Source organism: Paracoccus sanguinis, from assembly GCF_900106665.1.
GTDB classification, from domain to species: domain Bacteria; phylum Pseudomonadota; class Alphaproteobacteria; order Rhodobacterales; family Rhodobacteraceae; genus Paracoccus; species Paracoccus panacisoli.
Map to the genome: position 1 here is coordinate 279,386 of NZ_FNNA01000002.1, position 450,578 is coordinate 729,963.

The window sequence follows — 450,578 nt, forward strand, 5'->3', positions numbered from 1 at the left end:
CGAGGGGCTGCATTTCGACCCCGCCACCCCCTCGCGGATCGAGACGCTCGCCGCCTCGCCCGAGGCCGCGGCGCGCGCGGCCGAGGCCGCCGAGGCCCTCGCCCGCCTGCGCGCGGCGGGGCTTTCCAAGTACAACGCCCACCGCCCGGACGTGCCCGCACCGGCGCCGGGCTATGTCCTCGTGGTCGACCAGACGCGCGGCGATGCCTCGCTGGGGAGGGCGGGGCGCGAGACCTTCCTGCGGATGCTCACCGCGGCGCGGGACGAGCATCCCGGCGCCCGGATCGTGGTGCGCAGCCACCCCGAGACGGCGGCGGGTCACCGTCCCGGCCACCTTGGCCCGGCCGACCTGCGCCTAGGCGAGACGCTCGACGCGAGCCCCGTGTCGCCGTGGGCGCTGGTCGCCAACGCCCGCGCCGTCTACGCCGTCAGTTCGCAGATGGGCTACGAGGCGCTGCTGGCCGGTCACCGCCCGCGGCTCTTCGGGCAGCCCTTCTACGCCGGCTGGGGGCTGAGCGACGACGAGACGCCGCTGCCCCGCCGCAGGGGCCGCACGACGGTCGAGGCGCTCTTTGCCGCGAGCCACCTGCTCGCGCCGGTCTGGTACGACCCCTGCCGCGACCGACTGACGGATTTCGAGGGGGCGCTGCGGCAGATCGAGGCCGAGGCGCGCGCCTATGCCTTCGACCGCGACGGGCATCTGGCCTACGGGATGCGGCTCTGGAAGCGCCCCGCCATCGCAGCGATGTTCGGCGAGGGCGCGGGCGTGCGCTTCACTCGCCGGCCGTCGGACAAGGTGACGCTGGTCTGGGCCAACCGGGCGGATGAGGTGGCGAGGGACGGGCAACCTGCGAGCCCGCCATCGCGCCACGTGCCACGGGCGGCGGAGCAGGCGTCGGCGAGGCGGGCGGTTGAGGCCGGTCCCCCACATCCACCCGGCCCAAAATCGCGGCGGGTGCCGCACACGGTGGGGACCGCGGACCATCAGCTGCACCCCCCGGTCCCGCTTCTCGAGCCGGGCGAACCCGTCACCGCCCCGGCCATCCAACAGGTCTCCCATCCCCGCGCTACCAGCACCGGCGCTGCGCCAGCCGGTACCCCGTCAGCCCCACCCAGCTCCCGCGCGGCACTCGCTCGCGTCGAGGACGGCTTCCTGCGGTCGCGCGGCCTCGGCGCGGCCCTCGTGCCGCCGCTGTCGCTGGTCGCCGACGACCTCGGGATCTACTACGACCCGACCCGCGAAAGCCGGCTCGAGCGGTTGATCGCGGCCCCGCTGCCGCCGGGCAGGGCGGCGCGCGCCGCGGCGCTGATCGACCTGCTGAGGGCGGCGGGGGTCACCAAGTACAACCTCGCAGGCGCCCTGCCCGCGCTGCCCCGCGACGGGCGCCTGCGCATCCTCGTGCCGGGGCAGGTCGAGGACGACGCCTCGATCCGGCTGGGCGCGGGGGCCGAGCGCACCAACCTCTCGCTGCTGCGCCGCGTCCGAGCGGAGAACCCGCAGGCGCTGATCGTCTGGAAACCGCACCCGGATGTCGAGGCCGGGCTGCGCCCCGGCGCCATCGGCGCGGCGGACCTCGCCGGGCTGGCCGACGTGACCGCGGCCCATGCGCCGGCAGCGGAGCTGATCGACGCGGTGGATGCGGTCTGGACCATCACCTCGACCCTCGGGTTCGAGGCGCTGCTGCGCGGCAAGCCGGTTACCACCCTCGGCGCGCCATTCTACGCCGGGTGGGGGCTGACCTGCGATCTCGGCCCGGTGCCCGCGCGGCGGCGGGCGCGGGTCGATCTGCGGACGCTCGTCCACGCGGCACTGATCGCCTACCCGCGCTACCGCGATCCGGTCAGCGGCCTGCCCTGCCCGGTCGAGGTCGCGCTGGACCGGCTGGCCGATGACGCCTTGGCCCCGCAGGGCCGGCGGCTGCGGTTGCTCGCCAAGCTGCAGGGGGCGCTGGCCGGGCACAGCTGGCTCTGGCGCTAACCGCGCGGCCACCACCGCCACCCAGCGCCAGACCCGGACCAGCCACCCTATCCCTGCGAATCGCGTCATGGCCCGAGACTGCCCGCGACGGGTGAATCCGCAGTTAAAACCGCCTCACATGAGGTCGCGGACCCAGCGGTGCAAGACGTCCCCGCCCAGCGCCCGCGTCTCGACCAGCCGGAAGCGCGGGGCGTCGGCCAGCGCGCCGAGCCCCAGCGGCCCCACCGCCGCCCGGCCGTCGCCGCCCAGCACCACCCCCGCCGTATAGCCCGCGAGTTCGTCGACCAGCCCCGCCGCCAGCAGCGCCGCCGCGAGCTGCCCGCCGCCCTCGCAGAACACCCGCGTGATCCCGCGGCGCCCCAGCTCGGCCAGCGCCTCGGGCAGCGGGCCGGGCAGCACCCACAGCGGACCGTGCGCGTCATCCTCGGGCGGCAGCGCCGGGATCGGGGCGCCCGCGATCACCACCCGAACCGGCTGGCGCATAGCGCCGAAACCGCGCACGTTCAGGGCCGGACGGTCGGCCCGCGCCGTCCCCGCCCCCACCATCACCGCGTCATGGGTGAGCCGCAGCAGGTGGACATGGCGGCGCGCCGCGGGGCCGGTGATCCAGCGGCTCTCGCCCGCCGCCGTGGCGATGCGGCCGTCGAAGCTGGTGGCGAGCTTCAGCGTCACCATCGGCCGCCCCTGCGTGACCCGCAGTAAGAACCCGCGCTGCAGCGCCGCCGCGGCCTCGGACCGGACCCCCTCGACCACCTCGACACCCGCCGTGCGCAGGATGGCGTGGCCGCGACCGGCGACCCGCGGATCGGGATCCGTGAGGCTCGACACCACCCGCGCGACGCCGGCCTGCACCAGCGCCTCGGCGCAGGGCGGGGTGCGCCCGTGATGAGCGCAGGGCTCGAGCGTGACATAGGCCGTCGCGCCCCGCGCCGCGGGCCCGGCCTGGTCGAGCGCCATGCGCTCGGCGTGCGGACGGCCGCCCGGCTGGGTCCAGCCGCGGCCGACGACGCGCCCCGCATTGACGATCGCGCATCCGACCGCGGGGTTGGGCCACACGTTGCCCAGCCCCCGCGCGGCCAGCCGCAGGGCGTGGTCCATGTGGGCAAGGTCGGTCGGATCGCGCATCGGGCCGTCGCGTCCGTCCGGCAGGGGACGGGCCGCGCTCACTCGTCGGGGGTGTTCGGCCGCAGCTCGCTGACGAAGCGGTCAAAGTCGTCCGCGGCCTGAAAGTTCTTGTAGACGCTGGCAAAACGGACGTAGCCCACGGTGTCGATGCGGGCCAGCGTCTCCATCACGATCTCGCCGATCACCTTCGAGGAGATGTCGGTCTCGCCCATGCTCTCGAGGCGGCGGACGATGCCCGAGATCAGCTGGTCGAGCCGCTCGGCCTCGACCGGGCGCTTCTGCATGGCGATGCGGATCGAGCGGGCGAGCTTGTCGCGGTCGAAATCCTCGCGCCGGCCGCTCGACTTGATGACCACCAGATCGCGCAGCTGCACCCGTTCGTAGGTGGTGAAGCGCCCGCCGCAGGCGGGGCAGAAGCGGCGGCGGCGGATGGCGACGTTATCCTCGGCCGGGCGCGAGTCCTTGACCTGCGTATCGACGTTTCCGCAGAACGGACAGCGCATGGATGGACCCTCAGTCGTTGCCAGACGCCGCGACTATACATGAGCGCGAGGCTTTGGGTAGCGCCTGATTCGGGCCACAAGATGCGGTTTTGCCCGCTGTGGCGGGAAAGCTATAGCGGCTGGAACGCGAGCGCGACCTCGCGCCGGTGCGGGGCGTGGCGATGCTCGACGAGGAAAACCCCCTGCCAGCGCCCGAGCAGCAGCCGGCCGCGCTCGACCGGGATCGAGAGGCTGACCGGGAGGAGCGCAGCCTTGAGATGGGCAGGCATGTCGTCCGGCCCCTCGAGGGTATGGGTCAGGAACGCCATCGCCGGGTCGGTGGCGGGCGGCACCAGCCGATCGAGCCAGGCGAGCAGGTCGCGCTGCACGTCGGGGTCGGCGTTCTCCTGCACCAGCAGGGAACAGGATGTGTGCCGCACGAAAGCCGTCAGAATGCCATCCGCGGCACCGATCCCCGTCAGCCAGTCCCCGATCCGGCCGGTGATCTCATGGCTGCCGGGCCCCGCCGTGCGGACCTCGATCAGGGTCAGCGTCACGCGTCGAGCCAGCCTTGCCAGTCGAAGTCCCGCACCCGGTCGGCCTCGGCCCGCGCGCCGGCCTCGCCGCCATAGGACGAAAGCGCCTCGTCGGCGGGGAGCATCACGTGCTTCGCGGCATTCTCGGACGAGATGACGATGCTGCCCAGATCAGGCAGCGCGTGGGCACGCAGCCAGTTCCCGACCGCCGTCAGCGCGCCCGCGACCGGCTGCGCGGCGCTGCCGAGCTGCTGCGCGAGGTCGTCGTAGGTGAGATAATGCGGCCCGTCGCCGGACAGGCGGCTTCGCACCAGCGCGATCAGCACGGATTTCTGGAAGTCGGTCAGGGCGGTCGCGGGCTGGGTCGTGTCGGTCATGGGTCCTCCTGTGTCTAGGACCCAATGTGCGCGGGGGCGCGAGGTTCCCTACTCGGCGGCGAGTTCCGGGTCGCGGGCGGCCCCGGCCCCGCCCTCGTCGCGGTCATGCGCCAGCTCGATCCGCCGGGTCGTCCGCGCGCCGAGTTCGCGCAGCAGTTCGGCCTGCCGCACGACGTTGCCCGGCCCGCGCGAGAGCCGCCCCACCGCCGCCGCATGGGCGCGGGCAGCGGCGTCAAGCGCGCCGCCCGCCTCGTCCAGCGCCGCCACCACGCCCGCGAGCTTGTCGTAGAGCATCCCGGCGCGGGCGGCGATCTCGGCCGCACCGCGCTCGCGCCGCTCGACGGTCCAGAGGTGCTCGACGGTCTTCAGCGCCAGCATCAGCGTCGAGGGGGTGGCGATCCCGACCCGCCGCTCGAGCGCCTCGGCGGTCAGCCGTGGCTCGACCCGCAGCGCCTCGGCGAAGGCGCCCTCGACCGGCAGGAACATCAGGACGTAATCCACCCCCTCGGCGTCGAGCGACTGGTACGCGCGGGACGAGAGCTCGGCCACATGGGCGCGGATCGCGGCGACATGGCGGCGCAGGGCGGCGGTGCGGGTGGCGTCGTCCTCGGCCCCCGCCGCGTCGGCATAGGCGTTGAGCGAGCATTTCGCGTCGATCACCAGCGACCGCCCGCCCGGCATCGTCACCACGACGTCGGGCCGCCAGCGGCGCCCCTCGGCATCCGTGGTGCCGGTCTGGGTGCGGTAGTGCTGCCCCGAAACCAGCCCTGCGGCGTCGAGCACCTGGGCGAGGATCATCTCGCCCCACGCCCCCTGCCGCTGCTTGTCGCCCCTGAGCGCGCGGGTCAGCGCCACCGCGTCGCGGCCGATCTGCTCGGAGCGCTGGTGCAGCCCCTCGATATGGGTGCGCAGCGCCGCCTGTGCGGCCTCGCCCGCGCGCTGACCGGCCTGCACCTCGTCCTGGAACCGCGCCACCTGCTCGCGGAACGGGGTCAGCAGCGCGCCCAGCCGCTCGGCGTGGGCGCGTTCGAGGTCGGCGCCCTGACGGCGCAGGCTCTCGTCGGCCATCAGGCGGAACTGGTCGGCCATCTCGGCGCGCAGCGCGCGCAGCGTCTGCGCCTCGTGCGCGGCGATCTCGGCGTCGCGGGCGGCGGTCAGCCGGGCCGCGTCGAGCGCCCGTTCCAGCGCCGCGCTCTCCTGCCGCGCGCGGTGGAGGGCGTCGGCGAGGTTGTCACGCTCTTCGGTCAGCTCGGAGAGCCGGGCGCCCTGCGCGGCGGCCCGCGCCTCGGCCGCCGCCGCGGCGATGCGGGCCTGCGTCAACACCGCCTCGGCCCGCCGCCGGCCGCGCCCCTGCCCCATGGCCCAGAGCGCGGCGAGCACGAGGGCACCGGCCGCCAGCGCCAGCCAAGCCGCGGCCCAGCCGCCACCCGCCCTGGCAAGCCACGCCTCGGCCCGGGTCATGCCCTGCCCTGCCCGTCAGTCCTGTCGTCCATCCGCCGACCGCCCCTGCCCTCATGCCACAGGTTCAGCACCCACGGCCGTTTGCCGACAGTGTTCGCGATTCGGTCCCGAATCGCAAGCGTCTGTCAGAGACCGGCGTTGCGGTGCTGCAGGAACGACAGGATGGTGTTGGCGTAGGCGCGGGTTTCGCGCTGCGCGACCGGGTCGTTGGCCAGCCACGTCAGCAGCGAACTGTCGCTCGAGGTCGAATAGCCCATCCGCCAGCCCCCGAACTGCCGCCGGTCCTGCGTGCCGCGCCAGAGATAGGTCAGGTTCGTGTGGCGCGGGTCACGCTCCATCCGGGCGCAGATCATGGCGAGCGGCTCGGCCGCCCCCTCGAGCCACTGGTAGAAGAACCCGTCCTCGTGATGCAGGAAGCCGGTGAGGTCCAGCTCGGCATTGACCCGCCGCGCGGTCTCGAGCAGCTGGCGCGAGGCCTCGCTGTTCGGCGGCATCCGGGTTTCGCTGCGGTAGAGCACGAAGCTGATCGGCATGGGGGATCCTCCTGATATGGCGGAGAGATCCCGCAAGGATCAGCGATAGACGATCCGGCCCAGCGAAAGAAGATGGCGAGGGGCTCAACATTTGATGCCTTCCCCTGCGTCGTGGCGCGGAACGCGGCGTCAGACCGGCAGGCACCAGCCGGTCAGCGCCGCCGCCGCCGCGCCGTCGTGCAGGCGCAGCGCCAGCTCTCCGTCGGGCTTGAGGCGGGCGTTGGGGAAGCGCGCCAGCATCGCCTGCGGCTCGACCAGCCCCGCGCGGATCGCCGGGCGACGGACGTACCAGAGCACCCAGCCCTCGTTCAGCACCGCCGAGAACATCCAGTCCTCGCCGCGCCGGAAGCGCAGGTCGTGGGCGATGAACCCCTTGCTCGTCAGCTCGCGCGAGAAGCCCTCGGGCAGCGGACAGGTGACGACCTCGCGCCACGCCGCCCGCGCCCCGTCCGAGACGCCCTCGGCCGCCGCCAGCCAGTCGTCGCTCATCGCCCCGACCTCACTGATCGAGGAACGAGCGCAGCTTGCGCGACCGCGACGGGTGCTTGAGCTTGCGCAGCGCCTTGGCCTCGATCTGGCGGATGCGCTCGCGCGTGACGCTGAACTGCTGGCCGACCTCTTCCAGCGTGTGGTCGGTGTTCATGCCGATGCCGAAGCGCATCCGCAGCACCCGCTCCTCACGCGGGGTCAGGCTGGCCAGCACGCGGGTCGTCGTCTCCTTCAGGTTCTCCTGAATCGCCGAGTCGAGCGGCAGGACGGCGTTCTTGTCCTCGATGAAATCGCCGAGCTGGCTGTCCTCCTCGTCCCCGATCGGGGTCTCGAGGCTGATCGGCTCCTTGGCGATCTTCATCACCTTGCGGACCTTCTCGAGCGGCATCTGCAGCTTTTCGGCCAGCTCTTCGGGCGTCGGCTCGCGGCCGATCTCGTGCAGCATCTGCCGCGAGGTGCGGACCAGCTTGTTGATCGTCTCGATCATGTGGACCGGGATGCGGATCGTCCGGGCCTGATCGGCGATCGAGCGGGTGATCGCCTGCCGGATCCACCAGGTCGCGTAGGTCGAGAACTTGTAGCCGCGCCGATACTCGAACTTGTCCACGGCCTTCATCAGGCCGATGTTGCCTTCCTGAATGAGATCAAGGAATTGCAGGCCGCGGTTTGTGTATTTCTTGGCGATCGAGATGACCAGGCGCAGGTTCGCCTCGACCATCTCCTTCTTGGCCTGGCGCGCCTCCTTCTCGCCGCGCTGGACCTGGTTCACGATCCGGCGGAACTCTTCGATGTCCACGCCGACGTGCTGGCCCACGCGGGCCATGTCGTGGCGCAGCTTCTCGACCCCGGCGAGGTTCTTGTCGAACAGCGCCTGCCAGCCGCGGCCCTTGTTGCCGCGCATCCGGTCGATCCAGCCGGGGTCCAGCTCGGAGCCGCGATAGGCCTCAATGAACTCGCGCCGGTTGATCCGGGCGGCGTCGGCCAGCTTCACCATGCCGCTGTCGATGGTCACGATCGAACGGTTGATCCCGTAGATCTGGTCGACCAGCGCCTCGATGCGGTTGTTGTGCAGGTGCAGCTCATTCACCAGCCCGACGATCTCGGAGCGCAGCTTCTGATAGGCGGCCTCGTCGCGGGCCGAGAAGCTCTCGTCCTCATTCAGCGTCGCCGACATCCGCTGGTCCTGCATGTCGGCCAGCTGCTCATAGTCGCGCGCAATCGCCTCGAGCGTCTCGAGGACGCGCGGCTTGAGGCTCGCCTCCATCGCGGCGAGGGACAGGTTCTGGCCCTCGTCGTCCTCGTCGTCGGCGTCGTCGCGGCGCATCGGGTTGCCGTCGGCATCGACCTCGCCCTCGCTCCACTGGGGCTTGGCGGTCTCGCTCGCAGTCTCGCCCAGCGGCAGGTCGACGGGCAGGTCGGCGTCGCCCTCGCCTTCGTCGCCCATGGCCCGGCCGAAGGTCGTCTCGAGGTCGATCACGTCGCGCAGCAGGATGTCCTCGTTCAGAAGCTCCTGCCGCCACATGGTGATGGCCTTGAAGGTCAGCGGGCTCTCGCAGAGCCCGGCGATCATGGTGTTGCGGCCGGCCTCGATGCGTTTGGCGATGGCGATCTCGCCCTCGCGGCTGAGCAGTTCGACCGAGCCCATCTCGCGCAGATACATCCGCACCGGGTCGTCGGTGCGGTCGAGCTTTTCGGTCTCGGTGGTGGCGACGGCGACCTCGCGCGAGGTCGAGGCGGGGACCACGGCGCCGCCCTGCTCGCCCTCTTCGGCCTCTTCGTCCTCGATGACGTTGATGCCCATTTCCGAGAGCATCGACATCACGTCCTCGATCTGCTCGGACGAGACCTGTTCCGGCGGCAGGACGGTGTTGAGCTGGTCGTAGGTGATGTAGCCGCGCTCGCGCGCCTCGGCGATCATGCGCTTGACCGCGGCCTGGCTCATGTCGAGCGAATGGTCGTCGTCCTTGGCGTCCGGCTTGTCGTCGTCGTCCTTGGCCATGCGGGCGTGTCCTTCTTGCGAGCGATTCGGAACAGCGCCCGAATCAGGCCGGGCCTTCCGGCGGTTCTAGTCGAATCGCCGGGCCCGGTCAAAGCCGGGCCCGGCGGTGATTCGGTCCTGTGATTCGCGCCCGCCGCGGCGGGGCGTTCAGCGGCGGCGGTTGCGCATCAGCGCCTCGGCCTGGGCGCGCACCGCCGCGAATTGTTCCTCGAGCGCGCGCTGGTCGCCCATCACCCCGCTGTCGCCCCCGAGGTCGGGGTGGTCGGCCTGCTGGCGCGCGCGGGCCGACTGGCTCACCCGCCAGGTCAGCCCCTCGTCCACCAGCCCCTCCATCTCGGCCTCGGCGCGGGCGATCTCGTCGCGGGCGGCGCGGTGGGCCTCGATCCGGTCGAGCGCGTTCAGCAGCATGGCCCGCGCGGCGTCGGGGTGTTCGGCCGGGTGGGCGATGGCAGGGGCCGAGCGGACATGGGGATCGGCCATGATCGCGTCAAGGGCGGCGCGCCCGGCGGCGCTGGCGGCCCCGGCGAGCAGGTCGTGGACCAGCGCCGCGCGGCCCGGGTCCGGGGGCTCGAGCCGTTCCAGCCGCGCCTCGACCTCGGCCACGAGGTCGGGGCGGGCGGCGCAGAGCGCCAGCACCATCGCCTCGATCAGCCCCTCGCCGGGGTCCGCCGCCACGAGGGTCGAGGCGCGGGTCTGCGGCAGCGGCGGCGGCGGCTCGCCGCGGCGCTGGAAGCGGCCGCCGGGGCTGCGGGCGGGGGCGAAGAGCGCCCAGCGCTTGCGCTTGATCTCGGCGGTGGTGTGCTCGCGCGTGGCCGGGTCGGGGATCAGCGCCACCGCCGCCGCCAGCGCCCGGTCCAGCGCCGCCTTGCGCTCGGGGCTGTCGAAGCTGCGCCCCTCGGTCTCGCGCCGCCAGAGCAGGTCCACGAGCGGCTGCGCGGCCTCGATCACCGCGCGCATGGCGGCGGGTCCGCCGGCCCGGATCAGGTCGTCGGGATCCTGCCCCGGCGGCAGCAGGGCAAAGCGCAGCGCCTGCCCCGGCCCGGTCAGCGGCAGCGCGAGGTCGATGAGCCGCATCGCCGCCCTGAGCCCCGCCGCATCGCCGTCGAGCGCGATCACCGGCTCGGGCGAGACGCGCCACATCAGCCGCAGTTGCTCTTCGGTGATGGCGGTGCCGAGCGGCGCCACCGCGCCCTCAATCCCCGCGCGCACCAGCGCGATGACGTCCATATAGCCCTCGGCCACCACCAGCGGCTGGCCCTTGGCGACGGCACTGCGGGCGGGGCCGAGGTTGTAGAGCGTGCGGCCCTTGTCAAAGAGGTCGGTCTCGGGGCCGTTCAGGTATTTCGCCCGCGCGTTCGGGTCCATCGCCCGGCCGCCGAACGAGATGCAGCGGCCGCGGGCGTCGCGGATCGGAAAGATGATCCGGCCGCGGAAGCGGTCATAGGCCGCGCCCCGGTCGTCGGGCTTGATCGCCAGCCCCGCCGCCACCGCCTGCGCCTCGGGGACGCCGGCCTCGGTCAGGTGCCGCAGCAGCCCCTGCCGCAGGTCGGGGGCAAAGCCGATCTCGAAGCGGTCGAGCGTGCCCGCGTCGAGCCCCCGCCCGGCGAGGTAGTCGCGCGCCGCCGCCCCCGCCCCGGTCTGAAGCTGCAGGCGGAACCAGCGCAGGGCGCGGTCCATGACCTCGACCAGCTCGGCCCGGCGGTCGGTCTGCGCCTGTTCGCGCGGCGAGCGCTCGGGCATGGGCACCCCGGCCTCGGACGCGAGCACCGCCACGGCGTCGAGGAACCCCATCCCCTCGGCCTCGCGCAGGAACCCCACCGCGTCGCCCTTGGCGTGGCAGCCGAAGCAGTAATAGAAGCCCTTCTGGTCATCGACGTGGAAGGACGCGGTCTTTTCCGAATGGAACGGACAGGGCGCCCACCAGTCCCCCTTGGCCTGGTTCGACTTGCGCAGATCCCACGTCACCCGCCGGCCCACGATCCGGCTGATCGGGACGCGGGCGCGCAAGTCGTCGAGGAATCCGGGCGGCAGGCTCATTCGGTCGGTCTCGGGCGCAGGGCCGGGGGCGAGGTCGGGGGCTGGTGCGGGTGCGGGTGAGGTCGTGGGTGCGGGCCCATCATCCCGCGCCGACCGCCCCGCGGGCAAGCCTCCAGTAATGGTCGGCGAGTGCGGCGCGGTCCAGACGCCCGCCCTCGCGGTACCAGTTCGTCACCCCGGTCAGCATGGCGATCAGCGCCATCGCCGCCAGCCGCGGATCGTCGAGCCGCATCTCGCCCGACACGGCCCCGGCCCTCAGGATGCCGGTCAGCGCGTCCTCGTAGCGGCCGCGCAGCGCGGCGATGGCGGCGTGGTTCTCGGGCGTGAGGCTGCGCAGTTCCATGTAGCTCAGGAACACCTCGTCGGGGTGGTCGAGCGAATAGGCGATGTGAAAGCGCACGAAGCGCTCGAGCCGTTCCAGCGCGCTGCGATCGGGGCGGTCGGCCCAGGCGGCGAGCAGCAGCTCCATATGCTCGCGCAACAGGTCCGCGAGCAGCGCCTGCTTGTCGGGGGTATAGGCGTAGAGCGCGCCCGCCTGCACGCCCACGGCGGCGGCGATCTGGCGCATCGTCACCGCCCCGTAGCCGTGCCGTGCAAACAGCCGCCGCGCGGCCTGACGGACGAGCGGGCCGGTAATCTCGGCGCGGGAGCCTTGGGTGCGGGCCATCCCGGCGGTGTAGCGAAAAGCGGCGGGTGGGGGAAGCTTGGGGCTGGCGGGGGGTGGGGGGCGGTGGGGCGCTGCCCCGGCTGCGGGCCAGTCGCCCTTAGGGACGGGGACCGCCTGTAAGGGGAGACCCAACTGTCCGCCTGCGTTCGACCAGCAAGGTGAGCCGGAGCGTGCAAGCGCGGGGAAGAGGCGGGTCGCGCCGCGCGATGACGTCCGAAGTCGGCAATGGCGCCCTGCGCAATGGGACGCCCGACACCGGCGCGCCAACCCACGCCTCACCCCCGGGGCTTCCGCACGGGGCGCCCCGGCGCTATCCTCCCCGAATGCTTCGCCCGCTCGCCTGTTGCCTCGCCCTGCCGCTGCTGGCCGCCTGCGCCGAGCCGGATGCCGCCGAATACCCCCGGCTCATGCCGTTGAGCGAGCTGAACCAGCCCCCCGCCATCCCCGCCCATACCGCCGAGGCGGCCTCGGACCCCGCCGCCGTGGGTGCCGCGCTCGACGCCCGCCGGGCCGAGGCGGCCGCCCGTGCCGACGCGGCCCGCCGGCCGGTGACCGACGCAGGCTCGCTGGGCGACCGCGCCGCGGCGCTGCGCCGCCGGGCCGGGGCGTTGGCCGCGACCGAACTCCCGCAGGGCGCGACCACCCCCGCGCCGACCACGGACGCCGCCGCACCCCCCGCGCCGGCCGCCCCGACCACGGACGCCCCGGCCCCTGCGCCCGCTGCCACCACAGACCCCGCGGCCGACCCCGAGACCGCCGCCCGCGTCCGCGCCCTGCGCGAGCGGGCCCGCGCGCTTTCGGAGCAGCCGGTGGGCGCAACCCCGGCCCCCCTGCCCCCCTGTCCGCCCGGCACGACCGATCCCGTTGCCGCGCGCTGCAACCCCGGATAGACCGCGACGCAACGTAACACCCCAGCCGGAGGCCCTCGCCCATGCCCGTCATCACCTGCATCGAGGACCTCAAGCGCCTGCACAAGGCGCACACCCCGCGGATGTTCTACGACTACGCCGAGTCGGGCAGCTACACCGAGCAGACCTTCCGCGAGAACACCACCGACTTCGCCCAGATCCGCCTGCGCCAGAAGGTGGCGGTGGACATGTCGGGCCGTACGCTCGCCTCGGACATGGTGGGGCTGCCCGTCACCATGCCGGTGGGCCTCGCCCCCGTGGGGCTGACCGGGATGCAGCGCGCCGATGGCGAGATCAAGGCGGCACGGGCGGCCGAGAAGTTCGGCGTGCCCTTCTGCCTTTCGACCATGTCGATCTGCTCGATCGAGGACGTGGCCGCGCACACCGAAAAACCCTTCATGTTCCAGCTTTACGTCATGAAGGATCAGGAGTTTCTGGAAGGCATCATCGGCCGCGCCAAGGCCGCCGGCTGCTCGGCGCTGGTGCTGACGCTTGATCTGCAGATCCTCGGGCAGCGGCACAAGGACCTCAAGAACGGGCTCAGCGCGCCGCCGAAGCTCACCCCCTCGTCGATCGCCGACCTGGCGACCCGCTGGGGTTGGGGGCTCGAGATGCTGCGCACCAAGCGGCGGTTCTTCGGCAATATCGTCGGGCACGCCAAGGGGGTGACCGACACCGCCAACCTGTCCAGCTGGACCGCCGAGCAGTTCGACCCGCAGCTCGACTGGACGAAGATCGCCCGCATCCGCGATCTCTGGGGTGGCAAGCTGATCCTCAAGGGCATCCTCGACGCCGAGGACGCGCGCATCGCCGCCGATTTCGGCGCCGACGCCATCGTGGTCTCGAACCACGGCGGGCGGCAGCTCGACGGCGCGCTGAGCTCGATCCGGGTGCTGCCCGAGATCGTGGCGGCGGTCGGCGATCAGGTCGAGATCCACCTCGATTCGGGCATCCGCTCGGGTCAGGACGTGCTCAAGGCGCTTGCGCTCGGCGCCCACGCGACGTGGATCGGGCGGGCCTTCATCCACGGGCTCGGCGCGATGGGCGAAAAGGGCGTGACGACTGCGCTCGAGGTGATCCGCAAGGAACTGGACACCACCATGGCGCTGTGCGGCGAGCGCGACATCAGGCACGTTGGCCGGCACAACGTCATGGTGCCGGCCAACTGGGCGACGGACTACGCCTGAGCCTGGCCTTCCGCGAGGAAGTCGAGCAGCGCCGCGTTCACCTCGTCGGCGTTGGTCGCAAGGATGCCGTGCGGGGCGCCGTCGAGCTCGATGTAGCGCGCCTGCGGCAGCATCTTCGACAGCCGCAAGCCCGCGGCGGTGTGCGGCACCGCCCCGTCCGCGGTGCCGTGCATGATCAGCACCGGGCAGGTGATCGCGGCGACGTCCGCGGTGAAGTCGGTGGTGCCGAAGGCATCGACACAGGCGGTGGTGGCGAGCGGGCTCGCTTGCATCGCCATCCCCCAACTCCAGTCCACGACCGCCTGGCTGACCGGGCGCCGGAACGTGCCCACGCCGTAGAAGTCCTTGAGGAAACTCTGGAAGAACGCCGGGCGGTCCTGCGTCATCCCATCCTTCATCTGGTCGAGCACCTCGGGCGTCGCGCCGTCGGGGTTGTCCGCGGACTTGAGCAGCCCCGGCGCCACCGAGGCGAGGAACGCCACCCGCGCGACGCCGCGGCCCTCGTGCCGGCTCATGTAGCGGGCCACCTCGCCGCCGCCCATCGAGAAGCCGACCAACGTCGCATCCTCGAGCTCGAGCGCGTCCATCACCGCGGACAGGTCGTCGGCGAGCGTGTCGTAGTCGTAGCCCTCGAACGGCTGGTCCGAGCGGCCGAAGCCGCGGCGGTCATAGCTGACCACGCGGTAGCCCGCCCCGACGAGCGCGCGGGCCTGATGCTCCCACGAATCGGCCGAGAGCGGCCAGCCGTGGATCAGCACAACCGGCTGTCCCTGCCCCCAGTCCTTGGTGTAGAGCCCCACCCCGTCGTCGGTCTCGATCCAGGCCATGACGTTTCCCTTTCGCATTGGTCCGTTCGCCGAGCCAACGCCCCCGCCCGCCCCCGGTTTCCCCGGGGCCACCCTCGCCGTCCCCGACCGGGATGTTGCGGCTTTTCAATCCGCCCGGCCTGCGCTATAGGCCCCGCTTCCGGCCAAGACACCCTTGGAGGCGGCCGGTTCATGCAATGCAAGAGGAATACAGCAATGGCCAAAGAGATCCCTGATCTGGTGGCCGAGGCACGCGCGGGGACAGGCAAGGGGGCCGCCCGCCAAGCTCGCCGCGAAGGCAAGGTGCCCGGTATCGTTTACGGCGACGGGAAAGACCCGATGCCGATCCAGCTCGACTTCAACCCCCTGCTGACCAAGCTGCGCGCCGGGCGGTTCATGTCGACGCTCTGGAACCTCAAGGTCGAGGGGCAAGAGGACGTGCGCGTCATCTGCCGCGGCGTCCAGCGCGACGTGGTGAAGGACCTGCCGACCCACATCGACCTGATGCGCCTGCACCGGAACACGCGGGTGAACCTGTTCATCCACGTCACCTTCGAGAACCACGAGGACTCTCCCGGCCTCAAGCGCGGCGGCACGCTGGTCGTGGTGCGCCCCGAAGTCGAGCTGGTGGTGACCGCGTCGGACATCCCCGACCACATCACCGTGGACCTGACCGGCAAGAAGATCGGCGACGTGATCCACATCAACGATGTGCAGCTGCCCGCCGGCGCCAAGCCGACCATCGACCGCAACTTCGTCATCGCCAACATCGCCGCGCCCTCGGGCCTGCGGTCGGAAGACGATGCGGCCTCCGAGACGGTGCCCACCACCGAGATGGGCCCCGACGTCGCCCCGGTCGAGAACTGATCCCACCCTCGGGTGGCATGAAGGGGGCGGCGCCGCGGCGCCGCCCTTTTGCATGACGCCCCGCGCTGCTAGGTCCATCCCATGAGCGATCCCATCCATATCGTCGGCGCCGGCATGGCCGGGTCCGAGGCCGCCTGGCAGATCACCCGCGCGGGCGTGCCCGTGGTAATCCACGAGATGCGCCCCGAGGTCGGCACCTTCGCCCACCGCACCGGCGACTGCGCCGAGATGGTGTGCTCGAACAGCTTCCGCTCGGACGACGACGTGAACAACGCCGTGGGCCAGCTGCATTGGGAGATGCGGGCCGCAGACGGGCTGATCATGGCGATGGCCGACCGCTACCGCCTGCCCGCGGGGGGCGCGCTGGCGGTGGACCGCGACGCCTTTTCGGCCGCCGTCACCGCGGCGCTGCGGGCCGAGCCGCTGGTCTCGTTCCAGCCGGGCGAGATCGACGCCCTGCCCCCGGACGGCCGCTGGATCTTCGCCACCGGCCCGCTGACCTCGCCCGCCCTCGGCGCGGCGATCCGGGCCGAGACGGGGGCCGATGCGCTGGCTTTCTTCGACGCCATCGCACCCATCGTCCACGCCGACACGGTGGACATGAGCGTGGCGTGGCGGCAGTCGCGCTATGACAAGGGCGAGACCGAGGACGAGCGCACCGCGTATCTCAACTGCCCGATGACCCGCGACGAGTACGAGGCGTTCATCGACGCGCTCCTCGCCGCCGAAAAGACCGAGTTCCACGAGGGCGAAACCGCTGGGTATTTCGACGGCTGCCTGCCCATCGAGGTCATGGCCGAGCGCGGGCGCGAGACGCTGCGCCACGGGCCGATGAAGCCGGTGGGGCTCACCAACGCCCACAAGCCGGCCGAGAAACCTTATGCGGTGGTTCAGCTTCGCCGGGATAACGCACTGGGAACGCTGTATAATATCGTGGGCTTCCAGACCAAGATGAAATACGGCGCGCAGACCCAGGTGTTCCGCATGATCCCGGGGCTGGAAAACGCCAGCTTCGCCCGGCTGGGCGGCATCCACCGCAACACGTTCCTCAATTCGCCGACGCTGATCGACGACCGGCTGCGGCTGCGCGCCCACCCCCACCTGCGCTTCGCAGGCCAGGTCACGGGGGTCGAGGGCTATGTCGAGAGTGCCGCGATGGGCCTGCTCGCCGGGCGGATGGCTGCGGCCGAGGCGCTGGGGCGCGATCTCGGTCCGCCGCCGCAGACGACCGCCATGGGCGCGCTCGTGCACCACATCACCGGCGGCGCCGAGGCCAAAAGCTTCCAGCCGATGAATGTCAACTTCGGCCTGTTCCCGCCGGTCGAGGCCAGGGGCGGGCGGCGCGGCCGCAAGGACCGTTACCCGGCCTACACCGAGCGCGCCAAGCAGGACTTCACCGCGTGGCTGGCCACCGCATGACCCCCGGGGGCGAGGTCACGCGCTTTGCCCCCTCGCCCACCGGGCCGCTGCATCTCGGCCATGCCTTCGCCGCCCTGACCGCCGCCGCCCATGCGGCGCCCGGGCGGTTCCTTCTCCGCATCGAGGACATCGACCGCGCCCGCTGCCGCCCCGAGTGGGAGGCCGCGATCGAGACCGACCTGCGCTGGCTCGGCCTCGACTGGCCCACCCCGGTCATGCGCCAGTCCGAGCGGCTGCCCGCCTACCGCGCCGCGCTCGACCGCCTTGCGGACATGGGTCTCACCTACCCCTGCCGCTGCCGGCGGGCCGACATCGCCGCGGCACTCTCGGCCCCGCAGGAGGGCGCGGTGATCGGCCCCGACGGGCCGGTCTATCCCGGCACCTGCCGGGGGCGGCCGATGTCGGAGGCTGGCCCAGACGACGCCATAAGGCTGGACATGGGCGCGGCGCTCGCCCGGCTCGGCACGGACGGCGTCGGCTTTCACGACCGCGCGGTGCTGCCGGGGACCACGCACCGCCTCGCGGCGGCCGACATGGTGGCGGGGATCGGCGACGTGGTGCTGGCCCGGCGCGGGATGGGGACGAGCTATCACCTGTCGGTGGTGGTGGACGACGCGGCGCAGGGAATCACGCTGGTGACGCGCGGCAAGGACCTGTTCGACGCCACCTACATCCACGCCCTGCTGCAGGCGCTGCTGGACCTGCCGCAGCCCGACTATCTGCACCATCGGCTGATCCGCGACGACTCCGGCCGCCGGCTTGCCAAGCGCGACGACGCCCGCGCGCTCGCGCTCTACTGTGCCGAGGGGCGGACGCCGGAGGACATCCGTCAGATGATCGGCCTGGACAGCTCGACCTCGGCGCCCTCGCGCAACGCGGTGTAGAAGCACGAGCGGCGGTTGGTGTGGCAGGCCGGGCCGACCTGATCGACCAGCAAAAGCAGGCAATCGCGGTCGCAGTCGAGCCGCATCTCGACCAGCCGCTGGGTGTGGCCCGAGGTCTCGCCCTTCACCCAGAAGGCCTGGCGCGAGCGCGACCAGTAGACCGCGCGCCCCTCGGCCAGCGTCCGGGCCACGGATTCGGCGTTCATCCAGGCGAGCATCAGCACCTCGCCCGTCGCATGGTCCTGGGCGATGGCGGGGATCAGGCCGTTGGCGTCGTAGCGCAGCGTGGCGGGGTTGAACATCGGTTTTCCTTTCGCGGCCGCGTGCCTATCTAGACCGCAGCACCGGCCGGGGAAAGCCGCCGGGACAGGGGGACCGCAGACAGGGGGACCGCATGGCCGACGACGATCTGATGGCGCTCTACTCGCGCCGCCTGCTGGCGCTGGCGGCCGACATCCCGCATCTGGGCCGCCTCGACGCGCCGCAGGGCAGCGCCAGCTTCCGCTCGCCGCAATGCGGATCGACCGTGACGGCGGACGTGGTGCTGGCGGATGGGCGAGTCGTGGGCTTTGCGCAGGAGGTGCGGGCCTGCGCGCTGGGTCAGGCCTCGGCGGCGGTGCTGGGCGGCGCGGTCATGGGCCGCACGCCGGCCGAGCTCGCCCGCGCCCGCGACGCGCTGCGGGCCATGCTGGCCGAGGCCGCCGCCCCGCCCGCGCCGCCCTTCGACGGCGCCGAGGCGCTGCTGGCGGCGCGCGAGTTTCCCAACCGCCACGCCTCGATCCTGCTCGCCTGGCAGGCGGCGGCCGAGGCGGCCGAGGAGGCTGCGGCCGTGGGCGATACGCGGGAATGAAAAAGACCGGCCCCTGCCAGGGCCGGCCAGTTGCGCGCTACCATGAGGCCGGGGGACTCCGGCGACGATCAGGCGGATCGTTCGGGGTGACGCGGGGCAGAACAGAACAGGGCAAGCTGTCAGCGAGCTTGCATGACCTCACACGCCAGCCAGCGCGGGCAGCCACAGCACGGTGAGTGTGGCCACGCCGATCGCGGCGACCCCCAGCATGTCGGCCAGGGCATCGGGCAGATCGGGCAGGGTGCGGGTCGGCTTCACGGTCGGTCTCATCACGGGCACCTCTCGTTAACGGTTGCCCTTTTGTTCTCATGTTCCGCCGATTCGGTAAAGAACATTTTAAGAACTATTTACGCGAGCGCTCAGCCGGCCGCCATCAGCGCGAGGGCGCGGTCCTGCTCCATCAGCCACAGCAGGTTGCGGACCGCCTGCCCGCGGGGCGAGGCGAGCTCGGGGTCGGTCTCAACCAACAGCCGCGCATCCTGCCGGGCCAGCGCCAGCAGGTCCGCCTGCCGTTCCAGATCGGCGATGCGAAACCGCGGCAGGCCCGATTGCGCCGTGCCGATCACGTCGCCGGCGCCGCGCATCGCCAGATCCTCCTCGGCGATGCGGAACCCGTCCTCGGTCTCGCGCAGGATCTGCAACCGCCGCCGCCCCGCCTCGGCCAGCGGCTCGTGATAGAGCAGCAGGCAGCTCGAAGCGCCCGTCCCCCGCCCGACCCGCCCGCGGAGCTGGTGAAGCTGGGCAAGGCCGAAGCTTTCGGCCCGCTCGATCACCATGATGGTGGCCTCGGGGACGTTGACGCCGACCTCGATCACCGTCGTCGCCACCAGAAGCTGCGCCCGCCCGGCAGCGAAATCCGCCATCGCCGCGTCGCGCGCCTCGGGCGGCATCTGGCCGTGGACCAGCCGCACCCGGTCCCCGAAGCGGGCGGAAAGGGCGCGATAGCGGTCCTCGGCGGCGGTCAGGTCCACCTGCTCGCTTTCCTCGACCAGCGGGCAGACCCAATAGGCGCGCGCGCCCCGATCCATCGCGTCGGCCAGCCGCGCGACCACCGCCTCAAGCCGCGTGTCGGGGACCGCGGTGGTGGTGATCGGCTGTCGCCCCGGCGGCTTCTCGTCCAGCACCGACAGGTCCATGTCGCCGTATTGCGCCAGCGCGAGGCTGCGCGGGATCGGCGTCGCCGTCATCACCAGCATGTCCGGCCGCAGGCCTTTGGCCGCCAGTTCGAGCCGCTGGGCCACGCCGAAGCGGTGCTGCTCGTCGATCACCGCAAGGCGCAGGTCGGGGAAGGTGACGCCGGGCTGGAAGACCGCGTGCGTGCCGACGAGGATATCGATGCGCCCCGCGGCGAGATCGGCGAGCCGCCCGGCCCGCGCCTCGCCCTTGTCGCGCCCCGTGAGCAGCGCGAGCCGCACCCCCGCCGCCTCGGCCAGCGGGGCGAGCGCTGCGAGATGCTGGCGGGCGAGGATCTCGGTCGGGGCCATCAGCACCCCCTGCCCGCCCGCCTCGACCGCCTGGATCAGCGCCAGCAGCGCGACCAGCGTCTTGCCGGACCCCACGTCGCCCTGCAGCAGCCGGCTCATCCGGTGCGGCTGGGCCATGTCGGCGGCGATCTCGGCCACCGCGCGGGTCTGCGCCGCGGTCGGGGCGTAGGGCAGCGCGGCGAGCACCCGCGCGGCCAGCCGCCCGTCGCCCTGCGTCACCCGTCCCGCCGCCCGCCGCCGGGCGCGGCGGACCAGCGCCAGCGTCACCTGATGTGCCAGCAGCTCGTCATAGGCGAGCCGCGCCCGCGCCGGGGCCCCGGCGGCGAGATCCCCCATCCCCCCCGGCGCGTGGGCCGTGGCAAGCGCGTCGGCCCAGTCCGGCCAGCCCTCGCGCGCCTTCAGCGACGGCTCGATCCACTCACTGAGCGGCGGCACCCGCTCGAGCGCGGCCGCGACGCCCCTGGCGACGGTCCGCTGGGTCAGGCCGCCGGCAAGCGGATAGACCGGCTCGAACGCCGCAGGCGTCGGGTCCGAGGGCAGCAGGATGTGGTCGGGGTGGACCATCTGCGCCAGCCCGTCGAAGAGCTCGACCTTGCCCGAGACGACCCGCACCGCGCCCGGCGGCAGCTGCGCCTCGACCCACGCGGCGCGGGCGTGAAAGAAGACCAGCGTGAGGTCGCCCGCGCCGCCCGTGGCGTCGGTGCAGATCACCCGCCACGGCCGCCCCTTGGCCGAGGGGGGCGCGTGACGTTCGACCCGGACGGTGAGGGTGGCGATCTCGGGCGGGCGGAGGTCGGCGATCCGGCCCACGCTGCGGCGCGGGATGCCGGCCGAGGGCAGGTGGAAGATCAGGTCGCGGGGCCGGGTGATGGCGAGCGTCGCCAGCGCCTCGGCGGCGCGGGGCCCGATGCCGGGCAGCGTCTCGGCCGAGGCGAAGAGCGGGAAGAGGATCGGCGGGCGGCCCTTGGGCGGAGGCCGGGGCGTGGGCGGCGCTGTGCCGGTCGGCCCCGCGCCTTCGGCGTCCGCAGGATCGCCCTCGGGGGCGCGGGGGGCCTCACCGCCGCTCATCCCTGCGCGAGCGCCAGCCATTCGTCCTCGTCGATCACCCGCACGCCGAGTTCGGCGGCGCGGGTGGCCTTGGACCCCGCACCGGGCCCGGCGACCAGCAGGTCGGTCTTGCTCGAGACGCTGCCCGCCACCTTGGCGCCCAGCGCCTCGGCCCGCGCCTTGGCCTCGGCTCGCGTCATCCGCTCCAGCGTGCCGGTGAACACCACCGTCAGCCCGGCGATGGCGCTGCCCGCGGTCTGCGGCGCCGCCGCGGGCTCGACGGTCAGATGCGCGAGCAGCCGATCGATGGCCCCGCGCTCGGCCGGGGCCGAGAAGGCCGCCGTCAGCGCCTCGGCGGCGACCGCGCCGAAGCCGTCGATGCCGACCAGCTCGCTCCACGCGGCCTGCGCGCCGTCGGGCAAGGGTGCGGCGTCCCACACCGCCTTGCGGACGGCGGCAAGCGCGGCGCGGCGTCCCTCGGCCTGCGCCGCGGCGCGTTCGGCGGCCACGGCCTCCTCGGCCGCGCGGTGGCGGGCGGCGGCGGGGGCGGCGGCGTCCACCGCATCGCGGAACGCGTCCCACGTCCCGTAGTGGCGGGCGAGCGTCCCCGCCGCCACCTCGCCCACATGGCGGATGCCGAGTGCGAAGATCAGCCGGGCGAGCGGCACGTGGCGCCGCGCCTCGATGGCCGCGAACAGGTTCTCGGCCGAGCGCGGCCCCCAGCCGTCGCGGGCGGCAAGCCGCCCCTCGTCGCGCGCGGCGAGGGTGAAGATGTCCGCGGGCTCGCGCACCGCCAGCTCGGGGTCGGCATAGAACGCCTCGACCTGCTTGGCGCCCAGCCCCTCGATGTCGAAGGCCGCGCGCGAGACGAAATGGCGCAGCTTCTCGATGGCCTGCGCCGGGCAACCGAGCCCCCCGGTGCAGCGGCGCACCGAATCCCCCGGCTCGCGGATCGCGTCGCTGCCGCAGTCCGGGCAGGTTTCGGGGAAGGCGAAAGGCTCGGGGTTGGTGCGCCGGGTCAGGTCCACGTCGGCGACCTTGGGGATCACGTCGCCGGCGCGATAGACCTGCACCCAGTCGCCCGCGCGGATGTCGCGGCCGTCGCGGATCGGTGCGCCGCGGCTGTCGCGTCCGGCGATGTAATCCTCGTTGTGCAGCGTGGCGTTCGAGACGACGACGCCGCCCACCGTCACCGGATCGAGCCGCGCCACCGGCGACAGCGCGCCGGTGCGCCCCACCTGGATGTCGATGCCGGCGAGCCGGGTCCAGGCCAGCTCGGCCGGGAACTTGTGGGCGAGCGCCCAGCGCGGAGTCGTGGCGCGGAACCCCAGCCGCTGCTGCAGCCCGAGGTCGTCGACCTTGTAGACCACCCCGTCGATGTCGAAGCCGAGCGTCGCGCGGGCCTGCTCGGTCTCGGCCCAGAACCCCAGCAGCTCGTCGAGCGTGTGGCAAAGCCGCGGCGCGGTCGTGGGAAAGCCCAGCGCCGCCAGCCGGGCGATGGCGCCGGACTGAGTGTCGGCCAGCGGCGCCGAGACCTCGCCCCAGCCATAGGCGAAGAACCTGAGCGGGCGGCGCGCCGTCACGGCCGGGTCGAGTTGCCGCAGCGAGCCGGCGGCGGCGTTCCGCGGGTTGGCGAACACCCGCTCGGCGCCCTCGGCGTTCAGTGCGGCGAAGTCGGCGTGGCTCATATAGACCTCGCCCCGCACCTCGAGCACCTCTGGCGCCCCGTCGAGGCGCTGGGGAATATCCTTGATCGTCAGCGCATTGGCGGTGACGTTCTCGCCGGTGGTGCCGTCGCCGCGGGTCGCGGCCTGCACCAGCCGCCCGCCCTCGTAGCGCAGCGAGAGGGACAGCCCGTCGATCTTCGGCTCGGCGGTCAGCGCCAGCGGCGCGTCGGGGCCGAGGTTCAGGAAGCTGCGGATGCGGGACAGGAACTCGGCCACGTCCTCGGGCGCAAAGGCATTCTCGAGCGACAGCATCCGCTGGGCGTGGCGGACCTTGGCGAACTTTTCGGACGGCGCGGCGCCGACCTGCCCGGTCGGGCTGTCCTCGCGGGGCAGGTCCGGGTGAGCCGCCTCCAGTTCGGCCAGCCGGCGCTTCCTGGCGTCATAGGCCGCGTCGTCCATCAGCGGCGCGTCGTCACGGTGATAGGCGAGGTTCGCCGCGTCCAGCTCGGCACGCAGCGCGGCGGCCTCGGCCGCAGGCTCAAGGCCGCTCATCCCGTCTGATGCCGTGCGCCGTTCCGCCATCTCGTCCTCGTCCGGCCGCGGACAGGGCGGCACCGCGAAAAGGTCTAACCGCGGGCGCGGCCCCGGTCCAGTCGGCCGGCGCGGAGCCACGGCCCGGACAGGAAAAGGCCCGCGCCGGTGAGGGCGCGGGCTGGATCGGTCAACGATAGGGGCCGGCTCAGCCGTCCACGTCCACCTGCTGGATCAGCTTGAGCGCCTCGGGCCGCAGGCGGCTGATCTCGGTCAGATCGACGCTGTCCGGGGTGAACTCGCCCCAGCTCTTGACCAGCTCGGACCGCTCGACCCCGGCCTTGATCGGGAACTCGTTGTTGGTCTCGGCATAGATCTTCTGCGCCTCGTCGCTGGCGAGGAACTCCATCAGCTTCAGCGCCGCGTCCTTGTTCGGCGCCGATTTCGTCATCGCCACGCCCGAGACGTTCACGTGCGTGCCGCCGTTCTCGAACTTCGGGAACACGATGCGGACCGACTCGGCCCAGTCCTTCTGCTCGGGATCGTCGAGCATCTGGCCCATGTAGTAGGTGTTGCCCAGGCTGATGTCGCACTCCTTGGCCCAGATCGACTTGACCTGGCCGCGGTCGTTGCCCTCGGGCTTCTTGGCGAGGTTCGACTTCACGCCCTCGAGCCATTTCACCGTGTCGGCCTCGCCGTGGTGGGCGAGATAGGCGGCGGTCAGCGCCACGTTGTAGTCGTCGGTGAACGGCCGGGTACAGATGCGCCCCTTCCACTTCGGATCGGCGAGGTCCTCGTAGGTCGTCACCTCACCGTCGGCCACGCGGTCCTTGCTGGCATAGACGATCCGCGCGCGGGTGGTCAGGCCGTACCACTGGTGATCCTTGTCGCGCAGGCTCTCGGGGATGGCCGCGTCCAGCGCCGCATCCTCGACCGGCTGGGTCACGCCCGCGTCCTTGACCTGCCCCAGCCGCGCCACGTCCACGGTCAGGATCAGGTCGGCGGGCGAGCGGTCGCCCTCGGCCTTGAGCTTCTCGACCATGCCCTTGTCCACGAAGGCGATGTTGACCGGGATGCCGGTCTGCTTGGTGAACGCGTCCAGCAGCGGCTGGATCAGCTCGGGCTGGCGGTGCGAGTAGATGTTGACCTCGGCGGCGGCAGCGGCCCCGGCGGCGAGGGGAAGCGCGGTGGTGCCGGCAAGCGCGGCGATCAGCAGGCGGTTCATATCCGAGTCCTTATGTCGGTTACTCGCACGCTGAATGGACCGGCCACCGCCACGGGTCAATACCTTATCGTTTCGCTAGGCCGGATTGTTTCGCCCGGCGCGCGTGCCCATATCCGTGCCATGACCACATCCCCCCGCCCCGACCGCCGCCGGTTCATCGCAGCCGCCGCGGCCTTCACCGCTGCCCCCTCGCTCGTGCGCGCCGACGCGACGCTCGACGCCACGCTGGCCGAGGCCGCCGCGCTGACCCAGCTGCGCGCCATCGCCGTCTGGCGCGACGGGCCCGACGGCGGGCGCGAGATCGCCGCCCGCGGCTACCACGGCTTCACCCCCGACCGGCCGACCAACATCAAGTCGGCCTCGAAGTCGGTGATCTCGGCGCTGGCCGGGATCGCCATCGCCCGCGGCGTCATCGCCGGCGCCGACCAACCCATCGTGGCGCTGCTGCCCCCCGCCGACCTGCCCCCCGATCCCGACCCACGGCTGGCCCGCGTGACGGTCGGCAACCTTCTCTCGATGCAGGCGGGGCTGGGCCGCCAGTCAGGTCCGAACTACGGCCGCTGGGTCAGCAGCGGGAACTGGGTCCGCACCGCGCTCGCCGCGCCGTTCGAGGCCGAGCCGGGCGGGCGGATGCTCTATTCCACCGCCTCGTCGCATCTCGTCTCGGCGATCCTGACCCACGCGAGCGGCCGCTCGACGCTGGCGCTGGCGCGCGACTGGCTGGGCGCGATCCCCGGATTCGCCATCACCGGGTGGGAGCAGGACCCGCAGGGCATCTATCTGGGCGGCAACGAGATGGCGATGTCCACCCGCTCGCTCCTGGCCTTCGGCACCGCCTATGCGCGGGGCGGCGCCGGGGTGATCCCGCCGGGCTGGATCGGAGAGAGCTGGACGCCGCGCACCAACTCGATCTTCTCGGGCGAATCCTACGGCTACGGCTGGTTCATCGGCCGGGTCGGCCGCTTCGGCATGGGGCGGCCGGTGCGCTATGGCTGGGGCTACGGCGGGCAGATGATCTATGTGTTCCCGCCCGCGGGCGGCGCGCCGGCGGCGGCGGTGGCGATCACCTCGGACCCCGACCAGCCCTCGGCCCGCTCGGGCTACCGCAGCGCGCTGCACGATCTCGCCGCGCGGCTGGTGGCGGCATGAACACCCGCCATCGCCCGCGCCGCGTTGACGGCTGGCGGCGCGCGGGATAACCGCCCCGGCCATGGCCCGCGCTCCGCTTCTGCAACTCACCGGCATCTCGCTGACCTTCGGCGGCACCCCGGTGTTCGACGACCTCTCGCTGACCGTCCAGGAGGGCGACCGCGTCGCGCTGGTCGGCCGCAACGGGTCGGGCAAGTCCACGCTGATGAAGGTCATGGCCGGTCTGGTCGAACCGGACCGTGGCGAGGTCATCGTCCCCGCCGGCACCCGCGTCGGCTATATGGAACAGGACCCGGACCTGTCGGGCTTCGCCACGCTGGGCGAATTCGCCGCCGCGGGCCTGGGCGAGGGCGAGGACTGGCGCGTCGCTGCCGCCGCCGAGGGCCTGGGCTTCGACCCCGCCCGCCCCGTCGCCACCGCCTCGGGCGGCGAGCGGCGGCGGGCGGCGCTCGCGCGGCTTCTGGCCGAGGCGCCGGACCTGATGCTGCTCGACGAGCCGACCAACCACCTCGACATCCAGGCGATCGGCTGGCTGGAACAGCAGCTCTCCGAGACGCGCACGGCCTTCGTCCTCATCAGCCACGACCGCGCCTTCCTGCGCCGCCTGACCCGCGCGACGCTGTGGATCGACCGCGGCGAGCTGCGGCGTCAGGACAAGGGCTTCGAGGCCTTCGAGGACTGGCGCGAGACGACCTGGGCGGCCGAAGACGAGGCCCGCCACAAGCTCGACCGCAAGATCAAGGCCGAGGCCCGCTGGGCGGTCGAGGGGATCAGCGCGCGCCGCAAGCGCAACCAGGGCCGGGTCCGGGCGCTGGCCGCGCTCAGGGCCGAACGCGCGTCGCAGATCCGCCGGCAGGGGACGGCAGCGATGGCGCTCGACGCTGGCACCCAGTCGGGCAAGCGGGTGATCGAGGCGCAGGGCATCAGCAAACAGTTCGGCGACCGGGTGATCCTGCGGCCCTTCGACCTGCGGGTGATGCGCGGCGACCGGGTGGCCTTCGTCGGCCCGAACGGGGCCGGCAAGACCACCCTCATCAAGATGCTGACCGGCGAGACAGCCCCCGACACCGGCACGGTGACGCACGGCACCAACCTCGAAGTCGCGGTCTTCGATCAGGCCCGCGCCGCCATCGACGACACCCAGACCCTGTGGGAGGCGCTGACCAACGACCCCGAGGTGCGGGTCTCGGGGCGCTCGGATCAGGTCATGGTGCGTGGCCAGCCGCGGCACGTGGTGGCCTATCTCAAGGATTTCCTCTTCGACGACGCCCAGGCCCGGGCGCCGGTCGGCAGCCTGTCGGGCGGAGAAAAGGCGCGGCTTCTGCTCGCCCGGATCATGGCCCGGCCCTCGAACCTGCTGGTGCTGGACGAACCCACGAACGACCTCGACATCGAGACGCTGGACCTGCTGCAGGACATCCTCGGCGAGTATGACGGCACGGTGCTGCTGGTCAGCCACGACCGCGACTTCATCGACCGCGTGGCCGACACCACCGTGGCGATGGAGGGGGACGGCCGCGCGGTGATCTATGCCGGCGGCTGGACCGACTATCGCGCCCAGCGGGGCGAGGACGCGCCCGCCCTTGCCCCCACGACGGCCCCTGCCCCGGCCCAGGCCGGCCCGGCGGCGCCTGCCCCGACGGCTGCTTCGGCGTCGCGCAACGGCCTGACCTTCAGCGAGCGTCACCGGCTCGAGGCGCTGCCGGCGGTGATGGAACGGCTCGAGGCCGAGATCGGCAAGCTGTCCGAATTCCTGTCGCAGCCCGACCTGTTCCAGACTGCGCCGGCCAAGTTCGCCAAGGCCTCGGAAGGGTTGGCCGAACGGCAGGCGGCGCTGACCGCGGCCGAAGAGGAATGGCTCGATCTGGCCGACCGCGCCGAGGGCTGACGCGCCACCCCGATGCGGGCCGGATGCGGGATGGACGTTGACTCGCGCGCCGTCATCCGCCATATAACCGCGGACCGGCCGGGCACCCGCCTTGGCCGGCCATTCATTTTTCACAATCACCCCCCACGGGGTGCGCTGTCCGAGGCAAGGGGGCGACCCCGCCGAACGCCGGGAAACCGGGGCCACAGGGCGCGGCAGAGACGAAAGACGACATCATGTTCGCAGTCCTCAAGACGGGCGGCAAGCAGTACCGGGTTCAATCCGGTGACGTGCTGCGCGTCGAGAAACTGGCCGCCGAGCCCGGCGACAAGGTCCAGTTCAACGATATCCTGATGATCGGCGGCACCATCGGTGCGCCGCTCGTCGCCGGCGCCGGCGTCGTGGCCGAGGTCATCGACACCATCAAGGCCGACAAGGTCATCACCTTCCACAAGCGCCGCCGCAAGCACTCGTCGCAGCGCACCCGTGGGCACCGCCAGCAGCTGACCCTGCTGCGCGTCACCGACCTGCTCGAATCGGGCGCCGACTCGTCGGACGTCAAGGCCGCCGTCGGCGCGCGCTCGGGCAACGGCCCGCGCGTCAAGGGCGACGACCGCTACGCGATGAACAAGTCCGACCAGGCCGAGATGGCCGCCCGCGTGGCGACCGGCGAGGCGGGCGAGAAGTCGGCCGAAACGGCCGAGAAACCCAAGCGCGCCCGCAAGACGGCCGCCGCTGAAAGCACGGAGGCGTAAGCCATGGCACACAAGAAAGCAGGCGGCTCGTCCCGCAACGGCCGCGACTCGGCCGGCCGGCGCCTCGGCGTCAAGCTGTTCGGCGGCCAGTCGGCCATCCCGGGCAACATCATCGTGCGTCAGCGCGGCACCCAGTGGTGGCCGGGCGAGAACGTCGGCATGGGCCGCGACCACACGCTGTTCGCCCTGACCGAAGGCACCGTGACGTTCCGCAAGGGCCTCAAGGGCCGCACCTACATCTCGGTTCAGGCCGCCGCGCCGGCCGCCGAGTAACTCCGCCGACGAACGCCAGACAAGGGGGATCGGCAGCGCCGGTCCCCCTTGCGCTTTCCGGCATGGCGTTCGTCGCGGGTCACCATTTCCGCACGCAACCGCGCGCCCGCGCCCGCCGCCCCGCCGTGGCGGACGCCACCCCCCGGAGGATCCCCATGACCCAGGCTGTGCTGATCGGCACCACCCAGCCCGAGATCCGGGCCGAGCGTTTCCTGCTGCGCCCGCTGCGCGTCTCGGACGAGGGACCGATCCAGCATTACAGTTCGGACCGACGGGTGGCCTGCGGCACCCGCGCCATCCCCCACCCCCTGCCCCCCGGGGCCGCCGCGCAATACGTCGCCCGCGCCATGTCGCCCGACCGGCACGAGGACGTGTGGGCCATCGACGCAAGCGAATCCGGCCTGGGCGAGCTGCTGGGGGTGGTCTCGCTGACCCGGATCGAGCCCGAGCAGTCCGAACTCGGGTTCTGGATCGGCTCGGGCTTCTGGAACACGGGCCTCGCGACCGAGGCCGTGCAGGCGCTGGTCAACGCCAACCCGCACGGCTCGCGCACCCTCTTTGCCGAGGCGTTTCAGGACAACCCCGGCTCGGCCAAGGTGCTGACCAACGCGGGCTTCGCCTATCTCGGCGACGCCGAAAGCTGGTCGGTCGCCCGCAACGCCCGGGTGCCCACCTGGACCTATCTGCGCCAGATGGCCTGAGCGCGGGCGGCCCCGCCGCCCCGCCCCGCCCGCTGGCGCCCCTGCTTCAGACCTTGAGCGAGATCCCGTTCAGCCCGGCGCTGATCGTGACCGAGTCGATCCACTCCAGCGCCGCGTTGCTCAGCGGAAACGCCACGGTCAGCGTGTCCGCACCCGGTTGCGCCGGCATCCGCGCCGCGGTGTCCTCGGCCAGCGGCGGCGCGCCGACCAGCTTGAGCCGCAGCACGCCGTCCGGCCCCGGCCGCACCCGCCCCGCCGGCTGCGGCGTCTCGGTCACCAGCGCCACGTCCCACCAGCCCTTGGTCGGCGCGATGGCCGTCACCACCAGCAGCCGCCCCTCGACCGTCGGCTCCCACCGGGCCGAGAGGACCTGCGGGACCGGCAGCCGCTGGTCGGTGTCGGCATAGCCGCCGCGCGGCTCGAGCGTCTGCGGCCCGCGCGGGGCGCCGCCGCGGTCGAACCACCGCATCGGGTTGAGGCTGCTGTCGCCGCATCCCGCCAGCACCGCGCAAAGACAGAGGATCCAGAGGGGACGGGTCATCGCGCGGCCTTTTCATGTTCAGCGTCGCGCCAGTCTTAGGCGATCGGACCGTCGCGCCTCAAGGGAAAGCTTGGCCGCCGCTTTGACCTTGGCGCCGCCGCGCGCTAACAGCCCGGAACCAGCGAAAGGACCGCCCATGGCCACCGCCGCCTTCGAGGAGATTGCCGAGACCTTCGAGTTCCTCGACGACTGGGAGGACCGCTACCGCCACCTGATCGAGCTGGGCCGCGCCATGCCGCCGATGGACCCCGCCCTGCAGGTGCCGGCGACCAAGGTCGAGGGCTGCGCGAGCCAGGTCTGGATCCTGCCGCGCATCGAGGCCGGGCGCTTCGACTTTCAGGGCGACAGCGACGCGCTGATCGTGCGCGGGCTGATCGCGGTGCTGCACGCGCTCTACGCCGGCGTGCCCGTGGCCGAGGTCACCCGCATCGATGCCGCCGCCGAGCTGGCGCGGCTGGGCTTGGACGAGCATCTGTCAGCGCAACGCTCGAACGGGGTGCGCGCAATGGTGGCCCGGATCCGGGAGAGCGCCGCGGCTGCCTGAGGGGGGACGTTGCCCGCACCCCTCGCGGGACGGATGCCCATCCCGAACCGGCGCCGCGGGCGTTCAGTTCATCCCGCTTCTTCTCTGTTCCGGATTCGCGTCTCGCGGCGTCCAAACGCCCCGAAACCCGCGCGTCGAGTTGTCTAAGCACTAACGCCCAGAGAGGCCAAAAGGGGACAGCCCCCCCTGCCCTCACGCCTCGGCCAGCGCCCGGTCGATCGCCGCCGTCAGCCGCGGGTCGTCCGCCGCCACGTCCGGCGCGAACCGCCCGACCACGCGCCCGTCCCGGCCGATCAGGAACTTCTCGAAGTTCCACTGCACCTCGGGCGCGGGGTTCGCGGTGATCCCGTAGCCCGCGAGCTTCTCGCGCCACGGCCCCTCGCCCTCGGCCGCGGGCTTCGCCGCGATCAGCGCCGCATACAGCGGATGCCGCACCGCGCCGCTGACCGGGGTCTTGGCGGCCAGCGGGAAGGTTACCCCATAGGTACCCTGGCAGAACGCCAGCACCTCGGCGTCCGTCCCCGGCTCCTGCTCCTTGAAGTCGTTCGAGGGCACGCCCAGCACCACGAGCCCGTCGTCCTTGCGCGCGCGGTAGAGCGCCTCGAGCCCCTCGTACTGCCCCGTCAGCCCGCATTTCGAGGCGACGTTCACCAGCAGCACCACCTTGCCCCGCCAGTCGTCCAGCGAGCCATGGCTGCCGTCGTTCATCGTCAGGTCGATCCGTCCGATCTCGCTCATCCGCGGCTCTCCGATCTGCGGGTTTCGGTGATGGTGATCCAGCCGCCGCCCAGCACGCGCGTGCCTTCGGCGGCGTAGAAGACGCAGGCCTGCCCGGGGCTGACCCCCTCTTCGGCAGTGGCGAGCTCCACCGTCGCGGTTGTCGGTCCGGTCGGGCGCAGGATTGCCGGCGCCGGCGGCCGGGTCGAGCGGATCCTCACCATGATCTCGCGCTCGGCCACGTCGCCGAGCGCGCCCCCGCCGATCCAGTTCACCTCCGCCACCGGCACCCGCCGGGTGGCGAGCGCGACCTTCGGCCCGACCACGACCTGCCGCGTCTCGGCGTCCAGTCGCACGACGTAGAGCGGGTCGCCCAGGCCCCCGATCCCCAGCCCCCGGCGCTGGCCGATGGTATAGTGGATCACGCCCCGGTGCCGCCCCAGCACCCGGCCGTCGAGATCGACGATGTCGCCCGGCTCGGCCGCGCCCGGGCGCAGCTTCTCGATCACCGCGGCATAGTTGCCTTCGGGCACGAAGCAAATGTCCTGGCTGTCCGGCTTGTCGGCCACCACCAGCCCGAACTGCTGCGCCAGCGCCCGCGTCTCGGCCTTGCTGGCAAGGCCGCCGAGCGGAAAGCGCAGGAACTCGAGCTGCTCCTGCGCGGTCGAGAAGAGGAAATAGCTCTGGTCGCGCGCCGGGTCGGCGGCCATGTGCAGCTCGGCACCCGCGGGCCCCTCGAGCCGGCGGATATAGTGCCCCGTCGCCATGCAGTCGGCGTCGAGCTCGCGGGCCGTCTGCAGCAGGTCGCGGAACTTCACCCGCTCGTTGCAGCGGATGCAGGGGACCGGCGTGGCGCCCGCGAGATAGGCGTCGGCAAACTCCTCGATCACCGATTCGCGGAACTTGTTCTCGTAATCGAGCACGTAATGCGGGATGCCGATGCGCTCGGCCACGCGGCGGGCATCGTGGATGTCCTGCCCGGCGCAGCAGGCGCCCTTCTTCTTCAGCGCCGCGCCGTGATCGTAAAGCTGCAGCGTAACGCCGATGACGTCGTAGCCCTCGGCCTTGAGCATTGCGGCCACGACCGAGCTGTCCACCCCGCCCGACATCGCCACCACCACCCGCGTTTCGGCGGGCGGGCGGGCGAAGCCCAGGGAATTGAGATGCGGCGCCGGGGGGCGCGGGGAAAGGCTGGTCACGGGGATGGTCCGGGCTGTCGGCAGATCGGGCGCGCGCCCGCGCGGACCGCACCAACTGGTGGATATAGCGAAAATGCCCGGCTTTTCAACCGAACCCCACGGCTGTTGTTCACCCGGCCTTAACGGCGGCCGTGTCAGGAACGCCTCACGACCCGATCCGAAAGGCCCGCCATGTTCGTCCGCAAGACCCCCGGCCCGCGCACCGTGACCCTCCCCGACGGCTCGATCCTCAGCCGTGCGGACTTGCCGCGCACCACCGACCGCTGGGTGGCGCGGCGCAAGGCGGTCGTGGTGCAGGCGGTGGAACACGGGCTGCTCAGCCGCGACGAGGCGAGCGACCGCTACGCCCTGACCGAAGAGGAGCTCGACTGCTGGATCGCCGCCGTGGCGCGCGAGGGGGCGGCGGCGCTCAAGGTCAAGGCCATCCGCCGCAAATCGCCGGATTGATCAACCTGCGGTAGATTTCTGTTGACCTGCTAACCGTAAATTAACGATTCCTCGGGCAGGGTGCCGGGAAAGAGAGGGCACCGAAAGGGGACGGAAATGCGAATTTTGCTGGTCGAGGACGACCCGACGACGGCGCGCAGCATCGAGCTGATGCTGAACCATGCCAATTTCAACGTCTATCTGACCGACATGGGCGAGGAAGGCGTCGATCTGGCCAAGCTCTACGACTACGACCTGATCCTGCTCGACCTCGACCTGCCGGACATGAACGGGCTCGACGTCCTGCGGCAGATCCGCGTCTCGCGGATCGACACCCCGATCCTGATCCTGACCGGCTCGGACGATACCGAGATCAAGCTGCGCGGCTTCGGCTTCGGCGCCGACGACTACATGACCAAGCCCTTCCACCGCGAAGAGCTGGTGGCGCGCATCCAGGCGATCATCCGTCGCTCCAAGGGCCACAGCCAGGCGGTGATCCGCACCGGCAAGATGGTGGTGAACATCGACGCCCGCTCGGTCGAGGTGGACGGCAAGCCGGTCAACCTGACCGGGAAGGAATACCAGATCCTTGAGCTTCTGAGCCTGCGCAAGGGCACGACGCTGACCAAGGAGATGTTCCTGAACCACCTCTACGGCGGCATGGACGAGCCCGAGCTCAAGATCATCGACGTCTTCATCTGCAAGCTGCGCAAGAAACTGTCCGAGGCGCTCAAGGGCGACAGCCACATCGAGACGGTCTGGGGCCGCGGCTACGTGCTGCGCGACCCGCAGGAGTCCGTGCACGCCGAGCGGATGGCGATGGGGGCGTGAAAGCGCGGGGCGAGGCTTCGGCACGGGTGGGAGCGGATTCGGTGGAGGTTGGCCTCGGGGCTTGAGCGCCGCGCGTTAGTGGCCGGCTTTCCGCAGCAGAGCGAGTGCGCAGTCCCGGTCGCGGCGTTCGCCGGGCGGGTGATGCTCTCCGCCGCAGAGCGCGAGGGCACGGCCTGTCACGGTGACCGCCGGACCCGCGGGGCACTGCCTAGCAGAGCGCGCTCGGCGCGACCCGGTCACCATAAGCGCCGGACGGCGGTTTTCGCAGCAGGGCGGGTGCGTGGCCCTGTCTTAATGACCGGCGGAGCGACGGGTCTCCGCCATAGAGCGCGAGGGCACGTTCAGTCGCTGTGACCGCCGGACCCGCGGGGCTTTGTCCAGCAGAGCGTGAGGAGCGCGCCCCGATCACCATGAGCGCCGCACAGGCGGGGTTCTGCAGCAGAGCGGATGCACGGCCCTGTCTTAGTGTCCGGCGGACCGACGGGGTCTCCGCCGCAGAGCGCGACGGCACGGCCAGTCGCGGTGATCGCCGGCCAGCGGTGCATTGCGCAGCAGAGCGCGAGGGGCGCGACCCCGGTCCCCCGTGAGCGCCGACCGGGCGGGGTTTCCGCAGGACGGCATGGGCGGACCGCCCGGTCGCGATGACCGCCGGACGGTGGGGGCTCCCCTGCAGGGCGCGGGGTCGCGGCCATTCGCGGTGGGCGCCGGACGGGCAGGGTTTCCGCAGCAGGGCATGGGTGCACGGCCCGGTCGCGGTGATTGCCGAGCAGGCGGGGCTTTGAGCAGCGGGGCGTGTGGTCATGGCCGGTGGCAGTCAGGGCCGGTCGAAAGTCCGCGGTTGGGCGTGGCGGGCTCGACGCTACTCCACGGGCAAGTCCCCCAACCCGATTCCCCTGCGCCGTCCGCCATCCACTTCATCGCGCCGTCCACCATCCCTCCCCCGGGCCGTCCGCTACGCCCTTCCCCAGCGCCGGCGCCAGCGCTTACCCCGCCGTCTCCGTCCCCGCCCTCCCCCCTTTCCCCCGCCGCCTCATCGCGCCATGCTGCCCGGGCCGCGGACACGACGGCACCACCGACAGGACCACCCCCGCATGGCGCAGAAGATCATCATCGACACCGACCCCGGCCAGGACGATGCCGTGGCGATCCTGCTGGCGCTCGCCTCGCCCGAGCTCGAGGTGCTGGGGATCACGGCGGTGGCGGGCAACGTGCCGCTGCCGCTCACGCTGCGCAACGCCCGCGCGATCTGCGAGCTGGCCGGGCGCCCCGACATCCCCGTCTACGCCGGGTGCGACGCGCCGCTCGAGGGGCGGCTCGTCACCGCCGAGAACGTCCACGGCGCGACCGGCCTCGACGGGATCACCCTGCCCGAGCCGACCATGCCCGTGCAGGACCGCCACGCGGTCGATTTCCTCGTCGAGACGCTGCGCCACGAACCCGCGGGCAGCGTCACCCTCGTCCCGATCGGCCCGCTCACCAACATCGCCGCGGCCTTCCGGCAGGCACCCGACGTCATCGCCCGTGTCGGCCGCATCGTCATGATGGGCGGGGCCTATTTCGAGGTCGGCAACGTCACCCCGGCGGCCGAGTTCAACATCTTCGTCGACCCCCTCGCCGCGGCCGAGGTCTTCGCCGCCGGCGCCGATCTCGTCGTCATGCCCCTCGACGTCACCCACCGCGCGCTCACCAGCCGCGCCTGGGTCGAGGGGATGCGGGCAAGCGGCCGGGTGGGCGAGGTCGTGGCGAGCTGGACGGATTTCTTCGAGCGCTACGACCGGGCGAAATACGGCCACGACGGGGCGCCGCTGCACGACCCCTGCGCGGTCGCCTATCTCATCGCGCCCGAACTCTTCTCGGGCCGTCGGATCAACGTCGAGATCGAGACCGAGGGCCGCTTCACCCGCGGCATGACCGTCGCCGACTGGTGGGGCGTGTCCGGGCGCCCGGCGAACGCGCTCTTCATCCGCGACCTCGACGCGCCGCGGTTCTTCGACCTGCTGACCGAGCGCATCGGGCGGCTCGACGCCCGCGGGTGAGGGAACGCCCGGCGAGGCCGCCTCGGGCCCCCGCTGGACAACCGCGCGCCGATCGGGCATCGCGCGGGCCATGAGCGCCACCTCGCCCGCCGCCATCGCCCATCCCCACAGCCGCGCCGAGGATGCCCAGGGCATCCTCTTCGGCGGGGTCATGGCCGCGTTCGGCGCGCATCTGCTGGCCTCGGCCGGGCTCATCACCGGCCAGCTCGCCGGTCTGGCGCTGCTCGTCGCGCAGGCGACCGGGGTTCCGTTCGGGCCGGTCTACCTCGCCCTCAGCCTGCCCTTCTACGGCTTCGGCTACCGCCGCCTCGGCGCGGGGTTCCTGCGCCGGACGGTCGCGGCGGTGCTGATCATGGTGGCGACCAGCCTCGCCCTGCCCCGGCTGATCGGCTTCCAGGCGATCCACCCCGGGGCCGCCGCGGTGCTCGCGGGGCTCGTCTGCGGGGCGGCGCTGCTCGCGCTCTTCCGCCACCGGGCGAGCCTCGGCGGCATCGGGGCCGTGGCGCTCGACGTGCAGGACCGCTTCGGGATCAAGGCCGGCTGGGTGCAGATGGGCTTCGACGCGCTCGTCTTCGCCGCCGCCCTCGCCCTCATGCCGTGGGAGCGGGTGGCCTGGTCGGCGCTCGGCGCGGCGGTGCTGAACCTCGTGATCGCGATCAACCACCGCCGCGACCGCTACATCGTCTGATCGCGCCCCGCGCCCCCGGCTCAGGCCGGCACGCCCAGCGCCCGCTTGACGTTCGCCGTCCAGCCGAGCAGCCGCGCCTCGCCCGCGACGATCGCCGGGCGCTTCATGACCGAGGGTTTCGCGCCGAGCATCGCCACCGGCGCCATCGACCGCTCGGCCTCGGACATCCCCCGCCACGTCAGGCTCGCGCGGTTCACCAGCTTGTCGCTGAACTCATCGACCAGCCGCGCCCGCTCGGCCTCGGAGAGCGGCTCGGCCGCCACGTCGCGGAACGCCACCTCCCAACCCGCGGCCTTTAGGTCCGCCTGCGCCTTCTGGCAGGTCGAGCAATGCGAAAGCCCGTAGAGCGTCAGCCGCCGCGCGTCCTCACCCATCAGATGAACGGCACGAACGGCACGCCGCAGCCGGCAAGCGCCAGCAGCGCGGCGAGGGACAGGGCAAGGCGCATGGGGACTCTCCTCTGGAACGGTCGGCCGCAGACTGCCCGCGGCGCGGGGGGCAGCGCAACCCCGTCAGAGATCGCCGTGCCCCGCCGCATCGTGCAGCCGCGCCCGCACCCGGCGCATCCCCAGCCACACCGCGACCACCACCAGCGGCGTCAGCGCCGCGACGAGCAGGGTCTTGTCGATCCCCGCCGCATGCGCCAAGGGCGCCGCGGCATAGCCGAGCAGCCCGACGGCGTAATAGCTGATCGCCACCACCGACAGCCCCTCGACCGTGTGCTGCAGGCGCAGCTGCAGGTCGGCCCGGCGGTCCATCCGCGACAGGATCTCCTGGTTCTGTTCGCTGCGCTGCACGTCCACGCGGGTGCGCAGCAGTTCGCCCGCCCGCGCCGCCCGGTCGAGCATCGCCGCCAGCCGCGCCTCGGCCGAGCGTGCGGTGCGCATCGCCGGCTCGAAGCGGCGCGACATGAACTCGGCCAGCGTCTGGCGGCCCTGGAACCGGGTCTCGCGCAGGGCGGCGATGCGGTCGTGGACGATCGCCTCATAGGCGCGGGTGGCGCCGAAGCGGAAGTTGTGCTGCGTGGCCGCGGTCTCGAGCCGGGCCGACAGCGCGAGCAGATCCTGCAGCACCGCCTCGGCCGGGCGGGCGTCGTCGCCCAGGCCCTCGACCAGCGCCGCCATCTGGGTGTCGAGCGCGTTGAGCGTGGCGCTGAGCGCCCGCGCCCGGGGAAACCCCAGCATCGCCATGGCGCGATAGGTCTCAAGCTCGGTGAGCCGCTGCACCACGCGCCCGAGCCGCCCCGGCCCCACGCCCTCGCGGGCAAAGACGGCAAAGCGCATCCAGCCCGCCGCGTCGATGCGGAAGTCGGTGGCGATCACCGCCGCCCCGTCGAGCACCTGCACCGCCGTCAGCCCGTCCACGACGAACCATTCGTCCAGCCGCTCGGCCAGCGCCGCGTCGGTGTCGGGGAACGGCTCAACGTCGATCAGCGCCGCGACGAGGCGCTTGCCCGGCGCGCGGGCCTGCCACTCGGTCGGGAACAGCTCGGCCATGCCGGGGTCGAAGGGGCGGACCGGGCGGCCGGGGGTGAAGCTCGTGTAGCTGACGAACTCGGTATGCCCCTCCCACCGCAGCTCGTGGCGGCCCATGACGGCGGCGTAGTGGCCGATGCCGGGCTGCGGCGCGGGGGCGCCGTGGCGGCGCGCCAGCTCGGCCAGATGAGCGAAGTCCTGCGCGCGGTCGCGGTTGGCGGCGTCGCGCGGTTCCTTGAAGGCGAGGTAGACGACCTTGCACGGCGCGGTCAGCCGCGGCGAGGGGCGGGCGTGCAGCTCGTTGACCATCTCGAACCGCAGCGGGTGGTCGAGCGACGTGTCGATGGGGGAAGCGTCCTGGCTCATGGCCGCATCTCACGCGAGAATGGCCGCAGCGCGCAAGCCGTCCCTTGGGCGGGGGGCGGGGCTTCGCCGGCGCCCCCCCTGTCAGCGGGATGTGATGCCCGGCCCGGTTGCACCGGGGCCAGCCATTCGGCAGGGTTGGGCCAGAATCAGGGAATCCGTCATGTCACGTCTCCTCCAGCTCATCACGGCGGGTCTGCTGCTGGCGCTCGTCGCGTCCTGCGCGCCGAGCAAGTTCAAGAGCTACAGCGGCCCGCCGGTCACCCAGATCGTGGTCAACAAGTCGGCGCGGCAGATGCTGTTCCTGTCGGGCAACACGGTGATCAAGTCCTACAACGTCGGGTTGGGGAACGAGCCGCGCGGCCACAAGCAGTTCTCGGGCGACGGCAAGACGCCCGAGGGGCTCTATTACATCGACCGCCGCAACCCCGACAGCCGCTACCACCTGTCGATCGGGATCTCCTATCCGAACCCGGTGGACAGCGCCTATGCGGCGGCGCTGGGGCAGCAGGCGGGGGGCGACATCTTCATCCACGGCCAGGGGCCCGAGGGGCGGGCGCTGTCGCGCATCCGCCGGGACTGGACCGCGGGATGCATCGCGGTGACGGATGCCGAGGCCGAGGACATCTATGCGATGGTCCGCGACGGCACGCCGATCCAGATCAACCCCTGAGGGCGGGGGCTGGCGCCGCGCCTCAGCCCGCCGCCGCGGCTTCGTCGGCCGCCGCAAACACCTCGGCCGCGGCGTTCAGGCCGTTGATCGCCGCCGGCATCCCGCCATAGACCGCCATCTGCCAGATCGCCTCGGTGATCTCGGTGCGCGAGGCCCCCGCCGCCAGCGCATGGGCGACGTTGACCCGAAGCTGCGGCCCGGTGCCGCCACCCATCGCCGCCAGCGCCGCGACGGTGCAGAGCTGGCGGGTCTTCAGGTCCAGCCCGGGGCGGGCGTAGTGGTGGCCGTAGGCCCATTCGATCAAGCTGTCGGCCATGCCCGGCAGCAGCCCGTCGTAGCGGGCCGAGAGCGCCTCGTGCAGCGTCGGGTTCAGCCGGGCGGCCACCGCGGCGCCTGCCTCAAGATGTCGGTCGGTCATGCTCTGCCTCCATGCGGCGATAGGTCTCGATCTTGTCGTCCATCAGCGCCAGCGCCGCGTTGAGTTCGGCCACGCGCGCGGCGATGGCCGTGCGGTGCGCCTCGATCATCGCCCGGCGGGCGGCGAGGGTCGTGTCGCCCTGCCGGCGCAGCGCGGCGTAGCGGACCCGGTCGGCCTGCCGCATCCCCGTCGCCGTCAGCCGGGCGAGGAAGGCGATCCAGTCCAGCACCGCCGGATCATAGTCGCGCCGCCCGCCCCCGTCGCGGGCCGGGCGCTGGATCAGGCCGATCCGCTCGTAGAAGCGCAGCGTGTCCACGCTGAGCCCGGTCTGCCGCGCCAGTTCGCCGATCTTCATGGCCTGCCTCCGATGAAAACGAGAGGGGTTCTAGCGGCTGGAGCGCACTCCAGCTCAAGCACGAAAAAACCCCCGCCGGTCGGGCGGGGGTTTCGGGTCGCGGGACCGGGGGTCCGGTCAGTCGATCATCGGCAGCAGCGCGTCGAGCGATTTCTTCGCGTCGCCGTAGAACATCCGCGTGTTCTCCTTGTAGAACAGCGGGTTCTCGATCCCCGAGTAGCCGGTGCCCTGACCGCGCTTGCTGACGAACACCTGCTTGGCCTTCCACACCTCGAGCACCGGCATCCCGGCGATGGGCGAGTTCGGGTCTTCCTGCGCCGCCGGGTTCACGATGTCGTTCGAGCCGATGACGATCGCCACGTCGGTCGAGGGGAAGTCCTCGTTGATCTCGTCCATCTCGAGCACGATGTCATAGGGCACCTTGGCCTCGGCCAGCAGCACGTTCATGTGCCCCGGCAGGCGGCCGGCGACCGGGTGAATGGCGAAGCGCACGTTCTTGCCGGCGGCGCGCAGCTTGCGGGTCAGCTCGCTGACCGACTGCTGGGCCTGGGCCACCGCCATGCCGTAGCCCGGCACGATGATGACGCTGTCGGCCTCGTTCAGCGCCGCGGCCACGCCCTCGGCGTCGATGGCGATCTGCTCGCCCTCGATCTCCATCGCCGGGCCCGTCTCGCCGCCGAAGCCGCCGAGGATCACGCTGATGAACGAGCGGTTCATCGCCTTGCACATGATGTAGCTGAGGATCGCACCCGACGAGCCGACCAGCGCGCCCACGACGATGAGCAGGTCGTTCGAGAGGGTGAAGCCGATCATCGCCGCCGCCCAGCCCGAGTAGCTGTTCAGCATCGAGACGACCACCGGCATGTCCGCCCCGCCGATCCCCATGATCAGGTGCCAGCCGATGAAGCCGGCGATCACGGTCAGAAGCAGCAGCCACAGCATCGCCGGGCCGACGCCGGCGACGTAGAGGATGGTCAGCAGCAGAGACAGCGCCGCCGCGCCCGCGTTCAGCATATGCCCGCCGGGCAGCTTCTTCGGCTTGCCGTCCACCTTGCCGGCCAGCTTGCCGTAGGCCACGACCGACCCGGTAAAGGTCACCGCGCCGATGAACACGCCGAGCGCGACCTCGACCTTGAGCATGGCGATCTCGGCCGGGGTCTTGTGGGCGAGGACGGCGGCGAAGCCGTGGAAGAACTCGGTCAGCCCGCTCAGGCGGGCGTGCAGGACCCGGCCCAGCTCGATCTGGGCGTTCAGCCCGATGAACACCGCGGCGAGGCCGACGAGGCTGTGCATCGCGGCAACGAGCTGCGGCATCTCGGTCATCTGCACGCGGGTGGCCAGCACGTAGCCCACCCCGCCGCCGATGGCGATCATGATGAGCGACAGCCACCAGTGCCCGAGGCCGGGCCCGAACAGCGTGGCCAGCACCGCCAGCGCCATGCCGACGATCCCGTACCAGATCGCGCGCTTGGCGCTTTCCTGGCCCGAGAGCCCGCCCAGCGCGAGGATGAAGAGGACCGCGGCTACGACATAGGCGGCGGTGGTGAAGCCGAAGACCGGAACCGCGTCGAGGACGCCCGCGCCGTGCGACACGACGGGGGCGAGGCCGGGCTCGGTGGTGATCACAGTGGTTTCCATGCGCTCACCCTACCCTTACGACTTCTGGAACATGGCGAGCATCCGGCGCGTGACCAGGAAGCCGCCGAAGATGTTGACGCCGGTCATCAGAACCGCGAGCGCCGCGAGGATGACGACCCAGGCCGAGCCCGACCCGATCTGCAGCAGCGCGCCGAGGATCACGATCGACGAGATCGCATTGGTGATCGCCATGAGCGGCGTGTGCAGCGAGTGCGCCACGTTCCAGATCACGCTGAAGCCCACGAAGCAGGCCAGCACGAAGACGATGAAATGCGACAGGAAGCTCGCGGGCGCGAACAGCCCCACCAGCAGCATCAGCACGCCGCCGGTGACGAGCATCCCGACCTGGCTGCGGGTCTGGCGCTTGAACTCGGCCAGCTCGTTGGCGCGGCGTTCCTCAGGCGTCAGCTCGCGGGCCTTTTCCTTCGGCTTCTGCACCGCGATCGCCTGCACCTTGGGGGGCGGCGGCGGCCAGGTCACGTCGTGGTCGCGCGTCACCGTGGCGCCGCGGATCACGTCGTCCTCCATGTTGTGGACCAGCGCGCCGTCCTTGGCGGGCGTCAGGTCGGCCATCAAGTGGCGAACGTTGTTGCCGTAAAGCTCGGACGCCTGCGCCCCCATGCGCGAGGGGAAGTCGGTGTAGCCGATGATCGTGACGCCGTTCTCGGTCACGATCTTCTCGTCCGGCACGGTCAGCTCGCAGTTGCCGCCACGCTCGGCGGCAAGGTCCACGATGACGCTGCCGGGCTTCATCGCCGCGACCATGTCCTCGGTCCACAGCTTCGGCGCGGGCCGGCCGGGGATCAGCGCGGTGGTGATGACGATGTCCATCTCGGGCGCGAGTTCACGGAAGCGCGCAAGTTGCGCCTCGCGGAACTCGGGGCTCGAGGGCGCGGCATAGCCGCCGGTCGCGGCGCCGTCCTGCTGCTGCTGGTCCTTGAAGTCGAGATAGACGAACTCGGCGCCCATCGATTCGATCTGCTCGGCGACCTCGGGGCGGACGTCGAAGGCATAGACCTGCGCGCCGAGGCTGGTGGCCGCGCCGATGGCGGCCAGCCCCGCGACGCCCGCGCCGACGATCAGCACCTTGGCCGGCGGCACCTTGCCCGCGGCCGTGACCTGTCCGGTGAAGAAGCGGCCGAAGTTGTTCGCCGCCTCGATCACCGCGCGGTAGCCCGCGATGTTGGCCATCGAGGACAGCGCGTCCATCTTCTGCGCGCGGCTGATGCGGGGCACCATGTCCATGGCGATGGCGTTCACGCCGCGGTCGCGCGCCGCCTCGAGCAGCTCGGGGTTCTGGCCGGGGTAGAAGAACGAGATGAGCGTCTGCCCCTCGCGCATCTGCGCCATCTCCGCCTCGGTCGGCGGGCGGACCTTGGCCACCACGTCGACCGCGCCTAGGAGCGCCGCAGCGGTCGGATGCACCGTCACGCCCGCCCGCTCATAGGCGGCGTCCGAGAACCCGGCCCGTGCGCCGGCCCCGGACTGGAGGTGGACCGCGTGGCCCAGCTTCTGCAGATGGCCGGCCGAGGAGGGCGTGATCGCCACCCGCGCCTCGCCGTCGAATGTTTCCTTCAACGCGCCGATCTTCACCGGTTTTCCTCTCCCCGCAGGCCGCAATCCGGGTCGCATTATCATCGGCCGGCGCGGGATCACAAGGTTTTGTCAGGCTTTCGCAGGGCAGGACGGGACGTCAGTGCGGGCTGCGGTCCCGCGCTCACCGTGCTTGGCGGCGCAAACGGAAACCGCCGCGCAGAGGCTGCGCGGCGGTCAGTCTGGCCCGAGGTGTCAGGCCGGCGGTCGAACCGATCAGTTCGACGGGGCCGGGGTGGTCACCGGGGTGGTGGTCGTGGTCGAGGTGGTGGCCGAGTCGGTCGCCGGGGTGGTGGCCGTGTCGGTCACCGGGGCGGTCGTCGTGGTCTCGGTCGTGGTGGTCTCGGTCGTCGCCGCGCCGGTCGCCGGGGCGGTGGTCGCCGGCTCGGTGGTCGTGGTGGTCGTCGCGGGCGCGGTGGTCGCCGGCTCGGTGGTGGTCACCGGGGCGGTCGTGCTCGACGAGGTGGTCGCCGGCTCGGTCGTGGTGGTCGTCGGCGTGGTGGTCGTCGTGGTCGCCGGCGCCGTGGTGGTGCTGGTCGTGGTGGTGTCGGTCGTGGTCGTGGTGCGGTCACCGCCCATGAACGTCGACAGCAGCCACCAGGCGAGCGCCAGCGCCAGCAGGATGCCGATGATCAGCGGCAGCGGCGAGGCTTTCTTCTCGACCGGCTCGACATAGGTTTCGGTCACGACGGTGCTGCGACCGCTCGGATCCACCGGACGGTGGGGGTCGGTCGCGTCGGTGCGGCGCGGATCGTTCGGATCGTAGTTGGCCATGATGGTCTCCATAGTAAATCGGTCGATCGTCGGACCGCCTTCGGCCACCCCGAGGGGAAATAGGCCCGGCTTGCGACCCGCTTATCCTGCGCTTAACACACGCCACAAGCACAAGTTCCGCTGCCTCAACATTTTTCCCCGCGCCGTGTGCAGTCAGCAAGGCCCAAGATGTCCCAGACCCGATTCCTCAGCGAATACCGCCCCTCGCCCTTCCGCCTGCATGAAACGCGGCTCGACGTGACGCTGGCCCCGCGGGGCACGCGGGTGCAGTCCGAACTGCGGCTCGAGCGGGTTTCCGCCGGCGATCTGACCCTCGACGGCGGCGCCGGGCTGCGGACGATCGCGGTCGCCATTGACGGCACGCCGGTCCCCGAGACCGCCCTGACGCTGGCCGACGAAGCGATGACCATCGCCGCCGCGGCGCTGCCCGAGGGGCCGTTCACCCTCTCGGCCACCGTCGAGATCGACCCCGAGGCCAACACCGCGCTCGAGGGGCTCTATCTCTCGGGCGGGATGTTCTGCACCCAGTGCGAGGCCGAGGGCTTCCGCCACATCACCTGGTACCCCGATCGCTCCGACGTCATGGCGCCGTTCCGCGTCACCGTCCGCGCCGACCTGCCGGTGCTGCTGTCGAACGGCAACCCCGTGGCCAGCGGCCCGAGCTGGGCCGAATGGCACGACCCGTGGCCCAAGCCCGCCTATCTCTTCGCCCTCGTCGCCGGCGATCTGCGCGCCGTCTCGGACCGCTTCACCACCATGTCGGGGCGCGAGGTCGCGCTGAACGTCTGGGTGCGCCCGGGCGACGAGGACCGCGCGGGCTTCGCGCTCGAAAGCCTCGTCAAGTCGATGCGCTGGGACGAAGAGGTCTACGGACGCGAATACGACCTCGACGTGTTCAACATCGTCGCCGTGGACGACTTCAACATGGGCGCGATGGAGAACAAGGGGCTGAACATCTTCAACTCGAAGCTCGTGCTCGCCTCGCCCGAGACCGCCACCGACAGCGACTATGAGCGCATCGAGGCGGTGATCGCGCACGAGTATTTCCACAACTGGACCGGCAACCGCATCACCTGCCGCGACTGGTTCCAGCTCTGCCTCAAGGAAGGGCTGACGGTGTTCCGCGACCAGCAGTTCACCGCGGACCTGCGCTCGGCGGCGGTCAAGCGGATCGAGGACGTGGTGACCCTGCGCGCGCGCCAGTTCCGCGAGGATGCCGGCCCCCTCGCCCACCCACCGCGGCCCGACCGCTATGACGAGATCAACAATTTCTACACCGCGACGGTCTATGAAAAGGGCGCCGAGGTGATCGGGATGCTCAAGCGGCTGGTCGGCGACGACGGCTACCGGGCGGCGCTCGACCTCTATTTCGACCGCCACGACGGGCAGGCCGCGACCATCGAGGACTGGCTCAAGGTGTTCGAGGACGCGACCGGCCGCGACCTCGCGCAGTTCAAGCGCTGGTACACGGACGCGGGCACGCCCGAACTGACCCTGACCGAGGCATGGGACGAGAAGGCGGGCCGGCTGACGCTGCACTTCACCCAGGCGACGCGCCCCACCCCCGGCCAGCCCGAGAAGCCCCCGCGCGTGATCGCCATCGCCGTCGGGCTGATCTCGGCCAACGGCGACGAGGTGGTGCCGACCACCGTGCTCGAGATGACCGAGGCCGCACAGAGCTTCAGCTTCGACGGGCTGGGCGGACGGCCCATCGTCTCGCTGCTGCGCGGCTTCTCGGCCCCCGTCACCGTCGCCCGCGAGATCCCGCGCGCCGACCGGGCGGTGCTCATGGCCCATGACACCGACCCCTTCGCCCGGTGGGAGGCCGCCAACAGCCTCGCCCTCGACACGCTGGTCGAGATGGCGGCGGGTGGCGAGGCGGACCCCGCCCTCACCTATGCCTATGGCGGGGTGCTGGCCGACAGCGCGATGGACCCGGCCTTCCTCGCCCTGATGCTGCGGCTGCCGGCCGAGGACGAGGTGGCGACCGAGATCGCGCGCCGCGGCGGCACCCCCGACCCCGACGCCATCCACCGCACCCGCGAGGCGCTGATGGAGGAGCTGGCGGCCCAGCACGCCCGCGTCCTCGACCGGATCATGGCCGAGATGGACTGCCCCTACGACTACGCCCCCGACGCCGAGCAGTCGGGCGCCCGCAGCGCGCGGCTTGCGGCGCTGGCGTGGCTGAGCCGCCTCGATGGCGGCGGGCGCGCGGCCGAGGTGTGGGCGAAGGCCCGCAACATGACCGAGCGGATGGGCGCGCTGACCCAGCTCGTCCGCGCCGGGAAGGCCGAGGCGGCGCTGGCGGGGATGGAGGCGCAGTTCGGCGCCAACCGGCTGGTGATGGACAAGTTCTTCACCGTCCAGCCGATGGCGGCCGACCCGGCGCAGGCGGTGGGCATCGCCCAAAGCCTCGCCGCGCGGGCCGATTTCGACTGGCAGAACCCGAACCGCTTCCGGGCGCTGATCGGAGGCCTGGGCGCGAACCATGCCGCCTTCCACGCCGCCGACGGCTCGGGCTACGACTTCATCGCCGACTGGCTGATCCGCATGGACGCGGTGAACCCGCAGACGGCGGCGCGCATGACCTCGCTCTTCGAGACCTGGCCGCGCTACGACGCGGGCCGTCGCGCCCGCGCGCGGGCAGCGCTGGAACGGATGGCCGCCCGGCCGGGGCTTTCGCGCAACACGGCCGAGATGGTCACGCGCATTCTCGCCGCCGGAGGTTGAGCCGCCTTGCGGGCAAGCCGCGCGAGGGAAATAATCGCCCCACGATGATCAGGTCGTCCGATCCGAACCTCGCCCCGCCCGGCCCCCTGCCGGCGCTGGCCGAGATGCAGCAGCGGCTTGACCCGCTGATCGCCGAACGGGCGCCGTGGCTCTATTCCGGCAAGCCGCACCACACCCTCGCCCGCTGGGGGATGATGCGGCTGCTGCGCTATCCGCGCTCGATCATGCTCGCCGCCGAGTTCCGCGACCTGCCCACCGCCGAGATCATGCGCCGCATCTCGGCCCTGATCGTCCGCGACATCCGGGTCGAGGGGCTCGAGCACATCCCCGCCACCGGCCCGGCGCTGATCGTCTCGAACCACCCGACGGGGATCGCGGACGGGATCGTGCTGCACGCGGTCGTCTCGGCGGTGAGGGACGATCTCTTCATCTACGCCAACCACGACATGATCCGGGTGCTGCCGCAGACCGAAGAGTTGATCGCCCCGGTCGAGTGGCGGCTGGAAAAGCGTAGCCACGCCAAGACACGTTACACGATGGACTACACCCGCCGGGCGCTCGGGCAAGGCCGGATCGGGCTGATCTTTCCGTCCGGGCGGCTGGCCAAGCGGCACGGGCTGACGCTGCACGAGCGGCCCTGGATGCCCTCGGCCGCGATGATCGCGCGCAAGTTCGACGTGCCCGTGATCCCGCTCAACATCCGGGCGCGGAACTCGGCGCTGTTCTATCTGCTCGACGCGATCCACCCGACGCTCAGGGACGTGACGCTCTTCAACGAGGTGCTGAACAAGGCCGGCCACACCTACCGCATCACCATCGGCGCCCCGATCCCGGCGGCCACCCTGCCCGCCCGGTCCGAGGACGGGATCGAGGCGCTGCGCCACGCGGTGCTGTCACTCCCCCCGCCCGGCCCCGACGCCGCGCATCTGTCGCATCTGCGCGAGGCGCGGCGGCGGCGCGGGATCGGCAAGCCCGCCGGAACGCTGCCCCCCGGCCGGCCCTGAGCCGCGTCAGCCCGCGCGGTCGTAGCCCAGCCAGTAGCCCAGCGCGATCAGCCCGCCGCCGACGATGTTGCCGAGCGTGGACCACAGCAGGTTGTGCGCGAACCCCGCAACGGTCAGCGAGGGGTCGGCGACCGCCCCGGCCTCGGTCCACAGCACCCCCAGCCCGGCGGGGATCAGGGACATGTTGGCGACGGAATGCTCGAACCCGCCGGCGACGAAGGCCGCGATGGGCGGCGCGATGACCAGCACCTTGCCCGGCACGGTGCGCGCGGCGAACGTCATCCAGACCGCGAGGCAGACGAGCATGTTGGCGAGGATGCCCGAGGCGAAGATCGCCCCCGCCCCCTTCGCCGTCTTGGACCCGGCGGTGTCGAGGATCGCGGCCTGCATCAGCCCGTCGCCCGCCTCGGCCCCGCCCGCCGCGAGGAACAGCGCGACGATCAGCACCGAGCCTATGAGGTTGCCCAGATAGACCAGCGCCCAGGCGGCGGCGATCTGCCCCAGCCCGCTTTCGCCCGCATAGAGGCGGGAGAGCATCAGCGTGTTGCCGGTGAAGAGCTCCGCCCCCGCGATCATCACGAGGATCAGGCCGAGCGAGAAGGCCGCCCCGGACAGCGCCTGCACGAAGCCATAGGGCACCGTGTCGGGGACCGACTGCACGATCAGGAAGAAGACCGACCCGAAGGCGATGAAGGCCCCGGCCATCACCGCCAGCGCGAGGGTCTGCCCCGTCCCCAGCGCCAGCTTGTCGCTATACGCGGCCCGCGCCTTGGCCGGCAGGTCGGCGGGCTCGAAATCGTCGGGTCTGGTGTCGGCGCCGCTCATCCGCTGTCCTTCCCTTGGGTCGGGGGTCAACGGCTGCCCGCACGCGGCGTTCCCGTCAGCGCGCGCCCCAGGTGTCGGACAGGCGGTAACCCTCGGGCCAGGGGTCGTTGGGGTCGAGCATGTGCTGGTGGATGCCGGTGATCCAGCCACGCCCCGAGATCTCGGGCCGGATCGCCGGGGTGCCGCCCACCTCGGTCTGGCCCAAGATGCGCCCCGCGAAGGTCGAGCCGATGAGCGAGCGCACCGTCAGCCGGTCCTCTGCCCCCATCTCGCCCCGCGCCGCCAGCACCGCCATCCGCGCCGAGAGCGCCGTGCCGGTGGGCGAGCGGTCCACCTTGCCCGGCCGGATGGCCACCGCGGCGCTGCTGGTCAGCTCGCGGCCGTCACGGCTGACCGGCCCGGCAAAGAGGCAGAACGAGAAATGCCGCCAGTCCGGGTTGGTCGGGTGGTGAAAGCCGATCTGCGCGTCGGCGGCCGCGGTGATCTGCACCCCCAGCCGGGCGATGGCGTGCGCCTCGTCCGGGACCAGCGCAAACCCCAGCGCGGCGGCGTCCACGATCACGAAGCTGTCGCCGCCATAGGCCGTGTCCACGGTGATCGTGCCCAGCCCCTCGACCGTCAGCGGGATGTCCAGCCGGGCGGCAAAGCTCGGCAGGTTCTCGACGAAGATGCGCTCGGCCTTGCCGTTCCGGCATTCGGCCCGCACCCGCACCAGCCCGCCCGGCGCCTCGAGCGTCAGCCGGGTCTCGGGCTCGGTCATCGGCACCAGCCCGCCGTCCAGAAGCACGGTCGAGACGCAGATCGAATTCGACCCCGACATCGGCGGCGTGTCCTCCGGCTCCATGATGATGAAGGCGGCGTCGGCCTCGGGGTGCTTCGGGGGGACGAGCAGGTTGACGTGCCGGAACACCCCGCCCCGCGGCTCGTTCAGGACGAAGTTCCGCAGCCGCCCGTCCGCCGCGATCCAGCGGGATTGCGCCCAGAGCGTCTCGCCCGGCGGCGGCAGGACGCCGCCCACGATGACGTCGCCGACCTCGCCCTCGGCATGGGCGGAGATCACGTGGATGGTCTGGCTGGACCGCATCGCCTCACTCCTTCAGCCACGGCGGCAGGCCCTGCGGTGCCTGCCCGGTCAGCGCCGCGCGGGCGCAATCGCCAAGGCTGCCGAAGCGCAGCGCGCGCCCCGAGAGCCCCGGCCCGTAATGGGCGTACTTGGCCGAGTTCGTCATCACCACGCGGGCGGCGGGCGGAAACACCGGCTCGGTGATCGAACACCAGCAGAGGTCGGGGACCAGCCTGACGCCCCGCGCGGTGAGCCGGGCGGCGGTGCCGTCCGCCTCGACCGTCGCCAGCACCCCGCGCCCCAGCGTCACGATCAGCGGCACGGCCAGCGGCCCCGGCCCGGCCGCGTCCAGCGCGGCGGCCAAAGCCGCGGCCTCGGTGGCCGAGGCATGGGGGCTGCCGATGGCGACCAGATCGACACCCGCGGGGCCATCGTTCAGCGCCGCCCAGCCCGCCGCCAGCGCCGCCCGGTCGAGCGTCACCGCGTCGGCATCCGCCGCGATGTGCCCCGCCTCGGGCGTCACCCCCTCGACGTGCAGCATCGGCGCCGCCGAGGTGGTGCCGAAAGCCGCACACAGCGCCTTGAGATCGTCGGCCCCCGCGGTCCCCGCGCCCCGGATCAGCGGGATCCGGTCGGGCGCCGCCGCCCCCGCCACCCAGCCGAGCAGCGGCCAGAAGGCGTCGTCGGCCCCCGCGGGCCGCGTGACGGTCAGCGCCCGCCGCGCCCTCCGGTTGGCGTCGAGGTAGACCCCGGTGTCCGGCGCCACCCCGGTCAGGGCGATGCAGAGGTCGAGGAAATCCGGGTGCTTCTCTGTCCGCGCGCCCAGAACGCTGTTGGCGTGGATCACCGCGTTCGATTCCGACCAAGCGATGACCTCGCCGAAGCGCGGCGGGTCGTCGAGATAGGGCGCGCAGGTGAAGTTCGGCCGGCAGCCCATCGCCACATAGGTGTCAGCGAGCCGCTGCGCCGGGCCGCCGAAGCTCGGCGGCACACCCTGCGCGCGCCAGTTCGCGTGGTCGACCGAGATCGCGTTCATCATTGTGGGCACCCGCACCCGCGCGCCCATCGCGGCAAAGGCCTCGGCAAAGCGCAGGTTGGCGGGCGAGGCGTAGATGCAGCCGTCGATATGGGCGCGGGTGACCGGGATCAGCCGCGCCGCGCCCTGCTGGCGGGCGGTGGCGGCGACGATCCGCATCGCCAGCGCCGCGGCCTCGCCCTCGGCCCCGTCCAGCATCGCCTGCTGCGCCTCCGTCAGCGCCAGCGCCGCCGCGGGCAGCGATCCGAGCGGCAGCCGCAGCCCGTCCGCGACCAGCGCCTCGGCCTCGATCCGCGCCGATCCCACGCGGGACAGAGCCGCGCGGGTCTCGGCCGACACCCGCAGCACTGGCAGGGGCGCGCCGAACAGCGCCGCCGCGACCTGCGCGCCGAGCGTTGCCACCTCCTCGGGGTCCGAGAACACCAGCGCCGCCGGCCCCTGCCCCGACAGCACCATGTCCAGCACCACGCCCGAGCCGCTGCACGAGCCACGGGTGCCCGGCAGCACCAGCACCGTGCCCCCGAGCGAGCGGCCCGAAAGCGGGTGGTGCACGTCGATCACCCGCCCCGTCGCCGGGTCCACCCCGCCCCAGAAGCTCAGCGGCGCGTCGGCCGCCAGCACCGGCCCCTCAGCCGTTCCGGGCAGGATGCGGGTGGCGCTCACCGGACCACGAAACCGTGCGCGAAGGGGTCGCGGTCGTCGATGAAGATGGTGTTGTAGCCGGTCATCCGCGCCCAGCCGGCGATCGAGGGGATGATCGCGGCGCGGTCGCCCACCCGCGCGTCGGCCTCGACCCGGCCCTTGAAGATCGAGCCGATGATCGATTCGTGGTGAAACTCGTCCCCCACCCCCAGCCGCCCCTTGGCAGCCAGCTGCGCCATGCGGGCCGAGGTGCCGGTGCCGCAGGGGCTGCGGTCGATGGCCTTGTCGCCATAGAACACCGCATTGCGGGCGTGCGCGCCGGGCTGGGTCGCGACCCCGGTCCACAGGATGTGCGACAGCCCGTTGATCGCCGGATGCTCGGGGTGGGTGAACGCGTACTTCGCGTTCAGCGCCGCGCGCAGCTTCGGCGACCAGCCGATCAGCTCGCCCGCGGTGTGGTCGGCGATGTCGCGGAAGTTCTTCTGCGGCTCGACGATAGCGTAGAAATTGCCGCCGTAGGCGACGTCCACGACGATCTCGCCCAGACCATCGACCTCGGCGGTCAGCCCCTCGGCATAGAGGAAGCCGGGGACGTTCGTCAGCCGCACCTCCTCGACGAAGCGGCCCTCCTGCACGTAGCTGATGTCCACCTTGCCGGCGGGCGTCTCGATCGACAGGGCGCCCGGCGCGCGCGGGGTGATGAGGCCGTTCTCGATCCCCATGGTGATCGTGCCGATGGTGCCGTGGCCGCACATCGGCAGGCAGCCCGAGGTCTCGATGAACAGCACCGCCACGTCGCAGTCGGGCCGCGTCGGCGGGTAGAGGATCGAGCCCGACATCATGTCGTGGCCGCGCGGCTCGAACATCAGGCCGGTGCGGATCCAGTCGAACTCGCGCAGGAAATGGGCGCGCTTCTCGAGCATGTCGGCGCCCACGAGCTGCGGCCCGCCGCCGGCGACGAGGCGCACCGGGTTGCCGCAGGTGTGGCCGTCGATGCAGGTGAAGGTGTGGACGGCCATGTCAGAACCTCTGGGGCGAAAACGGGGACAGGTCGAGGACCGGCGCGGCGCCGGTCAGCAGGTCGGCGACCAGCCGGGCGGTGCCGGCGGACTGGGTGAGGCCCAGGTGGCCGTGGCCGAAGGCGTGGATCACCCGCGGCGTGGCCCGCGCCCGGCCGATGGCGGGGAGGCTGTCGGGCAGCGACGGGCGGAAGCCCATCCATTGGGTGCCGCCCTCGGTCCTGAGCGCGGGCAGGAATGCCTTGGCCTTGGCCAGCATCGCCTGCGCGCGGCGCCAGTTCGGGGGCAGCGCCAGCCCGCCCAGCTCGACCGCGCCGCCGACCCGGATGCCGGTCGAGAGCCGCGTGACGACGAACCCGTGGCCGCCAAAGGTGACCTGCGTGCGCAGGTCGAGCGCGTCGGGCGGCAGCGTGGTGTTGTAGCCGCGCTCGGTCTCGAGCGGGATGCGCTCGCCCAGCGTCCGGGCAAGGCGGTGGGAATGGGCCCCGGCGGCCAGCACCGCCTGCGCCACGGTCAGGCGGCGGCCGTCGGCGGTTTCGGCCGCGATGCCGGTATCGGTGGCGGAGAGCCGGGAGACGGCGGCGACCTCGATCCGGCCGCCGCGAGCGCGGAAATGATCGGCGAGCGCGAGCGTGTAGAGCTTCGGGTCGTTGATCGAGTACCAGCCGGGGGTGAAGGTGCCACGGATGAAGCGCGGGGCAAGCCCGGGCTGGATCGCCGCCATCTCGTCCCGCTCCACATGACGGAACGCGATCCCGTGCGCTTCGCGCGCCGCCCAGCCGGGGGCGGCGGCGGCGAACTCGGCGTCGCTTTCATAGACCTGCAGGTTGCCGTCCTTGCGCAGCATCCCCTCGGTCCCGGTGGCCCTCAGGAACGGCTGCAGTTCGTCGCGCGAGAGATCCATCAGCGCCGTCTGCGCCGCAATCGAGGCCGCCACCCGGCCGGGCCGGCAGGCGGCGGCAAAGCGGACCATCCACGGCGCGATCCTGAGCGCATAGGCGGGCGGCACCGTCAGCGGCCCCACCGGGTCCAGCAGCCAGCCCGGCGCCTTGCGCATGATCCCCGGCGAGGCGAGCGGCAGGATATCGGTAAAGGCAAACGCCCCCGCATTCCCGGCCGAGGCGCCCGCTGCCGGCCCCTCGCGGTCCACCACCGTCACCGACAGCCCACGCGCCTGCGCCGCAATCGCCGCCGACAGGCCGACCACGCCGGCGCCGATCACCAGAACATCAGGCTGCATCGCGGGGCGTCCTGTCAGTGGGTCGCGGCCAGGAACTTCTGCAACTCGGGCGTCTTCGGCGCCCCGAACAGCTCGGCCGGCGGGGCGATCTCGCGCATCACGCCCTGATGGAAGAAGGCCACGCGATCAGAGACTTCGCGGGCGAACTTCATCTCGTGGGTGACGCAGATCATGGTCATCCCCTCGCGCGCCAGCATCCTGAGCGTGTCCAGCACCTCGCCCACCAGCATCGGGTCAAGCGCCGAGGTCACCTCGTCGAAGAGCATATAGGCCGGCTGCATCGCCAGCGCCCGGGCAATCGCCATGCGCTGCTGCTGGCCGCCCGACATCCGCCCCGGATAGACGTCGAGCTTGTCGCCAAGCCCCACGTGCTCGAGCTGCTTCTTCGCCTCGGCCTCGGCCTCGGCCCGGCCCATCCCCAGCACCTTGCGCGGCGCCAGCGTCACGTTGTCGAGCACGGTCAGATGCGGAAAGGCGTTGAACTGCTGGAAGACGATGCCGATCTTGCGGCGCAGCTTGTTGAGGTTGGTGGACTTGGCGTGAACCTCGGTCCCGTCGACCAGGATGCGGCCGGAATCGATCGGCTCAAGCCCGTTGATGCAGGTCAGCAGCGTCGATTTCCCCGACCCCGAGCCGCCGATCACCGTCAGCACCTCGCCCTTGGCCACCGTCAGGTCGATGCCCTTGAGCACCTCGAGCGGGCCGAAGGATTTGCGGACGTTCTCGATCTCAATCATGGGACCACCGTCTTTCAAGCCAGCCGCCGAACCGGGCGAGCGGGAAGCTGATGAGGAAATAGAAGGCACCGCAGATCAGCAGCAGGAACAGCGGCTCCTGCAGGCGGGTGATGAGGATCTGGGTGGATTTGAGCAGCTCGGTGACCTGCACGACATAGACCAGCGCGCTGTCCTTCATCACCCCGAGCGCCAGCCCGATCCAGGACGGCAGCGCCACGCGGGTGGCCAGCGGCATGACGATGTTGGCCATGTCCTGCCACCAGTTGAGCCCCAGCGAGCGTGCCGCGCGCCGCGTGGTGGCCGGCACCGCGCCGATGGCGCCGCGCACGATCTCGGCGCAATAGGCGGCGGTGTAGAGGGTCAGCACCCCGCAGGCGATGGTGAAGCCCGACAGTTGCAGGCGCAGCACCATGCCCATGAAGGCGTTGGCGAGGACGAGCTGGATGAGCAGCGGGATCGAGCGGAAGACGTCGAGCACGAAGGTCAGCGGCGCGGCCCAGACCGGCCCGACCTGGGTGCGGAACACCCCGAAGATCACGCCGAGGATGGTGCCGAGCACGACCGAGATCGCGGTGACGAGCAGCGTCATCCCCGCGCCCTTGGCGAGGAAGACGAGGTCGGCCGAGGTGAGTGCGGTGTCGAACATGGCGCCCCTCAGTACCGGAACATCCGCGCCGCAAGCAGGCGCGCGCCGAGCTGGACGGTCTTGGTCATCAGGTAGAAGATCACCGCGGCGATGGCGAAGAGCTCGAAGGTGCGGAAGGTCAGCGCGTTCAGGTCCTGGGTGACGCCGTAGAGGTCGGTGTTCATCCCCACCGTGACGCCGAGCGAGGTCATCAGGATCGCCCACACCATCTGGTTGGTCATCGGCAGGAAGGCGATGCGCAGCATCTGCGGCATGACCACGTAGCGGAAGGATTGCAGCGGCGTCATCCCCAGCGACCGCCCGGCCCGCGGCTGGGTGTCGGGAATGGCCTTGAGCGCGCCGCGGAAGTTCTCGGCCAGATAGCCCGCGTTGTTGAAGGTGATCCCGATCAGCAGCGAGGTGAAGGGCGAGAAGTGGATGCCGAAGCTCGCCACCCCGAAATGCGCCATGTAGATCTGGAACAGCGCCGGCGTGTTGCGGGCGATCTCGACCCAGGCGGTGGCGAACCCCGACAGGATGCGGTTCCCCGACAGCCGGAACAGCGTGAGCACGATGGCCAGCAGGATGCCGAGGGCCATCGACAGCAGCGCGATCTGCAGCGTGACGGCCGCGCCGTCGAGCATCTGCGGCAGGCGGGCGAGCGCCTGTTTCCACTGGAACGTATAACCGAACATGCGCCCCCCTATCGGTCAGGCCGGGCGGCGCGCGGCCTCAGCCGGCGCCGCCCCTGCCGATCAGCGATAGACGCCCTTGATGGTCAGGTCGGCAGGCTCACCCTCGCCCACCCACTTGTTGTACAGTTCCTTGTAGCGGCCGGTGCGGACCTGCTGGTTGATGAACAGGTTCATGTAGTTGATGAGCCCGTATTCCTGCCGCAGCGTGAAGAGCGACACGTAGTCCGGCACCATCGGCGCCTTGTCCACGACGCGGATGCCGGGGAAGTTGCCCGACTTGACGTTGGCGTTGGCGACCTCGACCGTCGAGACGGTGGCGTCGAGCTGGCCCTGGCTCAGTGCCAGGAACACGTCGGCCTGGGTCTGGTAGGGCCGGAACTGCCCCTCGCCCCACTCCTTGACCTTGCCTTCCAGCCAGATCGCCTCGTAGGTGCCGGCGGTGGCGCCGACGGTCTTGCCCTTCATGCCTTCCCAGTTGGTCATCTCGACCTTGTCGTTGGCGACGACGGCGTTCTCGAACGCGTAATAGGGCACGGTCATGCCGACCGTCTTGGCCCGCTCGAGCGTGTCCGAGGTCGAGGCGACGCCGACATCGACGCGGCCCGCCATCAACGCCGGGATGCGCTCGGGGAACGGGGTCTCGACGATCTCGGCGGTGACGCCTAGCGCCTTGGCGAGGTCGTTGCAGTAGTCCACGTCAAAGCCGACCGGCTGGTTGTTGGCGTCGCGCGACCCCATCGGCGGGAAGTCGAGCACCACGGCGCAACGCAGCGTGCCCGAGGCGATGATGTCGTCGAGCTTGTCGGCCTGCGCCGTGCCCGCAAGCGCGGTCGCGGCCATGAGCCCGAAGGCCAGAGTCTTCACGGTGGTCTTGGCGGTCATGTGTCTCTCCCTGTTCTCGGGCGCTCTGGCCCGGTTTCGATTCCCGATTGTTCTCACCTTCGGGTGAGCGCCGCCACGGATCAATCTGAAATACATGGATTATGCAGATCGATCCGCCTCTCTCCGGCGGCGTTGGGCGGACCTCAGGGCAGGCAGTCCTGCACCGCGCCGGGCAGCTTGCTCCATTCCGCGTACCAGGCGCGGAACTGGTTGAACTGCGCTTCGGCCCAGGCCCGCTGGCTCGGGGTCAGCTCGTCGGTCTCGTTGAAATGCAGCGCGTATTCGGCGTCGCCCTGCATGACCATCATGTGCTTGTAATAGAGGACGAGGTCCGTCCCCTCGTCCCAGGTCGACAGCACCTCGAGCGCCTCGCCCAGCTCGCGGGCGCGGACGCGGGCATCGACGTCGCCGGTCGCGGCCTTCTGGGCCAGTGCGACGAAGTGCAGCACCTCGCGCGGGATGGCGTTGCCGATGCCGGTGATCGTGCCCGCCGCACCTGCCTTGACGTAGCCGTGGTAGACGCCGGTATCGACGCCCGCCATCAGCACCACGTCGGGGTTGCCCGCGGTGATGTACTCGGCGGCATAGGACATCGCGGCCTTGCCCCCGAACTCCTTGAAGCCGACGAGGTTCGGGTGCTCGGCCCGCAGCGCGAAGAACAGGTCGGCGCGGGTCTCGAACCCGTAGTGGGGCGAGTTGTAGATCACTGCCGGCAGGTCGGGCGCGGCCGACAGGATGGCCTTGAAGTGGTGACGCTGGGCGATGGGCGAGTTGCCGCGCGACAGCACCCGCGGGATCACCATGAGACCCGCGGCGCCGATCTTCTGCGCGTGGGCGGCGTGGGCCACGGCCGAGGCGGTGTTGACCGCGCCGGTCCCGACGATCACCGGAATGCCCGCCTTGACCAGCCGTTCGACGCCTTCCATCCGCTCCGCGTCCGTGAGCAGCGGCCAGTCGCCCATCGAGCCGCAATAGACGACCGAGGACATCCCCGCCTCGATCAGCTCGCGCGCCTTGCGGACCAGCGCCTCGAAATCGGGCTTCCGGTCGGCGGTGCAGGGGGTCATCAGCGCCGGGATCACGCCAGTGAAGATCGCAGGGGTCATCGGGCCGTCTCCTCCTCATGTCACAGCCGGGCGGTGCCCGACTCGTCCTCGCCGCTCACTCTGCCAGATTGTATTTTACTTGTCGACAAGAATTTGAGGTCAGAGCGCCGGGTCGTCGCGGTCGTCGCGCGCGAGCAGCGCCTGGATGTGGGCCACGATCTGGTCGGCATGGGCGCGCCCCAGCCGGTCGGCGGCGCCCACGTCGCCCGACGCGATGGCGGCGATGATCGCCTCGTGCTCCTCGACGTATTCCTGCGGCAGCCGGTCGTCGAAGGACTGGTAGTAGAGCCGCAAGAGCCGCCGCCCCTCGTCCAGCATCCGCACGAAGAACTGGGTGTAATAGGGGTTGCCGCCCGCCTCGGCGATGGCGGCATGGAAGGCGCGGTTGGCGGCGATCATCGCCAGCGCGTCCTGCGCGTTCACCGCCGCGGCATAGTCCGCCTGCGCGGCGCGGATGCGGGCCAGGTCGGCCGGGGTGTGATAGCGCGCTGCCTGCCGGTTGCTGACCCGGTACATCAGCGTGATCGCGTCGAAGAAATGATGCAGGTTCAGATAGTCGATGGGCGCCACAATCGTCGAGCGGTTGGGCAGCGTGTCCACCAGCCCCTCGCCCGCCAGACGCACCAGCGCCTCGCGGATCGGCGTGCGCGACATCCCGAAGCGCTCGGCCAGCGCCACCTCGTCCAGCGCGCTGCCGGGGCGCAGCACGAGGTCGAGGATCTCGTCGCGCAGGGTCTCATAGACAAGGCGCACGCCGGACCCCCGACGGCGCTCCGGCGCGGCGTCGGGCAGGGCTGCCAGGCTCTCGTCGGTCATCGATTCGGTTCTCTTCGCAAGGGAGCAGTGGGGGGCGTGGCGGGGCCGCGTGCGACACGCCCGCCTGCCCCGCCGGTGTTAACGGCCCCGGGCGCGTCGGTATATGTTTTTCTCGGTCAACCGCTTGAGCGCGCCTCACGCGCCGCGCGGCCTCAGTCCGCGGACCCGACCGAAAGCGTCACCGGCGCGAGCCCGTCGATCCGCCCCTCGAGCCGGTCGCCGGGGACCACGGCCCCCACCCCCGCCGGGGTGCCCGTCATGATCAGGTCGCCCGGCCCAAGCCGTTCGTAGCGCGAGAGGTCCGCGATCAGCTCGGGCACGCGCCAGACCATCTCGGCCAGCACCGCGTCCTGCCGCAGGTCGCCGTTCACGCTGAGCGCGATGCGCTGCGCGTCCGGGCTGAACCCGGCGACGGGCGTCAGCGGCCCGATCACCGCGCTGCCCGCGAAGTCCTTGCCCATCGACCAGGGCCGCCGCTTGTCCTTGGCCGCCGCCTGCAGGTCGCGGCGGGTCATGTCGAGCCCGACGCCGTAGCCCCAGACCAGCCCCAGCGCCGCCTCGGGCGCGACGCGGAACCCCGCGGTCCCCAGCGCCACCACCAGCTCGACCTCATGGTGCAGGTCGGCGGTCGCGGGGGGATAGGGCTGGGTCGTCCCCGAGGGGACCACCGCCAGCGCGGACTTGGTGAAGTAGAACGGCGCCTCGCGGTCGACCTCGGCCCCCATCTCGGCGGCGTGGGCGGCGTAGTTGCGCCCGACGCAGAACACCCGGCGGACCGGGAAGCGGGCGTCGGAGCCGTCGACCGGAAGGGTTGGCCAGTCGGGGGCGGGAAAGAGCAGAGCGGTCATGCGGGTCACCCGGGGTTGAGGGGCCGGCGGCCTCACCGCCAGCCCGAGAGGACGAACGGCGCCAGCAGCGCCGCCAGCACGAACGCGGAGCCGCGCAGGCTGGCGCGGCCGACCGGCGCCGCGAGGCGGGCGTGGTGAGCGCGGATGCCCCGGCCCGCCGCCGCGAGCCCTCGCGCCACGACCCGGCGCAAGGGCGGCTCCGCGCCCCGCCGCGCCTCAGTCCTCGGGGCCGACCATCTGCTCGGGGCGCACGATCCGGTCGAACTCGTCCTCGGTAACGAAGCCGAGGCCCACGGCCTCCTCGCGCAAGGTGGTGCCGTTCTTGTGGGCGGTCTTGGCGACCTTGGTGGCGGCGTCATAGCCGATGGTCGGCGCCAGCGCCGTCACCAGCATCAGGCTTTCCTTCATCAGCTTGTCGATGCGCGGCAGGTTGGCCTGCGTGCCGACCACCATGTTGTCGGTGAACGACCCCGCCGCGTCGGCCAGAAGCTGCATGGACTGCAGCACGTTGTAGGACATCATCGGATTGTAGACATTCAGCTCGAAATGCCCCTGGCTGCCGGCAAAGCCGACCGCCGCGTCGTTGCCCATCACCTGCGCGCAGACCATCGTCAGCGCCTCGGCCTGGGTCGGGTTCACCTTGCCCGGCATGATCGAGCTGCCCGGCTCGTTCTCGGGCAGGATCAGCTCGCCCAGACCGGACCGCGGGCCGGACCCCAGCAGCCGCAGATCGTTGGCGATCTTGAACAGGCTCACCGCGACGGTTTTCAGCGCGCCGTGAAAGAACACCATCGCGTCATGGGCGGCCAGCGCCTCGAACTTGTTCGGCGCGGTGACAAAGGGCAGGCCGGTGATCCTGGCGATCTCGGCGGCGATGGCGGTGTCCCAGCCCTTCTTCGTGTTCAGCCCGGTGCCCACGGCAGTGCCGCCCTGCGCGAGTTCATAGATCTGCGGCAGGCACAGCTTGACCCGTTCGATCCCCATGCGGACCTGATGGGCGTAACCCGAAAACTCCTGCCCCAGGGTTAGCGGCGTCGCGTCCTGCGTGTGGGTGCGGCCGATCTTGATGATGTCCTTGAACTCGTCGCGCTTGGCTTCCAGCGCGGCGGCGAGCTTTTCCAGCCCCGGCAGCAGGGTGTCGCGCGCGACCATGCCGATGGCGACATGCATCGCGGTCGGAAAGGTATCGTTGGACGACTGGCCCATGTTGACGTGATCGTTCGGGTGAACCGGCTTCTTGCTGCCCAGCTCGCCCCCCAGAATCTCGATGGCGCGGTTCGAGATGACCTCGTTGGCGTTCATGTTCGATTGGGTGCCCGACCCGGTCTGCCACACCACCAGCGGGAAGTTGTCGTCGAACTTGCCGGCCACCACCTCGGAGGCCGCCTGCACTATCGCCTCGCCCAGTTTCGGGTCGAGGTTGCCGGTCGCCATGTTCACCTGCGCCGCGGCCTGCTTGATGACGCCCAGCGCGCGGACGATCGCCACCGGCTGCTTTTCCCAGCCGATCGGGAAGTTCTGGATCGAGCGCTGGGTCTGCGCGCCCCAATACTTGTCGGACGGCACCTCGAGCGGGCCAAAGCTGTCGGTTTCGGTGCGGGTCGTCGGCATCCTCAATCCCCCTTGCGAGTCCTGGCGCGGCTTCTAGGCAAGCGGCCGCGGCTTGGCAACGGGTATGCAATTGCATGCCGACCAGGCCCGGCTTATCCCAACCGACAGGTCGCCGGCACGGGAAAGCTGTTTTCATCGGCGCGAAATCAGTTAAAATGGGAAAGCTTCGATAGCATGCGCTGTCTGCAAGGGACCGTTCGGCCCGCCCTTTTCGACCAGCGCAACGAAAAAGGTGCACGATGGCGACTCTGGAATTCTCGCTGTATCAGTATACGGTCGTCAACGGTGCCGTGACCGAGGTGTCCGGCCTGCAGACCCTGACCGTCGACGACAAGAACGGCGACGGACTGCTTAGCCAGAAAGAGCTGGCGGCCTATTTCCAGAAACAGGGCCACGGCCATCTTTGGGGGATCGGCGGAACCGATCCCGCCCGCCCCGCCACCTTTACCGTGGGCGACACCGGGAACCTCAAGGACTTCACCCTGTTCACCACCAGCCTCTACGAGGTCGGGGACAAGGTCGACACCAGCGGGCTGGTGCAGAACTTCAAACCGTTCGATCCGCACGAGGCGGGCGTGCCCTGCTTTTCCGCCGCCACGCTGATCGAGACGGCACGCGGCCCCGTGGCCGCCGGCGACCTGGCGGTGGGCGACATGGTGCGCACCCGCGACGCCGGGCTGCAGCCGATCCGCTGGATCGGGCGGCGTGCGCTGGACACCGCCGCGCTGGAACGCGCGCCGCATCTGCGGCCGATCCGCATCCGGGCCGGCGCCTTGGGCGAGGGCTGCCCGGCGGCCGACTTGGTCGTGTCGCCGCAGCACCGCATCCTGGTCCGCTCGCGGATCGCCCAGCGCATGTTCGGCACGGACGAGGTGCTGGTCGCCGCCAAGCAACTGTGCCAGCTGGACGGAATCGACGTCGCGCAGGACCTGAGCGAAGTCGTCTACATCCATTTCCTGTTCGACGACCACCAGATCGTGTTCTCGAACGGCGCCGAGACGGAATCGCTGCTGGTCGGACCCGAGGCACTGAAATCCGTGGGCATCGCGGCCCGCGCCGAAATCCTGGCCCTGTTCCCGGAACTGGCCGACCATGCGGCCGTGCCCGCCCGGACCGTGACCAGCGGCCGGATGGCCCGCAAGCTGGCGGTGCGCCACCTGCAGAACCAACGGCCGCTGGTCAACTGACCTCGGCTCGTCGTCCGTCGCGCGGGCACGGCGCGCGCCTGTCGGCGCGTCAGCCCGGGGCCTGGCGAAAGATATAAACCTGCGCCGGCGGCAGGTTCATCCAGATGCGGCGGCTGCGGGTATGGGTCAGGCCGAGATCGGCCCGCACCCGCGCCGACAGCGGCGGCTGGGTGCCATAGGTGATCTGCACAAAGGGCGCGCCCGGCTTCAGCATCCACAGCGCCGACCCGACGATGGCGTGCTGCATTTCATCGGACATCGGCAGGGTCGGCACGCCAGAGATCACCGCGTCCAGACCGCCCCGCCCGACATTCACCATGTCCTGCGCCGGACGGTTATGCACCGTCGTGCCAGGGAACAGGCTGCGGAGCCGGTCGCAGAACGCGGCGTTCAGTTCGTACAGCTCGAGCCTCTCGGGCGCGAGGCCGCGATCGAGGATGGCGCGGGTGATGGTGCCCGTCCCTGCCCCGATCTCTGCGACTGCCTGCATGTCCGGGCGGACGATGCGTGCCATTTCGCGCGCCGCGGCGCTGGCTGTCGGCGCGATGGCACGGATCTCGGTCGGGCGGCGGATCAGCTGGCCGAGAAAGAGAGAGAGGTCGGACATCGGGGCTCTCATGCGGGGGGCGGGTTCCGCCCTCCCTTAGCCGCCCGATGTGACAGTCGCGCCGCGGCCCCGTGTCGGTCGCGCGTCAGTCCCGCGACGGTCCGATGTCAGCCGGAGGCCGCTGCGCCGTTCGCGGCTATTTTCGCCACTTGTCGAGGCTGACGACCTCGGCCCCGCCGGTGGCGGGGGTCGAGGGCGCGGCGGCCTCGGGCTCGGCCGGGGCCTCGGCGGGCTCCTCGTCGTCCTCGCCGTCCTCCTGCGTCTCGAACCGCAGCCCGAACTCGACCGAAGGGTCAACGAAGGTCCGCAGCGAATCGAACGGGATGTAGAGCGGCTCGGGCGAGTTGCCGAAGTTCAGCGTGATCGCGAACCCCTCGTGCGTCACCGACAGGTTCTCGAACCAGTGCTGGATGACGATGGTCATTTCCTCGGGATAGCGCTCGCGCAGCCAGTCGGCCATCTCGACCCCCTCGTCGCGGGTGTCGAAGGTAATGAAGAAATGATGCTCGCCCGGCAGGCCGTCCTCGGCCACGGCCTGCAGCACATCGGCGATCAAACCCTGCATCGCCCGATGCATCATGCCGCCATAGTCGATTCCGCGTGCCATGTGGCGTCTCTCCTGCAGGCTCGTCCCTTGGGTCGAGCATAGGGATGGCGCGGGGAATGAAAAGCCCGGCGCGTCGGGGCGACGCGGCGGCGCATCGGTCAGGTGGGGGGAGGGGAAGGATGGCGCGGTTGACGGGGCTCGAACCCGCGACCCCCGGCGTGACAGGCCGGTACTCTAACCAACTGAGCTACAACCGCGCATGGTCCAGGGCGATGGTGTGGTGGTGGCGCGGTTGACGGGGCTCGAACCCGCGACCCCCGGCGTGACAGGCCGGTACTCTAACCAACTGAGCTACAACCGCCCAACCACACCCGGATCGCCTCCGGGGTGCGGGGGGTTTACGCAGCCCCGCCGGTGCGGTCAAGCGACAAAGCGCGGGTCGGAGGGGTTTCCCGCAAAAAACCCCCCGACCCCGGACGCGGGCGCGTGGCGGTGCCGTGATCACACCGGCGCGGAACGTGAAAAGGCCCCGCGGGTGCGGGGCCTTTCCGGTCCAGAAGCCGAGCCTCGGATCAGTTGCGGGTGTAGGCCGTCAGGTTTTCGATCTGGTCGGCGGGGGTGCCGACATAGGCCTCGAGGTCGCCCGCGGCGGTGCGCTGGAACGAGATCTGGTCCAGCGGGTAGGAAACCTGACGCTCGCCGATCCCGAGGAAACCGCCCACCGACACGATGGCCGCGTTGTTCGCGGCGTCGAAGGCGTCGATCTCGCCGATTTCGCGGTAGTCGTTGCCTTCGCGGGCAAAGACCTGCAGCCCGTCGAGGCCCTCGCCGGTCACTTCACCGGCCGGGACGGCGGTATAGCCCTCACGCAGCGCGATGTCCGAGGCCATCACCGGGGCCACGGCCACGGTGCCGTCGGCGGGCGCCGCGGCGGGGTCCGCGGCCGGGGCAGCGGCGCCGGCGGCGGGGGTCGCGCCGGTCACGTTGACCGCGGCATCACCCTGCTCGACCTTGACCTGAGCCTCGCCGGCCTTCTCGACCGCGACTTCCGGGGCCGGGGCGGCGCCGACGTTGACCTGCGCTTCGCCGGTCTGCTGGACGTCGACGGTGGCCTCGTTCTGGCGGATCTCGACCTGGGCCTCGTTGGCCTTGGTCACCTCGACCTGCGCCTCGGCGTCGGTCACGTTGACCTTCGCATCGGCGCTCTCGACCACGACGCGCGGCTCGGGCTGGACGAAGGAGACGACCGGCTCGGGCACGTCGACGGTGACCACCGGGGTCACGTCACCCACGGTCACGACCGGATCGGGCAGCGCGACCGAGACGACCGGCTGCGGGATGTTGACGGTGACGGTCGGCTCGGCCTGGGTCACGGTGATCTTCGGGGCGCACTGCTCGACGTTCACCTCGGGCGGGGCCTGGGTGACGGTCACGGTCGGCTCGGGCTGTTCCACAGTCACCTGCGGCGCGGGCTGGTTCACCTTGACGTCCGGGGTCGGCACGTTGACGTTCACGGTCGGCTCGGCCTGCTGGACGACGACCTGGCCGCCGGGGACGGCAACGGTCGCGTCGGTCGCCGGGGCGACGGCGGGGGCGGTGGTTGCCGCATCGGTCGCGGCCGGGGCCGTGGTCGCCGCGTCGGTTGCCGCAGGCGCGGTCGCCGCAGGCGCGGTCGCATCGGCGGCGGGCGCGGTCGTCTCGGCCGGGGCCGGGGCCGTCTGGGCCATCGCGCCGGCTGCGACGAAGGACAGGGCGGCCGCGGTGCCCAGAAGCTGCTTGATCATCATGGGGAGTTTCCTCTCGGTCATTCTAAGGTCATTTTTGTTATGACGTGCCCGCCGGTGTCTCAGGCATCGGTGTCACAACAACTTGACCCGCCTCGGGTTCCCCAGAATTGGAAAGGGCGCCCCGGGGGCGCCCTTGTTCTTTGTTAAGTGGGGTGGCCGCCGCGATGGCAGCCACGGATCACTTGAGCACGGTGGTCGAGTCGAAGTCGGGCAGCGCCTCGAGCTCTTCCTTGGTGAAGTTGGTCGCGTAGAACACGTCGTCACCGATGCGGACCAGGTGCAGGGCGTCTTTGCCCAGCAGCACGGTCTTGGCGCCGAGGCCCAGGAACCCGCCGATGTCAGCGGTGTAGCCCATGATGTTGCCCTCGGGGTCGACCACGATGTCGCCGACCTTGGCGATGTCGGTCCACTCGGCCGGACGCTCGGTCATGGTCGTATCGGCCCACGCGGTCGAGGACGGCTGGTTGGTCGTCCAGATCCGGCGGTTCATGATGTAGGAACCGAGCAGACCGGGGTTCTCGGCCGACATCACAGGCGCGTCGACGTCGGGGGCCACGACAACGGCGTCAGCCGGGGTCGCGGTGGTCGCCGTGGTGGTGGTCGTCGCGGCCGGCGCCGTGGTGGTGGTCGCAGCCGGAGCGGTCGTGGTCGTGGTGGTCGCGGTGCCCGCGGTCGCGGCCGCGTCGGCCTTGTCCTCGGCCTTGTCCGCCGCATCCTCGGCGCGGTCGGCGGCATCCTCGGCCTTGTCGGCGGCCGAGGTCGTCACGGCCTCGTCGACCTTGTTGCCGGCGGCATCAACCGCGTTCTCGGCCTTGTCGGCGGCGTCCTCGGCCTTGTCGCCCGCGGCGGCCACCGGGTCGGCGACGGTCGTGGTGGTGGTCGTGGCCGGTGCAGGCGCCGGGGCGGCGGTCTGCGCCATGGCGAAACCGGTCAGCGCAAGCGACGAGGTCGCGGCGAGAAGCAAAGCTTTCATCGGGTCAGTCCTTCCTCTAGGTCTCGGCGGCGACCCTTCCGGACCCCCGCTTCGAGCCGACAACGCACCCCGCGAGAAAGTCGTTCCCTCGGAAATGTTTCCGCGCCGCCGGCGAGGCGGCCGCCCGCCGCGCGCCCCTTACGGAGCGCTGATCCGCCCCCCGCAGACCGGGCCCGGAACGCCGGTCGTGGACGGCCCCGAGGTCGGCAACCCGCGCAGCACCCGCACGGCGAGAAAGGCGAAGGCCTGCGCCTCGATCATGTCGCCGTCGAGGCCGGCGGCCTCGACCGGCTGCACCGCGACGCCCGTGCGGGTGCCCAGCGCCGCCATCAGCGCCGCGTTCCGCCGCCCGCCGCCGCAGACGAGGATCGACGCCGGGCGCGCCGGCAGCAGCGCCAGCCCCACCCCCACCGCCGCCGCCGCGGCGTGGACCAGGGTCGCCGCGGCATCGGCGTCATCCATCTGCGCGACCGCCGGGCCGAGCGCCGCGAAGGCATCCCGGTCCAGCGACTTGGGCGCCGGCCGGGCGAAATACGGGTGGCGCAGGAAGTCCGCGATCACCGCCTCGCGCGGGGCCCCCGCGGCGGCCAGCGCCCCGCCCTCGTCGCGCGCAGCACCCCGTCGCGCCCGCATCAGGTCGTTCAGCGGCGCGTTCGCCGGGCCGGTGTCGAAGGCAAGGCAGGCACCCAGCGGATCGGCCGCGCGCGGGTCGCACCAGGTCAGGTTGCCGACCCCGCCGAGGTTGAGGAACACCACCGGCGCGGACGGCAGTCGCCCCTGCCCGACCGCCCAGCGGGCCAGCGCATGGTGAAAGACCGGCACCAGCGGCGCCCCCTCGCCGCCCTGCCGCACGTCCTCGGTGCGAAAGTCCCACACCACGGGCCGCCCGGTCGCCCGCGCCAGCCGCCACCCCTGCCCGGCCTGGTGGGTCCGCCCCCCGCCCGGATCATGGGCAAGCGTCTGGCCGTGGTAGCCGATCACCGCCGCCTCGGGGAAATCCGCCGCGAGCGCCGCGTGCGAGGCGACCGACAGCGCCGCCGCCGCCGCGACCCCCGGCTCACCCGGCCAGCGCCCGAGGGCGGCGTGCAGCACGTCGGCCTCGGCCGCGCCGTAGGGGCGAAAGCCGCTGCGCCCGAAATCCGCGATCTCCTCGCCGTCGGTCATCAGCACCGCCGCATCGACCCCGTCGAGCGAGGTGCCCGACATCATCCCCAGCGCCGTGACCAACCGGCCCCGGGTCAGGCCCCCCGCCGTGCCGAACATCCGCCCCTCACTTTCCCTTGCCCCTGCCCGGCTGTATAGCCACGTCGAAACCTGGGGAAAAACCCCTGCCACCCGACCCGGAGCTGCGCCGATGACCACATACCGTCCGAAATCCGACTTTCTCGGCGTGATGATCGAGCGCGGCTATCTGGCCGACTGCACCGACCTTCAGGCCCTCGACGAGGCGCTGATCGAGGGGCCGGTCACCGCCTACATCGGCTACGACGCCACGGCGGCCAGCCTGCACGTCGGGCACCTGCTCAATATCATGATGCTGCGCTGGTTCCAGAAGACCGGCAACCGCCCGATCACGCTGATGGGCGGCGGCACCACCAAGGTCGGCGACCCGTCCTTCCGGTCCGAGGAGCGCCCGCTGCTCGACGATGCCGCCATCCAGCGCAACATCGACGGCATGGGGCAGGTCTTCGCGCGCTACCTCGACTACGGCCCCGAGGGCGCGCGGATGCTCAACAACGCCGAATGGCTCGACGGGCTCAACTACCTCGAGTTCCTGCGCGACATCGGCCGGCATTTCTCGGTCAACCGGATGCTGTCGTTCGAAAGCGTCAAGTCGCGGCTCGACCGCGAACAGTCGCTGTCGTTCCTCGAGTTCAACTACATGATCCTGCAGGCCTACGACTTCCTCGAGCTCTACCGCCGCTACGACTGCCGGCTGCAGATGGGCGGGTCGGACCAGTGGGGCAACATCGTCAACGGGATCGACCTGACCCGCCGGGTGCTCGACCGCGAGATCTGGGGCCTGACCTCGCCGCTGCTGGCGACCTCGGACGGGCGCAAGATGGGCAAGTCGGCGGGCGGCGCGGTGTGGCTGAACGGCGCGATGCTGTCGCCCTACGAGTTCTGGCAGTTCTGGCGCAACACCACCGACGCCGACGTCGGCCGCTTCCTCAAGCTCTACACCGAGCTGCCGGTTGCGGAATGCGAGCGTCTGGGCGCGCTCGGCGGGTCCGAGATCAACGCGGCCAAGGTGCGGCTGGCCAACGAGGTCACGGCGCTGCTGCACGGTCCCGACGCCGCCGCCTCGGCCGAGGCGACCGCCCGCGAGGTGTTCGAGCAGGGCGGCGCCGGCGGCGACCTCGAGGTGGTGACGCTGCCCGCCGCGGTGCTGGCCGAGGGCGTGAGCGTCCAGCAGATGCTGGTGCAGGCGGGGCTGGTCGGCTCGGGGAAAGAGGCCAAGCGGCTGATCGCCGAGGGCGGGCTCAGGCTCGACAACGCCGCCGTCAGCGACCCGCAGGCGATGGTCACGGCCGCGACGGTGGGCGACGGGATCAAGGTCTCGATCGGCAAGAAGAAGCACCGGATGCTGCGCCCGGCATGAGCGCGGCCCTGCCCGTCCTCTGTCTCGGCGCGGTGCTCTGGGACGTGATCGGCCGCAGCCCGGCGCCGATGGGGCCGGGCGCGGACGTGCCGGGCCGCATCCGCCACCAGCCGGGGGGCGTCGCCCTCAACGTCGCCGCGGCGTTGGCCGCGCGCGGGCGGGCGGCGGCGGTGCTGGGCGCGGTCGGCACCGACCCCGAGGGCGCGGCGCTGATCGACGCGGCCCGCGCGCTGGGCGTGGGGGTGGACTGGGTTCACCGCGACCCGACGCGCCCCACCGACGCCTACATGGCGATCGAGGACAGCGAGGGGCTGATCGCCGCCATCGCCGACGCCCACTCGCTTGAGGCGGCGGGCGAGGCGGTGCTGGCGCCCCTGCGCGACGGCCGGCTGGGCAGCGCCGCCGCCCCGTGGCGAGGCCTCATCGTGGTGGACGGGAACCTTACGACCGCGCAGCTTGCGGCCATCGCCGCCGACCCGGCGCTTGCCCGCGCCGACCTGCGGGTGGTGCCGGCGAGCCCGGGCAAGGCCGAACGCCTCGCCCCGCTGATCGGGCCGGGTCACGTCACGCTCTACCTCAACCGCGCCGAGGCCGAGACGCTCGCCGGCCACCCCTGCGCCGGCGCGGCCGAGGCTGCCGCCGCAGTCGTCGCCCGCGGGGCGGCCCGCGTCCTCGTCACGGACGGCGCGCGCCCCGCCGCCTGCGCGGCCCGCGGGGCGGCCGAGGTGCTGACCCGCCAGCCGCCGCCCGTCACCATCGCCCGCGTCACCGGCGCAGGCGACTGCTTCCTCGCCGCCCATCTTCTGGCAGAAGAGCAGGGCGCCGACCGCGCCACGGCGCTCGACGCCGCCATCGCCGCCGCCGCCGCCCATGTCGCGGGACACTGATCTTCTCTTCTGGCCCAAATATCCCGGGGTCCGGGGCAGCGCCCCGGTCCGGCCTCGCAGAAAGGACCGCCGATGACCGACCTGCCGCTCAGCTTCGCCCCCGAGGTCGCCGCCGCGCGTGACGCGGGCCGCCCGATCGTGGCGCTCGAATCAACCATCATCACCCACGGGATGCCCTACCCCCAGAACCTCGAGATGGCCCGCGCCGTCGAGGCCGCGGTGCGCGAGGCCGGCGCGGTCCCCGCCACCATCGCGCTGATGGGCGGGCGCATCCACGTCGGCCTGACCGACGCCGCGCTCGAGGAACTCGCGCAGGCGACCGGCGTGATGAAGGTCAGCCGCGCCGATCTGGCCGTCTGCCTGACCACCGGGCGCACCGGCGCCACCACCGTCGCCGCGACGATGATCTGCGCGGCGCTCGCCGGCATCCGCGTCTTCGCCACCGGTGGGATCGGCGGGGTGCACCGGGGGGTGGAGCGGACCATGGACGTCTCGGCCGACCTGACCGAGCTCGCCGCGACCCCCGTCACCGTGGTCTCGGCGGGCGCCAAGGCGATCCTCGACATCCCCCGCACCTTCGAGATGCTCGAGACGCTGGGCGTCCCCGTCATCGCCGTGGGCCAGGACGCCATCCCCGCCTTCTGGTCGCGCGATTCGGGCCTGCCCGCGCCGCTGCGGCTGGACGACCCGGCCGAGATCGCCGCGGCCGCCCGGATGCGCCGCGCGCTGGGGATTCCCGGCGGGCAGCTGGTTGTGAACCCGATCCCGGCCGAGGCCGAGATCCCCCGCGCCGAGATGATCCCGGTGGTCGATGCCGCGCTGGCCGAGGCCGAGGCGCAGGGGATCGCGGCGAAAGCGGTGACGCCGTTCCTGCTCGACCGGATCTTTGCGCTGACCGAGGGGCGCTCGCTTCAGGCCAACATCGCGCTGGTGCTGTCGAACGCGCGGCTCGCGGCGCGGATCGCGGCGGCGGGGGCCTGACCCACCCTATCACCGCCCCGTCCATCGCCCCTTGACCCGGCGGGCCTGCCGCACGAGCGTCGCGGCATGCGCCACCCCGACGACCTGCCCCCGCTGTCCCCGACCCCGCAGCCCGTGCGCAGGCCCGGCCCCTTCGCCTCGCTGCGCGGATCGTTCCTCGCCGGCCTCGCGGTGATGCTGCCGATCGCGCTGACGATCTGGCTCTTCTGGTCGCTGACCGGCTGGATCGACGGCTGGGTGATGCCGGTGATCCCGGCCCGCTGGCACCCGGACCGCTGGCTCGGCATCAACCCGCGCGGCGTCGGCGTGATCATCTTCCTGATCTTCACCGTGATCGTCGGCTGGGTCGCCAAGGGCTACATCGGCCGCCGCCTGCTGCGCGCGGGCGAACGCCTGCTGGACCGCGTGCCGATCGTCCGCTCGGTCTACGGCGGGCTCAAGCAGATCAGCGAGACGCTGCTCAGCCAGGGCGACAGCAAGTTCGACCGCGCTTGCCTGATCGAATACCCCCGCAAGGGCCTGTGGGGGGTGGGCTTCGTCGCCGGTCCCGCCAAGGGCGAGCTGGACGGGCTGGCCCCGCCGGGATCGCGGATGATGGCGGTGTTCCTGCCGACGACGCCGAACCCCACCTCGGGCTTCCTGCTCTACGTGCCGGAAACCGACGTGATCTATCTCGAGATGTCGGTCGAGGATGCGGCCAAGCTGATCATCTCGGGCGGGCTCGTCTATCCGCCGCCGCGCCCGGCCCTCGCCGCACCGTCACTCGCCGCTCAGCCGTAGAGCCGCGGCAGATCGACCGAATCGGCCTTGCCGATGTTCTGCGCATCCCCCTCGAGGAACGCCTGCGCGGCATCCCGCCCCGCCGCCTTCATCTGCGCGAGAAGCCCGGGGCGCGGCATCACCTTGGTCCGCGTCCCGAGCGAGGTCATCAGGTTGTCGTCCGAGATCATGTGGATCAGCGGCTCCTTCATCCCGCGGCCCGACAGACGCCCCTCGCGCTCGAGCCGCTTCATGAACTGGATGGCACGCAATTCGCGCAGCAGGCTCGAATTGAAGCTGATCTCGTTGATCCTGTCCTGGATCTCGACCGGCGTGCGGGGCACGGCCTCACGCACCATCGGGTTGATGGTGACGATCACGATGTCGGCCGGCAGGCGGCGGTCGAACAGCGGGAACAGTGCCGGGTTGCCCGAATAGCCGCCGTCCCAATAGGCCTCGCGCTGGCCGGTCGCCGGGTCGTCGATCTCGACCGCGCGGAACAGCGTCGGCAGGCAGCCCGAGGCCATCACCGCCTCGGGCGAGACCTCGTCGCCCGAGAAGATGCGGACCCGGCCGGTGCGCACGTTGGTGGCGGTCACGAAGAACTCGGGCGCGGTGGCGTGGTGACCGTCCAGCGGATGCGGCATCTCGCGGATGATCGCCGACAGCGGATTGGTGTAGAACGGCCCGGAATCGTAGGGGCTGAAGATGCGCGAGAACCCCTCGAGCCAGGCCACGGGCGACACCATCTCGGCCCAGCGCTGCATCCCGCGCGGCATCGGCACCATGCTGGTCATCCAGCGCACCATGCGGTTGTCGCTGACCTGCCCGACCTGCGACCAGACGTAATCGAGGTTCTCGCGCGCCGCCTCGCGCCCTTCGCGCCCCGGAATGGCCGACAGCCCCGCCGTCACCGCCGCCCCGTTCAGCGCCCCGGCCGAGGTGCCGCTGATCCCTGCGATGTCGATCTCGTCCCCCTCCAGGAGCCGGTCGAGCACACCCCAGGCAAAGGCTCCGTGCGCGCCGCCGCCCTGCAGGGCCAGGTTGATCTTCTTCGCCATCGTCCGCTCCGCTCATCCATGCTGCACTGCAGCAATAGCACGGAACGTCGGCCGCGAAAAATGGTTGCCCGCAGCGACGCCACGGCCCGGGGCGCGGCGACAGGCATTCGTTCCTGCAGAAACATCCCCGCCGGAGGCTCCGGCGGCCCACGCCCGCGCCGCGGGTCAGTCGTCGGCGTTGGCCTCGGCCCGGCTCTTGCCCGAGACGTCCATCGCCAGCGTCGCGGCCATGAACCCGTCCAGATCGCCGTCGAGCACCCCTTGGGTGTCCGAGGTCTCGTAGCTCGTGCGCAGGTCCTTCACCATCTGGTAGGGCTGCAGCACGTAGCTGCGGATCTGGTTGCCCCAGCCGGCGTCGCCCTTGTTCTCGTGCGCCGCGTTGATCGCCGCGTTCCGCTTGTCGAGTTCGAGCTGATAGAGCCGCGCCTTGAGCGCGTTCATCGCCGCCTCGCGGTTCTGGTGCTGCGACTTCATCGAGCTGGTCACGACGATGTTGGTCGGCAGGTGGGTGATCCGCACCGCCGAGTCGGTGGTGTTGACGTGCTGCCCACCGGCGCCCGACGAGCGATAGGTGTCGATGCGGATCTCGTTGTCTGGGATCACGATCTCGATGTTGTCATCGACCACCGGATAGACCCAGACCGAGGAGAACGACGTGTGCCGCCGCGCCGCGCTGTCATAGGGCGAGATACGGACCAGCCGGTGCACGCCCGATTCCGACTTGAGCCAGCCATAGGCGTTCGGCCCGCTGATCTTGTAGGCGGCCGAGCGGATGCCGGCCTCGTCGCCCGCGGTTTCGGACTGCAGCTCGACCTTGTAGCCCTTCTTCTCGGCCCAGCGGGTGTACATCCGCGCCAGCATCGCCGCCCAGTCGCAGCTTTCGGTGCCGCCGGCGCCGGCGTTGATTTCCAGGAAGGTGTCGTTGCCGTCCGCCTCGCCGTCGAGCAGCGCCTCAAGCTCCTTGCTGGCCGCCAGCTCGGCCAGACCCTTCAACGTCGCCTCGGCGTCCGAGACGATCTCGGCATCGCCCTCGGCCTCGCCCAGCTCGATCAGCTCGACCGAGTCCTTGAGGTCCTGATCGATGCGCCGGTAGGTCTCGACCTTGTCCGACAGCACCTGCCGGTCGCGCATGAGCTTTTGCGCGCGGGACGGATCGGACCACAGGTCGCCGTCCTCGATCATGGCGTTCATCTCTTCCAGCCGGTGCGGCGCGGTCTCCCAGTCCATGCGCTGCGCAAGCAGGCCCAGCGACTTGCGGATGGATTCGACGGTGGCTTGGGTCTCGGCACGCATGGGGCGGTCCCTCGGGCAGGGTCGGGGCTTGGGAATGAAAGCGGCAGATAGCGCCTCGGACGCGGACAGACAAGGCGGGGGGGGGCGTGGCACCCTGCCCCCGCCGGATCACGCGGCGCTAGTAGAGGCCGCCCGAACTCATCGTGTTGTAGTCGGCCTTCTTCGGGATGACCTTCTTTTTGCCGGTCGAGGTCGTCACCGACTTCGCCGCGCGCTCGGTCACGTCGGTGCTTTTCTTGAAGCCCGGAAGCTGGTCGGCCGGCACCCGCTGGAAGCCGCCGTCGACGACGCGCTGGCCGCTGGCCGCGTTGGTCCCGTTGCGGAAATATTCCGAGATCACGCCCTTGCCATAGGAGACGTCGGCGAAATACCCGCCCGGCGGCACCCGGAACTTGGTCCCGCCATACTGCTTGACCGCCTGCCGCATGAAGGCGTTGAACACCGGCACGCAGAGCGTCCCGCCGAAGGCGTTCGACCCCAGGCTGCGCGGCTCGTCGTAGCCCAGATAGCAGCCTGCCACCATGTTCGAGGTGAAGCCCACGAACCACACGTCCTTGGCGTCGTTGGTGGTGCCGGTCTTGCCGGCCACCGGCACCGGCAGCTTGACGCCCTTGCCCGAGCCGCGGTTGACCACGCCCTCCAGCATCGAGGTGAGCTGATAGGCCGTGATCGCGTCCATCACCCGCTCGCGGTCCGAGACGATCACCGGCGCCTCGCCCGCGGGCAGCGCGCCCATGGCGCAGGTCGTGCAGACCCGCTTGTCGTGGCGATAGACGGTGCGGCCGTTGCGGTCCTGCACCCGGTCCACGAGCGTCGGCTCGACCCGCTCGCCGCCGTTGGCGAACATCGCGTAGGCGGCGACCATCTTGAACAGCGTCGTCTCTTGCGCGCCAAGGCTGTTGGCGAGGAACGGCGACAGCTTGTCATAGACCCCGAAGCGCTCGGCGTAGCGGGCGACGGTGTTCATCCCGATGTCCTGGGCGATGCGGATGGTCATCAGGTTGCGCGACTGCTCGATCCCGGTCCGCAGCGGCGTGGGGCCGTAGAACCCGCCGCCCGCGTTCTTCGGCGTCCACAGGCCCTGCGGCGTGTTCACCGTGATCGGCTCGTCCGCGACGATGGTGGCGGGGGTGTAGCCGTTGTCCAGCGCCGCGGCATAGACGAAGGGCTTGAAGGCCGAGCCGGGCTGGCGCTGCGCCTGCGTCGCGCGGTTGAAGACCGAGGACTGGTAGCTGAACCCGCCCTGCATCGCGTAGACGCGACCGGTGTTCACGTCCATGGCCATGAACCCGCCCTCGATCGCCGGCACCTGGCGCAGCGTCCAGCGGATGAACTTGCCCGAGCCGTCCTCGGTCATCCGCCGCACCAGCACCACGTCGCCGACCTCAAGCAGGTCCGCGGCCACCCTCGCCTGCGGCGCCCGCTTCGACCCCGGCATGAGCTTGCGGGCCCACTGCACGTCGCGGGCCGGGATCACCTGCGGCTCGGCCTCGGTGGGCGGGATGCCCTCGATGCCGATCTGGGCGTCGGACTTGCCGAGCGACAGCACGACCGCCGGATACCAGCCGTCGATGTCGCGCGGAACCTTGGCCTTGGCCAACGCGGCGCGCCATTGCGCCTCGGACCCCAGCTCGGCCGGGTCGATCTTCTGCCCGGTCCCGCGCCACAGGCCGATGCCGCGGTCATAGCGCTCGAGCGCGTCCTGCAGCGCCTTCGCGGCGATTTTCTGCAACTGCGGCTCGACCGTGGCCCGGATCGACAGGCCGCCCGAGAAGAACTCCTCCTCGCCGAACTGCGCCGAGAGCTGGCGGCGGATCTCGTCGGTGAAATAGTCGCGCGGCGGCAGGCTGTTGCGGAAGGCCGGGAAGTCGCCGTTCTGGACCGAGCGCAGCGGCAGCGCCGCCTCGGACTTGAAGGCGGCCTCGGTCAGGTAGCCGTTCTCCCACATCTGCCGCAGGACATAGTTGCGCCGCTCGGTCAGCCGGTCCTTGTCGCGCACGACCGAGCGCGAGGGCGCCTGCGGCATCGCCGCCAGCAGAGCCGCCTCGTGCGGGGCCAGCTCGCCCAGCGGCTTGTTGAAATAGGTCTGCGCCGCGGCACCGACGCCGTAGCTGTTCTGGCCGAGGAAGATCTCGTTCAGGTACAGCTCGAGGATCTGGTCCTTGCTCAGCGTCCGGGTCAGACGCGCGGCGATGATCAGCTCCTTGATCTTGCGCTCGGCGGTGCGGTCGGCGCTGAGAAAGAAGTTCTTGGCCACCTGCTGCGGGATGGTCGAGGCGCCGCGCACGCTTTCCCCGCGCGAGCGGACCAGCTCGACCGCCGCGGCCGCCATGCCGCGCGGGTCATAGCCTGGGTGGGTGTAGAAGTTCTTGTCCTCGGCCGAGATGAAGGCGTCCTTGACCACCGGCGGGATCTCGGCGACCGGGACGAAGATGCGGCGTTCCTCGGCGAATTCGTCGATCAGCTTGCCCTCGCCGGAATAGATCCGGCTGATCGTCTTGGGGCTGTAGCGGCTGAGCTCGTCGGTCGAGGGCAGGTCGCGGGCATAGAGCCAGAAGATGCCGCCGAGACCCAGCGCCAGGAACACCGTCGCGGTCACGAACCACGAAAACACGGCGCCGATGAAGTTCAGGACGAAACGGATCAAAAGAGGGCCCACCCAGCCAATCGGGGCGCACCTATAGCGGCCCACCCCCCCGGGGTCAAAGCAAGCTTGCGTCAGGCCGCAGCCCGGTCAGCGGTCAGCCGCCGGGTTTGGGGGGTGCCGCGTCCGCGGCCTCGGGGCGGTCGGGCGCGGGCTTCCCCGCCATGTCCGCGGCCCAGGCCTCGACGCCCGAGGCGATGGCGCCCGCCACCCGCGCCCGCCAGTCGGGGTCGAACAGGTTGGCGCGGTCGCCCGGATCGGTCAGGAACCCCATCTCGAGCAGCAGCGAGGGGATGTCGGGCGACTTGAGGACCGAGAACGCCGCCCCCCGCACCGGCACCCGGTGCATCGTCACCCCGGCCGCGTTCATCCGCGCGACGAGGTGGCGGGCGGCATCCTGGCTGCGCGGCTGGGTGTCGAGCCGGGCGAGGTCCATCAGCGCCCGGCTGACATCCTCGCCCGCGTCCGACAGGTCCAGCCCGGCCAGCAGGTCGCTGCGGTCGTGCAGCAGCGCAAGCTGGCGCGCGGCGCGATCATTCGACTGGGCGTCCCAGGTGTAGATCGTGGCCCCGGCCGCCTCGCCCGCGGGCAGGGCGTCGGCGTGCAGCGACAGGAACAGGTCGGCGCCTTGCGCGCGGGCGATACTGGTGCGCCGCTCGAGCGGCACGAAGCTGTCGTCGCCGCGGGTCAGCGCCACGGCGATGCCGCGCGCCTCAAGCGCCGCGGCGAGTTCGCGCGCGAACCCCAGCATGACCGCGGCCTCGGAGATGCCGCCCACCTGCGCGCCGGGGTCGATGCCGCCGTGGCCGGGGTCGAGCACCACCTTGAGCCGCCCGTCCCCAACCGGCGCGGGCGCCGTCGCGGGCGCGGGCAGGCCGCGCAGCACGGTCAGCGTGTCGCGGCGCGGCGCGAAGGCCTCGGGCGCGACGGGCGCGAGGCGCAGGACGAGCGACGCCGGCGGCCCCCCGCGCATCGCCGCGCTCTCCACCCGCATCGGCCCCGGCAGCGTCATCACCGCCCGCGCCCCGCCCTGCGGGGCGGCACCCCAGCGCAGCGCCTGCGGCAGGGGCGCGCCCGTCGCCGCGGGCGGCTCGGCCGCCGGCAGATCGACGACCAGCCGCGGCGGCCCGTCGATCACCGCGACCCGGACCGGCACCGCACGGCTCAGCCCCAGCACGAGCGTCAGCGGGCGCGGCGCGCCCGTGTCGCGGCCCTCGGCGGTCAGGCTGCTGCGGGCGGCCTCGAACGCCACGGGCGCCTCGGCCCGCGCCAGCCCCGGCAGCAGCAGCGCCAGCGCCACCATGAGCGCCGCCCATCGCCTCATCGCGCCGCCATCCATTCGGCCAGCCGCTCGAGCCCCAGCGCGATCTCGTCGGTTGCCCCGGCGTAGGAGAAGCGCAGCGTCTGCCGCCCCCGCACCGGGTCGAAGTCGATCCCCGGCGTGACCGCCACCCCGGCGTGTTCGAGGATCTCGGCGGCGAGCGCGGCGCTGTCGTCGGTCAGGGCCGAGACGTCGGCGTAGAGATAGAAGGCCCCGTCCGGCGGCGCGATGCGGTCGAAGCCGATCGCCGGCAGCCGGTCGAGCAGCAGCCGCCGGTTCTCGGCATAGACGGCGAGGTTCGCCTGCGCCTCGGCCTCGCCCTCGGGCGAAAGCGCGGCCAGCGCCGCCACCTGGCTCACATGCGGCGGGCAGATGAACATGTTCGCAGCCAGCCGGTCCATCGTGCGGACCAGATCGGGCGGCACGACCATCCAGCCGATCCGCCAGCCGGTCATGCTGAAGAACTTCGAGAAGCTGTTGATCACCACCATGTCGTCGGTGACCTCGAGCGCGCTGACGCAGCGCGCCCCGTAGCTCAGCCCGTGGTAGATCTCGTCCGAGATCAGCGCCGCGCCGATCTCGGCCGCGCGCGCGGCCAACGCCGCCAGCGCCGCGTGGTCGAGCATCGTGCCCGAGGGGTTGCCGGGCGAGGCGAGCATCACCCCCTGCACATCGCCGGGGATGTCCGCGGGCAGCGGCTGATAGCGGTTCTCAAAGCGGGTCGGCATCCCCACCGGCTCGACCGACATGGCACGCAGGATCTGGCGGTAGCTCGGATAGCCCGGCTCGCCCACCGCCACCCGGTCGCCCGCCTCGAAGAGCGCCGCGAAGGCCAGCAGGAACGCGCCCGAGGAGCCCGCGGTGATCACCACCCGGCCGGGGTCCAGCTCGACCCCGTACCAGCGCCGGTAGAGCCCGGCGATCGCCTCGCGCAGCGCCGGCAGGCCCAACGCGACGGTGTAGCCGAGCGGCTGGTCCAGCGCCGCCGCCAGTGTCCGGCGGGCCACCGCGGGGGCGGGGGTGGCGGGCTGGCCGACCTCCATGTGGACGATGCGGCGGCCAGCGGCCTCGGCGCGGCGCGCGGCCTCCATCACGTCCATGACGATGAACGGGTCCACCTGGCCGCGTCGTGACTGTCTCATCTGCTGCCCCCTCGGCTCTTCGTCAGGGGGCGCTTGTGGCCGAGCCGCGGGGGACGGGTCAAGCGCCTCGCGCCCCCGGCGCGGGCTGGACAGCGGCGCCCCGACCCGCCAAGGTCGCGCGCGAAACCCGAAAGGACCCGCGATGAAATCCGTGCTCACCGCCGCGGCGCTTGCCGCCGCCGCCGCCCTGCCGCTGACCGCCCTGCCGGCCGCCGCCTTCGACCCGGCGCAGATGACCGACGCCGAGCGCGAGGCCTTCGGCGCCGCCGTCCGCGACTACATCATGGACCACCCCGAGGTGCTGATCGAGGCGGTGAACAAGATGGAAGCCCAGCGCCTGGCCGACGAGGCCAAGAACGACCGCGTGCTGGTCGAGACGCACAAGGCCGCGATCTTCGACGACGGCCACTCGTGGGTCGGCGGCAACCCCAAGGGCGACCTGACCGTGGTCGAGTTCATCGACTATCGCTGCGGCTACTGCCGCAAGATCGCCCCCGAGGTCGACGCGCTGGTCGAGAAGGACGGCAACATCCGCTTGATCCTCAAGGAGTTCCCGATCCTCGGGCAAGAGAGCGAGCTCGCCTCGCGCTATGCCATCGCGGTCCGCCAGATCGCCGGCGACGCGGCCTACAAGACGGCGCACGACAAGCTCTACGAGATCCGCGGGGCGGTGACGCTCGAGTCGCTCGGGGCGCTGGCGAAGGATCAGGGGCTCGACTCGCAAGCGATCATCCAGCGGATGAACACCGAAGAGGTGACGGCCGAGATCCGCGCCAACCGGCAGCTGGCCGAGCAGATGCAGATCATGGGCACGCCGACCTTCGTGATCGGCCCCGAACTGCTGCGCGGCATCCCCTCGAGCGGGCTCGAGGCCGCCGTGACGCAGATCCGCGCCGAAGCGAAAGGCTGAGGTCTGAGGGGGGCTTCGGCCCCTCGACCCCGACGGAAACCTGCCCTCTCAGCCCGCCATGCGCGCCCGGTACGCGCCCGGCGGGCAGCCCGTCGCCCGGGCAAAGGCGCGGCAGAAGGCGGCTTCCGAGCTGTAGCCGCTCTCTTCGGCCAGCGCGCCGATCGAGACATCCGCGCGGGCCAGCCGCTCGCGCGCCAGCAGCAGGCGCCAGTAGCGCAGATAGGACATCGGCGTGCGGCCCAACCGGGCGCCGAAGCGCGCCGCGATGACGCTGCGTGAGGCCCCGGCCTCGCGCGCCAGCAGCGCCACCGTCCAGGGCCGCGCCGGGTCGGCGTGCATCAGCCCGAGACAGCGCCCCACCACCGGATCGCGGATCGCCGAAAGCCAGCCGGTCGTCCCCCGCGGCTCGGCCAGCAACTGCCGGCGCAGCACCTCGATCAGCGCGAGTTCGGTGAGCCGCTCGAGGATTGCCGTGCCGCCCCCCTGCGGCGCGTCCACCTCGGCCACGATGCGGGCCACGATGGGGGCAAGCCAGTCGTCGCCGCCCGCCGTGGCGACAAGCACCAGTTCGGGCAGGGCCGCGCGGAAGGGGCCGAAGGACAGCGCCTCGCAGCGGACGTAGCCGCAGAGGATGCGGACCACCCGCTCGCCCCCGCCGAACCGCAGCACCGGGGTCTCGCGCCACGGGCCCGGGGGCAGCGCCCCGCCGGGGTCGATCTCGGGCCCGCCCGCGCCGGCGCCGATGCGGTGGGGCGTGCCGAACGGAAACGCCGCGATGTCGCCCGCGCGCAGGGTTCGCCGCTGCCCGCCCATCTCGAGCCAGCAAGTCCCCTCGGCGAGGATATGGAAGCTGACCGCGTCGTGCGGCTTCCACGCGGCGGGGGTCGCGTCCGTCTCCCAGTCGCCGGAGGGCATGTAGCAGTACTGCATCGAGTCGGTGATCCGCACCCGCCGCAAGGCCGCGGCCAGCAGCGCCGCGGCGGGCTCGGGCGGCAGGTCCGGCGTTGCGATCAAGCTTTCCGGTCTCGCGGCCAAAGCCGGACCCTTCGGACAAGGCGCATACTCGGCGCGGAACATCCTGAGCAAAAGGAAACCTATCATGGATGCGACGACCGACAAACTGGTGATCGTGATGACGAAGGGCATCGACTCAGAGCTGTCGTCGGTGGCCTTCACCCTCGCCAACGGCGCCCAGACGGCGGGGATGGAGGTTTTCGTCTTTCTGACCAGCGCCGCCGTGGACCTGGTCCGGCGCAAGGGCCACGCCCTGACCCACGTGCCGCCGCTCGAGCCGCTGGCGAGCCTCGTCAGCGCGTTTCAGGCCCGCGGCGGCACGATCTGGGCCTGCCCGCCCTGCGTGACGTCCCGCGACTACGAGGCCGGCGACCTGATCGACGGGGTGGAGATCAAGGGCGCCAGCGCGATGTTCGCCGAGGTCCGGGCAGGCGCGGCCACGCTGTCGTTCTGAAGGGGACGGCACCGCAGGGGTTGGCGGCGGGACCGGGCGTGGGGGGTGGGGTGGCCGTCCCCGGCGCCCGTGCCTCGTTGGCTTCCAGTGAAGGGGTTGCGGACGCGACCTGCCCACCGCGCCCACGGTTTGACCGCTGGGACCCGACCGGCGCCGCGCTGCAGCCGACACGGGGTGCGACGCGCATGAGCGCCGCGCTAGCGCGCCCCCCTCCCTCGCTTCCCCCGGCTGGCATTCCGCCACGTCGCCCCCTATCTGCTGATCGTCTTTCACCAACAGACCCGCTTGCTTGCGTCCCGGCCGGCGTCTGCCTAGGGCTAGCCCATGATCACGCAGAAGATGAAATACGCGCTCAAGGCGCTGCTGGTGCTGGCTGACGAGGCCGCCAGCGGCGCGCCGCAGGCGCTGTCCATCGAGCAGGTCGCCAAGCGCGCCGGAACCCCCAAGCGGTTTCTCGAACACATCCTGCTCGAGATCCGCGACGCGGGCGTGATCGCCTCGCGGCGCGGCCGGGCGGGGGGGTATCTGCTCGCGCAGCCGCCGTCCGAGGTAAAGCTCGCCGATCTGCTGCGGCTGATCGACGGGCCGCTCGCGCCCCTGCCCTGCCTGTCGCGTACCGCCTATCAGCGCTGCCCCGACTGCACGGATGAAGAAACGTGCCGCATCCGCCGGACCTTTGCGGACGTGTTCTCGGGCTATCTGCAGATCATCGATTCGCTGACGCTGGCCGACCTGATGCGCTCGGACGCGCTGTCTGCACAGGTCATCGCCGACGCCTGACCGGCCCGGCGACCGGAACCAAAACCTCCCCGCGCCCCGCTCTGGCGGTCATTCGTCCCGCGCCCGCCCGCCGGGCGAGGGTCCGCGCCTGCGGTCCGGCAGCCGCCGCGACGAATCTCCCTTTCTTAATCACGACAAGAAAAGCCGATATTTTTTACTTGCTAAAGACGACAGGTGAGGTCGATATTTATCGGGCAAGCCGGCCCTGCGGCCCGCGCAGCTCAAGAAGGAATGACCCGATGGACCGTCCCACCCTTGGCTCTATCGCCCCCCGCCCGGCCCCGCTGACCACCGCCGAGATCATGGCGCCGCTGGCGCGACTGCGGCCGCTGATCGGCTGGGGCGTGATCGCCGCAGCCCTGGCGCTCGGCCTCGGTCAGGCCCGCGCCGAGTCGCTGCTCAACGTCAGCTACGACCCGACGCGCGAGCTTTACCGCGACATCAACGCCGCCTTCGCCGACTACTGGACCGCACAGGGCCACGACGCCCCGCAGATCGAGACGAGCCACGGCGGCTCGGGCGCGCAGGCGCGCGCGGTGGTCGAGGGGCTGGGCGCGCAGGTGGTCACGCTGGCGCTCGCCTCGGACATCGACCGCATCGCCGCGGCGGGCAAGCTGCCGGCCGATTGGCAGAAGCGGCTGCCGCACAACTCCTCGCCCTACACCTCGACGATCGTGTTCCTCGTCCGCGAGGGGAACCCCAAGGGCATCAAGGACTGGGGCGATCTCGTCGCCGACGGCGTGCAGGTCATCACCCCGAACCCCAAGACGTCGGGCGGGGCGCGCTGGAACTACCTCGCCGCCTGGGCCTGGGCCGAGCGCAACGGCCAGGACCCCAAGGAGTTCGTGGGCAAGCTGTTCCGCAACGTGCCCGTCCTCGACTCGGGCGCCCGCGGCGCCACCACCACCTTCTCGCAGCGCGGCATCGGCGACGTTCTGCTCGCGTGGGAGAACGAGGCCTATCTGGCGCTCGCCGAGCTCGGCGACGACAAGTTCGACATCGTGGTGCCCTCGGTCTCGGTGCTGGCCGAGCCGCCGGTCGCGGTGGTGGACGCCAACATCACCAGCGACGCCCAGCGCGAGCTGGCGCAGGGGTATCTCGACTTCCTCTATTCGCCGCAGGGGCAGGCGCTGGCGTGGAAGCACTACTACCGCGCCTGGGACACCTCGGCCGCGGCGCCCGAGGACGTGGCCCGCTTCCCCAAGATCGACCTCGTCGACATCTCGCACTTCGGCGGCTGGGCCAAGGCGCAGCCCGAGCACTTCGGCGACGGCGGCATCTTCGACCAGATCTACGTGCCGAAATGAGCCGAGGGCCGTTCCGCCAGCCCTCACCCATGCCGGGCTTCGGCCCGGCGATGGGGATCACGGTCGCCATGCTCTCGATCGTGGTGCTGCTGCCGATCGGCGCCCTGCTGCTCAAGGGCGCCGACTACGGGGCGGCGGGCATCTGGGCCACCGTCAACCGCGAGCGCGTGTGGCGGGCGCTCTGGCTGTCGTTCCGGCTGTCGTTCCTCGCCGCGCTCTTCAACCTCGTCTTCGGCGTGGTGCTGGCGTGGGTGCTGTCGCGCTATCGCTTCCCGGGCCGACGGCTGCTGGACGCTGCGGTGGACCTGCCCTTCGCGCTGCCCACCGCCGTCGCGGGGATCGCGCTGACCGCGCTCTACGCCCCGAACGGGGTCTTCGGCGCGGCGCTGGCGCCGCTCGGGATCAAGATCGCCTATTCGCAATGGGGCATCCTGATCGCCCTGATCTTCGTCGGCCTGCCTTTCGTCACCCGCACCGTCCAGCCGGTCATCGAAGAGATCGACCGCGAGGTCGAGGAGGCGTCGGCCACGCTCGGCGCCTCGCGGCTGACCACGCTGCGCAAGGTGATCCTGCCGATGCTGGCGCCGGCCGCGCTGACCGGCTTTGCCCTCGCGCTGGCGCGGGCGGTGGGCGAATACGGCTCGGTCATCTTCATCGCCGGCAACATCCCGCTGGTGACCGAGATCGCCCCCCTGCTGATCGTCATCCAGCTGGAAGAGTTCAACTATGACGCCGCCGCCGCCATCGGCATCGTCATGCTGCTGATCTCGTTCGCGCTGCTTCTGGCGATCAACCTCATCCAGATCTGGAGCCGGCGGAGGATCGGCTATGTCTGACCTGTCCCTGACCCACCCCGCGCCCCGCCCGCCCAAGGCGGGCCGCTTCCGCGCCCCCACCGACGAGGCCCCGGCCGCGCGCCGGGCGCTGATCCTCGTCTCGGTGCTGGGGCTCGCGGTGCTGGTGCTGGCCCCGCTGGTCACGGTCTTCGCCGAGGCACTCGCGCGCGGCGTGGGCCCGGCGCTGGCCAGCCTCGCCGATCCGAAGGCCTGGCCCGCGATCCGCCTGACGCTGATCGTCGCGGCCATCGCGGTGCCGCTGAACGCCCTCTTCGGGCTCGCCGCGGCCTGGGCGATCACCAAGTTCGACTTTCGCGGCAAGGCGGTGCTCATCACCCTTATCGACCTGCCATTCTCGGTCAGCCCGGTGGTGGCGGGGCTCTGCATCGTGCTGACCTTCGGGGCCAACTCGCTGATCGGCGGCTGGTTGGTGGCGCACGGGTTTCCCATCGTCTTCGCCCTGCCGGGCATCGTGCTGGCGACGATGTTCGTCACCTTCCCCTTCGTCGCCCGCGAGCTGATCCCGGTGATGATCGAGCAGGGCCGCGCCGAAGAGGAAGCCGCCCTGACCCTCGGCGCCTCGGGCTGGCGGGTGTTCCGCACCGTGACCCTGCCCAACATCCGCTGGGCGCTGCTTTACGGCGTGCTGCTCTGCAACGCCCGCGCGATGGGCGAGTTCGGGGCGGTCGCGGTCGTCTCGGGCAAGATCCGCGGCAAGACCGCGACCATGCCGATCACCATCGAGATGCTCTACAACGAATACCTGTCGGTCGCCGCGTTCTCGATGGCGGCGACGCTGGGCGTCCTCGGGCTGGTGACGCTGATGATCAAGACGCTGCTGGAAATCCGCCACGCCGACGCGCTCGCCGCGCAGCGCCGGCATTGAGAGGGGAGAGAGGCTCATGCTGATCGAGATCGACGAAATCTCAAAGCAGTTCGGGACCACCGCGGCGCTGCATCCCGTGTCGCTGACCATCCCCGGCGGCGCGCTCGTCGCGCTGCTGGGGCCGTCGGGGTCAGGCAAGACGACGCTGCTGCGCATCCTCGGGGGCCTCGAATACCCGACCGCGGGGCGGGTGCTGTTCGAGGGGCAGGACGCGACCGGGATGACCGTGCAGGAACGCCGCGCGGGCTTCGTCTTCCAGTCCTATGCGCTCTTCCGGCACATGACGGTGTTCGACAACATCGCCTATGGCCTCGCCGCGCGCCCGCGCGCCACCCGCCCGCCCAAGGCCGAGATCGCCCGCCGCGTGACCCGGCTGCTGGCCCTGATCCAGCTGCCCCACATCGGCGACCGCTACCCCAGCCAGCTGTCGGGCGGCCAGCGCCAGCGGGTCGCGCTGGCCCGCGCATTGGCCATCGAGCCGCGGATGCTGCTGCTCGACGAGCCCTTCGGCGCGCTCGACGCCAAGGTGCGCAAGGAACTGCGCCAGGGCCTGCGCGAGATCCACGACGAGACCGGCCTGACCACGGTCTTCGTGACCCACGACCAGGACGAAGCGATGGAGCTGGCCGATCTGGTGGTCATCATGTCGATGGGACGGATCGAGCAGATCGGCCGCCCGCAGGACATCCGTGCGCGGCCCGCGACGCCTTTCGTGCGCGACTTCATCTCGACCTGAGGCCGCTCACCCTCACGGTCCGCCCCCGCCCCGGGGGCGGTCGCCGCCGACGCGGGCCGCTCCATCGGGCCTGCGTCGCGCCGCTTGTCAGGATCGGAAATCTCGGCCACGCTCGCGGCCGGATGCCCGGGAACCCGATATGAACCTGACACCGACCGCGAACGGCCAGCTTTTCGTCTGGACCGACATCGACCCCGCGCATGAGGCGGATTTCAACGCCTGGTACGACCGCGAGCACATGGAGGAGCGGGTCGCCATCCCCGGAATGCTCTGGGCGCGCCGCTACCGCGCGCACGACGACGCCGCGCGGCGCTATCTGGCGATCTACCGCACCGAGAGCCTCGGCACCTTCACCTCGGACGCCTATCGCGCGGCCTTCACCCGGCAGACCGACTGGTCCAACCGCAACTTCGCCCGCATGGACAACACCCAGCGCCGGGTGATGGCGGTCAGCGCCGAGGCCGGCTTCGGCGCCGGCTGCGCCGTGGCGCTGGCCGAACTGGGCGACGCCACGGCGGGCGACGAGGCCGCCGCGGCCCGCGCCTCCGACCTCGCCGCAGCGCTCGCCAGCCGGCCCGAGGTGCTGCGCGTGCAGCTGCTCGCGCCCGATCCGGCGCTCTCGACCCCCCTGCCCTCCGAGGCGGGCTCCGAACGGGTGATGCGGCGGGTGCTGATGGCCGACACGCTCACCCGCGCGGCCGCGGCCGAGCTCGCGGCCGAGCTGCCCGCGCTGGCCGGGGGCGACCTGCACGGTGCGGGGGCCTTTGACCTGATCTGGTCCCTCGACCACGCCGATCTTTCGGCCCGGCGCGGCGACACCCGCGCCTAACCACAAGACGCGCCGCAAACGGCGCCCAACAGGAGAGAGAGAAGAACCAATGCTTCACCGTCTTTTCGCCACCGTGATCCCGGGCGCGCTGATCGGCGCAACGCTGGTCGCCGCCCCGCTCGCCGCCGAGACCTGGCAGATGTCCGCGCATGACCCGGACGGCAACTTCCACACCGAGAACATCCGCCAGTTCGCCGCCGACGTGGGCGAGAAATCCGGCGGCGCGCTGACGCTCGACGTCAAGTCGAACGCGGTGCTCTTGTCGCGCACCGACCTCAAGCGCGGGGTGCAGCGCAATGTCGTGCCGATCGGCGAGGTGCTGATCTCGGCGCTCGCCAACGAGGACCCGATCTACGCCGCCGACTCGGTGCCGCTGCTCGCCACCACCTTCGAGGACGCGAAGAAGCTGTGGGACGCCTCGAAGCCCGTCTACGAGAAAAAGCTGGCCGGCGAAGGGCTGAAGATCCTGTGGGCCGAGCCGTGGCCGCCGCAGGGGATCTACATGAAGACCCCGATCGAAAGCGCGGCCGACCTCAAGGGCGTCAAGTTCCGCGCCTACAACCCGACCACCGCGCGCTTTGCCGAGCTGATGGGCGCGGTCCCGGCGACGGTCGCCTCGGCCGAGATCGGGCAGGCGTTCTCGACCGGGGTGATCTCGGGGATGCTGACCTCGCCGATCACCGGGGTGGACAGCCAGGCGTGGGATTTCGTCAAGCACTACTACGACCTGCGGGCGTTCATCCCGAAGAACATGGTGCTGGTGAACCAGGCGGCCTTCGACGCGCTGCCGCCGGAAAGCCAGAAGGCGCTGACCGACGCCGCCGCCGCCGCCGAGACCCGCGGCTGGGCGATGGCCGAAGAGGCGAACGCCAAGGCCACCGAGACGCTCAAGACCAACGGGATGGAGATCCACGAGCCGCCGGCCGCGCTGGTCACCGACCTGTCCTCGGTGGGCAAGACCATGGCCGACGAGTGGGTGGCCTCGGGCGGCGAGGGCGTCGCCGAGATCATGCGCGCCTATCGTCCCTGACGCCGTCCGGCGCGTCCCCGGCCCGGCCCGGCCGGGCGGCGGACGCGCCCCTCGCATCGCAAAGGCCGTCCGATGGGTGTCACCCGTTTCCTTTACCGTGCCGCGGGCGCGCTGGCCTGCGTGGCGCTGGCCGGCATCGCCGCGCTGATCCTCGCCCAGATCGCCGCCCGGCTGATGGGCGCGCAGATCAAGTCGGCCGACGACTTCGCCGGCTGGATGCTCGCCGCCTCGATGTTTCTGGCCCTGCCGATGACGCTGAACGCGGGCGACCACATCCGCGTCACGGTGATCTCTGAATCGCTGCCCGCGGGGGCGCGGCGGGTGCTCGACACCGTGGTGACGGCGCTGGGCGTTGGCCTCATGCTGTGGGCGGCGTGGCACATCCTCGCCTATGTCCGCGAAAGCTGGGTGTTCGGGGACGTCTCGCAGGGGCTGCTCGCCGTGCCGCTGTGGATCCCGCAGCTGTCGATGGCGGTGGGGATGGTCCTGCTGGCGGTGGCCCTGGTCGAGCGGCTGTTTCGCCGCCTGACCGGGCGCCCGGTGCCCGAGGACGACCGCGACGCGCAAGGCCACGGAGAGTGAGATGACCAGTTCCATCGAGGCCCTGACTATCGCCCTCGTCCTGATCGTCCTGCTGGGCGCCGGCGTCTGGATCGGGCTGGCGCTGATCCTGACCGGCTGGTTCACGATCTGGGCCTTCACCTCGTCGCCGCCCGGGATGATCTTCGCCACCACCGCGTGGGAGGCGTCGTCGAACTGGACGCTGACCGCGCTGCCGCTGTTCATCTGGATGGGCGAGATCCTGTACCGCACCCGGCTGGCGCAGGACATGTTCACCGGGCTGGCGCCGTTCCTGCAACGACTGCCGGGGCGGCTGGCGCACGTCAACGTGGTGGCCTGCGGCATCTTCGCCGCCGTGTCGGGGTCGTCGGCGGCCACCACCGCCACCATCGGCCGCATCTCGCTGCCGGAACTCAAGAAGCGCGGCTATGACGACCGGCTCGCCATCGGCTCGCTGGCGGGCGCAGGCACGCTGGGGCTGCTGATCCCGCCCTCGGTGGTGATGATCGTCTACGGGGTCGCGGCGCAGGTCTCGATCACCCGGCTCTTCATCGCGGGCATCCTGCCGGGGCTGCTGCTCATGGCGCTGTTCTCGGGCTACATCGTGATCTGGGCGCTGATGAACCCCGAGCGCATGCCGCAGGTGATCGAGCGCATCAGCCTGACCGAAAAGATCGTGCGCGCGCGGCTGCTGATCCCGGTGGTGGCGCTGATCGTGGCGGTGATCGGCTCGATCTACGCCGGCATCGCCACCGCGACCGAGGCCGCCGCGCTGGGCGTCCTCGGCGCGCTGATCATCGCCGCCGCCTCGGGCGGGCTGACGCGGGCAAGCTTCGTCGAGGCGCTGGTGGGCGCGGCCAAGACCTCGTGCATGATCGGCCTGATCCTGCTAGGGGCGGCCTACCTCACCAAGGCGATGAGCTTCTCCGGCCTGCCCGCCGACCTCGCCCGGCTGATCGCCGGGCTGGGGCTGAGCGAGGCGATGCTGGTCCTGGTGCTCACGCTCTTCTACATCCTGCTCGGGATGTTCCTCGACGGCATCTCGATCGTGGTGCTCACGACCTCGGTGGTGCTGCCGGCGGTGGTGGCGGCGGGGCTCGACCCGGTGTGGTTCGGCATCTACCTCGTGATCGTGGTCGAGATGGCGCAGATCACCCCGCCGCTGGGGTTCAACCTCTTCGTGATCCAGGGGCTGACCGGGCGCGGCATCTTCACCATCGCGCGGATGACCTTCCCGTTCTTCCTGATGCTCTGCCTGCTGGTGGTGCTGATCACGATGTTCCCAGGGATCGTGAAGGCGCTGCTGCCCTGACGGGCAGCGCCCCCGGCCCCGGCGGCGCCCAGAGTGCGGGCGTCAGGAGGCCGAGCGCGCTGTTGCCACCGGCGCGTCGCCCGGACCGGTCCCCGCGGCCGGTGCGCCAGCCTCTGCCAGCGCGGCGGCGCGCTGCTCGACCAGCTCGACGATGTGGTCGATCATCTGCGCGTTCGACATCTTGTGGCTCTGCCGCCCGGCCACATAGACCATCCCCGACCCCGCGCCCCCGCCCGTGAAGCCGAGGTCGGTCATCAACGCCTCGCCCGGCCCGTTCACCACGCAGCCGATGATCGACAGGCTCATCGGCGTCTTGATGTGCTCGAGCCGCTTTTCCAGCGCCTCGACGGTGGCGATCACGTCGAACCCCTGCCGCGCGCAGCTCGGGCACGAGATGATCTGCACCCCCCGCGTCCGCAGCCCCAGCGACTTCAGGATCTCGTAGCCGACCTTCACCTCCTCGACCGGATCGGCCGAGAGGGAGACGCGGATCGTGTCGCCGATTCCCATCCACAGCAGGTTGCCCATCCCCACCGCCGACTTGACCGTGCCGCCGCGCAAGCCCCCCGCCTCGGTGATCCCGAGGTGGATCGGCGCGTCCGTCGCCTCGGCCAGCTGCTGGTACGCGGCGGCGGCGAGGAACACGTCGGACGCCTTCACGCTGATCTTGAACTCGTGGAAATCGTTGTCCTGCAACAGCTTGATGTGATCGAGCCCGCTTTCGACCATGGCCGCCGGGCAGGGCTCACCGTATTTTTCCAGCAGGTGCCGTTCGAGGCTGCCGGCGTTGACGCCGATGCGGATCGAGCAGCCGTGGTCCTTGGCCGCCTGCACCACCTCGCGCACGCGGGCGGCGTCGCCGATGTTGCCGGGGTTGATCCGCAGGCAGGCGGCGCCTGCCTCGGCCGCCTCGATGGCGCGGCGGTAGTGGAAGTGGATGTCGGCGACGATCGGCACCGGGCTTTCCCGGCAGATCTCGCGCAGGGCCCGCGTGGCGGCCTCATCGGGGGTCGAGACGCGCACGATGTCCGCACCCGCATCGGCCGCCGCGATCACCTGCGCGAGGGTCGCGCGCACGTCGGTGCTGTCGGTGTTGGTCATCGTCTGGACGCTGATCGGCGCGTCGCCGCCCACCGGGACGTTGCCGACCATGATCCGGCGGCTCGGCCGGCGGTCGATGTTGCGCCAGGGGCGGATCGGGTTGTGAGTCATCGCGCGGGGCCTTTCGCTGACGCGCGCCAGACATAGGCGCCGCGGAGGCCGGGGGCAACCGCGGGTGGGTCGGGCTGGGTGTGGGGGTGGGTGAGCGAGGTGAGCGGTGAGCGGTGAGCGGTGAGCGGTGAGCGGTGTCAATCAGCTGGCGCTCTGACCGTCGCCTAGATTCAACAAAACCGTACAGCCCGCCGAGCGCGGATAGGCGACCCCACCCCGCCACCCAGCGCATCCCCTGCGCCGCTCAACCCCGGCCCAGCCGCCGCGCGCCGGTCACTCCACCGGCGCGTCGTTCGCCGTCCCGGCCTGCGGCACCGTGGCCATGGCCACCATGCTCGCCAGTTCCGGGTCCGCGGCCGGATCGGCCAGCGCGTATTTCTGCGTCAGCGCGGTCGGCGAGAGTTCCACGTTCTTCACCACCTGCGGCCCCGGCGCGGCCGGGCCGTAGGTCTGCCCGTTCACCGCGAAATAGACCGCGCCCGAGTTCCCCGTGCGCAGCACCGGCGGCTGCTCGGTCGAGGGCAGCGCGAAGCGCTCGCCCGCGTCCATCGTCTTCTCGAGGATCACCGTGCCGTCGGCGGCGCTGACCCTTACCCAGGCGGGGCGGGCGGCCATGATCTCGACCTGCGGGGCGTCGGGGGCGAGCGTGCGCACCGGCTGCACCGCCGCACCCTCGGGCTGCGGGCCGGCCATCGCGGTCTGCACCCCGGTCATCCCGGGCAACGGGGCGGCCGACGGCGCGGCGATGGCGGGGTCCGCGGCGGCCTCGCGCACCTGCGGCGTCTCGGCGGCCTGCAACCCGGGGTCGATCGCGGCGATAGGGGTGTCGCGGGGGGTCAGCTCGGGCACGTCCAGCGCCTGCGGGCGATAGACCCGGTCCAGCGCCTCGGGCTGCGGCAGGTCGGCCGCGGCCATGTCCACCGGCTCGGCCGCGGCGGTGTCCTGCACCGGGTCGAGCGTGGCAATCACCGCCGGGGACTGGTCCGAGGGCGTCAGGTTGACCTTCTGCACCTCTTGCAGCACGGCCCAGCCGCCGTAGCCGAGACCCAACGCCAGCCCGGCCATGACCAGCACCGAGCCGATGGCCCGCGGCTCGACCGAGGACCAGAAGCTTTCCTTCTGCGGGATGAACAGCGCCTTGGGGTTGGCCAGCGCCTCGGCCGGGTCGGCCGGGCGGCGCGTGGGCTTCGGACCGGCGGCGGCGGGGGCCATGCCGTGCACGGGCTGGAAGCCCGACTCCTGGCAGAAGCGCTGGAACACCCAGTCCGGGTCCATGCCGAGATAGCGCGCATAGGACCGCACATAGCCCGACACGAAGCTTGGCGCATCGAAGGCCGACACGTCGCAGTTCTCGACCGCCGCGACATAGGACGCGCGGATGCGCAGCTCGCGCTGCACGTCGAGCAGCGACTTGCCCATCGTCGCCCGCTCGCCGCGCATGATGTCGCCGAGGCGCATTTCGAAATCGTCGAACGCCGGCGCATTGGCCGGAGTCCCCTGCCCCAAGCTGGAATCGTCCGCCGTCGCCGGCGCCCGCATCCCGATCATTCCGCCTGCCCCATTCCTCGTCGCCCGAATCTCCCTTCCGGTCGAATCTGGCACTCTTTCGTTAATCGCAGGTTATCACGGGTATGCGAGGCCGAACACCGCCGATGTGGCTCAGGCGACCGCGACTTGGCGGTTTAGCGCGCATCGCGACCACAGCGCATCCATCGCCCGCACCAGGTGGTCGATCTGCTGGCTGTCGTGGACCGGCGAGGGCGTGAAGCGCAGCCGCTCGGTCCCGCGCGGCACCGTGGGGAAGTTGATCGGCTGCACGTAGATGCCGAAATCCGACAGCAGCATGTCCGACAGCGCCTTGCAGTGCACCGGGTTGCCGACATGGACCGGGACGATGTGGCTGCCGCGGTCGTCGATCGGCAGCCCCAGCCCGCGCAGCCGCATCTTGAGGATGCGCGCGTGCAGCTGCTGGGCGTCGCGCAGCTCCTGCCCGCCGGCCGTCTTGAGGAACGCGATCGAGGCCGCCGCCCCCGCCGCCACTGCGGGCGGGATCGAGGTGGTGAAGATGAACCCAGGCGCATAGCTGCGGATCGCGTCGCACATCCGCGCGCTCGCGGCGATGTAGCCGCCGAAGACGCCGAAGGCCTTGCCCAGCGTGCCGTTGAAGATGTCGATGCGGTCCATCAGCCCGTCGCGCTCGGCCACGCCGCCGCCGCGGGGGCCGTACATGCCGACCGCGTGCACCTCGTCCAGATAGGTCAGCGCGTTGAACTCGACCGCGAGGTCGCAGATCTCGGCGATCGGCCCGAAATCGCCGTCCATCGAGTAGATCGATTCGAAGGCGATCAGCTTCGGCAGCGCCGGGTCGTCGGCCGCCAGCAGCTCGCGCAGATGCTCCACGTCATTGTGGCGGAAGATCCGCTTGGCGCCGTCGAAGCGCTTGATCCCCTCGATCATCGAGGCGTGGTTCAGCTCGTCGGAATAGATGATGAGGCCGGGAAAGAGCTTCCGCAGCGTCGAAAGCGTCGCGTCGTTGGCGATGTAGGCCGACGAGAAGACCAGCGCCGATTCCTTGCCGTGCAGGTCGGCGAGCTCGGCCTCGAGCCGCTTGTGATAGACCGTGGTGCCCGAGATGTTGCGCGTCCCGCCCGACCCGGCGCCGGTGGCGTCGAGCGCCTCGTGCATCGCGGCGAGCACGGCCGGGTGCTGGCCCATGCCGAGGTAGTCGTTGCCGCACCAGACGGTGATCTCGGTCTCGGACCCGTCCGGGCGGGTCCAGACCGCCTGCGGATAGGCGCCCTTGCGACGCTCGATGTCGATGAACGTGCGGTAGCGGCCTTCGTCATGCAGGCGTTGGATGGCCTGCTCGAGTGCGGCATCGTAGTTCATCGCGGGCTCCCTTGCGTCAGTAGCTGGGTCCGACCATGGTCCGGTCGGGCGAGCGAGACCTTGATAAGGGTCAAAGCCCGTCAGGAACACCCGCATTTTCCCCGGTTGCGACAAAAAGTCGTCATGGGAACCCGATGAAACTGCTCAGGAAAGGGATGCAGATGGCCAACGATACACGCCTGGACGAGGTGCTTGCGGCGCTCGACGCGGGACAGCCGGCGGCGCTGGACCGGCTCAAGACGTTCCTGCGCATCCCCTCGGTCTCGACCGATCCGGCCTATGCGCCCGAGGTGCGGCGCGCCGCCGGCTGGCTGCGGGACGAGCTTGCGGCGCTGGGGTTTGCGGCCGAGGTGCGCGAGACGGCGGGCCACCCGGTGGTGGTGGCGCGGACCGCGCCGGACGGCTCGGGCGCGCGGCGGCTGCTGTTTTACGGCCATTACGACGTGCAGCCGGTGGACCCGATCGGGCTCTGGACCCGCGACCCCTTCGATCCGGTGGTCGAGGACACGCCCGACGGCCCGGTGATCCGCGGCCGCGGCGCATCGGACGACAAGGGCCAGCTCATGACCTTCGTCGAGGCCTGCCGGGCCTGGAAAACCGCCCACGGCGCGCTGCCCGCCGGGCTGACGCTCCTTTTCGAGGGCGAGGAGGAGAGCGGCTCGCCGAACCTCATGCCCTTCCTTCAGGCCAATGCCGCCGAGTTCGCCACCGACCTCGCGCTGATCTGCGACACGGGGATGTATGCCGACGGCCGCCCCGCCATCACCACCCAGCTCCGCGGGCTGATGGGCGAGGAGATCGTCGTCCGCGCCGCCGACCGCGACCTGCACTCGGGGATGTTCGGCGGGCTGGCGGCGAATCCGATCCAGATCCTCGTCAACGCGCTGGCCGGGATCAAGGACGCCGACGGCCGGGTGACGCTGCCCGGCTTCTACGACGGCGTCGAGGAGCTGTCGAACCAGCTGCGCGCCGACTGGGACGACCTCGGCTTCGACGCGGGCGAGTATCTCTCGCGCGTCGGCCTGCGCCACCCGGTGGGCGAGACGGGGCGCACCGGGCTCGAGATGGTGTGGAACCGCCCGACGTTCGAGATCAACGGGATCAGCGGCGGCTATGCCGGCGACGGGTTCAAGACCGTCCTGCCCGCCGAGGCCCGCGCCAAGGTCAGCTGCCGCCTCGTCGGCACCCAGGACCCCGAGGCGATCCGCGCCGCCTTGCAGGCCCATGTCCGCGCCCATGTCCCCGAGGATTGCAGCGTCGAGTTCCACCCCCACGGCAGCTCGCAGGCGAGCCGGATGGACGTCTCGGACCCCGCCTTCGCCGCCGCCCGCGCGGCGCTCAACGCCGAATGGGGGCGCGAGGCGGCGTTCATCGGCATGGGCGGCTCGATCCCCGTCGCGGGGGATTTCCAGCGGCTTCTCGACGTGGACGTGATGCTGATCGGCTTCGGCCGCGACAACGACCGCATCCATTCGCCGAACGAGAAATACAACCTCGAGAGCTTCGCCAAGGGCGCGCGCTCCTGGGCACGGATTCTCGCGGCGCTGCGGTGAGGCGCTAAGGGCGCTTGGTGCACCAGTACCGACGAGCGGGCCGCCCGCCCGAGCCAAAGAAAAGGCCGCCCCACCCGGGCGGCCCCACCAACCTGCGTCAGGCGAAACTCACGCTGCGCGCGCCGTCAGCACGTCGCCCACGCGGCGCTGCGCGCCGGCCTCGTCGATGCCGCTGACCGCCGCGACCTCGCGGGTCAGACGGTCGAGCGCGGCCTCGTAGAGCTGGCGCTCCGAGTAGGACTGCTCGCGCTGGTCGTCCGAGCGGTGCAGGTCGCGCACCACCTCGGCGATCGACAGCAGGTCGCCCGAGTTGATCTTCTGCTCATACTCCTGCGCCCGGCGCGACCACATCGCCCGCTTGACCCGCGCCTTGCCCTTCAGCGTCTCGAGCGCCCGGTCCACGAGGTCCGGCGAGGCGAGCGAGCGCATCCCGATCTCGGTCGCGCGCGCGGTCGGCACGCGCAGGGTCATCTTGTCCTTCTCGAACGAGATCACGAACATCTCGAGCTTGAGTCCGGCCACTTCCTGCTCTTCGATGGACACGATGCGGCCGACGCCGTGGGCCGGATAGACCACGAAATCATCGGGGCGGAACTCGTTCTTCTTGCTCTTGGACATCAGGTTTCCTTCCAGTGGCGCGGCTTCGGGCGCAAAAAACCTCGGGCGGGCTCTTGCCCCCCTGAGGTCCGTGTGGTCTTTGGCGATACCAGTCGGGCAGACGACCAGCGTGACAGTCACGACCGCCCAGCGACCATATGGACCCGGCGCGGTCTTATGTGACAACCTTGTATCACGAATCACCCCTCGAAAGAAGGGGTAATTCTGTGTGGCCCGCCTCCGACGTTGGTCGGACGGCTATTTCCGCAGCACCTCGGGCAGCGTCCGCCCCGTCCCGGGCCCGCCCGCCACCGCCCAGTCGAGCAGCGCGAGCATCCGGTCGGCGTCCAGCACCCCCGGCACCACCGCCATCGCGGCGCGGGGGGCACTGACCCCCTCGGGGATCGTCGCGGGCATGAGCAGCAGCGTCGGCGTCACCGTCACGCCCCACTTGCCGGCCATGCGCTTCTCGCTCAGCACCTCGCCGTCGCTGTCGGTCACGTCGGTGCCGCCGAAGAGGTCGGTCTGAACCACGTCGAAGCGCTCGCGGATCAGCCGGTCGATGCGCGGATCCGTCAGCACCGTCTCGTGCATCTCGGCGCAGTAGATGCAGCCCCGCTGCTCGACCAGCAGCATGAGCACCCGGCCCGCGGCGGCGGCCTCGGCCGCGTCCTCGCGCACGTCCCTGAAACTGTCCTTGAGCCAGTCGGGCTTGTGCAGCCCGTCGTCGCCCACCGGCACGCCGCCCGACAGCGCCGCGCCCGCCATCACTCCCCACGCCGCCAGCGCGGCCACCATCGCCTTGCGTCTCATAGCGTCGTCGCACTCCAGTCGAAGTTGTCGACCATCAGCGCGGCGATGCGGTTCACGCTGTCCGTGGCGATCAGCACCGCGAACAGGATCAGCATCACCCCCATCACCTTCTCGACCCGCCCCATCAGCGCCCGGTGCCGCCCGACCCAGGCGAGGAACGGCCCCGCGAACATCGCGGCCACCACGAAGGGCAGCGTCATCGCCAGCCCGTAGACCAGAAGCAGCGCGCCGCCGCGCCAGACCTCGCCCATCCCGGCCGCCACGAACAGGATCGCCGCCAGCGCCGGCCCCGCGCAGGGCGTCCAGCCGAAGCCGAAGGCGAGCCCCAGCACATAGGCGCCGACCAGCGACGAGGGCTGCGCCGGCCCCTCGAGCCGCGCCTCGCGGTAGAGGAACGGCACCCGGATCACGCCGAGGAAATGCAGCCCGAAGACCAGCAGCACCCCGGCCGCGACCCAGCTGAGCTCGGTCCGGTAGCGCGACACCGCCGAGCCGAGCGCCGTCGCCCCCAGCCCCAGCAGCACGAAGATCGTCGTCACCCCCAGCGCAAAGGCCACCGCCCCTGCGACGAGCCTGCGCCGCGCGCCGGGGTTCAGCCCGCCGTCGGCGCGCAGCTCGCCCATCGAGACCCCGGCCAGATAGCACAGGTAGAACGGCACCATCGGCAGGATGCAGGGCGACAAGAACGACAGAAGCCCGGCGAGGATCGCGCCGCCATAGCTGATCTCGGGCATGGACCGCTCCCTCTGCCGGCTGTCCGGGGGCTGCCCGGCGCGGAGGCCGCGGACCCCGTGGGGGGTTGCGGCGTTGAAGTGACGCTGCGACAGATGGTCAAGACAGTCAACGAGGTTGGAATATGTTCCCTCCACGTCTGCCCCGCCACACCCGCCTCGGCGCCGCGCTCGGCCTCGTGCTGGCGGTGCAGCCGCTCGCCGCGGCCGCCGAGCGCAGCCTGCTGATGTTCCAGCGGGACGGGTGCAGCTACTGCAAGCGCTGGGACGCCGAGATCGCCCCCGCCTATCCCCGCACCGCCGAGGGGCAGGCCGCCCCGCTGGTGCGCCTCGACATCCACGACCCGCTGCCCGAGGGGGTGACGCTCACCGGCCGCGCCCCGGTCTTCACCCCCACCTTCGTGCTGACCGACGCGGGCACCGAGGTCGGGCGGATCGAGGGCTACGCGGGCGACGAGTTCTTCTGGGTCATGCTCGCGCAGATGCTGACCCGGACCGGCTGGGACCCCGCCACGCCCGCGCGCCCGGTCGAGGCCGTCCCGCCCGACGCCGCCGCGCCGCAGGGCACCCCTGCCGCGCCCGCCCCCGCCGCCGACCCGACGTGAGACCCCAACCCGAAAGGACCGACGCCATGACCCGCCTGCCCTTTGCCCGCCTGCCCCTCCGCCCCGCGCTGGTCGCGGCCCTCGCCGCGCTGGCCACCCCCGCGCTGGCGCAGGAGGCCGCCTATACCAAGACCGTCGAGGTCCCCTTCGACGACGCGCAGTTCTCGGTCGAGCAGGCGATCACCAACGCCGGTCTGGTCATCGACGCGACCAGCAACGTGGGCGAGATGCTGGCCCGCACCAAGGCGGACGTGGGCGGCACCAAGGATCTCTACACCCACGCCGAGTCGTTCTCGTTCTGCTCGGCGGCGGTGTCGCGGCAGGTGATGGAGGCCGACATCGCCAACATCCAGTACTGCCCCTACAACATCTTCGTCTACGAGGCCGCCGACGCCCCCGGCAAGGTCGTGATCGGCCACCGCCACTACCCCGGCGAGTCGATGGCGCCCGTGAATGCGATGCTGAACGGGATCGTGGACGCCGCCGCTGCGGGGATGTGAGGCGACGCGGTGCCGGGGATTGAGTCGGCGCAGGCGCTCGCCAGCCCGGCTCGGCACTCGGGCGAGTCGCTGAGATTTAAACGCGATGCTGATAGGGGTCGTATGCACCGCCACTTCACGGATATGAGGCCACCGGCTGCCGGCGAGCTCAGCGCCGACTCGAGACGGCCCGGCGCATCATCCGGCTAAGTTGATAGCCCGTGCAACGCGATGCTGGACGGGACCGGGGACGGCGACGCTCCGTGATCTGAGCCCACCCTTTTGCGTGGAAACGGGTCGGCGCGCACGCGCCCACGAGCGGCGAAGGATCCGGGCGCGGAGCGTCCCCCGTCAACGTCATGTTTGTGGACGCCGCCGTTGCCGCTTCGGGGATGTGCCTGGTGCTCGCGCTCCTCGGCCGAAGAAGCGACCCAGCACGGCCCTCCACTAGGCTAAGCCGCCCGGCCGGACCGCGCGTCTCACACCCCATCTCTCTTGACGAAAATATCCTCGGGGGTCCGGGGGCAGACAGCCCCCGGTCCGGCGGCGCGCCCGGCGCGCCCGCCGATCAGTCGCCCTCGCCGGGGTTCGGCGAAAAGTATTTCTCGAGCTTCCCGGCCACCCCGTCCATCGCCTCGTAACCCGGCATCGGGTCCTTCTTGCGGGTTATGACCGGCCATTGTTCCGAGTACTTGCGGTTGAACTCGACCCACGCCTCCATGTCCGGCTCGGTGTCCGGGCGGATCGCGTCGGCGGGGCACTCGGGCTCGCAGACGCCGCAGTCGATGCACTCGTCGGGATGGATGACGAGGGTGTTCTCGCCCTCGTAGAAGCAGTCCACCGGGCAGACCTCGACGCAATCCGTGTATTTGCACATGATGCAGTTGTCGGTCACGACATAGGTCATCGGTCACTCCTCGGAAGGCCAGTGTCGGAAGGCCAGTGCGGGGTTTCACCTAGACCTTCGCCGCGCCCGGTTCAATCCCGCTTCACCGCCCTGCCCCCCGCCCGAGGCCTCCGCCGTAGGCGCCGCGCGCGGTGTCGTGGCGTCAATCCTCGTCCTCGTCGGGCCAGGGCGCGCCCGGCGCCCCGTCCCCCGCAGGCGCATCGAGATCGTCGTAGAGCAGCCGCGCCTCGGCCGGCGGTCCGCGCCGTGCGCCGGGCGCCCGCATCCTGAGGCTGCGCACCCCACCCGGCACGGCGGCGGTCACAACGTCGCCGGGCCGCAGCTCCTGCCCCGGCTTGCGGCAGGGGACGCCGTTCACCCGGATGCCGCCCGCGGCGATCCGATCGGCGGCGAGGCTGCGCGTCTTGAACACCCGCGCGTGGCAGAGCCAACGGTCCAGCCGGATCGTCTCGACCAGCGCGGCGGGCGGGGCTGCCGCCAGTTCGCGCCGCGCCCGCTCGGCCCGGCGCGACATCAGCGGCCCCCCGCCCGGGACAAGGCCATGTCGAGAAGGAACGCGCCGCGGCCTGCCGTCACGTCCGGTTCTTCAGCGCCGCCAGCACGGCGAACGGGCTGTCGGGGTCCATCGGCTTTTCGGCCCGCGGCGGGCGCTGGTCGTGGCGCGGCCCGTCGTGGCGCTTGCCATCCGGGCGCTTGCCCTCGTGCCGCTCGTTGCGCGACCCCTTGCCCTGCCCGTCACGCTGACCGTCGCGGCTTCCGCCCTGCCCCTCGGTCCCGTCGGTGCGCGCCCCATCGCGGCGCTGCGGCTTGCCGCCGCGCTCGCCGCCCTTGCCGAAGCGCGCGGGCTTGCCGTCCGCACCCGGCTCGCCGCCGCTGCGCTGCCCCTCGCGCGGGCCGCCGAAGCGCCGGCCGCGGTCGCCGCGGGCCTCGCCGCCCTCGGCCGGGCCGGCCGCCGCAGCGCCCTCGCCCCGCGGCCGCCGCGGGCCGCGGCTGTCGCCCTCGCCCCGGCGCGGTCCGCGCGGGCGCGGCGCCCAGGTGAAGCTGTAATAGGTCTCGGTCTCGACCGGCTCGGCGTCGGATGCTTCCTCGGATGCCTCGCCCTCGGCCCCGCCGGTCGGCTGAGCATCACCGGACTCGGAGGCCACGGCCTCGGCCGCCGCATCGCCCGCGTCCGCCGGCAGCCCTTCGGTCGCCACCGGCCCGTCCTCGCCACCCGCCGACGCAGCCAGCGCCGCCTCGGCCTGCGCCGCGGCTTCCGCCTCGGCCGCCGCGCGCGTCTCGGCCTCGGCCGCCAGCCGCGCCTTCTCGGCCTGCTCGGCATCCCAGCGGGCGCGGGTCTCGGCGACGAGGACGCTTTCCTCTTCGGTCATCGGGTTCTGGCTCGCGGCAGCCCCCTCGGCCCCCGGCTCGGGCGCGGCCGCTACCGGTGCGACCGCCGCCGCCCGCGCCTTGGGCCGCTCGGCCTTCTCGGCGCGGTAGCCCAGCCCGCCCATCAGGTCCGCGAACTGCTCCAGCGTCATGCCGGTGATCGAGAGCATATCCGCGCTCGCCTCGAACCCGCCGCGGCTGTCCTGCCCGCGCAGCAGGTCCGCCAGCCGCTCGAGCATATCGATGCGGATCGCCCGCTCACCCGCCGGGTGATAGCCCGACAGCGTGTAATAGCCGCGCGGCACGTCGGGCAGGTTCGGGATCGTCACCAGCCCGGGGGGCGGGCTCTCGGGGAACTCGTCGAGCCCCTGCGCGAGGGAGGCCAGCACCAGCCGCAGTCGCGTCGGCGCGGGTTTCAGCACCGCGGGCACGAAGATCGTATACTGCCCGAACCGCACGCCGTGCTTCCTGAGAAGACTGCGCGCCTCCTGGTCCAGCGCCTTGATGTCGCCCGCCACCTGCTCGCGCGGCAGGATGCCGAAGCTCTCGAGCAGCCGGAACCCGACGCCGCGGGCCAGCCCGGTCAGCGCCTCGTCGGCCTGCAGGGCGAGCAGCGGCTCGAACCCGGCGGCGATCTTGCGGTCGATGAAGTGCTGCAGCCGGCGGCGGACCTTCTCGGCCACCTCCTCGCCCGCGTCCTCGTCCACGAAGACGTCGATGCCGGGCTTGAGCGGGTCGGCCCCGCGCGTCAGCTTGCCGACCGCCGTGCCGCCCCACATCAGCCCGCCCTGCTCGGTGAAGTCGAGCTCGGTGTCGGGCGCGTTGTAGAAGCGGTCGGCGCGCAGGTGGAACTCGGGGCGCAGCGCCTCATAGGCGGCGCGGGTCAGCATCCGGGCCTCGTCGCCCGCCGCCGCCGGATCGGCGCGGAAGCGGAACCCGTCCAGCCGGCCGGCGAATTCGCCCTCGACCGTCACCTCGCCCTTGTCGTTCACCTCGGCCACCAGGCTCTCCTTCTGGTTGAGCCGGCGCATCAGCACCGAGGTGCGCCGGTCCACGAATCGCTGCGTCAGCGCGGCGTGAAGCGCGTCCGACAGGCGGTCTTCTACCGCGCGGGTCTCGCCCCGCCAATGGGCTTCGTCCCGCACCCAGCCGGTCCGCTGGGCGACATAGGTCCAGGTGCGGATATAGGCGAGCCGCTTGGACAGCGCGTCGATGTCCCCGCCCGTCCGGTCGATCCGCCCCACCGCGCGCGCGAGCCAGTCGCCGGGGATCCCGCCCTCCTGCAGGAAGCCGAAGATGCGCGAAAGCAACGTCAGGTGCTCGGCCGGCGAGATGCCGCGGAAATCGGGGATGCGGCAGACGTCCCAGAGCAGCCGCACGTCCTTCGGATGCGTCACCCGGTCGCGGATCTCGGGCAGGTCGCGCAGCGCCTTGAGCGCGTGCAGGTCGTCCGCCTCGCGCCCGCGGCCCAGCCATTCGCTGCCCGAGGGCTGCTCGAGCGACTGCACCAGCCGGTCCACCGTCCCGAACTCGAGCGCCGAGTTGCGCCACACCAGCCGGCTGATCGGCTGGAAGCGGTGGTTCTCGATGGCGTCGATCAGCCCCTCGTCCAGCGGCTGCGCCTCGCCCGTGACGCCGAAGGTGCCCGGCTCGGTGTGCCGCCCGGCGCGGCCGGCGATCTGGCCCAGCTCGTGCGGGAAGAGCGGCCGCATCCGGCGGCCGTCGAACTTGTGCGTGGCCTCGAAGGCGACGTGGCGGATGTCGAGGTTGAGCCCCATCCCGATGGCATCCGTGGCGACGAGGTAGTCGACCTCGCCCGCCTGGTACATCGCCACCTGCGCGTTCCGCGTCCTAGGCGACAGCGCCCCCATCACCACCGCCGCCCCACCCTTGAGCCGGCGCAGAAGCTCAGCCGTGGCATAGACGTCATCGACCGAGAACCCGACGATCGCCGAGCGCGCGGGCATCCGGCTCAGCTTCTTCGACCCGGCCCACGAGAGGGTCGAGAACCGCTCGCGGCGCATGAACTGCGCCTCGGGGACCAGCGCGGCGATGGCCGGGCGCATGGTCGAGGACCCGAGGAAGAGCGTCTCGTGCAGGCCGCGCGCGTTCAGCAGCCGGTCGGTGAAGACGTGCCCCCGCTCGGGGTCGGCGCAAAGCTGGATCTCGTCGATGGCGACGAAATCGGCCAGCACCTCGGGCATCGCCTCGGTGGTGGCGACCCAATAGGCGGCGCGCTCGGGGACGATGCGTTCCTCGCCGGTGATCAGCGCCACGACCGAGGGGCCGCGCGCCTTGACGATCCGGTCATAGACCTCGCGCGCCAGCAGCCGCAGCGGCAGGCCGATGACGCCGGTGCGGTGCGCCAGCATCCGCTCGATCGCATAATGGGTCTTGCCGGTGTTGGTCGGCCCCAGCACGGCCGTGATGCGTCCTGCCATGGGTCAGGCGTCCTGCCCCGCAGGCCCGGCCGAGACACGCGCAAGCCCGTCCATGGCATCCTCCTGATGCGGATTGATGGCGAGGCTCGCGGCAAAGGCCGCCCGGGCGCGGTCGCGGTCGCCCATCTCCTCATAGATCGTGCCGAGCAGCGTCAGCGCCGGCCAGTGCCGCGGCTCGGCGCGAAGCGCGTGGGCGAGGTCGTCGATTGCCGGCCCCGCCTGCCCAGCTAAATACATCGCCGCCCCGCGCGCCGCCCAGCCGGCGGCAAAGTCGGGGGCGTTCTCGACCAGCGCGGTCAGGTGGCCGATGGCGGTCACGGGCTCGCCCGCGTCCAGCGCCGCCTCGCCCCGCATCAGCAGGAAATCCAGCGCCGACGAGCCCGACTGCGACCACGCCCGCTCGATGTCGGCCTGCGCGCGCAGCCAGCCGTCCCCCTCGGGCTGGGCCAGCTCGGCAAAAAGCGCGTCCATGTCGGGGGTCGGGGCGGCGGGGATCGGTGCGGCGGGGGCCTCGTCCGCCGCCAGCGGCGCGACAGTCATGAAAATGCCCAGCATCAGCCCGAGGAGTGCCGTGGCGGCAGACTGGAACTGAAGGGGAAGCGCGCGCATATGGACCATGTAAGCACATCCGCGCCGCGGCGCCAGATTTGAGGGAGTGAAGAGATGAGTGCAGTGATCGAGGGCGCCGTGAAGGCCCTGCAGGGCAAGATTTCCTCGTTCGACGGCTCGGCCAAGTTCGTGGTCGAGGGCGAGGGCGCGATCATGATCGACGAATCTGGCGTGCGCGCCGGGGACGAGGACGCCGACGTCACCCTGACCGCCAGCCGCGACACGTTCGAGGGCATCCTGAACGGCTCGACCAACCCGACGATGGCCTACATGAGCGGCAAGCTGAAGGTCGACGGCTCGCTGCCGACCGCGATGAAGCTGGGCGCCGCGCTCTCCTGACCCGCACCGGGCCGGGGCCCTCGCGCCCCGGCCTTTGGTTTTTGGGCGGCGTGTGGGTGCGGTTCCACTTGGGCGTCGCGGGCGACGGGCGCGTTGGGTCGTTGCGACGGTTCGGCCTTACGCTCGAGTTTGGTGAAACCGGCCGCTTGATGAATCTGCCCGCCGAGCAAGCTGTGGCTTCCGAACGCACAACAGCGCGGACCTGGTGAGTTGTCCTGAGCGCGACGGGCCGTCTGCCTGCATGTAACTTCCCGCTCTCAAGTTCTCTGCGTTGTCTTGCGGCGCCTCACCGCTCATTCCGGCTCCCGTCGTGGTCATCTCGAGCCGACCGCGTGATACGGTTTCCCAACCCGGCCCTCGTCCCGCACCCCAATCGCAGGCTAAGCTTCGACCCACCGTAAGCCCGCTCGACTCGCTTGCTCAGCAGACGGCTACGTCCTTCCGATTTACCCGGTTCTGTCTCGCCCATCCCACCTTCCGGCCAGCCCCCGGACCCACCTCTCCCCCTCTCGCCCACCTTCACACCCAACCCAACGCAGGGGACCCCGCGTGAGCCACCAGACCGACCCTCGCCCGACCTCCCCCGCCGCCCAAGCCAAGGTCGCCGCCGGCCACGACCTGCCCCCCGGCGCCAAACTCGCCCCCTTCCACCAGCACGCCCACGACCCCCTCGCCCCCGCCGAGGCCTTCTTCGTCACCGCCCGCGACGGCATCCGCCTGCGCCTCGGCGTCTGGCGCCCCGAGGGGACGCCGCGCGCCACCGTGCTGCTCTTTCAGGGCCGCACCGAGTATCTCGAGAAATACGCCCCCGCCGCCCGCCGCCTGACCGCCGCGGGGCTTGCGGTCCTCGGCATCGACTGGCGCGGGCAAGGCCTTTCGGACCGGCTCATCGCCGACCCGCGGCCGGGCCACATCGACCATTTCTCATCCTATCAGATCGACGTCGCGGCCCTCGTCGCCACCGCCGAGGCGCTGGCGCTACCGTGTCCCTGGCACCTGTTCGCCCACTCGATGGGCGGCGCCATCGGCCTCGCCGCGCTGGCCGAGGGGCTGCCGGTCGCCTCGGCCGCCTTTTCGTCGCCGATGTGGGGCATCCACCACGCGCCGCTGCCGGGGCCGGTGGTCATGGGCATCGCCGCGACCGCCCGGCGGCTCGGCCGCGGCCGCCGGGCTGCGGTCGGCACCGGGGGCGAGGGCACCTTCGTCCTCGACGCCCCCTTCCGCGGCAATGCGCTGACCGGCAATGCCGCCGAATGGGCGCGGCTGGTGTCCGAGGCGGGGGCGTGGCCCGAACTCACCCTCGGCGGCGCCACCTATGACTGGGTGCGCGCGGGCCTGGCCGAGTGCCGCCGGCTGGCCACCCTGCCCTCGCCCGCGATCCCCGCCGTGATCGGCCTCGGCGGGCGCGAAGAGGTCGTCTCGCCCCAGGCCATCCGCAACCGCGCCGCCCGCTGGCCCGCGGCGCGGCTGGCCGAATACCCCGACGGCCACCACGAGCTGCTGATGGAGACGCCCGCCATCGCCGACGCCTTCATGGCCGAGGTGCTGGCGCTCTTCGCCAAGGCCTGACCGCTCCGCTCGCCGTTTCTGTCAGGCCCGAAGACCCATCCGGCCGCGCCGCCAGCCCAAGGACGGGTGTCGCGCGCGTTCGCATGAACCGTGCATGAACATCGCACGAACGATGCACGAACCCTGCATAAGGCGTGCAGCCCCCGCTCAGCCCTCGCGCAGCGCCCTGAGCGCCGCGACCAGCGCCGCGGTCGAACCGTCCTGCCCCGCGACCTCGGCGCCCTCGAGCAGCGGCGCCAGCTCGAGCGCCAACTCCTTGCCCAGCTCCACCCCCCACTGGTCGAAGCTGTTGATCCCGAGGATCACGCCCTCGACGAAGACCCGGTGCTCGTAAAGCGCCACGATCTGCCCGAGCGTGAAGGGCGTCAGCCGCGGGATCACCAGCGTGGTCGAGGGGCGGTTGCCCGGAAACACCCGGTGACGCGCCTGCCGTTCCAGCTCAGGCCCGGACAGCCCCTTGGCCGCCATCCGCGCGCGCGCCTCGGCCAGCGTCCGGCCGCGCATCAGCGCCCGGCTCTGGGCGAGGCAGTTGGCGATCAGAAGCCGCTGGTGATGGTCGAGCGCCGGCTCCTCGCCGCGGGCCGCGACGATGAACTCGCAGGGCACGATCTGGGTGCCCTGATGGATGAGCTGGTAGAAGGCATGCTGGCCGTTCGTCCCCGGCTCGCCCCAGACCACCGGCCCTGAGGCGCGCGGCAGGTCGGCGCCGTCCATCGTCACCCGCTTGCCGTTCGATTCCATCTCGAGCTGCTGCAGATAGGCGGGCAGGCGCAGCAGCCGCTGGGCATAGGGCAGCACGGCGCGGGTCGGATAGCCGCAGACCTGATGGTGCCAGAGGCCGGTCAGCGCCAGCATCACCGGCAGGTTCCGCTCCAGCGGCACGGTGCGGAAATGGTCGTCCATCGCCCGCCCGCCGGCGAGGAAATCATCGAACGCCGCCGGCCCGATCCCCAGCATCAACACCAGCCCGACCGGCCCCCAGACCGAATAGCGCCCGCCCACCCAGTCGGCGAAGCCGAACACCCGCTCGGCCGGGATGCCGAAGGCCGCGGTGCGGTCGGGCGCGGTCGAGACGGCCGCGAACTGCGCCGCCGGGTCGGCGACCGCCCCCGCCATCCACGCCCGCACCGTCTCGGCGTTGGTCATCGTCTCGATGGTGGTGAAGGTCTTCGAGGCGACGATCACCAGCGTCCGGGCCGGGTCCAGCCCCTTGAGCGTGTCGGTCGCATCCGCCCCGTCCACGTTCGAGACGAAATGCAGCCGCGGCCCGTCCATCCACGGCGCGAGCGCATGGGCGGCCATCACCGGGCCGAGGTCCGACCCGCCGATGCCGATGTTGACCACGTCGGTATAGGCCCCGCCCTGCCCCTTGAGCCGGCCGGTCCGCACGGCCTCGGCAAAGTCGCGCATCCGCGCCAGCGTCGCGCGGACCTCGGGCATCACGTCATGGCCGTCCACGCGGACCTCGCCCTCACCGGCGCGCAGGGCGGTGTGCAGGACCGCCCGGCCCTCGGTCTCGTTGATCGCTTCGCCCGCGAACATTGCCGCGCGCCGCGCCGCCACCGGCTCGGCCAGCGCGAGCAGCAGCCGCACCGCCTCGTCGTCCAGCGTCGTCTTGGACCAGTCGAAGAGCAGCCCGTCCGCCGCAGTCGAGAAGCGCGCCGCCCGATCGGGGTCGGCCTCGAACAGCGCCGCGATGGTGCGGTTCCCGGTTGCAGCGCGATGCGCGGCAAGCCGCGTCCAGAGGTCGGTCATGGCAATTTCCCCGCGGGCGGATGGATGGGGCTACTCGGCCCAGTGGACGACGAGATCCTTCCAGAAGGCGCGGATCGGCGCCTCTTCGGGGGTGAGGGTCGCCACCCGCTCGAGCGCGGCGCGCTTGTCCGGCCCGGTGATCATCAGGAACGCCTCGGGCGCCGAGGCGAGCGCCGGCAGCGTCAGCGTCACCCGCGGCTCGCCCGCCGCATCGGCGCGGACCGGCAGCACCGCCGGTGCCGCGGGGTCGAGCGCCGCGGCCAGCCCCTCGGCGCCGGGAAACAGGCTCGCCGTGTGCCCGTCCTCGCCCATCCCCAGAAGCAGCACCGACAGCGGCAGCAGCGGCGCGATCCGCTCGGCCGCCGCCGCGGCCCCCGCCTCGGGGTCGAGCGCCTCGTCGTAGAGATCGACCAGCCGGGCCGCCACGGCGCCCTCGTCGATCAGGTTGCGGCGGATCAGCCGCGCGTTCGAGCGCGGATGGTCGCCCGGCACCCAGCGCTCGTCGCCCGGCACCACCAGCACCCGGCCCCAGTCGAGCCGCGCCGCCGACAGCGCCTTGAACACCGGCACCGGGGTCGAGCCGCCGGGCAGGCACAGCACCGCCTGCTCGCAGGTGTTCAGCGCCATGCCCAGCGCGTCGGTGATGTCCTGCGCCACGGCCAGCGTCAGCGCCTCGCGGTCGGGATGTTCGATCAGCTTCATGGTCCGGTCTCGTCCTCAGGCCTTGATCTCGCGCCAGCGGCGCCCGTCGCGGTGCATCAGCCCCAACGCCTCGTCGGGGCCGCTGGTGCCGGGGTCGTAGGGTTCGGGACGCGCCGTCGCGTCCTCCCACGCGGCGATGACGGGGTCGGCCCAGGCCCAGGCCGCCTCGACCTCGTCGCCGCGCATGAACAGCGTCTGGTTGCCGCGGATCACGTCGGTGATCAGCCGCTCGTAGGCGTCGGGCATGTCCTTGCCTTCGGCCCCCAGCGCCTCGGCGAAGCTCATGTCCAGCGGCACCTGCACGAGGCGCATCCCGCCCGGTCCCGGCTCCTTGATGTTGACCTTGAGGTTCATGCCCTCGTTCGGTTGCAGCCGGATGACGAGCTCGTTGGTGCGCGGATCGCCGGCCTCGTCGAAGATCGAGTGCGGGGGCTCGCGGAACACCACCGAGATTTCCGAGGTGCGGGCCCGCAGCCGCTTGCCGGTGCGCAGGTAGAACGGCACCCCCTGCCAGCGCCAGTTGGCGATCCTGAGCTTGAGGGCGACGAAGCTTTCGGTGCGGCTCGCCTCGTTCTCGGCGTCGGTCCGGTAGCCGGGCGTCTCGCCGCTTGCGGCATACTGGCCGCGCACGATGTCGGTGGGCGGGACCGGCTCGAGCGCGCGAATGACCTTGAGCTTTTCGTCGCGCACCGCGTCGGGGTCGAAGTGGTAGGGCGGCTCCATCGCGATCAGGCAGACGAGCTGCATGAGGTGGTTCTGGACCATGTCGCGCATGGCGCCGGACTGGTCGTAATAGGCGCCGCGGCCGGCCACGCCCACCGTCTCGGCCACGGTGATCTGGACGTGGTCGATGTAATGCGCGTTCCACAGCGGCTCGAACAGCATGTTGGCGAAGCGCACCGCCATCAGGTTCTGGACGGTTTCCTTGCCGAGATAATGGTCGATCCGGTAGATCTGCCGTTCGTCGAAATGCCGCGCCAGCGTGGCGTTGAGCGCGCGGGCCGAGGCGAGGTCGCGGCCGAAGGGCTTTTCCACCACGATCCGCGCATCCGGGCCGGCGATGCCGAAGCGGGCCAGCCGCTCGGCCAGCTCGCCGAAGAGCGACGGCGCGACCGAGAAATAGAAGGCCTGCACCACCCCCGGCCGCATCCGCGCGCCGAGCGCCTGCCACCCGGTGTCGCCCTTGGCGTCGATGGCGACGTAGGACAGCCGCTCGAGGAACGAGGGCAGTTCGGGCGCGTCGGCGCGGGTCGGGTCGAACTCGGCGATGGCGGCGCGGACTTCGGCGCGGAACCCCGCGTCGTCCATCTCGGACCGGGCCGCGCCGATGATGCGTGCGGCTTCGGGGAACTGGCCGGCGGCATGGCGGCGGAACAGCCCGGGCAGGATCTTGCGGCGCGCGAGGTCGCCGGTCGCCCCGAAGATGACGAGGTCGAAGTCGTCGACCTGGATGAGCCGCGAGACCATGGGGTTCCTCTTGTCCTGCCCCCGTGGCTACGGGAGGGGCGGGCGCAGGGCAACCCCCGGGGGGCGGCGACGCATAGTCGGTTGGCGCGAGGGTTGCGGGTGTTTGCGGGCCCGCGTGCTCAGTCGGCGCGGGCGAGCGCCTTGGCGAGCCGCGGCAGCCGGGCCCGCGCCATCAGCTCGCGCAGCGGCATCGGCCCGCCGAGCGCCTGCGCCTTGGCGTGGGCCGCGTGGACGGCCGCCGCGACGGGGTCGGGGTCGCGGCGCCAGAGGGTAAGCAGGAAGGCGTCGGGATGCTCGGCCGCGAGCCCCAGCGGCGAAAGCGCGCGGCGCGGAAAGTCGCGCAGGTTGGCGGTGACGATCAGAGGCGCGTGGGCCGCCAGCGCCGCCTCGGCCACGTGGCGGTCGGCGGGGTCGGGCCAGTCGAACCCTTCCGCCGCCATTCCGTCATCTGGAACGCTCGCCTGCGCATGGGCGCGGGTGAGAAGCGCGATCTCGGCCCCGGCCACCGCCTCGGCGTCGGCCCCGAGGCGGGCGGCGGCGTGGCGCCACTCGGCGAGGATGCGGGGCGACCAGACCGGGGTGTAGAGGCCGGCGTCGGCCACGCCGATCAGGATCTCGCGCAGGACGGTCGGGTAGAGCACGCAGGCGTCGAGGACGGCCTTCATCGGCTCAGCCGTCGAGCCGGAAGAACAGCGCCTTGAGATAGCCGCTTTCGGCGAGTTGCGGCAGCATCGGGTGGTCGGGGCCGGCGAAGCCCGTGTGGAGGAGCTGCATCCGCCGCCCGCCCCGCCCGATCCCGCGGGCCGAGGCGTTTCGGAACAGGTCGAGCGTCGCGGCATGGCTGCACGAGCAGAGGCCGAGAGTGCCCCCCGGCGCGACCAGCGGCGCGGCGAGGCGCGCGGTGCGCTCATAGGCGCGCAAGCCCGCCTCGAGCGCCTGTTTCGAGGGCGCGAAGGCGGGGGGGTCGCAGATCACCACGTCGAAGCGGGCGCCCTCGGCGGCCAGCGCCTCCATCACCGCGAAGGCGTCGCCCTGCCGGGTGGTGAGCCGCCCCTCGGCCCCCATCGCGCGGGCGCCGCCCTGCGCGAGCGCCAGCGCCGCGGCCGAGCCGTCGACGCAGGTGGCGCTTTCCGCGCCGCCCGCGAGCGCGGCGAGGCCGAAGCCGCCGACGTGCGAGAACACGTCGAGCACTCGCCCGCCGCGCGCGAGCCGCTGGGCGAAGGCGTGGTTGGGGCGCTGGTCGTAGAAGAGCCCGGTCTTCTGCCCGCCGGTCAGGTCGGCGAGGTAGATCGCGCCGTTCATCGGCACCTCGACGGGCGCGTCGATGGCGCCGGCGATGACCTCAGTCCGCTCGGCCAGCCCCTCGAGCCCGCGGGCGCGGCCCGAGCCGTTCATCACGATGCGGGTGACGCCGGTGACCTCGGCCAGCGCGGCGGCGAGGTCGGGCAAGAGCCGGTCGGCCCAGGCGGCGTTGGGCTGGATCACCGCAGCGTCGCCGAAGCGGTCGATGACCACGCCGGGCAGGCCGTCGGCCTCGGCATGAACGAGGCGGTAGAAGGGGGCGTCGAACAGCGTCTCGCGCAGTGCCAGCGCCCGGGCGAGCCGCGCGGCCAGCCAGCCGCGGTCGATCACCGCCCCAGGGTCAGCGTCGAGCATCCGGGCGATGATCTTCGAGTTCGGGTTGACGGTCGCCACCCCGAGCGGCGCCCGCTCGGCATCCTCGAGCCGGACGAGGCTGCCCGGCGCCAGCGCCTTGGTGCGGCGGTCGGTCACCAGCTCGTCGGCATAGACCCAGGGGAAGCCGTGGCGGATGGCCCGCGCGTTGGCCTTGGGCCGCAGCCGGACGGTGGGCAGGGTCTCGTCGGTCATGTCAGCCTCGTGTCGGGGTCAGGCTGCTCCTCGCATATCCTTGGCGCGGGTCGCAACCGGGACCGAGGCCGGCGCGCAGCGGACCGGCCTGCCGGCCGGTGCCTCCGGCGGGGATATTTGGGTCCAGCCCGAGGTGGGGTGCGGTGCGGCTGTGGGCCGGCGACAGGTCGCAGACGCGTGAGGTCACGGCTTGACTATGGGCAGGCGGCACGCCACCTCTCGCCGGCAACGAGTGCGAGGCCCCCGATGTCCATTCCCCAGCAGGGCGGCGGCCCGATCGAGCGGCGCGACCAGCTTGCCGCCTATATCGCCTCGGGCGAGAAGCCGCGCGAGGCCTGGCGGATCGGCACCGAGCACGAGAAGTTCGGCTTCCTCTGGGATACGCTCGAGCCGCTGCCCTATGACGGCGAGCGCTCGATCCGCGCCATGCTCGAGGGGATGCGCGACCGCTTCGGCTGGGCTGAGGTGCGCGAGGGCGGCAAGCTGATCGGCCTGTCGCGCGAGGGCGCCAACGTGAGCCTTGAGCCGGGCGGGCAGTTCGAGCTGTCGGGCGCGCCGGTCGAGACGATCCACGAGACCTGCGCCGAGACCGTGCAGCATCTGGCCGAGGTGGCCGAGATCGCCGAGCCGATGAACGCGGGCTTCATGGGGATCGGCGCCGCGCCGATCTGGCGGCAGGACCAGATGCCGATGATGCCCAAGGGCCGCTATGCGCTGATGACCCCCTACATGCAGAAGGTGGGGACGCTCGGCACGCAGATGATGTACCGGACCTCGACCGTGCAGGTGAACCTCGACTTCGCGTCCGAGGCCGACATGGTCCAGAAGCTGCGGGTGGCGCTGGCGCTGCAACCCTTCGCCACGGCGCTGTTTGCGAACTCGCCCTTCCTCGACGGGCGTCCGAACGGGATGAAGTCCTGGCGCAGCCACATCTGGCAGAACCTGGACGCGGCGCGGACGGGGATGCTGCCCTTCGTCTTCGAGGACGGCTTCGGCTACGAGGCCTGGGTCGAGTATGTCCTTGATGTGCCGATGTATTTCGTCTACCGCGACGGGCGCTACATCGACGCGCTGGGGATGTCGTTCCGCGACTTCATGGAAGGCCGGCTGCCGGCGCTGCCGGGCGAGCTGCCGACGCTGTCGGACTGGGCGGATCACATGACCACCGTCTTCCCCGAGGCGCGGGTGAAGAAATACATCGAGATGCGGGGCGCCGATTGCGGGCCGCTGAGCCATCTCTGCGCGCTGCCGGCGCTGTGGGTGGGCCTGTGCTACGACCAGGCTGCGCTGGACGGGGCGACCGAGCTGACCCGCGGCTGGACCCACGAGACGCGCGAGGGGCTGCGTCGCGCCGCCGCCCGCGACGGGCTGGCGGGTGAGCATGACGGGCTGCGGCTGAACGACCTCGCCCGCGAGGTGCTGGCGCTGGCCGAGGCGGGGCTCGCCGCGCGCGCCCGGCCCTCGGCGGAGGGCGCGCCGGACGAGGTCGCGCATCTCGCGGTGCTGCGCGACCGGGTCGAGCGGGGGATAACGGGCGCCGACGATCTGCTGGCCGCCTATCACGGCGAGTGGCAGGGCGACCTGACCCGCATCTACGCCGCCACCGCCTATTGAAAAGGGGGCGGTCGCCCGCCCCCCGTTTCCGCATCAGGCGCCGGCCCGTCAGGCGGCGGAGCGGTCCTTCATGAACTGGTCGAACTCGGCCTTGTCCTTGGCCTCGCGCAGCTTGGCGAGGAAGTCGAGGAAGGCCGCGTGCTCATCCTCGAGCCGCTTCAGCGTTTCGGCCCGGTAGGCGTCGAAGGCGGCGTTGCCGGTCGGGCGGGCCGGGTCGGCGCGGAAGCTGCGCGCGGCAGGGCGGTGGCGGCAGGCGAACATACGGTTGCTCCAGATCATGTAACCGAGAAGGGCGAGGCCGACGGGCCAGGCGAGGACGAAGCCCGCGATAACCGCCGCGATCCAGGCCGGCTTGCCGTGGTCGTCCAGCCAGTCGCGGATGCGGATCAGCGGTCGGGTCAGCGAGAAGCCCGGCTGCGGCGCGGGCAGCGCGGCAGGCGAAGGGGCGTAAGGGTAGGACATCGGGCGCTCCATGCGATGGATGTGAATGTTAATCACATTAACACAGATGGGAGGGCGAAAGCGCGCATCAATGGCCGGGCGCGAAATTATTTTGGGGCGCGCTCAGTCCGGGATGACGCCGAGGCCGCGCAGGTAGATCAGCACGCCCGACTCGAGCATCTCGGCCGCCGAGACGGGAGAGCGGGCGCCGGGGCGGCCGCGGCCGAAAAGCTCGACCACCCCGTGCGACAGCGCCCAGATGTGGTTGGCGACCATCGACGGCGGCGGGCGGCGCTCGGGGGCCAAGCGCTGGAACATCGCCGCGGCGGCGTGGGTCAGCGCGTCCTCGGCGCGGTCGGCGGCGGCGGCCAGCTCGGCATTGCCGGCGATCGACAGGCCGGCCTCGAACATCGCCATGTAGTAGCCGGGCTTTTCGGCCGCGAAGCGCAGATAGGCGTCGCCCATCCGCAGGAAGGCCGACAGCGGCGAGGGCCGCCCGTCCCCGAAGGCCGCGGCGAGGCGGTCGGCGAACTCGAGGAAACCCTGCCGCGCGACCTCCTCGATCAGCTGCTCGCGGCCGGTGAAGTGGCGATAGGGGGCGGCGGCGCTGACCCCGGCCTGGCGGGCGGCCTCGGCCAGGGTGAAGCCCATCGGGCCGCGGTCCTCGATCAGGCGCACGGTCGCCTCGACCAGCGCCTGCCGCAGGTTGCCATGGTGATAGCTGTCGCGGGCCACGCGGCGCGGCCTTAGCGGCCTTCGCCGAAGTAGTTGCCGACCAGCGCCGCCAGCGCCTCCATCAGGGGCGCGGCCTCGGGGCCGGAGGTGGTCACGGTGATGGCGCTGCCGCGCGGGGCGACCAGCATCAGCAGGCCCATGATCGAGTTGCCCGCCACCAGCTCGCCGTCCTTTTCCACCATCGCGCGGGCGTCGAAGCGTTCCACCGTCTCGACGAACTTGGCCGAGGCGCGGGCGTGCAGGCCCTTTTCGTTGATGATGCGCAGCTCGCGCGTCAGCTCGGTCACGACACGGCCCGGCACGGCGGCGGGGCCTGGGCGGCCGGGTCCTGCGGGCTGTAGCAGTCGATGTACTTGCGCCCGGCCTCGGCCGCGGCCTCGGCCGCGGTACCCACGTCGAGGTGGCGCAGCTTGGCGAGCTTCACCAACATCGGCAGGTTGGCGCCGTAGAGGATGCGCCGCTTGCCCGCGACGCAGGCCGGCATCGACAGGTTCGAGGGCGAGCCGCCGAACAGGTCGGTGACGATCACGACACCGTCGCCGCTGTCCACCTCATCGGCGGCGCGGGCGATTTCCATCTGCTTGGCGACCCTGTCGTGGTCTTCCTCGATGGTGACGGCGCGGATGCCGCCCTGCGGGCCCACAACGTGTTCCACGGCGGCCAGGTATTCCCGCGCCAGCCCGCCATGCGCCACGATCACGATACCGATCAAATCACATCCACCATCGGCCGATCTGCACCTCACGCCTGCGTCTCATGCCGATCCCTCGGCCGGCGCGCGCGCCGGAGCGGGTTCGGCGGAACGCGGCTGCGCCTCGCGCCGTTCCAGTTCCCGATGCCGTTTTGACACCTGCCACCCCTGCTCTGCAAGCGAGTCGGCCATCCGTTCGGCCAATGTGACGGAACGGTGTTGCCCGCCGGTGCAGCCGAAGCCGATCGCCAGATGCGCCTTGCCCTCGGCCACCTGGGCCGGCAGCAGGAACAGGATCAGGTCGCGCACCCGCTCGAAGAACTCGGGGTAGCGCGGGTCGCCAGTGACGTGGGCCTGCACCGCGGGCGCCCGGCCGTCCTGCGCGCGCAGCCCCTCGACCCAGTGCGGGTTGGCGAGGAAGCGGCAGTCGAACATCATGTCGAGCCCGCGCGGCACCCCGCGCTTGTAGCTGAAGCTCTGGATCGAAACGGACATCCGCCCGCTGTCGGACAGGTCGAAGAGCCGCGCGAGCTCGCCGCGCAGGTCGTGCGGGGTGAAATCCGAGGTGTCGAGCAGCACGTCCGCCCTGACCCGGATCGGCGTCAGCAGGTCGCGCTCGGCGGTGATGGCGTCGGTGGGCGAGCCGTCGGCGGCCAGCGGGTGGCGCCGCCGGGTCTCGGCGTAGCGGCGCACCAGCGTGTCGGTGGCGCTGTCGAGATACAGCACCTCGGGCGCGAACCTCGGGTTGCGGGTCAGCGAATCGATCAGCTCGATCACGTTCGAGGCCGAGAAGTCGCGGTTGCGGACGTCGAGCCCCAGCGCCAGCGGCGCGGGCCGCGGCGGGCCGTCGAGCAGCCGCGGGATCAGCGACAGCGGCAGGTTGTCGATCGCCTCGAACCCCAGATCCTCGAGCACGTTGATCGCCGTCGAGCGCCCCGCACCCGAAGGCCCCGTCACCAGCACCAGCCGCTGGGCCCCCGGTTCGGGGGCGCCCGCCTCCGGGACGCCAGTCCCCTCGCCCGAGGGCGTGCCGCCTGTCGTCTTGCCGTCCAATTCGAACCCTTCGCTCAGTCGCTGCGACCGCAGAGCAGCATCTGCCGCAGCGCAGCACCAAGATGTGGGCCGCAACCCCGCAAGGCAAGGGGAAGCGTCACCCCTGCCACCTCGGTCTGGCGCCACGGCGGCAGGCGCTCGGGCTCGTCCCGGCCCAGGTCCACGACCAGCGCGAGCGGCGTCGGTCCTGCCGGCACGGCGTTGAGGATGCCGAGGCCGCGGGCCTCGATCCGCCCGCTGAGCGCAGGCGGGCAGTCGGCGATCACCGCCTCGCCGCGCCGGGTGACGCGAACCCGGTCGTCGGCGATCAGCCCTGCCCCCATCGCCATCAGCTCAAGCGCCAGCGCCGACTTGCCCGACCCGGAGGGGCCGAGGATCAGAAGCCCCCTGCCCCCGATCGCCACCGCGCTCGCGTGCAGCGTCGTCACCGCCGGGGGCCCTCGTCCGACCGCCGCGCCTCATGATCTTGCGCGCCGCAGAGCCTGATAACGCTAAACGTTTCTGGTTGCGCTAACCGCCACCCCTGCCCGTCTTTCTTCATCCGACTGTCATGGTTATAGCACCCGCAGGCGACCCGGCCCGACCTCAAGGAGTTCCAGCATGACCCAGCCCCGCGTCAATCCGCAATGCAAGCTCGAGGACCAGGGCATCTCGGGGGTGGGTGAGGTGCACTACAACCTGCTCGAGCCGGCGCTGATCGAGGCGGCGATCCGCCGTGGCGAGGGGCACCTGGGCCTCGGCGGGGCGTTCCTCGTGACCACCGGCGCCAAGACCGGCCGCTCGCCCAAGGACAAGCACGTCGTCCGCACCGCGCTGACCGAGGACACCATCTGGTGGGACAACAACCGCCCGATGTCGCCCGAGCATTTCGACGTGCTCTATGCCGACATGCTCGAGCACATGAAGGGCAAGGAATACTTCGTCCAGGACCTCTACGCCGGCGCCGACCCCGAGCAGCGGCTGGACGTGCGGGTGGTGTCGGAACTGGCCTGGCACAACCTCTTCATCCGCCACCTGCTGCGCCGCCCCGAGGGGGCCGAGCTCGCGGGCTTCGAGCCCGACTGGACGATCATCAACTGCCCGAGCTTCAAGGCCGACGTCGAGCGGCACGGCACCCGCAGCTCGACCGTGATCGCCATCAACTTCGACAAGAAGCTGATCCTTGTCGGCGACACCGAGTATTCGGGCGAGAACAAGAAGGGCGTGTTCACGCTGCTGAATTACATCCTGCCCGAGCGCGGGGTGATGCCGATGCACTGCTCGGCCAACCACGCGCCGGGCAACCCCGAAGAGGTGGCGATCTTCTTCGGCCTCTCCGGCACCGGCAAGACGACGCTGTCGGCGGACCCCTCGCGGGTGCTGATCGGGGACGACGAGCACGGCTGGTCGGACAAGGGCACCTTCAACTTCGAGGGCGGCTGCTACGCCAAGACCATCAACCTCTCGCCCGAGGCCGAGCCCGAGATCTACGCGACCACCAGCCGCTTCGGCACGGTGATCGAGAACATGGTGTTCGATCCCGACACGCTCGAGCTCGACTTCGCCGACAGCTCGATCACCGAGAACATGCGCTGCGCCTATCCGCTCGAGGCGATCTCGAACGCCTCGGAAACGGGGATGGCCGGGCAGCCGAAGAACGTCATCATGCTGACCTCGGACGCCTATGGGGTGATGCCGCCGATCGCCCGGCTGACGCCGGAACAGGCGATGTATCACTTCCTGTCGGGCTTCACCTCGAAGACCCCGGGCACCGAGGTGGGCGTGAAAGAGCCGCAGCCGACCTTCTCGACCTGCTTCGGCGCGCCCTTCATGCCGCGCCGCCCCGAAGAGTACGGCAAGCTGCTGGCCGAGCGGATCGAGAAGTCCGGCGCGACCTGCTGGCTGGTCAACACCGGCTGGACCGGCGGGCCGTTCGGCACCGGCCGCCGGATGCCGATCAAGGCGACCCGCGCGCTCCTGACCGCGGCGCTGGACGGATCGCTGAACGAAGTCGAGTTCCGCCGCGACCCGAACTTCGGCTTCGAGGTGCCGGTGTCGGTGCCGGGCGTGGACGACGCGCTGCTGGACCCGCGGCAGACCTGGGCCGACGGCGCGGCCTATGACGCGCAGGCCGAGAAGCTGAAGGGAATGTTCCGCGAGAACTTCCGCCAGTACGAGGCGAAGGTCGACGACAAGGTGCGCGCCGCCGCGATCTGACGGCCGCACCCTTAGCGACGCTGACCGGGCCGCCCCCGCACGGGGCGGTCCTTCTCGTTCCGGGGGGTCCCGCGGTTGCCCTCCCCCGCCCCGCCCGGCAGTCTGGGCCCCGACAACGGCAAGAGGGGGAGGACTGACCGATGCTGAGATTTCTGGCGCGCCCGGCGACCCGGATGATGGAACGCTATCTGCCCGATGCGTTCATCTTCGTGATCGTGCTGACGCTCGTGGCCGGACTGGCGGCGGTGCTGACCCAGCCGGTCACGCCGATGCAGGTGATCGTCGCGTGGGGCGACGGCTTCTGGCGCCTGCTCGAATTCGCCATGCAGATGCTGCTGGTGCTCGTCTCGGGCTACATCATGGCCACGACGCCGGTGGTGCGCAGCCTGCTCGACCGGCTGGCCGGGCTGGCCGCCAGCCCGGCGGGCGCGATCGTGCTGGTCTCGCTCGTGTCGCTGGTCGCGTCGTGGATCAACTGGGGCTTCGGGCTGGTCGTCGGCGCGCTCTTCGCCAAGGCGCTGGCCCGGCGGGTGCGGGTCGATTACCGGCTGCTCATCGCCTCGGCCTACAGCGGCTTCGTGATCTGGCACGGGGGGCTCTCAGGCTCGATCCCGCTGACCGTCTCGACGCCCGGGCATTTCACCGAAGAGGTGATCGGCCTGATCCCCACCTCGCTCACCACCTTCGCAAGCTACAACCTGATGATCTGCGCGGCGCTGTTCGTGGCGATCCCGCTGGTCAACTATCTGATGATGCCGCGCCCGGACGAGACCGTGCTGGTCGATCCCGCCAAGCTGACCGAAGAGGACCCGCACGCCGAGCCCGCGCGCACCCCGGCCGAGGCGCTGGAACGCTCACCCATCCTCCTGTGGGCGGTGGCGGTGCCGGGGCTGATCTGGCTCGCGCAGCACTTCATCACCAAGGGCGCGGTGCTGAACCTCAACGTGGTGAACTTTCTCTTCCTCTTCACCGGCATCGCGCTGCACCGCAGCCCGCGCAGCCTGCTCGCCGCGCTCGACGAGGGCGTGCGCGGCGGCGCCGGCATCGTCATCCAGTTCCCGTTCTACGCCGGGATCATGGCGATCATGACCCAGACCGGGCTCGCGGCCGCGCTCTCCGAGTGGTTCGTGTCTTTCTCGACCGCCCAGACCCTGCCGTTCTGGAGCTTCATCAGTGCCGGGATCGTCAACATCTTCGTCCCCTCGGGCGGCGGGCAGTGGGCGGTGCAGGCGCCGGTGGTCGAGGCTGCCGCGCAGGCGCTGCAGGCCGACATGCCGCGGGTGGTCATGGCGGTCGCCTGGGGCGATGCGTGGACGAACCTGCTGCAGCCGTTCTGGGCGTTGCCGATGTTGGGCATCGCGGGGCTGAAGCCGCGCGACATCATGGGCTTCTGCCTCATCCAGCTTGTCGTGACCGGCACGATCATCGGGCTGGGGCTGCTCTATCTCTGACGCGAAACGGGGCCCGCCGGTTGTGGCGGGCCCCGTTTGGGTATTCGGGCCAGAAAGACGGCCGCTGGCTCAGTCCTGCGGAATCCGCAGCTTCTGGCCGGGATAGATCTTGTCGGGGTCCGACAGCATCGGGCGGTTGGCCTCGAAGATCTCGCGGTAGCGGCTGGCCTTGCCGAGGTGCTGCTGGGCGATCTCGGACAGCGTCTCGCCCTTCTTGACCTCGTGGAACACCGGCTCGGCCGCGGGCTGGCCCTCGGGCGCGGGCGGCAGGTCGGCCTCGACCCGGGCAATGCCCTTGATGTTGCCCACGGCGAGGATCAGCTTTTCCAGCGTCTCGCGGTCGGCCCCGTGGCTGACGATCGTCACCGTGTCGCCGTTGAGGTGCAGCCGCACGTCGCCGGCGTCGAGGCCCATCGCGCGGACCTCGGCGTTGAGCGCGTCGAGCTTGCGCTGGGTGTCGGCGTCATGGGCGGGCGCGGCCTGCGGCGCCTGCTGCGGCTGGGCTTGGGGCTGCGACTGAGGCTGGGCCTGAGGGGCGGGCTGCGCCTGCGGCGCAGGGCTCGCCTGCGGTGCGGGGTTGGCCTGCGGGGCGGGGGCGGGCTGAGCCTTCGGCTCGGCGGCCTCGGCGGTTCCGAACACCGACTTGCCGGCGTCCTTGACGAAATCCCAGAAACCCATGGGGCGATCCTTTCGGTTGCTTCGCCCCAACAACCCGTTGATCGCCAAAGGGTTCCTGCGCCGCCCCCGCGCTACTTGCGGATCCGGCGCAGCTTGCGGGCGCGGGCCTCGCCGGCCTTGGCCGACTTGCCGTCCCGTCGCCGCGGCGCCTTGCCGCGCGGTCCCTTGGGGCCGGCGGGGATGCCGCGGCCCTCGACCTCGACCAGTTCCAGCGTCAGCCCGCCGGTGGTCGGGATCGCCTCGGCCAGCCGCACGGTCACCCGCTGGCCGATGCCGATGGTCAGCCCGGTGTCGGCCCCCACCAGCGTCTGCGCGTCGCGGTCGAAGTGGAAATACTCGCGCCCGATCTCGCGGATCGGCAGCAGCCCGTCGGCCCCGGTCTCGTCCAGCTTGACGAAGGCGCCGAAGCGCTGGACGCCCGAGACGCGACCGGTGAACTCGGACCCCACCCGGTCGGCCAGATAGGCCGCGAGATAGCGGTCGGTCGTGTCGCGCTCGGCCGCCATGCTGCGCCGTTCCGTGTCGCTGATCTGCTGGGCGGTCTCGGCCAGCACCTCGACGTCATGGGCCGACAGCCCGTCCGGCTTGCCGTCCTTGCCGCCGCCCCAGCCGTGACCGGCGATCAGCGCCCGGTGCACGATCAGGTCCGAATAGCGCCGGATCGGCGAGGTGAAATGCGCGTAGCTTTTCAGCGCCAGCCCGAAATGGCCGAAGTTCTCGGGGTGGTAATAGGCCTGCGTCATCGACCGCAGGGTCGAGACGTTGATCAGCTCGTCGAAATCCGTGCCCTCGGCCTGCGCGAGCAGGCGGTTGAGCTGGCTCGTCTGCAGCACCTGCCCCTTGGCGAGCGCAAAGCCCGACGCCTCGGCCACGTCGCGCAGCGCGTTGAGTTTCTCGGGGCTCGGCTCCTCGTGGACGCGGAACAGAAGCGGGCGGCGCAGGCGAGTGAGCTCCTCGGCGGCGGCGACGTTGGCCAGCACCATGAACTCCTCGATCAGCTTGTGGGCGTCGAAGCGGTCGCGGAAGGCGACCGACTTGACCCGCCCGTCAGCGGTCAGCTCGATCCGCCGCTCGGGCAGGTCAAGCTCCAGCGGCTGCCGCCGGGCGCGGGCCTTCTTGAGCAACGCGTAGGCCGCGAAGAGCGGCCGGATCACGTCGTCCATCAGCGGGGCGGTGGCCTCGTCGGGCGCGCCGTCGGCGGCGGCCTGCGCCTGCTCGTAGCTGAGCGAGGCGAGGCTGTACATCATCCCGCGGTGGAAGTCGTGGCCGATCTTGTTGCCCTCGGCATCCAGCCGCATCCGCACCGCGATCACCGGCCGGTCCACCCCCTCGTGCAACGAACAGAGGTCGCCCGACAGCACATCGGGCAGCATCGGCACCACCCGGTCGGGGAAATAGGTCGAGTTGCCGCGATGCCGCGCCTCGCGGTCGAGCGCGGTGCCCGGCCGGACGTGATAGGCGACGTCGGCGATGGCGACCCAGATCACCATGCCGTCCGGGTTCTTCGGGTCGTCGTCGGGCAGCGCCGCCACCGCGTCGTCGTGGTCGCGGGCGTCCGACGGGTCGATGGTGACGAGCGGCAGGCGGCGCAGATCCTCGCGGCCTTTGGGGGGCGCAGGGGTCTCGGCGTCGGCCTCGGCCATCACGGCGTCGGGGAAATCGTCGGGGATGCCGTGCTGGTGGATGGCGATCAGGCTGACGGCGCGCGGCGCCGACGGGTCGCCCAGCCGCTCGATGATGCGCGCTTGCGCGAGGCCGAGGCGGTTTTTCGAGCCGATCTGCTCGGCCTCGACCAGCTCGCCGTCATGCGCGTCGAGCGTGGCGTCGGCGCGGACCTGCCACTGGCGGTCCTGGCCCTTGTCGATGGGCACGATGCGCCCGCCTTCGGTCGCCTTGCGGAAGACGCCGACGACGCGGTGCTGGACGGTGCCGATCCGGCGCATGAGGCGCGCCTGGTAGTCGTGATCCTCGCCCTCGACCTCGGCCAGCCGGGCGAGGATCCGCTCACCCGGCCCCACCGCGGGGTCGGCCTTGCGGGGGGCGAAGAGGATGCGGGGCATCGGGCCGGTGCCCTGCCACTCCATCGGCCGGGCGAACAGGTCGCCGTTGGCGTCGGGCGGCAGGATCTCGAGCACGCTGACCGGCGGCAGCTTCTCGTGGTCGCGGTAGCTGCGGCGGCGGCGCTCGACCACGCCCTCGGCCTCGAGTTCCTTCAGCAGGCGCTTGAGGTCGATGCGGGCCGCGCCCTTGACGCCGAACGCCTTGGCGATGTCGCGCTTGGCGGTGGCGTCGGGGTTCTGGGCGATCCAGTCGAGGATCTGCTGGCGGGTGGGAAGCTGGTTCATGGGGCTCAGGCTAACACGCCGCCGGGGCGCGCGTGAGGGGGCGCGTCAGGGCGCGCGAACATGGGGCCGGGCACGTCGGGGACGGCACATCGGCGTGGAATCGGGGCCGGCGGGGACAGGCTCAGCTTTCCGCCTCGGCCTCGTTCATGTGGGTGAGCGGGTCGTTCGGCACAACCCCCTCGGTCGCCTCGCCGGGCAGGCGGATCAGCGCGCCGGCCGCGCGCAGCACCGGGTCGTCGGTCGCGCCCGCCGCGAGCAGGGCGAGGAAGCCGCGCCGCATCCGGTAGCCCCAGAAGTCGTTGATGTGCCCCGCGACGCCCACCTCGGGCGGCTGGTCGGGCTGGCTGCGGAAGAAATCGGCGATCTGCGCCGCCATCCGCAGCAGCTTTTCGTCCGGGGTGTGTTCCGAGACCTCGGACATGGCTCAGCCCTCGATGCGCTGGGGGTGGGTGAAGATGTCGAAGCCGTCGCCGCGGGCGCGGCCGATCAGCGTCAGGCCCGCAGCCTCGGCCCAGGCGATGGCGAGGCGGGTGGGCACGCCCGCGCCGATCAGCACCGGCGCGCCGATCCGCACGGTCTTCTGCACGAGGTCCACCGACAGGCGCGAGGTCATCGCCACCGCCCCGCCGTCCGGCGCGATCCCCGCCCGCGCCACGGCCCCGCCGAGCTTGTCGAGCGCGTTGTGCCGCCCCACGTCCTCGCGCACCATGACCGCGCCCGGGGTCCAGAGTGCGGCGGCATGGATGCCCGGCGTCCGCCGCCAGAGCCGCTGCCCGTCGCTGAGCGCTGCCATGGCCGCCGCCACCGTCGCGGGCGCAAGCCGGGTGTCGGATTGCACCGGGCGCACCTCGGGCAGGGCCGCAGCGATGCTGTCCACCCCGCAGAGGCCGCAGCCCACCGGCCCGACCATGCTGCGCCGCCGCTCGGCCAGCCGCACGGAAAGGCCGGGGCGCAGCCACAGCCGCGCCTCGTGCGCGGCCATGCCGGGGACGGGGGCCGCCACCTCGAGCGTCTCGGCGTGGGTCACGTCGGCGGGGCTGTCGATCAGCCCCTCGGTCAGCGCGAATCCGAGGGCGAGGTCGCCGAGGTCATGCGGCGACGCCATCAGCACCGCCTGCGAGGCGCCGTCGATGACGATCGCCACCCCGGCTTCCTCGGGCGGCACGGCGGGGCGGTCCTCGCCCGTCACCCACGCGCCCTCGCGCCAGCGCCGAAGCGGGCGGCCGGGCGCCGGCGCCCTGACGGTGCCGGTCCCGCTCATTCCGCGGCCGGCAGGATGCGACGGGCCATCTCGGCGTGGCTGCGATACGCCTCCTGCCACTCGGAGGGGCCGTTCGAGGGGCTGACCTGCACCGCCGTCACCTTGAACTCGGGGCAGTTGGTGGCCCAGTCCGAGGCATCGGTCGTCACCACGTTCACCTGCGTCGTCGGGTGGTGGAAGGTGGTGTAGACCACCCCCGGCGCCACCCGCTCGGTGATCTTCGCGCGCAGCGTGGTGTCGCCCGCGCGGCTGGCCACCCGAACCGTATCGCCGTCGCGGATGCCGCGCGTCTCGGCATCCGCGGGGTGGATCTCCAGCAGATCCTCCGCGTGCCAGACGAGGTTTTCGGTCCGCCGCGTCTGGGCGCCGACGTTGTACTGCGTCAGCACCCGCCCGGTGGTCAGCAGCAGCGGGAAGCGCGGGCCGGTGCGCTCGTCGCTCGCCACGTATTCGGTGTGGATGAACCGCCCCTTGCCGCGCACGAATCCGTCGACGTGCATCACCGGGGTGCCGAGCGGCGCCTTGTTGTTGCAGGGCCACTGGACCGAGCCCACCCGGTCCAGCAGCTCGAAGCTGACGCCGGCGAAGCTGGGCGTGGTCAGCGCGATCTCGTCCATGATCTCGGACGGGTGGCGATAGTCCCAGGCCGCGCCCATCGCGTTGGCCAGCGCCTGGGTGATCTCCCAATCCGCGAGCCCGTTCCGAGGCGGCATCGCGCGGCGGACCATGTTGATGCGCCGCTCGGCGTTGGTGAACGTCCCGTCCTTTTCGAGGAAGGTCGAGCCGGGCAGAAACACATGGGCATAGTTCGCGGTCTCGTTCAGGAACAGGTCCTGCACGATCAGGATGTCGAGGCTCGCCAGCGCCGCCTGCACATGGGTGGTGTCGGGGTCGGACTGCAGCACGTCCTCGCCCTGGCAGTAGAGGCCGCGGAACGTCCCCTGGGTTGCCGCGTCGAACATGTTGGGGATGCGCAGCCCCGGCTCGTCCGACAGCGGCACGCCCCAGACGCGCTCGTAGAGCTCGCGGGTCTCGGTGTCGGTGACGTGGCGGTAGCCCGGAAACTCGTGCGGGAACGAGCCCATGTCGCACGAGCCCTGGACGTTGTTCTGGCCCCTGAGCGGGTTCACCCCGGTGCCCGGGCGGCCGATGTTGCCGGTCAGCATGGCGAGGTTGGCAATCGCCATGACCGTGGTCGAGCCCTGCGAATGCTCGGTCACCCCCAGCCCGTAGTAGATCGAGGCGTTCGGCGCCCCCGCATAGGCCCGCGCCGCCTGCCGGACCAGATCGGCGGGGACGTGGGTGGCCGCCTCGACCGCCTCGGGCGCGTGGCGGGGGTCGAGCAGGAAGTCGCGGTAGGCGAGGTATTCGTCCCAGTCGCAGCGTTCGCGGATGAAGGCCGCGTCCTCGAGCCCCTCGGCCACTATGACATGGGCCATGGCGGTCAGCACCGCGACGTTGGTGCCGGGCAGCAGCGGCAGGTGCAGCGCCGTGCTCATGTGCGGCGAATTGAGCAGATCGATCCGCCGCGGGTCGAGCACCACCACGCCCGCCCCCTGCCGCAACCGCCGGCGCAGGCGCGAGGCGAAGACCGGATGCCCCTCGGTCGGGTTGGCGCCGATGATCAGCGCGAGGTCCGTCTCTTCGACCGAATCGAAATCATGCGTGCCGGCCGAGGTGCCGAAGGTGGTCTTGAGCCCGTAGCCGGTCGGCGAATGGCAGACCCGCGCGCAGGTGTCGGTGTTGTTGTTGCCCATCACCGCGCGGGCGAGTTTCTGGACCAGATAGGTTTCCTCGTTGGTGCAGCGCGACGAGGTGATGACGCCGACCGATTCGCGCCCGTGCGCCGCTTGCGTCTCGCGCAGGCGGCGGGCGGCGAAACCCAGCGCTTCCTCCCACGAGACGACCCGCCAGGGATCGCGGAAATCCTCGCGGATCATCGGGTTCAGGATGCGCTCGGCATGGGTGGCATAGCCCCAGGCGAAGCGGCCCTTGACGCAGCTGTGGCCGCGGTTGGCCTTGCCGTCCTTCGACGGCACCATCTTCACCACCGTCTCGCCGCGCAGATGGGCGTCGAACGAGCAGCCCACGCCGCAATAGGCGCAGGTCGTCTTGACGATCCGGTCGGGCGTGCCGATGGCGATCTGGGTGTTTTCCTGCAGCGTCGCGGTCGGGCAGACCTGCACGCAGGCCCCGCAGGACACGCAGTCCGAGCCGAGGAAATCGTCCGACGCCATCCCGGCCGAGACGCGGCTGTCGAAGCCCCGCCCCTCGATGGTCAGCGCGAAGGTGCCCTGCACCTCGTCGCACGCCCGCACGCAGCGCGAGCAGACGATGCATTTCGACGGGTCGAAGGTGAAATAGGGGTTGGACTGGTCCTTGGGCCGCCACTCGGTGTTCGGCGCGTCGCCCGCGCGCGCATGGACGTGGTTCAGCCCCGGGCCGTAGCGCACCTCGCGCAGGCCCACGGCGCCGGCCATGTCCTGCAACTCGCAATCACCGTTCGCCGCGCAGGTCAGGCAGTCGAGCGGGTGGTCCGAGATATAAAGCTCCATCACCCCGCGGCGGATGCGCGCGACCTCGTCGGTCTGGGTGCGGACCACCATCCCCTCGGCCACCGGCGTGGTGCAGGACGCGGGCGTGCCGCGCATCCCCTCGATGGCGACGACGCAGAGGCGGCACGAGCCAAAGGCGGTGACGTGATCGGTGGCGCAGAGCTTCGGGACCGCGATCCCGGCCTCGGCCGCCGCACGCATGACGCTGGTGCCGGCCGGGACCGTGACCGCGATGCCGTCCACGGTCAGCGTCACCTCGATGTCCGAGCGCGAGGCGGGGGTGCCCATGTCGCGGGTCCAGTCGGCGGGGGGGATCACGAAGTCCTTCATTCCGCAGCCTCCTGTGCGGCGCGAGCGGTGAAATCCTCGGGCCAGTGGGTCAGCGCCGACATCACCGGATAGGGCGCGAAGCCCCCCAGCGCGCAGAGGCTGCCCCATTTCATCGTGTGGCAGAGATCGGTCAGCACCGGGATCATGCCCGTGTCGCCGGCCGCGATCCGGTCGATCGTCTCGACCCCGCGGACCGAGCCGATCCGGCAGGGGGTGCATTTGCCGCAGGATTCGATGGCGCAGAACTCCATCGCAAAGCGGGCCTGCGCGAGCATGTCGGCGGTGTCGTCGAAGACCACGATGCCGGCGTGGCCGACCAGCCCCTCCTGCCCCGCGACCTCCTCGTACCCGAAGGGGGTGTCGAAGAGCGCCGGCGGGAAATAGGCGCCCAGCGGGCCGCCCACCTGCACGGCCTTGACCGGCCGCCCCGAGGCGGTGCCGCCGCCGATGCCCTCGACGATCTCGCTGAGCGTCAGGCCGAAGGCGACCTCGTAAAGCCCGCCGTGGCGGACGTTGCCCGCGATCTGCAGCGGCATGGTCCCGCGCGAGAGGCCGATGCCGTGGGCGGCATAGGCGGCCGCGCCGTGGGCCATGATCCACGGCACGGTGGCGAGCGAGAGCACGTTGTTGACCACCGTGGGGCGGCCCATGAACCCCTCGAGCGCCGGGATCGGCGGCTTGGCGCGGACGATGCCGCGCTTGCCCTCGAGGCTGTTGAGCAGGCTCGTCTCTTCCCCGCAGACATAGGCGCCGGCGCCGACTCGGACCTCGATGTCGAAGGCGAGCCCCGAGCCGAGGACGTCAGGCCCCAGCACCCCCGCGTCGCGGGCAAGGCGGACCGCCGCCTCCATCACCCGGATGGCGTCGGGGTATTCGCTGCGCAGGTAGATGAAGCCCCGGGTCGCGCCGACGGCCACGGCGGCGATGGCCATGCCCTCGATCAGCACGAAGGGGTCGCCCTCGATCAGCATCCGGTCGGCGAAGGTGCCGCTGTCGCCCTCGTCGGCGTTGCAGACGATGTATTTCTGCGGCGCCGAAGCGCGGGCGACGGTGGCCCACTTGATGCCGGTGGGGAAGCCCGCGCCCCCGCGTCCGCGGAGGCCCGAGTCGGTGATCTCGGTCACGATCCGGTCCGGCGCGGCCAGCGCGGCGTGCAGACCCGCAAGACCGCCCTGCGCCTCGTATTCGGCCAGCGACAGCGGGTCGATCACCCCCACCCGGGCAAAGGTCAGCCGCGTCTGCGCCGCCATCCACGGCAGCGCCTCGACCGGGCCGAGCGCCAACGGATGATCCGCCCCCTCGCCCTCGAACAGCCCCGGCACGGCCTCGGGCGTCATCGGGCCGAAGCCCATCCGCACCCCGTCCCTCTCGACCTCGACCAGCGGCTCTAGCCAGACCATGCCGCGCGAGCCGTTGCGGACCAGCGTCAGCGCCTCGCCCCGGCGCGCGGCCTCGGCGCGGACCGCCTCGGCCACCGCATCGGCGCCGAGCGCGCGGGCGGCGGCGTCGCCGGGCACCCAGACCCGCATCACGCCCGCCCCCCGGCCAGCGCCAGCAGCCCCGCCGCCGTCGCCCGCCCGACCAGCCGGTCATCGAACTGCGCCGCTGGCCCGCAGGCGCAGAGCCCGAGGCAGAACACCGGCTCGAGCGTCAGCGCCCCGTCGCCCGAGGTCTGGTGCCAGTCGAGCCCCAGCGCCACGCGCAGCTGGTCGGCGAGCGCATCGGCGCCCACCGACTGGCAGGCCTCGGCCCGGCACAGCCGCAGCACGTGGCGACCGGCAGGGGCGGCGCGGAAATCGTGGTAGAAGCTGACGACGCCGTGGATCTCGGCCCGGCTCATCGCCAGCGCCTGGCCGATCAGCGGCTGGGCCGCCTCGGGGATGAAGCCGAACTCGGCCTGCACGTCGTGCAGGATCGGCAGCAGCGGCCCCTCGCGCCCGGCATGGCGGGCGATGATCGCCTCGATCCGCGCGGCGCTCTCGGGGTCGAGGGGGCGCGCGCGGGGCTGGTTCGGCAGCACGGGGACCGGGTCGGTCGGTGCGGGATCGGGGTTGGCTGGCATCATGGCTCCGCAATCGGTGACGCAAGGTAACGCCCGAGCGATAGAGCAATCAATCTGAAACCATCGTCTTACGATAGACGAAAGCTATCGGCGGAGGCCGCCCGCGCGACCTGCACCAGCGCTTCGACCAGCGGCGGCTGCGGCGCGCGGTCGGCCACGACGAGTCCCACCGCGTGCCCCGCCCCGCCGGTCAGCGGCCGCGCCGTCACCCCGCGCGGCAGCGGCAGTCCCTCGGCCAACGCCTGCGGCAGGATCGCGGCCCAGGCGCCGGTGGTGACATGGGACAGGATCGCCAGCATCGAGTTCGATTCGACCCGCGGCGCGGCGGGCACCCCCACCTGCGCCAGCTCACCCGCGACGATCCGGCGGTTCTGCATGTCGGGGGTCAAAAGGCACAGCGGCCGGGTCGCCGCCTCCTCCCAACTCGCCGGGTCCGTGCGGGCCGAGCGGTCCACGAGGCACAGCGTCTCGACGAACAGCGGCACGGTCTGCACCCGCCCGAGCGCGGGGGCGTCGAGGTAGCTGACCCCGGCGTCCAGTTCCAGCGCGGCAATCTGGTCCCTGATCTCGTCGGCCGAGCGCGAGAGGATCGCGACCTCGGCCCCCGGGTGGCGGGCGAGGAACGGCGCCGTCAGCCCGGCAATGCGCGGCATCGCGGTCGGGATCACCCCGAGCCGCAGCCGCCCGGTCACGCCGGCGCGCCGGGCCCTGAGCTCGGCCTGCATGGTGCGCGCGTCGCCGACGATCCGCCGCGCCCAGTCGAGCACCCGCTCACCCTCGGGGGTCAGCCCGCGATAGCGCGACCCGCGCCGCACGAGCTGCACCCCGAGCTGATCCTCGAGCGCCTTGAGCGCCGAGGACAGCGACGGTTGGGTGATCCCCAGCTCCTCGGCGGCGCGGCCGAAATGCTCGGTGCGCGCCAGCACCATGAACATGGCGAGGCGGTCGATCATCGGCGCCCCGCCGGGCGCGTCTTTCTGGCGTCGATACCCCGGGGTCCGGGGCCGCGCCCCGGTCCGGCGGTGGCGTCCGCGCGGGTCAGATCAGCTCGACCGACCAGCGCTCGATCACCGTGTTGGCGAGCAGCGTCTCGCACATCCGCCCCACCTCGGCCTCGGCCGCGGCGGGGTCGGTCGCCTCGAGGTCCAACTCGATCACCTTGCCCTGCCGGACACCGGTGACGCCCGAAAACCCGAGGCTGCCCAGCGCGTGGCGGATCGCCTCGCCCTGCGGGTCCAGAACGCCGTTCTTCAGCATGACGGTGACGCGGGCTTTCATCGGTTTCCCCTCAGTTGATGAGCGTCGGCTTGACGGGCGCGGCCGCCGGCATGACGCCGAGGCGGCGGGCGACCTCGGTATAGGCGTCGGTCAGGTTGCCGAGATCGCGCCGGAACACGTCCTTGTCGAGCTTCTGCCCGGTCTTCATGTCCCACAGCCGGCAGCTGTCCGGGCTGATCTCGTCGGCGACCACGAGGCGCATGAAATCGCCGTCCCAGATCCGCCCGATCTCGATCTTGAAGTCGATGAGCTTGATGCCGACCCCGTAGAACACCCCGGACAGGAAGTCGTTGACCCTGAGCGCGAGGCTGATGATGTCGTCCAGGTCCTGCTGGCTCGCCCAGCCGAAGGCGATGACGTATTCCTCGCTGACCATCGGGTCGCCGAGTTCGTCGTTCTTGAAGCTGTATTCGACGATCGGGCGGGGCAGCTGGGTCCCCTCCTCCATCCCCAGCCGCTTCGCCAGCGAGCCTGCGGCAAAGTTGCGCACGATCACCTCGAGCGGGATGATCTCGACCTGCCGGATCAGCTGCTCGCGCATGTTGATGCGGCGGATGAAGTGGGTCGGCACGCCGATGTTGCCCAGCCCTTGCATGAAATACTCGGACAGGCGGTTGTTCAGCACGCCCTTGCCCTCGATCACCGCCTTCTTCTGGGCGTTGAAGGCGGTGGCGTCGTCCTTGAAGTACTGGATGAGGGTGCCGGGCTCGGTGCCCTCATACAGGATCTTGGCCTTGCCTTCGTAAACCTTCTTGCGCCGCGGGGCCATGATCGCGCCTTTCGTCCTGGGCTAGGGCAGAGTGTCGCGTCCCCCATAGCGCCGAACCCCGCAGGGGGGCAATACGGGCCGGGGATGCCCGGCGGGCAATACGGGGTTGCGGGACCGCGCCCGCGCGCGCATATGGGGCGCGACCCCAAACCCGGAGGCCATGATGACCACTTTCGACGACCGCGAGCGTTCCTACGAGGCCAAGTTCGCCCATGACGCCGATCTGCGCTTCAAGGCCGAGGCGCGCCGCAACCGCCTGCTCGGCGAATGGGCGGCGGGGCTTCTGGGCAAGACCGGCGACGAGGCGCGCACCTATGCGCTGACCGTCGTCACCTCGGATTTCGAGCAGCCGGGCGAGGACGACGTGTTCCGCAAGGTGGCGGGCGACCTGGCCGGCAAGGCCGACGAGGCGACCGTCCGCGCCAAGATGGCCGAACTGCGCGCCGAGGCCCGGCGTCAGGTCGTGGACGAGGCCTGAGCCTCAGCACCCGCGCGGACGAACCCGAGGGGGCCCTTGCGGCCCCCTTTTTCGTGCCGCGGGTCAGGCCGCCGCGGCGGCGCGCTCGACCCGCGGGTAGAGCCGCGCCATCGCCAGCCCGCGGGTGGCGTTCAGGATCATCAGCGCCGCCCACAGCCCGTGGTTGCCCATCAGCGGCGGCAGCACCAGCAGCGCCACGACATAGACCGCCACCGACTGGATCATGGCGATCCGCATCTCGCGGGTGCGGGTGGCGCCGATGAAGATGCCGTCGAACATCCAGCTGGCGATGCCGATGGCCGGGGCGAGGATCAGCCACGGCAGGCTGTCGCGCGCCGCCGCCCGGACCTCGGGCGAGGTGGTCAGCAGGTCGATGATCGCCCCGCCGCCCGCGGCGAAGACCAGCCCCATCGCCAGCGCCCCGCCGACGCCCCACTGCGAGGTCAGCACCGCCGCCCGCCGCACCCGGTCCGGCCGCCGCGCGCCCACCGCCTGCCCGACCAGCGATTCGGCGGCGAAGGCAAACCCGTCAAGGGCATAGGCGGTGATCTCGAGAAACTGCATCAGCACCTGGTTGGCGGCGAGCGTCACGTCGCCCTGCCCCGCGCCGAGGAAGACGAAGGTGGTGAAGCTCGCCTGCAACAGCACCGAGCGGATCATGATGTCGCCGTTGACCGCCACCATCCGCCGCAGCACCTCCCCGGCCCACAGCCCGCCATGCGCCAGCCCCGCCCGGATCGCGCTGCGGGCGAGCCACGCCGCCAGCGCAAAGCCGCAGCTTTCCGCGATCAGCGTCGCCACCGCGACCCCCTGCACCCCCCAGCCGAGGCCAAGGACGAACACGAGGTCGAGCGTGATGTTGATCACGTTGATCAGCATCTGCACGCCGAGAATCGCGCGGGTCCGCTCGACCGCGATCATCCAGCCGGTCAGCGCATACATCCCGATGGTGAAGGGTGCGCCCCAGACGCGGATGGCGAGGTACTGCCGCGCCAGCGTCTCGACCTCGGCCGAGGCGGGGGCGAGGCGGAAGGCGCCGGCCACCAGCGGCGCCTGCGCGGCGATCAGCACCAGCCCGGCGACCAGCCCGATGCCCAGCGCACGGACCAGATGCGCGCCGCTTTCGCCCGCGTCGCCCGCCCCGTGGCTCTGCGCCACCAGCCCCGAGGTGCCCATCCGCAGGAAGCCGAACACCCAGTAGATCGAGGCGAGGATCACCGCCCCCACCCCCACCGCGCCGATCGGGGCGGCGGCGCCCATCTGCCCCACCACCCCGGTATCGACCGCGCCGAGCAGCGGGATGGTGGCGTTCGACAGCACGATCGGCCCGGCGATGGCCAGCACCCGGCGATGGGTCAGGGGCCGCTCGCCCCCGCCCGCCGCCGTCGCCGCGCCGTCCGGGCCGGGCGCGGCCACGCTCAGCCGCGCGGCATCAGGAAGTGGCCGGTCGCCTGCGCGAAGAGGCGCGCCCGGTTGTCCTGCCACGCCTCGACATGGACGCTCGCATAGCGCCGCCCCTGCCGGACCACGCGGGCGCGGGCATAGGCGTCGCGCGCCAGCCCCGAGCGCAGGTAGTCGACGCTGAAGTCGATGGTCTTGGGCAGCCGCGGCAGTGTCTCGGGGCGCTCGGGGTCGGGGGCGACGCGCCCGGCCTCGAGATCGCCCCACATCGCGGCCCAGGTCAGCTCGACGATGGCGGTCGTCTCGAGGAACGCGGCGGTGGCCCCGCCGTGCAGCGCCGGCAGCATCGGGTTGCCGATCAGCCGCTCGGCAAAGGGCAGCGTCGCGGTCAGCTCGTCCCCGCGGCGGTCGAAGCGGATGCCCAGCCACGCGGCATAGGGCATCCCGTTGACCAGCGCGCCCAGCGCCATGTCCCGGCGCGCCTTGAGCTGCGCCAGCGGCTCGTTGCGGTCCCCGGTCATCGCTGCCACTCGACGGTGAAGCTGCCGGTGGCGGTGGCGACGGGGGGGCCGTCGGTGCCGTCATGGGCGACGGCGCGCACGAACGAGACCGCGCGCGCCATGTGGAAGCACTCGGCGCGGGTCCGCACCGCCTGCCCCGGCGCGGCCGAGCGCAGGTAGTCGATCCTGAGGTCGATGGTGGCGGTCGTGGCCGGGCGGTTCGGGTGGACCAGCACCGCGCCCCCGCAGCAGGTGTCCATCAGCGCCGAGACCACGCCCCCGTGCAGCACGCCCGTGGCCGGGTCGCCGACGAACTCGGCCCGCCAGGGCATCTCGAGTTCGACCATCCCGGGACCGGCGTCGATCACCCGCATCCCCAGCGCCTCGGCGTGGGGAACCACGTCAAGGAAGCGCTGCATCATCTCGCGCGGGTCGGCGGCACCGCCGCTGTCGGGCAAAAGCTCCATGTCCGCGGGTGTCCTCTCGTCCTGGGGCCGTGGGTCCTGCGATCAGTGCCCCGTCCCGGCGCCGCCCGCAAGCGGGGGCGGCACCGCGGCATGGGCTTGCGCCCGGCGCCGCATCAGCGGAAAGGTTGAGGTCGCGGGCCGGCCACGCTAGGCTCGCTCATCGGTCACGGGGACGCACGGATGCACGACGAATCCTACATCAGTTTCAAGGATATGTGCGCCATGTTCGACGTCACCCCGCGGACGTTGCGCTATTACGAATACATCGAGCTGCTCAGCCCCCGCCGCGAGGGCCGGGCGCGCTGGTACGGCCCGCGCGAGATCGGGCGCATGAAGCTGATCATGCGCGGCCGCCGCTTCGGCTTCTCGCTCGAGGACATCCGCCAGTGGCTGCTGATCTATCAGCAGAAGGGCACCCGGGCGCAGTACGAGGTGTGGGTCGACCTGGCCACGCGGCAGCTCGACGCGATGGCGACCCAGCGCGACGAGATCGAGGCGGCGATGGCCGACCTCAGGACGCTTCGGGACGAGACGCAGCGTCTCATCGCCGGGCTGGACGACGAACCCGGGCGCGACGCGCCCGAGGCCGACCCGGACAAGGGCTGACAAAGCCCTGATCCGGCTTGTCTTTTGGCGGCCGGGACGACCCGCCCCGGACTCCGGCCCGGCCCGCCGCGGGGCCTCAGGCCGGGGCGCCGCGGGGGCCGGGGGTTGACGCAGCGTCCGCTCTAGGCCGACGGGGTCCGCGCCTATACGTCAGTCCGAGCGCAACGGGACCGGCATGGGGAGGATGGGGCCAGCGATGCGGGACGACGATCTTCTGACCATCGGCCAGATGTGCGAGACGTTCGGCGTCACCCCGCGGACCCTGCGGTTCTACGAATCCCGGAAGCTCATCACGCCCCTGCGCCAAGGCCAGCTGCGGCTGTATTCGCGCCGCGAGCGCGGGCGGCTGACGCTGATCCTGCGCGGCCGCCGCTTCGGGTTTTCGCTCGACGAGATGGGGCGGCTGCTCGATCTCTACGAGCCCGCGGGGGACAACGCCGCCCAGCTGCGCGCGACGGTCGACATCGCCCGCCGGCGCCTGGCCGAGATCCGGCTGCAGCACGAAGAGCTGCTGGACATCATCGAAGACCTCGAGGCGCGGGTCCGCGCCACCGACGAGATGCTCGCCCGATCCGGCGCGCACTCATCCGATCAACCCGTCAAGGACGAGCCATGACCATTTACAACGCCCCCACCCGCGACATGGACTTCCTGCTGCATGACGTGCTGCAGGTCTCCGGCGCCGATCTGCCCGGCTATGCCGAGCTGGACCGCGACTTCACCAGCGCCATCCTCGAAGCGGCGGGGCAGCTGGCCACCGACATGCTCGCGCCGCTGAACCTGCCGGGCGACCAGCAGGGCTGCAAGCTCGAGAACGGCGTCGTGCGCACCCCCGAGGGCTACAAGGCGGCCTTCGAGGCGGTGAAGGAAGGCGGCTGGACCGGGCTCGACTGCGACCCCGCGTATGGCGGCCAGGGGATGCCCTACGTCATGGGCGTGGCGGCGGGCGAGATCTTCGTCTCGGCCAACATGGCCTTCAACATGTACCAGGGCCTGACCCACGGCGCCTATTCGGCGATCCACGCCCACGGCACCGAGGACCAGAAGCAGACCTACCTGCCCAAGATGGTGTCGTGCGAGTGGACCGGCACCATGAACCTGACCGAGCCGCATTGCGGCACCGACCTCGGGCTGCTGCGCACCAAGGCCGAGCCGCAGGACGACGGCAGCTACCTGATCACCGGGCAGAAGATCTTCATCTCGGCCGGCGACCATGACCTGAGCGAGAACGTCATCCACCTCGTGCTCGCCAAGGCGCCGGGCGGCGGCGAGGGCACCAAGGGCATCTCGCTCTTCATCGTGCCGAAGTTCCTGGTGAACGAGGACGGCTCGCTGGGCGAGCGCAACGGCGTCTCGGTCGGCGCGCTCGAGCACAAGATGGGCATCCACAGCAACGCCACCTGCGTGATGAACTACGACTCGGCCAAGGGCTGGCTGCTCGGCGACCTGCACAAGGGGATGCGGGCGATGTTCACGATGATGAACGAAGCCCGCGTCGGCGTCGGCCTGCAGGGCTACGCGGTGGCCGAGGCCGCCTATCAGAACGCCGTCGCCTACGCGAAGGACCGGCTGCAGGGCCGCGCCGTGACCGGCGCCGAGAATCCCTCGGGCCCGGCCGACCCGCTGATCGTGCACCCCGACATCCGCCGTGCGCTGATGGACCAGAAGTCCTTCCTCGAAGGCGCCCGCGCGCTGACCTTCTGGGGCGCGAACCTGATCGACCGCGGCCACAACGGCGATGCGGCGGCCGAGGGGCTCGTGTCGCTCTTGACCCCGGTCATCAAGGGCTTCCTGACCGACAAGGGCTTCGACAGCGCCGTGCAGGCCCAGCAGGTCTATGGCGGCCACGGCTACATCGAAGAGCACGGGATGTCGCAGTTCGTCCGCGATGCCCGGATCACCATGATCTACGAAGGCGCGAACGGGGTGCAGGCGCTCGACCTCGTCGGCCGCAAGCTGGCGCAGGACGGCGGCAAGCACGTCATGGCGTTTTTCGAGGAGCTCAAGGGCTTCATCAAGGCGAACGAGGGTGACGCGACCCTGAAGGCCGACTTCCTCGACCCGCTCAAGGCGGCGTCGAAGGACCTGCAGGCGGCGGCGATGTTCTTCATGCAGAACGGGATGAAGAACCCCAACCACGCGCTGGCGGGCTCGTACGACTTCATGCACCTCTTCGGCCACACGGTGCTGGGCTACATGTGGGCGCGGATGGCGGTCGCGGCGCAGAAGGCGTTGACCGAGGGGACCGGCGACGCCGACTTCCTGAACACCAAGCTCGCCACCGGCCGCTACTACATGAAGCGGCAGCTGCCGATGACCGCGACCCACCTCGCGCGGATCGAGACCGGCGCCGACCCGGTCATGGCGCTGACGGCGGACCAGTTCTGATGCGCCAGCGGCGCGCCCTGCCCGGCGCGCCGCGCCTGCCCCGCCGGCCGGATGCCTCCGGCGGAGATATTCGGGCAGGACAGACCCCCGCCGTGCGGCAAGGCACGGCGGCCCCGTTGCGCCTGCGGCCGGTTGCGGCCCCCGGCCCCGCGCGGCCATCGGCATCAGTGGCGGGACCGGGGGCTTTCTCCCTTGGCGGTCATCGGCTTCCCAGCCTGTACCGCCACGTCAGGCTCGCAGCGAGAGGTTGAGATCGGGTTAACTCGCCCCATTCTCTCTTGCAGAAATATCCCGCGGGGGTCCGGGGGCGCGAAGCCCCCGGTCCGGCCGACCCCACCGATCCGACGCGCCGGCCACCCGCGCGCATTCCAGGAGGACCCCAGGAGGACTCATGACCGAAGCCTATATCTTTGACGCCGCCCGCACCCCGCGCGGCAAGGGCCGCCCCGACGGCAGCCTGCACGAAGTCACCTCGCTGGCGCTCTCGGCGCGCCTTCTCGACGCCGTCAAGGAACGCAACGGCCTCGAGGGCCATGCCGTCGAGGACGTGATCTGGGGCAACGTCACCCAGGTGATGGAACAGGGCGGCTGCCTCGCCCGCTCGGCCGTGCTGCTGTCGGACCTCGACGAGTCGATCCCCGGCCTGTCGATCAACCGCTTCTGCGCGAGCGGCATGGAGGCGGTGAACCTCGCCGCCAACCAGGTCAAGGCGGGCGCGGGCCAGGCCTACATCGCCGGCGGCGTCGAGATGATGGGCCGCGTCGCCATGGGCTCGGACGGGGCCGCGATCGCGGTCGACCCGAGCCTCGCGATGAAGACCTATTTCGTCCCGCAGGGCATCTCGGCCGACATCATCGCCACCGAATACGGCTTCACCCGCGAGGAGGCCGACGCGCTGGCCGTCGAATCCCAGCGCCGCGCCGCCGAGGCCTGGGCCGAGGGCCGGTTCGCCAAGTCCATCGTGCCGGTCAAGGACCAGAACGGCCTGACCATCCTCGACCGCGACGAATACATGCGCCCCGGCACCACGGTCGAGGACCTCGCCAAGCTCAAGCCCAGCTTCAAGGACATGGGCGAGGTGATGCCGGGCTTCGACAAGGTGGCGATGCTGAAATACCCGCATCTCGACCACATCAACCACATCCATCACGCGGGCAACTCGTCGGGGATCGTGGACGGCGCCGCCGCCGTGCTGATCGGCTCGAAGGAATGGGGCGAGGCGATGGGCCTCAAGCCCCGCGCCCGCATCCGCGCCACCGCCAAGATCGGCACCGACCCGACGATCATGCTGACCGGCCCGGTGCCGGTGACCGAAAAGATCCTCAAGGACTCGGGCATGTCGATCGGCGACATCGACCTCTTCGAGGTCAACGAGGCCTTCGCCGCGGTCGTCCTGCGCTTCATGCAGGCGTTCCAGGTGTCGCCCGACAAGGTGAACGTGAACGGCGGCGCGATGGCGCTGGGTCACCCGCTGGGCGCCACCGGCGCGATCATCATCGGCACGCTGCTCGATGAGCTCGAGCGCCGCGATCTCTCGACCGGCCTCGCCACCCTTTGCATCGCGTCCGGCATGGGCGCGGCCACCATCATCGAGCGGGTGTGACACCATGACCGATTTCACCATGAAGACCGACGCCGACGGCGTCGCCATCATCACCTGGGACGTGCCCGGCAAGTCGATGAACGTCCTCAGCGAGGCGGGCATCCGCGAGCTCGACGGGCTGGTCGACCAGGCGCTGGCCGACGACGCCGTCAAGGGCGTCGTCATCACCTCGGGCAAGCCCGACTTCGCGGCCGGGATGGACCTCAACGTCATCGGCGCGATGAAGGACGCCGGCGGCGCCCAGGCGGTGTTCGACCTCGTGATGCAGCTGCACGCCGTGCTGCGGAAGATCGAGCGCGCGGGCATGGACCCCAAGACGCTCAAGGGTGGCAAGCCGATCGCCGCCGCCCTGCCCGGCACCGCGCTGGGGATCGGGCTTGAGCTGCCGCTCTCGACCCACCGCATCTTCGCGGCCGACAACCCCAAGGCCAAGATCGGCCTGCCCGAGATCATGGTCGGCATCTTCCCCGGCGCCGGCGGCACCACGCGCCTTGTGCGCAAGCTCGGCGCCATGCAGGCCGCGCCGCTGCTGCTGGAAGGCAAGCTGAACGACCCGGCCAAGGCCAAGGCCGCCGGGATCATCGACGAGGTAGTGGCCGACCCGGTCGCCGCGGCGAAGGAGTGGGTGCTCAAGGCCACCGACGCCGACATCGTCAAGCCGTGGGACGCCAAGGGCTACAAGATGCCCGGCGGCACCCCCTATCACCCGGCGGGCTTCATGACCTTCGTCGGTGCCTCGGCGATGGTGCACGGCAAGACCCTGGGCGTCTATCCGGCCGCCAAGGCGCTGCTCTCGGCGGTCTACGAGGGCGCGCAGGTCCCGTTCGACACCGCGCTCAAGATCGAGGCGCGCTGGTTTACCAACGTGCTGATGAACCCCTCGTCGGGGAACATGATCCGCTCGCTCTTCATCAACAAGGAAGCGCTCGAGAAGGGCGCGAACCGTCCTGACGTCCCGGACGAGAAGGTGAAAAAGGTCGGCATCCTCGGCGCCGGCATGATGGGCGCGGGCATCGCCTATGTCTCGGCCATGGCCGGGATCGAGGTCGTCCTGATCGACGCCAAGCAGGAGGCCGCCGACAAGGGCAAGGCCTACTCGACCGGCCTCCTCGACAAGGCGATCAGCCGCAAGAAGTCGACCGAGGAGAAGAAGGCCGAGGTGCTGGGCCGGATCACCGCGACGACCGACTATGCCGCGCTCGAGGGATGCGACCTGATCGTGGAGGCGGTGTTCGAGGACGTCGGCGTCAAGGCCGACGTCACCAAGAAGGCCGAGGCGGTGATCCCGCAGACCGCGATCTTCGCCACCAACACCTCGACCCTGCCGATCGGCGAGCTGGCCAAGGCCAGCACCCGCCCCGAGCAGTTCATCGGCATCCACTTCTTCTCGCCGGTGGACAAGATGATGCTGGTCGAGATCATCAAGGGCGCCCAGACCGGGCCGCGCGCGGTGGCCAAGGCGCTCGACTTCGTGCGCCAGATCCGCAAGACCCCGATCGTGGTCAACGACGCGCGGTTCTTCTACGCCAACCGCTGCATCATCCCCTACATCAACGAGGGCATCCGCATGGTCGGCGAGGGGGTGAACCCGACGCTGATCGAGAATGCCGCCAAGATGATGGGGATGCCGCTCGGCCCGCTGCAGCTCGTCGACGAAACGTCTATCGACCTCGGGGTGAAGATCGCCAAGGCGACCCGCGCGGCGATGGGCGACGCCTATCCCGACGACGCCGTGGACGAGGTGATCTTCGCCATGGCCGACAAGGGCCGCATGGGCAAGAAGGCCAACGCCGGCTTCTACGCCTATGACGAGGCCGGCAAGCGCCAGGGCCTGTGGGACGAGCTGGGCCAGCAGTGGCCGCAGTCGGACGACCAGCCCGAGCTGACCGAGGTCCAGCACCGGCTGATGTTCGCGCAGGCGCTCGAGGCGGTCCGCGCGCTCGAGGCGGGCGTGCTCGAGGACATCCGCGAGGGCGACGTCGGCGCCATCCTGGGCTGGGGCTTCGCGCCGTGGTCGGGCGGGCCGTTCGGCTGGCTGGACATGCTGGGCGCCGAGCGGGCGGCCGCGATTGCCGACCAGCTGACCGAGGCGCATGGCGAGCGCTTCGCCACCCCGCCGCTGCTGCGCGAGATGGCCAAAAAGGGCGAGACCTTCTACGGCCGCTTCGGACCCAAGGCCAAGGCCGCGGCCTGAGCCGCGGAAGGCCGGGCGCGACCGCCCGGCCTGCCTCCGGCGGGGATATTTTGACAAGAGAGAACACCGCCGCGAGGGCCCCTCGCGGCGGTGTCGTCATTTCGGCTCGATGAGTTCGCGGCTTGTTGCGGCGCCCGAAGCGTCCCGCGGAGCAACTCCCCCTCGGGCTGGACCCAACTATCCCGCGGGGGTCCGGGGGCGCGAAGCCCCCGGTGGCGCGGCGTCAGCCCAGCCCCTCGGCGGCGAAGAGCGCGCGCACATCGGCCTCGGGGCGGGCGCCGACATGGGTGATGACCTCGGCGGCGGCGATGCAGCCCATCCGACCCGCCTTGGCCAGCGGGCGGCCGGTCACCAGCCCGTAGATCAGCCCGGCGGCGAACTGGTCCCCTGCCCCGGTCGCATCGACCGGCGTGACCCGGTGGACCGGCGCCATCACCCGCTCACCCCCGCGGATCAGGATCGCATCCTCGCCCGAGCGGGTGCACACCACCGTCTCGCAGACCGCCGCGGCCTCGGCCAGCGCCCGCTCGAGGTCGTCGGTCTGGTGGAGCGCCTGCCATTCGTGGACATTGCCGATGACGTAATCCATCGGGCCGGCGACGAGGCGGCGGAAGTCGTCGCGGTGGCGATCGACGCAGAACGGGTCCGAGAGCGCGATCCCGGCCTTGCCGCCGGCCGCGTGGCAGGCCTCGGCGGCCTTGAGGAACGCCGCCTTGCCCTGGTCCTTGTCGAAGAGATAGCCCTCCAGAAAGAGCCACGTCCCGCCGGCGAAGAGCGTCGGATCGACATCCGCCGGCCCCAGATCGGCCGAGATGCCGAGATAGGTGTTCATCGACCGCTCGCCGTCCGGCGTCACGCAGATGATCGAGCGCGAGGTCGGCAGCCCCTCCTCGTCCGCGCCGCCCGCGTTGCGCGGCGGGTTCACGAAGTCGGTGCCGTCTGCCGCCATCTCATGCGCATAGGCCTGCCCCAGCGCGTCGTCCGCGACCCGGCCGATGAAGGCCGTGGCCAGCCCCATCCGCCCCAGCCCGGCCAGCGTGTTGGCGACCGAGCCGCCGGGGATCAGGCGCGAGCGTGCCGCCGCGCCCTCGCGCGCCGCCATCAGCGCCTCGGCGCGGTCGCGGTCGATGAGCTGCATGATCCCCTTCTGCACCCCGAGCTCGGCCAGTTCGGCGTCCGTGGTGGAGGCGATCACGTCCATGATGGCGTTGCCGATACCGATCACCTGATAGGCCATGCGCTGTCCTTTCGCGTTGCTGGCCGCGCTTAAACCGGGGATCGCGGGGCCCGGCAAGGGCTCACGCGGGGTCGGTGGTCTTGGGCTCGTAGGGGCAGAGATCGGCGATCGGGCAGATCGTGCAGCGCGGCCGCCGGGCCTGGCAGATGTGGCGCCCGTGCAGGATCAGCCAGTGGTGGGCGCTCTGCTGGTAGGGGGCGGGCACGTTGTCCTCGATCGCGCGCTCGACCTCGGCCTCGTCGCGGCCCGGCGCGATATGGGTGCGGTTCGAGACGCGGAAGATATGCGTGTCCACCGCCTGCGCGGGCAGGCCCCAGATGCAGTTCAGCACCACGTTGGCGGTCTTGCGCCCCACCCCCGGCAGCGCCATCAGCGCCGCGCGGGACGAGGGCACCTCGCCCCCGTGCCGCTCGATCAGCAGCTGCGAGAGGGCGACGGCATTGCGCGCCTTCTGCCGGTAGAGGCCGATGGTGCGGATCTGCGCCTCGACCCCCTCGACCCCCAGCGCCACCATCGCCTGCGGCGTTGGCGCGGCGGCGAACAGGCCGGGCGTCGCCTTGTTCACCCCCGCATCCGTCGCCTGCGCCGACAGCGCCACGGCGATCAGCAGGGTGAAGGCGTCGGTATAATCGAGTTCGGTCACCGGGTCCGGGTTCGCGGCCGCAAACCGGGCGAAGACCTCGACCTGCCGGGCATAGGGCAGCGGCGCGGGCAGCCGCCCGGTGGGCGCGTGCCGGGCCGCGCCGCGGCGGGATCGGGCGGGATCGAGAGCCATGCCCGCGGTGATGCCGCGGTCGCGCTCAGGACGCAAGCGCCGTGCCGCGGGCGGAGCCCTGCAGGTCACACCCGCGATCACGCCCCCTCGCGCGGGCGTGGTGGATTTTGGACGACAGGTCAGGGACTTCCGGCCCGCGGCCTTGCGCCATGATGGAACCGGCGCGATACACCCCCCGTTTCTCGGCTGACCGGTGCCGGGGTGCGTCCTGCGCCCGGGCTCTGCCACGGCCAAACAGCGAAAGGATAGGACATGACTGTTCGCGTGACCCTGATCGCCGCCACTGCCGCGCTGACCGCGCTGGCGGGCTGCGCCACCGACCCCTACGGGCAGCCGACCCAGATGAACCGCGCCCAGCAGGGCGTGCTCGCCGGGGCCGCCGCCGGCGCGCTGTACGGCGCGGTTCGGGACGACGACAAGAACAACCGTAGCAGCGACATCATCAAGGGCGCCATCGTCGGCGGTGCAGCGGGCGGCCTCGTCGGCTCGGCGCTCGACGCGCAGGCCCGCGCGCTGCAGGGCACCATGACCACGCCGGGCGTGCAGGTCGTCAACACCGGGCAGACGCTGAACGTCACCCTGCCCGAGGGCGTGCTGTTCGCCACCGACAGCGCCGCCGTCTCGGGCCCGGCGCAGAACGACCTCTATGCGCTGGCGCGGAACCTGCAGCAGTACCCCAACTCGACCGTGCGGGTCATCGGCCACACCGACTCGACCGGCCGCGCGGCCTACAACATGCAGCTGTCGCAGCGCCGCGCCCAGTCGGTGGCGGGCATCCTGACCGCCGGCGGCGTCGCCGCGGGCCGGATCGCCACCGTCGGCATGGGCCAGACCCAGCCGGTCGCGTCGAACGACACCACCGCGGGCCGGGCGCAGAACCGCCGGGTCGAGATCGTCATCCGCCCGAACTGATCCGGGCGCCAACATGACAAAGGAAAACCCCCGGTCGCGACACCGGGGGTTTTCTCTGTCCCTCGCTCTTGACGGCGATCGGATCGGTCTCGGCGGTCAGTTCAGGTGACGCGCCACGTCGTCGATGGCCCGGTCGATCCCGGCGGCGCGATCCTGCGCCCCCATCTGCCGGCCGAGGATGTCGGTCGCCGCAGCCACGGCCACCTGCACGGCACGGTCGCGGACGGCGCGCACGGCGTCGTTCTCGGCCGAGGCGATCTGGTCCTGCGCGGCGGCGAGCCGACGCTCGATCGAGCGCTGCAGGTCCAGCTTGGCCTTTTCGGCCTGCGCCATCGCCTCGCGCTTTGCGTTGGCCACGATGTCCGCGGCCTGGCCCTTCACCTCACGCTGGCGACGCTCGTAGCCGGCGTAGATGTCCTGGGCCTCGTCGCGCAGGCGACGCGCCTCGGCGATGTCGGCCTTGATCGTCTCGGCCCGCTTGTCGAGCAGCTTGGCGACCGCCGACGGCACCCGGAAGTAGAGCAGGATGCCGACGAAGACGAGGAACGCCAGCAGCACGATGAAGTCGGTGTTGCGCAGCGAGAAGAACGGCCCCGAGGCGGCGAGCGCCGGACCGGCGCTCAGCCCGGCGGCGGCAGCGGCGGCCATAGCGATACGGGCGATCATTGCACGGCTCCGTTGATGCGGGCGTCCACGGCGGCGTTGACCGCGGCGGTGTCCGGGGTGGCGCCGAAGGCACGGACCAGCTCGGCCGCCACGTCCTGGGCGACGCTGCGGGCGTCGTTGGCGGCGGACTGGCGGATCTCGCCGATGCGACGCTCGGATTCGACGGTGCGGGCCGAAATCTCGGCGTCGGCCTTGGCGATGGCGGCCTTGAGCTCGGCGTCGATCTCGGCCTTGTTGGCGGCGACGATCTTGCCGGCCTCGGCACGGGCGTCGGCCAGCGCCTTGTCATAGGCGGCCTCGGCGTCGCGGGCCTTGCGCTTGAAGTCCTCGGCCGCGGCGAGATCGGCGTTCATCAGCCCCTGACGGTCGCCGATGATGCGCCCGATCCGCGGGATCGCGACGCGCGACAGGATCAGGTAGATCAGAACCAGCGCGACGAGCAGCCAGAAGATCTGGTTGCCGAAGGTCGCAAAGTCGAGCTGCGGCATCCCGGCCGAGGCGGCCGCGTCATGCCCGCCCGCGCCGACCGCATGGGCCGCGTCAGTGCCGGGGACGGCGTGGGTCACGACCGCGGTGTGGCCACCGGGGGTGGTCACGACCTCGGCCGGGGCGACCGGCAGGTGACCGGCGCCCGGCTGGGCCACGGCCGGCGCGTGCTCGGCACCGGTCGCGTTCGGCACCACGATGGCGTCGGTCGCGTGGGTCTGCGCCGCGGGCGAGGCCGCCGCCGCAGGGGGAATGGCGTCCGGCGCAGGCGTCACGGTGACGGCCGGCGCAGGGGTGGTCGTCACCGCGGGCGCGGTGGCGGAAGGCGTCGCGTCACCGAGCGGGACGGTGATCGTCGTGGTGGTCTGTCCGACCGCGGCGGGGGCGGTCTGCTGCAAAAGGCTGATCATGTCCTGTCCCTGGCCGAGCGGTTGGCAATCGGGTGGGGGTCAATGCCCCCACCCAAAAGCAAGGAGTCGTGCCGGGATCAGGCTGCGAACAGCAGCAGCAGGGCGACCAGGAACGAGAAGATGCCCAGCGCTTCCGCAAAGGCCATGCCGATGAACAGCGTGGCGGTCTGCGAGGCAGCGGCCGAGGGGTTGCGCAGCGCGCCCGACAGGTAGTTGCCGGCGACGTTGCCCACGCCCATCGCGGCGCCCGCCATGCCGATGCAGGCGAGGCCCGCGCCCAGGTATTTGCCCAGTTCGGCGTAGGTGGCGACGTTTTCCATGGTATGCTCCTTGAGGCTTTGGAAAGGGTGGAGGGGTTGTCCCGCCGGCGTCAGTGCGCCGGGTGCAGCGCGTCCTTGAGGTACACGCAGGTCAGGATGGTGAAGACATAGGCCTGGATCACGCAGACCAGCACCTCGAGCCCGTACATCCCCACGATGGCGAGGATCGAGATCGGGGCGATCGCGAGGACCGCGGCGAAGGCGGCGAACACCTTGATCACGGCGTGGCCGGCCATGATGTTGCCCGCAAGTCGGATCGAGTGGCTGACGGGGCGGACGAAGTACGAGATCAGCTCGATGATCGCCAGCACCGGGCGCAGCGCAAGCGGCGCCGACTTGACCCAGAACAGTTCGAGGAAATGCGCGCCGTTCTTGACGAAGCCGAGGATCGTCACGCCGAGGAACACGAACAGCGCCAGCACCGCCGTCACCGCGATGTGCGAGGTGGTCGAGAACGACTTGGGCAGCAGGCCCAGCAGGTTGGCGAAGAGGATGAAGCAGAACAGCGTGAAGACATACGGGAAGTACTTCAGCCCGTCCTTGCCGGTCACGTCCTCGACCATCTTGTGGACCATGCCGTAGGTCAGCTCGGCCATCGACTGCACGCGGGTCGGGATCAGCGCCCGCCCCGAGGTGCCCGCGACGAACAGCACCCAGATCACCAGCACCGCCAGCATCAGCCACAGGGTCACGTTGGTGGGGGTGTACCAGTGCACCGGCCCGTCACCGAACAGCGGCCGGACGATGAACTGGTCCATCGGGTGAAAGACCAGCCCGGTGGTTTCGCCATGCGCTTCTGTCGCCACGCTCAGTCCCTTTCGTCCTCGTCCGGACCCTCGTCCGGTGCCCTCGTGCCTGTGGCCGGCGGCGGCGCCCCCATCTCGGCGGCTGTCCGCAGCATCGTCCTGACCCCGGCCGCAAAGCCGAGGAAAATGAAGATCACCAGCATGATCGGCGTGGTGCCGAGCAGCCAGTCGAGCCCGTAACCGACGCCGAAGCCGATCACCAGCCCCGCCACAAGCTCGACCACCATGCGCCATGCCTGGTTGGCCTGGTGGAACTTGTCGGCGCCCGGAGTCTCGGGCCGGCGGTCGCGGCCGAGATGCTCGAGCCGCTCCTCCAGTGCCCGAAGGCGGTCCGCATCGCGGCGCGAGGGGCCGTGGTGGCCCGGCTGATCCGCCATCGGAACGCTCCCCGAAAGTTGAGGTGCTGATAGGGAACCGCCACGCGTGAGTCAACCGGATGCTGCGGTGCCGCAAGTGTTTGATATAACTAGAAACGCGCGCGCGTCTGGTCGCAGTTGCAGCGGCGCGGCGGGCGGTCCATCATTCAACCGAAACGTTGAATCTGGACGCGATGGCCCCCCGCTACGACCTTGACGCGATCTTCGCCGCCCTCGCCGATCCGACCCGGCGGGCGATCCTGTCGATGCTGCTCGAGGATGACATGGCGGTGACGGACGTGGCCGCCCCGTTCGGCATAAGCCTCGCGGCGATTTCCAAACATCTCGCCACGCTGGCCGCGGCCGGGCTGATCGCGCAGGAACGGCGGGGCCGGATCACCTGGTGCAAGCTCGACCCCGAGGGGATGCGCGCGGCCTCGGTGTGGATGCGCTGCTTTGGCCAGCTCGACCCGGTGGACCTCGACGACTTCGAGCGCTTCCTCGCCGCGGAGCTGGCCGCGGGCCTGTCCGACGACTGACCGCTGGAATGGCAAAGGGCGGGACAGGTTGCCCTGCCCCGCCCGGTCCTGTCGGCTGATCGGAAGATCAGGCCGCGGCGTCGTCGTAGCCGAAGTCCACGACGTCGGTCAGCGGCTCCTGATCGTGATAGGCGTACATCTGGTCCAGCACCGCCAACGCGCGGCGGTTCGGCAGATGGCGCACGGGCGCGGGCTGGGCCACCGGCGCGGCCTTGATGGCGTGGTCGGCCAGCAGGTCCATCATCGAGTCGGGGCGGTCGGCGAAGTCTTGGTCGAAGGTCGGGCGGGTCATGGGCGTGGTCCGTTGCAAGAATACCAGTCTCCCCACGGCCAAGATAATGCCGCGCTGCGGCAAAAACGAGAGTGCAGACGCAGCGTCACCCCTGTCCCTTTCGGCAGGGCGGACAGGGAACGGCCGCCCGCCGGGTCTCCGGGGGCGGCCGCGAGGCGGTGCGCTGAGGGTCCGGTCAGACCATGCGATCGACCATCAGGTGCTTGATCTCGGCGATCGCCTTCGCGGGATTCAGCCCCTTCGGGCACGTATTGGTGCAGTTCATGATCGTGTGGCAGCGATAGACCTTGAACGGGTCCTCGAGCTCGTCGAGCCGCTGCCCCGTCGCCTCGTCGCGCGAGTCGATGATCCAGCGATAGGCGGTCAGCAGCGCCGCCGGACCCATGAAACGGTCGGCGTTCCACCAGTAGCTCGGGCAGGCGGTCGAGCACGAGGCGCAGAGGATGCACTCGTAGAGCCCGTCGAGCTTCTTGCGGTCCTCGATCGACTGCCGCCACTCCTTGTTGGGGGCGGGCGTGTCGGTCATCAGATAGGGGTGCACCGCGGCGTGCTGGGCGTAGAAATGCGTCAGGTCCGGGATCAGGTCCTTGACCACCGCCATGTGCGGCAGCGGGTAGATGTTCACGTCGCCCGCGATCTCGTCCATGCCGTAGATGCAGGCGAGGTGGTTGCCGCCGTCGATGTTCATCGCGCAGGACCCACAGATCCCCTCGCGGCACGAGCGGCGGAAGGTCAGGGTCGGGTCGATCTCGTTCTTGATCTTGATCAGCGCATCGAGAACCATCGGCCCGCATTTGTCGAGGTCGATCCAGTAGGTGTCGAGCCGCGGGTTCTCGCCCGAGTCAGGGTCGTAGCGGTAGATGTTGAAGCGGCGCAGCCGGGTCGCGCCCTCGGGCTTGGGCCACGTCTTGCCGACCTTGATGCGGCTGTTCTTGGGCAGGGTCAGCTGGACCATGGGGCTTCCTTTCAGGTGGCGGAACGAGGCACGGCGGCCTCGGGGAGGGGTTCGCCGGTGAGTGCGGCGAATTCTTCGGGCGGGATGGCGGCGATCATCGCGGCGGTGCGATGGAGGGCTTCGGCCTCGGCCTCGGCAACACCGGGCAGCGCGCGCAGCCGGGCCATCTCGGCGGTGGTCGCTGCCTCGTGGCGCAGGATCGAGGTTTCCTCGACGTCGTTGCGGTTGTAGCGGCGATAGAACTGATTGGTCTGCCGCCAGCGAAGCTGACCGGCCGGCGAGAAACGGTCGGCCCCGTCGCCCCGGCGACGCTTGAGCAGGAAGTGCTCGGGCGAACGGACGCAGTAATGGTTGATCTGGGCGAGTTTGAAACCAGCTTCATCTGCAGGCACTAGGCAGGTTTTCCAGTAGTCGTCTCCTGACAACCAGCGACGGTTCACCTCACTATCACGGATAGGCTTGCCGCTTCCGGAAAGCGCCTTGCCAGGGTCAAAGATGTTTCCGCGCGCAACCCTCGGCCTATGCAAGCCACGCTCTGCAAACCCCGCAAATGGCGTGCCCCAGCGAAACAAGGTCTTGACGTTATGGTTAATAGGAGACGACCGACGCGATGCCGGCGCGGCAGAATGCGAGATAAAGCGAAGAGGCGCGTCCGGATCGCACACGGAGCCGAACACCCTCCAGTTAATCAAAAGCGCGACAGCGTCACCAATCCTGTCGATCAGGTCGCCGACCATGCCTGAACCCACGCGCACGTTCAGGAACTCGTCCGCGTCCAGCCAGATCGTCCAGACGCCGTCAGGGATCAACCCGCGCGCGTTGGCAATCCGCGCCGCGTTGCCCTGCGCCGAGACCCCGTTCGGGGGGGTGTGAAAGTGAAATTCGACCTCGCCGGCCGCGGCGAGCGCCTCGAGCAGCGCCTCGGTGCCGTCATCCGAGGCGTTGGCGAAGACAATGATCCGCGTGAACCCGATGACCTTGTGGTAGGCGATCCACTCGATGAGGAACGGCGCCTCGTTGCGCACGGCGGTGAAAAGCACCGTCGGCGACGCGCCGGTTGCCGGCGCGCCTGCCGCCTGAGGGACGGAGGCGGGCCCATGCGAGGCGTCTGCGGTGGGCGCCGAGACGCCGACCGGTCCGGGGGAAAGGGGTGCCGTCACCATCGCGGCTCCTCCCCGGCGGGCACGGTCGCAGCAGCCTGTAAGACGCAGATTTGGAGAAGGGCGCGCAGCATCATCGTCTTCCGCACCTCAGGGCGTCACGGCGCGATAGCTGTCGAAGGGCTGGTTGGCATGGGGCCATTGGCCGGCAAAGGCCGCCAGCTTGCGGCGCACTTCAGGGGGGTTCTTGCGGTTGACCGTCTTGAACAGCGAGGTGTTCCAAAGGTTCTTGGGAAGATCATTCGTAAGCCAGTTTTCCGCACGCGGCAGCGCCCACGGAAGGATGCCATTGCTGTTCAGCCAGTGGCCATAGCCGTAATCCACAAAGCCGGCGCTGTCCTCGACGGCCTCAAGCGGGGCGATGCAGTCACCGCGCGCGAACAACGTGCCCGTGCCGAGGCAAGTGGCACCCGTTACCACCTCATGCTGCTCGGTAAAGCGCCGCACATCCCAATAGCGGCGTCCCGACGCGATGTCGTGGATAAGAAACAGTGCGAAGTAGCCGAAGACATGGCGGCCGAGGTCCAGCCCCTCGACCCGCGCCAGCGTGGAGGCCACGTAATCCTGCGGATAGCCGATGTCGTCGTCGATCAGGAACACCAGGTCGTCCGGGTCGGGGGCAAACCAGAATTTGCCCGCGTCCTTCACGTCGCGGTCGGGGATCACGGCGGTGACCCGTGGTTCCTTCGCGAGGTAGCGCGGCACCGCGTCATATTCGTTGAGCACCACAAACAGATGGTCCACCTGCGGCAGAATTGCCTCGACCACGCGCCGCAGGATGCGGCGGCGGGGCGGGAATGTCGCAAGATGGGCGCGGATCATCGGGCCTAGCCCCTCCACCCCGGCTGGTCGTAGAGCGGGCGGGTCGGCATCTGGCCGGACTGGCGCATCACGCAGCGGTTGAACGCATCCGCCGGATCGCGCCCCATCACATAATCCGACGACACCGAGAGCGAGATCCCGGTGTGCGGCCGCACGCGGTGGCCGTCGGTCGCCACGCCGACGCTGATCTCGCCCCGCGGGCCCTTGGCGGCGCGCGCGGAGTCGAGGCAGTTGCGCTCGGCCTGCTGCACCGGCACCGGGCCGCACCCGGCCAGCACCAGCGTCAGGCCCAGGGCCGCCGCTCCGATGCGCTGCGCGCCGCCCATGGTCAGGCCAGCGCCCCGGCGCGGGCGATGCACTGCGCGGTTGCGGGCTTCTTGACGATCGCGGCCATCGCGTCGTTGGCGCGCGGGGTGCCGGCGCCGGCCAGCAGCTCGGACTGCTCGGCCATCGTCGCGTTGGCGATCACGCAATCGGCCATCGGCCCGACGTTGCGGCCGGGATAGCGGCGGGCCAGCTCGGCCGAGACGACCTGCCGGGCCGAGCCTGCGTCCACGGTCCGCACCGGCGGGGTCACGACCACGGGCTGGTTCGGGCGCGGGGTCACCACGACCGGCGCAGTCGGCGCGGGCGTCACCGTCACCGGCGGCGGGGCCGTCGGCGCCGGCACGGCCATCACGCAGCCCGACAGGGCCACGGCCATCCCCAGCGCGGGGAGAAGGGAGAGACGCATCAATATACCCTCGCTTTCGGAGCAATCTTCTTGGGGTCGATCCCGCCATCCTCGAGCGCCGTCAGCGGCTCGAGATGGACGGGGCGATAGGCGAGTTTGACCTCATTTCCATCGATCCACGCAAGCGAATGCTTGCGCCAGTTGGCGTCATCCCGCTCGGGGTAGTCCTCGTGCGCGTGGGCGCCGCGGCTCTCCTTGCGCGCCTCGGCCGCGACGATGGTGGCTAGCGCGTTGGGCATGAGGTTGGTCAGCTCCAGCGTCTCCATCAGGTCGCTGTTCCAGATCAGGCTGCGGTCGGTGACCTTGAGGTCGTCCATCTGGCCGGCGATCTCGCGCATCTTCTCGACGCCTTCGGCCAGCGTCTTGTCGGTGCGGAACACCGCCGCGTCGGCCTGCATCGTGCGCTGCATCCGGTCGCGCAGCACCGCGGTCGGCGTGCCGCCCGAGGCATGGCGCAGCGCGTCGAAGCGGCCGAGCGCGCGGTCCACCTCGGCCTGGTTGGTGCCGGGGATCGAGCTGGCGCGATCGATCACCTGCCCCGCGCGGATCGCCGCGGCGCGGCCGAACACCACAAGGTCGATGAGCGAGTTCGACCCCAGCCGGTTGGCGCCGTGGACCGAGGCGCAGCCGGCCTCGCCCACCGCCATCAGGCCCGGGAACACCCGGTCGGGATCGCCCTGCTCGGGGGCCAGCACCTCGCCCCAGAAGTTCGTCGGGATGCCGCCCATGTTGTAGTGGACCGTGGGCAGGATCGGGATCGGCTCCTTGGTCACGTCGACGCCGGCGAAGATCTTGGCGCTTTCGCTGATCCCCGGCAGGCGCTCGTGCAGCGCCTCGGGCGGCAGGTGCTGCAGGTTCAGGTGCATGTGGTCCTTGCCCGCCCCCACGCCGCGGCCTTCGCGGATCTCGATGGTGATGCAGCGGCTGACCACGTCACGGCTGGCGAGGTCCTTGTAGGTGGGCGCATAGCGCTCCATGAAGCGCTCGCCTTCCGAGTTGGTCAGATAGCCGCCCTCGCCGCGCGCGCCCTCGGTGATCAGGCAGCCCGAGCCGTAGATGCCGGTCGGGTGGAACTGCACGAACTCCATGTCCTGCAGCGGCAGGCCGGCGCGCGCGACCATCCCGCCGCCGTCGCCGGTGCAGGTGTGGGCCGAGGTGGCGCTGAAATAGGCGCGCCCGTAGCCGCCGGTCGCCAGCACCACCATCTTGGCGTTGAAGACGTGGATGGTGCCGTCGTCGAGCTTCCAGCACACGACGCCGGTGCAGCGGCCGTCGGTGATGATCAGGTCGAGGGCGAAGTACTCGATGAAGAACTCGGCCTTTTCCTTGAGGCTCTGGCCGTAGAGCGTGTGCAGGATCGCGTGGCCGGTGCGGTCGGCCGCGGCGCAGGTGCGCTGCACGGGCGGGCCCTCGCCGAACTCGGTCGTGTGGCCGCCGAACGGGCGCTGGTAGATCTTGCCCTCTTCGGTGCGGCTGAACGGCACGCCGTAGTGTTCCAGCTCATAGACGGCCTTGGGCGCCTCACGCGCGAGGTATTCCATCGCGTCGGTGTCGCCCAGCCAGTCCGAGCCCTTGACGGTGTCGTAGAGGTGCCACTGCCAGTTGTCGGGTCCCATGTTCGAGAGCGAGGCGGCGATGCCGCCCTGCGCCGCCACGGTGTGGCTGCGGGTCGGGAACACCTTGGTCACGCAGGCGGTGCGGAAGCCCTGCTCGGCCATGCCGAGCGTGGCGCGCAAGCCCGCCCCGCCGGCGCCCACCACCACCACGTCATAATCGTGAATCTGGGTTTGATATGCGGACATCAGCGCGACCTTCAGTGAACGACGATGGTGGTGACCGGCGCCACCATGGGAGAGAACGCCATCCGCGCCAGCGCATAGACGGCGGCGGCGATGACGGCCCAGCCCAGAAGCTGGGCGACGATCAGCGCGACCTTGCGCTCGGTGTGATCGAGGTAGTCGTCGATCATGATCCGGGTGCCGTTGACGTAGTGCAGCATCCCCACGATCAGGAACAGCGCCGTCACGATGGCCGGATAGGGGCGCGAGAAATACGCCACCACGCCGCCGTGCGGCAGGCCGATGGCGGTGGCGATGACGAAGATGAAGGCCGGCGTCAGCAGCATCAGGGCGACCGAGCTGACGGTCATCGACCAGTGATGGGCGGTGGCCGAGCCGGGGCCGGCGGCGCCGAGGCCGCGGGCTGCCTTGCGGGGGGTCACGAAACGCATGGTGGCTGTCCCCTCAGAACACGAACAGGATGAGCGTCAGGACCGTGAGCACCACGGAACCGACGATGATGAACCAACTGACCTGGTGGGCGTCCTGCCGGTTGAGCAGCAGCCCCGCGTCATAGAAGAAGTGCCGGATGCCGGCGAGGAAGTGGTACCACAGCGCCCAGAGCGAGCCGAGCAGCACCAGATACCCCAGCCACGACCGCACCACCCAGTCGGCCTGCGCGAAGGCGCGCGGCCCGGCGGCGGCCGCGACCAGCCACCAGACGATGAGCAGCAGCCCCGCCAGCATGACCTGCCCGGTGATGCGGGTCATGATCGAGGTGATCGCCGCCATCGGCAGGCGATAGACGCTCAGATGCGGGGAAAGCGGGCGGTTGCCGCGCGGAATGTCACCCATGTGCGCTCCTGTGACGAAAGGCGGCGCGCCCGGTCAGGCTGGCGCGCGGCTGGCGTGAGGTTGAGGCGTTCTGGCCCCCCCTCTGGCACGAGTCACGCAATTCTTCCAGACTCCGCGTGCGCGCCGCGATGTTAGCGCCCGCTGTGATCACGCGGGCGTGGCGTGTGATCACAAGCCTTGCTGCAACTGCACAACCGCCCGCTGCCCGCGGTGGTCCGAGCCGAGCAGCGGCCGCATCGCGGTGGCGGCGGCGGCGCCTTCGGGGACGAGCACGTGGTCGATGGTGATCGGCAGCAACCCCTTGAGATAGAACGACGGCCGCAGCGGCCCGGCGCGGCGTGTGCCGGTCGCCTCGGCCACCCGGCGCACGGTCTGCGAGCCGGGCACCGCGTTGAAGTCTCCGCCCACGATCACCGGCCGGGGCAAGTCCGCGAGCCGCGGCAGGATCCGCTCGAGATGCCCGCGCAGGCCGAAGGGCCACGGCCAGTGCAGGTGCAGCGAGACCACCGTGACCGGCCCGGCCGGCGACAGGATGCGCGCCGCCACCATGCCGGGGGCCACGTCGCAGACCTCGCCCCCCTCGAAGGGCCAGCGCGAGAGTACCGCCACCGCGCCCACGGGATGGGGGGCGCAGACGGCCTGGTGCGGATAGGCGTCGGCAAGCGCCGCCGCCACGCGCAGGTTGCGGTCGCTTACCTCCTGCAGCAGCGCGACGTCGGCGCCGCTCGCGCGGATGTCGGCGGCGATCGGGGCCGGGTCGGCGAGGGTGAAGCGCAGGTTCTTCTGATAGACGACCAGCGCCGGCGGGGCGTCGGGCACCGGCAGCGGCCGCGCCGCCCACAGCATCGGCGCCAGCGCCAGCGCCCCTGCCCCGGCGGCAAGCCAGCCCGCCCGCCCCCGCAACGCGAGCCCCACGACGAGCAGCACCCCCGCCAGCAGCGGCCGCCCGACCGCGAGCGAGTCGCCCAGCGGGTGCAGCGGCCCGGCGTAGGTGGCGGCGAGCAAAGCGAGACCCAGCAGCAGCAACCCGGCGGCGATGCCTCTCCAGCCCGGCGTCCTCATCCCGGCAGCACGAACCACGGGATGACCATGTTGATCTCGTACCGGGTCAGGCTGCGCGGCACCCACGCAAACCTTGCCATCCGGCCGATCATCTGGGGCGGGCCGGCGAGTGCCTCGGCGCGGTGATAACCGGTGCGGTCGACATAGTCGTCCCACAGGACCGTGAGCGGGGCGGTCGCGTTCAGCACCGTCGCGGCGAAACAGGCGAGCCGGAAGCGGCCGTCGATGAAGACGAGGTCCGGCGGTTCGCTTGCCGGATCGAGGCCCGGCGCGGGGTCGACCCACGGTGACAGCGGGTAGCCGGGATAGTGCCGAAAGCCCGACGAGTCCTTCGGCATCCCCCAGCTTCGCACCGGGCCGATGTCGATGTGGCGCAGCGTGATGCCTTCGCGCCGGCCGCCGGCCGCGTCAAGCCAGCCCTCGAGCCGCGCAACCCACGCCCCGTCGCTCTCGATCCCGAGCATCGTGGCGCGCGTCTCGGTCGCGGCAAAGAGCGTCGAGCCGCCGGTCCCGTACTCGATGATCCGGTCGGCCGACCGATAGGCGGCCCGCACCGCCGCGGCCTCGGCCTCGGGCATGTGCAGGCCGGGGGCCTCGCCCGTCGTCACTGGGGTATCAGCGCCCAGTAATCGAGATCGAGCAGCACGTGCGGCGCGTATTTCCCGTCCGCCCCCTTCAGCGTGTTGTCACCCGGCGCGCCCTTGTGCGCGACCAGCCTCAGCCGCAGCGCGCCGACGCCGGGCACCGAGGTCTCGGCGCGGTCGAGCACCTCGGACCAGGCCCGCACCGTGTCGCCGGCAAAGCACGGGTTCGCGTGCGCGCCGCCGTTCAGCGCCACGATCATCTGCGCGTTGGCCAGCCCGTTGAAGCTGAGCGCCCGCGCCAAGCTGATGACGTGCCCGCCATAGATCAGCCGGCGTCCGTCCTCGCGGAAGGTGGCGTCGAAATGCACCTTGGCGGTGTTCTGCCAGAGACGGGTGGCGAGCATGTGCTCTGCCTCTTCAACCGTGACCGCATCGACGTGGTCGATGACCTCGCCCACGGCATAGTCGCCCCAGCGGTGCGGCTCACCGGCGAGGGTGAAGTCGTAGCCCTCGAAGCTCAGCCCCTCGGGGATCACCAGCGCGCCGGGGTCCACCACGGCGGCGAGGTCGGGCACCACGGTCTCGCACGCCGGGGCGGCATTGTCGCGCTTGCGGACCATGACCCAGCGCACATAGCTCAGCACCGGCTGGTCGGTCTGGTCATAGCCCGTGGTCCGCACCCAGACGACGCCCGAGGTGCCGTTCGAGTTCGGCCGAAGACCGATCACCTCGGATTCCGCCCTGAGCGTGTCGCCGGCATAGACCGGCTTCAGCCAGCGCCCCTCGGCATAGCCGAGGTTCGCCACCGCGTTCAGGCTGATGTCGGGCACGGTCTTGCCGAAGACCGTGTGGAACACGATCAGATCGTCGAGCGGGCTGCCCTCGAGCCCACAGTCGGCCGCGAACATGTCCGAGGAGTAGAGCGCCCCCCGCGCCGGATAGAGCGCGTGGTAAAGCGCCCGCTCGCCCTCGGCGATGGTGCGGGGGACCGCGTGGCGGATCACCTCGCCCACGCGGTAGTCCTCGAAGAAGCGGCCGGGATTGGTCTTGGTCGTCATTGCTCGCCCAGTTTCATGTCGGGGGTATAGTCGGCCGCGACCTCCTTGGTCACGGCCTGCGCACAGCGCATCACGCCGCGCGCGCTGTCGAACGCGATGCTGGGTGAGCCGTGCAGCACCCAGCCGCGGCTGAGCGCGAGGCTGACCTTGTGGCAGAAGGCGGCGGTGTCGTCCTCGGTCAGCAGGCGGTAGATCACGGGCATCTCAGGCTCCGAACGGGTTGGGGCCGATCCAGCCGTGGATGAGGCCGACGACCAGGTAGACGACCAGCGTTGCGGCGGCGGTCGTCCACTCCTTGCGGATCGGGATGGGGTGGGCGGGCGGTGTCCAGTGCGGCGCGGTGCGGTTGATGATGACGATCTCGACCAGCGCCCAGACCAGCAGCCCGCCGAACAGCACCATCGACGGCAGGTCGCCGTTGGTCAGCAGATGCGCGACCGCCCAGAGCGAAAAGCCGATGAGCTGCGGGTGCCGCATCCGCACCCCAAGCCTCGACTTGGCCCCCGAGGCCGCGAACAGGTAGAATGCCACCAGCACCAGCAGGTTATTGATGCCCTTGAGCATCGGCGTCGCGGCCCACCAGATCACCTGGTCGGCGGCGCGGTAGCCGATCACCATCAGCACGATGGACAGGACCAGCATCCCCGCCACCATCGGCTTTTCCGACCCGCCCATGGCGCGGTGGAAGCCCGGGAACACGCGCTTGGCGAGATGGGCAAAGGACCACAGCAGGACGCCCAGAACCAGCAGGACCATCGTTCACCTCTTTCTCGTGTGGTTTCGCGCGCAGGTCGGGGGCACCCTGCCCTCAGCCGGCCATCGCCGCAATCGCCTCGGCCCGGGCGAGGGTCTTCTTCGCCGTCTCGACGTGCAGGTTCTCGACGATCCGCCCGTCCACCACGGCCACGGCCTTGCCCTCGGCGAGCGCGGCCTTGAACGCCTCGATCTGGCGGCGGGCGAGCGCCACCTCTTCCTCGGCGGGGGCAAAGGCGGCGTTGGCGATCTCGAGCTGGGCGGGGTGGATCAGGGTCTTGCCGTCAAAGCCCATGTCGCGGCCCTGTTCGCATTCGGCCCTGAGCCCGTCCTCGTCCTTGAAGGCGTTGAACACCCCGTCGACGATCACGCGGCCATGCGCCCGGGCCGCCAGCAGGCAGAGCCCGAGCCCGGTCTGCATCGCCAGCCGGTCGGGCCGGTTGCGACTGCCGAGTTCCTTGGCGAGGTCATTGGTGCCCATCACCATCCCCTCGAGCCGGGGATGGGCGGCGATGGCGGCGGCGTTGAGCATCCCGAGCGCGGTTTCCATCATTGCCCACAGCGGCGTGTCGCCGGTCAGCGCCGCCACCGCGTCGAGGTCGGCGGGGGTCGAGACCTTGGGCACCAGCACCGCATCGGCGCCGGTGGCGAAGGCTGCGGCATCCTCGCGCCCCCATTCGGTGTCGAGCCCGTTGATCCGCACGATCCGCGCGCGGGGGCCGTAGTCCTCGGCCAGCGCCGCCTTGAGCGTGGCGCGGGCGGCGGGCTTTTCGGCCGGGGCGACGGCATCCTCGAGGTCGAAGATGATCGCGTCGGCGGCCAGCCCGCGGGCCTTCTCCAGCGCCCGCGCGTTCGAGCCGGGGATGTAGAGGACCGAGCGGTAGGGGCGCGACATGGGACGACCTTTCATGGATGCAGACGCAGCAATGTTGCGCCTGAGTGCCCGTTTCCGCAGCTTTCTGCAACCCCGAACCGGCCCGCGCCCGCCCCCGTGACGCCGCGCCGCGGCATCGCCCTGCTGCTTTCCGCGCCACTGGTGACCCGGCGCGCGCGTCGGGGCGAAAAAGGGCGTCGTCATTTGCTTGTCGGCGCAACCAACCGGTCCGGGTCCGTGTTCCCCGGTGCGCCCGCTGCCCGGCGCCCACCCCACGGACGGAGAGAAACGATGGCAACCAAACAGAAAGGTCTCGAGGACCTGCTGATCCACGGCCTCAAGGACATGTATTACGCCGAAGGCAAGATCCAGAAGGCGCTGCCGAAGATGATCGAGGCGGCCTCGGACGAGGCGCTGCGCGACGCACTCGAGAACCACCTCGCCGAGACCGGCGAGCAGATCACTAAGCTCGAATCCGCCTTCGAGGCGATGGGCCAGGCCGCCAAGGGCGAGAAATGCGACGCCATCGAGGGCATCCTCAAGGAAGGCGATTCGCTGCTGTCGGATTTCGGCGGCACGCCCTCGGGCGATGCGGCGATCATCTTTTCCTGCCAGGCGGTCGAGCACTACGAGATCGCCCGCTACGGCAGCCTGCGCGCCTATGCCGAGCTGCTGGGCCATGACGAGGTGGCGAGCCTGCTCGAAGAGATCCTCGAGCAGGAGGAGGCCGCCGACGACACGCTGAGCGAGATTGCCGAGGACACCGCCAACCCCGCCGCGGCCGGCGACACCGCCGATGCGCGCGACGAGGACGACTCGGACGAGGACGAGGACGACGACGCCTGAACGTCCGCCTGCGCGACAGGACGGACACGACCGGGGCGGCGCCCAGCCGCCCCGGTCTTTTTCATCCGCGGAACACGTCCGCGATGAGCTTGAGCGACACCGCCAGCAGCGCCCAGGTGATGAAGCGGTAGAAGAACGCCTGCGGCACCCGCCGCACCAGCCAGACACCGGCAAAGACGCTGGCCGCCGCGATCGGGATCATCACCGCGGCCTTGCCGAGATTGGCCGCGCCGAGTTGCCCCAGCGCCGCATAGGGCACCAGTTTCACCGCATTCACGACGGCGAAGAAGACGGTGTTCGTCCCGGCATAGGTCTCTTTGCCCAGCCGCAACGGCTGGACGTAGATCTGGTAGGGCGGTGCGCCCGAGTGGCTGACGAAGCTCGTGTAGCCGGTGACCATACCCCAGCCGGTGCCGCGGCCCCAGTCGGCCTTCCCCGGCGCCCCGTCCTCTGGCGGCGGCCTGAGCAGCGTGAGCAGGGCGAAGGACGCCCCGATGAACCCGACGAGGCCGCCGATCACCGCGTCGTCCACCATCGAGGCCGTGGCCCAGCCCAGCCCCACGCCGAGGATCGCCCCCGGGAGAAGCCGCACCACGACCCGCCGGTCGTAGTGGCGGCGATAGGCGATCAGCCCGAAGACGTCCGAGATGACATAGATCGGCAGCAGGATGCCCGCCGCCTGCACCGGCGACATGACCAGCGACAGGATCGGCACCGCCAGCATGGCGACCATCGCCAGCCCGCCCTTGGCCAGCCCGACCAGCGCCGAGGCCAGCGCCAGCAGCCCCCATCCCAGCGCCGTCAGCTCCACCCCGCGCCCCTCTGCGGCCTGCGCGCCCCTCGGTTGTCCCGCGTCCTCACCCTGCCCCGCCCCCCGCATCTTTTAGCGCAAACAGCGCCCCCGCCGCCCGGTCTGGTCCCTTGCGCGGCCCTGGGCAAGGGTCTAGTCCCGGCGCCAACCATCAACCCTACGGAGGACTCCATGGCTCGTCCCAAGATCGCCCTCATCGGCGCCGGCCAGATCGGCGGCACGCTGGCCCACCTCGCCGCCATCAAGGAGCTTGGCGACGTCGTGCTGTTCGACATCGCCGAAGGCACCCCGCAGGGCAAGGCGCTCGACATCGCGGAATCGGGTCCGTCCGAGGGCTTCGACGGATCGTTCAAGGGCACCAACGACTACGCCGACATCGCCGGCGCCGACGTCTGCATCGTGACCGCCGGCGTGCCGCGCAAGCCCGGCATGAGCCGCGACGACCTGCTGGGGATCAACCTCAAGGTCATGAAGTCGGTGGGCGAGGGCATCAAGGCGCACGCGCCGAACGCCTTCGTCATCTGCATCACCAACCCGCTGGACGCGATGGTCTGGGCGCTGCGCGAGTTCTCGGGCCTGCCGGCCGAGAAGGTCGTGGGCATGGCCGGCGTGCTCGACTCTGCCCGCTTCCGCCACTTCCTCGCCGAGGAGTTCGGCGTCTCGATGCGTGACGTGACCGCTTTCGTGCTGGGTGGCCACGGCGACACGATGGTGCCGCTGACCCGCTATTCGACCGTCGCCGGCATCCCGCTGCCGGACCTGGTCAAGATGGGCTGGACCACGCAGGACAAGCTTGACCAGATCGTCCAGCGCACCCGCGACGGCGGCGCCGAGATCGTGGCGCTGCTCAAGACCGGCTCGGCCTTCTACGCCCCGGCGACCTCGGCGATCGAGATGGCCGAGGCCTATCTGCGCGACCAGAAGCGCGTCCTGCCCTGCGCGGCCTACGTCAAGGGCGCCTATGGCCTGGACGGGATGTATGTCGGCGTGCCGACCGTGATCGGCGCCGGCGGCATCGAGAAGGTCATCGAGATCGAGATGAACGACGACGAGCAGGCGATGATGCAGAAGTCGATCGACGCCGTGAAGGGCCTCGTCGAGGCCTGCAAGGGCATCGACAGCTCGCTGGCCTGAGGGCCGGACCGAGACGCGAGAGGGGGGCGGCCGGGGGGCCGCCCTTCTCTTTTGCGACGTTTCGCAGACAAACTTAACAATTGACCGACGAGGCGTTTGGTCGCACCTCTTTTCGCAGTCCTCGGCCCGCGGCGGCAGTCCGGGCCCTCAGCGGAAAGAAAGGTCCCATGCCAGATATTCCCGGCAACACCTCGACCACCTCGGTCATCACCGGCACCGGCGCGTTCACCTCGGCGCTCGAGACTTCGGGCGACAGCGACTGGTGGCGGGTCACGCTGGTCGCCGGCCGCACCTATGACTTCACCTTCTCGGGTGACGGCAGCGCGACCAGCCTTGACGACGCCAATTTCTACATCCTCGACTCGCTCGGGGCGACGCTTGACTCGGGCTACACCTACAGCGGCGGCCCGGTCGTCCTGTCGCTCACGGCGGCGACCTCGGGGACCTATTACATCGCCGTCAGCGACGGCAGGTCGGACAGCCAGCCCGAGGGCAACTATGTCATCCGCGCGCGGATGAACGACCTGCTGCCGAACGACAACTCGACCACCGGGGTGGGTCAACGGCATGACCTCCGGGGCGCTCGAGACCTCGGGCGACGCCGACCGCTACAAGGTCATGCTGACGGCGGGGCAGCGGGTGGACTTCACCCTCTCGGGCGACGGCAGCGCGACCAGCCTCGACGACGCCAATTTCCTGCTGCTCGACCAGTATGGCAACGTCGTGGCCTCGAACTACACCTACAGCGGCGGGCCGATCTGGGTCGCGGCGACGGCGAGCTATACCGGCGCCTATTATCTCGTCGTCGCGGACGGCAGCTCGGACAGCGCCGCCGAAGGCAGCTTCCGCATCGACGCGCGGCTGACCGACCGGGTGCTGGCCGACACCTCGACCACCAGCAGCCTGCGCGACGGGACCTCGATCGCGGGCCAGATCGACGCACGCGGCGACGCCGACTGGACGCGGTTCGACGCCGTCGCCGGGACCACCTACACCTTCACCCTGAGCGGCGATGGCTCGGCCAATGCGCTGGGCAGCAAGGAGCTGGTCCTGCGCGACGCCAGCGGCAACGCGATCAAGTACGACTACACCTACGGGACCGGCTCGGTCACGATCGAGTGGAAGGCGACGAGCTCGGGTCCGGTCTATCTCGACTCGCATTCCAACTCGTCCACCTCGGGCTGGGGCGGCTACACGCTCTCGGTCGTGTCGGATGCGCCGGTGCTGACCGGGACCGCGGGCCACGACCGGCTGACCGCCGGGTCGAACGACAACCGGGTGATCGGGCTGGCCGGCAACGACACGCTCGACGGCGGGGCGGGGAACGACACGCTCGTCGGGGGTCAGGGCAATGACAGCCTGATCGGCGGCGCGGGGATCGACACGGCGGACTACACGGGCAGCCTGCCGGCGCGCGTCTATCTGGGCATCACCGGGCCGCAGAACACCTGGCAGGGCGCCGACGTGCTCTCGGGGATCGAGAACCTGCTCGGCGGCTCGGGCAACGACCGTTTCTTCGGCAGCACCGTCGGCAACGTCCTCAACGGCGGGGCGGGCAACGATCAGCTTTACGGCGGGGGCGGCAACGACACGCTGATCGGCGGGGCCGGCAACGACTTCTTCCACGGCGGCGCCGACGCGGACGTGATCCTGTTCGATGGCAGCGCGGCGGTCGACGTGGACATCGTGCGGACCACGGCCACCGGCCAGGGCACCGACACGCTCGGCGGGGTCGAGAACATCACCGGCGGCAGCGGCAGCGACATCATCCGCGGCAATGCCGCGGCGAACGTGCTGAACGGCGCGGTTGGCAACGACACGCTCGTCGGGCGCGGCGGCAGCGATGTGCTGACCGGGGGCAGCGGCACCGACCGCTTCGTCTTCGCCAACTGGGACGGCAACGACCGGGTCACCGACTTCCAGAACGGCCTCGACCGGATTGAGATCGGCGGGCCGACCACCGGCTTCCGCGACCTCGCGGTCTACAACAGCGCCGAGGGCGCGGTGATCAGCTGGGGCGGAGGCACGACCATCACCCTCGTCGGGATCGACCGCAGCATGGTGGACGCGAGCGACTTCATCTTCACCTGACGCCGGCCCCCGAGTCGCCGATGTGATCACACGTTTCGGACGTGTGATCACATCACTCGCGTTTGGCGGGATGATGCCGCTAACGCCCCTCACCCCCCTTGATTCCGCCGCCCGATCTGCCAGAGCGGGCGGTGACATTTTCCCCTGCGAGGTCCGTGATGAACATCCACGAATACCAGGCCAAGGCGCTGCTCAAGGACTACGGCGTGCCCGTGTCGGACGGCCGCGTGGTGCTGAAGGCCGACGAGGCCAAGCGTGCGGCGAGCGAACTGGACGGCCCGCTGTGGGTCGTCAAGTCCCAGATCCACGCCGGCGGCCGCGGCAAGGGCAAGTTCAAGGAAGCCGAGGCCGGCGACAAGGGCGGCGTGCGGCTGGCCAAGTCGGTCGAGGAAGCCGAGGAGCTGGCCCGCCAGATGCTGGGCCGCACCCTCGTCACCCACCAGACCGGCCCGGCCGGCAAGCAGGTGAACCGCATCTACATCGAGGACGGCAGCGACATCGCGCGCGAGCTTTACCTCGCGCTGCTGGTCGATCGCGGCACCTCGCGGGTGTCGTTCGTCGCCTCGACCGAGGGCGGCATGGACATCGAGGAGGTCGCGGCCTCCACCCCCGAGAAGATCGTCTCGTTCAGCGTCGATCCGGCCTCGGGCCTGTCGGACTTCCACGGCCGCCGCGTGGCCTTCGCGCTGGGTCTGGAAGGCCAGCAGGTCAAGCAGTGCGTCAAGCTGGTCAAGGACCTCTATCGTCTCTTCGTCCAGAAGGACATGGAGATGCTGGAGATCAACCCGCTGATCGTCACCACCGAGGGCAACATCAAGGCGCTGGACGCCAAGATGGGCTTCGACAACAACGCGCTGTATCGCCACGCCGACATCATGGCGCTGCGCGACGAGACCGAGGAAGACCCCAAGGAGCTGGCGGCTTCGAAGTTCGACCTGAACTACATCGCGCTGGACGGCGAGATCGGCTGCATGGTGAACGGCGCGGGCCTTGCCATGGCCACGATGGACATCATCAAGCTGTATGGCGCCGAGCCCGCGAACTTCCTCGACGTGGGTGGCGGGGCGACCAAGGAAAAGGTCACCGAGGCGTTCAAGATCATCACCTCGGACCCGAACGTGAAGGGCATCCTGGTCAACATCTTCGGCGGCATCATGCGCTGCGACATCATCGCCGAGGGCATCATCGCCGCGGTGAAGGAAGTCGGCCTCAAGGTGCCGCTGGTCGTGCGGCTTGAAGGGACGAACGTGGACCTGGGCAAGAAGATCATCAACGAGAGCGGTCTGGACGTGATCGCCGCCGATGACCTGTCGGACGCCGCGCAGAAGATCGTCAAGGCGGTGAAGGGCTGATGCGGGTGCGGGCCGCTCTCGCCGGGCTGGCGCTCGCCGTCGCTGCGGCTTCGGCTGCGGTGGCGGCCCCGCCCAGCAAGGCCGAGATGCTGGCAGCCGCCAGCGAGGCGGCCGGCGTCTGCGCGCAGACCATGCCGAACACCCGCGCCACGGCCGATGCGCTCAAGTCCCGCGGCTTCCGCATGGAGGAAGCCGACGGGACGGCGCGCATCTACACCAAGTTCAGCCCGCGGGTGGTGGTTCTCTTCACCACCGTGGGCAGCGACAAGGACGCCTGCGCCATTCTCGTGAGCCAGATGACCCCCGCCGAGGCGCGTCAGCTCGTCCAGCCCTGGATCGACAACAGCAAGGCTGTGCAGGTCGAACAGGCCAGGGACCGCAGCCGCTGGCGGGGGGTCTACAAGGGCACGCCGATCATCATCGGCACCATCAATCACATCGATCTGGGCATTGTCCGCGGCGCTGCAGTCGTCGCCGGCGCGCCCAAACGCTAGGAGCCTCACATGGCCATTCTCGTCGACAAGTCCACCAAGGTCATCACCCAGGGCATCACCGGCTCGCAGGGGACCTTCCACACCGAGCAGGCGATCGCGTACGGCACGCAGATGGTCGGCGGCGTCACCCCCGGCAAGGGCGGCACCACGCACCTGAACCTGCCGGTGTTCGACTCGGTCCACGAGGCCGTCGAAAAGACCGGCGCCAACGCCTCCGTGATCTATGTCCCGCCGCCCTTCGCGGCCGACTCGATCCTCGAGGCCATCGACGCCGAGATCCCGCTGATCGTCTGCATCACCGAGGGCATCCCGGTGCTCGACATGATGAAGGTCAAGCGCGCCCTCGAAGGGTCGCAGTCGCGGCTGATCGGGCCGAACTGCCCCGGCATCATGACCCCCGACGAATGCAAGATCGGCATCATGCCCGGCTCGATCTTCCAGCGCGGCCGCGTGGGCGTCGTCTCGCGCTCGGGCACGCTGACCTATGAGGCGGTCAAGCAGACCTCGGACGTGGGCCTTGGCCAGTCCTCGGCGGTCGGCATCGGCGGCGACCCGATCAAGGGGATGGAGCACATCGACGTGCTCGAGATGTTCCTGGCCGACGACGAGACCGACGCGATCATCATGATCGGCGAGATCGGCGGCGCGGCCGAGGAAGAGGCGGCGCAGTTCCTCGCCGACGAGAAGAAGCGCGGCCGCTGGAAGCCGACCGCCGGCTTCATCGCCGGCCGCACCGCCCCCCCCGGCCGCCGCATGGGCCACGCCGGCGCCATCGTCTCGGGCGGCAAGGGTGACGCGGAATCGAAGATCAACGCCATGAAAGAGGCGGGGATCGTGGTCGCCGACAGCCCCGCCCACCTGGGCGAGGCGGTGATGAAGGCGATGGGCAAGTAACGCCTGTTGGAGAATGCGCCGCCCCTCCCTACGTAGGGGCGGAGCCACCCCGGAGGAGCCCCATGGGCACGCACCCGCCCGCGCCATCCAGCCCGCGGCCCCGCGCCCGGCCCGCAGCGCCGGCAACCTGCGGCGCGCCCCTTCGGCCCTGCCACCCGTTCGAGGTCTGACCATGAGCCGCCTGCCCGCCCTCCGCCTCGCTGCCCGCCGCCTTGCCGCGCCTTGTTTCGCCGGCCTCGCCGCGCTCGCGCTCGGCGGCTGCATGGAGGGCGCGCAGAGCCAGCGCTCGGTCCCCTCGATCAGCATCGACGGCGCGCCGGTCGCCAGCGTCCGCGACACCGGGCTGCCCGCCAGCGCGCTGGTCAGCCTCGGGGCGGTCGACGACAAGGTGACCGTCTTCTTTCGCCAGTCCGCGGTCACCCCGGCCCAGCTCAAGGCCGCGCCGGCCCGCATCTGCGCCGGCAAGGGCGTCCGCTCGTCGCAGGTCCGCGACCCCGAACACCCCCGCACCCTGCCCGGGGTCAAGATCCTCGTTGTCCGTTGCGCGGCCTGAGCCGGCCCTTTCCCCTCTCGTGAGGTCATCCCGATGAACGACCAAAGCCCCAACGCCGCCTTCCGCGACTCGTCCTTCCTGCAGGGCGCGAACGCGACCTATGTGGAACAGCTCTACGGCCAGTGGGCGAACGACCCGGCGGCCGTGGACCAGGCGTGGGACGAGTTCTTCCGCGGCCTCGGCGACGCCGAGGCGACCGTGACCCGCGAGGCCAAGGGCGCGAGCTGGCGCCGCCCCGACTGGCCGCCGATGCCCGCCGACGAGAATACCGCCGCGCTCACCGGCGAGTGGCCGATGGCGTCCGAGGCGACCGCCAAGGCCGCCATCGCCAAGATCACCGGCAAGGCCGAGGACAAGGGCGTGGCGCTGTCGGACGACCAGCTCCGCCGCGCGGTGCTGGACAGCGTCCGCGCGATCATGCTGATCCGCGCCTTCCGCATCCGCGGCCACCTGCACGCCGACCTCGACCCGCTGGGGCTGCGCGAAATGCCGCCCCTGGGCGAGCTCGACCCCGCGACCTACGGCTTCACCGCCTCCGACATGGATCGGCCGATCTTCATCGACAACGTGCTCGGCCTGCAGGTCGCGTCGATGCGCCAGATTGTCGAGCTGATGACCCGCACCTACTGCGGCACCTTCGCGCTGCAGTTCATGCACATCTCGGACCCCGAGCAATCCGCCTGGCTGAAAGAGCGGATCGAGGGCTACGGCAAGGAAATCGCCTTCACCCGCGAGGGGAGGCGCGCGATCCTGAACAAGCTGGTCGAGGCCGAGGGCTTCGAGAAGTTCCTGCACGTCAAGTACATGGGCACCAAGCGCTTCGGCCTCGACGGCGGCGAGGCGCTGATCCCGGCGATGGAGCAGATCATCAAGCGCGGCGGCGCGCTGGGGGCGAAGGAGGTCGTGATCGGGATGCCGCACCGCGGCCGCCTGTCCGTGCTGGCCAACGTCATGTCGAAGCCCTACCGGGCGATCTTCCACGAGTTCCAGGGCGGCAGCTACAAGCCCGAGGACGTGGACGGCTCGGGTGACGTGAAATACCACCTCGGCGCCTCGTCGGACCGCGAGTTCGACCAGAACAGCGTCCACCTGTCGCTGACCGCGAACCCCAGCCACCTCGAGGCGGTGAACCCCGTCGTGCTGGGCAAGGTCCGCGCCAAGCAGGACCAGATGAACGACACCGCCAACCGGACTTCGGTGATCCCGATCCTGCTGCACGGCGACGCGGCCTTCGCCGGCCAGGGCGTGGTGGCCGAGTGCCTGCAGCTCTCGGGCATCCGCGGCCACCGCACCGGCGGGACGATCCACATCATCGTCAACAACCAGATCGGCTTCACCACGGCGCCGCATTTCAGCCGCACCTCGCCCTACCCCACCGACATCGCGCTGATGGTCGAGGCGCCGATCTTCCACGTGAACGGCGACGACCCCGAGGCGGTGGTCCACGCCGCCAAGGTGGCGACCGAGTTCCGGCAGAAGTTCCACAAGGACGTGGTCATCGACATCTTCTGCTACCGCCGCTTCGGTCACAACGAGGGCGACGAGCCCATGTTCACCAACCCGGCGATGTACAAGCAGATCAAGGGTCACAAGACGACCCTGCAGCTCTACACCGAGCGGCTGGTCAAGGACGGGCTGATCCCCGAGGGCGAGATCGAGGACATGAAGGCCGCCTTCCAGGCGCACCTCAACGAAGAGTTCGAGATCGGCAAGAACTTCAAGCCGAACAAGGCCGACTGGCTGGACGGCAAGTGGTCGGGCCTCTCGACCGAGGGTGAGGAATACACCCCCGGCAAGACCGGCATCTCGGCCGAGACGATGGCCGAGATCGGCGCCGCGCTGACCCGCGCCCCCGAGGGCTTCGACCTGCACAAGACCGTGGGCCGCCTGCTTGAGGCCAAGCGCGCCATGTTCGAGACCGGCGAGGGCTTCGACTGGGCGACCGGCGAGGCGCTGGCCTTCGGGAGCCTCGTGCTCGAAGGGCACCCGGTGCGTCTGTCGGGGCAGGATTCGACCCGCGGCACCTTCAGCCAGCGGCACTCGGCCTTCGTCAACCAGACCACCGAGGAACGCTATTATCCGCTCAACAACATCCGTGGCGGCCAGGCCCGCTACGAGGTGATCGACTCGATGCTGTCGGAATACGCGGTGCTCGGCTTCGAGTACGGCTATTCGATGGCCGAGCCGAATGCGCTGACCCTGTGGGAGGCGCAGTTCGGCGACTTCGCCAACGGCGCGCAGATCATGTTCGACCAGTTCATCTCGTCGGGCGAGAAGAAATGGCTGCGGATGTCGGGCCTGACGGTGCTGATGCCGCACGGGTTCGAGGGCCAGGGGCCCGAGCACTCGTCCGCGCGGCTCGAGCGCTGGCTGCAGATGTGCGCCGAGGACAACTGGATCGTGGCCAACCTGACCACGCCGGCCAACTACTTCCACATCCTGCGCCGCCAGATCCACCGGCCGTTCCGCAAGCCGCTGATGCTGATGACGCCGAAATCGCTGCTGCGTCACCCGCAGGCGGTCTCGACCGCGGACGAGTTCCAGACCGGTTCGACCTTCCACCGGGTGCTCTGCGACGACGCGCAGCGCGGCCGCTCAGACTTCAAGCTGGCCGAGGATGCCAAGATCCGCCGCGTGGTGATCTGCTCGGGCAAGGTCTACTACGACCTGCTCGCGGCGCGGAACGCCGCCGGGGCGGCCGACGTCTATCTGCTGCGCCTCGAGCAGTTCTACCCCTTCCCGCAGCAGTCGCTGATGAAGGAGCTGGGGCGATTCCCCGAGGCCGAGTTCGTCTGGTGCCAGGAAGAGCCGAAGAACCAGGGCGGGTGGAGCTTCGTCGAGCCGAACCTCGAATGGGTGCTGAACCGCCTTGGCGCCAAGCACCGGCGCCCGCGCTATGTCGGGCGCGCCGCCCAGGCCTCGGTCGCCACCGGGCTTGCCAGCCGCCACAAGGCCGAGCAGGAATCGCTCGTGGCCGAAGCCGTCACGTTGGAGGGTTGAGATGACCACCGAGGTCCGCGTCCCCGCTCTGGGGGAAAGCGTCAGCGAGGCGACCGTCGCCACCTGGTTCAAGAAGCCGGGCGACCGGGTCGCCGCCGACGAGATGCTGTGCGAGCTGGAAACCGACAAGGTGACGGTCGAGGTGCCGGCCCCCGCCGCCGGCGTGCTGGCCGAGATCGTCGCCGCCGAGGGCGAGACGGTCGGGCCGAACGCGCTGCTGGCGCAGATCGACGAGGCGGGGGCGGGCGCTGCCGATGACGCCGCCCGCGACACGAATGATGCCGCCGGTCAACCGGCCCAGAACGAGGACAAGCCGCAGATGGCCGGAAAGAACGTGGACGTGATGGTGCCCACCCTGGGCGAAAGCGTGACCGAGGCGACCGTCGCCACCTGGTTCAAGAAGGTGGGCGACCAGGTCCAGCAGGACGAGATGCTGTGCGAGCTCGAGACCGACAAGGTGTCGGTCGAGGTGCCCGCCCCCGCCTCGGGCGTGCTGGCCGAGATCCTGGCCGAGGAAGGCGCGACCGTCGACGCCAAGGCGAAGCTGGCCATCATCACCGAGGGTGCGGCCGGCACCGGCGCCGCGTCGGGTGCCGGCGCCGCGCCGGCGGCCACCAAGGCCCCGGTCGGCTCGGCCTCGGGCGGCGAGGACGGCACCACCGCGGGCGAGGTCGGCTCGCCCGGCGCCGGCCCCGAGCAGCTGCAGCCGCGCGAGGGCGCGGGCCGCACCGACGTCGAGGACGCGCCGTCGGCCAAGAAGGCCATGGCCGAGCAGGGCGTCACCCGCGACCAGGTGCAGGGCTCGGGCCGTGACGGCCGCGCGATGAAGGAAGACGTCGCCAAGGCGGCCTCGGGCCAGGGGGCCGCGCCGCGCCCGGCATCGTCCGCCCCCGCCCCGGCCCAGGCCCCCCGCGCACCGTCCTCGGCCGAGGATGCGCGGCGCGAAGAGCGGGTCAAGATGACCCGCCTGCGCGCCACCATCGCCCGCCGCCTCAAGGACGCGCAGAACACCGCGGCCATGCTGACCACCTATAACGAGGTGGACATGAGCGGCATCATGTCGCTCAGGAACGAGTACAAGGACGCCTTCGAGAAGAAGCACAAGGTGAAGCTCGGCTTCATGTCGTTCTTCGTGAAGGCCTGCTCGCACGCGCTGAAGGAAGTGCCCGAGGTCAACGCCGAGATCGACGGCGGCGACGTGGTCTACAAGAACTTCGTCCACATGGGCGTGGCCGTGGGCACGCCCTCGGGCCTCGTGGTGCCGGTCGTCCGCGACGCCGACCAGAAGTCCTTCGCCCAGATCGAGAAGGAGATCGGCGAGCTCGGCGCCCGCGCCCGCGACGGCAAGCTGACCATGGCCGACATGCAGGGCGGCACGTTCACCATCTCGAACGGCGGCGTCTACGGCTCGCTGATGTCCTCGCCGATCCTGAACCCGCCGCAGTCGGGCATCCTCGGGATGCACAAGATCCAGGACCGCCCGGTCGTGGTCGGGGGTGAGATCGTCATCCGCCCGATGATGTACCTGGCGCTGAGCTACGACCACCGGATCGTGGACGGCAAGGGGGCGGTGACGTTCCTCGTCCGCGTGAAGGAGGCGCTCGAGGACCCGCGTCGGCTGCTGATGGACCTGTAAGACGGTCGGCGTGCCGACGGTCTTCCGGGACCGGGGCGTGCGGTTCTTCTTCTATTCCAACGAAGGCGACCCGCGCGAACCGCCCCACGTCCACGCCGAAAGCGCGGAAGGCGTGGCGAAGCTCTGGCTGCGGCCCGATGTGGCCGTCGCCTTCAGCGCAGGGTATGATCGCCGTGCGCTGGCCGGGATCGTGACGACCGTCTCGGCCCGGCGCGACGAGATTGAGAGGGCGTGGCATGAGTTCTTCGGTTAAGGCGACGGCGCTTTCGTTCGACGATCACACCATGTGGGTCGAGCTGGACGACGGCCGGTCGCTGGGCGTCCCGCTCGCCTGGTTTCCCCGCCTGCTGGCCGCGACGCCGGCGCAACGTGCGCAGGGACGGATCGGCTCCGCCGGCACCGGCCTGCACTGGGACGCGCTGGACGAAGACATCTCCGTCGTAGGCCTGCTGGCCGGGCGCGGGGACCTGACCCACCCTGCCCCGCACGCCGCCTGACCCAACCGCGAGGACACCGCCATGACCAACCAGCTCATCGCCCGCTACGACATCGCCGACTACGCCCAGTTCCGGGCCGAGTTCGACCGCGACGCCGAGGATCGCGGCAACGCCTCGCTCTCGGTGCTCCAGGTCTGGCGCGAGGGCGAGAACCGCGCCTGGGTGCTTTACCAGATCGCCGACGGCAAGCGCGCGCTCGCCTATCTTGACGGGGCGGCGCAGGTGTTCAACAGCCGCGCCGGCGTGACCAACGCCGAATTCCACGTCGTCCAGACGGCATGAGCCTCGCCCCCTCGCCCGAGCTGACCGCCCTCGGCCTCGCCGCGATCCTGCAGGCGGGGCAGATCGCCCTTGCGGCCTGGTCGATGGGGCGGGATGGGCTGTCGAAGTGGAACGCCGGCCCTCGGGATACCGAACCGGCCTTCTCGCCCCTCACCGGGCGTCTCAGGCGGGCGGTGGACAACCATTTCGAGGGGCTGGCGTTCTTCACCATCGCCGTGGTGCTGGTGCAGTTCACGCAGTCGAACTCGACCCTCACGGCGATCTGCGCCTGGGTCTACCTCGCCGCCCGGGTGCTCTATGTCCCCGCCTATGCCTATGGCTGGTCGCCCGGCCGGTCGCTCATCTTCGGGGTCGGGTTCGCCGCCACCTTCACCATGATCCTCGCCGCGCTGTTCTAGTTCTTTCCTGTTCAAATATCCCGCGGGGTCCGGGGGCGCGCAGCCCCCGGTCCGGCGATCCAGACAAGGACCAACCTGACCATGTATGACCTGATCGTGATCGGCGCCGGCCCCGGCGGCTATGTCTGCGCCATCCGCGCCGCCCAGCTCGGCCTCAAGGTGGCTTGCGTCGAGGGGCGCGAGACGCTCGGCGGCACCTGCCTCAACGTGGGCTGCATCCCCTCCAAGGCGCTGCTGCACGCGAGCCACATGGCCCACGAGATGCACGAGAACTTCGCCACGCTGGGGCTGATGAACGCCCACGCCGACATCGACTGGGACCGGATGCAGGCCTACAAGGCCGAGACGGTGGCGACCAACACCAAGGGCATCGAGTTCCTGTTCAAGAAGAACAAGATCGACTGGCTCAAGGGCTGGGCCTCGATCGAGGGCGCGGGCCGGGTCAAGGTCGGTGACACGATGCACGAGACCAAGGCCATCGTGGTCGCCTCGGGCTCGGTCCCGACCGCGCTCAAGGGGGTCGAGGTCGACAACGACGCGGGCGTGGTGGTCGATTCGACCGGCGCCCTGGCGCTCAAGCGCATCCCCAAGTCGATGGTGGTGATCGGCGCGGGCGTGATCGGGCTCGAGCTCGGCTCGGTCTATCGCCGGCTCGGGACCGAGGTGACGGTCGTCGAATACCTCGACACCATCACCCCGGGCATGGACGCCGAGGTGCAGAAGCAGTTCCAGAAGATCCTGACCAAGCAGGGCTTCACCTTCATCCTCGGGGCCGCCGTCTCGGGCGTCGAGCCGCGCGAGGGCGGCGCGGTCGTCACCTACGCCGCCAAGACGGGCGGCGAGGCGCAGACGCTCGAGGCCGAGGTGGTGCTCGTCGCCACCGGCCGGCGCCCCTACCACGACGGGCTGGGGCTCGAGGCCGCGGGCGTCACCCTGACCGAGCGCGGCCAGATCGCCGTCGACGACCACTGGCAGACCAGCGTGCCCGGCATCTACGCCATCGGCGACGCGGTCCCCGGCCCGATGCTCGCCCACAAGGCCGAGGACGAGGGGATGGCGGTGGCCGAGGTGATCGCGGGCAAGCACGGGCACGTCAACTACAGCGTCATCCCCGGCGTCATCTACACCACCCCCGAGGTCGCCACCGTCGGCCTGACCGAAGCCGCCGCGAAGGAAAGCGGGCGCAAGGTCAAGGTCGGCAAGTTCCCCCTGATGGGCAACGCGCGGGCCAAGGCGATGCTGCAGCCCGACGGGTTCGTGAAGCTCATCGCCGACGCCGAGACCGACCGCGTCCTTGGCTGCCACATCATCGGCCCCGGCGCGGGCGAGATGATCCACGAGATCTGCGTGGCGATGGAGTTCGGGGCCTCGGCCGAGGACGTGGCGCTGACCTGCCACGCCCACCCCACCGTCTCGGAAGCGGTGCGCGAGGCGGCGCTCGCCTGCGGCGACGGGGCGATCCACGTCTGAGCAACGGGACGGCCCGGGTGCCCCGCACCCGGCCGTTTCGGCGGGTTCTTGCCGAAACCGCGCCGCCCTGCGGCGCGGTCTTTCTTTTTGCGCGCGGTGCGGCGCGCGCCGCGCTAAGCCTGCCCCCAGGAAACGACAACAAGTTTCGAGGGCAGGATGATCCGCATGATCCGTTCCGCGGGCGCGCTGGCGCTGGTCGCGTCGCTCGCCGCCTGCGGCATGACCGACCGCCAGATGGACCACGACCGGCGCTACCTGGTCGAGCCGCGCGTGTCGCAGGCCGCGCTGCACCCCAACGAGACGCCCGAGCTGCGGCGGCTGATCCAGAAATATTCGGCGATGTACGACGTGCCGGAATCGCTCGTCCACCGGGTGGTGATCCGCGAAAGCCGCCATCGCCCCGGCGCCCGCAACGGCCCCTATTACGGGCTGATGCAGATCCTGCCCGCCACGGCGCGGGGGATGGGCTACAAGGGCTCACCCAGCGGGCTGCTGGATGCCGAGACCAACCTCAAGTACGGCGTCAAGTATCTGCGCGGCGCCTACATGGTCGCCGACGGCAACCCCGACGCGGCGGTGAAGTGGTATTCGCGCGGCTACTACTACGAGGCCAAGCGCAAGGGCCTGCTCGGCGCCACCGGCCTGCGCTGACCGCCTGACGATCAGGGGCGGGACGCGCGGGCGCCCTCCCCCGTTACCGACGCGGCACAGGCGCGGCCACGAGCGCCTAAACCGCCTGCGCACGGGCGCCGCGACGAGCGCCCACTCCCCGCCCTGCTGATGCACCGGCGCAGCGACGAGCGCCCCAGCCTCTCCTCGGCACAAGCGCCGCGACGCGCACCCTACCCCCGGCTCCGCCGCGGCACGGGCGCGGCGACTGCGGCCTCCGCCTCCTCCAGCCAGTCGAGGACCGCCTGACGGTCGCCGTCGAGCTTCGGCGCGGCGGGCAGCACCGACGGGTCGGGCAGGTCCGACATCTTGATCGGGTTGCCCGAGCAGGGCAGCGGCCGCCCGCCCGGGCCCTTCTCGATCGTCACCACCATGTTGCGGGCGCGGATCTGCGGGTCGGCCATCACCTCGGCCACGTTCTGGATCGCCCCGGTCGGCACGCCCGCCGCCTCGAGCGCCGCGATCCAGTGCGCGCGCGGGCGTTCCAGCGTCACCGCCTCGATCAGCCCCTTGAGCGTCTTGACGTTCTCGCAACGCGCGGCGTTGCTGGCGAAGCGCGGGTCCTGGTCCAGCGGCCCCAGCCCCAGCGCCATGCAGGCGCGGGCGAACAGCGCGTCGTTCCCGGCGGCCAGCACGAACAGCCCGTCTTCGGCCCGGTAGGTCTCGAAGGGGGTGATCGTCGGGTGCCGCGCCCCGTTCGGCCCCGGCGCGCGGCCGGTCACCGCCGTCAGCGCCACCGCGTGCTCGAGGATGGCGAGCTGGCTGTCCAGCATCGCCACATCCACCTTCTGCCCCACGCCCGTCTGCGCCCGCGCCAGAAGCGCCGCGAGCACACCCTGGGTCAGGAACATCCCCGCCACGATGTCCCCGATCGAGGCGCCCACGCGCACCGGGTCGCGGTCGCGTTCGCCGGTGATCGACATGACCCCGCCGCGCGCCTGCACCACCATGTCATAGGCGGGCTTGAGGCTGTCCGGCCCGCTGTGCCCGAACCCCGAGACCGCCCCATAGATCAGCCGCGGATGACGGGCGTGCAGCGCCTCCCACCCATAGCCGAGACGCTCCATCACCCCGGGGCGGTTGTTCTCGATCAGCACGTCGGCGTGGGCCAGCAGCCGGTCGAAGATCGCCCGGTCGGGCGCGGCGCGCAGGTCGAGCGCGATGGACTGCTTGCCACGGTTGAGGGTGGCGAAATAGGCGCTCTCGCCGTCAACGAAGGGCGGGAAGTGGCGGGTGTCGTCGCCCAGACCCGGCCGCTCGACCTTGATGATCCGGGCGCCGAGATCGGCGAGCTGGTTGGCGCAGTAGGGTCCGGCGAGCACATGGGTCAGGTCGAGGACGGTGATGCCGTCGAGCGGATAGGTCATCGGTTCAGGTCTTTCTCAGGCTGGACGCGCGCCATGCCACGGCCGTGTGACGGCCGGGTGACAAGGCCCCGCGCGTCAGGTCAGGTCGGGCGGTTGTAGCGGATGAAGGGCGACCGGACCGCCACCCGGTCATAGAGCATCCGGCCGGGGTAATTGTCCTCGGCGGTGAGCCAGTAAACGGCCGGCACCCCGGCCGCGTCGGCGCGCGCATAGACCGCCTCGATCAGCGCCCGCGCGACGCCGCGGCCACGCGCACCCTTGGCGGTGAACAGGTCCTGCAGGTAGCACACCCCCTCGGGGCGCCACAGGTTCGGGTGGAAGACGAAATGCGTCAGCCCGACCAGCGCGCCCTCGGCCTCGGCCACCAGCCCGTGGAACTCGCGGGGGTCGCCCGCCATCAGCCGCGCAAAGGCCGAATCGTAGAATCCCTGCGGCCGGTCGTGGAAGCCGTAGAAGGCCTGATAGCCGGCATAGAGCGCCTGCCAGCCGTCACGGTCGGCGGGGCCGAGGGGGCGGACGGTCACGCTCACGGCGCGTCTGCCACCAGCACCACCGGCCCGGCCATGCTGCGCGATTCGATCCGCGGGTGGGCGGCCACGACCTCGTTCAGCGGCAGCGTCTCGACCTGCTCGAAGCGCAGGACGCCGGCGCGGATGAGGGCGAACACCTCGGCCGCGCCGGCTTCGAGGTCCGCGCGGGCGGCGGTGTAATGGGCGATGGTGGGCCGGGTGACGATCAGCGAGCCCGCGTTCCGCAGCCGGGTCAGGTCCACCTGCGGCTCGCCCGAGGCCCAGCCATAGCTGACCAGCCAGCCCATCGGCCCGAGGCTGTCGATCGACGCCTCCCAGCTATCCCGACCGACCGAATCGAACGCCGCGCGGGCGCCCGCCCCGTCGCTCGCGGCCTTCACCGCAGCGGCGACATCGTCGCGGCCGAGGACCAGCACCGCCTCGGCCCCCGTCACCAGGGCCGCGGCGCGCTTGCCCTCTGACCCCACCGTGGCCACGACCCGCACGCCGCGATGGACCAGCCAGCGGGCGAGCAGCGAGCCGACGCCGCCCGCCGCCGCGTGCACCAGCGCGACATCCCCGGGGCCAAGCGGGGCGATGCGCGTGGCGAGATACCAGGCCGTCAGGCCCTTGAAGAACAGCGCCGCCACATCGGTTGCCGCGATGTCGGGGGGCAGCGCCACGGCCCGCGCGGCGGGCAGGATACGCCGGTCAGCATAGGCGCCGGGCGGGCCGCCGGCATAGACCACCCGGTCGCCGGGGGCGAAGCCCGCCCCCTCGCCCGCAGCCTCGACCACGCCCGCGCCCTCGACCCCCAGCCGCGCGGGATAGGCCGCGCCGCCGCGCCCCGCCCGCATCAGCACGTCGAGGAAATTGACCCCCACCGCCTCGTGCCGGACGACCAGCTCACCCGGCCCCGGCCGGGGCAGGTCCACGTTGCGCCACGCCATCGCCTCGGGCGCGCCCGCGGCCTCGACCACGATGGCGCGCGCGCCCATCTCAGCGCGCCTGCCGCCGGGCCATGAAGGCCAGCCGCTCGAACAGCGCCACGTCCTGCTCGTTCTTGAGCAGCGCCCCGTGCAGCTTGGGCAGCATCGTCGCCGGGTCGCGCTTGAGATCCTCGGGCGCCAGATCCTCGGCGAGGATCAGCTTGAGCCAGTCCAGAAGCTCGCTGGTCGAGGGCTTCTTCTTCAGCCCCGGCACCTCGCGCAGCTCGAGGAACTGGGTCAGCGCCTCGTCCAGCAGCCGCGGCTTGAGGCCCGGATAATGGACGCCGACGATCGCCTTGAGCGTCTCGGCGTCGGGGAAGCGGATGTAGTGGAAGAAGCAGCGGCGCAGGAAGGCGTCCGGCAGCTCCTTCTCGTTGTTCGAGGTGATGATGACGACCGGGCGGTGGCGCGCGGTGATGGTCTCGCCGGTCTCGTAGACGTGGAACTCCATCCGGTCGAGTTCCTGCAAAAGGTCGTTCGGGAACTCGATGTCGGCCTTGTCGATCTCGTCGATCAGCAGCACCACCTTGGCGTCGGCCGCGAACGCCTGCCACAGCTTGCCGCGGCGGATGTAGTTGCCGACGTCATGCACGCGCGCATCGCCCAGCTGGCTGTCGCGCAGCCGGCTCACGGCGTCGTATTCGTACAGCCCCTGCTGGGCCTTGGTGGTGGATTTCACGTTCCACTCGATGATCGGCAGGCCGAGGCTGGCGGCCACCTGTCGCGCCAGCTCGGTCTTGCCGGTCCCCGGCTCGCCCTTGACCAGCAGCGGGCGCTCCAGCGTCACCGCGGCGTTGACCGCCAGCGCGAGATCGGCGGGCGCGATGTAGCGGTCGGTGGAACGGAACTGCATGGGCTGGCCTCTCGCGCGGGATCGGCCCGCACCCTAGCCCCGCGGCCGGGGACGGACAAGCCGAGGCCCCCCTCGCCCGCCCTCGCCGCTCGCCCAATTGTGCGGCCCGGTCGGGCAGCGCCACTTCCCTTCCCGCCCCTCATACCTTATGGGGGCGCCGAGAGGTCCGGGATCGTCCTGCCCCGGCCTTGCCGGAGGAAGCATGAAGCGCCAGACGTTCCTGCCCGATGAATACCGTCCCGCCGAGGACGAGCCCTTCATGAACGACCGGCAGCTCGAGTATTTCCGCCGCAAGCTGCTCGCCTGGAAACAGGAACTGCTGGACCAGTCGGCCGAGACGCTCGAGGTGCTGCAGGACAGCGGCCGCAACGTCCCCGACATCGCCGACCGCGCGTCCGAGGAAACCGACCGCGCCATCGAGCTGCGGACCCGGGACCGGCAGCGCAAGCTGGTCAGCAAGATCGACGCCGCGCTGCGCCGGATCGAGACCGGCGACTACGGCTATTGCGAGATGACGGGTGAGCCGATCAGCCTCAAGCGGCTGGACGCGCGCCCCATCGCCACCATGACGCTCGAGGCGCAGGAACGCCACGAGCGGAAGGAGCGGGTTCACCGCGAGGATTGACCGGCGGTGCCTGCGGCAATCGCGCGCCTGTCCCCGGCCCGGCCCCCGGCTTAAGGCTGCGGCCATGACCCAGTCCGCCTCTGCCCTTTCCCAGCGCCCCGTCACCGTGATCGGCGCCGGCCTCGGCGGGCTCACCGCCGCGATTGCACTCGCCCGGCGCGGGGCCGACGTCACCGTGATCGAGCGCGCCCCGGCCCTGACCGAGGTTGGCGCCGGCATCCAGCTCAGCCCCAACGCGGTCCGGGTGCTCGACGCGCTCGGCCTCGGCGAAGCCTTGCGCGAGGTCTCGGCCCCCAACCCGACGGTGACGCTGCGCGACGCGCGGGGGGGCGAGGTGCTGCGGATGGACATGGCGCGCCTGCGCCCCGGGGCTGCGTTCCGCACCATCCACCGCGCCCGTGCGATCGAGTTGCTCGCCGCCGCCGCCCACGCCGCGGGCGTGACGATCCGGCTGGGCGAACCCGTCGAGACGCTGCCCGACGTGCCGCTGCTGATCGGTGCCGACGGGCTGCACAGCCGGGTGCGCACGGCGCTGAACGGCCCCGAGACGCCGTTCTTCACCGGCCAGGCGGCATGGCGGGCGCTGATCCCGCTCGAGCCCGACCCCGTGCCGGGGGCGCAGGTCTTCATGGGGCCCGGACGGCACCTCGTGTCCTACCCCCTCGCCCACGGGCTTCGGAACATCGTCGCCGTCGAAGAACGGCGGGCGTGGACCGCCGAGGGCTGGGCGCAGGCGGATGATCCCGACAACCTCCGCCGCGCCTTCGCGGGGTTCGGCGGGCCGGTGCCGGACTGGCTCGCGCAGGTGACGGCCTGCAGCGTCTGGGGGCTGCACCGCCATCAGGTCGCCGCCCGCTGGCACGACGAGCGCCGCGCGATCCTGGGCGATGCGGCGCACCCCACGCTGCCGTTTCTCGCGCAAGGGGCCTGCATGGCGATCGAGGATGCGTGGACGCTCGCCGCCTGCCTCGCGGCCGAGGCCGACCAGCCCCGCGCGCTCGCCCGCTATCAGGCGCTCCGCCGCCCGCGCTGCACCCGCATCGTCGATGCGGCGACGGCCAACGCGCGCAACTATCACCTCGCCGGCCCGCGCCGCCTGATCGGCCACGCCGCGCTGCGCGCCGCGAACCGCCTCGCCCCGCGGCAGGTGTTCGAGCGCTTCGCCTGGGTCTACGACCACGACCCTGTCGCAGCCGCGCCCTGAGGGCGCCGCGAACCCCATCTTCCTTGCGCAAATATCCTCGGGGGTCCGGGGGCAGACAGCCCCCGGTCCGGCGCCGGGCGCCCTACGCCGCGGCGCGTTCCACCGCGGCGACGATCCCGTCCACGACCTCGCGCAGCATCGCCTCGTCCTCGGCCTCGGCCATGACCCGGATCAGCGGCTCGGTCCCCGACTTGCGGATCAGCACCCGCCCCGACGAGGCCAGCCGCGCCTCGGCCGCCGCGATCTCGGCCTTGACCGCCTCGGCCCCCAGCGGGTCGGCACCGGCCCGATAGCGGACGTTCTTCAGCATCTGCGGCACCGGCTCGAACTGGCGGACCAGCGCGCTCGCCGGCGCGCCGCTGTCGGCCAGCGCGGCGAGGAACTGCAAGCCCGCGATCAGCCCGTCGCCGGTCGTCGCGTAATCGGTCATCACGATATGCCCCGACTGCTCGCCGCCGAGATTGAAGCCCGCGCCGCGCATCCGCTCGACCACGTAGCGGTCGCCGACCGCCGTCCGCTCAAGCCGCAGGCCACGCCCCGTCAGGTAGCGCTCGAGCCCGAGGTTCGACATCACCGTGGCGACCAGCGCCCCGCCGCGCAGCCGCCCCGCGTCGGCCCAGCGGCCGGCGAGCAGCGCCATGACCTGATCCCCGTCCGCCACCGCGCCGGTCTCGTCGACGATCATCACCCGGTCCGCATCCCCGTCGAGGCTGATGCCCAGATGCGCGCCATGCGCGCGGACCGCGGCGGCGCAGGCCTCGGGGTGGGTCGAGCCCACGCCCTCGTTGATGTTCAGCCCGTTCGGATCGACGCCGAGCGGAATCACCTCGGCCCCCAGCTCCCACAGCACGTCCGGGGCGGCGCGATAGGCGGCGCCGTTGGCGCAGTCGATCACGACCTTGAGCCCGTCGAGCCGCTGCCCGGCGGGAAAGGTGGTCTTGGCATACTCGACATAGCGCCCGCGCCCGTCCTCGATCCGCCGCGCCCGGCCGATGTTCTGCGGCTGGGCGAGCGTGATCTCGCCCGCGATGATTGCCTCGATCTCGGCCTCGGCGTCGTCCGAGAGCTTGAAGCCGTCGGGGCCGAAGAACTTGATGCCGTTGTCGGCGGCGGGGTTGTGGCTGGCCGAGATCATGATCCCGAGGTCGGCCCGCATCGAGCGGGTCAGGAACCCGACCGCCGGGGTCGGCACCGGGCCGAGCAGCAGCACGTTCATCCCCGTCGAGGTCAGCCCCGCGGTCAGCGCGTTTTCCAGCATATAGCCCGAGAGCCGCGTGTCCTTGCCGATCACCACCCGGTGGCCGTTCTTGCCGTCGCGGCGGAAATACCGCCCAGCGGCGGCGCCAAGGCGCAGCGCCATCTCGGCGGTCATCGGGTGGGTGTTGGCGCGGCCGCGCACCCCGTCGGTGCCAAACAGCGATCTGCTCATGTCTCGGGTCCTTCTTCGAGCGCCTGCCAGAGCGACAGGCCCTGCCGCACCGGGGCGACATCGTGAATGCGGTGGATCTGGATGCCCTGCGCGACGGCCGCCAGCGTCAGCGCCAGCGTGCCGGGGTCGCGGGCGGGTGCCTCGGCCCCGCCGCCGATCTGGCCGATGAAGCGCTTGCGCGACACGCCGAGCAGCACCGGCACGCCGAGGCCGTGAAACAGCCCGATGCGGCGCAAGAGCGCAAGGTTGTGGGCGGTGGTCTTGCCGAAGCCGATGCCCGGATCGACCACGATCCGCGCCGGGGGCACACCCGCCGCCTCGGCCCGGGCGATGCGCGCGGCGAGCGCGTCATAGACGTCCAGCAGCACGTCGCCATAGCGCGGGTCGTCCTGCATCGTCTCGGGCAGCCCCTGCGCGTGCATGAGGCAGAGCGCCGCGCCGGTCTCGGCCACGGCCGCGGCCATGCCGGGATCGAAGTCGAGGCCCGAGACGTCGTTGACCATCCCCGCCCCCGCCGCCACGGTGGCGCGGGCCACGGGCGCCTTGCGGGTATCGACGGACAGCGCCGCCACGCCCGCCAGCGCCGAAATCGCGGGCAACACGCGGGCGGTCTCCTCGGCCGCGGGCACCTCGGCGGCGCCGGGGCGGGTCGACTCGCCGCCGATGTCGAGGATCTCGGCCCCCGCCGCGGCGAGCGCTCGGGCGCGGCCTACGCCGCCGTCCTCGGTCCAGCGCCCGCCGTCCGAGAAGCTGTCGGGCGTCACGTTGACGATCCCCATCAGCCGCGGGCGGTCCATCGAGAGGCCGAGCACCGGCGGACGCGGCCGGGTCAGCGCGGCGATCACCTCGGGCGGGGCGTCGTCCACGATCTCGGGCGCGGCCCCGCGGGCCAGCCGCTCGAGGCGAGAGAACCGCACCCAGCCACCCGCCAGCCGCCAGCGCCCCTCGATGGGGACCGGCTCGGGAAGGGGGCGGAAATAGACGCGCTCAGGCATGGGGCGACAACATCTTGTGGTGAGGCAGGATGCCCGCGTTCCCGGCGGGCGGCAAGGATCAGGCCGGAGCGCGGGTCGAGGGGACGCGGAAACCCGCCGGTGCGGCGGGCAGCGCGGTGCCCTCGGGCAAGGCCCAGATGAGCCCCCGCGCATCCAGCCGGTCGGCCAGCCACCAGGCCAGCTCGCGCGGCGCGGCCGGCACGTTCGGCACGTCGGCGATCATCCGCGCCGGCGCCCAGACCACGGCAAGGCCGTTGCCCGCCGCCCAGTCGATCTCGGTCCGGCTGTCCGCGACCCCGAGCCCCAGCCGCCCGGCCAGCGCCCACGCCGCCTGATCCAGCGCCAGCAGCGCGATCCGCCGCGCGTCGCCGCCCTCGGGCACGGGCAGGCCGGGCGCGTCGGGGACCAGCACCACCGGCCCCGCGGGCAGGGTCGGGGCGGCGCCCGCGAACAGCACCACGGGCCGTGCCACCTCGGCCGCCGCCGCCACCCGCCCCTGCCGGCGCACCAGCGTCACGCCCAGCGCGCCGGGGCCGCGGTCGAGCTTTTCGATGGTCACCGCCACCGCAGCCGCCCGCGGGTGGGTGAGGATCTGCGCCGCGATCCGCTCTCCCAGCGTCTCGAGCAGGTCGTAGCGGCGATCCGCCAGCCCGTCGCGGATCGCGTCGGTCAGCACGTCGTAGCTCAGGATGCGGTCCACCTGATCGTCGGCGCCGATCACCGGCTCGGCCAGCTCGGCCTCGATGGCAAAGCGCAGCCGCTGCGCCCGGCCACGCTCGGACTGGAAGGCGCCGATCTCGGCCGAGACGACGAAATCGCGCAGGTGAATGCGGTCGGGTTGGTCCATGGCGCCCATCTGGAACGAACGCGGCCCCGCCGCAAGGCAGGGCCGTCAGGGATGGTCGGTCGACCGCGATCAGTTCGAGGCGATGCGCGCCCCGCCGCCGCGGCGGTAGAAGATGTGGCTGCCGATCCGGGTCGTGCGGGTGAAGCGCTTCGACCACGACGGGCGCACATAGGTCGTGTGGAAATAGGTCGCCCCGCCGGTCAGGCTGCGCGGCTTGCCGCTCAGCGCTTCCTGCGCGACCCGGAGGGCGCGGCTCGCCGCGGCGCCGTCGAGCATCCGCAGGCTGCGGCCCTTGTAGCTGAACTGGCCCGACTGGTTCACCACGCCGCAGACCGACTTGGGGAACGCGGGGTGATCGACGCGGTTGAGGATCACCTCGGCCACCGCGCGCTGGCCATTTAGCGATTCGCCCCGGGCTTCGAAATACAGCGCCTCGGTCAGGCACTTGAGCGAGGCGCCGCTGGCCGAGGCGCCGCCGGTGCGGGCCTGGATGAGGCGTTCGGGGCCACCGGCGACGGTGCCCTGCTGGGACACCCCGCGGTGAGTTTCGGCGTTGACGGCAGACGGCACGATCGGCAGGGCCAGCGCGACACACACACCCACGTGCGCCAGCCTTTTGAGCAGCTTGGTCATATAGGTCAGAGTCCTGGTTCCGTTGGCGGGGGCGCTGTGGCAGCAGCGACACACCCTCTCTGGCAGCGGTGATGCGACCAGCGGCCGGGGCTTTACCAGCGGCCCCCACAACCTCAGGCAGAACGGGTCCGGAATCGACCGATTCAGGCGGGAACTCGCCGACCGGAGTCGGTGGCTTCGGCGGGGTTTTGCGATTTTTCGCCGGGGATCATACCCCCGCGGGCGGCGCGGCAGAGTCCAATCCCGCCTCGGCGCGGCCCGAATCGGCCAGCCGGCGCAGGATCGTCTCTTGCGCCGCAGCGAGCCGCGCGACCGGCACGCGGAAGGGCGAACAGCTCACATAGTCGAGCCCGGCGCGCAGGCAGAACGCGATGGAATCGGCGTTGCCGCCATGCTCGCCGCACATCGAGACGGTGATGCCCGGCTTCTGCGCCCGTGCCCGCGCGGCGCCGATCATCACCAGCTCGCCCACTCCGTCCTGGTCGAGGATGTGGAAGGGGTCCTCGCTGAACACCCCCTGCCCGACATACGAGTTCATGAACCGCGCCGCGTCGTCGCGCGACAGGCCATAGGTCATCTGCGTGAGGTCGTTGGTCCCGAAGGACAGGAAGCTGCAATGGGCGGCGATCTCGCCCGCCCGCAGGGCGGCGCGCGGCGTCTCGACCATCACCCCCAGGCGATAGGCGAACTCGGCGCGCTTCTCGGCTCGGACGGCGGCGGCGACGCTTTCGATGCGGTGGCGGATCAGCTCGACCTCGCGCATGGCGCTGACCAGCGGGATCATGATCTCGGGGACCACGCCCTCGCCCTGCCGCCCGGCCTCGATCGCGGCCTCGAAGATGGCGCGGGCCTGCATCTCGTAGATCTCGGGCACGGTGATCCCGAGCCGCACCCCGCGCATCCCCAGCATGGGGTTGTACTCGCTCAGCGCCTCGACCCGGCGCACCACGTCCGACAGCGGCAGGTCGAGCGATTCCGCCAGCTCGCGCATCCCCTCGCGGTCGTGGGGCAGGAACTCGTGCAGCGGCGGGTCGAACAGGCGGATGGTGACGGGATAGCCGTCCATGATGCGGAACAGGTTGGTGAAGTCCGCCCGCTGCATCGGCAGCAGCCGGTCCAGCGCCACGCGCCGGTCCTCGGGGCGGTCGGCGAAGATCATCTCGCGCATCGCCGGCAGGCGGTTCTCCTCGAAGAACATGTGCTCGGTGCGGCAGAGGCCGATGCCCTGCGCCCCGAACATCCGGGCGGTGCGGGCGTCCTCGGGCGTGTCGGCGTTGGCGCGCACCCCCATCTCGCGCGCGGCGTCGGCCCAGTCGAGAAGCTGGGTGAAGCTGTCGTCGAGCGCCGGTTCCAGCATCTCGGCGGCGCCGGCCAGCACCTCGCCCGAGGTGCCGTCGATGGTGATCTCTTCGCCCTCGCGGAAGCTGCGGGTGCCCGCGCGCATGACCCGGGCGCGCACGTCGATGTGGATGCCCGCGGCGCTGACGATGCAGGGGAGGCCGAGCCCGCGGGCGATCACCGCGGCATGGCTCGACATCCCCCCGCGCTCGGTCAGGACGGCGACCGAGGCGTGCATCCCGCGGATGTCCTCGGGCAGTGTCTCGCGGCGGACCAGCACGGCGGCCTCGCCGCGAGCGGCGGCCGCCTGGGCGGCGGCGGCGGAAAAGACGATGCGGCCGGTGGCGGCGCCGGGGCTGGCCGCCATGCCACGGGTAATGAGGTCGCGCGGCGCGCGCGGATCGACCTGGTGGTGCAGCAATTCGGCCAGCGCGCGGGGCTGGACCCGCATCAGCGCCTGATCGGGCGGGATGATCCCGTCGCGGGCCAGCGCCACCGCGATGCGGACCGCGGCGCGCGACGAGCGCTGGACGCGGATCGCGTCTATGATCGACAGCACCCCGTCGGCGACGACGAACTCGATCTGCATCTCTTCGCGCAGCCGCTCGCGGGCGGCGACGCCGAAGCGGACCAGATCGGCAAAGACCTCGGGCGCGGCTTCCTCGAGCGAGGGGCCGCGGGCGTCGCGGGTGAGATAGATCGACCCCGCGTCGCGGCCGACCGCGCGGCCCTGGGTCTGGCCGCGGAAGCGGCCGGTGATGCGGGGCGTGCCGGTGACGCTGTCGATGAACTGGATCGAGCCCGAGCCGGTGACCCCCGGCCCCAGCGCCAGCGCCATGTCCTGCACCACCAACCCCAGCGGCGCGTCGGCCGGCGCGCCCTTGGCCTGCCGCAGAAGCCGCGCGGTCGGCCCGTCCCAGGCCCGCGCCATCGAGCGCAGCACCTCGCCCAGCTGCCGGGCGGGGTCCTGCGGGAAGGGCTCGTCGGTCTCGTCCTGATAGGCGTCGAGCACCTCGGCCAGCGACGCCGCCGGGTCCGAGAACATGTCCGGGTCCAGCCGCGCGACGTGGATCGCATAGGACTGCACGAAGCCGCGGTAGAGCGCATCCGCCGCCTCGGCCCCCAGCCGCTCGGTGAGCTGGCGGTGGCAGGCGTCGTTCAGCCCGATGTTGAGGATGGTGCTCGGCCCGCCCCATTCGGGGTCCATCGCCGAGGGACGCACCCCCATCAGCCCGCCGCCCTCGGCGATCAGCCGCCCCAGCTCGGCCTCGGGAAGCGAGCGTCCCGCGGCGATGGCGCGCACGACGCTGGCCGGGATGGCCCGGCTGCGCGGCACCGGCAGGTCCATGCGGATCAGCCGCTGCAGGCACTTGGCGCGCCAGCCGTGCACCGTCGCCGACACCGGCGCAGAGGGGGTGATCTCGACGAACTGGCTGAAATCGGCGGGGTTCATGGCCCGCGACCCTAAGCCCGGTTTCGCGGATGCTGCAAGAGCGAAGGCCGCCCCGGCCCCGCGCGTCGGGTCAGGCGTCGATCTCGACCCAGACCGGCACGTGGTCGGACGGCTTCTCGGTCGCGCGCTGGTCGCGGTCCACGCCCGCATCCCGCATCAGGTCGGCGGCCTGCGGGCTCAGCAGCAGATGGTCGATGCGGATGCCGTTGTCACGCTCCCACGCCTGGCGCTGATAGTCCCAGAAGGTGAAGGGCCCGCGCGTCCCGTGCGGATCGCGGATGCGCAGCGCGTCGGTCCAGCCCTGGTTGACGATGCGGCGAAAGGCCGCGCGCGTCTCGGGCAGGAACAGCGCGTCCTCGACCCAGCGCTCGGGGTGGGCGGCGTCGCGCGGCTCGGGAATGACGTTGTAGTCGCCCAGCATCACCACCGGCGCCTCGGTGTCGAGCAGGGCGGCGGCGCGGGCGCGCAGACGCTCCATCCAGGCGAGCTTGTAGTCGTATTTCGGCCCCGGCGCCGGGTTGCCGTTCGGCAGGTAAAGCCCGGCCACGGTCACCGCGTGGCGCGCGCCCATCACCTCGGCCTCGATCCAGCGCGCCTGCTCGTCGCCGTCGTCGCCGGGCAGGCCGCGCCGCACATCCTCGACCGGCAGCCGCGAGAGCAGCGCGACGCCGTTCCAGCTTTTCTGCCCGTGGGTCCAGACCTGCCAGCCGAGATCCTCGATCATCTCGGCGGGGAAGCCCTCGTCCACGGTCTTGATCTCCTGCAACACCACCACGTCGGGCTGCGCCTCGGGCAGCCAGGCGGTCAGCTGTGCGATCCGCGCCTTGACACCGTTGATGTTGAAGCTGGCGATCTTCACGGCTCTGATCCCTCGGGCTGGATCCATATATCCCGGGGTCCGGGGCAGCGCCCCGGTCCGGCGGCTCAGTTTTCGGCAGCAGGCGCCGTGACGATCAGCCGGTCGATCCGCATCGCGTCCATGTCCGCGACCTCGACCGTCCAGCCCTCGTGGGTGAAGACGTCGCCGGTGCGCGGGATGCGGTTGATGATCGACAGCACCATCCCGGCGACGGTGTGGAAATCCCCGTCCGGCACCGGGAACCCCGTCTCGCCGGCGAACTCGTCGGCGCTCTCGCTGCCCGCGACCAGCCACGAGCCGTCGGCGCGGCGGACCACGTCGGGCTCTTCGCCCTCGGCGTCGACGAAATCGCCGGTGATCGCCTCAAGCAGGTCCATCGCGGTGATGATGCCCTGAAAATGCCCGTATTCGTCATAGACGAGCACCATGCGCGAGGGCGTCACGCGCATCACCTCGATCACCGACAGCGCGTCGGCGGCGTCGAGCACGGTGGGCGCCTCGCGCATCAGCGCGCGCAGGTCGGGCGCCTCGACCCCGATCAGGTCGCGCAGCGCCACCACGCCCAGGATCTCGTCGGCCGAGCCCTCGGTGACCGGCAGGCGCGAGAACCGGGCGGCCCGCGCCTTCTCGATCACCACCTCGGGCGGGTCGGTGACGTCCACCGTCTCGACATCGCGGCGCGGGGTCATCATCGCCGCCGCCGTCCGGTCGGCGACCCGCATGACCCCCGCGATCATCCCCCGCTCACCCTCGAGCAGGACGCCCGCCTGGGTGGCCTCGGTCAGCGTCATGCGGACCTCTTCGTCGGTGATGGCGCGGTCGGACTGGTCGCGCACCCCGATCAGGTGCAGCACCAGCCGCGCGGTGGTGTCGAGAAACCACACCAGCGGCGTGCCGATCCGCGCCAGCATCCGCATCGAGGGCGCGACGCGGGCCGCGATCCGCTCGGGGTTGGACATGGCGATCTGCTTGGGGACCAGCTCGCCCACGATCACCGAAAGCGCCGTGATGGCGGTGACGACAAGGAACACGCCCAGCGTCTGGGCCACGCCGAAGGGCATCCCGGCCCGGACCAGCGCGCCCGCCGCCCGCGCGCCCAGTGTCGCGCCCGAGACCGCGCCGGTCAGCACGCCGACGAGGGTGATGCCGATCTGCACCGAGGACAGGAACTTGCCCGGCTGTTCCAGCAGGCCCAGCGCCACCTGCGCGCCGCGGTCGCCCTTTTCGGCCATGCTCGCCAGCCGCGCGGGACGCGAGCTGACCACCGCCAGCTCGGACATCGACAGCACGCCGTTGGCCACGGTCAAGAGGACGATCAGCAGGATCTCGAAGATCATGGCGGGTCAGATCGAGAAGGACGTGCCGCACCCGCACGAGGCGCTCGCATTCGGGTTGTCGATGGTGAAGCGCGCCCCGATCAGCTCGTCCGACCAGTCGATCGTGGCCCCGGCGAGGAACGGCAGCGACACCGGGTCCACGACCACGCGCTGCCCCGCCTCTTCCAGCACCAGATCGTCCGGCGCGGGCGCGTCCATGCGGATGTCGTACTGAAAGCCCGAGCAGCCGCCACCGGCCACCGCCACCCGCAGGGCGGGCACCGCACCGTCACCCGAACTACCGGCGTTGATCTCGGCCAGCCGCGCAAAGGCGCGGGGCGTGACCTTGGGGGGCAGGTTCATGGGGCGTTCCCGTTTCGTGTCCTGATCACGAACTATAGGTTCGCAAGGCACGTCCCGCAAGGAACCCGCCCCGAAAGGCCCGCCGCCGCATGGTCCCCGCTTCGCCGCCCCGCCGGCACCCGACTGCCCCCGACCCCGCGGCCGAGATGGCCGTGGCCCGTCCCGGCGGCCTCGCCCCCTTCGCCTGCCGCCCGCAGGCCAGCCGCGGCCGCCGCCACCCGGAGGAGCTGTCCACCTTCCGCTCGCCCTGGCAGCGCGACCGCGACCGGATCATCCACTCGTCGGCCTTTCGCCGGCTCAAGCACAAGACGCAGGTGTTCGTCGAACAGGACGGCGACGGGTATCGTGGCGACTATTACCGTACCCGGCTGACCCACACGATCGAGGTGGCGCAGGTCGCCCGCACCATCGCCGCGGCGCTCGGGCTCGACACCGATCTGGCCGAGGCGGTGGCGCTGGCCCACGACCTCGGCCACCCGCCCTTCGGCCACACCGGCGAGGATGCGCTCGCCGCCCTCATGGCGCCATACGGCGGCTTCGACCACAACGCCCAGGCGCTGAGGATCGTGACCCGGCTGGAACGCCACTACGCCGGCTTCGACGGCCTCAACCTGACGTGGGAAACGCTCGAGGGCATCGCCAAGCACAACGGCCCGGTGCCCGCCCCCTGGCCCTGGGCGCTGGCCGAGGTCAACGCCGACTGGAACCTGCGGCTCGACACCCATGCCAGCGCCGAGGCGCAGGTGGCGGCGGTGGCCGACGACATCGCCTATAACCACCACGACCTGCACGACGGCCTGCGCGCCGGGCTCTTCACCGAGGCCGACCTGTCCGAGCTGCCGCTGGTCGGCCCGGCGCTGGCCGAGGTGGACCGGCTGCACCCGGGCCTCGACCCGATGCGGCGCCGGCACGAGGCGCTGCGCCGGGTGTTCGGGGTGATGGTCGAGGACGTGATCGCCGTCGCCCGCGGGCGGCTGTCCGCGGCCGCCCCCGCGGACGTCGAGGCGATCCGGGCGATGGACGGCCCGGTGATCCGCTTCTCCAAGCCGCTCTACCAGAACCTAAAGGCGATCAAGGGGTTCCTGTTCACCCGCATGTACCGCGCGGAAACGGTGATGGAGGAACGCGCCAGCGTCACCGCGATGCTGAACACGCTGTTCCCGATGCTGATGGACGACCCGCGGCTGATGCCCGTGGAATGGCAGGACGAGATGGCCGCGGCCTCGGATACCACCCGGCGGGCGCGGGTGGTGCTGGATTACGTCGCCGGGATGACGGATCGGTTTGCGATTTCGGAATACGGGCGGCTGACGGGGGGTTAGGCGGCGCGGCGCCGTTCCTGCCGCCCATGGCGTTGAAAATGAACCACCGGATTCACGCCCGCATTGAGTACGTCGGGATAGCGCAGCAGATAGGCGAACGGCTCGAACAGCTGTCCATCGACGACAGCGCCTGTCCGAGGCAAGTCGAAACGGCGCAATATCCTGTCGGCGCGCCCGGACATGTCGTCCCACTGGTCGCCGAGCCGCACCCGCGCGACCGGATCGCAGATGAACGGCGCCGCCAGTCGCGTCGCGTTCAATATCCGTGTCTGCAGGCCGCTGGACAGCACCCGGTCGAACTCGATCACCTTGGCGAGGTCCATACCATCCGATGTGACATTCTCGAACCGGCTGCGCTTCTGGCGGCGCGTAAACTGGCGTCCGGCAGCAAACAGACCCAAAACCTTCATCCAGGCGTCCTCGCGGCCCACCATCTCTTCGAAAGGCACGAAAAGCGTGTCGGGTGACCCCAGATGGGCGATCGCACCTAGGAAATACGACAGATAGCGCGAGGTGAGCTCGTTGAAATTGCGCTCGACCGCAGCCTTGGGGTCAAGCTTCGGCGACAGACGCTTTGCCATCGACACGAAGACAGCGCGGGGGTCGCGATGGATCACGACCGCCTTGTCGATGAACGGCGCGCGCGCGCGCACGACGCCCAGCCGTTCCATGTATTTCGGAGTCTTGTCAAAGAACGGACCTTGATGATCCGGAAATGCCGCACGGCAAACGGTGTCATAAAAGCCGGAAAAATCCTTCGATGCCGCGTCGGCGCGAACCTGTTCGGAAATCGACCAGCCGCCCGGAAGCATGTCCCAGTAGGGTTTCAGCGTACGGAAGTCCTGCGGAGACGCAGCCAGCAGGACACCGCACTCGAACCCGGAGGCGTAGCCGTTGGCCCGAAAGATATCGGACAGGAGTGTCGTTCCCCCGCGTTCATAGCCGCATAGCAGAACATGCGGCACTGCGGCCATCACAGATACCCCCGCATGAACGCCGCCCGCTTCCAGCCGATCAGCGTATCGCCCCCATAGGGACGGTCCATCAACGCGCGGCGCAACTCGGACCTTTCGATAGGGGCAAGCTCTCCTGCCAGCATGTCCACATCTGCCAAGTTGAACATGCCGCGGTACATCCCGTCCAGCTTGATGATCGGCAGCCCCATCCGCAGCAGCACCACCGCGTTCTGGTGGATCTGGCTGCCTTCCATGAACACTTCGCCCAGATAAGCGGCGATCAGAGAGCGACTGCGTTCGGGATCGAACTTGCTGACGTCCTTCAGCAGCCCGCGGATATAATCCACCATGTCCTCATAACCGGACACGAAAGCGCGTTCCTCCAATTCTTGAACGGTGGTTTCGACGATCACGCCGCCTCCCTTTGCCCCGGCCCCGGCCGCGATCTCGTGCAGTGGGACCAAGTGGCGCGCCCGGATATAGTCCATCAGGCCAATCGGCGATATCCTTTTCCATCCGGTCGCACTGTAATAACCGTTCCGCCCATGGCGAATGCTGAAATCCAGCAGATGGTCGTCCTCGGCAAGCTTGGCCACATAGTTTTCCGAGCTGTATAGTGCAGTGAACTGCGCCGGCGAGGACACCAGACGGCGCAGCAGGCGGGACAACTTCATCTCTCCGTTCCTGATGACCGCCGGACGGACATCGGTCAGGCGGTATTCCCTCCAGTATTTCTGGAACCTGGGATTGCGCAGGATACTGCCGTCCATCGCGATGCAGAACGAGCCGAGGTGATGTTCGATCTCGAAATTCTCGGTCGCTCCCAGCACTTCAACCGGGCTGTCCATCATGTCGCGCAGAAAGGCGGGGGTGCGTGTCTGGCTGAAATAGACGCTGTCGTTCAGCATCAGCAGGCGGGGACAGTCAGCGCACCAGCCGCGGTCGGAGATGTGCAGAAAACCGGTTCGATAGCTTCCGAAGTCGCGGCCGAAATTGGGCCGCTCGATATAGCAGTCGACGACCTCTTTCAGGGCCTCGATCTCGTCTGTTTGCAGCCGCAGCGTGTTCACCGCGACGATGTGCAGATCAAGCGCCCTTGCCGCCCGCAGCATCCGCCAGACATCCGGCCTGACCCGCCCCTTCTGGTACAGCGCCAGCAGCATCGCCGGCCGGCCGTCGTAAGGTCGGTCAAAGATAACCTGATCCGGTTTTCCGCGCGCGCGCCACCAGCTTAGGGTAGATTGCGCATTGACCGCGGCACGAGCGAACGGAAACAGCAGTCGGTCACGGATTTCTCGCAGCATCGGAATTCGCGGTTTGATAAAGTTGTCGCCGTGTAGAGTAGACATCCCTAAGGTTGCAAGCTGAAATCCGCTCATCACCGCAGAAAGATCAGCGCCATTCCGGCGGCGGCGATGAGGGCGCCGGCCCAGCTGGCGGCGCTGGGGCGTTCGCCGGTCACCGCCCACAGCACCGGCAGGATCGCGACCGGGGACAGCGCCGACAGGGTCGAGACGATCCCGACCTTGCCGCCCTGTAGCGCGAACAGCAGCAGCGTCATGCCGACGACCATGGCGATCACGCCCGAGGCCGCGATCTGCGCCGTCATCCGCGGCCCCGGCCGCGCCTCGATCCGCGCCACCGGCAGGCGCAGCGCCATCAGCGCCGCAAGACAGGCGACCGCCGCCGCGACCCGGATCAGCGAGCCCGCAAACGGGTCCATCCCCGCCGCCATCGCCGGCCGCGCGATCATCGACCCCGCCGCCTGACCGAAGGCCGCGAGCAGCCCCAGCGCCACGCCCGTCCCGACCCGGCCGCGCACGGCCTCGAAGTCGCTCGCCCCGCCGCGGCCGAGGACGCAGATCGCCACCCCGACCGAGCAGAGCGCGACGCCCGCCACGCCCTGCGCCGAGAGCGTCTCGCCCAGCACCATCCAGCCCAGCACCGCCGCAATCGGCGCGTTCATCGCAAACAGCGCCCCGGTGCGGCGCGGCCCGAGCCGGCGCAAGGCAAAGAACAGCAGCGTGTCGCCGCCGAAGATGCCGATCAGCCCCGACAACAGCATCGGCGGCAGCAGCGCCGCGTCGATCCCGCGCCAGCGGCCCGTCGCCAGCACCAGCGCCAGCAGGACGCCGGTGACGATCCCCTGCCGGATCAGATTGAAGCCGAAGGGCCCCAGCGCCCGGACCGGCCCCGCCGACAGCAGCCCCGTCACCGCCCAGCAGATCGCGGCCCCGAGCGCGGCGAGTTCGTGGATGGGCATCGGGCGCTCCGGTCGCGCGGCGGGATGAGGGTTAGACCATCATCTCCTTGGTCGCCGTCAGCTTCAGCTCGGGGTGGTCGCGCACCACGCGGTCGATGTCCCACTGCAGGCGCGTCAGGTAAACCGTGTCGCCGTCGTGGTCGGTCGCCATGTGCTGCTTGTTGGTCGCGGCGAAGCGGTCCACCGCCTCGCGCTCACCCGACACCCAGCGGGCCGAGGTGAACTGCGACGGCTCGAAGCGCACCGGCAGGCCGTATTCCTGCTCGATCCGGCTGGCCAGCACCTCGAACTGCAACGCGCCCACGACGCCGACGATGAAGCCCGAGCCGATCATCGGCTTGAAGACCTTGGCCGCGCCCTCTTCGGCGAACTGCATCAGCGCCTTTTCCAGGTGCTTGGCCTTCATCGGGTCGCCCGCCCGCACGGTCTGCAACAGCTCGGGGGCGAAGGACGGGATGCCGGTGAAGCGCAGCCCCTCGCCCTCGGTCAACGCGTCGCCGATGCGCAGCTGGCCGTGGTTCGGGATGCCGATGATGTCGCCGGCCCAGGCCTCTTCGGCCAGCTCGCGGTCGGCGGCGAGGAACAGCACCGGGTTCGACACCGCCATCGGCTTCTTCGAGCGGACGTGCAGCAGCTTCATCCCGCGCTCGAAATGCCCCGAGGCGAGGCGGACGAAGGCCACCCGGTCGCGGTGCTTGGGGTCCATGTTGGCCTGCACCTTGAAGACGAAGCCGGTGACCGGCGTCTCCTCCGGCGCGATCTGGCGCTCGGCGGCGGTCTGGGGCTGCGGCTCGGGGCCGAACTCGCCGATCCCGGCCATCAGTTCGCGCACGCCGAAGCTGTTGATCGCGCTGCCGAACCAGATCGGGGTCATGTGGCCTTCAAGGAACGCCTTGCGGTCGAAGGCGGGCAGAAGCTCGCGCGCCATCTCGATTTCCTCGCGCAGCTGCGCGAGCTGGCCCGCCGGGATGTGCTCGGCCAGCTTCGGGTCGTCGAGCCCCGCGATCTGCACCGTCTCGGCCACCCGGTTGCGGTCGGCGCGGTCCATCAGCTCGAGCCGGTCGTGCAGCAGGTCGTAGCACCCGAGGAAGTCACGCCCCATCCCGATCGGCCAGCTGGCCGGCGCCACGTCGATGGCGAGGTTTTCCTGGATCTCGTCGATGATCTCGAAGGTGTCGCGGCTCTCGCGGTCCATCTTGTTGCAGAAGGTCAGGATCGGCAGGTCGCGCAGCCGGCAGACCTCGAAGAGCTTGCGGGTCTGGCTTTCCACCCCCTTGGCGCCGTCGATCACCATGATCGCGGCATCGACCGCGGTCAGGGTGCGATAGGTGTCCTCGGAGAAGTCCGAGTGGCCGGGCGTGTCCACGAGGTTGAAGCGGTAGGCCCCGAAATCGAAGCTCATCGCCGAGGCCGAAACCGAGATGCCGCGCTCCTGCTCCATCTTCATGTAGTCCGAGCGCGTGCGCCGCGCCTCGCCCTTGGCGCGGACCTGTCCCGCCATCTGGATGGCGCCGCCGAACAGCAGGAACTTTTCGGTCAGCGTGGTCTTGCCGGCGTCGGGATGCGAGATGATCGCAAAGGTCCGGCGGCGGGCGATTTCGGGCGGCAGTTGGGGGCGGTTGTCCAGCATGGGGCGGCTTTAGCCGAGCCCGGACCGCGCGGCAACGGCCCCGTCCGCGACGACGCCCCGCGACCGTATCGTCGGCGCAGACGGCGCGCCCGACGGCCCGGTGGCCGGAATACTCGCCCCGCGGTTGTCGCGACCGGCCAGATTTGCTATGTGTCCCGTTGAGCGCCAACCTTTGTTCTCAGCGTGGGCTGGACGTCGTCCTGCCCATCAAAGGCTTATTTTCCCGGGAAATCGGTGCCTCTCCAGTCCGCCGACCGTCATGCGGGTCGGCCCGATGAGGAAGACATCATGGCCAAGCTTTACATCGTCAACAATCCGTCCACCTACACCGGCCCCGTGCCGACAGGCTTCACCCTGCACGCGCCGGGTGACATCTGGCTGCGCAACGGCGACGAGGTGATCCTGTCGAACACGCTGTCCAGCAGCGTCAACTTTCGTCCCGAACGCGGGTATGCGCAGTCCGAGGCCGATCCCGTGGTGTCGCTCGAGCAGGGCCGGCACGGCGCTTACAACGTGACCACACAAGTGTGGCCGGCACGCGAGGACCTGTCGCTGCAGATCCGGGTGCCCGACGACACCGACGCGCGCAGCGTCAACATCTCTGCCAGCGGGACCGACGGCAGCGACATCACCGTGGGCAGCAATTCGTCGATCGGCAACGTGACGGGCGGCGACGATTCCGGCGACAACGACAGGCTGATCGTGGGCGATGGGTCGTCGGTCGGCACCGTCAACATGGGCAGCGGCAACAACAGTGTCGTCATCGGGTCCAACGCCACCGTACGGGGCGCCATCGCGATGGGCAGCGGGGCCGACACGGTCGAGATCGGCAGCCACAGCGTCGTTCAAGGCAACATCAATGCCGGCGATGGCGCCAACTACCTGCTGGTCGGCGACAACGTCACGCTGAACGGCGCGTCCGACGCGATTACCACCGGGTCTGGCAACGACCGGGTGTTCCTGGGCGATGGCGTCGTCGCGCCCAATCGCATCTTCACCGGGCCGGGCAGCGACACGGTCGGCGCGTCGACGGGCAACTTCACGGTCGACATGGGCATCGGACTGCCCAACGACGACCAGTTGATCATCACCGCCAGCCCCGGCGGGCTGGGGGACCTGACCAACGCGCTGGCGGCCAGTTTCACCTACGACCCAACCTCGGAGCGGTACTACGGCGGGCCGAACCAGACGTTCACCTACGGCGGCATCACCTACAGGAACATCGATTTCATCGTGGCGGCCCCCTATTGCTTCGCCGCCGGCACGATGATCGAGACGGACCGCGGCGCGGTCGCCGTCGAGGCGCTGGCCGAGGGTGACCTCGTCGTGACCCGCGACAACGGGCTGCAGCCGATCCGCTGGATCGGGTCGCGCAGCCTCTCGGCCCGTGAGCTCGCCGGGAACGAGAAGCTGCGCCCGATCCGCATCCGCGCCGGCGCCCTGGGGCACGGGGTTCCGGCCGCCGATCTGCTGGTCAGCCCGCAGCACCGGGTGCTCGTCCGCTCGAAGATCGCGCAGAAGATGTTCGGGACCGACGAGGTTCTGGTTGCCGCCAAGCAACTCTGCCAGATCAACGGGATCGACGTCGCCCATGATCTGGCGGCGGTCGTCTATTACCACCTGCTGTTCGACCGGCACGAGGTGGTGATCTCGAACGGGGCGGAAACCGAAAGCCTGTTCACCGGACCCGAGGCGCTGAAGTCGATCGGCCCGGCCGCGCTGGCCGAGATCCTGACGCTGTTCCCCGAACTCGCGGGCCGCGACTACCGGCCCGCCGCGGCGCGGACGCTCGCCTCGGGCCGGTTGGGCCGGAAGCTGGCGGTGCGCCACGGGCAGAATGCCAAGCCGCTGGTGAGCTGACGCCGCCCGCCGCGGGTCGTCGGCCGGCGGTTGTGGCGTGTGGCGCCTGAAGCTGCGGCGTCTGTCTCGCGGGACGCCGCCTTACCCCAGCCGCAAGCCGCGTCAGACGAACTGCTCGCGCATCAGCCGTTCCTCCATCCCGTGGCCCTTGTCGAACAGGATGCGGTGGGCGATGCGCGGCTCGGACCGGATCTCGACCCACAGCACCCGCTCGACCTGGCGCGAGTCGGCGTCGGCCATCACCGGGCGCTTGCGCGGGTCGAGCACGTCGAAGCGCACCACCCCCGATTTGGGCAGGATCGCCCCCCGCCAGCGGCGCGGGCGGAAGGGGGCGATGGCGGTCAGCGCCAGCACGTCCGAGCCGAGCGGCAGGATCGGCCCGCCGGCCGAGTAGTTGTAGGCGGTCGAGCCCGCGGGGGTCGAGAGCAGGGCGCCGTCCGCGACCAGCTCCTCCATCCGCACCCGGCCGTCGACGCTGATCTGCAGCTTGGCCGCCTGCGGGCCGGCGCGCAGCAGGCTCACCTCGTTGATGGCGAGCGCCCGGTGCTCGGCCCCGTCGGGCGCGCCCGCGACCATCGACAGCGGGTTGATGACGGTCACCTCCGCCCCGGCGATGCGGGCGGGCAGGTTGTCCTCGGCATAGTCGTTCATCAGGAAGCCGACGGTGCCGCGGTTCATCCCGTAGACCGGTCGCCCGAGGTTCTGACGCAGCACCGACAGCATCTGCCCGTCGCCGCCCAGCGCCACCACGACGTCGGCCCGCGCCACCGGGGCCTGCCCGTAGCGGTCCATCAGCCGGCCCAGGGCGGACAGCGCGATGTCGGTATCGCTGGCGGTGAAATGGATCGCGGTCATGGGCCCAGAGCTTGCACCCCCGCCCCCCGATGGCAAGGCCCGGCCGCCCCCGGTGTCGCCGCGTCCGGGCGCTTGGGTCCGGCAGCCGCCAAGGCCGCGACGCGAATCTGCCACCGCGATGTCGCCTGCGTTCTGGCAAGCCCCGCGCAAAGCGGCTAACACCCATCCGCACACCTCGCCCGCGGAGAGCCCCGATGACCGACAGCGCCTTTTTCACCGAAGTCCTCGCCGACCGTGACCCCGAGATCGCCGAGGCGATCCGCCAGGAACTCGGCCGCCAGCGCGACGAGATCGAGCTGATCGCCTCCGAGAACATCGTCTCGAGGGCCGTGCTCGAGGCGCAGGGGTCGGTGCTGACGAACAAATATGCCGAGGGCTACCCGGGCAAGCGCTACTACGGCGGCTGCCAGTACGTCGACATCGCCGAAACGCTGGCGATCGAGCGTGCCAAGCAGCTCTTCGGCTGCGAATTCGCCAACGTCCAGCCGAACTCGGGCAGCCAGATGAACCAGGCGGTGTTCCTGGCGCTGCTGCAGCCGGGCGACACGTTCATGGGCCTCGACCTCAACTCGGGCGGGCACCTGACGCACGGCTCGCCGGTGAACATGAGCGGCAAGTGGTTCAACGTGGTCAGCTACGGCGTGCGCCAGCAGGACCAGCGGCTCGACATGGAGGAGATCCGCCGCAAGGCCGTCGAGTCGAAGCCGAAGCTGATCGTGGCCGGCGGCACCGCGTACAGCCGCGTCTGGGACTGGGCCGAGTTCCGCAAGATCGCCGACGAGGTCGGGGCCTATCTGATGGTCGACATGGCCCATATCGCCGGTCTCGTCGCGGGCGGCGCGCATCCCTCGCCGCTGCCCCATGCCCATGTGGTGACCACGACCACGCACAAGTCGCTGCGCGGCCCGCGCGGCGGCATGATCCTCACGAACGACGCCGAGATCGCCAAGAAGATCAACTCGGCCGTGTTCCCCGGCCTGCAGGGCGGTCCGCTGATGCACGTCATCGCCGCCAAGGCCGTGGCCTTCCGTGAGGCGCTGGACCCGTCCTTCAAGGACTATGCCGCGCAGGTCGTGAAGAACGCGCAGGCGATGGCCGACGAGCTGATGAAGGGCGGCATCGACATCGTGTCGGGCGGCACCGACAACCACCTGTGCCTCGCCGACCTGCGGCCCAAGGGCGTGACCGGCAAGGCGACCGAGGCCGCGCTGGGCCGCGCCCACATCACCTGCAACAAGAACGGCGTGCCGTTCGACCCGGAAAAGCCCTTCGTCACCTCGGGCATCCGCCTCGGCGCGCCTGCGGGGACGACCCGCGGGTTCAAGGAGGACGAGTTCCGCCAGATCGCCCGCTGGATCGTCGAGGTCGTCGACGGGCTGGCCGCCCACGGCGAGGACGGCAATGCCGAGACCGAGTCCAAGGTCCGCGCCGAGGTCGAGGCGCTCTGCCGCCGCTTCCCGCTTTACGAAGGGATGTGAGCGGGCGGCGCCTGAGCCGCTGGAGCGGCGCCTGCGGCCGGCTATTTGAACCAGAATGAAACAGGGGCCGCAGCTTCGGGCTGCGGCCCTCAGCGCATCTGGATGGTGACCGGCAGGGTCGCCTGAAACGGGCGGCCGTCCGGGGGCGCGCCGAGGCGGGGCATCCGCGCCGCCTGCCGCCCCAGCGCCGCATCGACGCGCGGATCGCCCGAGCCGCGGCTGAGCCGCGCGCGTGTCGCGCCGGAGGGGTCCACCGTCACCACCACCTCGGCGCTGACCGTGCCCCGCGCACCCGTAGCGGGCGTCCGGGCCATGTGACGCCGAACCTTCTCCCCCGCCGAGCGCTGCCAAGCCTGCATGGCGTCTGCCGAGGCGCGGCCGGTCCCCTGCCCCCGCTGCCCCTGCCCCTGCTGCTCCTGCCCCGCCGCCCCGGTTCGCTGCCCCGTTGCGCTTGGGGCTGCCGACGGCGTCCGCGCCGCCTCGGCGGCGGGGGCCGCGCGGGATGGGGTGGCCGCACGGCGGGGCTCGCGCGGCTGGCGGGCGGCGGGGGTCTCGGCAGGCGGGGGGGGCGCGGCGCTCTCGATGCGGGGCCGGTCGGAGGCCGCCTGCGCCGCCGCCCGGGCCGCGATATGGGCGGGACGCGCGGGCGGGGCGGGGACGGGACGCGGCAGCCACGCCGCCGGATCGGGGGGCGGGAGCTGCGGGGCGAGGCTTGGCACCGGCGTCGGTGCAGGCGACTCGGGCGGGATGGGCGCGGGCCGTGGGGATCCGGGCGCAGGCGCGGCGACGGGCGGCGCGGGCGCGTCGGGCGGTGCGAGGGGCGCTTCGGGGGTGGCCACAGGCTCGACGGGGGAAGCCTCCTCGGGCTCGGGGGCGGGCAAACTCTCCGGTGCCGCCGCCGCTTCGGCAGTCGAAGGGGCCTCGGGCACCGCAGAAGCCTCCTGCCCCGACACCACACCCCCGTCCATCGCCCCGCCCGGCGCGGCGAGGCCCGGCACCTCGGCCTCGGGCGGCGCCAGCTCGATCTCGATCGCCTCGGGCAGCGCCGGCAGCGGCGGCGGCGCGTGGCGCAGCGCCCAGGCCCCGGCAGCGAGGTGCCCTGCCGCGACCAGCGCCGCCGCCGCCGCCCAGCCCCCCGCGCGCAGGCCCGCGCCGTCGCGCGCCACCGCGCCGCTCACGGCGCCGCCGCCCCGCTGTCCAGCCCCACGAGCGCGATGCGCAGGTAGCCTGCGTCGCGCAGGCGGTTCATCACCTCCATCAGCGCGCCGTACGCCACCGCCCGGTCGGCGCGCAGGAAGATGCGCGCGTCGCGGTCGCCGCCGGTGGCCGCGTCCAGCGCCGCGCCCAGCGCCTCGGGCGCCACGGCGGCCTCGCCCAGCCGCAGCGACAGGTCGGGGCCGACCGTCAGCCACAGCGGCGCCTCGGGCCGGGCCGCGGGCGGCGCGTTCGACGCCGGCAGGTCGACCGCCACGTCCACCGTCGCCAGCGGCGCCGCCACCATGAAGATGATGAGCAGCACCAGCATCACGTCGATGAAGGGCGTCACGTTGATCTCGTGCGCCTCGGGCAGGTCGTCGTCGTCCCGGAAGAACCCGCCCGCCATCGGCTCAGACCCGAAGGCCCGCGGCGGCGCGGTCGAGGTCGCGGCTCACCAGCCGCTCGACCGCCGCCCCCGTCTCGGCCAGCCGCAGCCGGTAGCCGCCGATGGCGCGGGCCAAGCCGTTGTAGATCACCACCGCCGGGATCGCCGCGACGAGGCCCAGCGCGGTGGCCAGCAGCGCCTCGGCAATCCCCGGCGCCACCACGGCGAGGTTGGTGGTCTGCGCCCGCGAGATGCCGATGAAGCTGTTCATGATCCCCCAGACGGTCCCGAACAGCCCGACGAAGGGCGCCGTCGCCCCGATCGTGGCCAGCAGCCCGGTGCCGCGCGCCATCTCGCGCCCCGCCCGCGCCTGCACCTGCGCCAGATGCGAGGCGACGCGGGCCCGCACCCCCTCGCCCGCCCCGAAACCGGTGCCCTCGGCCGAGCGGTTCAGCTCGCGCGCCGCGGCCCGCAGCATCCGGGCGTCGGGCGCGGGCGCCTCGGCCCCGGCGAGGGCGGCGCGCAGGCTCTCGGCCGCCTCGATCCGCGCGGCCCCGCGGCGCAGCGCGGCGCTGGCGCGGGCCAGCTCGGCCAGCTTCACCACCAGCACCGTCCAGGTGACGACCGAGGCGAGCGCGAGGCCCAGCATCACCCCCTGCACCACCGGGTCGGCCTGCCGGAACATCCCCAGCGGCGACAGGTCATGCGGCAGGCTGGCCAGCGCGCCCTCCTGCGCCCGGGCGGGCAGGGCCATCAGCAGCGCGGCCATCGGCAGCGGCAGGCAGCGGGCAACGGTCATCGGTCGGTCCTGTCTGGCAGATCGCGCGGCGTCCGTCCTATTTTTTGCGCAGCCCCCAGGCAACCCGGCGCGCCGCGTCGGGCCCGGAAAAGCCCTTGCCTGCGGCCGCACGTGACGTCGCCGCCCCACCCCGCCGAGGGGGCCTTGCGTAACAATCTTTCTCAACGTAGGTCTTGAACGTAATAGCATTTCACAATCTGGGTGAGGAGATAACGATGGCGAAAGTGGCACTTGTGACCGGCGGGTCGCGCGGGATCGGCGCGGCCATTTCCAAGGCGCTGAAAGAGGCGGGCTATGAGGTCGCGGCGAACTATGCCGGCAACGACGAGGCGGCCAAGGCCTTCACCGAGGAAACCGGCATCAAGACCTACAAGTGGTCGGTCGCCGACTATGACGCCTGCGCCGCCGGCATCAAGCAGGTCGAGGCCGAGCTGGGCCCGGTCGACGTGCTGGTGAACAACGCCGGCATCACGCGCGACGGCATGTTCCACAAGATGACTCCGCAGCAGTGGAAAGAGGTCATCGACACCAACCTCACCGGGGTCTTCAACATGACCCACGGGGTCTGGAACGGGATGCGCGACCGCAAGTTCGGGCGGGTCATCAACATCTCGTCGGTGAACGGGCAGAAGGGCCAGGCGGGCCAGGCCAACTATTCCGCCGCCAAGGCCGGCGACATCGGGTTCACCCGCGCGCTGGCGCAGGAAGGGGCGCGGGCCGGGATCACCGTCAACGTCGTCGCACCGGGCTATATCGGCACCGAGATGGTCCGCGCCATCGACGAGAAGGTGCTGAACGAGCGCATCATCCCGCAGATCCCCGTCGGCCGCCTGGGCGAGCCGGAAGAGATCGCGCGCTGCGTCGTGTTCCTCGCCTCGGACGACGCGGGGTTCATCTCGGGATCGACGATCAGCGCCAACGGGGCGCAGTTCTTCGGCTGATCGCTGAACCTGGACGGGTCCGCGGGCGCGGGCCTGTCCATCGGGGCGACGGTGTGTTTGGCAGCGCCGTTGCTGATCCGGTGACGGACCCCGGGCCGGTAGCCGACTGTGCGCGGCCCCTTGACGGCACCCCACGCGGCGAGACAGGCAGCCCCGTACGTCACCGCTGCCGAAAGCCCCGCCCATGCTTCCCTCGACCCGCGCCACGCTCATCGGCGCCCTCGCCGTCGCGCTCTGGTCGGGGCTCGCGCTTCTCACCGTCGCCACGGCGCCCATGCCGCCGTTCCTGCTCTGCGCGGCGAGCTTTGCCATCGCCGGGCTGGCGGGGCTGGGCTGGATCGCGGCCGGGCCGGGGTTCGGGGTGCTCGCGGGCGTTCCGCTGCGGGCCTATGTCGTCGGCACCGCCGGGCTCTTCGGCTTTCACGCGCTCTATTTCTCGGCCCTGCGCCTCGCCCCGCCGGCCGAGGCCGGGCTGATTTCCTATCTCTGGCCGCTGTTCATCGTCCTCGGCTCGGGGTTGCTGCCGGGTGAGCGGCTGCGCCCCGCCCATGTCGCCGGGGCCGCGCTGGCCTTTGCCGGGGCGGCGCTGCTGCTGGCGCCGAGCGGGCACGGGACCGCGGGCGCCGGGGTGCTGACCGGCTACGGGCTCGCGTTTCTCTGCGCGCTGACCTGGGCGGCCTATTCGCTCGCCTCGCGGCGGCTGGCGGCGGTGCCGACCGCGGCGGTGGCGGTCAACTGCCTCGCCACCGCAGCGCTGGCCGGGCTGGCGCATCTGGCGCTCGAGACGCCGGCCGCCCCAGCCACCCCGGCGGGCTGGCTCGCGGTGCTGGGGCTGGGGCTGGGGCCGGTGGGCCTCGCCTTCTTCGCCTGGGACGCGGGCGTGAAGCGCGGCAACATCCAGCTGCTCGGCACGCTCTCCTATGCCGCGCCGCTCGCCTCGACCCTGTGGCTGGTGCTGGCCGGCCGGGCGCAGGCGTCGGCGACGCTGGGGATTGCCGCCGCGCTGATCACCGCGGGGGCCGCACTCGCGGCCGCGGGCGGGCGGCGGCGGCGCGCGCGCTGAATGCGGACGGCCCGCAGAGTGCTCTGCGGGCCGCCGTGCGACATCATCATGGGGGTCGTCCCCCGGCTGTCCCGGTCAGTGGGTCAGCCGCTCGATCTCTTCCTTCAGTCGCAGCTTTTCCTTCTTCATCGCGGCGATCGCCAGATCGTCCGATCCGGGCAGACGCTGGGCGCGCTCGACCTCGTCCGACAGGTGCTGATGCTTCTTTCGCAATTCGACGAGGTGCGACTGAACCGACATGAAAGATCTCCTGTTCTGGTGGCGACTGGGTTCAGTCCAGCACATCGCGGACGGGCTGTCACCCGAATCACGACAGTTTTATGTCCAATGCGGCGGCGTGGCGCAGGACTGCCTGCGCGGCAGGCGTCAGGTCCTCGCGGTCGCCGGCGTGCGCGTCTGCCGCGTGCAGCACCAGCGGCGCGAGCAGCCGCAGGGGTGAGCGGCGGCCCTTGGCGGCCTGCACGATCACCCGGCCCGCCGCCCCCCCGGCCCGGGCCGCGACGGGCAGGATGCCGACGCCCCCGGCCCGGCCGCCCAGCGCGCCGAGGATGCGGTCCAGTGCCTCTGCCCGGTGGATCACCGTCAGCGTGCCGCCCTGCCCCAGCCGCCGCAGCCCCGCGTCGATCCAGACGTCGAGCGGCGTGTCCTCGTGGCGCGCGGCGGCGCGGGCCGGGTCCGGCGCTGCGGGGCCGGCGGCGAAGAACGGCGGGTTCATGATGACGTGGTCGAATCGCTCCTGCCTGAGCGCCTCGGGCATCGCCGCCACGTCGCCGCAGAGAATCCGCGCGTCCGTCCCGGTCGCCGCGGCGTTGTGGCGGGCCAGCGCCGCCATCTCAGCCTGCCGCTCGAGCCCGGTGAGGGCGAGCCCCCCCACCCGCGCGCCGAGGCAGAAGAGCGCCACGCCCGCCCCGCAACCGAGTTCCAGCACCCGCGCCCCCGGTGTCGCCGGGCAGGCCGCGGCCAGCAGCACCGCGTCCATCCCGGCGCGGTAGCCCCGCGCCGGCTGGCGCAGCACCAGCCGCCCGCCCAGAAAGGCGTCGTCGCGGGTTCCGGCAGGGTCGCTCATCCGATCCCGTGGTCGCGCAGGATCGCGCTCGCCATGAAATGGTCGCGGTCGGCCACCATCACCCGGCGCGGCAGGATGCCGATCGACCCCTCGAGCACGCTCATGTGGCGATCAAGCTCGAAGGCGGGGATTCCCTCGCCCTCGAGCAGGTCCAGCGCCCGGGCGATGGTCAGGGGATCGGTCGAGCGCAGCAGTTCCTTCATCGCCCCGGACGCTAGGCCACGGTTGCGAAACTGTCCATGCCGTGGCAAGGGCAGCGCACGGAAAGGATGCCGCCATGGGTGTGAACGAGAACGTCTCCAAGCCGCTGGACCGGCTGGCCGCGGTGCTGGCGCCGGACATGGCGGCGGTCAACACGCTGATCCGCACCCGGATGGAGAGCCGCCACGCCCCCCGCATCCCCGAGGTGACCGCCCATCTGGTCGAGGCCGGCGGCAAGCGGGTGCGCCCGCTGCTGACGCTCGCCGCGGCCCGGCTGCTGGGCTACGAGGGCAGCCATCACCACCTGCTCGCCGCCACGGTCGAGTTCATCCACACTGCGACGCTGCTGCATGACGACGTGGTGGACGAGAGCCGCCAGCGCCGCGGGCGGCCGACGGCGAACCTGCTGTGGGACAACAAGTCCTCGGTGCTGGTGGGCGATTACCTGTTTGCCCGCAGCTTCCAGCTGATGACCGAGACCGGCTCGATGCGGGTCATGGAAATCCTTTCCAATGCCGCCGCCACCATCGCCGAGGGCGAGGTGCTGCAACTGACCGCGGCACAGGATCTGGCGACGACCGAGGACATCTATCTGCAGGTCGTGCGCGGCAAGACCGCGGCGCTGTTCTCGGCCGCGACCGAGGTGGGCGGGGTGATCGCGGGCGGAACGCCGGCCCAGGTCGCGGCGCTCTATGACTACGGCGATGCGCTGGGGATCGCGTTCCAGATCGTCGACGACATCCTCGACTATTCCGGTGCGACCGAGACGATCGGCAAGAACACCGGCGATGATTTCCGCGAGCGCAAGCTGACGCTGCCGGTGATCAAGGCCGTCGCCCGCGCCGACGCGGACGAGCGCGCCTTCTGGGACCGCACCATCGCCCGTGGCGACCAGCAGGACGGCGATCTCGAGCAGGCGCTGGCGCTCCTCGCCCGCCACGGCGCCATCGAGGCGTCGCGCGCCGACGCGCTCGGCTGGGCGGCGCGGGCCCGCACGGCGCTCGAGGCGCTGCCCGAGGGCGAGCTGCGCGGCCTCCTTTCCGAGCTTGCGGATTTCGTGGTGGCGCGGGTCGCCTGACGCCGCACAGGGGGCGCTGCCCCCTCGGCCCGTGCGGGCCTCACCCCCGGGATATGTCCGGCAGGGAAGAAAAAGGGGGGCGCTGGACGCCCCCATTCCCTTTCTTTCTAGCCGAACTGCCCCGCAGGAGTGCGGGGGCGCGAGGCCCCCGCTAGCCGTCAGTTGTAGGCGTTCTCGCCGTGGGTGGTGAGGTCCAGCCCCTGCCGCTCGTCGGTTGGGCTGACGCGCAGGCCGACGGTGACGCGCACCAGGTGGATGGCCACGAACGACACGATCCCCGACCACAGCACGCAGATCACCACGCCGAGCGCCTGGGCATAGACCTGCGACCCCATCGAGAACTCGGCCACGGCGCCCGCGGCGTAGTCATAGACCCCCGTGCCCCCCAGCGAGGGCGCGGCGAACACGCCGGTGAGGATCGCGCCGACGATGCCGCCGACCCCGTGGATGCCGAACACGTCGAGGCTGTCGTCGATCCCGATCCGCGACTTGAGCGACACCACGACCCACATACAGATGAGCCCGGCAGCGAGCCCGATGGCGATCGCCCCCATCGGCCCGACGAACCCGGCCGCCGGGGTGACGCCCACGAGGCCCGCGACCGCGCCCGAGACCCCGCCCAGCAGCGAGGGGTGGCCGCGCATCGCCCACTCACCCGCCGCCCAGGCCAGTGCGGCGGCGGCGGTGGCCACGGCGGTGTTGATGATCGCCAGCGCCGTCAGCCCGTTCGCCTCGAGGTTCGAGCCGGCGTTGAAGCCGAACCAGCCGATCCACAGCAGGCAGCCGCCGACCATGGTGAGCGTCAGGTTGTGGGGCGCCATCAGCTCCTTGCGGTAGCCGATGCGGGGACCGGCGACCATCGCCGCGACGAGGCCCGCGACCCCGGCGTTGATGTGGATGACGGTGCCGCCGGCGAAGTCGAGCGCGCCGTGACCGAAGAGGAAGCCCGAGGGTGCGTCGAAGGCCGAGGGGCCACCCCACCACCAGACCATGTGGGCCATCGGCAGGTACGAGAACACGAACCAGATCACCACGAAGGCGAGAATGGCCACGAACTTCATCCGCTCGGCCGTGGCGCCGACGATCAGCGCGCCAGCGATGCAGGCGAAGGCCATCTGGAACACCACAAAGGCGAATTCGGGGATGAACACCCCGGCCGAGAAGGTCTCGGCCAGCGAGCTGGTGGTGATCCCGCCGAGGAACGCCTTGGACAGCCCGCCGATGAACGGCGTGGTCGCGGTAGCGTCGGCGGCCGTGCCTGCGCCGGTGAAGGCCAGCGAATAGCCGAACACCACCCACAGGATGGCGATGACCGCGAACACCGTCAGCACCTGCATCAGCACCGAGAGCACGTTCCGCGACCGCACCAGCCCGCCGTAGAAGAGCGCGAGCCCCGGCAGCGTCATCATCATCACGAGGATCGCCGAGATCATCACCCAGGCGGTGTCGCCCTTGTCGGCGACCGGGGCGGCGGCCTCGACCACCGGGGCCGCCGCGGGGACGGCATCGGCCGCGACCTGCGCCAGCGCCGGGCTTGCCGCGGCGAGCGCCAGCAGCGCGGCGGCGGGCACCAAAGTCGAGGCGGCGCGCCGGGGCCAGCCGGCACCGGGGCGGGCGCGGCCCCCCGGCCTCGCGTCGGGCAGAATGTCGTCGGGCAAGGGCTGGGTCATCGGTCTCGTCCTCATCTCTGTCGTCGCTGTCGCAGCGGCTCGCCGCGTTGCGGCATCGCCTTGCACCGACTGACGCCGCGCGCGGGCGATGGCGTCCAGCCGCAGCCCCGCCTGCCCCCGCGTCGCGCCGCGATCTGCCTAACGCGCAGGCAGGAAATCGCCGCCCTGCCTGATCCGGCGGCAGGTCACGAGTGGTTCAAAGGCCGAGCGATGTGTTCTCAACCCGGGCCCCGTGCTGTATGACGCAGCGGAGAAAAGGCCGCTCAACGGCCACGGGATACAGGCCATGCCACAGAACGACGGGCCCCGGCGCCCCCCCTCGGGCCGCGCCCCTACCGGCCGCCGCGTGGCCGCCGACAAGCGCTATGCCGACCCCGGCCCCGCGTCCGGCGGCGGTGGTGGTGGCGGCGGCGCCAGCCTGCCCCCGCAAGAGGCGCGGCGCCGCGCGGCCAGCCAACCGAAGCCGCCGCGGCGGCGTGGCAACGTCGTCACCCGCGGCGTGACCGGGGCCTTCTCGCTCTTCTGGCGGATCGTCTGGGGCTCGTTCTGGCGCACCGCCGCGACGCTGGTGCTGATCCTCGGCCTCGCCACCGCCTATTTCTACTCGACCCTGCCCGAGGCGCAGGCGCTCTTCGACGGGCGCGCGCGCGGCTCGGTCACCATGCTTGACCGCGACGGCCGGGTGTTCGCCTGGCGGGGCGAGACCTACAACACCGTCGGCGCCGACAAGATCGCCCCGATCCTGCGCGACGCGGTGGTGGCGACCGAGGACAAGCGCTTCTACGGCCACCTCGGCATCAGCCCGCGCGGCATCGCCAGCGCCATCAAGATCAACATGGCCGAGGGGCGCGGCCCGCTTGAGGGGAACGGCGGCTCGACCATCACCCAGCAGGTCAGCAAGCTGCTGTGCCTGGGCGAGGAGTTCGACCCGATCAAGTGGAAATCCGAGGCCGACTATGAGGCCGACTGCCGCAAATCCTCGCTCTGGCGCAAGGTGAAGGAGATCCCCTATTCGCTGGCGCTCGAGACGAAGTATTCCAAGGACGACATCCTCAACATCTACATGAACCGCAGCTACCTCGGCGCCGGCGCGCGCGGGTTCGAGGCGGCGGCGCAGCGCTATTTCGGCAAGTCCGCGTCCGAAGTGACCGCCCCCGAGGCGGCGATGCTGGCCGGGCTGCTCAAGGCGCCGAGCTATTTCTCGCCCACCTCGAACCTGCAGCGGGCGCAGGACCGCGCGAACCTGATCCTCGGGCTGATGCACGAGCAGGGGTATCTGGACGACGCGCAGTTCGCCGACGCCCGGGCCCATCCGGCGGTGCTGTCTAAGGCCGCGGCGGCGCGGGCGGGCGGGTATTTCGCAGACTGGGTGATGGAATCCGGCCCCGGCTTCCTGACCACCGAGACGACCGAGGACGTCACCATCAAGACGACCTTCGACCAGACGATGCAGCGTCAGGCCGAACGGGCGCTCGCCCGCATCTTCAACGAAAAGGTGGCCAAGGGCTCCAAGGCGCAGGCCGCGGTGGTGGTCATGTCGGCTGACGGCGCGGTGCGCGCGATGATCGGCGGGCGCGACCCCGCGGGGCTGGCCGGCAGCTTCAACCGCGCCACCCAGGCCAAGCGGCAGACCGGCTCGTCCTTCAAGCCCTTCGTGTTCGCGGCGGCGCTGGACCAGGGGTTCACCCCCAACGACCGGATCATGGACGCGCCGATCACCTTCCGCATCAAGGGCGCGAAACCGTGGTCGCCGAAGAACTATACCCGCAACTACCTGGGCGAGATCACGCTGACCACGGCGCTGTCGAAGTCGATCAACACCGCCACCATCCGCCTGCAGGAGGCGGTGGGCCGCGACAACGTGCGCCGCATCGCGCAGGATTTCGGCTTCGCCCATGACCTCGCCTCGGGCCCCTCGCTGGGCCTCGGCGTGTCCGAGACGACGCTGCTCGAGATGACCGGCGCCTATGCGGGCATCCGCAACGGCGGCACGGCGGTCCGGCCCTACGGGCTGGTCGAGCTGCGGATCAAGGGCGACGACAAGCCGCTGATCGGGCAGGTCGGCGGGATGGGCACACGGGTGATCTCGCCCAAGGCCGCGTCCGAGCTGATCTGGATGATGAAGCAGGTGATCGAGGCCGGCACCGGCACCCGCGCCCGGCTCGAGGGGCGCGAGGCGGCGGGCAAGACCGGCACGACCTCCTCCTACCGCGACGCGTGGTTCATCGGCTTCACCGAGCAGTATGTGACCGGCGTCTGGATGGGGTATGACGACAACACCCCGCTCAAGGACGTGACCGGCGGCGGCCTGCCCGCGCAGATCTGGCAGGCGGTGATGACCGAGATCCACCAGGGCCTGCCGGCGCTGCCGCTGGGGGTGATCGCCCCCGACGCGGCCGGGAACGCCATCGCGGCCAGCGACGTGGTGTCGGCCGACAGCGACGACCCGCTGGCCGCCGCGCTGGCCGAGGCGCTGGCCGCGGCCCAGCCGGTGCAGGGCGACATGGGCGGCGCGCCGGGCACCCCGGGCGCGACAGTCGGCTCGGGCGATCCCCTGGGCGATGCGCTGGCCGAGGCGCTCGGCACCGCAGGCTCGGCGCCCGCGCCGGAGGCGCCCGTCGCGGCAGAGGGCGCCGCGGCGCCCGCGACCGGCTCGGGCGATCCGCTGGGCGACGCGCTGGCCGAGGCGCTCGGCGCCGCAGGCGGGGCGCCCGCGCCCGCGCCCGAGGCCCCCGCGCCTTCGGGCCCGCCCCCCGCCCGCGAGGTTCCGGCCCCGGCCCCGGTCACGAGCGGCCCGATCCGCCCGCGCGCCGACGCCGGCGCCCCGCCCGCACGCAGCGCCGCCGCGCCGGACCCCGCCCCCGCTCCCGCTCGCGCGCCGCGCACCGCCGGGGCGACGGTCGGCACCGCCGAGACCCGCACCCCCGCCCAGAGCGCCGCGATCGAGGCCGCGCTGGCCGCAGCCCAGGGCGGCACGGCCCCGGCCCCTGCCCCGGCCGACCGCGGCGCCACCGCGCCCGCCACCGGCGGCGATGCGCTGGCCGAGGCGCTGAACGCCATCCCCGGCCTCAACTGACCCCGGCGTCACCTGACCGCCGCGCCCAAACGAAAAGGGCCCGCGAGTCCGGCGGGCCCTTTCTCGTGGCGCAGGTGGGATGCGGTCAGCCCGCCTGCTGCAGATCCGCGATCAGCCCGTTCAAATCGCCCTTGCGGCGGGCCAGCATCGCGCCGATCTCCTCGCGCTCGGACGCGAGCATGTTCACCCCCTCGATGATGAGGTTGAAGAACCGCGGCTGCCCGGTCTTGTCCGAGATGTGCCAGTCGACCTGCATCGGGCTGCGCCCGTTCAGATAGGCGGTCGAGCTGACCGACCAGAACGACTTGACCGGCTTGGCGCCTCCGACCTCGATCTTCGAGCCGATGAACTCGCGGAACCGCTTGCCGTACTTGCGCGCGATATAGCCGGTCATCGCCTGCTTGAAGCGCCCGAAGGTGGCCGGGTCGAGCCCGCGCGCCGCCGGTCCCAGCGCCGAGCGGGCGATGGCGTCCACGTCGGCGTGGCGGGTGAACACGCCCTCGAAGCGGCGGTACATCTCGGCCGGCGGGCTGCCGGCGTTGATGATGGCGAAGACCTCGTCCACGGCGCGCTGGATGGCGGCGGTGGCGCTGGCGGCAGACAACGCGGCCCAGGCCGGCATGGCGGGCAAGCCCACGGCCAGCGCCCCGGTGGCCATCAGGCCCAGGAACCCGCGGCGGGTCTCAATCGGCATATGGGTCAATGACGTCCTCTTCCTGCTTGAGCTCGAAACGGCGGTGCTGGCTGTAGAGCAGCCGGGCCTGCGCGTAGCTGTCGGCACTGTCGTGCAGAACCGAGTCCACGGTCGAGCCGAAACGCGCCCGCTCACCGGCTTTTGAGACGATGCGCGCCACCGTGCCCGCCGCCTTCTGCTCGGACGTCAGCACGCTGTCGAGCGGGTCGATCAGCACGAAATCGACGATCTTCCCGGCGAAATCGCGCTCGGTCGAGGGGCCGAGGACCGGCAGCTCGAGATAGGCGCCCGCGGGCACCCCCCAGACGTGCAGCGTCTCGCCGAAGTCGGTGTCGATCTCTTGCAGCGCGAACTCGCGCCCCGCGGGATCGAAGACTCCGGCCAGCCCGAGGGTCGAGTTGACGAGGAACCGCGCCGCGTTCTGCGCCGCCGGCTGGGGGCGGCCCTGCAGCAGGCTGTTGACCACCTTGCCCGGCAGCGAGAGGTTCGACCCGAAGTTGCCGACCATCTCGACCGGGCCCGGCCCCGGCTCCCACGGGTGGGGATTGGGGGCGGCGGACGCCGTGACCGCCTCGCCGTCGCCGCGGCGCACCGCGCGGCTGATCGGGCGCAGCACGGTGGCGTCCAGGGACTTGTTGAAGGCGTGGACCTGCCGGTTCATCGGCTCGTAGGGGTCGGCGATCTGCCCCTCGGGCGCCGAGGCGCAGCCTGCGAGAAGCGCGAGTGCCGCAGCGGCAAGCGCCCCGCGCGGGCGAATGGAAATCGCGGCCATGAACCTCTCCTTAACCCGTCCGTGCGATGAAGCCGACGTCGGGCCTGTTTACGCCATTGCGGCTGGGATAGTGACGGAAGCGGACCGCGGCAACCGGCCAGGCAACTGGACGATGACACGAGCCTGCGACGGGATAGGGGACGATGGCAGCGCCACCCGGACGGCATGACGGATTCGCCGAACTCAGGGCCGCCCGTGGGGGCAGCCTGGGGCTGGTCGCGGCCGTCGCGGTGTTCTCGGTCGCGGTGAACCTGCTGAACCTGACCGGGCCGCTCTTCATGATGCAGGTCTATGACCGGGTGCTGGGCAGTCGCTCGGTCCCGACGCTCGCGGCGCTGTTCGCGCTGGTGGCGTTTCTCTTTGCCATGATGGGGCTGATCGACTTTGCCCGCACCCGGGTGATGGCCCGCGTGGCGATGCGCTTTCAGGACCGGATGGAACAGCGGGTGTTCCAGGCCGCCCTCGCCGAGGGCGCGGCAACCGGCCAGACCCATGCCGCGCAAGGCGGGCTGCGCGATCTCGAGGCGGTGCGCCAGCTCATCGGCTCGCCGGTGCTGATGGCGCTGTTCGACCTGCCCTGGGCGCCGGTGTTCCTCGCCGGGCTTTATCTCTTTCATCCGGTGCTGGGTGTGGTGGCCACCATCGGCGGGCTGATTCTCGTCATCACCACCTGGCTCAACCAGTCGCTGACGCGCCGGCCGCTGCAGCAGGCGGTGCTGTCCGGCCAGACCGCCGACCGCGCCGCCGACCTCTACCGCGACGAGGGCGAGTTGATCGGCGCGCTCGGGATGCGGCAGGCGACCTTCCTGCGCTGGCGCGGGGCGCGCGAGCGCATGGCGCAGGCGACGATGACCGGCGCCGACCGCGGCTCGTTCTTCGCGGTGTTCTCGCGCACCTTCCGGCTGTTCCTGCAGTCGGCGCTGCTGGCCGCCGGGGCGTGGCTGGTGCTGCGGCAGGAGGTGACGCCGGGCGCGATGATCGCCAGCTCGATCCTGATGGGCCGGGCGCTGGCGCCGATCGAGCAGATCGTCGGCGGCTGGCAGGTGATCCAGCGCGCCCAGGACGGGTGGGCGCGGATGGGCAACCTGCTGAGCCGCCGCCCCCCGCAGCCGCCGCGCACACCCCTGCCCCGCCCGGCCGCGCGGCTCGAGGTGTCGAACCTGACCGTGGTGCCGCCCGGCCAGTCGGTGCCGACGCTGCGCGGGGTCAGCTTCTCGCTCGGCCCCGGGCAGGCGCTCGGGGTGATCGGCCCGTCCGGGGCGGGCAAGTCCACGCTGGCGCGGGCGCTGATCGGCGCCTGGCCGGCGGCGGGCGGGGCGATCCGCCTCGATGGCGCGACGCTCGAGCAGTATGACCCGGACGTGCTCGGGGGGCTGATCGGCTATCTGCCCCAGCAGGTGACGCTGTTCGACGGCACCATCGCCGAGAACATCGCCCGGCTCTCGCCCTCGCCCGACCCTGATGCCGTGGTCCGCGCGGCGACCGCGGCGGCGGCGCACCGGATGATTCTCGACCTGCCGCAGGGATACGACACGCCGATCGCGCAGGCCGGCGCGCGGCTCTCGGGCGGGCAGATCCAGCGCGTCGGGCTGGCCCGCGCGCTCTATCTCGACCCGGTGCTGTTCGTCCTCGACGAGCCGAATTCGAACCTCGACAATGAGGGGTCCGAGGCGCTGAACCTCGCGATCCGGGCCATCAAGGCGCGGGGCGGCGCGGTGATCATCATGGCCCACCGCCCGGCCGCCATCGCCGAGTGCGAGCTGCTCTTGGTGATGAGCCAGGGCACCCGCCAGGCCTTCGGGCCCCGCGACGAGGTGCTGCGCTCGACCGTCCGCAACGCCGAGACGATCAACCGCGCCAAGGGTGCGGGCGGAGGCGTGACATGACCGCAAGCCCCCCCGGACACCGCGCCGAGTCGGTGCCTTCCGGTCAGACGGACGAGGCCGTGTTGGCTGCTGGTGAGGCGTCTGCCGCCGCTGGTGCTGATTCGACGGTGGGTGGCCCGGACACGGTGTCCCCGACGCCCGGCCAAGCCGTTTCCAGCACGAACCGCCTCGGCACGTCCTCTGGTGGCACCCCGCCCCACCCGGCCGCCCTTGCACCGCCACGCGCACCCACGACCGCCTCGCCCCCCGGCCCCGACACCCCGGCCCCCACGCGCAGCGCCGCGCCCGCGCCCGCGCGCGCGGCCCAGGAGCCCACGCCGCAACCGGGCGCGGCCAACCCGCTCGGCACCGCGGCGGTGGCCTCGCTCTCGGACACCGGCGGCAGCCCGCCCCGGCCTCCACGCCGCACCGGCCGCGGCGGCCCGCCGGCCACCGGGGCGCCGCTCACTCCGCCGCCCACGCCACCCGCCGCCCGCTGGTCGGCGCGCGGGGCGGTCCTGCTCGGGGTCTTCGGGCTGCTGCTGCTCATCGGCGGGTTCGGCGGCTGGGCCGTCTTCTCGCGCATCGCCGGGGCCGTCGTCGCCCCCGGCCAGGTCGAGGTCGAGCAGCACCGCCAGGTCGTCCAGCACCCCGAGGGCGGGGTGGTCGAGCAGATCGCCGTGCGCGAGGGCCAGACCGTCGCCGCGGGCGACCTGCTGATCCGCCTCGACGGGACGCTGCTCAGGACCGAGCTCGCCATCGTCGAAGGGCAGTACTTCGAGGTGCTGGCCCGGCGCGGCCGGCTCGAGGCCGAGCGCGTGGACCAGCCCGAGATCACCTTTCCGACCGAGCTGACCGAGCTGGCACCCTCGCGTCCCGACCTTCAGGCGATGATCGACGGGCAGACGAGCCTCTTCCGCTCGCGCCTCGACACGCTCCACCAGTCCACCGAGCAGCTCGACGCCCAGGCCGAGCAGGTCGGCCAGCAGATCGAGGGGATCGACGCGCAGACTGTCGCGCTCGACCAGCAGCGGGTGCTGATCGGGCGCGAGCTGAAGGATGCGCAGAGCCTGCTCGACAAGGGCCTCGCGCAGGCCCCGCGGGTGCTGGCGCTGGAACGCGAGGCGGCGCGGCTCGACGGGCAGCTGGGCGAGCTCAAGGCGGGCCGCGCGCAGGGGCAGACCCAGATCACCGAGATCGGGATCAGCAAGCTGCGCCTCGCCGCGACTCGGCGCGAGCAGGCCGAGACCGAGCTGCGCGACCTCGGCTACCGCGAGCTCGAGCTGGCCGAGCGCCGCCGCGGCCTGACCGAGCAGATCGCCCGGCTCGACATCCGCGCCCCCGTCTCGGGGATCATCCACCAGCTGCAGGTCACGACGCCGCGCTCGGTGATCCGCCCGGCCGAGCCGGTGATGTACCTGATCCCGCAGGACCGCCCGCTGGTCATCGCCGCCCGCATCGCCCCGATCAACGTGGACGAGGTGCACGTCGGGCAGCAGGTCGTGCTGCGGTTCTCGGCCTTCTCGAGCCGCACCACGCCCGAGATCGACGGCACGCTGGCCCGCGTCTCGGCCGACGCGGTGGTGGACGAGGCCTCGCGGATGCAGTTCTACCGCGCCGAGGTCACGCTGCCGCAATCCGAGCGCGACAAGCTGGGCGACTTGGCGCTGATCCCGGGGATGCCGGTCGAGGTTTACATCCAGACCGGCGAGCGCAGCCCGCTCGCCTATCTGGTCAAGCCGCTGAGCGACTATTTCGTACGGGCGTTCCGCGAGCAGTAGGGCGGGGGAAGCAGGCGGGCGGGCGGTAGTCCGTGGGGGGCAGGTCGGCGATGCTTCCGGGGCAGACGTTCTTCACCACGACAGCCGGGGCCGCGAGCAGTAGCGCGGAGAAATCGGACGGTCGGGGACGTTGCATCGGTCGGATTTGCGGGCCTTCGGGTTTAGAAGTTATTCACCAAGGCGCCCGGTCGTTCCGCGAGCAGTAGGGGGACGCAGGCAGTCCGCGGTTTGCTGGATCGGTCGAGGCGCCGATGCTTTTGTTTTGGGAGTTCTTCACTACGCACCCTGGGGGCTTTCCGCGAACAGTAACGGGGCAGTCCGCGGTAACGGGGCAATCTGGCGGCCGCCGCACGCTGGATCGGCAGGGTTGGCGGACCTCCTTGATCAAAGTTCTCACTTCGTCACCCCGGGTGTTCCGGGAGCGATTGCGGGTAGCAAAATCGGTCGGCCAAGGCATCCGCGCAGCATGGGCTAGGTCTGGCCCGTAGGCCGGTTCGCTGCCGCCGCTCCCCGAAGGGGTCGCAGCCCAGTGCCGCGCCGACGGGCGGCTGGCCCTCAGCTCCACGCTCGAGCAGGTACCGGCCGAGCGGATCTTTGATCCGCTGCGCGGGCGCCGCCGCACGAGGGGGTCGTGGCCGAGCGCCGCACCCGCGGGCGGCTGGCGCTGAGCTATGCGCCCGAGCGGGTGTCGACCGAGCGGATCGTCGATGCCGCTGACCGCGGGCAGGGTGCCGAAAGCGGACCGCTCAACCGAACAGCCGGGCCTGCAGGACGTGTTCTGGTCGTGACCGGCGGTTGCTAGAGCCAACGCTTCCACCGCGCCAGCGGATGGATCAGCAGCGCCGAAAGCACCACCGCCGCCAGCGCCATCGGGTCGCCGTAACGCCTGTGAAGTTCCGGCATCACGTCCGAAGCTCATCCCGTTGAGCACCCGCGATGAACGCGCTGCGGCTCACTCCCAGCTCGGCTGCCCCTGACCTCGGAGCCGCGTCACCTGTGCAAGTTTTCCTCGCGGCGCCGCGACAGGAGACGGAGCCAATCAGCCCGACGCCGCCGGACACGCCCGTCGCCCATCCCACCGTAGGACGCGCACCGCCACCCGCGGACCCACCCCCGCCCGACCCCGCCCCCCTCCACCACCCCCGCCCCGCGGACCAACCAGCCCCTCCCACCCCCCGCAAACGCCCCACCCCATTGCCCCCTCGCCCCTGAGCGCCTATCCCCAAGCCAGCATCGCGGCGAGGGGCGGCATGAGGATCATCATCTGCGGCGCGGGACAGGTCGGCTGGCAGATCGCCCGGCAGCTCTCGGGCGAGCGCCACGACATCGTGCTCATCGACCACGACCACCGCCTGATCCAGCAGGCCAACGACGCGCTCGACGTGCAGGGGGTCGTGGGCCACGCCAGCCACCCCGAGGTGCTCGACAGCGCAGGCGCGGGCGACGCCGACCTGCTGATCGCCGCGACCGCCTCGGACGAGGTCAACATCGTCGCCTGCGAGGTCGCCCACGCGCTCTTCACCGTGCCGCGCCGGATCGCGCGGATCCGCGGCCGCGGCTATCTCAAGCCCGAATACGCCGACCTCTACCAGGCCGACAGCCTGTCCATCGACGTGGTCATCAGCCCCGAGCGCGAGGTCGCGCAGGCGGCGCTGGCGCGGCTCGACGCGCCCAGCACCTTCGACACCGAGACCTTCATGGACGGCAAGGTGCGGATGGTGGCGCTGTCGCTCGACAACGAATGCCAGATCCTGCACGCGCCGCTGCGCCAGCTCGACCAGACCTTCTTCGGCCTGCGCGCCATCGTCGTCGGCATCCGTCGGGGCGAGCGGTTCTTCGCCCCCGAGCCCGGCGACCAGCTGCACGCCGGCGACAAGGCCTATGTGGTGGCGCCCGAGGCCGACATCGCCCGCACGCTCGACATCTTCGGGATGCCGACCGAGCGGATCGGCCGGGTGGTGCTGATCGGCGGCGGCAACATCGGGCTGGCCGTGGCGCAGACGCTCGACACCCGGGCGGGGATGAACGTCAAGCTGATCGAGCGCAACCGCGACCGCGCCGAGGCCGCGGCCGAGGGGCTCAAGCGCACCATCGTCCTGCACGGCGACGGCATGGCCCCCGAGGTCATGGCCGAGGCGGGCGTGCGCCAGGCCGACGCGGTGGTGACGCTGACCGAGGACGACCGCACCAACATCCTCGCCGCCGTGCGGGCGCGGCAGGCGGGGGCGCGGATGGTGATCGCGCTGATCAACGACCCGACGCTGCTGCCGCTGGCCGCGAGCCTCGGGATCGACGCCCAGATCAGCCCGCGCGCGGTCACCGTCAGTTCGATCCTGCGCCACATCCGCCGCGGCCTCGTGCGCGACGTCTATGCGATGGGCGACGCCGAGGCCGAGCTGATCGAGGCGCAGGTGCTGCCCGGCTCGCCGTTGGCCGGGGCTGTGCTGCGCGACCTCGATCTGCCGCGCGGGGCGCTGGTGGCGGCGGTGGAGAAGCAGGGCGAGGTCATCAAGCCGCGCCCCGACACGCGGCTCGAGGCCGGCGACCTGGTGCTGATCTTCGCGCTCTCGGGCGACATCGCCGAGGTCGAGCAGCTGCTGCAGATCTCGGCCGACTGGTTCTGAGGGGGCGGCGCGGGTGGATTGCCTCGGACGGCTGCCGGTTCTGGTGATCGCCGCGCTGGTGCTGGCGCTGGCGATGCTGATCCCCGCCGCCCACGCCGCAGCGACCGGCGCCCCCGACATCGCCGCGATCTTCGCGAGCAGCGCCGCGGGGCTGCTGGTCCTCGGCGTGATCGCCGGGCTCGCCACGGCGAGCGCCCCGGCCACCGCACCGGCGCCGCAGGTGCTGGCGACGCTTCTGGGCGTCTTCGCCGGGCTGCCGCTGCTGGCCGCCGTACCCTTCGCCGCGGTAATCCCCGACACCGGCCTCTTCAACGCCTGGTGGGAGATGCTGTCCTGCCTCACCACCACCGGCGCCTCGCTCTACGTCGCCGAGAAGCTGCCGCCGACGCTGCATCTTTGGCGGGCGACGCTGGGGTGGCTGGGGGGCATGTTCATCCTCGTCGCGGCCATCGCCATGATGGCGCCGCTGCGGCTGGGCGGGTTCGAGGTGATGGACCGCTCGGCCGGGGCCGACGACCGCTTCGGCCGGATCGAGGGGCCGACCCGCTCGCAGTTGCGGCCGGGGCGCGACTATGCCGCCCACCTCGCCGACCCGGCGCTGCGGATGATCCGCTGGGGGCAGTCGATCGTGCCGATGTACGCGGGCGCCACGGGGCTTCTGTGGCTCTTGCTGATGATGACCGGCGCGGGCAGCCTCGATTCGCTGATCCGGGCGATGGGCACGCTCTCGACCAGCGGGGTCGGGCTGACCGGCCAGCCGGTGGGCGCCAGCGGCGGGGTCGCGGCCGAGGCCCTCATCGCGGCCTTCATGCTGACCGCGCTGACCCGCCGCGGCTGGCCGGGGGGAGGCGAGCTGAAGGCCAGCCGCCGGCTGCGCAACGACCCCGAGTTGCGAATGGCCGCGGGGCTGGTGCTGCTGGTCACGCTGGTGCTGTTCCTGCGCCCCTTCATCGGCGCCTTCGACGACGGCGTGCAGCCGGTCTCGACGCCCGAGCCTGCCGCCGACAGCCTCGCCGGCGGGCTCGCCCGGGCGGCGGCGGCGGCCTGGGGGGCGGGGTTCACGGCGCTGTCCTTCCTGACCACCACCGGCTGGACCTCGGTTCACTGGGACGGGGCGCGCGCCTGGGCGGGGCTTTCGGCGCCGGGGCTGATGCTCGCGGGCCTCGCCATCATGGGCGGCGGCGTCGCCACCACGGCGGGCGGCGTGAAGCTGCTGCGGGTCTTTGCGCTCGGGCTGCACGCGCGGCGCGAGCTGGACAAGATCGTCCACCCCGCCTCGGTCGCGGGCGGCGGGCCGATCACGCGGCGGCTGCGGGGCAGCGGCGCCTATCTGGCCTTCGTCTTCTTCATGGTCTTCGCGCTCTCGATCGTGGTGACCATCGCGCTCGTCTCGCTCAGGCCGGTGGCGTTCGAGACGGCGACGATCCTCAGCGTCGCGGCGCTGACCAACACCGGGCAACTCGCCGAGGCGATCCCGCTGATCCCGGTGTTCGAGGGCAGCGCCGGCATCGCCGGCAGCCCGTGGGCCGGCTGGGCGGGGCTGTCCACCGTCAACAAGGCGATCCTCGCCGCGGCGATGGTCGCCGGTCGGCTCGAGATGCTGGCGATCCTTGCGCTGCTCTCGCCCGGGGCGTGGCGGCGTTAGGGCGCGGCGCTAGCGGGCGAAGATCCCGGCGGTGTCGGCGAAGCCCTTGACCTCGATCGGGTTGCCCGACGGGTCGCGGAAGAACATCGTCCCCTGCTCGCCCGGCTCGCCTTGGAAGCGGATGTGGGGCTCAAGCTCAAAGCGCACGCCCGCCGCGGTCAGGCGGTCGGCGAGGGTGCGCCAGTCCTCGATCCCCAGCACCACGCCCAGGTGCGGCATCGGCACCATGTGGTCGCCGACCTTGCCGGTGTTCGTGGTGGCGAAGGGCTGCCCCCGGTGCAGGCTGATCTGGTGGCCGAAGAAGTCGAAATCGACCCAGGTGTCGGTCGAGCGTCCCTCGGCGCAGCCCAGCACCCCGCCATAGAACGCCCGCGCCGCGTCGAGATCGGTGACGTGATAGGCGAGGTGAAAGACGGACTGCATCGACGGGCGCTCCTCAACGCGGGGATCAGGCGCAGGGAGCATAGCGTGCCGTTGCGAAAGGGAAACACCCTGCCCGGGCATCCCGTGCCGCCCGCACGGGTCGGCTTGTCACATTTGGGACGCTCGCCTAGATGTGAACTGTCTGCCCGACGTATTGATCCTGCCCAATAACAAGAAAAGGTGTCCCGCATGGCCGGCGACAAGCAGAACCTTCAGGATGCGTTTCTGAACCACGTCCGTAAGGCCAAGGTTCCGGTGACGATCTTCCTCATCAACGGCGTCAAATTGCAGGGCGTCATCACTTGGTTCGACAATTTCTGCGTGCTGCTGCGCCGCGACGGCCAGTCGCAGCTCGTCTACAAGCACGCGATCTCGACCATCATGCCGGGCCAGCCGATCAGCCTGTACGAAGGCGAGGACTGAGTGGCCGAGCCGCACTCGACCGCCACCCGCCCGACCCGCGCCTACGTCATCCACCCCGACCTCGGCGACCGCCGGGGGCAGCGCCGCTCGCCCGAGCTGGCGCTTGAGGAGGCGGTGGCGCTGGCCCGCGCCCTGCCCGCCATCGAGGTGGTGGGGGCGAGCGTCGTGCGGCTGCGCAACCCGGCGCCGGGGATGCTGTTCTCGTCCGGCAAGCTCGACGAGGTGGGGGCCGAGATCGCCGCCGCCGCCGACGGCGAGGGGGCCGAGCTGGTGCTGATCGACGGGCCGGTGACGCCCGTGCAGCAGCGCAACCTGGAAAAGCACTGGGACGTCAAGATCCTCGACCGCACCGGGCTGATCCTCGAAATCTTCGCCGACCGCGCCCGCACGCGCGAGGGCGTGCTGCAGGTGGAACTGGCCGCGCTCAGCTATCAGCGCACCCGGCTGGTCCGCGCCTGGACCCACCTCGAACGCCAGCGCGGCGGCTTCGGCTTCGTCGGCGGCCCCGGCGAGACGCAGATCGAGGCCGACCGGCGCGCCATCGACGACCAGATGATCCGCCTGCGCCGGCAGCTTGAGCGCGTGGTCCGCACCCGCACGCTGCACCGCGCGGCGCGTGCCAAGGTGCCCTATCCGATCGTCGCGCTGGTGGGTTACACCAACGCCGGGAAATCGACGCTATTCAACCGCCTGACCGGGGCCGAGGTGGTGGCCAAGGACATGCTCTTCGCCACGCTCGACCCGACCATGCGGGCGGTGAACCTCCCCGGCGCGGACGGCGAGGCCAAGGGGCGGCGGGTGATCCTGTCGGACACCGTGGGCTTCATCTCGGACCTGCCGCACGAGCTGGTCGCGGCCTTCCGCGCCACGCTGGAAGAGGTGCTCGAGGCCGACCTGATCCTGCACGTCCGCGACATCTCGCACCCCGAGACCGAGGAACAGGCGGCCGATGTCGGCGACATCCTCGACGGGCTGGGGGTGGATGAGGACGTGGCGCTGATCGAGGTCTGGAACAAGATCGACGCGCTCTCGCCCGAGACGCGCGCCGCGCTGCGCCGCACCGACGCGCGGCGCGAGGGGGTGCAGGCGGTCAGCGCCCTGTCGGGCGAGGGGATCGAGGACCTCGTCGCCGCCATCGACACGGCGCTGGCCGGGGGGCTGGACGAGCCGCGGGTCGCGGCCGAGGTCACGGTCCCGTTCGAGGACGGCCGCCGCCGCGCCTGGCTGCACGCCGCGGGCGTGGTCGAGGGCGAGACGGCGGGCGAGGACGGCCACCTTATCCGCGTCCTCTGGACCGACCGCCAGCGCATCGCCTTTGCGGCGCTGGACGGCGCGCCCCCCGAGGACGCGCCCGAGGACGACGACACCGTCGAGCGCACCCCGGGCGGCTGGGACCCGCTGGCCCGCGACTGACGCTGACCCTACGGTCGGACCGGGGGCCAGCCCCCGGACCCCCGGGATATTTGGACAAGAAAGAAAGGGCGTGCGCCCCGCTGCTTCTTTCTGGCCCGAACACCCTCGCCGAAGGCGTCCGGGCTCGCCCCCGCGCAAGGGGGGGGCGCGGGGGTGCTATTTCGCCATGATCTCGTCGTCCACCCGCATTCCGCCCACGACGCCCAGCGACTTGAGCTTGCGGTGCAGCGCGCTGCGCTCCATCCCCACGAACTGGGCGGTGCGGCTGATGTTGCCGCCGAAGCGGTTGATCTGCGCCAGCAGGTATTCCCGCTCGAAGAGCTCGCGCGCCTCGCGCAGCGCCAGCGCGGTGATCTGCGGCCCCAGCGCCAGCGCCTCGCCGTTGTCGGGCGTCGCCCCTTGCGTGTCGAGTTCGCCCGGCTGGATCGGCCCGGTGCCGTCGCCGAGGATCAGCACCCGCTCGATCACGTTCCTCAGTTGCCGGATGTTGCCCGGCCAGCGCATCGCCTGCAGCGCGGCCACCGTCTCGTCGGGCAGCTCGCGCTCGGGCAGGCCCTGGGTGGCGTGGAACTGGGCGATGAAGTGGCGCGCGAGCTCGGCGATGTCGTCGCGCCGCTCGGCGAGGCAGGGGACCGGCACCGGGACCACGTTCAGCCGGTCGAACAGCTCTTGCCGGAAGCGGCCGGCGGCGATCTCGGACCCGAGGTCGCGGTTGGTGGACGAGATCACCCGCAGGTCGACCCGCACCCGGTCGCTGCCGCCCGCGCGCTGGAACTGCTGCTCGGTCAGCACCCGCAGGATCTTGGGCTGGGTGCCGAGCGGCATGTCGGCCACCTCGTCGAAGTAGATCACCCCGCCGTGGGCCTGTTCGAGCAGCCCCGGCTCGATCCCGCGCTCGGGGGTTTCGCGGCCGAACAGCACCTCCTCCATCCGCTCGGGCTCGATGGTGGCGCAGGGCACGGTGACGAAGGGCGCGTCGGCGCGCGGCGAATGGGCGTGGATATAACGCGCCGCCAGCTCCTTGCCCGAGCCCGGCTCGCCCGAGAGCATCACCCGGCCGTTCGACTTGGCCACCTTGTCGAGGTTGTCGCGCAGCCGCCGGAACGGGGCCGAGTGGCCCAGCATCTCGGCCGCCGTCACCTCTTTCCGGCGCAGCTGCACGTTCTCGCGCCGCAGGCGGCTGGTCTCCATCGCCCGGGTGATGACCACCATCAGCTGGTCGATGTTGAAGGGCTTCTCGATGAAGTCATAGGCGCCCTGCTTGATCGCCGCGACCGCGATCTCGATGTTGCCGTGCCCCGAGATGATGACCACCGGCACCGAGGGGTTGTTGCGCTTGACCTGCTTGAGGATGTCGATGCCGTCCATCCGGCTGTCCTTGAGCCAGATGTCGAGGATCATCAGCGCCGGCTCTTCGGCATTCAGCGCCGCGATCGCCTCGTCCGAGTTCGCCGCGGTGCGGGTCGGAACCCCCTCGTCGCCGAGGATGTCCGCGATCAGCTCGCGGATGTCCCGTTCGTCGTCAACGATCAGAATGTCGCTCATGTGCCGTTCGCCTCTTCCAGTTTCTGCTTGCGCGACGCGGCCATGCGGACCGGCTGGCGTTCGCGGGGGATGCGGATCTCGGCCAGCGCGCCCCGGTGGCCGGTGGGGTCGGGGGGCGCGTCGGTGAGGGTCAGGGTGCCGCCGTGTTCCTCGACGATCTTCTTGACGATCGGCAGGCCCAGCCCGGTGCCGCCGGGCTTGAGGGTCACGTAGGGCTCGAAGAGCCGCCCCCGGTCCTCGGGCAGGCCCACGCCGTTGTCGCAGATGCGGATGGTGACCGCGTCGGGGCGGGCCAGCATCTCGACCGTGACGGCGGGTTGCCAGTCGCCCGCCGGGCGGTCGCGCAGCGCCTCGCCCGCGTTCTTCAGCAGGTTGGTGAACACCTGCCCCATCATGCCCGCGTCGCAGTCGACGATCACCGGGGCGTCGGGGATGGCGGTCGCCACCCCGCCCTCGATCGCGTCCTGCTGCAGCACCACCGCCTCGCGCAAGAGCCGGGCGAGGTCCGTCTCGCGCCGGTCCGGCTCGGGCATCCGGGCGAAGCGGCTGAACTCGTCCACGATCCGGCGCAGATCGCCGGTCTGGCGGATGATGACCTCGGTGTACTGGGTCAGCGCCTCGCGGTCCTCGTCAGCGGTGGCGAGGCGGCCGAACTTGCGGCGGATGCGCTCGGCCGACAGCTGGATCGGGGTGAGCGGGTTCTTGATCTCGTGCGCGACGCGCCGCGCCACGTCGCCCCAGGCGGCCATGCGCTGCGCCGAGACCAGCTCGGTCACGTCGTCAAAGGCGATCACGTAGCCCGCCACCGACCCGTCCTCGGCCAGCCGGGCGGCGATGCGGACGAGCAGGCTCTCGATCCGGCCTTCGCGGTTCAGCCGCACCTCGTCCTGCACGCTGTCGGCGACCGAGGCGCCGAGGCGCTGGAAGAGCAGCGCGAACTCGGGCACCGCCTCGGCCAACGGGCGGTCGTGGTCGGCCTCGGGGTCGAGGCCCAGAAGCCGCGTGGCCGAGCGGTTCACGAAGTCGATCTGCCCTGCCTCGTCGAGCCCGATCACCCCCGCGGTGACCGAGGCCAGCACGCTGTCGAACAGCCGCCGCTGCTCATCCGCGGCGCGGTAGCTTTCGACCAGCTCCTCGCGCTGGGTCTTGAGCTGGCGGGTCATGCGGTTGAAGCTCTGCCCGAGCACCTGGATCTCGTCGCCCGTGTCGGGCTCGGGCACCTGCACGTCGAGGTTCCCCTCGCCCACCTGCTCGGACGCCTCGGCCAGCCGCCCGATGGGCCGCGACAGCCGCTCGGCGAACCACAGCCCCAGCCAGATTGCCGCCGCCACCAGCAGCAGCGCGAAGCCAAGGTAGAGCAGCGAGAACTCGGCCAGCACCCGGCTGCGGGTGCGCTCAAGCTCCTGATACTCGCCGACCGTGGCGCGGGTGTCGTCCAGAAGCCCCAGCAGGCTGCCGTCCACGTCGCGGGTGACGTAGAGATAGCGGTTCGACAGCCGGTCGAGGTGGACGAGGGCGCGGAACTCGTTGTTCTGCCAGTCCTCGATCAGCACGATCCCGTCGCGGTCGGCGCTGCGGAACTGCGCCTCGGTCGGCTGCTCGTACCAGAAGCGATAGCTGCGGTCGCCGCGCGCCCGGATCGCGCCCGAGGCGTCGATGACATAGGCCTCGCGCAGGCCGCGCTGGATCAGCGCCTGGCCGTCGGTCAGCACCGTGCGGATCGTGCCGTCGTCCAGCACCGGCGCGCCGCGCGAGGCATCGTTGAGCACCCGCGCCAGCAGTTGCGCGTCGGCGCTGAGGTCGCGGCGGTGTTCGTCCTGATAGGCCTCGGCCGCCGAGAGAGAGGTCGAGACGACCTGCTGCACCCGGTCCGAGAACCAGCCTTCAAGGCCGATGTTGACGGTCAGCCCGGCAAACAGCGCCACCAGCACCGTCGGCACCAGCGCCAGCGCGGTGAAGACGCCCACGAGGCGCATGTGCAGGCGCGAGCCCGCGGCGGTGCGCCGCGCGGCCAGCATCCCGACCATGCGCGCCGCGACGAGGCCGACGAGCAGCAGGATGTAGATCAGATCGGCCAGCAGGATCAGCCGCAGCCCGCGGCTGGCGGTGCGCTCGCTCAGCGGGCCCATCACGCCATAGGTCGCCAGCGCCAGCACCGGGCCCAGCACGACCATGAAGGCGATGGCGGCGGTCTGAATGCGGCGTTGCCGGCGCAGCCGGGCCAGACGGTCCCAGGGTCGCCCCGCAAAGGCGGCAGCTTGCGCCCCGCCTGCTCTTGCCGCTGCCCGCGTCACCGCCTGCACTCGCCCTCGGTCCGCCGCTGTCACCGCGGCGTTCATGTGGCACGGGCGTAACGATTGCCCGTGACCCTGTGACCGTTTTACATCACGCGGCGGCGGCGTGTCACCTCGATATTCAGGTCGCTCACCTTCTTGCGAAGCGTATTGCGGTTGATCCCCAGCAGTTCGGCGCAGCGCAGCTGGTTGCCCGCGCAGGCGTCGAGCGCGATCTGGATCAGCGGCCGCTCGACCTCGCGCATGATCCGGTCATAGAGGCCGGGCGGCGGCAGCTGGTCGCCGTGCAGGTCGAAATAGCGCTGCAGATGCAGCTCGACCGCGTCGGTCAGCCGCCCGTCGCGGGCACCGCGCAGCTCTCCGCCCCGCGGGGTCGCCGGGCCGGCGAGGGCGGCGGTCACGTCGGCGGCCTCGATCGCGCCCTGCCCCGAGGCGGTCAGCGCCAGCCGCCGCAGCAGGTTGTCGAGCTCGCGCAGGTTGCCGGGGAACGGGTGCGCCCGCAACGCCTCGAGCGCGCCGTCGCTCAGCTCGGGCGCGGGCTGGGTGCCGGAGCGGGCGATGAGCTGGCGGGCGAGCGCCGGCAGGTCGTCGAGCCGCGCCCTGAGCGGCGGGGCGGTCAGCACGAGGCCCGCGAGGCGGTAGTAGAGGTCGGGGCGCAGCCGCCCCTCGGTCGCGTCGGCCTCGGGGTCGGGGCCGGTGGTGGCGACGAGGCGGGGGGCGCGGTGACGCTCGGGGCCGGTCTCGGCGGCTTCGATCAGCCCGGCGATGCGGGTCTGGGCCGCGGGCTCCCACCCCGCCGGGTCCTCGAGGATCAGCGTGCCGCCCTGCGCCGCCTCAAGCCGCGCGGCGAGGCTGTCGGCGGGGTCGGCGGCGGTCAGGCGGACCAGCGGCTCGGCGCGGCGCTCGCCCAGGGCGTGGATCGCCTGGGCGAGCGTGCTGCGCCCGGTCCCCGGCTCGCCCGCGACGATCACGGCAAGGTCGGTGTTGACCACCCGCGCGACGGTGCGGAACAGCGCCTGCATCACCGGCGCGTGGCCGATGAGCAGCGCGGCGGGGTCGTCGGCGGCGGCCGGGGGCGGGGGCGGCGCGGACGGGGCGGCGGCGGCGGCCGGCGCGGCGGCGGCGGCCGGCGCGCCCGGCTGCGGCGCGGGCGGCGGGGCGGGCCGGCGCGGGTGGCGCCCCAGCCCGGCCCGCACCCGGGCCATCAGCTCGGGCAGGTCGAAGGGCTTGGGCAGGTAGTCGAAGACCGACGCCTCGGTCGCCCGGATCGCCGTCACGATGGTGTTCTGGGCCGAGATCACGATCACCGGCAGGCCCGGCCGGGCGCGGGCGATCGACGGCACGAGGTCCAGCCCGTTGCCGTCCGGCATCATCACATCCGTCACCACCACGTCGCCGCGCCCCTCTTCCACCCAGCGCATGAGCTGGCCGAGGCTGCCCGTCGCGTGGACGCGGCACCCGGCGCGGGTCAGCGCCTGGGTCAGAACGGTGCGGATGGTGCGGTCGTCGTCGGCGACCAGGACGGTTCCGTCCATCAGGATGCTCCTTCCCGGCCGGGGAGTGCGGCCGTTTCTTTCGTCGTCTCTCGGGTCGTCTCGGGCGCGGGGCCGGGGTCGGCCGCCTTGCCGGTCCCGCGGGCCATCGGCAGCGACAGCCGGAACAGGGTGCGGCCGGGGCGGCTGTACACCTGGATGCGGCCGCCGTGCTCGGTCACGATCTTGCTGACCAGCGCCAGCCCCAGCCCAGTGCCGTTCTCGCGGCCCGAGACGAAGGGCTCGAAGATCTGCTCGGCGATGGCTTCGGGGATGCCGGGGCCGTCGTCCTCGATCTCGAGCTGCAGCGGCAGGGGGGTGCCGTCCTCGCCGCGCACCGCGCCGTCGTAGTGGGTGCGCAGCCGGATCAGCGGCGCCCCGCGCGGGTCGCCCGGCGCCCGCGCCTCGCGGTCGAGCGCTTCGGCGGCGTTGCGCAAGAGGTTCAGGACCAGCTGCATCAGCCGGTCGGGGTCGACCAGCGCCTCGGGCAGCGAGGGGTCGTATTCGGTCACCATCCGCGGCGTGCCGCCCGACAGCGCCGCGCTGCTCAGCCGCACGCTGCGGCGGGCCCGGTCGAGGATGTCGTGGATGTTCACCGCCCGGCGCTGCGGCGCGGTGGTGTCGCCGAAGCGCTCGACCTGTTCGAGCAGCGCGACGATCCGGCGGCTCTCGGCCACGATCAGGTCGGTCAGCTCGCGGTCCTCGGGCGAGAGCCCCTCGGCCAGCAGCTGCGCCGCGCCGCGGATGCCGGCGACCGGGTTCTTGATCTCGTGCGCCAGCATCTCGGCCATGCCGATGGCCGAGCGGGCGGCGTGGCGGGGGGGCGTGACGCCGTTCCCCTCGGGGCGGATCAGCGCCACCACCCCGCCGCCCGGCAGCGCGCCGAGTTGCAGCGCCGCGCGGCGCAGGGTCCAGCCGCCGGCGCGGTCCGAGATCTCGAACCGCAGGCGCGGGTGCAGGGTCGGGTCCTCGGACTGCGCGGCCGCGGCGATTAGCGGCCCGAGCGGCGGGCTGACCCGCAGCCGCGCGGCCAGCGCCGGATCGTCGGCGAAAAGCCCCGCGACCGAGCGGGTCGAGAGGTTCAGCCACAGCTCGGCGGCCTCGTTGAGACCGGTCCAGCGCCCCTCGGCATCGAAGCTGGCCACCGGGGCGGGCAGCGCGGCCAGAAGCGCCGCCGGATCGGGCGCATGATCAGGCGCCGGCGCGCGCGCGGAGGCCGCCGCCGGCGCCGCACGGGACGGCCCGCGGCGCGCCATCAGGCGGCCTGCCGCCCGGCGGGGCCGGGCTCGCCCGGGGCGCCGGCGAAGACCGCCCGGATCGCCGCCTGTGCCGCGGCGGGTGTATCCGCCGCCATCAGCGCGCGGCGCGCGTCGTCGGGGTCGGGCAGCCCGGCCGCGGCCAGATACCAGCCGAGGTGCTTGCGGGCGACGCGCATCCCCAGCGCCGCGCCGTAATGTTGCAGAATGTCGTCGTGGTGCGCCGCGACCGCGTCGGCGAGCGCGGCGCCGACCGGCACGCGGGGCGCGGCGGTGCCGTGCAGCGCATGGGCGATCTGGGCCAGCCGCCACGGCGCGCCCTGCGCGCCGCGCCCGACCATCACCGCGTCCGCCCCCGCCGCCGTCTGCGCGGCGCTGGCGCTCGCCGCATCCACCACGTCGCCGTTGGCGACCAGCGGCAGGTCCGGGACCGCCGCGCGGACGGCGCGGATCGCCGTCCAGTCGGCCGCGCCGTCATAGAACTGCGCCCGGGTGCGGCCGTGCACGACGATCATCCGCACGCCCGCGTCCCGCGCCCGGGCGGCGAGGTCGGAGGCGTTCAGGCAATCGGCATCCCACCCGAGCCGCATCTTCAGCGTCACCGGCACGTCGGGGACCGCCGCCACGACCGCCTCGATCAGGCTCAGCGCCCGGTCGGGCTCGCGCATCAGCGCCGCCCCCGACAGACCGCCGGTGACCTTGCGGGCCGGGCAGCCCATGTTGATGTCGATGATCGCGGCGCCCATGCCCTCGACGATGCGCGCCGTCTCGGCCATCGGCCCCGGCTCGCGCCCGGCGATCTGGACGCTGACCGGGACGCCGTTCTCCTCGACCATCGCCTTGGCGCGGACGGCGGCGCGGGTCGAGGGACGCGGCGTCACCATCTCGGTCGAGGCGACCATCTCGCTCACCACCAGCCCGGCGCCGTGGCGGGCCACAGCGCGGCGGAACGGCAGGTCGGTGATCCCCGCCATCGGGGCAAGGAACACCGGCGCCCCGAGCGTGATCCCGCCAAGCCGGATCGGCGGCTCGGGCGCGGGGGTTGCGGGCGAAGGCGTCGGGCGGGTGGTCATGGGTGGCACTTGGACCTGTCGGGGCGGCGGGGGGTAGCGGTGACGCGGCGGCGCGGGTGGCGCGGCGGACGCGGATGCGCGGCCTGCCGCAGTTTGCAGCCATATGCCCATTTTCAGGTCACTCTGCAAACCACTCAACGAACGAGGATGGTGGCTCTGTCCGGGCAGCCGCTCCGTGTGCAGCCGGGGAGGTCGGATCGGGTGCAGACCCCGCGGGCTGCCAGCAAACCGCCGCACCCGCCGCCCCACCAGACCTCCCCCTTTCGCGCCACTTGGCGACCGTCGGGCTGCGGCCTATCGTCGCCCTGACCGCCCCGCCCTGCCCCTGATCCATGAGGCCCACGCGATGTTCCTGTCCGTCTTCGACCTCTTCAAGGTCGGCATCGGCCCCTCCTCCTCGCACACGATGGGGCCGATGGTGGCGGCGGCGCGGTTCCTCGAGGCGCTCAGGGCCGCGCCCTTCCACGCCCACGGGCTGCGGGCGAGCCTGCACGGCAGCCTCGCCTTTACCGGCAAGGGCCACGCCACCGACCGCGCGGTGATGCTGGGCCTCGCCGGGCTGACCCCCGAGACGATGGACGCCGAGGCCGCCGCGGCCGCGCTTGCCGCGCTCGAAAGCCAGCGCGCGGTCAGCCCCGCGGGGCTGGGGCAGCTCGCCTTCGACCCGGCCCGCGACCTGATCTTCGACTTCGACCGGCCGCTGCCGGGGCATCCGAACGGCATGATCCTGATGGCCACCGACGCGCAGGGCGACGTGATCCTGCGCGAGACCTATTACTCGATCGGCGGCGGCTTCGTGCTGACCGAGGCGGAACTGGCCGAGCGCACGGGCGACCGGCGCAGCGACGCGGCGGCGGCCGTCCCCTACCCCTTCGCCACCGCCGCCGAGATGCTGGCCATGGCCGAGGCCTCGGGCCTCACCATCGCCGCGATGAAGCGCGCCAACGAGCGCACCCGCCGCAGCACGGCCGAGATCGACGCCGGGCTCGACCGGATCTGGAAGGTGATGGCCGACTGCATGGACCGCGGCCTCGCCGCGACGGGCACCCTGCCCGGCGGCCTCAACGTCCGTCGCCGGGCGCATGGCGTCCACCAGTCGCTGCTGGCCGAGCGGGGGATGAACCTCGCCCCGCCCCATGTCGTCAACGACTGGCTGTCGGCCTATGCGATGGCGGTGAACGAGGAGAACGCGGCCGGCGGGCAGGTCGTCACCGCCCCCACCAACGGCGCCGCGGGCGTGGTGCCGGCGGTGATCCGCTACTGGCTCGATCATGTGCCGGGGGCCAGCCGGGCGCAGCTCGGGGATTTCCTGCTGACCGCGGCGGCCGTGGGCGGGCTGGTCAAGCACAACGCCTCGATCTCGGGGGCCGAGGCGGGCTGCCAGGCCGAGGTCGGCAGCGCCAGCGCGATGGCCGCGGCGGGGCTGGCCGCGGTGCTGGGCGGCACGCCCGAACAGGTCGAGAACGCCGCCGAGATCGCGCTCGAGCATCACCTGGGGATGACCTGCGACCCGGTGCGCGGGCTGGTGCAGGTGCCCTGCATCGAGCGGAACGGTCTGGGCGCGATCAAGGCGGTGTCGGCGGCGAGCCTCGCGCTCAGGGGCGACGGGGCGCATCTCGTGCCGCTCGACGCGGCGATCGAGACGATGCGCCAGACCGGCCGCGACATGAGCGAGAAGTACAAGGAGACCTCGCTCGGCGGGCTGGCGGTGAACGTGCCGAACTGCTGACGCGCGGGCGCGGTCACGACCCCGCGAAGTGTTGATGCCACAGCCGGGCGCGATCCTGCCGGTGGCGGGCGCTTGCGCTTGTCTTGGCGGCCCGGCGTGACGTAAGGCTGTCAGCAAAACAAGGCAGGTCCTGCGGGCCTGCACGGGACAGGAACCGAACCGATGCGACTTCGCCTCATCATTCTGGCCGCGCCGCTGGCGCTGGCGGCCTGCGACGACCAGGCCATGAAGGACTTCCGGATGCCGTGGGACAAGCCCGAGCCGGTGGTCGCGGCGCCCGCCGCCCCGGCCGCGCCGCCCAAGCCCTCGATCCCCGAGCCGACCGGCGCCTCGCCGACCCAGCAGCCGCTCGAGGTCGCGGGCGACCGCACCCGCGTCGCCACCGCCGACGCCGAGACGCTGGACATCAATAGCTTCACCGCCGGCGGCGAGGGGTGGAGCGCCACGGTCAGCGGCAAGTCGGTCAAGTTCGAGCGGCCGGGCGCCAAGGCCGCGACGGTCAGCGTCCAGCGCCTCGCCTATGCCAAGGGCGTGGAATACGTGGGCACGCTGAACGACACCGCCTTTGCGCTGAACATCCGCGGCCAGGATTGCGGCGGCCAGCCGATGACCGCGACGCTGCGCGCGAACGGCCGAACCTTCACCGGCTGCGCCTCGCCCACCGCCGCCAAGGCGGCCGCGTCCGCCAAGCCGGCGACGAAGCCCGGCGCCTGACCCGACCCGCCGGCGTCCCCCCTAAGGGCGCGCCGGTGCGACAGTTTCGCCGGGACCGACCGGCCACGACCACTCGGGCGGGCGGCGCGCTGCCGCCCATCCGCTGCCGAAGATCCTGACCGCCCCCGGGTGCCACGCGCGCCGGACGGGGCGGACCGGCCAGCCCGCTCAGAAGGACCGACCGCATGACGCCGCGCCGCCCCCTCGCCGACCCACCCCCCACCCTGCCGGGCCACCGCTCGCCGGCCCGCCGCCGCCTGCTCGCCTCGGCCCTGCCGGCGGTGGCGCTGGTGCTGGTCGTGCCGGTCGCCGCCGGGGTCGCCCCCGCGCAGGCCGACCCGATGATCGGCACCGTGCTGAACCGCTACGGGATGCCCGGCATCATCGACACGCCCACCGCCGAGGCGCTGCCCGACGCCACGCTGTCGGCGGTGCTGTCGTGGAACGAGCTCGGCAGCCGCACGGGGCTGGGCTTCCAGGTGCTGCCGCGGGTGTCGGCGACGCTGCGCTACGGCCGCTTCGACAGCACCGAAGAGGACCGCGGCTATGTCCGCGACCGCTCCTTCGACGTCCGCCTGCTGCTGCTCGACGAGCGTGAGGGAAGCTGGCAGCCCTCGGTCGCGGTCGGCCTGCAGGATTTCATCGGCACCGGCTTCTACGCCTCGGAATATGTCGTGGCGACCAAGACGGTCACCCCGCGGCTGCGGGTCTCGGCGGGTCTCGGCTGGGGGCGGCTCGCCTCGACCGGCGGGATCGGCGCGCCCTTCGGCGACCGGGGCGCCCCGGACGAGGGCACCGGCGGCACGCTCAACACCGACCAGTGGTTCAAGGGCGAGGCCGCGCCCTTCCTCGGCGTCTCGTTCCGGGCGACCGACAGGCTGACCCTGCTGGCGGAATACTCGGGCGACGACTACGCCTGCGAGACCGGCGACGCCGAGAACTGCGCCCGCAGGCCGTGGCTCTCGGACAAGGAGCCGCTGAAGAACAACATCAATCTCGGGTTCAGCTACCAGGCCGGCGAGAACTATCAGGTCGGCGCCTACGTGCTGGGCGGCAAGCACTTCGGCATCCAGGCCAGCATGACGCTGAACCCGCGCCGCGCGCCGCACCCGTCGGGGCTGGAAAAGGGCCCGGCGCCGGTGCGCCTGCGCCCTGCCCCCGCGGCCGATCCCGAGGGCTGGTCGGGCGTCTGGGCCGGCGATCCCACCGCGCAGCCGGCGATCCAGAAGGCGCTCGGCGACGCGCTGGCCAAGGAAGGCCAGACGCTCGAGTCGATGGTGCTGACCGCCAACCGCGCCGAGGTCCGCATCCGCAACAGCCGCTACATCCAGCAGGCCGAAGCCGTGGGCCGCACCGCGCGGCTGATGACCCGGGCCTTGCCCCCGTCGGTCGAGACGCTCGTCGTGACCTCGGTCGAGGGCGGGATGCCGACCTCGTCCGTGACCATGCGGCGCGCCGACGTCGAGCGGCTGGAGAACACCGAGGCCGGGCAGATCGCCGCCGCCGCGGCGCTGACCGACGCCGAGCCGCGCCCCGCCGGGCTGGTCCAGTCGCCGGGCATCGCGCCGCGCTTCAGCTGGAGCATCCGGCCCTATCTCTCCACCGGCCTCTTCGATCCCGACCAGCCGCTGCGCTACGAGGTCGGCGCCGCGGCGAGTGCCAGCTACGTCCTGACCCCGGGCCTGTCGGTCAAGGGCTCGGTCCGGCAGCGCGTGTTCGGCAACGCCGACCAGGATGCGCCGGGCGACATGACCGTGGACCAGTACCTCGCCATGTCGGATGACGAGATCACCGCCCAGAACAACGGCGTCTATCGCGTCCGTTCGGACGGGCGGATGTATTCGGGCAATTCGCAGCCGCGGATCACCGACCTGACGCTGAACTGGAACGCCAAGCTCACCCCGCAGGTCTACAGCCGGGTGACGGTCGGTCTGCTCGAGAACATGTACGGCGGCGCCTCGGCCGAGGTGCTGTGGAAGCCGGTCAACTCGCGTCTCGCGGTCGGGGCCGAGGTGAACCAGGTCAAGAAGCGCGACTATCGCGACAACTTCGAGTTCCTCGACTACGAGGTCACCACCGGCCACGTCTCAGCCTATTACGAGTTCGGCGGCGGCTTCGTCGGGCAGCTCGACGTGGGCCGCTATCTCGCCGGCGACAACGGCGCCACGGTGACGCTGACGCGCGAGTTCGCCAACGGCTGGAAGATCGGCGCCTACGCCACCAAGACCGACCTCAGCGCCGAAGAGTTCGGCGAGGGCTCGTTCGACAAGGGCATCACCATCCGCGCGCCGGTCGCCTGGGCGCTCGGCACGCCCTCGCAGCGCACGGTGGGCGGCACGATCAGCTCGCTCAACCGTGACGGCGGGCAGCGGGTGCGCGTGGACGGTCGGCTGTACGACGCGATCCGCGACAGCCATTCCACCAAGATGTACGACGGCTGGGGGAGGTTCTGGCGATGAGCAGGCATATCCGCAACGCGGCCGCGGGCCTCGCGCTGGTGGCGCTGGCCGCGGGCTGTTCGAGCCGCAACACCGCCGAGGAAGGGCCGACGAATCTGTCCCTCGCCCGCGGAGCGCTGGCGCAGGTGATGGCGGCGCGCCGCGCCCCCGCCCAGCCGGCCGCGCCCGCCGATCCGGCGGCGATGGCGGCCGAGGCGCTGGCGGTGAACAAGGGGCCGCTGATCCTCGTCGGGCTTGAGGGGATGGGGACCACCCAGGTGCTGGCGATGACCGGCGAGAATGCCGGGATGCGCACCTTCATGACCCGCAACGAACAGGCGGTGATCCTGCGGGGCCAGATGCTGAGCGGCACGCGTGGCCTTGGCAACGACCTGTCGGTGGCCGAGCCGGGCCAGGCCCCGGCGCTGATCGCCGCGCGGCAGTCGGGCACCACCCGGCGGGTGATGCGCTACTATTCCGGCGACGGGAAAGAGCGGCCGATCGACTTCACCTGCGAGGTCCGCCCCGGTCCCAAGCCCGGCGTGATGGTCGAGGCCTGCGCGGGCCACGGCCTGCGGTTCGAGAACAGCTACGCTCCGGCCGCGGGCGTCTCGCGCCAGTGGATCGGTCCGGCGCTCGGCTATGTCACTATCCAGGTGCTGCGGAACTGACGACCGCTCGACGGCGACGCGAAAAGGCCCGGCGCTGCGGCGGCCGGGCCTTTTTCATGCGGGCGATCGCGGAGGCGTCGCCAGCGAACCCTGAAACGGAAAAGGGCCAGTCTTGCGACTGGCCCCAATCATTCCGATTCCGACAGAGATCAGTCGGTGGTCTCGTCGTCGTCGTCGTCGCTGTCCGAAGCAACGGCGGCGATAACGCCCAGCAGCAGCAGCGCCGGGACAACCAGGCCAGCGTTGGTCGACGCCGGCTTGGTGTCGACGACGACGGGCTCGACGTCCACGACGGGGGCGACATAGCCACCGGCCAGAGCGGTCGAAGCGGACAGGCCCAGGGCCAGGGCGAAGGTAGCGAATTTGGTCATGATCATGCTCCGTACTTTTTTGAAGTCTGCCGGTTGCCCGACAGCATCGAAGCGACAGTCGCATAACTGCCCGATGTTGGAAAGCCGATGAGTCCGGCAATCGGTCGGGTCAGGCGCCACTGTTGCATATTCGCCAACACCTTGCGGGGCACCGGGTTCCCGCGTCGGCGAAGCCGCTGGAAATGATTGGAGTCCCGCCGCCTGCGCGGCGCCGTGCCGAAAACTTGACCACGAACAGGGGTAAAACAGGCCCTCGGTGCGGAACCATCGACGCGCGAGCGGCATGATGCTTTTCGCCCGCGCCGACGCTCCCGTCCATTGCCCCGAATCGACAGGGGCGCCTTGCGGCGCCCCCTCGTTTTTCTCTTGTGTCAGCCCCGCCCGCGCGGCTTGCCCGGACCACCCGGCCGGGGACCGCCAGGACGCGGGCCGCCCGGACCCGGGCGCCCGCCCGGCGCGGTACCGCGCGGCCCGCCCGGCTTGCCACCCGTCGGCTTGCCCCCGGACGGACGCGGACCGGACGGCTTGCCGCCGAAGGGCTTGCCCCCGGGTTTGCCCCCGGCCGGCTTGCCGGCGAACGGCCGGGGTCCGCCCGGCTTGCCGCCGTCGGCGCGAGGCCCGCGCGCCCCTGCGCCCGGCGCCCCTGCGCCGCTGCGAGCCGGACGGCTGCCGCCCTCGGCCCGATCCGCCGCCCCCCAGCGCGGCTTGCGCGCTGTCGGCGCGTCGCCCTCCCGGACGGGACGGGGCTTGCGGTCGCCAAAGCCCTCGCCCTCCCGGACGGGACGGGGTTTGCGGTCGCCGTAGCCCTCGCGCGGGGCGCGCGGACGGTCGCCGTAGCTCTCACCGTCCCGCGGCGGACGCGGCTTGCGGTCGGCGTAACCCTCGCGCGGGGCGCGCGGGCGGTCGCCGTAGCCCTCACCATCGCGCGGCGGGCGCGGCTTGCGGTCGGCGTAGCCCTCGCGCGGGGCGCGCGGACGGTCGCCGTAGCCCTCACCGTCGCGCGGCGGACGCGGCTTGCGGTCGCCGAACCCCTCGCGCGGCGGACGCGGACGGTCGCCGTAACCCTCACCGTCACGCGGTGGACGCGGCTTGCGGTCGGCGTGGCCCTCGCGCGGCGCGCGGGGGCGATCTCCGTAGCCCTCGCCATCCCGTGGCGAGCGTGGCTTGCGGTCGCCAAACCCCTCGCGCGGTGCGCGCGGACGGTCGCCGTACCCCTCGCCATCGCGCGGCGGACGCGGCTTGCGGTCCCCGAACCCCTCGCGCGGCGCGCGGGGGCGATCACCGTAGCCCTCGCCGTCGCGCGCCGGGCGCGGTTTGCGGTCGCCAAACCCCTCGCGCGGGGGGCGCGGGCGGTCGCCGGGGGCGCCGCGCGGCGCGGATCGGTCGGCGCGGGGGCGGTCGGGGCGGACGCCGCCACGGGCGCCCTCGCCGCGTGGTGCGGGCGCGGCGTCGTCGCTCTCGCCGGTCAGCAGCCCGCCGAGCTGGTCGCGCAGCATCCGCCGCTTCACCTCGCGGACCTCGTTCGCCTCCATCCCGGTCAGGCGGAAAGGGCCGTAGCTGACTCGAATCAGCCGGTTCACCACCAGCCCGACATGGGCCATCGCACGGCGAATCTCGCGGTTCTTGCCCTCGCGGATGCCGACCGTCAGCCAGGCATTGGCGCCCTTCTGGCTGTCGAGCTTGACCTCCATCGGCTGGAACGCCTCGCCGTCGATCACCGCGCCGCGGCGCAGCGGGTCGAAGGTCAGCTCGGTCGGCTGGCCGTTGACCCGTACCCGGTAGCGTCTGAGCCAGCCGGTCGCGGGCAGTTCCAGCCGCCGCTTCAGCTCTCCGTCGTTGGTCAGCAGCAGCAGCCCTTCCGAGTTGAGGTCGAGCCGGCCAATGCTCATCACCCGCGGCAGGTCGCGGGGCAGCGCGTCGTAGATCGTCTGCCGCCCCTTCTCGTCCGCGTCCGAGGTCACCAGCCCGACTGGCTTGTAATACATCCAGAGCCGGGTTTCCTGCGGCGCCTCGAGCGGCTTGCCGTCCACCCGCACCTTGTCGCTGCGCTGCACGTCGAGCGCGGGGCTCGAGATCGTGGCGCCGTTCACCGAGACGCGGCCCTCGAGGATCATGCGCTCTGCCTCGCGGCGGCTGGCGATCCCGGCGCGGGCCATGACCTTGGCGATGCGCTCGCCCGCGCCGGCGGACGCGGCGTCTGTCTGGGGCGCTTTCGGGGTCGATGCGCGGGCCGTGGCGGCGGAGTCCGCGTCCTCGGCGTCGTCGTCGACCTCGTCGCTCTCGTCGCCGCCGGCCTCGTCGTCGCTGTCGGCCTCGTCGTCGTCGTCGTCGTCGTGGTCGTGGTCGGAGGCGTCCTCGCCTGCGTCGTCGGTGGCAAGCCCCTCGGCGTCGTCAGGGTCGTCGCCGTAGATCTCGGCGTATTCGTCGTCGGACTCGGGGTCGGACTCTGGGTCGGACTCGGGGTCGGCCTGCCCCTCGGGCGCGACCGGGTCGTCGAGCGACTCGGCCGGTTCGGGGTCGGCGCCAAGGTCAGGCTCGTCGGCGTCGGGCCGATCGGCCGGGCGCGGGTCGGGGCCGGCCGCGCCCGTCACGGTCTCGCGCTCGCCCTCAAGCTCGGGGCGCGGGGCGTCGGTGGACGCGGTGTCGTCGGGGTTGCGGGGGTCTTCGGTCATGGCGATCTCCTGCGCATCGCTGCGGTGGCAAGCGGCTGTCTTAGGCCGAACGCCCGGGGGGCGAAAGCGGTTCTTGCGCCGCAGCCGCGGACGGGCCATGCGGGGGCCATGTTCACTAGCCGCATGGACGACGCCCTGACCGAGGCCCGCGCCGCCGCGACCCGCGGCGAGGTGCCGGTGGGCGCGGTGCTCTGCGATCCCGCGGGCCGGGTGGTGGCGGCCGACGGCAACCGCACGCGCGAGCTGTCCGATCCGACCGCCCACGCCGAGATCCTCGTGATCCGCGCCGCCTGCGCGGCGGCGGGGTCCGAGCGTCTGCCGGGCTACCGGCTGTGGGTGACGCTCGAGCCCTGCCCCATGTGCGCCGCCGCGATTGCCGCGGCGCGGATCGCCGTGCTCTACTACGGGGCGCCGGACCCGCGGATGGGGGGCGTGGCGCACGGGGCGCGGGTGTTCGACCACCCGCAGTGCCACCACCGGCCCGAGGTCTATGAGGGCATCGCCGCCGGCGCTGCGCAATCGCTCCTGCGCGGGTTCTTCGCCGCCCGGCGCTGAGGGATGGAGACCGCCATGATCCGCCTCGCCCTGCTCACCGCGCTCATTGCCGGGTGCACCCCGGCCGCCCCGACCGGCGAGCGGGTCGAGGTCTGGACCCCCGCGGGGTCGGTCCAGTGCGAGCCCGGATCGGGGATCAGCGCGGCCGAGGCCGCTGCGCGGCTGGTCGCGGCGGGCGTCACCCCGGCGGGGCCGGCGCGCACGGCGCAGGACGGGATGATGCGCCCGGCGGTCTGCGGCGGCGGGGACGGTCGGGTCTGGGTGATCGGGATCGCCGCCGGCGACCTCGCCCGCGCGCGTGCCGCGGGCTTCGCGCCGTTGGACGAGCTGCCGGGCTGACGCCCCGCACCCCCGCACCCCCGCACCCCCCGCACCCCCCGCACCCCCGCGGCGGGGGTTGCCCCGGCGCCGCCGCCGCTTAAGGTCGGCCGGGTTCCCAGCGAGGTGCCGCCCGATGTTCGAGAAGATCCTGATCGCCAACCGCGGCGAGATCGCCATCCGGGTGATGCGCGCCGCAACCGAGCTGGGCAAGCGCACCGTCGCCGTCTACGCCGAAGAGGACAAGCTCGGCCTGCACCGCTTCAAGGCCGACGAGGCCTACCGCATCGGCGCGGGGCTGGGGCCGGTCGCGGCCTATCTCTCGATCCCCGAGATCATCCGCGTCGCGCGCGAGGCGGGCTGCGACGCCATCCACCCGGGCTACGGGCTGCTGTCCGAGAACCCCGAGTTCGTGGACGCCTGCACCGCCGCCGGCATCGCCTTCATCGGCCCAACGGCCGAGACGATGCGCGCGCTCGGCGACAAGGCCAGCGCCCGGCGGGTGGCCATTGCGGCCGGCGTGCCCGTGATTCCCGCGACCGAGGTGCTGGGCGACGACATGGAGGCGGTCCGCCGGCAGGCCGCCGAGATCGGCTATCCGCTGATGCTCAAGGCCAGCTGGGGCGGCGGCGGGCGCGGGATGCGCCCCATCGCCGCCGAGGCCGAGCTGGCCGAGAAGGTGCGCGAGGGCCGGCGCGAGGCCGAGGCCGCGTTCGGCAACGGCGAGGGCTATCTGGAAAAGATGATCCAGCGCGCCCGCCACGTCGAGGTGCAGCTTCTGGGCGACAGCCACGGCGGGCTCTATCACCTCTATGAGCGTGACTGCACCGTGCAACGCCGCAACCAGAAGGTCGTCGAGCGCGCCCCGGCCCCCTATCTGACCGACGCGCAGCGCGCCGAGGTCTGCGACCTGGCGCTGCGGATCGGCCGCGCGGTCGGCTATCGCAACGCCGGCACGGTCGAGTTCCTGATGGATATGGACTCGCAGCAGTTCTACTTCATCGAGGTGAACCCGCGCGTCCAGGTCGAGCACACCGTGACCGAAGAGGTCACCGGCATCGACATCGTGCAGGCCCAGATCCGCATCGCCGAGGGCGCGACGCTCTCCGAGGCGACCGGCCATGCCCGGCAAGAGGACATCGCGCTGTCGGGTCACGCGATCCAGTGCCGGGTCACGACCGAGGACCCGCAGAACAACTTCATCCCCGACTACGGCCGGATCAGCGCCTATCGCAGCGCCACCGGCAACGGCATCCGGCTGGACGGCGGCACGGCCTATGCCGGCGCGGTCATCACCCGGTTCTACGATTCGCTCCTGGTCAAGGTCACGGCCTGGGCGCAGACGCCCGAGGCGGCGATCCGGCGGATGGACCGGGCGCTGCGCGAGTTCCGCGTCCGCGGCGTCTCGACCAACATCGACTTCGTGATCAACCTGCTGAAACACCCGGTGTTTCTGGCCGATGCGGCGACCACCAAGTTCATCGACACGACGCCCGAGCTGTTCGACTTCACCCCCCGCAAGGACCGGGCGACGCGGATCCTGACCTATCTGGCCGACATCACCGTGAACGGCCACCCCGAGACGGCGGGCCGCCCGCGCCCGGCGCTGGCCCGGCCGCCGGTCCCCCCGGCCCCGCGGGGCACTGTGCCGGACGGGACGCGCCAGATGCTCGAGCGCGAGGGGCCGCAGGCGGTGGCCGACTGGATGGGCCGGCAGACGCGGCTGCTCGTCACCGACACCACGATGCGCGACGGGCACCAGTCGCTGCTGGCAACCCGGATGCGCTCGATCGACATGATCCGGGTGGCGCCGGCCTATGCGGCGAACCTCTCGGGCCTCTTCAGTGTCGAATGCTGGGGCGGGGCGACCTTCGACGTGGCCTATCGCTTTCTGCAGGAATGCCCCTGGCAGCGCCTGCGCGACATCCGCGCGGCGATGCCGAACGTGATGACGCAGATGCTGCTTCGGGCCTCGAACGGGGTCGGCTACACCAACTACCCCGACAACGTCGTGCAGGAGTTCGTGCGCCAGGCCGCCGTCTCGGGCGTCGACGTGTTCCGCGTGTTCGATTCGCTGAACTGGGTCGAGAACATGCGCGTGGCGATGGACGCGGTGCTCGACTCGGGCAAGCTCTGCGAGGGGGCGGTCTGCTATACCGGCGACATCCTCGACCCCGACCGGGCCAAGTACGACCTGCGCTATTATGTCGAGACGGCGACCGCGCTGCGCGACGCGGGCGCCCATGTGCTGGGCGTCAAGGACATGGCCGGGCTCTTGAAGCCCGCCGCCGCCACCGCGCTCTTCGCCGCGGTGCGGGATGAGGTGGGGCTGCCGATCCACTTCCACACCCACGACACCTCGGGCCTTGCCGGGGCGACGGTGCTGGCCGCGGCCGAGGCCGGGGTCGCCTGCGTGGACGCGGCGATGGATGCGTTCTCGGGCGGCACCTCGCAGCCCTGCCTCGGCTCGATCGTCGAGGCGCTGGCGCACACGCCGCGCGACACCGGGCTCGACATCGCCGCGATCCGCGAGATCTCCAACTATTGGGAGCGGGTGCGCGACCAGTACGCGGCCTTCGAGGCCGGCGGCCGGGCGCCTGCGTCCGAGGTCTGGCTGCACGAGATGCCGGGGGGCCAGTTCACCAACCTCAAGGCGCAGGCCCGCAGCCTCGGGCTCGAAGAGCGCTGGCACGAGGTGGCGCAGGCCTATGCCGACGCCAACCAGATGTTCGGCGACATCGTCAAGGTGACGCCGTCCTCCAAGGTGGTGGGCGACATGGCGCTGATGATGGTGGCCCAGGGGCTGACCCGCGCCGAGGTCGAGGACCCGGCCGTCGAGGTCGCCTTCCCCGAGTCGGTCGTGGACATGATGCGCGGCAACCTCGGCCAGCCGCCGGGCGGGTGGCCCGCGGCCTTGCAGGCCAAGGTGCTGAAGGGCGAGGCGCCGATCACCGACCGGCCCGGCGCGCATCTGCCGCCAGTGGACCTCGAGGCGGCGCGGGCGGGGCTGGCCGAAAAGCTCGACGCCGAGATCGACGACGAGGACCTGAACGGCTGGCTGATGTATCCCAAGGTCTTTCAGGACTACGCCGAGCGCCACCGCCTCTATGGCCCGGTGCGCACGCTGCCGACGCTCGCCTTCTTCTACGGGATGGAGCCGGGTGAGGAGATCGTGGCCGAGATCGACCCCGGCAAGACGCTGGAAATCCGCCTGCTGACCGTGGGCGAGACCGACGACGCGGGCGAGGCCAAGGTGTTCTTCGAGCTCAACGGCCAGCCGCGCAGCGTCCGGGTGCCGAACCGCTCGGTCAAGGCGCGGGCGGCGGCACGGGTCAAGGCCGATCCGGCCAACCCCGCCCACATCGGCGCGCCGATGCCCGGCGTGGTGGCGAGCGTGGCGGTGCAGCCGGGGGCCTCGGTCAAGCCGGGCGACCTGCTGCTGACCATCGAGGCGATGAAGATGGAGACCGGCATCCACGCCGACCGGGCGGCGGTGGTCAAGGCGGTGCACGTCGCGCCCGCGCAGCAGATCGACGCCAAGGACCTGCTGATCGAGCTGGAGTGAGGGGACGGCCCTGACGGGCCGTGGCCTCCGGCGGGGATATTTGGGCAAGAAAGAAGCGGGAGCGCGCGGGGGTCAGTTGGCCGGTTGCACGTCGGCCTGGACACCAGCGTCGGGCCGCGTCTCGGGCACCGGCGGCAGTTCGCGAGCGATGCAGTCGCCGTCGCGCTCGCGCCCGAAGCGGTAGCGAAAGGGGATCGCCTGGGGCTGCAGCTCGAAGTCGGCGCAGAGGCGGTAGTGGACGTCGTCCACCCGCTCGAACCGATAGGCGGCGCCCGTGGCCGTGTCGGTCAGCGGCAGCGGCCCGGGGCAGGCCTCGGTCTCGGTCAGCGCCGCGGGCATGACCCGGCTATTGCCCTCGCGCGAGAGGCATTCGACGTGCAGTGCCAGGCGATTCAGGTCGTCGAGCCGCGCCGAGTCGCGGCGTTCCTTGCGCGCCTGCGACGGGCCGCCGCCGAGAGCCAGCCCGGCGATGACGAGGACCAGCGCCAACCCGGCGATGGCGAGGCTGGCCCAGCCCTGGGGCGAGCGGCGCGGATCAGCGGTCATCGAGTTCGTCCCGGTAATAGGCGAAGGCCAGCCCACCGATCACCGCGATCAACAGCGCCTTGGCGGCGAATCGGCCGGTCAGCTCGCCCTCGAGCAGCGCGTTCACGACCGCGACCAGATCGCCGAGCAGCGCCAGCGAGGCGAGCAGCAGCGTGATCGCCGCGAACCACTTGCGCACCAGCGAGCGGCGGCGCCCCGGGTCGCCCGCGCTCTGCCGCGCCACCCGGCGGTTGAGCCACAAAAACAGCGGCACGGTCGGGATCAGGACCGCGATGTTCCAGCGCATCGACCGGACGAGCAGGCCGTAGCGGTCGGTCGGGTCGGGCATGAGCTGGTCGACGATCTTGAAGCCGAGCATGGCGAGGTGCCAGCAGATGCACCCCAGAATGAGGAACAGCAGCCCGTAGACGAACCCCTCGCGCGCCGAGACATAGGCCCGCGGGCGCGGCACCGGCGGCAGCCCCGCGGGGCCGGGCGCCCAGGCGTCAAGCGCCGCGGCGACCTCGGTCGGCGACCATCCGGCCGAGCCGAGCGCCGCGGCGAGCGCGTCGGCCGGTTGCCCGGCGCTCACGCCGGTGCGAACGAACTCGGCGATCTCGTCGCGGCCGGACATGGCGTTTCCTCGGGGCTCAGGGCGGTGATGCGCGGCCATAAGGGCGAGTGCGGGGGACGGTGTCAAGCGGACGGGCGGCGGGCCGCGCGGAGACGTGACCGGGCGTCGGGTGGCGTGTCAGGGGCTACGCGTGGTGACAGGGGGGCCGGTGCGCGGACCGGGTGCTGCTGAATGACGTCGGACACGCCGGCGTCGTGCGGCCGGTTTCGGCGCGCAAACCCCGGCGCCTTTCGACGCCGATCACGCGCCTCTGCGTCACGCACCAAATTTCCTCTTGCAGCCCCCCGCGGGCTTCTCTACATCACCCGTCACCGGCAGCGGACGCCGCCGGGAACGGAGCGCGGGCGTAGCTCAGGGGTAGAGCATAACCTTGCCAAGGTTAGGGTCGTGAGTTCGAATCTCATCGCCCGCTCCAACGTCAAAAGGGCCGGTCCTTCGGGGCCGGCCCTTTGCGTTCGCCGGTGCCGCGCCGGTCGCTGCACCCGCCGGTGCACCCGGCGCTACACCCCCAGCCAGTCGTTCGCCTGATCCTCGGTCAGCGCCTCGAGGCGCCCGTGCCAGATGCTGCGCCCGCGTTCGAGGATCACCGCGTGGTCGGCGATCTGGCGCAACTCGCGCAGGCTCTTGTCCACCAGCAGGATCGACTGCCCGTCCTGCTTGAGCCGGACGATGGCGGCCCAGATCTCCTGCCGGACCACGGGGGCGAGGCCCTCGGTCGCCTCGTCGAGGATCAGAAGCCGCGGGTTGGTCATCAGCGCCCGGCCGATGGCGAGCATCTGCTGCTCACCCCCCGACAGCGTCGCCGCGCGCTGGCCCCGCCGCTCGGCGAGGCGCGGGAACAGCGCCTCGACCCGCGCCCGGTCCCACGGGCCGGGGCGGGCGGCCACGCCCAGGTTCTCGGCCACGGTGAGCGGCGCGAAGCAGCGCCGCCCCTCGGGGACGAGGCCGACGCCCAGCCGGGCGATGCGGTGCGGGGCGAGCCCCCCGAGCGGCCGCCCGTCCAGGCTGACGCGCCCGGCGGTGGGGGGTGTCAGCCCGCAGATCGCGCGGATCGTCGTCGTCTTGCCCATGCCGTTGCGGCCCATCAGTGCCAGCACCTCGCCGGGTGCCAGCGCCAGATCGACGCCGAACAGCGCCTGCACCGGACCATAGCCGGCCTCGAGCCCCGCGGTTTCCAGAAGCGCGCTCACTCGTCCTCTCCCAGATACGAGCGGCGCACCTCGGGGTCGCGGCGGATCGCCTCGACCGCGCCGCTGGCGATGATTCGCCCGGCGACGAGGACCGAGACCCGGTCGGCCAGCGCGAAGACCGCGTCCATGTCGTGCTCGACCAGCAGGATCGGCGCCTCGGCCTTGAGCGCCGAGAGCAGCGCCACGAGCTGCCCCGCCCCCTCGCCGCCCATCCCCGCCATCGGCTCGTCCAGCAGGAAGAGCTGCGGGTGCAGCGCCAGCGCCATTGCGATCTCGAGCTTGCGACGCTCGCCGTGGCTGAGCGTCGCGGCCGGCACCGTCTCGCGCCCCGCCAGCCCGGCGGCGGCGATGTGGCGCCTGGCCGGGCCGGTCAGCGCGGGGTCGCCCAGCACCGGGCGCAGAAAGCGGAAGCTGTGCCCGCTGGCCCCCTGCTCGGCCAGCACGACGTTCTGCAGTACGGTGAAGTCCGCGATCACCTGGCTGACCTGGAAGCTGCGGGCGAGGCCGAGGCGCGCGCGCCCCGCCGCATCCACCCCGTCGATGGACCGGCCGCGGAACCGCACCGTGCCCGCGTCTGGGCGCAGCTCGCCGGTGATCTGCTTGATGAGCGTGGACTTGCCGGCGCCGTTGGGGCCGATCAGGGCGTGGATCTCTCCGGCCCGCAGGGTCAGCGAGACGTCGTCGGTGGCGGTCAGGGCACCGAAGGACTTGCGCAACCCGCGGATGTCGAGGATCGGCTCGGCAAGCGGCACGGGCTGGGGGACCGGCTCAGTCATGGCTGCGCCCCCGTCCGCTCAGGATGCCGACGATGCCGCCCGGCGCGAACATCACGATGCCGAGCAGCGCGAGCCCGAGCAGCGCCTGCCAGTATTCGCTGACGCCGCCGACCAGATGCTCGAGGATCACATAGGTCATGGCCCCCGCCAGCGGTCCCATCAGCCGCCCGACGCCGCCGAGGATGACGAAGACCATGATCTCGCCCGACATGTGCCAGCTGAGCGCGGCTGGCGAGATGAAGCGGTTGAGATCGGCGTAGAGCGAGCCCGCCAGCGCCGTGATCGCGGCCGAGATGACGAAGGCGGTCAGTCGGATGCCGAAGGGGCGGATGCCGACCGCGGTGACCCGCTGCGGGTTGCGCCGCGCCGCCTGCAGCGCCAGGCCGAAGCGCGCCCGCATCATTACCGCGACCAGCGCCAGCGCCAGCAGCAGCAGCGTGACGCAGACCCCGAACCAGGTCAGCGGGTTCATCGTCGCCAGCCCCGGCAGGCGGTTCCGGACATAGAACGACAGCCCGTCCTCGCCCCCGTAGGCCGGCCAGCCGATCGCGAACCAGTAGATCATCTGCGCGAAGGCCAGCGTCACCATGATGAAATAGACGCCCGAGGTCCTGAGGCTCAGCGCCCCGATCACCAGCGCGGCGAGCGCCCCCGCGGCCATCGCCGCGGGCCAGATCACCAGCAGGTCGGTGGTGCCGGGCAGGCTGCCCAGGATCGGCTCGCCCGACATGGCGTGGCTCGCCAGCACCCCGGTGACATAGCCGCCGATGCCGAAGAAGGCGGCATGGCCGAAGCTGACCAGCCCGCCGTAGCCGAGCACGAGGTTCAGCCCGACCCCGGCGAGCGCGAGGATCGCGGCCTTGGTGGCGAGCGTCACCCAGAAGCCGTGGCCGGTCCAGTGCGCGGCCAGCCCGCCGCCGATCAGCAGCGCCAGCAGCCCGGCGTTGACGAGGGACGCCCGGCTCACGCCCGCACCCCGAAGAGGCCCGCAGGCCGCCACAGCAGCACCGCCGCCATCAGCAGATAGATCGACATCGAGGCGAGGCTCGCGCCCAGCGTGTTGGCCTCGGCCGTCGGCATGATGCGGGCGAGCAGCCCGGGCAGCAGCGCCCGGCCGAGGCTCTCGGTCATGCCGACGAGGATCGCCGCGACCAACGCCCCGCCGATCGAGCCGATCCCGCCGATCACCACGACGACGAAGGCGAGGATCAGCACCGGCTCGCCCATCCCGACCTGCACCGACTGCACGGCGCCGACCAGCGCGCCGGCCAGCCCCGCGAGCGCGGCGCCGAGCGCGAAGACCACGGTGTAGAGCCGGGCGATGTCTACGCCGAGCGCGCCGATCATCTCGCGGTCGGCCTCGCCCGCGCGGATGCGGGCGCCCAGCCGGGTGCGGGTCATCAGCAGGAAGAGCCCCGCGGCGATCAGCGCCCCCACCCCGATCACGCCGAGGCGGAACACCGGATAGACCAGCCCCCCCGGCAGCGTCACCGTACCCGACAGGGCCGGGGGCAGCGTGAGGTAAAGTGGGAACGAGCCGAACATCCAGCGCATCCCCTCGGACGCGATCAGGATCAGCGCGAAGGTCGCGAGCACCTGGTCGAGGTGGTCGCGGGCGTAGAGGCGGCGGATCACCACCGCCTCGACCAGCGCGCCCGCGGCCGCCGCGGCGGCAAGGCTCGCCGCGACGCCGAGGGCGAAGCTGCCCGTTTCGCGCGCCACCACCGCACAGGCGAAGGCGCCGATCATGTAGAGCGAGCCGTGCGCGAGGTTGATGAGCCCCATGACGCCGAACACCAGCGTCAGGCCCGCCGCCATCAGGAACAGCGTCATCCCGTATTGCAGCCCGTTGAGAAGCTGTTCGACGATCAGCATGAGGTCATCCCCACCCCGGCCCCGGCGCGCGCAGCCGTCCTACATCTTGCACTCGGCCGCGTAGGCGTCGGCGTGGTCGGTCAGGGCGGTCCCCACGATCTTGTTGGTCAGCACCCCCTGGTCGTTCTTGATGACCTCGCGGACATAGAGGTCCTGGATCGGGTGCTGGTTCGGGCCGAAGCTGAACTTGCCCCGCACGCTCGGGAACTCGGCCGCCTTGAGCGCGGTGCGGAAGGCGTCGTGGTCGCTGACCTCGGCCTTGGCGGCCGCCGACAGGATCAGGTTCGCGGTGTCATACCCCTGCGCCGCATAGACCGAGGGCAGGCGGTTGTAGGCCTTCTGGAACTCGGCCACGAAGGTCTTGTTGGCCTCGTTGTCGAGGTCGGGCGACCAGCTTGCGGTGTTCTTGACCCCCAGCGCCGCGTCGCCGACGGCGGGCAGGATGTCCTGATCGAAGCTGAAGGCCGGGCCGATCAGCGGGGTTTTGACGCCGCTCGTGGCGTATTGCTTCATGAACGAGATGCCCATGCCGCCGGGCAGGAAGAAGAACACCGCATCCGCCCCGGAGTCGCGGATCTGGGCGATCTCGCCGGCGTAGTCGGTCTGGCCGACCTGGGTATAGACCTCGCCCGCCAGCTCGCCCTTGTAGAAGCGCTTGAAGCCCGAAAGCGAGTCCTTGCCCGCCGGGTAGTTCGGCGCCATCACGAAGACCTTCTTGTAGCCGGCGTCGGTCGCCGCCTGACCCGCGGCCTCGTGGAAGTTGTCGTTCTGGTAGCTGACGGCGAAGTAGTCCTTGTTGCACTGGGCGCCCGCCAGCGCCGAGGGCGCGGCGTTGGTCGAGACGTAGAACTTGCCCTGCTGGACCGCCGCCGGGACCACCGCCATAGCGAGGTTCGACCAGACGATCCCGGTCAGCAGGTCGACGCCGTCCTGCTGGATCATCTTGTCGGCGATCTGCACCGCCACGTCGGGCTTCTGCTGGTCGTCCTCGGTGACCACGGTGATGTCCCTGGCCTTGTCCCCCGCCAGCTTGAGGGCGAGGTCGAAGCCGTCGCGGGTGTCGATCCCGAGGCCCGCGCCGCCGCCCGACAGCGTGGTGATCATGCCGATCTTGACCGGGCCGGCCATCGCGGTGCCCGCGCTCAGCGCCGCAAGGACGCCCAGGGTGGTGATGAGTTTCATGGTCTTTCCTCTCCTGTGTGCGCGGGGACGTTGCCCCGCCTTGTGACATTCCGGCGGCCCGTGCGCCGCCGCCCCGCGCGTGTAGAAGGACGGGCGCGCGCCCCGCTGTAAAGCCCGGACGCCCCGGCGGGCGCCGCGATCAGCCCCCCTCCCTGAGGCGGAAGCGCTGGATCTTGCCGCTTTCGGTCTTGGGCAGGGCGGCGCAGAACACCACGCTGCGGGGGTATTTGTAGGGGGCGATGCTGCGCTTGACGTGATCCTGCAGGTCACGGACCATCAGCCGGTCGGCCTCGAACCCCTCGCGCAGGACGACATGGGCCTCGACGATCTCGCCGCGCTCGGGGTCGGGCGCGCCGATCACCGCGCATTCGGCGACGGCGGGGTGGGACAGCAGCGCCGCCTCGACCTCGGGGCCGGCGATGTTGTAGCCGGCCGAGAGGATGATCCCGTCGTTGCGGGCGGCGAAGTGGAAGCGCCCCTCGTCGTCCTGGGTGAAGCTGTCGCCGGTCAGGTTCCAGCCGCCCTTGACGTAGTCGCGCTGCCGGTCGGGGTCGGCGAGGTAACGGCACCCCAGCGGCCCCTGCACCGCCAGCCGGCCGAGCGTGCCGCGCGGCACCTCGCGCCCCTCGTCGTCGACGATCATCGCCCGGTAGGTGCTGACCGGCCGCCCGGTGCAGCCGGGGCGGTGGTCGTCGAAGCGGTTGGTGAGGAAGATGTGCAGCATCTCGGTCGAGCCGATCCCGTCCAGCATCGGCTTGCCGGTGCGGGCCTTCCACTCCTCATAGACCGGCGCGGGCAGCGTCTCGCCGGCCGAGACGGCGGCACGCAGGCTCGACAGGTCCGCGCCCGCGTCCATCGCCGACAGCATCGCGCGATAGCCGGTGGGGGCGGTGAAGCAGATCGTGGCCCGGTAGCGCTCGATGATCTCGACCATGTTGGGCGGGCTCGCCTGTTCCAGCAGCGCCGCCGCCGCGCCGAAGCGCAGCGGGAACACCGCGAGCCCGCCGAGACCGAAGGTGAAGGCGAGCGGCGGAGAGCCGACGAACACGTCCTCGGGCGTGACCTGCAGCACCTCGCGCGCGTAACCGTCGGCGATGATCAGGATGTCGCGGTGGAAATGCATCGTGGCCTTGGGCGCCCCGGTCGTCCCCGAGGTGAACCCCAGCAGCGCCACATCGTCGCGCCCGGTCTGCACGCAGTCGAAGCGCACCGGCTTGCCCAGCGCCGCGCGGTCCAGCTCGGCATCGTGGTTGGCGCTGCCGTCGAAGCCCACCACCGTCTCGAGCACCGGCGCCAGCGCCTTGGCGGCGATCATCTCCTCCATCAGGCGCGTGTCGCAGAGGGCGAACTTGACCTGCGCCTTGTCCACGATCTTGGCCAGCTCGCCCGCGCGCAGCATCGGCATGGTGTTGACCACGACGGCGCCCGCCTTGGTCGCGGCCAGCTAGCAGGCCACCATCGCCGGGTTGTTGGCCGAGCGGATCAGCACCCGGTTGCCGGGCTTGACGCCGTAATCCTCGACCAGCGTGCGGGCGATGCGGTTGGTCCAGTCCGACAGCTCCTTGTAGGTGCGCTGGCGGCCGTTGCCGATCAGCGCCACGCGGTCGCCGTGGCCGTGCTGGACCATCCGGTCGGTCAGCTCGTGGCCGATGTTCAGCCATTCGGGGTAACGGAACGGCCCGAGGTCGATCTTCGGCCAGAGCGCGGCCGGGGGCAGGTTGTCGCGGCTAAAGCTGTCCTCGTGGCCCGAGGGGCCGAGGGGTTCGTTCATCGCCCGCCCTCCCCCGCCGCGGGGCCCGCGTCGGGCACCACCGCCGTCGCCTCGATCTCGAGCCGGGCGCGGTCCTCGACCAACGCCACCACCTGCACCAGCGCCATCGCCGGGTAGTGCCGGCCCAGGTGCTTGCGGTAGACGGCGCCCAGGTCGCGCAGCCGGCTCATGTATTCCTGCTTGTCCACCACGAACCAGGTCATCCGGGTCAGGTGCTCGGGCCCCGCCCCCGCCTCGGCCAGAAGCGCCACGATCGCGCCAAGGATGCGGTCGGTCTGCTCGATGAAATCGTCGCTGTGCCAGACCTGCTGTTCGTCCCAGCCGACCAGCCCGCCCAGCCAGATCGTCGTGCCGGGGCGCGAGACGACCGCGTTGGCGTAGCCCTGGGCGGGTTTCCAGCCCTCGGGGTTCAGGAACTCGTGCGGACTTTCACTCATCGCCATGCTCCCTTGCGGCCTCGAGCCGGGCCCGCATCTCTCGGGGCCAGGCGGCAGGCTTGCCGCCCCGGCCGATCCACACCAGCGTCTTGCGCACCTCGAGCCGCGTGTCGCCCGCCCCCACCCGCGCCGTCAGCGCCAGATCGAGGCTCGACCGCCCGACCCGCAGCACCGTCAGCGTCCAGTCGAGCCGGTCGCCGAGCCGCGAGGGCAGCCGGAAATCGGCCTCGAGCCGGGCGGTCGGGGCGCCCTCGCCCGCCGCCATCACCTCGGCGTAGCTGCGGCCCACCACCTCGGCGAAGAAGTTTTCGCACACCGAGTTGGTCATCTCGAAATATCGCGCGTAGAACACGATCCCGGCCGGATCGCAGTGATTGAACTCGACCGGGATCGTCCGCCGGTAGCTCATTCGTTGGCCTCGGGCGGCAGGAAATCGACCTCGTGGGCGGCGCGGACGCGCACCACCTCGTCCACGTCGGTCATGTCGTGCAGCACCTCGAACAGCGCCTCGAGCCGGCCCGCGGGCGAGACCCAGAAGAGCGCCCGCGCCGGCGTGTCGGACTTGTTGAAATAGCCGTGCGGGACGGCGCGCGGCATCCGCACCAGATCGCCCGCCTTCGCCGTCGTCCACTGGCTGTCCAGCTTCAGCTCGAGCTGCCCCTCCTGCACGAGGATGAACTCGTCCTGCGTGGGGTGGATGTGGACGGGCACGAACTGCCCCGGCTCGCTGTTCGTCTCGAACGCGAAGCTCGCGTCGCAGCTCGCCTTGGGAAAATAGCGCTGGCCGAGGATGTTCAGCTCGCGCCCGTGATAGGCCTCGCCGTTGCGGGTGATCCCGCCTTGCAGGTCGCTCATCTCTCCCCTCCCTGAAAGCCGCCCGCGACCGCGCGGGCGATGATGATGCGCTGGACGTCGCTGGCGCCCTCATAGATCCTGAGCGCGCGGATCTCGCGGTAGAGGCGCTCGACGGTCTCGCCGTGGCGCACCCCGTCGCCGCCGTGAAGCTGCACGGCGGTGTCGATGACCCGCTGCGCGGCCTCGGTCGCGTAGAGCTTGGCCATCGCCGCCTCGCGGGTGATGCGGGCGGGCCGCAGGACGTCGCGGGTCCAGGCGGCGCGGTAGATCAGCAGCGCCGCAGCGTCGATCTCCAGCGCCATGTCGGCCAGATGCCCCTCGACGATCTGGTGGTCGATCAGCCGCCCGCCGCCGGGGCGCGGCCGGTGGACCCGCGCCAGCGCCTCGTCGAGCGCCCGGCGCGCGAACCCCAGCGCCGCGGCCCCCACGGTCGCGCGGAAGAGGTCGAGGACCGCCATCACCACCTTGAACCCCGCCCCCGCCTCGCCGATCAGCGCCCCCGCGGGCAGGCTCACGCCGTCGAGCCTGAGGCGGGCGAGCGGATGCGGCGCGATCACCTCGATCCGCTCGGCGATGCTCAGGCCGGGGGTGTCGGCGGGCATTAGGAAGGCCGAGAGACCGCGCGCGCCCGGTGCCTCGCCGCTGCGCGCGAGGATCACATAGACATCGGCGATGCCGCCGTTCGAGATATAGGTCTTTTCGCCGTCGAGCACCCAGTCCTCGCCCTCGCGCCGCGCGGTGGTCGCGGTCTGGGCCACGTCCGACCCCGCCCCCGGCTCGGTCAGCGCAAAGGCCGAGATCGCCGCGCCCGCCCGCGTCCGGTCGAGCCAGCGGCGCTGTTCGGGCGTGCCGAACAGGCTCACCGCCCCCATCCCCAGCCCCTGCATGGCAAAGGCGAAATCGGCGAGGCCGTCGTGGCGCGCCAGCGTCTCGCGGATCAGGCAGAGCGTCCGCAGGTCGATCGCCTCGCCGCCCGAGTGGGTGAGCCAACCGCCCGCCCCCAGCCGCGCCACCAGATCGGGGCAGGCGGCATCGGTGTCGGCGTGGTCGACGGCGCCAAGCTCGCGCCCCGCCCAGTCGTCGAGCGCCCCGGCCAGGTCGCGGTGGCGGTCCTCGAAGAACGGCCAGTCGAGAAAGCTGCGGTCGGCCATGTCCCTCAGTCCCCCTCGAACACCGGCGTCTCGCGCGCCACGAAGGCGTGGTAGGCGCGGGCGAAGTCGCGGGTCTGCATGCAGATCGCCTGGGCCTGCGCCTCGGCCTCGATGGCCTGGTCCAGCCCCATGTTCCATTCCTGGTTGAGCTGCGTCTTGGTGATCCCGTGCGCCCAGACCGGCCCCGCGGCGATCCGCTCGGCCAGCGCCAGCGCGGCGGCCTCGACATCCTCGTGGACCGCGTTCCAGAAACCCCAGCGCTCGCCCTCGTCCGCCGACATCGACCGGCCGGTGTAGAGCAACTCGGCCGCCCGCCCCTGCCCGATGATCCGCGGCAGCATCGCGCAGGCCCCCATGTCGCAGCCGGCCAGCCCGACGCGGGTGAAGAGGAACGCCGCCTTGGCGTCCGGCGCGGCCAGCCGCAGGTCGGCGGCCATCGCCATGATCGCCCCGGCGCCGACGCACACGCCCTCGACCGCGGCGATCACCGGGCGGTTGCAGTGGATCATCGCCCGGACCAGATCGCCGGTCAGCCGGGTGAAGGCCAGCAGGTCCGTCATCTCCATCCCCACCAGCGGGCCGATGATCTCGTGCACGTCGCCGCCCGAGCAGAAGTTCCCGCCGTTCGAGGCGAGCACCACCACATCCACGTCGGTCGCCACCGCGAGCGCGCGGAACGTGTCGCGCAGCTCGGCGTAGCTGGCGAAGGTCAGCGGGTTCTTGCGCTCGGGGCGGGCCAGCCGGATCACCGCCACCCGGCCGCGCATCTCCCACTGGAAGTGCGTCGGCCGAAGGCCGGCCATCTCGGTGCGGGGCAGAAGGTCGTGGGTCATGCGGCAGGCTCCAGTTTGCGCAGGATGCGGCGCATCTCGGCCAGATCGGCCTCGTCGAGCGGGGCGAAGATGCGCGAGATCTCCTGCTCGTGGGCGCGCGCCATGGCGTCGAAGCGCGCCCGGCCCGCGTCGGTCAACGCCACCCGCACCGCGCGCCGGTCGGAGTCGCAGGGCAGCCGCACCGCCAGCCCCTCGGCCTCGAGCCGGTCCACCACCGCGGTCACGTTGCCGTTCGAGACGAGCAGCCAGCGGCTGATCTCGGTCATCGTCATCGGCTGCTCCTGCCGCCAGAGCGCCGCCATCACGTCGAAGCGGGGCAGCGTCGTGGCGTGGTCGCGGCGCAGGAAGTCGCGCAGCTCGCCCTCGGCCCGGCGGGTGACGCCGAGGAGCCGGATCCAGAGCCTCAGCCGCCGCTTGGACAGCGGGTCGGTGGCCAGCGTCGGCGCATCGGGGCGGGCGCTCATGTCTCGCCCCCGTCGATGGCGATGGCCTGGCCGCTCACGCCGCGGGCCCCCTCGCTGCACAGCCAGAGGGCGGCGGCGGTGACCTCGGACGGCGCCACCAGCCGGCGCTGGGGATTGGCGCGAACCAGCGCGGCCTTCGCCGCCTCGCGGTCGCGGCCGGTCGTGCGGGTGATGGTGTCGAGCGTCCGCTCGGTCATCTCGGTGTCGAGAAACCCGGGGCAGAGCGCATTGGCGGTGATCCCCCGCGGCCCCAGCTCTTGCGCCAGCGCCCGCACCAGTCCCACCACCCCGTGCTTGGCGGCGGTGTAGTGGGCGACATAGGGATACCCCTTGAGCCCGGCGGTCGAGGCGACTGCGATCAGCCGCCCCCAGCCCTCCATCCGCCGCAGCCCCTCACGCAGGGTGAGGAACGTGCCGGTCAGGTTCACCGCCAGCACCGCGTCGAACTGGTCGCGCGAGAGCCTGGCAAAGGGCGCGCTGTCGGCGGCGCCGGCGTTGGCGATCACGATGTCGCAGCGCCCGGCGGCCTCAAACAGCGCCGCAACGCTCGCCTCATCCGTCACGTCGCAGGTGAGCGCCCGCGCCCCGGTCTCGGCCGCGACCCGGTCGAGCGGATCGCGGCGGCGCCCCGCCACCACGACCTCGGCCCCCGCGCCTGCGAACCCGCGCGCGAGGTCGGCGCCCACGCCAGTGCCGCCCCCGGTGATCAGGGCGCGGCGGCCGGCGAGGGGGCGGGCCGCGTCAGGCACGGATCGCCTCCTGCTCGCGGGCGCGCAGCCGATAGGCCTGGTCGCGGCCGGCGAGGTAGGGCTTAGGCCACGGCTCGGCCTCGTCGCCCAGCGTCACGGCAGCGTGCAGTGTCCAGTAGGGGTCGGCCAGATGCGGCCGCGCGATCGCCACCAGATCGGCGCGCCCCGCCATCAGGATCGAGTTGACGTGGTCCGGCTCGGTGATGTTGCCCACCGCCATCGTCGGGATCGACAGCTCGTTGCGGATGCGGTCCGAGAACGGCGTCTGGAACATCCGCCCATAGACCGGCCGCGCCGCGATCGAGGTCTGCCCGGCGGACACGTCGAAGAGGTCCGCGCCCGCGTCGTGGAAGGCCCGCGCGATCTCGACCGCCTCTTCCGGCGTCACGCCCTCGGCGTCGAGCCAGTCGGTGGCGCTGATCCGCACCGCGATCGGCTTGCCCGCGGGCCAGGCCGCGCGCATCGCCCGGAACACCTCGAGCGGCCAGCGCAGCCGGTTCTCGAGGCTGCCGCCATACTCGTCCGTCCGCCGGTTCGACGCGGGCGAGATGAAGGACGAGACGAGATAGCCGTGCGCCGCGTGCAACTCGACCATGTCGAAGCCGGCACGGGCGGCCATCTCGGTCGCCGCGGCGAACTGGTCGCGCACCAGGTCCATGTCGGCGCGCGTCATCTCGGCAGGCGTCGCGCTGCCCTCGGCCCAGGGGATCGCGCTCGCCGACATCAGCGGCCAGTTGCCGGTCTCGAGCGGCTGATCCATCCCCTCCCACCCCAGCCGGGTCGAGCCCTTGCGCCCGGCGTGGCCGATCTGGCAGCAGATCCGTGCGTCCGTCTCGGCATGGATGAAGTCGACGATCCGGCGCCAGGCGGCCTCGTGCTCGGGCGCGTAGAGGCCGGGGCAGCCGGGGGTGATCCGGCCCTCGGGCGAAACGCAGGTCATCTCGGTGTAGACGAGCCCGGCGCCACCCTTCGCGCGCTCGCCCAGATGGACGAGGTGCCAGTCGGTCGGGCAGCCGTCCTCGGCCCGGTACTGCGCCATGGGCGAGACCACGACGCGGTTCTTGAGCGTCATGTCCCCCAGCCGGAACGGGGCGAACATGGGCGCCCGGCCCGGCGCGCCCCCGGCCCGCGACTGAAACCAGTCCTCGGCCGCGCCCAGCCATGCGGGGTCGCGCAGGCGCAGGTTCTCGTGGCTGATCCGCTGGCTGCGGGTGAGCAGCGAATAGGCGAACTGCACCGGCTCGAAGTCGAGGTAGCGGCCGACCTGCTCGAACCACTCAAGGCTGTTGCGGGCCGCCGATTGCAGCCGCAACACCTCGAGCCGCCGCTCGTCCTGGTAGCGCTGGAAGGCGGCCTCCATCGTCGGTTCCGAGTGCAGGTATTCGGCCAGTGCGATGGCGCTGTCGAAGGCGAGCCGCGAGCCCGAGCCGATCGAGAAATGCCCGGTCGCCGCGGCGTCGCCCATCAGCACGACGTTCTCGTGGTGCCACGTCTCGCAGATCACCCGCGGGAACTGCATCCACACCGCCGAGCCGCGCAGGTGGGCGGCGTTCGACATCAGCTCGTGCCCGCCCAGATGTCGCTCGAAGATGCGCCGGCAGGTCTCGACCGTCTCTTCCTTGCTCATGTCGGCAAAGCCGAGCGCGTCCCACACGTTGGGCGTCGTCTCGACGATGAAGGTCGCGGTGGTGTCGTCGAACTGGTAGACATGGGCCCAGATCCAGCCCGCCGGGGTGCGCTCGAAGATGAAGGTGAAGGCGTCGTCGAACTTCTGGTGCGTGCCGAGCCAGACGAACTTGCAGAGCCGCGTGTCGATGTCGGGGCGGAAATGCTCGGCATATTCGCGGCGCACGACCGAGTTGATGCCGTCGGAGCCGACCACGAGGTCATAGTCGCCCCGCAGCGCCTCGACGCTGGTGAACTCGGTCTCGAAGCGCAGGTCGACGCCGAGTTCGCGGGCCCGGTCCTGCAGCAGGATCAGCATCTGCCGCCGCCCGATGCCGGCGAAGCCGTGCCCGCCCGAGACGGTGCGGACGCCGTCCTTGATCACGGCGATGTCGTCCCAATAGGCGAAATGGCTGCGGATCGCCTCGGTCGAGGCGGGGTCGTTCTTCTGCATCCGCCCGAGCGCGTCGTCCGACAGCACCACCCCCCAGCCGAAGGTGTCGCGCGCCCGGTTCCGCTCGAGCACGGTGACCTCGTGCGCGGAGTCACGCAGCTTCATCGAGATGGCGAAATAGAGCCCCGCAGGGCCACCGCCGAGGCAGAGTATCTTCACGGCCACGCCTCCCCACATCGCCGAAGTGAGGTGATCACTGCGGCGCGGACGGATGTATTTCAAGCTTTAAGTTTCAAGTTGGAAAGAGATTGTGGGGATGGGTTGGGATGGGTGGGGCTGTTGGTGGGGAGGGCCTCTTCCTGATGGATGCCCTTCTGACGTGCCGGTTTGAGCGATACAGCGGCAGGGTCGGCGCACCACCGGGGGGCCAGCCCCCCGGACCCCCCGGGATATTTGGGCAGGAAAGAAGCGGGACGCGGGCGGTCGGGGAACGGGGGACGGGCATCGGTCGGCCGAACTCGCTGTCAGGTTTGCCCGAGCCGACTTCGTCGCGAGGCTACTCTGTTCCTAAGACTCCCAAGGTCGCTCCCTGCTTGGAAACCCTGAGCAGCTCACAGGAGTCCGCGCGGAAAGATTAGTTCACCCCTGACGGGGCTCCGGCCGCTGACCGCGACCAGCGCACGTCCAACGCACCGCGCGCCGCGGCACGGCCTCCCGCTACGCGGCCCGTGCACCTGCTGGGCGCGACGCCCTTTGCAACTGCCACTGGCAGACGGCTTTTCAGGACCGGAGTTGGACACTCCGCGTTCGGGCACGACGTCGAGTCAGCCGCACGACGAAATGGGTCTAACGGCCCAACCCCGAAACGCGGCCCCTCTGGGCGCATCGACCTACCCGGCACGACCAGCGGACCCTTCCTCCCGCCGCCCCAACCCCCGCCCGCGCGTCAGTCGCAGTCGTCGCTGCGGAAGGCGTCGATCGCCGCGATCGCCTCGTCGGCGGTCTCGACGAAGGTCATCAGCGCCAGGTCCTCGGGGCTGATCGTCCCCGATTCGGCCAGCGCCTCCCAGTTGATGATGCTGTCCCAGAACGACCGCCCGAACATCAGGAAGGGTACCCGCTTCATCCGCTTCGTCTGGATCAGCGTCAGCGTCTCGAACATCTCGTCGAGCGTCCCGAAGCCGCCGGGGAACACCGTGATGGCTCGCGCCCGCATCAGGAAATGCATCTTGCGGATGGCGAAGTAGTGGAAGTTGAAGGACAGATCCGGGGTCACATACAGGTTCGGCGCCTGCTCGTGGGGCAGCACGATCCCCAGTCCGATCGACTGCCCGCCGGCCTCGTGGGCGCCCTTGTTGCCGGCCTCCATCACCCCGGGGCCGCCGCCGGTGCAGATCACCCAGTCGCGGCCGTAGCTTGCCATGCTGCGCTCGGTGATGAGGCGGGCGAAGCGCTCGGCCTCGGCGTAGTAATGCGACAGCCCGGCCAGCGTCGGGGTGCGGGCCCGCCCGGCGTCCTCGGGCGCGGGGATGCGGGCGCCGCCGAACATCACCACGGTGGATTTGATGCCGCGCTCGTCCATCACCAGCTGCGGCTTGAGCAGCTCGAGCTGCAGCCGCACCGGGCGCAGCTCTTCGCGCAGCAGGAACTCGGTGTCGGTGAAGGCGAGGCGATAGGCCGGGGCGCGGGTCTGCGGCGTATCGGGGTCCTGTGCCGCGATCACCGCGTCCTCCTCGCTGTGGCGGAACACGTTGGCGCGGTCGTCGTCGGCAGGCGTCATCTCAACCTCATCCTGCGGCCGCGCGGCGTTGCGCGGCCGGTCCTGCCCGGCTTATAGCCGAACGGGCATGATTTCCACCCGACCCCCAGCCCGAGGATGACCCACGGATGACCCAGCCCCCCGCCCAAGCCGCCGCCCCCGCCTCTGCCGCGCTCGAGGCCGCCATCGAGGCCGCGTGGGAGGAGCGCGACAGCATCTCCCCCGCCACCACCGGTGCGCACCGCGACGCGGTCGAGGCGACGCTCGAGGCGCTCGACCGGGGCGAGCTGCGCGTGGCCGAGAGGCGCGGCGCCGACTGGCACGTGAACCAGTGGGCGAAAAAGGCCGTGCTGCTCGGCTTCCGCCTCAAGGACATGGAGCTGCAGCCGGGCGGTCCGCAGGACGGCACCTGGTGGGACAAGGTCGACAACAAGTTCGCCGGCTGGGGCGAGAACCGCTGGCGCGAGGCGGGCTTCCGCGCGGTGCCGAACTGCGTCGTGCGCCGCTCGGCCCATATCGCCCGCGGCGTGGTGCTGATGCCGAGCTTTGTCAACCTCGGCGCGTTCGTGGACGAGGGCACGATGGTCGACACCTGGGCCACGGTTGGCAGCTGCGCGCAGATCGGCAAGCGCGTGCACCTGTCGGGCGGCGTCGGCATCGGCGGCGTGCTGGAGCCGATGCAGGCGGGGCCGACGATCATCGAGGACGACTGCTTCATCGGCGCGCGCTCGGAGGTGGTCGAGGGGGTGATCGTGCGCGAGGGCTCGGTCCTCGGGATGGGCGTGTTCATCGGCCAGTCCACCAAGATCGTCGACCGCGAGACCGGCGCGGTCATGTATGGCGAGGTGCCCGCGGGCTCGGTCGTCGTCGCGGGCTCGATGCCGTCGAAGAACGGCGTGCATCTCTACTGCGCGGTTATCGTCAAGCGGGTCGACGCCAAGACCCGCTCGAAGACCTCGATCAACGAGCTGCTGCGCGACTGACCGGCCGCGCAGGCCACGGCGCCCCGGCCCGCCCGGTCAGGCGGGCTGCGACAGGGCCACGGCCGAGGGGGCACCGGCGGCCCGCTCGAGTTCCCCGCGCATGAGCCGGCGCACCCGATCCTTGTCCCGCGCGACCATGCCCGGGACGAGGAACAGGTCGACGAACACCCATACGCCGACCAGCACCAGCGGCACGATCCCCACCATGATCGGCAGCGTCACCCAGCCGACGAGCCACAGCACCAGCATGAGCACCGCGGACCCCGTGTGTCCCAGATAGAAGCGGTGCGCGCCGAAGCCGCCGACGAACAGCAGCAGAAGATAGGCGATGAGCGGCGATTTCGCGTCATTGGCGACGCGCTGTTCGATCAGCATCTGCTGGGTGGTATCAAGCGGCATGAGGCGATTCCCTGAATGAACTGCCCCCGGCATAGCGCCCGACCCGTTGAGATCCGGTTAAGGCGCGCTGCCGCCAGCACTTTCCTTCCGACCCACAGGAAACCCGCGCCCGCCAACCGGCGTTTGAGCGCGCACAGGGACAGGAGTTTGCCATGCATGGACTGGGTTGGCTGGCCGCGATCATCGTCGGCGGGATGGCGGGGTGGATCGCCTCGGGCATCATGGGGACGGGGACCGGGATCTTCGCCAATATCGTCGTGGGCATCGTCGGCGGCATGGTCGGCAACTGGCTGCTCGGCCTCGCCGGGATCAACATGCGCGCCGGCAGCTGGCTCGCGCAGGGCCTCGCGGCGCTCGTCGGGGCGCTGTTCATGATCTGGGTGGTGCAGGCGCTCGCCTGACCGCCACGCAGAAGACCAACTGCCACGTTAAAGGGCCGCAGCACATCGCCGCGGCCCTTCTTTCTGGCTGACATACCCCGGGGGTTCCGGGGGTTGGCCCCCGGTCCGTAGCTTACCGCCCGCGCAGTTGCCCGAGCAGGATCGAGGTCGCATAGCCGTCGGGCGGCACCCCGATCGAGCGCTGGAAGGCCGAGATGCTCTCCATGGTGCCCGAGCCGATCTTGCCGTCGATCTCGTCGCGGTAGAACCCGCGCGCGGTCAGCAGGCGCTGGATCTCCACCCGCTCGGCCTGGCTCAGCGGCCGGTCCGAGCGCGGCCAGGCGCCGATGATCCCCTGCCGCCCGGCGATGGCCTCGCCCAGGTAGGACACCCCCAGCGCGTAGCTGTCCGAGTTGTTGTAGCGCAGGATCGACCGGAAGTTGTCGAGGATCAGGAACGCAGGCCCGCGCGCACCCGCAGGGCGGATGATCGAGCCGGTGCCCTGCGGCAGCGCGCCGCCGCCCTTGCGCCGCACGCCCGCCGCCGCCCACTGGGCCGACGACCGCCGGGTGCCCTTGCCCACGGCCGAGAAGCCCTGCGGCAGGTCGACCTCGGTCCCCCATGCCTGACCGCGCACCCAGCCGTTCCGCGCCAGATAGGCCGCGGTCGAGGCGAGGCTGTCGGTCGGGTCGTCCGACCAGATGTCGCGCCGCCCGTCGCCGGTGAAATCAACCGCATAGCTCAGATACGAGGTTGGCATGAACTGGGTGTGCCCCATGGCCCCCGCCCACGAGCCCAGCATGTGCTGCGGATCGGTGTCGCCGGCCTGGATGATCTTGAGCGCCGCGATGAGCTGCTCCTGGAACATCCCCGCACGGCGGCCGTCGAAGGCGAGCGTCGCCAGCGACGGGATGATCTGCATCCGGCCGCGGTTCGAGCCGAAGTTCGACTCCATCCCCCAGACCGCGAGCACGATCTCGCGCGGGACGCCGTAGCGGCCCTCGATCGCGGCGAGCGTGCCGGCGTGGCGGGCCAGCATCTGCCGCCCGGTCGCCACCCGCACGTCCGAGACCGCGCCGTCGAGATAGAGCCAGACCGGGCGCGAGAACTCGGCCTGCTTGCGGTCCAGCCGGATCACCTCGGGGTTGTAGCGGGCGATGGACATGGCCCGGTCATAGGTCGCGGGGGTGATCCCCTGCGACAGGGCGCGGGGGCGGAAGTCGTTGACCCACTTGCGGAAACCGGCCTCGGTGCCGGGGTCGGTCGCGGGGATCGGGGCGACGGTCTGGGCGCCGCCGCCGCTGCCCGGCGCGACCCGCACGCCGCAGGACGCCAGCGCCGCCACCAGCGCCGCCGACACCGCCACCCGCGCGACCCCTCGCGTCATCGAAATCACCATCTGCTGCCCTCGCCGTGTTATGGTTTTGCTTGGGCGAATCCTAACCGCGCGCCCGCGCGGCTGGCAACCCGTCGCGCGCGCCCTGCCCCGCGGCTGGCCGGTTCGGCTCATCCCCGTGGGGTGTCATCCTCGGGATAAAGCGGCTCCATCTGGGCGACGATCACGCTGTTCTCGTCCAGCGCCCGGGCCATCAGCGCGCGCTCTTCGTCGGGGATCTCGTCGCCGCCCTTGAGCCGGTCCTCGAGGCTGCCGTACCCCTGCACCTCGAGCGGCGCGAGGTCGGCCTGCTTGAGGATCGCCACCGTCTCGCGCACCGCCTCGGCCTGGTCGCGGCCGGCGGCATAGCAGATCAGCGCAGCGCCCGTGGCGCCCTTGGGCAGGCCGTCGCCTGCCTTGCGCCCGACCTCGACAAGCAGCGTGTAGACCTGTTGTGCCATCCCGCGCCCCCTGCGATGTTGCCCGCCGTCATGGCAACGGGGATGGGGCATGAGCCGAAGTTTGGCAAGGGTCGAGGCGGCGCTGGCGGCAGCCGAGCTGCCCGTGCGGGTGATCGAGGCCGGCGCCTGCCGCACCGCCGAGGAGGCCGCGGCCGCGGTCGGCTGCGCGGTGGACCAGATCGCCAAGTCGATCATCTTCCGCGGCGAGGACACGGGCCATGTCGTGCTGTTCCTGACCGCCGGCGGCAACCGGGTCGATCCGGCCAAGGCGTCCGCGGTCGCCGGGCAACGGCTGGGCAAGGCCGACGCGGCGCTGATCCGGGCCGAGACGGGCTTTGCCATCGGCGGGGTGGCGCCGGTCGGGCACCTCGGCCCGGTCGAGGCCTACTGGGACCCGCGCCTGTCCGAGTTCGACACCGTCTGGGCCGCCCCCGGCACGCCCCGCCACGTCTTTGCCGACCCTCCCGCGGCGCTCTGCCGCGCCGCCGGGGCGCGGGTCGCCGATTTCACCGCCTGACGTCGGGACCGGGGCTTTCGGGCGGGTCGGACGGGCGGGTCCACCGGCTGCACCCGCAGTCCGGGCAGGCGGCGGACGCGGAGGCGTGGATGGCCCCGCAGTTGAGGCAGCAGGCGGCCTCTCCCGCCCGGGCGGGCGGGGGGGCGCTGGCCTCGGACGACGGCAGCAGGTTCAGGGGCGGGACGATGGCGAGGCCCGGGGCGGGCCGCTCGCGCCGGACCACCGACAGCCCGCCCCCGGCCTCGAGATAGGCCGCCGCGACCTCGCCCAGGTTCTGCACCCCGGCCATCCGCAGCATCGCCTTGACCTCGAGCGCGCTCAGGTCGCGGTGCGCCATGCCTTCGGGCAGCAGCCGCCCGCCGCTCAGCACCGCGACCGGGCGGCCGTCGATCAGGTGCTTGACCCGCTCGGACCGCTCGATGAGCGAGTCGATCAGCTTGTTCAGCCCCACGATCACCGTGACCACGGTCATCGCCTGCAGCATCGGCACGTCGTCGTAGAAGGTGGCGTCGCCGACCGCCGAGCCGAGCGCGATGACCAGCAGCAGATCCACCATCGAGAGCTGCGCGACCGAGCGCCCGCCGATCCAGCGGATCAGCGCGAGGGTGTAGCCATAGATGATGACGGTGCGCACGACGATCTCGGCGTAATAGAGCGGCGGGTGTTCCCCGAAGAACATCCGCCCCAGTTCGAAGGGCGCGACGGGATCGTCCATGTTTCACCTCGGGTCACGGGAACCGCCTGACGCGGCGTGGCTTTCCGGCGGGTGCGACCCGCGTGAGGATGTGATGACCAAGGATGCCGAGACCCGCAAGGACGACCTGAGAACCGGCGACAGCTTCTGGTTGCACACCCCGCGCATCACCCCGCCGGCCGGGCCGATGCCGGCGCGGTCGGGGTGGGATACGGTGGTGGTTGGGGCCGGGATCAGCGGCGCGCTGGTGGCCGAGGCGCTGAGCCGGGCGGGCCGCAAGGTGCTCGTGCTCGACCGTCGCCGGGCGGTGCGCGGCTCGACCCCCGCCTCGACGGCGATGATCCAGCACGAGATCGACGTGCCGCTGTCGCGGCTGATCCGGCAGACCGGCCGGGCGCGGGCCGAGGGGGCGTGGCTGCGCTCGGTCCAGGCGGTGGGCGACCTGGTTGCGCTGACCCGGCGGCTCAAGATCGACTGCGACATGCAGCCGAAGCGGGCGCTCTATGTCGCCGGCGACGACATGGGCGGGCGCGGGCTCAAGACCGAGGCCGAGGCGCGCCATGCGGCGGGAATCGCCTGCGAATACCTGTCGCGGGCCGCGCTGCGCGCGCGGTTCGGAATCGACCGGACCGCGGCGATCGTCTCGGACGCGTCGGCCAGCGCCAACCCGGCGCAGCTGGCCGCAGGGCTGCTCGCCGCCGCCGTCGCCCGCGGCGCGGTCATTGCCGAGGGGGTCGAGGTCACCGACATGGCCGAGCTGCCCGGCGGCGTGGCGCTCGCCACCCGCGACGGCTGCGTGATCACCGCCGCACATGCGGTCTTCTGCACCGGCTACGAGTTCCTGCCCAGCATGGAGAGCCCGAGCCACGAGATCACCTCGACCTGGGCGCTCGCCTCGCGGCCGCGGGTGGCCCACCCGGCCTGGCTCGACCAGTTCCTCGTGTGGGAGGCGTCGGACCCCTATCTCTACTTCCGCACCACGCCGCAGGGGCGGCTGATCGTCGGCGGCGAGGACGAGGACAGCCCGGACCGCAACGACGACCCCGCGCTGCTGGACCGCAAGGCCGCGGTCATCGCCGAGAAGCTGCGGGCGCTGACCGGGATCGAGATCGGGACGCCGGCCTATGTCTGGTCGGCGCCGTTCGGCAACACCACCGACGGGCTGCCGATCATCGACCGGGTGCCGGGGCACGAGCGGGTGTTCTCGGTCATGGGGTTCGGCGGCAACGGGATCACCTTCTCGATGATCGCGGCGCAGATCGTGGCGGCCGCGATCGCCGGCAAGCCCGACCCGGACGCGGGGCTGTTCGCGTTCCGCTGAACGGGCACGCGCGGGGGCTGTCTGCCCCCGCACCCCCGAGGATATTTCGGCAAGGAAGAAGTCTGACCGCCGGGGCTGTCAGCCCTTGGCGAGATGCTCGCGGAACGCGTCGAACACGCGGTCGTAGACCGCGCGCTTGAACGGCACGATCTTGCCCGAGATCTCCTCGGGCGCCATCCACTGCCAGGCGTCGAACTCGGGGTGGTCGGTGGCGATGTTCACCTGCTCGTCGGTGCCGCGGTAGCGGACGAGGAACCACTTCTGCGACTGACCGCCGTAGCGGCCCTTCCAGATCTTGCCGACCAGCTCGGGCGGCAGGTCGTAGCGCACCCAGTCCGGGGTCTCGGCCACCACGTCGCAGAGATCGGCAGAAATCCCCGTCTCTTCCCACAGCTCGCGCAAGGCGGCCTCGTGCGGGTCCTCGCCCTTGTCGATCCCGCCCTGCGGCATCTGCCAGGCGTCGGCGGCGTTGTCGATGCGGTGGCCGGCGAAGACCCGGCCGGCCTCGTTGATCAGCACCACCCCCGCGCAGGGGCGATAGGGCAGCCCCGCGGGGCCGAGCGGGCCTTCCTGCCTCTTGGTCATGGCTTGGGCGCCGGGGCGTCGGTGGGACGGTCGGCGGGACGATCCACCGGAGCGTCGGCCGGCGGGGCCGCGTCGGGGGTGTCCGTGGCGCCGTCGGTCGCGACGTCTGTGGCGCCCTCGGGGGCCGCGTCGGTCGCGGCGTCGGGGGTCGTCCCGGCGTCGGTTCCTGCATCGGTCCCGGCATCGGGGGCGGCGGCGTCGGTCGCGGCGGGCTCGCCGTCGGCCGGATCACCCTCGCCGCTCGGCGCCGCCCCCTCGCGGGCGGCGTTCGAGGTCGCGTCCTGCCCGGTCACCGCGGGCTTGGCCGCGTCGGCCACGTCGCGGGCCGAGAAATCGACCGCCGCGAGGCCCTTGAGGATGTCGACCGCGTAGGCGAGTTGGTAATCCTCCTCGCGCAGCTTGGCGGTGGCCTCGACCTGCTTGGCCTCCTCCTCGATCTGCCGCTTTTCCTCGTCGCTGATGGCGTCGTTGTTCAGCGCGCCCCGCAGGTCGCTTTCCGAGGTGGTGAAGCGCGAGGCGCTGCGCGGCGTATCTTCCGCGCCGGCCTCGTCCTTGGGCTGGGCGGGGGGCTGTTCCACGATGATGTCGGGGTTGATCCCCATCGCCTGGATCGAGCGCCCCGAGGGGGTGTAATACCGCGCCGTGGTCAGCCGGATCGCGCTGTCCGAGGTCACCGGCACGACCGTCTGCACCGAGCCCTTGCCGAAGGACTTGGTGCCGACGACGATCGCCCGGCGGTGGTCCTGCAGCGCGCCCGTGACGATCTCGGAGGCGCTCGCCGAGCCGCCGTTGATCAGCGCCACCATCGGCTTGCCCTGCGCCAGATCGCCCGGCTCGGCGTTCCAGCGCTCGTTGTCCTCGGGGTTGCGGCCGCGGGTCGAGGTGATCTCACCCTTGTCGAGGAAGGCGTCCGACACCCGCACCGCCTGGTCGAGCAGCCCGCCCGGATTGTTCCTCAGATCGAGGACGAAGCCCGTCACCTTGTCGATGCCGCCCGCCGCCTTGACCTGCTTCTCAAGCTCGGCCTTGAGCGTGTCATAGGTCTCGTCGTTGAAGGTGGCGACGCGCAGGACGACGGCGTGGCCCTCGACCCGGCTGCGGACCACGGTCAGCTTGATCGTCTCGCGCGTCATCTTGACGTCGAAGGGCTCTTTCTCGTCCTTGCGCAGGATGGTCACCGTGACCTCGGACCCGATCGGGCCGCGCATCTTCTCGACCGCCTCGTCGAGCGACATCCCCATCAGCGATTCGCCGTTCACGTGGCTGATGAAGTCGCCGGGCTTGATGCCAGCTTCGGCCGCGGGCGTGCCGTCCATGGGCGAGATCACCTTGACCAGCCCGTCCTCTTGCCCCACCTCGATCCCGAGGCCGCCGAAGCTGCCGCGGGTCTGTTCCTGCATGTCCTGATAGTCCTTGGCGGCGAGGAACGAGGAATGCGGGTCGAGCGAGGTCAGCATCCCGTTGATCGCCGCCTCGATCAGGGTCTTGGCGTCCACGCTTTCGACGTAGTCCTGCTGCACCCGCTCGAACACGTTGCCGAACAGGTCGAGCTGTTCGTAGACCGAGGACGACTTGGCCTCGTCCTGCGCGAGCAGCGGCCCCGCCAGCGTGGTGGTCAGCAAGAGCCCGGCGAGCGCGCCGCCGATGCCGGCCATGAGATAGTTTTTCATTCCGTGGTCCTGACCTGCTGTTCTGTTCCGGGCGCGCCCGCGGGCGGCGTGTCGGGTGTCGTCTCGGCTGTCGTCTCGGCGGCGGACGGGGCCGCCGCTATGACCGGATTCATCACGAACCATTCGGCCGGGTCCAGCGTTTCCTTGCCCTGCCGCAGCTCGATATAGAGCGATTGCGCCGCCGGCAGCGGATGGGTGCCGGTCGCGGCCTCGACGAATCCGGCCCCGAACTCGGCCGCCGGGCCCTCGTTGCCACCCATGATCCCCAAGGGTTCCCCGGCCGCAACCACGTCGCCGGTGGCCCCGAAGACCTGCGCCATGCCGGCCAGCACCAACAGGTAGCCGCGCGCTGGCTCGACGATCATCACATTGCCGTAATCGAGCAGCGGGCCGCGATAGCGGATCGTCGCGGGCCAGGGCGCGGTGACCAGCGCCGCGGGGGCGGTGGTCAGCGTGATCCCGGGCCGCTCGATTCCCCGCGCGTCGGGCTTGCGGTAGCCGCGCGCCAGCTCACCCAGCGCGGGCAGCGGCAGGCTGCCCTCGGCGGCCTCGAAATCGGCCATCGGGGCGCCGATGTCCTGTTCCATCTGGGTGATGCCCTGGGCAAAGGCGTCGAGCGTGTCGGCCGACTTGACCAGCGCCGTCAGCTCGGCCGGGTCCTCGCCGAAGCGGGTCGGGACCGACGAGCGGTCGGTGACGGCCGAGGCGAGCAGCCGCCGCGCCTCCTGCACCTGCCCGAGCCCCTGGGCGAGGGTGTCGGCGGCCGATTGCTCGATCCGGCGGACGGTGGCGATCTCGTCGAGGCCGGACTTGAGCCGGTCGGCCTCGGCCCTGAGCGCCGGGGTGATGGCCGAAATCACCATCCCCGACTGCGCCGTGCCCGTCGCGCCTGCGGGGTGCAGCAGCATCAGCGTCTCGGGGGATTGCTGCATCGCGGTCATCACCCCGAGGATGCGCGACAGCCGGTCGCGGCGGGCGTCGAACTCGGCCCGGACCTGCCGCTCGCGCAGGCTGGCGCGGCGCAGGCTGTCCCTGAGCGCGGCCTGCCCCTGCTCGTAGGCGCGGATCACCTGGCCCAGCGCGATCACCTGATCGTCGGCGGTCAGCGCCCCGTCCAGCGTGCCGATGGCGGCCCTCAACGCATCGGCCGCGGCGGCGGCTTCGGCGGCGGCGGCCTCGGCCGGGGTCTCGCCCTCGGGCAGGGCGGCGGCGTCGGCGCCGCTGGCCGTGGTGACCGCGCTCTGCCCCCCTTCCGTCACCACCGCCTGCGCCAGCGCCCCCGCGGGCAGCGCGAGAAGGCAGAGCGCGAGGGCGGCAGTCAGGCGAAGGGGCGTGTCGGGGTGCCGCGTCACGGGGCCGGCTTTTCGATCAGGCTCTGCCCGGTCATCTCGGGCGGCAGCGGCAGGCCCATGAGGTCGAGAACCGTCGGCGCCACGTCGGCCAGCCGCCCGCCCTGCCGCAGCGTGGCCCCCTCGGGCCCGCCGTAGACGATCACCGGCACCGGGTTCGTCGTGTGCGCCGTGTGCGGGCCGCCGGTCACCGGGTCCACCATCGTCTCGCAGTTGCCGTGGTCGGCGATGATCACCGCCGCGCCGCCCACCGCGTCGAGCGCCGAAAGCATGGCGCCCACGCCCCGGTCCACCGCCTCGCAGGCGCGGATCGCGGCGGGCAGGCTGCCGGTGTGGCCGACCATGTCGGGGTTGGCGAAGTTGACCACGATCAGGTCGTAGCCCGCGCCGATGGCGGCGACGAGCCGCTCGGTCACCTCGGCCGCCGCCATCTCGGGGGCGAGGTCGTAGGTCGCCACCTTGGGGCTTTGCGGCATGAAGCGGTCCTCGCCCGCCTCGGGCGCCTCTTTCCCGCCGTTGAGGAAGAAGGTGACGTGCGGGTATTTCTCGGTCTCGGCCAGCCGGAACTGCCGCAGGCCCTGCGCCGCGACCCAGGCGCCCAGCGTGTTGACCACCTGCCGCTTGGGGTAGGCCGCGGTCATGAAGCCGTCGTGGAGCGCCGAATAATCCACCATCCCCAGCACCGCCCCCCAGGCCGGGCGGCCGGTCACGTCGAAGGCCGCGAAATCGGGCTGGGCCAGCGCCGCCATGATCTCGCGCGCCCGGTCGGCGCGGAAGTTGAGGCAGAAGATCCCGTCCCCGTCCCGCGCCCCGGCGTAGCCTGCGACGACATGGGGCAGGATGAACTCGTCGGTCTCGCCGCGGGCGTAGCTTTCGACGACGGCGGCATCGGCGGTCAGCGCCGGCAGGCCCTCGGCGCGGGTGATGGCGGCGTAGGCCTTTTCCACCCGCTCCCACCGGTTGTCGCGGTCCATGGCGTAGTAGCGGCCGATCACGGTGCCGATGCGGGCATCCTCGGGCAGGCTGCCGGCCAGCTCGGTGATGAAGCCCTGCGCCGACTGCGGCGGCACGTCGCGCCCGTCGGTGACGGCGTGGATCACGACCGGCACGCCGGCCTCGGCCACGGCCCGGGCGGCCGCGGCGATATGGGTCAGGTGCCCGTGCACGCCGCCGTTCGAGACGACGCCGATCAGATGCGCCGTCCCCCCCGTCTCGCGCAGGCGGGCGACGAAGGCGCCGATGCCGGTGTTGGCGAAGAAGCTGCCGTCCTCGATGGCGAGGTCGATCTGGCCCAGGTCCATCGCCACCACCCGGCCCGCGCCGATGTTGGTGTGCCCGACCTCGGAGTTGCCCATCTGCCCGCGCGGCAGCCCGACATCGGGGCCGAAGGTGACGAGCGTGGCGTTCGGGCATTCGGCCCGCAGCCGGTCATAGTTCGGCGTGGCGGCCTGGTCCGGGGCGCTCTGTTCGGGACGGTCCGAGATGCCCCAGCCGTCGAGGATGCAGAGGACCACGGGACGCGGGGGGTGGTTCGGCTGGCTCATGGCAGTTCCCTGTTTCAGGCCGCGGTTCTAAGGGCCGGGGCGAGCGGGGGCAAGGCGGGGGGCAAGGCGAGTGGCGGCGAGGCGGGGGGCGGGTGTCACCCGTCGAGGGGGCGCTGCCCCCGCCACCCCTGCGGGGCGGCCCCCCGGGATATTTAGGGCAAGGAAGAATGAGTGCCGCGGGCGCGCGGGTGCGGGCGGGCGGTGACGGCGCGGGGCGCTTGGCCTATGGGAGGGCGCGAGCGACCCCGCCCCGGCGGGGCCGAGAATCGAAGGAGAGGCCGATGAGTTTCGCCACCACCCCGCGGGTCGAGATCCGGGTGCTCGATCCGCGCCTGCGCGACTGGGGCCTGCCCGACTGGCAGACGACGGGCTCCGCCGCGCTCGACCTGCGGGCCTGCCTCGTCGCTCCGGTCGAGATCGTCGCGGGGGCGGCGGCGGTGCTGATCCCGACCGGGATCGCGCTGCACATGGCCGACCCGCATCTGGCCGCGCTGATCCTGCCGCGCTCGGGGCTCGGGCACGGCAAGGGGCTGGTGATGGGCAATGCCGTCGGGCTGATCGACGCCGACTATACCCAGCAGATCATGGTCAGCGCCTGGAACCGCAACCCTCCCGGCGCGCCGCCGATCCCGATCGCGCCGGGCGAGCGGATCGCGCAGATGCTGTTCGTCCCCGTGGTCCGCCCGGTGCTGGCCGAGGTCGAGGCGTTCTCGGCTTCGACCGGGCGGCAGGGCGGCTTCGGCTCGACGGGGGCCACATGATCTGGGTCGTCGCAGGCGCGATCGGTGCCGGGCTGGTCGGCTGGCGCTGGGGGCTGCGCGGGCTGATCGCGGCGGTGGCGGCGGTCTGGCTGGCCGGGATGGTCTGGCTGGGGCTGCGGGGCGCGCCCGGCCCCGAGGACTTCGCCTGGTGGACCGTGGGGGGGGCGGCGCTGCTGCTCGGGCTGGGCTACGCCGCGCTGCTGCGGCTGTTGCGCGGGCGCACCGGGGGCACGGTCGAGGCCCGGCCGGGGACGACCACCGCCGCGCCGCGCGCCGGGGCCGAGGTGGCTCCCTCCCCGCCCCTTCCGCTGGCACCTCCCGCGGCCACGCCGCCCGACGATCCGCACGGGCCGCTGACCGACCCGGAGCTCGACCGCTACGCGCGCCACATCGTCCTGCGCGAGCTGGGCGGGGCCGGGCAGCGGCGGCTGCGGGCGGCGCGGGTGCTGGTCGTGGGGGCGGGCGGGCTGGGGGCGCCGGTGCTTCTGTATCTCGCCGCGGCCGGAGTCGGGCGGATCACGGTGGCCGACGACGACGCCGTGGGGCTGTCGAACCTGCAGCGGCAGGTGATCTTCACCACCGACGACCTCGGCGCCCCGAAGGCCGAGGCCGCCGCCGCGGCGCTCGCCCGGCTGAACCCGCACGTCGCCGTCACGCCGCTGCTGCGTCGCGTCACCGCCGATGACACCGCGCTGGTCGCCGGGCACGACCTCGTGCTCGACGGCACCGACAGCTTCGCCAGCCGGCAGGCCGTCAACGCCGCCTGCGTTGCCGCGGGCGTGCCGCTGATCGCCGGCGCCATCGCCCAGTGGGAGGGGCAGGTCGCCCTCTACGATCCCGCCCGCGGCGGCCCCTGCCTCAACTGCCTCTTCCCCGAGGCGCCCGCCCCGGGCCTTGCCCCGTCCTGCGCCGAGGCCGGCGTCGTCGGGGCGCTGCCGGGCGTGGTGGGCAGCCTCATGGCGCTCGAGGCGGTCAAGCTGATCGCCGGGATCGGCGTCGCGGGGGGGCCTGGGGCGGCAAGCGGGGCGGGGCTGCGCGGGCAGATGGTGCTGTTTGACGGGCTGTGGGGCGACACCCGCCGGCTGGGAATCGCGGCCCGGCCGGGCTGCCCGGTGTGCGGCGGCCGCGGGGCCGTCGGGCCCGGCGCCAGTGCCTGAGCCACGGCCGATCACGCGCGCGTGATTGCCCGTGATCTCGGCGGATGAAGCGACCGCGGCGGCCCGGCCACACCTTCCGCGCGACGCGTGGCGCGACGTTGCGACGGGCTTGCAGGTTTCTGCGCAGGTCAACGATATTTCGGGAACGAAACCGGATGCTTGGCGCGTTGTGACCTCAGCGCCCCGTCGCATTTCATTTTCAAGAGGGAGTAACCTGAAAATGACCTATCTGAAGCCCGCCCTGGCCCTGGTGGCCGCCATGTCGCTGTCGGCCTGTCTGCCTGGCCAGACCACGACCACCGTCACCACCCCCGGTGCCGAGCCCGTCGTCGTCGTGGACGGCCCGGCGGTCGCCCCGGCTGCCCCGACCGCGACCTCGGGCGCGATCAACGCCCCGGACTCGCTCGACGGGACCTGGAACCTCGTCGCCTCGCAGTGCAACGACCCGGCGTCGAAGGGCCGCCTGACGATACAGGGCCGCAACTTCACCTTCCCGGCCGCGAACTGCACCGCGACCTCGTCGAAGGTCGAGACGAACTTCACCAGCGTCTCGCTGGGCTGCTCGGGCGCCGCGAACCGCCAGCTGAACATCTCGCTGCGTCCCGGCGTGATGCGCGTGACCGAGGACACCACCACGCTGACCTACTACAAGTGCATGTAATCTCGGCCTGATCGGCCGGGACGAGTGTCCTGACACGACGACGCCCCGAGGATCATCCTCGGGGCGTTCGTCATTTCGGCGGTGTTGTGGCGCTGCTGGCGCGGGTCAGTCGCGGGTCTCGGCCGCGTCCACGCCCCAGAGCGAGGTCTTGATCACCCAGCCCTTCTCGCCGCCGCCCGAGACGCGGCACCAGTCGCGGTTGCACTCGTGCAGACGGACGATGGCCCCGGCCTCGGCCCGTGCGATGACCGTGCCGTTGGTGTCGGGGCGGGCGCGCAGCTCGGCCATGTCGGTGGTGATGATCGCGGTCCGCACGCCTGAGAGCAGCGAGTAGTGCACCCAGCCGCCGGCGCCGTCCTGATCCTCGACCCGGCGCCAGTGGCCGAACTCGGCCACGACCCGCAGCGGCATCCCCGGATGGCGGAACACCCAGTCGATGCGGTGCGAGAGGCTGGGGCCGCGCCGGGCGTTGCCCTCGCCGCCCTTGAGGCTGACGTAGCGCGGCAGCGGCAGGTTCGTCACCGGCCCGCGATGCGGGTCGCGGGGCGCGTCCTGATGGCGCGAGATCAGCGAATCCGCCGTGATGTCCGTGGGGTTGACGTCGATCGCCGCCGGGGCGCCCTCGCCCGCCCCCTCGGCCACGGCCGCCCCGTCGCCTGCCGCGCCCCCGTCGGCGACCGCCCCGGCCGAAAGCTTGCCGCCCTGCCCCGCGGGGGCGGACTTCGGCTGCGCCGCGGTGGCGCCCGGCACCCCGGCCTGGGGCGCCGCTTCGCCGGAGCCGGCCCCGACGACGGCCAGCGCCACCCCGCCCAGCAGCACCGCCGTTGCCGCGATGCGTCCCGCGCTGCGCCGCGCGAACGGTGCCGAAAAGAGTGCCCGTGCCATGAATTGCCTTCCTCGACTCGTCGCTGCATCCCGCCGCCGACGCGCGCCCTGCGTCACTGCGGCCGATGGTGCTGTCCCTTCGGGGTCTTGTGCCGGCCCCGCCTTGCGGGCAGTTTGCCAAAGCTGGTTGGGCATTGAAAGAGAAGTCGCATGACGGACACCGCATCTCCTCGTGATCGGATCAAGGTGACGGTGACGCGGCGACTGCCGCAGCCCGTCGAGGCGCGGATGGCCGAGCTGTTCGACGTGCAGCTGCGCGACGTGGACGTGCGCATGACGCGCGAGGAACTCGCCGCCGCGATGCGCGACACCGACGTGCTGGTGCCGACCGTGACCGACCATATCGACGCCAACCTGCTGGCCGGGGCCGGCGAGCGGCTGCGGCTGATCGCCAACTACGGCGCCGGCGTCGATCACATCGACGTGGAGACCGCGCGCCGCCGCGGCATCCTCGTCTCGAACACCCCCGGCGCGGCGACCGAGGACACCGCCGACATGGCCATCGCGCTGATGCTGGCCGTGACCCGCCGCATCCCCGAAGGGCTGGCCGAGATGCAGGCCGGCCGCTGGGAGGGCTGGGCGCCGACCTCGCACCTGGGCGGGCGGATCGGCGGGCGGCGGCTCGGCATCCTCGGGATGGGGCGGATCGGCCAGGCCATCGCCCGGCGCGCCAACGTCTTCGGGATGCAGGTCCATTACCACAACCGCCGCCGCCTGCGCCCCGAGGTCGAGGAGGACCTGAAGGCGACGTGGTGGGAAAGCCTCGACCAGATGCTTGCCCGCGTCGACATCCTGTCGATCAACGCGCCGCACACGCCCTCGACCTTCCACCTGCTGAACGCGCGGCGGCTGAAGCTGATGAAGCCCTCGGCGGTGATCGTGAACACCTCGCGCGGCGAGGTGATCGACGAGAACGCCCTGACCCGGATGCTGCGCGCGGGAGAGCTGGCCGGCGCCGGGCTCGACGTGTTCGAGCACGGACACGAGATCAACCCGCGGCTGCGCGAGGCGCCGAACGTGGTGATGCTGCCGCACATGGGCTCGGCCACGGTCGAGGGGCGGCTCGAGATGGGCGAGAAGGTCATCATCAACATCAAGACCTTCGCCGATGGCCACCGGCCGCCGGATCTGGTGCTGCCGGGGATGCTGTAAGCGCCGGACCGGGGCTCTGCCCCGGACCCCGGGATATTTGGGCAAGAAAGAAGGCGCGCGCCGCGCTCAGGCCCGGTGGTAGGGGCCGCCGGCGAGGATGGTGGCCGCGCGGTAGAGCTGTTCGGCCAGCATCACCCGCACCAGCATGTGCGGCCAGACCATCGCCCCGAACGAGAGTACCAGATCGGCGCGGTCCCGCAGCGCCGGGTCCAGCCCGTCGGCGCCGCCGATGAGGCATACCGCCTCGGGGCGGCCCTGGTCGCGGAAGCGCGCGAGTGCAGCGGCAAAGTCGGGTGAGGAGATGAGGCGCCCGCGTTCGTCCAGCGCGATGAGCGCCGCGCCCTCGGGGATCTGGCGGGAGAGCAGCGCGGCCTCGGCCGCCTTGCCGCCGCCCTTGCGGTCCTCGACCTCGGCGATGGAGGCCGGGCCGAGGCCCAGCGCCCGTCCCGTCTGGGTGAACCGGTTCAGATAGTCGTCGATGAGCGCCGCCTCGGGCGTGCGCGCGCCGAGGCGGCCGACCGCCGCGATCCGCAGGCGCATCATAGCGCGGCCACCCCGTGGGCTGTCGGCCCGCCTGGCCGGGCGGTCAGTTCGGCGCCCGGAACTCGGCCGCCTCGCGCCCCGCGTCGCGCGCGGCGTCGGCGCGCAGCGCGCCCAGCGCGTCGGCCGGCGTCCACATCTTCTCGAGCTGGTAGAACTCGCGCACCTCGGGGCGGAAGATGTGAACGATCACGTCGTCGGTGTCGATCAGCACCCAGTCGCCGGTGTCCTTGCCCTCGATGCGGGCGATCAGGCCCAGGTCCTGCTTGAGCTTGTCGATCAGGTGCTCGGCGATGGCCGCGACCTGACGGGCGTTGCGGCCCGAGGCGATCACCATGTGGTCCGCCATGGCCGAGCGACCGCGCAGGTCGATGGTGACGATGTCCTCGGCCTTGTCGTCTTCGAGCGAGGACAGGATGCGGTCGAGCAGCGATTCGCTCTGGCCCGCGGTGGTCGCGGTCGCCGGTTGCGGCGACGGGACGGTGGTGGACAGGGGACTTCCTCCGGTCAGCGCGCCGCAATGCCCCGGCGCCGGGATGGGACAAAGATAGCACGTTTCGCGCTCATCTCAACGCCTGGGGGGTGGAATCGCCGGAAACGGGCCTGTGGACCCTGCGCTCGGCGCTTGAAGCCCGGCGCCGAGGTGCCTAATCTGCGTCCAGATGTTCCGGTATTTCGACATTCACGATCGCGTCCGCCTGCCCGGCCGCTTCTACGGCGTCAGCCGGACCGTCACCGCGCGACTTTGAGCCGGCGGCCGCGGCCGCGCGCCCCGTTCGGGGGCCGCCGCCCTGCGCGCCGGACCGGTCCCCCCTTACGCGGCCGGGTCCATCCCCCTGCTTCGCCCGCCATCCTTGATGAAAGTGACAGCCATGCCCGGCCAGACCCACGGCGCTGACGCCACCCCCGGTCCCCGCACGCTCTATGACAAGATCTTCGACGCCCATGTCGTCGATCGCCAGCCCGACGGCACCTGCCTGCTCTACATCGACCGCCACCTCGTCCACGAGGTGACGAGCCCGCAGGCCTTCGAGGGCCTGCGGATGAGCGGCCGCAGCGTGCGCCGCCCAGACCAGACCATCGCCGTGCCGGACCACAACGTGCCCACCACCCCCGACCGGGTGATGGGGATCGAGAACCCCGAAGGCCGCGTGCAGGTCGCCGAGCTGGACAAGAACGCCCGCGACTTCGGGCTGAACTACTATCCGATGAACGACGTCCGCCAGGGCATCGTCCACATCGTCGGCCCCGAGCAGGGCTGGACCCTGCCCGGCATGACCGTCGTCTGCGGCGACAGCCATACCGCCACGCACGGCGCATTCGGCGCCCTCGCCCACGGGATCGGCACGTCCGAGGTCGAGCACGTGCTCGCCACCCAGACGCTGATCCAGAAGAAGTCGAAGAACATGAAGGTCGAGATCACCGGGCGCCTGCGTCCCGGCGTGACGGCCAAGGACATCACGCTCGCGGTGATCGGCAAGACCGGCACCGCCGGCGGAACCGGCTACGTGATCGAATACTGTGGCGAGGCGATCCGCGATCTGTCGATGGAAGGCCGCATGACGGTCTGCAACATGGCCATCGAGGGCGGCGCCCGCGCAGGTCTGATCGCGCCCGACGCCAAGACCTTCGACTACGTCAAGGGCCGCCCCCACGCCCCCAAGGGCGCCGCGTGGGAGGCCGCTCTGGCCTGGTGGAAGACCCTTTCCAGCGACGAGGGTGCGCACTGGGACAAGGTCATCACCATCCGCGCCGAGGACATCGAGCCGGTGGTGACCTGGGGCACCTCGCCCGAGGACGTGCTGCCGATCGGCGCGCGGGTCCCCGCGCCTGAGGATTTCGAGGGCGGCAAGGTCGAGGCGGCGCGCCGCTCGCTCGACTACATGGGGCTGACGCCCGGGATGGCGCTGACCGACATCAAGGTGGACGCGGTGTTCATCGGCTCGTGCACCAACGGCCGGATCGAGGATCTGCGCGCCGCCGCCGGCATCCTGCGCGGCCGTCACCTCGCCGAGGGCGTGCGCGGCATGGTGGTGCCCGGCTCGGGGCTGGTGCGGATGCAGGCCGAGGAAGAGGGGCTGGACAAGGTCTTCACCGACGCGGGCTTCGAGTGGCGGCTGGCGGGGTGCTCGATGTGCCTGGGGATGAACCCCGACCAGCTCGCACCGGGCGAGCGCTGCGCCGCGACCTCGAACCGCAACTTCGAGGGCCGGATGGGCCGCGGCGGCCGCACCCACCTGATGTCGCCGGTGATGGCGGCCGCGGCGGGCATCGCCGGGCATCTGGTGGACGTCCGCGAGGTGATGGGCGTCGAGGCCTGAGGGCTCGGGGGATGATCCATCCCCCGGCCTCTGCCGACGTCTCCGCAGCTTTCACGGCGCCTGGCCGAGCAACCGCCCAGCCGGCGCCCCGACCCTGATCCGAGGAACCCATGACCCCCTTCACCACCCTGACCGGCATCGCGGCGCCCATGCCGCTGGTCAACATCGACACCGATATGATCATCCCCAAGCAGTTCCTGAAGACGATCCATCGCTCGGGGCTGGGCAAGAACCTGTTCGACGAGATGCGCTATACCGCCGACGGGTCCGAGAACCCCGACTTCGTTCTGAACAAGCCGGCCTGGCGCGAGGCGCAGATCATCGTCGCGGGCGACAACTTCGGCTGCGGCTCGTCGCGCGAGCACGCGCCCTGGGCGCTGCTCGACTACGGCATCCGCTGCGTGATCTCGACCAGCTTCGCCGACATCTTCTACAACAACTGCTTCAAGAACGGCATCCTGCCGATCGTGCTGCCCGAGCCGGCGGTGGCGGCGCTGATGCGCGACGCCGAGAACGGCGCCAACGCGCGGCTGACCGTGGACCTCGAGGCGCAGACGGTGACGGGCGCCGACGGGACGGCCTATCCGTTCGAGATGGACCCGCACCGCAAGCACTGCCTGCTCAACGGGCTCGACGACATCGGCCTGACGATGGAGAAGGCCCCCGCGATCGACGCCTACGAGGCGCGGATCGCCCAGTCCCAGCCGTGGGTCTGAGGCGCGGCCTTGCAACACTCGCCGCGGCGGCGCTGGTCGCCGCGGGACCACAGATTGGCCTTTCCGACCCCGGCGGGGTCGCGCCGATCGCCGCAAACCGGGGCGCTGCCCCGGACCCTAGCGTAGTTCCGCGAAGCGAGGCGCCCGGTCCGGTCGCGCCGGACGGGGGCGCTGAGGCCGGCGCGCTGCCCGCGCCCGCGCCCGGGACGCTGCGCATCGCCACCTTCTCGCCCGAGCTGACCCGCAAGGGGCCGGGCCTGCTGCTCAAGGACATCACCGACGGCAAGGATGCGCAGATCGCCGCGGTGGTCCAGGTGATCGCCGCCGCGCGCGCCGACGTGCTGCTGCTGACCGGGATCGACTGGGACCACGACGGGCTGGCCCTCGACGCGCTCGCCGCGCGGCTCGAGGCCGCGGGGGCGCGCTATCCGCACCGCCATGCCAGCCAGCCCAACAGCGGCATGGCGACGGCGCTCGACCTCGACAGCGACGGGCGGACGGGCACGGCGGACGACGCGCAGGGCTTCGGGCTCTTCACCGGGCAGGGCGGCATGGCGGTGCTGTCCCGGCTTCCGCTGGGGCCGGTGACGGACCACTCAGGCTGGCTCTGGCGCGACCTGCCGGGCAACCTCATGCCCCCTGCCCCGCCCGAGGTGGCCGTGGTGCAGCGCCTCTCCTCGACCGCGCATTGGGAGGTGCCGGTCGAGACGCCGGGCGGGCCGCTGCGCCTGCTCGCCTGGTCGGCCACGCCGCCGGTGTTCGACGGCCCCGAGGATCGCAACGGACGGCGCAACCATGACGAGGCGGCGTTCTGGCTGACCCGCCTGCCGCCCGCCCGCTTCGTGCTGTTGGGCGACGCGAACCTCGACCCCGAGGACGGCGAGGGCCGGCCCGAGGCGCTGCGGGCGCTGATCGCCCGGGCGCAGGACCCGCGCCCGGCGAGCGCGGGCGGCGCGGCGGCGGCGCGGGACGGCGCCAACGCCCGGCAGCGCGGCGACCCGGCGCTCGACACCGCGGACTGGCCCGAAGCGGACGGGCCGGGTAACCTGCGGGTGGACCTGGTCCTGCCCTCGCGCGACCTGACCGTGCGCGCCGCGGGCGTGCTGTGGCCCGCGCCGGGCGCGCCCTTGGCCGAGGTGGTGGCCGCCGCCTCGCGCCACCGGCTGGTCTGGGTGGATGTGGAGGTTGCGCCATGACGTCTCGCCCCCCCGACGGCCCCCCGCCGACCGAGCGCCCGCCCGGCGGCGCTCAGGCGCCCGGCGCCCCGTCCCGGCCCGATCCGGCCGAGGCGGTGATGCGCGAGGGGCCGGGGGCGCCGGTCGCGGCCCCGGCCGAGCCGCCCGACCTTGCCGACTGCGCCCCCTCGGCCGCGCTGCCGCCCGATGAGCCGGCGCACCCGCCGCCGGCGGACGGCGCGGCCCACCCGCTCGACCAGGACCTGCCCGCGGCGTCGCCGGCGGTGGCCGTCGCCCCGCCGCTCGCCACTCGGCTCACCGAGTTCGACTCGGCCCAACTCGGCGCCATCGCGCATCTCTACCGCGGCGAGGTCTATCGCTCGACGGTCTGGCGCACCCGCCTCGACAACACGACGAACTGGTCGATCGTGATGATGGGCGTGGCGCTGACCTCGACCTTCTCGAGCCCGTCGGCCTCGGCCCTGCCGCTGCTGGTGGTGGGGATGCTGCTGCTGGTGTTCCTCGTCTTCGAGGCGCGCCGCTACCGCTATTTCAACGTCTGGCGGGCGCGGGCGCGCTGGATCGAGAAGCACCTCTATGCGCCGATGCTGCGCGGCGATCATGTCGACCCCGGCTGGCGCGACGTGCTGGCCGCGGATTACGAGGAGCCGGTCCACCACATCAGCATGGCGCAGGCGCTGGGGCGGCGGCTCAGGCGCAACTTCATCTGGATCCTCGCCATCCAGTCCACCGCCTACTGGGGCAAGATCGCCATCCACCCGTTCCCGGCGCAGGACATCCACGACCTGATCGGACGGGCGGCGATCGGGCCGATCCCCGGCGTGGCCGTGCTGATCGCCGGGCTGCTCTACAACGGGATGTGGGTGGCGGTCGCGATCTGGTCCTGGCGCGTGGACCACGCGAAGTGGGGCCCGGACGGCAGCCGCGGGATGGGCTGAGCGGCCTAGCCGCGGCCTCGGGCCTACTGGCTCGCCGCCGCCCCGCCCGCGCCCATGCCCTTGAGCCGCGCGACCAGCGGCGCGGCGGTCGGGCCGATCCGGTCGCAGGCTTGCGGGTCGTCCAGCAGCTTGAACGCCGGGCCGTAGACCTGCTTGTCATAGGCCGCCGCATCCAGCCCGAGCTGCGCGGCCAACTGGTCGCCGGTCCCGGTGATCAGCGTCCAGTCCTCGTCGTCGAGCGCATAGGCCGGGCAGTTCGAGGTGATGACGTTCACCTGCGCCAGCTCGGACATCAGCGCCTTCGCCTCGGCCGCCGGCATCCCCGAGGTGTCGGGCAGCGGCACGCTGACCCCGCCATCGGCCAGCGCGGGCCCCGACATGAGCAGCATCGCGATCAGGGCGGCGTGCGTGGGTTTCATGGTCGGGTCTCCTTGGCTCGTGCCGGTCGTGCGGCGCGTGGCGGTCTGCGGCGTCCGGGGTCGCGGGCGCGTCGTCGGGGGTGATGGGACGGGCGGCGCGCCGCCCTCGTGGCGCCGCCATACCGACCCATGGGCGGCCGGACCGCAAGCCAAATGGCCGTGAACTTGACCCAGCGTCGGGGCACGGCTACGCGAGGTCCGACATCCGACACCCCCAATCCGCCATCCCCGGAGGCCCCATGTCCCCCACCCCGTCCCCCAGCGCATCCCAGCCCTATTCCCTGCTCATCCTGCCCGGCGACGGCATCGGCCCCGAAGTGATGGCCGAGGTCCGCAAGGTCATCGACTGGTTCCAGGCCAACCGCGGGATGCGCTTCGAGGTGTCCGAGGATCTGGTCGGCGGCGCCGCCTACGACAAGCACGGCGTGCCGCTGGCCGACGCGACGATGGACAAGGCCCAGTCGGTCGATGCCGTGCTGCTGGGCGCCGTCGGCGGGCCGGCCTATGACAACCTCGATTTCTCGGTCAAGCCCGAGCGCGGCCTGTTGCGCCTGCGCAAGGAGATGGACCTGTTCGCCAACCTGCGCCCGGCCCAGTGCTTCGACGCGCTGGCCGACTTCAGCAGCCTCAAGCGCGAGATCGTCGCCGGTCTCGACATCCTGATCGTGCGCGAGTTGACTTCGGGCGTCTATTTCGGCGAGCCGCGCGGAATCCACGCCCATGACAACGCCGACAACGAGGGCGGCCGCGTCGGCATCAACACCCAGCGCTACACCAGCGGAGAGATCCGCCGCGTCGCCCGCGCCGCCTTCGAGCTGGCCCGCAAGCGCGCGAACCGGGTCTGCTCGATGGAGAAGGCCAACGTCATGGAATCGGGCATCCTCTGGCGCGAAGAGGTCCAGTGGGTCCACGAAAACGAATACCCCGACGTCGAGCTGACGCACATGTACGCCGACAACGGCGCCATGCAGCTGGTCCGCCGCCCGCAGCAGTTCGACGTGATCGTGACCGACAACCTCTTCGGCGACATCCTCTCGGACGCCGCGGCGATGCTGACCGGCAGCCTCGGGATGCTGCCCTCGGCGTCGCTCGGCGCGCCGATGGAGAACGGCCGGCCCAAGGCGATGTACGAGCCGGTGCACGGCTCGGCCCCCGACATCGCGGGCCAGGGCAAGGCCAACCCCATCGCCTGCATCCTGAGCTTCGCAATGGCGCTGCGCTATTCCTTCAACGAGGGCGCCGCCGCCGACGCGCTCGAGGCCGCGGTCGAGAAAGTGCTGGCCGATGGCGTGCGCACCGCCGACCTGATGGGCCCCGAGGGCGGCACCCCCGTCTCGACCGCCGAGATGGGCGACCGGATCGTGGCAGCGCTGGCCGCCGCCTGATGACGAGCCCGCCCGGTGCTTGCGCCGGACGGGTCAACGTTCGGGGGGCCGCCCGGTCGTTCGGCTGGGCGGGTCAACCTCCCAGGGGTGCCCGCCGGGTCGCCGGGCGGGTCAACGTCTGAGGCTGACACCTCCGAGCAGGGCGGGGCGCCCTCGGGTCACGACGCGCTTCCTCCGCCCCGCGACCCCCGACCCCGGCACCGCGATTTTTCCCCGCCCTCGCGCCGCTAACCGCTTGCAATCCCCCCCGCCACCCGCTACCTGCCCCGTCACGGTCGGAGCGTAGCGCAGCCTGGTAGCGCACCTGCTTCGGGAGCAGGGGGTCGGAGGTTCGAATCCTCTCGCTCCGACCATTTTTCCCCGTATTGATTGCCACGATAGTTGTCCTTTTTGGACACTATCTTGTCCCAACGGGACTAGGCTCGATGGTCGCCTCCGGCAGCTCGATTGACCGCCGGTTCGGCCCATCGCCCCATTTATCCCGACTTCAGGCGCCGCGTTGCGGCGTTGCCCGACCTGCCATTCGCCGCGGTTGCTTGATTCATTTCGCGACCGGGGCCCGCTTTGCGGGACCTAGCTGACGTTGCTCGCTGTCGGAAACCGCTTATGATGCTGGCATGAACGATGCTTATCGCCTTCCCGAAGAGTATCAGACTGACCGGTATCTACTGAGGCGGGTGGCTCCAGATCACGCCGAGGCCATCTTCGATAGCTACGGGACGGATGTAATCGCAACCCGTTACCTAGGCTGGAAACCGCATCAGCTTGTCCAGGAGACAAGGGCGTTTCTTGTGCAAGTGATGAAGGAATGGGATGACGGTACGGGCTTTCCCTTGGTTGCCTTTGATCGTGAAGCGCCGGATGAACTGATAGGCATGTTTCACCCCCACTTGCGGGGATCGACCGTGGACTACGGATATGTGCTCAGCCCAGCTAGCTGGGGGATGGGCTGTGCCACCGAAATCATGCAATGGCTTGTTGAGCACGCCTTAAACCATCCGCACATCCACCGAGCCGAAGCCTTCTGCGATGTGGATAACGCTGCATCAGCGCGGGTGCTGGAGAAAACCGGTATGGCTTTCGAAGGAGTGCTGAGGCGCTACTTCCTGCACCCGAATATCTCTGATGCTCCACGAGACTGCAGAATGTATGCGAAGGTCCGTTAAAGGCTCGAAGCTGTCATGCGGCAATGCGATAAGGTCTTCCTCGGGGCCGGCGCAATCGCGGCGGCGCAGTCGGCCCATAGCCGCCGGTCGGCCCCGCCCAATGCTGCGGGGCGGCAATCCCCGGAGCAGTCAGTCAGTCAGTCAGTTTTGCGGCAAAATACTCGATCTGTGGTAGCGATGCGGGAACAACTCGCCGGTTGCAGTCAAAGCATCAGAACCAACTACGTTACACAGCTCAATAGGCCGACAGGGGGGCGAGGGGGCTTTCCTTTAGGTCAGGCGCTAAGGTGTATATCGCGGCACTGCCTGGCCTGCTGCCGGTTTCGTGGACACGAAGATAAGATCGTGACCAAGGAAACGGAGATCGGACATGGTGAGACGGAAGTTCACGAAGGAGTTCAAGTTTGAGGCTGTGAAGCTGGTGACGGAGCGTGGCGTTGCGGTGGCGCAGGCAGCCCGGGATCTGGATCTGGCTGAGAGCGTGCTGCGACGTTGGATGCGGGAGGCCGCAGCGGCCCCTGTCACGGCGTTTCCCGGCAATGGCCAGCAGCGTGCCGAGCTGGCAGAGATCGCAGTCCTGAAGAAAGAGGTCGCCAAGCTCAAGGCGGAGCGTGACATCCTAAAAAAAGCCGCGGCATTCTTCGCGAGGGAAGCGACTTGAGGTTCGCCTTCATCACGAAGCACCGCCATATCTGGCCGGTCAGCTGGCTGTGCGAGGTTCTGGAGGTTTCGCGTTCGGGCTTCCATGCATGGCTGAACCGCCCTCTCAGCGACCGAGCGATCCTTGATGCGAAGCTCGTCACGGCCATCGACACGAGTTTCAAGGCCAGCGACCGGACCTATGGCGCCCGCCGTGTCTGGATGACGTCCTTGAAGAGGGTCTGATCTGCGGCCTTCATCGGATCGAGCGGTTGATGCGCCAGAACGCATTGAAAGCACGCCCAAAACGGCGCAGAAAGCCCCAGGACGACGGCGAGCGCTCGGTGATCGCCGACAACGTCCTTGATCGTGATTTCGAAGCGGATCGCCCGAACCAGAAGTGGCTGGCCGATTTCACCTACATCTGGACCGCCCAGGGCTGGCTCTATGTCGCTGTTGTCCTGGACCTGTTCTCCCGCCGCGTGGTCGGCTGGTCGATGAAGGCCGAGAGGGATGCCACGCTGGTCATGGATGCCCTGATGATGGCCGTCTGGCGCCGCGGCAAGGCGGACGCGCTGCTGCATCACTCGGACCAGGGCTCCCAATACACAAGCGAGCAGTTCCAGCGCCTGCTGGCCCACAACGGCATCAACTGTTCCATGAGCCGGGCCGGGAATGTCTGGGACAACTCGGCCATGGAGAGCTTCTTTTCGTCGCTGAAAATCGAACGGACCAACCGCAAGGTCTATCGGACCCGCGACGAAGCCCGTGCCGACGTGTTTGACTACATCGAGCGCTTCTACAACCCGCGCAGGCGGCACTCGAAGCTCGGCTACATCAGCCCCATGGAATTCGAGGCCCGCGCTATGCTAGCTTAACTTGCTGTCCAAGAAACCGGCAGCAGCTCAGCCGGCTACGCCCGCGCCGAGGGCAATTAGTACCGACTAGCCCGAGGGCAAACGCAATGTCGGTCGCGCGTGACGTTTCGCCTTCAAATCAATGCAGTAGGGACGTAGCTGCGCTTTGACATGACAAACTCGTGCAATTGTGTCGGTGCTACCGCATTCCAGCGGTGACCAAGCGCGACAGCGAGTGCCGCTGGCCCAGCGAAGTAGAGCTGAACCCCTTGTGGGCGCAACCTGGCAACCGCAATGTCCACTGTACGCTTTATCACCGAAACAGCAGCCTGTGCGCTCTTGGCTGATGAGATTGGCTCTTTAAGGTACATGGCCAATACGGACTGAGCGGGAATGCTGGCAGTCTGCTCGAGATCGGCAGAAGGGTCCCGCAGAACACCCACCGAAACGATGAGTTGATCGCCATGAAGAGCATTCGGCTCTGAGATCCTCCACGGTTGCTTCATGTCAGGTGAGGGGCGTTCGTCGGTTGCCCAGAAACCGTCGCGTGTCGGGATGTCCAGTTCGAAACCAACCGCGGATCGGAAGGCGTGCCCGATCGCCATCGCTGTCGTCAATCGATAAGAGCCGCTGAGAGTGATGCGGGGCACAGACTGCCATTTCAGCCAGTTCGAGGTGCGGCTCAAGGGGGCGAGAAGATTGTCTGTCCAGTCTGCTTGCGACGGGAATGCCCCATCGCCTCCGGAAAATGGACTGGCGTTGATCTCAAGGCTTTCTCCATTCACCTCATTTCGATCAGAACGGATATGCAAAGGAAATGTCTCGGGGAGAGGAAGCGGGCGACCAATGGCACCCTCAATGGTCTGGCAAAGGATAGCGCGCGCGAGCGGTGCACCTATGGAGCGCCGAGCCAATAAGCTGAGCGCATCAAACGCCGCAGAAACGCGCTTTTGAGAGACCTCAAGTGTGGGAAAGACCCGATCAAGTTCCAGGCGAAACATAACCACGGCAGCATCATGTGCAGGTAAATTGCGTTCGCTGATTTCAACAGAAGCGGCCACAAATGCCCCAAGGGCGTCTCCGTAGGTATCCATCAGCTGCTTTTGCAGTTCGGCGTCACTTGCCGCCATGACATCAGAAAACGGAGCGTAGAAGGGGCGAGCCCTTCGCACACGTTCAGGATCGCGGGCTAGCCAGCTGACAGTTGGCGGCAGTCGCGGTGTCACCAGGGTTTGAACGCGTGCTGCGCTCGGATAAGCAGCCTCGAACTCGAAAAAATTCTGAAGCACCGCCCGCACATCCGCAGGTGCCAGCGCACCGACTTTTGCCTGATACCGCTCGAGCAGACGCTCTCTGGGTGCGTGAGGTGCAAAGAACCGCGCTTCCAGATCTTCCAGACCCTCAAAGATCATCTCTTCGAAAGCTGGATTGGCCAGCCACGCTGGCAACCGCACTAAACCATCCCATAGCTGATAGTCAAAGCCATCCTGGGCGATTATCCCTCCCATCCCTCGGGCGTCGGTCAAGGCGGGTACGGTGTCACTATTGCTCAAGTCTGGATCTCCAATGTTATTGGTTCTTCTGCGCCTTGCGGGTCGAAAACCCATGCGCCGGCGGTGAGCCGCCCGACATCCAGCCGCACGATCATCATGACCGCAAAAGAACCAGCAAACTTCTCATCGTCGACGATGCTCCGCATGGCGGCGATATCAGGGCCACTGGGCCGTATCTGGAAGCTCGGGTGGCTGTGCCACTCTCCGATATAGTTGTACCGCGTGTACCGATGCTCGGTCCTGTCGAAGAAACGAACGGCGTCTTTGGCAGCTTGCATCAGATCGACGACGAACCGCGCGAAGCTGCCAGGACGTGACTGGACGGACAGCTCAGTTACCTTAAAGTTTGATGGTGCCAGCTGTTCGCCGAACAGTTGGCCCCCTATTTCTTTCACGCCCGCGTGGCCAAGCGCGGCGACGAGTTTTTCGGCCTGGTCAGCCGCCAGCGCCACCTTCATTCGCCCTCTCCTTATACAGGTTGACCGCGAACGAGATCGCTTCCGGGACTTCTTCCGGCGCGGTCCGCTCGCCGCGTTCTCCGACGTTCAGGCGAATTGTGTGTCCGTGCCCATCAAACAGCCACTCTTTCCTGTAGCCAAGCAAAAGCCAGGCAGAATCCGGCGAGGTAGGAGAGCCGTCCAGAATGTCGAGTATTGTGCGTGCCCCATGCCCGGCTGTCATGGTGACAGCTGCGTCATCGGCGACAATGGGTTCGCCGCCGGCGTCCAACATTTCGTAACGACGTGTCCCGGCCCCAGGCGGTTTGATGCCCTGAGCATCGCACCACGCCAGAAACGTTGCACGCCCTTCAACGAAGGGAGGATCTCGCGGGGCGATGCAGGTTGCAATAGCAGCGCCGATTCCACCTTCGAACACTTCGACGGACACGAAAGCGCGGCCATTGGCCTCAGCCACTGCGGCAAGAAAAAGGCTTGTTGCAGGATCGCCAGTCGCATCAAGGATAACATCCCCTCCGGACAACACTTCTACTTGCCATGCATGTGTCTTTGCAGATCGCTGCCAATTGAGGTTGGTATCGATAACTTGAATATCAGCGCCGGGAACGATGTGAAGAAGATGACGCCTCAAGCCATGGACTTTGCGAAACCCCACGTCACGCCAGTCCAGCACGTGGCGCTCCAGATTCCCGGGCAGCATCACATCACCGTCAACGAGGGTGAGATGGTGAACGCCGGAGCGCAACAGCGTTTCAGCGATTTTCGACCCCACCGAACCGGTACCCACAATCGTCACGCGCTTTGACATCGCGCCCTCGGCGCGTGCGGAACGTGCACCGAGTTCGTCTGGCAGAACGAGCACATGCCGCCGAAAGGTTCCCCCGTCCTCTGTGAGATGAAAGATCTCGACCTGCTCACCTGCCCGAAATATGACGACTGCAGCCGTCGAGGCCTCCACGATGGCGGCTGTCATAAAATCGAAAGCCGCTGCGCGAACGAGCCCAGCACGATCCAGTGCCCGCGGCGCAGGGGGAGGATTTTCAGAGACATATACCGGTATGGCGGTACGCCAACTATAGAAATCGGCGTCCGGTGGGCGCTGCATGAGGCTTCGATCCGCCTCATCATGAATCATGATAGGCCAGAGATCGTCATGAGCGAACCAACGCACCGCGTTGAGGCCAACCGCGGCCCCGTCTCGGATCCGTGCGAGACAGGCGGCACCGATCAAAACAGGAAATTCCCACCAACCATAGGCCTGCAGCTCGCCAATATCATGCGCTGAAGGCGCGCGGGCCTCGCCTCCTCCAAGCGGGTTCTCAATGCTGAGCAGATTATAAGCACTGCGCAGCACATCGGCACCCGTGGCCGCAGCGTTCCAGTTGTCCGGGCGAAGCTCGAGGCACAGCGTGCCCGTTCCATATTGATGGGCGCTCCAACGTGCCTCACCCTGCGGTTCAACCCACGCGGGCACTTCAGGATACTGATCCGGGTAAATCAATCGGACCGGATATCGGTGGCCATGCGCAGTCAGGACGCCTTCCGCACAGAACATTTTCTCATGGAAGCGCCAGCGCTCTAGGTCAAACCAGCCCTCATCGCCTGCGAGGGCCTCAACGGCGGCGATCTCTGCCGCCAGTCTTGCTGACTCGAGAAGCCACCAGAATTTCAAGCGAAACCACGGGGTTTGTTGACTGGAGCGGCCATTGAATTCGGGAAGGTATATCCGGCGCCCACGGGCGCTGCTGCTGCGAAGCCCCCATAGTTTGCTGCCCTTGCCGGGTTTGCCGTGTATTTGAAGCGGTCACCGAATACCCGACGCCAAAGACGGGTGGCCTCATCCAAGTCAGTTGCATCCTGCGCTCGACGAGCGACGTCGGCATAGACACGAACCTTTTCGATGAAATCTTTCCACTGGGCGACGGTCACCTTTCCGAGGATGTCATTCGATGGATCGGCGGGGTCCGCAATCACCGGCTTCTGATTGTTCACTGCCATCCAAGCATATGCGCTGTATATGTCAGCCAGCAGTTGCGCGAATGCCTCTCCGTAATGCGTCTCGGCCGTTGGCGCATGCCGGGCAGCCAGAACCTCGAGCACGAACCCCTTCGGGCGACGGCCACTCGGGTTAATCCGGCGCCACCACTTGAACAGCTTCACAAGTGGTTTGAACCGACCGCCGAACCTCTGATTCTGGTTCGTACTCCAGTCGGTATGAACGGGAGGGTTTGTGAACTTCCAGGTTCCAGTGTCACGATCAGGGATCATGTAACCGTTCCAGGTGGACAGGACCGGAACAATATCCATATCGGCCTGCCATGTCTCAACACGCACCGATCGCTTGTTGATCCGCTCTACTGGGTAGCCGTTGCCACCATCCAGCAGAGAACGGCTGATTTCCCTGAGCACATTGTCGGGATGATCGTTGGTTGTGAAATTGGTTACGACGATGATGTCCACATCAGGGCGCTCGACGCCTTCAGCGGTACTGCGGGGTCGGATAGAGGTGCTACGCGCATAGCTTCCTGACAGGAAGCTGGAAACATACCTGTCCTTGAACTGAGCTTGAGTTCGCAGATGGTCCCGGATCCCAGTGTGCCCGCCTGAAGCCCTAGTCTTCGTTGTTTGACTGGGCTCGATATCATCGAGCAATTCAGTGAAGCGAGCCTGTGGAACCGCCATACCACCCCCAAATGTTCTTTATTCGTTCAATATCGGAGGAGCGAAGATCAAAAACAAGGGGGCTTTTGACGTCAAACTACAAGATGTGGAGCAGTCCCAGAAGATCTTATTGTCATGTGATTGGGGCTTTGCTGTCCATGTGATCGAGCCCTCGGGCAGGTCGGCGGAAGGCCCCGGGCGAACGCGCGCCGGGTTCTCCGCCCTCTGGTAGCGAGCCCAACTGGGATCTAGGCCGTGTTGACAAAAGGGATTCACAGTCTCCGTTGAGCGTGATTCAAGCTGGTATCTGCGATGGAGACCAGCTTGGCATGAGACCTGATGTCGGACGATGAGTGGGCGTTCCACGAGCGCTTCATCTTGGCTGTCCGGGCCCCGAACGGACGCAAACCAGTGAACCACCGCCTTGTTCTGGATGGTATTTTCTGGATTGCGCGGACGGGCTCGCCATGGCGCGACCTTCCCGAACAGTTCGGCAAGTGGTCGTCCGTCTATCGTCAGTTCCGACGCTGGACGCTGGCCGGGCTGTGGGAGCAGATCCTTGATGCGCTGAACGAAAGCCGGATCGTGCCGGACGCGCTGCAGATGATCGACAGCACCGTGCTCCGCGCCCATCATCAGGCAGCGGGCGCAAAAGGGGGACTCCGCGGCAAGGTCTCGGCCGCTCGCGCGGTGGCTTCACGACCAAGATCCACCTGCGGGTCAACGCGGCCGGCCTGCCCATGAGGACCGAGATCACGCCGGGCCAGACATCGGACTACCTCGGTTTCGATCTGGTCATGGCCGACAATCTGCCCGAGCCGTCGGTCCTGCTCGCCGACCGCGGCTACGACTCTGACAAGGTTCGCAGAACCATGGAGGCACGAGACGTCGTGCCGGTGATCCCGATGCGAAAGACCCGAAGGCTCCGCGTCGCCGTCGACCGCAAGCTCTATCGCCTGCGCAACCTGGTCGAGCGCTGCTTCAACAGGCTGAAGAACGCTCGCCGCGTCGCAACCCGCTACGACAAGACAGCCGAGAGCTTCCTCGGCTTCATCGACATCACATCAATCCGCCTATGGTTCCGCCATTTGTCAACATAACCTAGCTGCGATTTGCCCGAACGGCCGCTCTCCCAAATTTGCCGCAACTGCCATGCTGCGGCGCCGTCAGACCGCTTTCCGTCCAATGCGGACATTCGAGGGATGCTCTTGGAGCGTGACTGATGGTAACAGATCCTATGACCTCCCTAGACAACACCCGATTATCACCAACTGAATGACTGGCCCCTGTATGGTCCCGCCGATCCAGAAATCTGCCACTTCGTCGATCTCCTCGCTCGACAGCACGGACTACGGCTGCACGAAATTGAACAGCTAATGCTGCGTGCCCTGAGAGAGCGGGCGGATCAGGAACTGCCCACCGAAAGGACATCGTCTACCTGACCTTTGTCAACTCACGGCTTTCCTCGCCGTGTCCCACGCGATGCCGGCAGCAGTGGCCGCAGCGTTGACCGAGTTTGTTTGTTCAAAAACGCGAGCGACCAGATCTGCATCATAGCGTTGACGAGTATTTGCCGGTGGCACGTCACGCCCCGTCCGCTTTATCCAACGAGAGATGGTATCTCGGCCGACCCCATGTCGACGACTGAGCTCTCGGATCGAGATGCCGCTATCCCATTCAAGGGCTACATTCTCATACACATTCACTCCAGCGCGTTTGAGCGCGCTGATGCCCGCCATGCAACTTAGGCCAAGATCGGTGGAGAAATCATCTATTGATCGGACGCAGATATAGTGTTCACGAAGCGTCTTTGAATCGAGTAACGGTCGTCTTGGAAGCCCTTCATGGCAGCATTGACCGAGAATCCTGGATGCAAGGCGTCGCGGCAAAGGTCTTAGGCACGCCTTCGCGGCAGAAAACTCTGCAGCTCGCCGTGCAAGCTGCTCCGGTGAGAGAAGTTCACGTCGGCGCCGAGACGGAGCAGGCTCTCTAAACGGTTCCTCAGAGTGGGTATTCAATGTCTCGGGCGCTTCGAATGCTACGTCGGTCGACATTGATGGGCAGCCCACCGATGGCCCATGACTTGCCGTGTTGCCTTCGGTCATACCCTCGCCCCGTGGCTAGCCAGGATTTTGTTCAGGACCTCTGCCCACTGCACCACATCTGGTGAACGCGCGCCAGCTAGAATTATCGCCTTCTCATTTTGGCCGGGAGATCAGCCGGCCAAAAACCAAAAAAATCACAAGATAGACCCGAAGCACTTGCTCCCGAATCAGTGTCCGAATCACTGTCGATCGAGCAAAGACGCAGTCCAAGGACTTGCACCGTCATGAAGGTCGACCTGCAAAACCATGAGATCCTCAAATGCCGGCTGCGCCTGGTGGGTTCCTCGATGGCTGCGATCGCCCGGACGCTCGGCATCTCCCAGAGCAGCGTCACTGTGGTCAGCCAAGGATATCGTCGATCTCATCGGGTTCAGCGGGAGATCGCGTGTCAGCTCGGAACGACACCGCAGCAGCTCTTTCCCGATCGGTATGAAGCAGAGGAGGGATTGCCCGACCAGCATAGCTGACACGGGAAATGAAAAAGGGGCACCTGCTGCAAACAGGTAAGCCCCTCTTAGATGTCGATTGAAGCCCGACATCTATTCATCCCCCGAGTCGAACAAAAAGTCAACCTGCCGGACGCTCGGTCCGGCAGGGCTGTTCAACACATCCACAAAAAGGGGGAGACCGCACCGCCTGGTCCCGGCAGCGGGCAGGACCGTGCGCTCCAGACATCATGAAATATGACCTGATCCACCAGGCTCCGTCGCCGTGCGCGAATATGCAGGCCGTCGAGCCTACCTTTACCCGCCCTTGCCAAGCAGGGCGACACGCACACCATTCCCTCGCTCCAAGGCCAGCAGCCGGGGCCATATCCCCGCACACACACCGGCTGACCCCCGACGTCGTATCCGCCATTTCGAGAGCAAGCTCGAACAGAAGGTGCTTTACTTGCTGCTAGCTCGTTCCGATATCGCTGATATCTGGGACCAGCCGCCGCCAATAAACTATGTCGATGAGGATGGTCGGCGGCACCCTCATACCTTCGACTATCTGGCCACTCTGACCGACGGCCGACGCATCGCGATTGCCGTGAAACCAAGCGCCGTCGCTGAGCGCCAAGGCTTTCGAAACACACTCAAGCATGTCAGGGCATCGACGCCGCTCGCCTATGCGCATGAGGTGGTGCTGGTAACCGAGCGGTCCTACACGCCTGCGGCAGCTCGAAACGCCGAAAAGCTGCACGCTTTCCGCCGAACCGCCGATCCAGAGGCAGATCGCGCTATCGCTGGTCTCGTCTCGACACTGAACAGCCCCATGACTGTCGCAGAACTTGTGTCCAGGTCGGGCCTGAGCGGCAGGGGTTTCCGGGCTGTCTTCCGCGCGATCTTTGCTGGCGTCCTTCGCGTCGTCGATGCGGGCGACATCCTTCCATCAACCATCATCACGCGGGAGGCACTTTGATGGCGCAACATTTTCGACTGTCCGAGGCCGATTGCCTTGAAATCGCTGGCACGCAACACCGCCTGGTGCGCTCTGACAAGGCAGGCTCGATCTGGGCGAGGATCGATGAGGACGAGATCCGCCTGGAATTTACGACCGAGGAATTCCTGCGCTGCCTGGCGGGGCCGGATACACGGCTCAAGCGCGGCCATTTCTCGGACAAGGCCGCCCTTCGCCGACTGCGCTGCGATGTCAGCTACCTGAACACTTGTGACACAGAAGCGCGTGCTCAAGCGTTGTATCGGGAAGCTTGGGCAAAAGCCTTCCTACAGGCGGAAGCCGCCGGAGAGGTACGGCGTTCCAACCGGTCCATCAACCGCGTCTTCGACTTGCTGGAACAGCGCGTCACGGCAGCAGAAGAACGTGGGCAAGATGTCGGGAGAACCCCGCGCGCCGGTCAGTCACTGGTTCGGCGGCGGCGCCCTTGCGTAAAAACTCTGCTTCGATGGGTGAGAGAGTACGACGCTGCCGGTCACACGCCTCTAGTGTTCTTGCGTCGCCGGAAGCTTGATCTTCTCCGCGGCAAACTCATGGGAGAGTCAGAAGCCGTGCTTGCTGAGTGCGTGGCGAGTTATCTCGACCGCAACCAGCCCACCCAGCAAGACATCGTCAACGAGGTCGAGGAGCGGTTCTCTGCAATCAACGCAGCGCGCCGCGAGGCCGGAAAGCCGCCGCTGCCTCAGCCTTCCGCGCGGACGGTCCGGCGCCGGATCAAGGCGCTCGACCCCTTCGAGGTCGAAGCTCAGCGTAAAGGCATTGAGTCCGCCCGACGCAAGTTCGGCTTCTACGAAGAGGGGCTTCGCGCAGATTATCCCCTGCAGCGCGTCGAAATGGACGAATGGCTGATCGACGTTGCCAGCATGTTCGGGGAAAGCGGTGCACTCGATGGCCTGCCCCCAGAAGCCAGGGCAATGCTGGAAGTGGGGCGGCGATGGATCTATGTCGCGCTCGATTGTGCAACACGCTGTGTCCTCGGGTTCAGGATCGTCGCCACGCCGAACACGGAAGACGCGATCCGGACACTCCACCTGATCACCCAGGACAAGACCGCCCTCGCCGAAGCTGCGGGATGCCAAAGCCGCTGGGAACAGGCGGGAGGACTCGACATCCTCGTCACCGACCAAGGTTCCGCCTTCGCCGCAGAGCACTTTCGGATGACCGTCGTTGACTTGGGCTGCACTTACGAGGCGCCGCCTGCCGGCGTCCCGAAGCTGCGCGCACGGATCGAACGGCTGTTCCGCACGTTCGGCCAGCAGCTGGCTCCGACGCTGATTGGCCGCACCTTTGGCAATTCAGTCGAACGAGGCGACTACCCTTCGGAAAAATGGGCGGCGCTGACCGACGACGAGCTGGCCCAGATTTTCACGCTGTTCATCGTCGATATCTACCACAACACCCCGCATTCGGGTCTCAAGGGGGAAACACCTGCCAACGCCTGGAAGCGTTTGTCGGCCGAGCAGGGTTTGACACCGCCGCCGGACGCCAACACCCGTCGCGCAGTGTTCGGACTGCCCCACACCCGTAAACTCGACCGTCATGGCGTCCGGGTGTGCGGGATCAACTACACCTGCCCCGCCCTTCAGGATGCTTTTCTGCGCGGCCTGACTGGCGAAATCTCGCTTCGCCTCGATCCCGAAGACCTGACCCATATCTCGGTCTGCATCGGGCACGAATGGGTCAGTGCGCAGGCGGTTCCGCGGGCAGTATGGGGGCTGTCGCTGGACGAGTGGCAGTCCATTGTCCAGGAGCTGCGAACGCGGTTCAAGTCTGAAGCCGTCCTCTCGGAGGAGATCATCCGGAAGGCGCGTAAGAAGATTCGTGCGATCGACGCGCGAGCCCGCCAGCTGCGCCGCGTTCAACCCACCAAGGTTGCGGACGGCGCCCTGCTGCGCGCCGAAAAGCAACTGTTTCTTGGCCTCCGGATCGGACCCGACAAAACGGCAGCCACAGGCGATCTGGATCAGCCGAAGGGGCGAAAGCGCCCTGGGCCTGACGACCTCCTGGGCGATGTCATCAAGAGCAACACGCCAGTCGGCCCGGCGCCGACAGGATCGGCGGCTACCCCATCCACCACCGACGAGGAGTGGGATTTCAATGACTGACCACGCGAACATTGCGATCGAACAGCGGCTTGCACCCGCGCGGGCGATTTTTCTCAAGAACCCGGCCCACCGGCAGTTCGAGCAGACATTCACCGAGCTGCTCGATCGACGTCGCGCAGAGGTCGCGGCGGGCATCCAGCGCGAAGCCCGCTGCATCGCCCTCATCGGGGCGTCAGGAAGCGGCAAGACCTCTGCGGTCAGGTACCTGATGACCCATCATCCCGGCCTCGTGCTCGACGACAGCGAGAGCGAACGGCTCGATATCGTCAGCTTGGCGGTGCCCACCCCCGCGACGCTGAAGTTCGTGGGCCAGACTACCCTCAGCGCGCTTGAGTTCCCCTTGCAGCGGGAACGCACCGCCCAGACGATCTGGGATATGGTCAAAGGGCATCTGCGCGCCCGCCAAACGCTCTTTCTGCACTACGACGAGGCCCAGGACCTCGCGCTCCACCAAACGGAGCGCGAGCTGAGGTCGGTCGTGAATACCTTGAAATCCCTGCTTCAGCACCAGGCATGGCCTGTCGGCTTGATTCTGTCCGGGACTCCGGAACTCAAGGCGATCATCAATCACGACGTTCAGCTGGCGCGAAGGGTGTTTCCGATCGAGTTTGTTCGCCTGGATGCGTCTCTGGACTGTGGCCGTGTGCTGACGCTTCTGTCGCGCTATGCCGAAGCCGCCCGTATCGAGATTGCACCGGAGGTCCTCCATCAGGATTTGGCAGCACGATTAATCCATGCTGCAGATCGAGAGTTCGGAATGCTGATCGAGATGACCATAGCGGCCATGGAGTGCAGCATCCGAGACGACCGAGGCACGCTGGAAATCCGCGATTTCACCCGGATGTTTCGCAAGCGATCGGGCTGCGTTGACTGGCTGAACCCATTCGTGGCCGGAGACTTCGAGCGGATCGAAGTGCGGCGCCTGCTCTGCAATGGGGAAGCCGCCTGATGCGGCTCGGATTGACCCTGCCGGCATCGCCAAGGGAGATGCCGACGTCTTTTCTGTCGCGCCTCGCCGCACGCAACCTCTACCTCTCCGCCGCGACTTTCGCGGCGGACGTGGGCCTGGAAGTAAATGCGATCGCCTGCGGCGATCCCGACGCGGTGCAGCAGTTGACCGATCTGGCCGGCCTGCCCGCCGACAGCTTTGCCAGGAGCACCGTCACCAAGCCCAACTCAATGCGCTACCTCATCGCAGGCGAGGCGCTGCAGACAGCAACATTCGACAGGGGGGCGGGGCATGTCTGCCCACACTGCCTGACCGAAGACATGGCCCGCGATGGCGCCCTCTGGGCTGCGGTCCACCAGTGGCACTGGCAGCTTCGACACATCCTCACCTGCTCAAGGCATCAACGCCGGCTTGTGGTCCTGCCGGCATCTGGCGCCGAGGGACGTTATGACTACGTCGCAGCGGTTAGAGCCAATCCAGATCTATGGAAGAACGAACCTACCGATCCAACGGTGCCCCCCCCGACCGCCCTGGAAACTTACCTCTCTCATCGCTGTTACGGCGAGCAGCTTCCGTGCTGGGCCGACCAACTCGGAATCCCCGCGCTTTGCCGCGCATCCGAGCTTCTTGGCCTGCTCATCGAGCGGGGAGGCCGAGCAGCATTCCGCGATGTGACGCCCGAAGGACGCCGTGTGATGGCAGGTATTGGCTTTGCAACACTCGCGGCAGGCCCGGCGTCCATCCGCGCTGCGCTGGATCACGTGCGGAGCAGCGATCCAGAGATGGCCGGCAATCAGCCGCATCCCCAGTTCGGTGAGTTCCAGCGCCTGCTGGGCTCAAACTGGAAAAACAGCAGCGAGTTCGGTCCAATCAGGGATATCGTCCGTGACTATCTTGTCGATCACTTTCCTTTTGCTGATGGCGCAGATGTGCTGGGCGAGACCCTGCCGAAGCGCTGCCTTCATAGCCTGCATTCCGCCCGCAAGGTCATAAGGCGGCGCATGCCTTTCTTCGAGGACGCCCTGATCGAGAGGGGTCTTGCGCGACGCCGAGCGGACAAGAGCTTCGAGTTGCTGTCCGCTCTCACCGTCGAGCTTGTAGACGAACTGCGCGTCGAACGGCAGAGCCTTCTGCTCGAGAAGGAGGCGGCGAGGTGCTTCGGCCTGACCGTGGAGTCCTTCCGCACCCTCGTGAATGCCGGGATTGTCCCGCACCGGACGCATGTGCGGCCCCACAAGCACCGGCAGTTCTGGCAGCATGAGGTCGACGCGGTGTTGTCCCGATTCACCACGCCGATGATCGCGATAAACGAAATCGGGGATGAACACCTCGAGAAGGTGACGCGCGCCACCGTCCGGGCCAATTGCTCGCTGGCTGAAATTGCCGATGCCCTGATGTCCGGCAGGATCAGGCCAGCCGGTGTGCTGCGCGGCAAACGCCGGTTCGACCATATTCTCATCAATGTCCCGGAGCTCAAGGCGGCCCTGCCAAGGGAAGCTGTTTCCGGACTGCCGCGCATTGCCACCTTCAGGAAGCTGCGGATCACCAATGCCACACTGAACTGGCTGCTAGCGGAAGGTTTGCTTCGATCGGATCACGCGCGCTCCCCAGACAGCCGCCTGATCATCGAGATGATCGACAAAGACTCGCTGGATCGGTTCCAGCGGGATTACGTCTCGCTCGGAGAACTCGCTTATGACAGCCCCACCAGTCCGGCAGCGCTTTATTCACGCCTCAGGAGCGCAGGTATTGCAGCGTTCCTGGATCATAAACCGCTGAGCCGAATCTATCGACGAGCCGACCTGCCGATCAATGTCGAGGCCGTCATTCAAGTGTCGCTCATGGCACCAGCGATCCGTTCGTCGGCAAGGACCGGCGGTGCGAGCCAAGGTGCCACGACGGACAACAGGACAAGACTTCCGCCGCTGGAGATGAAAGGCGACACAGGGATCGACGCGGACACACGTTGCGGGACCCTGCAGCAGTTTGTAACCTCGCCCCAAGTATGAAGGATCGGCAATGTTCGAGAACGCTTTCAACAATATAGACCGCGTTCTGCGGAACGACGAGGGGCTGGCGTCCGAGTTGGACTACGCGGAGCAGACCTCCTGGCTGCTGTTCCTGAAGTACCTCGACGACCTCGAGACCGAGCGCGAGGACACCGCCGCCCTCGAGGGGCAGACCTATGCCCCGCTGCTGGATGAACCCTATCGGTGGCAAAGCTGGGCCGCGCCCAAGAAGGAGGGCAAGCTCGACCACAATGCAGCCCTTACAGGCGCCGACCTGATCGACTTCGTCAACCGCGACCTTTTTCCCTATCTGCGCGGCTTCAGCCAGACGGCGACGGGGCCGGACTCGCTCGAATACAAGGTCGGTCAGATCTTTTCCGAGATCGTGAACAAGTTCCGATCCGGCTACTCGTTGCGCGATGCCCTCGAGATCGTCGATCAGCTCGACTTCGGCAGCTCGGCGGCCAAGCACGAACTCTCGGACCTTTACGAGACCCGCATCAAGCGGATGGGCAACGCTGGCCGGAACGGCGGCGAATACTATACGCCCCGGCCGCTGATCCGAGCGATGATCAAGGTCACCGACCCAAAGATCGGCGAGACGATCTATGACGGCGCCTGCGGCTCGGCGGGCTTTCTCTGCGAGGCCTGGGAATACCTGCGCCGCGACGACCTGTCTTCGGCCGAATGGGACACGCTACAGCGGCGGACCTTCTACGGGCAGGAAAAGAAGTCGCTCGCCTACGTCCTTGGCGTCATGAACATGATCCTGCACGGAATCGAGGCGCCGAACATCCGCCACACCAACACGCTCACCGAGAACGTGATGGACATCCAGGAGCGGGACCGCCACGACATCGTGCTGGCCAATCCGCCCTTCGGCGGCGGCGAGCGCAAGGAGGTGCAGCAGAACTTCCCGATCAAGTCGAGCGAGACGGCCTATCTGTTCCTGCAGCACTTCATCCGCAAGATGCGCGCAGGCGGGCGCGGCGCGGTCGTCATCAAGAACACCTTCCTCAGCAACACCGACGGCGCCAGCGTCGCCCTGCGCAAGGAGCTGCTCGAAAGCTGCAACCTTCACACGGTGCTCGACTGCCCCGGCGGCACGTTTCAGGGCGCGGGCGTCAAGACGGTGGTGCTGTTCTTCGAGAAGGGGGCAAACACGCGCTCGGTCTGGTACTACCAACTCGATCCGGGCCGTTCCCTCGGCAAGACCAACCCGCTGAACGACGCTGACCTTGCGGAGTTTGTGACGCTGCAGCCCGGACGGGCCGACGGTCCGAAAAGCTGGACGGTGGATGTCGCTAACCTTGACCGGACGACGTGGGACCTGTCGGTCAAAAACCCCAACGCCCCAGAGGAAGCGCCGCTGCGCAGCCCCGAGGAGATCATCGACGCCATGCTGGCGCGCGACGCCGAGACGGCACAGATCCTCGAAGATATCCGGGGGATGCTGTGAGGGGTCAGATCGAAGCCACATCGAGCCTTCCCGCGCTTTGGACAAGTGCGCCGCTGCGCGAGCTATGCTCTTTTCACAACGGGCTCTGGAAGGGTAAGAAGGCACCTTTCGAGACAGTCAATGTGATTCGTAATACAAATTTTAAGGCTGGTGGGCGGATTGATCTGACCGATGTCGCGGTGCTTGAAGTGGAGGCGAGACAATTTGCAAAGCGGCGGCTTCTAAAGAACGACATCATCATCGAGAAATCTGGCGGAGGTCCGAAGCAGCCTGTCGGGCGGGTCGTCTTGTTCGACCTCGATAGCGGCAACTACTCGTTCAGCAACTTTACCAGCGCCATACGAGTCGAGGATGTGCAGCGGATTCATCCAATCTTCCTGCATCGAGTCTTGTACTACTGGTATCTGTCAGGGAAAACTGAACCGCTCCAGCGACATTCGACGGGAATTCGAAACCTCGACTTCGATAACTATAAGGAACTCCATGTCCCGCTGCCGCCGCTTGAAGAGCAAAAGCGGATCGTTGCGGTGCTCGATCAGGCCTTCGCCGCCCTCGACCGCGCCCGCGCCCATGCCGAGGCTAATCTGACGGACGCGAAGGAAATGTTTGACAGTTGGCTATCGTCAGCCTTTGAATTTGGGCATGAAAACTGGCCGAAAAAGAAGCTTCCCGATATCGCGGAGAATCTCGACCGACTGCGCGTGCCAATCACAAAAAAAGATCGCCGATCTGGCGACGTACCGTACTACGGCGCTTCCGGTGTCGTCGATCATGTGCAAGAGCATATTTTCAACGAGGATCTCCTTCTTGTCTCAGAGGATGGGGCTAACCTCCTGGCCCGCACGTACCCCATAGCGTTCTCGATCTCCGGGAAGGCTTGGGTCAACAATCACGCTCATGTTCTCCGTTTCGGTGATTTGGACTCTCAGGAATTTGTCAGACTTTACTTGAATTCAATTGACCTGGAGCCTTGGGTGAGCGGGATGGCACAGCCGAAGCTTAACCAGAAAGCCCTGAGCAGTATCCCTATTCCGTTCCCGGGCATCGCCGACCGATCACGTATCGTCGAAGAGGCGGTCGATGTTTGGCGGGAGTCACAGGCCTTGGCCCGTAACTATGATGCACAGCTCACAGATATCGCCGATCTCCGCCAATCCCTTCTGCAAAAAGCCTTCTCCGGCCAACTGACCGCATGACCGAGACCGAAGCCGACACCCGCGCCAATCGCATCGACCCCGTCCTGCGCGACGCCGGGTGGGGCGTCGTCGCGGGTTCGACCATCCGGCGCGAATTGATCTGCCCTGGCCGGATCACAGGCGGTGGCGGCCGGGCGCATCCGCTCTCGGCCGACTATGTGCTGAGCTACAAGGGCCGGAAGCTTGCGGTGATCGAGGCCAAGCGTGCAGGCCTTGGCCATACCGGTGGTGTCGGTCAGGCCAAGGATTATGCCCGCCGCCTGCAGACGCGCTTTGCCTTCTCGACGAACGGCCTTGGCTGGTACGGCATCGACATGGCGACGGGGGCCGAGGGCGACCATGCCCTGCCCTTTCCCTCGCCCGAAGACATGTGGCAGCGGTGTTTCCCCGAAGGCAACGACTGGCGCGAGGGCTTCGGCGGGGTGCCGTTCGAGACCGGCGGCGGAAAGTGGGAACCGCGCTACTATCAGCACAACGCCATCACCGCTGTGCTCGAGGCGATCGCCCGCGACCGTGACCGCATCCTGCTGACACTCGCCACCGGCACCGGCAAGACTTCGATCGCGTTTCAGATCGCTTGGAAGCTGTTCCACGTTTCGTGGAACCTCAGCCGAGAGCCGGTTCGGCGTCCGCGCATCCTGTTCCTTGCCGACCGCAACATCCTTGCTGACCAGGCCTATAACGCGTTCAGCGCCTTTCCGTCCGACGCGCTGTGCCGCATCAGCCCCGACGAAATCCGCAAGCAGGGCAAGATCCCAAAGAACGCCAGCGTCTTCTTTACGATTTTCCAGACTTTTATGACAGGTGATGGCGAGTTCACCTTCCAGGGCTATCCGCCCGACTTCTTCGACCTGATCATCATTGACGAATGCCATCGTGGCGGCGCGAACGACGAAAGCACCTGGCGCGGCATTCTCGAGTATTTCGCGCCTGCGGTGCAGCTTGGCCTGACGGCGACGCCCAAGCGAGACGCGAACGCCGACACCTACGCCTATTTCGGCGAACCGGTCTACACCTACGCCTTGAAGGAAGGGATCAACGATGGCTTCCTGACACCCTTCAAGGTGCGCCAGATGGCCAGCACGCTGGACAGTTACAAATACAGCGCTGACGACACGGTGCTGAGCGGCGAGATCGACCTTGACCGCGAATACCGGGAAGCCGATTTCAACACCCGCATCATCATCGACGAGCGCGAGATGAGCCGGGTCAACGAGTTCATGGACCAGATCGACCAACGCCAGAAGACCCTGGTGTTCTGTGCAACTCAGGACCATGCGGCGCGCGTCCGCAACTTCATCAACCAGGTGAAGGACAACCCCGATCCGCACTACTGCGAGCGCGTGACGGCCGATGATGGCAAGCTGGGCGAGCAGCACTTGCGCGAGTTCCAGGACAACGAGAAGACGCTGCCGACGGTCCTGACAACATCGCACAAGCTCTCCACGGGAGTGGATGCGCGCAATGTCCGCAACATCGTGCTGATGCGGCCGATCAAGTCGATGATCGAGTTCAAGCAGATCATCGGGCGCGGCACGCGCACCTTCGATGGCAAGGACTTCTTCACGATCTATGACTTCGTGAAGGCGTACCAGCACTTCAACGATCCCGAATGGGACGGCGAGCCGTTGCCGCCAGAGGAGCCGGAGGGCACTCGTTCGTCATCCGGCCCATCCGATCCGCCGCTTGACCCGCCGGGCGGCGGCACAAGCGAGCCGCCTCCCACGATTATCGTGAAGCTGGCAGACGGAAAAAACCGCCACATCCGCTATATCGCGGCGACCACCTACTGGTCGCATGATGGCCACCCGATTACCGCCAACGAGTTCATGGAGCAGCTCTTTGGTGATCTGGGGTCGCTGCTGGAGTCGGAAGACGACCTCCGCCGGATCTGGAGCGATCCGGAACGCCGTGAAGCTTTCATGCGGCAGCTGTCGGATCTCGGCTACGACAAGGATCGCCTTAGCGACATGCAGCGCCTGATCGATGCACCGAACAGCGACATCTTCGACGTCCTTGGTCATGTCCGCTTTGCCCTTGCACCGCTGGCCCGCTCGGAACGCGCGGAGGCCGCCCGAGCAACAGGCCTGTCCGGCTATGAAGCCGAGATGCGCGAATTTCTGAATTACGTGCTCGGAGCTTACGAAGCTCAAGGAATCAACGAGCTTGCACCGTCTCGGCTGCCTGACTTCCTTCGCATCCGCTACGGCGGAACCAACGATGCCAAACGGCTGCTCGGCTCACTTGCCGACATCCGCAACGCGTTTGTCGGAATACAGGAACACCTCTTCCAGTAGGCGATGCTCGCCGAGCCGGCGCACCATAAAGCGCGTGCTCTCCTTCGCTAGCCGCGCCTCTGATGGAATTTGCGCGCTGTTCGCCTGCGGTGCAGAATGCCCCCAGCCTGCACCGCCAACACGATGTCTGAAACATGAAGAGCAGAGCCTCGGTCATCGCTGACCTTCACCGGATGGGCGTCCGGCCCGGCGACCTGTTGATGGTGCATGCGTCGCTGAAGGCACTGGGTCCCGTCGAGGGCGGGGCGGCAGGTCTCGTCACCGCGCTGCTTGAGGCTGTGGGTCCGACAGGCACCCTGATGGGCTATGCCTCGTGGGACCGCTCCCCTTATGAGAAAACCCTGAACGGCGCACGCCTGGACGAGGAAAAGCGCCGCGCCTGGCCTGCTTTCGATCCGGACAAGGCCGGCACCTACCGTGGCTTCGGCCTGCTCAACCAGTTTCTTGCGGATTTCCCCGGTGCGCGGCGCAGCGCACATCCCGACGCCTCCATGGTCGCGCTCGGCGCCCGCGCGCAAGAACTGACCGAGCCCCATCCGCTGGGTCAGGGTCTGGGGCGCGGCTCGCCCCTGGAGCGTCTGGTTGATCTTGGCGGAAAGATCCTGCTGCTGGGCGCTCCGCTCGATGCCGTCACCGTCCTGCACTATGCCGAAGCGATCGCGGACATCCCGGGCAAGCGTCGGGTGACCTATGAGATGCCGCTGCGTAGCCCGGACGGCGGGACTGTGTGGGTGAAGGTCGAAGACTTCGATACCAACGGCATCCTCGACTGCTTCGCCATCGAGGGTCAACCCGATGCGGTCGAGACGATCGCCAAGGCCTATGTGGACCTGGGCCGCCATCGCGAAGGCCGGGTGGCGGAGGCGCATTGCCATCTGTTCGAGGCCCGCGAGATCGTCGCGTTCGGCGTGACCTACCTGGAGCAGCGCTTTGGCCACCAACCAGCCGTGCCCGACCGGCGGCTGCCGGGAGGCGTCAGTTCTTCTCGTGGTCCCGGGAATGGCGAGGCAGGCGGTGAGAGCGGAGGCGCGCCATGATCCTCTGGCTGAACGGACCTTTCGGAGCCGGAAAGACGACGCTCGCCGACCGGCTCCGCCTGCGGAAACCGGACCTGCTGATGTTCGACCCCGAGGAGATCGGCTTTGTCGTGAAGGCGACTGTCCCTCCTGCGGCCAGCGGTGATTACCAGGATCTGCCTCTCTGGAGAGCCCTGACCATTGCCGCGCTGGCGGAGCTTCGCAGGTATTACCCGCAGGACATTGTCATGCCTATGACAGTGGTCCGGCCGGACTATCTGGATGAGCTCTTGGGTGGCGCCCGGCGCATCGACGATGAGTTGCTTCATGTGTTTCTCGATCTCGACGCCGATCTTCTGCGCGACCGCATCGATCGGCAGGTGATGCACCCCGATCCTGCCCGCAATCGCGAGATACGCCAGTGGCGCATGGTGCAGATGGAACGCTGCCTGTCGGCACGGGAGCGTCTGCCGGATGGCACCCTAGTTCTCGACAGCGGCGATCATGACCCTGATGCGCTTGCCACTATCGTGCTCGACAGGATGAACGCCGCCGGAGCGGCCGCCTCGAGCAGTCTGGATCGACCCTCGGAATGACGGCGACATGACGGCGACGTAAACGGGGCCGTCTGTCACCCCTTGGATGATCGGCGTGAGTGCAGCGGACTGTGGCTTCGGCCTCATGAGATCGGAACTGCATGCTGGCTGCAGCCCCCCAATGGATTCCGGCGCTGTTGCGCCTGCGGAGTGATAGGGGCGCGGCAGAGCGCCATCAGCTGCCTGTCGCCAACCGACGCTCCGCATGGTGGGGAGGAAGATTAGCTTGGCCGAAAAGGAAGGATTGCTGCTCGGTGGCAGAGGCAAGTACTTGATTTCTAGTGGCTACATAAGACGACTATCGTGGCAATCGACACCCCGAATTCACCACCCCACCCGCGCTCGCCCTCTCCCACACCGGCGAGGCTAAGCGCACCCGACCAACGGCAAGCGGCGCCCGGAACCCGGGCGCCGCCGTTCGGCCCTGACAGGCGCTCAAGAGAACGTCTGCGGCAGCCACAGCGCGATCTGCGGGAAGATCAGCAGCAGCGCGATCATCACCAGCATCGCCCCGATGAACGGAACCGCGCCGCGGATCACGTCGGACATCGACCCCTCGCCGCGGACGCTCTGGATCACGTAGAGGTTTACGCCGATCGGCGGCGTCACCAGCGCCGTCTCGAGCAGCAGCATCATCAGGATGCCGAACCACACCAAATCGTAGCCCAGCCCGGCGACGATCGGCGCCACCAGCGGCGTGGCGATGAGCAAGAGCGAGAACGCCTCCATCACGCAGCCGAGCACGAGGAAGCCCAGCACGATCACGATCATCGTCTGCATCGGCGACAGGCCCAGCCCCTCGATGGCGCCGGCGAGGTACTGCGTCAGCCCGATCACCGACAGCACGAAGTTGAGGAAGATCGCAGCCAGCACGATCATCATCACCATGCCGGTCGTCCGCATCGTGCTTTCCAGCGCGTGCAGAAGCATCTCGCGGTTCAGCCTGCGGTGCCAGGCGGCCAGCGCCAGCGCCGCGACCACGCCGAGCGAGGCAGCCTCGGTCGGCGTGGCAAGCCCGGCATAGATCGAGCCGACGACGACGAGGAAGATGCCCAGCGGCGGGATCAGGTCCGGCAGCGCGCGCAGCTTCTCGGACCAGGTCGAGGGGGTGCGGCGCCCGTCGAGGTCGGGCCGGATCCAGCAGGCCAGCACCACGGTCAGGCCGAACAGCCCCGCCAGCATCAACCCGGGCACGAAACCGGCCAGATAGAGCTTGGGCACCGAGGTGTTGGTCAGCAGCCCGTAGACGATCATGTTGATCGAGGGCGGGATCAGGATGCCAAGCGTGCCCCCCGCCGCCAGCGTCCCCATGAACAGCGACTCGTTGTAGCCGTCGCGCTTCGCCTCGGGGATGGCGACTGTCCCGACCGTGGCGGCCGTGGCGATCGACGAGCCCGAGGTGGCCGCGAAAAGCGTGCAGGCCCCGATGTTCGAGTGCATCAGCCCGCCGGGCAGCCACCCCATCCACAGCGCCAGCGCCCGGTACATCCGCGCCGCGATCCCGGCGCGCAAGAGCAGCTCGCCCATCAGGATGAACAGCGGCACCGCGATGAGGATGAAGTCGATGCTGTTCGTCCACAGGATGTCGCCCATCGCGAGGTGCAGCGGCATGGGCGAGTAGATCGCGCCCAGCGTCACCGCCAGCAGCGCCAGCACGGCGGCAATCGGGATCGCCAGCGCGATCAGTCCGAAGAGAAGACCGGTCGTCGTCAGCAGCATGTCAGTGCGCCTCCGTCTGCATCAGCGGCAGCAGGTCGCCGGTCTCGCCCGCAACCTCCTCGTCCTGGGTCATGGCTCCGGCCATCTTCTGCACTGCCGCGAGGTCGCCCCGCGCCAGCGCCCGCACCACCGCGGCGATCATCAGCAGAACCGTCGCGGCAAAGGCCAGCCAGCCGGCGTACCACAGCAGCTGCGGCACGATCAGCGGCGTCTGCAGCGGGGTGATCGCGCGCGAGCCGTTGGTCCAGGTGATCCCCACGGTCGCCCCCGCCCGCCACACCACGAGCAGCGCAAAGGCCCCAAGCGCCAGAAGCGCCACGAGGTCGAGCCCGGCGCGCAGCCGCGGGGTCAGCCGCCCGTAGAGGGCGTCGATCCGCACGTTCGAGCGGCTGAGGACGGTGTAGGGCAGCGCCATGGCCGTCGCGATCGCGAACAGGTAGCCGGAAATCTCGTCCGAGCCCCCGATCGTGACGCCGAACAGCCGGCGCGTCAGCACATCCGCGCTGACCATCAGCGCGGCAAACAGGATCATCGCGCCACCCAGTCGCACGCCCAGCAGGGCCATGCGGTCCGCGCGGAAGATCAGGCGATCCAGCATCGTTCACTCCTGTCCTTGGTGCGGGCGCGACCCCTCGCGGGGGCGGCGCGCCCCGGGCTTGGGGTTCAGTTGGCGGGGACGCTCAGCCGGGCAGCCTTGCCGGCCGTCTCGTTCCAGGCCGTCGCGCAGGCCGCACCGCAGCGTTCGCCCCAGCGCTTGAGCACGAAGTCGTTGAGGATGCGGGCGCGCTCGGCTGCATCGGCCTCGGTCGGCTGGTGCAGCTCGGCCTTGCCGGGCTCGCCGAACGGGCAGTCGCCGGTGCCCGTCAGGCAGGCGATCCCCTGCGCCTCCTGCTGGGCCGCAAGCTCCCACCCGCGGTTCTCGAAGGCGGCGAGCTCCTTCTTCATCTCGGCCTGCGTGTCGGCGTCGAGGCTGTCCCAGAGCCGCTGGTTGACCGCCGTGAAGGTGATCGAATAGCCGATCGGCAGCGGGAAGACGTGGTTGATGACCTCGTGCCAGCTGGCCTTGTAGGCCGAGACCGGGTCCGTCACCGCGCAGTCCGCAACCCCGCGCTCGAGCGCCGGGACGACCTCGGCGAAGGGCAGCGTGACCACGGTCCCGCCGGCGCCCTCGATGAAGTCGCCCAGCGTGGCCGAGTGCACGCGCACCTTGCGGCCCTTGAGGTCGGCGAGGCTGGTGATCGGGTCGCGGCAATAGATCATCGACGCGGCCCACGGGTGCAGCGACAGGATCGTCGCGCCGTAGGTCTTGCGGAACGTCTCGTCCATGATCGGGCGATAGGCGTCGGTCACGGCGCGCATCGTCGCGAAGTCCTGCGCGATCGAGGACAGGTCCATGCCCTCGATGGCCGGGTTCTCGGCCGCGACATAGCTGCCCAGCCCGTGCGCGACCTCGAACACGCCCTGGTTCAGCAGTCGCATCACCTCGGTGCCCTTGAGCCCGGCCTCGGTGATCGGGATCGCGCTGGCCGTCAGCTTGCCCCCGGTCGCCTCGGGCAGGGTCTTGTCCCAGAAGGGCTTTTCGAGATCCTGCCACGAGGCGAGGTTGCCCCATGTGCCGATCACCTTGAACTGGTGCGCGGCCATCTCGGCCGCCGCGGGGCCCGCGGCCAGCAGCGCCGTGGCGAACAGTGCGGCGGCGGCCCGGGTCGTCTGCATCGTTGTCATCCTGTTACCCCCTGTTGCGAAAAGGGCCGCGGTTGGTTCCGCGGCCCTGCCAGTTTTCACTCTGCCGCGATCTTCCGATCGGCCAGACTGTCGATGTAGGCGACGCATTCGTCCACCGTCTTCACGTCCCCGAACTTCGCGTCGATGTCGAAGAGGTTCCACGCCACCGCCCCCGGCACCCGGTCGCCGATCGCCTCCTTCACCGCGATGGTGCGGAAGCCGTCGGCGATGCCGTCGCAGATCGTCTGGCGCACGCAGGCGCAGGCCGTGACGCCGGTCACGAGGATCGTGTCCACCCCGTTCGCGCGCAGGATGCCGGCCAGCTCGGTCCCGTGGAAGGACGAGGCGCGCTTCTTCAGCAGCGTGTATTCGCCCGGCACCGGGGCGATGCGGGAATCGATCGCCCACAGTTCGGTGTCGGCCAGGTCCACGACATCCACCGGGATCTTGTTGTGCCACAGCCCCATGTCGGTAAACGGGGCGTTGCGGTCGGTGATCTCGGAGGCGGTGGTCACGTGGACGACCGGCAGGTTCTGGGCCCGGAACGCCTTGAGCAGCTTCTGCATCCCCGGGATGATCTCGTTGTCCATCTTCTCCTGATCGCAGGTGAAGGGGTTGCCGGGGCGGGTCCAGGCGTTGGCCAGATCGACGCTGACCAGCGCCGGGCGGTTGCCGAAGCCGACGCGGCGCTGGAAGCCGCGCTCCTGGTAAAGCCGGCTGGCGGCGTCGAAGGCCTGCTGCAGCAGCCGGTCGAGTTCCTTGGTGTCCACTTCGCTCATGTCGGGTCTCCTCTCGGGTCGTCTGGCCGGGACGGGCCAGGGAACGGGTCTTCGGGGTTGCGAGGGCCGGCATCCGGGCCGGCGCGCGTCGCCCGTCCTCAGGTATGAGCCCGCGTCCGGCGGCTGGTGAATTGCAGATTGGGCGTTTATTATTGCACGAAATGCATCAGCGTTTTCGGGCAGGCAGCGTGCCGCCCGATCGGGCATCAGCGGAACGGGACACAATCGCCTAAATGAGTGGCACCACACCCGGAATCGACCTCGTGGAGTCGTTCCTCGTCGTCGCCGAGCAGCTCAATTTCCGCCGCAGCGCCGAGCGGCTGAACCTCGACCAGTCGGCCCTGACCCGCCGGATCCAGCGGCTTGAGCATCAGCTGGGCTTCCGCCTGCTCGAGCGCTCGACGCGCGAGGTGGTGCTGACCCCGGCCGGGCGCTCCTTCTACCACGACAACGCCCATCTGATGAGCCGCTACCACGCCACGGTCGAGACCGCGCGCCGGGTGGCCGAGGGCAAGGCCGGGGCGCTGCGGGTTGCCTATATGACCTTCGCCGCGACCGAGCTGATGCCGCGAACGGTGGCGCGGTTCCGCGACGACCTGCCCCATGTCGAGGTGCAGTTGCAGTACATCCGCACCCAGGGCCAGAAGCTGGCGCTCGCCCGCGGCGAGATCGATCTCGGCTTCATGATCGGCCCCTTCGACCATCCCGAGTTCGATTCGACGCGCCTCGCCACCGAGGCGCTCTATGCCGTGACCCCGCTGGGGCATCCGCTGCTGGAAAAGCCGGCCCTCGCCCCCGAGGACCTGCGCGACGCGCCCCTGATCCTCGGCGACGCGCGCGAGTGGGCCGAGTTCCGCTGGCGGCTGAGCGACCTCTTCAACGCCGAAGGGGTGGCGCTGCGTCCGGCGCTCGAGGCGTCGAACACGCTGGCGCTGGTCGGGCTGGTCGCGGCGGGGCTGGGGCTGACGATCTTTCCCGAAAGCCTGCTCGGGTTCCTCGGCCGGCACGTCGACGCCCGCCCGATCGCCCACCCGTCCTTCCGCAGCCAGACGATCCTCGTGTGGCGGCGCCGGCACCAGCCGCCGCTCGTCCGGCGGTTCATCGCCGCCGCGCAGGCGATCGCCCCCGCAGCCGCGACGGCGCCCTGACGGTTCCCCCCGGCCGCGGCAATCGGCGTCGATCCCGGCCTGCCGGGTTGCCCGACGGCCGAACCCGTGCAACCCTGAGTTTACACCGTCGCGGCCGGCGCGGACGATGCGCCCGCCCCACCCCCCGCGGCGAAGCGTGAGAGGAGCCGCGCCATGCCGAGATTCGATCTGACCCGGCGGCAGTTGCTCGCCTCGGCGGCGGCGCTGGGGATGGTGGCGATGGTGCGGCCGCTCGACCAGGCGCGGGCGGCGATGATGCCCTCGCCGGTCGGGCAGGACACCGGCTGGTTCCGCGACGGCAAGCTGCGCTATCGCCGCGACGGGATGGCGAAGGTCACCGGGTCCAAGGTCTTCGCCCTAGACCTGCGGGCGCGCGACCTCGAGGGCTGGCCCGATCAGCAGTCGCACGCGCTCTTGATCATGATCCCCCGCGCCGACGCGGTGTTCGAGGGGCTGGACCTCTCGGTGCTGGGCGACGGTCTGCAACCCCACGTGCTGGTCGATCACGCCCGCCTCAGCGCCGACGGCGTCTCGATGTCGGACCCCGAGTTCTACGGCGAGCTGATGCTCGCCCCCGGTCAGGTCTCGCCGATGCTGGGCCAGCCGGTGGCGATGGGGATCTGGCACGATTACGAACGCTTCCGCGCGGCGCAGAAGCTGCTGCGCTTCAACCCGGCGGTCTTCCGCTTCGGCGCGGCCGGTGCGCCGCCGGCGCGGCCGTCCTATGGCGCGGCGCAGTTCGTGCGGATCGGCGGCGACGACCCGCGCGGCCCCGACCGCTTCTCGCCGTTCGAGAACGGCACGATCTGGCCCGACCTGACGCCCGAGGGCGTCGTCTGGCCCGGCCCCGACCACGCGGCCTTCGGCGAGGCCCGCCGCCTGTCGGCCGAGCTGCGCGCCCGCACCGCCGCGCCGCCGCAGGGCTGGCACGTCATCTCGCGCCACTTCAGCAGCCAGAGCGTCGAGCCGGCGGCGATGGAGATGGAGAACGGCCTTGCCTGGCACGACACCGCCAACGGCACGCTGCACGTGATCGGCGCCACCCAGTCGCCCTATACCGCCGCCGGGCACATCCTGCACATGCTCGACCGCAGCAGCTTCCAGGTCGGCACGCTGGATTTCGTGACCGGCTACACGGTCGGCTACGGCCAGAAAGAGCATCACTCGTTCCCCAACTACGTCGCCGTGGCCGGGCTTTACGCCGAGGGGCGGCCGGTGCGGCTGGCGCTCGACCGCTGGCAGCATTTCCAGTTCGCGCTCAAGCGGCACCCGTTCGAGACCGACCTGACCATCGCCTGCGACGCCGAGGGGCGGTTCCAGACCTTCATCTGCGACATGGTGGGCGACGGCGGCGGGGTGCAGAACTTCAGCCCCTCGGTGGGCACGGTCGCGGTGACCGCGGCGCAGTCGGCCTATTACTTCCCGACCAGCGACCTGTCGGCCGACGTCCGGGCGACGATCAACGTCACCGCGGGGTCGATGCGCGGCTATGGCACCGTGCAGTCGATGGCCGCGACCGAGATGCTGGTCGACGAACTCGCCGCCGAGACCGGGCGCGACGCCATAGCGCTGCGCCGGCTCAACGTCCTCAAGTCGGGGATGAAGAACACCCAGGGGCTGGTCCCCGCCGGGCACCTGCGGATGGACGAGCTTCTCGCCCTGGCCGAGCAGGAGCCGCTGTGGATCGAGCGGGCCGAGCGCAAGGCGCGGTTCGAGGCCGAGAACCCGGGGATGCTCTACGGCGTGGGCTTCGCCTCGTCGCAGAAGAACTTCGGCACCGGCGCCGAGGCGGCGATCGTGCAGCTCGAGATCACGCCCGACGGGCGCACCCGGATGCGCCACATCGCGTCCGAGATCGGCGCGGGGGCGACCACCTCGCAGATGCTGGTGGTCCAGCCGCAGCTCGGCCGGCCGGTGGACGAGGTCGAGTTCTCGGTCCAGCACTGGCCGCAGATGCCGGTCCACACCGAGGACAATCCCTACGAGATCTCGCAGGACGAGGAGGACGCCCTCGCCCGCGACCCGACCTGGGTGCCGCGGATCACCTCGCCGCGCTCGGCGTCGAACTCGGCCTATTACTTCACCCATGCGACCCAGCAGGCGGCGCAGATGCTGCTGCGGCTGGGGCTGTGGCCGGCGGCGCTCTCGATCTGGTCCGAGGGCGCGGGCGGCGGCCAGACCGGCCCCGAGCCGGTGGCGCTGGCCGAGGCGCGCTGGACCGGCGGGATGCTGACCGCCCGCTCGCTCGAACCGCTCAGCCATGCGCGGCTGGCCGAGCGGGCGCACCGCGACGGGCTGGTGACCGGCGTCTGCATCCACACCTTCAACCGGTGGAGCTGGGCCGAAGCCGATTTCGACGTCGAGGGCGAGCTGGTCAGCGCCCCCATCGACGCGCTGTCGGTGCAGTGGGGCCAGGGCGCCAGCGCCGCGCGCCGGGCGCGGATGACCGCGGGCGGCTATGCCTTCATCCCGCGCAGCGCGGTGCGCTATCCGCCGGTGGCGCGCAACGACGGGGGGCCGGTCTATTACGCCCCCTGCGCCACGCTGCTCGACCTCAGCGTGGCCCGCGGCACGGGCGAGGTGCGGCTGCTGTCGCACAAGACCTGGCTCGAATGCGGCACGCAGATCGTCCCCGAGCTCGTCTCGGGCCAGCTACAGGGAGGCGTCGCCATGGGCATCGGCCATGCGCTTTACGAAGAGCTGCCGCTCGGCCCCGACGGCCCCGGCAACGGCACCTGGGGGTGGAGCCGTTACCGCGTCCCCCGCGCGGCCGAGGTCGCCGTCTGGACCCAGACCGGCCACGTCCTGCCGCCGCTCTCTGAGTTCGACCCGCCCAAGGGGATGGCCGAGGTCACGATGATCCCGGTCGTCGCGGCCTGCGCCAACGCCATTTGCCACGCGACGGGCCACCGCTTCTACCGCACGCCGGTCACCGCCGAGCGCATCCGGGCGGTGCTGTGATGGCCGAGCGTATCTCTTTCTCGGCGACGATCAACGGCCAGGCGGTCGGGCCGCTCGACATCCCCGCCGACCTCATGCTGACCGAGCTGCTGCACGAATACCTCAACCTGACTGGCACCCGCGCCGCCTGCGGGCAGGGCGTGTGCCGGGCCTGCACGGTGATCTTCGACGATGCGGCGGGCGGCGCGCGGACATTGCCCGCCTGCGTCACCGGCGCGGCCTGGGCCAACGGCCGCAGCCTGCGCACGATCGAGGGGATCGCCGGCCGCGACCCCGAGGGGCGCGTGGTCCCCTCGGCCATCCAGCAGGCCTATCTCGACCATTTCTCGTTCCAGTGCAGCTTCTGCACCCCCGGCTTCGTCATGGCCGCCACCGCGCTGGTCGAGGAACTGGGCCGGGCGCCGATCCCGCGCGCCCAGCTCGAGGACCGGATCGTCGCGGCGCTGAATGAGAACATCTGCCGCTGCACCGGCTACATCCGCTATCTCGAGGCGGTGCGCGCGGTGATCCTCGCCACCCCCGGCCTCGTCATCGACGTGGTCGCCACGGACGCGAGGCAGGGCTGATGGTCCGGGTCCTGCGCATCCTCGCCGCCGTCGTCTTCCTCGGCCTCGTCGCCGCGGTCTTCCTGTTCTGGCTCGGGCACGGGGCGGGCAAGATCCCGCCGGCCTCGGTGGACTTCGCCCGGCTGGACGAGACCCAGCGGCAGGCGCTGGTCGAGCGCGGCGCCCGCGTCGCGCGCGCGGGTGACTGCGTGGCCTGCCACCTCGACCCCTCGGGCGCCTCGGAGCTCGGCGGCGGGTATCCGATGATGACCCCGGTCGGGACCATCTACGGCACCAACATCACGCCCTCGCGCGACCACGGCATCGGGACGTGGAGCGCCGACGACCTCTATCGCGCCATTGCTTGGGGCGTCGCCCCGGGCAACCGCAACCTCTACCCGGCGATGCCCTATGCCAGCTACCACCAGATCAGCCGCGAGGATTCCGACGCGCTCTATGCCTGGCTGATGGCCCAGCCGCCGGTCGAGACGCCCGACCGGGCGCCGGACCTGATGTTCCCCTTCAACCTTCGCCCGGCGGTCAATTTCTGGAACGCGCTGTTCCGTCCGACCGCGCGCCCCTATGCGCCGGTCGCGGGGGCCGCGACCTATACGGTGGACGGCCACTATCTCGTCAATGTGCTGGGCCATTGCGGCGAGTGTCACACGCCCCGCAACCTCGCCTTCGCCATGACCGGCGACCACCTCGCCGGCTTCACGCTCGAGGGGGCCTATGCCCCCGACCTGCGGCCCCAGACGCTTGCCGCGAAGGGCTGGACGGACGGCGACCTCAAGGCGTTCCTCGGCCAGGGCCTGTCGGCACAGGGCGTGCCGACGCTGACGATGTATCCGGTGCTGCGCCACTCGACCCGCCACCTCGCTCCCGAGGAACTGGCTGTCATCAGCGCCTATCTGATGCAGGGCGCGGCGGGTCAGGGCCCCGGTTCGCGGCCGCGGCAGGTCGATCCGCCGGCCGCGGGGCGGACGCTCTATCTCGGCCTCTGCGCCGGGTGTCACGGCGCGCAGGGCGAGGGGCAGCCGGCCTCGTCCGTCCGGCTGGACAGCAACACCACCGCGATGTTCGCCGACCCGATCAACCTCGTGCGGGTCATCGACCAGGGGATCGTCGAGCGTCCGCTCGCCGAGGGCCTGCGGATGCAGAAGATGCCCGCCTACCGCGACTGGCTGACCGACGCGCAGATGGCCGATCTGGTGAACTACATGCGCCAGCAATGGGGCGGCCACACGGAAACCCTGACCGCCGCGGACATCGCCGGGATCAAGGAGCGCTACGCGCCGTATCTGAGCAAGCACTGAGGCGCGGCGGGCGAGAACCGCCGGTCTCAAGGAGGGTGGGGACGGCGCTGGCTTCGCCGCGAAAGTCCACCATTCGGACGCAGCGCACGGACCGGGCCGCGATCCAGCACCGGCCGCGGCCCGTTCGCCCGGCAGCCTTAAGAGGCTGCTCGCAGCGCTGTCGCCCTCGGCCGCACCCGTCGCAGCCGTCGCCCCCCTTCCCCCCGCCCGCCGAACGTGGTTTCCCCCCGTCATGGCACGAACCCTCCTCATCACCGGCGGCGCGCGCTCGGGAAAATCCTCGCTGGCCGAACGGCTTGCGCTGCGCCCCACGGGGCGGGCGATCCACATCGCCACCGCCCGCCTCGACCCCGGCGACGCCGAGATGGCCGACCGCATCGCCGCCCACCGCGCCCGCCGCGGGCCGGAGTGGGAGAGCGTTCACGCCCCCCTCGACCTCGCCGGCGCGCTCGACGCCACCGACCAGGGCGCGGGCGGCCCGCCGCGGCTGGTCGATTGCCTGACGCTCTGGGTCTCGAACCTGATGCTCGAGGGCCGCGACACGCGGGCCGAGGGCGCGGCGCTGGCCGCGGCGCTGGCCCGCGCAGAGGCGCCGGTGATCCTCGTCACCAACGAGGTGGGGGCCGGGATCGTGCCCGACAACGCGCTCGCCCGGGCCTTCCGCGACCACGCCGGCTGGCTCAACCAGACCATCGCCCATGCCTGCGACGAGCTGTGGCTCTGCGTCGCGGGCCACCCGCTGAGGATCAAGCCGAATGACCATGCTCTCTGACACCCCTTCGCTCGCCGCCATCGAGGCGCTCGCCCCCACCCTGCCCCGCCCCGACGAGGCCGCCGTCGCCGACGCCGCCGCCCGACAGGCGGTGCTGACCAAGCCCCCCGGCTCGCTCGGCCGGCTCGAGGGGCTGGCGCTGTTCATGGCCGGCTGGCAGGGGCGCGCACGGCCGCGGATCGGGCGGGCGCAGGCGCTGGTCTTTGCCGGCAACCACGGGATCTGCGCGCAGGGGGTGAACCCGTTCCCGCAGGCCGTGACCGCGCAGATGGTGGCGAACTTCGAGGCCGGCGGCGCGGCGATCAACCAGCTCTGCCGGGTGGCGGGGGCGGATCTCGCGGTGGTGTCGCTCGACCTCGACCGGCCGACGGGCGACATCACCCAGGGCCCTGCGATGACCGAGGCCGAGACGCTCGACGCGATGCGCCGCGGGGCCGCGGCGGTGGCGCCCGATGCCGACGTGCTGATCCTGGGCGAGATGGGGATCGGCAATTCGACGGTCGCCGCGGCGCTGGCGGCGGCGGCGTTCGGCGGCGCGGCCGAGGACTGGGTCGGCCGCGGCACGGGGGCCGAGGGCGACATCATGGCGCGCAAGATCGCCGCGGTGCAGGCGGCGGTCGCGCGGCACCGGGACGCGCGCGGCCTCGGGCTGATGGCCGCGCTCGGTGGGCGCGAGCTGGCGGCGATCTGCGGCGCCGTGGTGCAGGCGCGCCAGCAGCGCCTGCCGGTGATCCTCGACGGCTTCATCTGCACCGCCGCGACCGCGCCGCTGTTCGCCGCCGATCCGCGCTGGCTCGACCATTGCCTGATCGGCCATGTCAGCCGCGAGCCGGGCCACGCCCGCCTCATCGCGGCGATGGGGCAGGCGCCGGTGCTGGCGCTCGACATGGCCCTGGGCGAGGGCTCGGGCGCGGCACTGGCGCTCGGCGTGCTGCGCGCGGCGCTCGAATGTCACGACGGCATGGCGACCTTTGCCGAGGCCGGGGTCGCCGCGGGGTGAGCGCGCGCGGCGCCCGTCTGGCCGAGCTGCGGCTTGCGGCGATGCTGCTGACGCGGCTGCCGATGGGGCGGCTCGACCCCGCGCCGACGCTCGGCGCCGCGCGATGGGCGTTTCCGCTGGTCGGGGCCTGCGTCGGGCTGATCGGCTGGGCGGGTTTCGCCGCGGCGCTGGCGCTGGGGGCGACCCCGGCGATGGCCGCAGGCGCGAGCCTCGGCGCAATGGCGCTGGCGACGGGCGGGCTGCATTTCGATGGGCTCGCCGACATGGCCGACGGGATCGGCGGCGGCCGCACCCCCGAGGATCGGCTGCGGATCATGCGCGACAGCCGCATCGGCAGCTACGGCGCGCTGACCCTGATCCTCACCGTGGCGCTGTGGCTTGCGGCACTCGCCGCCGCGGGCCCCCTCGCCGGGCCGTGGGGCTTTGCCGCCGCCGGCGCGCTGAGCCGCGCCGCCATCGTCGCAGTGCAGGAGGCGCTGCCCCCCGCCCGCCCCGACGGGCTCGGCCGCCTCGCCGCCGGGCGCAGCCGGGCGGCGCGCGCGGTGCTGGCGGTGCTGGCGCTGGCGGTGCTGGTGTTCGGCGGCCTCGCCGGGGCCGCCATGCTCGTCGCTGCGGCCGTCGCCGCGCTCTGGACCGGGGGGCTGGCGCAGCGGCGGCTGGGGGGGCAGACCGGCGACGTGCTGGGCGCCACCCAGGTGCTGGCCGAGACCGCCGCGTGGTTCGCCCTCGCCTGCGCGCTCGGCTGAAAGCTGGCTGTCAGCATCCGCTGCCAGCAGGGGCGCCAGTCCCTTGCGAGATCCCCCGATGCCCCTCAGCCGCCGCGCGGCGCTGGCCCTGCCGGTCGCCCTCTTCGCCCTGTCCGCCCTGACGCTGATCCTGCTGCGCCCGGCGACGCCGGTGGACGAGACCCGCTACCTCGCCGTCGCGTGGGAGATGGTGACCCGCGGCGAGCACCTCGTCCCGCATCTGAACGGCGCGGTCTATGGCCACAAGCCGCCGCTGCTGTTCTGGCTCATGGATGCGGTGTGGGCGGTGACCGGGGTCAGCGGGTTCGCCGCCCGGCTGGTCGGCCCGGCGGCGGCGGTGCTGAGCGTGGCGTTGACCGGGGTCATGGCGCGGCAGCTCTGGCCCGGCGAGCCGGTGCGGGCGCCGCGGGCGATGCTGATCCTCGCCACCCTGCCGCTGTTCCTGACCTTCGGCTCGGCCACGATGTTCGACGCGCTTCTGACCGCGACGGTGCTGACCGCACTGATCGGGGTGCTGCGCGGCGACTGGTGGCTCGTGGGCCTCGGCCTCGGGCTCGGGGCGCTGGCCAAGGGGCCGGTGGTGCTGATCCACGTCCTGCCGGTGCTGCTGGCGCAGCCGTGGTGGCGCGGGACCGGCTGGCGCGCGACGGCCGGGATGGCGGCGCGCGCGCTGGCGCTCGGGGCGGGGATCGTGGCGCTGTGGCTGGTCCCGGCGCTGCTTACGGGTGGCGAGGCCTACGGGGTCGAGGTGCTGTGGCGGCAGAGCGCCGGGCGCGTCGTCTCGGCCTTCGACCACGGGCGGCCGGTGTGGTTCTACCTCGCGCTGCTGCCGCTGATGGTCTGGCCCTTCGGCTGGCTGCCGGGGCGCCCGCAGCCGGGGCGCGCGGCGGGGCGGATGCTCGGGCTGTGGATGGCGGCGGCGCTGGCGGCCTTCTCGCTCATCAGCGGCAAGCAGCTGCACTACCTGCTGCCCGAGCTGCCGGCGCTCGCGCTGCTGGCGGCGACCATGCCGGCGCGGGCGCTCTCGCCGTGGCGGAGGGCGCTGCTGGCCCTGCCGCTGATCGGAGTCGTGGCGCTGCCGGTCGCGGCGGCGGCGGGGCGGCTGGGGGCGCTGCCGCCGCTGCCGCCCGCGGCGCTGGCGCTGGCCGGGGTCAGCGTCATGGCCGGGGTGCTGGGGCTCTGGCGCCTGCCGCCCGCGACCGGCGTTCCGGCACTGGCGCTCGGCGCGGTGCTGGGGCTGCATTTCGCCGCCGCCCCGGTGCTGTTCGCGCGCTATGACACGGGCCCCATCGCCGCCCGTCTGGCGGGGCGCGAGGGCGACGGCCTCGCCCTCATGGCCGCCGACTATGCCGGAGAGTTCAACTTCGCCGCCCGCCTCACCGCCCCGGTGACCCTGCTGCCCGATGCGGCGGCGGCCGAGGCCTGGGGGGCGGCGCACCCGGAGGGCACGCTGATCGTGCCGGGCGCCAAGCCGCCGGGCGCAGGCTGGGAACTGCGCGAGACGCTGCCGCTGCGCAGCCGCGACTATCGCCTCTATCGCCGCGCGGGCTGAGCCGCGGCCGGCGTCCCGCCCGCGCGGGCCGTGCCGGACACCGCGGCCGCCCTGCCCGGCCGCCGGATCGGGTCGGCGAGCAGCCGCATCCCGTTCAGCACCACGAGCAGCGTGCCGCCCTCGTGCCCGATCACGGCGAGCGGCAGCGGCAGGGCGAGGAACGCGCCCGCGAGCACCAGCACCACCATCGCGCCGAGCGCGAAGGTCAGGTTCTGGCGGATGATCCGGTCGGTGCGCCGGGCGAGCGCCCGGGCCGCGACCAGCCGGGTCATGTCCTCGGCCAAAAGCGCCACGTCGGCGGTGGCGAGCGCGATGTCGGACCCCGCCGCCCCCATGGCGATGCCCACGTCGGCCCGCGCCAGCGCCGCCGCGTCGTTCACCCCGTCGCCGACGAACGCCACCGGGCCCCGGGCGGCCAGCGCCGCCACCAGCTCGACCTTGTCCTCGGGCAGAAGGTCGGCGTGGATTTCGTCGTCGCGGAACCCGAGCGCCCGGCCGACCCGCAGCGCCACCGCGCGGCGGTCGCCCGTCATCAGCGCCAGCCCCGCCCCCTGCGCGCGCAGCTGAGCGAGCGCCGGGGCCGAGGTCTCCCGCGGCCGGTCGGCCACCGTCGCGGCCCCGAGCAGCCGGTCGCCGCGGCCCAGATAGACCGTCGTCGCATCGCCCGCAGCAAAGGCCTCGGCCGCCGGCGGCAGCACCGCGCCGTGCCGCGCCACCATCCGCAGGTTGCCGGCCCAGAGCGGGCCCTCGGCGTCCTGCCCCTCGATCCCTTCGCTGGCGCTGTTCTTCAGGTCGTTGACCGCCGGCGGGGTCAGGCCGCGGGCGGCGGCGGCGCGGCGGATCGCGGCGGCGATTGGGTGCTCGGACTGCGCCTCGATCCCGGCAAGGCGGGACAGCAGCCCGTCCTCGTCCCCGTCCGCGGCCCAGAGGCCGGTCAGTTCGGCCCGACCCGTGGTCAGCGTGCCGGTCTTGTCGAAGGCGAAGCTGTCCACCTTGGCCAGCGCCTCGAGCGGCGCCCCGCCCTTGAACAGCACCCCGCCATGCGCCGCCGCCGACAGCGCCGACAGGATCGCCGCGGGGACCGAGATCACCACCGCGCAGGGGCTCGCCGCGACCAGCAGCGTCGCCGCGCGATAGAGCGCGCTGTCCCAGCCGTGGCCGAGCGCCCGGAACGCCAGCAGCGCCACCACCGCGCCCAGCAGCACGGCGATGGTGTAACGCTGCCCGAACCAGGCCGAGAAGCGCTCGGCCGGGGCCTTGGCCGCCTGCGCCTCGGTCACCATCTGGATCATCCGCGCGACCGTGCTTTCCGAGAGCGGCCGCAGCACCTCGACCGTCAGCACCCCGTCGAGGTTCACCGTCGCCTCATGCATCCGCGCGCCGGGTTCCTTGGCGACCGGCATCGATTCGCCGGTGATGGTGGATTCGTCGACGCTCGCCGTGCCCTCGCGCAGCACGCCGTCGACCGGCACCCGCGCGCCGGGGCGCAGCACCACCCGGTCGCCCGCGACCAGCGTGCCGACCGCGACCTCGGTGACCTCGCCGCCGGGGCCGAGCCGCAGCGCGGTGTCGGGGCGCAGCGCCATCAGCGCCTCGACCGCGCGGCGGGCCTTGCCCATCGCGCGCGTCTCGAGCGTGCCCGAGATGCTGAAAAGCGTGAGCAGCACGCCGCCTTCCAGCGCGCCCCCCACCGCCGCCGCGGCCAGCGCCGCGATGACCATGAGCAGGTCGATGTCGATCTCGCGTTCGCGGACCAGCCGGGTCAGCGACTCGACCGCGGGCGGGATGCCGCCGGCGAGATAGACCAGCACGATCCCTGTCCACGCCAGCGCCGGCTGCGGCACGACCCATGTGGCCAGCGCCGCCAGCACCATGCCCGCGACGGTGATCGCGCTCAGGATCGTGTCGCGGCGCTCGTCGGCGAGCGCGTCCTCGGGGGCGGGATCGGGCGCCGCATTGGCGGCGTCGAGGCGGGTCGGGCGTGGGGGGGCGAGGTCGGTCACGGCATGGCGCTCCGGTTTCGGATGGCTGCGGGCAGTCTCTGCGCCTTCGCCGCCGCCCGCAAGGCCGGGGCCTCAGCCCGGCGCGCCGGTCTCGAGCCAGGCGGCCAGCCGCGCCAGCGCCGGGCCGGGCTCGCGGTCGGGGCGGATCAGCGCATAGGGCGAGGGGCCGGGCAGCGCCGTCTGCGACAGACGGGCAAGGCTGCCGTCGGCCAGCGCCTCGGCCACGAAGATGTCGGGCAGGATCGCCGCCCCCATCCCGGCCCGGGCGGCGGCGAGGATCATGCCGAACTGGGCAAAGCGCGGCCCGCGCGGGTGCGCGGGTTCCGGCACCGCGCCCGCGGCCGCGAACCAGTCGGCCCAGAGCCGCGGCCGGGTGGATTGCTGGATCAGCGGCAGGCGCGCCACGGCGGCGGGCTCCAGAACCCCCGCCCCGGCCAGCGCCGGCGCCGCCACGACCACCAGCCGCTCGGCGGCCAAGGGGGTAACAACGGTGCCCGGCCGGGCGAGGTCGGCGCGCTGGATCGCCGCGTCGAAGGGGCCGGCGTCGAAATCCACCGGGCCGAGCTCGGCCGTCAGGTCCAGCGAGACCTCGGGCGCGATGCGGGCGAAATCGGCCAGCCGCGGGATCAGCCAGGCGGCGGCGAAGGTCGGCAGCACCGCCAGCCGCAGCACCGCGCCCGAGCCGCCGAAGGCCATCACCATCCGCGCCGAGGCGTCGATCTGGCCCAGGATCGCCTCGGCATCGCGGACCAGCGCGCGGCCCGCGTCCGACAGCACCAGCCGCTGCCGGCGCCGCGCGAAGAGCGCCACCCCCAGCCGGTCCTCCAGCCCGCGGATCGAGCGGCTGACCGCGCTCGGCGTCAGCCCCAGCGTCTCGGCCGCCGCCGCCGCGGTCCCCAGCCGGGCGCAGGCGACAAGCGCTGACAGCTCGGCGACGGTCGGGGTGTGGCGGGCACGGTTCATGCGGAAAACTCAACAACCGGCGATCAGATGGCGCTGTTTTGCGGGGGAGCGGTGGGCTATGACAAGCCCAATGTCGCAACCGGGCGGCGCACGCGCGCCCCGGTTCCCCTCACCCGATCAGGAGAGTCGCATGGCCACGCTGAAACCCAAGGACGCCCCGGACCTCACCGCCTTTGACTGGCAGGACCCCTTCCGCCTCGACGGGCAGCTGTCCGAGGACGAGCGGATGATGCGCGATTCGGCCCGTGCTTATGCGCAGGAAAAGCTCGCCCCCCGCGTCATCGCCGCCTACCGCGAGGAAAAGACCGACCCGGCGATCTTCGCCGAGATGGGCGAGATGGGTCTGCTCGGCGTGACCATCCCCGAGGAGTACGGCGGGCTCGGCGCGTCCTACGTCAGCTACGGGCTGGTCGCGCGCGAGGTCGAGCGGGTGGATTCGGGCTATCGCTCGATGATGTCGGTGCAATCCTCGCTGGTGATGTATCCGATCTACGCCTACGGCTCGGAAGAGCAGCGGAAGAAATACCTGCCCAAGCTTGCCTCGGGCGAATGGATCGGCTGCTTCGGCCTGACCGAGCCGGACGCGGGCTCGGACCCCGGCGGCATGAAGACCACGGCGAAGAAGACCGCGAACGGCTATGTGCTGAACGGGTCGAAGATGTGGATCTCGAACTCGCCCATCGCGGACGTGTTCGTGGTCTGGGCCAAGTCCGAGGCGCATGGCGGCAAGATCCGCGGCTTCGTCCTCGAAAAGGGGATGAAAGGCCTGTCGGCGCCGAAGATCGAGGGCAAGCTGAGCTTGCGCGCCTCGATCACCGGCGAGATCGTGATGTCGGACGTCGAGGTGGGCGAGGACGCGCTGCTGCCCAACGTCGAGGGGCTGAAGGGGCCGTTTGGCTGCCTCAACCGCGCCCGCTACGGGATCTCGTGGGGGGTGCTCGGCGCGGCCGAGTTCTGCTTCCACGCCGCGCGGCAGTACGGTCTTGACCGGCAGCAGTTCCGCCGGCCGCTGGCCAACACCCAGCTCTACCAGCTCAAGCTCGCCAACATGATGACCGAGATCACGCTGGGGCTGCAGGCCTCGCTGCAGGTCGGGCGGCTGATGGACGCCGCGCAGGCGGCGCCGGAAATGATTTCCATCGTCAAGCGCAACAACTGCGGCAAGGCGCTGGACATCGCGCGGGTCGCCCGGGACATGCACGGCGGCAACGGCATCGCCGAAGAGTTCCAGGTGATGCGCCACGCGGCGAACCTCGAGACGGTGAACACCTATGAGGGCACGCATGACGTCCACGCGCTGATCCTCGGCCGCGCCATCACCGGCCTGCAGGCCTTCGCGTGAGCGACGGGCCAGCCGCGATGGCGGGGGACGGCCCGCTGAAAGGGCTGCGCGTCGTCGAGCTGGCGCGCATCCTCGCCGGCCCGTGGATCGGCCAGACGCTGGCCGATCTGGGCGCCGAGGTCATCAAGATCGAGGCGCCCGAGGGCGACGACACCCGCCGCTGGGGCCCGCCCTTCCTGGACCGGCCGCGCCCCGACGGGGGAACCGAGCGGGTGGCGGCCTATTTCCACGCCGCCAACCGGGGCAAGACCTCGATCACCTGCGACTTCGGCAACCCCGACGACCTGATCCGGCTGAAAGAGCTGATCGCCACCGCCGACGTGGTGGTCGAGAACTTCAAGGTGGGCGGGCTCAAGCGCTTCGGCCTCGACTACGAGAGCCTTGCGGCCGCGAACCCGCGGCTGGTCTATGCCTCGGTCACCGGCTTCGGCCAGGACGGGCCGCGGGCGAGCCAGCCGGGCTATGATTTCCTGATCCAGGGGATGTGCGGGATCATGGACCTGACCGGCGAGCCGGGGGGCGAGCCGCAGAAGGTGGGCGTAGCCTGGATCGACATCTTCACCGGGCTTTACGGCGTGATCGGCATCCAGGCGGCGCTGGCCGAGCGGGCGCGTTCCGGCCGCGGGCAGCGGGTGGACCTGTCGCTGCTGGACGTGGGCGTGGCGGTGCTGGCCAACCAGGCGATGAACTACCTGCACAGCGGGACGGCGCCCTCGCGGCTCGGGAACGCGCATCCGAACATCGTGCCCTATCAGGTGTTTCCGGCGGCCGACGGGCACGTCATCATCGCCTGCGGCAACGACCGGCAGTTCGCCGGGCTGTGCCGGGCGTTGGGGCTTGGGGCGCTCGACACCGATCCGGCCTATGCGACGAACCCCGCCCGCGTGGCGCACCGCGCCGCGCTGACGCCGATCATCGCGGCGGCGACCGGCGCGCGGACCCGGGCCGAGGTCATCGCCGCGCTCGAAGGCGCCGGCGTGCCGGTCGGCCCGATCAACACCGTCGCCGACGCGCTGGCCGAGCCGCAGGTGGTGGCGCGCGGGATGCAGATTGCGCCCGAGGGGATCGCCGGGCTGCGCTCGCCGCTGGTCTTCTCGCGCAGCGCGCTGGCGCTGGACCGCGCCGCGCCGCTGCTGGGCGAGCGGATCGATCAGGGCCTGTCGTCGAACCCGAAGGCCACGTAGTCGCGCAGATAGGCGGCCCGCGCCGCCTTGCGCAGCGCCGGATCATCCAGCACCGCCGGCACCGGCTCGGGCGCCGGGCCGTCGCGGTCGATCCCGGCGCTGCGGGCGAGAAAGCCCAGCTCATCCTGCATCCGCGCCTCGCGCGCCACCAGATCGGGGGCGCCGAAGCGGGCGAACCCGGCCAGCACCTCGGACTGGCTGGCCCAGCCGGGATGGGTCGGGATGCCGGTCTGGCCGTTCAGGTTGCGGCGCAGGAAATCGAGGAAGGCCGCGAAGAGCGGCACCAGCGCGGCCTCGTCCAGCGCGCCCAGCGCGTCGTCGGGCGGCAGCGGCACCCGGTGCACGTCGCGCAAGACCGCCCGCAGCTCGGGCTTGCGGCCCGAGAGCATGGCGTGAAACGCCGCCCACGCGCGCGGCAGCGGGTGGCGCAGCACCGTCACGCTGCGGTGGCCGGGGTGGGCGCGCTTCCACTGCCGCAGCGCATTCTGCGTGAGCTCGCCCGCGACCGGGCCGAGAGCGCCCAGCCAGGCCTCCACCTGCGCCGACGGCCCACCGCGCACCGGCATGAACAGCAGCCCCTGCCCCGCTTCGAGCGTCTGGAACGAGGGCACCGCCGGTCCCCGCGTCGGCTCGAACCCCGGGATGCGGGAGAGCTGGAACGGGTCGGCGGCAGCGATCTCGGCCTGCAAGGCAGCGAAGTTCTCGACCTTGTCGGCCATCTCGCGCGGGTTCTGCGGCACCTGATCCTGGGCCGGCTCGACATGGGCAAGGTCGGTCCGCCCCAGCCAGTGCGCGAGCCCGGTCATCACGCCCGCGTCGCGCAGGTCGTCGTAGCTGAGCCAGAACGCCGTCTGCCCGCGCCGCTGCAACCCGTGCTGGATGCGCTCAAGAAACCCCTGCGTCGCGGCCAGATGCTCGCGGAACGCCGCCGCATCAAAGGCGATGCGGGCCGGGATCGGCACCTCGGTCTCGTTCAGCTTCCACTGATCGGTCGCATAGGCGAGCTGGGTCGACACGAAGCTGTCCACCGGGTTGCGGGTCAGGACGATCTTGGCGCAGGCCGGGTCGTCCATCACCGGCTCGAACACCCGCGGGTCGTGGTCGTGGAAATAGCGGAAGCCCTTGACCTTGCGCGCCCGCGCCATGTGCTGCCAGAGCGCCAGCGGATCGGCCTCACGATCAGCGAGCGTCATGTCGTAGAGCGTCGCCTGGTCCGGCCAGCCCATGAAGTAGGGATTATAAGCCTCGCCGAAGCAGGCGAGGTCGTGGGCGTTCAGCGTCGCCTCGAGCAGGTTCGACCCGGTCCGCATCCCGGCGAAGATGACGAAGCTGGTGAACTGGGGCATGGGGCGGTCCTGGCGGTCTGCTGCCGCGGCGGGTGCGGGGCGGGCGCACGGTCGGACGCCGCGCGCGCAAGGTCAACCGGGCGGGTGCGTGAAATCCGCACGGCAACGCGCGGGACGGGGCGGAGGGTTCAGCTCGCCAACCCCCGCCACCGCTCGCGCGCGGCGCGCGGGTCGGGCGCGGGGGGCGCGGTCTCGCCCAGTCCGCGCAGCAGCCGGGCATTGCCCATGCCGCGCGGCTTCAGCCCGGCATTGCGCAGCCGCGTCAACAGGTCGGCCGCCCCGGTCAGGTCCTGCACGCCCGGCGGCGGCGGCAGGCGGTCGCCCCACTCGGGCCGCAGGGTCTGGATCAGCTCGGCCAGCGGCTCGTCGGGGGCCGAGATCATGTCGGTCAGCACCCAGCGCCGCACCTGCGCCTTGACCCAGACCGAATCGAGGATCTTCAGATACTCCGCCTCGGCCCGCTGCAACCGCGCCGCGATGCGGCGAATGTCGTCGAACGGCATCCCCGACTGCAGCAGCGGCACCAGCCAGGCCCCGGTCAGCACGAACATCCGCGCGTTCGGATCGGTCGCCATGAACCAGTTGAGCCCCTGGTGGTCGCGCGGCGCGTAAAGGAACGTCGGCATCGGCCCCGACGAGCGGATGAGCGAGGTCAGGAACCCCTGCGGGTCGATGTTGCGCAGCCGCGGATTGGCCGACAGCGCGCCGGGCCCGACCGCCTCGCCCGAGGCGAACTCGATCTCGTCGTTCGACAGCAGGTGCCCGTGGACCTCGCGGCGCGAGGCCGCCGCGAGCCAGCCGCGCAGGCCGACGAAGACGTCGCCCAATCCATAGACCACCGCATAGGGCTGCGAGGTCTTGCCGTTCTCGGCGTCCTTGCGGGGAAAGCGGCTCTGCATGTAGAGCCCCGGCCGCCCCGTCCGGCGGCGCTGCGCGGCCCGGTCGAGCAGCGCCTCGATCCGCTCGGTGTCGGGCTCGTCGTGCTGGGCCTCGCCCTCGGCGGCCATCGGGAAGGCCGCATAGAGCCCGTGCGCGCCGGGCCAGATCTTGCGGGCGACGAAGATGCGCGAGTTTTCGAGCAGCGCCTGATGGTCGTCGTAGAAGACGTAGGGCTTGCCGTTGCTGTCGAACTTGGCCAGCGTCAGCGACCGGCTTTCGATGGTCACCGAGTGGCGGCGGGCGAGGGTCTGGAAGTAGCTCTCGTCCGGGATCCAGACGTGGCGGAAATAGCGGTCGAACTCGGCCCGGCGCGGGTCCGACAGGATCGCCCGCAGGGTCCGCGCCGTGAGGCACCACCATTGCGAGCCGATGTGCGGCGCGACCCCCTGCGGCAGGCTGCGGCGCAGCCCCAGCCGGCGCTGCCACGCCACCATCCGGTCGAAGAGCTTGCGGTTCTGCCGGAAGGCGAGCGGGAAATGCAGGGTGAAGCGTTCCTCGCTCAGCCCCCCCACGGTCCAGTCCACGTCGCGCACGTTGACGCTTTCGATGTGGTCGGCGTCGGGATCGCGGGCAAGGAACAGCCGCAGCTCATGCACGGGCCTGAGCGGCAGGCAGGCGCCCGAGACGAGAAGGACGTGGGTCAGGTCGGGGTGCGCCGCCAGCAGCGCCGCCACCGCGTCCTGGGTCGCGGCGACCAAGCTGAAGGTGCCCCAGCTGCACCCCCGGCGCGGCGCGAAGGTGATGGGCAGGTCGGCGAGTTCGGCCTGCATCCCGGCCAGCTCGGCCTCGGGCGCCTTGGCATCGACGTGCATCGCCACGCAGGCCCCGCCCTCGGCCCAGATCCGCGCCATCCGCGCGGCGAGCGGCAGCCGGTCGTGGCACAGCATGACGACGCCCAGCCGCACCGCGGCGTTGGCAGGCGCGCCCACCCAGCCGTCGCGGACGGGCAGCGCCGACACCGTCGCCCCGCGCGACGGTCGTGGGATGATCGCGGACCCGGCGCGAACCGGCCCGCTCATGCCCAGTTCCCGCGCGAGATCAGCCCCAGATCCTCGAGCTGCCGCCAGTCGCGGTAGCGGCGCGAGTGCGGCGACCAGAAATCCACCGCCGCCTGCAACCCCTGGTGATAGGCGCGGTATTCCTGACTGTCGGCGTAATGCTGGCGGCGGTCCAGCTCTTCGGCGGACTTGACGGCGAAGGTGGACAGGAACTTGGCGTGCAGCAGCGCGCCCGAGGCCATCTCGCCCCCGTCCTCGTCATAGACCACGTTCAGCGAGCGCGGCAGCAGCATGTGGGTCGAGCTGACATAGGCGAACCGCCGCTCCCACCGCACGAGGGGGATCTTGTTCAACGCCGGCGCCGCGGCCGGGCGGTCAGCAAAGAACACCCGCGCCCGCGGCCCGCCCTGGATCCACAGGTTGCGGAAGCGACGGTTCTTGCGGATCGCGTAGTTGGCGGGATCGAACCAGGCGGCGATCTCGAACGGGTCCTGCCCTTCGGCGTAGGGCTGATCGGCGACCGAGCCCTTGGGATACATGTCCAGCAGCATCGCCGAAAAGGCGCGGTGGCCCGACGATTCGAGCCAGTCGGTCAGCGCCCCGAGCGGGCGGGTGTTGGCGTGGGGATAGACGAGGAACTCGTCGGGATCGACGGTCAGGCACCAGTGACCGGACCCGTAGCGGCGCAGCAGGCCGTTCATCCAGTCGACCCCGAATCGCGCACCCTTGTAGCTTTCAGAGGTGGTCCACAGCGACACGTCGGGCTGCGCGGCCAGATAGTCGTGCCCGCCGTCGGTGCTGGCGTTGTCCACCACGAGGAAATGCCCGACGCCCATGCGCCGGTAGTAGTCGAGAAAATACGGCAGCCGCGGCTGTTCGTTCCGCAGGGTGACGAAGCAGAGGATGCTGCGCGGGCCGATCAGCCGCGTGCGATCGGAGACGGAAGAGAGCCGGCGGGCCCGGCGCATCCCCCGCGCGACATAGTACTGCCGCGCGACACGAAGTCTGAAAAGGCCAACCAGACGATCGAGAACACCAGACAAAACAATATCCCGACTTCAAAACGTAACCAAGGAAACCCCGGTTGGCCTTGGCCTGAGCTATACGCCAACTCGGCAGTATAAACACCTGTCGATAACGTCAGGTAAATTGCAAAAGTCGTTGATATTGCCCGCTTGGGTTGCGGCACGGCCCCCGCGCGGGACGGCTATCCGCCCGCCCATCCCCCGGTCGCCATCAGACCCGCGGCAACGAGGCTCTGCCAGCCCGCCAACCGGGCTGCGCCGGGGTGCCACAGGTCGGGGTTGGCGCCCAGCGCGGCGTAATAGTCGTCGAAGGCGTCGGGGTCGTGGAAATGCTGGCGGCGGGTCCGCTCGATGGCGGATTTCGCGACGATCTCGGGCAGGAACTTGGTGTGCAGCAGCGCGCCCGACAGGCGCGGATCGCCCGGCCCGTCCCAGCAGGCATTCAGCCGCGCCGGCAGCATCGAGTGGGTCGAGTTCACATAGGCGTAGCCGCGCCGCCAGCGCACCAGCGGCAGCTTGTTCAGCGTCGGCGCCCGGTGCGGGCGGTCGGCGAAGAACACCCGGTCGCGCACCCCGCCCTGCACCCAGCGGTTGCCGAGCGGCGCCTGCACCCGGCAGCGGTAGGGACCGGCGTCGAACCACCTGAGCCGCGCGAGCGCCGCCTCAGGCCCCAGCCCACCCGGGTCGAGCGGCCCCTGCGGGAACAGCTCGACCATCAGCGCCCCCAGCGCCGGCACCCGGCGCCGGTCCAGCTCGGCGGTGAGGTCGTCGAGCGTGGCCCGGTCGTCGTGGGGAAAGCCGAACAGCTCGTCAGCATCGAGCGTCAGGCACCAGCGCCCCGCCCCGTGGCGCGAGAGCAGCCAGTTCGTCCAGTCGCGCCCGAAGCGCGAGGCGCGATAGCTGGCCGCGGTCGTCCACAGCGTCACGTCCGGCTGCACCGCCAGCCACGCGGCGCCGCCGTCGTCGCTCGCGTTGTCCACGATCAGGAAATGCCGCACGCCCAGCCGGCGGTGGTGGTCGAGCCAGCGCGGCAGCCGCCCCATCTCGTTGCGCACCACGGCGACGACCAGCACCCCGCCGCGCGGCGGCGGCACGGGGCCCGAGACATGGGTCAGGTCGCGGCGGCTGCGGAACGCCGCCCACAGGATCCGCCGGCGCCGCAGGTCCAGCCGCAGCGCCGCGCCGGGGCGGCGTCTGCCGGGATCAGCGGTGGGCGGAGCGGACGGCGCGGCCCCCATCTCAGGCCGCGTAGTGCCCCGTCTGGTGCCAGCGCCACGCGTCGGCGATCATCAGCGGCAGGGTCGAGCGTTCCGGCCGCCAGCCGAGCACCCGCCCTGCCTTTTCGCTGCCCGAGACGAGCTTGACCGCATCGCCCGCGCGCCGCGGACCATCCACCATCGGCACCTCGCGGTTGGTCACGCAGCGCGACTGGTCGACCACCTCGCGCACCGAAAACCCGTTGCCGGTGCCGAGGCAGAAGACCTCGGTCCCGCCCTGCGGGAAGGCATCGGAGCGGCGCAGCCAGTCGAGCCCCAGCACATGCGCCGCCACCAGATCGACCACGTGCACGTAGTCGCGGATGCAGGTGCCGTCCGGGGTCGGATAGTCGGTGCCGTGGATGGTCAGCGCCGGACGCTTGCCGTCGATGGCGTCGAGGATCAGCGGCACGAGATGGGTCTCGGGCTGGTGGAACTCGCCCACCTCGGCGTCGGGATCGGCGCCCGCCACGTTGAAGTAGCGGAAGATCACCGAGCGCAGCCCGTCCGAGGCGCCGAAGTCGGCGAGCATGTCCTCGATCGCCCGCTTGCTCGCGCCATAGGCGTTGAGCGGGTGCTGCGGCGTGTCCTCGTCCAGCACCACCCCGTCATGGTCGCCGTAGGTGGCGCAGGTCGAGCTGAAGACGAAGTCCCGCACGCCCGCGGCGACCGTCGCCTCGATCAGCGTGAGGGAGGCCGCGACGTTGCCGCGCCAGTACTTGCCCGGCTCGCGCATCGCCTCGCCCACCTGGCTCAGCGCGGCGAAGTGCATCACCGCGACCGGCGAATGCTCGCGGAACGCCGCATCGAGCCGGTCGCGGTCGGCGAGGTCGCCCTCGACGCAGGGGCCGAACTTCACCGCCTCGCGCCAGCCGGTGCAGAAGTTGTCGTAGGTGACGGGGATGAACCCCGCCGCCGCGAGCGCCTTGCAGGCGTGCGAGCCGATGTAGCCGGCGCCGCCGGTCACGAGAACCCGGTCGGCCATGCCTTACTCGGCGGCCTTGCGCATCGCCATGACGTCGGCGAGGTAGTCGGCGAACTCGTCGCGCAGCTCTTCGCGGGCAAGGCCAAAGGCCACCGTCGCCTGCAGGAACCCGGCCTTCGAGCCGCAGTCGTAGCGCTGGCCGCGGAAGCGCAGGCCGAACACGGGGCGGCCTTCCTCGATCTCGTCGGCGATGGCGTCGGTCAGCTGGATCTCGCCGCCCGCGCCCTGCTTGAGCTTGTTGAGGTTGTCCATGACCGTTGGCGCGAGGATGTAGCGCCCGATCACCGCGAGGTTCGACGGCGGGTTGTCCTTGGGCTTCTCGACCATGCCCCGGGCGCGGACGATGGCGCCCATGTCCTCGGCCACGTCGAGGACGCCGTAGGACTTGGTCTTCTCGCGCGGGACTTCCATCGTGGCGACCATGCTGCCGCCGGTCTCGCGGTGGGCCTCGATCATCTGCTGCAGGCAGGGCGGATCGCCGGCGATCACGTCGTCGGTCAGCAGCACCGCGAAGGGCTCGTCCCCGATCAGGCGGCGGGCACACCACACCGCGTGGCCCAGGCCCATCGCCTTGTGCTGGCGGATATAGGCGATGGCGCCCGATTCCATGTTGGTCTGCCGCAGCAGTTCCAGCAGATCGTCCTTGCCGGCCTTGCGCAGGGTGTTTTCCAGCTCATGCGCGTGGTCGAAGTAATCCTCGAGCGCGCCCTTGCCGCGCGAGGTGACAAAGATGAATTCCTTGATCCCGGCCGCGCGCGCCTCGTCGATCGCATACTGGATCAACGGACGGTCCACGAGCGTCATGATTTCCTTGGGAATGGACTTGGTGGCGGGCAGGAATCGGGTTCCGAGACCGGCCACGGGAAAGATTGCCTTGGTAACCTTGCGCTGCATCAACGAACCTCCGCATGCGAGCCGTGCCGGTGAACACATTATCGGCCTCTCCGTTCCCACCGGCAAGGCGGACGCAGCGGAGGTCATCAAATTAATGCCGCAAAGCAGCATCAAATCGGTCAGTCAGCAGGCAAACCGCTGAGGAGCCCCGAAAAACGATCCGGCTGAGACGGGGCGGGTAGCCCCTGCCGCGACCATTTGTCCTGTTCTTCGGATCGCTGACCGTTCGCGGTCAGGCCGCCCCCATCTCGGCCAGCATCGATTCGATGCGGGAGACGTCCGAGGGGTTGTTCAGCTCCCAGAAGGCGCGGCCGCGGGCCTCGACCTCGACGCAGAGCACCCGCCGCCCCTGCTCGAGGAAGCGCAGCTGCTCGAGCCCCTCGAGCCGTTCCAGCACCCCCTCGGGCCAGCCGGGATATGCGGCGAGCGCGTCCGGGCGATAGGCATAGACCCCGACGTGGTGATAGACCGGGCTCGGCGCGTCGGGCGCCAGCTCGTGCCCCACGTAGGGAATGACTTCCTTCGAGAAGTAGAGCGCCGAGCGGTCGGCACCGAAGACCGCCGTGGTGCCACCCACCCGCCCCGCGGCGCGATCGGCGATCAGGTCGGCGCGCATCGCGCCGGTCGCGTTCAGCACCGGGGTGGCGACCTCGGCCCCCGGGGCGGCGCGCAGCCCCGCGACCAGTTCTTCCACGAACCAGGCGGGGGTCAGCGGCGCGTCGCCCTGCAGGTTCACGACGATCTCGGGGCGCGCGGCAAGCTGGCCCAGCACCTCGGCACAGCGCTCGGTGCCGTTGCGGCAGTCGGGGCTGGTCATGGCGACCTCGGCGCCGAAGCCCGCCGCATGGTCGGCGATGCGGGCGTCGTCGGTGGCAACGATCACGCGCTCGACCCCGGCGACCTCGCGGGCGGCGTCCCAGCTGCGGCGGATCAGGCTGCGGGCCTCGCCGCCCGCGCCGCGCAGCTCGACCAGCGGCTTGCCGGGGTAGCGGGTCGAGGCGAACCGCGCCGGGATGACGATGACGACCGACATCGCCTCAACCCTGCGGGTGCAGCAGCACGCCGGGGGCGTAGGCGATGAAGAACGGGTTCTCGAACCCCGGCTTGCCATAGATCAGCGGCGTGTGGTCGTCGAAGCGCACCACCTCGCCCCCCGCGCCGCGCAGGATCGCGTCGCCGGCGGCCGTGTCCCACTCCATCGTCCGGCCGAGACGGGGGTAGAGGTCGGCCTCGCCCGTCGCCACGAGGCAGAACTTGAGCGAGGAGCCCGCCGAGGTCATGTCGCGCACCCCGTAGCGCCCGATGTAGTCGTCGGTCGCCTGGTCGCGGTGCGACTTGGAGGCGACGACCATCAGCCCGCGGTTGTCGGGCATCGGGTTGACGCCGATCGCATGGATCGCGCCGATCTCGGGGCCGAAGGGGCCGGTCTCCTCGACCGAGCGGCCGTCGGCGGTGGTGTAGAAGAGCCGCCCCTTGGCCGGGGCATAGACCACGCCGCGGACCGGCACGCCGTCCTGCACATAGGCGATGTTCACGGTGAAGTCGCCGCGGCGCTGCACGAACTCCTTGGTGCCGTCGAGCGGGTCGACGATCAGGAAGCTCGCGTGGGTCTGGGCGTGGGTCGCGGCCTGCTCCTCGGTCACCAGCGGGATGTGCGGGAAGGCGGCGCGCAGCCCCTCCGAGATCAGCGCGTCGGCGGCCTCGTCGGCCTCGGTCACGGGCGAGGCGTCGGACTTGGCGCGGACCTCGAACTCGGGGCTGTCATAGACCTGCATGATCCGCGCCCCGGCGGCGAGCGCGAGACGGCGCATCTCGGAGGCGAGTGTATCGAATTGCATGGATAATCCCCTGCCGGCAGCGCCCCCGGAGCGGCCTTGGCCGGGTGGGCGAGATTGAATGATCCCCTGCCCTCACATATGATCGTCCCCGGGCCGATGAGCAAGCGCGCCCCCGCGTCCGGCCCGAATCCCCGACCGTTCCGGCGTCCTTCATCCAGCCCGAGACCCGCCCGCCATGTTCGTCCAGCGCCGCACCCGCAACCTGTTCGAGGCCGTGTTCACCACCGGCGCGCTGATCTATCACCAGACGGTGCACAACCTGCGCCAGGGTCACTCCAACGCGCTCATGAGCATCGCCATGACGGTGCTGCAGTCGCTGGTGATGATCATCGGTTTCCTGGCGATGTACTGGATCTTCGGCGTCCGGCGCTCGCCGATCCGCGGCGATTTCCTGATGTTCATCATGTCGGGGATCTTCATGTTCATGGCCTTCAACCAGGGCATGGGGAAGGTCGCAGGCGCCGGCAACTCGCAGAGCGCGATGCTCAAGCACGGGCCGATGAACACCGCCATCGCCATGAGCGGGGCGGCGCTGTCGGCGCTTTATACCAACGTGCTGTCGGCCACGCTGATCTACGGGCTCTACCACAACTTCATGAACCCCGAGCCGATCGAGAACATCCCGGCGACGCTGGGGATGCTGATCTTTTCGTGGTTCTCGGGGTGCAGCCTCGGGCTGATCTTCCTGTCGATCAACACCTGGTTTCCGACCGCCGGGAAGATCATCACCCAGTTGGCGCGGCGGGTGAACATGATCGCCTCGGGAAAGATGTTCGTGGCCAATACGATGCCGACATTCCTGTTGTCGATGTTCGACTGGAATCCTCTGTTCCATATCATCGACCAGACCCGCGGTTTCGTTTTCATCAATTACGTGCCGCGCAACTCCAATCTGGAATATCCGTTCTATTTCACCCTGGCGATGCTGATGATCGGATTGATGGCGGAATTCGTGACGCGCAATTCCGTCTCGTTGAGCTGGTCGGCGGGGCGCTGAACAAGCGCCCCCTCGGGCGGCGCGGGGTGATGCACAAAGTGTGCGATGTTCGCGCAGCGTTTATGCAGCGTTCGTGCACGGTTCATGCGAACGATCATGCGGAGGCTCAGGCGAAACCTCAGGCCCTCCCGGTCGGCCCCGCCACCCGCAGCGTGAGGTTCACCCGCCCGCCGCCCGGCACGAGGTCCGAGCTGCCGGCGCGGATGCGGTCGATCCCGTGGTGGACGAGCCGCCCCGCCCCAGCCAGCACCACCACGTCGCCCGAGTTGAGCCACAGGCTCTGCGTCGGGCCGCCACGCTCGACCCCGCCGACCCGGAACAGCGCCGAGTCGCCGAGGCTGACCGAGACCACCGGCCAGCCAAGCTCGGCCTCGTCGCGGTCCTGGTGCAGCCCCATCCGCGCGCCTTCGCGGTAGAGGTTCACGAGGCACGAGTCGGGCGCCACCGCCGCCCCCGTCACCTTGGCCCACAGCGCCAGCAGCCGCGCCGGGATCGGCGGCCACGCCCGCCCGTCCGGCTGGCGCGGCTCGTAGCGGTAGCCGCGCCGGTCGCTGGTCCAGCCGAGCGCGCCGGCCGAGGTCATCGCCACGCTCAGCGGCTTGCCCCACCGCGTCATCGGCCGCACCGGGGGTGCCGCGTCCCAGATCGCCGCGACCTCGCCCATCAGCGCCGCCTGCTCACCCGCGTCGAGCCGCCCAGGCCAGACCCCCACCCCGCCCAGATCGAGCGGGGCCGCAGGGCGCGCGGCCGGGGCGGAGGGGGGCTGCGGAGCAGCGGATTTCACGGGTAAAATCCTCTCGGCAACGGGGGGCTGCGCGGCTTGCACGGCCGAAACCGCCTCCTATATAGCGTTGCGAAGCCTGCGGGGGCAGCCCCGCGGCCAAGCATGACACTCGGGATTGGGGCGCGGGGGCCGCGGACGGACCCGCATCCCGCACCATCGCCGCAAGAAAGGTATATCGCATGACCCAAGAAAGGTATATCGCATGACCAAAGTCATCGGCATCGACCTCGGGACCACCAACAGCTGCGTCGCCATCATGGACGGCAGCCAGCCCCGCGTCATCGAGAACGCAGAGGGCGCGCGCACCACGCCGTCCATCGTCGCCTTCACCGAGAGCGAGCGGCTCGTCGGCCAGCCGGCCAAGCGCCAGGCCGTCACCAACCCGGAAAATACCATCTTCGCCGTCAAGCGCCTGATCGGCCGTCGCGTGAACGACCCGGCCGTCGAGAAGGACCGCAAGCTGGTCCCCTATTCGATCGTCGACGGCGGCAACGGCGATGCGTGGGTTGAATCCCGCGGCGAGAAATACTCGCCCGCGCAGATCAGCGCCATGATCCTGCAGAAGATGAAGGAAACCGCCGAGAGCTACCTCGGCGAGAAGGTCGAGCAGGCGGTCATCACCGTCCCGGCCTACTTCAACGACGCCCAGCGGCAGGCGACCAAGGACGCCGGCAAGATCGCCGGCCTCGACGTGCTGCGCATCATCAATGAGCCGACGGCGGCGGCGCTGGCCTACGGCCTCGACAAGAAGGACAGCAAGACGATCGCGGTCTATGACCTCGGCGGCGGCACCTTCGACATCACCATCCTGGAAATCGACGACGGCCTGTTCGAGGTGAAATCGACCAACGGGGACACGTTCCTCGGCGGCGAGGACTTCGACATGCGGATCGTCCAGTTCCTGGCCGACGAGTTCAAGAAAGAGCACGGCGTCGACCTGACCAAGGACAAGATGGCGCTGCAGCGGCTCAAGGAAGCCGCCGAGAAGGCCAAGATCGAGCTCAGCTCCTCGAGCCAGACCGAGATCAACCAGCCGTTCATCTCGATGGACAAGCAGAGCGGCGTGCCGCTGCACATGGTCGTCAAGCTGACCCGCGCCAAGCTGGAAAGCCTGGTCGGCGACCTGATCAAGAAGACCATGGACCCCTGCAAGGCGGCGCTGAAGGATGCCGGCCTGTCGAAGGGCGACATCGACGAGGTGATCCTCGTCGGCGGCCAGACCCGGATGCCGAAGGTGGTCGAGGAAGTGACCGCGTTCTTCGGGAAAGAGCCCCACAAGGGCGTCAACCCCGACGAGGTCGTGGCGCTGGGCGCGGCGATCCAGGGCGGCGTGCTGCAGGGCGACGTCAAGGACGTGGTGCTCTTGGACGTGACCCCGCTGTCGCTGGGGATCGAGACGCTGGGCGGCGTGTTCACCCGGCTGATCGACCGCAACACCACCATCCCGACCAAGAAGTCGCAGACCTTCTCGACCGCCGAGGACAACCAGAACGCGGTGACCATCCGCGTCTTCCAGGGCGAGCGCGAGATGGCGGCCGACAACAAGATGCTGGGCCAGTTCAACCTCGAGGACATTCCGCCGGCCCCGCGCGGGATGCCGCAGATCGAGGTGACCTTCGACATCGACGCCAACGGCATCGTCTCGGTCTCGGCCAAGGACAAGGGCACCGGCAAGTCGCAGAACATCACCATCCAGGCGTCGGGTGGCCTCAGCGACGAGGACATCGAGAAGATGGTCAAGGACGCCGAGGCCAATGCCGAGGCCGACAAGGGCCGCCGCGAGCTGGTCGAAACCCGCAACCAGGCCGAAAGCCTGCTGCACTCGACCAAGAAATCGCTCGATGAGCATGGCGACAAGGTCGACAGCTCGACCGTCGAGGCGATCGAACTGGCCTCGGGCGCGCTGGAAGAGGCGCTGAAGTCCGAGGATGCCGGCAAGATCAAGGGCGGCATCCAGAACCTGATGGATGCGTCGATGAAGCTGGGCGAGGCCATCTACAAGGCCGGCCAGACCAGCGAGGACTCGGGCGAGCGCGAGGACGGGCCGCGCGATGTCGATGACGACATCGTGGACGCCGACTTCGAGGATCTGGGCGAGAACAAGCGCAAGTAAGCGCGAGGGATGACCGGACCGGCCCGCGCACCACACGCGGGCCGGTCTTTTCGTGAAGGGGCGGCCTTTGGCAGGCCGCAATGGCACGGACAGAGATGGCAAAGCGCGACTTTTACGACGTTCTGGGGGTCTCGCGCAGCGCGAGCGGCGACGAGATCAAGCGGGCCTACCGCAACAAGGCCAAGGCGCTGCACCCGGACCTCAACCCCGACTGCAAGGTTTCCGAGGCCGACTTCAAGGCCGTGAACGAGGCCTATGACTGCCTCAAGGACCCGCAGCGCAAGGCGGCCTATGACCGCTTCGGCCATGCCGCGTTCGAGAACGGCGGCGGCGGTTTCGGCGGCTTCGGCGGGCGCGGCCCGCAGGGCGACTTCGGCGCGGCCTTCGCCGACGTGTTCGAGGATCTCTTCGGCGAGTTCGTCAACGCCCGTCAGGGCGGTGGCGGGCGGGCGCGGGCGGCGCGCGGCGCGGACCTGCGCTACAACCTGCGCGTGACGCTGGAAGAGGCGTATCGCGGCCTCCACAAGACCATCACCGTACCGGGCGCGGTGGCGTGTTCGGCCTGCAACGGCACCGGGGCCGAGGGGGCCGTCGAGCCCGCGACCTGCCCGACCTGCGCCGGCATGGGCAAGGTGCGCGCGAGCCAGGGGTTCTTCACCGTCGAGCGCAGCTGCCCGACCTGCAACGGCAACGGCCAGATCGTGAAGAACCCGTGCAAGTCCTGCGCCGGCGCCGGCCGCGTGGCCGAGGACCGGACGCTGTCGGTGACGATCCCCGCGGGGGTCGAGACCGGCACCCGCATCCGGCTGGCCGGCGAGGGTGAGGCCGGGATGCGCGGCGGGCCGGCGGGCGACCTCTATATCTTCGTCGAGGTGCGCGAGCACCCGATCTTCGTGCGCGACGGCCGCACGCTCGCCTGCCAGGTGCCGGTGGGGATGGCCAAGGCCGCGCTCGGCGGCGAGGTCGAGGTGCCGACGATCGACGGCGGCCGCAGCCGGGTCAAGGTGCCCGCCGGCAGCCAGACCGGCCGGCAGATGCGGCTGCGCGGCAAGGGGATGCCTCCCCTTCGCCACGGTGCAGGCATGGGCGGCGAGCCCGGCGACATGGTGATCGAGCTGGTCGTCGAGACCCCCGTCAACCTGACCGCGCGGCAGCGCGAGCTGATGCGCGAGTTCGACGAGATCGCCGCCGACAACCACCCGCAGACGGAAAGTTTCTTCTCGAAGATCAAGAGCTTCTGGGACGGGCTGTCGGCCTGACCGGAAGCGTCGGACGGGCGTCGCGGGTGTCGTGGGGGCTGTCTGCCCCCACGCACGCGTGCCGCGTGCTTCCCCCGAGGATATTTGCGTCCAGCCCGAGGGGGGCCGTGCCGGCGTTAACGGGGGCTTAATGAGTCCTGTGCCAGCGTCAGCGCATGAGCACGAATCACGCCTTTCACGAAGCCCCCGCCCCGCTCTTCGGCCTGATCGGTGCCGAGGATGAGTGCATCGCGCTGCCCACCGCCTCGGCGGGACGTATGGCCGCGCGCACGGTCGCACGGCCGCCGAGCTATCTCGCCGACCATCGCGCGCGGCTGCGCGAGCGATTCCTCGCGGGCGGCGCGGCGGCGATGCCGGATTACGAGTTGCTCGAGCTGATCCTCTTCCGCGCCGTGCCGCGGCAGGACATGAAGCCGCTGGCGCGCCGGCTGCTGGACCGTTTTGGGGACTTCAACCGGGTGATCTCGGCCGAGCCCGCCCAGCTCGGGCAGGTCGAGGGCGTCGGACCGGCGATCATCGCCGAGCTGAAGATCGTCGAGGCCTCGGCGCAGCGGCTGGCACGCTCGAAGGTGATGAAGCGGCCGGTGCTGACCAGCTGGGCGGCGCTGATCGACTATTGCCACACGGCGATGGCGCACGCCCCGATCGAGCAGTTCCGGGTGCTCTATCTCGACCGCAAGAACGTGCTGATCGCCGACGACGAGCAGGCCCGGGGCACCGTCGATCACGTCCCGGTCTATCCGCGCGAGGTCGTCCGCCGGGCGCTCGAGCTGAACGCGAGCGCGATGATCCTCGTCCACAACCACCCCTCGGGCGACCCGACGCCCAGCGCGTCCGACATCACTATGACCCGCCAGATCGTCGCCGCCGCCGAGACGATGGGCATCACGGTCCACGACCACATCATCGTCGGCAAGAGCCGTGAGTTGAGCTTTCGGGGGACGGGGTTGCTGTAGGGCTGGCGGGGTGTGCGCGGGATGGGTCGCTTCCGGCAGGTCCGCGGGGGTCGGGCGGAGTCGGGTAGGGCGCAGGGGGCGGTCGGCGTCCGGTGGGGCGCAGGGGTCCGGCGTGTCGGGCAAACGCAGCATGAGAGCTCGACCTACGCCGACACGTCGTCGAGCGGCTGCGGCATTGGTAGGGGATCGCGCGGCTCCTTGCATCAGCGGGGCGAGCTTTAGCTCCACGCATGAGCGTGGCACGCGGGGGCTCCAGTCGTAAGCGGAGGCACGGTGGCTCCGCGCATAGGGGGTCAGCGCGGCGGGCGACGCGTCTCCGATGATTTAGAACCTTAAGAAGGTCTGATCTTGTTCGAGTAATTCCGCTCGACACGGGGTGCCCGGACGGGTCTGTCGGACACCCGATTGAGGACCGCGAACTGCCTGACGATCGATGCGCTTTGAGGTATCGGGCGGCCCGCAGTTGTGAGGCGAACTCCAAGCCCCGGGTGCTTACCGGCTGTCCGTCCGCAACTTAGCTGGTCGTCGCGCCCGGTTATGCCGCCCCACGCCCCGCCACGGTCAGCATGGACAGGTCACAACCCCGCCTTTAGCCTTCGCCGAAGCCGCCGCCTGAGAGGACCGTTGCCATGTCGATGATCGACCGTCTCGGGATGCGGGTTGCGGTGATCCAGGCGCCGATGGCGGGGACCTCGACCCCGGCGCTCGCCGCGGCGGTGTCCGAGGCCGGGGGGCTTGGCTGCCTCGGGCTCGGGGCGATGCGGGCGGAGGAGGCGTCCGCCGCGATGGCCGAAACGCGCGCCCTCACCGTGCGGCCGTTCGGCGTCAACTTGTTCTGCCACACGCCGGAGCCCCGCGACCCCGCGCGCGAGGCCGCCTGGCTTGCCCGGCTCGCGCCGCATTTCCACCGGTTCAGCGCCACGCCGCCCGCGACGCTGCGCGACATCTATCCCAGTTTCACCCGGAACGACGCGATGCTCGCGGCTGTCGTGGCCGCCGGGCCGGCGCTCGTCAGCTTTCACTTCGGCCTGCCCCGCCCCGACCAGATCGCGGCGCTCAGGGCGACCGGGGCGGTGCTCGCCGCGACGGCCACGTCGCCGGCCGAGGCAGAGGCGATCCGCGCGGCCGGGCTCGACGCGGTGATCGCGCAGGGGTGGGAGGCCGGGGGCCACCGCGGGATCTTCGACCCGTCCGGGCCGGACCAGCGGCTCGGCACGCTCGATCTGGTCGCGGCGCTGGTGCCGCTGGGGCTGCCGGTGATCGCCGCGGGCGGGATCATGGACCGGCAGGACAGCCGGGCGGCGCTGGCCGCAGGGGCGGTCGCGGTGCAGTGCGGCACGGCGTTCCTCGCCGCGCCCGAGGCCGCCACGCCCGCCGCCCACCGCGCGGCGCTGGCGAGGGGCGAGACGGTGATGACGGCGGCGATCTCGGGCCGTCCGGCGCGGTGTTGCGCGAACCGGTTCACCGCGATCCCGGACGACGCGACGCCCGGCTATCCGATGACCTACGACGCGGGCAAGGCGCTCAATGCGGCAGCGCTGGCAGCGGGAGAGGCAGGCTACGGCGCCCAGTGGGCGGGCACCGGCTGCGCCCGAACGGTCGCGCGGCCGGCGGCGGAGACACTGGCGGCGCTGGCGCCGTGAGGGGTGGGCGTTCGGCAGCTGATCTCGGCTCGCGGGGCTTGTGCCGGAGCCGCCAGAAGGGCGCTGCGTCTGCGGCGCTCGTGACGAACTAGGGGACGGCTTCGACGATCTTGCTGTGCAGATGTGCAGTCGTGGCCACTCCGTCTGCCATCGCCCGATGAGGCGCCCCGATTTAGGGGTCACCGCTGGTAGGCCCGTCAGGTGACTGCCGGTCACCGACGACGCATTGGGCGTGGCAGCAGGGTCAGTGCAGCAGAGCGGATTCCGAGTCACCCCACCAACGCGAAGCTGCGCGAAAGCGACGGGCGGGCTTCCTACGCTTAACGCGATGCTGAACTGTTTGTTCGGCGCAGCTCATAGTGCGCGCAGGCGCATCGCAAGCCGTGAGGTCTATCCGCGCCAATCCGACTCCGAACGAAACCCAACGCCGAAGTGACGGGTCACATTCCCATCCTTTGTATCCGATTCCAACGGAGTCAGCGTCGGCCCGGTCTCCTCGCAGAGTGAGTGGGGAAGTCAATTTGCCGGAGGTGATCAGCACCGCGCCTTGGGCGGTGCTGCCCCTTCGGGCATGCATCGCGGCGTGAGCACCGGCGCGCATTGATACCTCGCGCAGCGGTAGCGCCCATACCCGCGCCCATGCCGGCGCTGCGTTTCGGATTGACCGGAATTTTGTGTGCTTGCGTGGCTTAACCGCGCGCCCGCCGCGCCTTCTCCTCAACCCGCGATCGCGCTCGGGCTTGAGAAGGCAGTCTCCCAGCGCCCGCCTCTAAGACCCAGCCGCGCGCCCTCGCCCCGCCCCGCCTCACCCGGCTCACACCACGAACTCGTCCCGCCCGTAGCCCTGCAGATAAAGCAGCGCGGTCAGGTCGCCGTGGTTCACGCGCACCCGCGCCTGCGCGGCCACCACCGGCTTGGCGTGCATCGCCACACCGGATCCCGCCAGCTGCAGCATCCCGAGGTCGTTGGCGCCGTCGCCCACCGCCATCGCGTCGGCGGGGGTAAGGCCGCGCGCGGCGGTGATCTCGACCAGCGCGTCGACCTTGGCCTCGCGCCCGAGGATCGGCAGGCCGACGCGGCCGCTCAGCCGTCCCGCCCCGTCGTCCAGCAGCACGTTGGCGCGCTGCTCGTCGAAGCCGAGCTGGTCGGCGACCGGGCCGGTGAAGTCGGTGAAGCCGCCCGAGACGAGCGCCGTCCAGGCGCCGTTCGCCTTCATCGTCGCGACCAGCGTGCGGCCGCCGGGCGCGAGGGTGATGCGCTCGGCCAGCACCTCCGCGATGACCGAGACGGGCAGGCCGGCGAGCAGGCCCACGCGCTCGATCAGCGCCTCGTGGAAGTTCAGCTCGCCGTTCATCGCCCGGGCGGTGATCGCCGCGACGCGGGGGCCGACGCCGGCCATGTCGGCCAGCTCGTCCAGGCACTCCTGCTCGATCATGGTCGAATCCATGTCGGCCAGCAGCACCGCCTTGCGCCGGTTGGCGGTGGGCTGCACGGCGAGGTCGAAGCCCTGCGCGTCGGCCTCGGCCCAGGCGGCGTCGAAGTCCTCGGGCCAGGCGGGGATGGCGAACTCGACCGCGGTGCCCTGGTCGAGCCAGAGGGCGCTGCCCCCGCCCCAGCGGCGCTGCAGCGCAGCGATGGTGTCGTCGTCGAGGTCGGCGCGCGCCGGCGCGGCCATGAGGCTGACGGTGTACATCCGGGCGCATCCCCTCTTGCGGTGGTGCGGCTCGCTTACGGCGAAACCGGGGGCGGCGCCAGCCCGACGCGGGGGCGCCCAGCTCCATAGGGTGGTTGAATGTCGCCATTGCCTCAGGTGATGCTGGCCGGTTTGCTGCATTGACTCGTGGACCGGCCGCCGCGCCAAATCGACGCATTCCAGTTCGCGGGAGGGGACAGAGATGGCGCAGGCCGATCTGGTGCTTGAGGGCGGGACGATCTGGTGCGGCGCCGGGCTGCCGGCGGTCGAGGCGCTGGCCGTGGCGGGCGACCGGGTGCTGGCCACCGGCACCGCCGAGGAGATGCGGGCGCTTGCCGGGCCGGCGACGCGGCGCATCGACCTGAAGGGCCGGTTCGCCATGCCGGGGCTTTACGACGCGCATATGCACCTGCTGCCGCTCGGGGTGTGGATGTCGCACGTCGATCTGCGCCCGTCGGTCGTCGGCACGCTCGACGGGCTGCTGGCGGCGCTGACGCCTGAGGGCCGACCTGCAACGCGACACTGGCGTGGCCGATGTGTTCATCAGCCATGACCTCGTCAGGGCGCGCCACATCGGCACGCAGGTGGCGGTGATGCATCGCGGCCATATCGTCGAGCGCGCCGACGCGGCGCTGACCCGGCGGCTGGCGGTGCTGGCGGCGGCGGCCGCAGAGACAGGGCAGAGACAGGAGTGATCAGATGAACGGGGCCGAAAGCGTCGTCCGCAGCCTGCACGCGGCGGGCACCGAGGTGTGTTTCGCCAATCCAGGCACCTCGGAAATGCAGTTCGTCGATGCGCTCGACCGCACCCGGCTGATCCACTGCGTGCTCGGGCTGTTCGAGGGGGTCGTGACGGGGGCCGCCGACGGCTACGGGCGGATGGCGGGGAAGCCTGCGGTGACGCTGCTGCACCTCGCCCCCGGCTTCGCCAACGGGGCGGCGAACCTGCACAATGCAAGGAAGGGCCGGTCCCCGGTGCTGAACCTCGTGGGCGACCACGCGGTGCGCCACGCGCGCTATGACGCGCCGCTCACGGCCGACGTGGCGGCGGCGGTGGCGCCGTTTTCGGACTGGGTGGGGACCGGCACGGCGGCCGCGACGCTGGCGCGGGACGCGATGGCGGGGCTCGCCGCGGCCTCGGGGCATCCGGGCGGGGTGGCGACGCTGATCCTGCCCGCCGACCTCGGGTGGGAGGAGGGCGGCGAGATCGCCCCGCCCCTGCCCGCGGCCGCGCCCCGGGCGCTCGAGGACGGCGCGCTGGACCGGGCGGTGGCGCTGCTGGGGCCAGGGTGCCTGCTGCTCGTCGGGGGCACGGTGCTCGAACGGCCCGAGGCGCTGGCGCTGGCCGCGGGGATCGCGGACCGGACCGGGGCCGAGGTGATGGCGCCGGGCTCGAACCGGCGGCTCGAGATGGGGCGCGGGCGGGTCGAGATCGCACGCATCCCCTATCCCATCGACCTCGCGCTCGGGACGCTGGCGCGGTTCGACCGCGCGGTGCTGGTCGAGGCGGTCGAGCCGGTGGCGTTCTTCGCCTATCCCGACCGGCCGAGCCTGCTGCTGCCGCCGGGCACGCGGGTCGAGACGCTGGCCGGGCGCGACCAGGACGGCCCGGCGGCGCTGGCGGCGCTGGCCGATCTGGTGGGCGCGCGCGCAGCGACGCCGCCCGACGCCGCCCGCCCCGTCGCTCCGCAGGCCGGGCCGCTGAGGGACGACGCGCTGTCGATGGCCATTGCCGCGGCGATCCCCGACCATGCCATCGTCATCGACGAGCGGCTGACGCGGGCGCAGTCCGCGATGCGCTTTGCGCAAGGCGCGGGACCGCAGAGCTGGCTCTCGATCACCGGCGGCTCGATCGGGATCGGCATCCCGCTCGCCGCCGGCGCCGCCATTGCCTGCCCGGACCGGCCGGTGGTGGCGCTGCAGGCGGACGGATCGGCGATGTACACGCTGCAGGGGCTGTGGACGCAGTCGCGCGAGCAGGCCAACGTCACGACGATCATCCTCGCCAACCGCAGCTACGAGATCCTGAAGGGCGAGCTGATGCGGGTCGGCGCCAACCCCGGGCCGACGGCGCTCGACATGCTCGACCTGCGCCGGCCCGAGCTGGATTTCGTGCAGCTCGCGCGCGGGATGGGGGTGCCGGCGGTGCGGGTCGAGGATGCCGCCGAGCTGCACCGGGCCATCGCCGCAGGCGTGCGCGAGCCGGGGCCGATGCTGATCGAGGCGGTCCTCGTGTGAGGCCAGGGCGTCAGGCGCGGGGCACGCGGGTGTCCTGCACCTCGGCCACCAGCGCGGCGAAGCTGGCGGCGACGGCATCCTCGCCGAAGGACGGCGGGTGGACGAGGTAGATATGCGCGGCGAGCGTCTCGTGGGTGATCCTGAGCGGCCAGAGCAGGCCCGCGCGGTGCGCGTCGCGCGCCGTGGTCCAGGGCACACCCCGAGCCCCAGCCCCGCGACGATCATCCGCCGCACCTCGTCGGGGCTGGTGCTGGTGGCGATCACGTTCCGCCCGAGGCCGAGGCCCCGCGACAGCGGGTCCATCGGCTCGAACCCGCGCGGGCTGCCGGCGCATGTGAAGGCGACGAAGGGCTCGGCCCGCAGCTCGTCGAGGCTGATCTCGTCGCGGCCGAACATCGCGTGCTCGACCCCGCAGAACACCGACCACTCCGGCTCGTCGAGCAGCCGGCACTCGAGATCGTCGAGCGGCCGCGGCAGCAGGCAGACGCCGATCCCGCGCCCGGTGGCGCGCAGCCGGGCGAGGATGTCCATGCTGCTCAGCACGTCGATGCGGACCGGGGTCTGCGGGTAGCGCTGGTGAAAGAGCCGCAGCGCCTCGTCGAAGACCTCGGAGGGCCAGTCGGGGATCACCGCGATCTCGAGCCGCGCCCGCGCGTGGCCAGCGTGCGTCCCGATCCGTTCGACCGAGCGCTGCATCGCCACCGCCTCGGCGTGGATCGCGGCCCCGGCCTCGGTCAGGGCAAAGTCGCGGGCGCCGCGGTCCACGAGCACGGTGTCGAGCGCCGCCTCGAGCCGGGCGAGCGACTGGCTGACCGCGGGCTGGCTGAGGCCCAGCCCCTCGGCGGCGCGGGTGACGCCGCCGGCCTCGCCGATGGCGGCAAAGATCCTGAGCAGGTTCCAGCTGAGCTTGTCCATCCTGGCGCCATCAGCGCCCGATCCGGGGGCGGTCGTCAACCGCCGCGTCGGCAGGCGGCGGGGCGCCGATGACGCGGGGCGAGATGATGCTGGCGCTGCTGGTGCCGGTCCTCTGGGGGCTGAACTTTCCCGCCTCGGTCTTCATCCTCGCGCATTACCCGCCGATGCTGGGGGCGGCGATCCGCTTCCTGCTGATCGCCGTGCCGACCGTGCTGCTGGTGCCGCGCCCCGGGGTGGGGCTGGGCTGGCTGCTCGGCACCGGCCTCGGGATCGGGTTCTTTCAGTTCGCGTTTCTCTACGCCGGGCTGGCGGCGGGAATGCCGGCGGGCCTCGCCTCGCTGGTGCTGCAGGCTTCGGCGCCGCTGACGGTGGCGCTGGCCGTGGTGCTGCTGGGCGAGCGGCTGACCGCCCCGCGGGTGGCGGGGCTGGCGCTGGCGATGCTGGGGCTGGCGGTGATCGGCACGGTGCGGGCGCAGGCGGTGTCGTGGTGGCCCGTCGCGCTGACGATGCTGGCGGCGCTGTCCTGGGCGGGCGGCAACATCTGCATCCGCAAGGCCCAGGCCGCGCGGCCGCTGCATCTGGCGCTGTGGATGACTGTGGTGCCGCCGCTGCCGCTGCTGGCGCTCTCGGCGCTGACCGAGGCCGACCGGATCGGCCCGGCCCTCGCGGGCGCGCTGACCCCGGCCGCGCTGCCCGCCAACCTCGCGCTCGCCTTCAGCGCGTTCGGCGCCTCGGTGGTGGGGTTCGGGGTCTGGAACCGGCTTCTGACCCGCCACCCCGCCGCCGTCATCGCGCCGTGGTCGATGCTGGTGCCGGTGGTGGGCATCCTGTCGAGCTGGCTGATCCTGTCGGAAACCCCGCGGCTCGTGGAGCTGGCCGGCGGGGCGCTGATCCTTTCCGGGGTGCTGGTGATCAACCCGCCGCGCGGGCGGGTTACCAGAGGAAGCGCAGCGTCCGCAGCACCTCGAACCAGTCGTCGCGGACGAAGGTGAGCCGGCGCGGCGCGGGATAGTCCACGCCGGGGAAGAAGCTGCCGCGATAGGCCTCGACGGCGTTGGTGTATTCGAGCGCGACCTCCCAAAGGTCGGCGAGGGGGGCGGGCTGGCGGGCATCGAGGTCCGAGAGTGCGCGGGCAACGCCGTCGCGGATCGCCGCGCGGGCCCGGGCCGGGGACAGCGAGGCGGTCGCCGGGCCGAACCCCGCGCTGACCGGCACGGTGACGATCCCCGGCACCAGCGCCGCCGCCCCGGCGCAGATCCCCGCATCGCCCGACAGGAACGCCGCCGGCACCCCGAGCGAGGCGGCGGTGATGGCGTTGACGGTGAACTCGGACGCGAGCGCGCCGTTGATCGTCAGCCGCATGATCCGGCCGGTGAAGCTGTGGGCGAGCGGGTTGCTGTCGGTCCCCGCCGCGTCGTGATAGCCGGTGAACAGCGCCGCCCGGCAGTCCGCGTCGATCCCGAACATCATCGAATGCGGGTGCCCCGACCAGTCGCGCACCACCCGCACCTCGGCCGGCAGACGGTCGACGAGCAGGTTGCGCCCGGTGTGGTGGGCGTCCTTGACGATGATCTCGGTGGCGCCGGCGGCGAGGGCGCCTTCGCAGGCGGCGACGACCTCGGCGGTCATCAGCGCCTGGAACTGGGGGTAGTCGGGCTTGTCATGCTCGGTCTCGGACCAGGCGGTGACGCCGGCGGTGCCCTCCATGTCGGCGCTGAGAAAGACTTTCATGGCCGCGCCTCATCTGCGGGTGACGGGGCGAGGCTCAAGCATCGCGCGGCGAAAGGCAAGGTGGGGGGCGTGGGCGTATGGTGACCCCGGCAGGACTTGAACCTGCAACCTGCCCCTTAGGAGGGGGCTGCTCTATCCAGTTGAGCCACGAGGTCACAGCCCGCGTTGTCGCACGGGCCGGCCCGGCATGGCAAGCGCGCGGGCCACGGTTGCGGGCGCCCATGGCGTGCGCTAACGCTGGGGTGTCCCGGAACGGAGAGCCGATGACCCCGAGCCGTCCCCGCCGCCCGCTCACGTTGCGCGATGTCTCGATGGCGTCGGGGGTCAGCGAGATGACCGTCAGCCGCGTCCTCAGGAACCGCGGTGACGTGTCCCCGGCGACGCGGGAGAAGGTGCTGACCGCAGCGCGGGCGCTGGGTTATGTCCCGAACAAGATCGCCGGCGGGCTCGCCTCGCAGCGGGTGAACCTCGTGGCCGTGGTGATCCCGTCGCTGTCGAACCTCGTGTTTCCGGATGTGCTGGGGGGGATCTCGGCCGAGCTGGACGATACCGGCCTGCAACCGGTCGTCGGCGTCACCCACTACGGCCCGGCGCGCGAAGAGACGGTGCTCTACGACATGCTGAGCTGGCGGCCCTCGGGCGTGATCCTCGCCGGGCTCGAGCACTCGCGGGCGTCGCGCGCCATGCTCGAGGCGGCAGGGATTCCGGTCGTCGAGATCATGGACGTGGACGGCGACCCGATCGACACCGCGGTGGGCATCAGCCACGAGCGCGCCGGGGCCGAGATGGCGGGCCATATCCTCGGGGCCGGCTACCGGCGCATCGGCTTCATCGGCACGCACATGCCCGAGGACCACCGGGCGCGGAAGCGGCTGGCAGGGTTCGAGCGGGCGTTGGGCGCGGCGGGCGTGCCGCTGGTGGCGCGCGAATACTACCAGGGCGGGTCGTCGCTGGCCAAGGGCCGCGAGCTGACCGAGCGCATCCTGGCGCGCGAGCCGGGGCTGGATTTCCTCTACTATTCCAACGACCTCATCGGCGCGGGCGGGCTGATCTGGGCGCGCGAGCAGGGGATCGACATTCCGGGCAAGCTCGGGCTCGCGGGGTTCAACGGGGTCGATCTGCTGGACGGGCTGCCGATGCGGCTGGCCACGACCGACGCGCGGCGGCTCGACATCGGCCGGCGGGCGGCCCGGATCGTCGCCGGCAAGGACCCACGTCCTGAGGACGGGATCGTGGCGCTGGCCCCGACCTTCCTGCCGGGCGACACGATCCGCTGAGGCGGCAGGCACTGAAGCGGCACGCTTGACGCCACGCGCCCCCGTCGCCTGCCCATCCCGCCTTGCCGAGCCCGGCCCCGCCCGGTAAATCCGGCCCCAGCGAAAGGAATTCCGATGTCGATTGACCCTTCCGAGGCCCGCAAGGTGGCGCATCTGGCGCGCATCGCGGTGGCCGACGACGCCCTGCCGGCCTTTGCCGCCGAGCTGAACGGCATCCTGCATTTCATGGAGCAGCTCAACGAGGTCGACGTGGACGGCATCGAGCCGATGACCGGGGTCGAGCCGATGCGCCTCAAGCGCCGCGAGGACGTCGTGACCGACGGCGACCAGCAGGCCGCCGTGCTCGCCAACGCGCCCGACGCGCGCGAGGGGTTCTTTGCCGTGCCGAAGGTGGTGGAATGACGCTGAACAGCCTGACCATCGCCGAGGCCCGCGACCGCCTGCGCGCCCGCGACATCTCGGCCGCCGAGCTGACCGACGCCTGCCTGTCGGCCATCGAGGGCGCCGGCGCGCTCAACGCCTTTGTCCACCAGACGCCCGAGATCGCCCGCGCCCAGGCCGAGGCCGCCGACGCCCGGCTTGCCACCGGCGACGCCCCGGCGATGTGCGGCATCCCGGTCGGGATCAAGGACCTGTTCTGCACCAAGGGCGTGCCCAGCCAGGCCGCCAGCCGCATCCTCGAGGGCTTCCGCCCCGAGTACGAATCGACCGTGACGCAGAACCTGTTCGACGCCGGCGCGGTGATGCTCGGCAAGCTCAACATGGACGAGTTCGCCATGGGCTCGTCCAACGAGACCAGCGTCTACGGCCCTGCGGTGAACCCGTGGAAGATCGACGCGCCCCTGACCCCCGGCGGCTCGTCCGGCGGCTCGGCGGCGGCGGTGGCGGCCGACCTCTGCCTTGCGGCGACCGGCACCGACACCGGCGGCTCGATCCGCCAGCCTGCGGCCTTCACCGGCACGGTCGGGCTCAAGCCCACCTACGGGCGCGTGTCGCGCTGGGGGACGATCGCGTTTGCCTCGTCGCTCGACCAGGCCGGGCCGATGACCCGGACGGTGCGCGACGCGGCGATCATGCTGGGCGCGATGGCCTCGGTCGACCCCAAGGACTCCACCTCGGCCGACCGCCCGGTCCCCGACTACGAGGCCGCGCTGACCGGCGACATCCGCGGCAAGAAGATCGGCATCCCGCGCGAATACCGCATGGACGGGATGCCGGGTGAGATCGACGCCCTCTGGCAGCAGGGCGCCGAGATGCTGCGCGACGCGGGCGCCGAGATCGTCGACATCTCGCTGCCGCACACGAAATACGCGCTGCCCGCCTATTACGTCATCGCGCCGGCCGAGGCGTCCTCGAACCTCGCCCGCTACGACGGGGTCCGCTACGGCCGGCGGGCGAAGCTCGCGGCCGGCGACGGCATCACCGAGATGTACGAAAAGACCCGCGCCGAGGGCTTCGGACCCGAGGTGCAGCGCCGGGTGATGGTCGGCACCTACGTCCTCTCGGCGGGGTTCTTTGACGCCTATTACAACCGCGCCCGCAAGGTCCGCGCGCTGATCAAGCGCGACTTCGACCAGGCGTTCGCCGAAGGCATCGACACGATCCTGACCCCGGCGACGCCCTCGGCGGCCTTCGCGCTGGGGTCGATGAAGGACGCCGATCCGGTCGAGATGTATCTCAACGACGTCTTCACCGTGACCGTGAACCTCGCCGGCCTGCCCGGCCTCGCCGTCCCCGTGGGGCTCGACGCCCAGGGCCTGCCGCTCGGGCTGCAACTGATCGGCCGGCCGTGGGACGAGGGCGACCTTCTCAACCACGGCGCGGTGCTGGAAAAAGCCGCAGGCTTCGTCGCCAAGCCTGCCCGCTGGTGGTAGGCTGGCGGCGACACACGCAAAGGACCCCGCGATGCGCGCCTTGAACCTGATCCCGCCCATCGCGCTGACCATCGCGCTCGCCGCCTGCTCCGGCGAGAACCAGGGCTGGAATCCCAACTACCGCGCCGAGGCGACGCCCTACGGCGACTACCTCCGTGCCCGCGAATCGGCGCTGACTGGCAAGATCGCCGAGCCGCCGCGCGGCATCCCGATCGCGCTGCCGGCCAAGGCCCCCACCGCGGCCGAGCTTGCCGGTCCGACCCCGGTCCAGATCATCGAGCGTGAGACGACGATCGCCGCCGGCGCGGTCGGCATCACCTCGAACCGCCGCCTGCCCGACCGCGCCCGGGCGCCGGCCTTCGACGTGCCGCCGCCCGTGGTCTACCCCGTCCGCCGCGCGGCACCCGCCGCCGTCGTCGTGGGCGCCGCACCGCAGACGGTCGTGGTGACCCCCGCAGGCCGCTACGCCCGCGACGGCTCGGTGCGCCCGGGCAACTGCGCCGCATGGCCCTCGCCCGAGGCGGCGCAGCGCGCCTTCCTCGCGCAGGGCGGCCCGCAACGCGACCCGCTCGGCCTCGACCCGGACGGCGACGGCCGCGTCTGCGGCTGGACCCCTGCCCGCGGCGAGCCGCTGTGATCCTGCGCCGGGGCTCGGTGCCGGGCCAGCAGGTCAACGGCTCGGCGCCGCGGATCGAAGAGCGGTTCGGCGACGCCGCCGGGCTGGCGCAGATGGGCGTCAACGTCGTCACCCTCGCCCCCGGCCAGCGTTCCGCCATGCGCCACTGGCACAGCAGCTCGGACGAGTTCGTGCTGATCCTCGAGGGCCGCGCCACCGTCATCGAGGATGACGGCGCGACCGAACTCGCCCCCGGCGACATGGCACTCTGGCCCGCCGGCGCCGCCAACGCCCACCACATATGGAACCACACTGACGCGCCGCTGCGCTATCTCTGCGCCGGCACCAACCCCGACCGCGACACGGTCCACTACCCCGACGACGGCCAGACCCTGCACTGGGACCGCCCCCACGCGCGGGTCGTCGCCGCCGACGGCACGCTGATCCGCGCCTGGCAGGAATGACCGACCCCCACCCCTCGCCCAACCACGGCCCGCGCCGCGGCACCAACCAGCCCGATCTGGTCGTGCTCCACTACACCGGCATGGCCGATCTCGCCTCGGCCCGCGCCCGGCTCTGCGACCCGGCGGCCGAGGTTTCCGCCCACTGGCTCATCGCCGAGGACGGCACCACCGAGGCGCTGGTCCCCGAGGACCGCCGCGCCTGGCACGCCGGCGCAGGCGCGTGGCAGGGCCGCGACGACGTCAACTCGCACAGCATCGGCATCGAGCTGGCGAACCCCGGCGACCGCCCCTTCCCCGAGCCGCAGATGGCCGCGCTCGAGGAACTGCTCGCCGCGATCCTCGCCCGCTGGTCCATCCCGCCCGACCGCGTCATCGCCCATTCCGACATGGCGCCGGGCCGGAAATCCGACCCCGGCCCCCGCTTCGACTGGGCCCGCCTCGCCCGCCAAGGCCTCGCCCTCGCGCCCGCGGCGGACGCGCCGGACGCGCCCGAGCCCCTCGCCGCGCGCCTCACCCGCATCGGCTACCCCGAGGCCGACCCCGAGACCCGCCTCTCCGCCTTCCGCCTGCGTTTCGCGCCGTGGCACCGCGGCCCCGAGGCGGCCGCCGACCGCCACCTCGCCGCCCGCGTCCTCGCCGCGCTGCCCCCCGCGACCGTTTACAAGGTCCTGCGCCCCGCCGAATGGGCGGCGCTGCAAGCGGCGGGCGAAACCCTCGGCGCCCCCGTCGACCTCGCCGACGGCTACGTCCACTTCTCGACCGCCGCACAACTCCCCGGCACCCTTGCCAAGCACTTCGCGGCCGAGCCCGACCTGACGCTGCTCGCCTGCCCCACTGCCCGCCTCGGCCCCGCCCTTCGGTGGGAGCCGTCGCGCGGCGGCGCCCTCTTCCCCCATCTCTACCGCCCGCTGCGTCTCGCGGATGTGGAGCACACCCGCCCCATCCCCCTCACGCCCGCGGGCCACCACCTCGAGGGTCTTTGATGCGCCTGATCGAACGCGCCGGCCTCGCCGCGCTGCACCGCCTTGACCCCGAGCGCGCCCATGACCTGTCGCTCAAGGCGCTGGCCGCGGGCGTCGTGCCGCTTCCCGGCGCGCCCGTGACCTCACCGCGCCTCGCCACAAGCGTCGCGGGCCTCGCCCTGCCCAACCCCGTCGGCCTCGCCGCCGGCTACGACAAGAACGCCCGCGCCATCGGCCCGCTGACTTGCGCCGGCTTCGGCTTCATCGAGGTCGGCGCCGCCACCCCCCGCCCGCAGCCCGGCAACCCCAAGCCGCGGCTCTTCCGCCTCACCGCCGACCGCGCTGTCATCAACCGTTTCGGCTTCAACAACGAGGGCGCCGCCGCCATCACCGCGCGTCTTGCCGCCCGCGCCCCCTCGCCGGTCCCGGTCGGCCTCAACCTCGGCGCCAACAAGGACAGCTCCGACCGCGCCGCCGACTTCGCCGAGGTCGCCCGCATGGCCGCCCCGCACGTCGATTTCCTGACCATCAACGTGAGCTCGCCCAACACCGAGAAGCTGCGCGACCTGCAGGGCGCCCGCGCGCTCGCTGCGCTGATCGCCGGCGTCCTCGCCGCGCGGGATGAGACCACCGCCCGGCCCCCGGTGCTGGTCAAGATCGCCCCCGACCTCGACGACGCGGCGCTCGCCGAACTCGCCGCCGTGCTGACCGACTCGGGCGCCGCCGGCATCATCGCCACCAACACCACGCTCGACCGCAGCGGCCTCACCTCGCCCCATGCGGCCGAGACGGGCGGCCTCTCCGGCGCACCCCTCTTCGCCCGCTCGACCCGCATCCTTGCGCGCCTGCGTCTGCTCACCAACGGAAAACTGCCGATCATCGGCGTCGGCGGCATCGGCTCGGTCGAGCAAGCCTGGGCCAAGCTCGAGGCTGGCGCCTCCGCCCTCCAGCTCTACAGCGCCCTGATCTACAACGGCTTTTCGCTCGCCTCCGAGATCGCGCACGGCCTCGACGCGCGCCTCGCCGCCGAGGGCAAGACGCTCGCCCAGGTCACCGGCGCCGACCCGGAACGCTGGGCGCGCTAGAACAGGCTCTCGAGCCCGAGGATCTGGTTCATCGCGTCCGACGGCTGGTCGCAGCCCGCGTCGCCCACGATCCGCGCCGGCACACCCGCGACCGTCTTGCACGGCGGCACATCCGCCAGCACCACCGAGCCCGCCGCGATCCGGCTCGAATGCCCGACGCGGATATTGCCCAGCACCTTGGCGCCGGCGCCGATCATCACCCCGTCGCCGATCTTCGGATGCCGGTCGCCGTCCTCCTTGCCGGTGCCGCCCAGCGTGACCGAGTGCAGCATCGACACGTCGTTTCCGACCACCGCCGTCTCGCCGATCACGATGGAATGGGCATGGTCGATCATCACCCCGGTGCCGATCCGGGCCGCCGGGTGGATGTCCACGCCGAACACCTCCGAGCAGCGCATCTGCACGAAATAGGCCATATCGATCCGGCCGTTGTTCCACAGCCAATGGCCGATGCGATAGGCCTGCAGCGCCTGGAACCCCTTGAAGAACAGCATCGGCTGCATCAGCCGGTGCGAGGCCGGATCGCGCTCATACACCGCTTCGAGGTCCGCCTGCGCGGCCTCGGCCAGCGCCGGCGCGCGGGCATGGGCATCGTCGGCGATCTCGCGCAGGATCTGCTCGCTCATCTCGCCCGAGGCGAGCTTCAGCGAAAAGCGATAGGCGAGCGCCGCTTGGAACGTCGCATGGTGCAAGAGCCCGGCGTGGATCAGCGCCCCGAGCAGTGGCTCGGTGCGCACCGCCTCGGCCGCCTCGGACCGGATCGCCGCCCACAGCGCATTGCGGGACTGGGCGGCGGGGCCCCTCGGATCGCGCTGCTCGTCCATGCGTCTCTCCATCGGTCGTGACCCAGAGATACGCCAGATCGCCCCCGATCGAAAGACCGGCCGGGTCGCGCGCCGCGCACCGCACGGCGCGCCCTCGCGTCACGCGGCGACCGGATCGGGCAGCCGCAGCGCCAGCGTATGCACGGCGATCCGCACCCGTCCGCCGGCAAAGGCGCCGCCCGTCGCGGTCAGCCGCAGCTCGAGCGGCGCATAGACGGCCATCGGCGCCGACAACAGCCCCTGCGCCCACGAGTTCAGCCCCTTCCCCAACCCCGAGCCGAACTGCCCCGCATCCGCGGCCGTCCCGAGGCTCCAGCTCGTCAGCGTGCCGGAGATCGCCTCCGTCACCCGCGCCGTGACGCCCACGATCAGCGAGTGCGCCGGCACCTTCACGCCCGACGCAAAGCCGGTCCCCGCGGCCACCCCCACGTCGGCCTCGATCAGCCCAGCGCTCAGCCCCGCGCCAAAGGCGCCCATCGTCAGCGCTCCCGCCGCCCAGGCGCTGCCGGTCCAGATCGCCGTCACCCCGCGGTCGGCCACGAATGCCTGCTGCCCGCGCGAGGGGGCGACGAACACCCACCCCCCGTTGCTGCCGACGGCGATCCGCCCGTCTTGCCCCGCCCACGCGCCGCTCGCGGCAAAGGGCACCGCAAAGCACAGCCCGTCCGTGACCGTCGCCGGAGGGGCGGCGGTCGTCGCGCTCTGCAGCACCAGGTTCACCAGCCCGTCAAGCCGCATCAGCGCCTCGTTGACGGTGACGTGCTTTTGCGCCTGCGCCGGTTGCAGCAGCGGCAGGCCGCAACGCAGGGTGGTTTGTTCAGCCATGATAAACGCTCCTTGCAGACGGGCCCGGCCCGAAGACATCCGACAGTTGCGCGACCGCGATCTCGACCCCGCCCGGGGCGAGCGCCGCCTGTTGCACGGCGCCGTTCAGCGCCCAGAACGGCTCGCGCACCACCTCGCGGGCGATCTCGCGCCCGCCCTGCGCGGCGGTGACGAGATAGCGCTCGACGCTCTCGCCCAGCGGCACGTCGTACCCGTCCCAGCCGTCGCCGCCGATCCGGGTGCGCCGCACCCACGCGGCCCGGCCGTCGCGGACGCGCAGATGACAGGGCGAGAGCGGCCTGAGGCCGATCCCGGCAAAGGCCTCGTCGCGCTGGCGATAGGCGGGATCGTCCGGCGACCGGCTCGCCGGCCCGATGCGCCAGTGCCGCAACTGGCCGCGCGCGTCGGGTGGCAGCTCGACCTGCCGCGCCGCGCCGTCGAGCAGCACGACCACGCTGCCCGCCGGCCAGACCGCCGGCGCCACCGCGTCCGTCCCGGCCTGCCCGCGCAGCCGGCCGGCGATCTCCCACTCTCCCGGCGCGACGAGCGTCGCGGTGGTGAACTGCATCACCTCCCAGTTGCCGGCCGAGCCGTCGCCGATCGCCATGACGTTGGCCCCCGCCAGCAGCGCCTCGGGCGTGACCGAGCGCAGGTTGCCGCCCTTGACCCGCACCCTGAGCGGCGCGCCCCGGTCCAGCACCCCCGGCCGCGCCGCCGCCAGCGGCGCCAGTGTCACCCCCATGACCGAGCGGCGGCTGAGGATCACGTTCGGCGCATAGCCGCCCGCCTCATCCACCGCGCACCACGCCCGCACCGCCCCCGGCCAGGGGGTCGCCGTCGCCGCCAGATGCGGCGCGTGCGGCGCCTCGGTGCCGCGCAGCAGCGGCAGGTCCAGGAACACCGGCCAGACCGGCCCCGCGGGGACGTGCCGTGCCACCCGCGGCCCCTCGAGCGGCTGCGGCGCCGGGCGATAGACCCCCGGCTCGATCCGCACCGCATCGACGATCGTCGCCCCCGCCCGCTCGACCCGGTCGATGCGCCAGCGGGTGGCGTCGTCGCCCAGCGCCACCACGTCCCCCGGCCCGAGATGCGCGCGCGAGGGCGGCAGCGCGAACCGCGCCACCTCCTGCGCGACCCGCGCCTCGGCGAGCCAGCCGGCCGCCACCGCGTGCCCCTCGCCCCGCGTCAGGGCCATCGGCACGTCGCTGTCCGACACCGCGATGGCCGCCGCATCGGGCAGCACCGCCTCGGCGGTGCGGATCGCGTGATCGGCGCCCGTCTCGACATGGCTCAGCCGCACCCGGCCGACCAGCTCGGCCGCCGGCGCCCGGGTGACCTCCAGCCCCGGCGCCTCCTCGACCACCGCCAGTTCCTCAAGCGGCACCGTCCCGTCCAGCCGCCCGTCGCGCATGACGAAGCGCAGCGCGCCCTCCCGCTCGACCGCATCGAACCCGTGCGTGAGCATCAGCGGCTGCAGCGCCGCCCGCGCGCTCTCGGTCCCGCTGACCGCATAGCCGCGCACGATGCCCCACAGGCCGCTCACGTCCACGCCGTCGAGCCCCGAGCGGCGGCAGATGTCGGCCACCACGTCGCCCAGCGGCAGCGCCGTGGCGCGGCCGTTCAGCCAGTGCCCGCGCTCCCATGCCGGGCCGTCCGACCACAGGTCGTCGCGCCCCGGAAACGCCGGATAGGGCCGCGCATCCCACGCCCAGACATGGGCGCGCGACAACTCGACCATCCGCCCCTTGCCGTCGGCGCGCAGCGGGTTGTTGCCCGGATCGCCCCAGTAGGACGTCACCGCCTCGACATAGGCCGCCTGGATCGAATCGTCGCGCCGCCCGTCCGAATGCCACGGCAGCATCGACTCGCTGCTCATCGCATCCAGGAACTTGTTGGGCTGGTTGGTGGCCTTGTCGAGCGCCGCGCAGCCGTATTCGGTGAACCAGATCGGCTTCGACCCCGGCACCCAGGCGGTCGGCGCGTCCGAGCGCCCGCCCCCCGGGCCGCGGTCATAATGCCAGTTCGACCACCACCCGCGCAGGTCCTTGTAGCGCCAGATCCACGGCTCCCCCTGCCCGTCGGAGATGGGGGTGCGCCGTTGCGCGGTCCGGTCGGCGTCGCTGGCATAATACCAGTCATACCCCTCGCCGCCGCAAACGTTGGCGCGCAGGTAATCGACGTTGTGGACATCCCCCCAGCCGGCATCGAGATGCGTCTCGCCCTCGCGCCAGTCCGACAGCGGCATGTAGTTGTCGATGCCGACGAAGTCGATGTTGGCATCCCCCCACAGGGGGTCGAGGTGGAACACCGCCTCGTCCCCGCCCGGGTGATGGCCGAAATACTCGCTCCAGTCCGCCGCATAGCCGAGCTTCACCCCGGGCCCGAGGATGCCGCGCACGTCCGCCGCCAACTGCCGCAGCGCCGCGACGGCCGGATAGCGGTGCACCGCCCCGCGGATCTGCGTCAGCCCGATCATTTCCGAGCCGATCAGAAAGGCTTCGATCCCGCCGGCCAGCGCACAGAGATGCGCATAATGCAGGATGAAGCGCCGATAGGACCACTCGTCCGGCCCGCCATAGACGACCCGCCCGCCCTCGACCCGGAAATCTCCGGGCGCCGCGGTGCCGAAGAACGCCGCCACCTCGGCGTCCGCCGCCGTCGTCCCGTCGGGCGAGCCGTCCCGGCCGGCGGCCACCGAGCTGGTGATCCGCCCCCGCCACGGCATCACCGGCTGGTCGGCCGCGCCGCTCCACGGATCGGGGCGCCCGTTGCCCGGCAGTTGCTCCATCAGGATGAACGGATAGAACACCGCGGCCTTCCCCGCCGCGCGTACCGCCCGGATCGCCTGCACGACGGACTCGTCCGCGGGCGTGCCGCCATAGATCGACCGCCCGTCCCGGCGCGCGATCTCGCCCGCCGCCGCCCGCCCGATCCCGCCCGCGCGCCAGGCCATCCCGGCGCCGTCCTGCTCGGTCTGCTCGACCTTGGGCCGCACCGTGCAGTGGTTCACCCGCAGATCGTCGCCGAACCACGACACCACCACCGACACCGACCCCACCCGCGGCAACTCGCGCCCCAGCGTGGCCAGCGAGACCTCGAAATCCGTCCCTCCCATCGGCGTGTTGCGGTTGAGGATGCGCGTCTCGCCCAGCCCCAGATCGACCGAGACCTCCTCGGTCGCCAGCGCATACTCGCCCGTCCCGGGGATCAGCGCGACGGCCTGCACGTTCTCGGCCAGCGACGCCGCGCCACTCACCCCGCGCGTAACCTCGAACGAGAGCTGCGGCACCCGGTTCCCCCACCGCTCCAGCGCCAGCTCTTCGAGCACGACATAGGCAATCCCGCGATAGGCCGGCGCCGCCTCGCCGTCATGCGCGGCGATCGCCGGGTCGGGCAGCTGCGTCTCGCTGCCCGGATAGACGCGCAGGTTCAGCTCGCCCGCGGCGATCTCCTCGCCGTCCGCCCATATGCGGCCGACCGACAGGATCGGCCCCTCGCACAGCGCGATGGCAAGGCTCACCCGATAGGTCAGCTCGGTCACGCTCGGACCGCTGCCGCCCTTGCCGCCGACCTCCTCGGTGCGGCTGATCTCGGTCACGGGCGAGGCCCAGATGACGTGCCCCGGCACCCGCATCTGCCCCCAGATGCGCGGGATCGGCGTCCCCTCGCCCGCGGTCTGCAGCCGCAGCCGGTCCACGCGGCCGGTCTCGACCGGCTTCGCGCCCGCGCCCATCAGCCGCTGGTCGATGACCCGGCCGATGGTCGCGCCGACGGCCCGGCCGATCACCGCGCCGGTCAGCCCCAGCATGGTGCCGCCGAAGCCCGCCCCGACCGAGGCGCCCGCCGCCGCGAGAAGTATCGTCGCCATCGCCTTCCTCCTTGAACTCGTCCCGTCCTGCGGCCCCGCCCTGCCGCCCGGCGAGCGGCGTCAGCCCGCCTCGGGCCAGCGGAACCGCGCCGCGATCCGCGCGGCCCAGGGCCCCGAGAGCGGGCTTTCCACCACTCCGTGCCGCTCATAGGCATGGATGAACCGCGCCCCGCCCGGCGCGCTATCCAGCGCCGCCCGGATGCCCAGATGCTTGGCAATCGCCCCGCCCCGCATCCGGAACAGCAGCACCTCGCCCACCTCGGCGGGCGCGCCCTCGGCCACGGGGATCAGGTGCCGCAGCGCCGCCTGCCACAAAAGCTCCGCGTCCCCCACCTCGCCCCAGTCGGCGCTGTAGGCCGGCGGCCGCTCCGGCTCGGCGCCGTAGAGCGCCCGCCACACCCCCCGCACCAGCCCCAGGCAGTCGCTGCCCGCGCCCTGCGCCGAGGCCTGGTGCACATAGGGCGTCCCCAGCCACAGCCGCGCCGCCGCCACCGCCCGCGCGCCCGCGCCGCTCACCGCCCGCCCCCATGCGCCTGCGGCGAGATCAACCAGTCCTCGGGCGGCAGATGCGGAAAACCGCGGAAGTTGAGGAAGTTGAGGAACTTCATCCGGCAGGTCTCGGCCCGCTTGTCGCAGCCCGCGATCAGCCGCACCCGGTCGCCCACCGCCGGCACCGCGCCCGGCGCCGTCCACAGCTCGACCGCCCGCACCCCCGCGGCCGGCATCGCGTCGATCTTGACCCAGCCCTCGAGGCCCTGCGCCGGCCCGTCGAGGAACTCGACCCGCCCGTGCTCGAACCACCCGGCCTCATGCGCCGGCACCTCGGCCAGCGCCAGCCGCGCCCCGCCCTCGGCCAGCGAGGCGATGCGCCCCTCGGCCCGATACCCCTCGCGCGTGGTGTCGAAGCGGCAGGCGCCGTCGCCCAGCCGGGCCGCGCAGCGGGCGTGATAGACCCGCCCCTGCGGACGGTTCAGCGCTTCGGCGAGACCCCGCAGCTCGGCCCGATAGGCACCCTGCGCCAGCGTCACCTCACCGAGGCTCCCGCGGAACACCAGCCGGCGGTTGGCGGGGGCGGTCCAGTCCACCTCCCACAGCCGCACCTCCGCGCCGTCCCAGCGGCCGGCGCCGAGGTCCGCGGCGGTGATCGCGTCATCCGACAGCACCCCCTGCGCCTCGGTGTTGTCCACCGCGAGGCCCAGCCCCTGCACCAGGGCCTGCGCCGTCAGCCCCGCGTCGGGACGAAAGGCAATGCCCTCGAAGCTCAGCCCCGCGTCGTGGTCGGTGAACCCCAGCACCATCCCGTCGGCCCGCGTCACCGCCCAGGCGCGGGCGAGCGTCGTCACCACCTCGGTCATTGCCGCACCTCGACCACCGGCACCTGCGGCACCTCGCCCGCCTCGAACGAGGCGACCGACACCGCGATCCGGTCGGTGTCGAACCGCACCGGCACGTCGAACTCGAACCCCGCCGTCACCGGCGCATCCATCATCGGCGCGACGGCGAGCGTCACCTCGCCGGTCGTCAGATCGACGGTGAAATCCGTGCCCTCGACCAGCTCCACGTCGCCGATGGCCAGCTTCACCGTCCCCGCCACCGGCTTGGCGATCGGCCGGCGATAGCTCGCCTCGCCCGAGCGATAGAGCTTCGACAGCGCGAACCGCACCGTCCGCCCGTCGCCGCGCCCGATCAGCTGATCGCCCGCGCTCACCGCCCAGCTCGGCAGGGCCGAGCTGTAATCCGCCCAGTCCTTCCAGCGGAACCCGTGCAGCTGCCCCGCCCGCGCCTCGAAGAACGCGATCAGCGCCGCCATGTCGTCGAGGCTCTGCAGCCCCACCCCCGCGTCATACCGGCGGCGCGAATGCGCCCACGGAGAGTTCCGCTCCTCGAAGCCGTTGCTCAGCGTGACGATCTCGGTGCGCCGCTCAGGCCCGCCCAGCGACCCGAAGGACAGCTTGGGCGGGAACCGGACCTCGTGAAATGCCATCATGCGTTCCTTTCACCCCGCGCCAGCGCCCGTCCGAGGCTGGCCGCGATCTGCCCCTGGCTGCGCCGGAACCCGGCGACATCGGGGGTCGAGACGTTGAAGGTCACGTTGACCGGCCGCCCGCCCGCGCCGGCGGCGGCGACGCCCAGCCGCCCGTCGGCGCCGCGGCGCAGCGGCATGATCGCCTCGGGCCCGGCCTCGCCCATCAGCCCGGTTGCGCCGCGCATCGGGAAATGCGTGGGCTGGGTCACGATCCCGCCCCGCGCGAACGGCATCACCCTCCCTTGGGTGAACGCCCCGCCCAGCGCGAAGGGCATCGCCCCCGACACGAACCCGCTCACCCCCTGCGCGAGCGCGCCCGCCACCGCCTGCTGCACCGGCCGCATGGCCACGGCGAACACCGTGTCAGCCATGTTCCGCGCGATCCCCTTGAGCGCGTCCGACAGCTTCATCCCGTCGAACACCACCCCCTCGAAGGCCCGCCGCAGCCCGCCGCCGAAGCCAGAGGTCAACGTCGTCACCTCGCGCCCGGTCTGCGCCATCACCTGCGACAGCCGCCCCAGTTCGGTCTCGAAGGCGGCGGTGATCCGCCCCGACTGGTCCAGCCGCTCGCCCAGCCGCTCGAACCCGTCGCGCCCTCCGCCGCCTGCCAAGCCGCCGGCCGCAAACCCGTCCTTGTCCGCCATCTGCCTCTCCTCGTGTCAGTCCCGGCGCGCGTCAGCCCCGGCGCGCGTCAGTCCCCGCCCGCGGGCGCATCGGGGAACCGCGCCATCAGCGCCTCCAGCCCGGCGCGGCTCATGCCGCCGCCGCGCCCCGGCTCGATCCCCAGCATCAGCGCCAGCTCGGCCGGGGTCAGATCCCAGAACTCCCGCGGCGCGAGCCCCAGCCCGCCGAGGCTCGCCCGCGTCAGCCCGGCCCGCATCAGCCCGGCCCAGTCGAGTCCCCCCGCGGGGCGGCCCGCCTCAAAGCCAGCCTCCCCGCCCGCCGCCCCGCCGCCCGCCGCCCCGCCATCGCCCTCACGCGGCGCCATGAAACGCCCGCGCCAGCAGCTCGGCCGCGGCCCGCGCCGCGCCCACCGGGCCGCCGCCGATCTCGACCGTCATCAGCGCCTCTGGCCCGCCCTGCCAGCCGCCGCCCCTGAGCCCGGCGACCAGCACCGCCAGCACGTCGCGGCTGGCGAACCGGCCGCTCTCGAACCGCTCGATCAGCCCGATCAGGCTGTCCGCGCCCAGGTCCGCCTCAAGCCCCGCCAGCGCCCCCAGCGTCAGCCGCGCCTTGTGCGGCACGCCGTCCAGCAGCACCGTCACCTCGCCGCGATGGGGGTTGCCCATCACACCGCCGCCACGAAGGTCAGCGCCCCGGCCGAGGCGAGCGACAGCTCATAGGTCGCCTCGCCGTTGTAGCTGCCGGCGTATTCCAGCCCGGTGATCTGGAACGGCCCCTCGACCGTGCCGAACCCCGGCACGACCACCTGGCAGCGCGGCACCTCGCCGTCGAAGAACAGTTGCCGCGCCCGCTCGTCGGTCGCGGCGTCCCGGAACACGCCCGAGCCCGAGATCGAGGCCGAGCGGATCCCCGCCCCGCCCAGCAGCTCGCGCCAGCCTCCGGGGCTCGCGGTCGAGGTCACGTCGATCGTCTCGGCGTTGAAGCCCAGCCGCGTGGCGCGCAGCCCCGCGATGGTCTCGAAACTGCCGGTGCCGGTCATGTCCATCTTGATCAACAGATCGCGTCCGTTCTGCACAGCCATGCTGTGACCCTCCTTCAAGCTGCGTTGAGACCCAGGTCGATGCGGGCCCGGAACGTCATGTCCACGCGCCGCCCGGCCCCGCCGTCCGACCGCCGCGCCCGCGCGGCGACGAACCACAAGCCGGCCAGATGGCCGTGCTCGAGCGTCAGGGCGCCGTCCTCGAGCGCCGCCACGACCGCCGCGGCGGCCGCCTTGACCGGGCCGAAGCCGCCCCCGTCCTCGGACCCCGACAGGACCGAGACGACGAAATCATGCCGCGCGCCCCCGCCGGTCATGTCGCCCGCATCCGCCACGTCCTCGGGGCCGAGCGCCACGTGCGTGCCCGTCGGCGCCGTCACCGGCATCGCGTCGAAGACCGCGTCGCCGACCAACGCCCCCAGTCCCGGGTCGGCGCGCAGCGCCTGATAGACGGCGGCCTGCAATGCCGCCGAAGCCGATAGGCTCATGACAACCTCTCCTCGCGTGCAACACAGTCGAGCCACAGGCCCGCGCCGTCCGCCTCGGCCACCGCCTCGATCGGAAAGACCCGGGCCCCCATCCGGAACCGCTGCCCCGGCCGGGGCCGGCGCGGATCGCCCAGCCGGGCGGCGCGCAGGGTGATGCGCCAGGCCACCACGCTCTCGGCCCCGACCTCGGCCTGCCGCTCGGCCCCCGCCCCGGCACGCATCCGCCCGTAGAGGATGCCGAGCCGCGTCCAGTCCGTGCGATAGCCGCCCATCCCGTCCGCCACCCGCCCCGGCGCCTCAAGGACCAGCGGCACCGTCAGCCGCGGCGCGCTCATGCCCGCCCGCCCCGGCCGGCGAGCGTGCGGACCGCGCGCCAGCGCTCGATCAGCGCCCCCACCCCGTGCGGCAGCGCGAGGTTCTGGCCACCGTCGAAGCCGCGGTCCTCGTAGTAGCGGGCGGCGAGCATCATCACCGCCTGCGCCAGATCGCCCGGCACCCGGTCCCAGCTCGTGCCGAAGCCGGCCTGGAACCGCACCGTGACATGGCCGCCGATCGGCACCATCGGCAGTTCGCCCGCCCCGACCGGGGCGAGGATCGGCCGCTGGCTGTCGGGGATCAGCCGGAACCGCGCGGGCGAAACCGCGACGGTCTCGCCCGCGGCATCCGTCATCTCGACCGCGACCACCGCCAGCGCCGGGGCCAGCGGCAGCGGCTGGCCGGCGGGGTCGCGCCAGTCCTCCAGCCGCAGCCGGAACACCCGCGTCAGCAGCACCTTGCCGGTGCGCGCCTCGACCGTGGCGATGGCTGCGCGCAGGAACCCCGCCAGCGCCGCCTCCTCGGTCTCGTCCTCGATCGGCTCGAACCCCGATCCCAGGCGCAGATGGCGCCTGAGCGCCGCCACCGGCAGCGCCTCCGGCGCCGGCGCCGTTTCCTCGACGAGCAACATTTCCGTAACCTCCGTGCCTCCGCAGCAGCCGTTGATGAAAAGCGGGGTCGCGGCGGCCGCTGATCGGCCGCAGCGCGCGCGGACAGATGGCTTGGCCGGTCCGGCCGACCGCCACCGCGACCCCCTTCGCCGCCCGTCAGGCAGAGAAGTTCAGCACCTTGTAGGCACGCGGATCGACGACGTTCCCGCCCACCCGCTTGGTGGCGTAGAACAGCACGTGCGGCTTGGCCGAGAACGGGTCACGCAGGATGCGCAGGTCGGCGCGCTCGGCGATGGTGTAGGCGCGGCGGAAGTCGCCGAAGGCCACCGACTTCGACCCCCCGCCCAGCGGCGGCATGTCCTCCGAGATCATCACCGGATAGCCGAGCAGCCGCGCCGGCTCACCCGCCGCCAGGCTGTCGGTCCACAGATAGCGCCCGTCGCCGTCGCGCATCTTGCGGATCAGCCCGGCCACCCGGCTGTTCATCAGGAAGGTGGCGTTGGCGCGATAGGGCGCGGCCAGCGCATAGACGAGGTCGATCAGCACGTTCGCCGGCGCCGCGGCGGGGAAGTCGCCCGCCACGCCGGTGTTGATCATGCCCACCTGCATCTCGGTCGCGGTGGCGTTCGGCGCCATCGCCGCGGTCATGATGCCGCGCGGCTTGTCCGACCCGTTGCCGTTGATGAACGCGGTCGCCTCGGCGCGGGCGAACTTCTCGGCGATCCGCTCGGCCAGCCACCCCTCGAGGTCGAACGACGCGTCGTCCAGCAGCCGCTGCGTCGCCTTCGGCATCGCCGCCAGCTCGTGCAGCGGGACCACGATCTTGTCCACCTGCGGGCTGTCGGTCTCGGTGGCCGTGGTCTCGCTGACCCAGGCCCCGCCGATGTCCGACTTGTCAAGCAGCACCTCGTAGCTGCCGCCCTCGACCTGCACCACGTTGGCCAGCGCCCTGAGCGAGCCGGTCGCCCGCAGCGCCGCCTGCACCCCGTCCGAGATCGTCGGCGCGGCCAGATAGCCGCCGTCGGTCGCCACCGCCATCGCCTTTTCCTCGAGCGCAAGCCCGCGCAGCGCGCTGTCGTCGCCGCGCCGCAGATAGGCGGCAAAGGCTTTCTGGTGCGGCGCCTCGGTCTCGGCCGAGTGCGACAGCGGCGAACGGCCGCGCAGCGCGGTCTTGCGGTCCAGCATGGTCATGCGTTTGTCCTGTGCTTGCAGTTTCTCTTCGATGTCAGCGCGAAAGCCCTTGAGTTCGTTGACGAACTCGGCCATCGCCCCGCTCACGCCGTCCGGCGTGCCGCCGGGAACCCCGGCCGCCCGGGCCGTCCTCTCGGTCATTGCCGTCTCTCCTCGTCGTCGTTGCCGCGCGAAAAAGGCGGCCCCCGATCCCGTCGGGGGGCCGCCTGCCGTCCGGCGTCGCGGGTGCGCCCCGCCCGCTGCCGTACCCATCTGCCCAGGGGGCGGGCCGCAGCCGCAGGCCCGGCGCGGGCCACCGCCCCGCCGTCCCGCCGCCCGGCCCGCCCGGGCCTCATGCGTGAAAAAGGGGGCCGCTTACCGCGCCCCGCGCAGCGCCTCGGTCGCGGCCCGCAGCGCCTCGACCAGCGCCGCCGCCTCGTCCGCGGCCGCGCCGGGGTCGTCGGACTTGCCCGCCACCTTGGCCTCGCGCAGCATCGGGAAGGTCACCAGCGACACCTCCCACAGCTCGACCTCGGCCAGCACCCGCCGCCCGGTCTCGTCGCGCTCGGCCCGGACGGTGCGATAGCCGATCGACAGCCCGTCGATCGCCCCCGCCGCCACCAGCGCCGCCGCCTCGCGGGCCCGCGCCACCTCGGGCAGAAGCCGGCCCCTGACCCACAGGCCGCGGCCGTCCTCGCGCACCTCGTCCCAGATCCCGATCGGCTGGCCCGGGTCGTGCTGCCAGAGCATCCGCACCTTGTCGCCCGTGTCCGCGAGCCGCTTGAGGCTCGCCGCATAGGCCCCCGGCGCCACCACGTCGCCGCCCTGGTCGGCGACCCCGAAGAGGCTCGCATAGCCCTCGATGACATGGCCGCCCGCCTCGGTCTCGGTCAGCACCGGCGCGCCACCCGCGAACTTCAGCTCCAGCCCCAGATCGTCCATCCGCATCCCCTCAGCCCCCCTTCGGCGCAAACTGCAAGATCGACTGCACGGCCTGCGTGAGGATCACGGCCACCACGCCGTACACCGTCATCCACAGCCGCCGCTCCAGCCCCTCGATCAGCGCCTCGATCCGCTCGAGCCGCCGGTCCACCTGTCCGAACTGCAAGGCCATGATCCGCTCCTGCGCCTCGAGTTTCTGCTCGTGCCAGATCGAGGGCCGGTCGATGAACTTCGACCCCTCCATCTCAACCCTCCCCCCGCGCCGTCAGCCCCAGCGGCGGCAGCCCCAGCGCCGCCCGCTTCTCGGCGTCGGTCAGGAAGCTCGCCGCCCCCACCCGCGCCCAGTGCTGGTCGCGCTCGGCCGCCAGCGCCGGGATCTGGTCGAGGTCCGGCTTCAGATCGACCTCCTCGCCCAGATGCTCGCTGAGAAACCACCCGAGGCTCGCGGCCACCCGCGTCGCCAGCGGCAGCACCGTCAGCCGGTAGAAGGCCCGGTTGGCCTCGGCATAGTTGGCATAGGTCGCCTCGCCGGGGATGCCGATCAGCATCGGCGGCACCCCGAAGGCCATCGCCACCTCGCGGGCCGCGGCCAGCTTGGTCTCGTGGAACTCCATGTCCGCAGGGCTGAACCCCATCGGCTTCCAGTCGAGCCCACCTTCCAGCAGCATCGGCCGCCCGGCGTTGCGCGCGCCCTGGTGATGCGCCTCCATCTCCTCGACCAGCCGCTCGTACTGCTCGGGCGCCAGCACCCCCTGCCCGTCGCCGCCGCGATAGACAATGGCGCCCGAGGGCCGCGCCGCGTTCTCCAGCAGCGCCCGCGACCACTGGCTCGCCGCGCTGTGCACCTCGATCGCCGTCGCCGCCGCCTGCAGGGGCGAGAGGCCGTAGTGGTCGTCGAGCGGATGGAAGCTGCGGATGTGGCAGATCGGGTCGGGGCTGCCGGTCATGTCGAACCGCACCCGCCGCCCGCCCACCGCGTAGTCATAGCCGATGGGCCAGCCATCCGGCCCCGGCACCACGCTCACCCGGTCCGAGCGCAGCACGTGCAGCTCGCCCGGCAGACCGGAGACGCCGCCGCCGGTGTCGTCCGGCACCGCCTCGACGAAGGCGTTGCCGCTCAGCAGCAGCTGCCCGAACAGCGCCTCGAAGAGCTCGGCCCGCCCCTGGCCTGGGTTGGGCCGGCGCAGCAGGTCGATGACCGGGTGCACCTCATAGCGCCGCCGCGCGTCCTGGCAGACGAGCGGCACCGCCGCCGCCGCCTCGGCGATCAGCTTGACGGCGCGGAAGCCCACCGGGTTGCCGATGAACCCGGCCCGCGTCAGCGTGCCCCCGTCCCGCATCCCGGCCACGGCGCGGGCGACCGCGCCCTGCCACGGCCCCTGCGCCACCACGCCGCCCAGCGGCGCGGCGCTCGACTTCCACTCGGCCGGCGACGCCAGCGCCCCCACCGGCGCCACCGGCACGGCCTCGGCCCCGACGGCGCCGCCGCCGCCGCCGCCGCTGTCCGAGAGCCCCGCCGCTTCCGCCTGCGGCCCGCGCCGCCCGAACCACCGCATCGCCATGCGTGCCTCCTGTCGATGAAAAAAGCCGCCCCCGCCGGGACGGCCCCGCCGCGCTCCCGCGGCCCTGTTTCGCTTGTCTCGCCGGCGCGTGCCGCCCGGGGGCGCTGCCCCCGGACCCCCGGGATATTTGGGTCCAGCCCGAGGGGGGAGGCTCAGCGCACTCTCACAGCCCCCGCACCTGCGGGCGCCGCCACGCCTGCGCAGGCTCGATCATCAGCGCGTGGATCGCCCAGACCAAGGCATCCAGCCGGTCGGGCGAGCCGCGCCCCTCGAAGCCCCTGACCGTCATCCGGCACATCTGGTCCTCGAGCGCGCCGAGGCCGCCGCCCCGCAGGTGCCGGATGCGCCCCTGCTCATAGAGCGCCGCCACCGGCTCGGCCCGCAGGCCCTTTCCGCGCCCGGCCCTGAGGCCGCGGAACGGCACCAGCGGGTCGACCTGCCGGATCACGCTCTCGACCAGATCGCCGCCCTGGTTGACCTCGGCCACCAGCCGCTCCGCCCCATGCCGTTCCATCGCGGCGATGGCGGCCCGCGCCCACTCCGTCGGCCCGCCCCGCACGCTCGCATCCTCAAGCACGACCGCCCGCCAGTCCTGCGGCGGCCCCTCGCACTGGACGCCCGCGACCACGATCCCGCACTCGTCGCTGCCCGCGCCGCCCGTCACCGCCGGGTCGACTGCCACCACGATCCGGTCGAGCTTCGGCGCCGCGTCCACCCGGCAGCCCTCGAGCATCGCCGTCGTCCACAGCGCCCCCTCGACATCGTCGAGCAGCACGCCCTCCAGCTCCTGCCGCCCGAGCCGCGTGCCGGCATAGCGCGCTTGCACCTCGGTCAGGAAGCTCTCGGCCAGATAGGCCCGGTTGGCGTCCGTCGGCGCGTGCGTCACCACCGTCGAGGGGTTGCGGAGGATCGTCTTGAGCACGCTGACGTTGCGCGGCGTGGTCGTGACCACCTGTTGCGGGTTCTCGCCCAGCCGCAGCGCGAACTGCAGCATGTCCCAGGCGTCCTCGGCCTTCTTCCACTTGGCCAGCTCGTCGACCCAGGCCGCGTCGAACTGCGGCCCGCGCAGCGCCTCGGGCTCATGCGCCGAATAGACCGTCGCGGTCGCCCCGTTCGGCCAGACGAGGCGCCGCCGCCCCGCCTCCCACACCGGCCGCCGGTCGGGGGGCGAACAGGCGAGGATGCCCGAGTCCCCCATCACCATCACGTCGCGCCCCTGATCGAAGGTCTCGGCCACCAACGCCACCCGGCGCGCCCGCCCCGGCGCCTCGGGTGTCGCGCCCTCGACTTGCGCGCGCACCCACTCGGACCCGGCGCGGGTCTTGCCCGCGCCGCGCCCGCCCATGATCACCCAGGACTTCCAGTCCCCCTCGGGCGGCAGCTGATGCGGCAGCGCCCAGAACTCGAACAGCCACGGCAGGCTCGCCAGCGCGTTGTCCGAGAGCCCGGCAATGAAGGCATCAACCTCCTCCGGCGCGGCGCAGGCAAGCCAGGCGGCGCCCGATCTCGTCGCGTGCGGCGTCGAGGTCGAGCGTGCCCGGCCCGACGTCTCCGGCAATGTCCTTGCGAAGTTTGTCAACGCGCGTCCTTTCCTCCAGCACGAGCGCGGTCGCCACCCTCAGGTCGCGCACCGCCTTGCCCGTCTTGTCCGCCTGCTCCACCTCACCGCGTCGGATGCCGATCCGCAGCTTGTGCAGCTCCTCGGCGACCTCGCGGAAGATGTCCCCCGCCACGTCGATCGCCACCTCGGGGGCCAGAGGCCCGCCGCTCAACCGTGCGTCCAGTCCCTCGCCCTCACCCCCGGCGACGAACGGTCCTGCGCCGGGCGGCTCGCGCCCGGTGTCGTGCCTCATGTCCATATGGTGATGCCCTGCCCCTCGGTGCCTGTCCGCACGAGCGAGAAACGAAAAAGCGGCCCGCGGGCTCATCGCCCCGGCCGCTTGCCCATCTCTCCCAGCATGTCGAATGTGTATCCGGGACCGTGCGCAAAGTCAATCCGCAACGCCGGTCCGGGCGGCGAGTTTACTAATTTCCACATTGGAAATCAGCAACTTGCAGCACGCAACACCCCAGCGTCCCGGCCGCAACACCCCGCGCTTTCTGCCGCGCAGCCGCCCGAAACCCGACCCGACTCGGGCCCTCTTTCCGGCCCGAATCCCCGACCCGACGATTCGCCCGAGACACCCCGCCCAGCGCAGAGCCCACGTTAGTCCGTCTGCACCGGGCTTTCCGTATCCGCCCCCTGCGCCCGCTCGATCTCGCGCCAGCGGGCCACGTTCGCCTCGTGCTCGGCCAGCGTCCGGGCAAAGGCGTGCCCGCCCGAGCCGTCGGCGACGAAGTACAGATAGGGCGACTCGTCAGGCGCCAGCGCCGCCTCGATCGCCGCCCGTCCGGGGTTGGCGATCGGCGTCGGCGGCAGCCCGTCGATCTGATAGGTGTTGTAGGGCGTCTTGCGGTTCAGCTCGGACCGCCGCAGCCCGCGGTCGAGCACCTCCTTGCCGCCAGTGACGCCATAGATCACCGTCGGGTCGGTCTGCAGCCGCATCCCCTCGCGCATCCGGTTGACGAACACCGCCGCGACCGTGCGCCGCTCGTCGGGCACCCCGGTCTCCTTCTCCACGATCGAGGCCATGGTCAGCGCCTCCTCGGGGGTCTTGTAGGGCAGGCCGAACGGCCGCGCCTCCCACGCCCGGGTCAGGATCGCCTGCTGCGCCGCGCGCATCCGGTCGATCAGCTCGCGCCGGTTGCCGCCGCGGTTGACCTCATAGGTGTCCGGCGCCAGCGCCCCCTCGGGCGGCAGCGGCCCCGTCGCCCCGTCGAGGAACCCGGCGAGCTTCAGCCCCTCGACCACCTGCCAGACGGTGGTGCCCTCGGCCACCGCGACCCGCAGCCGGGCGCCGGGCTTGGCCTCGGCCTGCACGATGGCCTCGGGCGCCTGTTCCTTCGCCGGGTCGTACTTCACCCGGTCCTCATAACGCCCGCTCGCGGGGTTGAGGTCGCGCAGCACCACCGCGTTCTCGCGCACGCCGACCCGAAAGATCACCTCGGTCCCGCAGGTCGAGGGGCCGCCGGCGGTGATCGTGTCCACGATCTCGGCCATGCTGGCGTGCGGCGGCACCAGGTAGCTCCCGTATTTCAGCTGCCCCGCCTTGCCCGCGTAATCCGCCCCGGTGCGCAGGATATAGGGCGAGCTGATCGCCCCCTGCGCCCCGAGCTGCTTGCTCACTGCGTCGAGCTTGGCGCCCTGCGGGATCTCGATGCACTGCGCGGCTGCACTCGGCCCCGGCGCGACATAGGCGTTGCGCCCCCACGCCACCGCCACGGCGACGCCGACCAGCAGCACGACCAGCAGCGTCAGCGCGTTCGAGGCGATGGCGCGCCACATCAGTCGCGCACCTTGCCGATGACGAGGCTCGCGTTGGTGCCGCCGAAGCCGAAGCTGTTGGACAGCGTCACGTCGATCCTGCGCCGCACGGCGGCGTTGGCGGCGAGGTCGATGGGCGTCTCCTGCACCGGATCGTCCAGGTTGATCGTCGGCGGCGCGATCTGGTCGCGGATGGCAAGGATGCAGAAGATCGCCTCGACCGCGCCCGCCGCACCGAGCAGATGCCCGATCGAGGATTTCGTCGAGGACATGGTGACGTTGCGCGCATGATCGCCGAGCAGCCGCTCGACCGCGCCCAGCTCGATCACGTCGGCCATGGTGCTCGTCCCATGCGCGTTGATGTAGTCGAGCGCCTCCGGCCCGAGCCCGGCACGCTTCAGCGCCGCCGACATCGACCGGAACCCGCCATCCCCGTCCTCGCTCGGCGCGGTGATGTGATAGGCGTCGCCCGAGAGCCCGTAGCCCAGAACCTCGGCATAGATCTTCGCGCCGCGGGCCTTGGCGTGCTCATATTCCTCCAGCACGACGACGCCCGCCCCCTCGCCCATGACGAACCCGTCGCGGTCGGCGTCCCACGGGCGGCTCGCCGCCTTGGGGTCGTCCGCGCGCTTGGTGGACAGCGCCTTGCAGGCGTTGAACCCGGCGATGCCGATCTCGCTGATCGGCGCCTCGGCGCCGCCCGCCACCATCACGTCGGCATCCCCCAGCGCGATCAGCCGCGCCGCGTCGCCGATGGCGTGGGCGCCGGTCGAGCACGCCGTCACCACCGCATGGTTCGGCCCCTTGAAGCCGAAGCGGATCGACACCTGCCCGCTCACGAGGTTGATCAGCGCGCCCGGAATGAAGAACGGCGACACCCGCTTGGGGCCGCGCTCCTTGATCAGCACGGCGGTCTCGGCGATCGAGGTCAGCCCGCCGATGCCCGAACCGATCATCACCCCGGTGCGCTCGCGCGCCTCGTCGGTGTCAGGGGTCCAGCCGCTGTCGGCCACCGCCTGCGTCGCCGCGGCCATGCCGTAGAGAATGAAGTCGTCCACCTTGCGGCGGTCCTTCGGCTCCATCCAGTCGTCGGGGTTGAAGCTGCCGTCCGCGCCGTCGCCGAACGGGATCTCGCAGGCATAGGTCGTGACCACGTTCGCGGCATCGAAGCGGGTGATCGGCCCCGCCCCCGACTGCCCCTCGAGCAGCCGCGACCATGTTTCCTCGACCCCGCACGCCAGCGGCGTGACCATCCCCAGCCCGGTGACGACGACCCTGCGCATGATGTTCCTTCCACCAATCGTGCAACGACGCTCCATACACAGGCCGCCCCGCCCGCGCAACGCGCGCCAGCCGCCGGCTGCCACCTCCCCCCGGCCGCGCACAACCGCGTGATCGCCCCCGCCCCCCGCCGGCCGGGGCCGAGGGGGCGGAACTTTACTGGCCATATCCTGTTGATCGCGCGATACTTCGGCCCGCGGCAGCCCGCAGCTTCGCCCGCCGCCCAGCCCTCGAACCGGCCACAAGGGGACCCCCGATGAGCACCCAGACCCAAGCCCGCGCCGAGGCTGCGCTGCCCGAACTCGAGGCCGTGACCGCCGTGGTCCTGCCCGAACCCGCCCCGCCCGTGGCCCCGCTGGCCGAAGCCGCCCCCCCGGTGGCCGAGGAAATCCGCCGCCGCATGGCCGAGATCGACCTCTCCGACACGACCTCGATCGTCCATTTCGGCAGCCGCGCCCAGTCGGGCCTGCAGGAGATCAGCCAGTCCATGCTGGCCGACGTCAAGAACAAGGACGTGGGCCCGGCCGGCGACAGCCTGCGCGACATCGTCTCGACCATCCGCGGCTTCTCGATCTCGGAACTCGACGTCCGGCGCGAGCGCTCGTGGTGGGAACGCCTGACCGGCCGCGCCGCGCCCTTCGCCAAGTTCGTCGCCAACTACGAGCAGGTGCAGGGCCAGATCGACCGCATCACCGCCGACCTCGACACCCACCAGCACCGGCTGTTGAAGGACATCAAGTCGCTCGACGTGCTCTATGAGCGCACGCTCGACTTCTACGACGAGCTCGCCCTCTACATCGCCGCGGGCGAGGAAAAGCTGCGCGAACTCGACGCCGAGACCATCCCCGCGACCGAGCGCAAGGTCGCCGCCGACGCCACCGACGGCGACGTGATCGCGGCCCAGCAACTGCGCGACCTGCGCGCGCTCCGCGACGATCTCGAGCGGCGGGTCCACGACCTCAAGCTGACGCGGCAGGTCACGATGCAGTCGCTGCCCTCGATCCGGCTGGTGCAGGAAAACGACAAGTCGCTGGTGACCAAGATCTCCTCGACGCTGGTCAACACCGTGCCGCTCTGGGAAACCCAGCTGGCGCAGGCGGTGACGATCCAGCGCGGCGCGCAGGCCGCGGGCGCCGTCAAGCAGGCGACCGACCTGACCAACGAGCTGCTGACCGCGAACGCCAAAAACCTGCGCGAGGCCAACGTCCGCATCCGCACCGAGATGGAGCGCGGGGTCTTCGACATCGAATCGGTCCGCACCGCCAACGCCGAGCTGATCGCCACCATCGAGGACAGCCTGCGCATCGCCGACGAAGGCAAGGCCCGCCGCGCCGCCGCCGAGATGGACCTCCAGAAGATGGAGGCCGAGCTGCGCCAGACCCTCGCCGCTTCGCGCGCCCGCGCCTCTGCGCCGACGGCGATGGGCGCAGCCCCCGCGACGGCCACCCCGGCGCGGCCGCGCGGCTGACCCTGACCCCTTCCCCTCGCGTGCCCTCGGATCGAATGACCCCGCCTCTCGCCCCCGCCCGCCGCCCCGTCGCCCCCGCGCCGGGTCGGTCTCTCGCGGCCCGTCCCGCGCCCCGCACCGTCCGCGGCGCCGGGCTGGCGGCGCTCACCGCCCTCGCCCTCTCGGCCTGCGCGCCCGAGGCACCCGCGCCCGCGCCGCCGTCGGTCCCCGCCCCGGCCCCCGCCGCCCGGCCCGCCGCCGTCCCCCCGCCGCTGCCGCGCCCCGAGGCCGCGACCCAGGCCCAGCTGCGCCGCGACCGCGCCGAGGCCGCGCGCGCCCGCGCCAAGGCCGCCAGCGCGCCGCCCACGACCGCCAGCGCCACGATGGCGCAGTATCTCGAAAACATCGAGGACACGCTCCTCGCCCGCGGCCTTCTGCGGACCGACGACGGGGCCGGGATCAAGGTCGGCGCCGCCAAGCTGGCCGAGGATTTCGTCCAGATCGCGCTGCGCGACGAATACCAGATGAACGCCGCCGGGCGCCTCGTCCCCGGCGCCCACCCCGCGCCGCTGCGCCGCTGGGACCGCCCGGTGACCCTGACCGTCGAGTTCGGCGAGTCCGTCCCCGAGGCGACCCGCATCCGCGACCGCGCGACGATCGGCGACTACGCCGCCCGGCTCGCGCGCATCTCGGGCCACCCCGTCTCGATGGCCGGCGCGGGTGGCAACTTCGTCGTGCTGGTCCTCTCCGAGGACGAGCGCCGCGCCATCGGCCCGCGGGTGGCCGAGCTGATCCCCGGCATCCCCCGCGCCGACCTCGCCGCGATCGAGCGGCTCTCGCCGCAGAACTACTGCACCGTCTTCGCCTACTCGCCCGGCGCCGGCGCCGCCTACTCCAACGCGGTGGCGGTGATCCGGGCCGAGCTGCCGCAGCGCCTGCGGACGAGCTGCGTCCACGAAGAGCTCGCGCAGGGCATGGGTCTGGCCAACGACAGCCCCGACGCCCGCCCCTCGATCTTCAACGACGACGAGGAATTCGCCTTCCTCACCCGCCACGACGAGCTGCTGCTCAAAATGCTCTACGACCCCCGCCTGCGCCCCGGCATGACCGAGGCCGAGGCCCGGCCCATCGTCCAGACGATCGCCGCCGAGATGCTGCCCTGATGCGCTCTGCCGCCCCGGAACGGCGCCGCCCGCGGCGCGTTCCCCCACCGACCTGATCCACGACCCACCGGGCCCGTCCCGCCCACGACACCCCGAACGGAGGAAACCATGGTCCTCGACTTCCTGACCGGCGAGTTCATCGACGTCATCGAATGGGTGGACGACACCCGCGACACGATGGTCTGGCGCTATGAGACCCGCGGCCGGGCGATCAAGTACGGCGCCAAGCTGACGGTGCGCGAGGGGCAGGCGGCGGTCTTCGTCCACGAGGGCCAGCTCGCCGATGTGTTCGGCCCCGGGCTCTACATGCTCGAGACGAACAACATGCCGATCCTGACCCGGCTCCAGCACTGGGACCACGGCTTCCGCTCGCCCTTCAAGTCCGAGATCTATTTCGTCAACACCACCCGCTTCAACGACCTGAAGTGGGGCACCCGCAACCCGGTCATCGCCCGCGACCCCGAGTTCGGGCCGGTGCGGCTGCGCGCCTTCGGCACCTACTCGATGCGCGTCACCGACCCCGCCGCCTTCATGCGCGAGATCGTCGGCACCGACGGCGAATTCACCGCCGACGAGATCGCCTTCCAGCTCCGCAACGTGATCGTGCAGGAGTTCTCGCGCCTCATCGCCTCGTCGGGCATCCCGGTGCTCGACATGGCGGCGAACACCCAGCAGCTCGGCCAGATGGTCGCCAAGGCCATCGGCCCGACCGTCGCGCAATACGGCCTGACGCTGCCTGAGTTCTACATCGAGAACATCAGCCTGCCCGACGAGGTCGAGCGGATGCTCGACAAGCGCACCTCGATCGGGATCGTGGGCGATCTCGACCGCTTCGGCCGCTACGCCCAGTCCGAGGCGATGCTGAACGCCTCGAACCGCGACGGCGGCATGGGCGCGGGGCTCGGCGCTGGAATGGGCGCGGCGCTCGGGATGGGGATGGCCGCGCAGCAGGGCGCGCGCGGCCCGTGGGGGCAGATCCCGCAGGCCGTGCCCGCCGCGCCCGCACCGGCCCCGCAGCCCGGCATGATCGCGGGCCCCGCGCCTGCCTCCGACACCGTCTGGCACGTCGCGCTCGACGGGGCGGCGTCGGGGCCCTTTGGCAAGGCCGACCTCGGGCGGCTGATGAACGAGGGCCGTTTCACCCGCGACACGCTGGTCTGGACCCCGGGCCAGGACGGCTGGAAAGAGGCCGACGAGGTGCCCGCGCTCGCCCAGCTCTTCACCATGCTGCCCCCGCCCCTGCCGCAGCGCTGAACTCAGCACCTTGAGGGGCCGCCGCCCGGCCCCTCACTCACCCCGCCCTCGCCTTTCGCGCGGACCGCCGATGCCCACGCCCCAGATCGAACACCGCTTCCCGTGCGAGAACTGCGGCGCGAGCCTCGCCTTCGCGCCGGGGCAGAACGCGCTGACCTGCCCCTATTGCGGCCACACCCAGGCGATCTCGCCCGGCGCCGGCCGCGCCCCGGCGCGCCAGTCGGCGGGCGGACCGGACGGGCAGGATGTCCTGCTGCGCGAGCCCTCGACCGGCCGCGCGATCCAGTGGGACGCGAGCCACAAATCCCCCGAACTGGCCGAGATCCCGCTCGCGCAGGGGCTGCGCCTCGACCAGTCGAGCGATCTGACCCAGACCGTCCGCACCGTGTCCTGCCCCAACTGCGGCGCGCGGATGGAGCAGTCGGGCGACACCCACGCCAGCCTCTGCCCCTTCTGCGCGACGCCCGTGGTCACCGACACCGGGGCGGCGCGGATGCTCAAGCCGCAGGGCGTGCTGCCCTTCGTGCTGACCGAGGCGCAGGCCCGCGCGGCGCTCGACGACTGGCTGAAGGGGCTGTGGTTCGCGCCCTCGGGGCTGGTGCGCTACGCCCGCCGCGGGCGGCGGATGCAGGGGGTCTATTCCCCCTTCTGGACCTTCGACGCCGACACCCGCAGCCGCTACCGCGGCCTGCGCGGCGACCACTATTTCGAAACGGTCTACGTCACACGGCAGGTCAACGGCCGCACCCAGCAGGTGCCCCAGCAGGTGATGCGCACCCGCTGGACGCGCGCCGCGGGCAGCGTCGCGCGCCGCTTCAACGACGTGCTCGTGCTGGCCTCGACCGCGCTGCCGCGCCGCTTCACCGACGCGCTGGCGCCGTGGGATCTCTCGCATCTTGCGAGCTACGACCCGCAGTACCTCGCGGGCTTCGGGGCCGAGGGCTACACCGTGGCGCTCGCCGACGGCCACGGCGTCGCCCGGGCCGAGATGGCCGGCGTGATCGCCACCGACGTGCGCCGCGACATCGGTGGCGACGTCCAGCAGATCGAGGCGGTCGAGACCGACTTCTCGGCAGAGACCTTCAAGCACATCCTGCTGCCCGTCTGGCTCGCCGCCTACAAGTACAACGGCAACTCCTACCGCTTCGTGGTCAACGGCCAGTCGGGGCGAGTGCAGGGCGACCGGCCGTGGTCGGTGTGGAAGATCGCCTTCGCCGTCCTCGCCGCCGCGCTCGCCATCGCGGCGCTACTGTGGCTGGGGCAGGAGAGCGGCTATATCCAGATCGGCACGGCGCCCCTGCAACAGGGCTACGAGATGCCGCCGGGCTACGGCCTGCCGGGCGGGCTCTCCCCCGGCGGCGACTACGTCATCCGCGGCTATTGACCCGCCGTCCGCCGCGCGGTCAGGATCGGCTGCCCGACCCTCACCCCCGCCACCAAACCGCCTACAGGCCGCACCCATGATCCTCTGCACGGGCGAGGCGCTCATCGACCTGATCCCCGGCCCGGACGGCACGATCCGCCCGGTCCCCGGTGGGGCGGTCTGGAACACCGCGCTGGCGCTTGGCCGGCTCGGCGCGCCGGCGGCGTTCCTCTGGCCGATCTCGACCGACGCGTTCGGCGCCCGGCTGCTCGCCCCGCTGGCCGAGGCGGGTGTGGACACCGCGCGCTGCCCGCGCCCCGACCGCCCCACCACCCGCGCCGAGGTGCGGCTGCAGGACGGCGAGGCGAGCTACATCTTCCACGACGAGGGCAGCGCCGGGCGCCTGTTTGCCGAGACCGACCTGCCGCCGCTGCCGCCCACGCTCGCGGCGCTTTTCATCGGCGGCATCAGCCTTGCCGCCGAGCCGTGCGGGGCGACGGTCGAGACGCTCGCCACCCGCGCTGCCCGCACAGGCGTGCCGGTGATGATCGACCCCAACATCCGGCCCGCCTTCATCGCCGACCCGGCAGCCTATCGCGCCCGGCTCGACCGGCTGTTCGGGCTGGCGGCGATCGTCAAGCTTTCGGCCGACGACGCCGGCTGGCTCTGGCCCAGCGCGTCGCCGGACGAGGCCGCGCGTCGCCTCCTCGCCCGCGGCGTGAGGCTGGTGCTGATCACCGCCGGCGCGGCGGGCGCGGTGGGCCACACCCCCACCCTGCGCCGCGCGGCCCCGTCCCGCCCCGTCACCGTCGCCGACAGCATCGGTGCGGGCGACAGCTTCAACGCCGGCCTCCTCGACGCGCTCGACCGCGCGGGGGCGCTGCCCCGGCTGGCCGAACTCGACGCCGCCACGCTCGACACCGCGCTGGCGCACGCAAGCCGGGTCGCGGCCGTCACCGTCTCGCGCCCCGGCGCCGATCCGCCCTGGCCGCACGAGCTGGCCTGAGGCCCGCTTCTACTTGGGAAAAATACCCGGCCGACGGTCGGCAACCACGGACCGCCGACCGGGTCGTCGGGCCGGAAAGAAACCTCAGCCGAGCCGCCCCGCGGCCCGGTCGAGCCGCGCCACCGCCTCACCGATCTCGTCGTCGGTGATCGTCAGCGGCGGCAGCAGGCGCAGCACGTTGTCGGCCGCCGGAACGGTCAGCAGATGCTCGGCATAGCCGGCCTTCACCACGTCCGCCGGCGCGACCTTGCACTTGAGGCCCAGCATCAGCCCCTCGCCGCGCACCGCCTCGAACACCTCGGGGTGGGCTGCCACCAGCCCCTCGAGCTTCTGGCGCATCAGCCCGCCCTTGCGCCGCACCTCGGCCAGGAAATCGTCGTCGGCCACGATCTCCATCACCTTCGCGCCGACCGCGCAGGCCAGCGGGTTGCCGCCGTAGGTCGAGCCGTGGGTGCCCGCGACCATCCCCTCGGCCGCCTGCTCGGTCGCCAGCACCGCGCCCAGCGGGAAGCCGCCGCCGATGCCCTTGGCGACCATCATGATGTCCGGGGTGATCCCCGCCCATTCATGGGCAAAGAGCTTGCCGGTCCGGCCCATCCCGCACTGCACCTCGTCCAGCACCAGCAGTGCCCCGGTCTGGTCGCAGAGCGCCCGGATCTCGCGCAGGTCGGCCTCGGGCAGCGGGCGGATGCCGCCCTCGCCCTGCACGGGTTCCAGCATCACCGCCGCCGTCGTGTCGCTGATCGCGGCCTTGAGCGCCGCGATGTCGCCCCACGGCAGCTGCCGGAACCCCGGCATCAGCGGGCCGAAGCCCTTGACCATCTTCTCGGACCCCGCCGCCGCGATGGCGCCGGTCGAGCGGCCGTGGAACGCCCCCTCGAAGGTCAGGATCTCGATCCGCTCGGGCTGGCCGTGATGGTACCAGTAGTGCCGCACCATCTTGATGGCGAGTTCGGCCGCCTCGGTCCCCGAGTTCGTCACGAACACCGTGTCGGCGAAGGTCTTGTCCACCAGCATCTCGGCCAGCCGCTGCTGCTCGGGGATCTGGTAGAGGTTCGAGACGTGCCAGATCCGCCCCGCCTGCGCGGTCAGCGCCGCGACCAGATCGGGGTTGGCGTGGCCCAGCGCATTGACCGCGATCCCGGCCCCGAGGTCGAGGTATCGCGTGCCGTCCGCGGTGATGGCCCAGGCCCCCTCGCCCCGCTCGAAGGCAAGGGGCGCGCGGTTGTAGGTCGGCAGGACGGCGTCGATCATGGGTCGGTCCTCTGGTTCGTGCGGGGTGGTGACGGCAACGGCCCCGGCCGGCAGGACCGGGGGGCAAGGCGGGACGCGGTCAGCGTCGCAGGGCAGTGCGGCTCGTCATGGGACGCAGCGTTAGCGCCGGGCGGGGGCGGGCGCAAGCGGGGTCGGGCGCAAGCGGGGTTGGGCGCCTCCCCCTCACGGCTTCATCCGGTAGCCGATCCTGAGCCAGCGCCAGCCCAGCCCGATGACCAGCGCCGCCGCCAGCAGACACACCGCGAGGCCACGCTCGGGCGGCGCGTCGCTGACGCCGGCGAAGCCGTAGCGCGCCCCGTCGATCAGGTAGAAGATGGGGTTCCAGTGCGAGAGGGTGCGGAACGGCTCGGGCAGCGCCTCGACCGAGTAAAAGGTGCCCGACAGGAACGACAGCGGCGTGACGATGAAGTTGGTGATCGCCGCCATCTGGTCGAACTTCTGCGCCACGATCCCGGCGATCACGCCGAGGCCCCCCAGCATCAGCGCCCCCACGCTGACGAAGGCCAGCGCCCACAGCGGATGCGCCGGCGCCTGCCCCAGGACCAGCGCCATGCCGATGCCGATCACGACCGCCACGATCAGCGCCCGCGCGAGGCTGCCGAGCAGATAGCCGGTCAGGATCTCGCCCGCCGACAGGGGCGGCATCAGCGTGTCGACGATGTTGCCCTGCATCTTGGCCGAGATGATCGACGAGGACGAGTTGGCGAAGGCGTTCTGGATCACGGTCATCATCAGGATGCCGGGGCCCACGAAGGCGAGGTAGGGTAGCCCCATCACCGTCCGCCCCTCGCCCAGCGCGAGCGCGAAGACGGTGACGAACAGCCCCGCCGTCATCAGCGGGGCAAAGATCGTCTGCTGCCAGACGGCGAGGAAGCGCATGACCTCGCGCGTGGCCAGCGTCCGCAGGCCGAGCCAGTTGATCCGCCCGAAGCGGCGGATCGGCGCGTCGCGGTAGTCGGTCGCGGGACCGGGCGGGGCAGAGGCGGAACGGTCGGTCACGGCGTGTCGTCCTTGAACTCGCGGGGTGCAGACGATATGTCCGGGCATCCCGCCTTAGACCCAGAGGGCGCGCGCGGCGCAACCCCGCCTCGTGCCCCGCACCGCCCGATCCGCCCCCGATCCGCAAGGAGCCGCCGATGTCCTGGACCGACGACCGCGTCGAGACGCTGAAACGCATGTGGGCCGAGGGCCAGTCGGCGAGCCAGATCGCCAAGGAACTCGGCGGCGTGACCCGCAACGCGGTGATCGGCAAGGTCCACCGCCTGGGACTGTCGAACCGCACCGAAAGCGACGAGGCGACCGCCGCCCCTGCCCCGACCTCGGCCGCGCCCCCCGCCGCCGCCGACGCAACCGACACCCCCCGCCCGGCCCGCGCCGAGGCCGAGAGCGACGCGCCCGACACCGCCCCCGCCACGGGCGCCGCGGCAAGCCCGACGCCCGCCGCCGCCCCCTCAGTCCCCCGCGCAGCCGCGGGCAGCCCGCGGCCCGCCGCGAACCTGACCGCCGAGCCGGGCGATGCGGCGGCGAGCCCGGCGCCTACGGCCCGTGACGCCGCCCCGCTGCCCGAGGACGACGCCGAGACCGCGCCCGAGCCCGCCCCGCAGCCGGTCTTCACCCCGCGCCGCCCGATCGTGCCGGCTGGCCAGCCGCTGCCGCCGCAGCCCTCGGCCAACGAGATCTCGCCCGAGGCGCTCGCCTCGGTGCGCGAGGTCGAGAAGCGCGCCCGCAAGCTCAGCCTGATGGAGCTGACCGAGCGGACCTGCAAATGGCCCATCGGCGACCCGGCCACCGACAAGTTCTGGTTCTGCGGCCTGCCCGCCCAGCCCGGCAAACCCTATTGCGAGGCCCATGTCGGCGTCGCCTTCCAGCCGATGAGCGCCCGCCGCGACCGCCGGCGCTGAACTAGCGCGCTGATTGGCGGCGGTGACCCGCCGCGCGTACAGGAGCGTGCCTCCCCTCGGTAGCGCCTCTTCTCCCCCGCGCGCGCAGGCGCGTTGCGGCCCCCGGGGTGCATCTGTCTACCCCCCTCGCAGGTGCTTGCCTTACCCCTCTCGCAGGTGCTCTCCGGCAAGACGCGGCGCCTCGGTTCCCTGTCGATGGGGGCTGTCTGCCCCCCATGAACGCAAGCGTTCATTCCCCCCGAGGATATTTCCGTCCAGCCCGAGGCCGCCCGCCTCGGGGGTGGGAGCCCCCGATCCGGCCGCGTCGGGCGGGACAGGGGGCGCCTCGGTCTGGAGCGGTCATCGGCGTCCCCGCCTGTACCGCACCGCCACATCTGCCACGGAATCCTTGAGATCCGGTAAAGCCCCTCGGGCTGGATCCAAATATCCTCAGGGGGTGAATGGCGCGCGCGCTCTGCGCGCGCCAGAGGGGGCGCGAGCGCCCCCTTCTTCCACTTTGCCCGCCCGCCCGCTACACAGCGGCCAAGCAAAGGACGCGCGCCATGACCCGCCATCTCATCACCTCGGCCATCCCCTACATCAACGGCATCAAGCACCTGGGCAACCTCGTCGGCAGCCAGCTGCCCGCCGACCTCTACGCCCGCTACCTGCGGGCCCGCGGGCACGAGGTGATGTTCATCTGCGCCACCGACGAGCACGGCACGCCCGCCGAACTCGCCGCCAAGAAGGCCGGCCAGCCGGTCGCCGTCTACTGCGCCGAGATGCACAAGACCCAGGCCGACATCGCGGCCCGCTTCGGCCTCTCGTTCGACCACTTCGGCCGCTCGTCCTCCGAGCGCAACCACCTGCTCACCCAGCATTTCGCCGGGAAGCTCGCCGAGGCCGGGCTGATCCGCGAGGTCTCCGAGCGGCAGGTCTATTCCAACGCCGACCGCCGCTTCCTGCCCGACCGCTACATCGAGGGCACCTGCCCCAACTGCGGCTACGACAAGGCCCGCGGCGACCAGTGCGAGAACTGCACCAAGCAGCTCGACCCGACCGACCTCATCAACCCGCGCAGCGCGATCTCGGGCTCGACCGACCTCGAGATCCGCGAGACCAAGCACCTCTACCTGCGCCAGTCGGCGATGCGCGGGCAGCTCTCGGACTGGATCGACAGCAAGACCGACTGGCCGATCCTCACCACCTCGATCGCCCGCAAGTGGCTCAACGACGGCGAGGGGCTGCAGGACCGCGGCATCACCCGCGACCTCGACTGGGGCATCCCGGTGAAGAAGGGCGACGCCGCCTGGCCCGGGATGGAGGGCAAGGTCTTCTACGTTTGGTTCGACGCGCCGATCGAATACATCGCCGCGACCGCCGAATGGGCCGACCGCAAGGGCCAGCCCGACGCGGCCTGGCGGCGCTGGTGGCGCACCGACGAGGGCGCGGGCGACGTGACCTACACGCAGTTCATGGGCAAGGACAACGTGCCCTTCCACACGCTCTCGTTCCCGGCCACGATCATGGGATCGGGCGAGCCGTGGAAGCTCGTCGATTACATCAAGTCGTTCAACTACCTGACCTATGACGGCGGGCAGTTCTCGACCAGCCAGGGCCGCGGCGTGTTCATGGACCACGCGCTCGAGATCCTGCCGGCCGACTACTGGCGCTGGTGGCTGTTGAGCCACGCGCCCGAATCCTCGGACAGCGAGTTCACCTGGGAGAATTTCCAGGCCAGCGTGAACAAGGACCTGGCCGACGTGCTGGGCAACTTCGTCAGCCGGATCACCAAGTTCAGCCGCGCCAAGTTCGGCGAGACGGTCCCCGAGGGCGCCGCCTGGGGCCCGCGCGAGGCCGAGCTCGTCACCGCGCTGACCGAGCGGCTCGGCGCCTACGAGGGGTTCATGGACGCCCGCGAGGTCCGCAAGTCGGCGGCCGAGCTGCGCGCCATGTGGGTGCTCGGCAACGAATACCTGCAGGCCGCGGCGCCCTGGTCCACGATCAAGACCGACCCCGAGGCCGCCGCCGCGCAGGCCCGCATGGGGCTGGCGCTGATCCGGCTTTACGCCGCGATCTCGGCGCCGTTCATCCCCTTCGCCGCTGCGGCGATGGAGGCGGTGCTGCCCGGCATCCCCGCCGACTGGCCCGAGGGCGACCTGGGCGACTACCTCGCCGCGGTGCAGCCGGGACAGGCGTTCGCCGTGCCCGAGGTGCTGTTCGCCAAGATCGCCGACACCGACCGCGAGGGGTGGCAGGCGCGGTTCGCGGGCCTGCGCGCGTAGGCGCGCAGATCGGGCTCGCGCGCGTAGGCCGGCAACCGCAAGGGTCACCTCAGGCGCCGAGCAGCGCCCGGATCTCGGCCACCTTCGCCGCCACCAGCGCCGCATCGCCGCGGCTTTCGACGTTGAGGCGCACCACCGGCTCGGTGTTCGACCGCCGCAGGTTGAAGCGCCAGTCGGCGAAGGCGAGGCTGATGCCGTCCGTCTCGTCCCGCGCCTCGGCCGCGCCGGCGTGCGCCGCGAGCACCCGGGCGATGGCGGCGTCGGGGTCGTCCAGGCGGAAGTTGATCTCGCCCGAGGACGGGAAGGCCGCCATCCGCGCGCCCACCAGTTGCGACAGCGGCAGCCCCGTCCGCCCCATCTGCGCCACCACCAGCAGCCACGGGATCATCCCGCTGTCGGCAAAGGCGAAGTCGCGGAAATAGTGATGCGCGGACATCTCGCCGCCATAGACGGCGCCCGCGGCCCGCATGGTCTGCTTGACGAAGGCGTGGCCGGTGCGGGACTGCACCGCCTCTCCCCCCGCGCCTGCGATCACGTCGCGGGTGTTCCAGACCACCCGCGGGTCATGGACGATCCGCGCGCCGGGCTCACGGGCCAGGAACGCCGCGGCGAGCAGCCCCACGACATACTCGCCGGGGATGAAGCGGCCGGTCTCGTCGAAGAGGAAGCAGCGGTCGAAATCCCCGTCCCAGGCCACGCCGAGATCGGCGCCGTGGTCCCGCACCGCCTCGGCCGTCACCGGCTGGTTCTCGGGCAAGAGCGGGTTGGGGATGCCGTGCGGGAAGCTCGGATCGGGGTCGTGGTGCATCCGCAAGAAGTCGAGCGTCGCGCCGCGCCGCGCGAGTTCCGCCGCGATGGCGTCGAAGGCGGGGCCGGCCGCGCCGTTGCCCGCGTTGACCAGCACCCGCAGCGGCGGCAGCGCGGCGGCGTCGACGAAATCGCAGACCCGGCGGGCGTAATCGGCCCGGACCGCCGACGCATCGACCACCCGGCCCGGCGCGGCGTCGGAGAACGCCCCGCCCTCGGCCAGCGCCTTGAGCGCGGCCAGATCGGTCGCGGGGTCGAGCGGCGCGGCGCCCGCCTTGACCAGCTTCATCCCGTTGTAATCGATGGGGTTGTGCGAGGCGGTGACCTCGATCCCGCCATCCGCGCCGAGGAAGTCGGTGGCGAAATACATCTCTTCCGTCCCGGCCATGCCGAGGTCGAGCACCTCGACCCCGCCCGCGACCAGCCCCTTTGTCAGCGCGGCGGCCAGCGCGGGCGAGCTGTCGCGGCCGTCGCGCCCGACCACCACCCGGCGGGTGCCCGGCCGCGCGGCAAAGGCCCGCCCGACGCGCCAGGCCACGTCCGCGTCCAGCGTCTCGCCCAGCCGACCGCGCAGGTCGTAGGCCCCGAAACAGTCGATCCTGCGCGCGTCCATGCCGCCCCCTTGGCCCCCGTGCTTTGGTCCGGCTTGCCATGCCACCCGCTTGCAGCGCAACCTGCCCCCGCCGCAACGAAAGGTTCCCGATGTCCCGTGCCGCCACGCTCGACCTGATCGCCGCCTATTACGACGCCTTCAACCGCGGCGACGCGGACGGAATGCTGGCGCTGCTGGCCGAGGACGTCGAACACCACGTGAACGAGGGCGAGGTCCGCCGCGGCCGCGACGCCTTTGCCGACTTCAGCCGCCACATGGCCGACAGCTACGCCGAGCGGCTGGCCGACCTGAACATCATGGCGAGCGACGACGGCACCCGCGCGGCGGCCGAGTTCACCGTGCACGGCGAATACCTGCGCACCGATGCGGGCCTGCCCGAGGCGTGGGGCCAGCGCTACGTCCTGCCCGCGGGGGCGTTCTTCGCGGTGCGGGACGGGCGGATCACGCGGGTGACGACCTACTACAACCTCGCCGACTGGACGCGGCAGGTGAGCGCGGGGTGACCGGCACCACCCCGACCGAGACCCTGACCGGCGCGGCCGCCACGGCGGTGCTCGACGACGTCGCGCGGCTGAGGATCGCGGTGTTCCGTGACTGGCCCTATCTCTACGACGGCGACGCGGCCTATGAGCGGGACTATCTGCGCGCCTACACCAACCCCGGCGCGGTGATCGTCACCGCCCGCGACGGGACCGGCGGGCCGATCATCGGCGCCGCCACCGGCGCGCCGATGGAACACCACGCCGCGGATTTCGCCGCCGCCTTCGCCGGCCGGCCCGAGCCGCTGTCCGACATCTTCTACTGCGCCGAATCGGTGCTGCTGCCCGGCTTCCGCGGCCGCGGCCTCGGCCACGCCTTCTTCGACGCACGCGAGGCGCACGCCCGCGCCCTCGGCTTCCGCTGGTCGGCGTTCTGTTCGGTGATCCGCCCCGCCGACCACCCGGCGCGGCCCGCGGACTACCGTCCGCTCGACGCCTTCTGGCGCAAGCGCGGCTATGCGCCGCTGCCGGGCGTCATCGCCCGCTTCCGCTGGCGCGACGTGGGCGCGGCAGAGGACACCGAGAAGCCGCTGCAGTTCTGGATCCGGCTGCTTTAGATCAACCGCCCCCGTCAGCGCCCCGTAAGCCGGCGCCGGCTTTCTCGGCCCCTCGCGCCCCGGTCGGCAACCCTTGCCCCCGCGGCCGGGTTGACCCTGCGCCTGTCGCTGCCGTCACGCCCTGACTCCCCCGCGCCCCGGCGCCCCGCCGCCGAGAGGAACCGCCCCATGAATGTCCCGCTGAACACGCCCCTGCCGGTCCCGCAAGGCCTCGTCCCACCCGCCGGGGCCACCGTCCGGCTGATGGGCCTCGCCACCGCGCTGCCGCCCCACATCCTGCGCCAGGACGAGGTGACCGCCCGCGCCCACGCGCTGCTTGCCCCGCGCTATCCGCAGTTCGACCGCATCGCGGCGGCGTTCCAGAACGCCGGGATCGACCAGCGCGGCTCGGTCGTGCCGCTCGACTGGTTCGGCGGCGATCACGGCTGGCAGGCGCGCACCGAACCCTATCTCGCCGGCGCCACGGCGCTGTTCCGGGACGCCGCCGGCCGGGCGCTCGCCGCTGCGGGCGTGACTGCGGGCGAGATCGACGTGATCGTCACCGTCTCCTCGACCGGGGTGGCGACGCCGACGCTCGAGGCGCGGGTCGCGGGTGAGATGGGGTTCCGCGCCGACGTGCTGCGGGTGCCGGTCTTCGGCCTCGGCTGCGCGGGGGGCGTCAGCGGGCTTTCCATCGCGCGCGAGCTGGCGGCCGCCCGGCCCGGCGCCCGGGTGCTGATGGTCGCGGTCGAGACCTGCACCCTGCTGTTCCGCATGGACCGGATGGACAAGGCCGACATCATCGCGACCGCGCTCTTCGGTGACGGGGCGGCGGCGGTGGTGCTGGCCTCGGACGCGCCCGGCGCTGCGGGCAGCGGGCCGGTGCTGGGCCGGGGGGCGCAGCATCTGTGGCCCGACACGCTCGACATCATGGGCTGGTCGGTGGACGACCGGGGGCTGGGGGTGATCTTCGACCGCTCGATCCCCGCCTTCGTCACGGCCGAGATCGCCGCCGCCATGGCCGCACTCGCCCCCGCGCTTGGCGACACGCCGGTGGCGCGGATGGTCTGCCACCCCGGCGGCGCCAAGGTGGTGACGGCGCTCGAGGATGCGCTGGCTTTGCCCCCCGGGACGCTCGACGCCGAGCGCGCCGTGCTGCGCGACGCGGGCAACATGTCCGCGCCGACGGTGCTGTTCGTCTTGGAGCGGGTGCTGGCGCAGGGCGCGCGCGGGCGGCTGATGCTGGCGGCGCTGGGGCCGGGGTTCACGCTCTCGGCGATCCCGCTCGATGTCTGAGGGCGCGATGACCGCAGTCTGGCCCTCGGCGCTGTTCATCGCCTTCCTCGTGGTCCAGCGGCTGGCCGAGCTGGCGATTGCCCGGCGCAACACCGCCCGGCTGCTGGCGCAGGGCGCGGTGGAGCATGGCGCCGCGCACTACCCGCTGATCGTGGCGCTGCACGCCAGCTGGCTGGCCGCCATCGCCCTGTGGGGGTGGGGCGAGACGGTGCGGCCGGTCTGGCTCGCGCTTTTCGCGGCGCTGCAACTCGCCCGCCTCTGGGTGCTGGCGAGCCTCGGGCCGCGCTGGACGACGCGGATCATCGTGCTGCCCCAGCCGCTGGTCGCGCGCGGGCCGTTCCGCTGGCTCAGGCACCCCAACTATACCGTCGTGGTGGCCGAGATCGCCGTCGCGCCGATGGTGCTGGGGCTGGTCTGGGTGGCGGTGGTGTTCTCGGTCCTGAACGCGCTGGTGCTGTGGGTGCGCATCCGGGCCGAGAACGCGGCCCTCGCCAGCCTGCGCCCGCTGGCCTAGGCTGGGCCCGTCGCCGCCACCGAAGGACGCCCCCATGCGCGAGATCCGCATCGCCGCCGCCGCCTATCCCATCGACTGGCAGGCCGACTTCGACGCCTACGAAGCCAAGATCACCGCCTGGGTCGAGAGCGCCGCCGACTGCGACCTGCTCGTCTTCCCCGAATACGGCGCGATGGAGCTGGCAGGCCTCGGCGGCCCCGCGGTGGCCGGCGACCTGCAGGCCAGCCTGCGCGAGGTCGCCCGCCACGAGGCCGCCCGCGACGCGCTGCACGCCCGCCTCGCGGCGGCGCACGGGGTCCATATCCTCGCGGCCTCCGGCCCGGCGTTTGCGGGCGACACGGTGCTGAACCGGGCCGTGCTGTTCGGCCCTTCGGGGCGGATCGGGCACCAGGACAAGCAGGTGATGACCCGCTTCGAGCGCGAGGAGTGGCACGTCGCGGGCGCCCCCGGCCTGCGGGTCTTCGACACGGCCGTGGGGCGGCTCGGGGTCGCCATCTGCTACGATTCTGAGTTCCCGCTGATCGCCCGCCGGCTGGCCGAGGCGGGGGTCGAGGTCCTGCTGGTGCCGAGCTGCACCGACACGGTGGCGGGGTTCAACCGGGTGCGGATCGGCGCCATGGCGCGGGCGCTGGAAAGCCAGTGCGTCGTCGTCCATGCGCCGACCGTGGGCGCGGTGGACTGGAACCCGGCGCTGGACGAGAACCGCGGGCGCGCGGCGATCTATGCGCCGCCGGACGGGCTGTGGCCCGAGACCGGGATCGTGGCCGAGGGCGGTATGGACGCGCCCGGCTGGGTCAAGGCGACGGTCGATCTGGACCGCGTGGCCGAAAGCCGCCGCGACGGGCGGGTGCTGCCGTTCCGGCACTGGCCGGAAAGCGCCGTCGATCTGCTGGGCTGAGCGCGCCTAGTCGCGCAGGCGCGGCACGGTGTCATCCGCCGCCGCCTCGCCCGTCCGCGGGCGCAGCGCAGCAAAGTCGAACAGCGCCGGGTCGGGCAGTTGCGAGGGCCGGATGTTGGTCAAAGCCCGGAACATCACCTGCCGGCGGCCGGGGCTGCGCGCCTCCCACTCGTCGAGAAGCTTCTTGACCTGCATCCGCTGCAACCCCTCCTGGCTGCCGCAGAGATCGCAGGGGATCACCGGATAGTTCATCGCGCGGGCGAAGCGGTCGCAATCGGCCTCGGCCACGAAGGCGAGCGGGCGCAGCACGTTCAGGTCGCCCTCTTCGTTCAACAGCTTCGGCGGCATCGCCGCCAGCCGCCCGCCGTGGAACAGGTTCATGAAAAGCGTCTCGAGGATGTCGTCGCGGTGATGGCCGAGGACCACCGCGCTGCACCCCTCCTCGCGCGCGATGCGGTAGAGGTTGCCGCGCCGCAGCCGTGAACACAGGCTGCAATAGGTGCGCCCCTCGGGCACCTTGGCCTTCACCACCGAATAGGTGTCCTGATACTCGATCCGGTGCGGCACCCCGCGCTCGGTCAGGAACTGCGGCAGCACGGTGGCCGGGAAACCGGGCTGGCCCTGATCGAGGTTGCAGGCCAGCAGCTCGACCGGCAGGAGCCCGCGCCATTGCAGCTCATGCAGCACGGCGAGCAGGGTGTAGCTGTCCTTGCCGCCCGACAGGCACACCAGCCAGCGGTCGCCCGGCGTGACCATGTGATAGGTCTCGAGCGCGGCGCGCACCTCGCGCACCAGCCGCTTGCGCAGCTTGCGGAACTCGGTCGAGCTGGGGGCGCCGCGGAAGAGCGGGTGAATCTCGGTGTCGTCGGCGGCGTCGGTGCGGGGGTCGGCGGGGTCGTCGGTCAGGTCGTCGAGCATGAGGCGGTCCGGTCGGCGCCCGCACGGGGCTGGGTCATTGGGAGGAAACGCGGCGCGGGGTCAGAGGCCCCAGGCGTCGAACACGAACGTCAGCAGCACGACCAGCGCCAGCCCCGCCAGCAGGACCAGCAGCAGCCCCGGCAGGACGCGGCGCGGCCCGCTCATCGTCCGACCCTCTCGTGGCGGGCGGGCGGCACCGGGTCATAGCCGGACCCGCCCCACGGGTGGCAGCGCCCGATCCGGCGCAGCATCAGCGCGGTGCCGCGCAGCGCCCCGTGCCGTTCGAGCGCCTCGAGCGCGTAGACCGAGCAGGTGGGCTGGAACCGGCAGCCGTGGCCGATCCACGGGCTGAGCAACAGGCGGTAGGCCCGCACCGGCAGCGCGACGATCCGTGCGGCGGGGGACATGGCGCGCGGCGCCGGGGTCCCGCGCGGCGGATGCCCCGCGCAGCGCCCCGCGTCTGGCCCGTGCCCGGCGCTCATCGCCCGCCCCGGCGGCGCGGCGCAGCGCCCGGATCGGTCGCGGGCGTCGGCTCGGGGGCCGCATGGACACGGCGCAGCGCGCCTTCGAGGTCGGCGCGCAGCAGCGCGAAGTCGCGCGTGGCGGTCGCCTCGGGCCGGCCGACGAGGACATAGTCCCAGCCGGGCCGTGCCGCGTCGGGCAGGATCTCGCGCGCGAGTGCCCGCAGCCGGCGCTTGGCGCGGTTGCGGGCCACGGCGTTGCCGAGCTTCTTCGAGCAGGTGTAGCCGACCCGGACCATCGTCGCGGGGGTCGCGTCGCCCTCGGGGCGCTGGCGGGCTTGCAGCAGAAAGCCCGCCGTGCCCTGACGGCGGGCCGATGCGGCACGCAGGAAGTCGGCGCGCCGCGCAAGGGTGACGAGGGGCCGCCGCCCGGCCCCGGCGCCGCCCGCAGGGGCGGCGGACGGGTCAGGCGAGGCCCCGGCCAAGATCAGGCCGACAGGACCTTGCGGCCCTTGGCCCGGCGCGCGGCCAGAACCTTGCGGCCGCCCTTGGTGGCCATGCGGGCGCGGAACCCGTGCCGGCGCGCGCGAACCAGGTTCGACGGCTGGAAGGTGCGTTTCATCGTCGTGCTCCAACAGACATGGCGCGAGAGGCGCGGGGAAACCCCGCGCGAAACGCGCCGGTAATGCGAAGCCCGTCAGATAGGGGGGTGCGCCGGACGAGTCAACACGCAAACCGCGCGGGGCGCCCGCGAAAACGCGGGAAAAACCCTTCGCCGCGCGGGCCGGCGCGCCCTCGTTGCCCCGCGCGCGCCGATGCGGCAAGGTCGCTGTCAGGGAACCGTGCCAGTTCACGTTTGTTTGATTCCCCGTCCCTGTCCGACCAGGCCGCATTGCCCGGGCCGAGCGGGGCGAGATACGGAACGCCATGACCCTCAACAGCATTTCCGGCCGGTTTGCACTGCTGACGATCGTCTTCGTCCTGCTGGCGGAAGTCCTCATCCTCGTGCCCAGCGTCACCGGGTTCCGCCGCGACTACCTCGCCACCCGGCTCGAGCGAGCGCAGATCGCAAGCCTCGCGCTGCTGGCCACCGACGAATCGATCGCCGCCGATCTGGAGAGCGAGCTCCTTGAGAACGCGGGGGTGTTCAACGTGGTGCTGCGGCGCGACGACGTGCGCCAGCTCGTGCTGTCCTCGAAGCTGCCGCGGCCGATCTCGGCCACCTATGACCTGCGCGAGACAGGCTGGCCGCGGGCGGTGCGCGACACGCTGCACGACCTGGTCAACGCCCGGCCCGAGATCATCCGGGTGATCGGCCAGCCGGTGCGCCAGGCCGGGCAGCTGATCGAGATCACCATGGACACCGCGCCGATGCGGACCGCGATGATCGACTTCACCCTGCGGCTGCTGGCGGTGTCGGCGGCGTTCTCGGTCCTGACCGCGCTGCTTCTGAACCTCGCCACCCAGCGGCTGATCGTGGGGCCGATCCGGCGGGTGATCGGGCACATGACGGCCTATGCCGCCTCGCCCGACGACAGCCGCACGATCATCACCCCCGCCGCCCGCATGGGCGAGGTCCGCGCCGCCGAGACCGCGCTCGCCGCCATGCAGCGCACCGTCACCGCCTCGCTCAAGCAGCGCGAGCGGCTGGCGCAGCTGGGGCAGGCGGTGGCCAAGATCAGCCACGACCTGCGGAACGTGCTGTCGACCAGCCAGATCCTCGCCGACCGGCTTGAGAACAGCGCCGACCCGGCGGTGCGGCGGGCGGCGCCGAAGCTCGTGGGATCGATCAGCCGGGCGGTGAACCTGTGCGAGACGACGCTCGCCTTCGGCAAGGCGGAGGAGCCGCAGCCGACGCTGACGATCTTCAACCTCGCGCCGCTGGTGGCCGACGTGGTCGAGGCCGAGACGCTCGCCGCCGAGGCGGCCGGCGACGGGGGCGAGGTCGACTTCGTCACCGACGTGCCGGCCGGGCTGCGTATCCGCGCCGACCGGGACCAGCTCTACCGGGTGCTCTCGAACCTGGCCCGCAACGCGCGGCAGGCGATCGCCGCGACGCGCCAGCCGGGCACGATCGAGCTGTCGGGCGCCGAGGACGAGACGCACTGGTGCATCCGCGTCGGCGACACGGGGCCGGGGCTGCCGAAGAAGGCGCTCGACCACCTGTTCCAGCCCTTCACCGGCGGCATCCGCAAGGGCGGCACCGGCCTCGGCCTTGCCATCGCCGCCGACCTCGTGCGCGGGCACGGCGGCAGCCTTGAGCTGGTGCGCAGCGACGCCGAAGGGACCGAGTTCCTGCTGCGCCTGCCGCGCGAGGTCGCCGCGGCCTAGGCGGCGGGTCCCTTCGGCGCAGGTTACGGGCGCGCGAGGAATATCGCGCGCCGGGTCGTTTTCCCCCTTGCAACCCCCCGCGCCCCGGCCTAGGTAGCCGCCCTACGACGGACCCGTAGCTCAGCTGGATAGAGCACCAGACTACGAATCTGGGGGTCGGGCGTTCGAATCGCTCCGGGTCCGCCACTTTTCCCCACCATCTGTCAGACACGCCCTACCCTTGCGGAGGGGCGGGATCGAGCTGCTGTCCCCACCAGGCGCAGGTCTCCTCCCACGCCGGGTAGATGCCCTTCTTGACGATCAGGATGGCGATCATCGGTGCGAGCAGCGGCGGGCAGCCGAGGGCCGAGAGCGCCGCGGTCAGCGCGCCGACCATCGCCGTCTCGCCCAGCCCCAGCGCGCCGCGCAGCTCGTCGCGGGCGGCGGCGTCGGCGGGCGCAGGGCCGCAGACCAGCCCGTAGAGCTCGCGGTGCCAGCGGCCGAAGAGCCGCTGCCCGAGCGCGGCAAAGGCGTCGCCGACCCCCTCGAGCCCGACCGGCGCCACCTCGAGCGTCAGGGTTTGGGCCGCGTCCGGGCGCAGCGAGATCAGCGTGTCGCGGCGGCCGATCTCGTTCATCAACGCGTCCTCGGGCAGCGCCAGCAGCGCCTCGATGGCGGCGGCGTCGGCGACCGGCAAGGGGCGGGCGGGCGCGACGGCCTCCTCGGGCGGCGCGAGGTCGACCGACTCGAGTCCCCCCGGTACCGCTTCGCCCAGGCCGATGTGGCGGGCGGCGGCGCGGATGATCCCGGCCGGGCCGCGGAACCCGAAGCTGGTCGGGTGCAGCTCGTCGTGCCACTGGCCGCGCGGGACGCTGCCGCGGCAGTCGGCCACGATCACCCGCCCGCCGAAGCGCGCGGCCAGCGCCGTCAGCCCGGCGTGGAAGCGGTCGATCAGCAGCCCCAGCACCGCCGACTGCAGCGTCGGATCGACGATCCCGAGCCGCGCCAGCGGCTGGCCGAGCCAGCGGCCGTTGGCGGCAACCACCCGGTCGTAGCTGTGACAGACCACCCGCGGTGCGCCGGCGCTCAGCCCGGTCTCGATCAGGTTGCCGTAAAGCTCCAGCGTCGCGCCGAGCAGCGGCGCGAACCCCGGCCCGATCAGGTCGTCCGCGCGCGCCCCCGGCCGCCACGGCACTAGGCAGCGCCCCAGCCCCGCGCCCAGCACGTCGTTGCCGCCACCGCTGAGGATAAGCAGGTCGGGGCGCTCGGCCCGCACGGTCACCCCCACCTCGTCCTGCCGGGCCATGTCCGAGAGCATGTCCCCCGCGGCGCTGAGGCAGTGAATCGCCCAGACCCCGGAGAGGTGATCGACCACATCGTCGATGAGGAAGGGATACTGGAACCACGAATCGCCCTCGGCCACCACTTTGGGGCCGCGCCACCCGGCGGCGATGCGCTGGCGGTAGGCCTGCAGCCGCCGCCACCGCGCCACGCCGTTGAGCGAGGCCATCGCCGCCGCCGACTCGGCCTCGCCATAGTCCACCCGCGCGGGGTTGGGGATCACCTGCGGCATCAGCGGCCCGCCGGCGAGCGGGTCGAGCATCACGTAGGGGCGGATCGCCCGGTCGGGGATGGCGGGGTCGGCCAGCATCGCCTCGAACGCGGCGCGGCTGATCGGCGGCGCCGGGCGCCGGGGTGGCGGCCCGACGGGGGACGGCGGCCGGACGCGGGGGCGCGCTTCGGCCGCGGTTTCGGGCGTGGGGGTCGTCGAAGGCATCGTCATGGCGTCGTCCTCGTCCGTCCGGGGTGAGCGAAAGCCCCGCGTCACCCGGCGCCGAGGTCGAGCCACAGCTCGATCACGCCGGTGGCGGGCAGCTGGGGAAGTTGGGTCAGGGGCACGACGACCGGCGGGGACGCCATCGTGTTGCCGGCGACGAGCGCGGCGGCGACGGCCTCGGCCAGCCGCGCGTCGGCGTCGTGGAAATAGCGCAGCTCGTCCTTGCCGATCGCCTCGGGCCGGTACTCGGCCGGAGGCACCGCGAACCCCTGGTTCCTGAGCGTTTCGCTGATCCTGTCGGCACGGGCGGCGATGGCCGCGTCCGCGGCGGCCACGGCGGGGTCGGGGGGCGGGCCGATCGTGCCGCGACCGGCGAACTGCAGGAAGACCCGGGTGCAGTTCTGCTGCGGCGCCTCGACCTCGGCCCACAGACGCGTCGTGCCGTCCGGTCGCGGGTAACCCTGCGCGGCCGAGGTCAGCGTGACCTGCCCGCCATTGGGAACCACCCCCTTGGTCGGCGCGAGGGTATAGTCGGGGTCGGGCAGCGCGTCGCGCAGGTTGATGCCCGAAGGGGTGGCGACCGCCACCCGGGCGCCGGGGGCGAGGGTTTGCGGATCGACACCGCCGGCCAGCCGGCTGTCGCCGGCGTTGCCAAGCCACATGGCGCCGCCGCACGTCCCGAGATCGGCAGGCAGCGGTGCACCCCCGGACACGTCCGGGGCCGGCGTCGCGGGACGCGGTGCCGGAGCGGGGTCTTGCGGGGCTGCCTCCGGTGCCGCCGCGCCGGCGTCCGGCGTGCCGGGCAACGAAGTCAGCACGCCACCCGTCGGGCTGAAGGTCCTTACCCCGGGCCACGGCGCAAGCGCGCCGTCGCGGCGGAGGGGCGAGACCGCACCCGGCCCGGTCGCGCCGCTGCCCGAATTTGCGGCGCCCGCGGCAGGGTCGAGGTCGGCCAGCGACGCACTCACCGAGACCACGTCGTCACTGCTCCGCTCGATCCCGCCCCCGCGCAGCTCGAGCAGGTCGAGGACCGGCGCGGGCTGCCCGACGAGCGAGGTCAGCAGCTCCCGCGTCGGGGCCAGGTTGCGGTCCGTCAGCGCGAGGACAGCGGCTTTCGCCTCCTCGCTGATCTGGGCGCGCTCGGACTGGCGGGCGCGCTGGATCTTCTCCTGGTCAGAATTGAGATCGGCGATGCGGACCCAGCCGAGCCCGGCGATCAGCGCCACGGCCAACAGCACCAGCGCCGCGGTGCCCCTCCGCCGCCTGCGTCGCGCGGCCGCCGCCTCGACCGACGCCGCCACGAAGGCGGCGATGTCTGGGTCGGCATGGGCATGGCGCCGGGCGGCCTCGATGGCATCCCCGGCCAGCAGCAGCCCGTCGCGGGCGGTGCCCTGGGCCTGCTGCCACTGGCGTGCCATCGCCGCGAAGCGCACCTGCTCGAAGGTCGCCTCGCGCCGGGTCTGGGGCGGGGGCTCGGGTTCGGGCGCCTGGTGCGGGCGGAAGGTCGCAGCGGCCTTGCGCACGATGCGCGACCGGGGCGGCGGGCCGGGCGCCTTGGGGGCGGGGCCGCCAGAGGTCCGGTCGGGGGCGGCGGCGTCTGGCCGGATGGCGGGCCGGGCATCCGTTGCCCCCGCCGTGTCGCCCGCCCCGGCGGGACTTGAGCCGACCCTCGCGGGCTCCGGCTGGCCGGCCGCCGGCGCGAAATCCGCCAGTGCGGGGACGGCGAAGCGACCCGTCTCGGCGCCGACCTGGGCGGCGAGCGTGAACATCAGGTCCCGCAGCGCGTCACGGTCCAGCCCGACCGGCACCCCCGCCCCCGCCGCAATGACCTGATCGAGCAGCGCCTGACGGTCGGGGTTCGCGGGGCCGCCCGGGCGCGGGTCGGGCAAATCGGCGGCCCGATCGATCAGCGCCTGAACGGCGGGCGAGGCGACGCCCTCGATCATGGCCCGTTCAGGCTGCAATATTCCGGGACCCGGCCGAGAATGCGGCCGATGCCCGCGCGCAGCCCGCCCAGCAGCAGGAAATCGCGCTTGAGCTGCTGGTCCACCTCGATGAACTGGCCGCGCACGCGGCGGCTCGTCTCGTCCAGCGCGGCGCAGAGCGCCGCGTAGCCCGCGTCGTGGTCCAGCGCCTCGTATCTTTCGATGGCGGCGCGAAGGACGTCGGACGGCAGCTTCACGGCGCGATCCGGGACCAGCCGGCGCAGCGCAAACTCGAGCGGTTGGAGCCCGTCGACGACGCGGTCGAACCAGTCGGCGGCCAGCGGGGCGCGCATCGCCTCTTCGATGGCATAGAGGCCCAGATCGACGTACTGCCAGACCGAGTGGGCGAGCACCCGGCGCAGCAGCGTGTCATGCAGCGCGACGATCACCAGCGTGTCGTAGTCGAACAGGTTTTCGGCCCGCGCGCGCTCGAACTCGTCCACCAGACCGCGGAACGGGAACGTCGCCGCCTCGGCAAAGATCGCGGTTTCGAGCGCCGGCATCTCGGTCCTGAGCATCTCGCGCAGCACGAAGGGGGCATAGGCGACCTGCGCGGGGTCAGTGGCCGCCAGCAGCCCGCGCGCCAGGGCAAGCGCCCCGCGGCAGCGGCCGAGCGCGTCCTGCCCGGCTGTGTCCAGCCCGCCGAAATCCTCGGCCAGCAGCGCCTCGGTCGCGGCGACCAGCGGCGCCAACCCGGCCAGCGCGGCCCCGCCCGCGGCGGTGGCAGCGGCCGAGGCGGGTCCGGGTATGGGGCCGGGGGTGGGGCGCATCGCCTCGGCCCCCATCACCTGCAGCCCGTGCAGCGCGTCGTGCAGGCGCTTGAGGTCGACCATCCGCTCCAGGCCCTCGCAGGCCATGACCAGCGTGGTCTCGCGGCATCTGCAGAGCTTGGCCAGCAGCCTGACCTCGGCGTCCGAGGCCTGGGCGCCGTCCCGGGCCAGGCCGCAGACGACATCGGCATAGCCGTCGATCAGCGCCTGCGCGGCGGCGATCTCGGCCGCCATGCTGGGCGCCGTCACCAGCACGGCGCCCAGATCGACCAGTTCGCAGTTGCGCCCCTGGTGGCGCCAGCGCACCTCGATGACCCGCAAGAGGAACGAGGTCACCAGCGCCTCGCCCGGCATTTCGGGCCCGACGGCGAACACGCAGCCGTCGAGGATCTGGCCCGCCGGCGTGCTGCTCAGGACAGCCGGAAACGTGTCGTCGGCAAGGCGCTGGCCGGGATAGCGCCGCAGCGCCTCGCGCAGGTGGTCGGTCTGGATGCCGTCGACGAACACCGTCCGGCAGTTGGCGAAGGGGATCGAAAACGGCGCGGTCATGGCGGCAGCACCCCCGGCGCGCGGGTGGCGATGCTCTGGGCCACGAGGCCGACCGGCACCGCCTGATTGTAGGCCGGATCGTTCAGCGCCGGGTCGCCGAGGTGGTGCAGCCCTACCAGGTTGAGGTCCCAGTCGAACACCGGAGAACCGGACGAGCCGGGTTGGGTGTTGGTGCGATAGCGCAGCCGCAGCCCCTTGTGCACCGGCCCGATCAGGGCGTTGTCGTCCAGCGCCATCTTCATCGGCTCGCCCTGCGGGTGCTGGACGATGATGATCGGTGCGTCGGGGCCGAGCGGCGGCCCCGGGCGCAGCGTCTGCCACCCCCGTTCGGCGGTGGACCCCGACAGCCGCAGCAGCGCGTAGTCCAGCTCGTCCGCGGCGGGCGGGTCGTCGGGGCGCGTGCCCATCTCGCCGGGCGCGCAGGGCCGTTCATCGACCACGCGCTCGACCGGGAACTCGGTCCCGGCCTCGGTCCCGTCGGGCAGCCGGTGATAGTCGAAGCGCACCGCCAGCGTATCCGCGGCCCCCGCCTTGCGGGCGAAATCGACGACGTGCCAGTTGGTCAGGACCAGCCCGTCACCGACGAGGAAACCGGTGCCGAAGGGCCGCCCGTTCGATTCGATGCGCCCCACCTGCGCCATGACCCGTTCCAGCCGCTGGACCCAGGCCTTGAGGTCGATCTGCGCCAGGTTCGGCCGCACCAGCCGCCGCAGCGCCGGGCCGCCGTTGCCGGGGACCTCGGGGTGCGGGGCGCCGGCGGACTGCACGTCGAAGCTCGCGGTGGCGGTGGTGTCGGCCCGCGTGAGGTCGGGAAAGGCCGCGCGCAGGGCGGCACGCACGTCGCCGCGCTGCGGCTTTTCGCGGTAGACGACGCGCGCCAGCCACTCGGTCGTCCCGTCGCGCTCGAGCGCGGCGAGCAGCTGCTCGATGGCGGGGCGCAGCGGCAGGTGCATGTCGGCGTATTCGACGAACAGGCGGTCGCCGGTGGCTTGCCACACGTAGCGTTCCAGTTCTGCCACGCTGACAGCCGACGCCAGCAACCTGGCGAGGCGCGTGGAGTCGTCCGGGCTGAGCACCAGAAACCCCCGAAATGAAGAACACGAAAACAGGCTTCAGCAAACATGAACGAGGATCAGGGTAACGCTGACGTGAGCCGTCTGTCAACGTCGGCCGCACTCTGCCCAAGGTTGCGGAACAGGGTTTTTCCGAATCGGGCGAATGGTTTACAATGTGTGACGTAAGGTTAACGCGTTCCATTGCCCGAGGCCGCGCAGGGGCCGGCCCGGGTCTGTTTTCCGGGGTATGAGTGATGCGCCGCCTAGAGTCCCTTCGCGCTTCCGCGAACTTTGACCGGGTGCTGGCCCGCGCCGCGCGCCAGCTTGCCGCCGCCGCGGACACGCCGCCCGCGGCGCCCGGCCCGATGGCCGACGCGGGCCCCGATCCCGCCGGGGCCGCGCCCCCGCTAGAAGGCGCCACCGCGCCCCCTCCCCCGATGACGAGTGGGCTCGAGGGGTTCGCCGGGGCCATCGTGGTGACCGGCGACGCCGACCCCGCGTCGGCGGTGGACGAGGCCGCCCAGCGGATCGCCGAGGGGGCGCCCCCCGCCCCCGGCCGCGAGGCGGTGCAATACGCGGTCGAGGCGATCGTGCTCGACACCATGCGGCCGCCGTGGCTGATCGTGGGGGACGCCATCCGCATCGACCGCGACTTCGACCGCTCGGATCTGGTCAGCGGGCGGCTCGACCTCTTCAACGGGCTCTGCCGTCCGGTCGGGCGGGTGGACCTGATCCACCACGCCACCAACGAATTCGTCGGCACCGGCTGGCCGATCGCGCCCGGCATCGTCGTCACCAACCGCCACGTCGCGCAGGAGTTCGCCGAGGCCGACGCCTTCGGCCGCCTGCGGTTCCGCCGCGGTCTCGACGACCAGCCGATCGAGGCCACGCTGAACTGCATCGCCCAGCACGAGACCGACGGGCTGCGCCGCCGCACCTTCGTCAACGAGGTGTTGTTCGTCGCCGGCCCCGGCGAGCCGGACATGGCCTTCCTGCGGATCGAGCCGGCGACCGGGATCGAGCCGCTGCCGATCTCGGCCCGGCCCGCCGCGAAGGGCGAGCCGGTGGGGGCCATCGGCTACCCGGCGCGGGACTCGCGCAACGACGCCACGGTGATGGGGCAGGTGTTTCAGGACATCTACAACGTCAAGCGCTTCTCGCCCGGCTTCGTGATGGAGGTGCAGCCGGACGGCGCGACCTTCACCACCGACTACTCGACGCTCGGCGGCAACTCGGGGTCGGCGATCGTCTCGCTCGACTCGGGCGAGGTCGTGGGACTGCATTTCGCCGGCGCCTATCACAGCGCGAACTACGGCGTGCCGGTCGACCTGGTGACGGCGGCGCTGCGGGCGGTGCTGCCGCGCACCCACCCCTCGGCGGCGGTGCCGGGCCCGGACGGGGCGGCGCCGGGGCCCGAGGCCGCGCCCCGCGACCGGGTGACGGCGCCCGAGGCGCTCGCCGGGCGCGAGGGCTATGACCCGGCGTTCCTCGGCCCCGACCGGCGGGTCGAGCTGCCGGACGTGGGCGACTGGGGGGACGATCTCGCCCCGGTCACGGGGCGCGACGACGGGCAGCTGACCTACCGGCATTTCTCGGTGCTGCAATCGGCCTCGCGCCGGATACCGCTGCTGACGGCGGTGAACATCGACGGGGCGCAGGCGCAGCCGCTGAAGCGGCGCGACCGCTGGGCGCTCGACGGGCGGATCGACGCGGCCCACCAGATCGGCGGCGCCTTCTACGCCGACAACCCCTTCGACAAGGGCCACATGGTGCGCCGCCGCGACCCCGGCTGGGGCACCCCCGAGGCCGCGCGCGAGGGCGAGGAGGACAGCTTCCACTACACCAACGCCGCGCCCCAGCACGCGGCGCTGAACCAGCGCCACTGGGCCGGGCTCGAGGATTACCTGATGGGCGCGGCCGAGACGCGCGGCTTCCGGCTGTCGGTGTTCACCGGCCCGGTGCTGCGCGAGAGCGACCGCCCGCTGGCCGGGGCCGCGCCGCCCCCGGACGGCGGCGCCCCCATCCGCATCCCCGAAGAGTTCTGGAAGGTCGCGGTGATGATCAACGACGCGACCGGGGCGCTGCACGCGACCGGCTACGTGCTGTCGCAGGGCCGGATGATCCGCGACCTGACCGAGGCCGCCTTTGTCCTCGGCGCCTACCGGACCTACCAGTTGCCGATCCGGCAGATCGAGGCGGCGACGGGCCTCGACTTCGGGGATGCGCTGCGGGACGCCGATCCGCTCGACCCCGGCGGGCGCGAGCTCGCGCCGCGCCGCGCGGTTCCCATCAACGGGCCGGACGACCTCGTGCTGTGACCACGCCGCGCGCCCCACGGCAGGACCTCGTGCTCGGCATCTACGACGCCGTCCTCGACCCGGCGCTCTGGCCCGACATCCTCGACCGCCTCGCCCACGAGGTCGGCGCGCTGGGGATCATCATCTTCGACATGACCGACGACGCCGAGGCGCTGAGCGTCCGCACGTTCTCGTCGCGCTACGAGCGCGGGGCGATCGAGCGGTACCTCGCGTTGCACGTCAGCTACGAGATGGCCGACCAGCGTATCTTCGCCCGCCACTCGGCGGCGGCCGATCGGATCGAGGTGATCGGCGACGAGGTGCTGGCCCCCACCTCGGCGCAGCTTGCCGCGCGGCCCAATTCGCAGGCGATGGCGCAGTTCGGCATCCTGCACCGGGCGGGGGCGCTGCTCAGCCGCGACAACCCCGGCCGCGACCGCTTCTCGATCCAGTTCTCGCGCTCGCACGGGCCGCTCGGGTCCGGGGACCGGGCGGTGCTGGGGCTCTATCTGCCGCATCTGGCCAAGGCGTTCGAGCTGTCGCGCCCGATCGACCGCTGGCGGGGCCTCGCCGCGGGGCTGGCCGCGACGCTCGACCGGCTCAGCATCGGCATCTGCCTGATCCGTCCCGACCGCGCGGTGATCGCCCAGAACGCCGAGTTCCGCCGCCAGGTCGACGAGCTGGGGGTGATGGCGGTGACCCGCGACGGCAGGCTTGAGGTGCGCCACCCCGAGGGGCGGGCGTGGCTCGAGCGGCTGACCGGCGATCCGGCCCGGCACGGCCAGTTCGGCGCCCGGCCGCGGAAAGAGGCGCTGGGTGCGCTGCGCCGGGACGAGCGTGTGTCGGTCTCGGTCGAGATCGCGCCCCTCGGGACGCTCGAGGCGTTCGGCGGCGGGCGGCTGGACGGCTATGTGGTCTACTGCCTCGACACCAGCCGCCCGGTCGAGATCGACCTCGAGGGCGTGCGCCGGGCGATGGGGCTGACGGCGGCCGAGGCCGACCTGCTCGGCCTGCTGGCCGAGGGGCTGACCAACCGCGAGATCGCCGGCCACCGCGACCGCTCGGTCGAGACGATCAACACGCAGGTCAAGTCGCTGCTGGCCAAGGCCGATTGCGCCAACCGCACGCAGCTGATCCGCCGCGCGACGACGATCGGCTGCCGGTTTCTGGCCTGATCACCAGAACGGGTGATGCGAAGCCCGCCCGGCGGCCGCAGGATGGACACGAGACCCGGGGGACCGGATCGGCACGGAGCATGGTAATGATGAAGCTGTTTTCGCGTTCTGTGATTGCTGCCTGCACCCTGCTGTCCCTCGGGTCTCCGTCAGCGTCCGGCCAGGTCGTCGCAGCCTGCCGGGGGGACGGTCTGCTGTGCCTCGACCAGGGATGGACCGACGCACAGCGGGCGATGTGGTACACCATGTCGCAAGGATCGCGCCTGCTGCCGCTCTCCTGGGCACGCCACCTGAGGACGGCCGACGACAGTCGGCCGTTCTTCGGGGCGGCCCATCTGGGCGCGCTGGGGTATCTCGACAATCCCGTGTCCGCGACCAACCCCGAGGGGTTGCCGGTCGGGTTCGCCGTGGACCAGAACCCCGCGGACGCGCCACAGCTCATGTGCGACCGCTTTCCCGCAATGTGCGCGGCGGGCACCATGCGCGCGCCGTGGCTGGGGCTGAACTGCGCCGCCTGCCACACGACCGAGATCACCTATCAGGGCCGCCGCCTGCGGATCGAGGGCGCGCCGACGCTTGCCGATTTCGACGGGCTGGTGAACGGGCTTCAGGCCGCGCTGGTCGCGACCGCGAACGACGGCGCCCGGCTGCGGCGCCTGGCGCTCGACCTCGGGGCCGCGACCCCGCGCGACGTCGAGTCGCTGAACCGCCAGCTGCGCGAGCAGATCGCCTGGATGGAGGGGCTGCGCCGCGTCAACGACGGCGCCGTGGCCGCGGGGCCGGGCCGGCTGGACGCTCAGGGCCACATCCTCGCCAAGGTCGCGGCGGTAAACGGCGGCGGCCCCCCGCCCGAGGATTTCCGCGCCGACGCCCCGGCCAGCTATCCGTTCATCTGGAACACCCACCAGCAGGACAAGCTGCAGTGGAACGGCATCGCCGGGGCGGAACTCAAGCTCAACGTCTTTTCCCGCAACACCGACGTCGGCGCGCTGATCCGCAACATCTCCGAGGTGATCGGCGTCTTTGCCCAGATCGAGGCCGACAAGCCCGGCATCACCTATCGCAGCAGCGTGCGGCTGATCCCGATCGTCTCGCTCGAGCGGGTGCTCGAGCGCCTGCAGTCGCCGGTCTGGCCCGAGGGGGTGCTCGGGCCCCTCGACCGGGGCCGGGTGGCGGCGGGGGCGCCGCTCTACGTCGCCCATTGCCAGCAATGCCACCGGCCCCTCGCCGCGGGCGACCAGCAGAGCCCCGCGCCGATCCGGATGGAGCCGATCGAGAGCGCCGGCACCGACCTGTTTCTGGCCTGCAACACCTTCCTGCGCACGGCCGACGCGGGCAGCATGGCCGGCAAGAAGATGTTCGGCGTCGCGGGCGCGCGGATCGAGCGGACGGACGTGGCCCACAAGATGCTGGTCAACGCCGCCTCGGGCGTGATCCTGCGCCAGTGGCGCGAGCTGCTGGCGAGCGTGGTCACCGACCTCGTGCCGCGCCCGCTCGAGGGGGTCATCAGAGAGCGCAACCTGGCGGGGCTCGAGGTGCTGCCGGGCGTCACCGACCCGGTCCGCCGCGAGCGCGCCCGGCGCTGCCTGGCCGCCGGGGCGCAGGAGCTTCTGGCCTACAAGGCCCGGCCGCTGAACGGGATCTGGGCCACGGCGCCCTATCTGCACAACGGCTCGGTGCCGACGCTCTACGACCTGCTGCTGCCGGCCCGGCTGCGCAACACGGTTCCCGCCGGCGTCCCCGTCCCCGACCCCGCCGGGCCGCTGCGGCCGGAACGCTTCACGCTGGGCACCCGCGCCTTCGACCCGGTGAAGGTGGGCTTCGCGGAAGGCGCGCCCGACAGCACCTGGACCTTCAACGTCCGCGATGCCGCGGGGGCGCCGATCCCCGGCAACTCGAACGCCGGGCATGATTACGGAAACGCCAGCCTCTCCGAAGAGGATCGGCTGAACCTTCTCGAATATCTCAAGTCGCTTTGACCGCCTGCCGCCTGACGGGTGAGGCCGCCTGACCACACGGCCTCACCCGCCCCCCGACCCCGAAAACCTGCCCTCCCCCTTCCACCTGCCGCGCGCGGGCGGGCGGCCTGACGGCTGCCCCCGCCCCCGACACCCACCCGATCAGGAGCCACGCCATGACCATCATCGTGCAATCCCACGGCGGCCCGACCACGCCGACCCGTGCCCTCCGGCCGCTCGAGGCGGCGGTGCCCGCGGGCGGCGACGTGGCCCCCGACGAGCGCGCCGACTTCGGCTATCTCTTCGACCACGAGGCGGCGACGGCGGACGACTATGTCCCCGACGCCGTCCTGCCGCTGCTGGACGAGATGGCGCGGCTGATGGTCCCCGACGTCGAGGCCCCGCAGACCGAATCGGACATTCCCGCGGTGATGACCTACTGGGGCCAGTTCCTCGACCACGAGCTGACCGCCCGCACCGACCGCGAAAGCGTCGTCTCGGACCTTGCCGCGGGGGTGCCCCAGGCGTCGGCGGCCCGGATCGCGGCCGAGCTGAAGAACGCCCGCAGCCCGCGCTTCGATCTCGACAGCGTCTATGGCGGACCGCCGATCGGGCCGGACTTCACCCCAGCGAGCGCCGCGCAGACCGCCACGGTCGTCTCGGGGATGCGGCACCCGTCCAACCCCGCCAAGATGCGGATCGGGACGTGCCTGACCGGCGAGAGCAACGATCCGATCCCCGACGACCTCGACCGGCACCGCGACCTGCCACGCTTCCTGCAGGTCGAGCCGCCGGTCCGCGACGCCTATCTGGCGCTCGCCCAGTCGCAGCTCACACCGGCCGAGTTCGCCGCCTTCCGCGCATCGCTGCCGAGCCGCGCCATCATCGGCGACAAGCGCAACGAGGAAAACCTGATCGTCGCCCAGTTCCACCTGAGCGTGCTGCGGTTCCACAACCGGGTGGTGGATTTCCTCGCCCATCCGGGCACGGGCTGGCTGGCCGACTTTGCCGCCGCGCGCGAGCTGACGCGGCTGCATTATCAATGGCTGATCGCCGAGGTCTATCTGCCCGCCGTCTGCGACCCGGCGGTGGTGGCCCGCGTCCGGGCCGAGCGGGCGGCGCCCTTCTTCGCCTTCCGGGCCGCGCACGCCGCCCGCGCGGGGGGCACCACGCTCGGCAATGCCCTGCCGCTCGAGTTCTCGGCCGCCGCCTATCGCTTCGGGCACACGATGGTGCGCGGCAGCTACGACTATAACCGGAACTTCGGCCGGCCGGGGGGCATCCTGCCCGAGTCGCCCTTCGAGCTGCTGTTCGGGTTCACCGCCGGCGGCGGGTTCCGCCCCTCGCCCCAGGCCCCCGCCAAGCCGCGGCTGCCGGCCAACTGGATCATCGACTGGGCGCGGTTCCTCGAGGTGCGGACCAACTTCGACGACGGGCTGCCGCAGCGGGCGGCGCGGGCAATCGACACCGCGCTCGCCCCGCCGCTCGGCGATCTGGCCAACGAGGGCGCGGATGCGCCGACGGCCGACCTCAAGGCGCTGCACCGCCACCTTGCGCGGCGCAACCTGCGCCGGGGCCTGTCGCTCAGGCTGCCGACCGGGCAGGCGCTGCACCGCCAGCTCAAGGCGGCGGGGGCGCTGACCAGCGACCCGATCGCCGACATCGCGGCGGCGCTGCGGGGCAAGCCCGAGATGGCGACGTTCCTCGCCGGGCCGGGCGCGGCCCTCGCCCGGGCGACGCCGCTGTGGTTCTACATCCTGGCCGAGGCCGAGGCGGGCGGCGGCAACCGGCTGGGCGAACTCGGCAGCTGGATCGTGGCCACCACCTTCGTGGGGGTGCTGCTGGCCGACCCCGACTCGGCCCTGTCGCGCGGGTTCACCCCGGCGCAGAGCCCGCTCAGGACGCCGGACGGGGCGCCGGTCGACAGCCTCGAGCGGTGGATGAGGTTTGCGCTGGTGATGAACTAGGCGCAACCGAGCGGGGCGGCCTCCTCCTCCGCCCCGCTCACGTCATTCCGGGCGTCACGCCGTGCGCCGGCCGAGGCTCAGCGCGGTGGCGAGGACGAAGATCACCGCCGCGGCGCAGATGATCGTCGGGCCCGCCGGGGTGTCGAGGTGCCAGGCCGCGGCCAGGCCGCCGAGGCTCGCGGCCGTGCCGGTCAGGGCGGTGGCCGCGACCATCGCCTCGGGGCTGCGGGCGAGCGGGCGGGCGGCGGCGGCGGGGATGATCAGCATGGCGCTGATCAGCAGCGCGCCGACGATGCGGATGCCCACCGCCACCACCAGCGCCAGTGCGAGGTTCAGCACCCATTGCTCGACCCGCGGGCTGATCCCGTCCGCAACCGCCATCTCGGGCGAGAGCGTCGCGAGCAACAGCCGCGACCAGCGCCAGAAGATCAGCGCCACCACCGCCCCCGCGCCCGCCCAGATCACCACCAGATCGGCGCGGGTGACGGCCAGCAGGTCGCCGAACAGCCACGCGCTGAGGTCGCTGCGGACCCCGTGCAGGAACGACACCGCGACGAGCCCCGCGGCGAGCGCGCTGTGGGCCATCACCCCCAGCATCGTGTCCACCGCCTGCCGGCCGCTCAGGGTCGAGATCGCCGCCGCCATCGCCAGCGCCACCAGCACGACCGAGGGCACCAGCGGCAGGCTGAACGCCAGCGACAGCGCCACGCCCAGAAGCGCGGCATGGGCGGTGGCGTCGCCGTAATAGGCCATCCGCCGCCACACGACGAAGCAGCCCAGCGGCGCGCAGGCGAGCGCCAGCCCGACCCCGGCCAGCGCCGCGCGGATCATGAAGTCGCTCAGCATCAGGCGGCATCCTCGCCGTGGTCGTGGCCGGCGCAGGGGGTGCCGTCGGCGTGGGTGTGGTCGTGGTGGTGGCGATAGAGCGCCAGCGCCCCGCCCTCGGGCATTCCGCCCCCGAAGGCGCCGAAGAGGCCGCGGTAGGCGGGCGAGAGCGACACCGATTCGGGCGTGCCCTCGCAGCAGACATGGCCGTTGAGGCAGATGACGTGGTCCGAGGCGCGCATCACGATCTGCAGGTCGTGGCTGACCATCAGCACGGCGCAGCCGGTCTCGGCGCGGACCGCCTCGATATGGGCGTAGTAGGCCGAGACGCCGGGCTGGTCGAGCCCGGCGGCGCCCTCATCGAGGATCATCAGGTCAGGGGCACCCATCAGCGCGCGGGCCAGCAACAGCCGCTGCAACTGCCCGCCCGAGAGCGCGGCGAGCGGGCGGCGGCCGAGCCCGGCGAGCCCGGCGCGGTCGAGCGCAGCCTCGACGGCGGCGGCTGGGCGGCGGTGGGGGAGGTTGAGGAACCGCGCGGCGCTGATCGGCAGGGTCGGATCGACGGCGAGCCGCTGCGGGACATAGGCGAGGCGCAGTCCGGGGGCGCGCCAGACCTGCCCCTCGGACGGCGCAAGCGCGCCGATGATGACCCGCATCAGCGTCGTCTTGCCCGAGCCGTTGGGGCCGAGGACGGTGACGATCTCGCCCCGCCGCACGGTCAGGTCGATGTCGCGCAGCACCGCGTGGCCGCCGAGCGTCACGCCGACATCCGCGAGCCGCACCAGCGGCGCGCCGTCGCGCGCGGGCGCGGGCGGGGCCACGCGCGGCGCGGCGGCCAGCAGCGCCGCGGGGGCCGCCGCGGTCGCCCGCGTCGGCGTGCCGGGTGTCGCTGCGGCGCCCGTCCCGTCCGCGGGGCTCATGCCGCGGCCGCGCGGCAATCGGCGCACAGGCCCTCGGCCTCGCGCACCGTCGTCTCGATGGCGAAGCCCGCGTCGGCGGCGGCATCGCCCAGCGCCCCGCCGCGGGTCTCGGCCGGGGTCTCGATCACCGTGCGGCAGTTGCGGCAGATGAGGAAGGCGGGCGCGTGGCCCGCCGCGCCCTGGGTGCAGGCGACAAAGGCGTTGAGCGTCTCGATCCGGTGGACGTAGCCGGCCTTCATCAGGTGGTCGAGCGCGCGGTAGGCGACGGGGGGCTGGCTGCCCAGGCCCTCGGCCCTGAGCCGGTCGAGGATCTCGTAGGCGCCGAGCGCGCGGTGCTCTTCGAGCAGGATCTCGAGCACGCGGCGGCGCACCGGGGTCAGCGCCCGGCCTTGGGCGGTGCTTTCGGCGTCGACGCGGGCCATGGCGTCGGCAATGCAGCGGCTGTGGTCATGCATGGCATACCCTCCCCCGACGGTCGGCGCCGGTTGACCGCGGGAATGTTATACTATAACTCATGCCTCCATCCTAATGCGGAGTGTCCCCGATGTCACGATCCCTCTTGGCGGCCGTCGCCGCGTCGTTTCCCCTCGCGCTCGGCGCCCTCCCCGCCCTGGCCGAGGGGCCGCGCGTGGTGGCCGACGTCGCGCCGGTGCACGGGCTGGTGGCGCGGGTGATGCAGGGGGTGGGCGAGCCCGCGCTGCTGGTCCGGCCGGGCGCCTCGCCGCACGGCTATGCGATGAAGCCGTCCGAGGCCGGCGCGCTGGAAGCGGCGCAGGTGGTGTTCTTCGTCGGGCCGGAACTCACGCCGTGGCTGATGCGGCCGATCGAGTCGCTGGCGCCCAAGGCGAAGCAGGTCGAGCTGCTGGCCGCGCCGGGCACGGTGACGCTGCCGACCCGGACAGGGGCCACCTTTGCCCCGCATGACCACGGGGACGAGGGGCATGACCACGGCGCCGAAGCGGCAGCCCCGGCGCAGGCCCCGGCGGCCGAGCCGGACCATGACCACGACCACGCCGACCACGACCACGATCACGACCACGCCGCCGAGGCGGCCGCCCCGGCCCCTGCGGCCGAGGATCACGACCACGCCGCCCCTGCGGGCGACGATCACGACCACGCGCACAGCCACGACGGGATCGACCCGCACGCCTGGCTCGACCCCGAGAACGGCAAGGCCTGGACCCGCGCCATCGCCGCGACGCTGGCGGAGCTCGACCCCGACCACGCCGCCGCCTACGCCGCCAACGCCGAGGCCGCGGTGGCCGAGATCGACGCGGCCGAGGCTGACACCCGCGCCGCCCTCGCGCCGCTGGGCGACCTGCGCTTCGTGGCCTTCCACGACGCCTACCAGTATCTCGAGACGCGCTTCGGGGTCAGCGCGGCGGGGTCGGTGTCGCTGAGCGATGCGTCCGCGCCCTCGCCCGCCCGCATCGCCGAGCTGCGGCAGGCGGTGGCGGCGATGGGGGTGAGCTGCGCGCTCAGCGAGCCGCAGTTCGACGCCGACCTGCTCAACACCGTGTTCGACGGCACCGGGGTCAAGACCGCGGTGATCGACCCGGTCGGCGCGGCGATCCCGGCGGGGCCGGCGTTCTATCCGACGCTCATCCGTTCGCTGGGCACCGCGCTTACCGCCTGCCGCTGAGGCCAGCGCCTGCCGCCAGCGCCCCGTCAGGCGGCGCTGGCGCTCGCGCTCGCGCGGGCCAGCACGGCGGTGACGGCGGGGCGCAGGTTCGTCTCGCCCGCCGCCCGCGCGGCGTCGATCACCGCCCGCAGCTCGCCGATGTCGATGCGGCGGATCAGCGACTTGACCGGCCCGATCGAGGCCGGGCGCATCGACAGCGACCGCAGCCCCAGCGCGACGAAGGCCGCCGCCTCGGCCGGGCGGCCCGCATCCTCGCCGCAGAAGCTGACCGGCACCCCCTCGGCATCGCAGCGCGCGACGATCATCTCGATCAGGTTCAGGAACGGCGCCGACAGCGTGTCATAGCGCCGCCGCACCCGCTCGTTCTCGCGGTCGGCGGCGAAGAAGAACTGCTTGAGGTCGTTGCCGCCGATCGAGATGAAATCGCACTGGCGGAAGAACGCGGGCGCGGCAAAGGCCAGCGACGGCGTCTCGAGCATCGCCCCCACCTGCAGCTCGGTCGGCAGCGGCCGCCCGGTCGCCGCCTCGCGCTCGAGCTGCTCGTCCAGCATGGCGCGGGCGCTGGCGAACTCGGTCGCGTCGGCGACGAAGGGGAACATGAGGTGCAAGGGCCGCCCCGCCGCCGCCCGGATCAGCGCCTGAAGCTGCATCTGCAGCACCCCGCGCTTGTCGAGGCCGACGCGGATCGCCCGCCAGCCCATCGCCGGGTTCGGCTCGTCGATGCGCTTCATGTAGGGCAGCACCTTGTCCGAGCCGATGTCGAGGGTGCGGAACACCACCGGCTTGCCGTGGGCGTTGTCGAGCACGCGGGCGTAGAGCGCCGCCAGCTCGCTGCGGCGCGGGACGCGGGTGCGGGTCAGGAACTGCAACTCGGTGCGGAAGAGCCCGACCCCCTCGGCGCCCGAGCCCTCGAGGCTGGGCAGGTCGGCCATCAGCCCCGCGTTCATGCAGAGCCGCACGGTGGTCCCGCAGCGCGCCGTGGCGGGCAGGTCGCGCAGGCCCGCATACATCTTCTGCGCCTCGGCTTGCATGGCGATCTTGTCGCGGAAGGCGGCGGCGACGGTCTCCTCGGGGCGCAGGTGGACGATGCCGCTGTCGCCATCGACGAGGATCGGGTCGCCGTTCAGCGCCTCGGAGCGGATGCGGGCGGCGTGGATCACCAGCGGGATCGCCAGCGCCCGGGCGACGATCGCCGCATGGCTGCCGACCGACCCTTCCTCGAGCACCACGCCGCGCAAGGAGCGGCCGTAGTCCAGCAGCTCGGCCGGGCCGATGTTGCGGGCAACGAGGATCGGGTTGGCGGGCATCGCCCCGCCGGTGTCGCTGCCCTGCCCGGTCAGGATCCGCAGCAGGCGGTTCGACAGGTCGTCGAGGTCGTGCAGCCGGTCGCGCAGATAGGGATCGGCGGCGCTTTCCAGCCGGGCGCGGGCCTGCGACTGCTCTTTCTCGACCGCCGCCTCGGCCGAGAGGCCGAGGTCGATGTCCTCCTCCATCCGCCGGAGCCAGCTTTTGGAGTTGGCGAACATCCGGTAGGCCTCGAGCACCGCCTCGCCCTCGGCGCCGGGCATCTCGGTCTCGGCCACCATCTGGTCCACGGTCTGGCGCAGCATCGCCACCGCCTCGGCCAGCCGGGCGCGTTCCTTGTCGGGGTCGTCGCCCACAGGGTTGGTGATGACAACCCGCGGCTCGTGCAGCCAGACCTGGCCCTCGGCCGCCCCCTCCTGCCCCGTGTCGCCGCGGAAGACGGCCGGGAAGCGGTGGGTCGAGGGCTGCGCCTCGTTGCCGAGGAAGGCGCCGAGTTCGGCCATCTCGGCCAGCACCATCGCCACCACCTCGAGGCCGTAGACCTCGTCCTCGGTGTATTCGCGGGCCTCGCGCGACTGCACGACGAGGACGCCCAGCTTCTCGCCGACCCGCTGGATCGGCACGCCGAGGAACGAGGGGAACACCTCTTCCCCCGTCTCGGGCATGTAGCGGAAGCCGGGCTGCGCGGGGGCGTCGGCGGTGTTGATCGGCCGCCCGGTGCGGGCGACGCGGCCCACTAGCCCCTCGCCCAGGCGCAGGCGGGTGCGGTGCACCGCCTCGGCCCGCAGCCCCTCGGTCGCGCAGAGTTCCAGCGTGTCGGCGTCGCGGAACAGATAGACCGAGCACACCTGCGAGCGCATCGAGTCCGCGATGTGGTGGGTGATCCGGTCCAGCCGATCCTGCCCCCCGCCCGGCGCCGCCAGCGAATCGCGCAGCCGCCTCAGCAGCCTGCGCGATTCGCTTTCGGTGCGTTCCGGCATCTCCGTGCGGTCCCCTGGCCCAGACTGGCCGGAGGGCGCGTCCGGCGGATCAGGCCTTTTCCAGCTCGAAGGCATCATGCAGCGCCTGCACGGCCAGTTCCATATACTTGCGGTCGATCAGCACCGAAATCTTGATCTCGGACGTGGCAATGACCTTGATGTTGATGTTTTCATCAGCCAGCGCCTTGAACATCCGCGCCGCGACCCCGGCGTGGGACCGCATCCCGATGCCCACGACCGAGACCTTGGCCACGTCGCTGTCCACGGCCAGCTCGTCATAGGCGATCAGCCCCTTGGCGCGGGCATCCTCCATCGCCTTGCGGGCGCGTTCGACCTGGTTCACGGGGCAGGAGAAGGTCATGTCGGTGACCGCGCCCGGGTGATCCTCGTAGTCGCGCTCCGAGATGTTCTGGACGATCATGTCCACGTTGACGCCGGCATCGGCGAGCGGCTGGAAGATCGCCGCCGAGATGCCCGGCCGGTCCTCGACCGTCACCAGCGTGATCTTGGCCTCGTCGCGGCTGTAGGCGACGCCCGAAACGACCTTGGATTCCATGATCTCATCCTCATCGCAGACCAGCGTGCCGCTGGATTCGTCGGTATCCTCGAACGACGACAGCACCCGCAGCCGCACGTTGTAGCGCATGGCGAGCTCGACCGAGCGGGTCTGCAGCACCTTGGCGCCCAGGCTGGCGAGTTCCAGCATCTCCTCGAACGCGATCTTCTCGAGCTTGCGGGCCTTCGAGCTGATGCGCGGGTCGGTGGTATAGACGCCGTCCACGTCGGTGTAGATGTCGCAGCGCTCGGCCGCGAAGGCGGCGGCAAAGGCGACCGCGGTGGTGTCGGACCCGCCGCGGCCCAGCGTGGTGATGCGGCCGTCCGGGCCGATGCCCTGGAAGCCCGCGACGACCGCGACCTTCATGCCTTCGGCGAACTTGGCGTCGATGTTGGCGCGCGGGATGTCGACGAAGCGGGCCGAGCCGTGCTGGGCGGTGGTGTTGATCGGCACCTGCCAGCCCTGCCAGCTGCGCGCCGGGACGCCCATCTCCTGCAGGCGCAGCGCCATGAGGCCGGCGGTGACGTTCTCGCCCGAGGCGACCACGGCGTCGTATTCGCGCGCGTCGTAGAGCCGCGAGGTGCCCTCGACCCAGCCCACGAGCTCGTTGGTCTTGCCCGACATGGCGCTGACGATGACGATCACGTCGTAGCCGCGCTCGACCTCGCGCTGGACCTTGGCGGCCGCATTGGCAATGCGGTCGAGGTCGGCCACCGAGGTGCCGCCGAATTTCATCACCAGAAGCGGCATCCGAGTGCCTCCAGTCGGGAACGGAACGGGGCGCTGCATAGGGCGGCGCGGGGGCGGGGGCAAGGGGCGGGTGCGACGGGCGCTGCGAGGGGCGCCGGAAAGGCCGTGGACGCGGACGCCGAGGGGGCCGCGCGCGGACATTGCGTCACATTCGATGCACCCCGTTGACGGGTTGGCTCGCGCGGGCGTAACAGCGGCCCACTGACGCGGGTCAACTGTCCCTCGATCGATCGCAGAAAGCGATCCGGTCTGTATCGTTGGTGAACTGTGCCCCATCCCGTGGGCGCATTCCCCCCACGTGCAGAGTCTCGAGCAGGCGGACGCCCTGGTGCCGGTCCATGATCCGCCGTGGCGACGGTTGCGGGACAACGAGACGAAGGACGCCCGCGCCAACCGCGCCCGTCCTTGCAGGGGGACGACGCACGAATGGCTACCTATGACCTTTACTTCATTCCGCTCAGTTCGCTGACGACCACGAACCCGCGCGGCCCGTTGGGCGGGGACAGGGGCTACATCTTTCCGAACAACGAGAACGGGAACATCTACGCGGACGACTTGGAGCTCGGCTCGACCCGCGGCACGCTGCGTCTGACGGGCGCGCCCACGATCCTGTCGGTATCGGACGATCCCAACGGAGAGTTCGACGACGCCCTCGACAGCAACCAGGTGTTGGCCGCGCCGTACGGCGGGTTGCCGGCCGGGACGACGGTCGAGCCGAACTACGGCTACATCCTGAGCGGCTCGGACGGATCGCAGCTGACGATCTACGCGGTCAACATCGATAGTGATACCAACAACGTCTACGGCATCGTCTCGAACAAGCCGCTGACGCCCGGCGTGACCTACACCACCGTCGAGGTGTTCGTCAGCGCCAACCCGCCCTACGCGAGCCTCGTCACGGCGCCGGACGGCGTCGTGGACGGCACGGCGGGCGCCGAGCTGATGGGCCCCCGGTTCACCGACCGGCAGGGCGACCAGATCGACGGCACCGACGGGCTGAACGACGTGATCGCGAGCGGGGGCGGCAACGACAGCGTCAACGCCGGGCAGGGCAGCGACACGGTCTATGCCGGGACCGGCAATGACAGCGTGCAGGGCGGCGTCGGTAACGACGTGCTCTATGGCTACGGCGACACGCTGAACGGCGCCGACACGGTCGCCGAGGCCGACACGCTGATCGGGGAGCTGGGCAACGATTCGCTCTATGGCGGCATGGGCGACGACAGGCTTTACGGCGACGACACGGCGGGCACCGACACGCTGGGCGGCGCTGATTCGCTGGTTGGCGGGGCGGGCAATGACAGCCTCGTGGGCGGGTTCGGCGACGACACGCTGGACGGCGGCGCCGACTCCGACACGCTGGTCGGCGGGGCCGGGAGCGACTCGCTCATCGGCGGTCTTGGCACCGACACGCTGGACGGCGGCGACGGCGCGGACCGGCTCTTTGGCGACGACACGGCGGGCACCGACACGCTGGGCGGCGCGGACTCGCTTTCGGGCGGGGCAGGCAACGACACCCTGGTCGGCGGGTTCGGCAACGACGTGCTGGACGGCGGCGCGGACAACGACTCGCTGGATGGCGGCGCCGGGGCCGACACGCTGACCGGCGGGCTCGGCACCGACACGCTGAACGGCGGCGACGGTGGGGACCGACTGTACGGCGACGACACGGCGGGGACCGACACGCTGGGCGGGGCGGACTCGCTCGTGGGCGGGGCGGGTAACGACAGCCTCGTGGGCGGGTTCGGCAACGACACGCTGGACGGCGGCGCCGACTCCGACACGCTGGTCGGCGGGGCCGGGAGCGACTCGCTCATCGGCGGGCTCGGCACCGACACGCTGGACGGCGGCGACGGCGCCGACCGGCTCTTTGGCGACGACACGGCGGGCACCGACACGCTCGGCGGCGCGGACGCGCTTTCGGGCGGGGCGGGCAACGACACCCTGATCGGCGGGTTCGGCAACGACGTGCTGGACGGCGGTGCGGACAACGACTCGCTGGACGGCGGCGCGGGGAGCGACCTCCTCACCGGCGGCCTGGGGGCCGACACGCTGATCGGCGGCGACGGCGCGGACCGGCTCAACGGCGACGACGCCGCCGGGACCGACCCGCTCGGCACCGCGGACTCGATCGTGGGCGGCGCGGGTGCCGATACCATCGTCGGGGGTGCGGGCAACGACACCCTCGATGGCGGCGCCGACAACGACAACATCCTGGGCGGCGCCGGCGACGACAGCATCCTGGGTGGCGGCGGCGCCGACACGATCACGGGCGGGGACGGCGCCGACACCATCGACGGCGGAACCGAAAGCGACAACATCCAGGGCGGTGCCGGGGCCGACGTCCTGCTGGGCGGGGACGGCAACGACGGCCTGTCCGGCGGCGACGACAACGACCTCATCGACGGGGGCGAGGGCAACGACGGCATCAACGGCGACGCCGGTGACGACACGCTGCGCGGCGGAGCCGGGGCCGACACGATTTCCGGCGGGCTCGGCAACGACACCATCGAGGGCGGCATCGGGAACGACCTGCTCTACGGCAACGACGGGGCCGATTCGATGGTCGGCGGCGACGGCGACGATGCGATGTTCGGGGGCACCGGCAACGACACGATCCTCGGCGGCGAAGGCGCCGACAGGGTCGGCGGCGATGCCGGCGACGACTACATCGACGTCGGCAACGGCGACAACATCGGCACGACCAAGGCGGACGGCTATCTGCTGACCAACAACGGCGGCGACGGCAACGACACGATGATCGGCGGCACCGGCACCGACGTGCTGGCGGGCGATGCCGGCAATGACGTGATCCGCGGCGGCGACGGCAACGACTCGGTGGTCGCCGGCGGCGGCGCCTACGCGGGCACCTACGGCCTGATGGGCGGCTCGGGCAACGACTCGGTCTACGGTGAGGCCGGGAACGACTTCGTCGTGGGCGGAAGTGGCGCCGACCTCGTCGATGGGGGCACCGGCAACGACTTCGTCACCGGCGACAGCTACAGCGCGTCGAACGGCACGAACGTCCACGTCGACGACCTGATCGCCGACACGCTGACCGGTGGCGAGGGCAACGACACCTTCCTCGCCGGCTCGGGTGACATCATCACCGACTTCAACGTCGGCAACACCGGCACGGTCAACGACGGCGACACGACCAACAACGACTTCGTCGACCTCTCGCGCTACTACAACGCCGAGAACCTGGCGCTCTACAACGCCTCGCACGGCGGCGTGGACTACGCCAACCCGCTCGCCTGGCTGCGCGCGGACCAGGCGGACGGCGTGCTGAACATGCTCGACGGAACCGGCGGTCTGCCGAGCTTCACCCTGACGCTGCAGGACGGCGCGGGCGGTGCGGTCGCCGGCTCGGCCCTGACCGTCGAGAACACCGCCGTGGTCTGCTTCGCCGCGGACGTGATGATCGAGACCAAGCGCGGCCCGGTCGCGGCGGGCGATCTGGCGGTGGGCGACCTGGTCGTCACCCGCGACGCCGGGCTGCAGCCGATTCGCTGGATCGGCACCCGGCGGCTGGATGCCGCGACGCTGGCGGCCTGGCCGCAGATGCGCCCGGTCCGCATCCGCGCGGGGGCGCTGGGGCGCGGGGTGCCGTCGGCCGATCTCGACGTGTCGCCGCAGCACCGGGTGCTGGTCCGCTCGCGGATCGCGCAGCGGATGTTCGGCACCGACGAGGTGCTGGTGGCGGCCAAGCAGCTCCTCCAGATCGAGGGGATCGACGTGGTCGCGGACGGGGCGGAGGTGACCTACGTCCACTTCCTCTTCGACGACCACCAGATCGTCATCTCGAACGGCGCCGAGACCGAGTCGCTCTATACCGGTGCCGAGGCGCTGCGCTCGGTCGGCGAGGCGGCGCGCGAGGAGATTCTGGCGCTCTTCCCCGAGCTGCGGACGCGCGCCGAGGCGCCGGCCGGGGCGCGGGTGCTGGCCTCGGGCCGGATGGGGCGCAAGCTCGCCGTCCGCCACGCCGAGAACGGCAAGCCGCTGGTTTCGTGACACCGGGGCGGCGCGGGGCGGTTCGCCGCCCTGCGCCCCCTGCCCCGCATTCGGCCCAACCGTGCGCCGCTAGTTGACCTTGCGCCGCAGCCGGAAGGGCAGCGGCGCCACCGGCACCCCGTCCTCGATCAGCTTTTTGGCCTCCTCCAGCCGCGCCTCGCCGTGGATCGGGCGCGACGGCATCTCGCCCTCGTGCATGGCGCGCGCCTCGCGGGCAAACTCGGTCCCGACGTAATCCGACCCCGCCTCGATCCGCTTGCGCAGCTCGGCCAGCGCCTGCTCGGCCGCCGAGCCGGGGGCGTCGAGCGGGCGCGCCGTCGCCTCGTCGCGGGCCGGCACCGCGGGGGCCATCGGCGCCTTCTCGACCGCATGCGAGCCGCAGATCGCACAGCCCACCTGCCCCGCCTGGCGCAGCGCGTCGAAGCCCTCGGCCGAGCGGAACCAGCCGTCGAACGCGTGGCCTTTGTCGCAGCGCAGGGCATAGCGGATCATGATGGTCGCAGACTCCTTGTCCCGGCACATATCGGCCGCTCGGCGCAGCCGTGCAAGGGCGGGCCGGTGCGGTCAGTCGCGCGCGAGCGCCAGCAGCGCCGCCACCAGCCCCGCCGGATCGGGCGCGGCGGCGTCGAGCGCCGCGCGGGCGGCCGCGCCCATCTTTCGGCGCCGGGCCTCGTCGGCCATCAGCGCCGCGAGCGTCGTGGCGAGCGTCGCCGCGGTCACCTCGCGCGCCGCCCCCTGCGCGTCGAGCGCCGCATAATCGGCGGCGAAATTGGCGACATGGGGCCCGTGCAGGAGGGCGCAGGCGTGGGCCGCGGGCTCCCACGGGGTGTGGCCGCCGTGATCGACCAGCGAGCCGCCGGTCAGGCAGACGCCCGCCGCCGCATAGGCCCCGTCGAGCGCGCCGAGCCGGTCGATCAGCAGCACCGGCACAGGCGGGACATGGGCGACGTCGCGCGCGCCGAGGCGGTCGTGGCGCAGGCCCCGGGCGGCGATCAGCGCCGCCACCGCGTCGGCCCGCTGGGGGTGGCGGGGGGCGAGGATCAGCCGCGCGTCCGGCCAGCGCGCGTTGAGGACGGCATGGGCGGCCAGCGCGATCTCATCCTCGCCCGGATGGGTCGAGGCCGCGAGCCAGACCCGCCCCCGCCCCGCGTCGGTGGCGGGGGGCCGGGTCGCGGCGGGGGTCAGCAGCTTGAGGTTCAGCCGCGGCGCGACGGCCGCAGCTGGCAGGCCCAGCGCCCGTAGCCGCACCTCGGTGCCCGCGTCCTGCGCGGAGGCGAGCCCCACCCCCGCCAGCGCCCCTCCCGCGAGGCCGGGCACCCGCCCCCAGCTGCGGGCCGAACGCGCCGACATCCGCGCCCCGATCAGCGCCTGCGGGATCCCCCGCGCGGTCAGCGCCGCGGCGCGGTTGGGCCAGAGCTCGTTCTCGATTGTGACGGCCAGCGACGGCTGCAGCGCGTCAAGAAACCGCCCCACCGCCTGCGGCACGTCGAGCGGCGCCCGCAGCGCCGGCAGCCCCCAGCCCCGCGCCACCGCCAGCCCGGTGTCGCTGTTGGCGCTCACCACCACCGGCCGGACCGCCGCCAGCGCCGCGACGACGGGCCGGGCCGAGTTCAGCTCTCCGACGCTCGCGCCGTGGACCCAGATCGCGCCCCGAGGCAGGTCCGGCAGGTCGAGCGCCAGCCGCTCACGCGCCACGCCCCGCGCAAGCGGGCGCAGGGCGGCGCCGACGAGGCCCGAGATGCTGCGGTAGATCATGTCCTGAGCCACCTGCGGTGAGAGGGAGGGCCTGCGCTGACCCCGATGCTGCCGCGACCGGCACCCCTGCGTGGCCCAATGGGCAGGCGCCGGGAAGGATGGAGGCGGGTACCGGAATCGAACCGGTCTTCACGGATTTGCAATCCGCTGCGTAACCTCTCCGCCAACCCGCCGCCGTGAGGTGGCGGAGAGATAGGCTAATCCGACGCGCAGGGCAAGACGGCAGGAAGGGGGTGCGGTCGGGGGGGCGGGGGGATGCCGTGCCCCTCGGGCCTGCCGGGTGATGTGTGTGGTGCGGGGGCGGGAGCGGGTCGGCTGGGTGCTGGCAGTGGTGGGGGCAGCGCCCGGTCGGTCGGCTCGCAGCGTTGCATAGGAAATCTCCTGTCTGTCGCAGGCCGGCTGGCGCGGTTTGTGTGGCAGTGCAGGGCAAGCCTGTGCGGTCAGCGTGGCACACACGGTCGCCCAGCCGGCCCGGCCCCGCGGCGCCGCCCAGAAACTGGAGTGATCGCCCACACCGGGACGCACCGTTGCGCAGTTTCCCCGCTGCATCCACGGGCTCTGCGCTGCAGGCCATCGGGTGACGAGTCCGTGGTCGGACTTGGTGTCACCTCTGCTGCCCAGAACGCCCAGAGCGTCCCGAACGCCAACAGCGCGGAACCACTGCGGCATGTGTCCGCCCCACAGCCCCCTTCCGGGGAAGCACGCTGGCGATGCCAGCGGGAGACCGACGACGAACTTCTGGGTGTTAGCGCGCCCGTCGGCGTCGGCGGTGGCGGACAAGGAAGACCCGTCCCCCTACGAAAGCGCCAGAACCCGCCGTACCGACCATCGCGTCAACGCGTCCGCGCTCGCGCCGACCCGCCGAGCGACGTTGAGCTGCTGGAAGCCGATAAGCGCAGATCACCGTCGGTGGTGGAGGACAGGAGCGACAACCCCCGGGTGCCGCAAGCCATCAAGACAGCCTGCCGCGTCAACGCGTCCGCGCTTGCGCCGAGCCGCGCACGGCGCGGCGCCCTTCCGTCCGGCGGTGTGCCGTCAGGGGCAGGCCTGCGTTCCGCCCGCTCCCCTCCGAGCAAGCCCCCGCCTAGCTCAACCCCACGCCCCGGCCCCGCTCAGCCGCCCACGCGGGCGTTGCGGTTGCCGATCAGCTTGAGGCGCAGGGCGTTCAGCCGGATGAACCCGGCCGCGTCCTTCTGGTCGTAGGCGCCGGCGTCGTCCTCAAAGGTCACGTGCGCCTCGCTGTAGAGCGAGTGGTCCGACCAGCGCCCGACCGTGTGCGCCGAGCCCTTGTAGAGCTTCAGTCGCACCGTGCCCGTCACGTGCCCCTGGCTGTTGTCGATCAGCGCCTGCAGCATCTCGCGCTCGGGCGAGAACCAGAAGCCGTTGTAGATCAGCTCGGCATAGCGCGGCATCAGGCTGTCCTTGAGGTGGCCCGAGCCGCTGTCGAGAGTGATCTGCTCGATCCCGCGGTGCGCCTCGAGCAGGATCGTGCCGCCGGGGGTCTCGTAGATGCCGCGCGACTTCATGCCAACGAAGCGATTTTCCACGAAATCCAGCCGGCCGATGCCGTGGGTGCGGCCCAGCTCGTTCAGCCGGGTAAGGATCGTCGCGGGCGACAGCGCCTCGCCGTCGATCGAGACCGCGTCGCCGCGCTCGAAGCCGATCTCGACGTATTGCGGCTCATCCGGCGCCTCTTCGGGGCTGACGGTGCGGGCGTAGACATACTCCGGGGCCTCTTGGGCCGGGTTTTCCAGCGCCTTGCCCTCGGACGAGGTGTGCAGCAGGTTCGCGTCGACCGAGAACGGCGCCTCGCCGCGCTTGTCCTTGGCGATCGGGATCTGGTGCGCCTCGGCGAACTCGATCAGCTTGGTGCGCGAGGTCAGGTCCCACAGCCGCCACGGCGCGATCACCTTGATCGCGGGGTCGAGCGCATAGGCCGACAGCTCGAAGCGGACCTGGTCGTTGCCCTTGCCCGTCGCGCCATGCGCCACCGCGTCGGCGCCATGCTGATGCGCCAGCTCGACCAGCCGCTTGGCGATCAGCGGCCGGGCGATCGAGGTGCCGAGCAGATACAGCCCCTCATAGACCGCATTGGCGCGGAACATCGGGAAGACGTAGTCGCGCACGAACTCCTCGCGGACGTCCTCGATGTGGATGTTCTCGGGGCGGATCCCGAGCAGCTCGGCCTTGGCGCGGGCCGGCTCGAGCTCTTCGCCCTGGCCGAGGTCGGCGGTGAAGGTGATGACCTCGCAGCCATATTCGGTCTGCAGCCACTTGAGGATGATCGAGGTGTCGAGCCCCCCGGAATAGGCGAGAACGACTTTTTTCGGCGCGGCGCTCATCTGCGGTCCCCTTTTCGCTGGCTGGCTTGGGGATTATGGGGTTTCGGGCAGGCTCACAAGTGGAACGGCGCGGCCGCCGCGCGGCGTGGACGGTCAGGGCCAGGACAAGGGCGAGGGCGAGGCGAATGAACGACAGGATCGCGGCGACCCCGCGGGCGCAGGCCCGGCACCGTTCAGGGGCCGGTGCCCTGGCCCGCATCGGGCGCCCCGCGGCCACGGCCGGTCGCCCGCGGGTGGGGGCGGCGCGATGAGCGATTTCCTGGCCGCGGTCGCGGACGCCGAGGCGGCGCTGCGGACGCTCTTCGACCCGACGCCGCTGCAGCGCAACGACCACCTGTCGGCGCGCTACGACGCCGACATCTGGCTCAAGCGCGAGGATCTGACCCCGGTGCGCAGCTACAAGCTGCGCGGCGCCTTCAACGCCATGCGTCACGCGGGCGCCGGGCCCGGGGCGCGCTTCGTCTGCGCCAGCGCCGGCAACCACGCCCAGGGCGTGGCCTTCGCCTGCCGGCACTTCGGCGCGCGGGGGGTGATCTTCATGCCCATCACCACGCCGCGGCAGAAGATCGACAAGACCCGGATGTTCGGCGCGGGCGCGGTCGAGATCGTGCTGACCGGCGACTACTTCGACCAGACGCTGAAGGCGGCGCAGGATTACACCGCCGCGCATGGGGCCGTGTTCCTGTCGCCCTTCGACGACGCCCGGGTGATCGAGGGGCAGGCCACGGTAGCGGCCGAGGTGCTGGCGCAGATCGACGCCGCGCCCGACCTCGTGGTGCTGCCGGTCGGCGGCGGCGGTCTGGCCGCCGGGGTCACCGAATATTGCGCGCTGAGCGCCCCGCAGACCGGCTTCGCCTTCGTCGAGCCCGCGGGCGGCGCCAGCCTCGCCGCGGCGCTGGCGGAGGGCGCCCCGGTCACCCTCCCGCGGGTGGACAGCTTCGTCGATGGCGCCGCGGTGGCGCGGATCGGTGCGCTGCCCTTTGCCCGGCTGGGCCGATTCGCGGTCTCGGACACGCTGCAGGCGCCCGAGGACCGGATCAGCGCCACCATGCTCGAGATGCTGAACGGCGAGGGGATCGTCCTCGAGCCCGCGGGCGCGCTGGCCATCGACGCACTGCGCGACCTTGCGGCGCAGGGCCGTCTCGCCGGGCGGCGGGTGGTCTGCATCTGCTCGGGCGGCAACTTCGACTTCGAGCGGCTGCCCGAGGTGCGCGAGCGCGCGCAACGCTGGGCGGGGCTGAAGAAATACTTCATCCTGCGGCTGCCGCAGCGGCCCGGCGCGCTGCGCGAGTTCCTGAACCTGCTCGGCCCCGAGGACGACATCGCCCGCTTCGAGTATCTCAAGAAATCAGCCCGCAACTTCGGCTCGGTGCTGATCGGGATCGAGACCACCGACCCGGCCAATCTCGATGCGCTGAACGCGCGGCTGGCCGAGGCGGGGTTCGACTGGCGCGACATCACCGGTGACCCGGTTCTGGCCGAGTTCCTCATCTGAGCCCCCGCGGCCGGGCCGATTCGCCTCACGCCGCCCCCTCGCGCCCCGTTGCATCGGTGGGCGGCGCGGTCATCGCCTCGAGGTCGCGCATCAGCGCCTGCTTCGAGGCGGCGTAGCCCGCCATCAGCGCCTCGACGTCGAGCTGGTCGCCGAGCCCGGTGGCGACCATCCGCTCCCACGTATCGCAGAGACGGCAGAAGGCGTTCAGCCCCATGTTGAGCCCGCAGCCCTTGAGGAAATGCAGCCGCTGCTCCATCCGGTCGGGATCGTTCGGGACCATGGTCATGATGGCCCCCTCGATCTCGTCGAGAAACAGCTCGACGAGGGGGGCGAACTCGTCCTCCCCCACCTCGTGGCGCAGCGCCGCCATGCGTTTCCAGTCGATCATCTTTCGCCTCTGGCCAGCCTCTGACGCCGCTTATACGCGCGCCGGGTTCACAAACCGTAAACGCCACCCATGCGCGGCTTAACCGGCTGTTCACTCCCGCTCGCTAGACAGGCGGCATGAGGCAGCCGAATCGCCATGCACCCCTTGCCCCCCCTGCCCGGCCCGAGCGTGCGCCGGGCCGGCTGGTGCTGCTGGCCGACGGCAGCCGGGCGCACCGGAGGATGCTGCGAATCCACCTCGAGCGGGCGGGCTACCGGGTGATCGAGGCCGAGGACGGGTCCGAGGCGCTGCGGCTGGCCCGCGCCTCCGAGCCGGACCTGATCCTGTCGGACTGGCATCTCGACGGGCTTTCGGGGCTCGACCTCTGTCGCGCGCATCGCGCCTTGCCGCGGCGCGGCTACGGGTTCTTCATCCTCCTGACCACCCGCAACGACAGCGCCGACGTGACCGAGGGGATGGGGGCCGGCGCCGACGATTTCCTGACCAAGCCGATCTCGGGGGCCGAACTGGTGGCGCGGCTCGGCGCGGCCGAGCGGGTTCTGGACATGCAGGACACGCTGAGCGAGGCGAACGCCAAGCTGCGCGGCGCGCTGGACCGCCTCAGCGCCGCGCAGGAGCAGATCAACACCGACCTGCGCGAGGCCCGCAAGCTGCAGCAGGCGCTGATCCGCGAGCGGCAGCGCAGCTTCGGCCCGCTGCGCCTGTCGCTGCTGATGCGGCCGGCGGGGATGATCGGCGGCGACCTGGTGGGGTTCCACCAGATCGATGAGCGGACTGTCGGGCTTTATGCGGTGGATGTCTCGGGGCACGGCGTCGCCTCGGCGCTGATCACGGCGCGGATCGCGACGCAGATCGATTCGCTGTCGCTCGACCACGCGCTGTCGCCGGTGCAGGTCGTCGCGGCGCTGAACGGGCTGATGCTCGACGGGATCCAGACCGACAACTACCTGACCATGATCTATGGCCGGCTGGACCTGCCGACCGGGCGGCTGCAACTTGTGCAGGCCGGCCACCCGCACCCGGCGCTGCAGCGCGCGGGCGGCGGGGTCGAGCGGATCGGCGGCGGTGGCCTGCCGGTCGGGGTGATCGAGGCGCCTGTCTTCGAAGAGACGGTGGTGACGCTGGGCAGCGGCGACCGGCTGCTGATCGTGTCGGACGGGATCACCGACGCCTGCTCGCGCCGCGGCGAGTTCCTGGGCGATGAAGGGCTGCGGACGATCCTGCAGCTCAACGCGCCGCTGTCGGGGTTCGGGCTCCTCGAATCGATGTGCTGGTCGGTGTCCGAGTTCGCCTCGGGCGAGCGGCAGGACGACGTCTCGGCGCTGCTGGTCGAGTACCTCGCCCCGGCCGAGGTGGTGCCGGGGCCACGGGGCGGGAGGGAGTGACTGGCGGCGGGGAGGTCGACTGGGACGCAGGTAGCAAGGACGATTGACGGGACTCCGGGCGGAGGCGCTGTGGCGAGCGGGGGTCGGCGAAGGGGCGGCCGGCCAGGCCGCATCCCGAGGCGGGCGGGGGTTGAGGCGCGGCACATCCGCAAGCGGCCGGCTGAGGGGCGCCGCGTCGGCGGTGGCATCGGCAACCTGCCCTGCCGCGCAGACTGACCGAGGGCGGACGTCGGCCCATACGCCGCTCGCCCCATTCGGCCCGCGCGTCAGCCGCCGCGCTGATTATCCGACCGCGAGGCCGCTGCCGTCCTCAGATCACCAGCACCTGCGTGCCGATCTTGGTCAGGCCGTACAGCTCCTTGATGTGCTCGTTGTAGAGCCCGATGCAGCCGTTCGACGACTTCCGCCCGATCTTGCGCGTGTCATGGGTGCCGTGGATGCGGTAGTACTGCCAGCTCAGCCACAGCGCGTGAGTGCCGAGCGGGTTGTCCGGCCCGGCAGGGACGAAGTCCGGCCACTCGGGGTTGCGCTTCTTCATCTCGGGGGTGGGCGACCAGGTCGGCCCCTCGACCTTCTTGATGATCTCGGTCCGCCCCTTCCGCGTCAGATCTTCGCTGACCGGGATCGAGGTGGGGTAGAGCCGGAAGACGGTCTGGTCCTCGGACCAGAAGCTGAGCGCCCGCGAGGTGAAATCCACGAGGATCGCGCCGTTGGTGAGGTTGTCAAAGAACGGCTGCCAGTCGTGCATGCGGAAGCTCGACTGGTTGCGCCGGTTGTCCTGGGTGTCGAACTGCACCACGCCGGCGTCCGGGGTTGCGCCCGCCGCGGGCGCGCCCTGCAGCGGCTGGCCGGTGTAGGGGTCGATCGCCTGCGCGGCAGCAGCGCCGGCGACGGTCGCGACGCCGAGCGCGGCGGAACTGGCGAGAAACCGCCTCCGGTGAAGGGCGGGCGTGGCCATCCGGGTCATGTGGGTCTCCTGTCCTGCCGGGCCGTCGAGGCTCTTGTCGGCAACCTGCTTGATTCAGGCCAAGCAGATAGGCGGAGCGCCGCCGATTTCAATTCAAAACCCCGTCACCGCCGCACGACCCCGCCGCCGCTGCGGCGGCGCGGCCACAATCGGGTGGGAGATGTGATGGCGGGTGGCTGAGACTCAGGTGCGGAGACGGGAATTTCTACGAGGCCGCGTGAGGGCGGGACGCGGTGGAGGCGGGCGAAATGGTCAACCTGCAGGCGCCGCTCAGGACGGGCGCCGCATCACCGGGGGCTGAGATTAGCCCTGAGGCGCAGCGCTTTACGCTGATCCGCAAAATGCTAGCCGACATCGGCGGCTCGGTTTAGCCGGGCAGCCTTGCCCCACAGCACACACCGGCTTGGCTAAGGGTGCCAGCTGTTCCGGCAAGAAAGCACAGCACGGGTCGTTCTCCTTGCAAGCAAAGAGCATTTGGCCCTCGGCCGGGATACCGTCTTTGCTCGGACCACCTAAATCGCCCGCAGGAGACCGCACGTGGCTAAGCGGCGCGAAAACTCCTCCGTGACTTGAAGTACTGCTTGACGGAGCCGTGATGCCAATCACACGTCGAGGCTGTGAAGGGCGACTGCTTGCGTACCGCCAAAGCAATCAGAGAACACACGATACCCCGGCTCAACGCGTGCGAGGCACCCTAAGCAACCTTCTACGACCTCTCTAACAGCAGACGCGCGCGATCTAGCACAGTCGAAAAAACTATTTTCTCCAGCATCTTATCCTACCATAACGAGGCGCAACTTCCGGAGGTGGAAGCCTCTCCGCTGAGGAGCGGTTCAGCCTGCCGTAGCGGGGCGCAAGTTGGGATGCCGTGCATTGGCCTGGGTCAGCCCGTTTGAAACTGGATTCAGTCTCGCGTCACAGGGTGCATGAGGCGCTGGTGGGTGCACTGCCGCCCCCACAGTAGTTCTAGCACGGGGCGAGAGCCATGCGCACCGCCACCGTACCTCTGCGTGGGTGGCGAGCGAGGCACTGCTTTGAAGCTTTGGGGAGATGCCGGAGGGTTTGGTAGGATTCGTTAGCGCAGCCGCCGAGAGGCTGGACGCCATGCCGGGGGTCGCAGCCGAGGACGTCGCCGACGAGGTGATGCTGTTCATCGTCGACATCCGGAAAGAGCGCCAACGTCTCAACCTTTAGGGGTCGGTGAGCTACTCGTCTCGGTCAGCTGTGCTTGGGTCGGGATCAAGTCGCCGAGGTGCGCAAGCCTTGGCATTGGTATTCTAATCAGGCGCTGGACAGCCGGGTACCCTCGTTCGCAGCGAGTCAGTCAGGCCACCATGATCTTTTTTTCGCGTCAGGTGACTCCACAACACCAAACCTTGCCGGCGCGCGCGCGACTCTGCCCTCCGGCAGGTCCAGCCCATCAACTTCGCCGAAAGAGCCGCAGCGCTGATCGTGGATCACGACGCTGCCCGCACCCCTCAGTCCACCGCCCCGCCCCACCTCACTCCCGCCCGTCGAGCCGCACGAAATCCAGCACGCTGCCCTCGCCGGGGCGCAGCTTCGACCAGTCGTCGGTCTGGAAATCCACCACCAGCGTCGCCGCCGTGGGATAGCGGCGGAACTCGGGCGAGAGCGGGGGGCGCGCCGGCAGTTGCGCCGCGAAGGCGGCGATGCCGGGGTTGTGGCCGATCATCATCACCGTCGGCGCCGTCGCCGTGCGCAGCACCTTCAGCATCACCTCGGGCGCGGCGTGGTAGAGCGCGGGCTCGAGCCGGACCGGCGGGCGGGTCTCGAACACCGCGCCCGACACGCACTCCCACGTCTCGCAGGTGCGGCGGGCGGGCGAGCAGAGCACCTCCTCGGGGTCATAGCCGCGGCTGGCGAGCCAGTCGCCGAGCGCCCGCGCCGAGCGGCGGCCGCGAGCGTTCAGGGGCCGCTCCTGATCCGGCAGGCTCGGGTCGTCCCAGTCGGACTTGGCATGGCGCGTCAGGATCAGGCGGCAATGTCCGGGCGGTGTCATCTCGGTCCTTTCCCGCGGGTGCCGGGTCAGACTGCCACCCGCATTGCCGGCCCGCAAGCCACCACGGCGGCTAGATTTTCACGACGGCTAAAGCCCGCTGCCGCCCTGCCTGAGCCCATGCGGCTTCACCCGCGGCTCGGTCGAGCGCATCAGGCTGCCCGCCCCCTGCTCGGTGAAGAGCTCGAGCATGGTCGCATGCGGCACCCGCCCGTCGAGGATCACCACCGCCCGCACCCCCTCGTCCAGCGCCTTGAGCGCGGTCTCGGTCTTCGGGATCATCCCCCCGGCGATGGTGCCATCGGCGATCATCGCGCGCACCTGGTCGGGGTGAATCTGGGTCAGCACCTGGCCCGAGGCGTCCTTGACCCCCGCCACGTCGGTCAGAAGCAGCAGCCGGTCGGCCTTGAGCGCGCCGGCGATCGCACCCGCGGCGGTGTCGCCATTGACGTTGAAGGTCTCGTTGTCGGCCATGCCTGTGGCGACCGGGGCGATGACCGGGATCAGGCCTGCGCCATAGAGGTCGCGGATGATCTGGACGTTCATCTCGATCGGGCGCCCGACGAAGCCCAGTTCGGGGTCGTCGGCCTCGCACACCATCAGGTCGTCGTCCTTGCCCGAGATGCCGATGGCGCGGCCGCCGGCGTCGTTGATCGCCTGGACGATGCGCTTGTTGACGAGGCCCGAGAGGACCATCTCGACCACCTGCACGGCCTCTTGCGTGGTGACGCGCTTGCCGCGGACGAAGCGGCTTTCGATCCCCAGCCGGTCGAGCAGCTCGTTGATCATCGGCCCGCCGCCGTGGACCACGACCGGGTGGATGCCGACCTGCTTCATCAGCACGATGTCGCGCGCGAATTCGGCCATCGCCGCGTCGTCGCCCATCGCGTTGCCGCCGAACTTCACCACCACCACCGCGCCGGCATAGCGCTGCATGTAGGGCAGCGCTTCGGCGAGCGTGCGGGCGGTGCTGACGAAATCGCGGTCCATGTTCTGCTGTCTCATCCGGTGGCTGTCCTCAGGGGCGTGGCGCGAAGCTAGGCAAACCGCGGCCCGAGGTCCAGTCCGGCGGGACGCACGGGCTCAGAGCAGGAAATCGTCGCGGCCGAGCGCCGTCAGCCGCTCGACCCGGATGGAGAGGTCGGTCACGCGGTCGCCGTCGGCATCCACCGCGATGCGGACCCCGTCGGAATAGGCGACCAGGATCACCTCGCCCGCGTGGCCGGTGAAGGACCGCCCGCCGAGCCACAGCCCGCCCTCGATCTCGGCGCCCAGCGCCGAGAGGTCGATGCGGTCCTCTCCCCTCACGAAATCGGCGATGGTGTCCTGCCCGCCGGCCGGATCGTCGAGCGCCGAGAAGACGAAGATGTCGGCCCCGGGATCGCCGACGAGCCAGTCGGCCCCCGCCCCGCCGTCCAGCACGTCGTCGCCCCCGCCCCCCGACAGCCGGTCGGCGCCGTCGCCGCCGGCCAGCGTGTCGTTGCCCCAGTCGCCCAGCAGCACGTCCGCGTCCGCGCCGCCGTCCAGCGCGTCGTTGCCGGCCTGCCCGTTCAGCGTGTCGTCCCCCTCGCCGCCGTCGAGGGAATCGCCGTCCATCCCGCCGCGCAGCCGGTCGTTGCCGCCGCCGCCGATCAGCAGGTCGCTGCCGCCGTTCCCCCACATCTCGTCGTCGTCCCAGCCGCCGTCGAGCGTGTCGTGCCCGGCCCCGCCGATCAGCCGGTCGCGCCCGCCGTCGCCCAGCACCCGGTCGTTGCCGGTGTCGCCGGCCAGCAGATCCTCGCCCATGCCGCCGATCAGGCGGTCGTCGCCGTCCCCGGCAAAGATCGTGTCGTTGCCGCCCTGCCCGCGCAGCGTGTCGGCCCCCTCGCCGCCCAGCAGCACGTCGTTGCCCGATTCGCCCAGCAGCATGTCGTTGCCGGTGGCGCCGGCCATGCGGTCGTCGTCGGCCCCGCCGAAGATCGTGTCGTTGCCCGCCCCGCCGTGCAGCCAGTCCGACCCGCCGACCCCGAGGATCAGGTCGTCGCCATCCTCGCCCAGCACGAGGTCGTTGCCGGCCGCCGTGACGATGTTGTCGTTGCCGCCGCCGCCAGCGACGAAGTCGTTGCCCGCGCCCGAGCGGATGGTGTCGTTGCCCGAGCCCGCGAACATCCGGTCGCGCCCGGCGCCGGCGAACATCATGTTGTTGCCCGCGATGTCGCGGAACACGTTGTCGCCGTCGGCGTCGAGCAGCAGGTCGTTGCCCGCCCCGCCCACCAGCCGGTCATTGCCGGACAGGCCGAACAGCCGGTCGTCGCCGTCCTCGCCGGCCAGGAAATCGTCGCCGGACCCGCCGTTCAGGCGGTCGGCGCCCGCCCCGCCATACAGGATGTCGTTGCCGTTCTGCCCGGCGAGGCGATCGTCGCCGCCGTCGCCCAGGATCACGTCATGGTCGTCCCCGGCCAGCACGATGTCGTTCATCCCTCCGGCGCGGATGAAATCGTTGCCCCCGCCCGACCAGATCGTGTCTTCGCCATCATCCGCGCTGATGCGGTCGTGGCCGGCGCCGCCGACGATGAAATCCTCGAGCCGGCTGCCGAGGATCGTGTCGTTGCCGGTGAAGCCGTAGACGGTCGAGCCGCCCTCGGTGGCTCGCAGCAGGTCCGCGCGGCCGGTGCCGGTCACCGTCGAGCGCACGTCCGGCGGCTGGTAATGCGCGACGGGGAACATGGCATTGTCGAACCACGACGCCGACAGCGGCTTGCCGTTGTGGCTGTAGACGTTGACCGTCGTCTCGCCGCACTTGATGCGGATGCCCCAGCTCTGGGCGGTCATCTTGACCTGCCAGATCGAGCGGATCATCCCCATCATCGAAAAGTCGAGCCGGTCCACCCCCGCCTCGAAGTCACGGATCGCCACCTGGCCTCGGACCCGCAGGGGCATGAATACGTCGGCCCCCGCCCCGCCATACAGGTCGATGGCGCGCGAGCCGCAGATCAGGATGTCGTCGCCGTCCCCGCCCGAGATCCGCGTCGTGTTCAGCCCGCCCTGGATCAGGTCGTTGCCGTCGGTGCCGACGTGGCGGCCCTGATCGACGTGGCGGGTCTGGCCGATCCGGCCGGGGTCGATCACGAACTGGCTGATCCCGTCCTCGGTGGCCGAGGCGGCAAAGACCACGATGCGCCCGTCGATCACCCGGGTCGCCAGCGCCGAGACATTGGCGAGGCTCATGACGTCCGCGTCGGCGATGGTGTCGAGATGGACGAGCCGCCCGTCCGGGGTCACGGTGAAGAGGCTCAGCCCGTCGTCCGCGCCGCCCACCACGACGAAGGCGCGGCCGTCGATCTGCACCGCCTCCATCACCGTGGCGGACTGGAAGCGCGTCGTGCGCTCGTCGATGACGTGATCGACCGGCACCAGCCCGCCGCCCGCGACGATCCGCACGGTGGTCAGGGACGACGATCCGGCCGAGCTGACGATGAGGTAGTGCTTGCCCTCGACCTCGACCGCGGCGAGGTCGCGCGGGCCGTTGAAACCGGTGCCGCGGCTGCTGCTGACGAACTGGCCGCTGCCCATCCGTCCGTCCGGGGTGACGACATGGGCGCCGATGTAGTTGCCCAGCGTCGAGGCCTGCACGATCATGTCCACCCCGCCCAGCCGCAGGGTCAGCACGCTGTCGATCTGCCCGCCCGGCGGCATCCGCCCCGGCCAGGCATCGCGCGCCATCAGGCTCAGCCCGCCGTCCGCGCGCTGGTGCCAGATCGACAGCTCGCCCGAGTTGTCGCGCGTGGTCCAGAGCAGCGACCGCCCCGAGGCCGTGGTGAAGCTGCCTGCGTCCAGCAGGCTCGACGGCAGCCCCGCCCCGGAGAGGCCCCGGTCCCCCGCCCCCCGGCCGAGGTCGGGGTCGAGCCAGCGCACGTCCCGCACCCCGCCCGAGATCCCCGCGGTCAGCAGCGCCGTTCCCCCGTTCGGCCGGTCGATCAGCAGCGCCTGCGGCTCGGCCATGTGGCGCAGGCTGCGGGCATAGGCGTAGCTCTCGGCCAGTTGCGGTGCGGTGTCGGCCCCGGTCACGGCATAGATCGACCCGCCGCCCCCCGCATGGGTCGCCCCGACCAGCACCAGCCGGTCGCCCACCTTGCCGAGGGTCAGATCCGTGAGATTACGGACCTGCCCCTGCATGGTCGTTGCGATGTGGCGAAACCCCGTCATGTCCCCGATCCATGTCGTCCACCTTCTTCCCCGTGGACGATCCTGCCGGGCGAGGGGTTAATTTGGGGTAAGATTCGCCGTTGACGCGCCGTTCAACTGTCTCAAATGCCCCTTACAGCCGCGGGAACCTTTTCGGGTTCAGCCGCGGCGGTAGGGACCGAAGGCCGCCGTCTCGGCCATGTCGTCGCCGACGGCGGCATCCTCGTCCTCGAGATGGGCGGCGAGCGCGGCGCGGAACCCCGGGTCGGCGATCCAGTGGATCGAGTGGGTCGCGGCGGGCAGATAGCCGCGCGCCAGCTTGTGTTCGCCCTGCGCCCCGGCCTCGACGCGGGCGAGCCCGTGGGCGATCGCCCAGTCGATGGCGCGGTGGTAGCAGAGCTCGAAATGCAGGAAGGGGTGGTCCTCGATGCAGCCCCAGTAGCGGCCGTAGAGCGTATCGGCGCCGATCAGGTTCAGCGCCCCGGCCACGGGCCTTCCGTCACGCTCAGCAATGACCAGCAGGCAGTCGTCGCGCATCGTCTCGTGCAGCGCCTCGAAGAAGGCGCGGGTCAGATAGGGCCGCCCCCATTTCCGCCCGCCGGTGTCCTGGTAAAAGGCCCACATCGCGTCCCAGTGCCGCGGCGCGATCTCGTCGCCGCGCAGCGCCCGGATCCGGCCGCCGAACTCGTTGGCGCGGGCGCGCTCTTTCCGCAGCGCCTTGCGCTTGCGGCTCGACAGGCGGGAGAGGAAGTCCTCGTAATCGGCGTAGCCGTCGTTCTGCCAGTGGTACTGCGTCGTGGTGCGGCCGAGCCAGCCCTGCGCCTCGCCGAGCCGCCGCTCGGCCTCGGTGCAGAAGGTGACATGGGCCGACGAAAACCCGGCCTGGCCCGCCACCTCGGCCATCGCCGCCAGCAGCGCGGCCTGCACCGCGGGGCTGTCGGCGATCAGCCGGGGGCCGGTCGCGGGGGTGAAGGGCACGGCGGACTGCAGCTTGGGATAGTAGCGCCCACCGGCGCGCTGCCACGCATCGGCCCAGTGATGGTCGAAGATGTATTCGCCCTGGCTGTGGGTCTTGAGATAGAGCGGCGCGACGCCCACGACCGCGGCCCCCTCGCGCGCGACCAGATGGGCGGGCTGCCACCCCGTCCCCCGCCCGACCGAGCCCGACGCCTCGAGCGCGGCGAGGAAGCGGTGGGTGGTGAAGGGATCGCCGCGCAGCCCCGCGGCCGCCCCGCAGCCGTCCCAGGCGGTCGCTTCGATTTCCGCGATCGCGGGCAGGACGGACACGCTCAGATCAGCCATGCCGGGGAAGATAGGTGGCGTTGGGCCGACGTCAACGCCGGCCGGGGCGCTGCCCCCAGCCCTCGGGCCTGGCCCGAGGGCGTTCGTTGGGACAAAGCTTCACCGGAGCTTTGTCTGACCCTCCTCACCCCCGGGACACTTGGGTCCAGCCCGAGGGGCGCAGGGCGTAAGCGCGGGAGGGGGCGCGCCGCGTTGGGCGCGCGCCCCTCGGTCTGGCTCAGGCGCGGACGAGCGCCTCGTAGTCCTCGGCGATCTTGCGCGTCGTGGCGCCGACCTGGAAGTGCCAGTCGTCGCCGATCTGGGCCACCGGGGTAACCTCGGCGGCCGAGCCTGTCAGGAAGCACTCCTGGAACTCGGACACCTCCTCGGGCAGGATGTGGCGCTCGTGCACGACCATGCCTTGGTCCTTGCACATCTGGATGATGGTCTGCCGGGTGATGCCGTTCAGGAACGCATCGGCGAGCGGGGTGTGGATCTCTCCGTCCTTCACGAAGAACACGTTGGCGCCGGTCGCCTCGGCCACGTAGCCGCGATAGTCCATGAACAGCGCGTCCGAGCAGCCCTTCTTCTCGGCCGCGTGCTTGGACATGGTGCAGATCATGTAGAGCCCCGCCGCCTTCGCCGCCGCCGGGATGGTCTCGGGGCTCGGCCGCTTCCACTTCGAGATGTCGAGCTTGGCACCCTGCCACTTGGCGTCGCCGTAGTAGCTGCCCCACTCCCACGTGCAGATCGCCAGCCGCACCGGGTTGTGGCTTGCCGCGACCCCCATGTCGGGGCCGGCGCCGCGGAAGGCGATGGCACGGACATAGGCGTTGGTGAAGCCGTTGGCCTTGAGCACCTCCTCCTTGGCCGCGACGATCTGGTCGGCGGTCCACGGGATCTCCATGTCGAGCAGCTCGCCGGACTTGAGCAGCCGCTCGGCATGCTCGCGCGACTTGAAGATCTTGCCGTCGTAGCAGCGCTCGCCCTCGAATACGGCGCTGGCATAGTGGAGGGCATGGGTGAGAATGTGGACGCGCGCATCGCGCCAGTCCACCAGTTCTCCGTCCATCCAGATCTTGCCGTCGCGATCCTCGTAACTCGCTGCCATGTCAGCCCCCGACCTCAGGTCATTTTCAGATTGTGTCGCGCCTGCCCCCTTTCGGTGGCAGAAAATTGCGCCACGGCCAGCGGTAGAGATTGATTCTTGGAAAGTCAACAACGCTGCCCTATCATGGCCGCCATGACTGTGAGGCAACGATGCAGAACGCGGGACTGAAGACAGGCGCGCGCGACGCGCAACGCGAGGCGCGGCGCGATCCCCGCGCGACCGGCGCAGGCGTGGCGCAGGCGGCGGCAAGCGGGCTGGGCGCGGGGCTCGGGGCACCGGGCGGGCCGGCGGGCGCCGAAACCCTGCTGTCACTCACCGACGAGCAGATCCGGCGCGGGATGGAGGCGATGTACTTCGCCTATCGCGCCTTCACCTCGGACCCCGACCTGATCCTGGCCGAGATCGGCTATGGCCGCGCCCATCACCGGGCGCTCTATTTCATCCACCGCGACTCAGGCCTGACCGTGACCGCGCTGCTCGAGGTGCTGGGCGTCACCAAGCAGTCGCTCAACCGCGTGCTCAGGGCGCTGATCGAGGACGGGCTGGTCGACAGCCGCATCGGCCGCCGCGACCGGCGCGAGCGGCAGTTGACCCTCACCGACAAGGGCGCGGCGCTGGAACGGCGGCTGTCCGAGAGCCAGCGGGCGCGGATGCGCGCCGCATATCGCGCCGCCGGGCCGCAGGCGGTGACCGGCTTCCGGCAGGTGCTCGAGGCGATGATGGACGGCGAGACGCGGGCCCAGTTCCAGGCGCTGCGCGACGCCCCGCCCGCCCCCGGCGAGGTCGGCGCGGGGCCGCGCGGATGACCCGACCCGAGCCCGCCCCCGACGCCCATCTGCTGATCGTGGACGATGACGAGCGCATCCGCAGCCTGCTGCGCCGCTTCCTCGTCCGCAGCGGCTATTTCGTCACCACCGCGCGGGATGCCGCGCAGGCGCGGCGGCTGCTCGCCGGGCTCGACTTCGACCTCATCGTGCTCGACGTGATGATGCCGGGCGAGGACGGGCTGACGCTGACCCGCGACCTGCGGCGGAAGAGCCAGACCCCAGTCCTGCTGCTGACCGCGCGAGGCGAGACCGACGACCGCATCCGCGGGCTCGAATCGGGGGCCGACGACTACCTCGCCAAGCCGTTCGAGCCGCGCGAACTCTTGCTCAGGATCGCCGCGATCCTGCGCCGGGTACCGGCGGCGGCGGCGAGCGGGCCGAAATACCTGACCCTCGGCCCGCTGCGCTACGACGCCGGCAAGGGCGAGCTCTGGCAGGGTGAGAGCCCCGTCCGCCTGACCGGCAGCGAACAGACGCTGATGCGCCGCCTGGCCGAAAGCCCCGGCGAGCCGGTGGACCGCCCGACCCTGATCGAGGTGCTGGGCCGCGACCCCGACGAGGGCGGCGAGAACTCGGAGCGCGCCATCGACGTGCAGATCACCCGCCTGCGCCGCAAGCTCGAACCCGACCCGCGCGAGCCGCGCTACCTGCAGACCGTGCGGGGCGCGGGCTATATGCTGGTGCCGGACTGAAGGCCGACTCGGGCTGGACCCGAAAATCCGGGGCGTGAGGCGGACCAGCACACGGTCCAGTGGACCGTTTGCCCGCCGAACGCCCGAGCCCCCGGGCGAGGACTGGGGCTGGCCCCCGGTGCGGTGGCTCAGTCCAACAGACCGCGCAGGTACCGCCCGTAATCGTTCTTTCCGAACAGCTTCGCGCGCGCCGTCAGCGCCTCGGCGTCGATCCAGCCGCAGTCATAGGCGATCTCGTCGGGGCTGCCCGACTGCATCCCCTGCCGCTTCTCGAGCGTGCGGACGAAGTTTCCGGCGTCCAGCAGGCTGCCGTGCGTCCCGGTGTCGAGCCACGCATAGCCGCGCCCCATCCGTTCGACGTTCAGCCGCCCCTCGTGCAGGTAGGTCTCGAGCAGCGTGGTGATCTCAAGCTCGCCGCGGTCCGAGGGGGCCACCGCGCGGGCCCGCCGGGGGGCGTCGGCGTCGAGGAAATAGAGCCCCGTCACCGCGTAGTTCGAGGGCGGCACGGCGGGCTTCTCGATGATCTCGCGGGCCCGGCCCTCGGCGTCGAAGGCGACCACGCCATAGCGCTCGGGGTCGGCGACGTGGTAACCGAAGACCGTGGCCTCCTCGCGCGCGTCGGCGGTCCTGAGCAGCTCGGTCAGGCCGTGGCCGAAGAAGATGTTGTCGCCCAGGACCATCGCCGAGGGGGCACCGGCCAGGAACTCTTCGGCGAGGATATAGGCCTGCGCCAGCCCGTCGGGCGAGGGCTGCACGATCCAGGTGAAGCGCACCCCCCACTGGCTGCCGTCCCCCAGAAGGCGCTGGAACTGCGCCTGGTCGTCGGGGGTGGTGATGATGGCGATCTCGCGGATGCCGGTCAGCATCAGCACCGAGATCGGGTAGTAGATCATCGGCTTGTCGTAGACCGGCAGCAGCTGCTTCGAGACGCCCATGGTGATCGGGTAGAGCCGCGTCCCGGACCCTCCGGCGAGGATGATGCCCTTGCGCTGCTGGCGGGGGGTGGTCATGCGTCAAGCTCCGTGATGACGGCGGCAAGGCCCGTGCGCCAGTCAGGGCGCGCGATGCCGAAGTCGCGGGTGATGGCGGTGCAGTCGAGCCGCGAGTTGAGCGGCCGGCGCGCCGGGGTGGGATAGGCCGAGGTCGGGATGTCCTCGACCGCGGGTGAGAGGCCCGAGCGGGCGAAGATCGCGCGCGCGAAGTCGGCCCAGCTCACGTCCGGGGCGCCGGCGAAGTGGTAGATGCCGCCCCTGGACGCGTCGGCCTGCATCTGCCGCGCCATTTCCAGCAGCGCGGCGGCGATGTCGGCGGCGGGAGTGGGGCCGCCGATCTGGTCGGCGACGATGGTCAGCCGGTCGCGCTCGGCCCCGAGGCGGCGCATCGTCTTGACGAAGTTCGTGCCATGGGCCGAGAACACCCAGCTCGTCCTGAGCACCGCGCACTGGCCGCCGGCGGCGGCGATGGCGCGCTCACCCTCAAGCTTGGTGGTGCCATAGACGCCGATCGGCCCGGTGGGGTCGGTCTCGCGCCGGGGCGCGTCGCCGCTGCCGTCGAACACGTAGTCGGTCGAGACATGGACGAACGGGATGCCGAGCCCGGCGCAGGCGACGGCCATCGCCTCGGGCGCGTCGCGGTTGATGAGCCGGGCGACGTCGGGCTCGGATTCCGCGCGGTCCACGGCGGTATAGGCGGCGGCGTTGATGACGGCCGCGGGCTTGCGCGCGCGGATCAGCGCGGCGCAGTCGTCGGGGCGGGTCAGGTCGGCCTCGTCGCGCCCGGCGAACTGCGCCTCGGGCGCCAGCCGCGCGAGTTCCCGCGCCACCTGCCCGGTCCGGCCGAAGATCAGTAACCCGCTCATGCCGCATCCCCTTTGCGTTCGTCCGGTCCCGCGCCGCCCAGCGCGTCGAGCCGCGCGGCCATCGTCTCGATCACCAGCGCGCCCGCCGGATCGCCGCCCTGCGCCTCGGCCAGCGCCGGCAGGCGGGCGACCGCGGCGGACAGGGCATCTGCCTGCGCGGCGAGCCCCGGCCCGTGCGCGGCCTCGAGCGCGCGCAGGCTGTCGTTGCGGCTGTCGAGTGCCCGTTGCAGCAGCGCCAGCAGCGGGCCCGACAGCGCCGCATCGCTGCCGTCCGGCGAGTCGGCCAGCGCGTTGATCGCCCGAATCACCGGCACCACCGCGTCCGAGACCGACTCGTGCCGGCGCGGGGGCGCGCTGGCGCCGGTCAGGTCGAAGTCCAAGAGCCGTCCCAGCGCCGGCAGCCAGTCGCCGTCCGCGTCGATCTCGGTCAGGTCGCGGGCGCCATAGGCCGCGCCGAGGTCACGCCCCAGCCGGCGCACGTCGCCGAGCCGCCGCACCCGCGGCAGCGCCGCGAAATCGGCCAGCCCCACGGCGAGCCCGTATTCGTCGGCGTTGGCCGCGGGGTTCAGCATGAAATCCTTCCACATCGCGCGCACCCAGTCGCCGGGCGCTCGCGTCATCAGGATCAGCCGCACGTCCCAGCCCGCGGTCACCGCGCGGAACCACTCGAGATGGGCGGGATCGAAATCGTCGAGATGCCGGCTCAGCCCCTCGGCCGAGATCAGCACGTCGCCCGAGGCGGCCGCCAGCGCCTGTTCCAGCCGCGCATCGGGGCCGAAGCGCAGCGCGTTCACCAGCCACTGGTGGCGGGCGGCCATGTGGTCCGTCGCTTCGGGCTCGGGCCAGTCGAGGCCCTGGCGGGCCAGCAGCGCCCGGTTCGTGCCGGCCCAGTCCTGCAAGGCCGACGAGCCGCATTTGGGCAGCCCGACGTGCAGGAACAGGGACCGCGGCCCGACCATCAGCCGGTCCCCAGTCGCGCGCCCACCCCGTCGCGCGCCAGCAGCGGCCGCCACCACGCCTCGTTGTCGAGATACCAGGCCACGGTGCGGCGCAGCCCTTCCTCGACCGTGACAGAGGGGCGCCAGCCCAGCTCGGTGCGGATGCGGGTCGGGTCGATGGCATAGCGGCGGTCATGGCCGGGGCGGTCGGCGACGAAGGTGATCAGCCGGTCGTGCGGCGCGCCTTGCGGCCGCATGGTGTCCAGGTGGCCGCAGATGGTCCGCACGAGCTCGATGTTCTTCGCCTCGTTCTCGCCGCCGATGTTGTAGCTGCGCCCGACCTCGCCCTGCGTGAGGCAGGTCAGCAGCGCGTCGGCGTGATCCTCGACATACAGCCAGTCGCGGACGTTGCCGCCGTCGCCGTAGACCGGGATCGGCTGCCCGGCGAGCGCCCGCAGGATCACCACCGGCACCAGCTTCTCGGGGAAGTGATAGGGCCCGTAGTTGTTCGAGCAGTTGGTCAGCACCACCGGCAGGCCGTAGGTTTCGTGCCACGCGCGCACCAGATGGTCCGATGCCGCCTTGCTGGCCGAATAGGGCGAGCGCGGGTCGTAGGGCGTCTCTTCGGTGAACTTGACCGAGGCGTCGTCGGGCAGCGAGCCGAACACCTCGTCGGTCGAGATATGATGGAAGCGGAACCCCTCGGGCCGCCCGGCGGCGGTCCAGTAGGCCCGCGCCGCCTCGAGCAGGTTGTAGGTGCCGGTGACGTTCGTCTCGATGAAGGCCCCCGGCCCGTCGATCGAGCGGTCCACGTGGCTTTCGGCCGCGAGATGCATCACCGCGTCCGGGCGGTGGGTGGCGAACACCCGGTCGAGCGCCGCGCGGTCGCGGATGTCGGCGTGCTCGAACGAGTAGAGCGGGCTCTCGGCGACGCTCGCCACATTCTCGAGGTTCGCGGCATAGGTCAGCGCGTCGAGGTTGACGACGCCGTGCCCCGCCGCCACCGCCTGACGGACGACGGCCGAGCCGATGAACCCAGCGCCGCCGGTGACGAGGATCTTCATGCCCGGACCTCCGCCTTTGCGGCCCAACCGGGCGCGGGGAATTCGGAAAGGTCGAAGGGCGATGCCCAGTCGGCGAAGGCCGGGGCGGTGGTGTCCTTCTCGGACAGCACCGGCGCATCCGTTCCCCAGTCCACGCCCACGCTGTCCCAGCGCACCCCGCCGTCCGCGGCGCGGTCGTAGTGGTCGGTGCATTTGTAGACGACTTCGGTCATGTCCTCGCGGGTGACGAAGCCGTGCAGGAAGCCCGCCGGCACCCACAGCTGGCGGCCGTTCTCGGCGCTGAGTTCGACGCCGACCCACTGGCCGTAATGCGGGCTGCCGCGCCGCGCATCCACCGCCACGTCGTAAAGCCGCCCGCGCCCGCAGCGCACCAGCTTGCCCTGCGCGTGCGGCGGCGCCTGGTAGTGCAGCCCCCTGAGCGTGCCTGCCTTGGCCGACAACGAATGGTTGTCCTGCACGAACTCGGGCAGCTCCAGCCCCGCCTCGACCAGCGTCCGGCGGTTCCAGCTTTCCGAGAAGAACCCCCGGTGGTCGCCGAACCGCGGCGGGGTCAGGATCAGCACGCCGGGAAGCGCGGTGGGTTCGATCAGCATCGGCGGGCCTCGTCGTTGGGTCGCGCTCCCTTGCCATTTCCCGCGCCAGAAGTGAAGCCGAGCCGACGCGCGGCCCCTGGGGGCCGCAACGTAAACGGGGGCTCTTCATGCGGATCGTCGGCGGCAGGCTGCGGGGGCTGAAACTGGCCGAGGTCGGCGACGGCGACCCGGTGGCGCATCTGCGCCCGACGACCGACCGGGTGCGCGAGGCGATGTTCAACCTCATCGAGAACAGCCACGGCGTCACGCTCGAGGGCGCGCGGGTGCTCGACCTCTTCGCCGGCACCGGCGCGCTCGGGCTCGAGGCGCTCAGCCGCGGCGCGGCGCGGGTGGCGTTCGTCGATGACGGCGCCGCGGCGCGGGCGCTCTTGCGTGCCAATGTCGAGAAGGCCCGGGCGATGGGCGTGACCGACATCTGGCGTCGCGATGCGACGAACCTCGGGCCGAACCGCGGGCCGGGCTATGACGTGGTGTTCCTCGACCCGCCCTACGGGCAGCGGCGGGGCGAGGCGGCGCTCGCCTCGGCGCTGGCCGGCGGCTGGCTCGCCCCCGGGGCGCTCGTGGTGTGGGAGGAGGAGGCGCCCCCTCTGCCCCCGCCGGGCCTCGCCCAGATCGACCAGCGCCGCTACGGGGCGACGCTGGTGACGCTCCTCGTTCACTCGATGGGGACGCCGGCCTCCTGATAATACCGCGCGGCGCCGGGGTGCAGCGGCACCGGCAGGTTCTGCGCGGCCTTCATCGGGTCGATGTCGTTGGCCGCCGAATGCGCCGCCTTGAGCGCGTCGAGATTGGCGTACATCAGCTTCGCCATCTGATAGGCCAGCTCGTCCGGCACCTCGTCGTGGGTGACGAGGTAGTTCGGCGTCAGCACCGTCATCACGTCGGCGTCCTGCCCCTCATAGGTGCCGGCGGGGATCACGGCGGACTGGAACGGCTTGCCCATCTTCTCGGCGACCGCAGCGGGCACCTCGGCGATGGTAATCGGGATCGAGGCGGCAAGGTCGCGGATGAACCCCGACCCCAGCCCCGCCGACTGCAGCGTGCCGTCGAGCTGGCGGTTCTTGATCAGCTCGGCCGAGTCCGAATAGGGCAGGTACTCCACCTTGCTCAGGTCCTTGTAGCTCATCCCGGCGGCATCGAACATCAGCCGGCTGCTGAGTTCCGCCCCCGACGCCGGCGCGCTTACCGACAGCGAGTGCCCGCGCACGTCCGCGAAGGTGCGGATGCCGGAATCCTGCCGCACCACCAGATGGGCGAAGTTGGGATAGATCGCGGCCAGCACCCTGAGCGAGGTCAGCGGCTTCGGGAACCCCGCCTCGGCATTGCCCTCGGCCGCGTGCATGAGCGAGTCGCCGAGGATGAAGGCCAACTCGCCCCGCCGGCGGTCCAGCAGAACGCAGTTCTCGACCGAGGCCTTGGTCGCCTGCACCTGCGTCTGCGCGCCCTCGATGCCGGCGCCGTAGATCTGCGACAGCGCCACGCCGAGCGGGTAGTACACCCCCGAGGTGCCACCGGTCAGGATGTTGATGAAGGTCCGGGCGTGACCCGCGCGCGGCAGCGCCGCCAGCGCCCCCGCCCCGAGCGCGACCCTGCCCAGATCGCGGCGTGTGAATGTGGTCATGAGGGCTCCTCCCCTGAAATCCCTGATGTTTTTGAGTGTCCGGAGGCTCCCCCCGTGCGCTGCCCCAACACCCCCACCCTCTGCCGGGTTGCACCGCGGCCCCCGCGCCGGCCTCCCTCGGTCGAGCCACGCGACGCCTCGGGCTGGGCCATGACACCGGGGGCAAAGGCCCCTGCGCGGCCAGCCTTACAGCCGCCACACTACACCTCTCAGGGCACGCCCCCACCCCCTCGGGCTGGACCCAAATATCCCGGGGGGGCGCCCGGAACGGGCGCGGGGGCAGAGCCCCCGAGCAGCCCTTACCCCTTCGGCCGGAAGGCCACGATCCGCGCCGGGTCCGTCTCGATCCGCGCCGCGCCGATCAGGTCGAGGCAATAGGGCACCGCCGCGAACACCGCGTCGAGGCAGGTGGCGATGGCGGCCGGCTTGCCGGGGATGGTGATCATCAGGCAGGCGTCGCGGATGCCCGCCGACTGACGCGACAGGATCGCCGTCGGCACCCCCTCGTCGAGCGAGGCGCGCCGCATCGCCTCGCCGAAGCCCTCGAGCTCCTTCTCGATCACGTCGGCGAGCGCCTCCGGCGTCTCGTCGCGCGGCGCAGGGCCGGTGCCGCCGGTGATGAGGATGAGGTCGGCGCCCTCGCCGTCGGCCAGCCGCCGCAGGGTCGCGGCGACGCCCTCGCGCCCGTCGGGGACGATGTGGCGGGCGATCTCGACCGGCGAGGTCACCACCTCGCGCAGCCACGCCTCGGCGGCGGGGCCGCCCTTGTCCTCGTATTCGCCGCGGCTGGCGCGGTCCGAGACGGTGACGATGGCGATGCGGGCGGTCTGGCGCTGGGTCATTCGGGGCCTCGCGGGTGGGGGCGGCAGGGCGCCGGGGGGATGCGGACGGCGGCGCAGGCAGGCCGCGCCGGGCGCCATCCTGCCCGCTCGCGCCCGCGAAGGGAACCGGACGCGCTGCCGCACCGATCCCGTCGCCCGCACCCCGCGCCGTCCGGTCACGCAGCCCCCGCACCTGCCCGCCGTTGCCCCGCGCCGCCAATCGTGGCAAGACGAGCCGACACGACAGCCGGATGGCCCGCGATGACCGATTTCCAACAGCGCCGCATGATGATGGTGGACACCCAGGTCCGCCCCAACGATGTCACCAAATACCCCGTGATCGCCGCCATGCTCGACATCCCGCGTGAGGATTTCGTGCCCGACTCACGCCGCGACGTGGCCTATGTCGGCGACAACGTGGACCTCGGCCACGGGCGGGTCCTGCTCGAGCCGCGGACGCTGGCCAAGATGATCGACACGCTGGACGTGCAGCCGACCGAGCTCGTGCTCGACCTCGGCTGCGGCTACGGCTACGCCGCCGCCGTGCTGGGCCGGATGGCGCAGGCGGTGGTCGCGGTCGAGGAACTGCCCGACATGGCCGCCGCCGCGACCGAGCGTCTCGCCGCCGCCCGCGCCGACAACGTCGCCGTGGTGCAGGCCCGGCTGACCGAAGGTGCGGCCGCGCAGGGCCCCTATGACGCGATCCTCGTCGGCGGCGGCATCGAGGAGCTGCCCGAGGCGATCGCGGACCAGCTCGCCGAGGGCGGGCGGATCGTCGCCCTGTTCCGCGAGGGCGCGCTCGGGGTCGTGCGGCTCGGCCGCAAGCTCGACGGGCGGATCGACTGGCGCATGGCCTTCAACGCCGCCGCGCCGCTCCTCCCCGGCTTTGCCCGGCGCCCGGGGTTCGTCCTGTGATGCGCCGCCGCACCCTCGCCGCGGTCCTCGCCCTGGGGACGGCGCTCGGCGGGGTGCCCGCCTGGGCCGAATCGCTCGCCGACACGATGGTGGCGGCCTATCGCCACTCGGCGCTGCTGGACCAGAACCGCGCCTTGCTGCGGGCCGCGGATGAGGATGTGGCCAGCGCCACCGCCGCGCTGCGCCCGGTCGTGCAGTGGGTGGCGAGCCACAATTTCACCCGCTCGGACGGGGTCGAGATCGTCTCGGACACCGTCCAGCTGGTCGGGCAGATGACGCTCTATGACTGGGGCCGCAACCAGCTCGCCATCGACATCGCCAAGGAGCAGGTGCTCTCGACCCGCGAATCGCTGATCGCGGTCGAGCAGGACGTGCTGCTGAGCGCCGTGCAGGCGTTCCTCGAGGTCCGCTCGGCCGAGCAGCAGGTGGCGCTGAACCGCAACTCGGTCGAACTGCTGGGCCGCGAGCGGCAGGCGGCGCAGGACCGCTTCGACGTGGGCGAGATCACCACCACCGACGTGGCGCTGGCCGACGCGCAGCTGGCCGCCACCCGCGCCTCGTTGGCCGCAGCCGAGGGGCAGCTCGCCGTCGCGCGCGAGGCCTATACGGCCGCGGTCGGCCGCAAGCCCGGCAAGCTCGACGCCCCGCCGCCGCTACCCAAGCGGCCGAAGTCGCTCGAGTCGGCCCGCGCCACGGCGGTCAAGACCCACCCCGCGATCCGCCAGGCGCAGCGCGCCGTGGCCGCGACCGAGCTGGGCGTGGCCGCCGCCGCCGCCGAGCGCCGCCCCGAGGTGACGGGCTCGCTGGGCCTCGGCACCACGCGGCGGCCGCAGCAGACGATCTTCGGCTTGGGCGACCCTGAAACGACCACGACGCTCTCGGGCAGCATCGAGGCCAAGCAGACGATCTACTCGGGCGGCCGCCTGCCGGCCGCGCACCGCAAGCAGATGGCCCAGCGCGACGCCGCGCGCTCGGCGCTGCTCAACGCCTCGCGCCAGGTGGCCGAGGCGGTGGGCAAGGCCTGGGCCAGCATCGACGTGGCCCGCGCGCAGATCGGCGCCATCGACCAGCAGATCTCGGCCGCGCAGCAGGCCTATGACGGCGTGCGGGAAGAGGCGACGCTGGGTGCGCGCACCACGCTCGATGTGCTCGACGCCGAGCAGAACCTGCTCGAGGCGCGGGCGAACAAGATCACGGCGGAAGCCAATCTCCAGTTAGCACATTATCAACTTTTGGCCGCTATGGGACTCTTGACGGTGAAAGACCTCAAGCTGGGAGTCCCGACCTATGACCCTTCGGCCTATTACAACGCGGTGCGCGAGGCGCCCTATACCAGCACCCAGGGCGAGAATCTCGACCGGGTGCTGCGCGCCATCGGCCGCGATCCGGGCAAGCCGCGGAACTGACCTCTCTCAGGGCAGCGGGCGATGACCGACCCGCTGCGGCTGGACCGCCCGCGCAGCCGGCGGGGTGAGGACATCGGCGACGTGCTTGCCTCGATCCGGCGCCTGATCGCCCAGGACGCCGCGCCTTCGGGGCGGGCTGCGGGCGCCGAGCCGCCGCTGCGGCTCGAGCCGGCGGGACGGGGCGAGGGGTCTGTGGGCACGGCGCCTTCTGCGCCGGGGGGAGCGGAGTGGGACGCGCGGGGGCCGGGCGTGGCGCCGGCTGAGGTGGAGACTGCGTCGAACCCGGGTGCGTCCGTTGTCGCTGGCTCGCCCTTCGGTGCTTCGCCCATTGGTGCGTCGGTTCAGCCGGCGGCGTCGCACGGATCGGAAACGTCCTCAGAGGCCGCGCCTGCTGGTGCATGGCCCGGAGTGCCTTCGACCCCGCCCTTCCGAGCTTCGCCCGCAACGGCGGCGGCATCGCCCCTCGATGCATTGCCGTCAGCGGCTTCACCAGCCGCCGCTATGACCGACGGGGCATCGCCGCTCAGAGGTTCGCCCTTGGCGCAATCCCGCGACGCCGCGACACCCGACGGAGCATCTTCCCCCCCGGTAACTGCCGTGGCCGAGCCCCCCTTCTCCGCATCGCCTTTCGCGGCCGCTTCTCTTCCCGCTCCGCCGTCTGCGTCTCATCTCGCACCGCCCGGTAAAGCACGGCCAGACGCAGCCTCGCCTGACACCGCACCGCCCGTCGCAGTTTCGCCCGCCGCAGCACACCCCGTCGCGCCCTCCCTCGCGGCGGCAACGCCTCTCGGGACGTCGTCTGTTGCCGTATCGCCCATCGATCCATGGAGCGGCGCAGCCCTGCCCAGCACAGCACCGCACGTTGCGCCACTGCCCGACGCGCCCACTCCCACAGCGACAACAACTCTGAGCGAAACGCCTGTTGTCGCTCAGCCAACGGCGACCTCGCCCATGACTGCGTTGGCGGCGTCGGCCGCGGACGAGGCCATGGGCCCGGCCAGTCGGACCAGCGCCCCACCTCTCTCGCCAGCCCGCACCGCGGCGCTCACCTCGTCCCTCGCCGAGGCGGTCGAGGCCGCCGCCGCCCGCATGGCCGAAACGGCCCGGTTGGCAGCAACCGCCCGCCGCGCCGACGCGTCGGCTGCTCCGGGTTTCGCATATCCGCCCCTGGCAGCCGCGCCAGACCCCGACAGCGCCAGCGGGCGCCACGCTGACGCCACGCCATCCGGCGGGATGGCTTCGTCCCTCGGCACCGCCGGGGGCTTGGCTACGCTCGATACCCCGCAAGGCAACCCCGGCCCGTTCCGCCTTGGCCCCGACGCCCTGATCCCCCCCGCGCTCGCCCGGCCGGGCACCGGCGAACGCGGACCGCAGTCGCCCCATGCCGATCCCGCGCCGATGACGTCCGGCGCGGACCGTCCCCGTCTTTCGCCGATGCTGACGGTCGTCGAGCCTTTGGCCGCTGCGCAGGGCACCAACCACAGAGTCGAGCGGGCCGACGTCCATCCTTTGTCCGCACTGCAACCTGCCGATGCTTGGCCGAATGGACAGTCGATCGGCGACTACACCGCTGCGCTCCCCCCTGCCGCCGAGCCTCTAATAGCCGCTCAGCCGCACCCCGATAGCCCCTCGGCACCGACGACGCCTCTCTTAGCGCCAATGCCTTCGGCAAGCGGCCCGCTCACCTCCACCAGCCCCGACCCGCTGGCCGTGCCGGATCTGCTTGGCGCGCCACAAACCACTCCGGCGTCGCCCGCGACGCCGGAGCAGCAGACCGAAGACCAGACCAACCCTGCCCAACCGGAGCCCTCCATGGATGCCCACCCCCTCCGCCAGCTTCTGCGCGAGGCGATTCGCGACGAGATGCGCGGCGAGATCGGCCAGCAGATCGACACCGAACTGCGGCGTGTCGTCCGCGAAGAACTCGCCGCGGCGCTGACCGAGGCGTTCGGCCGCGACCTCCGCTGACAAGGCACAGTCGGGGCGACGCTGATGCCGCACGCGGCTCCGGCGCGACCCTCCGGCGCGGCAAAGACGGCTTTTCTTAGTTGTCGGACTGGCGATTGACCGCGCACTGGGCGAGCGGTCGGGTCGGCGAAACCCTCGCGTAACGGTCCGTGGCCTGGTTCTGATGAGGTGTTGGGCCTCGCGGTCTGAGAGCACCAGCGGAGCTGGCGCACTGCGTCGGGCCTCGGCTGTGCGTCAACTGGCGAACTGCTCGACGCTTCGAGGGTCCTTAGCTCCCGGAGTGTGGCCGCGGTGCTGGCTCGCTGGTTGGAGCTTCTGTCCGTGTGTCAGACGCAATCCGGCTCGACGCCGTGCGGAACTATTGCGTCAGAACACAGCGAACGAGCGCCTTGGCCTGCCGGTCCGTGCCTAGCGGCGGGGAGGGGGATGACGATTGCGGAGCGGGACTGCGACCGCGCAGAAGGTGGGAAGCGCTGAGTGAGCACCATGTGCCCGCCGGGGTGACAAGAACCAGGAACCGAGCGCCTAGAGCGAGCCTAAAGCTTACTGTCCAGAGCCGAGAGCCGAGAGCCGAGAGCCGAGAGCGAAGCCTAAAGCTTAACCCCAGGTCCCGAGCCCAGAACCCGGCCCCCACAGCCCACAGCCTAGAGCCTAGAGCCTAGAGCCTAGAGCCTAGAGCCTAGAGCCCACAGCCCAGAGCCCAGAGCCCAGAGCCCAGAGCCCAGAACCTACAGATACCCCTCGGGATCCACGCTGTCGAAGCCCTTGCGGACCTCGAAGTGGACCACGCCGCTGTTGCGGGCGGTGCCCATCGACTGGCCGCGCTTGACGGGGTCGCCCTTGGCCACCGACAGCTTGTCGAGCCCGGCGTAGACCGTCATCAGCCCGTCGTCGTGGCGCACCACGACGATCGGGACGCCGTCGGTGTCGCGGGTGATCGCGGCGACCGTGCCGCCGCCCGCCGCCTTGACCGGCGTGCCGGCGGGGGCGGAGATGTCGATGCCCTCGTTGCTGCCCTTCTTGTAGGCGCGCACGATCGAGCCGTTGACCGGCATGGCGAACTTGCCGCTGCCCGAGGCGCCGGTGCGGGTCTTGCCGAGGTCGGGGGCGTCGCCGCGCGGCGCGGGGGTGCTCGCCGGCTGGGTGCGCTCGGCCGGCAGGGGCTTGGCGGCCGAGGGCGGCAGCGGGGTGGGAGAGCCGACGCCCGGCGCCGTCGCATCGGCGGCGGCGACCGTGGTGCCGCCGGCGGGGATGGCGAGGCGCTGGCCGACGCGGATCGACATCGTCTCGGGCAGGTTGTTGGCGCGGGCAAGGTCCTGGATCGAGATGCCGTACTTGCGCGCCACCGACCAACCGGTCTCGCCGGCGACGACGGTGTGGGTGCGCGCGGGCGCGGTGGTAGCCGGGGTGCTGACCGCGGGCTTGGCCGTCGCGGCGGTCGCGCGGGTTCCCGCGGCCGGGGGGACGCCCGGCTGCGCCACGCCCTGACCGGCGAAGGGGTCGCGGACCTGCGGGGTGCCGGCCGCGGCGGGGGCGGCGCCGGGCGCGGCGCCGGCGGCACCGCCGAAGGGCCAGCGCAGCGTCGGCATCTGCACGCGCGGAACGGCGACCTGCGGCATGGCGACGCCGGGCACAGCGGCGGAGCTCGCCGGACCCGCGCCCACGGCGCCGGGCTGAGCCCCTGGCTGGGCGCCGGGCTGGGCACACGCGGCCAGCGTCAGCACCGCTGCCAGCGCAAGACCGCGCCGGGCGCCGGCGACCGGACTGCTGGAAGAGGGCTCGGGGGACTGAGCGGCAGGGAACTGAGGGGTGACTACATCGCCTGCCATGCCAGCGACCGCGCTCGGGATCACTGGGATTTCGTCAGAGTGATGCGGAGCAAGATCGGGGAGCGGCATCAGCCGACGGCCGTCGTTATCTGCGGGCGCGGAAGTGGTTCGAACCGTCGGAGCCAACTGAGCCAAACGAGCCGCCAGAACCATCGAAGCCGAAGCGACAGATATCGCGCCGCGCGACACCACCGCCTCACCGCCTGACCCAACCCGCCCCGCACCACGGGCCACTCCGCCCCGGCCCTCGTCCAGAGCCGTCACATCGGCGCGCGCCGCCGTACGCGGCTGCGGCATTTTCGTGCTGACCATCTGCCTGCCCTCACCAACCTCGTTTCGCGGGGGTCATGTCTGTCCCAACCCCTCGACCAGCGGCACGAACCGCACCTGCCGCATCTCGTCATATGCGAAGCCCGTCTCGGTCCGCGTCACGCGGATGAGGGTCTGGACCGCGTCCGACTGCCCGACCGGCACCACCATGATACCGCCGACCTTGAGCTGCGACAACAGCGGCCCCGGCGGGTCCTCGGCCGCGGCAGTCACCATGATGCGATCGAACGGCGCCTGCTCGGGCAGCCCGAACGAGCCGTCCGCCACCCGGGCAGTGATGTTGGTCAGCCCCAGGCTGCGGAACAGCGCCTCGGCCTCGACCACCAGCCGGCGGTGGCGGTCCACGGTCAGCACCCGCCGGCACAGCACCGACAGCACCGCCGCCTGGTAGCCCGAGCCGGTCCCGACCTCGAGCACCGTGTCGCGCGGCCCCGGGTTCAGCGCCTGCGTCATCAGCCCGACCACCGTCGGCTGGCTGATGGTCTGGCCGCAGGCGATGGGCAGCGGCGT

At 71.2% G+C, this 450,578-nt stretch carries 414 protein-coding genes, 7 tRNA genes and 9 pseudogenes (2 of these 430 running past the window's edge); 174 read left to right on the forward strand and 256 right to left on the reverse strand.

Annotated elements, in window-relative coordinates:
• Positions 1-1,978: the 3' portion of a capsular polysaccharide biosynthesis protein gene (locus tag BLW17_RS18520; RefSeq protein ID WP_036735145.1), read on the forward strand. The gene continues 329 nt to the left of window position 1, outside the view; only the last 1,978 of its 2,307 coding nucleotides appear in the window; the start codon falls outside the window, past its left edge; it ends in the stop codon at positions 1,976-1,978.
• A gap of 114 nt (positions 1,979-2,092) precedes the next feature.
• On the opposite strand, the gene ribD is transcribed toward BLW17_RS18520, so the two are convergent.
• The 10 genes from ribD to BLW17_RS07900 all read right to left on the reverse strand — a co-directional run bounded on the left by ribD (position 2,093) and on the right by BLW17_RS07900 (position 11,684).
• The gene (gene ribD / locus BLW17_RS07855; RefSeq protein WP_036735159.1) at positions 2,093-3,076 is read right to left on the reverse strand and encodes a bifunctional diaminohydroxyphosphoribosylaminopyrimidine deaminase/5-amino-6-(5-phosphoribosylamino)uracil reductase RibD; all 984 of its coding nucleotides are present in this window, start codon (positions 3,074-3,076) and stop codon (positions 2,093-2,095) included.
• A gap of 65 nt (positions 3,077-3,141) precedes the next feature.
• Complete coding sequence (gene nrdR / locus BLW17_RS07860) at positions 3,142-3,606, reverse strand: transcriptional regulator NrdR (RefSeq protein WP_036703784.1); 465 nt, start codon at positions 3,604-3,606, stop codon at positions 3,142-3,144.
• 110 nt (positions 3,607-3,716) lie between these two features.
• Complete coding sequence (locus BLW17_RS07865; protein ID WP_036708895.1) at positions 3,717-4,142, reverse strand: secondary thiamine-phosphate synthase enzyme YjbQ; 426 nt, start codon at positions 4,140-4,142, stop codon at positions 3,717-3,719.
• The gene (locus BLW17_RS07870) at positions 4,139-4,498 is read right to left on the reverse strand and encodes a hypothetical protein (protein ID WP_036708893.1); all 360 of its coding nucleotides are present in this window, start codon (positions 4,496-4,498) and stop codon (positions 4,139-4,141) included. Before BLW17_RS07870 ends, BLW17_RS07865 begins: the two co-directional genes overlap by 4 nt.
• Before the next feature lie 48 nt (positions 4,499-4,546).
• Positions 4,547-5,959, reverse strand: coding sequence for a DNA recombination protein RmuC (locus BLW17_RS07875; RefSeq protein ID WP_036735147.1), 1,413 nt, complete (start codon positions 5,957-5,959; stop codon positions 4,547-4,549).
• Positions 5,960-6,084: 125 nt separating this feature from the next.
• Positions 6,085-6,492 carry a BLUF domain-containing protein gene (locus BLW17_RS07880; RefSeq protein WP_052176524.1) on the reverse strand — a complete coding sequence of 136 codons (408 nt, stop codon included), beginning with the start codon at positions 6,490-6,492 and terminating at the stop codon, positions 6,085-6,087.
• A gap of 129 nt (positions 6,493-6,621) precedes the next feature.
• Positions 6,622-6,981, reverse strand: a complete 360-nt coding sequence (locus tag BLW17_RS07885) for a hypothetical protein (RefSeq protein WP_036735149.1) — start codon at positions 6,979-6,981, stop codon at positions 6,622-6,624.
• A gap of 10 nt (positions 6,982-6,991) precedes the next feature.
• Positions 6,992-8,980 carry an RNA polymerase sigma factor RpoD gene (gene rpoD / locus BLW17_RS07890; protein WP_036735151.1) on the reverse strand — a complete coding sequence of 663 codons (1,989 nt, stop codon included), beginning with the start codon at positions 8,978-8,980 and terminating at the stop codon, positions 6,992-6,994.
• A gap of 147 nt (positions 8,981-9,127) precedes the next feature.
• Positions 9,128-11,017 carry a DNA primase gene (gene dnaG, locus BLW17_RS07895; RefSeq protein ID WP_036735153.1) on the reverse strand — a complete coding sequence of 630 codons (1,890 nt, stop codon included), beginning with the start codon at positions 11,015-11,017 and terminating at the stop codon, positions 9,128-9,130.
• A gap of 79 nt (positions 11,018-11,096) precedes the next feature.
• Complete coding sequence (locus tag BLW17_RS07900; RefSeq protein ID WP_036735155.1) at positions 11,097-11,684, reverse strand: TetR/AcrR family transcriptional regulator; 588 nt, start codon at positions 11,682-11,684, stop codon at positions 11,097-11,099.
• 323 nt (positions 11,685-12,007) lie between these two features.
• Between BLW17_RS07900 and BLW17_RS07905 the strand changes: the two genes are divergently transcribed.
• The gene (locus tag BLW17_RS07905) at positions 12,008-12,574 is read left to right on the forward strand and encodes a hypothetical protein (protein WP_074826400.1); all 567 of its coding nucleotides are present in this window, start codon (positions 12,008-12,010) and stop codon (positions 12,572-12,574) included.
• Between the two features lie 41 nt (positions 12,575-12,615).
• Complete coding sequence (locus tag BLW17_RS07910; protein WP_036733901.1) at positions 12,616-13,779, forward strand: alpha-hydroxy acid oxidase; 1,164 nt, start codon at positions 12,616-12,618, stop codon at positions 13,777-13,779.
• On the opposite strand, the gene BLW17_RS07915 is transcribed toward BLW17_RS07910, so the two are convergent.
• On the reverse strand, positions 13,770-14,606 hold the full coding sequence (locus BLW17_RS07915) for an alpha/beta fold hydrolase (protein WP_036733899.1): 837 nt from the start codon (positions 14,604-14,606) through the stop codon (positions 13,770-13,772). The two genes, BLW17_RS07910 and BLW17_RS07915, sit on opposite strands and share 10 nt — an antisense overlap.
• Before the next feature lie 195 nt (positions 14,607-14,801).
• On the opposite strand from BLW17_RS07915, the gene BLW17_RS07920 reads away from it, so the two are divergent.
• From BLW17_RS07920 to gluQRS, 3 genes are all read left to right on the forward strand, one after another.
• On the forward strand, positions 14,802-15,452 hold the full coding sequence (locus tag BLW17_RS07920; RefSeq protein WP_036710443.1) for a 50S ribosomal protein L25/general stress protein Ctc: 651 nt from the start codon (positions 14,802-14,804) through the stop codon (positions 15,450-15,452).
• 81 nt (positions 15,453-15,533) lie between these two features.
• Positions 15,534-16,871, forward strand: coding sequence for a methylenetetrahydrofolate--tRNA-(uracil(54)-C(5))-methyltransferase (FADH(2)-oxidizing) TrmFO (gene trmFO, locus BLW17_RS07925; RefSeq protein WP_036733897.1), 1,338 nt, complete (start codon positions 15,534-15,536; stop codon positions 16,869-16,871).
• Positions 16,868-17,755: a tRNA glutamyl-Q(34) synthetase GluQRS gene (gene gluQRS / locus BLW17_RS07930; RefSeq protein ID WP_036733895.1), complete on the forward strand. Its 888-nt coding sequence runs from the start codon at positions 16,868-16,870 to the stop codon at positions 17,753-17,755. The genes trmFO and gluQRS overlap by 4 nt, the downstream gene beginning before the upstream one ends.
• Here the strand turns inward: gluQRS and hisI are convergent.
• The gene (gene hisI, locus BLW17_RS07935) at positions 17,701-18,057 is read right to left on the reverse strand and encodes a phosphoribosyl-AMP cyclohydrolase (RefSeq protein WP_036733893.1); all 357 of its coding nucleotides are present in this window, start codon (positions 18,055-18,057) and stop codon (positions 17,701-17,703) included. The two genes, gluQRS and hisI, sit on opposite strands and share 55 nt — an antisense overlap.
• Positions 18,058-18,149: 92 nt before the next feature.
• On the opposite strand from hisI, the gene BLW17_RS07940 reads away from it, so the two are divergent.
• Complete coding sequence (locus tag BLW17_RS07940; protein WP_036733891.1) at positions 18,150-18,605, forward strand: iron-sulfur cluster assembly scaffold protein; 456 nt, start codon at positions 18,150-18,152, stop codon at positions 18,603-18,605.
• A 138-nt stretch (positions 18,606-18,743) separates the two neighbouring features.
• On the opposite strand, the gene BLW17_RS18795 is transcribed toward BLW17_RS07940, so the two are convergent.
• The 4 genes from BLW17_RS18795 to BLW17_RS07955 all read right to left on the reverse strand — a co-directional run bounded on the left by BLW17_RS18795 (position 18,744) and on the right by BLW17_RS07955 (position 24,559).
• Positions 18,744-18,875, reverse strand: a complete 132-nt coding sequence (locus BLW17_RS18795) for a hypothetical protein (protein ID WP_269429082.1) — start codon at positions 18,873-18,875, stop codon at positions 18,744-18,746.
• Between the two features lie 89 nt (positions 18,876-18,964).
• Entirely contained in the window at positions 18,965-21,157 is a 2,193-nt protein-coding gene (recG, locus tag BLW17_RS07945) for an ATP-dependent DNA helicase RecG (protein ID WP_081969143.1), read from the reverse strand.
• Positions 21,154-23,355, reverse strand: coding sequence for an NAD-dependent DNA ligase LigA (gene ligA, locus BLW17_RS07950; protein WP_139305958.1), 2,202 nt, complete (start codon positions 23,353-23,355; stop codon positions 21,154-21,156). The genes recG and ligA overlap by 4 nt, the downstream gene beginning before the upstream one ends.
• A gap of 187 nt (positions 23,356-23,542) precedes the next feature.
• Positions 23,543-24,559, reverse strand: a complete 1,017-nt coding sequence (locus BLW17_RS07955) for a Fe(3+) ABC transporter substrate-binding protein (protein ID WP_036733888.1) — start codon at positions 24,557-24,559, stop codon at positions 23,543-23,545.
• Positions 24,560-24,679: 120 nt separating this feature from the next.
• Between BLW17_RS07955 and BLW17_RS07960 the strand changes: the two genes are divergently transcribed.
• The 5 genes from BLW17_RS07960 (at position 24,680) to BLW17_RS07980 (ending at position 29,304) form a co-directional block, all read left to right on the forward strand.
• The gene (locus BLW17_RS07960) at positions 24,680-25,708 is read left to right on the forward strand and encodes a serine hydrolase domain-containing protein (protein ID WP_036733886.1); all 1,029 of its coding nucleotides are present in this window, start codon (positions 24,680-24,682) and stop codon (positions 25,706-25,708) included.
• A 61-nt stretch (positions 25,709-25,769) separates the two neighbouring features.
• The gene (locus tag BLW17_RS07965; protein WP_036733884.1) at positions 25,770-27,596 is read left to right on the forward strand and encodes an ABC-F family ATP-binding cassette domain-containing protein; all 1,827 of its coding nucleotides are present in this window, start codon (positions 25,770-25,772) and stop codon (positions 27,594-27,596) included.
• 215 nt (positions 27,597-27,811) lie between these two features.
• On the forward strand, positions 27,812-28,330 hold the full coding sequence (rplU, locus tag BLW17_RS07970) for a 50S ribosomal protein L21 (RefSeq protein ID WP_036705094.1): 519 nt from the start codon (positions 27,812-27,814) through the stop codon (positions 28,328-28,330).
• Positions 28,331-28,333: 3 nt separating this feature from the next.
• The gene (gene rpmA / locus BLW17_RS07975; RefSeq protein ID WP_036705093.1) at positions 28,334-28,603 is read left to right on the forward strand and encodes a 50S ribosomal protein L27; all 270 of its coding nucleotides are present in this window, start codon (positions 28,334-28,336) and stop codon (positions 28,601-28,603) included.
• Positions 28,604-28,758: 155 nt separating this feature from the next.
• Positions 28,759-29,304 carry a GNAT family N-acetyltransferase gene (locus tag BLW17_RS07980; protein WP_036705091.1) on the forward strand — a complete coding sequence of 182 codons (546 nt, stop codon included), beginning with the start codon at positions 28,759-28,761 and terminating at the stop codon, positions 29,302-29,304.
• Between the two features lie 46 nt (positions 29,305-29,350).
• Here the strand turns inward: BLW17_RS07980 and BLW17_RS07985 are convergent, their stop codons facing one another.
• Positions 29,351-29,845: a hypothetical protein gene (locus tag BLW17_RS07985; protein ID WP_052175032.1), complete on the reverse strand. Its 495-nt coding sequence runs from the start codon at positions 29,843-29,845 to the stop codon at positions 29,351-29,353.
• A 136-nt stretch (positions 29,846-29,981) separates the two neighbouring features.
• Here BLW17_RS07985 and BLW17_RS07990 point away from each other — a divergent pair, with 136 nt between their 5' ends.
• A complete protein-coding gene (locus tag BLW17_RS07990; RefSeq protein WP_036710463.1) occupies positions 29,982-30,389 on the forward strand; it encodes a SufE family protein in 408 nt (135 codons plus the stop codon).
• A gap of 192 nt (positions 30,390-30,581) precedes the next feature.
• Here the strand turns inward: BLW17_RS07990 and BLW17_RS07995 are convergent, their stop codons facing one another.
• Positions 30,582-31,127, reverse strand: a complete 546-nt coding sequence (locus BLW17_RS07995) for a glutathione peroxidase (RefSeq protein ID WP_036733882.1) — start codon at positions 31,125-31,127, stop codon at positions 30,582-30,584.
• Positions 31,124-32,305 (reverse strand): tRNA 2-thiouridine(34) synthase MnmA, encoded by a 1,182-nt coding sequence (gene mnmA / locus BLW17_RS08000; RefSeq protein ID WP_231572785.1) that lies wholly within the window; start codon positions 32,303-32,305, stop codon positions 31,124-31,126. Before mnmA ends, BLW17_RS07995 begins: the two co-directional genes overlap by 4 nt.
• A 171-nt stretch (positions 32,306-32,476) precedes the next feature.
• Here mnmA and sciP point away from each other — a divergent pair, with 171 nt between their 5' ends.
• The 4 genes from sciP to BLW17_RS08020 all read left to right on the forward strand — a co-directional run bounded on the left by sciP (position 32,477) and on the right by BLW17_RS08020 (position 36,286).
• Positions 32,477-32,752, forward strand: a complete 276-nt coding sequence (sciP, locus tag BLW17_RS08005) for a CtrA inhibitor SciP (protein WP_036705088.1) — start codon at positions 32,477-32,479, stop codon at positions 32,750-32,752.
• 96 nt (positions 32,753-32,848) lie between these two features.
• A complete protein-coding gene (ctrA, locus tag BLW17_RS08010; RefSeq protein WP_036705087.1) occupies positions 32,849-33,562 on the forward strand; it encodes a response regulator transcription factor CtrA in 714 nt (237 codons plus the stop codon).
• A gap of 1,091 nt (positions 33,563-34,653) precedes the next feature.
• Complete coding sequence (locus BLW17_RS08015; RefSeq protein WP_036733639.1) at positions 34,654-35,598, forward strand: nucleoside hydrolase; 945 nt, start codon at positions 34,654-34,656, stop codon at positions 35,596-35,598.
• A gap of 70 nt (positions 35,599-35,668) precedes the next feature.
• Positions 35,669-36,286, forward strand: a complete 618-nt coding sequence (locus BLW17_RS08020) for a YitT family protein (protein ID WP_074826403.1) — start codon at positions 35,669-35,671, stop codon at positions 36,284-36,286.
• A gap of 20 nt (positions 36,287-36,306) precedes the next feature.
• On the opposite strand, the gene BLW17_RS08025 is transcribed toward BLW17_RS08020, so the two are convergent.
• Entirely contained in the window at positions 36,307-36,660 is a 354-nt protein-coding gene (locus tag BLW17_RS08025; protein ID WP_139305959.1) for an arsenate reductase family protein, read from the reverse strand.
• Between the two features lie 138 nt (positions 36,661-36,798).
• Positions 36,799-38,127, reverse strand: a complete 1,329-nt coding sequence (locus BLW17_RS08030; RefSeq protein ID WP_052176386.1) for a DUF3422 family protein — start codon at positions 38,125-38,127, stop codon at positions 36,799-36,801.
• 160 nt (positions 38,128-38,287) lie between these two features.
• Here BLW17_RS08030 and BLW17_RS08035 point away from each other — a divergent pair, with 160 nt between their 5' ends.
• Positions 38,288-38,797 (forward strand): L,D-transpeptidase family protein, encoded by a 510-nt coding sequence (locus tag BLW17_RS08035; protein ID WP_036701437.1) that lies wholly within the window; start codon positions 38,288-38,290, stop codon positions 38,795-38,797.
• Between the two features lie 22 nt (positions 38,798-38,819).
• Here BLW17_RS08035 and BLW17_RS17760 read toward each other — a convergent pair whose 3' ends face one another.
• The 5 genes from BLW17_RS17760 to BLW17_RS18310 all read right to left on the reverse strand — a co-directional run bounded on the left by BLW17_RS17760 (position 38,820) and on the right by BLW17_RS18310 (position 43,587).
• Entirely contained in the window at positions 38,820-39,215 is a 396-nt protein-coding gene (locus BLW17_RS17760; RefSeq protein WP_036733641.1) for a carboxymuconolactone decarboxylase family protein, read from the reverse strand.
• A complete protein-coding gene (locus BLW17_RS17765; protein ID WP_036733642.1) occupies positions 39,196-39,570 on the reverse strand; it encodes a MerR family transcriptional regulator in 375 nt (124 codons plus the stop codon). Before BLW17_RS17765 ends, BLW17_RS17760 begins: the two co-directional genes overlap by 20 nt.
• 117 nt (positions 39,571-39,687) lie before the next feature.
• Positions 39,688-41,208: an NAD(P)(+) transhydrogenase (Re/Si-specific) subunit beta gene (locus BLW17_RS08050; RefSeq protein ID WP_081969133.1), complete on the reverse strand. Its 1,521-nt coding sequence runs from the start codon at positions 41,206-41,208 to the stop codon at positions 39,688-39,690.
• Between the two features lie 15 nt (positions 41,209-41,223).
• On the reverse strand, positions 41,224-42,801 hold the full coding sequence (locus tag BLW17_RS08055) for a Re/Si-specific NAD(P)(+) transhydrogenase subunit alpha (protein WP_036733644.1): 1,578 nt from the start codon (positions 42,799-42,801) through the stop codon (positions 41,224-41,226).
• A gap of 216 nt (positions 42,802-43,017) precedes the next feature.
• On the reverse strand, positions 43,018-43,587 hold the full coding sequence (locus tag BLW17_RS18310; protein WP_052171725.1) for a hypothetical protein: 570 nt from the start codon (positions 43,585-43,587) through the stop codon (positions 43,018-43,020).
• Between the two features lie 156 nt (positions 43,588-43,743).
• On the opposite strand from BLW17_RS18310, the gene pepN reads away from it, so the two are divergent.
• Entirely contained in the window at positions 43,744-46,305 is a 2,562-nt protein-coding gene (gene pepN / locus BLW17_RS08065) for an aminopeptidase N (RefSeq protein WP_036733646.1), read from the forward strand.
• 44 nt (positions 46,306-46,349) lie between these two features.
• Positions 46,350-47,309 (forward strand): 1-acyl-sn-glycerol-3-phosphate acyltransferase, encoded by a 960-nt coding sequence (locus BLW17_RS08070; protein ID WP_231572781.1) that lies wholly within the window; start codon positions 46,350-46,352, stop codon positions 47,307-47,309.
• Between the two features lie 6 nt (positions 47,310-47,315).
• Here BLW17_RS08070 and BLW17_RS08075 read toward each other — a convergent pair whose 3' ends face one another.
• The 14 genes from BLW17_RS08075 to fumC form a co-directional block, all read right to left on the reverse strand.
• Positions 47,316-48,134, reverse strand: coding sequence for a formate/nitrite transporter family protein (locus BLW17_RS08075; RefSeq protein WP_036733648.1), 819 nt, complete (start codon positions 48,132-48,134; stop codon positions 47,316-47,318).
• Positions 48,135-48,189: 55 nt separating this feature from the next.
• Positions 48,190-49,218 carry a trans-3-hydroxy-L-proline dehydratase gene (locus BLW17_RS08080; protein ID WP_036733650.1) on the reverse strand — a complete coding sequence of 343 codons (1,029 nt, stop codon included), beginning with the start codon at positions 49,216-49,218 and terminating at the stop codon, positions 48,190-48,192.
• A gap of 4 nt (positions 49,219-49,222) precedes the next feature.
• On the reverse strand, positions 49,223-50,896 hold the full coding sequence (lhpI, locus tag BLW17_RS08085) for a cis-3-hydroxy-L-proline dehydratase (RefSeq protein WP_036733652.1): 1,674 nt from the start codon (positions 50,894-50,896) through the stop codon (positions 49,223-49,225).
• Positions 50,893-51,894: a 4-hydroxyproline epimerase gene (locus BLW17_RS08090; RefSeq protein WP_036733654.1), complete on the reverse strand. Its 1,002-nt coding sequence runs from the start codon at positions 51,892-51,894 to the stop codon at positions 50,893-50,895. The genes lhpI and BLW17_RS08090 overlap by 4 nt, the downstream gene beginning before the upstream one ends.
• 1 nt (position 51,895) lies before the next feature.
• A complete protein-coding gene (locus BLW17_RS08095; RefSeq protein ID WP_036733656.1) occupies positions 51,896-53,134 on the reverse strand; it encodes an NAD(P)/FAD-dependent oxidoreductase in 1,239 nt (412 codons plus the stop codon).
• Between the two features lie 14 nt (positions 53,135-53,148).
• The gene (locus tag BLW17_RS08100; RefSeq protein ID WP_036701460.1) at positions 53,149-53,871 is read right to left on the reverse strand and encodes an amino acid ABC transporter ATP-binding protein; all 723 of its coding nucleotides are present in this window, start codon (positions 53,869-53,871) and stop codon (positions 53,149-53,151) included.
• Positions 53,864-54,517 carry an amino acid ABC transporter permease gene (locus BLW17_RS08105; protein ID WP_036701462.1) on the reverse strand — a complete coding sequence of 218 codons (654 nt, stop codon included), beginning with the start codon at positions 54,515-54,517 and terminating at the stop codon, positions 53,864-53,866. Before BLW17_RS08105 ends, BLW17_RS08100 begins: the two co-directional genes overlap by 8 nt.
• A gap of 8 nt (positions 54,518-54,525) precedes the next feature.
• Positions 54,526-55,191 carry an amino acid ABC transporter permease gene (locus tag BLW17_RS08110; protein WP_036709409.1) on the reverse strand — a complete coding sequence of 222 codons (666 nt, stop codon included), beginning with the start codon at positions 55,189-55,191 and terminating at the stop codon, positions 54,526-54,528.
• Between the two features lie 60 nt (positions 55,192-55,251).
• Entirely contained in the window at positions 55,252-56,073 is an 822-nt protein-coding gene (locus tag BLW17_RS08115; RefSeq protein ID WP_052171726.1) for a transporter substrate-binding domain-containing protein, read from the reverse strand.
• Positions 56,074-56,216: 143 nt separating this feature from the next.
• Positions 56,217-57,179, reverse strand: a complete 963-nt coding sequence (locus tag BLW17_RS08120) for a dihydrodipicolinate synthase family protein (RefSeq protein ID WP_036701467.1) — start codon at positions 57,177-57,179, stop codon at positions 56,217-56,219.
• Positions 57,180-57,278: 99 nt separating this feature from the next.
• Complete coding sequence (locus BLW17_RS08125) at positions 57,279-57,995, reverse strand: GntR family transcriptional regulator (RefSeq protein ID WP_036733659.1); 717 nt, start codon at positions 57,993-57,995, stop codon at positions 57,279-57,281.
• Positions 57,996-58,147: 152 nt separating this feature from the next.
• The gene (locus tag BLW17_RS08130) at positions 58,148-58,843 is read right to left on the reverse strand and encodes a fumarylacetoacetate hydrolase family protein (protein ID WP_036733771.1); all 696 of its coding nucleotides are present in this window, start codon (positions 58,841-58,843) and stop codon (positions 58,148-58,150) included.
• A 32-nt stretch (positions 58,844-58,875) separates the two neighbouring features.
• The gene (locus BLW17_RS18105) at positions 58,876-59,034 is read right to left on the reverse strand and encodes a hypothetical protein (protein WP_156116122.1); all 159 of its coding nucleotides are present in this window, start codon (positions 59,032-59,034) and stop codon (positions 58,876-58,878) included.
• A 25-nt stretch (positions 59,035-59,059) separates the two neighbouring features.
• Entirely contained in the window at positions 59,060-60,454 is a 1,395-nt protein-coding gene (gene fumC / locus BLW17_RS08135) for a class II fumarate hydratase (RefSeq protein ID WP_036733773.1), read from the reverse strand.
• Positions 60,455-60,693: 239 nt separating this feature from the next.
• Here fumC and BLW17_RS17355 point away from each other — a divergent pair, with 239 nt between their 5' ends.
• Positions 60,694-61,641, forward strand: a complete 948-nt coding sequence (locus BLW17_RS17355) for a Hint domain-containing protein (protein ID WP_081969138.1) — start codon at positions 60,694-60,696, stop codon at positions 61,639-61,641.
• A 49-nt stretch (positions 61,642-61,690) separates the two neighbouring features.
• On the opposite strand, the gene BLW17_RS08145 is transcribed toward BLW17_RS17355, so the two are convergent.
• The 7 genes from BLW17_RS08145 to BLW17_RS08175 all read right to left on the reverse strand — a co-directional run bounded on the left by BLW17_RS08145 (position 61,691) and on the right by BLW17_RS08175 (position 66,797).
• Entirely contained in the window at positions 61,691-62,248 is a 558-nt protein-coding gene (locus BLW17_RS08145) for a class I SAM-dependent methyltransferase (protein WP_036733775.1), read from the reverse strand.
• Between the two features lie 136 nt (positions 62,249-62,384).
• Positions 62,385-62,855: an SspB family protein gene (locus BLW17_RS08150; RefSeq protein WP_036733777.1), complete on the reverse strand. Its 471-nt coding sequence runs from the start codon at positions 62,853-62,855 to the stop codon at positions 62,385-62,387.
• Between the two features lie 120 nt (positions 62,856-62,975).
• Positions 62,976-63,052 (reverse strand) — tRNA-Asp (locus BLW17_RS08155).
• A gap of 27 nt (positions 63,053-63,079) precedes the next feature.
• Positions 63,080-63,156, reverse strand: a tRNA-Asp gene (locus BLW17_RS08160).
• A 211-nt stretch (positions 63,157-63,367) separates the two neighbouring features.
• Positions 63,368-64,582: a hypothetical protein gene (locus BLW17_RS08165; RefSeq protein WP_036733779.1), complete on the reverse strand. Its 1,215-nt coding sequence runs from the start codon at positions 64,580-64,582 to the stop codon at positions 63,368-63,370.
• A gap of 178 nt (positions 64,583-64,760) precedes the next feature.
• The gene (locus BLW17_RS08170; protein WP_036711634.1) at positions 64,761-65,555 is read right to left on the reverse strand and encodes a PRC-barrel domain-containing protein; all 795 of its coding nucleotides are present in this window, start codon (positions 65,553-65,555) and stop codon (positions 64,761-64,763) included.
• Between the two features lie 138 nt (positions 65,556-65,693).
• Positions 65,694-66,797: an anhydro-N-acetylmuramic acid kinase gene (locus BLW17_RS08175; protein ID WP_036733803.1), complete on the reverse strand. Its 1,104-nt coding sequence runs from the start codon at positions 66,795-66,797 to the stop codon at positions 65,694-65,696.
• A gap of 112 nt (positions 66,798-66,909) precedes the next feature.
• On the opposite strand from BLW17_RS08175, the gene tyrS reads away from it, so the two are divergent.
• The 4 genes from tyrS to BLW17_RS08195 all read left to right on the forward strand — a co-directional run bounded on the left by tyrS (position 66,910) and on the right by BLW17_RS08195 (position 70,805).
• Positions 66,910-68,157: a tyrosine--tRNA ligase gene (tyrS, locus tag BLW17_RS08180; RefSeq protein WP_036733781.1), complete on the forward strand. Its 1,248-nt coding sequence runs from the start codon at positions 66,910-66,912 to the stop codon at positions 68,155-68,157.
• Positions 68,154-69,044: a PfkB family carbohydrate kinase gene (locus BLW17_RS08185; RefSeq protein ID WP_036733783.1), complete on the forward strand. Its 891-nt coding sequence runs from the start codon at positions 68,154-68,156 to the stop codon at positions 69,042-69,044. The genes tyrS and BLW17_RS08185 overlap by 4 nt, the downstream gene beginning before the upstream one ends.
• Before the next feature lie 72 nt (positions 69,045-69,116).
• Positions 69,117-70,025 (forward strand): pseudouridine-5'-phosphate glycosidase, encoded by a 909-nt coding sequence (locus BLW17_RS08190; RefSeq protein ID WP_036733785.1) that lies wholly within the window; start codon positions 69,117-69,119, stop codon positions 70,023-70,025.
• Between the two features lie 66 nt (positions 70,026-70,091).
• Positions 70,092-70,805 carry a DUF502 domain-containing protein gene (locus BLW17_RS08195; RefSeq protein ID WP_036733787.1) on the forward strand — a complete coding sequence of 238 codons (714 nt, stop codon included), beginning with the start codon at positions 70,092-70,094 and terminating at the stop codon, positions 70,803-70,805.
• On the opposite strand, the gene BLW17_RS08200 is transcribed toward BLW17_RS08195, so the two are convergent.
• The 5 genes from BLW17_RS08200 to BLW17_RS08220 form a co-directional block, all read right to left on the reverse strand.
• Complete coding sequence (locus BLW17_RS08200) at positions 70,796-71,845, reverse strand: patatin-like phospholipase family protein (protein ID WP_036733789.1); 1,050 nt, start codon at positions 71,843-71,845, stop codon at positions 70,796-70,798. The two genes, BLW17_RS08195 and BLW17_RS08200, sit on opposite strands and share 10 nt — an antisense overlap.
• Before the next feature lie 165 nt (positions 71,846-72,010).
• Positions 72,011-73,138 (reverse strand): peptide chain release factor 2, encoded by a 1,128-nt coding sequence (gene prfB / locus BLW17_RS08205; protein WP_036733791.1) that lies wholly within the window; start codon positions 73,136-73,138, stop codon positions 72,011-72,013.
• 118 nt (positions 73,139-73,256) lie between these two features.
• A complete protein-coding gene (locus BLW17_RS08210) occupies positions 73,257-75,785 on the reverse strand; it encodes a penicillin-binding protein 1A (protein ID WP_036733793.1) in 2,529 nt (842 codons plus the stop codon).
• Positions 75,786-75,879: 94 nt separating this feature from the next.
• Positions 75,880-77,106 carry an N-acetylmuramoyl-L-alanine amidase family protein gene (locus BLW17_RS08215; protein WP_052176398.1) on the reverse strand — a complete coding sequence of 409 codons (1,227 nt, stop codon included), beginning with the start codon at positions 77,104-77,106 and terminating at the stop codon, positions 75,880-75,882.
• Positions 77,103-78,245, reverse strand: a complete 1,143-nt coding sequence (locus BLW17_RS08220) for a pyridoxal phosphate-dependent aminotransferase (RefSeq protein ID WP_036733795.1) — start codon at positions 78,243-78,245, stop codon at positions 77,103-77,105. The genes BLW17_RS08215 and BLW17_RS08220 overlap by 4 nt, the downstream gene beginning before the upstream one ends.
• 142 nt (positions 78,246-78,387) lie before the next feature.
• Between BLW17_RS08220 and BLW17_RS08225 the strand changes: the two genes are divergently transcribed.
• Positions 78,388-79,155, forward strand: a complete 768-nt coding sequence (locus tag BLW17_RS08225; protein ID WP_036733797.1) for a DsbA family protein — start codon at positions 78,388-78,390, stop codon at positions 79,153-79,155.
• Positions 79,156-79,203: 48 nt separating this feature from the next.
• Here BLW17_RS08225 and BLW17_RS08230 read toward each other — a convergent pair whose 3' ends face one another.
• On the reverse strand, positions 79,204-80,169 hold the full coding sequence (locus tag BLW17_RS08230; RefSeq protein ID WP_052176397.1) for an AraC family transcriptional regulator: 966 nt from the start codon (positions 80,167-80,169) through the stop codon (positions 79,204-79,206).
• A gap of 85 nt (positions 80,170-80,254) precedes the next feature.
• Between BLW17_RS08230 and BLW17_RS08235 the strand changes: the two genes are divergently transcribed.
• The 10 genes from BLW17_RS08235 (at position 80,255) to BLW17_RS08280 (ending at position 88,900) form a co-directional block, all read left to right on the forward strand.
• Positions 80,255-80,623, forward strand: coding sequence for a DsrE family protein (locus tag BLW17_RS08235; RefSeq protein WP_074826409.1), 369 nt, complete (start codon positions 80,255-80,257; stop codon positions 80,621-80,623).
• 324 nt (positions 80,624-80,947) lie between these two features.
• Positions 80,948-81,403: an RrF2 family transcriptional regulator gene (locus tag BLW17_RS08240; RefSeq protein ID WP_036703090.1), complete on the forward strand. Its 456-nt coding sequence runs from the start codon at positions 80,948-80,950 to the stop codon at positions 81,401-81,403.
• A 302-nt stretch (positions 81,404-81,705) separates the two neighbouring features.
• Positions 81,706-82,710, forward strand: a complete 1,005-nt coding sequence (locus BLW17_RS08245; RefSeq protein WP_052171864.1) for a sulfate ABC transporter substrate-binding protein — start codon at positions 81,706-81,708, stop codon at positions 82,708-82,710.
• Entirely contained in the window at positions 82,707-83,546 is an 840-nt protein-coding gene (gene cysT, locus BLW17_RS08250; RefSeq protein ID WP_036710389.1) for a sulfate ABC transporter permease subunit CysT, read from the forward strand. The genes BLW17_RS08245 and cysT overlap by 4 nt, the downstream gene beginning before the upstream one ends.
• Positions 83,539-84,432, forward strand: a complete 894-nt coding sequence (gene cysW, locus BLW17_RS08255) for a sulfate ABC transporter permease subunit CysW (protein ID WP_083388348.1) — start codon at positions 83,539-83,541, stop codon at positions 84,430-84,432. Before cysT ends, cysW begins: the two co-directional genes overlap by 8 nt.
• 16 nt (positions 84,433-84,448) lie before the next feature.
• Entirely contained in the window at positions 84,449-85,168 is a 720-nt protein-coding gene (locus BLW17_RS08260) for a sulfate/molybdate ABC transporter ATP-binding protein (protein ID WP_074826413.1), read from the forward strand.
• Between the two features lie 139 nt (positions 85,169-85,307).
• On the forward strand, positions 85,308-85,997 hold the full coding sequence (locus BLW17_RS08265; RefSeq protein WP_036736346.1) for a DUF4286 family protein: 690 nt from the start codon (positions 85,308-85,310) through the stop codon (positions 85,995-85,997).
• Between the two features lie 49 nt (positions 85,998-86,046).
• Positions 86,047-87,027, forward strand: coding sequence for a TRAP transporter substrate-binding protein (locus tag BLW17_RS08270; RefSeq protein WP_036710383.1), 981 nt, complete (start codon positions 86,047-86,049; stop codon positions 87,025-87,027).
• Between the two features lie 72 nt (positions 87,028-87,099).
• Positions 87,100-87,609 carry a TRAP transporter small permease gene (locus BLW17_RS08275; protein WP_036736350.1) on the forward strand — a complete coding sequence of 170 codons (510 nt, stop codon included), beginning with the start codon at positions 87,100-87,102 and terminating at the stop codon, positions 87,607-87,609.
• A gap of 1 nt (position 87,610) precedes the next feature.
• Complete coding sequence (locus BLW17_RS08280; RefSeq protein ID WP_074826414.1) at positions 87,611-88,900, forward strand: TRAP transporter large permease; 1,290 nt, start codon at positions 87,611-87,613, stop codon at positions 88,898-88,900.
• Positions 88,901-88,942: 42 nt separating this feature from the next.
• On the opposite strand, the gene ispG is transcribed toward BLW17_RS08280, so the two are convergent.
• The 3 genes from ispG to hemA form a co-directional block, all read right to left on the reverse strand.
• Positions 88,943-90,112 (reverse strand): flavodoxin-dependent (E)-4-hydroxy-3-methylbut-2-enyl-diphosphate synthase, encoded by a 1,170-nt coding sequence (gene ispG / locus BLW17_RS08285; protein ID WP_052176628.1) that lies wholly within the window; start codon positions 90,110-90,112, stop codon positions 88,943-88,945.
• 273 nt (positions 90,113-90,385) lie between these two features.
• Positions 90,386-91,660 (reverse strand): helix-turn-helix domain-containing protein, encoded by a 1,275-nt coding sequence (locus BLW17_RS08290; RefSeq protein WP_036736292.1) that lies wholly within the window; start codon positions 91,658-91,660, stop codon positions 90,386-90,388.
• A gap of 111 nt (positions 91,661-91,771) precedes the next feature.
• A complete protein-coding gene (hemA, locus tag BLW17_RS08295; RefSeq protein ID WP_036712175.1) occupies positions 91,772-93,001 on the reverse strand; it encodes a 5-aminolevulinate synthase in 1,230 nt (409 codons plus the stop codon).
• Positions 93,002-93,162: 161 nt separating this feature from the next.
• On the opposite strand from hemA, the gene BLW17_RS08300 reads away from it, so the two are divergent.
• Positions 93,163-94,554 (forward strand): dipeptidase, encoded by a 1,392-nt coding sequence (locus tag BLW17_RS08300; RefSeq protein ID WP_036736299.1) that lies wholly within the window; start codon positions 93,163-93,165, stop codon positions 94,552-94,554.
• A gap of 108 nt (positions 94,555-94,662) precedes the next feature.
• On the opposite strand, the gene BLW17_RS08305 is transcribed toward BLW17_RS08300, so the two are convergent.
• From BLW17_RS08305 to BLW17_RS08315, 3 genes are all read right to left on the reverse strand, one after another.
• Complete coding sequence (locus BLW17_RS08305; RefSeq protein ID WP_036704944.1) at positions 94,663-95,172, reverse strand: CarD family transcriptional regulator; 510 nt, start codon at positions 95,170-95,172, stop codon at positions 94,663-94,665.
• Between the two features lie 237 nt (positions 95,173-95,409).
• Positions 95,410-95,964, reverse strand: coding sequence for a thioredoxin family protein (locus BLW17_RS08310; protein ID WP_036736294.1), 555 nt, complete (start codon positions 95,962-95,964; stop codon positions 95,410-95,412).
• Positions 95,961-96,698 (reverse strand): cytochrome c biogenesis CcdA family protein, encoded by a 738-nt coding sequence (locus BLW17_RS08315; protein ID WP_036736296.1) that lies wholly within the window; start codon positions 96,696-96,698, stop codon positions 95,961-95,963. The genes BLW17_RS08310 and BLW17_RS08315 overlap by 4 nt, the downstream gene beginning before the upstream one ends.
• Before the next feature lie 122 nt (positions 96,699-96,820).
• On the opposite strand from BLW17_RS08315, the gene BLW17_RS08320 reads away from it, so the two are divergent.
• On the forward strand, positions 96,821-97,300 hold the full coding sequence (locus tag BLW17_RS08320; RefSeq protein ID WP_074826417.1) for a thioredoxin domain-containing protein: 480 nt from the start codon (positions 96,821-96,823) through the stop codon (positions 97,298-97,300).
• A 26-nt stretch (positions 97,301-97,326) separates the two neighbouring features.
• Positions 97,327-97,800 (forward strand): DUF302 domain-containing protein, encoded by a 474-nt coding sequence (locus BLW17_RS08325; protein ID WP_052176630.1) that lies wholly within the window; start codon positions 97,327-97,329, stop codon positions 97,798-97,800.
• A 547-nt stretch (positions 97,801-98,347) separates the two neighbouring features.
• Here BLW17_RS08325 and fdxA read toward each other — a convergent pair.
• From fdxA to BLW17_RS08345, 4 genes are all read right to left on the reverse strand, one after another.
• Complete coding sequence (gene fdxA / locus BLW17_RS08330; protein ID WP_036705157.1) at positions 98,348-98,686, reverse strand: ferredoxin FdxA; 339 nt, start codon at positions 98,684-98,686, stop codon at positions 98,348-98,350.
• A gap of 142 nt (positions 98,687-98,828) precedes the next feature.
• Positions 98,829-99,200, reverse strand: coding sequence for an RNA-binding S4 domain-containing protein (locus BLW17_RS08335; protein ID WP_081969260.1), 372 nt, complete (start codon positions 99,198-99,200; stop codon positions 98,829-98,831).
• A 58-nt stretch (positions 99,201-99,258) separates the two neighbouring features.
• Positions 99,259-102,495: a helicase-related protein gene (locus BLW17_RS08340; protein WP_036736357.1), complete on the reverse strand. Its 3,237-nt coding sequence runs from the start codon at positions 102,493-102,495 to the stop codon at positions 99,259-99,261.
• 3 nt (positions 102,496-102,498) lie between these two features.
• On the reverse strand, positions 102,499-103,104 hold the full coding sequence (locus BLW17_RS08345; RefSeq protein WP_231565768.1) for a tetratricopeptide repeat protein: 606 nt from the start codon (positions 103,102-103,104) through the stop codon (positions 102,499-102,501).
• A gap of 54 nt (positions 103,105-103,158) precedes the next feature.
• Between BLW17_RS08345 and BLW17_RS08350 the strand changes: the two genes are divergently transcribed.
• Together BLW17_RS08350 and BLW17_RS08355 are read left to right on the forward strand one after the other, a co-directional pair.
• Positions 103,159-103,443 carry an SCP2 sterol-binding domain-containing protein gene (locus tag BLW17_RS08350; RefSeq protein WP_036712346.1) on the forward strand — a complete coding sequence of 95 codons (285 nt, stop codon included), beginning with the start codon at positions 103,159-103,161 and terminating at the stop codon, positions 103,441-103,443.
• Between the two features lie 549 nt (positions 103,444-103,992).
• Positions 103,993-105,012: an alpha/beta hydrolase gene (locus BLW17_RS08355; protein ID WP_280141327.1), complete on the forward strand. Its 1,020-nt coding sequence runs from the start codon at positions 103,993-103,995 to the stop codon at positions 105,010-105,012.
• Positions 105,013-105,159: 147 nt separating this feature from the next.
• On the opposite strand, the gene pgi is transcribed toward BLW17_RS08355, so the two are convergent.
• The 5 genes from pgi to BLW17_RS08380 all read right to left on the reverse strand — a co-directional run bounded on the left by pgi (position 105,160) and on the right by BLW17_RS08380 (position 110,805).
• On the reverse strand, positions 105,160-106,767 hold the full coding sequence (pgi, locus tag BLW17_RS08360; protein WP_036733691.1) for a glucose-6-phosphate isomerase: 1,608 nt from the start codon (positions 106,765-106,767) through the stop codon (positions 105,160-105,162).
• 30 nt (positions 106,768-106,797) lie between these two features.
• Complete coding sequence (gene pgl, locus BLW17_RS08365; RefSeq protein ID WP_036733689.1) at positions 106,798-107,469, reverse strand: 6-phosphogluconolactonase; 672 nt, start codon at positions 107,467-107,469, stop codon at positions 106,798-106,800.
• Positions 107,470-107,484: 15 nt separating this feature from the next.
• Entirely contained in the window at positions 107,485-108,936 is a 1,452-nt protein-coding gene (gene zwf, locus BLW17_RS08370; RefSeq protein ID WP_036707787.1) for a glucose-6-phosphate dehydrogenase, read from the reverse strand.
• Between the two features lie 119 nt (positions 108,937-109,055).
• Entirely contained in the window at positions 109,056-109,601 is a 546-nt protein-coding gene (locus tag BLW17_RS08375; RefSeq protein WP_036733687.1) for an RSP_2648 family PIN domain-containing protein, read from the reverse strand.
• Between the two features lie 4 nt (positions 109,602-109,605).
• Positions 109,606-110,805 (reverse strand): RSP_2647 family RNA methyltransferase, encoded by a 1,200-nt coding sequence (locus BLW17_RS08380; RefSeq protein WP_036733685.1) that lies wholly within the window; start codon positions 110,803-110,805, stop codon positions 109,606-109,608.
• A gap of 246 nt (positions 110,806-111,051) precedes the next feature.
• On the opposite strand from BLW17_RS08380, the gene BLW17_RS08385 reads away from it, so the two are divergent.
• Positions 111,052-112,419, forward strand: a complete 1,368-nt coding sequence (locus BLW17_RS08385) for a glutamate--cysteine ligase (RefSeq protein WP_036733683.1) — start codon at positions 111,052-111,054, stop codon at positions 112,417-112,419.
• A gap of 48 nt (positions 112,420-112,467) precedes the next feature.
• Here the strand turns inward: BLW17_RS08385 and BLW17_RS08390 are convergent, their stop codons facing one another.
• The 6 genes from BLW17_RS08390 to BLW17_RS08415 all read right to left on the reverse strand — a co-directional run bounded on the left by BLW17_RS08390 (position 112,468) and on the right by BLW17_RS08415 (position 115,767).
• Positions 112,468-112,881 carry a DUF2852 domain-containing protein gene (locus tag BLW17_RS08390; RefSeq protein ID WP_074826421.1) on the reverse strand — a complete coding sequence of 138 codons (414 nt, stop codon included), beginning with the start codon at positions 112,879-112,881 and terminating at the stop codon, positions 112,468-112,470.
• Between the two features lie 102 nt (positions 112,882-112,983).
• The gene (locus tag BLW17_RS08395) at positions 112,984-113,595 is read right to left on the reverse strand and encodes a TetR/AcrR family transcriptional regulator (RefSeq protein WP_036733682.1); all 612 of its coding nucleotides are present in this window, start codon (positions 113,593-113,595) and stop codon (positions 112,984-112,986) included.
• Positions 113,596-113,606: 11 nt separating this feature from the next.
• Positions 113,607-113,882 carry an HPr family phosphocarrier protein gene (locus tag BLW17_RS08400; RefSeq protein ID WP_081962548.1) on the reverse strand — a complete coding sequence of 92 codons (276 nt, stop codon included), beginning with the start codon at positions 113,880-113,882 and terminating at the stop codon, positions 113,607-113,609.
• Positions 113,879-114,307 (reverse strand): PTS sugar transporter subunit IIA, encoded by a 429-nt coding sequence (locus BLW17_RS08405; RefSeq protein ID WP_036733679.1) that lies wholly within the window; start codon positions 114,305-114,307, stop codon positions 113,879-113,881. The genes BLW17_RS08400 and BLW17_RS08405 overlap by 4 nt, the downstream gene beginning before the upstream one ends.
• Before the next feature lie 42 nt (positions 114,308-114,349).
• Positions 114,350-115,252, reverse strand: coding sequence for an RNase adapter RapZ (rapZ, locus tag BLW17_RS08410; protein WP_052176390.1), 903 nt, complete (start codon positions 115,250-115,252; stop codon positions 114,350-114,352).
• 101 nt (positions 115,253-115,353) lie between these two features.
• Positions 115,354-115,767 (reverse strand): HPr kinase/phosphorylase, encoded by a 414-nt coding sequence (locus BLW17_RS08415; protein WP_036733678.1) that lies wholly within the window; start codon positions 115,765-115,767, stop codon positions 115,354-115,356.
• A 172-nt stretch (positions 115,768-115,939) separates the two neighbouring features.
• On the opposite strand from BLW17_RS08415, the gene BLW17_RS08420 reads away from it, so the two are divergent.
• Positions 115,940-117,535 (forward strand): phosphoenolpyruvate carboxykinase, encoded by a 1,596-nt coding sequence (locus BLW17_RS08420; protein WP_036701921.1) that lies wholly within the window; start codon positions 115,940-115,942, stop codon positions 117,533-117,535.
• A gap of 140 nt (positions 117,536-117,675) precedes the next feature.
• Positions 117,676-118,986, forward strand: a complete 1,311-nt coding sequence (locus tag BLW17_RS08425; protein WP_036733676.1) for a short-chain fatty acid transporter — start codon at positions 117,676-117,678, stop codon at positions 118,984-118,986.
• Between the two features lie 69 nt (positions 118,987-119,055).
• Here the strand turns inward: BLW17_RS08425 and lysM are convergent, their stop codons facing one another.
• The 10 genes from lysM to purC form a co-directional block, all read right to left on the reverse strand.
• A complete protein-coding gene (lysM, locus tag BLW17_RS08430) occupies positions 119,056-119,664 on the reverse strand; it encodes a peptidoglycan-binding protein LysM (RefSeq protein ID WP_036733674.1) in 609 nt (202 codons plus the stop codon).
• A gap of 71 nt (positions 119,665-119,735) precedes the next feature.
• Positions 119,736-122,009 carry a ribonuclease R gene (gene rnr, locus BLW17_RS08435; protein WP_036733671.1) on the reverse strand — a complete coding sequence of 758 codons (2,274 nt, stop codon included), beginning with the start codon at positions 122,007-122,009 and terminating at the stop codon, positions 119,736-119,738.
• Between the two features lie 121 nt (positions 122,010-122,130).
• Positions 122,131-122,430 (reverse strand): formate dehydrogenase subunit delta, encoded by a 300-nt coding sequence (locus BLW17_RS08440; protein WP_074826425.1) that lies wholly within the window; start codon positions 122,428-122,430, stop codon positions 122,131-122,133.
• A gap of 3 nt (positions 122,431-122,433) precedes the next feature.
• Entirely contained in the window at positions 122,434-123,270 is an 837-nt protein-coding gene (fdhD, locus tag BLW17_RS08445) for a formate dehydrogenase accessory sulfurtransferase FdhD (RefSeq protein WP_052176389.1), read from the reverse strand.
• Positions 123,267-126,155, reverse strand: a complete 2,889-nt coding sequence (gene fdhF / locus BLW17_RS08450) for a formate dehydrogenase subunit alpha (RefSeq protein WP_036733669.1) — start codon at positions 126,153-126,155, stop codon at positions 123,267-123,269. The genes fdhD and fdhF overlap by 4 nt, the downstream gene beginning before the upstream one ends.
• Positions 126,152-127,684: an NADH-ubiquinone oxidoreductase-F iron-sulfur binding region domain-containing protein gene (locus tag BLW17_RS08455; protein ID WP_036733667.1), complete on the reverse strand. Its 1,533-nt coding sequence runs from the start codon at positions 127,682-127,684 to the stop codon at positions 126,152-126,154. Before BLW17_RS08455 ends, fdhF begins: the two co-directional genes overlap by 4 nt.
• Positions 127,684-128,220, reverse strand: coding sequence for a formate dehydrogenase subunit gamma (locus BLW17_RS08460; RefSeq protein ID WP_231555297.1), 537 nt, complete (start codon positions 128,218-128,220; stop codon positions 127,684-127,686). The genes BLW17_RS08455 and BLW17_RS08460 overlap by 1 nt, the downstream gene beginning before the upstream one ends.
• A gap of 65 nt (positions 128,221-128,285) precedes the next feature.
• The gene (locus BLW17_RS08465) at positions 128,286-129,170 is read right to left on the reverse strand and encodes a LysR family transcriptional regulator (RefSeq protein ID WP_036707807.1); all 885 of its coding nucleotides are present in this window, start codon (positions 129,168-129,170) and stop codon (positions 128,286-128,288) included.
• Between the two features lie 85 nt (positions 129,171-129,255).
• On the reverse strand, positions 129,256-129,495 hold the full coding sequence (gene purS, locus BLW17_RS08470) for a phosphoribosylformylglycinamidine synthase subunit PurS (RefSeq protein WP_036701910.1): 240 nt from the start codon (positions 129,493-129,495) through the stop codon (positions 129,256-129,258).
• Positions 129,496-129,505: 10 nt separating this feature from the next.
• Positions 129,506-130,264, reverse strand: a complete 759-nt coding sequence (gene purC / locus BLW17_RS08475) for a phosphoribosylaminoimidazolesuccinocarboxamide synthase (RefSeq protein ID WP_036701908.1) — start codon at positions 130,262-130,264, stop codon at positions 129,506-129,508.
• Positions 130,265-130,427: 163 nt separating this feature from the next.
• On the opposite strand from purC, the gene BLW17_RS08480 reads away from it, so the two are divergent.
• On the forward strand, positions 130,428-130,742 hold the full coding sequence (locus BLW17_RS08480; RefSeq protein ID WP_036701937.1) for a DUF1476 domain-containing protein: 315 nt from the start codon (positions 130,428-130,430) through the stop codon (positions 130,740-130,742).
• Between the two features lie 63 nt (positions 130,743-130,805).
• Here the strand turns inward: BLW17_RS08480 and BLW17_RS08485 are convergent, their stop codons facing one another.
• Genes BLW17_RS08485 through BLW17_RS08495 form a run of 3 tightly spaced genes read right to left on the reverse strand, consistent with a single transcriptional unit; the run spans position 130,806 to position 133,110 of the window.
• On the reverse strand, positions 130,806-132,158 hold the full coding sequence (locus tag BLW17_RS08485; protein ID WP_139305961.1) for an MATE family efflux transporter: 1,353 nt from the start codon (positions 132,156-132,158) through the stop codon (positions 130,806-130,808).
• Between the two features lie 2 nt (positions 132,159-132,160).
• A complete protein-coding gene (locus tag BLW17_RS08490) occupies positions 132,161-132,664 on the reverse strand; it encodes a PaaI family thioesterase (protein ID WP_036702100.1) in 504 nt (167 codons plus the stop codon).
• Entirely contained in the window at positions 132,661-133,110 is a 450-nt protein-coding gene (locus BLW17_RS08495; RefSeq protein WP_036733382.1) for a PaaI family thioesterase, read from the reverse strand. Before BLW17_RS08495 ends, BLW17_RS08490 begins: the two co-directional genes overlap by 4 nt.
• 180 nt (positions 133,111-133,290) lie before the next feature.
• Here BLW17_RS08495 and BLW17_RS08500 point away from each other — a divergent pair, with 180 nt between their 5' ends.
• From BLW17_RS08500 to BLW17_RS08520, 5 genes are all read left to right on the forward strand, one after another.
• Positions 133,291-133,716 (forward strand): MerR family transcriptional regulator, encoded by a 426-nt coding sequence (locus BLW17_RS08500; RefSeq protein WP_036702104.1) that lies wholly within the window; start codon positions 133,291-133,293, stop codon positions 133,714-133,716.
• A gap of 196 nt (positions 133,717-133,912) precedes the next feature.
• Entirely contained in the window at positions 133,913-134,332 is a 420-nt protein-coding gene (locus tag BLW17_RS08505; protein ID WP_036707812.1) for a MerR family transcriptional regulator, read from the forward strand.
• Positions 134,329-136,104 carry an acyl-CoA dehydrogenase C-terminal domain-containing protein gene (locus BLW17_RS08510; protein ID WP_036733385.1) on the forward strand — a complete coding sequence of 592 codons (1,776 nt, stop codon included), beginning with the start codon at positions 134,329-134,331 and terminating at the stop codon, positions 136,102-136,104. The genes BLW17_RS08505 and BLW17_RS08510 overlap by 4 nt, the downstream gene beginning before the upstream one ends.
• A gap of 391 nt (positions 136,105-136,495) precedes the next feature.
• Positions 136,496-137,707 (forward strand): acetyl-CoA C-acetyltransferase, encoded by a 1,212-nt coding sequence (locus BLW17_RS08515; RefSeq protein ID WP_036707816.1) that lies wholly within the window; start codon positions 136,496-136,498, stop codon positions 137,705-137,707.
• Between the two features lie 4 nt (positions 137,708-137,711).
• Entirely contained in the window at positions 137,712-139,901 is a 2,190-nt protein-coding gene (locus BLW17_RS08520) for a 3-hydroxyacyl-CoA dehydrogenase NAD-binding domain-containing protein (RefSeq protein ID WP_036733388.1), read from the forward strand.
• Between the two features lie 223 nt (positions 139,902-140,124).
• Here the strand turns inward: BLW17_RS08520 and BLW17_RS08525 are convergent, their stop codons facing one another.
• Together BLW17_RS08525 and nth are read right to left on the reverse strand one after the other, a co-directional pair.
• On the reverse strand, positions 140,125-141,138 hold the full coding sequence (locus BLW17_RS08525; RefSeq protein WP_036733390.1) for an adenosine kinase: 1,014 nt from the start codon (positions 141,136-141,138) through the stop codon (positions 140,125-140,127).
• 61 nt (positions 141,139-141,199) lie between these two features.
• Positions 141,200-141,853 carry an endonuclease III gene (gene nth / locus BLW17_RS08530; RefSeq protein WP_036733419.1) on the reverse strand — a complete coding sequence of 218 codons (654 nt, stop codon included), beginning with the start codon at positions 141,851-141,853 and terminating at the stop codon, positions 141,200-141,202.
• A gap of 312 nt (positions 141,854-142,165) precedes the next feature.
• Between nth and BLW17_RS08535 the strand changes: the two genes are divergently transcribed.
• On the forward strand, positions 142,166-142,825 hold the full coding sequence (locus BLW17_RS08535; RefSeq protein WP_036733393.1) for a YiaD family glycine zipper/OmpA-like lipoprotein: 660 nt from the start codon (positions 142,166-142,168) through the stop codon (positions 142,823-142,825).
• 96 nt (positions 142,826-142,921) lie between these two features.
• On the opposite strand, the gene BLW17_RS08540 is transcribed toward BLW17_RS08535, so the two are convergent.
• The 5 genes from BLW17_RS08540 to BLW17_RS08560 form a co-directional block, all read right to left on the reverse strand.
• Positions 142,922-143,491 carry a F0F1 ATP synthase subunit B gene (locus tag BLW17_RS08540; RefSeq protein ID WP_036733395.1) on the reverse strand — a complete coding sequence of 190 codons (570 nt, stop codon included), beginning with the start codon at positions 143,489-143,491 and terminating at the stop codon, positions 142,922-142,924.
• Positions 143,488-144,057, reverse strand: coding sequence for a F0F1 ATP synthase subunit B' (locus BLW17_RS18525; RefSeq protein WP_052171778.1), 570 nt, complete (start codon positions 144,055-144,057; stop codon positions 143,488-143,490). The genes BLW17_RS08540 and BLW17_RS18525 overlap by 4 nt, the downstream gene beginning before the upstream one ends.
• Before the next feature lie 407 nt (positions 144,058-144,464).
• Positions 144,465-144,707 carry a F0F1 ATP synthase subunit C gene (locus tag BLW17_RS08550; RefSeq protein ID WP_036702121.1) on the reverse strand — a complete coding sequence of 81 codons (243 nt, stop codon included), beginning with the start codon at positions 144,705-144,707 and terminating at the stop codon, positions 144,465-144,467.
• 50 nt (positions 144,708-144,757) lie between these two features.
• Positions 144,758-145,513: a F0F1 ATP synthase subunit A gene (locus tag BLW17_RS08555; protein WP_036733398.1), complete on the reverse strand. Its 756-nt coding sequence runs from the start codon at positions 145,511-145,513 to the stop codon at positions 144,758-144,760.
• A 2-nt stretch (positions 145,514-145,515) separates the two neighbouring features.
• Entirely contained in the window at positions 145,516-145,890 is a 375-nt protein-coding gene (locus tag BLW17_RS08560; protein ID WP_052171774.1) for an AtpZ/AtpI family protein, read from the reverse strand.
• Between the two features lie 173 nt (positions 145,891-146,063).
• On the opposite strand from BLW17_RS08560, the gene BLW17_RS08565 reads away from it, so the two are divergent.
• Positions 146,064-146,408, forward strand: a complete 345-nt coding sequence (locus BLW17_RS08565) for an ArsR/SmtB family transcription factor (protein ID WP_036702125.1) — start codon at positions 146,064-146,066, stop codon at positions 146,406-146,408.
• A 67-nt stretch (positions 146,409-146,475) separates the two neighbouring features.
• Here the strand turns inward: BLW17_RS08565 and BLW17_RS08570 are convergent, their stop codons facing one another.
• The 15 genes from BLW17_RS08570 to BLW17_RS08640 all read right to left on the reverse strand — a co-directional run bounded on the left by BLW17_RS08570 (position 146,476) and on the right by BLW17_RS08640 (position 157,355).
• Positions 146,476-146,700 (reverse strand): hypothetical protein, encoded by a 225-nt coding sequence (locus BLW17_RS08570; protein ID WP_036702128.1) that lies wholly within the window; start codon positions 146,698-146,700, stop codon positions 146,476-146,478.
• A 175-nt stretch (positions 146,701-146,875) separates the two neighbouring features.
• The gene (locus BLW17_RS08575; RefSeq protein ID WP_036702131.1) at positions 146,876-147,655 is read right to left on the reverse strand and encodes a succinate dehydrogenase iron-sulfur subunit; all 780 of its coding nucleotides are present in this window, start codon (positions 147,653-147,655) and stop codon (positions 146,876-146,878) included.
• Between the two features lie 11 nt (positions 147,656-147,666).
• Positions 147,667-148,818 carry a glycosyltransferase family 2 protein gene (locus tag BLW17_RS08580; protein WP_052176372.1) on the reverse strand — a complete coding sequence of 384 codons (1,152 nt, stop codon included), beginning with the start codon at positions 148,816-148,818 and terminating at the stop codon, positions 147,667-147,669.
• 87 nt (positions 148,819-148,905) lie between these two features.
• Positions 148,906-149,637: a hypothetical protein gene (locus BLW17_RS08585; protein ID WP_036733407.1), complete on the reverse strand. Its 732-nt coding sequence runs from the start codon at positions 149,635-149,637 to the stop codon at positions 148,906-148,908.
• Positions 149,638-149,642: 5 nt separating this feature from the next.
• The gene (locus tag BLW17_RS08590; RefSeq protein ID WP_036733410.1) at positions 149,643-149,963 is read right to left on the reverse strand and encodes a hypothetical protein; all 321 of its coding nucleotides are present in this window, start codon (positions 149,961-149,963) and stop codon (positions 149,643-149,645) included.
• Between the two features lie 2 nt (positions 149,964-149,965).
• The gene (locus tag BLW17_RS08595; protein ID WP_036702140.1) at positions 149,966-150,370 is read right to left on the reverse strand and encodes a hypothetical protein; all 405 of its coding nucleotides are present in this window, start codon (positions 150,368-150,370) and stop codon (positions 149,966-149,968) included.
• On the reverse strand, positions 150,370-152,172 hold the full coding sequence (gene sdhA / locus BLW17_RS08600; protein ID WP_036702142.1) for a succinate dehydrogenase flavoprotein subunit: 1,803 nt from the start codon (positions 152,170-152,172) through the stop codon (positions 150,370-150,372). The genes BLW17_RS08595 and sdhA overlap by 1 nt, the downstream gene beginning before the upstream one ends.
• An 11-nt stretch (positions 152,173-152,183) precedes the next feature.
• Entirely contained in the window at positions 152,184-152,600 is a 417-nt protein-coding gene (locus tag BLW17_RS08605) for a succinate dehydrogenase, hydrophobic membrane anchor protein (RefSeq protein ID WP_052174844.1), read from the reverse strand.
• Positions 152,601-152,613: 13 nt separating this feature from the next.
• Positions 152,614-153,003, reverse strand: coding sequence for a succinate dehydrogenase, cytochrome b556 subunit (gene sdhC / locus BLW17_RS08610; RefSeq protein ID WP_036707824.1), 390 nt, complete (start codon positions 153,001-153,003; stop codon positions 152,614-152,616).
• A 168-nt stretch (positions 153,004-153,171) separates the two neighbouring features.
• Positions 153,172-154,065 (reverse strand): endonuclease/exonuclease/phosphatase family protein, encoded by an 894-nt coding sequence (locus tag BLW17_RS08615; protein WP_074826429.1) that lies wholly within the window; start codon positions 154,063-154,065, stop codon positions 153,172-153,174.
• A complete protein-coding gene (locus tag BLW17_RS08620; protein WP_036736563.1) occupies positions 154,062-154,673 on the reverse strand; it encodes a hypothetical protein in 612 nt (203 codons plus the stop codon). Before BLW17_RS08620 ends, BLW17_RS08615 begins: the two co-directional genes overlap by 4 nt.
• Complete coding sequence (locus tag BLW17_RS08625; protein WP_036736560.1) at positions 154,670-155,707, reverse strand: MaoC family dehydratase; 1,038 nt, start codon at positions 155,705-155,707, stop codon at positions 154,670-154,672. The genes BLW17_RS08620 and BLW17_RS08625 overlap by 4 nt, the downstream gene beginning before the upstream one ends.
• Positions 155,704-155,910, reverse strand: a complete 207-nt coding sequence (locus BLW17_RS08630) for a DUF1737 domain-containing protein (protein ID WP_036709912.1) — start codon at positions 155,908-155,910, stop codon at positions 155,704-155,706. Before BLW17_RS08630 ends, BLW17_RS08625 begins: the two co-directional genes overlap by 4 nt.
• Position 155,911: 1 nt before the next feature.
• On the reverse strand, positions 155,912-156,463 hold the full coding sequence (locus tag BLW17_RS08635) for an NnrU family protein (protein ID WP_036736558.1): 552 nt from the start codon (positions 156,461-156,463) through the stop codon (positions 155,912-155,914).
• Positions 156,464-156,515: 52 nt separating this feature from the next.
• On the reverse strand, positions 156,516-157,355 hold the full coding sequence (locus BLW17_RS08640) for an HpcH/HpaI aldolase/citrate lyase family protein (RefSeq protein ID WP_036736555.1): 840 nt from the start codon (positions 157,353-157,355) through the stop codon (positions 156,516-156,518).
• A gap of 270 nt (positions 157,356-157,625) precedes the next feature.
• Here BLW17_RS08640 and BLW17_RS08645 point away from each other — a divergent pair, with 270 nt between their 5' ends.
• Positions 157,626-158,180: a YciE/YciF ferroxidase family protein gene (locus BLW17_RS08645; protein WP_074826432.1), complete on the forward strand. Its 555-nt coding sequence runs from the start codon at positions 157,626-157,628 to the stop codon at positions 158,178-158,180.
• Positions 158,181-158,241: 61 nt separating this feature from the next.
• Here BLW17_RS08645 and BLW17_RS08650 read toward each other — a convergent pair whose 3' ends face one another.
• Positions 158,242-158,991 carry a sulfite exporter TauE/SafE family protein gene (locus BLW17_RS08650; protein WP_036736553.1) on the reverse strand — a complete coding sequence of 250 codons (750 nt, stop codon included), beginning with the start codon at positions 158,989-158,991 and terminating at the stop codon, positions 158,242-158,244.
• A gap of 171 nt (positions 158,992-159,162) precedes the next feature.
• Here BLW17_RS08650 and mdh point away from each other — a divergent pair, with 171 nt between their 5' ends.
• From mdh to BLW17_RS08725, 15 genes and pseudogenes are all read left to right on the forward strand, one after another.
• Positions 159,163-160,125 carry a malate dehydrogenase gene (mdh, locus tag BLW17_RS08655; RefSeq protein WP_036709917.1) on the forward strand — a complete coding sequence of 321 codons (963 nt, stop codon included), beginning with the start codon at positions 159,163-159,165 and terminating at the stop codon, positions 160,123-160,125.
• 167 nt (positions 160,126-160,292) lie between these two features.
• Positions 160,293-160,577, forward strand: a pseudogene (locus tag BLW17_RS18945) (hypothetical protein); the annotation flags it as partial.
• Positions 160,578-160,692: 115 nt separating this feature from the next.
• Positions 160,693-162,216: a calcium-binding protein gene (locus tag BLW17_RS18800; protein WP_052176276.1), complete on the forward strand. Its 1,524-nt coding sequence runs from the start codon at positions 160,693-160,695 to the stop codon at positions 162,214-162,216.
• A gap of 158 nt (positions 162,217-162,374) precedes the next feature.
• Positions 162,375-163,568 (forward strand): ADP-forming succinate--CoA ligase subunit beta, encoded by a 1,194-nt coding sequence (sucC, locus tag BLW17_RS08670; RefSeq protein WP_036732142.1) that lies wholly within the window; start codon positions 162,375-162,377, stop codon positions 163,566-163,568.
• A 5-nt stretch (positions 163,569-163,573) separates the two neighbouring features.
• Entirely contained in the window at positions 163,574-164,062 is a 489-nt protein-coding gene (locus BLW17_RS08675) for a hypothetical protein (protein ID WP_211656932.1), read from the forward strand.
• A 9-nt stretch (positions 164,063-164,071) separates the two neighbouring features.
• Positions 164,072-164,956 carry a succinate--CoA ligase subunit alpha gene (gene sucD / locus BLW17_RS08680; protein WP_036732138.1) on the forward strand — a complete coding sequence of 295 codons (885 nt, stop codon included), beginning with the start codon at positions 164,072-164,074 and terminating at the stop codon, positions 164,954-164,956.
• Between the two features lie 172 nt (positions 164,957-165,128).
• Positions 165,129-165,509, forward strand: a complete 381-nt coding sequence (locus BLW17_RS08685) for a hypothetical protein (RefSeq protein ID WP_036732135.1) — start codon at positions 165,129-165,131, stop codon at positions 165,507-165,509.
• Positions 165,510-165,542: 33 nt separating this feature from the next.
• Complete coding sequence (locus BLW17_RS08690; RefSeq protein ID WP_036732133.1) at positions 165,543-168,509, forward strand: 2-oxoglutarate dehydrogenase E1 component; 2,967 nt, start codon at positions 165,543-165,545, stop codon at positions 168,507-168,509.
• A gap of 1 nt (position 168,510) precedes the next feature.
• A complete protein-coding gene (gene odhB / locus BLW17_RS08695; RefSeq protein ID WP_036732130.1) occupies positions 168,511-170,145 on the forward strand; it encodes a 2-oxoglutarate dehydrogenase complex dihydrolipoyllysine-residue succinyltransferase in 1,635 nt (544 codons plus the stop codon).
• A 10-nt stretch (positions 170,146-170,155) separates the two neighbouring features.
• Positions 170,156-170,398, forward strand: a complete 243-nt coding sequence (locus BLW17_RS08700; protein ID WP_036732128.1) for a DUF4160 domain-containing protein — start codon at positions 170,156-170,158, stop codon at positions 170,396-170,398.
• Positions 170,382-170,642 carry a DUF2442 domain-containing protein gene (locus tag BLW17_RS08705; protein ID WP_036732125.1) on the forward strand — a complete coding sequence of 87 codons (261 nt, stop codon included), beginning with the start codon at positions 170,382-170,384 and terminating at the stop codon, positions 170,640-170,642. Before BLW17_RS08700 ends, BLW17_RS08705 begins: the two co-directional genes overlap by 17 nt.
• A 21-nt stretch (positions 170,643-170,663) precedes the next feature.
• Positions 170,664-170,924, forward strand: a complete 261-nt coding sequence (locus BLW17_RS08710; protein WP_036732123.1) for a hypothetical protein — start codon at positions 170,664-170,666, stop codon at positions 170,922-170,924.
• Positions 170,921-171,322: an MAPEG family protein gene (locus BLW17_RS08715; RefSeq protein WP_036732120.1), complete on the forward strand. Its 402-nt coding sequence runs from the start codon at positions 170,921-170,923 to the stop codon at positions 171,320-171,322. The genes BLW17_RS08710 and BLW17_RS08715 overlap by 4 nt, the downstream gene beginning before the upstream one ends.
• A 75-nt stretch (positions 171,323-171,397) precedes the next feature.
• The gene (gene lpdA / locus BLW17_RS08720) at positions 171,398-172,792 is read left to right on the forward strand and encodes a dihydrolipoyl dehydrogenase (protein ID WP_036732118.1); all 1,395 of its coding nucleotides are present in this window, start codon (positions 171,398-171,400) and stop codon (positions 172,790-172,792) included.
• A 165-nt stretch (positions 172,793-172,957) separates the two neighbouring features.
• Positions 172,958-173,443: a lytic transglycosylase domain-containing protein gene (locus BLW17_RS08725; protein WP_036709952.1), complete on the forward strand. Its 486-nt coding sequence runs from the start codon at positions 172,958-172,960 to the stop codon at positions 173,441-173,443.
• A 191-nt stretch (positions 173,444-173,634) separates the two neighbouring features.
• Here BLW17_RS08725 and BLW17_RS08730 read toward each other — a convergent pair whose 3' ends face one another.
• The 4 genes from BLW17_RS08730 to BLW17_RS08745 all read right to left on the reverse strand — a co-directional run bounded on the left by BLW17_RS08730 (position 173,635) and on the right by BLW17_RS08745 (position 177,179).
• Positions 173,635-174,828, reverse strand: a complete 1,194-nt coding sequence (locus BLW17_RS08730) for a CaiB/BaiF CoA transferase family protein (RefSeq protein ID WP_036732116.1) — start codon at positions 174,826-174,828, stop codon at positions 173,635-173,637.
• Positions 174,829-174,908: 80 nt separating this feature from the next.
• Positions 174,909-175,358, reverse strand: coding sequence for a GNAT family N-acetyltransferase (locus tag BLW17_RS08735; RefSeq protein WP_036732114.1), 450 nt, complete (start codon positions 175,356-175,358; stop codon positions 174,909-174,911).
• Positions 175,355-176,335, reverse strand: a complete 981-nt coding sequence (locus BLW17_RS08740; protein ID WP_036732112.1) for a quinone oxidoreductase family protein — start codon at positions 176,333-176,335, stop codon at positions 175,355-175,357. The genes BLW17_RS08735 and BLW17_RS08740 overlap by 4 nt, the downstream gene beginning before the upstream one ends.
• 1 nt (position 176,336) lies before the next feature.
• Positions 176,337-177,179, reverse strand: coding sequence for an AAA family ATPase (locus BLW17_RS08745; protein WP_036732110.1), 843 nt, complete (start codon positions 177,177-177,179; stop codon positions 176,337-176,339).
• 202 nt (positions 177,180-177,381) lie between these two features.
• Here BLW17_RS08745 and dksA point away from each other — a divergent pair, with 202 nt between their 5' ends.
• A complete protein-coding gene (dksA, locus tag BLW17_RS08750; RefSeq protein WP_036701802.1) occupies positions 177,382-177,804 on the forward strand; it encodes an RNA polymerase-binding protein DksA in 423 nt (140 codons plus the stop codon).
• Positions 177,805-177,868: 64 nt separating this feature from the next.
• On the forward strand, positions 177,869-179,008 hold the full coding sequence (locus BLW17_RS08755; RefSeq protein WP_052176274.1) for an FAD-dependent oxidoreductase: 1,140 nt from the start codon (positions 177,869-177,871) through the stop codon (positions 179,006-179,008).
• 82 nt (positions 179,009-179,090) lie between these two features.
• Here BLW17_RS08755 and glmM read toward each other — a convergent pair whose 3' ends face one another.
• From glmM to BLW17_RS08795, 8 genes are all read right to left on the reverse strand, one after another.
• Positions 179,091-180,437 carry a phosphoglucosamine mutase gene (gene glmM / locus BLW17_RS08760; RefSeq protein ID WP_036710498.1) on the reverse strand — a complete coding sequence of 449 codons (1,347 nt, stop codon included), beginning with the start codon at positions 180,435-180,437 and terminating at the stop codon, positions 179,091-179,093.
• Positions 180,434-181,432, reverse strand: coding sequence for a dihydropteroate synthase (gene folP / locus BLW17_RS08765; RefSeq protein WP_036732108.1), 999 nt, complete (start codon positions 181,430-181,432; stop codon positions 180,434-180,436). Before folP ends, glmM begins: the two co-directional genes overlap by 4 nt.
• A gap of 58 nt (positions 181,433-181,490) precedes the next feature.
• On the reverse strand, positions 181,491-182,279 hold the full coding sequence (locus tag BLW17_RS08770) for a dihydroneopterin aldolase (protein WP_036732106.1): 789 nt from the start codon (positions 182,277-182,279) through the stop codon (positions 181,491-181,493).
• A 69-nt stretch (positions 182,280-182,348) separates the two neighbouring features.
• Positions 182,349-182,912 carry a cell wall hydrolase gene (locus BLW17_RS08775; RefSeq protein WP_036732105.1) on the reverse strand — a complete coding sequence of 188 codons (564 nt, stop codon included), beginning with the start codon at positions 182,910-182,912 and terminating at the stop codon, positions 182,349-182,351.
• Positions 182,913-183,120: 208 nt separating this feature from the next.
• Positions 183,121-185,703 (reverse strand): putative PEP-binding protein, encoded by a 2,583-nt coding sequence (locus BLW17_RS08780; RefSeq protein WP_052176273.1) that lies wholly within the window; start codon positions 185,701-185,703, stop codon positions 183,121-183,123.
• Positions 185,704-185,773: 70 nt separating this feature from the next.
• Positions 185,774-186,562 (reverse strand): exodeoxyribonuclease III, encoded by a 789-nt coding sequence (xth, locus tag BLW17_RS08785; RefSeq protein WP_036732103.1) that lies wholly within the window; start codon positions 186,560-186,562, stop codon positions 185,774-185,776.
• Between the two features lie 65 nt (positions 186,563-186,627).
• The gene (locus BLW17_RS08790; RefSeq protein WP_036701787.1) at positions 186,628-187,899 is read right to left on the reverse strand and encodes a hemolysin family protein; all 1,272 of its coding nucleotides are present in this window, start codon (positions 187,897-187,899) and stop codon (positions 186,628-186,630) included.
• A gap of 6 nt (positions 187,900-187,905) precedes the next feature.
• On the reverse strand, positions 187,906-188,241 hold the full coding sequence (locus BLW17_RS08795) for a HesB/IscA family protein (RefSeq protein ID WP_036732100.1): 336 nt from the start codon (positions 188,239-188,241) through the stop codon (positions 187,906-187,908).
• A gap of 146 nt (positions 188,242-188,387) precedes the next feature.
• Here BLW17_RS08795 and BLW17_RS08800 point away from each other — a divergent pair, with 146 nt between their 5' ends.
• Complete coding sequence (locus BLW17_RS08800; RefSeq protein WP_036732147.1) at positions 188,388-189,563, forward strand: deoxyguanosinetriphosphate triphosphohydrolase; 1,176 nt, start codon at positions 188,388-188,390, stop codon at positions 189,561-189,563.
• Here the strand turns inward: BLW17_RS08800 and BLW17_RS08805 are convergent.
• From BLW17_RS08805 to BLW17_RS08820, 4 genes are read right to left on the reverse strand one after another with little or no spacing between them, the layout of a single operon-like run.
• Positions 189,560-190,537 carry a sulfotransferase gene (locus BLW17_RS08805; RefSeq protein WP_074826434.1) on the reverse strand — a complete coding sequence of 326 codons (978 nt, stop codon included), beginning with the start codon at positions 190,535-190,537 and terminating at the stop codon, positions 189,560-189,562. The genes BLW17_RS08800 and BLW17_RS08805 overlap by 4 nt on opposite strands.
• Positions 190,537-191,898 carry a rhamnan synthesis F family protein gene (locus tag BLW17_RS08810; RefSeq protein WP_139305962.1) on the reverse strand — a complete coding sequence of 454 codons (1,362 nt, stop codon included), beginning with the start codon at positions 191,896-191,898 and terminating at the stop codon, positions 190,537-190,539. The genes BLW17_RS08805 and BLW17_RS08810 overlap by 1 nt, the downstream gene beginning before the upstream one ends.
• The gene (locus BLW17_RS08815; protein ID WP_036732091.1) at positions 191,898-192,782 is read right to left on the reverse strand and encodes a DMT family transporter; all 885 of its coding nucleotides are present in this window, start codon (positions 192,780-192,782) and stop codon (positions 191,898-191,900) included. Before BLW17_RS08815 ends, BLW17_RS08810 begins: the two co-directional genes overlap by 1 nt.
• Positions 192,783-192,813: 31 nt before the next feature.
• Positions 192,814-194,412, reverse strand: coding sequence for a peptide chain release factor 3 (locus BLW17_RS08820; RefSeq protein ID WP_036732089.1), 1,599 nt, complete (start codon positions 194,410-194,412; stop codon positions 192,814-192,816).
• Positions 194,413-194,700: 288 nt separating this feature from the next.
• Here BLW17_RS08820 and BLW17_RS18545 point away from each other — a divergent pair, with 288 nt between their 5' ends.
• On the forward strand, positions 194,701-196,272 hold the full coding sequence (locus tag BLW17_RS18545) for a Hint domain-containing protein (RefSeq protein ID WP_231572736.1): 1,572 nt from the start codon (positions 194,701-194,703) through the stop codon (positions 196,270-196,272).
• Positions 196,273-196,374: 102 nt separating this feature from the next.
• Here BLW17_RS18545 and BLW17_RS08830 read toward each other — a convergent pair whose 3' ends face one another.
• Entirely contained in the window at positions 196,375-197,127 is a 753-nt protein-coding gene (locus BLW17_RS08830; protein ID WP_036710484.1) for an NAD kinase, read from the reverse strand.
• A gap of 194 nt (positions 197,128-197,321) precedes the next feature.
• Between BLW17_RS08830 and glyA the strand changes: the two genes are divergently transcribed.
• Entirely contained in the window at positions 197,322-198,605 is a 1,284-nt protein-coding gene (gene glyA, locus BLW17_RS08835) for a serine hydroxymethyltransferase (RefSeq protein ID WP_036732086.1), read from the forward strand.
• Positions 198,606-198,694: 89 nt separating this feature from the next.
• Here glyA and BLW17_RS18805 read toward each other — a convergent pair whose 3' ends face one another.
• The 3 genes from BLW17_RS18805 to exbB are packed head-to-tail and all read right to left on the reverse strand — an operon-like array spanning position 198,695 to position 200,986.
• A complete protein-coding gene (locus BLW17_RS18805) occupies positions 198,695-199,783 on the reverse strand; it encodes a TonB C-terminal domain-containing protein (RefSeq protein ID WP_074826437.1) in 1,089 nt (362 codons plus the stop codon).
• The gene (exbD, locus tag BLW17_RS08845; protein ID WP_036735774.1) at positions 199,780-200,208 is read right to left on the reverse strand and encodes a TonB system transport protein ExbD; all 429 of its coding nucleotides are present in this window, start codon (positions 200,206-200,208) and stop codon (positions 199,780-199,782) included. The genes BLW17_RS18805 and exbD overlap by 4 nt, the downstream gene beginning before the upstream one ends.
• A gap of 4 nt (positions 200,209-200,212) precedes the next feature.
• Positions 200,213-200,986, reverse strand: coding sequence for a tonB-system energizer ExbB (exbB, locus tag BLW17_RS08850; protein WP_052176574.1), 774 nt, complete (start codon positions 200,984-200,986; stop codon positions 200,213-200,215).
• A gap of 215 nt (positions 200,987-201,201) precedes the next feature.
• On the opposite strand from exbB, the gene phbB reads away from it, so the two are divergent.
• A complete protein-coding gene (gene phbB, locus BLW17_RS08855; RefSeq protein ID WP_036735776.1) occupies positions 201,202-201,927 on the forward strand; it encodes an acetoacetyl-CoA reductase in 726 nt (241 codons plus the stop codon).
• Positions 201,928-202,111: 184 nt separating this feature from the next.
• Entirely contained in the window at positions 202,112-202,990 is an 879-nt protein-coding gene (yddG, locus tag BLW17_RS08860) for an aromatic amino acid exporter YddG (protein WP_036735777.1), read from the forward strand.
• Positions 202,991-203,065: 75 nt separating this feature from the next.
• On the opposite strand, the gene BLW17_RS08865 is transcribed toward yddG, so the two are convergent.
• The 3 genes from BLW17_RS08865 to BLW17_RS08875 form a co-directional block, all read right to left on the reverse strand.
• A complete protein-coding gene (locus BLW17_RS08865) occupies positions 203,066-203,230 on the reverse strand; it encodes a YdcH family protein (protein ID WP_074826440.1) in 165 nt (54 codons plus the stop codon).
• A 67-nt stretch (positions 203,231-203,297) separates the two neighbouring features.
• Positions 203,298-204,056, reverse strand: a complete 759-nt coding sequence (locus BLW17_RS08870) for a tRNA1(Val) (adenine(37)-N6)-methyltransferase (RefSeq protein ID WP_036735779.1) — start codon at positions 204,054-204,056, stop codon at positions 203,298-203,300.
• Positions 204,053-204,259 carry a putative signal transducing protein gene (locus BLW17_RS08875; RefSeq protein ID WP_036711195.1) on the reverse strand — a complete coding sequence of 69 codons (207 nt, stop codon included), beginning with the start codon at positions 204,257-204,259 and terminating at the stop codon, positions 204,053-204,055. The genes BLW17_RS08870 and BLW17_RS08875 overlap by 4 nt, the downstream gene beginning before the upstream one ends.
• Before the next feature lie 74 nt (positions 204,260-204,333).
• On the opposite strand from BLW17_RS08875, the gene BLW17_RS08880 reads away from it, so the two are divergent.
• Entirely contained in the window at positions 204,334-205,335 is a 1,002-nt protein-coding gene (locus BLW17_RS08880) for a polyprenyl synthetase family protein (RefSeq protein ID WP_036735781.1), read from the forward strand.
• 158 nt (positions 205,336-205,493) lie between these two features.
• Here the strand turns inward: BLW17_RS08880 and BLW17_RS08885 are convergent, their stop codons facing one another.
• Entirely contained in the window at positions 205,494-207,005 is a 1,512-nt protein-coding gene (locus BLW17_RS08885) for an ammonium transporter (protein WP_081969225.1), read from the reverse strand.
• 286 nt (positions 207,006-207,291) lie between these two features.
• Between BLW17_RS08885 and BLW17_RS08890 the strand changes: the two are divergent.
• A pseudogene (locus BLW17_RS08890) lies at positions 207,292-209,538 on the forward strand (transglycosylase domain-containing protein); the annotation flags it as partial.
• Between the two features lie 628 nt (positions 209,539-210,166).
• Here the strand turns inward: BLW17_RS08890 and BLW17_RS08895 are convergent.
• Complete coding sequence (locus BLW17_RS08895) at positions 210,167-210,775, reverse strand: MlaC/ttg2D family ABC transporter substrate-binding protein (RefSeq protein WP_036736926.1); 609 nt, start codon at positions 210,773-210,775, stop codon at positions 210,167-210,169.
• On the reverse strand, positions 210,765-211,547 hold the full coding sequence (locus BLW17_RS08900; RefSeq protein WP_036736924.1) for an MlaA family lipoprotein: 783 nt from the start codon (positions 211,545-211,547) through the stop codon (positions 210,765-210,767). The genes BLW17_RS08895 and BLW17_RS08900 overlap by 11 nt, the downstream gene beginning before the upstream one ends.
• A gap of 143 nt (positions 211,548-211,690) precedes the next feature.
• Here BLW17_RS08900 and BLW17_RS08905 point away from each other — a divergent pair, with 143 nt between their 5' ends.
• From BLW17_RS08905 to BLW17_RS08920, 5 genes are all read left to right on the forward strand, one after another.
• The gene (locus BLW17_RS08905) at positions 211,691-213,433 is read left to right on the forward strand and encodes a type I secretion system permease/ATPase (RefSeq protein ID WP_074826443.1); all 1,743 of its coding nucleotides are present in this window, start codon (positions 211,691-211,693) and stop codon (positions 213,431-213,433) included.
• Positions 213,434-213,930: 497 nt separating this feature from the next.
• Positions 213,931-215,193, forward strand: a complete 1,263-nt coding sequence (locus BLW17_RS08910) for an HlyD family type I secretion periplasmic adaptor subunit (protein WP_052176685.1) — start codon at positions 213,931-213,933, stop codon at positions 215,191-215,193.
• 631 nt (positions 215,194-215,824) lie between these two features.
• A complete protein-coding gene (locus BLW17_RS18320) occupies positions 215,825-215,995 on the forward strand; it encodes a hypothetical protein (RefSeq protein ID WP_211656933.1) in 171 nt (56 codons plus the stop codon).
• A 448-nt stretch (positions 215,996-216,443) separates the two neighbouring features.
• Positions 216,444-217,817 (forward strand): Trk system potassium transporter TrkA, encoded by a 1,374-nt coding sequence (trkA, locus tag BLW17_RS08915; RefSeq protein ID WP_036735855.1) that lies wholly within the window; start codon positions 216,444-216,446, stop codon positions 217,815-217,817.
• A gap of 13 nt (positions 217,818-217,830) precedes the next feature.
• Positions 217,831-219,462, forward strand: coding sequence for a potassium transporter TrkG (locus tag BLW17_RS08920; RefSeq protein WP_036735857.1), 1,632 nt, complete (start codon positions 217,831-217,833; stop codon positions 219,460-219,462).
• A gap of 9 nt (positions 219,463-219,471) precedes the next feature.
• Here BLW17_RS08920 and BLW17_RS08925 read toward each other — a convergent pair whose 3' ends face one another.
• A complete protein-coding gene (locus BLW17_RS08925) occupies positions 219,472-219,885 on the reverse strand; it encodes a VOC family protein (RefSeq protein WP_036711886.1) in 414 nt (137 codons plus the stop codon).
• Between the two features lie 189 nt (positions 219,886-220,074).
• On the opposite strand from BLW17_RS08925, the gene hfq reads away from it, so the two are divergent.
• Both hfq and hflX read left to right on the forward strand, forming a co-directional pair.
• The gene (gene hfq / locus BLW17_RS08930) at positions 220,075-220,308 is read left to right on the forward strand and encodes an RNA chaperone Hfq (protein WP_020949330.1); all 234 of its coding nucleotides are present in this window, start codon (positions 220,075-220,077) and stop codon (positions 220,306-220,308) included.
• Positions 220,309-221,721, forward strand: a complete 1,413-nt coding sequence (gene hflX, locus BLW17_RS08935) for a GTPase HflX (RefSeq protein ID WP_081969228.1) — start codon at positions 220,309-220,311, stop codon at positions 221,719-221,721.
• 156 nt (positions 221,722-221,877) lie between these two features.
• Here the strand turns inward: hflX and ntrX are convergent, their stop codons facing one another.
• The 5 genes from ntrX to dusB form a co-directional block, all read right to left on the reverse strand.
• A complete protein-coding gene (ntrX, locus tag BLW17_RS08940; RefSeq protein ID WP_036735859.1) occupies positions 221,878-223,266 on the reverse strand; it encodes a nitrogen assimilation response regulator NtrX in 1,389 nt (462 codons plus the stop codon).
• Positions 223,263-225,440: a sensor histidine kinase NtrY-like gene (locus BLW17_RS08945; RefSeq protein WP_231572833.1), complete on the reverse strand. Its 2,178-nt coding sequence runs from the start codon at positions 225,438-225,440 to the stop codon at positions 223,263-223,265. The genes ntrX and BLW17_RS08945 overlap by 4 nt, the downstream gene beginning before the upstream one ends.
• Before the next feature lie 206 nt (positions 225,441-225,646).
• On the reverse strand, positions 225,647-227,095 hold the full coding sequence (locus tag BLW17_RS08950; RefSeq protein ID WP_074826445.1) for a response regulator: 1,449 nt from the start codon (positions 227,093-227,095) through the stop codon (positions 225,647-225,649).
• Positions 227,095-228,348: a two-component system sensor histidine kinase NtrB gene (locus tag BLW17_RS08955; RefSeq protein ID WP_074826449.1), complete on the reverse strand. Its 1,254-nt coding sequence runs from the start codon at positions 228,346-228,348 to the stop codon at positions 227,095-227,097. The genes BLW17_RS08950 and BLW17_RS08955 overlap by 1 nt, the downstream gene beginning before the upstream one ends.
• The gene (dusB, locus tag BLW17_RS08960; protein ID WP_052176642.1) at positions 228,348-229,421 is read right to left on the reverse strand and encodes a tRNA dihydrouridine synthase DusB; all 1,074 of its coding nucleotides are present in this window, start codon (positions 229,419-229,421) and stop codon (positions 228,348-228,350) included. Before dusB ends, BLW17_RS08955 begins: the two co-directional genes overlap by 1 nt.
• A 346-nt stretch (positions 229,422-229,767) precedes the next feature.
• Here dusB and BLW17_RS08965 point away from each other — a divergent pair, with 346 nt between their 5' ends.
• The 4 genes from BLW17_RS08965 to BLW17_RS08980 all read left to right on the forward strand — a co-directional run bounded on the left by BLW17_RS08965 (position 229,768) and on the right by BLW17_RS08980 (position 234,973).
• Entirely contained in the window at positions 229,768-231,150 is a 1,383-nt protein-coding gene (locus tag BLW17_RS08965) for an L-serine ammonia-lyase (protein ID WP_036736485.1), read from the forward strand.
• Positions 231,151-231,312: 162 nt separating this feature from the next.
• Positions 231,313-231,864: a hypothetical protein gene (locus tag BLW17_RS08970; protein ID WP_036736487.1), complete on the forward strand. Its 552-nt coding sequence runs from the start codon at positions 231,313-231,315 to the stop codon at positions 231,862-231,864.
• A gap of 185 nt (positions 231,865-232,049) precedes the next feature.
• Positions 232,050-234,323, forward strand: a complete 2,274-nt coding sequence (locus BLW17_RS08975; RefSeq protein ID WP_074826451.1) for a YjbH domain-containing protein — start codon at positions 232,050-232,052, stop codon at positions 234,321-234,323.
• Positions 234,320-234,973 carry a YjbF family lipoprotein gene (locus BLW17_RS08980; protein ID WP_036736335.1) on the forward strand — a complete coding sequence of 218 codons (654 nt, stop codon included), beginning with the start codon at positions 234,320-234,322 and terminating at the stop codon, positions 234,971-234,973. Before BLW17_RS08975 ends, BLW17_RS08980 begins: the two co-directional genes overlap by 4 nt.
• Before the next feature lie 149 nt (positions 234,974-235,122).
• Here the strand turns inward: BLW17_RS08980 and BLW17_RS08985 are convergent, their stop codons facing one another.
• Positions 235,123-235,350, reverse strand: coding sequence for a hypothetical protein (locus BLW17_RS08985; RefSeq protein WP_036704148.1), 228 nt, complete (start codon positions 235,348-235,350; stop codon positions 235,123-235,125).
• Between the two features lie 365 nt (positions 235,351-235,715).
• Positions 235,716-238,016, reverse strand: coding sequence for a pseudouridine synthase (locus BLW17_RS18885; protein ID WP_074826453.1), 2,301 nt, complete (start codon positions 238,014-238,016; stop codon positions 235,716-235,718).
• A 108-nt stretch (positions 238,017-238,124) separates the two neighbouring features.
• On the opposite strand from BLW17_RS18885, the gene BLW17_RS08995 reads away from it, so the two are divergent.
• The 3 genes from BLW17_RS08995 (at position 238,125) to BLW17_RS09005 (ending at position 242,454) form a co-directional block, all read left to right on the forward strand.
• Positions 238,125-238,571, forward strand: coding sequence for a nucleoside deaminase (locus tag BLW17_RS08995; protein WP_036736333.1), 447 nt, complete (start codon positions 238,125-238,127; stop codon positions 238,569-238,571).
• A gap of 15 nt (positions 238,572-238,586) precedes the next feature.
• Positions 238,587-238,910: a hypothetical protein gene (locus BLW17_RS09000; RefSeq protein ID WP_139305963.1), complete on the forward strand. Its 324-nt coding sequence runs from the start codon at positions 238,587-238,589 to the stop codon at positions 238,908-238,910.
• A 115-nt stretch (positions 238,911-239,025) separates the two neighbouring features.
• Positions 239,026-242,454, forward strand: coding sequence for a pyruvate carboxylase (locus BLW17_RS09005; RefSeq protein WP_036734264.1), 3,429 nt, complete (start codon positions 239,026-239,028; stop codon positions 242,452-242,454).
• Between the two features lie 72 nt (positions 242,455-242,526).
• Here BLW17_RS09005 and BLW17_RS09010 read toward each other — a convergent pair whose 3' ends face one another.
• Complete coding sequence (locus BLW17_RS09010; RefSeq protein WP_036734262.1) at positions 242,527-243,000, reverse strand: hypothetical protein; 474 nt, start codon at positions 242,998-243,000, stop codon at positions 242,527-242,529.
• Positions 242,990-243,613, reverse strand: coding sequence for a DUF5671 domain-containing protein (locus tag BLW17_RS09015; protein WP_036734260.1), 624 nt, complete (start codon positions 243,611-243,613; stop codon positions 242,990-242,992). Before BLW17_RS09015 ends, BLW17_RS09010 begins: the two co-directional genes overlap by 11 nt.
• 340 nt (positions 243,614-243,953) lie before the next feature.
• Between BLW17_RS09015 and BLW17_RS09020 the strand changes: the two genes are divergently transcribed.
• Positions 243,954-244,028, forward strand: a tRNA-Gly gene (locus BLW17_RS09020).
• An 85-nt stretch (positions 244,029-244,113) separates the two neighbouring features.
• Here the strand turns inward: BLW17_RS09020 and BLW17_RS09025 are convergent.
• The 16 genes and pseudogenes from BLW17_RS09025 to BLW17_RS09095 all read right to left on the reverse strand — a co-directional run bounded on the left by BLW17_RS09025 (position 244,114) and on the right by BLW17_RS09095 (position 258,735).
• Positions 244,114-244,803, reverse strand: coding sequence for an ABC transporter ATP-binding protein (locus BLW17_RS09025; RefSeq protein WP_036734258.1), 690 nt, complete (start codon positions 244,801-244,803; stop codon positions 244,114-244,116).
• Positions 244,800-245,024: an ABC transporter ATP-binding protein C-terminal domain-containing protein gene (locus BLW17_RS18950; protein WP_414811464.1), complete on the reverse strand. Its 225-nt coding sequence runs from the start codon at positions 245,022-245,024 to the stop codon at positions 244,800-244,802. Before BLW17_RS18950 ends, BLW17_RS09025 begins: the two co-directional genes overlap by 4 nt.
• 6 nt (positions 245,025-245,030) lie before the next feature.
• Positions 245,031-245,477 (reverse strand): annotated as a pseudogene (locus tag BLW17_RS18955) (ATP-binding cassette domain-containing protein); the annotation flags it as partial.
• A 94-nt stretch (positions 245,478-245,571) separates the two neighbouring features.
• Entirely contained in the window at positions 245,572-246,546 is a 975-nt protein-coding gene (locus tag BLW17_RS09035; RefSeq protein ID WP_036734256.1) for a branched-chain amino acid ABC transporter permease, read from the reverse strand.
• Positions 246,543-247,454, reverse strand: a complete 912-nt coding sequence (locus tag BLW17_RS09040; protein ID WP_036704645.1) for a branched-chain amino acid ABC transporter permease — start codon at positions 247,452-247,454, stop codon at positions 246,543-246,545. Before BLW17_RS09040 ends, BLW17_RS09035 begins: the two co-directional genes overlap by 4 nt.
• A 39-nt stretch (positions 247,455-247,493) precedes the next feature.
• Positions 247,494-248,636 carry an ABC transporter substrate-binding protein gene (locus BLW17_RS09045; RefSeq protein ID WP_036734254.1) on the reverse strand — a complete coding sequence of 381 codons (1,143 nt, stop codon included), beginning with the start codon at positions 248,634-248,636 and terminating at the stop codon, positions 247,494-247,496.
• Between the two features lie 139 nt (positions 248,637-248,775).
• Positions 248,776-250,407 (reverse strand): annotated as a pseudogene (locus BLW17_RS09050) (AMP-binding protein).
• Positions 250,404-250,844: a RidA family protein gene (locus BLW17_RS09055; RefSeq protein ID WP_036734251.1), complete on the reverse strand. Its 441-nt coding sequence runs from the start codon at positions 250,842-250,844 to the stop codon at positions 250,404-250,406. The pseudogene BLW17_RS09050 and the gene BLW17_RS09055 overlap by 4 nt, the downstream one beginning before the upstream one ends.
• Positions 250,837-251,253 (reverse strand): acyl-CoA thioesterase, encoded by a 417-nt coding sequence (locus BLW17_RS09060; RefSeq protein ID WP_036734248.1) that lies wholly within the window; start codon positions 251,251-251,253, stop codon positions 250,837-250,839. The genes BLW17_RS09055 and BLW17_RS09060 overlap by 8 nt, the downstream gene beginning before the upstream one ends.
• Entirely contained in the window at positions 251,250-251,699 is a 450-nt protein-coding gene (locus BLW17_RS09065; RefSeq protein WP_036734246.1) for a cupin domain-containing protein, read from the reverse strand. Before BLW17_RS09065 ends, BLW17_RS09060 begins: the two co-directional genes overlap by 4 nt.
• Positions 251,696-252,850, reverse strand: a complete 1,155-nt coding sequence (locus BLW17_RS09070; protein WP_036734244.1) for an acyl-CoA dehydrogenase family protein — start codon at positions 252,848-252,850, stop codon at positions 251,696-251,698. Before BLW17_RS09070 ends, BLW17_RS09065 begins: the two co-directional genes overlap by 4 nt.
• Positions 252,851-252,855: 5 nt before the next feature.
• On the reverse strand, positions 252,856-253,683 hold the full coding sequence (locus tag BLW17_RS09075) for an enoyl-CoA hydratase family protein (RefSeq protein ID WP_036734242.1): 828 nt from the start codon (positions 253,681-253,683) through the stop codon (positions 252,856-252,858).
• Entirely contained in the window at positions 253,680-254,147 is a 468-nt protein-coding gene (locus BLW17_RS09080; RefSeq protein WP_036734240.1) for a MarR family winged helix-turn-helix transcriptional regulator, read from the reverse strand. Before BLW17_RS09080 ends, BLW17_RS09075 begins: the two co-directional genes overlap by 4 nt.
• Positions 254,144-254,896, reverse strand: a complete 753-nt coding sequence (locus tag BLW17_RS09085; protein WP_036734238.1) for an SDR family NAD(P)-dependent oxidoreductase — start codon at positions 254,894-254,896, stop codon at positions 254,144-254,146. Before BLW17_RS09085 ends, BLW17_RS09080 begins: the two co-directional genes overlap by 4 nt.
• The gene (locus BLW17_RS09090) at positions 254,889-257,174 is read right to left on the reverse strand and encodes a bifunctional salicylyl-CoA 5-hydroxylase/oxidoreductase (protein ID WP_036734265.1); all 2,286 of its coding nucleotides are present in this window, start codon (positions 257,172-257,174) and stop codon (positions 254,889-254,891) included. Before BLW17_RS09090 ends, BLW17_RS09085 begins: the two co-directional genes overlap by 8 nt.
• A 727-nt stretch (positions 257,175-257,901) precedes the next feature.
• The gene (locus tag BLW17_RS09095) at positions 257,902-258,735 is read right to left on the reverse strand and encodes an LOG family protein (RefSeq protein ID WP_036734236.1); all 834 of its coding nucleotides are present in this window, start codon (positions 258,733-258,735) and stop codon (positions 257,902-257,904) included.
• A gap of 107 nt (positions 258,736-258,842) precedes the next feature.
• On the opposite strand from BLW17_RS09095, the gene dapD reads away from it, so the two are divergent.
• Positions 258,843-259,697 (forward strand): 2,3,4,5-tetrahydropyridine-2,6-dicarboxylate N-succinyltransferase, encoded by an 855-nt coding sequence (gene dapD, locus BLW17_RS09100; protein ID WP_074826456.1) that lies wholly within the window; start codon positions 258,843-258,845, stop codon positions 259,695-259,697.
• Positions 259,698-259,733: 36 nt separating this feature from the next.
• Here dapD and BLW17_RS09105 read toward each other — a convergent pair whose 3' ends face one another.
• Positions 259,734-260,096, reverse strand: coding sequence for a TM2 domain-containing protein (locus tag BLW17_RS09105; RefSeq protein ID WP_036736724.1), 363 nt, complete (start codon positions 260,094-260,096; stop codon positions 259,734-259,736).
• A gap of 152 nt (positions 260,097-260,248) precedes the next feature.
• Between BLW17_RS09105 and BLW17_RS09110 the strand changes: the two genes are divergently transcribed.
• Positions 260,249-260,497 carry a GlsB/YeaQ/YmgE family stress response membrane protein gene (locus BLW17_RS09110; protein ID WP_036736727.1) on the forward strand — a complete coding sequence of 83 codons (249 nt, stop codon included), beginning with the start codon at positions 260,249-260,251 and terminating at the stop codon, positions 260,495-260,497.
• Between the two features lie 112 nt (positions 260,498-260,609).
• On the opposite strand, the gene BLW17_RS09115 is transcribed toward BLW17_RS09110, so the two are convergent.
• Both BLW17_RS09115 and BLW17_RS09120 read right to left on the reverse strand, forming a co-directional pair.
• The gene (locus tag BLW17_RS09115) at positions 260,610-261,875 is read right to left on the reverse strand and encodes a lytic murein transglycosylase (RefSeq protein WP_244507317.1); all 1,266 of its coding nucleotides are present in this window, start codon (positions 261,873-261,875) and stop codon (positions 260,610-260,612) included.
• 107 nt (positions 261,876-261,982) lie between these two features.
• Entirely contained in the window at positions 261,983-262,312 is a 330-nt protein-coding gene (locus BLW17_RS09120; RefSeq protein ID WP_036704183.1) for a hypothetical protein, read from the reverse strand.
• A gap of 49 nt (positions 262,313-262,361) precedes the next feature.
• Here BLW17_RS09120 and BLW17_RS09125 point away from each other — a divergent pair, with 49 nt between their 5' ends.
• On the forward strand, positions 262,362-262,829 hold the full coding sequence (locus tag BLW17_RS09125) for a YbaK/EbsC family protein (protein WP_036736729.1): 468 nt from the start codon (positions 262,362-262,364) through the stop codon (positions 262,827-262,829).
• On the opposite strand, the gene BLW17_RS09130 is transcribed toward BLW17_RS09125, so the two are convergent.
• Positions 262,819-263,544 carry a DUF421 domain-containing protein gene (locus BLW17_RS09130; protein ID WP_074826459.1) on the reverse strand — a complete coding sequence of 242 codons (726 nt, stop codon included), beginning with the start codon at positions 263,542-263,544 and terminating at the stop codon, positions 262,819-262,821. The two genes, BLW17_RS09125 and BLW17_RS09130, sit on opposite strands and share 11 nt — an antisense overlap.
• A 73-nt stretch (positions 263,545-263,617) precedes the next feature.
• Here BLW17_RS09130 and BLW17_RS09135 point away from each other — a divergent pair, with 73 nt between their 5' ends.
• Positions 263,618-264,844, forward strand: coding sequence for an NAD(P)/FAD-dependent oxidoreductase (locus BLW17_RS09135; protein ID WP_036736283.1), 1,227 nt, complete (start codon positions 263,618-263,620; stop codon positions 264,842-264,844).
• A gap of 78 nt (positions 264,845-264,922) precedes the next feature.
• Here the strand turns inward: BLW17_RS09135 and BLW17_RS09140 are convergent, their stop codons facing one another.
• The 4 genes and pseudogenes from BLW17_RS09140 to gpmI all read right to left on the reverse strand — a co-directional run bounded on the left by BLW17_RS09140 (position 264,923) and on the right by gpmI (position 269,992).
• Positions 264,923-265,429 (reverse strand): RNA pyrophosphohydrolase, encoded by a 507-nt coding sequence (locus BLW17_RS09140; RefSeq protein ID WP_036736282.1) that lies wholly within the window; start codon positions 265,427-265,429, stop codon positions 264,923-264,925.
• Between the two features lie 332 nt (positions 265,430-265,761).
• Positions 265,762-267,099: pseudogene (locus BLW17_RS09145) on the reverse strand (S41 family peptidase); the annotation flags it as partial.
• Positions 267,096-268,451, reverse strand: a complete 1,356-nt coding sequence (locus BLW17_RS09150; protein ID WP_074826463.1) for a murein hydrolase activator EnvC family protein — start codon at positions 268,449-268,451, stop codon at positions 267,096-267,098. The pseudogene BLW17_RS09145 and the gene BLW17_RS09150, both read right to left, overlap by 4 nt.
• Positions 268,448-269,992, reverse strand: a complete 1,545-nt coding sequence (gene gpmI, locus BLW17_RS09155) for a 2,3-bisphosphoglycerate-independent phosphoglycerate mutase (protein ID WP_036736279.1) — start codon at positions 269,990-269,992, stop codon at positions 268,448-268,450. Before gpmI ends, BLW17_RS09150 begins: the two co-directional genes overlap by 4 nt.
• A gap of 281 nt (positions 269,993-270,273) precedes the next feature.
• Between gpmI and dut the strand changes: the two genes are divergently transcribed.
• The 3 genes from dut (at position 270,274) to BLW17_RS09170 (ending at position 272,571) form a co-directional block, all read left to right on the forward strand.
• Positions 270,274-270,753, forward strand: a complete 480-nt coding sequence (gene dut / locus BLW17_RS09160; RefSeq protein WP_036737139.1) for a dUTP diphosphatase — start codon at positions 270,274-270,276, stop codon at positions 270,751-270,753.
• Complete coding sequence (locus tag BLW17_RS09165) at positions 270,750-271,910, forward strand: HesA/MoeB/ThiF family protein (protein WP_074826466.1); 1,161 nt, start codon at positions 270,750-270,752, stop codon at positions 271,908-271,910. Before dut ends, BLW17_RS09165 begins: the two co-directional genes overlap by 4 nt.
• Positions 271,911-272,130: 220 nt before the next feature.
• On the forward strand, positions 272,131-272,571 hold the full coding sequence (locus BLW17_RS09170) for a hypothetical protein (protein ID WP_052172040.1): 441 nt from the start codon (positions 272,131-272,133) through the stop codon (positions 272,569-272,571).
• Positions 272,572-272,676: 105 nt separating this feature from the next.
• On the opposite strand, the gene BLW17_RS09175 is transcribed toward BLW17_RS09170, so the two are convergent.
• Positions 272,677-273,213 carry an SH3 domain-containing protein gene (locus BLW17_RS09175; RefSeq protein ID WP_052172043.1) on the reverse strand — a complete coding sequence of 179 codons (537 nt, stop codon included), beginning with the start codon at positions 273,211-273,213 and terminating at the stop codon, positions 272,677-272,679.
• A gap of 393 nt (positions 273,214-273,606) precedes the next feature.
• Between BLW17_RS09175 and BLW17_RS09180 the strand changes: the two genes are divergently transcribed.
• Positions 273,607-274,608, forward strand: a complete 1,002-nt coding sequence (locus tag BLW17_RS09180) for a 2-hydroxyacid dehydrogenase (protein WP_036704831.1) — start codon at positions 273,607-273,609, stop codon at positions 274,606-274,608.
• 66 nt (positions 274,609-274,674) lie between these two features.
• Here the strand turns inward: BLW17_RS09180 and rlmH are convergent, their stop codons facing one another.
• Together rlmH and rsfS are read right to left on the reverse strand one after the other, a co-directional pair.
• Positions 274,675-275,148, reverse strand: a complete 474-nt coding sequence (rlmH, locus tag BLW17_RS09185) for a 23S rRNA (pseudouridine(1915)-N(3))-methyltransferase RlmH (protein ID WP_036735879.1) — start codon at positions 275,146-275,148, stop codon at positions 274,675-274,677.
• Positions 275,149-275,194: 46 nt separating this feature from the next.
• Entirely contained in the window at positions 275,195-275,578 is a 384-nt protein-coding gene (gene rsfS, locus BLW17_RS09190) for a ribosome silencing factor (RefSeq protein ID WP_414811508.1), read from the reverse strand.
• Positions 275,579-276,020: 442 nt separating this feature from the next.
• Here rsfS and leuC point away from each other — a divergent pair, with 442 nt between their 5' ends.
• The 4 genes from leuC (at position 276,021) to BLW17_RS09210 (ending at position 280,319) form a co-directional block, all read left to right on the forward strand.
• A complete protein-coding gene (gene leuC, locus BLW17_RS09195; protein ID WP_036704830.1) occupies positions 276,021-277,469 on the forward strand; it encodes a 3-isopropylmalate dehydratase large subunit in 1,449 nt (482 codons plus the stop codon).
• Between the two features lie 110 nt (positions 277,470-277,579).
• Positions 277,580-278,185, forward strand: a complete 606-nt coding sequence (gene leuD / locus BLW17_RS09200) for a 3-isopropylmalate dehydratase small subunit (RefSeq protein WP_036735874.1) — start codon at positions 277,580-277,582, stop codon at positions 278,183-278,185.
• Positions 278,176-279,381 (forward strand): endonuclease/exonuclease/phosphatase family protein, encoded by a 1,206-nt coding sequence (locus BLW17_RS09205; protein ID WP_331429092.1) that lies wholly within the window; start codon positions 278,176-278,178, stop codon positions 279,379-279,381. Before leuD ends, BLW17_RS09205 begins: the two co-directional genes overlap by 10 nt.
• Positions 279,378-280,319 carry a DUF2270 domain-containing protein gene (locus BLW17_RS09210; RefSeq protein ID WP_231572834.1) on the forward strand — a complete coding sequence of 314 codons (942 nt, stop codon included), beginning with the start codon at positions 279,378-279,380 and terminating at the stop codon, positions 280,317-280,319. The genes BLW17_RS09205 and BLW17_RS09210 overlap by 4 nt, the downstream gene beginning before the upstream one ends.
• Before the next feature lie 23 nt (positions 280,320-280,342).
• On the opposite strand, the gene BLW17_RS09215 is transcribed toward BLW17_RS09210, so the two are convergent.
• Positions 280,343-280,738 carry a hypothetical protein gene (locus BLW17_RS09215; protein ID WP_036735876.1) on the reverse strand — a complete coding sequence of 132 codons (396 nt, stop codon included), beginning with the start codon at positions 280,736-280,738 and terminating at the stop codon, positions 280,343-280,345.
• A 239-nt stretch (positions 280,739-280,977) separates the two neighbouring features.
• Here BLW17_RS09215 and leuB point away from each other — a divergent pair, with 239 nt between their 5' ends.
• The 4 genes and pseudogenes from leuB (at position 280,978) to BLW17_RS09240 (ending at position 284,806) form a co-directional block, all read left to right on the forward strand.
• On the forward strand, positions 280,978-282,123 hold the full coding sequence (gene leuB / locus BLW17_RS09220; protein WP_036737109.1) for a 3-isopropylmalate dehydrogenase: 1,146 nt from the start codon (positions 280,978-280,980) through the stop codon (positions 282,121-282,123).
• A gap of 276 nt (positions 282,124-282,399) precedes the next feature.
• Positions 282,400-282,476, forward strand: a tRNA-Pro gene (locus BLW17_RS09225).
• 264 nt (positions 282,477-282,740) lie between these two features.
• A complete protein-coding gene (locus tag BLW17_RS09230; RefSeq protein WP_074826469.1) occupies positions 282,741-283,289 on the forward strand; it encodes a GNAT family N-acetyltransferase in 549 nt (182 codons plus the stop codon).
• A gap of 370 nt (positions 283,290-283,659) precedes the next feature.
• Positions 283,660-284,806 (forward strand): annotated as a pseudogene (locus tag BLW17_RS09240) (IS3 family transposase).
• A 113-nt stretch (positions 284,807-284,919) separates the two neighbouring features.
• On the opposite strand, the gene BLW17_RS09245 reads toward BLW17_RS09240, so the two are convergent.
• Genes BLW17_RS09245 through BLW17_RS09260 form a run of 4 tightly spaced genes read right to left on the reverse strand, consistent with a single transcriptional unit; the run spans position 284,920 to position 289,478 of the window.
• On the reverse strand, positions 284,920-286,311 hold the full coding sequence (locus BLW17_RS09245; protein WP_231572704.1) for an SAVED domain-containing protein: 1,392 nt from the start codon (positions 286,309-286,311) through the stop codon (positions 284,920-284,922).
• Between the two features lie 23 nt (positions 286,312-286,334).
• Positions 286,335-286,796, reverse strand: coding sequence for a Mov34/MPN/PAD-1 family protein (locus tag BLW17_RS09250; protein WP_036730786.1), 462 nt, complete (start codon positions 286,794-286,796; stop codon positions 286,335-286,337).
• On the reverse strand, positions 286,774-288,468 hold the full coding sequence (locus BLW17_RS09255; RefSeq protein ID WP_074826475.1) for a ThiF family adenylyltransferase: 1,695 nt from the start codon (positions 288,466-288,468) through the stop codon (positions 286,774-286,776). Before BLW17_RS09255 ends, BLW17_RS09250 begins: the two co-directional genes overlap by 23 nt.
• Positions 288,465-289,478, reverse strand: a complete 1,014-nt coding sequence (locus tag BLW17_RS09260; RefSeq protein ID WP_074826478.1) for an SMODS domain-containing nucleotidyltransferase — start codon at positions 289,476-289,478, stop codon at positions 288,465-288,467. Before BLW17_RS09260 ends, BLW17_RS09255 begins: the two co-directional genes overlap by 4 nt.
• Positions 289,479-289,796: 318 nt before the next feature.
• Between BLW17_RS09260 and BLW17_RS17365 the strand changes: the two are divergent.
• Positions 289,797-290,557, forward strand: a pseudogene (locus BLW17_RS17365) (IS5 family transposase).
• A 348-nt stretch (positions 290,558-290,905) separates the two neighbouring features.
• Here the strand turns inward: BLW17_RS17365 and BLW17_RS18110 are convergent.
• Positions 290,906-291,196 carry a helix-turn-helix domain-containing protein gene (locus BLW17_RS18110; RefSeq protein WP_074826485.1) on the reverse strand — a complete coding sequence of 97 codons (291 nt, stop codon included), beginning with the start codon at positions 291,194-291,196 and terminating at the stop codon, positions 290,906-290,908.
• A gap of 590 nt (positions 291,197-291,786) precedes the next feature.
• On the opposite strand from BLW17_RS18110, the gene BLW17_RS09280 reads away from it, so the two are divergent.
• From BLW17_RS09280 to BLW17_RS09330, 10 genes are all read left to right on the forward strand, one after another.
• Entirely contained in the window at positions 291,787-292,029 is a 243-nt protein-coding gene (locus BLW17_RS09280; RefSeq protein ID WP_036730790.1) for a helix-turn-helix domain-containing protein, read from the forward strand.
• 415 nt (positions 292,030-292,444) lie between these two features.
• Positions 292,445-292,966, forward strand: a complete 522-nt coding sequence (locus BLW17_RS09285) for a TnsA endonuclease N-terminal domain-containing protein (RefSeq protein ID WP_197055243.1) — start codon at positions 292,445-292,447, stop codon at positions 292,964-292,966.
• Entirely contained in the window at positions 292,966-295,107 is a 2,142-nt protein-coding gene (locus tag BLW17_RS09290; protein WP_081969029.1) for a Mu transposase C-terminal domain-containing protein, read from the forward strand. The genes BLW17_RS09285 and BLW17_RS09290 overlap by 1 nt, the downstream gene beginning before the upstream one ends.
• Complete coding sequence (locus tag BLW17_RS09295) at positions 295,100-296,056, forward strand: TniB family NTP-binding protein (RefSeq protein WP_036730791.1); 957 nt, start codon at positions 295,100-295,102, stop codon at positions 296,054-296,056. Before BLW17_RS09290 ends, BLW17_RS09295 begins: the two co-directional genes overlap by 8 nt.
• The gene (locus BLW17_RS09300) at positions 296,056-298,065 is read left to right on the forward strand and encodes a TniQ family protein (protein WP_081969030.1); all 2,010 of its coding nucleotides are present in this window, start codon (positions 296,056-296,058) and stop codon (positions 298,063-298,065) included. Before BLW17_RS09295 ends, BLW17_RS09300 begins: the two co-directional genes overlap by 1 nt.
• A 10-nt stretch (positions 298,066-298,075) precedes the next feature.
• Positions 298,076-299,524 (forward strand): class I SAM-dependent DNA methyltransferase, encoded by a 1,449-nt coding sequence (locus tag BLW17_RS09305; protein WP_036730793.1) that lies wholly within the window; start codon positions 298,076-298,078, stop codon positions 299,522-299,524.
• Positions 299,521-300,720, forward strand: coding sequence for a restriction endonuclease subunit S (locus tag BLW17_RS17370; protein WP_081969031.1), 1,200 nt, complete (start codon positions 299,521-299,523; stop codon positions 300,718-300,720). The genes BLW17_RS09305 and BLW17_RS17370 overlap by 4 nt, the downstream gene beginning before the upstream one ends.
• A complete protein-coding gene (gene hsdR / locus BLW17_RS09320; RefSeq protein ID WP_036730801.1) occupies positions 300,717-303,017 on the forward strand; it encodes an EcoAI/FtnUII family type I restriction enzme subunit R in 2,301 nt (766 codons plus the stop codon). Before BLW17_RS17370 ends, hsdR begins: the two co-directional genes overlap by 4 nt.
• Before the next feature lie 134 nt (positions 303,018-303,151).
• Positions 303,152-304,054: an aminoglycoside 3-N-acetyltransferase gene (gene aac(3) / locus BLW17_RS09325; protein WP_081969032.1), complete on the forward strand. Its 903-nt coding sequence runs from the start codon at positions 303,152-303,154 to the stop codon at positions 304,052-304,054.
• A complete protein-coding gene (locus BLW17_RS09330; protein WP_052176111.1) occupies positions 304,051-304,629 on the forward strand; it encodes an AAA family ATPase in 579 nt (192 codons plus the stop codon). Before aac(3) ends, BLW17_RS09330 begins: the two co-directional genes overlap by 4 nt.
• 435 nt (positions 304,630-305,064) lie before the next feature.
• On the opposite strand, the gene BLW17_RS09335 is transcribed toward BLW17_RS09330, so the two are convergent.
• The 4 genes from BLW17_RS09335 to BLW17_RS09350 form a co-directional block, all read right to left on the reverse strand.
• A complete protein-coding gene (locus BLW17_RS09335) occupies positions 305,065-306,348 on the reverse strand; it encodes a TRAP transporter large permease (protein WP_074826494.1) in 1,284 nt (427 codons plus the stop codon).
• Between the two features lies 1 nt (position 306,349).
• Complete coding sequence (locus BLW17_RS09340) at positions 306,350-306,946, reverse strand: TRAP transporter small permease subunit (RefSeq protein WP_036730803.1); 597 nt, start codon at positions 306,944-306,946, stop codon at positions 306,350-306,352.
• A gap of 65 nt (positions 306,947-307,011) precedes the next feature.
• Positions 307,012-308,064, reverse strand: a complete 1,053-nt coding sequence (locus BLW17_RS09345; protein WP_052176112.1) for a TRAP transporter substrate-binding protein — start codon at positions 308,062-308,064, stop codon at positions 307,012-307,014.
• Between the two features lie 65 nt (positions 308,065-308,129).
• Positions 308,130-308,852, reverse strand: coding sequence for an isochorismatase family protein (locus tag BLW17_RS09350; protein WP_036730805.1), 723 nt, complete (start codon positions 308,850-308,852; stop codon positions 308,130-308,132).
• A gap of 233 nt (positions 308,853-309,085) precedes the next feature.
• Here BLW17_RS09350 and BLW17_RS09355 point away from each other — a divergent pair, with 233 nt between their 5' ends.
• From BLW17_RS09355 to BLW17_RS09390, 8 genes are all read left to right on the forward strand, one after another.
• On the forward strand, positions 309,086-310,000 hold the full coding sequence (locus BLW17_RS09355; RefSeq protein WP_036730807.1) for a LysR family transcriptional regulator: 915 nt from the start codon (positions 309,086-309,088) through the stop codon (positions 309,998-310,000).
• A 153-nt stretch (positions 310,001-310,153) separates the two neighbouring features.
• The gene (locus tag BLW17_RS09360; RefSeq protein ID WP_036730809.1) at positions 310,154-312,961 is read left to right on the forward strand and encodes a xanthine dehydrogenase family protein molybdopterin-binding subunit; all 2,808 of its coding nucleotides are present in this window, start codon (positions 310,154-310,156) and stop codon (positions 312,959-312,961) included.
• Positions 312,961-313,527, forward strand: coding sequence for a (2Fe-2S)-binding protein (locus BLW17_RS09365; RefSeq protein WP_036701617.1), 567 nt, complete (start codon positions 312,961-312,963; stop codon positions 313,525-313,527). The genes BLW17_RS09360 and BLW17_RS09365 overlap by 1 nt, the downstream gene beginning before the upstream one ends.
• The gene (locus BLW17_RS09370) at positions 313,527-314,822 is read left to right on the forward strand and encodes a cytochrome c (protein WP_052176114.1); all 1,296 of its coding nucleotides are present in this window, start codon (positions 313,527-313,529) and stop codon (positions 314,820-314,822) included. The genes BLW17_RS09365 and BLW17_RS09370 overlap by 1 nt, the downstream gene beginning before the upstream one ends.
• 232 nt (positions 314,823-315,054) lie before the next feature.
• Positions 315,055-315,594: a bifunctional adenosylcobinamide kinase/adenosylcobinamide-phosphate guanylyltransferase gene (cobU, locus tag BLW17_RS09375; protein ID WP_036730811.1), complete on the forward strand. Its 540-nt coding sequence runs from the start codon at positions 315,055-315,057 to the stop codon at positions 315,592-315,594.
• Positions 315,578-316,594 (forward strand): nicotinate-nucleotide--dimethylbenzimidazole phosphoribosyltransferase, encoded by a 1,017-nt coding sequence (gene cobT / locus BLW17_RS09380; protein ID WP_036730813.1) that lies wholly within the window; start codon positions 315,578-315,580, stop codon positions 316,592-316,594. The genes cobU and cobT overlap by 17 nt, the downstream gene beginning before the upstream one ends.
• A complete protein-coding gene (locus tag BLW17_RS09385) occupies positions 316,591-317,340 on the forward strand; it encodes an adenosylcobinamide-GDP ribazoletransferase (protein ID WP_036730815.1) in 750 nt (249 codons plus the stop codon). The genes cobT and BLW17_RS09385 overlap by 4 nt, the downstream gene beginning before the upstream one ends.
• 58 nt (positions 317,341-317,398) lie before the next feature.
• Complete coding sequence (locus BLW17_RS09390) at positions 317,399-318,892, forward strand: ArnT family glycosyltransferase (protein WP_052176115.1); 1,494 nt, start codon at positions 317,399-317,401, stop codon at positions 318,890-318,892.
• Here BLW17_RS09390 and BLW17_RS09395 read toward each other — a convergent pair.
• Together BLW17_RS09395 and BLW17_RS09400 are read right to left on the reverse strand one after the other, a co-directional pair.
• The gene (locus tag BLW17_RS09395) at positions 318,874-320,766 is read right to left on the reverse strand and encodes a heavy metal translocating P-type ATPase (RefSeq protein WP_052176127.1); all 1,893 of its coding nucleotides are present in this window, start codon (positions 320,764-320,766) and stop codon (positions 318,874-318,876) included. The two genes, BLW17_RS09390 and BLW17_RS09395, sit on opposite strands and share 19 nt — an antisense overlap.
• Positions 320,767-320,967: 201 nt before the next feature.
• Positions 320,968-321,858, reverse strand: a complete 891-nt coding sequence (locus BLW17_RS09400) for a LysR substrate-binding domain-containing protein (protein WP_036730817.1) — start codon at positions 321,856-321,858, stop codon at positions 320,968-320,970.
• A 130-nt stretch (positions 321,859-321,988) separates the two neighbouring features.
• Between BLW17_RS09400 and BLW17_RS09405 the strand changes: the two genes are divergently transcribed.
• Positions 321,989-323,200: an acyl-CoA dehydrogenase gene (locus BLW17_RS09405; RefSeq protein WP_036730819.1), complete on the forward strand. Its 1,212-nt coding sequence runs from the start codon at positions 321,989-321,991 to the stop codon at positions 323,198-323,200.
• Between the two features lie 17 nt (positions 323,201-323,217).
• Positions 323,218-324,384 (forward strand): CaiB/BaiF CoA transferase family protein, encoded by a 1,167-nt coding sequence (locus BLW17_RS09410; RefSeq protein WP_052176116.1) that lies wholly within the window; start codon positions 323,218-323,220, stop codon positions 324,382-324,384.
• Here the strand turns inward: BLW17_RS09410 and BLW17_RS09415 are convergent.
• The 8 genes from BLW17_RS09415 to cysQ all read right to left on the reverse strand — a co-directional run bounded on the left by BLW17_RS09415 (position 324,351) and on the right by cysQ (position 333,665).
• Positions 324,351-325,730 (reverse strand): hypothetical protein, encoded by a 1,380-nt coding sequence (locus tag BLW17_RS09415; protein ID WP_036730821.1) that lies wholly within the window; start codon positions 325,728-325,730, stop codon positions 324,351-324,353. The two genes, BLW17_RS09410 and BLW17_RS09415, sit on opposite strands and share 34 nt — an antisense overlap.
• A 128-nt stretch (positions 325,731-325,858) precedes the next feature.
• Complete coding sequence (locus tag BLW17_RS09420; protein WP_081969034.1) at positions 325,859-327,688, reverse strand: DUF5927 domain-containing protein; 1,830 nt, start codon at positions 327,686-327,688, stop codon at positions 325,859-325,861.
• Positions 327,685-328,635 (reverse strand): glycosyltransferase family 2 protein, encoded by a 951-nt coding sequence (locus BLW17_RS09425; protein ID WP_052176118.1) that lies wholly within the window; start codon positions 328,633-328,635, stop codon positions 327,685-327,687. The genes BLW17_RS09420 and BLW17_RS09425 overlap by 4 nt, the downstream gene beginning before the upstream one ends.
• 239 nt (positions 328,636-328,874) lie before the next feature.
• Positions 328,875-329,930 (reverse strand): glycosyltransferase family 2 protein, encoded by a 1,056-nt coding sequence (locus tag BLW17_RS09430; RefSeq protein WP_052176120.1) that lies wholly within the window; start codon positions 329,928-329,930, stop codon positions 328,875-328,877.
• 1 nt (position 329,931) lies between these two features.
• Positions 329,932-330,933: a UDP-glucose 4-epimerase GalE gene (gene galE / locus BLW17_RS09435; protein WP_036701040.1), complete on the reverse strand. Its 1,002-nt coding sequence runs from the start codon at positions 330,931-330,933 to the stop codon at positions 329,932-329,934.
• Between the two features lie 3 nt (positions 330,934-330,936).
• Positions 330,937-331,827, reverse strand: coding sequence for a UTP--glucose-1-phosphate uridylyltransferase (locus BLW17_RS09440; RefSeq protein ID WP_036701039.1), 891 nt, complete (start codon positions 331,825-331,827; stop codon positions 330,937-330,939).
• A gap of 232 nt (positions 331,828-332,059) precedes the next feature.
• Positions 332,060-332,860, reverse strand: a complete 801-nt coding sequence (locus BLW17_RS09445; protein ID WP_036730823.1) for a 3-deoxy-manno-octulosonate cytidylyltransferase family protein — start codon at positions 332,858-332,860, stop codon at positions 332,060-332,062.
• Positions 332,861-332,864: 4 nt separating this feature from the next.
• Positions 332,865-333,665, reverse strand: coding sequence for a 3'(2'),5'-bisphosphate nucleotidase CysQ (gene cysQ / locus BLW17_RS09450; RefSeq protein ID WP_036730825.1), 801 nt, complete (start codon positions 333,663-333,665; stop codon positions 332,865-332,867).
• A 175-nt stretch (positions 333,666-333,840) separates the two neighbouring features.
• On the opposite strand from cysQ, the gene BLW17_RS09455 reads away from it, so the two are divergent.
• Positions 333,841-334,662 carry an ABC transporter permease gene (locus BLW17_RS09455; protein ID WP_036730827.1) on the forward strand — a complete coding sequence of 274 codons (822 nt, stop codon included), beginning with the start codon at positions 333,841-333,843 and terminating at the stop codon, positions 334,660-334,662.
• Between the two features lie 118 nt (positions 334,663-334,780).
• On the opposite strand, the gene BLW17_RS09460 is transcribed toward BLW17_RS09455, so the two are convergent.
• Positions 334,781-335,446 (reverse strand): alpha-ketoglutarate-dependent dioxygenase AlkB family protein, encoded by a 666-nt coding sequence (locus BLW17_RS09460; RefSeq protein ID WP_052176121.1) that lies wholly within the window; start codon positions 335,444-335,446, stop codon positions 334,781-334,783.
• A gap of 202 nt (positions 335,447-335,648) precedes the next feature.
• On the opposite strand from BLW17_RS09460, the gene dnaK reads away from it, so the two are divergent.
• From dnaK to BLW17_RS09480, 4 genes are all read left to right on the forward strand, one after another.
• Positions 335,649-337,559 carry a molecular chaperone DnaK gene (gene dnaK, locus BLW17_RS09465; protein WP_036730829.1) on the forward strand — a complete coding sequence of 637 codons (1,911 nt, stop codon included), beginning with the start codon at positions 335,649-335,651 and terminating at the stop codon, positions 337,557-337,559.
• 95 nt (positions 337,560-337,654) lie between these two features.
• Positions 337,655-338,818, forward strand: a complete 1,164-nt coding sequence (gene dnaJ / locus BLW17_RS09470) for a molecular chaperone DnaJ (RefSeq protein WP_036730831.1) — start codon at positions 337,655-337,657, stop codon at positions 338,816-338,818.
• 155 nt (positions 338,819-338,973) lie between these two features.
• A complete protein-coding gene (radC, locus tag BLW17_RS09475; protein WP_036730833.1) occupies positions 338,974-339,774 on the forward strand; it encodes a RadC family protein in 801 nt (266 codons plus the stop codon).
• 629 nt (positions 339,775-340,403) lie between these two features.
• Complete coding sequence (locus tag BLW17_RS09480; protein WP_036730835.1) at positions 340,404-341,417, forward strand: NAD(P)H-dependent flavin oxidoreductase; 1,014 nt, start codon at positions 340,404-340,406, stop codon at positions 341,415-341,417.
• Between the two features lie 814 nt (positions 341,418-342,231).
• Here the strand turns inward: BLW17_RS09480 and serB are convergent.
• Complete coding sequence (gene serB, locus BLW17_RS09485) at positions 342,232-343,110, reverse strand: phosphoserine phosphatase SerB (protein WP_036730837.1); 879 nt, start codon at positions 343,108-343,110, stop codon at positions 342,232-342,234.
• Between the two features lie 202 nt (positions 343,111-343,312).
• On the opposite strand from serB, the gene BLW17_RS09490 reads away from it, so the two are divergent.
• Genes BLW17_RS09490 through BLW17_RS09495 form a run of 3 tightly spaced genes read left to right on the forward strand, consistent with a single transcriptional unit; the run spans position 343,313 to position 345,348 of the window.
• Positions 343,313-343,663: an amidohydrolase family protein gene (locus BLW17_RS09490; protein WP_036730839.1), complete on the forward strand. Its 351-nt coding sequence runs from the start codon at positions 343,313-343,315 to the stop codon at positions 343,661-343,663.
• Positions 343,638-343,805, forward strand: coding sequence for a hypothetical protein (locus BLW17_RS18115; RefSeq protein WP_156116104.1), 168 nt, complete (start codon positions 343,638-343,640; stop codon positions 343,803-343,805). The genes BLW17_RS09490 and BLW17_RS18115 overlap by 26 nt, the downstream gene beginning before the upstream one ends.
• A gap of 4 nt (positions 343,806-343,809) precedes the next feature.
• Positions 343,810-345,348: an acetolactate synthase large subunit gene (locus tag BLW17_RS09495; RefSeq protein WP_036730841.1), complete on the forward strand. Its 1,539-nt coding sequence runs from the start codon at positions 343,810-343,812 to the stop codon at positions 345,346-345,348.
• A 10-nt stretch (positions 345,349-345,358) separates the two neighbouring features.
• On the opposite strand, the gene BLW17_RS09500 is transcribed toward BLW17_RS09495, so the two are convergent.
• Together BLW17_RS09500 and BLW17_RS18960 are read right to left on the reverse strand one after the other, a co-directional pair.
• The gene (locus BLW17_RS09500; protein WP_036730843.1) at positions 345,359-345,544 is read right to left on the reverse strand and encodes a hypothetical protein; all 186 of its coding nucleotides are present in this window, start codon (positions 345,542-345,544) and stop codon (positions 345,359-345,361) included.
• Positions 345,545-345,597: 53 nt separating this feature from the next.
• A pseudogene (locus BLW17_RS18960) lies at positions 345,598-346,263 on the reverse strand (LysR family transcriptional regulator); the annotation flags it as partial.
• A 68-nt stretch (positions 346,264-346,331) separates the two neighbouring features.
• On the opposite strand from BLW17_RS18960, the gene BLW17_RS09515 reads away from it, so the two are divergent.
• On the forward strand, positions 346,332-347,255 hold the full coding sequence (locus tag BLW17_RS09515) for an EamA family transporter (RefSeq protein WP_036730847.1): 924 nt from the start codon (positions 346,332-346,334) through the stop codon (positions 347,253-347,255).
• On the opposite strand, the gene BLW17_RS09520 is transcribed toward BLW17_RS09515, so the two are convergent.
• Positions 347,197-347,994 (reverse strand): M55 family metallopeptidase, encoded by a 798-nt coding sequence (locus BLW17_RS09520; RefSeq protein WP_036730849.1) that lies wholly within the window; start codon positions 347,992-347,994, stop codon positions 347,197-347,199. The genes BLW17_RS09515 and BLW17_RS09520 overlap by 59 nt on opposite strands.
• Positions 347,995-348,072: 78 nt before the next feature.
• Positions 348,073-348,149 (reverse strand) — tRNA-Arg (locus BLW17_RS09525).
• 108 nt (positions 348,150-348,257) lie between these two features.
• Between BLW17_RS09525 and BLW17_RS09530 the strand changes: the two genes are divergently transcribed.
• The 8 genes and pseudogenes from BLW17_RS09530 to BLW17_RS09565 all read left to right on the forward strand — a co-directional run bounded on the left by BLW17_RS09530 (position 348,258) and on the right by BLW17_RS09565 (position 354,272).
• Positions 348,258-349,271 (forward strand): LacI family DNA-binding transcriptional regulator, encoded by a 1,014-nt coding sequence (locus tag BLW17_RS09530; protein ID WP_036707592.1) that lies wholly within the window; start codon positions 348,258-348,260, stop codon positions 349,269-349,271.
• A 114-nt stretch (positions 349,272-349,385) separates the two neighbouring features.
• Positions 349,386-349,673, forward strand: a complete 288-nt coding sequence (gene gatC / locus BLW17_RS09535) for an Asp-tRNA(Asn)/Glu-tRNA(Gln) amidotransferase subunit GatC (protein WP_036730851.1) — start codon at positions 349,386-349,388, stop codon at positions 349,671-349,673.
• Positions 349,670-351,145 (forward strand): Asp-tRNA(Asn)/Glu-tRNA(Gln) amidotransferase subunit GatA, encoded by a 1,476-nt coding sequence (gene gatA, locus BLW17_RS09540; RefSeq protein ID WP_036730853.1) that lies wholly within the window; start codon positions 349,670-349,672, stop codon positions 351,143-351,145. The genes gatC and gatA overlap by 4 nt, the downstream gene beginning before the upstream one ends.
• 31 nt (positions 351,146-351,176) lie before the next feature.
• On the forward strand, positions 351,177-351,782 hold the full coding sequence (locus tag BLW17_RS09545) for a hypothetical protein (RefSeq protein ID WP_036730855.1): 606 nt from the start codon (positions 351,177-351,179) through the stop codon (positions 351,780-351,782).
• Positions 351,779-352,225, forward strand: coding sequence for a cupin domain-containing protein (locus BLW17_RS09550; RefSeq protein ID WP_052176123.1), 447 nt, complete (start codon positions 351,779-351,781; stop codon positions 352,223-352,225). The genes BLW17_RS09545 and BLW17_RS09550 overlap by 4 nt, the downstream gene beginning before the upstream one ends.
• Positions 352,222-352,872, forward strand: a pseudogene (locus tag BLW17_RS18965) (N-acetylmuramoyl-L-alanine amidase); the annotation flags it as partial. The gene BLW17_RS09550 and the pseudogene BLW17_RS18965, both read left to right, overlap by 4 nt.
• Positions 352,873-352,893: 21 nt before the next feature.
• Positions 352,894-353,208: a DUF952 domain-containing protein gene (locus tag BLW17_RS19030; RefSeq protein WP_269429060.1), complete on the forward strand. Its 315-nt coding sequence runs from the start codon at positions 352,894-352,896 to the stop codon at positions 353,206-353,208.
• Complete coding sequence (locus tag BLW17_RS09565) at positions 353,208-354,272, forward strand: quinone-dependent dihydroorotate dehydrogenase (protein ID WP_036730857.1); 1,065 nt, start codon at positions 353,208-353,210, stop codon at positions 354,270-354,272. Before BLW17_RS19030 ends, BLW17_RS09565 begins: the two co-directional genes overlap by 1 nt.
• On the opposite strand, the gene cysE is transcribed toward BLW17_RS09565, so the two are convergent.
• The 21 genes from cysE to fabF form a co-directional block, all read right to left on the reverse strand.
• Positions 354,269-355,096 carry a serine O-acetyltransferase gene (cysE, locus tag BLW17_RS09570; protein WP_036705055.1) on the reverse strand — a complete coding sequence of 276 codons (828 nt, stop codon included), beginning with the start codon at positions 355,094-355,096 and terminating at the stop codon, positions 354,269-354,271. The genes BLW17_RS09565 and cysE overlap by 4 nt on opposite strands.
• A 99-nt stretch (positions 355,097-355,195) precedes the next feature.
• The gene (locus BLW17_RS09575; RefSeq protein WP_036730859.1) at positions 355,196-355,921 is read right to left on the reverse strand and encodes a DUF2793 domain-containing protein; all 726 of its coding nucleotides are present in this window, start codon (positions 355,919-355,921) and stop codon (positions 355,196-355,198) included.
• Positions 355,914-359,789 carry a baseplate multidomain protein megatron gene (locus BLW17_RS09580; protein ID WP_036730861.1) on the reverse strand — a complete coding sequence of 1,292 codons (3,876 nt, stop codon included), beginning with the start codon at positions 359,787-359,789 and terminating at the stop codon, positions 355,914-355,916. Before BLW17_RS09580 ends, BLW17_RS09575 begins: the two co-directional genes overlap by 8 nt.
• 60 nt (positions 359,790-359,849) lie before the next feature.
• Positions 359,850-360,305: an NlpC/P60 family protein gene (locus tag BLW17_RS09585; protein ID WP_036730863.1), complete on the reverse strand. Its 456-nt coding sequence runs from the start codon at positions 360,303-360,305 to the stop codon at positions 359,850-359,852.
• Positions 360,302-361,144: a DUF2163 domain-containing protein gene (locus tag BLW17_RS09590; protein WP_036730865.1), complete on the reverse strand. Its 843-nt coding sequence runs from the start codon at positions 361,142-361,144 to the stop codon at positions 360,302-360,304. The genes BLW17_RS09585 and BLW17_RS09590 overlap by 4 nt, the downstream gene beginning before the upstream one ends.
• On the reverse strand, positions 361,141-361,773 hold the full coding sequence (locus BLW17_RS09595) for a DUF2460 domain-containing protein (protein WP_036730867.1): 633 nt from the start codon (positions 361,771-361,773) through the stop codon (positions 361,141-361,143). The genes BLW17_RS09590 and BLW17_RS09595 overlap by 4 nt, the downstream gene beginning before the upstream one ends.
• Positions 361,773-362,459, reverse strand: a complete 687-nt coding sequence (locus BLW17_RS09600; protein WP_036730869.1) for a phage tail tape measure protein — start codon at positions 362,457-362,459, stop codon at positions 361,773-361,775. The genes BLW17_RS09595 and BLW17_RS09600 overlap by 1 nt, the downstream gene beginning before the upstream one ends.
• 47 nt (positions 362,460-362,506) lie before the next feature.
• Positions 362,507-362,803: a phage tail assembly chaperone gene (locus tag BLW17_RS18580; protein ID WP_083388352.1), complete on the reverse strand. Its 297-nt coding sequence runs from the start codon at positions 362,801-362,803 to the stop codon at positions 362,507-362,509.
• A complete protein-coding gene (locus tag BLW17_RS09610; protein WP_074826496.1) occupies positions 362,790-363,104 on the reverse strand; it encodes a gene transfer agent family protein in 315 nt (104 codons plus the stop codon). Before BLW17_RS09610 ends, BLW17_RS18580 begins: the two co-directional genes overlap by 14 nt.
• Positions 363,104-363,520: a phage major tail protein, TP901-1 family gene (locus BLW17_RS09615; RefSeq protein WP_036703899.1), complete on the reverse strand. Its 417-nt coding sequence runs from the start codon at positions 363,518-363,520 to the stop codon at positions 363,104-363,106. Before BLW17_RS09615 ends, BLW17_RS09610 begins: the two co-directional genes overlap by 1 nt.
• Before the next feature lie 14 nt (positions 363,521-363,534).
• On the reverse strand, positions 363,535-363,966 hold the full coding sequence (locus BLW17_RS09620) for a DUF3168 domain-containing protein (protein ID WP_036735608.1): 432 nt from the start codon (positions 363,964-363,966) through the stop codon (positions 363,535-363,537).
• The gene (locus BLW17_RS09625; RefSeq protein WP_036735610.1) at positions 363,963-364,301 is read right to left on the reverse strand and encodes a head-tail adaptor protein; all 339 of its coding nucleotides are present in this window, start codon (positions 364,299-364,301) and stop codon (positions 363,963-363,965) included. The genes BLW17_RS09620 and BLW17_RS09625 overlap by 4 nt, the downstream gene beginning before the upstream one ends.
• Positions 364,298-364,912: a head-tail connector protein gene (locus tag BLW17_RS09630; RefSeq protein WP_036735613.1), complete on the reverse strand. Its 615-nt coding sequence runs from the start codon at positions 364,910-364,912 to the stop codon at positions 364,298-364,300. Before BLW17_RS09630 ends, BLW17_RS09625 begins: the two co-directional genes overlap by 4 nt.
• A 136-nt stretch (positions 364,913-365,048) precedes the next feature.
• Positions 365,049-366,224: a phage major capsid protein gene (locus tag BLW17_RS09635; RefSeq protein ID WP_036711800.1), complete on the reverse strand. Its 1,176-nt coding sequence runs from the start codon at positions 366,222-366,224 to the stop codon at positions 365,049-365,051.
• 213 nt (positions 366,225-366,437) lie between these two features.
• Positions 366,438-367,010, reverse strand: coding sequence for an HK97 family phage prohead protease (locus BLW17_RS09640; protein ID WP_414811506.1), 573 nt, complete (start codon positions 367,008-367,010; stop codon positions 366,438-366,440).
• Between the two features lie 4 nt (positions 367,011-367,014).
• Positions 367,015-367,248, reverse strand: a complete 234-nt coding sequence (locus BLW17_RS09645; protein ID WP_036703910.1) for a GTA head formation protein, RCAP_rcc01685 family — start codon at positions 367,246-367,248, stop codon at positions 367,015-367,017.
• A gap of 1 nt (position 367,249) precedes the next feature.
• On the reverse strand, positions 367,250-368,566 hold the full coding sequence (locus BLW17_RS09650) for a phage portal protein (RefSeq protein ID WP_231572831.1): 1,317 nt from the start codon (positions 368,564-368,566) through the stop codon (positions 367,250-367,252).
• A gap of 163 nt (positions 368,567-368,729) precedes the next feature.
• Positions 368,730-370,124: a DNA-packaging protein gene (locus BLW17_RS09655; protein ID WP_081969219.1), complete on the reverse strand. Its 1,395-nt coding sequence runs from the start codon at positions 370,122-370,124 to the stop codon at positions 368,730-368,732.
• Positions 370,027-370,419 (reverse strand): permease, encoded by a 393-nt coding sequence (locus BLW17_RS09660; RefSeq protein ID WP_231555371.1) that lies wholly within the window; start codon positions 370,417-370,419, stop codon positions 370,027-370,029. The genes BLW17_RS09655 and BLW17_RS09660 overlap by 98 nt, the downstream gene beginning before the upstream one ends.
• Positions 370,420-370,772: 353 nt before the next feature.
• Entirely contained in the window at positions 370,773-371,951 is a 1,179-nt protein-coding gene (gene mltG / locus BLW17_RS09665) for an endolytic transglycosylase MltG (protein WP_036703912.1), read from the reverse strand.
• Complete coding sequence (gene fabF / locus BLW17_RS09670) at positions 371,951-373,213, reverse strand: beta-ketoacyl-ACP synthase II (RefSeq protein ID WP_036711797.1); 1,263 nt, start codon at positions 373,211-373,213, stop codon at positions 371,951-371,953. Before fabF ends, mltG begins: the two co-directional genes overlap by 1 nt.
• 254 nt (positions 373,214-373,467) lie before the next feature.
• On the opposite strand from fabF, the gene BLW17_RS09675 reads away from it, so the two are divergent.
• From BLW17_RS09675 to BLW17_RS09695, 5 genes are all read left to right on the forward strand, one after another.
• On the forward strand, positions 373,468-374,679 hold the full coding sequence (locus BLW17_RS09675) for a toxic anion resistance protein (protein WP_074826499.1): 1,212 nt from the start codon (positions 373,468-373,470) through the stop codon (positions 374,677-374,679).
• A gap of 35 nt (positions 374,680-374,714) precedes the next feature.
• Positions 374,715-375,821: a DUF2927 domain-containing protein gene (locus BLW17_RS09680; protein ID WP_083388353.1), complete on the forward strand. Its 1,107-nt coding sequence runs from the start codon at positions 374,715-374,717 to the stop codon at positions 375,819-375,821.
• Between the two features lie 108 nt (positions 375,822-375,929).
• Positions 375,930-377,075, forward strand: coding sequence for an SPFH domain-containing protein (locus BLW17_RS09685; RefSeq protein WP_036705079.1), 1,146 nt, complete (start codon positions 375,930-375,932; stop codon positions 377,073-377,075).
• A gap of 70 nt (positions 377,076-377,145) precedes the next feature.
• Entirely contained in the window at positions 377,146-378,459 is a 1,314-nt protein-coding gene (locus BLW17_RS09690) for a TFIIB-type zinc ribbon-containing protein (RefSeq protein ID WP_231565690.1), read from the forward strand.
• 76 nt (positions 378,460-378,535) lie between these two features.
• Positions 378,536-379,444 carry a carbohydrate kinase family protein gene (locus tag BLW17_RS09695; RefSeq protein ID WP_036736452.1) on the forward strand — a complete coding sequence of 303 codons (909 nt, stop codon included), beginning with the start codon at positions 378,536-378,538 and terminating at the stop codon, positions 379,442-379,444.
• An 84-nt stretch (positions 379,445-379,528) separates the two neighbouring features.
• Here the strand turns inward: BLW17_RS09695 and BLW17_RS09700 are convergent, their stop codons facing one another.
• Both BLW17_RS09700 and BLW17_RS09705 read right to left on the reverse strand, forming a co-directional pair.
• The gene (locus tag BLW17_RS09700) at positions 379,529-380,698 is read right to left on the reverse strand and encodes an aspartate aminotransferase family protein (RefSeq protein WP_036736454.1); all 1,170 of its coding nucleotides are present in this window, start codon (positions 380,696-380,698) and stop codon (positions 379,529-379,531) included.
• Between the two features lie 183 nt (positions 380,699-380,881).
• A complete protein-coding gene (locus BLW17_RS09705; protein ID WP_231572865.1) occupies positions 380,882-381,658 on the reverse strand; it encodes an ABC transporter permease in 777 nt (258 codons plus the stop codon).
• 197 nt (positions 381,659-381,855) lie between these two features.
• On the opposite strand from BLW17_RS09705, the gene BLW17_RS09710 reads away from it, so the two are divergent.
• Complete coding sequence (locus tag BLW17_RS09710; RefSeq protein WP_074826505.1) at positions 381,856-382,620, forward strand: GcrA family cell cycle regulator; 765 nt, start codon at positions 381,856-381,858, stop codon at positions 382,618-382,620.
• Between the two features lie 542 nt (positions 382,621-383,162).
• Positions 383,163-384,884 carry a methionine--tRNA ligase gene (gene metG, locus BLW17_RS09715; protein WP_036735017.1) on the forward strand — a complete coding sequence of 574 codons (1,722 nt, stop codon included), beginning with the start codon at positions 383,163-383,165 and terminating at the stop codon, positions 384,882-384,884.
• 49 nt (positions 384,885-384,933) lie between these two features.
• On the opposite strand, the gene BLW17_RS09720 is transcribed toward metG, so the two are convergent.
• A complete protein-coding gene (locus BLW17_RS09720) occupies positions 384,934-386,304 on the reverse strand; it encodes a phosphohexomutase domain-containing protein (protein ID WP_036735019.1) in 1,371 nt (456 codons plus the stop codon).
• An 89-nt stretch (positions 386,305-386,393) separates the two neighbouring features.
• Here BLW17_RS09720 and BLW17_RS09725 point away from each other — a divergent pair, with 89 nt between their 5' ends.
• The 5 genes from BLW17_RS09725 to BLW17_RS09745 all read left to right on the forward strand — a co-directional run bounded on the left by BLW17_RS09725 (position 386,394) and on the right by BLW17_RS09745 (position 390,087).
• Positions 386,394-386,807 carry a ketosteroid isomerase-related protein gene (locus BLW17_RS09725; protein WP_036735023.1) on the forward strand — a complete coding sequence of 138 codons (414 nt, stop codon included), beginning with the start codon at positions 386,394-386,396 and terminating at the stop codon, positions 386,805-386,807.
• Positions 386,804-387,400 (forward strand): GNAT family N-acetyltransferase, encoded by a 597-nt coding sequence (locus tag BLW17_RS09730; protein ID WP_170835596.1) that lies wholly within the window; start codon positions 386,804-386,806, stop codon positions 387,398-387,400. The genes BLW17_RS09725 and BLW17_RS09730 overlap by 4 nt, the downstream gene beginning before the upstream one ends.
• A gap of 168 nt (positions 387,401-387,568) precedes the next feature.
• Complete coding sequence (locus BLW17_RS09735) at positions 387,569-388,675, forward strand: type III polyketide synthase (RefSeq protein ID WP_081969188.1); 1,107 nt, start codon at positions 387,569-387,571, stop codon at positions 388,673-388,675.
• A 7-nt stretch (positions 388,676-388,682) separates the two neighbouring features.
• Positions 388,683-389,189, forward strand: coding sequence for an isoprenylcysteine carboxyl methyltransferase family protein (locus BLW17_RS09740; protein ID WP_036735026.1), 507 nt, complete (start codon positions 388,683-388,685; stop codon positions 389,187-389,189).
• A gap of 43 nt (positions 389,190-389,232) precedes the next feature.
• Positions 389,233-390,087, forward strand: coding sequence for a carbon-nitrogen hydrolase family protein (locus BLW17_RS09745; RefSeq protein WP_036735039.1), 855 nt, complete (start codon positions 389,233-389,235; stop codon positions 390,085-390,087).
• Between the two features lie 6 nt (positions 390,088-390,093).
• Here BLW17_RS09745 and ttcA read toward each other — a convergent pair whose 3' ends face one another.
• The 4 genes from ttcA to rpmH form a co-directional block, all read right to left on the reverse strand.
• Positions 390,094-391,005 (reverse strand): tRNA 2-thiocytidine(32) synthetase TtcA, encoded by a 912-nt coding sequence (ttcA, locus tag BLW17_RS09750; RefSeq protein WP_052176511.1) that lies wholly within the window; start codon positions 391,003-391,005, stop codon positions 390,094-390,096.
• A 161-nt stretch (positions 391,006-391,166) separates the two neighbouring features.
• Positions 391,167-391,412: a membrane protein insertion efficiency factor YidD gene (gene yidD, locus BLW17_RS09755; RefSeq protein WP_036735029.1), complete on the reverse strand. Its 246-nt coding sequence runs from the start codon at positions 391,410-391,412 to the stop codon at positions 391,167-391,169.
• A 71-nt stretch (positions 391,413-391,483) separates the two neighbouring features.
• Positions 391,484-391,951 (reverse strand): ribonuclease P protein component, encoded by a 468-nt coding sequence (rnpA, locus tag BLW17_RS09760; RefSeq protein ID WP_331429089.1) that lies wholly within the window; start codon positions 391,949-391,951, stop codon positions 391,484-391,486.
• A 2-nt stretch (positions 391,952-391,953) separates the two neighbouring features.
• Positions 391,954-392,088, reverse strand: a complete 135-nt coding sequence (rpmH, locus tag BLW17_RS09765; RefSeq protein ID WP_036703770.1) for a 50S ribosomal protein L34 — start codon at positions 392,086-392,088, stop codon at positions 391,954-391,956.
• A gap of 305 nt (positions 392,089-392,393) precedes the next feature.
• Between rpmH and BLW17_RS09770 the strand changes: the two genes are divergently transcribed.
• The gene (locus BLW17_RS09770; RefSeq protein ID WP_036709569.1) at positions 392,394-393,797 is read left to right on the forward strand and encodes a sensor histidine kinase; all 1,404 of its coding nucleotides are present in this window, start codon (positions 392,394-392,396) and stop codon (positions 393,795-393,797) included.
• 109 nt (positions 393,798-393,906) lie between these two features.
• Positions 393,907-393,983: transfer RNA gene (locus BLW17_RS09775), tRNA-Arg, on the forward strand.
• Between the two features lie 28 nt (positions 393,984-394,011).
• Here the strand turns inward: BLW17_RS09775 and BLW17_RS09780 are convergent.
• Genes BLW17_RS09780 through BLW17_RS09795 form a run of 4 tightly spaced genes read right to left on the reverse strand, consistent with a single transcriptional unit; the run spans position 394,012 to position 399,855 of the window.
• Positions 394,012-395,559 (reverse strand): SGNH/GDSL hydrolase family protein, encoded by a 1,548-nt coding sequence (locus BLW17_RS09780; protein WP_036735031.1) that lies wholly within the window; start codon positions 395,557-395,559, stop codon positions 394,012-394,014.
• Between the two features lie 41 nt (positions 395,560-395,600).
• The gene (locus tag BLW17_RS18125; RefSeq protein ID WP_074826508.1) at positions 395,601-397,499 is read right to left on the reverse strand and encodes a hypothetical protein; all 1,899 of its coding nucleotides are present in this window, start codon (positions 397,497-397,499) and stop codon (positions 395,601-395,603) included.
• Positions 397,496-398,857 (reverse strand): hypothetical protein, encoded by a 1,362-nt coding sequence (locus BLW17_RS09790; RefSeq protein ID WP_036736044.1) that lies wholly within the window; start codon positions 398,855-398,857, stop codon positions 397,496-397,498. The genes BLW17_RS18125 and BLW17_RS09790 overlap by 4 nt, the downstream gene beginning before the upstream one ends.
• Positions 398,854-399,855, reverse strand: a complete 1,002-nt coding sequence (locus BLW17_RS09795) for a trypsin-like serine peptidase (RefSeq protein WP_052176596.1) — start codon at positions 399,853-399,855, stop codon at positions 398,854-398,856. Before BLW17_RS09795 ends, BLW17_RS09790 begins: the two co-directional genes overlap by 4 nt.
• Positions 399,856-400,349: 494 nt before the next feature.
• Between BLW17_RS09795 and BLW17_RS09800 the strand changes: the two genes are divergently transcribed.
• From BLW17_RS09800 to BLW17_RS09815, 4 genes are all read left to right on the forward strand, one after another.
• Positions 400,350-402,230 carry a DNA/RNA non-specific endonuclease gene (locus BLW17_RS09800; protein WP_211656934.1) on the forward strand — a complete coding sequence of 627 codons (1,881 nt, stop codon included), beginning with the start codon at positions 400,350-400,352 and terminating at the stop codon, positions 402,228-402,230.
• Positions 402,227-403,384, forward strand: a complete 1,158-nt coding sequence (locus BLW17_RS09805) for a helix-turn-helix transcriptional regulator (protein WP_036736042.1) — start codon at positions 402,227-402,229, stop codon at positions 403,382-403,384. The genes BLW17_RS09800 and BLW17_RS09805 overlap by 4 nt, the downstream gene beginning before the upstream one ends.
• 89 nt (positions 403,385-403,473) lie before the next feature.
• Entirely contained in the window at positions 403,474-405,363 is a 1,890-nt protein-coding gene (locus BLW17_RS09810) for a di-heme-cytochrome C peroxidase (RefSeq protein ID WP_269429100.1), read from the forward strand.
• Between the two features lie 155 nt (positions 405,364-405,518).
• Positions 405,519-407,309, forward strand: a complete 1,791-nt coding sequence (locus BLW17_RS09815; protein ID WP_074826511.1) for a peroxidase family protein — start codon at positions 405,519-405,521, stop codon at positions 407,307-407,309.
• A gap of 54 nt (positions 407,310-407,363) precedes the next feature.
• Here the strand turns inward: BLW17_RS09815 and BLW17_RS09820 are convergent, their stop codons facing one another.
• The 3 genes from BLW17_RS09820 to BLW17_RS09830 are packed head-to-tail and all read right to left on the reverse strand — an operon-like array spanning position 407,364 to position 409,509.
• Positions 407,364-408,155 carry a metal ABC transporter permease gene (locus BLW17_RS09820; RefSeq protein WP_036704777.1) on the reverse strand — a complete coding sequence of 264 codons (792 nt, stop codon included), beginning with the start codon at positions 408,153-408,155 and terminating at the stop codon, positions 407,364-407,366.
• Positions 408,155-409,054: an ATP-binding cassette domain-containing protein gene (locus BLW17_RS09825; RefSeq protein WP_081969235.1), complete on the reverse strand. Its 900-nt coding sequence runs from the start codon at positions 409,052-409,054 to the stop codon at positions 408,155-408,157. The genes BLW17_RS09820 and BLW17_RS09825 overlap by 1 nt, the downstream gene beginning before the upstream one ends.
• Positions 409,051-409,509 carry a transcriptional repressor gene (locus BLW17_RS09830; protein ID WP_036735950.1) on the reverse strand — a complete coding sequence of 153 codons (459 nt, stop codon included), beginning with the start codon at positions 409,507-409,509 and terminating at the stop codon, positions 409,051-409,053. The genes BLW17_RS09825 and BLW17_RS09830 overlap by 4 nt, the downstream gene beginning before the upstream one ends.
• Positions 409,510-409,598: 89 nt before the next feature.
• Here BLW17_RS09830 and BLW17_RS09835 point away from each other — a divergent pair, with 89 nt between their 5' ends.
• Positions 409,599-410,696 (forward strand): zinc ABC transporter substrate-binding protein, encoded by a 1,098-nt coding sequence (locus tag BLW17_RS09835; protein ID WP_036735953.1) that lies wholly within the window; start codon positions 409,599-409,601, stop codon positions 410,694-410,696.
• Between the two features lie 26 nt (positions 410,697-410,722).
• Here the strand turns inward: BLW17_RS09835 and ptsP are convergent, their stop codons facing one another.
• Together ptsP and BLW17_RS09845 are read right to left on the reverse strand one after the other, a co-directional pair.
• On the reverse strand, positions 410,723-412,981 hold the full coding sequence (ptsP, locus tag BLW17_RS09840) for a phosphoenolpyruvate--protein phosphotransferase (RefSeq protein ID WP_036709574.1): 2,259 nt from the start codon (positions 412,979-412,981) through the stop codon (positions 410,723-410,725).
• A gap of 49 nt (positions 412,982-413,030) precedes the next feature.
• Positions 413,031-414,287 (reverse strand): aspartate kinase, encoded by a 1,257-nt coding sequence (locus BLW17_RS09845; protein ID WP_036735956.1) that lies wholly within the window; start codon positions 414,285-414,287, stop codon positions 413,031-413,033.
• A gap of 426 nt (positions 414,288-414,713) precedes the next feature.
• Here BLW17_RS09845 and BLW17_RS09850 point away from each other — a divergent pair, with 426 nt between their 5' ends.
• Complete coding sequence (locus BLW17_RS09850) at positions 414,714-418,301, forward strand: Hint domain-containing protein (RefSeq protein ID WP_074826514.1); 3,588 nt, start codon at positions 414,714-414,716, stop codon at positions 418,299-418,301.
• A gap of 69 nt (positions 418,302-418,370) precedes the next feature.
• Here BLW17_RS09850 and BLW17_RS09855 read toward each other — a convergent pair whose 3' ends face one another.
• The 4 genes from BLW17_RS09855 to BLW17_RS09870 form a co-directional block, all read right to left on the reverse strand.
• The gene (locus tag BLW17_RS09855) at positions 418,371-418,793 is read right to left on the reverse strand and encodes a DUF1178 family protein (RefSeq protein WP_036736576.1); all 423 of its coding nucleotides are present in this window, start codon (positions 418,791-418,793) and stop codon (positions 418,371-418,373) included.
• A 72-nt stretch (positions 418,794-418,865) separates the two neighbouring features.
• Positions 418,866-420,056, reverse strand: a complete 1,191-nt coding sequence (locus tag BLW17_RS09860) for a 3-deoxy-D-manno-octulosonic acid transferase (RefSeq protein ID WP_074826516.1) — start codon at positions 420,054-420,056, stop codon at positions 418,866-418,868.
• 99 nt (positions 420,057-420,155) lie between these two features.
• A tRNA-Cys gene (locus tag BLW17_RS09865) sits at positions 420,156-420,229 on the reverse strand.
• Between the two features lie 939 nt (positions 420,230-421,168).
• Positions 421,169-422,398 carry an argininosuccinate synthase gene (locus BLW17_RS09870; RefSeq protein WP_036736682.1) on the reverse strand — a complete coding sequence of 410 codons (1,230 nt, stop codon included), beginning with the start codon at positions 422,396-422,398 and terminating at the stop codon, positions 421,169-421,171.
• A gap of 247 nt (positions 422,399-422,645) precedes the next feature.
• Here BLW17_RS09870 and ilvA point away from each other — a divergent pair, with 247 nt between their 5' ends.
• The gene (gene ilvA, locus BLW17_RS09875) at positions 422,646-423,893 is read left to right on the forward strand and encodes a threonine ammonia-lyase IlvA (protein ID WP_036736684.1); all 1,248 of its coding nucleotides are present in this window, start codon (positions 422,646-422,648) and stop codon (positions 423,891-423,893) included.
• A gap of 25 nt (positions 423,894-423,918) precedes the next feature.
• Here the strand turns inward: ilvA and BLW17_RS09880 are convergent, their stop codons facing one another.
• Positions 423,919-424,281, reverse strand: coding sequence for an Hpt domain-containing protein (locus BLW17_RS09880; protein WP_052175125.1), 363 nt, complete (start codon positions 424,279-424,281; stop codon positions 423,919-423,921).
• Positions 424,282-424,397: 116 nt separating this feature from the next.
• Here BLW17_RS09880 and BLW17_RS09885 point away from each other — a divergent pair, with 116 nt between their 5' ends.
• A complete protein-coding gene (locus BLW17_RS09885) occupies positions 424,398-425,666 on the forward strand; it encodes a PP2C family protein-serine/threonine phosphatase (protein ID WP_083388355.1) in 1,269 nt (422 codons plus the stop codon).
• 310 nt (positions 425,667-425,976) lie between these two features.
• Here the strand turns inward: BLW17_RS09885 and BLW17_RS09890 are convergent, their stop codons facing one another.
• The 6 genes from BLW17_RS09890 to BLW17_RS09915 all read right to left on the reverse strand — a co-directional run bounded on the left by BLW17_RS09890 (position 425,977) and on the right by BLW17_RS09915 (position 435,206).
• On the reverse strand, positions 425,977-426,633 hold the full coding sequence (locus BLW17_RS09890) for a L,D-transpeptidase (protein ID WP_170835597.1): 657 nt from the start codon (positions 426,631-426,633) through the stop codon (positions 425,977-425,979).
• Positions 426,634-428,134: 1,501 nt separating this feature from the next.
• Positions 428,135-428,653 (reverse strand): SixA phosphatase family protein, encoded by a 519-nt coding sequence (locus tag BLW17_RS09895; RefSeq protein WP_036736716.1) that lies wholly within the window; start codon positions 428,651-428,653, stop codon positions 428,135-428,137.
• Positions 428,654-428,740: 87 nt separating this feature from the next.
• Positions 428,741-429,640 carry an acetylglutamate kinase gene (gene argB, locus BLW17_RS09900; RefSeq protein ID WP_036736718.1) on the reverse strand — a complete coding sequence of 300 codons (900 nt, stop codon included), beginning with the start codon at positions 429,638-429,640 and terminating at the stop codon, positions 428,741-428,743.
• A gap of 93 nt (positions 429,641-429,733) precedes the next feature.
• The gene (locus tag BLW17_RS18810; protein WP_074826521.1) at positions 429,734-432,835 is read right to left on the reverse strand and encodes a calcium-binding protein; all 3,102 of its coding nucleotides are present in this window, start codon (positions 432,833-432,835) and stop codon (positions 429,734-429,736) included.
• 138 nt (positions 432,836-432,973) lie between these two features.
• Positions 432,974-434,116 (reverse strand): GNAT family N-acetyltransferase, encoded by a 1,143-nt coding sequence (locus tag BLW17_RS09910; RefSeq protein WP_036735694.1) that lies wholly within the window; start codon positions 434,114-434,116, stop codon positions 432,974-432,976.
• 217 nt (positions 434,117-434,333) lie between these two features.
• A complete protein-coding gene (locus BLW17_RS09915) occupies positions 434,334-435,206 on the reverse strand; it encodes a branched-chain amino acid aminotransferase (RefSeq protein ID WP_036735691.1) in 873 nt (290 codons plus the stop codon).
• Positions 435,207-435,355: 149 nt separating this feature from the next.
• On the opposite strand from BLW17_RS09915, the gene BLW17_RS09920 reads away from it, so the two are divergent.
• Complete coding sequence (locus tag BLW17_RS09920) at positions 435,356-436,012, forward strand: MarR family winged helix-turn-helix transcriptional regulator (protein WP_081969223.1); 657 nt, start codon at positions 435,356-435,358, stop codon at positions 436,010-436,012.
• Complete coding sequence (locus BLW17_RS09925; protein ID WP_036703183.1) at positions 436,009-436,725, forward strand: response regulator; 717 nt, start codon at positions 436,009-436,011, stop codon at positions 436,723-436,725. The genes BLW17_RS09920 and BLW17_RS09925 overlap by 4 nt, the downstream gene beginning before the upstream one ends.
• 128 nt (positions 436,726-436,853) lie before the next feature.
• Here BLW17_RS09925 and rfbA read toward each other — a convergent pair whose 3' ends face one another.
• The 5 genes from rfbA to rfbC are packed head-to-tail and all read right to left on the reverse strand — an operon-like array spanning position 436,854 to position 441,178.
• Entirely contained in the window at positions 436,854-437,735 is an 882-nt protein-coding gene (gene rfbA / locus BLW17_RS09930) for a glucose-1-phosphate thymidylyltransferase RfbA (RefSeq protein ID WP_036735688.1), read from the reverse strand.
• Positions 437,732-438,583, reverse strand: a complete 852-nt coding sequence (rfbD, locus tag BLW17_RS09935) for a dTDP-4-dehydrorhamnose reductase (RefSeq protein ID WP_036735686.1) — start codon at positions 438,581-438,583, stop codon at positions 437,732-437,734. Before rfbD ends, rfbA begins: the two co-directional genes overlap by 4 nt.
• On the reverse strand, positions 438,580-439,542 hold the full coding sequence (locus BLW17_RS09940) for a hypothetical protein (RefSeq protein WP_036735684.1): 963 nt from the start codon (positions 439,540-439,542) through the stop codon (positions 438,580-438,582). The genes rfbD and BLW17_RS09940 overlap by 4 nt, the downstream gene beginning before the upstream one ends.
• Positions 439,542-440,585, reverse strand: coding sequence for a dTDP-glucose 4,6-dehydratase (gene rfbB, locus BLW17_RS09945; protein WP_036735681.1), 1,044 nt, complete (start codon positions 440,583-440,585; stop codon positions 439,542-439,544). Before rfbB ends, BLW17_RS09940 begins: the two co-directional genes overlap by 1 nt.
• Positions 440,582-441,178, reverse strand: coding sequence for a dTDP-4-dehydrorhamnose 3,5-epimerase (rfbC, locus tag BLW17_RS09950; protein WP_052176565.1), 597 nt, complete (start codon positions 441,176-441,178; stop codon positions 440,582-440,584). Before rfbC ends, rfbB begins: the two co-directional genes overlap by 4 nt.
• Before the next feature lie 107 nt (positions 441,179-441,285).
• On the opposite strand from rfbC, the gene rsmD reads away from it, so the two are divergent.
• Positions 441,286-441,861 carry a 16S rRNA (guanine(966)-N(2))-methyltransferase RsmD gene (gene rsmD, locus BLW17_RS09955; protein ID WP_036735679.1) on the forward strand — a complete coding sequence of 192 codons (576 nt, stop codon included), beginning with the start codon at positions 441,286-441,288 and terminating at the stop codon, positions 441,859-441,861.
• Here the strand turns inward: rsmD and BLW17_RS09960 are convergent.
• On the reverse strand, positions 441,834-442,799 hold the full coding sequence (locus tag BLW17_RS09960) for a TAXI family TRAP transporter solute-binding subunit (protein ID WP_036735677.1): 966 nt from the start codon (positions 442,797-442,799) through the stop codon (positions 441,834-441,836). The genes rsmD and BLW17_RS09960 overlap by 28 nt on opposite strands.
• Before the next feature lie 299 nt (positions 442,800-443,098).
• Entirely contained in the window at positions 443,099-443,641 is a 543-nt protein-coding gene (mog, locus tag BLW17_RS09965; protein ID WP_036703172.1) for a molybdopterin adenylyltransferase, read from the reverse strand.
• 240 nt (positions 443,642-443,881) lie between these two features.
• On the opposite strand from mog, the gene BLW17_RS09970 reads away from it, so the two are divergent.
• The 3 genes from BLW17_RS09970 (at position 443,882) to BLW17_RS17785 (ending at position 447,909) form a co-directional block, all read left to right on the forward strand.
• The gene (locus tag BLW17_RS09970; RefSeq protein WP_036735798.1) at positions 443,882-444,535 is read left to right on the forward strand and encodes a protein-L-isoaspartate O-methyltransferase family protein; all 654 of its coding nucleotides are present in this window, start codon (positions 443,882-443,884) and stop codon (positions 444,533-444,535) included.
• Positions 444,535-445,941 carry a TolC family outer membrane protein gene (locus tag BLW17_RS09975; RefSeq protein ID WP_052176576.1) on the forward strand — a complete coding sequence of 469 codons (1,407 nt, stop codon included), beginning with the start codon at positions 444,535-444,537 and terminating at the stop codon, positions 445,939-445,941. Before BLW17_RS09970 ends, BLW17_RS09975 begins: the two co-directional genes overlap by 1 nt.
• 951 nt (positions 445,942-446,892) lie before the next feature.
• Positions 446,893-447,909: a hypothetical protein gene (locus BLW17_RS17785; RefSeq protein ID WP_139305972.1), complete on the forward strand. Its 1,017-nt coding sequence runs from the start codon at positions 446,893-446,895 to the stop codon at positions 447,907-447,909.
• 728 nt (positions 447,910-448,637) lie between these two features.
• Here the strand turns inward: BLW17_RS17785 and BLW17_RS09980 are convergent.
• Both BLW17_RS09980 and BLW17_RS09985 read right to left on the reverse strand, forming a co-directional pair.
• Positions 448,638-449,528, reverse strand: a complete 891-nt coding sequence (locus tag BLW17_RS09980) for a M23 family metallopeptidase (protein ID WP_052176575.1) — start codon at positions 449,526-449,528, stop codon at positions 448,638-448,640.
• A 555-nt stretch (positions 449,529-450,083) separates the two neighbouring features.
• A protein-coding gene (locus tag BLW17_RS09985) for a protein-L-isoaspartate(D-aspartate) O-methyltransferase (protein WP_269429099.1) crosses the window boundary here: on the reverse strand, positions 450,084-450,578 show its 3' portion. The gene runs 255 nt beyond the window's last position; 495 of the gene's 750 nt are visible here — the last part of the coding sequence; the start codon falls outside the window, past its right edge — the gene reads right to left on this strand; the stop codon is at positions 450,084-450,086.

Coding starts and splice junctions, on each gene's coding strand:
- exbD (WP_036735774.1), bottom strand. CDS start 200,208: ATGGCGGGCGGGTTCTTCCGGGACGACGACGACCTGCCCGAGGCGCAC.
- BLW17_RS09575 (WP_036730859.1), bottom strand. CDS start 355,921: ATGGCTGAACAAACCACCCTGCGTTGCGGCCTGCCGCTGCTGCAACCG.
- BLW17_RS08590 (WP_036733410.1), bottom strand. CDS start 149,963: ATGGGCGGCGCGCAGCGCATCGGAGCGGCGGCCCTGGGCCTGACGCTG.
- yddG (WP_036735777.1), top strand. CDS start 202,112: ATGCTTCCCTCGACCCGCGCCACGCTCATCGGCGCCCTCGCCGTCGCG.
- BLW17_RS08690 (WP_036732133.1), top strand. CDS start 165,543: ATGAACGACCAAAGCCCCAACGCCGCCTTCCGCGACTCGTCCTTCCTG.
- phbB (WP_036735776.1), top strand. CDS start 201,202: ATGGCGAAAGTGGCACTTGTGACCGGCGGGTCGCGCGGGATCGGCGCG.
- trmFO (WP_036733897.1), top strand. CDS start 15,534: ATGAGCGATCCCATCCATATCGTCGGCGCCGGCATGGCCGGGTCCGAG.
- galE (WP_036701040.1), bottom strand. CDS start 330,933: ATGGCCGACCGGGTTCTCGTGACCGGCGGCGCCGGCTACATCGGCTCG.
- fabF (WP_036711797.1), bottom strand. CDS start 373,213: ATGCGCAGGGTCGTCGTCACCGGGCTGGGGATGGTCACGCCGCTGGCG.
- BLW17_RS08220 (WP_036733795.1), bottom strand. CDS start 78,245: ATGAGACAGTCACGACGCGGCCAGGTGGACCCGTTCATCGTCATGGAC.
- BLW17_RS09330 (WP_052176111.1), top strand. CDS start 304,051: ATGATCCTCTGGCTGAACGGACCTTTCGGAGCCGGAAAGACGACGCTC.
- BLW17_RS08805 (WP_074826434.1), bottom strand. CDS start 190,537: ATGGCCGCAGTGCCGCATGTTCTGCTATGCGGCTATGAACGCGGGGGA.
- rpmA (WP_036705093.1), top strand. CDS start 28,334: ATGGCACACAAGAAAGCAGGCGGCTCGTCCCGCAACGGCCGCGACTCG.
- rfbB (WP_036735681.1), bottom strand. CDS start 440,585: ATGAAGATCCTCGTCACCGGCGGCGCTGGGTTCATCGGCTCGGCCGTC.
- BLW17_RS09140 (WP_036736282.1), bottom strand. CDS start 265,429: ATGACCAAGAGGCAGGAAGGCCCGCTCGGCCCCGCGGGGCTGCCCTAT.
- dksA (WP_036701802.1), top strand. CDS start 177,382: ATGAAGCGCCAGACGTTCCTGCCCGATGAATACCGTCCCGCCGAGGAC.
- BLW17_RS09060 (WP_036734248.1), bottom strand. CDS start 251,253: ATGAGCTACCGGCGGACGATCCCGGTCGAGTTCAATCACTGCGATCCG.
- BLW17_RS09855 (WP_036736576.1), bottom strand. CDS start 418,793: ATGATCCGCTATGCCCTGCGCTGCGACAAAGGCCACGCGTTCGACGGC.
- BLW17_RS08125 (WP_036733659.1), bottom strand. CDS start 57,995: ATGACCGACGAGAGCCTGGCAGCCCTGCCCGACGCCGCGCCGGAGCGC.
- BLW17_RS08100 (WP_036701460.1), bottom strand. CDS start 53,871: ATGATTGAGATCGAGAACGTCCGCAAATCCTTCGGCCCGCTCGAGGTG.
- BLW17_RS08830 (WP_036710484.1), bottom strand. CDS start 197,127: ATGACCGCGATCCATTTCACCGCCAGCGATACCGACATCGCGCTGTCC.
- BLW17_RS08015 (WP_036733639.1), top strand. CDS start 34,654: ATGGCGCAGAAGATCATCATCGACACCGACCCCGGCCAGGACGATGCC.
- gatA (WP_036730853.1), top strand. CDS start 349,670: ATGACGCTGAACAGCCTGACCATCGCCGAGGCCCGCGACCGCCTGCGC.
- BLW17_RS08625 (WP_036736560.1), bottom strand. CDS start 155,707: ATGACGACCAAGACCAATCCCGGCCGCTTCTTCGAGGACTACCGCGTG.
- BLW17_RS08310 (WP_036736294.1), bottom strand. CDS start 95,964: ATGAGACGCAAGGCGATGGTGGCCGCGCTGGCGGCGTGGGGAGTGATG.
- BLW17_RS18125 (WP_074826508.1), bottom strand. CDS start 397,499: ATGATCGAGGGCGTCGCCTCGCCCGCCGTTCAGGCGCTGATCGATCGG.
- BLW17_RS08975 (WP_074826451.1), top strand. CDS start 232,050: ATGACGCCGCGCCGCCCCCTCGCCGACCCACCCCCCACCCTGCCGGGC.
- BLW17_RS08515 (WP_036707816.1), top strand. CDS start 136,496: ATGACCGAAGCCTATATCTTTGACGCCGCCCGCACCCCGCGCGGCAAG.
- BLW17_RS08985 (WP_036704148.1), bottom strand. CDS start 235,350: ATGATCATGACCAAATTCGCTACCTTCGCCCTGGCCCTGGGCCTGTCC.
- BLW17_RS09135 (WP_036736283.1), top strand. CDS start 263,618: ATGACCAAGGATGCCGAGACCCGCAAGGACGACCTGAGAACCGGCGAC.
- BLW17_RS09620 (WP_036735608.1), bottom strand. CDS start 363,966: ATGAGCCTATCGGCTTCGGCGGCATTGCAGGCCGCCGTCTATCAGGCG.
- BLW17_RS17785 (WP_139305972.1), top strand. CDS start 446,893: ATGACTGCGTTGGCGGCGTCGGCCGCGGACGAGGCCATGGGCCCGGCC.
- BLW17_RS18545 (WP_231572736.1), top strand. CDS start 194,701: ATGGCCAAGCTTTACATCGTCAACAATCCGTCCACCTACACCGGCCCC.
- BLW17_RS09635 (WP_036711800.1), bottom strand. CDS start 366,224: ATGACCGAGAGGACGGCCCGGGCGGCCGGGGTTCCCGGCGGCACGCCG.
- BLW17_RS09065 (WP_036734246.1), bottom strand. CDS start 251,699: ATGAGCGACCTGCAAGGCGGGATCACCCGCAACGGCGAGGCCTATCAC.
- BLW17_RS08505 (WP_036707812.1), top strand. CDS start 133,913: ATGCGGGACGACGATCTTCTGACCATCGGCCAGATGTGCGAGACGTTC.
- yidD (WP_036735029.1), bottom strand. CDS start 391,412: ATGTCCCCCGCCGCACGGATCGTCGCGCTGCCGGTGCGGGCCTACCGC.
- BLW17_RS08420 (WP_036701921.1), top strand. CDS start 115,940: ATGACCCAGCCCCGCGTCAATCCGCAATGCAAGCTCGAGGACCAGGGC.
- BLW17_RS09045 (WP_036734254.1), bottom strand. CDS start 248,636: ATGAAACTCATCACCACCCTGGGCGTCCTTGCGGCGCTGAGCGCGGGC.
- dnaG (WP_036735153.1), bottom strand. CDS start 11,017: ATGAGCCTGCCGCCCGGATTCCTCGACGACTTGCGCGCCCGCGTCCCG.
- BLW17_RS08945 (WP_231572833.1), bottom strand. CDS start 225,440: ATGGTCGTGCTGGGCCCGGTGCTGGCGCTGGCGACCTATGGCGTGATG.
- BLW17_RS09005 (WP_036734264.1), top strand. CDS start 239,026: ATGTTCGAGAAGATCCTGATCGCCAACCGCGGCGAGATCGCCATCCGG.
- BLW17_RS07915 (WP_036733899.1), bottom strand. CDS start 14,606: ATGGCCTGGATCGAGACCGACGACGGGGTGGGGCTCTACACCAAGGAC.
- sucD (WP_036732138.1), top strand. CDS start 164,072: ATGGCCATTCTCGTCGACAAGTCCACCAAGGTCATCACCCAGGGCATC.
- BLW17_RS09410 (WP_052176116.1), top strand. CDS start 323,218: ATGGCGGGGGACGGCCCGCTGAAAGGGCTGCGCGTCGTCGAGCTGGCG.
- mog (WP_036703172.1), bottom strand. CDS start 443,641: ATGACCCAGCGCCAGACCGCCCGCATCGCCATCGTCACCGTCTCGGAC.
- BLW17_RS09710 (WP_074826505.1), top strand. CDS start 381,856: ATGTCCTGGACCGACGACCGCGTCGAGACGCTGAAACGCATGTGGGCC.
- BLW17_RS09345 (WP_052176112.1), bottom strand. CDS start 308,064: ATGCAGACGACCCGGGCCGCCGCCGCACTGTTCGCCACGGCGCTGCTG.
- BLW17_RS18810 (WP_074826521.1), bottom strand. CDS start 432,835: ATGACGGGGTTTCGCCACATCGCAACGACCATGCAGGGGCAGGTCCGT.
- mdh (WP_036709917.1), top strand. CDS start 159,163: ATGGCTCGTCCCAAGATCGCCCTCATCGGCGCCGGCCAGATCGGCGGC.
- BLW17_RS08080 (WP_036733650.1), bottom strand. CDS start 49,218: ATGCGGTCCAGCCAGACCATCCACGTGATCTCCGCCCATGCCGAGGGC.
- BLW17_RS08265 (WP_036736346.1), top strand. CDS start 85,308: ATGAACCTGACACCGACCGCGAACGGCCAGCTTTTCGTCTGGACCGAC.
- BLW17_RS08455 (WP_036733667.1), bottom strand. CDS start 127,684: ATGCGGGTCTGGGTGCCCGGCGACGCCGCCGCCCGCGCGCTCGGCGCC.
- BLW17_RS08800 (WP_036732147.1), top strand. CDS start 188,388: ATGGCCGTGGCCCGTCCCGGCGGCCTCGCCCCCTTCGCCTGCCGCCCG.
- BLW17_RS08895 (WP_036736926.1), bottom strand. CDS start 210,775: ATGCCGATTGAGACCCGCCGCGGGTTCCTGGGCCTGATGGCCACCGGG.
- exbB (WP_052176574.1), bottom strand. CDS start 200,986: ATGACCGTTGCCCGCTGCCTGCCGCTGCCGATGGCCGCGCTGCTGATG.
- BLW17_RS07910 (WP_036733901.1), top strand. CDS start 12,616: ATGCCCGTCATCACCTGCATCGAGGACCTCAAGCGCCTGCACAAGGCG.
- BLW17_RS07965 (WP_036733884.1), top strand. CDS start 25,770: ATGGCCCGCGCTCCGCTTCTGCAACTCACCGGCATCTCGCTGACCTTC.
- trkA (WP_036735855.1), top strand. CDS start 216,444: ATGAGGATCATCATCTGCGGCGCGGGACAGGTCGGCTGGCAGATCGCC.
- BLW17_RS08635 (WP_036736558.1), bottom strand. CDS start 156,463: ATGGTCCTGCTGGTTCTGGGCGTCCTGCTGTGGTCCTTTGCCCATCTC.
- BLW17_RS09850 (WP_074826514.1), top strand. CDS start 414,714: ATGGCTACCTATGACCTTTACTTCATTCCGCTCAGTTCGCTGACGACC.
- BLW17_RS08290 (WP_036736292.1), bottom strand. CDS start 91,660: ATGATCGGGATGCGGGCGCCGGCGACGGCGGACGATTCCAGCTTGGGG.
- BLW17_RS08465 (WP_036707807.1), bottom strand. CDS start 129,170: ATGATCGACCGCCTCGCCATGTTCATGGTGCTGGCGCGCACCGAGCAT.
- BLW17_RS08300 (WP_036736299.1), top strand. CDS start 93,163: ATGGCCAACGATACACGCCTGGACGAGGTGCTTGCGGCGCTCGACGCG.
- BLW17_RS09650 (WP_231572831.1), bottom strand. CDS start 368,566: ATGGCGATGCGGTGGTTCGGGCGGCGCGGGCCGCAGGCGGAAGCGGCG.
- BLW17_RS08540 (WP_036733395.1), bottom strand. CDS start 143,491: ATGATCGCCCGTATCGCTATGGCCGCCGCTGCCGCCGCCGGGCTGAGC.
- BLW17_RS09340 (WP_036730803.1), bottom strand. CDS start 306,946: ATGCTGGATCGCCTGATCTTCCGCGCGGACCGCATGGCCCTGCTGGGC.
- BLW17_RS08815 (WP_036732091.1), bottom strand. CDS start 192,782: ATGCCCATCCACGAACTCGCCGCGCTCGGGGCCGCGATCTGCTGGGCG.
- BLW17_RS08560 (WP_052171774.1), bottom strand. CDS start 145,890: ATGGCGGATCAGCCGGGCCACCACGGCCCCTCGCGCCGCGATGCGGAC.
- BLW17_RS09680 (WP_083388353.1), top strand. CDS start 374,715: ATGACCCCGCCTCTCGCCCCCGCCCGCCGCCCCGTCGCCCCCGCGCCG.
- BLW17_RS09615 (WP_036703899.1), bottom strand. CDS start 363,520: ATGGCTGTGCAGAACGGACGCGATCTGTTGATCAAGATGGACATGACC.
- BLW17_RS09590 (WP_036730865.1), bottom strand. CDS start 361,144: ATGACCGAGGTGGTGACGACGCTCGCCCGCGCCTGGGCGGTGACGCGG.
- BLW17_RS09940 (WP_036735684.1), bottom strand. CDS start 439,542: ATGGTCGGGCCGCGGTCCCTGTTCCTGCACGTCGGGCTGCCCAAATGC.
- rsmD (WP_036735679.1), top strand. CDS start 441,286: ATGCGGATCGTCGGCGGCAGGCTGCGGGGGCTGAAACTGGCCGAGGTC.
- serB (WP_036730837.1), bottom strand. CDS start 343,110: ATGTACACCGTCAGCCTCATGGCCGCGCCGGCGCGCGCCGACCTCGAC.
- BLW17_RS08190 (WP_036733785.1), top strand. CDS start 69,117: ATGACCGACCTGCCGCTCAGCTTCGCCCCCGAGGTCGCCGCCGCGCGT.
- BLW17_RS08240 (WP_036703090.1), top strand. CDS start 80,948: ATGATCACGCAGAAGATGAAATACGCGCTCAAGGCGCTGCTGGTGCTG.
- BLW17_RS09845 (WP_036735956.1), bottom strand. CDS start 414,287: ATGCCGCTTCTGGTGATGAAATTCGGCGGCACCTCGGTGGCCGACCTC.
- BLW17_RS18580 (WP_083388352.1), bottom strand. CDS start 362,803: ATGGCGCCGCGTGAGGGCGATGGCGGGGCGGCGGGCGGCGGGGCGGCG.
- BLW17_RS09055 (WP_036734251.1), bottom strand. CDS start 250,844: ATGAGTGAAAGTCCGCACGAGTTCCTGAACCCCGAGGGCTGGAAACCC.
- BLW17_RS08035 (WP_036701437.1), top strand. CDS start 38,288: ATGTCACGTCTCCTCCAGCTCATCACGGCGGGTCTGCTGCTGGCGCTC.
- BLW17_RS09630 (WP_036735613.1), bottom strand. CDS start 364,912: ATGTTGCTCGTCGAGGAAACGGCGCCGGCGCCGGAGGCGCTGCCGGTG.
- hisI (WP_036733893.1), bottom strand. CDS start 18,057: ATGTTCAACCCCGCCACGCTGCGCTACGACGCCAACGGCCTGATCCCC.
- BLW17_RS07900 (WP_036735155.1), bottom strand. CDS start 11,684: ATGGCCCGCACCCAAGGCTCCCGCGCCGAGATTACCGGCCCGCTCGTC.
- BLW17_RS09890 (WP_170835597.1), bottom strand. CDS start 426,633: ATGACCCGGATGGCCACGCCCGCCCTTCACCGGAGGCGGTTTCTCGCC.
- BLW17_RS08995 (WP_036736333.1), top strand. CDS start 238,125: ATGTTCACTAGCCGCATGGACGACGCCCTGACCGAGGCCCGCGCCGCC.
- BLW17_RS08380 (WP_036733685.1), bottom strand. CDS start 110,805: ATGACCGACGAGACCCTGCCCACCGTCCGGCTGCGGCCCAAGGCCAAC.
- BLW17_RS17760 (WP_036733641.1), bottom strand. CDS start 39,215: ATGACCGACCGACATCTTGAGGCAGGCGCCGCGGTGGCCGCCCGGCTG.
- BLW17_RS09695 (WP_036736452.1), top strand. CDS start 378,536: ATGATCCTCTGCACGGGCGAGGCGCTCATCGACCTGATCCCCGGCCCG.
- ribD (WP_036735159.1), bottom strand. CDS start 3,076: ATGGACCACGCCCTGCGGCTGGCCGCGCGGGGGCTGGGCAACGTGTGG.
- BLW17_RS09395 (WP_052176127.1), bottom strand. CDS start 320,766: ATGGTGCTGGCGGCGCTGGCCACATGGGTCGTGCCGCAGCCGGCGCTG.
- BLW17_RS09430 (WP_052176120.1), bottom strand. CDS start 329,930: ATGGGGGCCGCGCCGTCCGCTCCGCCCACCGCTGATCCCGGCAGACGC.
- rfbC (WP_052176565.1), bottom strand. CDS start 441,178: ATGCTGATCGAACCCACCGCGCTTCCCGGCGTGCTGATCCTGACCCCG.
- BLW17_RS08245 (WP_052171864.1), top strand. CDS start 81,706: ATGGCGCCGCTGGCGCGACTGCGGCCGCTGATCGGCTGGGGCGTGATC.
- BLW17_RS08500 (WP_036702104.1), top strand. CDS start 133,291: ATGCACGACGAATCCTACATCAGTTTCAAGGATATGTGCGCCATGTTC.
- BLW17_RS08340 (WP_036736357.1), bottom strand. CDS start 102,495: ATGGCAGGACGCATCACGGCCGTGCTGGGGCCGACCAACACCGGCAAG.
- recG (WP_081969143.1), bottom strand. CDS start 21,157: ATGAGCGGCGGTGAGGCCCCCCGCGCCCCCGAGGGCGATCCTGCGGAC.
- BLW17_RS09015 (WP_036734260.1), bottom strand. CDS start 243,613: ATGTCCGGCCGCGACGAGATCGCCGAGTTCGTTCGCACCGGCGTGAGC.
- BLW17_RS09440 (WP_036701039.1), bottom strand. CDS start 331,827: ATGCAGCGCAAGGTTACCAAGGCAATCTTTCCCGTGGCCGGTCTCGGA.
- BLW17_RS09125 (WP_036736729.1), top strand. CDS start 262,362: ATGAGCCGAAGTTTGGCAAGGGTCGAGGCGGCGCTGGCGGCAGCCGAG.
- BLW17_RS08580 (WP_052176372.1), bottom strand. CDS start 148,818: ATGGTGACGGCACCCCTTTCCCCCGGACCGGTCGGCGTCTCGGCGCCC.
- BLW17_RS09810 (WP_269429100.1), top strand. CDS start 403,474: ATGAAGCTGTTTTCGCGTTCTGTGATTGCTGCCTGCACCCTGCTGTCC.
- BLW17_RS09690 (WP_231565690.1), top strand. CDS start 377,146: ATGCCCACGCCCCAGATCGAACACCGCTTCCCGTGCGAGAACTGCGGC.
- BLW17_RS09365 (WP_036701617.1), top strand. CDS start 312,961: ATGGCCGAGCGTATCTCTTTCTCGGCGACGATCAACGGCCAGGCGGTC.
- BLW17_RS07990 (WP_036710463.1), top strand. CDS start 29,982: ATGGCCACCGCCGCCTTCGAGGAGATTGCCGAGACCTTCGAGTTCCTC.
- cysW (WP_083388348.1), top strand. CDS start 83,539: ATGTCTGACCTGTCCCTGACCCACCCCGCGCCCCGCCCGCCCAAGGCG.
- fdxA (WP_036705157.1), bottom strand. CDS start 98,686: ATGACCTATGTCGTGACCGACAACTGCATCATGTGCAAATACACGGAT.
- BLW17_RS09420 (WP_081969034.1), bottom strand. CDS start 327,688: ATGAGCGGGCCGGTTCGCGCCGGGTCCGCGATCATCCCACGACCGTCG.
- purS (WP_036701910.1), bottom strand. CDS start 129,495: ATGAAAGCCCGCGTCACCGTCATGCTGAAGAACGGCGTTCTGGACCCG.
- BLW17_RS09495 (WP_036730841.1), top strand. CDS start 343,810: ATGAACGGGGCCGAAAGCGTCGTCCGCAGCCTGCACGCGGCGGGCACC.
- glmM (WP_036710498.1), bottom strand. CDS start 180,437: ATGAGCAGATCGCTGTTTGGCACCGACGGGGTGCGCGGCCGCGCCAAC.
- BLW17_RS08425 (WP_036733676.1), top strand. CDS start 117,676: ATGCTGAGATTTCTGGCGCGCCCGGCGACCCGGATGATGGAACGCTAT.
- BLW17_RS09600 (WP_036730869.1), bottom strand. CDS start 362,459: ATGGCGGACAAGGACGGGTTTGCGGCCGGCGGCTTGGCAGGCGGCGGA.
- BLW17_RS08280 (WP_074826414.1), top strand. CDS start 87,611: ATGACCAGTTCCATCGAGGCCCTGACTATCGCCCTCGTCCTGATCGTC.
- BLW17_RS08755 (WP_052176274.1), top strand. CDS start 177,869: ATGACCCAGTCCGCCTCTGCCCTTTCCCAGCGCCCCGTCACCGTGATC.
- BLW17_RS09180 (WP_036704831.1), top strand. CDS start 273,607: ATGACGGACACCGCATCTCCTCGTGATCGGATCAAGGTGACGGTGACG.
- BLW17_RS08335 (WP_081969260.1), bottom strand. CDS start 99,200: ATGTCGCGCCGGGCCGAGCGGGCGCGGCGCGAACTGGCGGCAGCCCCG.
- BLW17_RS08730 (WP_036732116.1), bottom strand. CDS start 174,828: ATGACCTATCCGCTCGACGGCATCACCGTCCTCGACCTGACCCATGTG.
- gatC (WP_036730851.1), top strand. CDS start 349,386: ATGTCGATTGACCCTTCCGAGGCCCGCAAGGTGGCGCATCTGGCGCGC.
- BLW17_RS09370 (WP_052176114.1), top strand. CDS start 313,527: ATGGTCCGGGTCCTGCGCATCCTCGCCGCCGTCGTCTTCCTCGGCCTC.
- folP (WP_036732108.1), bottom strand. CDS start 181,432: ATGCCTGAGCGCGTCTATTTCCGCCCCCTTCCCGAGCCGGTCCCCATC.
- BLW17_RS09920 (WP_081969223.1), top strand. CDS start 435,356: ATGCAGAACGCGGGACTGAAGACAGGCGCGCGCGACGCGCAACGCGAG.
- BLW17_RS09295 (WP_036730791.1), top strand. CDS start 295,100: ATGACTGACCACGCGAACATTGCGATCGAACAGCGGCTTGCACCCGCG.
- BLW17_RS08575 (WP_036702131.1), bottom strand. CDS start 147,655: ATGGTCCAGCTGACCCTGCCCAAGAACAGCCGCATCAAGGTCGGCAAG.
- BLW17_RS09545 (WP_036730855.1), top strand. CDS start 351,177: ATGCGCGCCTTGAACCTGATCCCGCCCATCGCGCTGACCATCGCGCTC.
- BLW17_RS08050 (WP_081969133.1), bottom strand. CDS start 41,208: ATGGAAACCACTGTGATCACCACCGAGCCCGGCCTCGCCCCCGTCGTG.
- BLW17_RS09170 (WP_052172040.1), top strand. CDS start 272,131: ATGACCTATCTGAAGCCCGCCCTGGCCCTGGTGGCCGCCATGTCGCTG.
- BLW17_RS09130 (WP_074826459.1), bottom strand. CDS start 263,544: ATGGACGATCCCGTCGCGCCCTTCGAACTGGGGCGGATGTTCTTCGGG.
- BLW17_RS08105 (WP_036701462.1), bottom strand. CDS start 54,517: ATGTTCGACACCGCACTCACCTCGGCCGACCTCGTCTTCCTCGCCAAG.
- BLW17_RS08585 (WP_036733407.1), bottom strand. CDS start 149,637: ATGATCCGCGCCCATCTTGCGACATTCCCGCCCCGCCGCCGCATCCTG.
- BLW17_RS09415 (WP_036730821.1), bottom strand. CDS start 325,730: ATGCCCCAGTTCACCAGCTTCGTCATCTTCGCCGGGATGCGGACCGGG.
- sucC (WP_036732142.1), top strand. CDS start 162,375: ATGAACATCCACGAATACCAGGCCAAGGCGCTGCTCAAGGACTACGGC.
- BLW17_RS09825 (WP_081969235.1), bottom strand. CDS start 409,054: ATGAGCCCCGCGGACGGGACGGGCGCCGCAGCGACACCCGGCACGCCG.
- dnaK (WP_036730829.1), top strand. CDS start 335,649: ATGACCAAAGTCATCGGCATCGACCTCGGGACCACCAACAGCTGCGTC.
- BLW17_RS09595 (WP_036730867.1), bottom strand. CDS start 361,773: ATGGCATTTCACGAGGTCCGGTTCCCGCCCAAGCTGTCCTTCGGGTCG.
- BLW17_RS09105 (WP_036736724.1), bottom strand. CDS start 260,096: ATGCCGCTTGATACCACCCAGCAGATGCTGATCGAACAGCGCGTCGCC.
- BLW17_RS08950 (WP_074826445.1), bottom strand. CDS start 227,095: ATGGACGGAACCGTCCTGGTCGCCGACGACGACCGCACCATCCGCACC.
- BLW17_RS08740 (WP_036732112.1), bottom strand. CDS start 176,335: ATGGGCGCGCGCGCCATCGTGGTCGAGGCCGCGGGCGCGCCCGAGGCG.
- BLW17_RS09925 (WP_036703183.1), top strand. CDS start 436,009: ATGACCCGACCCGAGCCCGCCCCCGACGCCCATCTGCTGATCGTGGAC.
- BLW17_RS07980 (WP_036705091.1), top strand. CDS start 28,759: ATGACCCAGGCTGTGCTGATCGGCACCACCCAGCCCGAGATCCGGGCC.
- BLW17_RS08795 (WP_036732100.1), bottom strand. CDS start 188,241: ATGAACCTGCCCCCCAAGGTCACGCCCCGCGCCTTTGCGCGGCTGGCC.
- BLW17_RS07875 (WP_036735147.1), bottom strand. CDS start 5,959: ATGACCCGGGCCGAGGCGTGGCTTGCCAGGGCGGGTGGCGGCTGGGCC.
- BLW17_RS09530 (WP_036707592.1), top strand. CDS start 348,258: ATGACCCCGAGCCGTCCCCGCCGCCCGCTCACGTTGCGCGATGTCTCG.
- zwf (WP_036707787.1), bottom strand. CDS start 108,936: ATGGTCTCGCGGCTCATCCAGGTCGACGACTTCGACCTCGTCATCTTC.
- BLW17_RS09080 (WP_036734240.1), bottom strand. CDS start 254,147: ATGAGCGCCCGCCCCGATGCGCCGACGCTGGCCACCGACCCGCTGTCC.
- BLW17_RS18800 (WP_052176276.1), top strand. CDS start 160,693: ATGACCTCCGGGGCGCTCGAGACCTCGGGCGACGCCGACCGCTACAAG.
- pgl (WP_036733689.1), bottom strand. CDS start 107,469: ATGAAGCTGATCGAACATCCCGACCGCGAGGCGCTGACGCTGGCCGTG.
- dut (WP_036737139.1), top strand. CDS start 270,274: ATGAGTTTCGCCACCACCCCGCGGGTCGAGATCCGGGTGCTCGATCCG.
- BLW17_RS08965 (WP_036736485.1), top strand. CDS start 229,768: ATGTTCCTGTCCGTCTTCGACCTCTTCAAGGTCGGCATCGGCCCCTCC.
- BLW17_RS09580 (WP_036730861.1), bottom strand. CDS start 359,789: ATGGCGACGATACTTCTCGCGGCGGCGGGCGCCTCGGTCGGGGCGGGC.
- BLW17_RS09405 (WP_036730819.1), top strand. CDS start 321,989: ATGGCCACGCTGAAACCCAAGGACGCCCCGGACCTCACCGCCTTTGAC.
- purC (WP_036701908.1), bottom strand. CDS start 130,264: ATGGCCCCGCGGCGCAAGAAGGTTTACGAAGGCAAGGCCAAGATCCTG.
- rpmH (WP_036703770.1), bottom strand. CDS start 392,088: ATGAAACGCACCTTCCAGCCGTCGAACCTGGTTCGCGCGCGCCGGCAC.
- BLW17_RS09075 (WP_036734242.1), bottom strand. CDS start 253,683: ATGACCCACGACCTTCTGCCCCGCACCGAGATGGCCGGCCTTCGGCCG.
- cobT (WP_036730813.1), top strand. CDS start 315,578: ATGACCATGCTCTCTGACACCCCTTCGCTCGCCGCCATCGAGGCGCTC.
- BLW17_RS09830 (WP_036735950.1), bottom strand. CDS start 409,509: ATGCATGACCACAGCCGCTGCATTGCCGACGCCATGGCCCGCGTCGAC.
- pgi (WP_036733691.1), bottom strand. CDS start 106,767: ATGACCGACCTCTGGACGCGGCTTGCCGCGCATCGCGCTGCAACCGGG.
- BLW17_RS09280 (WP_036730790.1), top strand. CDS start 291,787: ATGAAGGTCGACCTGCAAAACCATGAGATCCTCAAATGCCGGCTGCGC.
- BLW17_RS08145 (WP_036733775.1), bottom strand. CDS start 62,248: ATGTCCGACCTCTCTCTCTTTCTCGGCCAGCTGATCCGCCGCCCGACC.
- BLW17_RS09645 (WP_036703910.1), bottom strand. CDS start 367,248: ATGGAGGGGTCGAAGTTCATCGACCGGCCCTCGATCTGGCACGAGCAG.
- BLW17_RS08315 (WP_036736296.1), bottom strand. CDS start 96,698: ATGCCCGAGATCAGCTATGGCGGCGCGATCCTCGCCGGGCTTCTGTCG.
- BLW17_RS07905 (WP_074826400.1), top strand. CDS start 12,008: ATGCTTCGCCCGCTCGCCTGTTGCCTCGCCCTGCCGCTGCTGGCCGCC.
- BLW17_RS08780 (WP_052176273.1), bottom strand. CDS start 185,703: ATGAACCCCGCCGATTTCAGCCAGTTCGTCGAGATCACCCCCTCTGCG.
- BLW17_RS08020 (WP_074826403.1), top strand. CDS start 35,669: ATGAGCGCCACCTCGCCCGCCGCCATCGCCCATCCCCACAGCCGCGCC.
- BLW17_RS08870 (WP_036735779.1), bottom strand. CDS start 204,056: ATGAGCGACCCTGCCGGAACCCGCGACGACGCCTTTCTGGGCGGGCGG.
- BLW17_RS07960 (WP_036733886.1), top strand. CDS start 24,680: ATGACCACATCCCCCCGCCCCGACCGCCGCCGGTTCATCGCAGCCGCC.
- BLW17_RS18795 (WP_269429082.1), bottom strand. CDS start 18,875: ATGAGACCGACCGTGAAGCCGACCCGCACCCTGCCCGATCTGCCCGAT.
- BLW17_RS08075 (WP_036733648.1), bottom strand. CDS start 48,134: ATGAGCGGCGCCGACACCAGACCCGACGATTTCGAGCCCGCCGACCTG.
- BLW17_RS09350 (WP_036730805.1), bottom strand. CDS start 308,852: ATGAGCGAAGTGGACACCAAGGAACTCGACCGGCTGCTGCAGCAGGCC.
- BLW17_RS09975 (WP_052176576.1), top strand. CDS start 444,535: ATGCGCCGCCGCACCCTCGCCGCGGTCCTCGCCCTGGGGACGGCGCTC.
- BLW17_RS07880 (WP_052176524.1), bottom strand. CDS start 6,492: ATGCCGATCAGCTTCGTGCTCTACCGCAGCGAAACCCGGATGCCGCCG.
- BLW17_RS09095 (WP_036734236.1), bottom strand. CDS start 258,735: ATGACGCCTGCCGACGACGACCGCGCCAACGTGTTCCGCCACAGCGAG.
- BLW17_RS09960 (WP_036735677.1), bottom strand. CDS start 442,799: ATGACCACATTCACACGCCGCGATCTGGGCAGGGTCGCGCTCGGGGCG.
- BLW17_RS08905 (WP_074826443.1), top strand. CDS start 211,691: ATGGCAGCGCCACCCGGACGGCATGACGGATTCGCCGAACTCAGGGCC.
- BLW17_RS18950 (WP_414811464.1), bottom strand. CDS start 245,024: ATGGCGGGGATGGGCGGCGAGGGGGCGGGGCAGCTCGTGGCGCTGCTC.
- BLW17_RS07940 (WP_036733891.1), top strand. CDS start 18,150: ATGGCCGACGACGATCTGATGGCGCTCTACTCGCGCCGCCTGCTGGCG.
- leuD (WP_036735874.1), top strand. CDS start 277,580: ATGACCCCCTTCACCACCCTGACCGGCATCGCGGCGCCCATGCCGCTG.
- BLW17_RS08885 (WP_081969225.1), bottom strand. CDS start 207,005: ATGACCCAGCCCTTGCCCGACGACATTCTGCCCGACGCGAGGCCGGGG.
- dusB (WP_052176642.1), bottom strand. CDS start 229,421: ATGACCACCCGCCCGACGCCTTCGCCCGCAACCCCCGCGCCCGAGCCG.
- BLW17_RS07920 (WP_036710443.1), top strand. CDS start 14,802: ATGGCCAAAGAGATCCCTGATCTGGTGGCCGAGGCACGCGCGGGGACA.
- BLW17_RS08790 (WP_036701787.1), bottom strand. CDS start 187,899: ATGATCTTCGAGATCCTGCTGATCGTCCTCTTGACCGTGGCCAACGGC.
- BLW17_RS08630 (WP_036709912.1), bottom strand. CDS start 155,910: ATGCCCGTGATCTACCGCCTGCTGACCGAGGACGACACCGCCGCCTTC.
- fumC (WP_036733773.1), bottom strand. CDS start 60,454: ATGCCGACGACCCGCACCGAAACCGACAGCTTTGGCCCGCTCGAGGTG.
- BLW17_RS07885 (WP_036735149.1), bottom strand. CDS start 6,981: ATGAGCGACGACTGGCTGGCGGCGGCCGAGGGCGTCTCGGACGGGGCG.
- BLW17_RS08865 (WP_074826440.1), bottom strand. CDS start 203,230: ATGTCGGTTCAGTCGCACCTCGTCGAATTGCGAAAGAAGCATCAGCAC.
- BLW17_RS09685 (WP_036705079.1), top strand. CDS start 375,930: ATGGTCCTCGACTTCCTGACCGGCGAGTTCATCGACGTCATCGAATGG.
- BLW17_RS09355 (WP_036730807.1), top strand. CDS start 309,086: ATGAGTGGCACCACACCCGGAATCGACCTCGTGGAGTCGTTCCTCGTC.
- dapD (WP_074826456.1), top strand. CDS start 258,843: ATGACCCAGCCCCCCGCCCAAGCCGCCGCCCCCGCCTCTGCCGCGCTC.
- ctrA (WP_036705087.1), top strand. CDS start 32,849: ATGCGAATTTTGCTGGTCGAGGACGACCCGACGACGGCGCGCAGCATC.
- BLW17_RS08715 (WP_036732120.1), top strand. CDS start 170,921: ATGAGCCTCGCCCCCTCGCCCGAGCTGACCGCCCTCGGCCTCGCCGCG.
- BLW17_RS09910 (WP_036735694.1), bottom strand. CDS start 434,116: ATGGCTGATCTGAGCGTGTCCGTCCTGCCCGCGATCGCGGAAATCGAA.
- BLW17_RS09490 (WP_036730839.1), top strand. CDS start 343,313: ATGGCGCAGGCCGATCTGGTGCTTGAGGGCGGGACGATCTGGTGCGGC.
- BLW17_RS08570 (WP_036702128.1), bottom strand. CDS start 146,700: ATGACCCGCCCGACCTTCGACCAAGACTTCGCCGACCGCCCCGACTCG.
- tyrS (WP_036733781.1), top strand. CDS start 66,910: ATGACCACATACCGTCCGAAATCCGACTTTCTCGGCGTGATGATCGAG.
- mltG (WP_036703912.1), bottom strand. CDS start 371,951: ATGTGGCGCGCCATCGCCTCGAACGCGCTGACGCTGCTGGTCGTGCTG.
- BLW17_RS08150 (WP_036733777.1), bottom strand. CDS start 62,855: ATGGCACGCGGAATCGACTATGGCGGCATGATGCATCGGGCGATGCAG.
- rnr (WP_036733671.1), bottom strand. CDS start 122,009: ATGAACCAGCTTCCCACCCGCCAGCAGATCCTCGACTGGATCGCCCAG.
- BLW17_RS08195 (WP_036733787.1), top strand. CDS start 70,092: ATGCGCCACCCCGACGACCTGCCCCCGCTGTCCCCGACCCCGCAGCCC.
- BLW17_RS08305 (WP_036704944.1), bottom strand. CDS start 95,172: ATGTCCAAGAGCAAGAAGAACGAGTTCCGCCCCGATGATTTCGTGGTC.
- BLW17_RS08270 (WP_036710383.1), top strand. CDS start 86,047: ATGCTTCACCGTCTTTTCGCCACCGTGATCCCGGGCGCGCTGATCGGC.
- BLW17_RS08275 (WP_036736350.1), top strand. CDS start 87,100: ATGGGTGTCACCCGTTTCCTTTACCGTGCCGCGGGCGCGCTGGCCTGC.
- BLW17_RS09515 (WP_036730847.1), top strand. CDS start 346,332: ATGACGCGGGGCGAGATGATGCTGGCGCTGCTGGTGCCGGTCCTCTGG.
- gluQRS (WP_036733895.1), top strand. CDS start 16,868: ATGACCCCCGGGGGCGAGGTCACGCGCTTTGCCCCCTCGCCCACCGGG.
- BLW17_RS08030 (WP_052176386.1), bottom strand. CDS start 38,127: ATGAGCCAGGACGCTTCCCCCATCGACACGTCGCTCGACCACCCGCTG.
- BLW17_RS09115 (WP_244507317.1), bottom strand. CDS start 261,875: ATGGTGATTTCGATGACGCGAGGGGTCGCGCGGGTGGCGGTGTCGGCG.
- ptsP (WP_036709574.1), bottom strand. CDS start 412,981: ATGCCGGAACGCACCGAAAGCGAATCGCGCAGGCTGCTGAGGCGGCTG.
- BLW17_RS09565 (WP_036730857.1), top strand. CDS start 353,208: ATGCGCCTGATCGAACGCGCCGGCCTCGCCGCGCTGCACCGCCTTGAC.
- BLW17_RS09870 (WP_036736682.1), bottom strand. CDS start 422,398: ATGAGCGCCGCGCCGAAAAAAGTCGTTCTCGCCTATTCCGGGGGGCTC.
- BLW17_RS08510 (WP_036733385.1), top strand. CDS start 134,329: ATGACCATTTACAACGCCCCCACCCGCGACATGGACTTCCTGCTGCAT.
- BLW17_RS09360 (WP_036730809.1), top strand. CDS start 310,154: ATGCCGAGATTCGATCTGACCCGGCGGCAGTTGCTCGCCTCGGCGGCG.
- cysT (WP_036710389.1), top strand. CDS start 82,707: ATGAGCCGAGGGCCGTTCCGCCAGCCCTCACCCATGCCGGGCTTCGGC.
- BLW17_RS09215 (WP_036735876.1), bottom strand. CDS start 280,738: ATGAAACCCACGCACGCCGCCCTGATCGCGATGCTGCTCATGTCGGGG.
- BLW17_RS08345 (WP_231565768.1), bottom strand. CDS start 103,104: ATGCGCGCGCTTCCCCTTCAGTTCCAGTCTGCCGCCACGGCACTCCTC.
- BLW17_RS09210 (WP_231572834.1), top strand. CDS start 279,378: ATGACGTCTCGCCCCCCCGACGGCCCCCCGCCGACCGAGCGCCCGCCC.
- BLW17_RS09790 (WP_036736044.1), bottom strand. CDS start 398,857: ATGACCGCGCCGTTTTCGATCCCCTTCGCCAACTGCCGGACGGTGTTC.
- BLW17_RS09970 (WP_036735798.1), top strand. CDS start 443,882: ATGACCGATTTCCAACAGCGCCGCATGATGATGGTGGACACCCAGGTC.
- BLW17_RS08645 (WP_074826432.1), top strand. CDS start 157,626: ATGGCAACCAAACAGAAAGGTCTCGAGGACCTGCTGATCCACGGCCTC.
- BLW17_RS08095 (WP_036733656.1), bottom strand. CDS start 53,134: ATGCAGCCTGATGTTCTGGTGATCGGCGCCGGCGTGGTCGGCCTGTCG.
- BLW17_RS09735 (WP_081969188.1), top strand. CDS start 387,569: ATGAATGTCCCGCTGAACACGCCCCTGCCGGTCCCGCAAGGCCTCGTC.
- BLW17_RS09335 (WP_074826494.1), bottom strand. CDS start 306,348: ATGCTGCTGACGACGACCGGTCTTCTCTTCGGACTGATCGCGCTGGCG.
- BLW17_RS09230 (WP_074826469.1), top strand. CDS start 282,741: ATGAACGATGCTTATCGCCTTCCCGAAGAGTATCAGACTGACCGGTAT.
- BLW17_RS08970 (WP_036736487.1), top strand. CDS start 231,313: ATGCGACTTCGCCTCATCATTCTGGCCGCGCCGCTGGCGCTGGCGGCC.
- BLW17_RS08130 (WP_036733771.1), bottom strand. CDS start 58,843: ATGACCGCTCTGCTCTTTCCCGCCCCCGACTGGCCAACCCTTCCGGTC.
- BLW17_RS08525 (WP_036733390.1), bottom strand. CDS start 141,138: ATGGCCTATCAGGTGATCGGTATCGGCAACGCCATCATGGACGTGATC.
- fdhD (WP_052176389.1), bottom strand. CDS start 123,270: ATGAGCGGGACCGGCACCGTCAGGGCGCCGGCGCCCGGCCGCCCGCTT.
- BLW17_RS08215 (WP_052176398.1), bottom strand. CDS start 77,106: ATGAGGCGATGGGCGGCGCTCATGGTGGCGCTGGCGCTGCTGCTGCCG.
- BLW17_RS08875 (WP_036711195.1), bottom strand. CDS start 204,259: ATGAAGGAACTGCTGCGCTCGACCGATCCCCTGACCATCGCCCGGGCG.
- BLW17_RS08440 (WP_074826425.1), bottom strand. CDS start 122,430: ATGTCCGAGGTCTCGGAACACACCCCGGACGAAAAGCTGCTGCGGATG.
- BLW17_RS08900 (WP_036736924.1), bottom strand. CDS start 211,547: ATGGCCGCGATTTCCATTCGCCCGCGCGGGGCGCTTGCCGCTGCGGCA.
- ispG (WP_052176628.1), bottom strand. CDS start 90,112: ATGACTCACAACCCGATCCGCCCCTGGCGCAACATCGACCGCCGGCCG.
- hsdR (WP_036730801.1), top strand. CDS start 300,717: ATGACCGAGACCGAAGCCGACACCCGCGCCAATCGCATCGACCCCGTC.
- BLW17_RS09110 (WP_036736727.1), top strand. CDS start 260,249: ATGCATGGACTGGGTTGGCTGGCCGCGATCATCGTCGGCGGGATGGCG.
- BLW17_RS08260 (WP_074826413.1), top strand. CDS start 84,449: ATGCTGATCGAGATCGACGAAATCTCAAAGCAGTTCGGGACCACCGCG.
- BLW17_RS08550 (WP_036702121.1), bottom strand. CDS start 144,707: ATGGAAAACGTCGCCACCTACGCCGAACTGGGCAAATACCTGGGCGCG.
- BLW17_RS08120 (WP_036701467.1), bottom strand. CDS start 57,179: ATGACCCCTGCGATCTTCACTGGCGTGATCCCGGCGCTGATGACCCCC.
- BLW17_RS08810 (WP_139305962.1), bottom strand. CDS start 191,898: ATGAGCGGATTTCAGCTTGCAACCTTAGGGATGTCTACTCTACACGGC.
- BLW17_RS08460 (WP_231555297.1), bottom strand. CDS start 128,220: ATGATGCCAGCCAACCCCGATCCCGCACCGACCGACCCGGTCCCCGTG.
- BLW17_RS09675 (WP_074826499.1), top strand. CDS start 373,468: ATGAGCACCCAGACCCAAGCCCGCGCCGAGGCTGCGCTGCCCGAACTC.
- radC (WP_036730833.1), top strand. CDS start 338,974: ATGAGCACGAATCACGCCTTTCACGAAGCCCCCGCCCCGCTCTTCGGC.
- BLW17_RS09625 (WP_036735610.1), bottom strand. CDS start 364,301: ATGAGCGCGCCGCGGCTGACGGTGCCGCTGGTCCTTGAGGCGCCGGGG.
- dnaJ (WP_036730831.1), top strand. CDS start 337,655: ATGGCAAAGCGCGACTTTTACGACGTTCTGGGGGTCTCGCGCAGCGCG.
- BLW17_RS09610 (WP_074826496.1), bottom strand. CDS start 363,104: ATGGGCAACCCCCATCGCGGCGAGGTGACGGTGCTGCTGGACGGCGTG.
- BLW17_RS08925 (WP_036711886.1), bottom strand. CDS start 219,885: ATGCAGTCCGTCTTTCACCTCGCCTATCACGTCACCGATCTCGACGCG.
- BLW17_RS09010 (WP_036734262.1), bottom strand. CDS start 243,000: ATGACCGCTGATCCGCGCCGCTCGCCCCAGGGCTGGGCCAGCCTCGCC.
- BLW17_RS08775 (WP_036732105.1), bottom strand. CDS start 182,912: ATGACCAAGCTGCTCAAAAGGCTGGCGCACGTGGGTGTGTGTGTCGCG.
- BLW17_RS09000 (WP_139305963.1), top strand. CDS start 238,587: ATGATCCGCCTCGCCCTGCTCACCGCGCTCATTGCCGGGTGCACCCCG.
- BLW17_RS17355 (WP_081969138.1), top strand. CDS start 60,694: ATGGCGACTCTGGAATTCTCGCTGTATCAGTATACGGTCGTCAACGGT.
- BLW17_RS08710 (WP_036732123.1), top strand. CDS start 170,664: ATGACCAACCAGCTCATCGCCCGCTACGACATCGCCGACTACGCCCAG.
- BLW17_RS08685 (WP_036732135.1), top strand. CDS start 165,129: ATGAGCCGCCTGCCCGCCCTCCGCCTCGCTGCCCGCCGCCTTGCCGCG.
- BLW17_RS09880 (WP_052175125.1), bottom strand. CDS start 424,281: ATGATCGACTGGAAACGCATGGCGGCGCTGCGCCACGAGGTGGGGGAG.
- BLW17_RS08490 (WP_036702100.1), bottom strand. CDS start 132,664: ATGACCGGGGACCGCAACGAGCCGCTGGCGCAGCTCAAGGCGCGCCGG.
- lysM (WP_036733674.1), bottom strand. CDS start 119,664: ATGGGTTTCTGGGATTTCGTCAAGGACGCCGGCAAGTCGGTGTTCGGA.
- hemA (WP_036712175.1), bottom strand. CDS start 93,001: ATGAACTACGATGCCGCACTCGAGCAGGCCATCCAACGCCTGCATGAC.
- BLW17_RS08110 (WP_036709409.1), bottom strand. CDS start 55,191: ATGTTCGGTTATACGTTCCAGTGGAAACAGGCGCTCGCCCGCCTGCCG.
- ttcA (WP_052176511.1), bottom strand. CDS start 391,005: ATGCTCGACGACCTGACCGACGACCCCGCCGACCCCCGCACCGACGCC.
- BLW17_RS08025 (WP_139305959.1), bottom strand. CDS start 36,660: ATGGGTGAGGACGCGCGGCGGCTGACGCTCTACGGGCTTTCGCATTGC.
- prfB (WP_036733791.1), bottom strand. CDS start 73,138: ATGCGTGCCGAGACCCAAGCCACCGTCGAATCCATCCGCAAGTCGCTG.
- BLW17_RS09820 (WP_036704777.1), bottom strand. CDS start 408,155: ATGCTGAGCGACTTCATGATCCGCGCGGCGCTGGCCGGGGTCGGGCTG.
- BLW17_RS09800 (WP_211656934.1), top strand. CDS start 400,350: ATGACGAGTGGGCTCGAGGGGTTCGCCGGGGCCATCGTGGTGACCGGC.
- ilvA (WP_036736684.1), top strand. CDS start 422,646: ATGAGCGATTTCCTGGCCGCGGTCGCGGACGCCGAGGCGGCGCTGCGG.
- BLW17_RS09070 (WP_036734244.1), bottom strand. CDS start 252,850: ATGGCCGACCGCAGCTTTCTCGACTGGCCGTTCTTCGAGGACCGCCAC.
- sdhC (WP_036707824.1), bottom strand. CDS start 153,003: ATGGGTGACATTCCGCGCGGCAACCGCCCGCTTTCCCCGCATCTGAGC.
- glyA (WP_036732086.1), top strand. CDS start 197,322: ATGACCGACAGCGCCTTTTTCACCGAAGTCCTCGCCGACCGTGACCCC.
- BLW17_RS09780 (WP_036735031.1), bottom strand. CDS start 395,559: ATGACGATGCCTTCGACGACCCCCACGCCCGAAACCGCGGCCGAAGCG.
- BLW17_RS09980 (WP_052176575.1), bottom strand. CDS start 449,528: ATGCCGCAGGTCGCCGTTCCGCGCGTGCAGATGCCGACGCTGCGCTGG.
- BLW17_RS08745 (WP_036732110.1), bottom strand. CDS start 177,179: ATGCAGTTCCGTTCCACCGACCGCTACATCGCGCCCGCCGATCTCGCG.
- BLW17_RS09425 (WP_052176118.1), bottom strand. CDS start 328,635: ATGCGCCGGGCCCGCCGGCTCTCTTCCGTCTCCGATCGCACGCGGCTG.
- BLW17_RS08955 (WP_074826449.1), bottom strand. CDS start 228,348: ATGGCGCGCCGCGGGCCGTCCCGTGCGGCGCCGGCGGCGGCCTCCGCG.
- BLW17_RS09885 (WP_083388355.1), top strand. CDS start 424,398: ATGAGGCAGCCGAATCGCCATGCACCCCTTGCCCCCCCTGCCCGGCCC.
- sciP (WP_036705088.1), top strand. CDS start 32,477: ATGTTCGTCCGCAAGACCCCCGGCCCGCGCACCGTGACCCTCCCCGAC.
- BLW17_RS09480 (WP_036730835.1), top strand. CDS start 340,404: ATGTCGATGATCGACCGTCTCGGGATGCGGGTTGCGGTGATCCAGGCG.
- BLW17_RS08375 (WP_036733687.1), bottom strand. CDS start 109,601: ATGAAGGCCGTCCTCGACGCCTGCGTGCTCTACCCGACCGTCCTGCGC.
- BLW17_RS08320 (WP_074826417.1), top strand. CDS start 96,821: ATGTTCCCTCCACGTCTGCCCCGCCACACCCGCCTCGGCGCCGCGCTC.
- BLW17_RS08820 (WP_036732089.1), bottom strand. CDS start 194,412: ATGCTGGACAACCGCCCCCAACTGCCGCCCGAAATCGCCCGCCGCCGG.
- BLW17_RS09455 (WP_036730827.1), top strand. CDS start 333,841: ATGTTCGTCCAGCGCCGCACCCGCAACCTGTTCGAGGCCGTGTTCACC.
- BLW17_RS08605 (WP_052174844.1), bottom strand. CDS start 152,600: ATGCGTTTCGTGACCCCCCGCAAGGCAGCCCGCGGCCTCGGCGCCGCC.
- leuB (WP_036737109.1), top strand. CDS start 280,978: ATGTCCCCCACCCCGTCCCCCAGCGCATCCCAGCCCTATTCCCTGCTC.
- BLW17_RS08185 (WP_036733783.1), top strand. CDS start 68,154: ATGAGCGCGGCCCTGCCCGTCCTCTGTCTCGGCGCGGTGCTCTGGGAC.
- metG (WP_036735017.1), top strand. CDS start 383,163: ATGACCCGCCATCTCATCACCTCGGCCATCCCCTACATCAACGGCATC.
- BLW17_RS09770 (WP_036709569.1), top strand. CDS start 392,394: ATGACCCTCAACAGCATTTCCGGCCGGTTTGCACTGCTGACGATCGTC.
- nrdR (WP_036703784.1), bottom strand. CDS start 3,606: ATGCGCTGTCCGTTCTGCGGAAACGTCGATACGCAGGTCAAGGACTCG.
- BLW17_RS08090 (WP_036733654.1), bottom strand. CDS start 51,894: ATGGCCGTCCACACCTTCACCTGCATCGACGGCCACACCTGCGGCAAC.
- argB (WP_036736718.1), bottom strand. CDS start 429,640: ATGGACCGCGATTTCGTCAGCACCGCCCGCACGCTCGCCGAAGCGCTG.
- BLW17_RS09660 (WP_231555371.1), bottom strand. CDS start 370,419: ATGAGGCACGACACCGGGCGCGAGCCGCCCGGCGCAGGACCGTTCGTC.
- BLW17_RS09915 (WP_036735691.1), bottom strand. CDS start 435,206: ATGGCAGCGAGTTACGAGGATCGCGACGGCAAGATCTGGATGGACGGA.
- BLW17_RS08495 (WP_036733382.1), bottom strand. CDS start 133,110: ATGGAGCTTTTGCCCGACAGCGGCGGTGCCGCCGACCCGCGCGAGATG.
- BLW17_RS08480 (WP_036701937.1), top strand. CDS start 130,428: ATGACCACTTTCGACGACCGCGAGCGTTCCTACGAGGCCAAGTTCGCC.
- BLW17_RS07985 (WP_052175032.1), bottom strand. CDS start 29,845: ATGACCCGTCCCCTCTGGATCCTCTGTCTTTGCGCGGTGCTGGCGGGA.
- BLW17_RS09390 (WP_052176115.1), top strand. CDS start 317,399: ATGCCCCTCAGCCGCCGCGCGGCGCTGGCCCTGCCGGTCGCCCTCTTC.
- hfq (WP_020949330.1), top strand. CDS start 220,075: ATGGCCGGCGACAAGCAGAACCTTCAGGATGCGTTTCTGAACCACGTC.
- BLW17_RS09165 (WP_074826466.1), top strand. CDS start 270,750: ATGATCTGGGTCGTCGCAGGCGCGATCGGTGCCGGGCTGGTCGGCTGG.
- leuC (WP_036704830.1), top strand. CDS start 276,021: ATGCCCGGCCAGACCCACGGCGCTGACGCCACCCCCGGTCCCCGCACG.
- BLW17_RS08535 (WP_036733393.1), top strand. CDS start 142,166: ATGACTGTTCGCGTGACCCTGATCGCCGCCACTGCCGCGCTGACCGCG.
- rpoD (WP_036735151.1), bottom strand. CDS start 8,980: ATGGCCAAGGACGACGACGACAAGCCGGACGCCAAGGACGACGACCAT.
- BLW17_RS09895 (WP_036736716.1), bottom strand. CDS start 428,653: ATGACACCGCCCGGACATTGCCGCCTGATCCTGACGCGCCATGCCAAG.
- BLW17_RS08170 (WP_036711634.1), bottom strand. CDS start 65,555: ATGAAAGCTTTGCTTCTCGCCGCGACCTCGTCGCTTGCGCTGACCGGT.
- BLW17_RS09740 (WP_036735026.1), top strand. CDS start 388,683: ATGACCGCAGTCTGGCCCTCGGCGCTGTTCATCGCCTTCCTCGTGGTC.
- BLW17_RS09290 (WP_081969029.1), top strand. CDS start 292,966: ATGGCGCAACATTTTCGACTGTCCGAGGCCGATTGCCTTGAAATCGCT.
- BLW17_RS08640 (WP_036736555.1), bottom strand. CDS start 157,355: ATGTCGCGCCCCTACCGCTCGGTCCTCTACATCCCCGGCTCGAACGCG.
- BLW17_RS09520 (WP_036730849.1), bottom strand. CDS start 347,994: ATGAAAGTCTTTCTCAGCGCCGACATGGAGGGCACCGCCGGCGTCACC.
- BLW17_RS18310 (WP_052171725.1), bottom strand. CDS start 43,587: ATGGAGACCATCATGGCCAACTACGATCCGAACGATCCGCGCCGCACC.
- BLW17_RS08115 (WP_052171726.1), bottom strand. CDS start 56,073: ATGACCGCCAAGACCACCGTGAAGACTCTGGCCTTCGGGCTCATGGCC.
- BLW17_RS07995 (WP_036733882.1), bottom strand. CDS start 31,127: ATGAGCGAGATCGGACGGATCGACCTGACGATGAACGACGGCAGCCAT.
- BLW17_RS08390 (WP_074826421.1), bottom strand. CDS start 112,881: ATGTCCTACCCTTACGCCCCTTCGCCTGCCGCGCTGCCCGCGCCGCAG.
- BLW17_RS09445 (WP_036730823.1), bottom strand. CDS start 332,860: ATGTCGGTCGTCATCGTCATCCCGGCGCGGTTCGCCTCGACCCGCTAC.
- ntrX (WP_036735859.1), bottom strand. CDS start 223,266: ATGAGCGACATTCTGATCGTTGACGACGAACGGGACATCCGCGAGCTG.
- odhB (WP_036732130.1), top strand. CDS start 168,511: ATGACCACCGAGGTCCGCGTCCCCGCTCTGGGGGAAAGCGTCAGCGAG.
- BLW17_RS08705 (WP_036732125.1), top strand. CDS start 170,382: ATGAGTTCTTCGGTTAAGGCGACGGCGCTTTCGTTCGACGATCACACC.
- BLW17_RS09305 (WP_036730793.1), top strand. CDS start 298,076: ATGTTCGAGAACGCTTTCAACAATATAGACCGCGTTCTGCGGAACGAC.
- BLW17_RS08350 (WP_036712346.1), top strand. CDS start 103,159: ATGAGTGCAGTGATCGAGGGCGCCGTGAAGGCCCTGCAGGGCAAGATT.
- BLW17_RS07870 (WP_036708893.1), bottom strand. CDS start 4,498: ATGACCGACACGACCCAGCCCGCGACCGCCCTGACCGACTTCCAGAAA.
- BLW17_RS09700 (WP_036736454.1), bottom strand. CDS start 380,698: ATGATCGACGCCGTCCTGCCGACCTACAACCGCGCGCCCCTTGCCTTC.
- rfbD (WP_036735686.1), bottom strand. CDS start 438,583: ATGAGCGGGTTACTGATCTTCGGCCGGACCGGGCAGGTGGCGCGGGAA.
- BLW17_RS08595 (WP_036702140.1), bottom strand. CDS start 150,370: ATGCGTCTCTCCCTTCTCCCCGCGCTGGGGATGGCCGTGGCCCTGTCG.
- BLW17_RS09815 (WP_074826511.1), top strand. CDS start 405,519: ATGACCATCATCGTGCAATCCCACGGCGGCCCGACCACGCCGACCCGT.
- BLW17_RS08325 (WP_052176630.1), top strand. CDS start 97,327: ATGACCCGCCTGCCCTTTGCCCGCCTGCCCCTCCGCCCCGCGCTGGTC.
- BLW17_RS09640 (WP_414811506.1), bottom strand. CDS start 367,010: ATGCGGATGGACGATCTGGGGCTGGAGCTGAAGTTCGCGGGTGGCGCG.
- BLW17_RS18885 (WP_074826453.1), bottom strand. CDS start 238,016: ATGACCGAAGACCCCCGCAACCCCGACGACACCGCGTCCACCGACGCC.
- BLW17_RS09250 (WP_036730786.1), bottom strand. CDS start 286,796: ATGAAGGTGGCGCTGGCGGCTGACCAGGCCGAAAAACTCGTCGCCGCG.
- rlmH (WP_036735879.1), bottom strand. CDS start 275,148: ATGCGCCTGCGGATCGCGGCGGTCGGCCGCCTCGGCGCGCGCACGCCC.
- BLW17_RS08225 (WP_036733797.1), top strand. CDS start 78,388: ATGAAATCCGTGCTCACCGCCGCGGCGCTTGCCGCCGCCGCCGCCCTG.
- gpmI (WP_036736279.1), bottom strand. CDS start 269,992: ATGAGCCAGCCGAACCACCCCCCGCGTCCCGTGGTCCTCTGCATCCTC.
- BLW17_RS08880 (WP_036735781.1), top strand. CDS start 204,334: ATGGGTGTGAACGAGAACGTCTCCAAGCCGCTGGACCGGCTGGCCGCG.
- BLW17_RS07955 (WP_036733888.1), bottom strand. CDS start 24,559: ATGAACCGCCTGCTGATCGCCGCGCTTGCCGGCACCACCGCGCTTCCC.
- BLW17_RS09860 (WP_074826516.1), bottom strand. CDS start 420,056: ATGATCTACCGCAGCATCTCGGGCCTCGTCGGCGCCGCCCTGCGCCCG.
- BLW17_RS08520 (WP_036733388.1), top strand. CDS start 137,712: ATGACCGATTTCACCATGAAGACCGACGCCGACGGCGTCGCCATCATC.
- BLW17_RS08980 (WP_036736335.1), top strand. CDS start 234,320: ATGAGCAGGCATATCCGCAACGCGGCCGCGGGCCTCGCGCTGGTGGCG.
- BLW17_RS09835 (WP_036735953.1), top strand. CDS start 409,599: ATGTCACGATCCCTCTTGGCGGCCGTCGCCGCGTCGTTTCCCCTCGCG.
- ligA (WP_139305958.1), bottom strand. CDS start 23,355: ATGAGCGGCCTTGAGCCTGCGGCCGAGGCCGCCGCGCTGCGTGCCGAG.
- rplU (WP_036705094.1), top strand. CDS start 27,812: ATGTTCGCAGTCCTCAAGACGGGCGGCAAGCAGTACCGGGTTCAATCC.
- BLW17_RS08770 (WP_036732106.1), bottom strand. CDS start 182,279: ATGGACCAACCCGACCGCATTCACCTGCGCGATTTCGTCGTCTCGGCC.
- BLW17_RS08200 (WP_036733789.1), bottom strand. CDS start 71,845: ATGGCGAAGAAGATCAACCTGGCCCTGCAGGGCGGCGGCGCGCACGGA.
- BLW17_RS09720 (WP_036735019.1), bottom strand. CDS start 386,304: ATGGACGCGCGCAGGATCGACTGTTTCGGGGCCTACGACCTGCGCGGT.
- BLW17_RS08615 (WP_074826429.1), bottom strand. CDS start 154,065: ATGAGGACGCCGGGCTGGAGAGGCATCGCCGCCGGGTTGCTGCTGCTG.
- BLW17_RS09260 (WP_074826478.1), bottom strand. CDS start 289,478: ATGGCGGTTCCACAGGCTCGCTTCACTGAATTGCTCGATGATATCGAG.
- BLW17_RS08725 (WP_036709952.1), top strand. CDS start 172,958: ATGATCCGTTCCGCGGGCGCGCTGGCGCTGGTCGCGTCGCTCGCCGCC.
- fdhF (WP_036733669.1), bottom strand. CDS start 126,155: ATGAAGGACTTCGTGATCCCCCCCGCCGACTGGACCCGCGACATGGGC.
- rfbA (WP_036735688.1), bottom strand. CDS start 437,735: ATGACCACCCCCCGCCAGCAGCGCAAGGGCATCATCCTCGCCGGAGGG.
- BLW17_RS09725 (WP_036735023.1), top strand. CDS start 386,394: ATGTCCCGTGCCGCCACGCTCGACCTGATCGCCGCCTATTACGACGCC.
- BLW17_RS09300 (WP_081969030.1), top strand. CDS start 296,056: ATGCGGCTCGGATTGACCCTGCCGGCATCGCCAAGGGAGATGCCGACG.
- BLW17_RS08565 (WP_036702125.1), top strand. CDS start 146,064: ATGGCCCCCCGCTACGACCTTGACGCGATCTTCGCCGCCCTCGCCGAT.
- BLW17_RS08385 (WP_036733683.1), top strand. CDS start 111,052: ATGTCCATTCCCCAGCAGGGCGGCGGCCCGATCGAGCGGCGCGACCAG.
- cysE (WP_036705055.1), bottom strand. CDS start 355,096: ATGGACGAGCAGCGCGATCCGAGGGGCCCCGCCGCCCAGTCCCGCAAT.
- BLW17_RS08235 (WP_074826409.1), top strand. CDS start 80,255: ATGGATGCGACGACCGACAAACTGGTGATCGTGATGACGAAGGGCATC.
- sdhA (WP_036702142.1), bottom strand. CDS start 152,172: ATGTCCGCATATCAAACCCAGATTCACGATTATGACGTGGTGGTGGTG.
- BLW17_RS18110 (WP_074826485.1), bottom strand. CDS start 291,196: ATGGCGGGCATCAGCGCGCTCAAACGCGCTGGAGTGAATGTGTATGAG.
- BLW17_RS08165 (WP_036733779.1), bottom strand. CDS start 64,582: ATGATGATCAAGCAGCTTCTGGGCACCGCGGCCGCCCTGTCCTTCGTC.
- BLW17_RS09040 (WP_036704645.1), bottom strand. CDS start 247,454: ATGCTGATCGTCGAACAGCTTCTCAACGGGCTGCAATACGGGATGACG.
- BLW17_RS08070 (WP_231572781.1), top strand. CDS start 46,350: ATGATCAGGTCGTCCGATCCGAACCTCGCCCCGCCCGGCCCCCTGCCG.
- pepN (WP_036733646.1), top strand. CDS start 43,744: ATGTCCCAGACCCGATTCCTCAGCGAATACCGCCCCTCGCCCTTCCGC.
- BLW17_RS09400 (WP_036730817.1), bottom strand. CDS start 321,858: ATGAACCGTGCCCGCCACACCCCGACCGTCGCCGAGCTGTCAGCGCTT.
- cysQ (WP_036730825.1), bottom strand. CDS start 333,665: ATGCAATTCGATACACTCGCCTCCGAGATGCGCCGTCTCGCGCTCGCC.
- BLW17_RS17765 (WP_036733642.1), bottom strand. CDS start 39,570: ATGAAGATCGGCGAACTGGCGCGGCAGACCGGGCTCAGCGTGGACACG.
- cobU (WP_036730811.1), top strand. CDS start 315,055: ATGGCACGAACCCTCCTCATCACCGGCGGCGCGCGCTCGGGAAAATCC.
- BLW17_RS09120 (WP_036704183.1), bottom strand. CDS start 262,312: ATGGCACAACAGGTCTACACGCTGCTTGTCGAGGTCGGGCGCAAGGCA.